General features: G+C 34.6%; 425 protein-coding genes, 27 pseudogenes, 4 riboswitches and 10 other annotated features (2 of these 466 only partly in view). Of the genes and pseudogenes, 341 read left to right on the top strand and 111 right to left on the bottom strand.

Annotated elements, in window-relative coordinates; translation table 11 throughout:
* On the top strand, positions 1 to 1,085 hold the 3' portion of the coding sequence (locus tag A6J74_RS08075; protein ID WP_000033172.1) for an MFS transporter. The gene continues 151 nt to the left of window position 1, outside the view; 1,085 of the gene's 1,236 nt are visible here — the last part of the coding sequence; its start codon lies off the left edge, out of view; its stop codon occupies positions 1,083 to 1,085.
* A 385-nt stretch (positions 1,086 to 1,470) separates the two neighbouring features.
* Positions 1,471 to 4,677 (top strand): DEAD/DEAH box helicase, encoded by a 3,207-nt coding sequence (locus A6J74_RS08070; RefSeq protein WP_000011060.1) that lies wholly within the window; start codon positions 1,471 to 1,473, stop codon positions 4,675 to 4,677.
* Between the two features lie 102 nt (positions 4,678 to 4,779).
* Here A6J74_RS08070 and A6J74_RS08065 read toward each other — a convergent pair whose 3' ends face one another.
* Positions 4,780 to 4,914 (bottom strand): DUF3934 domain-containing protein, encoded by a 135-nt coding sequence (locus tag A6J74_RS08065; protein ID WP_000047591.1) that lies wholly within the window; start codon positions 4,912 to 4,914, stop codon positions 4,780 to 4,782.
* Between the two features lie 406 nt (positions 4,915 to 5,320).
* Positions 5,321 to 5,578: a binding site (T-box leader), on the top strand.
* A 70-nt stretch (positions 5,579 to 5,648) separates the two neighbouring features.
* Between A6J74_RS08065 and asnA the strand changes: the two genes are divergently transcribed.
* Together asnA and A6J74_RS08045 are read left to right on the top strand one after the other, a co-directional pair.
* Positions 5,649 to 6,632 (top strand): aspartate--ammonia ligase, encoded by a 984-nt coding sequence (gene asnA, locus A6J74_RS08050; protein WP_000284901.1) that lies wholly within the window; start codon positions 5,649 to 5,651, stop codon positions 6,630 to 6,632.
* Between the two features lie 149 nt (positions 6,633 to 6,781).
* The gene (locus A6J74_RS08045) at positions 6,782 to 7,231 is read left to right on the top strand and encodes a helix-turn-helix domain-containing protein (protein WP_000021948.1); all 450 of its coding nucleotides are present in this window, start codon (positions 6,782 to 6,784) and stop codon (positions 7,229 to 7,231) included.
* A gap of 190 nt (positions 7,232 to 7,421) precedes the next feature.
* Here A6J74_RS08045 and A6J74_RS08040 read toward each other — a convergent pair whose 3' ends face one another.
* Positions 7,422 to 8,651, bottom strand: coding sequence for an aspartate kinase (locus A6J74_RS08040; protein WP_000448019.1), 1,230 nt, complete (start codon positions 8,649 to 8,651; stop codon positions 7,422 to 7,424).
* 201 nt (positions 8,652 to 8,852) lie between these two features.
* Positions 8,853 to 9,039: riboswitch (Lysine riboswitch) on the bottom strand.
* A 192-nt stretch (positions 9,040 to 9,231) separates the two neighbouring features.
* Between A6J74_RS08040 and A6J74_RS08030 the strand changes: the two genes are divergently transcribed.
* From A6J74_RS08030 to A6J74_RS08020, 3 genes are read left to right on the top strand one after another with little or no spacing between them, the layout of a single operon-like run.
* The gene (locus A6J74_RS08030) at positions 9,232 to 10,152 is read left to right on the top strand and encodes a DoxX-like family protein (protein WP_000824131.1); all 921 of its coding nucleotides are present in this window, start codon (positions 9,232 to 9,234) and stop codon (positions 10,150 to 10,152) included.
* Complete coding sequence (locus A6J74_RS08025) at positions 10,145 to 10,756, top strand: DUF4166 domain-containing protein (protein ID WP_000002649.1); 612 nt, start codon at positions 10,145 to 10,147, stop codon at positions 10,754 to 10,756. Before A6J74_RS08030 ends, A6J74_RS08025 begins: the two co-directional genes overlap by 8 nt.
* Before the next feature lie 5 nt (positions 10,757 to 10,761).
* Positions 10,762 to 12,387, top strand: a complete 1,626-nt coding sequence (locus A6J74_RS08020; RefSeq protein WP_000789377.1) for a YndJ family protein — start codon at positions 10,762 to 10,764, stop codon at positions 12,385 to 12,387.
* A 28-nt stretch (positions 12,388 to 12,415) separates the two neighbouring features.
* On the opposite strand, the gene A6J74_RS08015 is transcribed toward A6J74_RS08020, so the two are convergent.
* Positions 12,416 to 12,901 carry an 8-oxo-dGTP diphosphatase gene (locus A6J74_RS08015; protein WP_001139831.1) on the bottom strand — a complete coding sequence of 162 codons (486 nt, stop codon included), beginning with the start codon at positions 12,899 to 12,901 and terminating at the stop codon, positions 12,416 to 12,418.
* A 139-nt stretch (positions 12,902 to 13,040) separates the two neighbouring features.
* Here A6J74_RS08015 and A6J74_RS08010 point away from each other — a divergent pair, with 139 nt between their 5' ends.
* Both A6J74_RS08010 and A6J74_RS30380 read left to right on the top strand, forming a co-directional pair.
* Complete coding sequence (locus A6J74_RS08010; protein WP_001161182.1) at positions 13,041 to 14,303, top strand: MFS transporter; 1,263 nt, start codon at positions 13,041 to 13,043, stop codon at positions 14,301 to 14,303.
* Positions 14,304 to 14,337: 34 nt separating this feature from the next.
* Positions 14,338 to 14,583 (top strand): annotated as a pseudogene (locus A6J74_RS30380) (hypothetical protein).
* A gap of 53 nt (positions 14,584 to 14,636) precedes the next feature.
* Here the strand turns inward: A6J74_RS30380 and A6J74_RS08000 are convergent.
* Positions 14,637 to 15,101, bottom strand: coding sequence for a hypothetical protein (locus A6J74_RS08000; protein ID WP_000823176.1), 465 nt, complete (start codon positions 15,099 to 15,101; stop codon positions 14,637 to 14,639).
* Between the two features lie 284 nt (positions 15,102 to 15,385).
* Here A6J74_RS08000 and A6J74_RS07990 point away from each other — a divergent pair, with 284 nt between their 5' ends.
* From A6J74_RS07990 to A6J74_RS07975, 4 genes are all read left to right on the top strand, one after another.
* Entirely contained in the window at positions 15,386 to 16,198 is an 813-nt protein-coding gene (locus tag A6J74_RS07990) for a polyphosphate kinase 2 family protein (protein ID WP_000526397.1), read from the top strand.
* Between the two features lie 176 nt (positions 16,199 to 16,374).
* Positions 16,375 to 16,914: a PadR family transcriptional regulator gene (locus A6J74_RS07985; RefSeq protein ID WP_000678343.1), complete on the top strand. Its 540-nt coding sequence runs from the start codon at positions 16,375 to 16,377 to the stop codon at positions 16,912 to 16,914.
* A gap of 35 nt (positions 16,915 to 16,949) precedes the next feature.
* Positions 16,950 to 18,698 carry an MFS transporter gene (locus A6J74_RS07980; protein WP_000438121.1) on the top strand — a complete coding sequence of 583 codons (1,749 nt, stop codon included), beginning with the start codon at positions 16,950 to 16,952 and terminating at the stop codon, positions 18,696 to 18,698.
* Between the two features lie 207 nt (positions 18,699 to 18,905).
* Positions 18,906 to 20,180, top strand: a complete 1,275-nt coding sequence (locus tag A6J74_RS07975) for an MFS transporter (protein ID WP_000965835.1) — start codon at positions 18,906 to 18,908, stop codon at positions 20,178 to 20,180.
* Between the two features lie 46 nt (positions 20,181 to 20,226).
* Here A6J74_RS07975 and A6J74_RS07970 read toward each other — a convergent pair whose 3' ends face one another.
* Entirely contained in the window at positions 20,227 to 21,210 is a 984-nt protein-coding gene (locus tag A6J74_RS07970) for a ketoacyl-ACP synthase III (RefSeq protein ID WP_080609469.1), read from the bottom strand.
* Between the two features lie 180 nt (positions 21,211 to 21,390).
* On the opposite strand from A6J74_RS07970, the gene A6J74_RS07965 reads away from it, so the two are divergent.
* The 6 genes from A6J74_RS07965 (at position 21,391) to A6J74_RS07940 (ending at position 27,543) form a co-directional block, all read left to right on the top strand.
* Entirely contained in the window at positions 21,391 to 21,945 is a 555-nt protein-coding gene (locus tag A6J74_RS07965) for a hypothetical protein (RefSeq protein WP_000821918.1), read from the top strand.
* 483 nt (positions 21,946 to 22,428) lie between these two features.
* Positions 22,429 to 23,688, top strand: coding sequence for a GTPase HflX (gene hflX / locus A6J74_RS07960; RefSeq protein WP_000391889.1), 1,260 nt, complete (start codon positions 22,429 to 22,431; stop codon positions 23,686 to 23,688).
* A gap of 207 nt (positions 23,689 to 23,895) precedes the next feature.
* Entirely contained in the window at positions 23,896 to 25,107 is a 1,212-nt protein-coding gene (locus tag A6J74_RS07955; RefSeq protein ID WP_001149404.1) for an MFS transporter, read from the top strand.
* A 10-nt stretch (positions 25,108 to 25,117) separates the two neighbouring features.
* Positions 25,118 to 26,035: a cysteine synthase A gene (cysK, locus tag A6J74_RS07950; RefSeq protein WP_000762271.1), complete on the top strand. Its 918-nt coding sequence runs from the start codon at positions 25,118 to 25,120 to the stop codon at positions 26,033 to 26,035.
* Between the two features lie 77 nt (positions 26,036 to 26,112).
* Positions 26,113 to 26,625 carry a GNAT family N-acetyltransferase gene (locus tag A6J74_RS07945; protein WP_000771309.1) on the top strand — a complete coding sequence of 171 codons (513 nt, stop codon included), beginning with the start codon at positions 26,113 to 26,115 and terminating at the stop codon, positions 26,623 to 26,625.
* Positions 26,626 to 26,718: 93 nt separating this feature from the next.
* On the top strand, positions 26,719 to 27,543 hold the full coding sequence (locus A6J74_RS07940; protein WP_000524270.1) for a DUF4037 domain-containing protein: 825 nt from the start codon (positions 26,719 to 26,721) through the stop codon (positions 27,541 to 27,543).
* Between the two features lie 39 nt (positions 27,544 to 27,582).
* On the opposite strand, the gene A6J74_RS07935 is transcribed toward A6J74_RS07940, so the two are convergent.
* Entirely contained in the window at positions 27,583 to 29,217 is a 1,635-nt protein-coding gene (locus tag A6J74_RS07935) for a putative polysaccharide biosynthesis protein (protein WP_000107898.1), read from the bottom strand.
* Between the two features lie 366 nt (positions 29,218 to 29,583).
* Positions 29,584 to 29,806 (top strand) — a binding site (T-box leader).
* A 298-nt stretch (positions 29,807 to 30,104) separates the two neighbouring features.
* Between A6J74_RS07935 and A6J74_RS07930 the strand changes: the two genes are divergently transcribed.
* Positions 30,105 to 31,442, top strand: coding sequence for a sodium-dependent transporter (locus A6J74_RS07930; RefSeq protein ID WP_001088192.1), 1,338 nt, complete (start codon positions 30,105 to 30,107; stop codon positions 31,440 to 31,442).
* A gap of 143 nt (positions 31,443 to 31,585) precedes the next feature.
* On the opposite strand, the gene A6J74_RS07925 is transcribed toward A6J74_RS07930, so the two are convergent.
* The gene (locus A6J74_RS07925) at positions 31,586 to 32,290 is read right to left on the bottom strand and encodes a polysaccharide deacetylase family protein (protein ID WP_000726868.1); all 705 of its coding nucleotides are present in this window, start codon (positions 32,288 to 32,290) and stop codon (positions 31,586 to 31,588) included.
* 326 nt (positions 32,291 to 32,616) lie between these two features.
* On the opposite strand from A6J74_RS07925, the gene A6J74_RS07920 reads away from it, so the two are divergent.
* The 5 genes and pseudogenes from A6J74_RS07920 (at position 32,617) to A6J74_RS07895 (ending at position 36,034) form a co-directional block, all read left to right on the top strand.
* Positions 32,617 to 32,880: a CD3324 family protein gene (locus A6J74_RS07920; protein ID WP_000878303.1), complete on the top strand. Its 264-nt coding sequence runs from the start codon at positions 32,617 to 32,619 to the stop codon at positions 32,878 to 32,880.
* A gap of 161 nt (positions 32,881 to 33,041) precedes the next feature.
* Positions 33,042 to 33,728 (top strand): DUF421 domain-containing protein, encoded by a 687-nt coding sequence (locus A6J74_RS07915; RefSeq protein WP_001015540.1) that lies wholly within the window; start codon positions 33,042 to 33,044, stop codon positions 33,726 to 33,728.
* 110 nt (positions 33,729 to 33,838) lie between these two features.
* Positions 33,839 to 34,480, top strand: a complete 642-nt coding sequence (locus A6J74_RS07905; protein WP_000387083.1) for a FusB/FusC family EF-G-binding protein — start codon at positions 33,839 to 33,841, stop codon at positions 34,478 to 34,480.
* A 164-nt stretch (positions 34,481 to 34,644) separates the two neighbouring features.
* Positions 34,645 to 35,541 (top strand): RCC1 domain-containing protein, encoded by an 897-nt coding sequence (locus A6J74_RS07900; RefSeq protein ID WP_001106793.1) that lies wholly within the window; start codon positions 34,645 to 34,647, stop codon positions 35,539 to 35,541.
* Positions 35,542 to 35,834: 293 nt separating this feature from the next.
* Positions 35,835 to 36,034 (top strand): annotated as a pseudogene (locus A6J74_RS07895) (hypothetical protein).
* A 167-nt stretch (positions 36,035 to 36,201) separates the two neighbouring features.
* Here the strand turns inward: A6J74_RS07895 and msrA are convergent.
* Complete coding sequence (gene msrA / locus A6J74_RS07890) at positions 36,202 to 36,738, bottom strand: peptide-methionine (S)-S-oxide reductase MsrA (protein WP_001291855.1); 537 nt, start codon at positions 36,736 to 36,738, stop codon at positions 36,202 to 36,204.
* A gap of 90 nt (positions 36,739 to 36,828) precedes the next feature.
* Positions 36,829 to 37,587: an SDR family oxidoreductase gene (locus A6J74_RS07885; RefSeq protein WP_000911812.1), complete on the bottom strand. Its 759-nt coding sequence runs from the start codon at positions 37,585 to 37,587 to the stop codon at positions 36,829 to 36,831.
* A gap of 258 nt (positions 37,588 to 37,845) precedes the next feature.
* Positions 37,846 to 38,091 (top strand) — a binding site (T-box leader).
* A 68-nt stretch (positions 38,092 to 38,159) separates the two neighbouring features.
* Positions 38,160 to 38,399, top strand: a binding site (T-box leader).
* A gap of 151 nt (positions 38,400 to 38,550) precedes the next feature.
* Between A6J74_RS07885 and ilvE the strand changes: the two genes are divergently transcribed.
* From ilvE to ilvA, 6 genes are read left to right on the top strand one after another with little or no spacing between them, the layout of a single operon-like run.
* Entirely contained in the window at positions 38,551 to 39,450 is a 900-nt protein-coding gene (gene ilvE / locus A6J74_RS07880; protein WP_000528149.1) for a branched-chain-amino-acid transaminase, read from the top strand.
* Positions 39,451 to 39,472: 22 nt separating this feature from the next.
* Positions 39,473 to 41,188, top strand: a complete 1,716-nt coding sequence (gene ilvB, locus A6J74_RS07875) for an acetolactate synthase large subunit (protein ID WP_000392596.1) — start codon at positions 39,473 to 39,475, stop codon at positions 41,186 to 41,188.
* Positions 41,185 to 41,397 carry an ACT domain-containing protein gene (locus A6J74_RS07870; RefSeq protein WP_000019908.1) on the top strand — a complete coding sequence of 71 codons (213 nt, stop codon included), beginning with the start codon at positions 41,185 to 41,187 and terminating at the stop codon, positions 41,395 to 41,397. Before ilvB ends, A6J74_RS07870 begins: the two co-directional genes overlap by 4 nt.
* A 14-nt stretch (positions 41,398 to 41,411) precedes the next feature.
* Positions 41,412 to 42,425, top strand: a complete 1,014-nt coding sequence (gene ilvC, locus A6J74_RS07865) for a ketol-acid reductoisomerase (RefSeq protein ID WP_000861155.1) — start codon at positions 41,412 to 41,414, stop codon at positions 42,423 to 42,425.
* Positions 42,426 to 42,471: 46 nt separating this feature from the next.
* Entirely contained in the window at positions 42,472 to 44,145 is a 1,674-nt protein-coding gene (gene ilvD / locus A6J74_RS07860; protein WP_001255831.1) for a dihydroxy-acid dehydratase, read from the top strand.
* 31 nt (positions 44,146 to 44,176) lie between these two features.
* On the top strand, positions 44,177 to 45,439 hold the full coding sequence (gene ilvA, locus A6J74_RS07855; RefSeq protein WP_000250552.1) for a threonine ammonia-lyase IlvA: 1,263 nt from the start codon (positions 44,177 to 44,179) through the stop codon (positions 45,437 to 45,439).
* Positions 45,440 to 45,502: 63 nt separating this feature from the next.
* Here the strand turns inward: ilvA and A6J74_RS30375 are convergent.
* Both A6J74_RS30375 and A6J74_RS07845 read right to left on the bottom strand, forming a co-directional pair.
* Positions 45,503 to 45,728, bottom strand: a pseudogene (locus A6J74_RS30375) (hypothetical protein).
* A 52-nt stretch (positions 45,729 to 45,780) separates the two neighbouring features.
* Positions 45,781 to 46,884, bottom strand: coding sequence for a CapA family protein (locus A6J74_RS07845; RefSeq protein WP_000854523.1), 1,104 nt, complete (start codon positions 46,882 to 46,884; stop codon positions 45,781 to 45,783).
* Positions 46,885 to 47,112: 228 nt separating this feature from the next.
* On the opposite strand from A6J74_RS07845, the gene A6J74_RS07840 reads away from it, so the two are divergent.
* The 3 genes from A6J74_RS07840 to A6J74_RS07830 all read left to right on the top strand — a co-directional run bounded on the left by A6J74_RS07840 (position 47,113) and on the right by A6J74_RS07830 (position 50,081).
* Positions 47,113 to 47,829 carry a DUF554 domain-containing protein gene (locus tag A6J74_RS07840; RefSeq protein WP_000236014.1) on the top strand — a complete coding sequence of 239 codons (717 nt, stop codon included), beginning with the start codon at positions 47,113 to 47,115 and terminating at the stop codon, positions 47,827 to 47,829.
* 18 nt (positions 47,830 to 47,847) lie between these two features.
* Positions 47,848 to 48,699: a GNAT family N-acetyltransferase gene (locus tag A6J74_RS07835; protein ID WP_000503622.1), complete on the top strand. Its 852-nt coding sequence runs from the start codon at positions 47,848 to 47,850 to the stop codon at positions 48,697 to 48,699.
* A 167-nt stretch (positions 48,700 to 48,866) separates the two neighbouring features.
* Positions 48,867 to 50,081, top strand: a complete 1,215-nt coding sequence (locus A6J74_RS07830; protein ID WP_000179322.1) for a multidrug efflux MFS transporter — start codon at positions 48,867 to 48,869, stop codon at positions 50,079 to 50,081.
* A 55-nt stretch (positions 50,082 to 50,136) separates the two neighbouring features.
* Here the strand turns inward: A6J74_RS07830 and A6J74_RS07825 are convergent, their stop codons facing one another.
* Positions 50,137 to 50,898 carry a DODA-type extradiol aromatic ring-opening family dioxygenase gene (locus A6J74_RS07825; RefSeq protein ID WP_000982909.1) on the bottom strand — a complete coding sequence of 254 codons (762 nt, stop codon included), beginning with the start codon at positions 50,896 to 50,898 and terminating at the stop codon, positions 50,137 to 50,139.
* 205 nt (positions 50,899 to 51,103) lie between these two features.
* On the opposite strand from A6J74_RS07825, the gene A6J74_RS07820 reads away from it, so the two are divergent.
* The 8 genes and pseudogenes from A6J74_RS07820 (at position 51,104) to A6J74_RS07780 (ending at position 59,824) form a co-directional block, all read left to right on the top strand.
* Positions 51,104 to 52,027, top strand: a complete 924-nt coding sequence (locus tag A6J74_RS07820) for an alpha/beta hydrolase (RefSeq protein ID WP_001102585.1) — start codon at positions 51,104 to 51,106, stop codon at positions 52,025 to 52,027.
* A gap of 157 nt (positions 52,028 to 52,184) precedes the next feature.
* A pseudogene (locus A6J74_RS07815) lies at positions 52,185 to 52,869 on the top strand (5'-methylthioadenosine/adenosylhomocysteine nucleosidase).
* Between the two features lie 228 nt (positions 52,870 to 53,097).
* Positions 53,098 to 53,541 (top strand): GNAT family N-acetyltransferase, encoded by a 444-nt coding sequence (locus tag A6J74_RS07810; RefSeq protein WP_001167038.1) that lies wholly within the window; start codon positions 53,098 to 53,100, stop codon positions 53,539 to 53,541.
* Between the two features lie 27 nt (positions 53,542 to 53,568).
* Positions 53,569 to 53,928 (top strand): YunG family protein, encoded by a 360-nt coding sequence (locus tag A6J74_RS07805; RefSeq protein WP_000342905.1) that lies wholly within the window; start codon positions 53,569 to 53,571, stop codon positions 53,926 to 53,928.
* A 53-nt stretch (positions 53,929 to 53,981) separates the two neighbouring features.
* Positions 53,982 to 55,307: a bifunctional S-methyl-5'-thioadenosine deaminase/S-adenosylhomocysteine deaminase gene (locus A6J74_RS07800; protein ID WP_002047773.1), complete on the top strand. Its 1,326-nt coding sequence runs from the start codon at positions 53,982 to 53,984 to the stop codon at positions 55,305 to 55,307.
* A 155-nt stretch (positions 55,308 to 55,462) separates the two neighbouring features.
* Positions 55,463 to 57,091: a peptide ABC transporter substrate-binding protein gene (locus A6J74_RS07795; protein ID WP_000823488.1), complete on the top strand. Its 1,629-nt coding sequence runs from the start codon at positions 55,463 to 55,465 to the stop codon at positions 57,089 to 57,091.
* A gap of 394 nt (positions 57,092 to 57,485) precedes the next feature.
* On the top strand, positions 57,486 to 58,241 hold the full coding sequence (locus A6J74_RS07785) for a class I SAM-dependent methyltransferase (protein ID WP_001260811.1): 756 nt from the start codon (positions 57,486 to 57,488) through the stop codon (positions 58,239 to 58,241).
* A gap of 431 nt (positions 58,242 to 58,672) precedes the next feature.
* Positions 58,673 to 59,824 (top strand): TIGR04053 family radical SAM/SPASM domain-containing protein, encoded by a 1,152-nt coding sequence (locus A6J74_RS07780; RefSeq protein WP_002047777.1) that lies wholly within the window; start codon positions 58,673 to 58,675, stop codon positions 59,822 to 59,824.
* Between the two features lie 165 nt (positions 59,825 to 59,989).
* Here A6J74_RS07780 and A6J74_RS07775 read toward each other — a convergent pair whose 3' ends face one another.
* On the bottom strand, positions 59,990 to 60,520 hold the full coding sequence (locus A6J74_RS07775; protein WP_000483987.1) for a GNAT family N-acetyltransferase: 531 nt from the start codon (positions 60,518 to 60,520) through the stop codon (positions 59,990 to 59,992).
* A 144-nt stretch (positions 60,521 to 60,664) separates the two neighbouring features.
* On the opposite strand from A6J74_RS07775, the gene A6J74_RS07770 reads away from it, so the two are divergent.
* The 3 genes from A6J74_RS07770 to A6J74_RS07760 all read left to right on the top strand — a co-directional run bounded on the left by A6J74_RS07770 (position 60,665) and on the right by A6J74_RS07760 (position 63,361).
* Positions 60,665 to 61,363, top strand: coding sequence for a response regulator transcription factor (locus A6J74_RS07770; protein ID WP_000414522.1), 699 nt, complete (start codon positions 60,665 to 60,667; stop codon positions 61,361 to 61,363).
* Positions 61,329 to 62,429 carry a sensor histidine kinase gene (locus tag A6J74_RS07765; protein ID WP_002105408.1) on the top strand — a complete coding sequence of 367 codons (1,101 nt, stop codon included), beginning with the start codon at positions 61,329 to 61,331 and terminating at the stop codon, positions 62,427 to 62,429. Before A6J74_RS07770 ends, A6J74_RS07765 begins: the two co-directional genes overlap by 35 nt.
* 71 nt (positions 62,430 to 62,500) lie before the next feature.
* The gene (locus A6J74_RS07760) at positions 62,501 to 63,361 is read left to right on the top strand and encodes a M23 family metallopeptidase (RefSeq protein ID WP_000265664.1); all 861 of its coding nucleotides are present in this window, start codon (positions 62,501 to 62,503) and stop codon (positions 63,359 to 63,361) included.
* 57 nt (positions 63,362 to 63,418) lie between these two features.
* Here the strand turns inward: A6J74_RS07760 and A6J74_RS07755 are convergent, their stop codons facing one another.
* Entirely contained in the window at positions 63,419 to 64,714 is a 1,296-nt protein-coding gene (locus tag A6J74_RS07755; RefSeq protein WP_001030658.1) for an Nramp family divalent metal transporter, read from the bottom strand.
* A 495-nt stretch (positions 64,715 to 65,209) separates the two neighbouring features.
* On the opposite strand from A6J74_RS07755, the gene trhO reads away from it, so the two are divergent.
* Positions 65,210 to 66,169, top strand: coding sequence for an oxygen-dependent tRNA uridine(34) hydroxylase TrhO (trhO, locus tag A6J74_RS07750; protein WP_000246236.1), 960 nt, complete (start codon positions 65,210 to 65,212; stop codon positions 66,167 to 66,169).
* A gap of 198 nt (positions 66,170 to 66,367) precedes the next feature.
* Here the strand turns inward: trhO and A6J74_RS07745 are convergent, their stop codons facing one another.
* Positions 66,368 to 67,843: a hypothetical protein gene (locus A6J74_RS07745; protein WP_000387454.1), complete on the bottom strand. Its 1,476-nt coding sequence runs from the start codon at positions 67,841 to 67,843 to the stop codon at positions 66,368 to 66,370.
* A gap of 174 nt (positions 67,844 to 68,017) precedes the next feature.
* Between A6J74_RS07745 and panE the strand changes: the two genes are divergently transcribed.
* A complete protein-coding gene (panE, locus tag A6J74_RS07740; protein WP_001221919.1) occupies positions 68,018 to 68,962 on the top strand; it encodes a 2-dehydropantoate 2-reductase in 945 nt (314 codons plus the stop codon).
* Positions 68,963 to 69,024: 62 nt separating this feature from the next.
* On the opposite strand, the gene A6J74_RS30370 is transcribed toward panE, so the two are convergent.
* Entirely contained in the window at positions 69,025 to 69,153 is a 129-nt protein-coding gene (locus tag A6J74_RS30370) for a hypothetical protein (protein WP_000038255.1), read from the bottom strand.
* A gap of 140 nt (positions 69,154 to 69,293) precedes the next feature.
* Positions 69,294 to 69,441: riboswitch (cyclic di-AMP (ydaO/yuaA leader) on the top strand.
* Positions 69,442 to 69,585: 144 nt separating this feature from the next.
* Here A6J74_RS30370 and A6J74_RS07735 point away from each other — a divergent pair.
* The 5 genes from A6J74_RS07735 to A6J74_RS07710 all read left to right on the top strand — a co-directional run bounded on the left by A6J74_RS07735 (position 69,586) and on the right by A6J74_RS07710 (position 76,495).
* Positions 69,586 to 71,412, top strand: coding sequence for an APC family permease (locus A6J74_RS07735; protein ID WP_000254863.1), 1,827 nt, complete (start codon positions 69,586 to 69,588; stop codon positions 71,410 to 71,412).
* A gap of 601 nt (positions 71,413 to 72,013) precedes the next feature.
* Entirely contained in the window at positions 72,014 to 73,174 is a 1,161-nt protein-coding gene (gene nheA, locus A6J74_RS07725; RefSeq protein ID WP_000751820.1) for a non-hemolytic enterotoxin NHE subunit A, read from the top strand.
* Positions 73,175 to 73,211: 37 nt separating this feature from the next.
* Positions 73,212 to 74,420, top strand: a complete 1,209-nt coding sequence (nheB, locus tag A6J74_RS07720) for a non-hemolytic enterotoxin NHE subunit B (RefSeq protein ID WP_000162968.1) — start codon at positions 73,212 to 73,214, stop codon at positions 74,418 to 74,420.
* A 134-nt stretch (positions 74,421 to 74,554) separates the two neighbouring features.
* Positions 74,555 to 75,634 carry a non-hemolytic enterotoxin subunit C gene (gene nheC / locus A6J74_RS07715; protein ID WP_001244618.1) on the top strand — a complete coding sequence of 360 codons (1,080 nt, stop codon included), beginning with the start codon at positions 74,555 to 74,557 and terminating at the stop codon, positions 75,632 to 75,634.
* 234 nt (positions 75,635 to 75,868) lie between these two features.
* Complete coding sequence (locus A6J74_RS07710; protein WP_000432984.1) at positions 75,869 to 76,495, top strand: LysE family translocator; 627 nt, start codon at positions 75,869 to 75,871, stop codon at positions 76,493 to 76,495.
* 339 nt (positions 76,496 to 76,834) lie between these two features.
* Here the strand turns inward: A6J74_RS07710 and A6J74_RS07705 are convergent, their stop codons facing one another.
* Positions 76,835 to 77,500, bottom strand: a complete 666-nt coding sequence (locus tag A6J74_RS07705; RefSeq protein WP_001009315.1) for a CPBP family intramembrane glutamic endopeptidase — start codon at positions 77,498 to 77,500, stop codon at positions 76,835 to 76,837.
* Between the two features lie 626 nt (positions 77,501 to 78,126).
* On the opposite strand from A6J74_RS07705, the gene A6J74_RS07700 reads away from it, so the two are divergent.
* From A6J74_RS07700 to A6J74_RS07665, 8 genes and pseudogenes are all read left to right on the top strand, one after another.
* Positions 78,127 to 78,717 carry a TetR/AcrR family transcriptional regulator gene (locus tag A6J74_RS07700; RefSeq protein ID WP_000169656.1) on the top strand — a complete coding sequence of 197 codons (591 nt, stop codon included), beginning with the start codon at positions 78,127 to 78,129 and terminating at the stop codon, positions 78,715 to 78,717.
* A gap of 369 nt (positions 78,718 to 79,086) precedes the next feature.
* On the top strand, positions 79,087 to 80,034 hold the full coding sequence (locus A6J74_RS07695) for a DNA-binding transcriptional repressor DeoR (RefSeq protein WP_000409788.1): 948 nt from the start codon (positions 79,087 to 79,089) through the stop codon (positions 80,032 to 80,034).
* Positions 80,035 to 80,341: 307 nt separating this feature from the next.
* On the top strand, positions 80,342 to 81,013 hold the full coding sequence (deoC, locus tag A6J74_RS07690; protein ID WP_001017434.1) for a deoxyribose-phosphate aldolase: 672 nt from the start codon (positions 80,342 to 80,344) through the stop codon (positions 81,011 to 81,013).
* A 101-nt stretch (positions 81,014 to 81,114) separates the two neighbouring features.
* On the top strand, positions 81,115 to 82,296 hold the full coding sequence (locus tag A6J74_RS07685) for a NupC/NupG family nucleoside CNT transporter (protein WP_000876190.1): 1,182 nt from the start codon (positions 81,115 to 81,117) through the stop codon (positions 82,294 to 82,296).
* 36 nt (positions 82,297 to 82,332) lie between these two features.
* Entirely contained in the window at positions 82,333 to 83,634 is a 1,302-nt protein-coding gene (locus A6J74_RS07680; RefSeq protein WP_002093789.1) for a pyrimidine-nucleoside phosphorylase, read from the top strand.
* A gap of 33 nt (positions 83,635 to 83,667) precedes the next feature.
* Positions 83,668 to 84,063, top strand: coding sequence for a cytidine deaminase (locus tag A6J74_RS07675; RefSeq protein ID WP_000358537.1), 396 nt, complete (start codon positions 83,668 to 83,670; stop codon positions 84,061 to 84,063).
* A gap of 147 nt (positions 84,064 to 84,210) precedes the next feature.
* Entirely contained in the window at positions 84,211 to 84,606 is a 396-nt protein-coding gene (locus A6J74_RS07670; protein WP_000737869.1) for a DUF2871 domain-containing protein, read from the top strand.
* Positions 84,607 to 84,621: 15 nt separating this feature from the next.
* Positions 84,622 to 85,115 (top strand): annotated as a pseudogene (locus A6J74_RS07665) (CcdC family protein).
* Positions 85,116 to 85,164: 49 nt separating this feature from the next.
* Here the strand turns inward: A6J74_RS07665 and A6J74_RS07660 are convergent.
* Entirely contained in the window at positions 85,165 to 85,395 is a 231-nt protein-coding gene (locus A6J74_RS07660; RefSeq protein ID WP_000789785.1) for a DUF896 domain-containing protein, read from the bottom strand.
* Between the two features lie 244 nt (positions 85,396 to 85,639).
* Between A6J74_RS07660 and A6J74_RS07655 the strand changes: the two genes are divergently transcribed.
* The gene (locus A6J74_RS07655) at positions 85,640 to 86,554 is read left to right on the top strand and encodes a membrane protein (RefSeq protein ID WP_000994710.1); all 915 of its coding nucleotides are present in this window, start codon (positions 85,640 to 85,642) and stop codon (positions 86,552 to 86,554) included.
* 71 nt (positions 86,555 to 86,625) lie between these two features.
* Here the strand turns inward: A6J74_RS07655 and A6J74_RS07650 are convergent, their stop codons facing one another.
* Entirely contained in the window at positions 86,626 to 87,333 is a 708-nt protein-coding gene (locus A6J74_RS07650) for an alpha/beta fold hydrolase (protein ID WP_000109313.1), read from the bottom strand.
* Positions 87,334 to 87,476: 143 nt separating this feature from the next.
* On the opposite strand from A6J74_RS07650, the gene A6J74_RS07645 reads away from it, so the two are divergent.
* Positions 87,477 to 88,352, top strand: coding sequence for a LysR family transcriptional regulator (locus A6J74_RS07645; protein WP_001100321.1), 876 nt, complete (start codon positions 87,477 to 87,479; stop codon positions 88,350 to 88,352).
* 50 nt (positions 88,353 to 88,402) lie between these two features.
* On the opposite strand, the gene A6J74_RS07640 is transcribed toward A6J74_RS07645, so the two are convergent.
* Both A6J74_RS07640 and A6J74_RS07635 read right to left on the bottom strand, forming a co-directional pair.
* On the bottom strand, positions 88,403 to 89,131 hold the full coding sequence (locus tag A6J74_RS07640; RefSeq protein ID WP_000493105.1) for an urease accessory protein UreH domain-containing protein: 729 nt from the start codon (positions 89,129 to 89,131) through the stop codon (positions 88,403 to 88,405).
* A gap of 15 nt (positions 89,132 to 89,146) precedes the next feature.
* On the bottom strand, positions 89,147 to 90,124 hold the full coding sequence (locus A6J74_RS07635) for a F510_1955 family glycosylhydrolase (protein WP_000683854.1): 978 nt from the start codon (positions 90,122 to 90,124) through the stop codon (positions 89,147 to 89,149).
* Between the two features lie 204 nt (positions 90,125 to 90,328).
* On the opposite strand from A6J74_RS07635, the gene A6J74_RS07630 reads away from it, so the two are divergent.
* The 3 genes and pseudogenes from A6J74_RS07630 to A6J74_RS07620 all read left to right on the top strand — a co-directional run.
* Entirely contained in the window at positions 90,329 to 91,612 is a 1,284-nt protein-coding gene (locus A6J74_RS07630; RefSeq protein ID WP_000842956.1) for an aminopeptidase P family protein, read from the top strand.
* Positions 91,613 to 91,730: 118 nt separating this feature from the next.
* On the top strand, positions 91,731 to 93,371 hold the full coding sequence (locus tag A6J74_RS07625; protein ID WP_000675768.1) for a multicopper oxidase family protein: 1,641 nt from the start codon (positions 91,731 to 91,733) through the stop codon (positions 93,369 to 93,371).
* A gap of 614 nt (positions 93,372 to 93,985) precedes the next feature.
* A pseudogene (locus tag A6J74_RS07620) lies at positions 93,986 to 94,729 on the top strand (SH3 domain-containing protein); the annotation flags it as partial.
* An 85-nt stretch (positions 94,730 to 94,814) separates the two neighbouring features.
* Here A6J74_RS07620 and A6J74_RS07615 read toward each other — a convergent pair.
* The gene (locus A6J74_RS07615) at positions 94,815 to 96,197 is read right to left on the bottom strand and encodes an alpha/beta hydrolase family protein (RefSeq protein ID WP_001035266.1); all 1,383 of its coding nucleotides are present in this window, start codon (positions 96,195 to 96,197) and stop codon (positions 94,815 to 94,817) included.
* Between the two features lie 677 nt (positions 96,198 to 96,874).
* Here A6J74_RS07615 and A6J74_RS07605 point away from each other — a divergent pair.
* The 10 genes and pseudogenes from A6J74_RS07605 to A6J74_RS07550 all read left to right on the top strand — a co-directional run bounded on the left by A6J74_RS07605 (position 96,875) and on the right by A6J74_RS07550 (position 108,937).
* Positions 96,875 to 97,309 carry a hypothetical protein gene (locus tag A6J74_RS07605; RefSeq protein WP_002038451.1) on the top strand — a complete coding sequence of 145 codons (435 nt, stop codon included), beginning with the start codon at positions 96,875 to 96,877 and terminating at the stop codon, positions 97,307 to 97,309.
* A 236-nt stretch (positions 97,310 to 97,545) separates the two neighbouring features.
* Positions 97,546 to 98,244, top strand: a complete 699-nt coding sequence (locus tag A6J74_RS07600; RefSeq protein WP_000532009.1) for a YrrS family protein — start codon at positions 97,546 to 97,548, stop codon at positions 98,242 to 98,244.
* Positions 98,245 to 98,614: 370 nt separating this feature from the next.
* Positions 98,615 to 100,078, top strand: coding sequence for a hypothetical protein (locus tag A6J74_RS07590; protein WP_001134790.1), 1,464 nt, complete (start codon positions 98,615 to 98,617; stop codon positions 100,076 to 100,078).
* A gap of 343 nt (positions 100,079 to 100,421) precedes the next feature.
* Positions 100,422 to 100,904 carry a hypothetical protein gene (locus A6J74_RS07585; RefSeq protein WP_000287105.1) on the top strand — a complete coding sequence of 161 codons (483 nt, stop codon included), beginning with the start codon at positions 100,422 to 100,424 and terminating at the stop codon, positions 100,902 to 100,904.
* Between the two features lie 759 nt (positions 100,905 to 101,663).
* A pseudogene (locus tag A6J74_RS30195) lies at positions 101,664 to 101,850 on the top strand (hypothetical protein).
* An 863-nt stretch (positions 101,851 to 102,713) separates the two neighbouring features.
* A complete protein-coding gene (locus tag A6J74_RS07575; protein WP_000812373.1) occupies positions 102,714 to 104,162 on the top strand; it encodes a transglutaminase domain-containing protein in 1,449 nt (482 codons plus the stop codon).
* Between the two features lie 371 nt (positions 104,163 to 104,533).
* Positions 104,534 to 104,736, top strand: a pseudogene (locus tag A6J74_RS30655) (hypothetical protein); the annotation flags it as partial.
* 974 nt (positions 104,737 to 105,710) lie between these two features.
* On the top strand, positions 105,711 to 106,409 hold the full coding sequence (gene sdaAB, locus A6J74_RS07560; protein WP_001056997.1) for an L-serine ammonia-lyase, iron-sulfur-dependent subunit beta: 699 nt from the start codon (positions 105,711 to 105,713) through the stop codon (positions 106,407 to 106,409).
* Positions 106,410 to 106,430: 21 nt separating this feature from the next.
* On the top strand, positions 106,431 to 107,321 hold the full coding sequence (gene sdaAA, locus A6J74_RS07555; RefSeq protein WP_000282015.1) for an L-serine ammonia-lyase, iron-sulfur-dependent, subunit alpha: 891 nt from the start codon (positions 106,431 to 106,433) through the stop codon (positions 107,319 to 107,321).
* Between the two features lie 293 nt (positions 107,322 to 107,614).
* Positions 107,615 to 108,937: an aromatic amino acid transport family protein gene (locus A6J74_RS07550; RefSeq protein ID WP_001014214.1), complete on the top strand. Its 1,323-nt coding sequence runs from the start codon at positions 107,615 to 107,617 to the stop codon at positions 108,935 to 108,937.
* Positions 108,938 to 109,008: 71 nt separating this feature from the next.
* Here A6J74_RS07550 and A6J74_RS30365 read toward each other — a convergent pair.
* Positions 109,009 to 109,119 (bottom strand): annotated as a pseudogene (locus A6J74_RS30365) (IS6 family transposase); the annotation flags it as partial.
* Between the two features lie 519 nt (positions 109,120 to 109,638).
* Here A6J74_RS30365 and A6J74_RS07535 point away from each other — a divergent pair.
* From A6J74_RS07535 to A6J74_RS07495, 9 genes and pseudogenes are all read left to right on the top strand, one after another.
* A pseudogene (locus A6J74_RS07535) lies at positions 109,639 to 109,861 on the top strand (YxeA family protein); the annotation flags it as partial.
* Between the two features lie 392 nt (positions 109,862 to 110,253).
* Positions 110,254 to 111,021 (top strand): ABC transporter ATP-binding protein, encoded by a 768-nt coding sequence (locus A6J74_RS07530; protein ID WP_001244406.1) that lies wholly within the window; start codon positions 110,254 to 110,256, stop codon positions 111,019 to 111,021.
* Complete coding sequence (locus tag A6J74_RS07525) at positions 111,011 to 112,993, top strand: FtsX-like permease family protein (RefSeq protein WP_053446534.1); 1,983 nt, start codon at positions 111,011 to 111,013, stop codon at positions 112,991 to 112,993. The genes A6J74_RS07530 and A6J74_RS07525 overlap by 11 nt, the downstream gene beginning before the upstream one ends.
* An 81-nt stretch (positions 112,994 to 113,074) precedes the next feature.
* The gene (locus A6J74_RS07520; protein WP_000720530.1) at positions 113,075 to 113,746 is read left to right on the top strand and encodes a response regulator transcription factor; all 672 of its coding nucleotides are present in this window, start codon (positions 113,075 to 113,077) and stop codon (positions 113,744 to 113,746) included.
* Entirely contained in the window at positions 113,743 to 114,765 is a 1,023-nt protein-coding gene (locus A6J74_RS07515; RefSeq protein WP_001020451.1) for a sensor histidine kinase, read from the top strand. Before A6J74_RS07520 ends, A6J74_RS07515 begins: the two co-directional genes overlap by 4 nt.
* 542 nt (positions 114,766 to 115,307) lie before the next feature.
* Positions 115,308 to 115,559, top strand: coding sequence for a WYL domain-containing protein (locus tag A6J74_RS30360; protein ID WP_224992858.1), 252 nt, complete (start codon positions 115,308 to 115,310; stop codon positions 115,557 to 115,559).
* 425 nt (positions 115,560 to 115,984) lie between these two features.
* Complete coding sequence (locus tag A6J74_RS07505; RefSeq protein ID WP_000026521.1) at positions 115,985 to 116,644, top strand: protein kinase family protein; 660 nt, start codon at positions 115,985 to 115,987, stop codon at positions 116,642 to 116,644.
* A 261-nt stretch (positions 116,645 to 116,905) separates the two neighbouring features.
* Positions 116,906 to 117,280 carry a recombinase family protein gene (locus tag A6J74_RS07500; RefSeq protein WP_000333841.1) on the top strand — a complete coding sequence of 125 codons (375 nt, stop codon included), beginning with the start codon at positions 116,906 to 116,908 and terminating at the stop codon, positions 117,278 to 117,280.
* 232 nt (positions 117,281 to 117,512) lie between these two features.
* Positions 117,513 to 118,913 (top strand): zinc dependent phospholipase C family protein, encoded by a 1,401-nt coding sequence (locus A6J74_RS07495; protein ID WP_000725194.1) that lies wholly within the window; start codon positions 117,513 to 117,515, stop codon positions 118,911 to 118,913.
* 279 nt (positions 118,914 to 119,192) lie between these two features.
* Here A6J74_RS07495 and A6J74_RS07485 read toward each other — a convergent pair whose 3' ends face one another.
* Together A6J74_RS07485 and A6J74_RS07480 are read right to left on the bottom strand one after the other, a co-directional pair.
* Positions 119,193 to 119,513, bottom strand: coding sequence for a helix-turn-helix domain-containing protein (locus tag A6J74_RS07485; RefSeq protein ID WP_001202917.1), 321 nt, complete (start codon positions 119,511 to 119,513; stop codon positions 119,193 to 119,195).
* An 863-nt stretch (positions 119,514 to 120,376) separates the two neighbouring features.
* Entirely contained in the window at positions 120,377 to 121,504 is a 1,128-nt protein-coding gene (locus tag A6J74_RS07480) for an FtsW/RodA/SpoVE family cell cycle protein (protein ID WP_000722112.1), read from the bottom strand.
* A 187-nt stretch (positions 121,505 to 121,691) separates the two neighbouring features.
* A riboswitch (M-box (ykoK) riboswitch) is annotated at positions 121,692 to 121,868 on the bottom strand.
* Between the two features lie 522 nt (positions 121,869 to 122,390).
* Positions 122,391 to 122,558, top strand: a riboswitch (M-box (ykoK) riboswitch).
* 277 nt (positions 122,559 to 122,835) lie between these two features.
* Between A6J74_RS07480 and mgtE the strand changes: the two genes are divergently transcribed.
* From mgtE to A6J74_RS07465, 3 genes are all read left to right on the top strand, one after another.
* Positions 122,836 to 124,164, top strand: a complete 1,329-nt coding sequence (gene mgtE, locus A6J74_RS07475; RefSeq protein ID WP_000735192.1) for a magnesium transporter — start codon at positions 122,836 to 122,838, stop codon at positions 124,162 to 124,164.
* Between the two features lie 160 nt (positions 124,165 to 124,324).
* Positions 124,325 to 125,422, top strand: a complete 1,098-nt coding sequence (locus A6J74_RS07470) for a phosphodiester glycosidase family protein (protein WP_000681828.1) — start codon at positions 124,325 to 124,327, stop codon at positions 125,420 to 125,422.
* A gap of 859 nt (positions 125,423 to 126,281) precedes the next feature.
* On the top strand, positions 126,282 to 127,175 hold the full coding sequence (locus A6J74_RS07465) for a cation diffusion facilitator family transporter (RefSeq protein ID WP_080609466.1): 894 nt from the start codon (positions 126,282 to 126,284) through the stop codon (positions 127,173 to 127,175).
* Positions 127,176 to 127,356: 181 nt separating this feature from the next.
* On the opposite strand, the pseudogene A6J74_RS30650 reads toward A6J74_RS07465, so the two are convergent.
* A pseudogene (locus A6J74_RS30650) lies at positions 127,357 to 127,446 on the bottom strand (DUF4878 domain-containing protein); the annotation flags it as partial.
* 263 nt (positions 127,447 to 127,709) lie between these two features.
* Between A6J74_RS30650 and A6J74_RS07455 the strand changes: the two are divergent.
* On the top strand, positions 127,710 to 129,194 hold the full coding sequence (locus tag A6J74_RS07455) for a WD40/YVTN/BNR-like repeat-containing protein (RefSeq protein ID WP_079519242.1): 1,485 nt from the start codon (positions 127,710 to 127,712) through the stop codon (positions 129,192 to 129,194).
* Between the two features lie 743 nt (positions 129,195 to 129,937).
* Here A6J74_RS07455 and A6J74_RS07450 read toward each other — a convergent pair.
* Positions 129,938 to 130,548 (bottom strand): annotated as a pseudogene (locus A6J74_RS07450) (tyrosine-type recombinase/integrase); the annotation flags it as partial.
* Between the two features lie 557 nt (positions 130,549 to 131,105).
* Between A6J74_RS07450 and A6J74_RS07445 the strand changes: the two are divergent.
* The 3 genes and pseudogenes from A6J74_RS07445 to A6J74_RS30350 all read left to right on the top strand — a co-directional run.
* Positions 131,106 to 132,272, top strand: a complete 1,167-nt coding sequence (locus A6J74_RS07445; protein ID WP_000716620.1) for a serine hydrolase domain-containing protein — start codon at positions 131,106 to 131,108, stop codon at positions 132,270 to 132,272.
* A gap of 568 nt (positions 132,273 to 132,840) precedes the next feature.
* Positions 132,841 to 134,372: pseudogene (locus A6J74_RS07440) on the top strand (alpha/beta hydrolase).
* Between the two features lies 1 nt (position 134,373).
* Positions 134,374 to 134,526: pseudogene (locus tag A6J74_RS30350) on the top strand (IS4 family transposase); the annotation flags it as partial.
* Positions 134,527 to 134,855: 329 nt separating this feature from the next.
* Here A6J74_RS30350 and A6J74_RS07435 read toward each other — a convergent pair.
* The 3 genes from A6J74_RS07435 to A6J74_RS07425 all read right to left on the bottom strand — a co-directional run bounded on the left by A6J74_RS07435 (position 134,856) and on the right by A6J74_RS07425 (position 138,862).
* The gene (locus A6J74_RS07435) at positions 134,856 to 136,643 is read right to left on the bottom strand and encodes a helix-turn-helix transcriptional regulator (RefSeq protein ID WP_000460016.1); all 1,788 of its coding nucleotides are present in this window, start codon (positions 136,641 to 136,643) and stop codon (positions 134,856 to 134,858) included.
* Between the two features lie 113 nt (positions 136,644 to 136,756).
* Positions 136,757 to 137,335: a sensor domain-containing protein gene (locus tag A6J74_RS07430; RefSeq protein ID WP_001257618.1), complete on the bottom strand. Its 579-nt coding sequence runs from the start codon at positions 137,333 to 137,335 to the stop codon at positions 136,757 to 136,759.
* Positions 137,336 to 137,539: 204 nt separating this feature from the next.
* Positions 137,540 to 138,862 (bottom strand): erythromycin esterase family protein, encoded by a 1,323-nt coding sequence (locus tag A6J74_RS07425; RefSeq protein WP_000226294.1) that lies wholly within the window; start codon positions 138,860 to 138,862, stop codon positions 137,540 to 137,542.
* A gap of 380 nt (positions 138,863 to 139,242) precedes the next feature.
* Here A6J74_RS07425 and A6J74_RS07420 point away from each other — a divergent pair, with 380 nt between their 5' ends.
* Complete coding sequence (locus tag A6J74_RS07420; protein ID WP_000600478.1) at positions 139,243 to 140,127, top strand: CPBP family intramembrane glutamic endopeptidase; 885 nt, start codon at positions 139,243 to 139,245, stop codon at positions 140,125 to 140,127.
* Positions 140,128 to 140,651: 524 nt separating this feature from the next.
* Positions 140,652 to 142,796, top strand: a complete 2,145-nt coding sequence (topB, locus tag A6J74_RS07410; RefSeq protein ID WP_000766747.1) for a DNA topoisomerase III — start codon at positions 140,652 to 140,654, stop codon at positions 142,794 to 142,796.
* Between the two features lie 404 nt (positions 142,797 to 143,200).
* On the opposite strand, the gene A6J74_RS07405 is transcribed toward topB, so the two are convergent.
* Positions 143,201 to 143,902 carry a YczE/YyaS/YitT family protein gene (locus A6J74_RS07405; RefSeq protein ID WP_080609462.1) on the bottom strand — a complete coding sequence of 234 codons (702 nt, stop codon included), beginning with the start codon at positions 143,900 to 143,902 and terminating at the stop codon, positions 143,201 to 143,203.
* 138 nt (positions 143,903 to 144,040) lie between these two features.
* Here A6J74_RS07405 and A6J74_RS07400 point away from each other — a divergent pair, with 138 nt between their 5' ends.
* Together A6J74_RS07400 and A6J74_RS07395 are read left to right on the top strand one after the other, a co-directional pair.
* Positions 144,041 to 144,916, top strand: a complete 876-nt coding sequence (locus tag A6J74_RS07400) for a LysR family transcriptional regulator (RefSeq protein WP_000347550.1) — start codon at positions 144,041 to 144,043, stop codon at positions 144,914 to 144,916.
* 333 nt (positions 144,917 to 145,249) lie between these two features.
* Complete coding sequence (locus tag A6J74_RS07395) at positions 145,250 to 146,497, top strand: DUF4153 domain-containing protein (protein ID WP_001084255.1); 1,248 nt, start codon at positions 145,250 to 145,252, stop codon at positions 146,495 to 146,497.
* 128 nt (positions 146,498 to 146,625) lie between these two features.
* On the opposite strand, the gene A6J74_RS07390 is transcribed toward A6J74_RS07395, so the two are convergent.
* On the bottom strand, positions 146,626 to 147,591 hold the full coding sequence (locus A6J74_RS07390) for an arsenic resistance protein (RefSeq protein WP_000103791.1): 966 nt from the start codon (positions 147,589 to 147,591) through the stop codon (positions 146,626 to 146,628).
* 282 nt (positions 147,592 to 147,873) lie between these two features.
* Here A6J74_RS07390 and A6J74_RS07385 point away from each other — a divergent pair, with 282 nt between their 5' ends.
* The 5 genes from A6J74_RS07385 to A6J74_RS07365 all read left to right on the top strand — a co-directional run bounded on the left by A6J74_RS07385 (position 147,874) and on the right by A6J74_RS07365 (position 153,523).
* A complete protein-coding gene (locus A6J74_RS07385; protein ID WP_000522496.1) occupies positions 147,874 to 148,566 on the top strand; it encodes an FMN-dependent NADH-azoreductase in 693 nt (230 codons plus the stop codon).
* 238 nt (positions 148,567 to 148,804) lie between these two features.
* Positions 148,805 to 150,163, top strand: coding sequence for a branched-chain amino acid transport system II carrier protein (brnQ, locus tag A6J74_RS07380; RefSeq protein WP_001284763.1), 1,359 nt, complete (start codon positions 148,805 to 148,807; stop codon positions 150,161 to 150,163).
* Positions 150,164 to 150,247: 84 nt separating this feature from the next.
* Positions 150,248 to 150,667, top strand: a complete 420-nt coding sequence (locus A6J74_RS07375; RefSeq protein WP_000750859.1) for a VOC family protein — start codon at positions 150,248 to 150,250, stop codon at positions 150,665 to 150,667.
* Positions 150,668 to 151,066: 399 nt separating this feature from the next.
* Complete coding sequence (locus A6J74_RS07370) at positions 151,067 to 152,716, top strand: copper resistance CopC/CopD family protein (RefSeq protein WP_000114317.1); 1,650 nt, start codon at positions 151,067 to 151,069, stop codon at positions 152,714 to 152,716.
* A gap of 186 nt (positions 152,717 to 152,902) precedes the next feature.
* Positions 152,903 to 153,523 (top strand): YcnI family copper-binding membrane protein, encoded by a 621-nt coding sequence (locus A6J74_RS07365; RefSeq protein WP_000821392.1) that lies wholly within the window; start codon positions 152,903 to 152,905, stop codon positions 153,521 to 153,523.
* A 46-nt stretch (positions 153,524 to 153,569) separates the two neighbouring features.
* On the opposite strand, the gene A6J74_RS07360 is transcribed toward A6J74_RS07365, so the two are convergent.
* Positions 153,570 to 154,475, bottom strand: a complete 906-nt coding sequence (locus A6J74_RS07360; protein WP_000192822.1) for a DMT family transporter — start codon at positions 154,473 to 154,475, stop codon at positions 153,570 to 153,572.
* Positions 154,476 to 154,572: 97 nt separating this feature from the next.
* Here A6J74_RS07360 and A6J74_RS07355 point away from each other — a divergent pair, with 97 nt between their 5' ends.
* From A6J74_RS07355 to A6J74_RS07325, 7 genes are all read left to right on the top strand, one after another.
* On the top strand, positions 154,573 to 155,442 hold the full coding sequence (locus A6J74_RS07355) for a LysR family transcriptional regulator (protein WP_000156757.1): 870 nt from the start codon (positions 154,573 to 154,575) through the stop codon (positions 155,440 to 155,442).
* 120 nt (positions 155,443 to 155,562) lie between these two features.
* The gene (locus tag A6J74_RS07350) at positions 155,563 to 155,994 is read left to right on the top strand and encodes an Rrf2 family transcriptional regulator (RefSeq protein WP_000704069.1); all 432 of its coding nucleotides are present in this window, start codon (positions 155,563 to 155,565) and stop codon (positions 155,992 to 155,994) included.
* A gap of 72 nt (positions 155,995 to 156,066) precedes the next feature.
* Positions 156,067 to 156,717: a DsbA family oxidoreductase gene (locus A6J74_RS07345; protein ID WP_000216688.1), complete on the top strand. Its 651-nt coding sequence runs from the start codon at positions 156,067 to 156,069 to the stop codon at positions 156,715 to 156,717.
* 57 nt (positions 156,718 to 156,774) lie between these two features.
* On the top strand, positions 156,775 to 157,377 hold the full coding sequence (locus A6J74_RS07340; RefSeq protein WP_080609460.1) for a nitroreductase family protein: 603 nt from the start codon (positions 156,775 to 156,777) through the stop codon (positions 157,375 to 157,377).
* Positions 157,378 to 157,503: 126 nt separating this feature from the next.
* Positions 157,504 to 157,635, top strand: coding sequence for a hypothetical protein (locus tag A6J74_RS30345; protein ID WP_000997344.1), 132 nt, complete (start codon positions 157,504 to 157,506; stop codon positions 157,633 to 157,635).
* Positions 157,636 to 157,746: 111 nt separating this feature from the next.
* On the top strand, positions 157,747 to 159,357 hold the full coding sequence (locus tag A6J74_RS07330) for an amidase family protein (RefSeq protein WP_000759439.1): 1,611 nt from the start codon (positions 157,747 to 157,749) through the stop codon (positions 159,355 to 159,357).
* Between the two features lie 188 nt (positions 159,358 to 159,545).
* Positions 159,546 to 160,565, top strand: coding sequence for an AI-2E family transporter (locus A6J74_RS07325; protein ID WP_001006567.1), 1,020 nt, complete (start codon positions 159,546 to 159,548; stop codon positions 160,563 to 160,565).
* 44 nt (positions 160,566 to 160,609) lie between these two features.
* Here the strand turns inward: A6J74_RS07325 and A6J74_RS07320 are convergent, their stop codons facing one another.
* Together A6J74_RS07320 and A6J74_RS07315 are read right to left on the bottom strand one after the other, a co-directional pair.
* A complete protein-coding gene (locus A6J74_RS07320; RefSeq protein WP_000342829.1) occupies positions 160,610 to 160,894 on the bottom strand; it encodes a YesK family protein in 285 nt (94 codons plus the stop codon).
* Positions 160,895 to 161,009: 115 nt separating this feature from the next.
* Entirely contained in the window at positions 161,010 to 161,954 is a 945-nt protein-coding gene (locus A6J74_RS07315; RefSeq protein WP_000715318.1) for an L-lactate dehydrogenase, read from the bottom strand.
* Positions 161,955 to 162,154: 200 nt separating this feature from the next.
* Here A6J74_RS07315 and A6J74_RS07310 point away from each other — a divergent pair, with 200 nt between their 5' ends.
* The 7 genes from A6J74_RS07310 to A6J74_RS07280 all read left to right on the top strand — a co-directional run bounded on the left by A6J74_RS07310 (position 162,155) and on the right by A6J74_RS07280 (position 169,547).
* Positions 162,155 to 163,591 carry a flavin monoamine oxidase family protein gene (locus tag A6J74_RS07310; protein WP_000528018.1) on the top strand — a complete coding sequence of 479 codons (1,437 nt, stop codon included), beginning with the start codon at positions 162,155 to 162,157 and terminating at the stop codon, positions 163,589 to 163,591.
* Positions 163,592 to 163,701: 110 nt separating this feature from the next.
* Complete coding sequence (locus tag A6J74_RS07305; RefSeq protein WP_001044963.1) at positions 163,702 to 164,619, top strand: CobW family GTP-binding protein; 918 nt, start codon at positions 163,702 to 163,704, stop codon at positions 164,617 to 164,619.
* A 282-nt stretch (positions 164,620 to 164,901) separates the two neighbouring features.
* Positions 164,902 to 166,119 carry a substrate-binding domain-containing protein gene (locus A6J74_RS07300; protein ID WP_000062008.1) on the top strand — a complete coding sequence of 406 codons (1,218 nt, stop codon included), beginning with the start codon at positions 164,902 to 164,904 and terminating at the stop codon, positions 166,117 to 166,119.
* Between the two features lie 89 nt (positions 166,120 to 166,208).
* Positions 166,209 to 166,982 (top strand): ABC transporter ATP-binding protein, encoded by a 774-nt coding sequence (locus A6J74_RS07295; protein WP_000149304.1) that lies wholly within the window; start codon positions 166,209 to 166,211, stop codon positions 166,980 to 166,982.
* Positions 166,960 to 167,661 (top strand): branched-chain amino acid ABC transporter ATP-binding protein, encoded by a 702-nt coding sequence (locus tag A6J74_RS07290; protein ID WP_001196711.1) that lies wholly within the window; start codon positions 166,960 to 166,962, stop codon positions 167,659 to 167,661. Before A6J74_RS07295 ends, A6J74_RS07290 begins: the two co-directional genes overlap by 23 nt.
* A 22-nt stretch (positions 167,662 to 167,683) precedes the next feature.
* Positions 167,684 to 168,544, top strand: coding sequence for a branched-chain amino acid ABC transporter permease (locus A6J74_RS07285; RefSeq protein WP_000382810.1), 861 nt, complete (start codon positions 167,684 to 167,686; stop codon positions 168,542 to 168,544).
* Positions 168,545 to 168,593: 49 nt separating this feature from the next.
* Positions 168,594 to 169,547 (top strand): branched-chain amino acid ABC transporter permease, encoded by a 954-nt coding sequence (locus A6J74_RS07280; RefSeq protein ID WP_002093784.1) that lies wholly within the window; start codon positions 168,594 to 168,596, stop codon positions 169,545 to 169,547.
* Between the two features lie 91 nt (positions 169,548 to 169,638).
* On the opposite strand, the gene A6J74_RS07275 is transcribed toward A6J74_RS07280, so the two are convergent.
* Positions 169,639 to 170,427, bottom strand: coding sequence for a LysR family transcriptional regulator (locus A6J74_RS07275; RefSeq protein WP_000404971.1), 789 nt, complete (start codon positions 170,425 to 170,427; stop codon positions 169,639 to 169,641).
* 120 nt (positions 170,428 to 170,547) lie between these two features.
* On the opposite strand from A6J74_RS07275, the gene A6J74_RS07270 reads away from it, so the two are divergent.
* Positions 170,548 to 171,096 (top strand): DUF4865 family protein, encoded by a 549-nt coding sequence (locus A6J74_RS07270; RefSeq protein ID WP_000579878.1) that lies wholly within the window; start codon positions 170,548 to 170,550, stop codon positions 171,094 to 171,096.
* An 88-nt stretch (positions 171,097 to 171,184) separates the two neighbouring features.
* Here A6J74_RS07270 and A6J74_RS07265 read toward each other — a convergent pair.
* Positions 171,185 to 171,358: pseudogene (locus A6J74_RS07265) on the bottom strand (siderophore biosynthesis protein); the annotation flags it as partial.
* Here A6J74_RS07265 and A6J74_RS30645 point away from each other — a divergent pair.
* From A6J74_RS30645 to A6J74_RS07215, 10 genes and pseudogenes are all read left to right on the top strand, one after another.
* Positions 171,354 to 171,425, top strand: a pseudogene (locus tag A6J74_RS30645) (DUF4352 domain-containing protein); the annotation flags it as partial. The pseudogenes A6J74_RS07265 and A6J74_RS30645 overlap by 5 nt on opposite strands.
* A 369-nt stretch (positions 171,426 to 171,794) precedes the next feature.
* Positions 171,795 to 172,238, top strand: coding sequence for a MarR family winged helix-turn-helix transcriptional regulator (locus tag A6J74_RS07255; protein ID WP_001205523.1), 444 nt, complete (start codon positions 171,795 to 171,797; stop codon positions 172,236 to 172,238).
* A gap of 118 nt (positions 172,239 to 172,356) precedes the next feature.
* Positions 172,357 to 173,412 (top strand): LLM class flavin-dependent oxidoreductase, encoded by a 1,056-nt coding sequence (locus A6J74_RS07250; protein WP_000417545.1) that lies wholly within the window; start codon positions 172,357 to 172,359, stop codon positions 173,410 to 173,412.
* A 592-nt stretch (positions 173,413 to 174,004) separates the two neighbouring features.
* Positions 174,005 to 175,408 (top strand): cytochrome ubiquinol oxidase subunit I, encoded by a 1,404-nt coding sequence (gene cydA, locus A6J74_RS07245; protein ID WP_000448866.1) that lies wholly within the window; start codon positions 174,005 to 174,007, stop codon positions 175,406 to 175,408.
* Positions 175,395 to 176,411, top strand: a complete 1,017-nt coding sequence (cydB, locus tag A6J74_RS07240; RefSeq protein WP_000950092.1) for a cytochrome d ubiquinol oxidase subunit II — start codon at positions 175,395 to 175,397, stop codon at positions 176,409 to 176,411. The genes cydA and cydB overlap by 14 nt, the downstream gene beginning before the upstream one ends.
* Positions 176,411 to 178,132, top strand: a complete 1,722-nt coding sequence (gene cydD / locus A6J74_RS07235) for a thiol reductant ABC exporter subunit CydD (RefSeq protein WP_080609458.1) — start codon at positions 176,411 to 176,413, stop codon at positions 178,130 to 178,132. The genes cydB and cydD overlap by 1 nt, the downstream gene beginning before the upstream one ends.
* Positions 178,129 to 179,853: a thiol reductant ABC exporter subunit CydC gene (gene cydC / locus A6J74_RS07230; protein WP_000073464.1), complete on the top strand. Its 1,725-nt coding sequence runs from the start codon at positions 178,129 to 178,131 to the stop codon at positions 179,851 to 179,853. Before cydD ends, cydC begins: the two co-directional genes overlap by 4 nt.
* A 299-nt stretch (positions 179,854 to 180,152) precedes the next feature.
* Positions 180,153 to 182,714 (top strand): glycosyltransferase, encoded by a 2,562-nt coding sequence (locus A6J74_RS07225; RefSeq protein WP_001214020.1) that lies wholly within the window; start codon positions 180,153 to 180,155, stop codon positions 182,712 to 182,714.
* A gap of 219 nt (positions 182,715 to 182,933) precedes the next feature.
* Positions 182,934 to 183,155: a hypothetical protein gene (locus A6J74_RS07220; RefSeq protein ID WP_000459109.1), complete on the top strand. Its 222-nt coding sequence runs from the start codon at positions 182,934 to 182,936 to the stop codon at positions 183,153 to 183,155.
* An 89-nt stretch (positions 183,156 to 183,244) separates the two neighbouring features.
* Positions 183,245 to 183,691 (top strand): DUF6376 family protein, encoded by a 447-nt coding sequence (locus A6J74_RS07215; protein ID WP_000695210.1) that lies wholly within the window; start codon positions 183,245 to 183,247, stop codon positions 183,689 to 183,691.
* Between the two features lie 87 nt (positions 183,692 to 183,778).
* Here A6J74_RS07215 and A6J74_RS07210 read toward each other — a convergent pair whose 3' ends face one another.
* Complete coding sequence (locus tag A6J74_RS07210) at positions 183,779 to 184,780, bottom strand: S66 family peptidase (RefSeq protein ID WP_000602822.1); 1,002 nt, start codon at positions 184,778 to 184,780, stop codon at positions 183,779 to 183,781.
* Positions 184,781 to 184,984: 204 nt separating this feature from the next.
* Here A6J74_RS07210 and A6J74_RS07205 point away from each other — a divergent pair, with 204 nt between their 5' ends.
* Positions 184,985 to 185,938, top strand: coding sequence for a D-alanyl-D-alanine carboxypeptidase family protein (locus A6J74_RS07205; RefSeq protein ID WP_001080885.1), 954 nt, complete (start codon positions 184,985 to 184,987; stop codon positions 185,936 to 185,938).
* Positions 185,939 to 186,182: 244 nt separating this feature from the next.
* Complete coding sequence (locus A6J74_RS07200; protein WP_002093783.1) at positions 186,183 to 186,785, top strand: nitroreductase family protein; 603 nt, start codon at positions 186,183 to 186,185, stop codon at positions 186,783 to 186,785.
* 142 nt (positions 186,786 to 186,927) lie between these two features.
* On the opposite strand, the gene A6J74_RS07195 is transcribed toward A6J74_RS07200, so the two are convergent.
* Complete coding sequence (locus A6J74_RS07195; protein ID WP_000789336.1) at positions 186,928 to 187,098, bottom strand: hypothetical protein; 171 nt, start codon at positions 187,096 to 187,098, stop codon at positions 186,928 to 186,930.
* Positions 187,099 to 187,789: 691 nt separating this feature from the next.
* Here A6J74_RS07195 and entFM point away from each other — a divergent pair.
* The gene (gene entFM / locus A6J74_RS07190) at positions 187,790 to 189,067 is read left to right on the top strand and encodes an enterotoxin EntFM (RefSeq protein ID WP_000755505.1); all 1,278 of its coding nucleotides are present in this window, start codon (positions 187,790 to 187,792) and stop codon (positions 189,065 to 189,067) included.
* Positions 189,068 to 189,163: 96 nt separating this feature from the next.
* On the opposite strand, the gene A6J74_RS07185 is transcribed toward entFM, so the two are convergent.
* Positions 189,164 to 189,928, bottom strand: coding sequence for an alpha/beta fold hydrolase (locus A6J74_RS07185; protein ID WP_001194291.1), 765 nt, complete (start codon positions 189,926 to 189,928; stop codon positions 189,164 to 189,166).
* A gap of 240 nt (positions 189,929 to 190,168) precedes the next feature.
* Between A6J74_RS07185 and A6J74_RS07180 the strand changes: the two genes are divergently transcribed.
* From A6J74_RS07180 to A6J74_RS07140, 9 genes and pseudogenes are all read left to right on the top strand, one after another.
* Complete coding sequence (locus A6J74_RS07180) at positions 190,169 to 191,929, top strand: ABC transporter ATP-binding protein (RefSeq protein WP_000453894.1); 1,761 nt, start codon at positions 190,169 to 190,171, stop codon at positions 191,927 to 191,929.
* An 86-nt stretch (positions 191,930 to 192,015) separates the two neighbouring features.
* Positions 192,016 to 192,693 carry an envelope stress response regulator transcription factor HitR gene (gene hitR, locus A6J74_RS07175; protein ID WP_000612405.1) on the top strand — a complete coding sequence of 226 codons (678 nt, stop codon included), beginning with the start codon at positions 192,016 to 192,018 and terminating at the stop codon, positions 192,691 to 192,693.
* Positions 192,690 to 193,763, top strand: coding sequence for an envelope stress sensor histidine kinase HitS (gene hitS, locus A6J74_RS07170; RefSeq protein WP_001231632.1), 1,074 nt, complete (start codon positions 192,690 to 192,692; stop codon positions 193,761 to 193,763). Before hitR ends, hitS begins: the two co-directional genes overlap by 4 nt.
* Before the next feature lie 169 nt (positions 193,764 to 193,932).
* Entirely contained in the window at positions 193,933 to 194,652 is a 720-nt protein-coding gene (locus A6J74_RS07165) for a 3-ketoacyl-ACP reductase (RefSeq protein WP_000818985.1), read from the top strand.
* 149 nt (positions 194,653 to 194,801) lie between these two features.
* Positions 194,802 to 195,206 (top strand): annotated as a pseudogene (locus tag A6J74_RS07160) (O-methyltransferase); the annotation flags it as partial.
* Positions 195,207 to 195,355: 149 nt separating this feature from the next.
* Positions 195,356 to 195,622, top strand: a pseudogene (locus tag A6J74_RS07155) (O-methyltransferase); the annotation flags it as partial.
* Positions 195,623 to 195,755: 133 nt separating this feature from the next.
* Positions 195,756 to 196,628, top strand: a complete 873-nt coding sequence (locus A6J74_RS07150; RefSeq protein WP_001258519.1) for an aminoglycoside 6-adenylyltransferase — start codon at positions 195,756 to 195,758, stop codon at positions 196,626 to 196,628.
* Positions 196,629 to 196,745: 117 nt separating this feature from the next.
* Positions 196,746 to 197,576 (top strand): peptidoglycan-N-acetylglucosamine deacetylase, encoded by an 831-nt coding sequence (locus A6J74_RS07145; RefSeq protein ID WP_000291210.1) that lies wholly within the window; start codon positions 196,746 to 196,748, stop codon positions 197,574 to 197,576.
* A 69-nt stretch (positions 197,577 to 197,645) separates the two neighbouring features.
* Positions 197,646 to 197,987 carry an SdpI family protein gene (locus tag A6J74_RS07140; RefSeq protein WP_000964938.1) on the top strand — a complete coding sequence of 114 codons (342 nt, stop codon included), beginning with the start codon at positions 197,646 to 197,648 and terminating at the stop codon, positions 197,985 to 197,987.
* A 39-nt stretch (positions 197,988 to 198,026) separates the two neighbouring features.
* Here A6J74_RS07140 and A6J74_RS07135 read toward each other — a convergent pair whose 3' ends face one another.
* A complete protein-coding gene (locus A6J74_RS07135; RefSeq protein ID WP_000141365.1) occupies positions 198,027 to 198,644 on the bottom strand; it encodes an NUDIX hydrolase in 618 nt (205 codons plus the stop codon).
* Between the two features lie 82 nt (positions 198,645 to 198,726).
* Here A6J74_RS07135 and A6J74_RS07130 point away from each other — a divergent pair, with 82 nt between their 5' ends.
* From A6J74_RS07130 to A6J74_RS07020, 22 genes are all read left to right on the top strand, one after another.
* Positions 198,727 to 199,365 carry a pyridoxamine 5'-phosphate oxidase family protein gene (locus tag A6J74_RS07130; protein WP_000510746.1) on the top strand — a complete coding sequence of 213 codons (639 nt, stop codon included), beginning with the start codon at positions 198,727 to 198,729 and terminating at the stop codon, positions 199,363 to 199,365.
* A gap of 235 nt (positions 199,366 to 199,600) precedes the next feature.
* Positions 199,601 to 199,832: a binding site (T-box leader), on the top strand.
* A gap of 115 nt (positions 199,833 to 199,947) precedes the next feature.
* Positions 199,948 to 200,179: a binding site (T-box leader), on the top strand.
* 306 nt (positions 200,180 to 200,485) lie between these two features.
* Entirely contained in the window at positions 200,486 to 201,781 is a 1,296-nt protein-coding gene (locus A6J74_RS07120; protein ID WP_000552042.1) for a homoserine dehydrogenase, read from the top strand.
* Positions 201,774 to 202,832, top strand: coding sequence for a threonine synthase (gene thrC, locus A6J74_RS07115; protein ID WP_000276424.1), 1,059 nt, complete (start codon positions 201,774 to 201,776; stop codon positions 202,830 to 202,832). The genes A6J74_RS07120 and thrC overlap by 8 nt, the downstream gene beginning before the upstream one ends.
* Positions 202,829 to 203,722, top strand: coding sequence for a homoserine kinase (thrB, locus tag A6J74_RS07110; RefSeq protein ID WP_000612653.1), 894 nt, complete (start codon positions 202,829 to 202,831; stop codon positions 203,720 to 203,722). Before thrC ends, thrB begins: the two co-directional genes overlap by 4 nt.
* Before the next feature lie 116 nt (positions 203,723 to 203,838).
* The gene (locus A6J74_RS07105; RefSeq protein ID WP_000095422.1) at positions 203,839 to 204,051 is read left to right on the top strand and encodes a DUF6366 family protein; all 213 of its coding nucleotides are present in this window, start codon (positions 203,839 to 203,841) and stop codon (positions 204,049 to 204,051) included.
* A 216-nt stretch (positions 204,052 to 204,267) separates the two neighbouring features.
* Positions 204,268 to 206,574 (top strand): glycoside hydrolase, encoded by a 2,307-nt coding sequence (locus A6J74_RS07100; protein ID WP_000738146.1) that lies wholly within the window; start codon positions 204,268 to 204,270, stop codon positions 206,572 to 206,574.
* 318 nt (positions 206,575 to 206,892) lie between these two features.
* Positions 206,893 to 207,897, top strand: a complete 1,005-nt coding sequence (locus A6J74_RS07095) for an LCP family protein (RefSeq protein WP_002093782.1) — start codon at positions 206,893 to 206,895, stop codon at positions 207,895 to 207,897.
* Between the two features lie 152 nt (positions 207,898 to 208,049).
* Positions 208,050 to 209,297: a hypothetical protein gene (locus A6J74_RS07090; protein WP_001174826.1), complete on the top strand. Its 1,248-nt coding sequence runs from the start codon at positions 208,050 to 208,052 to the stop codon at positions 209,295 to 209,297.
* Positions 209,298 to 209,310: 13 nt separating this feature from the next.
* Complete coding sequence (locus A6J74_RS07085; RefSeq protein WP_000104235.1) at positions 209,311 to 210,000, top strand: response regulator transcription factor; 690 nt, start codon at positions 209,311 to 209,313, stop codon at positions 209,998 to 210,000.
* Complete coding sequence (locus A6J74_RS07080) at positions 209,997 to 211,358, top strand: HAMP domain-containing sensor histidine kinase (RefSeq protein ID WP_000824522.1); 1,362 nt, start codon at positions 209,997 to 209,999, stop codon at positions 211,356 to 211,358. The genes A6J74_RS07085 and A6J74_RS07080 overlap by 4 nt, the downstream gene beginning before the upstream one ends.
* Positions 211,359 to 211,609: 251 nt before the next feature.
* The gene (locus A6J74_RS07075; RefSeq protein WP_000409398.1) at positions 211,610 to 212,431 is read left to right on the top strand and encodes a peptidoglycan-N-acetylglucosamine deacetylase; all 822 of its coding nucleotides are present in this window, start codon (positions 211,610 to 211,612) and stop codon (positions 212,429 to 212,431) included.
* A 14-nt stretch (positions 212,432 to 212,445) separates the two neighbouring features.
* Entirely contained in the window at positions 212,446 to 213,102 is a 657-nt protein-coding gene (locus A6J74_RS07070) for a YkyA family protein (protein ID WP_033658408.1), read from the top strand.
* Positions 213,103 to 213,258: 156 nt separating this feature from the next.
* Positions 213,259 to 213,939 (top strand): MgtC/SapB family protein, encoded by a 681-nt coding sequence (locus tag A6J74_RS07065; RefSeq protein WP_000119505.1) that lies wholly within the window; start codon positions 213,259 to 213,261, stop codon positions 213,937 to 213,939.
* Positions 213,940 to 214,018: 79 nt separating this feature from the next.
* Positions 214,019 to 214,543, top strand: coding sequence for a GNAT family N-acetyltransferase (locus A6J74_RS07060; protein WP_000229284.1), 525 nt, complete (start codon positions 214,019 to 214,021; stop codon positions 214,541 to 214,543).
* A gap of 307 nt (positions 214,544 to 214,850) precedes the next feature.
* Positions 214,851 to 216,659: an IucA/IucC family protein gene (locus tag A6J74_RS07055; protein WP_001163333.1), complete on the top strand. Its 1,809-nt coding sequence runs from the start codon at positions 214,851 to 214,853 to the stop codon at positions 216,657 to 216,659.
* A 66-nt stretch (positions 216,660 to 216,725) separates the two neighbouring features.
* Positions 216,726 to 218,564, top strand: coding sequence for an IucA/IucC family protein (locus A6J74_RS07050; protein WP_000861772.1), 1,839 nt, complete (start codon positions 216,726 to 216,728; stop codon positions 218,562 to 218,564).
* Positions 218,551 to 219,789, top strand: a complete 1,239-nt coding sequence (locus A6J74_RS07045; protein WP_000909551.1) for an AMP-binding protein — start codon at positions 218,551 to 218,553, stop codon at positions 219,787 to 219,789. The genes A6J74_RS07050 and A6J74_RS07045 overlap by 14 nt, the downstream gene beginning before the upstream one ends.
* On the top strand, positions 219,786 to 220,061 hold the full coding sequence (asbD, locus tag A6J74_RS07040) for a petrobactin biosynthesis protein AsbD (RefSeq protein ID WP_001250761.1): 276 nt from the start codon (positions 219,786 to 219,788) through the stop codon (positions 220,059 to 220,061). The genes A6J74_RS07045 and asbD overlap by 4 nt, the downstream gene beginning before the upstream one ends.
* Positions 220,062 to 220,084: 23 nt before the next feature.
* Entirely contained in the window at positions 220,085 to 221,068 is a 984-nt protein-coding gene (locus tag A6J74_RS07035) for a DUF6005 family protein (protein WP_000200694.1), read from the top strand.
* Positions 221,069 to 221,105: 37 nt separating this feature from the next.
* On the top strand, positions 221,106 to 221,948 hold the full coding sequence (locus tag A6J74_RS07030; RefSeq protein WP_000877704.1) for a sugar phosphate isomerase/epimerase family protein: 843 nt from the start codon (positions 221,106 to 221,108) through the stop codon (positions 221,946 to 221,948).
* 125 nt (positions 221,949 to 222,073) lie between these two features.
* The gene (locus tag A6J74_RS07025; RefSeq protein ID WP_000113546.1) at positions 222,074 to 222,280 is read left to right on the top strand and encodes an alpha/beta-type small acid-soluble spore protein; all 207 of its coding nucleotides are present in this window, start codon (positions 222,074 to 222,076) and stop codon (positions 222,278 to 222,280) included.
* A gap of 236 nt (positions 222,281 to 222,516) precedes the next feature.
* Positions 222,517 to 223,746, top strand: a complete 1,230-nt coding sequence (locus tag A6J74_RS07020) for a bacillibactin exporter BcbE (protein ID WP_033658409.1) — start codon at positions 222,517 to 222,519, stop codon at positions 223,744 to 223,746.
* Between the two features lie 48 nt (positions 223,747 to 223,794).
* Here the strand turns inward: A6J74_RS07020 and A6J74_RS07015 are convergent, their stop codons facing one another.
* Entirely contained in the window at positions 223,795 to 224,412 is a 618-nt protein-coding gene (locus A6J74_RS07015; RefSeq protein WP_001287314.1) for a LysE/ArgO family amino acid transporter, read from the bottom strand.
* Positions 224,413 to 224,531: 119 nt separating this feature from the next.
* Here A6J74_RS07015 and A6J74_RS07010 point away from each other — a divergent pair, with 119 nt between their 5' ends.
* Positions 224,532 to 225,977 carry an aminotransferase-like domain-containing protein gene (locus A6J74_RS07010; RefSeq protein WP_002047855.1) on the top strand — a complete coding sequence of 482 codons (1,446 nt, stop codon included), beginning with the start codon at positions 224,532 to 224,534 and terminating at the stop codon, positions 225,975 to 225,977.
* A gap of 12 nt (positions 225,978 to 225,989) precedes the next feature.
* On the top strand, positions 225,990 to 226,157 hold the full coding sequence (locus A6J74_RS07005; protein ID WP_000816372.1) for a DUF3933 family protein: 168 nt from the start codon (positions 225,990 to 225,992) through the stop codon (positions 226,155 to 226,157).
* 105 nt (positions 226,158 to 226,262) lie between these two features.
* Here the strand turns inward: A6J74_RS07005 and A6J74_RS07000 are convergent, their stop codons facing one another.
* Together A6J74_RS07000 and A6J74_RS06995 are read right to left on the bottom strand one after the other, a co-directional pair.
* On the bottom strand, positions 226,263 to 227,228 hold the full coding sequence (locus A6J74_RS07000) for a patatin-like phospholipase family protein (protein ID WP_000686786.1): 966 nt from the start codon (positions 227,226 to 227,228) through the stop codon (positions 226,263 to 226,265).
* Positions 227,229 to 227,309: 81 nt separating this feature from the next.
* On the bottom strand, positions 227,310 to 227,456 hold the full coding sequence (locus A6J74_RS06995; RefSeq protein ID WP_000540425.1) for a YjcZ family sporulation protein: 147 nt from the start codon (positions 227,454 to 227,456) through the stop codon (positions 227,310 to 227,312).
* A gap of 224 nt (positions 227,457 to 227,680) precedes the next feature.
* Here A6J74_RS06995 and A6J74_RS06990 point away from each other — a divergent pair, with 224 nt between their 5' ends.
* The 4 genes from A6J74_RS06990 (at position 227,681) to A6J74_RS06975 (ending at position 230,634) form a co-directional block, all read left to right on the top strand.
* Positions 227,681 to 228,433 carry a YwqG family protein gene (locus A6J74_RS06990; protein WP_000368922.1) on the top strand — a complete coding sequence of 251 codons (753 nt, stop codon included), beginning with the start codon at positions 227,681 to 227,683 and terminating at the stop codon, positions 228,431 to 228,433.
* A 150-nt stretch (positions 228,434 to 228,583) separates the two neighbouring features.
* Positions 228,584 to 229,744, top strand: coding sequence for a transglutaminase domain-containing protein (locus A6J74_RS06985; RefSeq protein WP_000520819.1), 1,161 nt, complete (start codon positions 228,584 to 228,586; stop codon positions 229,742 to 229,744).
* A 101-nt stretch (positions 229,745 to 229,845) separates the two neighbouring features.
* On the top strand, positions 229,846 to 230,043 hold the full coding sequence (locus A6J74_RS06980) for a DUF4083 domain-containing protein (RefSeq protein ID WP_000362874.1): 198 nt from the start codon (positions 229,846 to 229,848) through the stop codon (positions 230,041 to 230,043).
* A 129-nt stretch (positions 230,044 to 230,172) separates the two neighbouring features.
* Positions 230,173 to 230,634 carry an NUDIX hydrolase gene (locus tag A6J74_RS06975; protein ID WP_000796418.1) on the top strand — a complete coding sequence of 154 codons (462 nt, stop codon included), beginning with the start codon at positions 230,173 to 230,175 and terminating at the stop codon, positions 230,632 to 230,634.
* A 42-nt stretch (positions 230,635 to 230,676) separates the two neighbouring features.
* On the opposite strand, the gene nadE is transcribed toward A6J74_RS06975, so the two are convergent.
* A complete protein-coding gene (nadE, locus tag A6J74_RS06970; RefSeq protein ID WP_000174902.1) occupies positions 230,677 to 231,495 on the bottom strand; it encodes an ammonia-dependent NAD(+) synthetase in 819 nt (272 codons plus the stop codon).
* A 273-nt stretch (positions 231,496 to 231,768) separates the two neighbouring features.
* On the opposite strand from nadE, the gene A6J74_RS06965 reads away from it, so the two are divergent.
* The 3 genes from A6J74_RS06965 (at position 231,769) to A6J74_RS06955 (ending at position 235,262) form a co-directional block, all read left to right on the top strand.
* Positions 231,769 to 233,649, top strand: coding sequence for an FtsX-like permease family protein (locus A6J74_RS06965; RefSeq protein ID WP_001026007.1), 1,881 nt, complete (start codon positions 231,769 to 231,771; stop codon positions 233,647 to 233,649).
* 114 nt (positions 233,650 to 233,763) lie between these two features.
* The gene (locus tag A6J74_RS06960; protein ID WP_000648323.1) at positions 233,764 to 234,051 is read left to right on the top strand and encodes an AbrB/MazE/SpoVT family DNA-binding domain-containing protein; all 288 of its coding nucleotides are present in this window, start codon (positions 233,764 to 233,766) and stop codon (positions 234,049 to 234,051) included.
* Positions 234,052 to 234,311: 260 nt separating this feature from the next.
* On the top strand, positions 234,312 to 235,262 hold the full coding sequence (locus tag A6J74_RS06955; RefSeq protein WP_001089054.1) for a serine protease: 951 nt from the start codon (positions 234,312 to 234,314) through the stop codon (positions 235,260 to 235,262).
* A gap of 40 nt (positions 235,263 to 235,302) precedes the next feature.
* Here A6J74_RS06955 and A6J74_RS06950 read toward each other — a convergent pair whose 3' ends face one another.
* Positions 235,303 to 235,611 (bottom strand): ArsR/SmtB family transcription factor, encoded by a 309-nt coding sequence (locus A6J74_RS06950; RefSeq protein ID WP_001259900.1) that lies wholly within the window; start codon positions 235,609 to 235,611, stop codon positions 235,303 to 235,305.
* 108 nt (positions 235,612 to 235,719) lie between these two features.
* Here A6J74_RS06950 and A6J74_RS06945 point away from each other — a divergent pair, with 108 nt between their 5' ends.
* A complete protein-coding gene (locus A6J74_RS06945) occupies positions 235,720 to 236,655 on the top strand; it encodes an aldo/keto reductase (RefSeq protein WP_000874084.1) in 936 nt (311 codons plus the stop codon).
* A gap of 246 nt (positions 236,656 to 236,901) precedes the next feature.
* Here A6J74_RS06945 and A6J74_RS06940 read toward each other — a convergent pair whose 3' ends face one another.
* On the bottom strand, positions 236,902 to 237,126 hold the full coding sequence (locus A6J74_RS06940) for a hypothetical protein (RefSeq protein ID WP_000162608.1): 225 nt from the start codon (positions 237,124 to 237,126) through the stop codon (positions 236,902 to 236,904).
* Between the two features lie 84 nt (positions 237,127 to 237,210).
* Positions 237,211 to 237,558, bottom strand: coding sequence for a DUF4257 domain-containing protein (locus tag A6J74_RS06935; RefSeq protein ID WP_000426317.1), 348 nt, complete (start codon positions 237,556 to 237,558; stop codon positions 237,211 to 237,213).
* 194 nt (positions 237,559 to 237,752) lie between these two features.
* Here A6J74_RS06935 and A6J74_RS06930 point away from each other — a divergent pair, with 194 nt between their 5' ends.
* The 5 genes from A6J74_RS06930 to A6J74_RS06905 all read left to right on the top strand — a co-directional run bounded on the left by A6J74_RS06930 (position 237,753) and on the right by A6J74_RS06905 (position 242,846).
* Positions 237,753 to 238,280 (top strand): DinB family protein, encoded by a 528-nt coding sequence (locus tag A6J74_RS06930; RefSeq protein WP_001019819.1) that lies wholly within the window; start codon positions 237,753 to 237,755, stop codon positions 238,278 to 238,280.
* A 182-nt stretch (positions 238,281 to 238,462) separates the two neighbouring features.
* Positions 238,463 to 239,515 (top strand): ribosome small subunit-dependent GTPase A, encoded by a 1,053-nt coding sequence (gene rsgA, locus A6J74_RS06925; RefSeq protein WP_001073071.1) that lies wholly within the window; start codon positions 238,463 to 238,465, stop codon positions 239,513 to 239,515.
* A 208-nt stretch (positions 239,516 to 239,723) separates the two neighbouring features.
* Positions 239,724 to 241,706, top strand: coding sequence for a methyl-accepting chemotaxis protein (locus A6J74_RS06920; RefSeq protein WP_000040625.1), 1,983 nt, complete (start codon positions 239,724 to 239,726; stop codon positions 241,704 to 241,706).
* A 213-nt stretch (positions 241,707 to 241,919) separates the two neighbouring features.
* Entirely contained in the window at positions 241,920 to 242,225 is a 306-nt protein-coding gene (locus A6J74_RS06910) for a hypothetical protein (protein WP_000539579.1), read from the top strand.
* Positions 242,226 to 242,480: 255 nt separating this feature from the next.
* Complete coding sequence (locus A6J74_RS06905; protein WP_080609451.1) at positions 242,481 to 242,846, top strand: DUF3979 family protein; 366 nt, start codon at positions 242,481 to 242,483, stop codon at positions 242,844 to 242,846.
* A 36-nt stretch (positions 242,847 to 242,882) separates the two neighbouring features.
* On the opposite strand, the gene A6J74_RS06900 is transcribed toward A6J74_RS06905, so the two are convergent.
* Positions 242,883 to 243,923 (bottom strand): YkvI family membrane protein, encoded by a 1,041-nt coding sequence (locus tag A6J74_RS06900; RefSeq protein WP_000370197.1) that lies wholly within the window; start codon positions 243,921 to 243,923, stop codon positions 242,883 to 242,885.
* 241 nt (positions 243,924 to 244,164) lie between these two features.
* Between A6J74_RS06900 and A6J74_RS06895 the strand changes: the two genes are divergently transcribed.
* The 3 genes from A6J74_RS06895 (at position 244,165) to A6J74_RS06885 (ending at position 246,378) form a co-directional block, all read left to right on the top strand.
* The gene (locus tag A6J74_RS06895) at positions 244,165 to 244,608 is read left to right on the top strand and encodes a Dps family protein (RefSeq protein ID WP_000106157.1); all 444 of its coding nucleotides are present in this window, start codon (positions 244,165 to 244,167) and stop codon (positions 244,606 to 244,608) included.
* A 105-nt stretch (positions 244,609 to 244,713) separates the two neighbouring features.
* The gene (locus tag A6J74_RS06890; RefSeq protein WP_000488204.1) at positions 244,714 to 245,169 is read left to right on the top strand and encodes a DUF3939 domain-containing protein; all 456 of its coding nucleotides are present in this window, start codon (positions 244,714 to 244,716) and stop codon (positions 245,167 to 245,169) included.
* A gap of 264 nt (positions 245,170 to 245,433) precedes the next feature.
* Positions 245,434 to 246,378 (top strand): alpha/beta hydrolase, encoded by a 945-nt coding sequence (locus A6J74_RS06885; RefSeq protein ID WP_000798330.1) that lies wholly within the window; start codon positions 245,434 to 245,436, stop codon positions 246,376 to 246,378.
* Positions 246,379 to 246,423: 45 nt separating this feature from the next.
* Here the strand turns inward: A6J74_RS06885 and A6J74_RS06880 are convergent, their stop codons facing one another.
* Together A6J74_RS06880 and A6J74_RS06875 are read right to left on the bottom strand one after the other, a co-directional pair.
* Positions 246,424 to 247,425 carry an LLM class flavin-dependent oxidoreductase gene (locus tag A6J74_RS06880; RefSeq protein ID WP_000594073.1) on the bottom strand — a complete coding sequence of 334 codons (1,002 nt, stop codon included), beginning with the start codon at positions 247,423 to 247,425 and terminating at the stop codon, positions 246,424 to 246,426.
* A gap of 104 nt (positions 247,426 to 247,529) precedes the next feature.
* On the bottom strand, positions 247,530 to 247,721 hold the full coding sequence (locus tag A6J74_RS06875) for a DUF3896 family protein (protein ID WP_000810136.1): 192 nt from the start codon (positions 247,719 to 247,721) through the stop codon (positions 247,530 to 247,532).
* Positions 247,722 to 248,045: 324 nt separating this feature from the next.
* Here A6J74_RS06875 and A6J74_RS06865 point away from each other — a divergent pair, with 324 nt between their 5' ends.
* Positions 248,046 to 249,509 (top strand): flavin monoamine oxidase family protein, encoded by a 1,464-nt coding sequence (locus A6J74_RS06865; RefSeq protein ID WP_001168166.1) that lies wholly within the window; start codon positions 248,046 to 248,048, stop codon positions 249,507 to 249,509.
* An 84-nt stretch (positions 249,510 to 249,593) separates the two neighbouring features.
* Positions 249,594 to 250,178 (top strand): GNAT family N-acetyltransferase, encoded by a 585-nt coding sequence (locus tag A6J74_RS06860; RefSeq protein WP_000803474.1) that lies wholly within the window; start codon positions 249,594 to 249,596, stop codon positions 250,176 to 250,178.
* A gap of 23 nt (positions 250,179 to 250,201) precedes the next feature.
* On the opposite strand, the gene A6J74_RS06855 is transcribed toward A6J74_RS06860, so the two are convergent.
* On the bottom strand, positions 250,202 to 251,104 hold the full coding sequence (locus A6J74_RS06855; protein ID WP_000442805.1) for an aldo/keto reductase: 903 nt from the start codon (positions 251,102 to 251,104) through the stop codon (positions 250,202 to 250,204).
* A 165-nt stretch (positions 251,105 to 251,269) separates the two neighbouring features.
* On the opposite strand from A6J74_RS06855, the gene A6J74_RS06850 reads away from it, so the two are divergent.
* A complete protein-coding gene (locus A6J74_RS06850) occupies positions 251,270 to 252,220 on the top strand; it encodes a CobW family GTP-binding protein (protein ID WP_000613433.1) in 951 nt (316 codons plus the stop codon).
* Between the two features lie 136 nt (positions 252,221 to 252,356).
* On the opposite strand, the gene A6J74_RS06845 is transcribed toward A6J74_RS06850, so the two are convergent.
* Positions 252,357 to 252,827, bottom strand: coding sequence for a GNAT family N-acetyltransferase (locus A6J74_RS06845; protein WP_001048673.1), 471 nt, complete (start codon positions 252,825 to 252,827; stop codon positions 252,357 to 252,359).
* A 137-nt stretch (positions 252,828 to 252,964) separates the two neighbouring features.
* On the bottom strand, positions 252,965 to 253,915 hold the full coding sequence (locus A6J74_RS06840; RefSeq protein ID WP_001126163.1) for a metal ABC transporter substrate-binding protein: 951 nt from the start codon (positions 253,913 to 253,915) through the stop codon (positions 252,965 to 252,967).
* Between the two features lie 264 nt (positions 253,916 to 254,179).
* Between A6J74_RS06840 and A6J74_RS29970 the strand changes: the two genes are divergently transcribed.
* Together A6J74_RS29970 and A6J74_RS06835 are read left to right on the top strand one after the other, a co-directional pair.
* Entirely contained in the window at positions 254,180 to 254,329 is a 150-nt protein-coding gene (locus A6J74_RS29970) for a hypothetical protein (RefSeq protein WP_000540935.1), read from the top strand.
* Between the two features lie 116 nt (positions 254,330 to 254,445).
* Positions 254,446 to 255,105 carry an oxidoreductase gene (locus A6J74_RS06835; RefSeq protein ID WP_001042745.1) on the top strand — a complete coding sequence of 220 codons (660 nt, stop codon included), beginning with the start codon at positions 254,446 to 254,448 and terminating at the stop codon, positions 255,103 to 255,105.
* A gap of 29 nt (positions 255,106 to 255,134) precedes the next feature.
* Here the strand turns inward: A6J74_RS06835 and namA are convergent, their stop codons facing one another.
* Positions 255,135 to 256,172: an NADPH dehydrogenase NamA gene (gene namA / locus A6J74_RS06830; RefSeq protein WP_000555707.1), complete on the bottom strand. Its 1,038-nt coding sequence runs from the start codon at positions 256,170 to 256,172 to the stop codon at positions 255,135 to 255,137.
* A 133-nt stretch (positions 256,173 to 256,305) separates the two neighbouring features.
* Here namA and A6J74_RS06825 point away from each other — a divergent pair, with 133 nt between their 5' ends.
* The 6 genes from A6J74_RS06825 (at position 256,306) to A6J74_RS06800 (ending at position 261,175) form a co-directional block, all read left to right on the top strand.
* On the top strand, positions 256,306 to 256,758 hold the full coding sequence (locus A6J74_RS06825; protein ID WP_000283917.1) for a methylated-DNA--[protein]-cysteine S-methyltransferase: 453 nt from the start codon (positions 256,306 to 256,308) through the stop codon (positions 256,756 to 256,758).
* Positions 256,759 to 256,783: 25 nt separating this feature from the next.
* Positions 256,784 to 257,782: a DUF2628 domain-containing protein gene (locus tag A6J74_RS06820; RefSeq protein WP_000388939.1), complete on the top strand. Its 999-nt coding sequence runs from the start codon at positions 256,784 to 256,786 to the stop codon at positions 257,780 to 257,782.
* A gap of 71 nt (positions 257,783 to 257,853) precedes the next feature.
* Entirely contained in the window at positions 257,854 to 259,515 is a 1,662-nt protein-coding gene (locus A6J74_RS06815) for a peptide ABC transporter substrate-binding protein (RefSeq protein WP_000824263.1), read from the top strand.
* A gap of 59 nt (positions 259,516 to 259,574) precedes the next feature.
* Positions 259,575 to 259,991 (top strand): FosBx1 family fosfomycin resistance bacillithiol transferase, encoded by a 417-nt coding sequence (gene fosB, locus A6J74_RS06810; RefSeq protein ID WP_000911701.1) that lies wholly within the window; start codon positions 259,575 to 259,577, stop codon positions 259,989 to 259,991.
* A gap of 13 nt (positions 259,992 to 260,004) precedes the next feature.
* Positions 260,005 to 260,547, top strand: coding sequence for a short-chain dehydrogenase (locus A6J74_RS06805; protein ID WP_000543132.1), 543 nt, complete (start codon positions 260,005 to 260,007; stop codon positions 260,545 to 260,547).
* Between the two features lie 16 nt (positions 260,548 to 260,563).
* Positions 260,564 to 261,175, top strand: coding sequence for a phosphoserine phosphatase 1 (locus A6J74_RS06800; RefSeq protein ID WP_000859190.1), 612 nt, complete (start codon positions 260,564 to 260,566; stop codon positions 261,173 to 261,175).
* A gap of 46 nt (positions 261,176 to 261,221) precedes the next feature.
* On the opposite strand, the gene exsB is transcribed toward A6J74_RS06800, so the two are convergent.
* Positions 261,222 to 261,803, bottom strand: a complete 582-nt coding sequence (gene exsB, locus A6J74_RS06795) for an exosporium protein ExsB (RefSeq protein ID WP_000817491.1) — start codon at positions 261,801 to 261,803, stop codon at positions 261,222 to 261,224.
* Positions 261,804 to 261,984: 181 nt separating this feature from the next.
* On the opposite strand from exsB, the gene cotH reads away from it, so the two are divergent.
* The 8 genes from cotH (at position 261,985) to A6J74_RS06755 (ending at position 269,764) form a co-directional block, all read left to right on the top strand.
* A complete protein-coding gene (cotH, locus tag A6J74_RS06790) occupies positions 261,985 to 263,061 on the top strand; it encodes a spore coat protein CotH (protein ID WP_000938007.1) in 1,077 nt (358 codons plus the stop codon).
* A gap of 104 nt (positions 263,062 to 263,165) precedes the next feature.
* Entirely contained in the window at positions 263,166 to 263,783 is a 618-nt protein-coding gene (locus A6J74_RS06785) for an NUDIX hydrolase N-terminal domain-containing protein (RefSeq protein ID WP_000153580.1), read from the top strand.
* 104 nt (positions 263,784 to 263,887) lie between these two features.
* Positions 263,888 to 264,490 (top strand): undecaprenyl phosphate transporter UptA, encoded by a 603-nt coding sequence (gene uptA, locus A6J74_RS06780; RefSeq protein WP_000880689.1) that lies wholly within the window; start codon positions 263,888 to 263,890, stop codon positions 264,488 to 264,490.
* Positions 264,491 to 264,586: 96 nt separating this feature from the next.
* On the top strand, positions 264,587 to 265,966 hold the full coding sequence (locus tag A6J74_RS06775) for a putative polysaccharide biosynthesis protein (RefSeq protein ID WP_002109494.1): 1,380 nt from the start codon (positions 264,587 to 264,589) through the stop codon (positions 265,964 to 265,966).
* Between the two features lie 184 nt (positions 265,967 to 266,150).
* Complete coding sequence (locus A6J74_RS06770; RefSeq protein ID WP_000933700.1) at positions 266,151 to 267,092, top strand: magnesium transporter CorA family protein; 942 nt, start codon at positions 266,151 to 266,153, stop codon at positions 267,090 to 267,092.
* Positions 267,093 to 267,290: 198 nt separating this feature from the next.
* Positions 267,291 to 268,187 carry a permease gene (locus A6J74_RS06765; protein ID WP_000418718.1) on the top strand — a complete coding sequence of 299 codons (897 nt, stop codon included), beginning with the start codon at positions 267,291 to 267,293 and terminating at the stop codon, positions 268,185 to 268,187.
* A gap of 3 nt (positions 268,188 to 268,190) precedes the next feature.
* Positions 268,191 to 269,060 (top strand): TIGR03943 family putative permease subunit, encoded by an 870-nt coding sequence (locus A6J74_RS06760; protein WP_000488051.1) that lies wholly within the window; start codon positions 268,191 to 268,193, stop codon positions 269,058 to 269,060.
* A gap of 197 nt (positions 269,061 to 269,257) precedes the next feature.
* Positions 269,258 to 269,764: an acyl-CoA thioesterase gene (locus A6J74_RS06755; RefSeq protein ID WP_000141169.1), complete on the top strand. Its 507-nt coding sequence runs from the start codon at positions 269,258 to 269,260 to the stop codon at positions 269,762 to 269,764.
* Positions 269,765 to 269,890: 126 nt separating this feature from the next.
* On the opposite strand, the gene A6J74_RS06750 is transcribed toward A6J74_RS06755, so the two are convergent.
* Positions 269,891 to 269,977: a YjcZ family sporulation protein gene (locus tag A6J74_RS06750; protein WP_000505094.1), complete on the bottom strand. Its 87-nt coding sequence runs from the start codon at positions 269,975 to 269,977 to the stop codon at positions 269,891 to 269,893.
* 160 nt (positions 269,978 to 270,137) lie between these two features.
* Here A6J74_RS06750 and cls point away from each other — a divergent pair, with 160 nt between their 5' ends.
* The 4 genes from cls (at position 270,138) to A6J74_RS06730 (ending at position 272,907) form a co-directional block, all read left to right on the top strand.
* On the top strand, positions 270,138 to 271,322 hold the full coding sequence (cls, locus tag A6J74_RS06745; RefSeq protein WP_142309185.1) for a cardiolipin synthase: 1,185 nt from the start codon (positions 270,138 to 270,140) through the stop codon (positions 271,320 to 271,322).
* Positions 271,323 to 271,352: 30 nt separating this feature from the next.
* Positions 271,353 to 271,823, top strand: coding sequence for a spore coat protein (locus tag A6J74_RS06740; protein ID WP_000340531.1), 471 nt, complete (start codon positions 271,353 to 271,355; stop codon positions 271,821 to 271,823).
* Between the two features lie 182 nt (positions 271,824 to 272,005).
* Positions 272,006 to 272,185: a hypothetical protein gene (locus tag A6J74_RS06735; protein ID WP_001045965.1), complete on the top strand. Its 180-nt coding sequence runs from the start codon at positions 272,006 to 272,008 to the stop codon at positions 272,183 to 272,185.
* A gap of 101 nt (positions 272,186 to 272,286) precedes the next feature.
* Positions 272,287 to 272,907, top strand: coding sequence for an NAD(P)-dependent oxidoreductase (locus A6J74_RS06730; RefSeq protein ID WP_000861679.1), 621 nt, complete (start codon positions 272,287 to 272,289; stop codon positions 272,905 to 272,907).
* A 24-nt stretch (positions 272,908 to 272,931) separates the two neighbouring features.
* Here the strand turns inward: A6J74_RS06730 and A6J74_RS06725 are convergent, their stop codons facing one another.
* From A6J74_RS06725 to A6J74_RS06715, 3 genes are all read right to left on the bottom strand, one after another.
* Complete coding sequence (locus tag A6J74_RS06725) at positions 272,932 to 273,414, bottom strand: DUF456 domain-containing protein (protein ID WP_000215663.1); 483 nt, start codon at positions 273,412 to 273,414, stop codon at positions 272,932 to 272,934.
* A 1-nt stretch (position 273,415) separates the two neighbouring features.
* Positions 273,416 to 274,723: a hemolysin family protein gene (locus A6J74_RS06720; RefSeq protein WP_000353739.1), complete on the bottom strand. Its 1,308-nt coding sequence runs from the start codon at positions 274,721 to 274,723 to the stop codon at positions 273,416 to 273,418.
* 208 nt (positions 274,724 to 274,931) lie between these two features.
* Positions 274,932 to 275,801: a hypothetical protein gene (locus A6J74_RS06715; RefSeq protein WP_000055280.1), complete on the bottom strand. Its 870-nt coding sequence runs from the start codon at positions 275,799 to 275,801 to the stop codon at positions 274,932 to 274,934.
* 256 nt (positions 275,802 to 276,057) lie between these two features.
* On the opposite strand from A6J74_RS06715, the gene cbpA reads away from it, so the two are divergent.
* From cbpA to A6J74_RS06695, 4 genes are all read left to right on the top strand, one after another.
* Positions 276,058 to 276,705 carry a cyclic di-AMP binding protein CbpA gene (gene cbpA / locus A6J74_RS06710; RefSeq protein ID WP_001220521.1) on the top strand — a complete coding sequence of 216 codons (648 nt, stop codon included), beginning with the start codon at positions 276,058 to 276,060 and terminating at the stop codon, positions 276,703 to 276,705.
* Positions 276,706 to 277,152: 447 nt separating this feature from the next.
* Positions 277,153 to 278,490, top strand: a complete 1,338-nt coding sequence (gene brnQ4, locus A6J74_RS06705) for a branched-chain amino acid transport system II carrier protein BrnQ4 (protein WP_395935011.1) — start codon at positions 277,153 to 277,155, stop codon at positions 278,488 to 278,490.
* 66 nt (positions 278,491 to 278,556) lie between these two features.
* Positions 278,557 to 278,886 carry a chaperone CsaA gene (csaA, locus tag A6J74_RS06700; RefSeq protein WP_001263027.1) on the top strand — a complete coding sequence of 110 codons (330 nt, stop codon included), beginning with the start codon at positions 278,557 to 278,559 and terminating at the stop codon, positions 278,884 to 278,886.
* Between the two features lie 20 nt (positions 278,887 to 278,906).
* A complete protein-coding gene (locus tag A6J74_RS06695; RefSeq protein ID WP_000351102.1) occupies positions 278,907 to 279,434 on the top strand; it encodes a DUF1572 domain-containing protein in 528 nt (175 codons plus the stop codon).
* Here A6J74_RS06695 and A6J74_RS06690 read toward each other — a convergent pair.
* Together A6J74_RS06690 and A6J74_RS06685 are read right to left on the bottom strand one after the other, a co-directional pair.
* On the bottom strand, positions 279,407 to 279,712 hold the full coding sequence (locus A6J74_RS06690; RefSeq protein WP_044810160.1) for a hypothetical protein: 306 nt from the start codon (positions 279,710 to 279,712) through the stop codon (positions 279,407 to 279,409). The genes A6J74_RS06695 and A6J74_RS06690 overlap by 28 nt on opposite strands.
* A 4-nt stretch (positions 279,713 to 279,716) precedes the next feature.
* Positions 279,717 to 280,013 carry a hypothetical protein gene (locus A6J74_RS06685; protein WP_000770733.1) on the bottom strand — a complete coding sequence of 99 codons (297 nt, stop codon included), beginning with the start codon at positions 280,011 to 280,013 and terminating at the stop codon, positions 279,717 to 279,719.
* 89 nt (positions 280,014 to 280,102) lie between these two features.
* Here A6J74_RS06685 and spoIIP (A6J74_RS06680) point away from each other — a divergent pair, with 89 nt between their 5' ends.
* From spoIIP (A6J74_RS06680) to A6J74_RS06655, 5 genes are all read left to right on the top strand, one after another.
* Positions 280,103 to 281,257, top strand: coding sequence for a stage II sporulation protein SpoIIP (gene spoIIP / locus A6J74_RS06680; protein WP_001079305.1), 1,155 nt, complete (start codon positions 280,103 to 280,105; stop codon positions 281,255 to 281,257).
* 266 nt (positions 281,258 to 281,523) lie between these two features.
* Positions 281,524 to 281,982, top strand: coding sequence for a GNAT family N-acetyltransferase (locus A6J74_RS06670; RefSeq protein WP_000617589.1), 459 nt, complete (start codon positions 281,524 to 281,526; stop codon positions 281,980 to 281,982).
* Positions 281,983 to 282,032: 50 nt separating this feature from the next.
* Positions 282,033 to 282,773, top strand: coding sequence for a M15 family metallopeptidase (locus A6J74_RS06665; protein ID WP_000747718.1), 741 nt, complete (start codon positions 282,033 to 282,035; stop codon positions 282,771 to 282,773).
* A gap of 23 nt (positions 282,774 to 282,796) precedes the next feature.
* Positions 282,797 to 283,243, top strand: coding sequence for an NUDIX hydrolase (locus tag A6J74_RS06660; RefSeq protein ID WP_000178280.1), 447 nt, complete (start codon positions 282,797 to 282,799; stop codon positions 283,241 to 283,243).
* A gap of 185 nt (positions 283,244 to 283,428) precedes the next feature.
* On the top strand, positions 283,429 to 284,904 hold the full coding sequence (locus A6J74_RS06655; protein WP_016091008.1) for an amidase family protein: 1,476 nt from the start codon (positions 283,429 to 283,431) through the stop codon (positions 284,902 to 284,904).
* Between the two features lie 49 nt (positions 284,905 to 284,953).
* On the opposite strand, the gene A6J74_RS06650 is transcribed toward A6J74_RS06655, so the two are convergent.
* Positions 284,954 to 286,171, bottom strand: coding sequence for an MFS transporter (locus tag A6J74_RS06650; protein WP_000267075.1), 1,218 nt, complete (start codon positions 286,169 to 286,171; stop codon positions 284,954 to 284,956).
* A 273-nt stretch (positions 286,172 to 286,444) separates the two neighbouring features.
* On the opposite strand from A6J74_RS06650, the gene A6J74_RS06645 reads away from it, so the two are divergent.
* From A6J74_RS06645 to A6J74_RS06615, 7 genes are all read left to right on the top strand, one after another.
* Entirely contained in the window at positions 286,445 to 286,873 is a 429-nt protein-coding gene (locus tag A6J74_RS06645) for an NfeD family protein (RefSeq protein WP_000929499.1), read from the top strand.
* 2 nt (positions 286,874 to 286,875) lie between these two features.
* The gene (locus tag A6J74_RS06640; RefSeq protein ID WP_000561128.1) at positions 286,876 to 287,844 is read left to right on the top strand and encodes an SPFH domain-containing protein; all 969 of its coding nucleotides are present in this window, start codon (positions 286,876 to 286,878) and stop codon (positions 287,842 to 287,844) included.
* Complete coding sequence (gene spoIIP, locus A6J74_RS06635; protein WP_002109489.1) at positions 287,822 to 289,069, top strand: stage II sporulation protein P; 1,248 nt, start codon at positions 287,822 to 287,824, stop codon at positions 289,067 to 289,069. The genes A6J74_RS06640 and spoIIP (A6J74_RS06635) overlap by 23 nt, the downstream gene beginning before the upstream one ends.
* 91 nt (positions 289,070 to 289,160) lie before the next feature.
* On the top strand, positions 289,161 to 289,751 hold the full coding sequence (locus tag A6J74_RS06630) for a histidine phosphatase family protein (protein WP_001166511.1): 591 nt from the start codon (positions 289,161 to 289,163) through the stop codon (positions 289,749 to 289,751).
* Between the two features lie 6 nt (positions 289,752 to 289,757).
* Complete coding sequence (locus A6J74_RS06625; protein ID WP_000278947.1) at positions 289,758 to 290,534, top strand: Cof-type HAD-IIB family hydrolase; 777 nt, start codon at positions 289,758 to 289,760, stop codon at positions 290,532 to 290,534.
* A gap of 145 nt (positions 290,535 to 290,679) precedes the next feature.
* Positions 290,680 to 291,225, top strand: a complete 546-nt coding sequence (locus A6J74_RS06620; RefSeq protein ID WP_000377473.1) for a MarR family winged helix-turn-helix transcriptional regulator — start codon at positions 290,680 to 290,682, stop codon at positions 291,223 to 291,225.
* A 201-nt stretch (positions 291,226 to 291,426) separates the two neighbouring features.
* Positions 291,427 to 292,623 carry an MFS transporter gene (locus A6J74_RS06615; protein WP_002109486.1) on the top strand — a complete coding sequence of 399 codons (1,197 nt, stop codon included), beginning with the start codon at positions 291,427 to 291,429 and terminating at the stop codon, positions 292,621 to 292,623.
* Here the strand turns inward: A6J74_RS06615 and A6J74_RS06610 are convergent.
* On the bottom strand, positions 292,592 to 293,053 hold the full coding sequence (locus tag A6J74_RS06610) for a DinB family protein (protein ID WP_000498012.1): 462 nt from the start codon (positions 293,051 to 293,053) through the stop codon (positions 292,592 to 292,594). The genes A6J74_RS06615 and A6J74_RS06610 overlap by 32 nt on opposite strands.
* A gap of 171 nt (positions 293,054 to 293,224) precedes the next feature.
* Here A6J74_RS06610 and alr point away from each other — a divergent pair, with 171 nt between their 5' ends.
* Positions 293,225 to 294,400, top strand: a complete 1,176-nt coding sequence (gene alr, locus A6J74_RS06605) for an alanine racemase (RefSeq protein ID WP_000054187.1) — start codon at positions 293,225 to 293,227, stop codon at positions 294,398 to 294,400.
* Positions 294,401 to 294,448: 48 nt separating this feature from the next.
* On the opposite strand, the gene A6J74_RS06600 is transcribed toward alr, so the two are convergent.
* Together A6J74_RS06600 and A6J74_RS06595 are read right to left on the bottom strand one after the other, a co-directional pair.
* On the bottom strand, positions 294,449 to 295,324 hold the full coding sequence (locus tag A6J74_RS06600) for a GNAT family N-acetyltransferase (RefSeq protein ID WP_033658412.1): 876 nt from the start codon (positions 295,322 to 295,324) through the stop codon (positions 294,449 to 294,451).
* Between the two features lie 23 nt (positions 295,325 to 295,347).
* Entirely contained in the window at positions 295,348 to 296,226 is an 879-nt protein-coding gene (locus A6J74_RS06595) for a protein kinase family protein (protein ID WP_000941384.1), read from the bottom strand.
* A gap of 419 nt (positions 296,227 to 296,645) precedes the next feature.
* Between A6J74_RS06595 and A6J74_RS06590 the strand changes: the two genes are divergently transcribed.
* Together A6J74_RS06590 and A6J74_RS06585 are read left to right on the top strand one after the other, a co-directional pair.
* On the top strand, positions 296,646 to 297,854 hold the full coding sequence (locus A6J74_RS06590; protein WP_000024446.1) for a macrolide family glycosyltransferase: 1,209 nt from the start codon (positions 296,646 to 296,648) through the stop codon (positions 297,852 to 297,854).
* Positions 297,855 to 298,174: 320 nt separating this feature from the next.
* Positions 298,175 to 299,020, top strand: coding sequence for a YitT family protein (locus A6J74_RS06585; protein ID WP_000831972.1), 846 nt, complete (start codon positions 298,175 to 298,177; stop codon positions 299,018 to 299,020).
* Between the two features lie 103 nt (positions 299,021 to 299,123).
* On the opposite strand, the gene pdxR is transcribed toward A6J74_RS06585, so the two are convergent.
* Positions 299,124 to 300,524: a MocR-like pyridoxine biosynthesis transcription factor PdxR gene (gene pdxR, locus A6J74_RS06580; protein ID WP_000348006.1), complete on the bottom strand. Its 1,401-nt coding sequence runs from the start codon at positions 300,522 to 300,524 to the stop codon at positions 299,124 to 299,126.
* 130 nt (positions 300,525 to 300,654) lie between these two features.
* Here pdxR and A6J74_RS06575 point away from each other — a divergent pair, with 130 nt between their 5' ends.
* The 20 genes and pseudogenes from A6J74_RS06575 to A6J74_RS30770 form a co-directional block, all read left to right on the top strand.
* Entirely contained in the window at positions 300,655 to 301,077 is a 423-nt protein-coding gene (locus A6J74_RS06575; RefSeq protein WP_001101104.1) for a GNAT family N-acetyltransferase, read from the top strand.
* Between the two features lie 101 nt (positions 301,078 to 301,178).
* A complete protein-coding gene (locus A6J74_RS06570) occupies positions 301,179 to 302,306 on the top strand; it encodes a metallophosphoesterase (protein ID WP_000411335.1) in 1,128 nt (375 codons plus the stop codon).
* A 314-nt stretch (positions 302,307 to 302,620) separates the two neighbouring features.
* A complete protein-coding gene (locus tag A6J74_RS06565; RefSeq protein ID WP_001181781.1) occupies positions 302,621 to 303,187 on the top strand; it encodes a GNAT family N-acetyltransferase in 567 nt (188 codons plus the stop codon).
* A gap of 6 nt (positions 303,188 to 303,193) precedes the next feature.
* Entirely contained in the window at positions 303,194 to 303,754 is a 561-nt protein-coding gene (locus A6J74_RS06560; RefSeq protein WP_000270901.1) for a 2'-5' RNA ligase family protein, read from the top strand.
* Complete coding sequence (locus A6J74_RS06555; RefSeq protein WP_000222834.1) at positions 303,751 to 304,236, top strand: GNAT family N-acetyltransferase; 486 nt, start codon at positions 303,751 to 303,753, stop codon at positions 304,234 to 304,236. Before A6J74_RS06560 ends, A6J74_RS06555 begins: the two co-directional genes overlap by 4 nt.
* A 12-nt stretch (positions 304,237 to 304,248) precedes the next feature.
* The gene (locus tag A6J74_RS06550) at positions 304,249 to 304,620 is read left to right on the top strand and encodes a cupin domain-containing protein (protein WP_000688066.1); all 372 of its coding nucleotides are present in this window, start codon (positions 304,249 to 304,251) and stop codon (positions 304,618 to 304,620) included.
* Positions 304,617 to 305,045 carry a GNAT family N-acetyltransferase gene (locus tag A6J74_RS06545; protein WP_000584250.1) on the top strand — a complete coding sequence of 143 codons (429 nt, stop codon included), beginning with the start codon at positions 304,617 to 304,619 and terminating at the stop codon, positions 305,043 to 305,045. The genes A6J74_RS06550 and A6J74_RS06545 overlap by 4 nt, the downstream gene beginning before the upstream one ends.
* Before the next feature lie 343 nt (positions 305,046 to 305,388).
* Complete coding sequence (locus A6J74_RS06540; RefSeq protein WP_000918601.1) at positions 305,389 to 305,685, top strand: WXG100 family type VII secretion target; 297 nt, start codon at positions 305,389 to 305,391, stop codon at positions 305,683 to 305,685.
* A 126-nt stretch (positions 305,686 to 305,811) separates the two neighbouring features.
* Positions 305,812 to 309,531, top strand: a complete 3,720-nt coding sequence (esaA, locus tag A6J74_RS06535; protein WP_080609447.1) for a type VII secretion protein EsaA — start codon at positions 305,812 to 305,814, stop codon at positions 309,529 to 309,531.
* On the top strand, positions 309,503 to 310,006 hold the full coding sequence (gene essA / locus A6J74_RS06530; protein WP_000595649.1) for a type VII secretion protein EssA: 504 nt from the start codon (positions 309,503 to 309,505) through the stop codon (positions 310,004 to 310,006). The genes esaA and essA overlap by 29 nt, the downstream gene beginning before the upstream one ends.
* Positions 310,007 to 310,010: 4 nt before the next feature.
* Positions 310,011 to 310,262 (top strand): EsaB/YukD family protein, encoded by a 252-nt coding sequence (locus A6J74_RS06525; RefSeq protein WP_001007569.1) that lies wholly within the window; start codon positions 310,011 to 310,013, stop codon positions 310,260 to 310,262.
* Between the two features lie 73 nt (positions 310,263 to 310,335).
* Complete coding sequence (gene essB, locus A6J74_RS06520) at positions 310,336 to 311,535, top strand: type VII secretion protein EssB (RefSeq protein WP_000137025.1); 1,200 nt, start codon at positions 310,336 to 310,338, stop codon at positions 311,533 to 311,535.
* A 39-nt stretch (positions 311,536 to 311,574) separates the two neighbouring features.
* Entirely contained in the window at positions 311,575 to 316,080 is a 4,506-nt protein-coding gene (gene essC, locus A6J74_RS06515) for a type VII secretion protein EssC (RefSeq protein ID WP_000436761.1), read from the top strand.
* On the top strand, positions 316,077 to 316,907 hold the full coding sequence (locus A6J74_RS06510) for a DUF3952 domain-containing protein (protein ID WP_000768472.1): 831 nt from the start codon (positions 316,077 to 316,079) through the stop codon (positions 316,905 to 316,907). The genes essC and A6J74_RS06510 overlap by 4 nt, the downstream gene beginning before the upstream one ends.
* Positions 316,908 to 316,929: 22 nt before the next feature.
* The gene (locus A6J74_RS06505; RefSeq protein WP_000160312.1) at positions 316,930 to 318,513 is read left to right on the top strand and encodes a lipase family protein; all 1,584 of its coding nucleotides are present in this window, start codon (positions 316,930 to 316,932) and stop codon (positions 318,511 to 318,513) included.
* A gap of 39 nt (positions 318,514 to 318,552) precedes the next feature.
* Positions 318,553 to 318,813 (top strand): hypothetical protein, encoded by a 261-nt coding sequence (locus A6J74_RS06500; protein WP_000363098.1) that lies wholly within the window; start codon positions 318,553 to 318,555, stop codon positions 318,811 to 318,813.
* 1 nt (position 318,814) lies between these two features.
* Positions 318,815 to 319,165 (top strand): DUF4176 domain-containing protein, encoded by a 351-nt coding sequence (locus tag A6J74_RS06495; protein WP_000656378.1) that lies wholly within the window; start codon positions 318,815 to 318,817, stop codon positions 319,163 to 319,165.
* A 75-nt stretch (positions 319,166 to 319,240) separates the two neighbouring features.
* Positions 319,241 to 319,363, top strand: a pseudogene (locus tag A6J74_RS29725) (DUF3952 domain-containing protein); the annotation flags it as partial.
* A 186-nt stretch (positions 319,364 to 319,549) separates the two neighbouring features.
* The gene (locus A6J74_RS06485) at positions 319,550 to 320,338 is read left to right on the top strand and encodes a hypothetical protein (RefSeq protein ID WP_000265488.1); all 789 of its coding nucleotides are present in this window, start codon (positions 319,550 to 319,552) and stop codon (positions 320,336 to 320,338) included.
* A gap of 99 nt (positions 320,339 to 320,437) precedes the next feature.
* Positions 320,438 to 320,560 (top strand): annotated as a pseudogene (locus A6J74_RS30770) (DUF3952 domain-containing protein); the annotation flags it as partial.
* Between the two features lie 300 nt (positions 320,561 to 320,860).
* Here A6J74_RS30770 and A6J74_RS06480 read toward each other — a convergent pair.
* Positions 320,861 to 321,094: pseudogene (locus A6J74_RS06480) on the bottom strand (GNAT family N-acetyltransferase); the annotation flags it as partial.
* A 213-nt stretch (positions 321,095 to 321,307) separates the two neighbouring features.
* Here A6J74_RS06480 and A6J74_RS06475 point away from each other — a divergent pair.
* Positions 321,308 to 321,556: a polyprotein gene (locus A6J74_RS06475; protein ID WP_080609445.1), complete on the top strand. Its 249-nt coding sequence runs from the start codon at positions 321,308 to 321,310 to the stop codon at positions 321,554 to 321,556.
* Between the two features lie 1,508 nt (positions 321,557 to 323,064).
* Here A6J74_RS06475 and A6J74_RS06470 read toward each other — a convergent pair.
* The gene (locus A6J74_RS06470) at positions 323,065 to 323,601 is read right to left on the bottom strand and encodes a hypothetical protein (protein ID WP_080609443.1); all 537 of its coding nucleotides are present in this window, start codon (positions 323,599 to 323,601) and stop codon (positions 323,065 to 323,067) included.
* A 161-nt stretch (positions 323,602 to 323,762) separates the two neighbouring features.
* Between A6J74_RS06470 and A6J74_RS06465 the strand changes: the two genes are divergently transcribed.
* Positions 323,763 to 324,131: a hypothetical protein gene (locus tag A6J74_RS06465; protein WP_080609442.1), complete on the top strand. Its 369-nt coding sequence runs from the start codon at positions 323,763 to 323,765 to the stop codon at positions 324,129 to 324,131.
* Between the two features lie 22 nt (positions 324,132 to 324,153).
* Positions 324,154 to 324,699: a hypothetical protein gene (locus A6J74_RS06460; RefSeq protein ID WP_080609440.1), complete on the top strand. Its 546-nt coding sequence runs from the start codon at positions 324,154 to 324,156 to the stop codon at positions 324,697 to 324,699.
* A gap of 131 nt (positions 324,700 to 324,830) precedes the next feature.
* Here A6J74_RS06460 and A6J74_RS06455 read toward each other — a convergent pair whose 3' ends face one another.
* Positions 324,831 to 325,157, bottom strand: coding sequence for a hypothetical protein (locus tag A6J74_RS06455; protein ID WP_255410462.1), 327 nt, complete (start codon positions 325,155 to 325,157; stop codon positions 324,831 to 324,833).
* A gap of 1,854 nt (positions 325,158 to 327,011) precedes the next feature.
* Here A6J74_RS06455 and A6J74_RS06450 point away from each other — a divergent pair.
* The 12 genes from A6J74_RS06450 to A6J74_RS06380 all read left to right on the top strand — a co-directional run bounded on the left by A6J74_RS06450 (position 327,012) and on the right by A6J74_RS06380 (position 337,607).
* Positions 327,012 to 327,209 carry a helix-turn-helix domain-containing protein gene (locus A6J74_RS06450; RefSeq protein WP_080609436.1) on the top strand — a complete coding sequence of 66 codons (198 nt, stop codon included), beginning with the start codon at positions 327,012 to 327,014 and terminating at the stop codon, positions 327,207 to 327,209.
* 53 nt (positions 327,210 to 327,262) lie between these two features.
* Complete coding sequence (locus A6J74_RS06445) at positions 327,263 to 327,859, top strand: winged helix-turn-helix domain-containing protein (RefSeq protein WP_080609434.1); 597 nt, start codon at positions 327,263 to 327,265, stop codon at positions 327,857 to 327,859.
* A gap of 29 nt (positions 327,860 to 327,888) precedes the next feature.
* Positions 327,889 to 328,620, top strand: a complete 732-nt coding sequence (locus tag A6J74_RS06440) for a BRO family protein (RefSeq protein WP_080609433.1) — start codon at positions 327,889 to 327,891, stop codon at positions 328,618 to 328,620.
* A 91-nt stretch (positions 328,621 to 328,711) separates the two neighbouring features.
* On the top strand, positions 328,712 to 329,398 hold the full coding sequence (locus A6J74_RS06435) for a hypothetical protein (RefSeq protein WP_080609431.1): 687 nt from the start codon (positions 328,712 to 328,714) through the stop codon (positions 329,396 to 329,398).
* Positions 329,399 to 329,582: 184 nt separating this feature from the next.
* Entirely contained in the window at positions 329,583 to 329,861 is a 279-nt protein-coding gene (locus tag A6J74_RS06430; protein WP_080609430.1) for a hypothetical protein, read from the top strand.
* 1 nt (position 329,862) lies between these two features.
* Entirely contained in the window at positions 329,863 to 330,507 is a 645-nt protein-coding gene (locus tag A6J74_RS06425) for an HGGxSTG domain-containing protein (RefSeq protein WP_080609429.1), read from the top strand.
* Positions 330,508 to 330,668: 161 nt separating this feature from the next.
* Complete coding sequence (locus tag A6J74_RS06420) at positions 330,669 to 332,906, top strand: hypothetical protein (RefSeq protein ID WP_255410461.1); 2,238 nt, start codon at positions 330,669 to 330,671, stop codon at positions 332,904 to 332,906.
* Positions 332,907 to 332,951: 45 nt separating this feature from the next.
* Entirely contained in the window at positions 332,952 to 333,221 is a 270-nt protein-coding gene (locus A6J74_RS06415) for a hypothetical protein (protein WP_080609427.1), read from the top strand.
* Between the two features lie 251 nt (positions 333,222 to 333,472).
* Positions 333,473 to 335,668, top strand: coding sequence for a hypothetical protein (locus tag A6J74_RS06405; protein ID WP_080609425.1), 2,196 nt, complete (start codon positions 333,473 to 333,475; stop codon positions 335,666 to 335,668).
* On the top strand, positions 335,665 to 335,973 hold the full coding sequence (locus A6J74_RS06400; RefSeq protein ID WP_080609424.1) for a hypothetical protein: 309 nt from the start codon (positions 335,665 to 335,667) through the stop codon (positions 335,971 to 335,973). The genes A6J74_RS06405 and A6J74_RS06400 overlap by 4 nt, the downstream gene beginning before the upstream one ends.
* A gap of 472 nt (positions 335,974 to 336,445) precedes the next feature.
* Positions 336,446 to 337,351: a hypothetical protein gene (locus A6J74_RS06385; protein ID WP_001226855.1), complete on the top strand. Its 906-nt coding sequence runs from the start codon at positions 336,446 to 336,448 to the stop codon at positions 337,349 to 337,351.
* A 13-nt stretch (positions 337,352 to 337,364) separates the two neighbouring features.
* Positions 337,365 to 337,607: a hypothetical protein gene (locus A6J74_RS06380; protein WP_000097185.1), complete on the top strand. Its 243-nt coding sequence runs from the start codon at positions 337,365 to 337,367 to the stop codon at positions 337,605 to 337,607.
* A 254-nt stretch (positions 337,608 to 337,861) separates the two neighbouring features.
* On the opposite strand, the gene A6J74_RS06375 is transcribed toward A6J74_RS06380, so the two are convergent.
* The 6 genes and pseudogenes from A6J74_RS06375 to A6J74_RS06350 all read right to left on the bottom strand — a co-directional run.
* Positions 337,862 to 338,140, bottom strand: coding sequence for a hypothetical protein (locus A6J74_RS06375; protein ID WP_080609420.1), 279 nt, complete (start codon positions 338,138 to 338,140; stop codon positions 337,862 to 337,864).
* Positions 338,137 to 338,361, bottom strand: coding sequence for a hypothetical protein (locus A6J74_RS30640; RefSeq protein ID WP_000210742.1), 225 nt, complete (start codon positions 338,359 to 338,361; stop codon positions 338,137 to 338,139). The genes A6J74_RS06375 and A6J74_RS30640 overlap by 4 nt, the downstream gene beginning before the upstream one ends.
* A gap of 318 nt (positions 338,362 to 338,679) precedes the next feature.
* Entirely contained in the window at positions 338,680 to 338,865 is a 186-nt protein-coding gene (locus A6J74_RS06365) for a hypothetical protein (protein ID WP_000444252.1), read from the bottom strand.
* A 534-nt stretch (positions 338,866 to 339,399) separates the two neighbouring features.
* Positions 339,400 to 340,152, bottom strand: a complete 753-nt coding sequence (locus A6J74_RS06360; protein WP_080609418.1) for a helix-turn-helix domain-containing protein — start codon at positions 340,150 to 340,152, stop codon at positions 339,400 to 339,402.
* Positions 340,153 to 340,289: 137 nt separating this feature from the next.
* Complete coding sequence (locus A6J74_RS06355; protein ID WP_080609416.1) at positions 340,290 to 341,207, bottom strand: tyrosine-type recombinase/integrase; 918 nt, start codon at positions 341,205 to 341,207, stop codon at positions 340,290 to 340,292.
* Positions 341,208 to 341,369: 162 nt separating this feature from the next.
* Positions 341,370 to 341,969: pseudogene (locus tag A6J74_RS06350) on the bottom strand (GCN5 family acetyltransferase); the annotation flags it as partial.
* A 131-nt stretch (positions 341,970 to 342,100) separates the two neighbouring features.
* Between A6J74_RS06350 and ytfJ the strand changes: the two are divergent.
* From ytfJ to A6J74_RS06330, 4 genes are all read left to right on the top strand, one after another.
* Positions 342,101 to 342,526: a GerW family sporulation protein gene (ytfJ, locus tag A6J74_RS06345; protein WP_000349988.1), complete on the top strand. Its 426-nt coding sequence runs from the start codon at positions 342,101 to 342,103 to the stop codon at positions 342,524 to 342,526.
* A gap of 160 nt (positions 342,527 to 342,686) precedes the next feature.
* Entirely contained in the window at positions 342,687 to 343,463 is a 777-nt protein-coding gene (locus tag A6J74_RS06340) for an oxalate:formate antiporter (RefSeq protein WP_000014090.1), read from the top strand.
* Between the two features lie 51 nt (positions 343,464 to 343,514).
* The gene (locus tag A6J74_RS06335) at positions 343,515 to 343,835 is read left to right on the top strand and encodes a hypothetical protein (RefSeq protein ID WP_000761187.1); all 321 of its coding nucleotides are present in this window, start codon (positions 343,515 to 343,517) and stop codon (positions 343,833 to 343,835) included.
* A 69-nt stretch (positions 343,836 to 343,904) separates the two neighbouring features.
* Positions 343,905 to 344,117 carry a hypothetical protein gene (locus tag A6J74_RS06330; protein WP_000798747.1) on the top strand — a complete coding sequence of 71 codons (213 nt, stop codon included), beginning with the start codon at positions 343,905 to 343,907 and terminating at the stop codon, positions 344,115 to 344,117.
* A gap of 29 nt (positions 344,118 to 344,146) precedes the next feature.
* On the opposite strand, the gene A6J74_RS06325 is transcribed toward A6J74_RS06330, so the two are convergent.
* The gene (locus tag A6J74_RS06325) at positions 344,147 to 344,485 is read right to left on the bottom strand and encodes a hypothetical protein (RefSeq protein WP_001253192.1); all 339 of its coding nucleotides are present in this window, start codon (positions 344,483 to 344,485) and stop codon (positions 344,147 to 344,149) included.
* Positions 344,486 to 344,842: 357 nt separating this feature from the next.
* On the opposite strand from A6J74_RS06325, the gene A6J74_RS06320 reads away from it, so the two are divergent.
* The 5 genes from A6J74_RS06320 (at position 344,843) to A6J74_RS06300 (ending at position 349,668) form a co-directional block, all read left to right on the top strand.
* Positions 344,843 to 345,523 carry a class I SAM-dependent methyltransferase gene (locus A6J74_RS06320; protein WP_000714418.1) on the top strand — a complete coding sequence of 227 codons (681 nt, stop codon included), beginning with the start codon at positions 344,843 to 344,845 and terminating at the stop codon, positions 345,521 to 345,523.
* 94 nt (positions 345,524 to 345,617) lie between these two features.
* Positions 345,618 to 347,306, top strand: coding sequence for a formate--tetrahydrofolate ligase (locus A6J74_RS06315; RefSeq protein WP_033658414.1), 1,689 nt, complete (start codon positions 345,618 to 345,620; stop codon positions 347,304 to 347,306).
* A 90-nt stretch (positions 347,307 to 347,396) separates the two neighbouring features.
* Positions 347,397 to 347,924, top strand: a complete 528-nt coding sequence (locus tag A6J74_RS06310) for a hypothetical protein (protein ID WP_000460213.1) — start codon at positions 347,397 to 347,399, stop codon at positions 347,922 to 347,924.
* 19 nt (positions 347,925 to 347,943) lie between these two features.
* Positions 347,944 to 349,113, top strand: coding sequence for a DEAD/DEAH box helicase (locus tag A6J74_RS06305; protein ID WP_000588603.1), 1,170 nt, complete (start codon positions 347,944 to 347,946; stop codon positions 349,111 to 349,113).
* Between the two features lie 171 nt (positions 349,114 to 349,284).
* Positions 349,285 to 349,668, top strand: coding sequence for a VOC family protein (locus A6J74_RS06300; protein WP_000581484.1), 384 nt, complete (start codon positions 349,285 to 349,287; stop codon positions 349,666 to 349,668).
* A 41-nt stretch (positions 349,669 to 349,709) separates the two neighbouring features.
* On the opposite strand, the gene A6J74_RS06295 is transcribed toward A6J74_RS06300, so the two are convergent.
* Positions 349,710 to 350,348 carry a zinc dependent phospholipase C family protein gene (locus tag A6J74_RS06295; RefSeq protein WP_000535613.1) on the bottom strand — a complete coding sequence of 213 codons (639 nt, stop codon included), beginning with the start codon at positions 350,346 to 350,348 and terminating at the stop codon, positions 349,710 to 349,712.
* 29 nt (positions 350,349 to 350,377) lie between these two features.
* A complete protein-coding gene (locus A6J74_RS06290; protein ID WP_000644648.1) occupies positions 350,378 to 351,364 on the bottom strand; it encodes a quinone oxidoreductase family protein in 987 nt (328 codons plus the stop codon).
* Positions 351,365 to 351,568: 204 nt separating this feature from the next.
* Here A6J74_RS06290 and A6J74_RS06285 point away from each other — a divergent pair, with 204 nt between their 5' ends.
* Both A6J74_RS06285 and A6J74_RS06280 read left to right on the top strand, forming a co-directional pair.
* On the top strand, positions 351,569 to 352,147 hold the full coding sequence (locus A6J74_RS06285; RefSeq protein ID WP_000675626.1) for a sigma-70 family RNA polymerase sigma factor: 579 nt from the start codon (positions 351,569 to 351,571) through the stop codon (positions 352,145 to 352,147).
* The gene (locus A6J74_RS06280) at positions 352,144 to 352,824 is read left to right on the top strand and encodes a DUF3600 domain-containing protein (RefSeq protein ID WP_000050709.1); all 681 of its coding nucleotides are present in this window, start codon (positions 352,144 to 352,146) and stop codon (positions 352,822 to 352,824) included. Before A6J74_RS06285 ends, A6J74_RS06280 begins: the two co-directional genes overlap by 4 nt.
* Positions 352,825 to 352,878: 54 nt before the next feature.
* Here the strand turns inward: A6J74_RS06280 and A6J74_RS06275 are convergent, their stop codons facing one another.
* The 4 genes from A6J74_RS06275 to A6J74_RS06260 form a co-directional block, all read right to left on the bottom strand.
* A complete protein-coding gene (locus tag A6J74_RS06275; RefSeq protein ID WP_000277248.1) occupies positions 352,879 to 353,124 on the bottom strand; it encodes a hypothetical protein in 246 nt (81 codons plus the stop codon).
* A 150-nt stretch (positions 353,125 to 353,274) separates the two neighbouring features.
* Positions 353,275 to 353,709: a hypothetical protein gene (locus A6J74_RS06270; protein ID WP_001174537.1), complete on the bottom strand. Its 435-nt coding sequence runs from the start codon at positions 353,707 to 353,709 to the stop codon at positions 353,275 to 353,277.
* 84 nt (positions 353,710 to 353,793) lie between these two features.
* Positions 353,794 to 354,762 carry an MBL fold metallo-hydrolase gene (locus tag A6J74_RS06265; protein WP_000754963.1) on the bottom strand — a complete coding sequence of 323 codons (969 nt, stop codon included), beginning with the start codon at positions 354,760 to 354,762 and terminating at the stop codon, positions 353,794 to 353,796.
* A 95-nt stretch (positions 354,763 to 354,857) separates the two neighbouring features.
* Complete coding sequence (locus tag A6J74_RS06260; protein ID WP_000844988.1) at positions 354,858 to 355,067, bottom strand: DUF3925 family protein; 210 nt, start codon at positions 355,065 to 355,067, stop codon at positions 354,858 to 354,860.
* A gap of 224 nt (positions 355,068 to 355,291) precedes the next feature.
* Here A6J74_RS06260 and bsaA point away from each other — a divergent pair, with 224 nt between their 5' ends.
* Positions 355,292 to 355,774 (top strand): glutathione peroxidase, encoded by a 483-nt coding sequence (gene bsaA, locus A6J74_RS06255; RefSeq protein WP_000127913.1) that lies wholly within the window; start codon positions 355,292 to 355,294, stop codon positions 355,772 to 355,774.
* A gap of 96 nt (positions 355,775 to 355,870) precedes the next feature.
* Here bsaA and A6J74_RS06250 read toward each other — a convergent pair whose 3' ends face one another.
* From A6J74_RS06250 to A6J74_RS06240, 3 genes are read right to left on the bottom strand one after another with little or no spacing between them, the layout of a single operon-like run.
* Positions 355,871 to 358,099, bottom strand: a complete 2,229-nt coding sequence (locus A6J74_RS06250; RefSeq protein ID WP_000631295.1) for a transglutaminase TgpA family protein — start codon at positions 358,097 to 358,099, stop codon at positions 355,871 to 355,873.
* On the bottom strand, positions 358,096 to 359,310 hold the full coding sequence (locus A6J74_RS06245) for a DUF58 domain-containing protein (protein WP_000826184.1): 1,215 nt from the start codon (positions 359,308 to 359,310) through the stop codon (positions 358,096 to 358,098). Before A6J74_RS06245 ends, A6J74_RS06250 begins: the two co-directional genes overlap by 4 nt.
* Positions 359,310 to 360,272 carry an AAA family ATPase gene (locus tag A6J74_RS06240; protein ID WP_000113093.1) on the bottom strand — a complete coding sequence of 321 codons (963 nt, stop codon included), beginning with the start codon at positions 360,270 to 360,272 and terminating at the stop codon, positions 359,310 to 359,312. Before A6J74_RS06240 ends, A6J74_RS06245 begins: the two co-directional genes overlap by 1 nt.
* Before the next feature lie 651 nt (positions 360,273 to 360,923).
* Here A6J74_RS06240 and A6J74_RS06235 point away from each other — a divergent pair.
* From A6J74_RS06235 to narI, 4 genes are read left to right on the top strand one after another with little or no spacing between them, the layout of a single operon-like run.
* Positions 360,924 to 364,607 (top strand): nitrate reductase subunit alpha, encoded by a 3,684-nt coding sequence (locus tag A6J74_RS06235; protein WP_000729103.1) that lies wholly within the window; start codon positions 360,924 to 360,926, stop codon positions 364,605 to 364,607.
* Positions 364,597 to 366,072, top strand: a complete 1,476-nt coding sequence (gene narH / locus A6J74_RS06230) for a nitrate reductase subunit beta (protein ID WP_000692706.1) — start codon at positions 364,597 to 364,599, stop codon at positions 366,070 to 366,072. Before A6J74_RS06235 ends, narH begins: the two co-directional genes overlap by 11 nt.
* A gap of 19 nt (positions 366,073 to 366,091) precedes the next feature.
* Positions 366,092 to 366,622, top strand: a complete 531-nt coding sequence (gene narJ / locus A6J74_RS06225; protein ID WP_002093771.1) for a nitrate reductase molybdenum cofactor assembly chaperone — start codon at positions 366,092 to 366,094, stop codon at positions 366,620 to 366,622.
* Between the two features lie 17 nt (positions 366,623 to 366,639).
* Complete coding sequence (narI, locus tag A6J74_RS06220) at positions 366,640 to 367,329, top strand: respiratory nitrate reductase subunit gamma (protein ID WP_000969189.1); 690 nt, start codon at positions 366,640 to 366,642, stop codon at positions 367,327 to 367,329.
* A 142-nt stretch (positions 367,330 to 367,471) separates the two neighbouring features.
* Here narI and A6J74_RS06215 read toward each other — a convergent pair whose 3' ends face one another.
* Positions 367,472 to 368,164 carry a Crp/Fnr family transcriptional regulator gene (locus A6J74_RS06215; protein ID WP_000013862.1) on the bottom strand — a complete coding sequence of 231 codons (693 nt, stop codon included), beginning with the start codon at positions 368,162 to 368,164 and terminating at the stop codon, positions 367,472 to 367,474.
* Between the two features lie 378 nt (positions 368,165 to 368,542).
* On the opposite strand from A6J74_RS06215, the gene moaA reads away from it, so the two are divergent.
* The 7 genes from moaA to A6J74_RS06180 all read left to right on the top strand — a co-directional run bounded on the left by moaA (position 368,543) and on the right by A6J74_RS06180 (position 374,472).
* Positions 368,543 to 369,556, top strand: coding sequence for a GTP 3',8-cyclase MoaA (gene moaA, locus A6J74_RS06210; RefSeq protein WP_002047925.1), 1,014 nt, complete (start codon positions 368,543 to 368,545; stop codon positions 369,554 to 369,556).
* 17 nt (positions 369,557 to 369,573) lie between these two features.
* Entirely contained in the window at positions 369,574 to 370,587 is a 1,014-nt protein-coding gene (locus A6J74_RS06205) for a molybdopterin-synthase adenylyltransferase MoeB (RefSeq protein ID WP_001158119.1), read from the top strand.
* A 42-nt stretch (positions 370,588 to 370,629) separates the two neighbouring features.
* Positions 370,630 to 371,919, top strand: a complete 1,290-nt coding sequence (locus tag A6J74_RS06200) for a molybdopterin molybdotransferase MoeA (RefSeq protein WP_000890811.1) — start codon at positions 370,630 to 370,632, stop codon at positions 371,917 to 371,919.
* Between the two features lie 44 nt (positions 371,920 to 371,963).
* Positions 371,964 to 372,434: a molybdenum cofactor biosynthesis protein MoaE gene (locus A6J74_RS06195; protein WP_000149949.1), complete on the top strand. Its 471-nt coding sequence runs from the start codon at positions 371,964 to 371,966 to the stop codon at positions 372,432 to 372,434.
* Entirely contained in the window at positions 372,431 to 372,664 is a 234-nt protein-coding gene (gene moaD / locus A6J74_RS06190; protein WP_000573668.1) for a molybdopterin converting factor subunit 1, read from the top strand. Before A6J74_RS06195 ends, moaD begins: the two co-directional genes overlap by 4 nt.
* Before the next feature lie 80 nt (positions 372,665 to 372,744).
* A complete protein-coding gene (gene narK / locus A6J74_RS06185; protein ID WP_000841860.1) occupies positions 372,745 to 373,914 on the top strand; it encodes a nitrate transporter NarK in 1,170 nt (389 codons plus the stop codon).
* A 54-nt stretch (positions 373,915 to 373,968) separates the two neighbouring features.
* Positions 373,969 to 374,472, top strand: coding sequence for a hypothetical protein (locus A6J74_RS06180; RefSeq protein WP_000995727.1), 504 nt, complete (start codon positions 373,969 to 373,971; stop codon positions 374,470 to 374,472).
* A 193-nt stretch (positions 374,473 to 374,665) separates the two neighbouring features.
* On the opposite strand, the gene A6J74_RS06170 is transcribed toward A6J74_RS06180, so the two are convergent.
* The 6 genes from A6J74_RS06170 to ric form a co-directional block, all read right to left on the bottom strand.
* Positions 374,666 to 375,136 carry a precorrin-2 dehydrogenase gene (locus A6J74_RS06170; protein ID WP_000287169.1) on the bottom strand — a complete coding sequence of 157 codons (471 nt, stop codon included), beginning with the start codon at positions 375,134 to 375,136 and terminating at the stop codon, positions 374,666 to 374,668.
* Positions 375,129 to 375,839 carry a sirohydrochlorin chelatase gene (locus tag A6J74_RS06165; protein WP_000676483.1) on the bottom strand — a complete coding sequence of 237 codons (711 nt, stop codon included), beginning with the start codon at positions 375,837 to 375,839 and terminating at the stop codon, positions 375,129 to 375,131. Before A6J74_RS06165 ends, A6J74_RS06170 begins: the two co-directional genes overlap by 8 nt.
* Positions 375,836 to 377,260, bottom strand: a complete 1,425-nt coding sequence (locus A6J74_RS06160; RefSeq protein ID WP_001014929.1) for a uroporphyrin-III C-methyltransferase — start codon at positions 377,258 to 377,260, stop codon at positions 375,836 to 375,838. The genes A6J74_RS06165 and A6J74_RS06160 overlap by 4 nt, the downstream gene beginning before the upstream one ends.
* A 58-nt stretch (positions 377,261 to 377,318) precedes the next feature.
* Positions 377,319 to 377,636: a nitrite reductase small subunit NirD gene (nirD, locus tag A6J74_RS06155; RefSeq protein WP_000942187.1), complete on the bottom strand. Its 318-nt coding sequence runs from the start codon at positions 377,634 to 377,636 to the stop codon at positions 377,319 to 377,321.
* A 14-nt stretch (positions 377,637 to 377,650) separates the two neighbouring features.
* On the bottom strand, positions 377,651 to 380,056 hold the full coding sequence (gene nirB, locus A6J74_RS06150) for an NADPH-nitrite reductase large subunit (protein ID WP_000746922.1): 2,406 nt from the start codon (positions 380,054 to 380,056) through the stop codon (positions 377,651 to 377,653).
* A 307-nt stretch (positions 380,057 to 380,363) separates the two neighbouring features.
* Entirely contained in the window at positions 380,364 to 381,071 is a 708-nt protein-coding gene (ric, locus tag A6J74_RS06145; RefSeq protein WP_000401367.1) for an iron-sulfur cluster repair di-iron protein, read from the bottom strand.
* A 76-nt stretch (positions 381,072 to 381,147) separates the two neighbouring features.
* Between ric and A6J74_RS06140 the strand changes: the two are divergent.
* Positions 381,148 to 381,313, top strand: a pseudogene (locus A6J74_RS06140) (DUF3954 domain-containing protein).
* 382 nt (positions 381,314 to 381,695) lie between these two features.
* Here A6J74_RS06140 and A6J74_RS06135 read toward each other — a convergent pair.
* The 3 genes from A6J74_RS06135 to A6J74_RS06125 form a co-directional block, all read right to left on the bottom strand.
* Positions 381,696 to 382,034, bottom strand: a complete 339-nt coding sequence (locus A6J74_RS06135; RefSeq protein ID WP_000101563.1) for a hypothetical protein — start codon at positions 382,032 to 382,034, stop codon at positions 381,696 to 381,698.
* 332 nt (positions 382,035 to 382,366) lie between these two features.
* Complete coding sequence (locus A6J74_RS06130; protein WP_000909242.1) at positions 382,367 to 383,155, bottom strand: sulfotransferase family 2 domain-containing protein; 789 nt, start codon at positions 383,153 to 383,155, stop codon at positions 382,367 to 382,369.
* 162 nt (positions 383,156 to 383,317) lie between these two features.
* A complete protein-coding gene (locus A6J74_RS06125; RefSeq protein WP_001098388.1) occupies positions 383,318 to 384,103 on the bottom strand; it encodes a glycosyltransferase family 2 protein in 786 nt (261 codons plus the stop codon).
* A gap of 437 nt (positions 384,104 to 384,540) precedes the next feature.
* Between A6J74_RS06125 and A6J74_RS06120 the strand changes: the two genes are divergently transcribed.
* The 6 genes and pseudogenes from A6J74_RS06120 to A6J74_RS06090 all read left to right on the top strand — a co-directional run bounded on the left by A6J74_RS06120 (position 384,541) and on the right by A6J74_RS06090 (position 389,028).
* Positions 384,541 to 384,855, top strand: a complete 315-nt coding sequence (locus A6J74_RS06120) for a hypothetical protein (RefSeq protein WP_000250445.1) — start codon at positions 384,541 to 384,543, stop codon at positions 384,853 to 384,855.
* A pseudogene (locus A6J74_RS30340) lies at positions 384,855 to 385,419 on the top strand (tyrosine-type recombinase/integrase). The gene A6J74_RS06120 and the pseudogene A6J74_RS30340 overlap by 1 nt, the downstream one beginning before the upstream one ends.
* A 304-nt stretch (positions 385,420 to 385,723) precedes the next feature.
* Positions 385,724 to 386,269, top strand: coding sequence for a GNAT family N-acetyltransferase (locus A6J74_RS06105; protein WP_000706290.1), 546 nt, complete (start codon positions 385,724 to 385,726; stop codon positions 386,267 to 386,269).
* A gap of 173 nt (positions 386,270 to 386,442) precedes the next feature.
* Complete coding sequence (locus A6J74_RS06100) at positions 386,443 to 387,180, top strand: class I SAM-dependent methyltransferase (RefSeq protein WP_000812398.1); 738 nt, start codon at positions 386,443 to 386,445, stop codon at positions 387,178 to 387,180.
* A 297-nt stretch (positions 387,181 to 387,477) separates the two neighbouring features.
* Positions 387,478 to 388,431, top strand: coding sequence for a TIR domain-containing protein (locus A6J74_RS06095; protein WP_001209143.1), 954 nt, complete (start codon positions 387,478 to 387,480; stop codon positions 388,429 to 388,431).
* A 387-nt stretch (positions 388,432 to 388,818) separates the two neighbouring features.
* Entirely contained in the window at positions 388,819 to 389,028 is a 210-nt protein-coding gene (locus A6J74_RS06090; protein WP_000356390.1) for a hypothetical protein, read from the top strand.
* Here the strand turns inward: A6J74_RS06090 and A6J74_RS30335 are convergent.
* Positions 388,948 to 389,176 (bottom strand): annotated as a pseudogene (locus A6J74_RS30335) (excalibur calcium-binding domain-containing protein); the annotation flags it as partial. The gene A6J74_RS06090 and the pseudogene A6J74_RS30335 sit on opposite strands and share 81 nt — an antisense overlap.
* A 210-nt stretch (positions 389,177 to 389,386) precedes the next feature.
* On the opposite strand from A6J74_RS30335, the gene exsG reads away from it, so the two are divergent.
* Positions 389,387 to 389,539, top strand: a complete 153-nt coding sequence (gene exsG / locus A6J74_RS06080) for an exosporium protein ExsG (RefSeq protein WP_000395673.1) — start codon at positions 389,387 to 389,389, stop codon at positions 389,537 to 389,539.
* 208 nt (positions 389,540 to 389,747) lie between these two features.
* Positions 389,748 to 389,957 (top strand): hypothetical protein, encoded by a 210-nt coding sequence (locus A6J74_RS06075; protein WP_000830258.1) that lies wholly within the window; start codon positions 389,748 to 389,750, stop codon positions 389,955 to 389,957.
* Between the two features lie 144 nt (positions 389,958 to 390,101).
* On the opposite strand, the gene A6J74_RS06070 is transcribed toward A6J74_RS06075, so the two are convergent.
* Entirely contained in the window at positions 390,102 to 390,941 is an 840-nt protein-coding gene (locus A6J74_RS06070) for an arylamine N-acetyltransferase family protein (RefSeq protein WP_000988913.1), read from the bottom strand.
* Positions 390,942 to 391,491: 550 nt separating this feature from the next.
* Between A6J74_RS06070 and A6J74_RS06065 the strand changes: the two genes are divergently transcribed.
* Positions 391,492 to 393,093, top strand: a complete 1,602-nt coding sequence (locus A6J74_RS06065) for an esterase/lipase family protein (RefSeq protein ID WP_001238674.1) — start codon at positions 391,492 to 391,494, stop codon at positions 393,091 to 393,093.
* 113 nt (positions 393,094 to 393,206) lie between these two features.
* Here A6J74_RS06065 and A6J74_RS30635 read toward each other — a convergent pair.
* Positions 393,207 to 393,341, bottom strand: a pseudogene (locus A6J74_RS30635) (preprotein translocase); the annotation flags it as partial.
* Between the two features lie 511 nt (positions 393,342 to 393,852).
* On the opposite strand from A6J74_RS30635, the gene A6J74_RS06060 reads away from it, so the two are divergent.
* Complete coding sequence (locus tag A6J74_RS06060) at positions 393,853 to 394,128, top strand: stage V sporulation protein S (protein ID WP_000427795.1); 276 nt, start codon at positions 393,853 to 393,855, stop codon at positions 394,126 to 394,128.
* A gap of 187 nt (positions 394,129 to 394,315) precedes the next feature.
* Here A6J74_RS06060 and A6J74_RS06055 read toward each other — a convergent pair whose 3' ends face one another.
* A complete protein-coding gene (locus A6J74_RS06055; RefSeq protein WP_000499664.1) occupies positions 394,316 to 395,044 on the bottom strand; it encodes a hypothetical protein in 729 nt (242 codons plus the stop codon).
* 109 nt (positions 395,045 to 395,153) lie between these two features.
* On the opposite strand from A6J74_RS06055, the gene A6J74_RS06050 reads away from it, so the two are divergent.
* The 15 genes from A6J74_RS06050 to A6J74_RS05975 all read left to right on the top strand — a co-directional run bounded on the left by A6J74_RS06050 (position 395,154) and on the right by A6J74_RS05975 (position 416,409).
* Positions 395,154 to 395,801 carry an HD domain-containing protein gene (locus A6J74_RS06050; protein WP_000165951.1) on the top strand — a complete coding sequence of 216 codons (648 nt, stop codon included), beginning with the start codon at positions 395,154 to 395,156 and terminating at the stop codon, positions 395,799 to 395,801.
* Positions 395,798 to 397,693 carry an ABC-F family ATP-binding cassette domain-containing protein gene (locus A6J74_RS06045; protein ID WP_000783187.1) on the top strand — a complete coding sequence of 632 codons (1,896 nt, stop codon included), beginning with the start codon at positions 395,798 to 395,800 and terminating at the stop codon, positions 397,691 to 397,693. The genes A6J74_RS06050 and A6J74_RS06045 overlap by 4 nt, the downstream gene beginning before the upstream one ends.
* 75 nt (positions 397,694 to 397,768) lie before the next feature.
* Positions 397,769 to 398,500, top strand: a complete 732-nt coding sequence (locus A6J74_RS06040; RefSeq protein ID WP_001260657.1) for a Bax inhibitor-1/YccA family protein — start codon at positions 397,769 to 397,771, stop codon at positions 398,498 to 398,500.
* Positions 398,501 to 398,605: 105 nt separating this feature from the next.
* A complete protein-coding gene (locus A6J74_RS06035; protein WP_000975118.1) occupies positions 398,606 to 398,860 on the top strand; it encodes a DUF4318 domain-containing protein in 255 nt (84 codons plus the stop codon).
* Positions 398,861 to 399,021: 161 nt separating this feature from the next.
* Positions 399,022 to 399,357, top strand: coding sequence for a single-stranded DNA-binding protein (locus tag A6J74_RS06030; RefSeq protein ID WP_000982002.1), 336 nt, complete (start codon positions 399,022 to 399,024; stop codon positions 399,355 to 399,357).
* A gap of 360 nt (positions 399,358 to 399,717) precedes the next feature.
* Positions 399,718 to 400,107 carry a hypothetical protein gene (locus tag A6J74_RS06025; RefSeq protein WP_000940647.1) on the top strand — a complete coding sequence of 130 codons (390 nt, stop codon included), beginning with the start codon at positions 399,718 to 399,720 and terminating at the stop codon, positions 400,105 to 400,107.
* Positions 400,108 to 400,645: 538 nt separating this feature from the next.
* Positions 400,646 to 401,773, top strand: a complete 1,128-nt coding sequence (locus A6J74_RS06015) for a conserved virulence factor C family protein (protein ID WP_000692595.1) — start codon at positions 400,646 to 400,648, stop codon at positions 401,771 to 401,773.
* A 3-nt stretch (positions 401,774 to 401,776) separates the two neighbouring features.
* A complete protein-coding gene (locus A6J74_RS06010; RefSeq protein ID WP_000634894.1) occupies positions 401,777 to 402,160 on the top strand; it encodes a thiol-disulfide oxidoreductase DCC family protein in 384 nt (127 codons plus the stop codon).
* Positions 402,161 to 402,242: 82 nt separating this feature from the next.
* Positions 402,243 to 402,677 (top strand): BrxA/BrxB family bacilliredoxin, encoded by a 435-nt coding sequence (locus tag A6J74_RS06005; protein WP_000063703.1) that lies wholly within the window; start codon positions 402,243 to 402,245, stop codon positions 402,675 to 402,677.
* Positions 402,678 to 402,726: 49 nt separating this feature from the next.
* Positions 402,727 to 403,503, top strand: a complete 777-nt coding sequence (locus A6J74_RS06000) for a class I SAM-dependent methyltransferase (protein ID WP_000637472.1) — start codon at positions 402,727 to 402,729, stop codon at positions 403,501 to 403,503.
* Between the two features lie 40 nt (positions 403,504 to 403,543).
* Positions 403,544 to 403,758: a binding site (T-box leader), on the top strand.
* Positions 403,759 to 403,803: 45 nt separating this feature from the next.
* Entirely contained in the window at positions 403,804 to 405,492 is a 1,689-nt protein-coding gene (gene argS / locus A6J74_RS05995) for an arginine--tRNA ligase (RefSeq protein WP_000456033.1), read from the top strand.
* Positions 405,493 to 405,636: 144 nt separating this feature from the next.
* Entirely contained in the window at positions 405,637 to 406,539 is a 903-nt protein-coding gene (locus A6J74_RS05990; RefSeq protein WP_000965876.1) for a class I SAM-dependent methyltransferase, read from the top strand.
* Positions 406,540 to 406,857: 318 nt separating this feature from the next.
* Positions 406,858 to 411,060 carry a bacteriocin-processing peptidase family protein gene (locus A6J74_RS05985; protein WP_000883823.1) on the top strand — a complete coding sequence of 1,401 codons (4,203 nt, stop codon included), beginning with the start codon at positions 406,858 to 406,860 and terminating at the stop codon, positions 411,058 to 411,060.
* A gap of 105 nt (positions 411,061 to 411,165) precedes the next feature.
* Positions 411,166 to 411,405: a binding site (T-box leader), on the top strand.
* Between the two features lie 54 nt (positions 411,406 to 411,459).
* On the top strand, positions 411,460 to 414,561 hold the full coding sequence (gene ileS, locus A6J74_RS05980; protein ID WP_000754887.1) for an isoleucine--tRNA ligase: 3,102 nt from the start codon (positions 411,460 to 411,462) through the stop codon (positions 414,559 to 414,561).
* 339 nt (positions 414,562 to 414,900) lie between these two features.
* Positions 414,901 to 416,409, top strand: a complete 1,509-nt coding sequence (locus tag A6J74_RS05975; protein WP_000932729.1) for a M36 family metallopeptidase — start codon at positions 414,901 to 414,903, stop codon at positions 416,407 to 416,409.
* A 108-nt stretch (positions 416,410 to 416,517) separates the two neighbouring features.
* Here A6J74_RS05975 and A6J74_RS05970 read toward each other — a convergent pair whose 3' ends face one another.
* Positions 416,518 to 416,997 carry a hypothetical protein gene (locus A6J74_RS05970; RefSeq protein ID WP_000709315.1) on the bottom strand — a complete coding sequence of 160 codons (480 nt, stop codon included), beginning with the start codon at positions 416,995 to 416,997 and terminating at the stop codon, positions 416,518 to 416,520.
* Positions 416,998 to 417,218: 221 nt separating this feature from the next.
* Positions 417,219 to 417,431, top strand: a binding site (T-box leader).
* A gap of 105 nt (positions 417,432 to 417,536) precedes the next feature.
* Between A6J74_RS05970 and aspS the strand changes: the two genes are divergently transcribed.
* The 3 genes from aspS (at position 417,537) to A6J74_RS05950 (ending at position 421,662) form a co-directional block, all read left to right on the top strand.
* Positions 417,537 to 418,835 (top strand): aspartate--tRNA(Asn) ligase, encoded by a 1,299-nt coding sequence (gene aspS / locus A6J74_RS05960; protein ID WP_000372099.1) that lies wholly within the window; start codon positions 417,537 to 417,539, stop codon positions 418,833 to 418,835.
* Positions 418,836 to 419,004: 169 nt separating this feature from the next.
* Positions 419,005 to 419,253: a binding site (T-box leader), on the top strand.
* A gap of 117 nt (positions 419,254 to 419,370) precedes the next feature.
* Positions 419,371 to 420,711: a sodium-dependent transporter gene (locus A6J74_RS05955; protein ID WP_000814551.1), complete on the top strand. Its 1,341-nt coding sequence runs from the start codon at positions 419,371 to 419,373 to the stop codon at positions 420,709 to 420,711.
* 36 nt (positions 420,712 to 420,747) lie between these two features.
* Positions 420,748 to 421,662 carry an alpha/beta fold hydrolase gene (locus A6J74_RS05950; RefSeq protein WP_000584217.1) on the top strand — a complete coding sequence of 305 codons (915 nt, stop codon included), beginning with the start codon at positions 420,748 to 420,750 and terminating at the stop codon, positions 421,660 to 421,662.
* A 36-nt stretch (positions 421,663 to 421,698) separates the two neighbouring features.
* Here the strand turns inward: A6J74_RS05950 and A6J74_RS05945 are convergent, their stop codons facing one another.
* Positions 421,699 to 422,274 (bottom strand): nucleotidyltransferase family protein, encoded by a 576-nt coding sequence (locus A6J74_RS05945; RefSeq protein WP_000701726.1) that lies wholly within the window; start codon positions 422,272 to 422,274, stop codon positions 421,699 to 421,701.
* A 24-nt stretch (positions 422,275 to 422,298) separates the two neighbouring features.
* Complete coding sequence (locus A6J74_RS05940; RefSeq protein ID WP_000028917.1) at positions 422,299 to 423,096, bottom strand: lipid II flippase family protein; 798 nt, start codon at positions 423,094 to 423,096, stop codon at positions 422,299 to 422,301.
* A 194-nt stretch (positions 423,097 to 423,290) separates the two neighbouring features.
* Here A6J74_RS05940 and A6J74_RS05935 point away from each other — a divergent pair, with 194 nt between their 5' ends.
* The 6 genes from A6J74_RS05935 to A6J74_RS05910 all read left to right on the top strand — a co-directional run bounded on the left by A6J74_RS05935 (position 423,291) and on the right by A6J74_RS05910 (position 428,732).
* Positions 423,291 to 423,956, top strand: a complete 666-nt coding sequence (locus A6J74_RS05935; RefSeq protein ID WP_000288768.1) for an HAD family hydrolase — start codon at positions 423,291 to 423,293, stop codon at positions 423,954 to 423,956.
* A 204-nt stretch (positions 423,957 to 424,160) separates the two neighbouring features.
* A complete protein-coding gene (locus tag A6J74_RS05930) occupies positions 424,161 to 425,600 on the top strand; it encodes a GntP family permease (protein ID WP_000424321.1) in 1,440 nt (479 codons plus the stop codon).
* A gap of 86 nt (positions 425,601 to 425,686) precedes the next feature.
* Positions 425,687 to 426,889, top strand: coding sequence for an iron-containing alcohol dehydrogenase (locus tag A6J74_RS05925; protein WP_001158488.1), 1,203 nt, complete (start codon positions 425,687 to 425,689; stop codon positions 426,887 to 426,889).
* Positions 426,890 to 427,035: 146 nt separating this feature from the next.
* Positions 427,036 to 427,734 (top strand): aspartate/glutamate racemase family protein, encoded by a 699-nt coding sequence (locus tag A6J74_RS05920; protein ID WP_000848588.1) that lies wholly within the window; start codon positions 427,036 to 427,038, stop codon positions 427,732 to 427,734.
* An 87-nt stretch (positions 427,735 to 427,821) separates the two neighbouring features.
* Positions 427,822 to 428,295, top strand: a complete 474-nt coding sequence (locus A6J74_RS05915; protein ID WP_000493242.1) for an SAM-dependent methyltransferase — start codon at positions 427,822 to 427,824, stop codon at positions 428,293 to 428,295.
* Positions 428,292 to 428,732, top strand: a complete 441-nt coding sequence (locus tag A6J74_RS05910) for a GNAT family N-acetyltransferase (RefSeq protein ID WP_001223858.1) — start codon at positions 428,292 to 428,294, stop codon at positions 428,730 to 428,732. The genes A6J74_RS05915 and A6J74_RS05910 overlap by 4 nt, the downstream gene beginning before the upstream one ends.
* A gap of 56 nt (positions 428,733 to 428,788) precedes the next feature.
* On the opposite strand, the gene A6J74_RS05905 is transcribed toward A6J74_RS05910, so the two are convergent.
* Positions 428,789 to 429,316, bottom strand: coding sequence for an HAD-IIIA family hydrolase (locus A6J74_RS05905; protein WP_000181774.1), 528 nt, complete (start codon positions 429,314 to 429,316; stop codon positions 428,789 to 428,791).
* 29 nt (positions 429,317 to 429,345) lie between these two features.
* Positions 429,346 to 429,777 (bottom strand): GNAT family N-acetyltransferase, encoded by a 432-nt coding sequence (locus tag A6J74_RS05900; protein WP_000009785.1) that lies wholly within the window; start codon positions 429,775 to 429,777, stop codon positions 429,346 to 429,348.
* Between the two features lie 629 nt (positions 429,778 to 430,406).
* On the opposite strand from A6J74_RS05900, the gene A6J74_RS05895 reads away from it, so the two are divergent.
* The 4 genes from A6J74_RS05895 (at position 430,407) to A6J74_RS05880 (ending at position 433,068) form a co-directional block, all read left to right on the top strand.
* Positions 430,407 to 430,994, top strand: a complete 588-nt coding sequence (locus A6J74_RS05895) for a YpjP family protein (protein WP_001134417.1) — start codon at positions 430,407 to 430,409, stop codon at positions 430,992 to 430,994.
* Positions 430,995 to 431,100: 106 nt separating this feature from the next.
* Positions 431,101 to 431,736 carry an HAD family hydrolase gene (locus A6J74_RS05890; RefSeq protein ID WP_001174982.1) on the top strand — a complete coding sequence of 212 codons (636 nt, stop codon included), beginning with the start codon at positions 431,101 to 431,103 and terminating at the stop codon, positions 431,734 to 431,736.
* Position 431,737: 1 nt separating this feature from the next.
* A complete protein-coding gene (locus A6J74_RS05885; protein ID WP_001094654.1) occupies positions 431,738 to 432,124 on the top strand; it encodes a VOC family protein in 387 nt (128 codons plus the stop codon).
* 11 nt (positions 432,125 to 432,135) lie between these two features.
* On the top strand, positions 432,136 to 433,068 hold the full coding sequence (locus A6J74_RS05880) for an aminoglycoside phosphotransferase family protein (protein WP_000848159.1): 933 nt from the start codon (positions 432,136 to 432,138) through the stop codon (positions 433,066 to 433,068).
* Between the two features lie 50 nt (positions 433,069 to 433,118).
* Here the strand turns inward: A6J74_RS05880 and A6J74_RS05875 are convergent, their stop codons facing one another.
* Complete coding sequence (locus A6J74_RS05875) at positions 433,119 to 434,576, bottom strand: serine hydrolase (RefSeq protein ID WP_000034328.1); 1,458 nt, start codon at positions 434,574 to 434,576, stop codon at positions 433,119 to 433,121.
* A gap of 199 nt (positions 434,577 to 434,775) precedes the next feature.
* Between A6J74_RS05875 and A6J74_RS05870 the strand changes: the two genes are divergently transcribed.
* The 5 genes from A6J74_RS05870 to A6J74_RS05850 all read left to right on the top strand — a co-directional run bounded on the left by A6J74_RS05870 (position 434,776) and on the right by A6J74_RS05850 (position 440,086).
* Entirely contained in the window at positions 434,776 to 435,732 is a 957-nt protein-coding gene (locus A6J74_RS05870) for a thymidylate synthase (protein ID WP_000679621.1), read from the top strand.
* A gap of 19 nt (positions 435,733 to 435,751) precedes the next feature.
* Positions 435,752 to 436,240 (top strand): dihydrofolate reductase, encoded by a 489-nt coding sequence (locus tag A6J74_RS05865; RefSeq protein ID WP_000637202.1) that lies wholly within the window; start codon positions 435,752 to 435,754, stop codon positions 436,238 to 436,240.
* A 157-nt stretch (positions 436,241 to 436,397) separates the two neighbouring features.
* Positions 436,398 to 438,383 carry a penicillin-binding protein 3 gene (pbpC, locus tag A6J74_RS05860; protein WP_001227253.1) on the top strand — a complete coding sequence of 662 codons (1,986 nt, stop codon included), beginning with the start codon at positions 436,398 to 436,400 and terminating at the stop codon, positions 438,381 to 438,383.
* A gap of 236 nt (positions 438,384 to 438,619) precedes the next feature.
* On the top strand, positions 438,620 to 439,255 hold the full coding sequence (locus A6J74_RS05855) for an FMN-dependent NADH-azoreductase (RefSeq protein WP_000170037.1): 636 nt from the start codon (positions 438,620 to 438,622) through the stop codon (positions 439,253 to 439,255).
* A gap of 111 nt (positions 439,256 to 439,366) precedes the next feature.
* A complete protein-coding gene (locus tag A6J74_RS05850) occupies positions 439,367 to 440,086 on the top strand; it encodes a lysophospholipid acyltransferase family protein (RefSeq protein ID WP_000616571.1) in 720 nt (239 codons plus the stop codon).
* A gap of 41 nt (positions 440,087 to 440,127) precedes the next feature.
* On the opposite strand, the gene trhA is transcribed toward A6J74_RS05850, so the two are convergent.
* The gene (gene trhA / locus A6J74_RS05845) at positions 440,128 to 440,784 is read right to left on the bottom strand and encodes a PAQR family membrane homeostasis protein TrhA (RefSeq protein ID WP_000136879.1); all 657 of its coding nucleotides are present in this window, start codon (positions 440,782 to 440,784) and stop codon (positions 440,128 to 440,130) included.
* 213 nt (positions 440,785 to 440,997) lie between these two features.
* On the opposite strand from trhA, the gene A6J74_RS05840 reads away from it, so the two are divergent.
* From A6J74_RS05840 to A6J74_RS05820, 4 genes are all read left to right on the top strand, one after another.
* Positions 440,998 to 441,183 (top strand): twin-arginine translocase TatA/TatE family subunit, encoded by a 186-nt coding sequence (locus A6J74_RS05840; protein WP_000492443.1) that lies wholly within the window; start codon positions 440,998 to 441,000, stop codon positions 441,181 to 441,183.
* A gap of 42 nt (positions 441,184 to 441,225) precedes the next feature.
* Positions 441,226 to 441,969, top strand: coding sequence for a twin-arginine translocase subunit TatC (tatC, locus tag A6J74_RS05835; protein WP_000390131.1), 744 nt, complete (start codon positions 441,226 to 441,228; stop codon positions 441,967 to 441,969).
* 341 nt (positions 441,970 to 442,310) lie between these two features.
* Positions 442,311 to 442,562: a DUF2535 family protein gene (locus tag A6J74_RS05825; protein ID WP_000629011.1), complete on the top strand. Its 252-nt coding sequence runs from the start codon at positions 442,311 to 442,313 to the stop codon at positions 442,560 to 442,562.
* 153 nt (positions 442,563 to 442,715) lie between these two features.
* The gene (locus tag A6J74_RS05820; RefSeq protein WP_001169476.1) at positions 442,716 to 443,558 is read left to right on the top strand and encodes a DegV family protein; all 843 of its coding nucleotides are present in this window, start codon (positions 442,716 to 442,718) and stop codon (positions 443,556 to 443,558) included.
* 335 nt (positions 443,559 to 443,893) lie between these two features.
* Here A6J74_RS05820 and A6J74_RS05815 read toward each other — a convergent pair whose 3' ends face one another.
* Positions 443,894 to 444,868: an MBL fold metallo-hydrolase gene (locus A6J74_RS05815; RefSeq protein ID WP_001129623.1), complete on the bottom strand. Its 975-nt coding sequence runs from the start codon at positions 444,866 to 444,868 to the stop codon at positions 443,894 to 443,896.
* Between the two features lie 335 nt (positions 444,869 to 445,203).
* Here A6J74_RS05815 and A6J74_RS05810 point away from each other — a divergent pair, with 335 nt between their 5' ends.
* Complete coding sequence (locus tag A6J74_RS05810; protein WP_000833349.1) at positions 445,204 to 445,791, top strand: SCO family protein; 588 nt, start codon at positions 445,204 to 445,206, stop codon at positions 445,789 to 445,791.
* A gap of 34 nt (positions 445,792 to 445,825) precedes the next feature.
* Here the strand turns inward: A6J74_RS05810 and A6J74_RS05805 are convergent, their stop codons facing one another.
* Complete coding sequence (locus A6J74_RS05805; protein WP_001288081.1) at positions 445,826 to 446,290, bottom strand: Hsp20/alpha crystallin family protein; 465 nt, start codon at positions 446,288 to 446,290, stop codon at positions 445,826 to 445,828.
* 217 nt (positions 446,291 to 446,507) lie between these two features.
* Here A6J74_RS05805 and asnB point away from each other — a divergent pair, with 217 nt between their 5' ends.
* The 10 genes and pseudogenes from asnB (at position 446,508) to A6J74_RS05755 (ending at position 455,121) form a co-directional block, all read left to right on the top strand.
* Complete coding sequence (gene asnB / locus A6J74_RS05800; protein WP_080609413.1) at positions 446,508 to 448,409, top strand: asparagine synthase (glutamine-hydrolyzing); 1,902 nt, start codon at positions 446,508 to 446,510, stop codon at positions 448,407 to 448,409.
* 94 nt (positions 448,410 to 448,503) lie between these two features.
* Positions 448,504 to 448,863 (top strand): GNAT family N-acetyltransferase, encoded by a 360-nt coding sequence (locus A6J74_RS05795; RefSeq protein ID WP_000559960.1) that lies wholly within the window; start codon positions 448,504 to 448,506, stop codon positions 448,861 to 448,863.
* A 51-nt stretch (positions 448,864 to 448,914) separates the two neighbouring features.
* Positions 448,915 to 449,244, top strand: coding sequence for a hypothetical protein (locus A6J74_RS05790; protein WP_000200454.1), 330 nt, complete (start codon positions 448,915 to 448,917; stop codon positions 449,242 to 449,244).
* 105 nt (positions 449,245 to 449,349) lie between these two features.
* Positions 449,350 to 450,351 (top strand): N-acetylmuramoyl-L-alanine amidase, encoded by a 1,002-nt coding sequence (locus A6J74_RS05785; protein WP_000779881.1) that lies wholly within the window; start codon positions 449,350 to 449,352, stop codon positions 450,349 to 450,351.
* 234 nt (positions 450,352 to 450,585) lie between these two features.
* Positions 450,586 to 451,548 (top strand): ABC transporter substrate-binding protein, encoded by a 963-nt coding sequence (locus tag A6J74_RS05780; protein WP_000903334.1) that lies wholly within the window; start codon positions 450,586 to 450,588, stop codon positions 451,546 to 451,548.
* 215 nt (positions 451,549 to 451,763) lie between these two features.
* Positions 451,764 to 452,639 (top strand): D-amino-acid transaminase, encoded by an 876-nt coding sequence (dat, locus tag A6J74_RS05775; protein WP_000648378.1) that lies wholly within the window; start codon positions 451,764 to 451,766, stop codon positions 452,637 to 452,639.
* Positions 452,640 to 452,737: 98 nt separating this feature from the next.
* On the top strand, positions 452,738 to 453,385 hold the full coding sequence (locus tag A6J74_RS05770) for a nitroreductase family protein (protein ID WP_001105132.1): 648 nt from the start codon (positions 452,738 to 452,740) through the stop codon (positions 453,383 to 453,385).
* A 262-nt stretch (positions 453,386 to 453,647) separates the two neighbouring features.
* Positions 453,648 to 454,136 (top strand): putative periplasmic lipoprotein, encoded by a 489-nt coding sequence (locus tag A6J74_RS05765; RefSeq protein ID WP_000713451.1) that lies wholly within the window; start codon positions 453,648 to 453,650, stop codon positions 454,134 to 454,136.
* Positions 454,137 to 454,212: 76 nt separating this feature from the next.
* Positions 454,213 to 454,458, top strand: a pseudogene (locus A6J74_RS30630) (hypothetical protein).
* Positions 454,459 to 454,572: 114 nt separating this feature from the next.
* Positions 454,573 to 455,121, top strand: coding sequence for a cysteine hydrolase family protein (locus tag A6J74_RS05755; RefSeq protein WP_000816780.1), 549 nt, complete (start codon positions 454,573 to 454,575; stop codon positions 455,119 to 455,121).
* A 33-nt stretch (positions 455,122 to 455,154) separates the two neighbouring features.
* Here A6J74_RS05755 and A6J74_RS05750 read toward each other — a convergent pair whose 3' ends face one another.
* The gene (locus A6J74_RS05750) at positions 455,155 to 455,604 is read right to left on the bottom strand and encodes an NUDIX hydrolase (protein ID WP_000540498.1); all 450 of its coding nucleotides are present in this window, start codon (positions 455,602 to 455,604) and stop codon (positions 455,155 to 455,157) included.
* Between the two features lie 349 nt (positions 455,605 to 455,953).
* Here A6J74_RS05750 and A6J74_RS05745 point away from each other — a divergent pair, with 349 nt between their 5' ends.
* The 5 genes from A6J74_RS05745 to adhP all read left to right on the top strand — a co-directional run bounded on the left by A6J74_RS05745 (position 455,954) and on the right by adhP (position 461,189).
* Positions 455,954 to 456,847, top strand: coding sequence for a mechanosensitive ion channel family protein (locus A6J74_RS05745; protein ID WP_000025244.1), 894 nt, complete (start codon positions 455,954 to 455,956; stop codon positions 456,845 to 456,847).
* 225 nt (positions 456,848 to 457,072) lie between these two features.
* Positions 457,073 to 458,191: a two-component system sensor histidine kinase CasK gene (casK, locus tag A6J74_RS05740; RefSeq protein WP_080609411.1), complete on the top strand. Its 1,119-nt coding sequence runs from the start codon at positions 457,073 to 457,075 to the stop codon at positions 458,189 to 458,191.
* A 14-nt stretch (positions 458,192 to 458,205) separates the two neighbouring features.
* Positions 458,206 to 458,841: a two-component system response regulator CasR gene (gene casR, locus A6J74_RS05735; protein ID WP_000694625.1), complete on the top strand. Its 636-nt coding sequence runs from the start codon at positions 458,206 to 458,208 to the stop codon at positions 458,839 to 458,841.
* A 129-nt stretch (positions 458,842 to 458,970) separates the two neighbouring features.
* Positions 458,971 to 459,825, top strand: coding sequence for a MurR/RpiR family transcriptional regulator (locus tag A6J74_RS05730; RefSeq protein WP_001119636.1), 855 nt, complete (start codon positions 458,971 to 458,973; stop codon positions 459,823 to 459,825).
* Positions 459,826 to 460,151: 326 nt separating this feature from the next.
* On the top strand, positions 460,152 to 461,189 hold the full coding sequence (adhP, locus tag A6J74_RS05725; protein ID WP_000649126.1) for an alcohol dehydrogenase AdhP: 1,038 nt from the start codon (positions 460,152 to 460,154) through the stop codon (positions 461,187 to 461,189).
* A 151-nt stretch (positions 461,190 to 461,340) separates the two neighbouring features.
* Here adhP and A6J74_RS05720 read toward each other — a convergent pair whose 3' ends face one another.
* Positions 461,341 to 461,373, bottom strand: the end of a protein-coding gene (locus A6J74_RS05720) for an ABC transporter permease (RefSeq protein ID WP_000836580.1). Its footprint extends 987 nt past the window's final position; only the last 33 of its 1,020 coding nucleotides appear in the window; the start codon falls outside the window, past its right edge; the stop codon is at positions 461,341 to 461,343.

Here is a 461,373-nt window from a genome sequence, read left to right as displayed (position 1 = left end):
GTAATTCGGCAGAACAAGCGGTCTTCGTTACGCTATTAACTTCTGTTTATGCAGTCTGCGTATTTTTTGCGGCTCCCGCACTTGGAGCTTTGAGTGATAAATATGGTCGTCGTCCATTACTTTTAGTATGCCTTTTCGGTTCCGCAATCGGGTACTTAGTTTTTGGCATAGGAGGAGCTCTATGGATACTATTTGCTGGGCGCATAATAGAAGGTATAACAGGAGGGAGCATAAGCACTATCTTCGCATATTTTGCAGATATTATTCCTCCAGAACAAAGAACGAAATACTTCGGATGGGTAAGTGCGGTTGTAGTAGTAGGCACTGTTATTGGACCAACTATAGGTGGATATCTTGCCAAGTTTGGTTATTCTGTACCTATGTATTTTGGAGTAATCATAACTTTATTAAATGTTGTTTATGGAATCTTATATATGCCTGAGAGCCTTGACAAAAATAAAAGATTGAAAGAGATTACCTTTGTAAGATTGAATCCATTTACACAACTTGCAAATATACTTTCCATGAAAAATTTAAAATGGCTACTTGTCTCAGCATTCTTACTTTGGATACCAAATGGATCTTTACAGGCAATTTTTTCACAATTTACAATGGATACTTTTAGTTGGAAGCCTGCGTTAATCGGACTTATGTTTTCAATTATGGGATTCCAAGATATCATTTCACAAAGTTTTATAATGCCAAAACTTTTGACAAAACTTACTGATAAACAGATAGCAATTCTCGGAATGGTTTCGGAGATTATAGGTTATAGTCTTATTGCAGCATCAGCTTTGTTCTCATTTTATCCGTTTCTTATCGCTGGAATGTTTATATATGGTTTTGGTGATTCCATCTTTGGACCTTCATTCAATGGGATGCTCTCGAAGTCTGTCGATTCTAGTGAACAAGGAAGGATTCAAGGAGGTAGTCAATCTATTCAAGCTTTAGCAAGAATGATTGGGCCGATTATTGGAGGTCAAATTTATGTTTCACTTGGGCATGCCGCACCTGCTTGTATGGGGATCATCCTTATACTAGCCGCAATAACAGTCTTATATAAGGGCACGCATGAAAATATGTAAATTATCTACTTTATCCTCTTATTATAGACAGTAAGCCCCCTGCATCAAAATATGCACATCCATCTCTACGGTGTGTGTGTGAAAAACCTTTATCACTCTTCTTCATAAAATCATATCTTTTAAATTGTTGATGCGATGGCCAGTAAAACTTTTACATGAAAAATGTAGAAAATATTTAAATACTATGCTGGAACCTTTCAGAACCGCCTGTATAATAGGCGGTTTTAAGAGTTTAGGGACAAGTGCTGAAACTCTATTTGCTTACAGTCTGAGGCGTTTATAAATAAGTATCTTTTTTGTTAAACCAACATTTTATATTTTCTCGTGAAGCATGTAAAATGTTAAGTAAAAGAAAATGGTTTTACAGTAAGGAAGTGTCAAAGCAATGAGTTTTACGTTAAATAAATCGATTATTAAAGAAGTGTGCGGAGAGACCTCATATAAAAGAGGCGAAGCTTATTATAAATCAAATAAAGTAATAATAAATCATTATGATGAAAATAAAGAAATTTGCGAGGCGACAGTAAAAGGAAACGAAGATTTTCATGTTACAGTCGAAAAAATTAAAAAGGGTGATGTTGTTGCGAAATGTAGTTGTCCGTCATTAGCGTCTTTTCAAACGTACTGTCAACATGTTGCAGCAGTATTGATACAAATAAATTATAATCAGCAAACGGGTGGAATGCGCCCAGCTAGTAGTGAACACATGAGCGGGAATGATCAATTAACAAGTGGGATGTTTCAGTTGTTTGCAGACAAGCCACTGAGACCGAAAAGTAAACAACATCGTTTTGATACACGTGAAATACTTCATGTTGAATTTATTTGTACACCAGTAGTTACGAAACAAGGTGGAGCGCTTCTAGGAATGCAGCTGAAACTTGCCAAAACGTATTTCGTAAATCAGATTAGAGAATTTCTTTTTAAGGTGGAGAGAAGAGAACTTTTTAATTGTTCCAATGAGTTTACATATACACCAGATGTACATAGCTTTAAACAAGATACAGATGCGATTATTCAGCAACTTATTAAAATTCATCATAATGAAAAAATGTATGAGGATACGCTAGAAGTACATGCAAAACAAGATGATAGCATGATTTTAATACCGCCAGCGTCTTGGGGGGATATGCTTTCTTTACTTTCTAAAGTTGAGTGTGTGAGACTGAATCAAAATGGACAATCTTTTCATGGTTTACAAATTTCAAAAGGACTCCTTCCATTACATTTTGAGTTTAATAAAGGGAGTAACAGTGGGTTTACGCTTTATATTGATGGCTTACAACGAGTTGAGGTAATGGATACGTATAGTTATGCTCTATTTGGAGGGAAACTGTATCAGTTGAACGCTGAGGATTGCAAGCGGCTTATCGAATTACAAAAAATGATGAATCGCTCTAGTAGTAACCAATTATACATTCCGGCAGATAAGATGGAATATTTTGTAGCAAAAGTTGTACCAGGTTTAATGAAGCTAGGAACTGTACGAATTGATGAGGTAGTATCAGATCGTGTTGAAACACCCGTATTAAAAGCGAAATTATATTTAGATAGAGTGAAAAATCGCTTGTTAGCAGGTCTTGAATTTCACTATGGAAACGTCATAATTAATCCGTTAGAAGAGGATGGACAGCCGTCTGTTTTTAATCGTGATGAGAAAAAGGAAAAAGAGATTTTAGATATTATGAGTGAAAGTGCCTTTGCGAAAACGGAAGGCGGTTACTTTATGCATAATGAAGAAGCTGAGTACAATTTTTTATATCACGTCGTTCCAACATTAAAAGGTTTACTTGATATTTATGCGACGACAGCAATCAAATTACGAATTCATAAAGGAGATACAGCTCCTCTTATTAGAGTTAGACGAAAAGAGAGGATAGACTGGTTGTCATTTCGTTTTGATATAAAAGGAATACCGGAGGCGGAAATTAAAGGAGTATTAGTAGCTCTTGAAGAGAAACGGAAATATTACCGATTAGCGAACGGTTCTTTATTATCACTGGAGAGTAAAGAGTTTAATGAAATTAATCAATTTGTAAAAGAAACGGGTATTCGGAAAGAATTTTTACATGGGGAAGAAGTGAATGTTCCGCTTATCCGGAGTGTAAAATGGATGAACGGACTTCACGAAGGTAATGTTTTAAGTTTGGATGATTCTGTTCAAGAGCTAGTAGAAAATATTCAAAACCCGAAAAAATTGAAATTTGCTGTGCCAAATACTTTACAGGCAGAAATGCGAGAGTATCAAGTGTATGGATTCGAGTGGATGAAAACACTCGCCTATTACCGTTTTGGAGGCATTTTAGCAGACGATATGGGACTCGGGAAAACACTGCAAAGCATTGCTTTTATAGACTCTGTTTTGCCTGAAATTCGAGAGAAAAACATGCCTATATTAGTAGTCTCTCCGTCGTCCCTCGTCTATAATTGGCTGAGTGAATTGAAAAAATTCGCCCCGCATATTAGAGCAGTTATTGCAGATGGAAATCAAATAGAGCGCCGGAAAATTTTAAAAGATATAGCAGAATTTGATGTCATAATTACGTCATATCCATTGCTGAGAAGAGATATAAGGTTGTATGAAAGGCCGTTTCATACACTATTTCTTGATGAAGCACAAGCGTTTAAAAACCCTACAACGCAAACTGCAAAAGCGGTGAAAACGATTCAAGCGGAGTATCGTTTCGGATTAACAGGAACACCTGTAGAAAATTCGTTAGAAGAGCTATGGTCTATCTTCCATGTCGTCTTCCCAGAATTATTACCAGGAAGAAAAGAGTTCGGTGATTTAAGGCGTGAGGATATAGCGAAGCGAGTGAAACCATTCGTATTAAGACGATTAAAAGAGGACGTATTAAATGAGTTGCCAGATAAAATAGAGCATTTACAGTCATCGGAGTTATTACCAGACCAAAAGAGATTGTATGCAGCTTATTTAGCGAAATTAAGGGAAGAAACGTTAAAACATTTAGACAAAGATACGTTACGTAAAAATAAAATTAGAATATTAGCTGGTTTAACGAGATTACGACAAATTTGTAATCATCCTGCTTTATTCGTTGATGATTACAAAGGCAGTTCAGCTAAATTTGAACAACTGTTAGAGATTTTAGAAGAATGTAGAAGTACTGGGAAGAGAATTTTGATCTTTTCTCAATTTACGAAGATGCTTTCCATTATTGGTCGTGAGTTAAATCGTCAAGCGATTCCATACTTTTATTTAGACGGGAGTACACCAGCGCAGGAACGTGTAGAGCTATGCAATCGGTTTAACGAAGGTGAAGGCGATTTGTTTCTTATTTCTTTAAAAGCTGGTGGTACGGGTCTTAACTTAACTGGTGCAGATACAGTGATATTATATGATTTATGGTGGAATCCAGCTGTTGAACAACAAGCAGCAGATAGAGCATATAGAATGGGACAAAAAAATACGGTGCAAGTTATTAAGTTAGTAGCCCACGGAACAATTGAAGAGAAAATGCATGAACTACAAGAAACGAAGAAAAATTTAATTGCTGAAGTAATTGAGCCAGGAGAAGGGAAATTATCCTCCATAACTGAGGAAGAAATTCGAGAAATTCTTATGATTTAAAATAAAAAAAGCTATGCTTTCAAATTTATGAGAGCATAGTTTTTTTGTTTTAATAATTATATTTTGTTTTGAACAAAGTAAAGAAATCAAATGGTATTTAAATTACTTCTTTGTGCCTTTACTTTTATATGGCTTTGCTGCTTTCTTTTTCTTTGCACTTGATTGCCAACGGTTCCATCCTTTACTTCCTGTACCTTGTCCTACACCTTTTTTCGGTTTCGCTTTCGTTTTGCTCATATGATCACTCCGTTATATAAAAATCTTGTTTGATAATAGTCAATGAATTAGAAAATACTCTTGATAAATGACTATGTTTGCTTTAAGTAAAAACAAACTGCTTGAATGCTATAGTATATCATGAAATTGCAAGTAAACTGAAAGGAATTACAAAGAAAATGAAAATAATAAGAAATACTGCGGATTCTATATTTCGAACGATTACACTAATTGTTGTGTATACGTTAGTTTCGGTTAGTGAAACATTTTTTGGATTGACGAGGCAGAAGAAGTAAAGATGTTAAATTAACAACAATCAATAAAGCCGTAAAATATAGAATTGAAAAATATTTTAAAACTTTTTGTTGACTTTCTTTATTTTTTGTATAGAATAATCATTAATAAAATGTTTCAGAGATGTGACAACAAAACGACTATGAAAGGACGAGTAGTAGTAGGACGTAGTCTAAGCGAGTCAGGGGTGGTGTGAGCCTGATACGAAGCCTATTATGAAGAACCTCCTGGAGTTGCTAACCGAAACCCTTTATAGGAAAGTAGACTTAGCCGGGCACTTCGCCGTTACAAGAAGAACAGTATCGAGATCTTCATCTCCGTACTGTATAAGTGAGCAACCTCTGTTGCTAATTTGGGTGGTACCGCGGAACCAAAGCCTTTCGTCCCAGTTTTTTGGGGAAGAAGGGCTTTTTTTGTTGGCTTCTTTTCACAACATCCAAACATTTTAGGGGGAAACCACCATGTATCAATCATTAATGACAGTAAGAGAGACTCAAATCGCAATTAAGGAAGTTAAAACATTTTTCGAAGACCAATTAGCAAAACGTCTTGAACTATTCCGCGTATCTGCACCATTATTCGTAACAAAAAAATCAGGATTAAACGATCATCTAAACGGTGTAGAACGTCCAATTGAATTTGATATGTTACATTCAGGAGAAGAATTAGAAATTGTTCATTCACTAGCAAAGTGGAAACGATTTGCACTACATGAATATGGATATGAAGCTGGTGAAGGTTTATATACAAACATGAACGCGATTCGTCGTGATGAAGAACTTGATGCAACACATTCCATTTACGTCGACCAATGGGATTGGGAAAAAATCGTTCAAAAAGAATGGCGCACTGTAGATTACTTACAAGAAACAGTACGGACAATTTATGGAATATTCAAAGATTTGGAAGATCACTTATTTGAAAAATATCCGTTCCTTGGAAAGTATTTACCAGAAGAAGTTGTTTTCATTACTTCCCAAGAGCTAGAAGATAAATATCCAGAATTAACGCCGAAAGACCGTGAACATGCAATTGCAAAAGAACACGGTGCAGTCTTCATTATCGGAATTGGTGATGCACTTCGTTCAGGTGAAAAGCATGACGGACGCGCAGCCGATTATGATGATTGGAAATTAAACGGTGACATTTTATTCTGGCACCCAGTATTACAAGCTTCATTCGAATTATCATCAATGGGAATTCGTGTTGATAGTAAATCACTTGATGAACAGTTAACAAAAACGGGTGATGATTTCAAACGTGAGTATGATTTCCATAAAGGTATTTTAGAAGATGTACTACCATTAACAATTGGTGGTGGTATTGGACAATCAAGAATGTGCATGTACTTTTTACGCAAAGCACATATCGGTGAAGTTCAATCTTCTGTATGGCCTGACGATTTACGTGAAGCTTGTAAGAAAGAAAACATTCATCTGTTTTAATTAATATAAGTGAGAGGGAGAGTAGCTTGAAAATAGAGTTACTCTCCCTTTTTTTATTGTGTAAACTAGTGGTTTACAGTGCGTGTTACTAATAGTTTCTTTCTTTTTTATCTCCCTTTATGTAATAATTTGCTAAAGGAGGGGACGTTATGAGTATAGGAGAACAGCTAAAAAAACTAAGAGAATCAAAGGAGTTTTCGCAAGAGGATGTTGCTAAAAAAATTGGTGTGACGAGGCAAGCGGTTTATAAGTGGGAAAATGATAAAAGTTACCCTGACATTGATAATTTAATTTTACTGAGCGAAATGTACAACGTTACGCTAGATGAGTTAATAAAAGGGAATCAAAGCTTTAAAGAGAAAATACATATTGATGAAGAAGAGGCGGATTTTGAGAAAAAGAATGAGTTTGGTTTTTATATTGGATGTGGTTTGCTCATTATGAGTGCGTTCATTGAGTATGAAAAAATACAGGTGGTTGTATTAGGAATTGCACTATTCATGATGGTCTTTTACTCGGATGTGAAGAAAATTATTTTCAATGAATATAGATCATTTTTTCAAGGGAAAGAGAGAAACGATATGTGTGATAAGAAGTAAGAAGAGTCAACTATATTTCCTAGGAAAGAGTTTAAAGAATAATTTCATTGTTTTATAATGATTTTTGGATATCGATAATATATTAAAAAGCTGTTTGCGTAGAGTCTTGAAATCTATGCAAACAGCTTTTTATTTATATAGGAAAGAAATAGATTAATATGTTTTTGTAAGTTGCAATAAAAATATTAAATTAGCTCATTTGCACTAAAGGCTCAATTTTCGCCATAAATGATTGATGAAGTGCTTCCACACCTGTTACTAAATGAAGGCGGTCAATAACGACAGACACTTTAATTTCAGATGTACTTACCATTTTAATATGAATATCTTCTTCTTTTAAAGTAGTGAACATATTCGCAGCAACACCTGGATTAGATACCATACCAGATCCTACAATTGATACTTTTGCTAAATGATTTTCATGTTCTACAGACTCATAGTGAAGATCTTCTTGGTTCTGTTCCAATACTTCTAGTGTTTCTTGTAAGTCATTAGAATGGATAGAGAAGGAAAGATGAACAGTTCCTTCATTTGTAATACTTTGAATAATAATATCTACATTAATATGTGCGTTAGCTAACGTAGAGAAAATTATTGAAAGTGAACCTTGTTCCAATCCTTTCACTGTGACACGTGTAATATTATCTTCAAAAGCAATACCTTTAACGATTGATTGTTGTTCCATGTTACATTCTCCTTTTACAATTGTTCCGTTTTCTTGTTCCATACTTGAGCGAACTTCTAAAACGACATGATGATTTTTGGCAAATTCAACAGCACGTGGATGTAATACGCCGGCGCCGAGGTTTGCCAGTTCTAACATTTCATCATAAGAAATTTCATCTAATTTGTAAGCTGTCTTTACAACTCGTGGATCCGTCGTGTATACGCCTGTTACATCCGTATAAATATCACATTTTTTCGCTTTTAGTGCCGCTGCTAATGCAACAGCTGTCGTATCAGAGCCACCACGTCCAAGCGTTGTAATTTCATTTTTTTCACTGATTCCTTGGAAACCAGCTACGATAACAATCGTGCCTTCAGTAAGATAAGACTGAATACGCTCAACGTTAATGTCAGTAATCCGTGCACTACTGTGTACAGATTCTGTCGTAATACCAGCTTGCCATCCTGTTAATGAAATTGCGTTATAACCTTTTGCTTGTAGTACCATTGTTAATAATGAAATAGTTACTTGTTCTCCTGTAGATAGAAGCATATCCATTTCACGTTTACTCGGATTTTCCGCAATAGCGTTAGCAAGTGCTACAAGTTCATCTGTGCTTTTCCCCATTGCTGAAACGACAGAGACGATACTATGTCCTCGTTCATATTCTTCAATAATTAAATTTGCCACATGTTGAATGCGCTCAACACTTCCGACAGAAGTACCACCAAATTTTTGTACAATCGTTTCCATTACGAATTCCTTCTTTCGTCCATTTTTAAGAATAGATTAGGACATATATAAATCCCAATATTCCTGTAGTTACCAGAGAGAAAAACAAAAAACACCATCTCAAATAAGTGAGGATGGTGCTGTTACAGGAAAAGGGAAACAGAAAACGGAGCTAATAAAAAAACCGCCAAAAAAGGAATACCATGAAAATGATATCTCTTTTTTGTAGATAGCTCTTCATACGTACATGTCTGTACATATGACAGTTCTGTTTCTATTCGAAAACAGCCCCAATTGATAAATGCAGAGAAATTTATCAATTTCGGCAACACTTCCTTTCATCCAATTTCATAGACATCTCTGTGTCTCCATTAGAATACTCATAAGTATTGCAACCTCTATCTCACGTTTTAGGCGAGAGTGTTTGATTTATGAAGTTGTTGGTAACATTTGTTTTATAATAATTTAAATTATTCAGGGAATCAAGTGTTTTATATGTATTTTCAAAATTCTTTCTTTTTAGAGATAAAGTTTGTGAAAAATGTAGCAAAATACATATATTACATGTACATTAAAAATATAGAGTGTAGGAGGTCGGAGTATGAAAAGAAAAAGGCCTATTTATGTTGCAACAGAAATGAAAACGACAATAGAGAAATTATGGGAATATACGCAAGAACCAGACCTACATACAGAATGGGATGCTCGTTTTACTGAAATTTCGTATTTAGAGAAAAAAGAGGGAGAACCACAGAAGTTTTTATATAAAACAAAGATAGGATTTGGGCTTGAAATAGGCGGAGAAGGGGAATCGATAGGTGAAATAAGAAAAGAAACTGGTGAACGGATTTCTTCTTTGAAATTTTGGACAGACAATACATTATCACTTATACGAATAGGGCGTGGTTATTGGAAGTATACACCGCATAAAGAGTGTATTCATTTTGAAACGCAATATGATTATGATACGAGATATGGTCGTATAGGAAATGTGATTGATTCATATATGTTTCGTCCATTATTAGGTTGGGCGACTGCTTGGAGTTTTGATGCTCTCAAATTATGGTTGGAAAAAGGTTTGCATCCTAGTTTGCTAATTAGAAGAACGATGACGTATTGGCTCGTTTGTTTTTTATTTGCTTTTGTATGGATATATCAAGGGATAGTGCCAAAACTACTGTTTACTCATTCAGAGGAAGTAAAGATGCTTTCTTTATTAATCGGTTCAAATGAAAGTAGTGTATGTATACTTAAAATAATTGGGGTGTTAGAAATAATTTTCGGTGTCGTATGGCTGTTGCCAATAATAAAACGAAAATTATTTATACTGCATATTATTGTATTACTAGTTTTAACGTTAGCGGCAGGATTTACGAATATCGCAAGCTTTACAGGGCCGTTTAATCCGATTACATTAAATGTTCTTCTAATGGGGTTATCAATTGTCGGTTATATAAATAGTTTCGATTTACCAAGCGCGAAAAATTGCAAGAGGGCGAGAAAGGGACAAGTGTATGGCTAATATGTATGAACGATTATTAGGGGATACCTATAAAAATCTTCATCCTGAATTGCAGAAGCGTTATGCGATTACAGAAGAGAATAGTTTTACAGGGGAAGGAAAGATGGATGAAATTTACGGTGGCTCTTTTTTCGTAAAATTTATATTGAAAATTGCATCGAAGTTTCGAATGTTTTTCTCGGAACGAGGAGAGGAAATTCCATTTACGATACAAAACATAGCTGAGCGAGATGAATATGGACAAGAATTAGTAAGGTGGAACCGTACTTTTTATTTTCATAATAAGAAAAGATATTTTAACGCAGTTATGCAATTGGATGAAAACGAAAATGAAATTGTAGATTATTTTGGCGAACCACATTTACTCGTTTCTACACTGCATTTTCATATCGATGAGTTAGGGGCAATGCATATTTCTTCAAAGGAACAATGGTTTTATATGTTTGGAAGAAAAATGCCGTTACCAAAATTTTTGTATGGTGAGGCAAAAATTGTTGAAAGTTATGATGAAACACTTAAGTGTTTTCGAATTCATGTACAAGTACGAAACCCGTTAATTGGTTCGCTTTTTTCATACAAGGGAACATTTGTAGAAAGGGAATAAACGATATGAAAAATATAATATTTGGGCTTGCTTGTTATGTTGTTTTTCTAATATGTGAGTGGTCGAATATAAATCCTGTTGAAGCAATTATATTATTATCTGTTTTATTATTTATACCGATGTCTTTTTGTATTATTGATAAAAGAACAAGAAATGGATCGTATTTATTATTTTATAAATTCGTATCGTTTTTATATCCAATCGCAGCAATTTGCGCAATGCTAGCTTTCGTCACAAATCACTATTTATTTGCGCTAGTTTGGTTTGTATATACAGGAATTGTTGCGTTATTTGGTGTAAGTAGATTGCTAGAAAGAGGATGGAAGCCGTTAGAGGAGACCGTCATAGATAGTGCGTTTATTTATTTGTTTTTAGGTGGTTTTTGGTTTTTTGCTTCAGTAGCAAAACTTTCAATTATGCATTTTAGCTCTGACATTGTTTTACTCACAGCTGCACATTTTCATTATTCGGCGTTTTTATTGCCATTATCAGCTGGTTTAATAGGGAGAAAAAGAGAAAAGAGAAGTAAAGTGTATGATGCTATTATGTTTATCATCATGATTTCACCTATGACAGTTGCAATAGGAATTACATATTTGAGGATATTTGAATTTTTTGCAGTTGTGATATATTTATGTGCTATTTATGGATATGGTATTTACGTTTGGAAAGCGAAATTTAATGCTATTCGTGCAAAGGTTCTCTTAATCATTTCGTCTAGTACGCTCATGGTTACAATTATGTTCTCACTCATATATTCATACGGAAATTTAAAACAAGTACTGACGATTACAATTGCTCAAATGGTTTGGATTCACGGTGTGGTAAATGGTATTGGAGTAGCATTACCAGCATTTGTAGGTTGGATGATTGAAAAGAGTGCTCCAAATTATAAGTACTATGGGAAACCAATGAGTAGATTAAGAGGAAGCGTGAGAATTGGTGGGACATTTTTACAGAATGGAAATTTAGTAGATAGTAAGGAATACAACGGTTTAGTTGATAAAATAAATGATTTTCATAGTGAGTCATTTGACGTGACGAAGGTTCCTTTAAGTATAATTCGTTTTTATGAAAATACAGCAGCGTATGAGTTACAATCGAATATTAAATGGGCTCGTTGGTTCCGTCCATTTGCATTTTGTTATACGAAAATGAGTAAACGAGTAGGACAAATACATTTAGGGATGGGCGATAAGTGGGAAACAATGTATGGTTCTATCATAGGTGTAAATGATGAGAAAGATGGGAGAGAGAATGTAAGGGCTTGGCTAAGGGAAAATGAAGCAGGAGAGTCTATTTTTTTGGCTCTGTATTCAAAACATACGCATAAGAACGAGACATATATGAATATTGCATTGCCTTTACCTTATTCGAATATGACAGGTATTTTAAAAGTATGTAATGATAGCAATGATTTAATCATTACTAGTAAGTTGAGAGAAAATAGTAAGGGAGATGAGGGGATTTATTTACATACTGGTTTCTTTACAATCCGTTTACCGTTAACAGAGATTTTTATCATTAAAGAGGGAAAGGGTCACATGCTAACTGCTCACCATAAAATGTGGATATTCGGAGTTAAGTTTTTAGAAATTGATTATGAGATTAAGAAAATAGAGGTGAAGTAAGAAAAGCTTGGAAGGATTCCAAGCTTTTTTACGTATGGGTAATTGTCATAGCGACTTGTTTATCTAAGTCTCGGTCCCAAACACGTTGAATTTCAAACGTACCTTTTTCAAAAAATAAAGGGAATCTTTCTTTAAACCAATCTTGCATAGGAAGATTGAGTGCTGTATCGATTGGCACCCATACTAATTCACCCTCAGGAGGATTAATAAGAAGCTCGCCTTCAAATGAGTCGGTCCAATAGTTGAATACCATATATCGAACATGCCCCTTAGGATTTACATATTCGTCTACCCCTTTAAAAGTTAAATTAGAAACGTGTAGTCCAGTTTCTTCTTTTACTTCTCGTATAGCAGCTTGGACGATACTTTCTGGAAAATCTACTTTTCCGCCAGGAGCTATATAGCCAGGAAAGCCTCGATGATTGGGACGTTTTAAAAGTAAAATTTCATTGTTACGCTGGATCATACACATTGTATAGATCTGGTGCTCGATGTTAGGTGAATTGGAAGGCATGACCATATTTTCTCCTTTGTATTTTTTTGATAATTTTACCATAAATATAGTAGTTTCATATTATAATTTAAAATAGAATATTAATATTTTTCAGATGTTTATTATAGAGTTTATAGTTAAGTGAAAAGAGGTGAGGAAAATGCAGGGAGAAATACAAACCAAAAAAGGTTTAGGATATGTCGGAAAATTACTGTTGCCAGTCAAAGTATCACGGCATTTTAAGTTTTTGTGGATTGGACAATTGCTTTCAACTTTAGGGAGTTCTATAACAATGGTTATTTTGCCAGTCGTTGTTTACTCACTAACTGGTTCAACAGTTGTAATGGGGATGACTATGGCAATGTATATGCTACCTAATATTCTTGCTTTACCGTTTGCAGGGTTAGTTGTAGATCGAATTGATCGAGTAAAATTAATGTTATTTACGGATATAATCCGCTGTATAGTAATGCTATTACTTGCATCACTTATATTTACGGATTTGTTAACGATTAGGCTGTTATATGTCCTCGTTGCCGTATATGGACTTATGGAAGGGATATTTCAGCCAGCATATTCTGCTGTGAGGGCGAAAGTATTCGTACCTGAAATTCGCAATGCAGCTAATGCATTAACGCAAATGAGTAATCAAGGCATACGGTTAATTGGACCAGCACTTGGTGGATTAATCGTTTCAGTTGCATCTGCTGGGATAGGATTTGGATTAGATGCAGCAACGTACTTATTATCATTTTTATGTTTATTATTTTTAAAAGAAATTAAGTTTAAAAAAATAAAATCGATTGAAAAGAGTAAGGTCGATTATAAAAAGGAGTTTATGGAGGGTGTTTTAGTTTTAAAAAGTCATCCGTGGCTTTGGATTACAATCTTCGTTTTTTCTTTCGTAAATATTTGTTATGCCGGCATTATCGTCGTATTAATTCCATGGTTATTTAATATTCATCATCATTTTGAAGCTTACGTTTACGGACTGGGAATGGCATCTTCTGGTGGCGGTGCTGTAATTGCCGCATTAATATTTGGTGGGAAAGAGCGGTGGCACAAGAGAGGGTTACTGGCCTATGGAGGTGTTTTAATTAGCGGCTTCGCTCTATTAGTTATGCCTTTTATTTCTTGGGCGCCTGCTTTAATATTCTTAATGGCAATTGAAGGATTCGGTATGATGATATTTGGACTCATTTGGGAAACGAGTTTACAAGAGCTCGTACCGGAAGAAGCTTTCGGAAGAGTAGCAAGCCTTGATATGTTAGGTTCTTTTGCTTTATTGCCATTAGGATATGTAGTTGTTGGTTGGTTAGCGAATGTAATAGGCGGAGAGGTAACTATATTAATGCTAGCATTATTCGTAATCTTTACAATTGTAATAGCGCTATCTGTCCCAAGTATTCGTAAGTTTGATTAAAAATTTGGATGAATAATGAAAGGAGTTATCTTATATGGTTGTAGATTGCTTCAACGAATTTTTAGAATCGGAACTACAAGGCGAATATGTTGTAAAATAACAGGTATTTAATACGAAGAATTTTACTGTATATATTGTGACTCCTGTTGATAATAAAATAGAGTATGAACGGTTCATATTATTGAAGCATCTTTCTAATGAAGAGTCTTCTGTACATATATGGGAAACATGTATTTGCAAGAAAGCAACGAAAATGGCAATTGCAAAAGAAGTGACATAAGCAATCCAATCGGATTTCATAAAAAAAAGACTAAGCCATACTTAAAATAAGGCTTAGTCTTCATTAAATACAAATGTTTGTTTCATTTTTTTACCCTCATTTACCGGATGACCATTGTAAGAGAAATTCTTTTCTTCCCAAGTAATAACGACTTTAAAATTATGGCTATTAAAATCTAATGGAAATACCATGTAGTCAAAGCTTGTATGACTTTTTGAAATGTTTTCATCAGATGTAGTAGGTGTAAAGGTAGCTTTAGATGTAGGCGTGTTATCAAGTATTTCTACAGATACATTTGAAACATCAGTACCGATATTTTTTACGAGTAAACTATACGTATCATATACACCTTGTTTTGACCGGATTATTTGTTCGTTTGAGTTATGAGATTTATCAATTTCGATATACCATTGTTTAGACTTTAACACAATTGGTAGCGATTGAAATGTGTAAGCGCTAGCTTGCATTGGTAGTACTACACAAATAAGCACAAAGAGAGAGAATATTTTTCGTTTCATTTTTGAGAACTCCCATTCTGTAACGGATTTATTTGTTATTATCTTCTCTTTATAAGAGGATATACCATTTAATGTAAGGGTGATTGTTAAGAATTATTACATTTGATCCATATGCTAATACACATCATGAAAGCTGTGAGCAATAGAAAAGGGAATATCGAGGTAGATGTAAAGTTAGAGTGAAAAACTGTGTAGAGATTCTCCTGCACAGTTTTTTGTAATATGAAAAATTTACCAAAAATATGTTAAAATAATATTATCATACAACAAGGGGGATTTGTTTTATGGGAAATGGGCATCTTGCTAAAGTAGATTTAAAGAAAAAAATTGAATCAAAATCTAAGTACAATAAGAAACTCGAAAAATATCAAAGGCGCTTATTAGCATTACAGCAAATTTTAAAAGAAGAAAAAATCGCGGTTATGCTCGTTATGGAAGGTTGGGATGCGGCAGGTAAAGGTGGAGCGATTAAAAGAGTGACGGAGCATCTTGATCCACGTGGTTTTCAAGTAACTCCAATTGGAGCACCTGCACCTCATGAAAAACGTTACCATTATTTGCAACGTTTCTGGCGGAAACTTCCTCAGTATGGGCAAATTACTATTTTTGATCGCTCATGGTACGGTCGTGTGTTAGTTGAGCGTGTGGAAGGATTTGCTACAAAGGAAGAGTGGATGAGAGCATATGATGAGATTAATGATTTTGAAAAACTATTAACAGATGACCATTACATAATAGGGAAGTTCTTCTATCATATTAGCAAAGATGAACAGTTAAAGAGGTTTAAAGATAGGGAGAATAATCCTTTGAAGAGATGGAAAATTACAGATGAAGATTGGCGTAATCGTGAAAAATGGGACGAGTATGTTGAAGTAATGGAAGAAATGTTTGAAAAAACAAATAAGCCAAATGCTAAATGGCAAATTATCGCGAGTAATGATAAATTATACGCACGTTTGAAAACATTGAAAGTGATTATTTCATTAATTGAGGATTATTTCTTAGAGCATGGTATAGAATTACCTTCTTATTATTATGAAATGAAAGAAGGTAAGGCAGAGGACTTTGAAAATAATCAAGATGTAGTTGTAAAATAGCCTAAAGTTTGAATGTGAGATATAGGAAGAGCCATCCTGGAAATTTGAGAAATCAAATTATAGGATGGTTTTTCATTTAGAAACATTTTACAATTAACAAAAAAAGGTATATAATCAATAATCATATTAACAATGTTAATATGATTATTGATTATATACTGTATGGGGGTTTTAGTTTGAAGGGAAGAGATGTTGTTTTAGGTTTATTAATGGGAAAAGAAATGTCTGGTTATGATATTAAAATTGTGTTCGAAGATGTATTTACGCATTTTTTTGATGGGAGTTTTGGAATGATTTATCCAACGTTACGACAACTAGAGAATGAGGGGAAAATAAAAAAAGAAGTTGTAATGCAAGAAGGAAAACCGAACAAGAAAATGTACTTTATTACAGATGAAGGACGTGAAGAGTTTTATCAATACATGCAAACGGACGTAGAGAAAGATGTGTTGCGTTCAGATTTTTTAATGAGGATGTATTTCGGAAATTATAGCGATGATAAGGCGATAAAAAAATGGATTGAAGACGAAATTAAACGAAAAGAAGCATATATTGCGGATCTTCGATTGAAATATGAAAAGTGGAGAGTAGGTATTACTTTCGTTGAAGAAATTTCGCTCGATGTAGGTATTGCTTCGTATAGTGCGCAAGTGGAGACGTTAAAGAGAAAATTAGAACAGTTAGAGGCAAAGGGAAATAATAAAACAGAAGAATGAAAAAAAGTTCACAATAAATAAAGGGGTAGATAAACATGGAGCAATCAAAGGGTATTAAGATTGTCTTTTTAATGTGTCTAGGTATTTTTCTTTGTATGATTGATACGACAATTATGAATATAGCTTTACCGGCCATACAATCGAGTGTAAATACTTCATTAGAAAAGATGTCTTGGGTATTAAATGTCTATACAATGACGATTGCAGTACTCGCCATTCCGCTAGGACGGATAGCTGATATTTTTGGGAAAGCAAAGATGTATATTCTTGGTCTGGTGATTTTTGGTGGTGGATCAGTACTTTGCGCTTTTGCTAATACAGGCGATTTTCTCATTTTTTCTCGTTTAATACAAAGTATTGGGGCAGCAATTTTATTTCCAACGAGTATGGTAATAGGTGTATCAGCTATGCCATTAGCAAAGAGACATGTTGCACTTGCGATTTTAGGAGTTACACAAGGATTATCAGCTGCTATGGGACCAGTAATAGGTGGAATTATTACGCAAAATTTAGGATGGAGATGGGTGTTCTTCGTTAATGTTCCGGTTTGTATAATAGGAATCGTGTTATGTTGCATCATGCTACAAATAAAAAATGAAGAACGTATTATCTCAAAAATAGATTGGATAGGACTACTATTAAGTAGCACAGCAATTTTTTCATTTACTCTCATATTAGTAAAAGGTAATACATGGGGATGGCAAAGTAATATTGCTTTGTCTTGTTATGCAATTAGCACTATTTCTCTTATTCTATTTGTTTTAGTAGAACGAAAGATTCATAACCCAATGGTGAATTTAAAGTTATTTCAAGATCGAATGTTTGTCGGAGCGTCTATCGTTGTTATATTAAGTAATTTATTTTTAATTGGAGTTACTGTATTGCTTCCAACGTTCTTGACGAAACTACAAGGTAGAACGGAAATTGAAGCGGCTTTTTTAGTGACACCTATTTCAGCAATGATATTTTTTGTCTCACCAGTTGCAGCAACTTTAATTAAAAAACTCGGAAAAGTAACTATTATTTTGTCAGGATTTCTTGTTATGGGGCTTTCCTACTATTGGTTGCAAATGATTGATGTTGATTCAACAAATATAGAAATTATTATTCCGTGTATGATATTAGGTGTTGGATATGGTTTAGTAGTGGGGCCAATTACAGTTTTAAGTGCGTCTTCCTTTGAAGGAGAATTATTAACTGCTTCTCAAAGTGTTGTATCAATGTTACGACAAGTTGGAATTGTATTGGCGGTCGCAATATTTGTCTCTAACTTAACTCACAATTTAACTGTAAATAAAGAAAATGTATATCGTTATGCAGAAGAAAAGGTGCGTAATATTCATGTGAATAGTGCTGAGCAAACTGAAATTTTACAAATGACTAAAGAAAAAATACAGAATCAAAGTTTAGAGTCAAATATAAATAAGAAACAAAATGCAATGATAATGGGATTAAGTAAAGAGAAAAAGGAAGAATTGATTCGCGACAAGACGGATGAAATATTAAGAGAAGTTCCAGTAGAATATAGAGATGTAAAAAGAGAAGAAGTTATGAGGCAAGTGACAAAAGAAGTTGAAAAACAAGAAGAAAGTATAAAGAAAGAGGTACTCACATTTTCGAATGATGTGAATCATTATGCCAAGAATCAGATGGCTATGAGTTTTACAGATTTATATACAGCAAGTGTGCCAATTATTTTAATTTGTGCTTTCGTAAGTTTGTTGTTTTGGGAAGGGAAAGCTTTGAGTAAAAAGAGAAGGGGAAGATTAGTGGAAGAAGCGTAAAGAAAAACAGGCTATAGCAGCCTGTTTTTTCATTGTTTTCTCCTTGTATATTGTGAATAGCAGTATTTTTAATGTAGCATGGGATAAGTCGAGTATGATTAGAAAGTTTTTTAGAATGAAAGGAACGAATCGAAATTGCCATTGAATATGCAACGTTAAACATAGTACATTAACAAGAGGGCTTAACTTTAAAAGGAGGATGGGGAATTGCTATATAAGGCAGGGGCTTTAATAGATAATCATGTGTACACAGAAGAAGAGCAACAAAAATTATACAAACGAACGTTAATAATCGTCAGCATTTCACAAATGTTTGGCGGTGCAGGACTAGCTGCTGGTATTACAGTGGGAGCACTTCTTGCGCAGCAAATGCTTGGAACAGATGCATTTGCAGGATTACCGACTGCTATGTTTACATTGGGATCGGCATTAGCAGCCTTCATAGTAGGGAAGCTTTCGCAACGATATGGACGCCGGATAGGTCTTGCAACAGGGTTTATAGTAGGTGGATTTGGAGCAATTGGTGTTGTAATGGCAGCTTTAACAAATAGCATTATTCTTTTACTTATTTCTTTACTCATATATGGTGCAGGTACAGCGACGAATCTACAAGCTCGTTATGCTGGTACCGATTTAGCAGATAAGAGACAACGAGCAACTGCTATTAGTATTACGATGGTTATGACGACTTTCGGTGCAGTTGCAGGACCGAACTTAGTAGGCGTAATGGGAGATTTTGCCCATTCAATCGGAATTCCTAACCTTGCAGGTCCGTTTATATTATCAGCAGCGGCATTTATACTGGCGGGTCTTGTCCTTTTTATTATGCTTCGTCCAGATCCATTAATTATTGCTAACATAATAGAAACATATAAACGAGAACATACATATAAAGGGCAACCAGTAACAGAAGAAGTGAAAGAAAACAAACGAGGTATTACAGTTGGAGCAATCGTTATGATACTTACTCAAATAGTGATGGTTGCGATTATGACGATGACGCCAGTTCATATGGGGCATCATGGTCATGGTTTAAGTGCAGTAGGGCTTGTAATTGGTTTTCATGTAGGTGCAATGTATCTTCCGTCTCTCGTTACAGGAATGTTAATTGATAAAATCGGACGAACTACGATGAGTATAGCTGGTGGAATAATTTTATTAGCGGCGGGTGTCATAGCTGCGATGGCGCCGAGTGATTCTTTACTATTATTAATTGTTGCTCTGTCTTTACTTGGGTTAGGTTGGAACCTCGGTTTAATAAGTGGCACAGCTCAAATTGTTGATGCAACTATACCTTCTACACGTGCAAAAACACAAGGCAAAATAGATGTATTTGTTGCGTTAGCTGGGGCTTCTGGTGGAGCGATGTCAGGTATGATAGTAGCGAATTCCAGTTATGCCGCATTATCATTAGCGGGAGGAGTGCTAGCATTATTGCTTATTCCTATTGTGATATGGTCTCGAAAAGGGGCGAGAAATTAAATGAGAAAGAGGTTCTAGTTACTAATTAGAACCTCTTTTTCAATACTTAACTTAAATCCCACTCCACAATAAGCCCTAAATGCGTAAGTCCACCGCCAAATCCGTATAGCAAAAATGTATCTCCGTTATTTAATCTTCCTTTTTTTCTAGCTAAATCTAAAGCGAGTGGAATAGAGACGGAAGATGTATTCCCCATATCTTCCACACTCGTTAATGTTTTTTGAATAGATATTTTTGATTTTTCGCAAATAGATTCAATCATTCTTAAGTTAGCACTATGTGGTATGAACCAGTCTATATCATCTATTTGCAAATTTGCAGTATGTAATAGTTCTTTTATGCCGTATGGTACTGTTCGTACAGCCCATTTATATACTTCTCTTCCGTTTTGAACGATTTTTTCATTTGTTTGTAGTGGTGTGCCATTCATAGTAGTAGATAAGTTTGTTCTGTATAGATGAATACCACCGTCACCGTTTGTTCCCATGTGAGCAGCAATAAAGCTTGGTTTGTTTTCATCTCTTTCTAATAAAATAGCTCCAGCGCCATCACCGAACAAAATACAGGTCGTTCTATCGGTGTAATCAGTAACTTTAGATAATGTCTCTGTCGCTATGACGAGTACTTTTTGATGTGATCCAGAAGTGATTAAGCTATTACCGACATGCAGTCCGTATGTGAAACCAGCGCAAGTCGCATTTAAATCAAAAGCTAGTGTATGAGGTATGTTGAAGTATTGTTGTATTTGGCAAGCGACACTAGGAAAAACATAGTCAGCAGTAGTTGTAGCAACGATGATACAGTCAATATCTTCTAAGTTTTTCTTATATGTTGTACACAAATTTTCGACTGCTTTAATGGCTAAGTGTGAGGAGTATTCGTCTTCGTTAGCAATTCTTCTTTCTTTCATGCCTGTTCTTTGCACAATCCATTCATCATTCGTATGGACCATTTTTTCTAAATCGTTATTAGACAATATTTGATTTGGAACATAAGTACCAATTGCGGTAATACGAGATTTAGAATTCATAGGGACATCTCCTAACTTATTTTTATAACCTGATACTAATATCAGGTTATAAAAATGTCAATAAAGACTTTTATTGTATGGAAACGATACCGTTTAATTTACTCTAGAGGAATTTGACGAGTAGCGTAAAAATAATATACGAGAAGCTTTTGAAATTGATAATGAAGGGAGTGGGGCTCCTTGAAAAGAATTTTGCGCATGTTGCCTGTTGTCATTATTTGTAGCTTTATTCTTATTATTTTTCCAGAGAAATCTCATGCCTGTGATTGTATTAATGTAACAGCAGAAGATGCATTTCAAAAAAATGATGTAGTGTTTGAGGGGAAAGTAATTGAGATTGGAAGGAAAGAAGGGATTGGGATTGAAGTATTATTTGAAGTGAAGAAAATATGGAAAGGGACAACTTCTTCGCAAATTATCGTATATACAAATGGTGGTGATTGTGTGTTTCACTTTGTAGAGGGAGGAGAGTACTTAGTGTTTTCTTCTCAAAGGGGATCAGAAAAACAATTACACACACATAGTTGTAGTGGAACGAAGAGATTGGATGAGGCAGGGGTGGACAAAGCGGCTTTAAGTCATATTGCAAAAGAGTCTGTTCCGACGAAGAAAGTGAATTTAAAAGGTGGAATGGTGAGTGGTTTCAGTTGGTGGCAAGTTGCTATCATATCCATAGGTCTGCTATTGATCATTGCTGTTGTTAGTTTTTTTGTGAGAAGAACACGCAAAAAATGACGATTAAAGTAAAAATATAAAGATTTTCTTTCTGTTTCTATAGGGGGGTTAACCTTGTGAAAGCGAATTACTTATGCTACACTTTATATAACTTAAAATGAACGGAGGGGCTTCCTTTGATCTTAATCAGATTACGTCTCAATACTTTGTGCCGATAATTGAATAGCGCTCAAAGGCTCTGTCTGTGTACAGAGTGAACGGGATTGGTCTGCCTATTTTAAAGGAACCCTTTATTAAGCTTATATGTGAAAAAGAGGGAGGGACGAATACGCCCTCTTTTTGTTTTGCCTTTAAAATTAGATTGGGATCGTATAGGTGAACACTTGTTGTGGATTCGTATATGATCTTGAGACTTATTGACTATGAGATAGGATGAAAGTATAACTTTCTTCTATTTCTTTGGTGAACCCTTATCCGTTTACGAAAACACAGGCAGCGACCTGTGTTTTTTATTTTACGTAATCGAAATGGAGGAATAAATATATGGAAGAATTATTACAAAGAGCAGTTTTAGTTGGAGTGAATTTAGGAAATGAAGATGATTTTATATATTCTATGGAAGAGTTAACGAATCTTGCAGAAGCTTGTGATGTAGAGGTAATCGGGCAAGTGACGCAAAATTTACAACGAGTAAATCCATCACATTATATTGGAAAAGGAAAGATTGAAGAAGTAGCAGCCTATGTAAATGAAGTAGATGCGAATATGGTAATCTTTAATGACGAATTATCTCCTTCACAAATTCGAAATTTAGAGGAAGATTTAGACTGTAAAGTTATTGATCGTACCATTTTAATTTTAGATATTTTTGCGCAACGTGCGAAAACGAAAGAAGCGCAGCTGCAAGTAGAAGTAGCGCATCTTCAGTATATGATGCCTCGTTTAATCGGTCTTCGTGAATCATTAGGAAGACAGAGCGGCGGCGTTGGTACGAAAAATAAAGGTGTCGGTGAGAAGAAATTAGAGTTAGATCGTCGTAAAATTGAAGAGCAAATTTCAGTTTTAAATAAAGATTTAGAAGCGCTTGTTGCTCAGCGTCAAACGCAGCGAAAGCAACGTAAGAAAAATGAAGTACCAGTTGTAGCATTAGTAGGCTATACGAACGCAGGAAAATCAACGACGATGAATGCAATGCTGGAAATTTATAATGGTACGGAAGAAAAACAAGTATTTGAAAAAGATATGTTATTCGCGACATTAGAAACATCTGTACGAAATATTGATTTACCAGATAATAAATCATTTTTATTAACGGATACGGTTGGATTTGTAAGTAAATTACCACATCATCTTGTGAAAGCGTTCCGTTCAACGTTAGAAGAAGTAGCAGAAGCAGACTTACTTATTCACGTTGTAGATTACGCAAATCCAAATTATGAACAATTAATTGATATTACAAATGAAACGTTAAAGAAAATTGGAGTAGAAAATATTCCAACGATATATGCATATAACAAATCAGATATGATAGATGTTGAAATTCCAAAAGTACAAGAAGACCGCGTGTATTTATCTGCGAAGAAGCATGTTGGAATTGAAGAGCTTGTAGAAATGATTCGCTCGTATATTTATAAAGAGTATACGAAGTGTGAAATGTTAATTCCATATGACCAAGGACAGGTAGTTTCGTATTTCAACAATCATGCGCACGTTTTATCTACGAGTTATGAGAACGAAGGTACAAAAATTGAACTAGAATGTAAGACGAGTGATTACGAAAAGTATAAGCGTTTTGCGATTTAATTTGAGAGGCAACCCAGTATGTGATTGGGTTGCCTTTTTCTGTAATGTTTTACCGCTGAAAGTTACAAGGATGCAAGCCAATGACGGAAGTTAAGTTATATTTCTGGAAAAAGAAATGAAAGCAGTATAGAATGGAAATGTTTCAAAAGTCAGAATTTATTACACCTACTTTAATAAATACTTTGTACAGAAAGGGGAGATTCACATATGCAGGCAGTTTCACAAAAAAAAACTGTAGAAACACCGACAATATACCGAATATTATTTGCGATTAGCTTCGGACATTTTTTAAATGATTCGATGCAAGCAGTTGTGCCGGCGTTGTTTCCTATTTTGGAAAAAACGATGAATTTATCCTATATGCAAGTAGGGTGGATTGCGTTTGCGTTAAATATGACGTCATCGATTATGCAACCGGTGTTTGGTATGTATTCAGATAAGAAGCCGTCACCATTTTTATTACCACTCGGCATGTTTTCGAGTATGCTTGGAATGATTGGACTCGCGTTTGCACCAAACTTTATTATTGTTATTATTTCTGTTTTATTTATTGGCTTAGGTTCTGCAGTCTTTCATCCAGAAGGCGCTCGTGTTGCGTATATGGCGGCAGGTGCAAAACGAGGGTTAGCGCAAGCGATTTATCAAGTTGGGGGAAACACGGGGAATTCCTTAGCTCCCATTTTTACAGCGCTAATTTTCGTTCCGCTTGGTCAAATTGGTTCTTTAGGTTTTACAGCATTTGCAGCAGTAGGAATTATATTATTAATTTTCGTATCGAATTGGTACAAAAATGAATTAGCAACCGGCGCTGTAAGAAGGAAGAAGAGAGCTGCACTTGAGGCGGAAAATGCAATTGTAAGTACACACATTAAATTCGTTATTATACTTCTTGTTTTTCTTACTTTTGTGCGCTCTTGGTACGGTGCCGGTATCGGGAATTTCTATCAATTTTACTTAATTGAGCATTATGATTTATCTATAAAAAATGCCCAGTATTTCGTATTCGCATTTATGATTGCTGGTGTGTTAGGAACTTTCTTCGGAGGACCGTTAGCAGATCGATTTGGTAAGAAAAACATCATCGTATTTTCAATGTTAGGTTCAGCGCCACTTGCACTGTTATTACCACATGTCTCACTTGTGTGGGTCGTACCTTTATTTTTATGTATCGGTTTTATTAGTTCAAGTAGTTTTAGTGTAATTGTTGTATACGCGCAAGAGCTTGTTCCGGGAAAAGTAGGGATGGTATCAGGTCTAATTGTAGGTCTTGCGTTCGGCCTTGGTGCTCTAGGTGCTGTAGTACTAGGAAAGTTAGCTGATATATATAGCCTTCAGTTCATTATGATATTATGTAGTTGTTTACCGTTAATTGGACTTACTTCATGGTTATTACCAAGTGATAAGAAAACGATAGAATAGGGGATGTACTATGAAATTATGTGAAAACGTAACAGAATTAATAGGAGATACACCTGTCGTCCGATTATCTAAATTTATTCCGGAAGACGCAGCGGATGTGTATGTGAAGCTAGAAATGTTTAACCCATCACGTAGTGTGAAAGACCGTGCTGCTTATAATTTACTTCATGTTGCAGAAGAAAATGGTCTCATTAAACCAGGGGATACAATTATTGAACCGACAAGTGGGAATACAGGAATTGGTTTAGCGATGAACGCAGCTGCTAAAGGGTATAAAGCGATTTTAATTATGCCAGACAATATGTCAAAAGAGCGTATTAATTTATTGAAAGCATACGGGGCAGAAGTAGTTTTAACACCAGCAGAACAAAGAATGCCAGGAGCAATTGCGAAGGCGTTAGAACTGCAAAAACAAATACCGAATAGTTTTATCCCGCAACAATTTGAAAATCCAGCTAATCCGAATATTCACCGTTATACGACTGCACTTGAAATTTACGAACAAATGGATGGAGAGCTTGATGCTTTTGTTGCAACGGCAGGAACAGGCGGAACGATTACAGGGACTGGTGAAACGTTAAAAGAGAAATTACCAAACTTATATATTGCAGTAGTGGAACCGAAAGGATCTCCCGTTTTATCAGGTGGTGTACCAGGTCCTCATAAACTAGTAGGAACAAGCCCAGGATTTATTCCGAAAAACTTAAATACAGAAGTGTATAACGAAATTATTCAAATTGCAGACGAAGAGGCTTTAACGACAATGAGAAACTTAGCTAGACAAGAAGGCTTATTAGTAGGGCCGTCTTCAGGAGCTTCTGTGTACGCAGCAATTATGATAGCGAAGCGCCTAGGCGCTGGTAAAAAAGTTTTATGTATTGCACCTGATACTGGTGAACGTTATTTGAGTATGGGGTTATTTGAATAAAAATGATAGAAACCCCTTAATGGTGAAATAGAGCTATTAAGGGGTTTGTTTTAGGGGATTAAGAGGGGGAAAGCACGATGAAACTATTAAAACCAACGCATAAATATAGTGAACAAATTATAGAGTATCGGGAGGCTTTTTTACATGCAGGAGAACAACCACACGGTAGTAGCTCTTTACAAAATTTTGATTCCCTAGCTGAATGGTTTGAAAAAGTGAGTATACAAGAAGTAGGAGAAAACTTACAAGCGAATCGAGTGCCATCTAGTCAGTTTTTAAGTTTTGAAAAAGGGGAACTTATAGGTTTTGTGAATATTAGACATAGATTAAATCCAGAATTATTAAGGGAAAGCGGTCATATTGGATATAGTGTCCATCCGAATAAACGTCGCCACGGTTACGCTACGAAACAACTAAAGCTTGCATTAACTGAAGCGCAAAAATTAGGATTGCAGAAAGTATTAATAACTTGCGATAAATCCAATATCGGTTCTGCTAAAACGATTCAAAAGGTTGGCGGTGTGTTAGAAAATGAGGTAGTTTCTTCTCGTACTGGTGAAGTTGTTCAGCGTTATTGGGTAGAAATTTGATTAAGTGTGAATTTGAAAAGGTAATATAATATGCAATATCGAAATAGATAAATGAAGAGTAAGGGGAGTACTGCAGTTTTAGGGGGGGATGAAATGGGATTAAGAGAGAAAGCGATAGAAATGTCGGAGATTTATAGAAAAAACCCGAAAATCGAAGCTATTATTTTAGCAGGTTCAGTAGCTAGAAAATTAGAGGATGAACATTCAGATATTGAATTACATATTTTATGGTCGGAACCACCAGAGGATGAGGATCGTAAAGAGCCTATTAATCATATTGGTGGAAAAATTTTATCATATTATCCTTACGAGGAAGAAGAATGGTCGGAGACGTATTTGACGAAAGAAGGAATTAAACTAGAGATTAGTAATTTTTTAACAGTGACCGTAGAAAAAATTATTTCAGAAGTTGTAGAGCGGTATGATATCAATTATGAGAAACAATGTATTGTATCATCCATTCATGATGGTGTGAGTTTGTATGGAGAAGTGAAAGTACATACTCTAAAAGATAGAGTTGAAGCGTATCCAGAAGAATTGGCGCAAAAAATGATTGCAGAAAACCTTTGGTTAAGCAATCGTTGGCATAATCGAGAGGCTCTTTTAAAACGAAAAGATTGGCTTATGCTATATGATGTTATTTGTGAAGTTCAAAGAAATATATTTGGAGTCTTATTTGGTCTGAACCGCATGTACGTGCATCATCCTGCATTTAAATGGATGCCATATAATGTGGAACGAATGGGGATTAAGCCTGAAAATTTATATGAGCGTATGGCGAATATTTTAATAGGACATCCAGAGAATAGTGTGAAAGAGTTAGAATTGTTAATGGGAGAGGTATTACATTTAGTAAAACAATATACTCCAGAATTAAATATTGCGGAGCAACAAAAACGCATTCAATATGCAAAGTAAAAACAAAAGATGTAACAACGAGTTACATCTTTTGTTTTTTTATTTTACTAATTTTCCTAGTACAGGTAAACGTTGAATACGATTACCAAGAATATGTGAAGCGAGTCCACTCGTTAATACGAATAAAAGGTAAACAAGCCCTCCTGCCGCACCACATATAAATACAATGAGCAGTGATTCGATATAAGATTGGCCAGGAATAATCCAGCTTATAATTGCTTTTAATGCAATTACAACAGCAGACATTGCTGCGGAGTATATCGTAATAAGAAATACTGTTTTCACCGTTTCACCAATTTTAAATTTCGCAAACTTAATGATGCAATACAACATAATAATATTCGAAACGAGGTATCCGAGAATTGTTCCAAGTACAGCACCGTGTCCACCGAATAAGTGTAAAAGTGGTATGTTTACTACAATCTTCACAAGAATACCGATTGAGAATGCAATCATTGTTTTTCTTTGATAATCAATGCCTTGTAATATAGCTGCAGAAACTGTGAAAATCGCACCTAATATAGCAGAAGGTGCAAATGAAATTAAATATTGTGATCCATCAAGTGCAATTTTAGGATCTACATAAATCATTCGAAATGCATCGTAAGCGATGCTAGCAAGACCAAATGCAGCTGGGATAGTGAAGAATAACAATACTTGGAATATCTTTGAAATTTGTTCTTGTAATTCTTCTAGTTTTCCGCTTGTAAATGATTTCGTTATAGCCGGAATAATTGTTAATGAGAATCCAGTTGCAAGTGAAGCCGGAATCATAATTAACTTTTGTGCATAGTTCGTTATATAAGCGAAAACTGCATTCGCGGTTTCTAAAGGCTCTCCCATCGCTCTAAGGACATCAGCTACGGTATATTGATCTACTAACGTATAGAGTGGAATTGCAATACCCACAAATACAATTGGGATTGCATATCGAAGTAATTCCATATAAATATTTCGTAATGGAATATCGGATGCCCTTGACTTTAATTCACCTTCAGGAGGCTTTAATCCGTTATACTTTTTCCAGTACAGCATTAAAATAGAGACGCTGGCAAGTGCCCCGATAACAGCACCGAATGTAGCAACAGCAACAGAAGAGGCTACGGAACCTCCTAATATTTTGGAAACGATGAAGCTACCAACTAAAATGAAAACAACGCGTGCGATTTGTTCTACGACTTGAGAAACAGCACTTGGTTTCATATGTTGAAAACCTTGGAAATAGCCGCGTGTAACACTCATAGCCGGTACGATAATAAGTGCGAAACTTAATGCTCGCATTGTAAGTGTTACGTCAGCGATAAATTGTGGATTTGGCGTTTTAGAGCGAATAATAAATTGTGATATGTAAGGCGCTCCAATAAATAAAATTAAAAATCCTAAAAAGCCCATAAATAGCATTAATTTTATGCTCGAGCTATACAATTTTTTACTTGTACTATAATCACCGAGTGCATTATGTTTTGCAACAAATTTGGAGACGGCAATAGGAATACCGGCAGTTGAAAAGCTTAATAAAATACCATACCAAGTATATGCATATCCGTATAAAGCGACCCCTTGTGTTCCAACTAATAATTGAAAAGGGAAGAAGTATATAAAACCTAAAATACGTGAAATCATTGTTGCACCGCTTAGTAAAGCAGTACCTTTTAAAACTTTTGAAGTAGACAAAATTTGTTCCTCCTACTCATGTTGCCTTGCATGTATCTCGCTCTTTGAGGGCAGTAAGACTCCTACCTCAAAATGAGGCTGGAGAAAGAAGTTAAGTGGAAGCCCTGCTACTACGAGTAAACGCAAAATTGGTGAAACTTTAATCAGTGGGGCATCCTCCGCTGATTAAAGTTTCACTTTACCGTATACTACTATAAACCTGTTAGAGAAGTTAATACAGTATAAACCATATAAGTTCAAATACTATTCATACAAAAGTCATATTTCAAATTTTTAAATAGAATATAAGACATAAAAACTTAAAATATAAGTTGACACTATTTTTAATGTGTGATAAAAATGATAGTAATCAATTCGGAAAATAATATTTGGGCAATGAAAGGGTATAGTAATGAAAATCTCCCTATTTCAGAGAGCTGATGGTTGGTGTGAATCAGTATATAGATTATTCATGAAGTTCGTCCTGGAGCATCTTTCATAAATCTCACATTATGAGGAAATGGAAGACGGTAGTTTATACCGTTATCAAATAAAGTGGTGAAGATTTTTTCACAACTAGGGTGGTACCGCGATATTTATCGTCCCTACGTATTTACGTAGGGACGTTTTTTATTTAGGTCCTAACTTTGCTGTGGCTTCATAACTAGGGTGGTACCGCGATATTTTATCGTCCCTACGTATTTACGTAGGGACGTTTTTATTTAGGTCTTACTTTTGTTGTATCTTCATAACTAGGGTGGTACCGCGATATTTTTGTCGTCCCTACGTATTTACGTAGGGACGTTTTTTTATTAGGGAGGAAGTGAACGTATTAGAAAAAAGTATTGATAGAACAATATAAACACCAAATTATAAAACAGAAAAAGATAAAGAGAGGAGATTAACAGATGAATTCACAGCAATGGACATCGAAATTAGGTTTCGTATTAGCTGCAGCAGGTTCAGCAATTGGTCTTGGGGCGATTTGGAAATTCCCATATATGGCCGGCATCGGAGGAGGCGGCGCATTCTTCCTTATTTTCATCGGTTTCACATTATTAATTGGTTTACCGCTATTATTAGCCGAATTCGTTATTGGGAGAAGTACACAAAAAGAGGCCGTTGATGCGTATAGAGAAATCGCACCGAAAACGTTATGGCCGTGGTTAGGTAAATTAGGAATTGTAACATGTTTCATATTACTTTCTTTCTACAGTGTTGTAGGAGGATGGATTTTATTATATTTATGGAATGCAATTACAGGTAGACTATGGGAAGGAAATGGGGCGTACGAAGCTACGTTCGGTGAAATCATTTCCAATCCGTATTTAGCAGTCGGATCACAACTATTATTCATCCTTATTACTATTTTCATCGTAAGTAAAGGTGTACAAAATGGTGTTGAAAAAGTAAATAAATATTTCATGCCAGCACTATTCGTTTTATTCTTTGTCTTAATTGTTCGTGCACTTACATTAGACGGTGCTGGTGAAGGAGTTCGCTTCTTCTTACAACCTGATTTCTCAAACGTAACGTCAGAAATTATTTTATATGCGATGGGGCAATCGTTCTTCTCATTATCTGTCGGTGTAGCCGTTATGGTAACGTATAGCTCATACTTACCGAAAGAAGAAAGTTTACCGCGTTCAGCATTTTCTATTGTAGCTTTAACGCTCGTTATTACATTACTTGCAGGACTTGCGATATTCCCGGTTGTATTCGCATTTGGAATGGAACCATCTCAAGGACCAGGATTATTGTTTATCGTATTGCCAGCTATTTTCAGTAAAATGGCGTTCGGAAAATTATTCTTCATCGTTTTCTTATTACTATTCTTCTTTGCTACTATTACATCAGCAATTTCGATGTTAGAAATTAGCGTTGCATCTTTAACTGCAAAAGGTAAAGGGAAACGTGAAAAAATGGCTTTAATCGTTGGATTATTAATCTTCGTTGTTGGAGTACCATCAGCATTATCATTTGGTATATTAAGTGATCTGAAGATTTTTGGAAAGACTATTTTTGATTTATCGGACTATGCAGTTAGTAACGTATTAATGCCGCTTGGTGTTCTATTAGTTTCTATCTTTGTTCCTTTAAAAATGAAGAAAGATGTATTAATGAAAGAGCTTGGTGTAAGTAAAAATAAAGGCTATAAACTATTCGTATTATGGTTATTCTTACTTCGCTATATCGCACCAATTGCGATTATTATCGTATTCCTAAATGTGCTTGGAATTATTTAACAAAAAAGGTAGCGTATCGTTATATGATACGCTACCTTTTTTATCCTTTTATTTGCCGGGCAGTAAGACCCCCACCTCAAAACTCAGCGAAAGCGAAGAAGTTAAGTGGGGGATGGGCACCCCCCACTGATTAAAGTTTCACCTTATTTTGCTCTTTTTTGCAGTTCATTTACTGTGACGAATTGATATCCCTCTTTAGATAAAGAGTCTAAAATACCTTCAATGGTCTGTAAATTTTCATTAGATTTATCATACATAGGGTGTAATAAAATGATAGAACCTGGTTTTACATTTTTATTAACGTAGTCAATTTTATCAGCTGTAGATTTATAAAAAGTATCAGGCTCAAGATCCCACGTAATCGTTTCGATATTATTTTTATTTAAATAATAGGGTAGCCCAATTAATTTTTTTCCGTTAGGGGGTCTAAAATCAATTTCGTCTGTAAATCCTGTTTGCCGGATTAATGAATTCGTTTTTTCTATTTCATCTTTAATAAAAGAAGGTGTTTTGAAAACCATTCTATTATGAGAATATGTATGGTTTCCAAGTTGGTGCCCAGATTGCGTGATAGCTTCTCCTAATGATAGATTTTTCTCTAGTTCATTTCCAATTAAAAAGAAAGTAGCTTTAGCGTTGTATTTATCCAGTAAAGGTAATATTTGTTTTACATTGTTAGTAGGGCCATCATCAAAAGTTAAAGCGATTACTTTTTCATTTGTTTCTACGCGTTGTGTTAAATCTCCAAATAATTGAAAGTTTCTTGCGTTCATCAATTTGTATGTTCCGAATAATACTGTGATAATAAAGAATAGTGTAACGATTGTAATGATAATTTTTTTCTTCATAATGTAACCTCACAATGATTTTTGATTTGATTAAAAAGTATTATATCAAACTAAGTAATTTCGTGCTTTAAGAAGGGTGTGGATGCAAGGAGAGGAAATTTATCATATAATAAAATGCAAAAGGTATATTAGGAGGTGTTTATATGGCGATTATAATTCAATTGCCAGACACTGCAACGTCTCATGCAAAGCCAAGTATGGAAATGGCGATACTTTGCGTGAGGTAGACAAGTAATATACAATCGCCTAAATGAGCTCGTATCATTTTTTATATTTGGCTTTGCACCTTATTGAAATGAACCATAAAAAATAAGGGGCGAGCAGAAATGAAATACGTAAAGGCTGCGGCAGTTTTACCAGAAAGTTTAATTGCTGAAATTCAAAAGTATATACAAGGTGAAACAATTTACATTCCAAAACAAGAAACGAAACATTATAAATGGGGTACACGATCTGGAGGAAGAAAACAATTAGATGAAAGAAATAACGCGATTAAAGCAGCATTTAAAAGCGGAATTGCTATTCATCAACTTGCAGAAGAATATTTTCTTTCTGGGGAAACGATTAAAAAGATTGTGTATTCTAAATAAGAGGAAAAGAGTCTGATTCATATATTACTTTGAATCAGACTCTTTTTGTTTTATATGTATTGGATATATGAGGTGTGAACGGGCATGATAATAGAAAAAATGTGCCGTTTTTTTTATTAAATGGTATACAGAGCACTTGAAAAGTAGAAAGGTGAACATATATGAATCATATTGGACAAATAACGATAGAGCTTTTAGTTGGTTTTTTTGTTCTATTAATTGCTACAAAAATATTAGGGAAAACACAAATATCTCAGCTAACGCCCTTTGATTTTATTTCTGCAATCGTCCTAGGTGAGCTCGTTGGAAATTCAATATATGATCCTAAAATTAAAGTATGGTCTATTTTGTATTCAGTATTTGTTTGGGTAATTTTAATTTATACTATAGAAGTGATAACACAAAAAATAAGGGGAACAAGAAGGTTTTTTGAAGGATATCCTTCAATTATTATTCGTAATGGAAAGATTGATCGTGAACAATTAAGCGTAAATCATTTGGATATAAACCAATTACAACAAATGCTTAGGCAACAAAAAGATATATTTTCAATTCGAGAAGTTGAGTATATGATATTGGAACCTAACGGAAACATAAGTGTATTGAAAAAAAGTAAATATGGATCTCCTACTATAAATGATTTAAGTTTAAAACATAAGCCTGTATACTTACCGATTTCATTAATTAGTGATGGGAAAGTAGTTAAGGATAATTTGAGGGAAGCAGGTTTTGATGAAGGATGGCTTTATAAACAAATAAAGCAAAAAGGAATTACTAAATTTGAAGACGTATTATATGCAGAATGGAAAACAGACGATGGTTTCTTTTGTCAGGAAATGCAGCGGTAGAGAATAGGCGATGTATGTAATGTTTGTTTCTAAGTTATCTTTTACATATCAAAAAACTGAATCATTGTATACAATAAAACTAGATCAACAATTTGTATGGAGTGATAAAGATGGAAGCGTTTATTAGAAGTGATCAATATAATTTTATAAAATCACAAGCTTATATTTTAGCAAACGGGCATGCAACGGCAAATGATAGAGGAGTAATTCAAGCGTTAAAATCACTTGCAATTGAAAAGATAATACATGTATTTGAGAATGTAACGGATGAACAGAAAGAGTTAATTGATACGGTAGTAACGGTTAAAAATAGAGAAGATGCAGAAGCGTTTTTAATGAAAATAAATCCGTATGTAATTCCGTTTCAGGAAGTTACAGCACAAACGTTAAAAAAATTATTTCCTAAGGCGAAAAAATTAAAACTTCCTGATATGGAAGAACTGGATATGAAAGAAGTATCCTATTTAAGCTGGATTGATAAAGGATCCAGTAGGAAATTTATTATAGCGAAAAATGATAAAAATAAGTTTGTTGGTCTGCAAGGAACTTTTCAAAGTTTAAATAAAAAAAGCATTTGTTCATTATGTCATGGGCATGAAGAAGTAGGAATGTTTTTAGTGGAAATTAAAGGTGATATACCAGGAACTTTCGTTAAAAAGGGAAACTATATTTGCAAAGATGGTGTAGCTTGTAATCAGAATATGAAATCACTTGATAAATTGAACGATTTTATTGAACGATTGAAGAAATAAAGAAGGAACCTCTAGTATTTAAACTGGAGGTTTTTATTTTTTGAAGAAGTAATAATAGGCTTCTTTTGTAGCTGTAAATTTATAAAAAAAGTTGGGTCATTTATAATGAAATTAGATAAAAATATCTATTTGGATACAGTTGCTTATATGCAAGGAGGAAAAAGATGAATTACATTTCACCGAAAGAAGAAATGTTAAAAGCGAAACGGTGGCCTAAAGATACGATAGCGGCAGGTCGTGGTCATACCGTTGCTCTTAAATTGGATGGCACGGTAGTAGCAGTGGGGCGAAATAAAGAAGGAGAATGCAATGTAAGCAGCTGGTGTGATATTGAAGCAGTCGCAGCGGGTAATGTTCATATGGCGACGAACACGGGTAATGCACATACAATCGGTCTTGCATGTGACAGTACTGTGGTAGCTGTGGGTTGGAATAAGCATGACCAATGTAATGTACACGATTGGCATAATATTGTCTCGGTTGCGGCGGGATGGCGTCGTACTATTGGCCTTAAATTGGATGGTACGGTAGTGGCGGTGGGCCGAAATAAAGAAGGAGAATGCAATGTAAGTGGCTGGCGAGATATTGTGGCGGTTGCGGCGGGTGACTGGCATACAGTCGGTCTTAAATTGGACGGTACAGTGACGGCAGTGGGGAATAATCGATATGGCCAATGCAATATAAGCAGCTGGCGAGGTATTGTATCGGTCACAGCGGGTTATCTTCATACTGTTGGTCTTAAACGAGACGGAACGGTGACGGCAGTGGGGAATGGTAAACATAACCAGTGTGACGTGAGTGGTTGGAGGGGTATTGTAGCAATAGCAGCTGGTACGAATCATACAATCGGTCTTAAATCAGACGGAACGGTGGCGGCAGTAGGTTGGAATGAGTATGGCCAATGTAATGTAAGTGATTGGCGAGATATTGTAGCAATAGCGGCTGGTTGTGCACATACGGTCGGACTTAAATCAGACGGAACGGTGGTAGCGGTAGGTAATAATGAATTTGGCCAATGCGATGTAGGTAGCTGGAGCGGTATTCTCCTGCCGGGTAATTAGTTTTTTACGACTGGATGATTCAACCGTTTTATTCGTCTTAATATTTGTAGGGCAATCAAAATATTAAAATGCTAATAAATATCCAGTAATATTATTCTATTTCGGGAGTAAGTATGGAATAAGATATGTGGAATATAATAAACCTTAATTTTGCTGAATAAGATAAGAATCCTTTTCAAAATGGATTCTTATTTTTTTTTGTTAAATGAGGGTTTATATGACATTTTTGAACAAGTTTTATTTCACAGTTACAGTAGGAGACGTAGTTTAAAAGCATAAGAAGAGGTGAAGAAATGCTTAAAAGATTTTTGCTTTTTTTACCAAATTTTCTACTTGTATGTATCGTACTCTATATAACATATACAACTTCTTTAGTTTTGGACAGATGTTAGTAATTTCAATTGCAATTGGAATCATTGGTACTCTTGTTATAAGAATTTGTACGGATGTATTTATGTTCATCAAGTGGGCAATTAAACAAAGGAAATCTTGAATATGTTTAATAACTATTAGGAGAAGATGAAATGACAAATAAAAAGAATAGAGTGAAAAACGAAATAATAATTTGGACATTAACAGCGATTGGTTTTGTAATTGTATGGTACCTGTTTCAAAGATAAAAATGCATCGTACTTGTAAAGAAAGCACGATGCATTTTTATTATTTTTTTTGCCAATTTTCTTTAATAAAATCTTCACGACCAGATTCCTTTTGCTCAGTAGCATATTTCTCTGGGTTCTTTTTATAGAAATGTTGGTGGTATTCCTCTGCTTCGTAAAAAGGTGCAGCAGGACGAATTTCAGTCACGATTGGATCTTTAAACATACCGTTTTCTGCAAGAGCTTGTTTTGATTTTTCAGCAAGCGCTTTTTGTGTTTCGTTATGATAAAAAATAGCGGTACGATAAGATGGACCACGGTCAAAAAATTGTCCGCCATCATCAGTTGGATCGATTTGTGGCCAATATAAGTCTAGTAATTTCTGATAAGGAAAAATAGAAGGATCGAATGTAATTTGAACAACTTCTAAATGTCCAGATGTTCCAGCTTTTACTTGTTCATATGCTGGATTTTCTATATGACCTCCTGCATAGCCAGAAAGCACTTTATGAATACCTGGAAGTTCATCAAATGGTTTTACCATGCACCAAAAGCAACCGCCTGCGAAGGTTGCGAGTTCGTATGTTTTTTCGGACATTACTGTAATCCTCCTAAATGTATATATTTTATATAGTATTATATAAATTGTTTTATTGCGCAATAAAAAAGATTTGAAAATATATGTTTTTTATAAACAAGATCCTCCGCTCACATCAATTAATTGTCCAGTAACCCAGCGGCTGTCTGGAGAAGCGAGAAATGCAGCAGTATCGGCAATGTCTTCTACTTCACCTAAGCGATTGAAAGCGGAAATAGTAGTAGCGTACTGCTTCATCATCGGGTCGCTCAAGAGTTCTGCATTCATATCTGTTTTAATAAATCCTGGAAGTATTGCATTCACCGTTATTCCTCGTGCTCCAAGCTGTTTTGCTAGCGTAAAAGTCATTGTATTAATAGCGCCTTTCGTCATACTATATGCAACGAAATCAGGTAAAGAAATGCGGGTCGCAGCGGATGAAATATTAATAATTCGGCTATTGTCACGTAAACGTGGCAGTGCTTGTTGAATGATAAAGAATGGTGCTTTTGCATTTACTGAAACAATTCTATCAAAAAATTGTTCAGTCGTTTCTTCAATAAAAGCACCAGGACCAATGCCGGCATTGTTTATTAAAATATCAAATTGTGTTTCACCAGTGCACTTTTGTAATTCAGTATCTAAAGCGTTATAAAGGTTTTCTACACCGTGTAAGGATTCTAAATTTGCGCCGATAGAAAAAGCTTGGCCACCATTTGATCGAATTTCATGAACAGTTTCTTCAGCGTCATCTTTTCGATTACCGTAATGAACAGCAACCAATGCACCGTCATTTGCTAAACGTTTAGCAATAGCACGTCCAATTCCTCGGCTTGCTCCTGTAACTAACGCTACTTTTCCTTTTAACATATTATTCTCATCTCCCCATAAATTTTATATGTTTGTCAGTAGTTTTTCTTTATGTAGTAATGCGAACATACTTAAGTAATATATGAGTATGTGTAAGAAGTTCATTCCGATTTTGTTTTGAGAAAAAATAAATAGATTTCTAGTAAATAGAATGAATTTTATTTTTTTCTAAAAAACATGTTGACAATGAAAAGAACCGCGTCCTATAATACGTGTAACAAATAAAAGTTAATTAAGAATTTTCTAACTTTATATGTTGTATATGCAAAGAAGAGGAAAGTAGATGATTATGATCGTTTCAGAGAGCTACTCCTAGGCTGTGAGAGTAGTAGCAATCGAATCATTGAAGATCACCTCGGAGCATCGCTTGCGAAAGGGAAACTGAGTAGAGGGCGGCGGCATCGTCTCCGGTAAAAGGACGGGGGTCTGATTGGACCTACAGAGCTTATATTTCGCGAGAAGTATAAGGAAGCTGAGTGGTAACGCGAAACTCTCGCCTCAGCAATCAAAGCTACTAAGTTGTAGTAGTTGATTGCTGAGGCGAGAGTTTTTCTTTTATAAAAATAGAATAAAAGAATGCGTGGAAGAGGAGAGTAAATGATATAGATTGTTTCAGAGAGCTGCCCCAAGGCTGTGAGGGTAGTAACAATCGAATCATTGAAGATCACCTCGGAGCACTACTTTTGAAAACTAGTAAAAAGTAGCGGAATTGTTTCCGATAGAAAAACAAAAGTCTAATTGGACTTGCAAAGCTTATATTTCGTGAGAAGTGTAAGGAAGCTGAGTGGTACCACGATTCCCTCGTCTCAGCAATGGATTGCTACAAGTATGTACGTAATCGATTGTTGAGATGAGTATATTTTTAAGATTTATATACTGAATATTCTGTTAAAATACTTATCTCAGCAATCGATGTAGAAATAGATTGCAAAAATAGAGAGAAAAAAAGAGGAGCGATGTGAGATGGGTAACCAGTACATTTATATGAATGGGGAATTTGTAGAAAAAGAAAAGGCAGTTGTTTCAGTATATGATCACGGTTTTTTATATGGAGACGGTGTATTTGAAGGGATTCGTAGTTATGGAGGAAATGTATTTTGTCTAAAAGAACATGTGAAACGATTATATGAATCGGCGAAATCTATTTTACTGACGATTCCAATGCCGGTAGAAGAAATGGAAGAAGCCGTTTTACAGACACTTCAAAAAAATGAATACGCTGATGCCTACATTAGATTAATTGTTTCAAGAGGAAAAGGGGATTTAGGGCTTGACCCGAGGAGTTGCGTGAAACCGAGCGTAATTATTATTGCAGAACAATTAAAGTTATTCCCTCAGGAATTTTATGATAATGGACTAAGCGTTGTATCTGTAGCATCAAGACGTAATACGCCAGATGCATTAGATCCACGTATTAAGTCAATGAACTATTTAAATAATGTACTTGTAAAAATTGAAGCAGCGCAAGCAGGCGTACTCGAGGCGCTTATGCTTAACCAACAAGGATATGTTTGTGAAGGGTCTGGAGATAATGTTTTCATTGTGAAAGATGGAAGAGTGCTAACACCTCCTTCGTATTTAGGGGCGCTAGAAGGTATTACGAGAAATAGTGTTATCGAGTTATGTGAGCGTCTTAATATCTCGTGTGAGGAAAGGCCATTTACTCGCCATGACGTATATGTAGCAGATGAAGTGTTTTTAACAGGAACGGCAGCAGAGTTAATTCCAGTTGTAAAAGTTGATTCTAGAGAAATTGGAGATGGGAAACCAGGAAGTGTAACGAAACGATTAACTGAAGAGTTTAAAAAATTGACGAGAGAAAGAGGAGTACGTGTTCCAGGACTGGCGGAAAGTTTAGCGTAGAAAGGGAGAGGAGTTAATCGAAATGGAGGAACAGTATACAACATGTGAGAAATTACAGTGCGAAGAAGTGACAGGTGCCGGACACGTTATTCAATGCTTGAAAAAATTAGGTGTAACGACTGTTTTCGGTTATCCGGGCGGAGCGATTTTGCCAGTATACGATGCGTTATATGGAAGTGGATTGAAGCACGTTTTAACTCGTCATGAGCAAGCTGCCATTCATGCGGCTGAAGGGTATGCGAGAGCTTCTGGAAAGGTCGGGGTAGTCTTTGCTACCTCTGGGCCAGGAGCGACGAATTTAGTTACGGGCTTAGCAGATGCTTATATGGATTCGATTCCTTTAGTTGTTATTACAGGGCAAGTTGCAAAATCTCTCATCGGAAAAGACGGATTTCAAGAAGCAGATGTTGTCGGGATTACAGTACCTGTTACGAAGCATAATTACCAAGTTCGTGATGTGAATCATTTATCACGTACTGTACAAGAAGCTTTTTACATCGCCGAAAGCGGGCGACCAGGACCAGTATTAATTGATATTCCAAAAGATGCTCAAAATGAAAAGGTAACAAGTTTTTATAATGAAGTAATTGAGATTCCAGGATACAAAATAGAGCCTATGCCAGACAGTAGGAAGCTTAGAGAAGTGGCTAAAGAAATTTCAAAAGCTAAACGCCCACTTCTATATATTGGAGGAGGCGTCATTCATTCAGGTGGATCTGAAGAACTCATCAAGTTTGCGAGGGAGAACCGTATTCCTGTCGTTTCCACTTTAATGGGACTTGGTGCATATCCGCCGGGAGATTCATTGTTTTTAGGAATGCTCGGCATGCATGGAACGTATGCTGCAAACATGGCAGTCACTGAATGTGATCTACTACTTGCTTTAGGTGTTCGCTTTGATGATCGTGTAACAGGAAAATTAGAACTCTTTTCTCCGCATTCGAAAAAGGTACATATTGATATAGATCCTTCGGAGTTCCATAAAAATGTAACTGTGGAATATCCGATTGTTGGAGATGTGAAAAAAGCGTTACACATGTTGTTGCATATGCCAATTCGTACACAAACAAATGAATGGCTTACGAAAATAGAGGAATGGAAGGAGGAATATCCTCTTTCCTACAATCAAAAAGAAGGTGAGTTAAAACCACAGCATGTTATTAGTCTAGTAAGTGAATTAACGAACGGTGAAGCGATTGTTACGACAGAAGTAGGACAGCATCAAATGTGGGCTGCACATTTTTATAAAGCGAAAAACCCACGGACTTTTCTAACATCTGGCGGACTAGGAACGATGGGGTTTGGTTTCCCGGCGGCAGTTGGTGCTCAGCTTGCGAAAGAAGAAGAACTCGTCATTTGTATTGCAGGCGATGCTTCTTTTCAAATGAACATTCAAGAATTACAAACAATTGCTGAAAATAACATCCCTGTAAAAGTATTTATTATAAATAACAAATTTTTAGGGATGGTAAGGCAATGGCAAGAAATGTTTTATGAAAATCGTTTGTCAGAATCAAAAATTGGATCGCCAGACTTTGTGAAAGTCGCAGAAGCTTATGGAGTGAAAGGATTAAGAGCGAAAAATTCAACCGAGGCGAAACAAGTGATGTTAGAAGCATTTGCTCATGAAGGTCCTGTCGTAGTTGATTTTTGTGTAGAAGAAGGTGAAAACGTATTTCCGATGGTTCCGCCAAACAAAGGGAATAATGAAATGATGATGAAGAGGTGGGAAGAATGAGTCATACTTTTTCACTAGTTATCCATAACGACCCAAACGTCTTATTACGCATAAGTGGAATTTTTGCTCGGCGTGGTTATTATATTTCTTCATTAAATTTAAATGAAAATGAAATGGAGTTAACAACAGTTTGTACAGAACAAGAAGCAACATTACTCATCAGTCAGCTGAAAAAATTAATCAATGTACTACAAGTAAACAAATTATAAGGAGTGTATGGAATATGAAAACGTATTATGAGCAAGATGCAAAAGTAGAGTTATTACAAGGGAAGACAGTTGCGGTAGTCGGATATGGATCTCAAGGTCATGCCCAAGCACAAAATTTACGTGATTCTGGTGTGGAAGTTGTAGTTGGTGTTCGTCCTGGTAAGTCATATGAAGTAGCGAAAGCTGATGGGTTTGAAGTAATGTCCGTTTCAGAAGCGGTTCGAACCGCACAAGTTGTACAAATGTTATTGCCGGATGAACAACAAGCACATGTTTATAAAACAGAAGTAGAAGAGAATCTTCGTGAAGGACAAATGTTACTTTTCTCACATGGATTTAATATTCACTTCGGACAAATTAATCCGCCAAGTTACGTAGACGTAGCGATGGTCGCACCAAAAAGCCCAGGTCATCTCGTTCGCCGTGTATTCCAAGAAGGAAATGGTGTTCCGGCATTAGTTGCAGTGCATCAAGATGCAACCGGCACGGCATTACATGTAGCTCTTGCATATGCAAAAGGTGTAGGTTGTACACGTGCAGGTGTAATTGAAACGACATTCCAGGAAGAAACAGAGACAGACTTATTCGGTGAGCAAGCTGTGCTTTGCGGCGGAGTAACTGCACTTGTAAAAGCTGGTTTTGAAACGTTAACGGAAGGCGGATATCGTCCTGAAATTGCATACTTTGAATGTTTGCATGAATTAAAGTTAATTGTTGATTTAATGTACGAAGGTGGATTAACGAACATGCGCCATTCTATTTCAGATACGGCAGAGTTTGGAGATTATGTAACAGGATCAAGAATTGTTACAGATGAAACGAAGAAAGAGATGAAACGAGTACTTACAGAAATTCAGCAAGGTGAATTCGCGAAAAAATGGATTTTAGAAAACCAAGCAGGTCGTCCAACATACAACGCGATGAAAAAAGCAGAACAAAATCATCAGTTAGAAAAAGTAGGAACAGAGCTTCGTGAAATGATGAGCTGGATTAAGGAACCAGAAAAGAAAACGTTAGTAAAGAAATAGATTAAGAGAATATAAGTGAAAAATACGTAAGAGGGGATTTGACAAGATGAGAAGCGACATGATTAAAAAAGGTTTTGATAAAGCGCCACATCGTAGTTTATTAAAAGCAACTGGTTTGAAAGATGAGGATTTTGATAAGCCGTTTATTGCGATTTGTAATTCTTTTATTGAAATTATTCCAGGGCATAAGCACTTGAACGAGTTTGGGAAACTTGTAAAAGAAGCCGTTCGTGCAGCAGGTATGGTACCATTCGAATTCAATACAATTGGAGTAGACGATGGTATTGCGATGGGACATATCGGTATGCGTTATTCGCTTCCGAGTCGTGAAATTATTGCAGATTCAGTAGAAACGGTTGTAAATGCACATTGGTTTGACGGCATGATTTGTATCCCAAACTGTGACAAAATTACACCAGGTATGATGATGGCATCTCTTCGTATTAACATTCCGACTGTGTTTGTTTCAGGTGGACCGATGGCAGCTGGGAAAACATCTAAGGGGGAAGTTGTTGACCTTAGTTCTGTTTTTGAAGGGGTAGGAGCTTATCAATCTGGGAAAATTTCAGAAGAAGAATTAAAAGATATTGAAGATCATGGCTGTCCATCTTGTGGCTCTTGTTCCGGCATGTTTACAGCGAACTCTATGAACTGTTTATGTGAAGTATTAGGTTTAGCCCTTCCTGGAAACGGTAGTATTTTAGCAATTGATCCAAGACGTGAAGAGTTAATTAAACAAGCAGCAGAGAAACTGAAAATTTTAATTGAAAGAGATATTAAGCCGCGTGATATTGTAACAGAAGAAGCAATTGACGATGCTTTTGCACTTGATATGGCGATGGGTGGATCAACGAATACAGTATTACACACGCTAGCACTCGCACAAGAGGCAGGGCTAGATTATGATATGAGCCGTATTGATGCTGTTTCAAGACGTGTACCGCATTTATGTAAAGTAAGTCCAGCTTCTAACTGGCATATGGAAGATATTGATCGAGCGGGCGGAATTAGTGCAATCTTGAAAGAGATGAGCAGAAAAGAAGGGGTACTTCATTTAGACCGTATTACGGCTACTGGGCAAACATTAAGAGAAAACATTGCTCATGCAGAGATTAAAGATAAGGAAGTGATTCATTCTCTTGAAAACCCTCATAGTGAAGAGGGGGGCTTACGTATTTTAAAAGGAAATCTAGCGAAAGATGGAGCGGTTATTAAAAGCGGGGCAACCGAAGTAAAACGATTTGAAGGACCTTGCGTTATTTTTAATTCACAAGATGAGGCATTGGCTGGCATTATGCTTGGGAAAGTGAAAAAAGGAGATGTAGTTGTCATTCGTTATGAAGGGCCAAGAGGCGGACCGGGTATGCCTGAAATGTTAGCACCAACATCAGCAATCGCTGGAATGGGATTAGGTGCTGAGGTTGCATTATTAACGGACGGACGTTTCTCTGGAGCTTCACGTGGCATTTCGGTAGGGCATATTTCACCAGAAGCAGCTGCGGGTGGAACAATCGCACTACTTGAACAAGGGGATATTGTATGTATTGATGTTGAGGAACGCTTGCTAGAAGTAAGAGTGAGTGATGAGGAATTAGAAAAACGTAAAAAAGAATGGAAACGACCAGAACCGAAAGTGAAAACGGGCTGGCTTGGACGATATTCTCAGATGGTAACATCGGCGAATACAGGTGCAGTTTTAAAGGTGCCGAATTTTGATTGAGTCAAAATAAAAGAGATAAGGATGATAGAAAATGGTGCAAAATGTGAAGGAGAGAGTGAAGATTGAAGATATCCTTATGGCTCATAACTGTATGAAGGATATCGTCATGAAAACGCCCTTGCAACGTGATAAGGTTTTATCTGAAAAATACGAATGTGAGGTGTATATTAAACGAGAAGATTTGCAAGTAATTCGGTCTTTCAAAATTCGCGGTGCATACAATTTAATTCAAAGTTTGTCGAAAGAACAATTACAAAATGGTGTTGTTTGTGCAAGTGCTGGCAATCACGCACAAGGAGTTGCGTATACGTGTAATTTATTAAATATTCCATCGAAAATCTTTATGCCAACAACGACACCAAAACAGAAAGTATCACAAGTTCAATTTTTTGGTGGTAGCTTTGCAGAAATCATGTTAGTTGGTGATACATTTGATGGTGCTTTTCAAGAAGCGCAGCGCTATTGTGAGGAAAATAGGATGACATTTGTGCATCCGTTTGATGATCCGTATGTAATTGCAGGGCAAGGAACAGTAGCTGTTGAAATTATGCACGATATGGATAAGGCAGTTGATTATCTCTTTACAGCAATTGGCGGCGGTGGGTTAGCATCGGGTGTAGGTACATATGTGAAAGGTGTTAGTCCAGCTACAAAGGTAATTGGTGTAGAGCCGATGGGGGCTGCATCTATGAAAGAGGCTTTCCTTCAAAACGAAAATGTAGCATTAGAGAAAATAGATAGTTTTGTTGATGGAGCAGCTGTCAAAAAAGTAGGGAAGTTAACATTTGAAACTTGTAAAGATGTCATTGATGACATTGTTTTAGTACCAGAGGGAAAGGTTTGTACGACGATTTTAGAACTGTATAAGAAAAATGCAATTGTAGCTGAACCGGCTGGTGCACTCTCTATTGCAGCACTTGATTTATACAGGGATGAAATAAAAGGTAAAACAGTTGTATGTACGCTAAGTGGTGGAAATAATGATATTGATAGAATGCAAGAAATGAAAGAACGTTCTCTCATTTACGAAGGGTTAAAGCATTATTTCATCATTGAATTTCCGCAGCGTTCAGGTGCGCTAAGAGAATTTCTTGATAAAGGATTAGGACCAGAAGATGACATTACGCGCTTTGAGTATATTAAGAAACATAATAAAGAAAATGGTCCAGCGCTGGTCGGGGTAGAATTAAAACATAAAGAAGATTATGAGCAATTAATTACTCGTTTTAAAGAAAATGATATTCAATTTGTGGAGCTTAATAAAAATCCTGTTTTGTTTGATTTGCTTATTTAGTAAAAAAAATAAAAAAAGATAGATACAAGCAAGGAAAATGCTACTTGTTCTATCTTTTTATAGTTAAACGAAATACTCTCCAAATTCATGAAGGAGAAAGCTAGTTAACCAAAAATATATCGCGATACGAATGATTATGTACAATGAAAATTCAAAGGGAGAAAGTTTTCTTTCTCCCTTTATTTTTTTAGTAGTCTAACAGAAAAAAGGAGCATAAAAGCAGGATTGCTATAGATACTTTATATACGTTTTCTAACAAACTTATATTTTCTAACAAGTCTTTCAGCATGTCTATCACCTATTCTGTAGTATTTGTTACAGAGAAATAGATTTCGTGCTGTTTAGTTACGTGTGTTTATTATTTTTCCAGTACTATCAATTTCTACATCAGTTGAAACCGTTTGTAAATATTGTAGAGCTTTTTTCTTTTCTTCTTCATTTACTGGGGAAACTTGGTTATTACGAATGATGTAAGGGTTAAATGACATTTGGACATCCTTTCCTTTAAAAGTTAAAGTTAAGACGCCAGTTTCTGCACTTTTTCCATTCACATAACTCGGGAACAAAAAGTTACCTAATGAGTAAGCAATAGGAACTTTATTATAATACTCAAACCCTTGTAACCAATGCGGGTGACTTCCGACAATAGCGTCAGCACCTGCTTCAACCATTTTAGGTACATATTGTTTTTGGTATTCTACTGGACGATTTGATTTTTCAACGCCCCAATGCATATAGACGATTAAATAGTCTGCATCTTGTTTTTGCTCCTTAATTGTTTTAGTTACAAGATTTAAATCATATCCGTTCGCAACGCCAGGTTTATTGTCACCAGCTACCCAATTAGAATCAGGCATAAATCGAACGAAGGAAAGAAATTTGAACTTTTTCCCTTTTACGGTCATTTCTCGTGCAGTATATGCATCTTTTGCATTTTTTCCGGCCCCGATGTAAGGGAACTTTAATTTTTCTACGTGAGAGATAGTGTCTAATAATCCATCTTGCCCATAATCAAGTGTATGGTTATTCCCAATATTTACGATGTCATATCCAGTGTTTTTAATGGCTTGTAGTGTAGATGGATCACTTTTAATCCAAAACAATTGCCCAGGTGCTTTCTTTTCTCTCGTTGTAAAGGCCGACTCTAAATTAACAAAGGAAATATCTGCTTTTGTTATTTCTTCTTTTACATGTTGGAATGGATAATCAGCCCCGTTTTTTTCGATAATAGGACGTAATTGCCAATCGAACATTGTATCACCAGAGAAAGTGAGTGTAATTTCCGGGTCTTCTATTTTCTTTTTGCTTTTTGTAACTGTTTTACTAGATTTGCTTTGCAAATCGGGTTTGTCTTTCGCTTTTGAAATAAAAGAGTAGTTGATTAATACAACAATTGGTGTAATACAAAAGGCTATTAACAGAAATCGTTTTAGTAAAGTTTTCATATATACCTTCCTTTTGAGTTTATCCCGTTATTGAAAACTTCCGCATTTAGATTAAAATGAATCCACTAAAGGTAGTTATTGAAATATGTATAGTTACAAAAAAACGGGTTATAGTAGTGAAATTCATTTGTTAATATTCTCAATATTAAGTTAACATATAGATAACTTGTAAATCAATGTGTAAACCAAAATATAGAAATAAAGAATTCGAAAGGTGAAGAATGAGAAATGGTTATATTAGGGGCAGTTGTAAATGGCATTTGTATTATATTCGGTACTTTACTTGGTAAATTATTTAGTAAGATTCCAGAAAGTATGAAGGGAACAATTATGCATGCAATCGGTTTAGCGGTAACTGTACTTGGCCTTCAAATGGCATTAAAAAGTGAAAACTTTCTTGTTGTGATTCTAAGTTTAGTTATTGGTACTGTAATTGGGGAATGGTTACAATTAGAAGAAAAGTTAAAACTGTTAGGAGATTGGTTAGAAAATAAAGTTGGATCGAAGGGGAAAGGGAGTATATCAGAAGGGTTTGTAACAGCGACGCTTATTTTTGCAATTGGCGCGATGGGGATACTTGGTGCATTGGACAGTGGAATTCGCGAAAATCATAATATTTTATTCACAAAGGCGATTATCGATGGATTCATTTCGATTATATTAACGACAACTCTAGGAATCGGCGTAGTATTTTCAGCGATTCCAGTTATTTTATATGAAGGTGCTATTGCCATTTTTGCAACACAGATTAATAGTTTTGTCCCGAAAGAATTAATGAATCAATTTATAGTGGAAATGACAGCTACGGGCGGCATTATGATATTCGCCATTGGATTAAACTTACTTGGATTTATTAAAATTAAAGTAGCGAATTTACTTCCAGGTATATTGGTAGTTGGAATAATTGTTTCAATTATTTATGGTTACGGTTTGTTAGTAAAGTAGTTGAGGATGGAGATACATATGGGGGAATTCCAATTTACAAAACGTGTTCATAAAATACTGGAGATTGCGGCAAAAGAGACTAAATATAATATAATTCAACCAGTTCATCTTTTTATCGGCATGTGTAAAGAAGGTACAGGAGTGTGCGCAGAGTTATATATGTATTTGTTTCGTAAAGTTGGCACGGATTTTTTAGAAGAACTTTCTTTACAAGAACAATATGAAATAGAGTACATAAAAATAGAACAATATAAATTAGCTAATAAAACGCTAGAAATTTTGCAAATAGCGAAGAAACGTATGGAACGTTTTCAGCAAGTATTAATAAATGAAGGACATGTAATATATGCATTATTTCGTTTAGGTATAGTGAGTGAAAAAGTTATAAACAAAGAAATACAAAAAGATGTGTTACGTATTATAGCTGAACCAAGAGATTTGGCGGTGGATTTAAAATGCTTTGATCCCATTTATAATAAATTATCTTGTAATGTTAGAAGAGCTAGCTCTGTTGATTTTGAAACATTAGTACGTTTTGTTACGTGGAAATTTGGTGAACGCTGGTTACAGTCGATAGATTATGGGTTTCAAACATATAAAGAAAAGGTACCTATTTATATTGCACAGCAGGGTGAAGTGATAGTAGGTTTCGCTTGTTATGATGTAGTCAGGGGAAAGAAAGGACTATTTGGTCCGATGGGGACAGCGAAACGAAATCGTGTGAAAGGTGTAGGGAAAGAATTGTTGCATCATTGTTTATATAATATGAAGCAAGACGGATATGAATATGCAATTATTGGACAAGCAGGTCCGATTGAGTTTTATGAGAGAAGTTGCAATGCTCGTTTAATACCGCTAGAAGATAATTGACCAACTCCATATAGGGGAGTTGGTTTTATTATGAAAAAAATGTGGAATTTACATGGTTTTTGCTAGGAAATAGCGGCTTTTGTAATGAATATTACGTCTAAATCAAATTACTAAACTTTTTACAAGAAAAGGTGTAGAATGGGTATCGAATGAAAGAAGGTGTGAAAATGGCCAGCTGGAAACGAAATTTAATGATTTGTTGGCTAGGTTGTTTTACCACTGCAGCCGGTATGAGTTTAGTAATTCCTTTCTTATCTTTTTATATTGAGGAATTAGGAGTGACTGGCACTTCGAGTATTGCACAGTGGTCGGGACTTGCATTTGGTGTAACATTTTTAATGGGTGCGATCGTATCACCAATATGGGGAAAGCTTGGTGATATACATGGACGGAAATTGATGCTTATACGTGCTAGCCTTGGTATGGCGGTTATTATGACGCTTATGGGGTTTGTAACGGATGTGTATCAACTAGTCGCACTTAGATTTTTGATGGGAGCAGTATCTGGTTTCCTTTCAACCGCAATGACATTTATTGCAGCAGAAACTCCGAAAGAGCATTCAGGTTGGGCAATTTCCACAATTTCAACCGGGGGCGTGAGCGGCTCATTACTCGGACCATTACTAGGCGGTTATTTGTCTGAGTTAATTGGAATGCGTCATGTCTTTCTTGTTACAGGAGCTTTCTTATTCCTTTCCTTCCTCATCGTCTTTTTCTTCCTACATGAAGAAAATCACTCTGCTCAAGCAAAAAAGGTACAGCAAAAAAAAGTATGGACGATGGTCCCAGCAAAGCATGTAATTATTAGTTTATTTGTAACAACATTTATTATTCAACTTGCCAATATGTCAATTCAACCTATTATTACATTGTACGTAAAGAATTTGGAAGGACCAGGAACAGCTCATATCGAAATGATTGCAGGGGCAGTTATGTCTGCGACAGGATTAGCAGTTATTTTGGCAGCGCCTAAATTAGGAAGATTATCAGATCATATCGGTCCTCAAAAAACATTAGTAGTAGCATTGTTTGCTGCAGGGATTATCTTTATCCCGCAAGCATTTGTAACCTCAGCTTGGCAACTATTAATTCTTCGATTTTTATTAGGTATCGCACAAGCAGGATTATTACCTTCCGTACAAACTCTACTAAAACAACATACGCCAACCCATGTAACGGGACGAATATTTGGATATAATCAGTCGTTTCAGTTTTTAGGAAATATGATTGGTCCAGTGCTTGGGGGGCAAATTGCAGCTCATGCAGGCTTCCAATATGTTTTCTTCTCTACATCATCACTATTATTTATTGCATGCATTTGGGTTTATTTTCATAATAAGAACGAAGAGGTATCAGAGAAACAACATTTGGAAGTTAGTTAACTAAGTGAATGAAATAGAAAAAAGGATGAAGCAATGAATGCTTCATCCTTTTTCTTTAAAATTGAAGGCAAAGATAACTTAATGTACCAAGCTCGTAACTACGGTGAATGACTTTTCCGTCACTTTCACCACTGCCCATAGCGATAAATAAAGGAACAAAATGTTCTGCTCTTGGTACTGCTAATTGTGCATGAGGCGCATTTTTCTCCCAATTAAACAATGCATCTTTATCGTTATTCTGCATATGTTTCATAATCCAGTCATCAAATTCAATTGCCCATTTTTCAGGTGTAGTTTGATTCCATTTCAGGGCTCGTAAATTATGAACGGTAACGCCACTCCCGATTACTAAAATATCTTCTTGTCCAAGTCCTTTAAGTGCTTCTCCAATCTCAAATTGTTCTTTTGCAGGAAGGAAGGGATTGACTGATATTTGTACGACAGGAATATTTGCTTCTGGATACATGCGATGCAAGAGTGTCCATGAACCATGATCTAAACCTCTCGTCATATTATGATGGACTGAAATACCTTTGTTCTTAAATTTTGTTTCTAACATAGATGCAATGCTAGAAGAGCCTTTCGCACGATATTTGATTTCGTATAACTCAGGGGGAAAACCTCCAAAATCATAAATTGTTTCGTACTCGTTATCTGATGAGGAAATCGTTAATACTTCACTTTCCCAGTGAGCAGTGAAAATAACAATTGCTTTCGGTTTATATGTTTCTCCAAGTGTTTTTAAAAATCGTGTATAGTCTGTATCTTGAATAGCAAGCATTGGTGAACCATGTGCTAAAAATAGTGATGGCATCATAATAGAAACCTCCTAAAAATATAATAATTACTTTATGTAAGTAACTATATAATTTTATTGGTTATTCGTCAACATAATAGTTTGATAGCTAATCGGAAAAGTACAGTATTTGTCATAATGAAAGCAATTGCATATAATACATAATAAGAATAATGAACGGATATTCATTATTTTGAGATACATAATAGAGTTGGGGGCTGACGAAATGAACGTACAGGAAAGTTTCGTTACGGCATTGGATGGATCGGAAATTTATTTGCGTAAGTGGTTACCAGAAGGAGATCCGAGAGGAATTATTCAAATTGCACATGGCATGACAGAGCATGCAGGGGTGTATACAGAATTTGTAGATGCTTTATTGGAAGCAGGGTATGGTGTTTATGCGCATGATCATAAAGGACATGGGAAAACAGTAAAAAAAGAAGAAGATTATGGTCATTTTGAACCAAATATAGGGTGGAATCAAGTTGTATCGGATGTTATCTTTGTTTCAGAAAGGATAAAAGAAGAGCAGTCAAGTCCTTTGTTTTTACTAGGACATAGTATGGGTTCTTTTTTATCAAGACGTGCTGTACAACTTAGGGGTGAACTATATGATGGATTTCTGATTTCAGGAACAGGTGGAAATCCAGGGCTTTTAGGGGCTATTGGTCATAAAGTAGCAACAATCGAAATGAAATTGCGTGGGGCAAAAACGAAAAGTCCAGTGCTAAACTTTTTATCTTTCGGAAACTTCAATTCGAACTTTAAGCCAAATCGTACGAAATTTGATTGGTTATCTTCAGATATAAATCAAGTTGATAAATATATCGCGGATCCGTTATGTGGATTCATTTGTACGACGAGTTTTTATAGAGAACTGTTTTCTGGTGTATTAGAAGTAAATAAACTAGAAGAATACAAGAAGACGCCAAAACATCTTCCAATACATATATTCTCTGGTGATCGTGATCCTGTTGGAGATATGGGAAAAGGTGTAAAAGAAGTTTATGAAAACTATAAAAAATGTGGTGTGAAAGATGTTACACTACGTTTATATGAAAATGGAAGACATGAAATGTTCCATGAAGTGAATAGAGATGAAGTGTTTAAAGATTTAATTTCTTGGTTAGATGCGCATAATAAATGAGAATGAAAGCTAAGCCCAAACTGTTTGTAGTTCGGGCTTATATTTATAGATAGTACGGATAGTCGCTAATGGAGTTTGCGTAGCGGCTATATATATTTGAAGATCGATTGAATGCCTATATAAGTTTTATATATAAATTTAGTGAGGAGACGAGTGTATGAAATTTGGAATTATTGGGCCATCAGAAGATGAAATTATGCCTTTTATTGAAGATATGTCTAATAAAAAAATAACGAATCTTGCGATGTTAACGTTTCATAGTGGGACATATGAAAATGTAGAAGTTGTTGCATTATATTGTGGTGTATGTAAAGTTAATGCAGCTATTGCAGCTCAAATATTAATAGATAAGTTTAATGTGACGCATATTATTGTAACAGGTGTTGCAGGAGCAATCGATAAAGTATTAAAAATTGGAGATACAGTCATTTCAACAGAAATTGCGTATCACGACGTGGATGAAGGAATATTAACTGAATATCATCCATGGATGGAAAGTGTATATTTTAAAACGGATAGTAAACTTCTTGAATTAAGCCGAGCAGTAATCGAGAACAATCAATTTACCCAAAATGTTTATTTCGGAAAGATAGTTACTGGAGAGGCTTTTATAAGTGAGAGTGGCCGTACAGAAATAATTTCTACATACAACCCACTTTGTGTAGATATGGAAACAGCAAGTATAGCTCACGTTTGTTATGCCAATACGATTCCATTTATAGCAGTTTAGATCTATAACAGATACAGAAGAAGCGTCTGGTATTGAAGTATTTGAAGATAATTGTGTTTCAGTTTCACATCATTCCATTCATTTTGTTAAAAAGTTACTAGAATCGTTGTAAAAGACATAGCTCTACTTTGAGAAAAAGCGAGTACTGAACTATAAGAAGCACGTGTAATACTGCTCTGTAGTTGAGTGTTCGCTTTTATTTTATGAACTAAATGCGTGGAGATGTAAGTATTGCAGCGAGGGATAGTAAAGATATTTATAGAATAATTGTAAAGTATCGTATTTTACTATGGAATGTGAAAATAGAACTACAAGTAATAAAAGAGGGGATAAATAAACTATGCAAATACGAGAAGCTGCATTAGCAGAAGCAAATGAATTAAGTGAATTCGCACTACAATCAAAAGCAACGTGGGATTATAGTGAAGAATTCATATTTGCTTGTAAGGAAGATTTAACAATTACAGAAGAATACATAAAAAATAATTTTGTATATGTTTTAGAAAACGATAATGCGAAGATTGGTTTTTTCTCATTTTTACGTAATGATAAAGCTCTCGATTTTTTGTACATTCATCCTGATTACAAAGGAAAAGGTTACGGGAAAATACTTTGGGAGTATGTAATAGAAAAAGCCAATGAACTAGGATTAAAAAGTTTTACGATTGATAGTGATCCGAATGCAAAAGGATATTACTTGAAAATGGGAGCACAGTTAATAGGAGAGACACCATCAACTGTCTTTAAGGGTCGTTTACTGCCTCTTTTGAAATATGATGTGTAAAACTACTAATAGTAGGGGAAGATTAGAATGGATGATGTAAAGGAAAAAAGAATATATGAAGCACTAATAAAATCGTGGTCGATTGAAACAAGTTCAAAGTGGACAATTGAAAATCCAGCAAAGGGACAGTGTGGTGTAACGGCTCTAGTCGTTCAAGATATATGTGGAGGGAAAATTAAAAAGACAAAAATAGGGGGCGTGTGGCATTTTTATAACTTTATAGATGGACAGAGGTTTGATTTTACAGAGGCTCAATTCAATGAAAACCTGAATTATTTGGATGTGGAATCAAATCGGGAAGAAGCATTTGCAGATACAAATGAAAAACAATATAGCATTTTGAAGGGAAAAATAACGAAAGAATTCAAATTATCTTTTGACTCTTAATCTTTAATAAGTTACTATAATGGTGGTAACTTATTAAAGGGAACTTCATAGAGTTGAAAGGGGAAATACTTTTGAAAACAACTTATGTAAACGCTACAATTGTAACGATGAATGAACAAAACGAAGTGATAGAAAATGGATATATCATTGTAGAAAATGATCAAATTATAGATGTAAAGAGCGGAGAATTCGCTAATGATTTTGAAGTAGATGAAGTAATTGACATGAAAGGAAAGTGGGTTTTACCAGGGCTTGTAAATACACATACACACGTTGTAATGAGCCTTTTAAGAGGTATTGGCGATGATATGTTATTACAGCCGTGGCTTGAGACGAGAATTTGGCCACTTGAAAGTCAGTTTACTCCAGAGCTTGCGGTCGCTAGTACGGAATTAGGATTACTTGAAATGGTGAAAAGTGGTACGACATCATTCTCTGATATGTTTAATCCAATTGGAGTAGATCAAGATGCAATTATGGAGACGGTATCAAGGAGTGGAATGCGCGCTGCTGTTTCAAGAACTTTATTTAGCTTTGGAACGAAAGAAGATGAAAAGAAAGCAATTGAAGAAGCTGAGAAATATGTGAAGCGTTATTATAACGAAAGTGGAATGTTAACTACGATGGTTGCACCACATAGTCCATATACATGTTCCACAGAACTGTTAGAAGAGTGCGCACGTATTGCAGTAGAAAATCAAACTATGGTTCATATTCACCTTTCGGAAACAGAGCGTGAAGTACGTGATATTGAAGCGCAGTACGGAAAACGTCCGGTAGAATATGCAGCAAGTTGCGGATTGTTTAAACGCCCAACAGTTATTGCGCATGGTGTAGTATTAAATGAAAATGAGCGTGCATTTTTAGCAGAACATGATGTTCGAGTAGCTCATAATCCGAATAGTAATTTAAAACTAGGTTCTGGTATAGCGAATGTGAAAGCGATGCTAGAAGCAGGAATTAAAGTAGGGATTGCAACAGATAGTGTTGCGTCTAATAATAATTTAGATATGTTTGAAGAAATGCGCATTGCAACTTTATTACAAAAAGGTATTCATCAAGACGCAACAGCATTGCCAGTAGAAACTGCTCTTTCTCTAGCGACAAAAGGAGCTGCAGAAGTAATTGGTATGAAACAAACTGGATCACTTGAGGTTGGAAAGTGTGCTGATTTTATTGCGATTGATCCGTCTAATAAACCGCATTTACAACCAGCTGATGAAGTGTTATCACACCTTGTATATGCAGCTAGTGGAAAAGATATAAGTGATGTAATTATTAACGGAAAACGTGTCGTTTGGAATGGTGAATGTAAAACGTTAGATGAAGAGCGTATTATATTTGAAGCAAGTCGTTATAAACGAGGTTTACAAAGATAGGTATGTGCAAGTTGTTTGAAAAAGCTGTCCTTTTTTAAAAAGGACAGCTTTTTTCTTGAGCGAATAAATATTCAATATAATGTCGCATCTTTCTGTTAATATTTCTGTTATAATATATAACGTTTATAATATTTTATTTTTAAGGAGAACAATTCATGAAGCGAAAAAAGAGCCATTTAATGGTAATGGCAATTATTACATCTTTATTTTTAACAGCTTGTAATAATAAAGCGAATAAAAGTGATGCAGAGGCTAAAAAACAAGTGTTAAATGTAACAGTATCAGAAGAAATTCCTTCACTTGATACTGCAAAAACGATGGATGGGACATCATCACACGTTATGCAAAACATATTTGAAGGGTTGTATGTGCTAGATGATCAAGATCATCCTATTCCAGCAGTAGCAAAATCGTTTAAAAGAAGTGAAGATGGTAAAAAATATACATTTGATTTGCGTAAAGATGCAAAATGGTCAAATGGAGACAATGTAACAGCAAATGACTTTATATTTGCATGGAAACGTGCAGTTAACCCGCAAACGGCATCTCAATATGCGGACATGTTCTTTCATGTGAAAAATGCGAAAGAAATAAATAAGGGAACAATGTCACTTGATGAACTTGGGGTTAAAGTTATAAATGATTATAAGTTAGAGGTTGAACTTGAACAGCCAATTCCGTATTTTTTACAGTTGTTAGCACTGCCTATATACTTACCACAGCATGAATCATTTTTGAAAGAACAAGGAAATAAATACGGATTGGAACCTAGTAATCTCATATATAACGGCCCATTTGTATTAGAAAAATGGAAACATGAACAAGAGTTCCAATTAAAGAAGAATGCTACATATTGGGATCAAAAGAAAGTGAAATTAGACGAAATAAATTTTCATATTGTAAAGGATACAATGACGGCTGTAAATTTATATGAGGCCGGCGATTTGGATCGAGTACCTATTAATTCTCAAGTTGTAGACAAGTATAAAGGGAATAAGGAATTACATATGTCAAGTGATCCTGGAATCGCTATGCTACGTTTTAATGAGAAAAATAATGCGTTAGCCAATAAAAAAGTACGTCAATCTATCTCATTAGCATTAAATAAAGATGATTTTGTTGCTCACTTTATTAATAACGGGGCAAAACCTGCAAATGGACTTGTACCAGTTGGTCATATGAATGAAGAGACTGGCAAAGATTTTAGAAAAGAAAACGGAAATATTTCTTCATATGATTTGCAAAATGCGCAAAAGATTTGGGAAGAAGCGAAAAAAGAGCTTGGAGTAGAGCAAGTAAACCTCGGGTTTTTAACGTTTGAACAAGATAATGCAAAACGTATGGCAGAATATATAAAAGGTGATTTAGAAAAGAATTTGAATGGATTAACGTTACAAATTAAACAGCAGCCATTTAAGCAAAAGTTACAGTTAGAACAAACAGGTGATTACGATATAACGATGGCAAATTGGGGACCTGACTATAAAGACCCAATTAATTATTTAGAGTTATTTACGACGGGGAATCCGAATAATAAAATGAGTTACTCGAATTCTCATTACGATGATTTAATAAGGAAAGCAAAAAATGATTTTGTACTTGATCCGGAGAAACGATGGGAAGCGTTGCGAGAGGCTGAGCAGGTCTTATTAGAAGACGCTGCCGTGGCACCGCTTTATCATCTTGGTTCAGCTTATGTACAAAAGGATTATGTAAAAGGAATTGCAAAACATCAATTTGGTGGCGTTTATACTTATAAGAATGCTTATGTTGATAAGAAGTAAATAAAAAAACCTTACTTTTAAAAGTAAGGTTTTTTTACAGAGTGTTGGGAAACCCTTTAGGGTTGTTGCCAGCACATAAAAAAGATGAATGCGTAATTGTTGTTACGTATTCACAAAAAGTTGCAAAAAAATCAGATTGAGCAGTTTATTTAAGTAAAAAGAAGTTAGTAGTAAACGAAATTAAATAGCTAAGAAAAAAGCTCAATTTCTTACTTTTAATACTGAGAAACTGGTCAGTTATTAAAAAATTAGGGTATATTAACGGGGATTCATATTGGAACTAAGGTAGATCCATTTGGCTGTATTCTTAAGTTGTAGACTTAGAGATTGAAGCTGGAATTAATTATTTAATTCCTATTTCTGTACATAATATCGTGGGGAAGAAGGTAGTACTTTGAGAACAACAGGAAATTTTAACGACAAGGCCGATATATATGCGAAATATCGCCCCGATTACCCTAATGCATATATTGATTATTTGTTTTCGGCTAACCAACTGAAAGAGGACCGAATTGTGGCTGATATTGGTTCAGGTACGGGGATATTTAGCCACCAGTTGCTTGAAAGAGGTTTAAAGGTTATTGGAGTTGAGCCAAATGATGACATGAGAAAGATGGCTGAGCAATCGTTAAAACTATATGCTCGTTTTCAATCAATAAAAGCAACAGCTGAAAATACCACTTTAAAAGAGCATAGTGTGGATTTAGTAACTGTTGCTCAAGCATTTCATTGGTTTGATAAAGCAGCTTTCAAAATGGAATGCCAACGAATCTTGAAACAAAAGGCAAATGTTGCTCTCGTTTGGAATAGTAGAGATTTAACTAGTTCGATTATGAAAGAGAATGCAGAAATTTGCCAGAAAACCTGCCCGACTTTCAAAGGGTTTAGCGATGGAATAGAGGAAACTCCCGAAGTATTTAACACCTTTTTTAAGGATGGAAAGTATGAGTTTAAAGCGTATCAAAATGATTTACTTTTTGATTATGAAGGTTTTTTGGGAAGGAATTTATCAGCGTCCTATGCTCCGAAAAAGGATGAAGAAGAATATAAAAAATTTGTTTTTCTCCTGTCAGAGTTATTCGAAAAACATAGTAAGAATGGAAAAATTGTTCTTCAAAACATGACGCGAAGCTATCTAGGAAATGTCTAAACAACCGGACATAAAGGGACTTTAATCGAAGTGCCTATTTGAATTGTAGATTATCATGTACTAATTAAGATCTTCAACAAACGGGAGCGATTGTTGAACAACAATTAAAAGGGCGATACATATTATTCATGCATAATATGTATCGTCCTTTATTTTTTATGACCTTTTACAATTTAAGTCTTCTAACTAAAAAAAATCTGTTGAAGAAAGCCGCGATGTTTATAAAAAGTTGTGAAGCTTTGCCCTTTTAGATCATTTAGTCTAAAGGGGTGTTTATATTTTTAACAAAGAGCTTTTGTGATTGTTGAAGAGGAAGGTAGAAACATTAGATTAATAGCAGTATAGGGGCATTATTATGACTGAAGATTTTTATTTGTGATACATCTCACACCATAAATACATATATAACTTTACAATTAGAATATCAATTGATGGGAGGGTTAATCTTGATTAATCGTGATTTTAATGAAAATCCGTTTATTGTGATATGGGAGTTAACAAGGGCATGTCAATTAAAATGTCTGCATTGTCGTGCAGAAGCACAGTATCATCGTCATCCTCTAGAGCTAACATTCGAAGAAGGAAGAAAACTAATTGATGATATATATGAAATGGAAAATCCAATGCTTGTATTTACTGGTGGAGATCCATTAATGCGTCCAGATGTATATGATATCGCGGAATATGCAGTGAAAAAAGGTGTTCGAGTTTCTATGACGCCAAGTGCCACTCCAAACGTGACGAAAGAAACGATTCAAAAAGCAAAAGAAGTGGGACTTGCTAGATGGGCATTTAGTTTAGATGGACCAACAGCTGAAATACACGATCATTTTAGAGGGACAGAAGGATCATTTCAATTAACAATGAATTCCATTCGTTATTTGCATGAATTAAAAATTCCTATTCAAATTAATACTGTTGTTTCTAAATATAATGTGGATGTACTTAAAGAAATGGCAATGTTAATAGAAGAATTAAAATGTGTACTTTGGAGTATATTTTTCTTAGTTCCAACAGGACGAGGTAAGGAAAAAGATATGATTTCACCAGCCCAACATGAAAGGGTATTCCATTGGCTATATAAGCTTAGTAAAAAGGTTTCTTTTGATATTAAAACAACAGCTGGTCAGCACTATAGACGGGTTGTGCTTCAAGAAAAAATGAAAGAAAATAACAAGACAAATCAGATCATTCAATATCAGGATGTATTGATGAATGGGACGACAGGGCGAATTGATGGGCTTGGTCGTGCTCCAAAAGGGGTGAATGACGGAAACGGTTTTGTATTTATTTCTCATATTGGAGATGTATATCCAAGTGGATTATTGCCTATTAAAACCGGGAATATTAGAACGACAGCACTAGCTGAAATCTATCGAAACTCCCCTGTTTTTCAAAACCTTCGTAATCCGGACAAGTATAAAGGAAAGTGCGGTGTTTGTGAGTTTCGATATGTTTGTGGGGGATCTCGTTCTAGAGCATATGCGATGACGGGGGATTACATGGAAAGCGAACCTTTCTGTGTATACATTCCAAAAGCATTGCGAAAACAGAAAAAGAACGTAAAAACGGGAAATAAGTAAAAGTTTGCTCATTTCCCGTTTTTTTAGATTTTATAATGTATTGTACTTCGCATCAATCGTACGATAATCTAAGAAATGAAAACCGATCGTTTTTTTCCATCCCTCATTAAAAATCTACTATTTGGATCCGTTGTACGGATACGAATTCTTCACACATAAATTCTATTAAACCGATTTTAATAAAGCATAAAAATTCGTATCATATGGAATATCATCTTGATACATATAATTTTTTAGAACGCCTTCTTTTTCAAAACCTAATTTTAATAGCACCTTATTTGAAGCTTCATTTTCAAGAAAGACAATTGCACCAATACGTTTTAAATGAAGCGTGTGGAAACCGTATGATATAACCTCAGAAACTGCTTCCGTAGCATAGCCATTTCCCCAGTGTTCAGGGAGAAAGGCATAACTTATATTTGCTCGTTTATGCTCAGAAGACCAATCGTGAAAACCAATTGTTCCAATGAGTTCTTTTTTATCTTTTAATTCGATGCCCCATTTTATACCGTTTCTTGCATTGTAACTCAACTTGAAATTATTAATAATTTGCTTTACTTGATCTACATTCTGTAATGGTTTTTGGCCATAATAGCGCAGTACATCAGTATTAGAAAAGCATTGTAGTATACCCGGTGCATCTTTTTCCGTAAGTTCTCGCAAAATGAGTCGGTCAGTTTTTAATATAGGAAACATATTTTCACTCCATTTCTTATGAAACTAGAATGCATTTGTTATTATATAATTTAAACTGAAAATAAAGATTATTCAAGATGAAAGGGTAGGTTTGATTTATGTTAAAATGGGATGTGGAATATATTTCAAAAAAGAGGTTTAGAAATGGAGAAAAACTCAATATTAATTGTAGATGATGATCTAGATATTGTTCAATTTATTAATGTGAATTTAACGCAAGAAGGTTTTACTGTTTTTAGTGCTCATAACGGAGAAGAGGCATTAGAGATAATAAATAATAACAGTATTCAACTTGCTATTCTTGATATTATGATGCCTCAAATGGATGGTATAGAACTGTGTAGAAGGATTAGAGAGAAATATAGTTTACCAATTATGTTTTTAAGCGCAAAATCATCGGATGTAGATAAAGTAATTGGATTTAGTACTGGGGCAGATGATTATATTGTGAAGCCGTTTAGTACAATTGAATTTATAGCAAGAGTGAAAGCTCAATTAAGAAGGTATACATATTTTAATCAAATTGCTGTCCAAGTAATGGAAAAGAAAATAAACATTAAAGGTTTAGAAATAGATGAAATTTCTAGAGTAGTAAAGATATATGGACAAACAATTAATGTTACAAAAACTGAATATGATATTTTGCACTTAATGGCAGCTGCAAAGAACCGTGTGTTTACGATTGAAGAAATATATGAAAGTGTTTGGAATGAAAGGGCCTATGAAAGCAATAATACGGTAATGGTTCATATTGCGAGATTAAGAAATAAAATTGAAGAGAATCCAAAAGAACCGAGGTTTATACAAAATGTTTGGGGAGTCGGGTATAAAATTGGAGATTAAATCATTACAAGGAATTAGAGCTAAATTCTTTTTTGCATTTATATGTAGCATTCTGTTAGCTACGGTAAGTATCATATTAGTTCAAATTTTATTTGGAAGTATATATAGTGACGTTGTCGCGCTAGAAGAAAAATATTCGTTTTTTTATTTTATGTTTTTTCTGCTGTTAACCACTATATATTTTGCATTACTGACAAAGACAACTATAAAAAGATTGAATGAGATCAATAAGAATGTGAAGGAAATAAGCAATGGTAATTTGGAAATACATATACCTATTTCGAAAAGCGATGAGATTGGTGAGTTAGCGACGAATGTCAATAGAATGGCCAAAAGTTTAAAAGAGTCTATTGAAAATGAAAAAAAATCACAGGAAATGAAAAATGAAATGATTAGTAATATTTCACATGACTTACGAACGCCTGTAACATCTCTAATTGGTTATGCGGACTTACTAGGAAATAAGCTTCATTCACATGGAGAAGAATGTGGACAATATGTAAGCATATTAAAGCGAAAAAGTTATGAATTAAAAAATCAAGTTGAAGATTTATTAGAATACTGTCAAATAAACTATAGAGAGATTGAATTACATAAAAATGTAGTAGATATGAAAGCATTAATTGAACAGGTCATGATTGATTTTTTACCACAGTTAGATGATGCCAATATGAGTTTTTATATTAAAAGTAATGAAGAGCTATATGTAAAAATTGATGTAGCGATTATAGTGAGACTATTTGAAAATATAATTAGTAATAGCATTATGTACGGGAAAGATGGAAAAGAAATTTCAATTCAAATTTCCCAAAGAGAAAGGAATGTTGAAGTAGAAATTAAAAATTTTGGACAATGTATTCCGACAAAGAGTCTTCCTTACGTTTTTGAGAAGTTTTATCGTGGTGAAAAATCACGTAGCTCTCATACGGGTGGGAAAGGAATGGGACTTGCAATTTCGAGAAGTATAGCTCAGCTCCATAAAGGAGATATAACTGTATGTAGTAACGATAAAGAAACAATTTTCACTGTGAAATTACCACAGTATAAAAAAGTAAGAAAGTCGTAAGTATTTCTTTCATATGCCGTAATTTTTACTTCGTATCATTGAGAACAAAGATATGAGAGTAGGGATACAGCATGTGGAAGAAAAGTTTGTTAGCAATTATAGTTTCTTTTTTAATTATAAGTTGGAGTGTAGTTTATTTAGCTCATGGTATTATATCAGTCGTTGTTTGGTGGTGGATACAAGCATTTAGCGTAGTTTCGATTTTTGTTTTGATAGGCTCAATAGTAATGTTTGCTTGGAAAGGCATCTTTAGAAAGCGAATAGATAGAATGCTACTTTTAATAGTTCTGTTCTCTATCATTGGAGCTTGGCCTGTCGGGTGGTTCGCTAACATTGGGAGAATTGCATACCCAGCAGATGTACAGTCTACGAGTCCTAAAATAGTCGTTCGTTTTCCTTTGAATGAGCGGGCGTTAGTAGGGTGGGGTGGTGATCGCCTAGAGAAGAATTATCATGTGATAAAACCAAATGAAAGATGGGCATATGATATTCTCATTCCACCTGCTGAAGTGAAAAGTAGTAAGTTAGAGGATTATGGAATATACGGAGTGACAGTAATGGCGCCAGCTTCTGGAACAGTTGTATCAGTTAATAATGATGAAAAAGATTTAGTTCCAGGATCAGATGATTTTCAGTCAATGGCTGGGAATCATATTTATTTACGGTTAGATGAAACAGGGACATTTTTGATTCTCGCTCACTTAAAGAAAGGGTCAATTAAAGTTAAAGAAGGACAACATGTAAACGAAGGCTTCGTTCTTGCCCAAGTTGGTAACTCTGGAAGTTCAAGTGAGCCGCATTTACACATCCATCATCAAAGAGAGAATCCATCCGAGGTGAGTATGTTTTGTACGGAAGGCTTGCCACTTTATTTTCGAACTAAAAAAGGTGCGCTGATGCCGGAAAGAGGTACATACGTAAAAGGTAATTAGAAGAGAATTATTTTACTAAAAAGGGTATTCCATTTTTGATTGGAATACCCTTTTTCATTACCCTATAAATGTTTGATACAGTAAGAAAATATTTAAAACGATAACGAGTGCAGCAATTATCCAAGCGATGAAAGTTGTTATACGGTGGTTAACGAGTGCCCCCATAATCTTTTTACTACTTGTAAACATAATAAGCGGTACTAATGCAAAGGCAATACCAAACGATAAGACAACTTGGCTCATAACGAGAGCATAAGTTGGATTTACACCTAAAGCAATTATAACTAGAGGTGGAATCATTGTTATAAATCGGCGTAAATATAACGGAATATGCATGCGAATGAATCCTTGCATAATAATGTCACCAGACATTGTACCGACAGACGAGCTAGATAATCCCGCTGATAAAAGTCCGATTCCAAATAAGGCAGCGGATGCAGGACCGACTAAATTACTGAATTGGTTGAAAGCGACGTCAAGGTCTTCAACGTGCAAGCCGTTTTTAAAGAATAAAGCAGCTGCTACAATTAACATACTCGCATTAATGGCTCCAGCGATAACCATTGCAATAATGATATCAATGAATTCGAAACGGAAAATCTTTTTCTTTTGTTCATCATTTGTTCCGACTACACGGCGCTGTGTTAAGGCGGAATGTAAATATATTGCGTGTGGCATAACTGTCGCACCTAAAATACCAGCTGCTAAAAGAATACTATCCACGCCTTGGAATTTTGGGATAAATAGTCCTGAAAGAAGAGGGCTTAATTCCGGCTTTGCATAAAAGACCTGGACACCAAAAGCGATAACAACGATAAAAATCATCCCTGTTATGATTGCTTCTAATGGACGAAAGCCTCTGCGTTGAAATTCAAGAATAATAAACGATCCAGCTGCTGTAATTAAAGCTGCTGGTAACATTGGAATTCCGAATAACAAGTACAATCCGAGTGCTGCCCCAATAAATTCAGCTAAATCAGTTGCCATAATAACAAGTTCACCTTGAATCCATAAACCGATGGAAACAGGTCTCGGGAAATTTTCACGAGCTATCTCAGGAAGGTTGCTCCCAGTAGCAATTCCTAATTTAGCTGATAAAGTTTGAATTAATACAGCCATTAAATTAGAAGCGAGAATTACCCAAAGTAATAAATAACCATATTGTGAACCAGCAGCAATATTCGTTGCGAAATTCCCAGGATCAATATAAGCGACTGAAGCGATGAAAGCAGGCCCTAAGAATGGTAATAGTCTTTTTAAGCCTTTCGTTTGTCCGCTTAGCGCTAAATGTGCTGATTGAACAGTTGTACTTGGAGAAGGGATTTGTTCGTCTTTTGATATATCTTTATTCATAGTAGTGTTCCCCTTTGAAATCTTAACTTGATGAAATTATTGTATTTATTCTTACTCATTATTTCAATACATTTATATATGTTATGTGATGATTTTATTTGAACATAAAAGTTTCCTCAATGCAAATTATATGACTTTGTGCAATTAATGGTGTGGAAATACAAAAATGTTTTGGAAGTTTATGGGCGTTGAATAAAGGAGAAGATAATAAATTAAAGGGCTATTTTTGAAATTTATGTGAACAAAAAGCCTATCATACAGCATATTAATTGATGGAAATGGATTTGTATGATATATAATATATTGGGATTGCAACATAACCATAGTGTTTTGGTGTGTAATCTTGTTTTTTATTTTTGTTAACTTATAGAAAATAGTATAAAGAGAAGAAAATGGGATGCATAAAACTTTGGATACATTTTCTTATTATATATGTTTTGATATGAACGTTAACTTATACATGATTTTAAAAATTAGATAGGTGGTAGAAATACATTGGCAACTACAAAACCATATAGAGTATTACTTTATTACATGTACACAACAATTGAAAACCCTGAAGAATTCGCTGCAGAGCATTTAGAATTTTGTAATTCACTTGAATTAAAAGGTAGAATCCTTGTAGCAAAAGAAGGTATTAACGGAACTTGTTCTGGAACTGTAGAACAAACAGAGAAATACATGGAAGCAATGAACAATGATCCACGTTTTGATGGAATCGTGTTTAAAATAGATGAAGAAGAAGGCCATGCATTCAAGAAAATGCACGTACGTCCGCGTCCAGAATTAGTTACACTTCGTCTAGAAGACGATATTAATCCAAAAGAAATAACTGGAAAATATTTAGAGCCAAAAGATTTTTATGAGGCGATGAAACAAGAAGATACAGTTATTATTGATGCACGAAATGATTATGAGTTCGATTTAGGGCATTTTAAAGGTGCAATTAAACCAGATATTGAATCATTCCGTGAATTACCAGATTGGATTAGAGAAAACAAAGAAACACTTGAGGGTAAAAAGATTTTAACTTACTGTACAGGCGGAATTCGATGTGAGAAGTTTTCTGGTTGGTTAGTTCGTGAAGGCTATGAAGATGTAAGTCAGCTTCACGGCGGAATTGTAACGTACGGAAAAGATCCAGAAGTACAAGGCGAGCTATGGGATGGACAATGTTACGTATTTGATGAGCGTATTGCTGTACCAGTAAACCAAAAAGAACATGTTATTGTTGGTAAAGACCACTTTACAGGTGAACCTTGTGAGCGCTATGTAAACTGTTCAAATCCAGAATGTAACAAGAAAATTTTATGTTCTGAAGAAAACGAAGCAAAACATTTACGTGCATGTTCTCATGAATGTCGTGTAAGCCCACGTAACCGCTACGTAATACAACATGAATTAACGGAAGAACAAGTAGCTGCTGCATTAGAGAAAATCGAAGCAGGTAAGTAAGCTGAATTCGTGTAATAAAAAAGGGTACTCCAAACTTTATTTTGGAGCCCCCTTTTTATATTGTTAGGTTCTGTCTTTTGTCGATTTTTGTCGGTAAGTCGATATATCTGAAAAATCGCCGATATATTTAAAAAATCGCTGATAAAAATTTCATTTACTGAAACGCATCATGTATTTGTAATTTAAAAAGAATCGTCTTTAATTTTTATCCTCTTTTTCTTTCACAGCAGAAAGTACAGTTTGTTTTACCCACGCTTGTCTTCTTCGATGCTGTATACCCCATTGGTATAAACTTTGTACACCTAAAATAAAGGAAATGACTATACCGCTAATTGCTATTAACAGTGCAAAAAATTCAAGAGGAGATGATATTTTGTTTGAATCTGTATTTCTTAAAAGGTCAATCATAGTAAAACCTAACATTTGGCCTACTACAGAGTAGAGCGTTAAAATTAATAATAAAAGGCTATCTTTTTTAGCGGCGACATTTTCTTGATATTTAAACAAACTATCAAGATTTTGTTTCGCGTTTGAGTATAAAATTTCAATGTTAAAAAGTTTTCTTAAGCGGAAGAAAATATCTTCACTTTGTGATTGAGATACTAATTCTAAAGAAAAATAATTGGCTGTAAACGAATTGATTGAATAAATTAATTTCTCTATTTCATTTGTATCTTGTTCAATATTTAGCTCAGCATAAGCATTCGCCATCTTTAATAAAACAACTTTATGAAATAGGTTTAATAATAAAGCGTAATAAAATTCTCCGTACATTTGACTAGCAAGTTTAGTGACTTCTTTTTCACCTTCATTTGTTATACATGTGAAAATATGTTCTTCCATAATAAAATAACGGTTAGGAGCCCATCTTTGATAAGAATGCTTTGTTAAATAATCGTGAATATAAGGAACATTATTTGCACTAATATACGGCTTACCATCGTCTGTTAATCCGGAAAGACTGGAAGCTCGATATACATCAACTACATGAAGGTCTGACTTTTTGTTAATAGATAATAAGGTTTGTACATACATTCGTTGGTCTTCAAAGAAGGGGAATGTTTGAAAGTATGAACTCCGCAACCTCTTATTCTCAAAGAAGTCTGTTAAGCCATGATATAAATCGCCGAATATAAGTTTTTCTACTTGTGAATATTTTTTCCCATCACATTCAATACAAATGGTCTCGGTTGTATCATTTCTAGTTTCAAGCACACGGAAGCGAGAAGCAAATTCGATGGCTTCTGATAATGTCATGTTTGGGGCGGTTTTGACTTCTGTTCGAATTGTTAAGAAGCCAAGCTCATAAGGACAAAGTGTTACATCAATAGAATGTATCTTGAATGGAACGGAAATAAGATTTGTTGTTAAATGTCCATTTAAATTAAGGTCTTTAGAATAGCGCTGTAGTCCCTTTTGATGTTCTGAATGAGGAAAAAGAATTTTATTCGTAAATGAAAGATAGTATGCTTCCATATTTTGATGTGAAACTTGAAACTGCCCGTAATATGTATTTTCATCTTCAAGATGATCAAGTCGAAAAGGACGGAAATTATTTTTTTGTAAGAAAGGGAACATATTTTGTTCATATCCAGTTTTAAACGAAAACGGGAATATAAATTGAAATATAGCTGTTGTTACATCTTTTTCTTCGATTGTTTGTATTGCCTCCATTTACATTGTTTCCTTTCCGTATAAGCTATAGAAACAACATGCCCAATTTTTCTTGAAAATAACCTTGTTTTTTCAATAGATTAAGAATGAAAATTCAGCTAATTTAACAAGGGACATGTATAATGTTATGTATACTAAAACTAGTATAATTGTGTGAGGAAAAGGGGATGTTGTATGCGCATTTTAGTATTAGGAGCTGGTGGCGTCGGTGGATTTTTTGGTGGCCGATTAGTAGAAAAGGGAGAAGATGTTACATTTCTCGTTCGCAGCAAAAGAAAACAACAATTAGAGGAAAAAGGACTTGTTATTCGTAGTGTGAATGGAGATTTTTCCTTTCAACCGAAATTGATAACGAAAGAAGATAGAACTTCTCCATTTGATGTGATTTTATTTTCAACAAAGGCGTATCACTTAAACGAGGCAATTCAAGATTTGAAGCCGTTTGTTGGCGAAAATACTGTAATCATTCCATTGTTAAATGGTATCGCTCATTTATCGCTATTACAAAAAGAATTCGGCGGGGAAAAAGTAATGGGCGGTTTATGCTTTATTGAGACGACGTTAAACGATCAAGGAGAAATTGTACAAACTAGTGCTGCCAACAGACTTGTATTTGGAGAAATTAAGCCTCAAGATTCAGAGAGAATAAAGCGTATTACGAAAGCATTTATAGGTACGAAAGCTAGCTTTGTTTTAAGTGAAAATATTACGCAAGATATGTGGCATAAATATTTATTTATTACTGTCATGTCAGGCGTTACAACATTAATGCGTGCACCGATAGGACCAATTCGTGAAAGTGAAGGTGGACGTGAATTTATCCGAAATTTATTTGAGGAATCTGTGCAAATTATGAGGGTATTAGGAGCTCCAGTTAAAGATAATATTGCCCAGGAACATATGAAAACGATTGATAAAATTTCTTATGATATGAAGTCCTCTATGCAGCGTGATATGGAAAAAGGTTCGTTTATTGAAGGGAAGCATTTGCAAGGATACTTACTAGATGTAGCAGAACAATTTTCTTTAGAAGCACCATTACTAGGAGTGGTATATCAAAATTTGAAGGTGTATGAAGAAATGACATTTAACAAACCCGTAATAGAATTAGATGTATGAAATAATAAAAAAGATAGCAATATATAAGTGTATTGCTATCTTTTTTATTTGCGTATGACAAATTATTTGTTTCTTTTAATTCTTTCTGTCAAGTTTATTTCCTGTTCACGTTTACCATATAACTGATTAATTTCATTTGCTACTGCATCTAAATATGAATCGGAAAAAAGCGGTTTCTTCTTTTTAGACATACGGGTCTCCTTTAAGGGTTTTTTAGTATTCATTATGTATATTTATCAGCGGATTATGCGCAATCATTTTAAATTTTTTCTTTTTAAAAATTTTTGTTTACATTTTGAAAATAAAGGAGTATTATAATCCACAGTTTCAATTTTCTAAATCGCTGAAACCGCATGGTACGGGGGACCCGTTCTTACGGATTAGTACATAATCCGATGGGGTGAATCCTTAAAAAAAGGTAGGGCTACTCATAGGCCCGAATCCGACAGCTAACCTCGTAAGCGTTATATTGAGAAGGAAGGTGGAGCTTGTGCGACAAAAAAAATAATGTCTACAAGTCTATTTCGCTATGGCTTGTAGACATTTTTTGTTTTCTGAAGAAATAGTTTGCTGGCTGTAACAAGCAGAATCGTTCGTACAAAATTATTGGAGAGTGGACAGCTGTGGTTTCATCTATTAAAAGATTTTTAATTGGAAGGCCGTTAAAATCAACTGAGTTAGGAGAGCAAAAGCTTAATAAAACGAAGGCGCTAGCCATTCTATCTTCTGACGCATTGTCATCAGTTGCATACGGACCAGAGCAAATTTTAATCGCTTTAGCAGGTCTTGGAGCGATTGCGTATTGGTATTCCATTCCGATCGCTATTGGGGTATTAGTATTATTGACAGCTCTTATTTTATCTTATCGTCAAATTATTTTTGCCTACCCACATGGCGGGGGCGCATATGTTGTATCAAAAGAAAACTTAGGGATGAATCCAGGCTTAATAGCTGGAGGGTCTTTATTAGTGGATTATATTTTAACTGTTGCAGTAAGTGTATCAGCAGGTACAGATGCGTTAACATCTGCTTTTCCTAGCTTACATGCACATAATGTAATCATTGCGATTATATTTGTTATATTTATAACCATATTAAATTTAAGAGGTGTAACAGAGTCAGCTTCCGTTTTAGCATATCCTGTTTATTTATTCGTTTTAGCACTATTTATATTAATTGGTGTAGGGATATACAATATTTTAACTGGTCACGTTTCACCGACCTTACACACGCCGATTGGAACGCCGGTTGCGGGAATTAGTTTGTTTTTACTGTTAAGAGCATTTGCATCAGGTAGTTCGGCTTTAACAGGTGTTGAAGCGATTTCAAACGCAATTCCAAACTTTAAAGATCCTGCACCAAACAATGCAGCGAAAACTTTGCTTGCGATGGGTGCATTACTTGCTGTGTTATTTTCAGGAATTGTATTTTTAGCTTATTATTACGGAATTACACCGAGTAAAGAAGTAACTGTTGTTTCCCAAATTGCTGAACAAACATTTGGACGTAATTTCATGTACTATTTCATACAAGGCACAACAGCTTTAATATTAATTCTTGCTGCTAACACAGGGTATTCTGCATTTCCATTATTAGCAGTTAACCTTGCAAAAGATAAATTCATACCGAGAATGTTTACGATTAGAGGAGACCGTCTTGGTTACTCAAACGGTATTATTATACTTGGAATTGCTTCGATTATTTTAATTGTAGCTTTCCAAGGTCAAACAGAACATTTAATTCCGCTATATGCAGTAGGTGTGTTTATTCCATTTACACTTTCTCAAACGGGTATGGTATTAAAATGGCTTCGTGAAAAACCTGAAGGATGGGCTTTAAGATTAACGGTTAATTTAATTGGTGCAGTCATTAGTTTTATCGTTATGAGCATGTTCTTTTTAACTAAATTCGCTCAAGTTTGGTCGATCCTTATTTTCTTACCTGCTATTATCTTCTTGTTCCATCGAATTAAGAAGCATTATGATGCAGTCGGTGATCAATTAAGTTTAAAAACTTGTGAGCCTCTTATTCCGATTGAGGGGAATGTAATTCTCGTTCCTGTAGCTGGTATGACTCATGTAGTAGAAAATTCATTGAACTATGCGAAGGCTCTTTCTGCAGATCAAGTTATCGCTGTATATGTTGCTTTTGACAGAGAAGAGGAAAAGAAATTTGAAGAGAAATGGAAGAAGTGGCAACCTGAAGTAAGGCTTGTTACATTGCATTCTCATTATAGAAGTATTATTCAGCCGCTAACTAAGTTCATTGATACAGTGCAATATAAAGCGAGTGAATCAAATTATCGAGTTACGGTCGTTATACCACAGTTTATTCCGAAAAAAGGCTGGCATAACATTCTTCATAATCAATCAAGTTTACTCATACGTGCGTATTTACTCTATAAGAGAAATGTTGTTATTACGACAGTTCCATATCATTTGAAAAAGTAAGAAGATTTTTTAAGGATAGTTTCACGAAAGTGAAGCTATCCTTTTTGTGTATACGCTATGCATTATTGCATATTTAACTAAAAATTATATTAATATAATTTTATCCGTTGTGAGTAAGTAGTGTTTTCTGTTGTGATATATGGATATTTTAATCGGGAAAGTGAAACGAATTTTATTTTGGGATAAGGACATGAGAGCTTGAAAATAAAGGGAATGAAAATACTTCTTTACGTTATATAAATAGCTGTGTTTAAATGACCTTACAGTACAAAACTTACTTGAAAACAAAACGAAATTTCATACTTTTATACGTGAATTAGTTTAAAATGAATAATATTTTTATGTAATATATTCACTGTATGAATGTGAAAATTGCAATAGAATAGAAATTTTATACAAATCTATTCATACTAAGCACATATGAAAAGGTATGAAATGTTTTATAACAATAAGTAAGTACTGTAGAAAAAAGTTAGGAGAGATGGTTCGTACACGAATCACGGTGAGAATGTTCTCTATTTTAACCATCTCAAATTAATTGCAAGAAAATAGAATAATAAAATGCGATAGTAATAGTTGCTAATACATAGGAGGAGTTAAAGTGAAAAAGACTTTAATTACAGGGTTATTGGTTACAGCAGTATCTACGAGTTGCTTCATTCCTGTAAGCGCTTACGCTAAGGAGGGGCAAACAGAAGTGAAAGCAGTATATGCACAAAATGTAATTGCTCCAAATACATTATCCAATTCAATTAGAATGTTAGGATCACAGTCACCGCTTATACAAGCATACGGATTAGTTATTTTACAACAGCCAGACATTAAGGTGAATGCGATGAGTAGTTTGACGAATCATCAAAAGTTTGCAAAGGCAAATGTAAGAGAGTGGATCGATGAATATAATCCGAAGTTAATCGATTTAAATCAAGAGATGATGAGATATAGTACTAGATTTAATAGTTATTATAGTAAGCTCTATGAACTAGCAGGAAACGTAAATGAAGATGAACAAGCAAAAGCAGATTTTACAAATGCATATGGAAAATTACAACTGCAAGTACAAAGCATCCAAGAGAGTATGGAGCAAGATTTATTAGAGTTAAATCGATTTAAAACAGTATTAGACAAAGATAGCAATAACTTATCGATTAAAGCTGATGAAGCAATAAAAACACTGCAAGGATCAAATGGGGATATTGTGAAATTAAGAGAAGATATTAAAAGAATTCAAGGGGAAATTCAAGCTGAACTAACTACTATTTTGAATAGACCGCAAGAAATCATTAAAGGTTCTATTAATATCGGTAAACAAGTATTTACAATTACAAATCAAACTGCACAAACGAAAACAATCGACTTTGTTTCTATCGGTACTTTAAGTAATGAAATTGTAAATGCTGCAGATAGTCAAACGAGGGAAGCAGCTCTTCGTATTCAACAAAAGCAAAAAGAGCTATTACCACTTATTCAAAAGTTATCACAGACTGAATCAGAGGCGACTCAAATTACATTCGTTGAAGATCAAGTAAGTAGCTTTACAGAACTAATTGATCGCCAAATCGCAACTTTAGAAACGTTATTAGCGGATTGGAAAGTTTTCAATAATAATATGATCCAAATTCAAACAAATATTGAAGAAGGCACGTATACAGACAGTAGTTTACTTCAAAAACATTTCAATCAACTTAAAAAAGTAAGTGATGAAATGAATAAGCAAACAAATCAATTTGAAGATTATGTTACAAACGTTGAAGTACATTAAACAGAAAAATAATTAGCGATATAGGGAGAGAAGAAAAATGACAAAAAAACCTTATAAAGTAATGGCTCTATCAGCACTTATGGCAGTATTTGCAGCAGGGAATATTATGCCGGCCCATACGTATGCAGCTGAAAGTACAGTGAAACAAGCTCCAGTTCATGCTGTAGCAAAAGCTTATAATGACTATGAGGAATACTCATTAGGACCAGAAGGCCTAAAAGATGCAATGGAAAGAACAGGTTCAAACGCTTTAGTAATGGATCTGTACGCTTTAACAATTATTAAACAAGGTAATGTTAACTTTGGTAATGTATCGTCTGTTGATGCGGCTTTAAAAGGGAAAGTGATTCAGCACCAAGATACAGCTAGAGGAAATGCGAAGCAATGGTTAGATGTATTAAAGCCACAGCTTATTTCAACGAATCAAAATATCATTAATTACAATACGAAATTCCAAAACTATTATGATACTTTAGTTGCTGCGGTAGATGCAAAAGATAAAGCGACTCTTACGAAAGGCTTAACTAGATTATCAAGTAGTATTAATGAAAATAAAGCACAAGTAGATCAATTAGTAGAAGACTTGAAGAAATTCCGCAATAAAATGACGTCAGATACGCAAAACTTCAAGGGAGATGCAAATCAAATTACATCTATCTTAGCTAGTCAAGACGCTGGAATTCCGCTATTGCAAAATCAAATTACAACGTACAATGAAGCAATTAGTAAATATAATGCAATTATTATCGGTTCATCAGTTGCTACAGCGTTAGGACCAATTGCAATTATCGGTGGTGCAGTAGTTATTGCAACTGGTGCAGGAACGCCGCTAGGAGTCGCGTTAATTGCAGGTGGTGCGGCAGCTGTAGGTGGTGGTACAGCTGGTATTGTTTTAGCGAAGAAAGAGCTTGATAATGCACAAGCAGAAATTCAAAAGATAACAGGACAAGTTACAACTGCGCAATTAGAAGTAGCAGGATTAACGAACATTAAAACACAAACAGAGTATTTAACAAATACAATTGATACTGCAATTACAGCGTTACAAAATATTTCAAACCAATGGTACACAATGGGATCAAAATACAATTCTTTACTTCAAAATGTAGATTCAATTAGTCCAAACGATCTTGTTTTCATTAAAGAAGATTTAAACATTGCGAAAGATAGCTGGAAAAACATTAAGGACTATGCAGAAAAGATTTATGCTGAGGATATTAAAGTAGTAGATACGAAAAAAGCATAATAGTAATTGAACTGTTACAGCATTACGTACAGATAAATGATTTTTAAATAATAGAGAGCTCCTGTTCAGTAGTGAGCAGGAGCTTTTTTTACCTCTAACGTTTCATATCCTCATAAAAAGAATAGGTGATAATTATGCGTAATAAATTCTATAAAAAATGTCTTTTAACGATAATGATTGCTGGATTCGCAACAAGTAACGCGTTTCCTTTACATCCTTTTGCAGCGGAACAAAACGTAAAAACATTGCAAGAAAATGCGAAAAATTATTCTCTTGGACCAGCAGGTTTCCAAGATGTAATGGCGCAAACGACATCGAGCATATTTGCAATGGATTCATATGCAAAATTAATTCAAAATCAGCAAGAGACTGATTTGAGTAAAATAAGTTCAATTAATAGTGAGTTGAAAGGAAATATGGTTCAGCACCAAAGAGATGCAAAAATTAATGCAGCGTATTGGTTAAATAATATGAAGCCTCAAATTATGAAAACGGATCAAAATATTATTAATTACAATAATACTTTTCAAGCGTACTATAATAGCATGCTAGTAGCGATTGATCAAAAGGATAGCGGTAAATTAAAAGCGGATTTAGAAAAGTTGTATGCGGACATTTTAAAAAATCAAAATGAAGTAGATATTTTATTAGGGAATTTAAAAGCATTTCGCGATAGAATGGCGAAAGATACAAACAGTTTTAAAGAAGATACAAATCAATTAACTTCGATTTTGGCGAGTACGAATGCTGGTATTCCAGCATTAGAGCAACAAATAAATACATATAATGATTCGATTAAAAAGAGTAATGATATGGTTATTGCTGGTGGTGTACTTTGCGTAGCGTTAATAACATGTCTTGCTGGCGGACCGATGATTGCGATTGCGAAAAAAGATATCGCAAATGCAGAAAGAGAAATAGCCAATTTAAAAGATAGAATTTCTGGCGCACAAGCAGAAGTCGCAATTTTGACAGATGTGAAAAATAAAACAACAAATATGACAGAAACAATTGATGCAGCAATTACAGCACTACAAAACATATCAAATCAATGGTATACAGTAGGTGCAAAATATAATAATTTACTACAAAACGTAAAAGGAATTAGTCCGGAAGAGTTTACGTTTATAAAAGAAGATTTATATACAGCGAAAGATAGCTGGAAAGATGTAAAAGATTATACAGAAAAATTACATGAAGGTGTGGCGAAATAAACAGTGGACTAGTTCTGCTGTTTATTTTTTTATCCTGTTTTTTGTGAGAGTTGAACTTGTCGTTTGATATATAAGTTTGCCATGTGTTTTATCAATATGGCTTTGGGATAATGTTTAGCCAAATTGATACTAATAACCCAGATAAACTTCTGATCAAGCCTTTTATATGTAATGTTTTAATGAAAAAAGCTATACTGTAAGCAAAACTAAAAATTAGAAAGGAAATCTTAGAACATGGAAAATTATTTATTATTTATCCTTACAGCAATGCTAATCATAATTATGCCTGGTCCTGGTTTTGCCTTAGTTACAAAAAATACTATCTCGCATGGTAAAAATGGTGGGATAAAGACCGTCTTAGGAACGATATCTGGAATGATGATTCATACAATAATGGCTACGCTAGGACTCTCTGCCATCCTAATGAAATTTGCTATGTTATTTACATTTATAAAATATGCTGGGGCTTTTTATTTAATGTACTTAGCTGTGAAGTCAATTAAAAGTGCTTTTTCTAGAAAAGAAGATATGTCAGGTTCAGTAGAAATGGACTATAAAGATATTGGAGCAATTAAAAGTTTTAGACAAGGATTTACTACGGCAATTTTAAACCCAAAAACTGCTGTATTTTTCCTAAGTTTTTTACCCCAATTTATTGTGAGCAATCAAAGTCATTTCTTCCAATTTCTTTTGTTAGGACTCACATTTACGACTTTGACAGCAATATGGTATTTGCTTTATATCACGCTAATACGTCAATTAAGAACTTTTTTAAGAAAAGAAAAAGTGAACCGTACAATAGAGGGTATTACTGGCACAGTATTATTAGTATTTGGAGTTAGGTTATTTTTCCAAAAATAAATATGTAAATGAAATGAGAAATAAACAATGACGGTAATTTCTCGTTTCATTTATTCTAAAGCTACCATTTTATAATTGATTTCACACCTTCATACCAATTTTCTTATCTCAGGATATTTGCTTTTCTTAGTTTAATTGTGATGTGGGTCCCCTATATAAAAAAAACCACAGTTTACATCCAAACTGTGGTTTTTTGACGTGCAAGGAATTACACAAATCATTAGTCACTATCTAAATTGCACTCCCCATTTATTAATATCTATTTCTATTTTTTAACTCTGCAACAGAAACAAGTCTAGTTTAGAATGAAAGTAATGCCATTGTTTAACATATGTCTCACTATGACATGTACATTTGAATGAAAGCAATAGAATTATTTAATACATGTATCGCCATAACATATGCAATGGATCTGTTAGAAATAAGATAAGCCGCAGTAAGAATTACCGATCCAGGTAAATAAATAGCAATATCCGAAAGCTGGTTCGTATGAAGTACTGTAAAAATTATAATTGAAATGATAGATGCAATAGCAGTACCAACATAATGCGAAAAACGATTTAATAATATATGGCGAAACATAATTTCTTCAATTACTGGACCCATGATTCCAAATAGGAGCAATGTGAATATAATAGGAATCTCTGCCCCTTGTGTAAGGACCTGTTCTTGGTTCTCTGGCTGACCTGTATTTAGAAAATGCATAATAGAATTTTCCACAATTACCATAAATAAAACCACTATAGGAATACTTACTATTTTCAAAATTTTCTTCTCTTTAAAATAAGTAAAACTTTGAATAATTTCTTTCCTAAAGAACATTACTCCTAGAATAGTAGGTATAGTCAAGCTCATGGCACCAAGAGCAAATTCTGATTCAACTAAATTGACATTAGTTAAAAGTGATATGCCAAATAATATGAACAAGCCAATTTGAAATAGTGTAAACATTGGATAAACTAGTAGCATAATAAGTTCTTTTTGATTCATTTTAATAAAGTTCACCTTATTACCTCCATAATTAAATTACTTAGAATCTTTGATTTTTCTTTCTGCATAAGGTTCTCCTTCTAATTTATACAAGATTCCGAACCGAACCGTTCGGTTCGGAATCTAATGATACTATAAGTTTCTAGTTTTTTAAACCCTTTTTACAAATTATTAACAAAATCAAAATAGTAAAAACCGAGTATATTTATATATCGGTTGTTTATTTACAATCAAATTACAGCAATCATTAATGATTACCCTTTTATAGAATGAAATGAAAGTGGGAGTAGCTCATCCCTTTAGCTAAACATATTAATAAAAATTATATATAATAGTTATATGTCTAAACATTAAAATTAACTATATATTTTTACTTCTTCTATGGTTTTAAATAGAATTAGTTGTATAATATGACTGAATTAACCGATTGTTCACATTGTTATTAACAGAAAATTCATTCGAATGTTATAGATAACATAATTTAATGAACCTCAAACTGTATTGTTTTAGGTTCCTATAAGATAGGGATTGATAAGATATTTTTGCTTCAAACTTATTTATACTTACAATAAAAATTCAAAAAAATCATAGTAAAAATCACCTTGAATATTAAGTTCGTTTTATTAGGAGGACCACAAAGCATGACTAAAGTTGATAAGGTAAAAGAAAAGATTATTGAAACATCTTTATATTTATTTAATACTAATGGAATAACTTATACATCCATTCAGGATATAATGACAGCTACTGAACTATCTAAAGGAGCTATTTATCGTAGATTCAAAAATAAAGAAGAAATTGTCCTTGCTGCCTACGACAAAAGTGGTGAGATTATGTGGAACCATTTTCATAAAGCGATGGAAAATAAAAAGACAGCAATCGATAAAATCCTTGCAATATTCCTTGTATATCAAGATGCAGCTAATAACCCCCCTATTGCTGGAGGCTGTCCATTACTTAATAGCGCAATTGAAAGTACTGGAGTATTTCCAGAATTACAAAAAGCAGCAGCAAAAGGTTATGATGATACAGTAATGTTAATGGCCTCTCTCATAAAGGAAGGAATAGAGAAACAAGAATTTAAAGAAGATTTAGATATTATATCGCTCGCTTCTTTTCTTGCATCTTCAATGGAGGGAGCTATTATGGCAAGTCGAGTATCTAACGATAATATACACCATCATTATTTTATTGAACAAATAAAACATCATCTTTTCTCTTATTCTAAATAAGTGAGAACTTGCATTGTTTCCATCCAATTTTTATAGACTTAAATTGAATGAATACCCCTCATAAACAGTATCTTCAGTTTATGAGGGGTATTTGAATAGTTTTTAGACGATGTTTCATGTTTCTTATTGAACGGCTTTGTTATCGTTACTACAGAAAAAGAAAAAAGAATGAATTACATATAAATCGATTTATATGTTTCAAGTGTATCTATATTGAGTTTGTAAATCTACACAAAAAGGTTTCATTGTATATACTAAGTGAAGTAGAAGTTCAGTTAGTAAAAATTCGGTAGTCGAATTTTTTTGCATAAAGCTGTATAATGCTTGTAACGAAAGGGAAATACAGGAAAGGGTTTGTAATAAGTTATTATGGAAAAAGATAAACAACAATTAAGCGTTGAAGTTGCAAGATTATATTATCAATCCGATTATAGTCAGCAAGAAATTGCTAACAAATTAAATATTTCAAGACCGACGATTTCTAGATTATTAAAGTACGCGAAAGAAAAAGGATTTGTTCAAATTAGTATAGCCGATCCATTTGCTGATTTAGATAACGTTGGGAATTTATTGAAAGAAAAGTACAACTTGTTAGAGGCGCATGTAGTATTTTCTCCAGTGCCAGAATATGCAACGATTACTGAGTATATTAGTAAATATGCGGCTGAGTACATGGAAAAGACAGTGAAAAACGGTGATATCGTCGGTGTAAGCTGGGGAATGACGATGTATGAAATCGCTAGGAAAATCGTACCACAACATGTGAAAGGTGTAGAAGTTGTCCAGCTAAAAGGTGGTATTAGTCATTCGAGTGTAAATACATATGCGAATGAGACCATTGCTTTATTTGCAGAGGCTTTTCAAACGACACCAAGAAATTTACCGCTCCCAGTTATATTTGATAATGCGGTGACAAAAGAATTAGTAGAGCAGGATCGACATATTCATCACATTATTGAAATGGGGAAACAAGCAAATATTGCAGTTTTCACTGTCGGAACAGTGCGTGATGAAGCGTTATTATTCCGATTAGGATATTTAGATAAGGATGAAACGAACATTCTGAAAAAACAAGCTGTCGGTGACATTTGTTCACGTTTCTTTGACGGAGACGGAAATATTAGTAGTGAAGAAATTAATAAGCGTACCATTGGAATTGAGTTAGAGGAACTTAAATTAAAGAAACGTTCTATTTTAGTTGCAGGTGGTAATAGAAAAATACAAGCAATTGATGGTGCGTTACGTGGCGGGTATGCAAATGTATTAATTATTGATCAGCATACAGCAAAAGAACTGTTACATTATCAAAAAGGTTAGAAATAAAAGGCTTTCTCAAGATGTTAATTTTGAGAAAGCCTTTTATTTTGTTATGTATGAATTATGGGAGTGTTTTTTGAATACAAATTGCCTTTTTAAAAATAATTATGGATATTGAGATACATACTACCATTGTTAATATAAAAGTTTTGATTTTAAATGTGAATTGTTTCTTAGTTAGAATGCGCTTTATTTACTACAAGAAAATTCCTTTTAAAAAAGAATGAACAAAATTTCAAAAGTGTATTTACATTTGTTCAACTAAGAGTTAGAATGAAGTTGTTAAAAGATATGAGGAGTGATAATAATGAATATTGCAAAGTTAATTGACCATACAATTTTAAAAGCTAATTCTACAAAAGAAGATGTTATGAAAGTAATCGAGGAAGCAAAGGAATATAAATTCGCTTCTGTTTGTATTAATCCTACATGGGTAAAGCTAGCTGCTGAAGAATTAGCTGGACATGATGTAGACGTTTGTACTGTAATCGGTTTCCCATTAGGAGCAAGCACTACTGAAACAAAAGCATTCGAAACAAAAGATGCTATCGCAAAAGGTGCAACTGAAGTTGATATGGTAATCAACGTAGGTGCTTTAAAAGATGGCGACAATGAGTTCGTTGAAAAAGATATTTATGAAGTAGTACAAGCAGCAAAAGGAAAAGCTCTTGTAAAAGTAATCATTGAAACTTGCCTTCTAACAGACGAAGAAAAAGTTCGTGCTTGTGAATTATCAGTAAAAGCTGGCGCTGATTTCGTAAAAACTTCAACTGGATTCTCAACTGGCGGAGCAACTGCTGAAGATATCGCATTAATGCGTAAAACGGTAGGACCAAACGTTGGTGTAAAAGCATCTGGCGGAGTTCGTACACGTGAAGATGCAGATAAAATGGTAGCTGCTGGAGCTTCTCGTGTTGGAGCAAGCGCTAGTGTTGCAATCGTATTAAACGATGCAAAAGGTGCTACAGATAACTACTAATTAATAAAGTGTGAAAAGCGATAGATACACAAAGTATAGTGTATCTATTGCTTTAACAATTGAAAAGAATGTAAGCGGATACGAATGGGAGGAGACGGCTTATGAAATACTTAATCGGTGTTTTTGGCCTCGTATTGATTTTAGGTATCGCTTGGCTTGCTAGTAATGATAGAAAGAAAGTCAAATATCGTCCAATCATAACGATGGTTATATTACAATTCATTTTGGGGTTTTTACTATTAAATACAAGTGTAGGGAATATATTAATTAGCGGAATAGCAGATGGTTTTGGGGAATTATTAAAATATGCCGCTGATGGTGTGAATTTCGTATTTGGTGGATTAGTAAATCAAAAAGAGTTTTCATTCTTTTTAAGTGTATTAATGCCAATCGTATTTATATCAGCTTTAATAGGTATTTTGCAACATATTAAAGTATTACCTATTATTGTGAAATCTATCGGTCTAGCATTAAGTAAAGTAAATGGAATGGGTAAACTAGAATCATATAACGCGGTAGCTTCTGCGATTTTAGGACAGTCTGAAGTGTTTATTTCAGTTAAGAAACAACTAGGATTATTGCCAGAGAAAAGAATGTACACATTATGTGCATCTGCAATGTCTACAGTTTCTATGTCTATCGTTGGATCATACATGGTGTTATTAAAACCGCAATATGTTGTAACCGCTTTAGTGCTTAACTTATTCGGTGGCTTTATCATTGCTTCTATCATTAACCCGTATGAAGTTACTGAAGAAGAAGATATGTTAGAAGTGCAAGAAGAAGAGAAGAAGACTTTCTTTGAAGTATTAGGGGAATACATTATCGATGGATTTAAAGTTGCGATTACAGTAGCAGCTATGTTAGTTGGTTTCGTTGCTCTTATCGCATTCATTAATGCAGTATTTAAAGGTGTAATCGGTATTTCATTCCAAGAAATTCTTGGTTATGTATTTGCACCATTTGCATTTATTATGGGTGTTCCATGGCATGAAGCAGTTAATGCCGGTAATATTATGGCAACAAAACTTGTATCGAATGAATTTGTCGCTATGACAGATTTAGCGCAAGGGAACTTTAATTTCTCAGACAGAACGACAGCGATTATATCTGTATTCTTAGTTTCATTTGCAAACTTCTCTTCAATTGGAATTATTGCAGGGGCAGTTAAGAGCTTAAATGAAAAGCAGGGGAATGTAGTCGCAAGATTTGGTTTGAAATTACTTTTCGGTGCAACGCTAGTAAGTTTCTTATCAGCAACAATCGTTGGCTTATTATTTTAATAGATTCATATCATATAAAAAGGAATGGTGATTGTAATGAGAATGGTAGATATTATTGCAAAAAAACGTGACGGCAAAGAATTAACGACTGAAGAAATCAAATTCTTTATTAATGGATATACAGACGGAAGTATTCCTGATTATCAAGTGAGTGCACTTGCAATGGCAATCTTCTTTAAAGATATGACAGATCGTGAACGTGCAGATTTAACGATGGCAATGGTGGAGTCTGGAGAAACGATCGACTTATCAGCAATTGAAGGCATTAAAGTAGATAAGCATTCAACTGGCGGTGTTGGTGATACAACTACATTAGTATTAGGACCATTAGTTGCTGCTTTAGATGTACCAGTAGCAAAAATGTCAGGTCGTGGTTTAGGACATACGGGCGGAACAATTGACAAATTAGAAGCAGTGGAAGGATTCCACGTTGAAATTACGAAAGAGCAGTTCATTGATATTGTAAACCGTGACAAAGTAGCTGTTATCGGACAAACAGGAAACTTAACACCTGCTGATAAAAAGATTTATGCATTACGTGATGTAACAGGAACAGTAAATTCAATTCCTCTAATCGCAAGTTCAATTATGAGTAAAAAAATTGCAGCTGGTGCTGACGCAATCGTACTTGATGTAAAAACCGGTGCAGGTGCATTTATGAAAACGGAAGAAGATGCAAAAGAATTAGCACATGCAATGGTACGCATCGGAAATAATGTAGGACGTCAAACAATGGCTGTTATTTCAGATATGTCACAACCTCTTGGCTTTGCGATTGGTAATGCCCTAGAAGTGAAAGAAGCAATTGATACGTTAAAAGGTGAAGGGCCAGAAGATTTAACAGAATTAGTACTTGTATTAGGAAGTCAAATGGTCGTACTTGCGAAAAAAGCAAATACGTTAGAAGAAGCTCGTGAAATGTTAATTGAAGTTATGAAAAACGGAAAAGCAACTGAGAAATTTAAAGAGTTCTTAAGCAATCAAGGTGGAGATAGCTCAATTGTAGACAATCCAGAAAAAATGCCACAAGCGAAGTATATAATTGATGTACCTGCTAAAACTTCAGGCGTGATTTCAAACATTGTTGCAGATGAAATCGGTATCGCTGCAATGTTACTTGGTGCAGGCCGTGCAACGAAAGAAGATGAAATCGATTTAGCTGTAGGTTTAATGTTACGTAAAAAAGTTGGCGATGCAGTAAAAGAAGGCGAGCCATTCGTAACGATCTACGCAAATCGTGAAAATGTAGAAGATGTAAAAGCAAAAATTTATGAAAATATTTCTATCGCTGAAACAGCAGTGGCTCCTAAATTAGTTCATACTGTTATTACTGACTAATCAACATTACATTTACTTTGAGGAGGAAATAATATGGATAAGAAAAAATATATTGAAGAAGCAAATAAGATGTTATCGAAAGCGTATATTCCGTATTCAAAATTTCCGGTTGGTGCTGCATTAGTTACAAAAGAAGGTAAAATCTATACTGGTTGTAATATAGAAAATGCTTCTTACGGTTTATGTAACTGTGCAGAAAGAACAGCAATATTCAAAGCAGTATCAGAAGGGGAGCGCGACTTTAGTTACTTAGTCATTACAGGAGAAACTGACGGACCTATTTCACCATGTGGTGCTTGTAGACAAGTGATTGCTGAATTTTGTGATCCGAAAATGCGAGTTTTACTAACGAATGTAAAAGGTGACGAAAAAGAAGTGACTGTTGAGCAGTTACTGCCTGGTGCTTTCACAATTGATGATTTAAAATAAGTTGAAAAGCCATTCCGCAATTAATAATTGTGGAATGGCTTTTTTGTTCTTTAAAAATAGAATGTAATATTTTGTTCATATTCCGTTCATAAACTTTGCGTAAAATGATTGCAGCGAATATGGAAAGTTTACAGCAGGAGGAATAGAATGAAGAAATTATATAATGCAGCATTCATTTACTTAATTATTGGTTTATTATCAGGAGTATTTGCGCGAGAGTATACGAAAGCACAAGGAATTAAAGGTTCCACTATGTTGCAATTAGTACATACACACGTACTAGTGCTTGGATTCATATTCTTTTTAGTCGCTGTTGCTTTAGTTAAAGTATTTCAAATACAAGAAACAAAAAGTTTTCATGCCTGGTTTGTTGTATATAATACAGGATTAATTATTACTATCGTAACAATGGTATGTAGAGGTCTTCTACAAGTAAATGGAACTGACTTTAACGGTTTAAGCCATATGGCTGGATTAGGTCATGTTATTATAAGTATCGGTTTCGTTTGGTTTATGATTTTACTCAAAAAGTCTATTAAATAGATAGGAGTGGAGAGTATGAGTGTAGCACTTTTATCAAGTATCGTAGCAGTTTGTATGGCCGTTGGTGTTATGTTTCTTCGCTTTAAGTCAGCGAAAAAGCCGGTTACGAAAAAGAAAATTATTTTGCCGCCAATTTTTATGAGTACTGGCGCCATGATGTTCTTCTTACCGGAATTCCGATTAACATCGTTAGAAATAGTAGAGGCAATTATCGCAGGACTTATTTTCTCTATATTTCTTATTAAAACAACTAAGTTCGAAGTAAGAGGCGAACATATATATATGAAACCGTCAAAAGCATTTATATTTATTTTAATTGGTTTATTAGCTGTACGAGTCGCATTAAAATCATATTTAAGCCAAACACTTGATTTGGCGCAATTAAGCGGGATGTTTTTCTTACTCGCATTTGCGATGATTGTGTCGTGGAGAATTGCGATGTATCGCTCGTATGTTACATTGCAAAAACAACAATATTAAGTAGAAAAAGAGCTGGAATTTCATTATGAAAAGTCCAGCTCTTTTATGTTTTATACAATTGTTTCTTTAGCTTTAATTTCATTTGCTTAATTTCAAACGAATTTGAGCATCTTGTAATGCAACTGGTGTAACATTAAAACCATTTGAATCGACAATTTTTGTGTTTAATAAAATGGAATCTAAACTTCCACGAAATGTTTTTGTATAGTTTTGACGTAACATTTGTTGTTCTTGTTTTTCATCAACTGTTAATCCAGATGTTTTTTCTTTTTTTGATAATTCGTTAATACGGAATAAAATGTTTTTCATTTGTTTTCACCTCAAGTTAGATTTAATTACATTAGTTACTTACTAATGTATAGTTATTTTAACCTATCTTTCAATGATTGTCAACGCCTATAAAAATCCTTTTTTTGTAAGTGTAATGGGTGATGAAAAATGGAAAAATTACGAATACTTGAAATGGAAAAGATATTAATATACAATACCTTAGTAGGGTATATTAAATTTTGTTTTACATTGTGAGAGTAGTAAGTAAAGGGAGTATGTAATAATGAATGCAGTAATTTCAAAAAAAGAAACAATCATCTCATATACGATTGCTATTTTCTTTATTTTAGCTATGGTTACAGCGGGTGTGTTATTAAATGATCCGGAAGTCATTTTGCCGGAAATAGCAGCGATGGCAATTGCTTTATGGGCGTATCGTGAGCCAGGTTGGTTAAGGCAGCCAGAAAAAATCTTTATTGCACCGTCAATAACAGCTGGTATTGGTTTTATCGTGAATCAAATGGATTTAGTTTATATAGCAAAAGTAAGCGTAACACTTATATTCATGATGCTGTTTTTACGTATTATACAATCAAATTTAGCACCATCTATTGCGACAGGTTTATTACCTTTAGTGACAAATGCGACTGAATGGTCATTTGTTATCTCAGTCTTCGTTTTAACATTTATTTTAATGCTTGGTGTCCTTGTTTTTAAATTGAATAGCGGTATTGAAAGAAAAGTTAACATCCAATATAAATATATGGCTGTATTTCTAATACTAAATTTCATTTGGATAAGTATATGCTGGATCACTGGTCATGAACAATTAGCGGTTATTCCGCCAATATTAGTTGTTGTGTATGAATCACTTCAAAAACCGATGTACAATGAAAAAATGGTATGTAAACAAATAGTAGTATTAACTACATCTGCAACTGTTGGAACTTTATTGTACTTTGCAATCGACTCATGGATTATAGTCACTTTATTAAATATGATTTTAATGCTTATTTTATTAAAAATAGTTGGTGTACGTATTCCAGCAGCATATGCATTTCCATTACTGCCGCTCGTATTTCCAGATGAAATGATAAAGATGTTACCAGTAGGTTCATTTGTTGCGGGGGTATTCTTATTTGGTGCAGTATTACTGTATAAAAAGTGGGAGATGAAGCAAAAGGGAATGCAAATGTAGAGAAGAACATACAATCCTTAGTTAGCATAATAAATAGACACCCGCGGGTGTCTATTTTCATTAAATGAAATTTAGCTTAACGCATGTAAACAATTCACAAGTTCTGTTGCTTTTGAAAAGAAGGGAGAATGATCAGCTTCTAAAGTAATAATCTTCGAGCATGGAGTTTCTGTATTCATTCGGCGCTGAAAATCAATTGGAATCGCTCTATCTAGAGTTGTTTCAATATAAATGCGATCTACAGTTCCGAAGTTTTCTTCAGAAATTTTTAGCTGTTGTTGAAATGGTCCTAGTGGCTGAGGACACATTTTTTTGGAAGATGCTTCTTTAATCTCTTCATTTTCGGTAGCATTTAAAAATGTTTTTTCAATTAGATTAGGTATAAGTTCAGCTGTCATGTCGTTCTCATTTATTGAAAATTGTGGACCAGCTTCACCATCTAATTTACTGCCAAGGCTTTCTCCGTTTTGTGGTAAGAATGCACAAAGATATACTAATTTATCGATTTTATTCGGTATAAGTTCAGCGGTTTGAGTGATCACAATTCCACCCATACTATGTCCAACAACAATAACTTTTTCAGTTTGTTGATTTATAGTAGCTGTTACTGCATCAACATAGGAATCTAACGTTATATTTTGTGAAGGAGTTGTATCTTTCCCGCTTCCAGGTAAGTCTAGTGTAATAACAGTGTGACCTAAAGCCTCTAGTTGAGGTTTTACTAATTCCCATGCCCATTCACCTTGCCATGCTCCATGTACTAAAACGTAAGTACTCATTTAATCAACACTCCTCTAATGTTTATATGCTTTATTTTTTTGTAAAATTGATAGTGTATACTTAGTGTATAGGAAGTAGTTTGATAAATATAATGAAGGTTATTTATAGATGATATAAATATCTTTTATATAAGGAGAACAGAATGAACGTCTTTGATTTTAAAGTTTTTAAATATGTGGCTCGGTTGAACAGCATTAGTTTAGCAGCTAAGGAATTACATATGACACAGCCAGCAATAACGCATATTATAAACAAACTAGAGAAACGATATGCTTTAACTTTATTTGAGCGCTCTAGACAAGGAACGATGTTAACTGAAAATGGAAAAGAATTTTTAGTTTGTGTAGAACGACTTCTAATGGAGTATGAAAATCTTGAAGAAACAGCTTTACACTTGAAGAATAAAAGTTTGTATAAGATTGTATTAGCTACGTACCCTTCCGTTACTGTATATTGTTTGGCAGAGTGTATCCAATTAGGTAATATTGATCAAAGTCAGTACGTGCTTGCAGTTAGAGAGGGAAGCTATCAAGAAGTTTTAAATTGGCTGTCTGCTGGAAGTGCTGATTTTTCTATTTCTATAAAAGAAAATCTAATACCAGGATTTCACTATGAAGTTATTGGTGAAGATCCTTATGTTATCGTTTCTTCAAAGAATATTCCACCTAATCTTACTAGTAAAGAATTGAAAAATTATCCTTTTATTATGCCACTTTCTGGTTGTAAAGAAGTACTTGAACCATACTTAATGAAAAACGAAATAACAGTGAATAAAGTGATGGAGTCAGAGTCAATTAGCTCGGCATTAGCACTTACTTTACAAGTTAACGGTATAACGATCGTTCCGTTATCAGGACTTCATAAACAAATTATTCATGACTTTATCGTGCAACCGATAGACATTGAAATCCCGCGGCAACTCATTATGCAGTGGTCGCCTAAAAAAGAGAAAGATCCATTGTTTCTCGCGTTTGTTACGAATTTGTTAACACAATTACAACAAAAGAAAAATGAATAAAATGATACAAAAGGTAAGCTCATTTCACTGAAGCTTACCTTTTGTATGTATTACCAATATAGGGCGGTATCATAAAGTCCGATTAAAACGAGAAGTACACCAGCTATACGCTGAATATTTCCCCCTATTTTTCGGCTCTTTTTAAGTAGTGTTCCATTTAAGCCTAGGTAGGAGATAATGGACAGTAATACAACGACAGGTAGAGCAGTTCCTATAGAGAAAAAGGTAGGAAATAAATACCCGTAATTAGATGTTAAAGAGAGTGGTATTAATGTTCCGAAAAATAGCACAAACATAGTAGGGCAGAAAGCTAACGAAAAGAAAAACCCAAGCAAAAATGAGCTGACTTCATTTTGTTTTCGTATAGATGTGATAGGGAAGATGGTAGAGAAGAAGTTTCTACCTTTTATAATACCTGATAATATTAACCCCATTATTATTAATAAAGGTCCGATCAGTTTACGTAACCATGGGAAATACAAAGTTAATATTTGCTGAATTTCTTTTCCTAACACCCATACTAATAGTCCAAGCGTCGTAAAAGCTATTATTTTTCCTAAAATGAATAACAATATATGTTTCCAGATATGTCCCTTTTGTAAAGATTGATTGCCATAGATTGTAATGGCGCTAATGTTTCCTGTTAATTGGCATGGAGCAAGGGTACCTACTATGCCTAATAAAAACGCAAATAAAAGAGGAATTGATTTCGTAGCATTCGTGACATCCATTAAAGGAGACATGAGTTGATAACTCCACTCGCTAATTGTTGAAAACACGTTATATTCACCTTTCTAATTAAATTGTAATAAGCCATTTTTTGTAATCTGTTTCCACGTTTTACCGTTATCTGTGGAAAGGAATACATTTGCTTGCATTGTAGCAAATACTATTTCAGATGAATTTTGAGGGTTTTGTGATATATACATAATTGTATCTTTAGAATCTAAAGATGGAATCTGTAAGTTTGTTTCTTCATTTGTAGCAATTGATTTCTTCGTTATCATTTGCTTATTGATAGGGGCGTAAAAAACATCTTCATTACTTAATGTAACTGCTGTCGATTCAAGTGATGTAGAGAATAGTTCAAATGTATTCCCGTAATCTGTAGATAAATAAATACCATCTTTAGCACTTACTGCGACTACACTCGCTTGATCCGGATGTACTGAAAATGTATGGATTGTACTTGAAAGGCCTTTTAACTTACTATTTTTCCATTCTTGTCCGTTGTTTGTACTGAAATAAAAACCTTGTTGTAATTTAGAATTTGGACGCTCGTTATATAAATAAATCGTTTCTGTATTATATCCGACAGCAAGGTTATGAAAATCAGATTCTCCATAGAATGCTAGCTTTTCAAGGTTATTGCCGCCATCAGAACTTTTCATTAATCCTAAAGGATTTTTTAAATTTGCACCTGGTTCTGGGTGCCCACTAGCAAAAAATCCATTTTTAGTTGCCTGAAAGCCCATATAATCGTGTAACTGTGTAGCAGTTTCAAACCATTTTCCATTTTGATAAACTTTTATACCACTATGAGTTGCGATAGAAATACCAGGCATATTTCCTGCATAGCCAATTCCGTGAATGTGCGCTATTTTTCCAGATGTAATTTCTTTATAGAAGTTTTGCGGAATCGTATTTGCGTTATCTTTATTTTGGGGCTGAGATTGAACTGTTTCTTTTTTTACTGGTGGTGTTTCTACGTTATTAGAGCATCCTGTAATGATAAATAATGAAGTAATGGCTAGTCCTACGTAATGTTTCACGTTTGTAGGCTCCTTTCTTATATATATGAGATATTAAGTATATGGAATAAATGTCAAGAAATTGTGGAGTGATTAGATGCCTAGTAATGAAAGTTTATCTTCTATATAAACATTATTAATTGACGAAAAATTATAACAATAATAGAATGAATTATATTGGATAATCAGTTTCAAAATTATACATAGAACGCTAGGGGGATTATTATGAAATCAACATTTTTTGCTCAAAATAGAGAACGATTAGCGAAAACATTACATGATGAATCGATTACGATTTTATTTGCTGGACAAGCACCTCATATGTCAGCAGATGCCCATTATAAATTTGTGCCGAATCGAAATTTTTACTATTTAACGGGAATCGATGAGCCCAATGTTATTTTCATGTTGAAAAAGTTTGGAAATAGTGTGGAAGAAACTCTTTTCATTGAAAAATCAGATCCAGTAATGGAAAAATGGGTCGGTAAAACAGTTTCTAAAGAAGATGCAGAACGAATTTCAGGCATACAAAAAGTTGTATATATAGAAAGCTTTGAGAAGACAATGGCACATACACTTTTCGCAGAAAATGCGCAACATGTGTATTTAGATTTAGAGCGTCGTGAGTGGAAGGGTACTGAGACGAAAACGTTAACGTTTGCTAAACATGTAAGAGAACAGTACCCACACATAACAATTGGTAATGTATACCCGGAAATTTGTGAATTACGAGTGTTTAAAACAGAGGAAGAAATTGAAATCATTAAAGAAGCAATTGCTGTAACGAAAGACGGTATTTACAATGTGTTAAAGCATGCAAAAGCAGACATGATGGAATATGAATTAGAAGCTCAGTTTGATTTCACACTGAAGTCATCTGGGATTAAGCATCATGCGTTCAATACAATTTTGGCAAGTGGGAAAAATGCAACAGTTCTTCATTATGAAGATAATGATGCACAAATTCAAAATGGTGATTTAGTACTGCTAGATTTAGGCGCTCAAAAAGACTATTATAACGCTGATATTAGTTATACTTTCCCGGCAAATGGAACATTCTCTAGTCGCCAAAAACAAATCTATAATATTGTATTAAAAGCATTGAAAGAAACAACAGAGATTATTAAGCCAGGCTTAAATTTTGCTGCATTAAATGAGCATACAAAAAAGGTACTAGCAGAAGAGTGTAAAGCTATTGGTTTAATTCAAGAAGATGAGGAACTATCTAAATATTATTATCATGGTGTCAGTCACTTTCTTGGTTTAGATACTCACGATGTTGGAACATACAAAGAAAGAGTATTAGAAGAAGGTATGGTTATTACGATTGAACCAGGTCTATATATTGAAGAAGAATCAATTGGTATTCGTATTGAAGATGATATCCTTGTAACAAAAGATGGCTATGAAAATTTGTCAAAAGATATCATTAGAACAGTTGAAGAGATTGAAGGGTTTATGAGTAACAATAATGTAAATGTAAAAGAAGATGAAGTTGTTACAAAATAATAGTTAGAAGAGGCGCTCAATTTTGGGTGCCTTTTTATTTTGCTCATTTTATATCTCCATATTTTCTTGAAAATTATCTTCTATAATAATCTTGAAAAAGAAAAAGGAGGGATTTTCTATGAAGGGATTTGTATTAACAGCAGTTACAGTCTCCGTAATATCTTTAATTGCTGCATGTTCTGCGACCACAAATAAAACAAATGATCATAAAAATATGAATGATAAAAAAACAACACAGACTGAAACGGCTACAAAGCCATTGAAAGTTGTAAAAGGGCCAGAAGTTACTTTAGTAGCGAAAGAAGAAAAACAAAAGCTAAGTAGCGGTGTTATTGTTCCAGTCTGGACATTTAATGGTTCATCCCCGGGTCCGGAAATTAGGGTGAAAAAAGGTGAAAAGGTTAAAGTGACATTAAAAAATGAATTACCTGCACCAGTATCTATTCATTGGCATGGGTATCCTGTCCCAAATAACATGGATGGAATTCCAGGCGTGACACAAGATGCGGTTGAATCAGGAAAAAGTTTCACCTATGAATTTGAAGCGAACGTACCAGGAACGTATTGGTATCATTCACATCAAGATTCTGTAAATCAACTAGATAGAGGCTTATATGGTGCTCTTATTGTAGAGGATACAAATGAAAAGTATGATAAAGATTACACGTTAATGTTAGATGAATGGATAACAGATAAAGAAGAAATTAATAAGCAGTTAAAAGAAATGACAAAAGCGCAAAAAGGTAATAAATCTAAGGATAATGAAAATGCAAAAAAGAATGATGATATGAAAGGCATGGATCATTCAGGTATGAACATGGGTAGTGATAAAAAAGACTCTGGTAATATGGCAGGAATGGACCATGGAAATATGAAGATGGAAGGTCATGATATGGGTATGTATAACTTATTCACAATCAATGGTAAAAGCGGTGATTTAGTAGAGCCGTTAAAAGTGAAAAAGGGTGATAAAGTTCGTCTTCGACTCGTTGATGCAGGTTATCTATCACATGATATACACGTTCACGGTCATGATATAAAAGTAGTTGCGACAGATGGTCAACCAATAAACGATCCAAAAGCTATAAAGGATAAGGTAATTTCAATCGCACCGGGTGAACGTTATGATGTTGAATTTACTGCTAACAATCCTGGGAAATGGTATGTTGAAGACCATTCAGCAAATAAAAGTGCAAAAGGAATGAAAACCATTATTGAATATGAAGGTAGTAAAGAGATGAAAGACAGAGCAAATGAAAAAGAAAAACTACCGAAATTAGATATGACGAAATATGGTGAGAAAAAATTAGGTAATTTCACACTAGAGCAGCAGTATACTGCCACATATAATATGGACTTGAATACGAAAATGAATGGAAATGAAATGGTTTATACAATTAACGGAAAAGTATTTCCAGATATTGATCCAATTCTAGTGAAAAAGGGTGACTTAGTAAAAGTGAAATTAGTAAATCGCTCTAAAAGAGACGATCACCCGATGCATTTGCACGGTCATTTCTTCCAAGTATTAAGTAAAGATGGAAAACCGATTGAAGGTTCTCCAATTGTTAAAGACACATTAAATCTGAAACTAGGAGAAGAATATGAAGTAGCCTTTGTAGCAGACAATCCGGGTGAGTGGATGTTCCACTGTCACGATCTACACCATGCTTCAGCAGGGATGGTAACGGAAGTAAAATATACAGATTACACATCTGATTATGTTCCAAACCCTAATATTCCTAATAAGCCGGAATAATGTGAAATTCATGTAGTTTATCATAATGTAAAGCAGTTATCTTAGTAGATTGCTGCTTTTATATGTCATGTTGTGAATTGGGAATATTATTTTTATAAAAGTTTAGACAATAAGAGAGCTATCCTGTAGGAAGAGTTTACAAGGTGAAAATGTTTTTTGGTTATTTAGAGATTAAAAAACATAATTATTTATGATTAGATTAGAAATGGATAAATGTAATGTATTGTAGTTACAAAAGGCTAAATACTTATATTTGACCTTTCTTTTATTTTATACTACAATTCGTAGTGTGAAAGGAGAGCAGGTATATTTAAGCAAAAGTATAAGTTAAATGAAGAAGGCCTAAATTATGATTTTTTTATTTTTGTAGTATTAATTATAGGTGATTATTAGTAGCTATTTTTTTTGGAAATTAAAACTACATTGTGTAGTGTTAGATTGAAGCAATGAGAGAATTTTCAAAGTGTAATGGATTTAAGTTTCTTTTATTACTAGGTATAGATGGTGGATAATAAAAGGATACTTTTCCTGAATAGTTAGAATGAAAAGAAATGGAAGTTAACATAAAAACATAATGATACTTGAATATGTTTGTAGGAAGGTGTTTTATACTTATGAAAAAAATTTTAGCTAGTGTAGCAGTAGCCTCTGTTACAGGAAGTGTATTTATTAGTACTGCTCAAGCGAAAAATACTGTTATACAAAAAGACACGAAGCATGAGCAAACTATTGATGTAGTAAAATATGAAAATCAAGTAACAGTAAATACGAATGTTCTACGTGTCCGCACACAGCCAAATACGTCTAGTGCAATTATGGGACGCGTGTATGAAGGGGAAGTTTTACAAGTTATTGGAGAAGAAAACAGTTGGTTGAAAGTCAATCATAACGGAAAAATTGGCTACGTGAGTAGTGAATTTATTTCGAAAAATGGCGTACTAGCAAAGACGAATATAGGTAAGAGTCGTAGTAAAATTGTAACTGCTAATGTATTACGTGTTCGCACACAGCCAAATACATCTAGTGCAATAATGGGGCGCGTGTATGAAGGGAAAGTTTTACAAGTTATTGGAGAAGATAACGGCTGGTTGAAAATTAACCATAATGGAAAAGTGGGTTATGTAAGCAGTCAATTTGTGAAAGACAGTGGCTCAAATGGAAGCGACAATAACAATGGGGAATTTCAAGTAGCGAGTGGGGATTACAAAGTTAACGTATCCTCCCTCCGCGTTCGTACAGGTCCAAGTACTTCCCATACGATTTTAGGCTCTATGTATAAAGGACAAGTAGTTCGAGTGACTGGTGAAGTACAAAATTGGTTGAAAATTAACTATAAAGGACAAGACGCCTATATTAGTATCGAAAATAATAGGTATGTCTGAATCACTAGTTTCAAAAAAGCCTTCACGCAATGATGATTGCATGAAGGCTTTTGATGTTTTCTTATTTTTTTGTCTCGTTGACCCATGTAATAATGTCCTGGATGACGTACTCGGGAACATTAGCAGGGATTTCGTATTCACTAGGACGACTTAATTCCCCGTCACCCTCCGTGAAGAAATGATTCAATTTCGGGTATTTTTTGAAATGAACATTCCTGCGGTTTGAAAGTCCTTCTTGCCATTTTGTATATTCATCTTTTACTGTTACTTGATAATCGCGTGCTCCTTGCAGAATGAGTAAAGGCTCTTTTCGTGATTTTGCCTCTTCAACTGGACGCCACCTAGAAACATCATACATAAAATAAGGTGACCCAAAATTGTAGCCAGCTGGAGGATGGTCAGGATTGAAAGTAGGATCCTGAATAAAAGCAACCTGTCTTTTTAGTTCATCGATTTCTTCCTTTGGTTTCCCAAGGTATTGATACTGATCAATGGCAATGTCAGTCAAAGGGCGTGCAGGTGGTGCGAGTAAGATACTTCCTCGGACAAGTGAGGAAGGCGCTTTGCTCAGTATACGTGGCATTGTACCGGCTCCTAGACTATGTCCAAGAATGAAAATATTACTTGGATCAATTCCTTCTTGCTGCGCTGCTGATTTTGCTGCATATATGGCATCATCTGTAGTATCACGGTCTAACGTAACAGGTTCTGCACTCATCTTTAATGCGTGTTCTAAGGTGCGTTTTTCATAGCGCAACACTGCAATTCCGTTGGATGAAAGGCCCACCGCAAGATCGCGTAAGATTTTTGTTCCCATATATGTGCTATCGCGATCATGGATGCCAGCACCGTGAACAAGAACAACTACGGGTAGCTTTTCACCAGGATGATGTTTCGGAACCGTTAATGTCGCTGGTAACGGATAGGTAGAATTTCCAATGACGATTTCACGTTCTTGATAGGAGTCAGGTTGATCATAGCTAGGATGCGGGATGGTATAAGGTTCCTCGGGTGGTCTTTCTCCAATTTCATCTACTTTCCCGCCAGGTGTAAATTTCAGGAGTAGCGGTATGGTAGTTCCTTCGGTAGCTGCTGGCATTTCCACCGTCTGATGGACCAAGTTTCGTTCTTTTATCACGGGGGTTCCCATGCTTTTTAACCCGCTCCAGCCACTTTGTGTCCACCAGTTTTGTAATGTGGTTGCTGTAAATTTGGATTGAAAAGCAGCAGATGTCAACTGGAGTGCCTCTGCATACTTACCTTGCTGGAGATATTCAAAAAATAATGATGTACGCTCCGTTAAAGAGACTAGTTTCTTTTCAGCAGATTGTTCCTCGCGTGTATCTGCGTGAATAGTTGTTGTAAGCGGGAAAGATGAGACGCCTAAAGAAAAGAGCAGGGTAAAGGTAAGTGCAGATCTTTGTATTTTCTTTTTTTTATTCATGTTTTAACCTCCAATATGTGATGGTAAAAAACAGGTATGGTAATTAGGATCCTGGTGCAAAAACTTCAAAATATTTGCAAGTAATCTCCAAAACTTGGACACACTGATATTATTACTCTAAAAAAACCGTAGATTTCTACTTTTTCCACATGCATATAAACTTCAGAAATAATCTTTCTTCCTTCACTTTATATTTTGATTATAGGAAACAAAGCTCTCGTTTTTCTTACTTGATACTTACAAATTCCTTAAGTAGGGGATATTTTACAATCTTAGGTTGATGTTGATGTGGCGGTACCTTATATGATGGAGATTCACATTTTCGAATTTCCCAAAAAAATGCGCCATTCTATGCAAATGACGTCATACGCGAACACACAGCATATCATTTTAAGAAAAGGTATTTATAAAACGAAAAATCAACTCATCCGGCTGACACGCTATTTTCTCTTCGATAATTCTCCCACCACAGAACGATAGAATTATCGAAGAGAATTATGAGCCTTACTTGACGAAACAAATGATAGGAAATTCATGATGATATATACATATTCATTATTGAAATTAGTAATAATAAAATGTATTATTGAAAAGCACTATTTATAATTCAAGTAATCAAGGCTATGTATCCATAATAATTTGAACATTCAGAAATTATAATATTATCTAAAAATGGGGTGAGGTTAATAGAAACAGTACATATTAAATGGTATGGATTGTATAGTTTAAATGATTTTTATAATAGAGAAGAAGCTTTTAAGAAGGGAATATTTGCAATCTCTAGAGTATATGCTAAGAATGAAACATTAATCTATATAGGAAAAACCAAAAGAAGCTTTATACAAAAGATAAGGGAACTTAATAAGGATTGGATTTTTGATGAAAGCGAATTAAAGATTACATTAGGAATAATAGAGTTTCCTAGTGGTGAAAGTTACTCTGAGAGAAAGGTAAAAGAGATAAAATCCCTTTTGATTTTACGACATACCCCAGTAGAAAACAACACATCTTTATTGTACCATAGAGGGCAGTTTAATTTGAAAATTATAAATAAGGGAAGAAGAGGCTTAATTGTTAAAAAGATTTCTACAGGAGATCTAATGTGGACGTAATTGGAATCACCTTTGAATAAAATTGAAGGTTTCTTACGAACAGATGCTTATCAATTTTTAATGTATTAAAATATTTTTGAATAACATATGTCAGATGCTTGAAAAAACACAAATTTTATTATGATATGAAATCTTGTATGGGAATTGTAATTCATTTCCATCGTTTAATAAAAATATTAAGAATTATAAGGAATGCATAAAGATTAGAAGAGAAAATAAACTCGGAGGTTTAAAAAATGGGACAAGTAAGCAGGTTTCAAGAAAAACAACAAAATCGTCGTAAAAAGGTGATTTTTAATATTGCATTTACTTTGGTATTAGTGACAGTTGGTGTAGTGACATACCAGTTGTTTTCCCCTTCTGATACATCAAAGAAAGCAATTGCTCAAGAAAAGAAAGCAACAAAGATAGAAGAGAAGAAACGTAAAGAGAAAGAAGCAACGCAGTTAGAAGAGAAGAAACGTGAAGAGAAAGAAGCAGCGCAGTTAGAAGAGAAGGAACGTGAGGAGAGAGAAGCGGCACTGTTAGAAGAGAAGAAACGTGAAGAGAGAGAAGCAGCACTGTTAGAAGAGAAGAAAAATGAAGAGAAAGAAGCAGCACTGTTAGAAGAGAAACAAAAAGCAGAAAAATCGGTATCTCAAGAAAAGGGTTCTCAAACTAATCCTTCTTGGAAGCCAATTGGTACAAAGCAAGGAACAAAACCTGAAATGAAATTTAAAGAAGGAACAGTAGATTGGAGTGAGATGAAAGAAGCAATTTCTTATGCTGTTGATGTTCCAGAGAGCCAATTGATTTTCGATTTTATTGGGAATAATGGTAATAATAAAGCTTACGGTAATATACGAGATAAACAAAGTAATAAAAAATATAAGGTTGATATTGATTGGGTAGAGAATCAGGGTTGGAAGCCAGTATCTGTCCAAGTGGTAAAATAGATAATAGAATTTTAATTAGGTGTTTAAAAGTTTACTTTTGTAAAAATTCAAAAAAGAGTCCTTATCAATCAGGACTCTTTTTGGTATGTTGACAGCATTAATTACGTTGTACGAGAAAAAAAGAAAGGAATGAAATATTCTCCTCGTAGTAAACGACTTAGTGGTACCAATGTTTATATGACCAATACTCCTGCTTGAAAACATTAGAGATGTACAGAAACAAAAGCAGCAAGGTTTTTTCGGTTTGTTTAAAGACTAATTAATTGATTAAATGACTCTTCCAAAAAAACTTAAATCTATTAAATAGTCTAAGCACTCTTTCGTTTTTTTCATATTATATATTGAAAAAAATAATAGAAAGGGTGATCAAATGCCGCCAAAACCAAAACCAAATGATAAAGAAGTTCAAGTGAATAACCCTGCTGTTGATATCGCTAGTTTTCCAAATATAACTCAAAGCGAGACAAGCCTTGCGCGTTTTAAAGATTTTATTTTGTATGGATTTAATGATACCAATAATGCCACAGGGGTAGCTGGGGCATCAAGTTATTCAGGGTTTTCCTTTTCAAAAGATTTAGGTAAAAATTGGACCGATGGTGGGTCAATACCAGCCAATCCTGGAGGTCAAAATTTTGGTGATCCATCTTTAGCAGTTGATAGAAATGGAGTATTTTATTATTCACAAATTGGGGATGAATTGATTGGAGGCAGGCAAGAAGGTGTAATCACTGTTTCAACCGGAACGATCAGTCCAAACAAAACAATAACTATGAACCTTCCTCAAGTTGTTGGGCGAGGGCAGACTCCAGCTGCTAGTGATTCAGGAAATCAAGATAAAGCGTGGATTACAGTAGGTCCTGATGCTGATAATCCAGGAAATGAGGCTTTATATGTTGTATGGACTGACTTTGGCCCTCCTAATGTAGGTACAAAAATTCGTTTTTCAAAATTTGGAACAGGTGTAACATTAACTCCTATTATTCCAAGTCAAACGATTGTCGCTGGGGCTAATGCAGTGTTTGGAGCCTTTCCGGTAGTGGATAAAGCGGGGAATATATATGTTTTTTATGAAAGTCGTTTGCCAGGCACATTTGCTCAGCTAAATACTGCGAACCGTTCCATTCGTATGGCTAAGTCAATCGATGGAGGAAATACCTTCCCAATAAATGTACAAGTCTCTGCTGGCCTATTTGCAGCAGCGGCTACGGATGTTGTACCATGCGGACCAGCCAATGAACTCCGTCCTGTTATATTAACAGAGCAGCAACGGGTGATCAGGATGTTTGAGATCCCTCAAGCAGGTATAGGACCAGATGGTACGATTTATGTAGTATGGAATCAACGTAGAAATATTGGAGGTACAATCTTTATCGATGTCTTTTTAGCCTATAGTCAAAACGGAGGAAATAACTGGACTCAAGTGAATATCTCCAATAATTTGCCCCTTTCATTCTTTCCATCAGTAGCTGTCAATAAAGAGGGAGCTCATGTTCAATATAACCGCTTTAATGATCCTAATAATGTTGGCGGCATAGGTAATGGAACGTTTGGTGTGTTTATGAAAACTTTCTCTTTTCATAAGGGTGTTGGTAAAGTAGGTAAAGAAAGTATGGTTAGCACTGCATTTTCTCAAGTGCCTAATAATCATATACCAAGCGGCGGGGTTTTCGTGAATTTTGATCCAAGAGTATTTTCTTGTTATATGGGTGAATACAATCAAGTTATTACAGGTCCAGGCCATTCATTGCTCCATGCTTGGGGTGACAATCGAAATATTTTGAACGGACAGAATAATCCTGATGTATTCTTTAGAAAAACCGAGTCAAAGCCATAACCTAGTAAATTTCTCTAATTGGGGTCACCATACATGCCCATCAACTTAAGAAATTGGTAGTTCCCCAAAACGAAGAAAATTTTCGTTTTGGGGATACTTCAAAATATTAGCTTGATGGGCATGGGATAGTAACAACAAAACGCAAATTTTCAAAACGGTTTACCAATAATCGCTATACACCAGCTTGATACAATAATATTTGGTGTGAGTTCAATACATATTATTAAAATTAAGATGGTTTAAGTCGAAGGAAGGTACCTTAGGGTGTCTTTATATATATATGTTATACCGTCAGCATTTCGGAACAAAACAGGAGGTTCCCTTGCGAGGTTAGGATTCTTCCTTGTACTCGCTACTGATGAAATTACAAATTAACGAATTATATAATTTATTAGACACATTTAAAGAAAAAGAACTATCTATTGGATATAGTGGATTAATAATTTATAGTAATAGTGCATTAGAAAAGGAACAATTGGGGTATAGCATAGATAATAAAGGAGATTGGAGACAGTCTTGGTTTGTCATAGGGCACGAGGAGGAATATGGAAACCCTATCTTTGTAGATATGAGTAGAAGATATTTACCAATATATACTGCGGAACATGGCGAAGGTGAATGGAATCCAAGGATAATAGCATCTTCATTAAAAGGATTTATTAAGACATTAAACTACCTATATGATTTATCAAAAGACAGGGAAAATCCGATTGAAAATAAAGATAATGCTTTGTCTGTATGCGATAAAGCAAAACTCCTTACTAAAATCATAATTCAAACAAAGCGACTAAACATCCGTTTTTGGCTAGGATATTTTCTAGAATGAATATTAGAGGGTTAAATTCCGATAACGATAATTATGTAAATGAGCTGTCCATATGGGCAGCTTATTTTATTTTTCCGCATAGCTTACGTTATTTTGAAAAATACTTGCGGTACCCTTACTAGTATTCTTGCATTTAAATTATTTTTAATATATTATATCTATATGTTAATATAAATATAATATACAAAAAGGATTCAAATCTATTAATAAGATGTAAGTCCTTTTCAAAGATAAAAAGGTTTTACCAAAGCGTAATATAACTTATGCCTGTCTTTTTAATATGTATCTAGTAAAAAGACATTTTTTATCAATACAATTGTGTTTTCAATAGAAATGGAAACTTTTAAATAGAAGTTTATTTACCTTTCAATGATAGGAGTTAATGTTTCCTAGAACATAGAGAAAAAAGGCGCCATACAGAGTAATCTGACAAACCTGAGAGGTATTGTATGTAGTTTGCTCATCTCATACAAAACAAAAGAGCCTTACCTCTCTAGGCAAGACTCTACTAGTTTAGTTGTATAATATTTACATAGTAACTAAGAAACAGAAAACATATAGGACTAAGTAGCAGAACCCTAACATGCCTCCTACAGCTAATACCTGTTTAACCCAACCCTTAAATTTTAGATTACTGTCAATCTCTTGCACTCTTTCCATATTTCCTCCTATTAAGGAGAACCCTTAAAGACTCTCACCTCGTTATGGTACCATTAAAGAATGACTAATAGAGGTCTAATTTTGTCTAAACGTATAAATATGCAATATTGCATACAGAAATGTATTGTTATAATTGTAAGCGCTTACTATAATGAGAGTATAAAGATTAACCACATCTTAATACGAAAAAAGAGGAGAGAATAATATGGAAATCGCAATGGCAGTTTTAAAATTTATAGGTGGAGCAATCCCATTAGTTCAAGAACTTCTAAAAGCATTTATGTAAATTCACTATTTAGCAATTATTTATAAAAATTATCATACAAATGATCTGTATATCAAAAATGAATTGATTTACAGATTATTTGTGTGAGTAAGGTCCCTTTAACATTATTAAGGGACTTTTTTTAATTTCTAAATACTTAAGGTTACGTCACATCAACATCAAATTAAAAGTACTTTTAAAACATTAAAAAGTGCTCTTTATTTATTATAAATATGAAAGTTAATTTTTGAATATTCGTTCATTTTCGTTTCAACACATAAATGTTCGTAATTACATACATTCTATTATCGCTAACAATATGATTCTCAAAAAATCCTAAATATTAAAAGCTGTTTGAAAGACATAGATCATCAAGTCAATATTGCAAAAAGCAAACGTCCCGAATGTAAAGAACCTCTTATTATAACAGGTACTCAGTATACAGAAGTGACAACAAAATGGTTAATAAATCTGAATTCCGTATAATTAACATAACATTTGACCTGAATTTCCCCATAATGCGCCGTTAAAAAATTTCACGTACCATATGTTTAATATGTTTATATAGATAAATAAATGCCGAATCTTGCTTTAATCGCTAATATTGACTAAGATAACTCTTATAACAAAGAGGCTATGTATTATGTGTTTCATAAGCGGAAAGACAAAGAGTTGCATCGTCATCTTTTGGCTAGTTGGTCTAATTTATCCCACATTAACTGCTCGTAAAATCCCGATTGAATCAACTAACAATCAGTGAGGAGAGTAATATCTACTAATGAAAGTGTCACTTTATAATATTGAGTATTTATTTTAGTTTTGCAACGCCCTCATTGTTAATGTTTGATAGATAAATAGCTCGAGAGAAGGGGAATATTAGATTTATGAAACAGAATATAAAAGTTTTAGCTATGGCAGTCGGTCTCACAGTGATGGGATCAACAGTAGCTACTTATACAAGTGCTGATACAGGTTGGAAACAAACTGGATCAGTATGGAATTACTATAATGTAAACGGTGTGAAGCAAACAGGTTGGCAGCAGGTAAACGGAGCATGGTATTACTTTAACGGAAGCGGAGCGATGCAAACAGGTTGGCAACAGGTAAACGGAGCATGGTATTACTTCAACGGAAGCGGAGCGATGCAAACAGGTTGGCAGCAGGTAAACGGAGTATGGTATTACTTCAACGGAAGTGGAGCGATGCAAACAGGTTGGCAGCAGGTAAACGGAGTATGGTATTACTTCAACGGAAGCGGGGCGATGCAAACAGGTTGGCAGCAGGTAAACGGAGTATGGTATTACTTCAACGGAAGCGGAGCGATGCAAACAAATTGGCAGCAGGTAAACGGAGTATGGTATTACTTCAATGGAAGCGGAGCGATGCAAACAAATTGGCAGCAGGTAAATGGAGCATGGTACTACTTCAATGGAAGTGGGGCGATGCAAACAGGCTGGATCCAAGATAATGGTAAACAGTACTACCTTGAAAGTAATGGTGTTTGGAATCCAAATACTACATCTGCAAATAATAATTCACGACCTGACGGGAAACTATTAGACGCATTTCAAAATGAAATAAAAACTCATATTAATAATCAAAAAGAAAATATAACGATGACATATAAATCCCAAAACTCTAATATTAATGAGGTTCTAAATACACTTGTTAAAGAATATGACAAGGCAGTCGAATCTAACGAATATTTGAATCATAATATTTCGCATACGCAATATTCCGTTCGTGGTATTCCAGGAAATTACACGTTTACAGTAAAGATTACATATCGTGAATCCAAAGGACAAACGGACTATGTAAAGGCGCAAGCGAAATCAATTATTAATTCCATTATCAAAGCTGGTATGGATGAACACGAAAAAGTAAAAGTAATCCATGATTATGTCGTAAAGCATGTTTCTTATGATACTTCTTTCCAAGCTTATACAGCATATGAAGCTTTAGCAAACCGCTCTGCTGTTTGTCAAGGGTATGCATTATTAACGTATCAATTGTTAAAAGAGGCTGGAATAGAAACTCATATTGTAACCGGAACTGGAAATGGACAACCACATGCTTGGAATCAAGTGAAAATTGAAGGGAAATGGTACCATCTTGATACAACTTTTGATGATCCAATTCCAGATGTGCAAGGACGAGTAACTTATTCATATTATAATCTGTCTGATGAACAAATCGCTAGAAATCATCAGTGGGATCGTAATAAATTTGCGCCGGCAACAACAAACTATGCTAATGAATTAGCAAAAAAAATCCAGTCGGGTAGCTCAAAAACATGGGAATATCAGGAAATATCAAAAATCATTAAACATTAAAATTAATGTTTTGATGTAACTGCTTTAAAACACTTACTTAGGCATACAGAGATTATGAACCTACAGAGGTAAGTAATATCCGTATGAAAAAGTACATGTATTCACGTTGAGGGTGTTGCAAAACCAAAATGAATATTCTTATAATCAATAAAACTAGTTAAACATAAAATATATAGTGATTTAGTTTTTGTGATAGCAGTGGCTGTTGAAGCTGCAATTTAATTTGTCAAAATGGAATTAGGTTAAAAAAATGAAATAACCTTAGTAGAACAGTTCAATTGATTTGAACTGTTCTACTTGTGTTTGTAAGGTAAACGTCAAGTAACTCCAAAATATACAATAAAACTGGATTTTGGAGTTGTTTTTTGTGTGCTTCACTTGTTTCCATAATGGTTACTTCAGCTGGTTTGATGTACATCCGAGGGTTTATTAATAAAGGGGGCTAGATCATAGGGGATGGGCATTGGAAGGTCCAGAGCTATTATGGCCAATTTAGGGATTAGCTCTGTTTGGCGCTACAATTGCTTATTATTATCGGAGGTGTGGTATGTGCAAATATTGCAAACGGATATAAAGTGAACATTTATTAAGTGTGGAAGTGTATTGCCAATGAATAGCAGGATAAATAATTTGTTACAGGAAAACAAAGCTCTTTTATAATTTAATTTTGACGGAATCGATACTTTTTTCCTTTTATCAGCTTGTGAAGTAGTATGGAAATTAGATTTATAATATAAAAGTCAGGCTAAAGTAATTGCAATAAGCAATTTGAATAGTAATCTTAAGTAAATAAAAAAGAGAGAAGAGCTCACAAATGTTCTTCTCTCTTTTTAAATCTAATTAGGGTTTCCATAACTGTAGATATCGATGGTGTAAATTAGTGAATATTGTCAAAGTAGTACTTCAAGTTAAGAGTATAAAAAGAAGTTTCTTTTTTCTGAAAATGTATATTAATACAAAATTAATTATTAATATCAATAAATGATTTTATGTTTCATTAATGGATTCATTGTCATCTACATTTATTATTTATTGCAACAGCTTTCATTTCCAAAATTAGATGTTTTAACAAAGGACAATATAAGTATCATTATAATGACTTTCCAATATAATCAATGTGTTAATGAAAGGAACTCTGTGTTATTTTTGCTTTTCTAGTAACTAATACAGCTTCAAACAAAGGACACAATTGCTACATGCTAAGTGTAATCTATTACTCATTCAAGATTCTGTTTATTCAATCTTTCTAAAAATAAAAAAATATTGAGCTCATAAATATACAAGCTATAATGAGGGCGTCGAGAGAGAATTTATTACCTTTAGAGAAAGTATCAAACCTAGTTTTTTGCAAAAATTCTAATGACATTGCAAGTAATCTTTTAAAATTGGACATACTGACATGATTACTCTAAGAAAGGTATGTGATTAAAAGGAAGTGTATTTGACACGAGAATGAAAACGCATTCAATGAGGTCTTGTTTTGAATCAGTCATTTTAATAACTTAGATTTAACTGCAATTAAAAATAACAAATTATGGGGGTGTTTATATGAATATGAATGTAGCATCTATTAAAGAAAAAAAGATTGTTAAATACAAAAGTTGTTTTGATGTGATTGGGCCAATAATGATAGGTCCTTCAAGTTCACATACTGCAGGTGCCTTGGCTATTGGAACAGTTGCCAATAAATTATTTCAAGGTCTTCCAAAAAAAGTTGTGGTAAAGTATTATGAATCATTTGCTGAAACCCATAAAGGTCACGGAACTGATTTTGCAATTATTGCTGGGATATTGGGATTTGCTGCCGATGACAGCAAAGTGCCAGATGCTATTAAAATAGCAGAATCTAAAGGAATTGACATTACCTTTATTGAAAAAGCGGGTGATAGTCCTGCTGGTCATCCAAATACGGCAGATGTACATTTAGAGGATGAAAGTCGAAGTATTAGAACGATGGGTATTTCGGTCGGTGGTGGATTGATTGAAGTCAAACATGTTGAAATTGACGGATTTAGCTTAGATCTGCAGGGGCCATTGCCAGTTATTATTGCGATTTCTGAAAGAGCTGACTTTGAATTTGTCTTACGAAGGATCTTTAAACAATATGATGTGGAAATTAACAACTTTCATAGTTTAGAAGATAACAAGAAATATTTATATGCATTCGCTTTGGATTCTCTATTGCCTGGTAATGCGCAGAAGGAATTGGGAAATTTAAGTAATATAGCTAACCTTATTATTCTTTAGTTCCATTAAGGAGTGAAAAAAATGTATATGACCATAAAAGAAATTGTGGATACAGCTAATAAAAGCCAAAAGCCAATTTATGAATTAGCAATGGAACAGGAAATCAAACAAACTAAAACTTCTTATGAAGAAGTTTGGAGTAAAATGGAACGAAATTTAGCGACTATGGAAAATGCCATAAATAAAAGTATCGAGGGCGACGGGGTATTTTCTCCAACCGGTTTAACCGGAGGTGATGCTGTTAAGATTAAAAATTATCGAGAAAATAGGAAAACACTTTCTGGCGATTTGATGGTGTTAGGGATTCAAAGTGCTATCGGTGTTAATGAAGTAAATGCTGCATTAGGGGCTATTTGTGCAACTCCAACAGCAGGTGCGAGTGGGACAATCCCGGGAGTCTTATTTAGTATTAAAGATACGTTGCAGTTAAGTCATGAAGATATGATTCATTTTCTATTCACTTCAGCGTTATTTGGAACGATAGTCGCAAACAACGCTTGTATTTCAGGAGCGTACGGAGGATGTCAAGCTGAAGTGGGCAGTGCCTCAGCAATGGCGGCTGCAGCAGCGGTAGAAGCTGCCGGAGGAACACCACAACAATCTTCTGAAGCTTTCTCAACCGCATTACAAAATTTACTCGGTTTAGTGTGTGATCCGGTCGCTGGTTTGGTAGAAATTCCTTGTGTAAAGAGAAACGCCATTGGAACGGCAAATGCTTTAGCAGCAGCGGATATCGCATTAGCCGGCGTAAACAATATCATCAATGCTGACGAAGTTATTGAAGCGATGTATAGAGTTGGAAGACAGATGCCTCGCGAGTTAAGAGAGACAGGTTTAGGCGGAATTGCCGCTACACCTACAGGGATTTCCATTAAAAATAAAATCTTTGGAGAGAAACAATCAAATCAATAAATAGTTATCGGATATATTGTGAAAAGTGTAACAAATTTATTCTCTATTGTTTGCCTAAGGATATCTGTATATTGGGGGAATTACCACTAAAATATACTACTATATAATTGAAACATTTTGTAAGTGGTAACAAACCCATCAGGTTGATGACTAGTGGAATTTTTGATTTTGATTAACTGAGAAGAAGGATAAACGATGTGGCGCACTTTTTAAGTAATTCATTTTTCAAGAACGATCTATATTCCTAAGTCTAAAAAGAGACGTAAGAATAGGACACAAGGAGGAAGTATTATATGAATGGGAATACTGCAAAAAACATAGAATTTCAAGCTGATAATACTGTAGCAGTAAAAAATGATAAATATCCAGATCCTAAAAAGTGGAATAAGCAGGATACTACCTGGGCATTGAGCCTTTTTGGAACAGCAATTGGAGCAGGAGTACTCTTTTTACCTATTAATGCAGGTTCAGGTGGTTTATTATCATTACTACTAATTACCATACTGGCATATCCCGTAATGTATTACTCACACAGGGCGCTTGCTAAAATGATTTATGCTTCTAATTCTGCTGATGAGGGGATTACAGGGACAATAAGAGAGTATTTCGGAAATAAGGCAAGTATTATTTTTAACATAGTATATTTTGTTTCAATTTATACGATCGTGCTGATGTATTCGGTTGCACTTACAAATACTGCAAGTAGTTTTATCGTGCATCAATTGCATATGCCAGAGCCTCCAAGAGCCATTTTATCGCTTGTATTAGTACTTGGTCTTATCGCTATACTAAATTTTGGTCAAGATATCACTGTGAAAATAATGAGCATGCTCGTATATCCTTTCATAGCTTCTTTACTTTTTATCGCAATATCTTTGATTCCACAGTGGAATACGTCAATGCTTAGTTTTTCAAATGTTTCTACTGCTTCAACAGGAACAGGATATTTTGGAACGATATTGATGATTCTACCAATCATTGTATTCTCGTTTAATCATTCTCCAATGATTTCATCATTTGTTATGAAACAAAGAGCTACCTATGGAATAGAAGCTACTGATGCCAAGTGTGCTCAAATACAAAAGGTTTGTTATATTATGACATTCTCTGTTGTTATGTTCTTTGTTTGGAGCAGTACCTTAAGTTTGACTCCAAATGATCTCATGATGGCAAAAGAACAGAACTTATCAATCCTATCATATCTTGCTAATGAGCTTAATTCGCCTGTAATTACTATTGCAGCTCCTATCATTGCTTTTACGGCCATAACAAAGTCTTTCCTTGGACACTATATAGGAGCATATGAAGTAATGCGTGACATGATTATCAAGTCCAGTCAAACACGCGGGAAAGATATAGGAGAAAAAACAGTTAAGACAATCATCCTTACTTTTGTCGTATTAACATGCTGGTATGTTGCTTATGCAAATCCAAGTATTCTTGGACTTATTGATGCTCTTAGCGGTCCGTTAGTAGCTGCTATCTTATGTCTATTACCGATGTATGCAATCTATAAAGTACCGGTACTAGCTAAATACAAAGGGAAAGCGAGCAATGTATTTGTCATTATTATAGGTATCCTTACTGTACTAGCAAGTATTAAATCATTATTCTAATCCACTATTTTGGGTTCTCATGTGAAAATCGTGAGATATGAAAAAAGAAAGATTGCTAGCGGAATTGAATTTTATATTGTGAAATCAAATAGATTATGGTTTTGGACAAATTTCTCACCTTGGAGAGTTTGTCCTTTTTTGATCATATGCTTAACTTCTATTCCAGCAATTACTTTTTTAGCTGCTTACACTGATTATAATTCAAGCATATTAGACTGCTGTCCCATACCTATCAAGCTAATATTTTAAAGTATCCCAAAACGAAAAATTCATATCACTACAACAGTGATTTATGAGAATGTACTGTTTTTTTGTTTTGGGGAACAATCAATTTCTTAAGTTGATATGCATGGGCGGTACCTCTTGTATGTCTTCCTTTATTTTTGGATTAATTATGACTTTTATTTTAAAGTTTGGCGCCCATTAAAGATTTTTTAATAGAAATGTAGAAATATCCTTTAAAGTGATATAAAACATATAATTATACATACATAGAGGAAACTCATTCAAAATGGAAGAATAGAGAAATAACTGTTGTTATATTTATGGAAATGTTAGAACTAAAGAAAAACACCTTTTATAAAAATATGAAGGAATATGAAGAAGTAAATTAGGGCTTTTCCTATAAAGCGTACGACCAACACTTTAACGAAACGCTAGCAAACCATCCGAATTTAAAATCTGTACGTATTTTGATTGGTAACGGAGAAATATCAAAACGTTTTAATTATAATTTAATTGTATTTGATAAAGACGGTAAAGAAAAAAGAATTAGAATTCAATACTCAAAAAAACCTTCGTAAAGAAGCATTCCTACGCGTCTACTACTCTGATAAAAAAGTTGAAGAAGATGTATCAGGTTGGGAAGAAGTGAAGCAGGACGAGATTCCTGCGAAAGTGAAAGAAAAACTAGCTGCGAAATAATAAAAATAAAAAGGGTTTGGCCTTAAAGGTCAAATCCTTTTCTGTTTTCAAAATCTTTTTCTGAAATGACTGTGAATCCATGTCTTTTAAATAGAGCTGTTGTTACGCCGTAACCAGTTTGTGTATTTCCGCTAATTACATAAGTCTTATCGTTTTTTGCATCAGAACAGATACCCCTATATTTATCTGCCTCTTTGCTAAGTCATCGAATAATCCTTACTTATACTATCCCGATTTCTGATAACTTACATGTAGAGATATCACTCAATATAACAAAAATGTAATGTTAATGAAATGTAATTCCATCGATACTATAAATGAAATTATATAAAATGAATAACATAAATGACTGGGAGTTAAAGAATTTTTATAATCAAAAAGGAGAAGTATTAATGCGAAATATATTAAGTGTAGAAAAGATTGAAAAATATTATGGTAATAAAGGTAATGTAACAAAGGCTATAGATAATATTAGTTTTAAGGTAGATGAGGGAGAATTTGTTGGGATAATGGGGCCTTCAGGAAGTGGTAAAACTACATTACTTAACTGTATATCAACGATTGATCATGTTACTACGGGAAAAATAATGATAAATAGTAGTGACATTACTCGGTTAAAATCAAAGTCACTAGATAAGTTTAGACAAAATGAATTAGGGTTTATATTTCAGGACTTTAATTTATTAGATACCCTTACTGCTTATGAAAATATTGCCCTAGCGTTAACAATAAAAGGTGAGAAGAGTTCAAAAATTGATGGGAAAATACAAGCAGTTGCAAAGTATTTAGACATTGAACAAGTATTAAGTAAATACCCTTATCAAATGTCAGGCGGACAAAAACAAAGGGTTGGTTCGGCAAGAGCTATCGTAACAGATCCATCTTTAGTACTTGCAGATGAACCAACAGGTTCGTTAGATTCTAAATCAGCTAGATTATTACTCGAAAGATTTGAAAGTCTAAATAAGGATTTAAAAGCTACAATACTTATGGTTACTCATGATGCATTTACAGCAAGCTATGCTCGTAGAATTCTTTTTATTAAAGATGGAAAAATATTTACCGAGTTGGTAAGAGGGAATGATTCCAGAAAAGAATTCTTTACTAAAATTATCGAAGTTATAACCCTTCTTGGAGGTGACGATAATAATGTACTCTAAGCTTGCTATTGGGAATGTAAAGAAAAGTCTTAAAGATTATGCAATATATTTCTTAACACTAACACTGGCTGTTTGTATATTTTATAGCTTTAACTCCATAGAATCACAAAAGGCATTTATGGAAATTAACGCTTCAGATAGGAAGTATGTGCCTGCAATAATGAACGCTATCTCAGATGTGTCAGTATTTATATCCGTAATATTAGGTGGTTTAATATTGTATGCAAATAATTTCTTAATCAAAAAACGTAAAAAAGAATTAGGAATATACATGACTTTAGGTATGGGAAGAAGAAACATATCTAGAATATTAGTAACAGAGACATTTCTGGTTGGTGTTATCTCTTTAGTGAGTGGGCTTATAATAGGTATTGGAATATCACAGGGATTATCTACATTTGCATTAAAGTTATTTGACTTGCCCATCAGTAAATATAAATTTGCAATTTCAACGGGCGCTATAGGTAAAAGCGTAGTATACTTTGGAATCATGTTTTTGCTTGTTATGTTATTTAATGTATATGTTGTTTCAAAATATAAAATAATTGATATGTTAACAGCAGGTAGAAAAAACGAAGATGTAAAATTTAGAAATCCTCTTATCTATGTAATCGCATTTATTATGTGTGTAGCATCACTTGGATATGCATATGTGACTGTACTAAAAATCGGATTGAATTATAATAACCCTATGCTCATGGTATCAATCATTCTTGGCATATTAGGTACATTGCTGTTTTTCTTTAGTTTATCTGGATTTATATTATATGTTGTAAAGAAGAATAAAAAAGTCTATTTTAAAGGGTTAAATATATTTATCATCAAACAAATAAATAGTAAGGTTAATACAAATTTTATATCCATGTCTGTAATCTGTTTAATGTTATTCATTACAATGGTGGCTTTATCTACAGGAATCAGCTTTAACAGAATGATGGACGAAACAACGAAAGAAATAACACCATTTGATGCCAGTATTACGTTGGACAATAAGGATGAAAGTTACACTATAGAAGACGTATTAAATAAATTTAATTTTAAAATAAGTAATAACGAAAAATATGTATCTTATAATGTATTTCAAACAGGGATGAAAGTGGTGGACTTTGTACCAGAACTTAAAGATTATAATTACAGTATAGATTTCATTAAAGTATCTGATTATAATAAAATTTTAAATCTTAAAGGTGAAAAGGAAATCACTTTAAATAACAATGAAATTTTACTTTTATCAAATGATAGCCGGTTGGTTAATTCGACAAATGAAAGATTAAAAAATAGCAATAAGGTGAATATTAAAGAAAAAGAATATCTGATAAAAAACGCTAAGGTTATACAAGAGAATCTTTACACTTATGATGTGCGAACTAATTACTTCACAATCGTTATAAATGATGAGTTTTTATCAGGCTACAAAATTACTGAGTCCGTACTTAATGTAAATTATTTAGATGGAAATAGAGAAGAATATAATAAAAAATATGATAGCGTTGCACGGGGCTTTTATGACGAAAATGGTCCGAAATTAAATATTAATCGTATAGCAGGCAAATCAAAGGATGAAGTTTGTGCAGAAAGTAAGGGAATGAAAACTATCGTACTATTTATTGGGATATATATAGGGATTGTATTTTTAATAACGAGTATGGCTGTATTAGCTCTTCAACAATTATCAGAAGCCAGTGATAGCATAGATCGATATAAATCTTTGAAGAGAATTGGTTCAAATGGAACAATGATCGACAAAACGATTTTTATTCAAACTTTCGTATACTTCAGTCTTCCAGTTATTCTTGCCATAATTCATTCTATTGTTGGAATTTATGTAGTCCATAAGTATATTAACACATTTCAACAAACAGACATTATCTTACCAGCATTGATGACTGGCTTAGTATTCCTTATAGTTTATGTAATATATTTCTACACGACATATGTCGGGTATAAAAATATTGTAAAAAGTAATACTTGATTTTATAATGCTTATTAGGGCTATTACACCTTGTTTCTCAAGATGTAATAGCCTTATATTCTGTATAGGGAGGGAAAAGTCATGAAAAAAATCATTCTGATTGAAGATGACGAAATCATCAGAGAAGAATTACAAAATTTTTTTATAAAATATGGATATGAAGTAAAGGCTCCCACAGATTTTAATCATATTATCAAATATATAGAAAGTGAGAATGCAGACCTTATATTACTAGACATAAATCTTCCTGTGTTCGATGGCTATTATATATGCAGAGAAATACGTAAAACTTCAGATGTTCCAATCTTCATGGTTACAAGTAGAGATAGTGATGTAGATGAACTAATAAGTATGAATTTAGGAGCAGATGATTTTATAACAAAGCCTTATAATACAGAAATACTATTAGCAAGAGTAACAAACATTTTAAGAAGAACATCTGGAGATTTCAAGATGAATCATATCTTAATTTATAGGGATTTTAATTTAAATCTTTCAAATGCAACAGTTACTTATCAAGACAAGTCTGTAGAATTAACTAAAAATGAAGTTAAAATACTCTCATGCTTAATAAATAATCGCGGGAATATTGTAAGAAGAGATTCACTCATAGAAACTTTATGGAAATCTGATTATTTTGTGGATGATAGCACCTTAACTGTTAATATAAATAGATTAAGAAAAAAGCTTGAAGAGATAGGTATAGAAAATCCAATTGCAACAAGAAGAAGCTTAGGGTATATAATGCCATGAATATAGGTGAATTTACTAAAGATAAAATGGTAGTAATACTATTTAATGTACTTGTATTTATTATACTAGCAGGTATATTGCTGACTGCGAATGTTCAGTTTATTATAATATTCTTTGTCTTTTGTATTTGGTTTTTTCCATTGATTTCATATATGATTATAGAATTTATAAAATGTAAAAATTATTATAATGAGATTAATGGCATTTTAGAAAACTTGGAGAAAAGATACCTACTACCAGAGGTAGTAAAGGAAGCAAACTTTATACATGGGGAAAAGCTTAACGCTATACTGAAAGAAGTAAGTAGAGATATGCATGAAAATGTAAAGTATTATAGAGACATACAGTTGGATTACAGAGAATATATAGAGACATGGGTGCATGAAATTAAGACACCAATAGCTTCTACAAAGCTTATAATTGAAAATAATCAAAATGAAGTAACGAATAAAATTGACTCTCAAATGGATCGAATCGAGGGGTTTGTAGAACAGGTTCTGTATTATTCTCGAAGCAATAACGTTAATAAAGACTATATTATCAAGCCAATCAACCTTGATAATGTAGTAAGGAATGTAATTAAAAGAAACTATAGGGATTTTATTCATAAGAGAATAAAATTAGATATACAGGATATTGATAAAATCGTATATAGTGATGGAAAATGGGTTGAATTTATTATTAATCAAATAATAGGAAATTCTATAAAGTACTCAAATAACAAAGAACAAATGATACGTATATACTCAATTAAGAAAACTAACTCAGTAATACTAACTATAGAGGATAATGGAGTAGGGATAGTAACTAAAGATATAAATAGAGTTTTTGAGAAAGGATTTACTGGAGAGAATGGAAGAAGATTCAGCAAAAGTACAGGAATGGGCTTGTATCTATGCGAAAAACTGTGTTCAAAATTAGGATTGAAAATTGGCATTGAATCTGAAGTGAATAGAGGAACTAGCGTTACATTAATATTTCCCTTGTCAGGTATGGTAACTTTTGAGCCCTGGTTATAAAAGGGATGCTGCCATCTTTCCACGAATTTCGTATGAAACTTATAAACAAATGTAAAACGGTATGAAAAGAGTAGAAATTCACTTCATACCGTTTGTATTATTTAGCCATTTAACATATTGGTATATGTAATTGTGAATCGGATGGATGTTAATCTGGATTAGTCATTACTATTTTTGATATCCACTAATACTTAAAGTAAGATTTGGTTCGGTTGCTACACAGACCTCGTAAGCGAGAAATTGTACACGATATAAAACAGTAAAATAAACATCCGATCCCCTACCGTACAAGGAATCGGATTTTTTGTGTCTAAAATGTGTCCAAACGTACAGTTTTCTTTTTTTGATATGGGACCCCAAAGAGGCAAAAAGAGATAGTTCATGAGGCAGATCAAGTTATCCAATTTGTAGGAATAAATCAAAAAAAGGAATCGCACTTTTTAGGAGAACTCTTCTCTGCAATACTGAATAAAAAGGTAATAGAAATCAATGATTGTAGCTATGGTAACAATCATTGAATCATTTAACACTTAAGATTATTAATTACAAATAGAAATTGGTATTGCTTTAGTTGGGATTTAGACAAAAAAGAATTTCGAAATTTCCGTTGTGACTATATTCAATATACAAAGTATGAAGATGAGGAAAGCATTCCTTTTACTGAAGAGACAATTAGTTCGTTATATAGAAAACAATTCAATACACAACGACCTTTTTCTTTTAAAGTTAGTGAGAAAGGGGTTGAACAATTCTATAAACGCATTTACGATAACATGTCTCTTCAAGAAGAATAACAAAACAAATACATTATTGTGACTTTTGGAGAAAAGGAGATGGATTTTCTGGTTCAGTATTTTTTGTCTTTCGATAAAGAAATTAAAATAATTCCTCCGGAAATGCTACGCTCCAAATATAAGGAATATTTAAAAGAAATATTGGTGGATTGTTATGAAATAAAAAATAGTTCATCTGCAAATTAGCAGGTTAAAATAACATTCCTGATTTAATTTCAATTAGGTTTTTGATGCAATTTTAAACTAGCCCACTGTTATAAAGTTAATATTTATGATGTTCCAAGAACGAAAAATTGTTGTCTTTTATAGCAATAGGATTTATTTTTATTACAAGTTAGGACAAAATCTCGTTCTGGAGTAGTTGTATTTTCTTAGCTTAATAGCGATGGGGTGGGACCCCTTTTAGCAAAAACGGAGTGGAAATGATGAGTATAAATAGTTTTGTGGGATTGATAAAGGACGAATTATTAAAAGAGGTAAGCATAAGAAGTGAGGATGAATTCGAGCCTGTAGTAGTTAAAGATATTCCTAGACTTTGGAAGTGTTTAGGGACAGGTAATTATGCTGCAGTATTTATGCACAAAGAACACAAAGGTTGGGTAGTGAAAGTTTATGCGCGAAAAGGAGAAGGAATTGAAAAAGAGTCAGAAGTATACCGAAGAATCGGAAATCATCCTTCTTATTCGAGGCTTATATATAAAGGAGAAAATTTCATAGTATTGAAACGTTTAAAAGAAATTACCTTATACGATGCTATTCATAAGGGGATTAAAATTCCTAAGCAGGTAATCCTCGATATCAATGAAGCTTTAGAGTATGCAAGAGAACAAGGATTAACTCCTTGTGATGTTCACGGGAAAAATGTGATGATGGAAAACGGAAGGGGATATGTAGTCGATGTATCTGATTTCTTAAAAACAAAAGAAGATAGTAAGTGGAGAGATCTAGAAAAGGCATATTTTACATTTTACTTGCCTTTCATTTATAAATTGCCTCTCCCTGTTAAAATACCGTATTTCATGTTAAACATTGTTAGACGTTCATATAGAAAATATAAGAAGCTTAAAAAGAAATTCAAATTGTAAAAGGACCACATACTTATCTTTAGGTTAGATAAGTGAACCACTAGTAAACAAAAGGGATGTACATTTTAGATTAGTAGTCAACGGTGCATAAAATTTTCGTTCTAGAGGTACTTTAAAATCTTAGGTCGATGGGCATGTAGCGATACTCCATGCCCATTAACTTAAGAAAACAAATCAACCCCAAAATGAAAAAAGAGCTTTTTATTACATATTAGGACAAAATCTAGTTCTGGGAGTAGTTATATTTTCTTAGCTTGATAGGTGTGTGGTGGAACCCAAGAAGGAGATATAGTTGTTGAAGCTCGGATGAATCGATTAGCTAAAAATTTAAAACACATGTTAGAACTCGCTCAAAACTTGGAAAAGCGAAATGTTCATATAGTTAGTCTGGATTATAATTTTGATACAAGAATAGCAACTGGAAAAATGCTCCTTCATATTATTGAAGGTGTTGCTGAATGGGAACGAGAGTTATTGAAAGAAAAGCAAAGAGTCGGATTAGACATTGTTAAAAAAGGGGGACAGCGGGGTTGTCCTCGTAAGTGTGGGAAGAAACATGAAGGGATGGAACATGCTATCCATTTATATATGGAAGGTTATTTCATCCCCTATATTTGGATATGCAAAATTACATAAAAAAATATGTTTAAATAAGACGTGCTTTTATATATAACTAGAGGTAGAGAAGGAAAATTATTGTTTAGGATCAATTTAAAACTTTTAATTTGATCGATGTGTGGTGGTATTCCTTTAAGACAAAAATTAAGCAGTTAGCCTTTGCTCATTGTTCTTTTATTAGAGCTATTTAACTGTGGTTATTAAGATGAATATCCGCATAAGAATCTTTATATTTAGAAAGGAATATAAAATGAAAAAAATCGTATCAACACTATGTATAGCTGGAGTGGCTTTAACTATTTTAGGAGTATGTCCTCAAAGTAGCTATGCTCATCTCGATCAAATTGATTTAAATGAGAATGATCCTATTACTGCAAGATGGTCTGCAGAAGCTCCGTATCATTCTGATAAAAGTACACATTTATGGATTGCAAAACAAGCTATTGAAATTATGAAAACAGAATCTAATATTGAAGCAAATAAGCAGGCTGTGGACTTTTTAAATTATCCACAATATAAAGATTTATTTTCTAAAGGATTATATGATGCAGATTATAATGCAGAGTTTAACGATGGTGGTACAGGAATAGGTGGCGTTTTTAAAGGCGGATGGAAATCTCATTTTTATGATCCTGATACTAAAGAAAATTATAGAGGAGAAACAAATCCAACGGCTCTTACACAAGGTAAGAAATACTTTTATGAATCTGGAGAACATTTACGAAATAAGGACTATGAAAAAGCTTTCTATTACTTAGGAGTAGCCACGCACTACTTTACAGATGCTACTCAACCTATGCATGCAGCAAATTTTACCGCAATTGATACGAGAGCTATAAAATATCATAGCTACTTTGAAAATTATGTTACAACCATTCAAAATCAATTTGCAGTCAATACTGGAGGGAATTATAACAATTCTCTATCTACACCTGAAGAATGGATTGATTATGTAGCTCGAGTAGCTAAACCTGAAATCCAAAATATTACTAATGATAAAACATTTAAGTATTATAATAGTGGTAAGGCACAATTGTGGCAAGAAATGGTTACCCCAGCTGTGCAGCGGAGCTTAGGAGAAGCTCAGCGTAATACAGCAGGTTTCTTAAATCTTTGGTTTAAAACTTTTACTAAAAATGTGAAAGCTCCAAGTATAGAGACTGCATTAATCTATGATATTGAAGGAAATGTCATAGAAGCAGGGAAAAACTATTATATCGTACCAAGTGAATCTCCTTATCAAGGTCTAACTTTTGAATGGTATTTAGCAAATCGTTACGATTATGTCACACTTGCAAATAAAGAAAACAATGCTTTATTTGGTACACCTATAGAGTTTGAATTCTACAAAGAAAATGATGCAAAGCTACACCACGGAGAGAGTATATACCTTCGCATGAAGCACTCAAATTACGACCAATTCCAATATTTAAATTGGTCCAATTATTCTAGTTGGATTCACCTTGCTCAAAAATCTGATAGTTTAGCTGATTTTAAAATTAAAATTAACCTGGATAATCCTACAGAATATAATATTTTTACAGATGACTATCCATTAAATTATGAGAATATAAATGCAAAGAAAAATTGGATTGTACTAGGTGAAAAAAAACAAAAACCTAGCTCATGGAAGTTTATCCCTGTCAGATAACCTAAAAAGAAAAACACTCGTCCTTAATCAGAACGGGTGTTTTTCTTTTTAGAAATTATAACCCAGAAATTTAATGTTAAAATTTTATCGTTTTCCGAAAGAAGACTTCTTCCTCAAAAATGAGAAGGTGTGAAATACCAATTTTAGATAATCAAAAATTAGAACATATAAATGAAATAGTTTGTTTTGTAATTGCTGAAAATAAGCAAGTATACAGTTCATATCAAATACAAAGGATGTTCCAATCGTATAACTTGTTTGGGGATTTATTTCATGATTTTACATTTGTAACCATCCACGTTTTTTGAGCTCTTTATACAAATTACTCACGTGGCACCCCATTTCCTTTGCAATATCTGGATAATTTACTCCTTGATTATATAAAATTATTGCTTGTTTGCACTTTTCATCCCATGTTTCTTCTATCGATTTTACTTTTGTCGATCTCTTTCTAAATTCTTTTTTACCCAGCGTAATAAGTTTTTTTCCTATGTCGCATTGTTCAATACAATACTGTTCTACATCCGTTTGATATTTACAATTTTTACAATATTCATCCTGCAAACGTATTATTTTTACTTTTTTCGCGACCGCTCTCATATCGTATTCACTCCGATTTGATTTATATATATCATAATTTTACGAGCGTACTCTTGCAATTTACGTTAATCTCACAATTAATTCCAGTAAAAGCTCTACCAATAGTCTTATTCCCTGTCCTTTCTTAGCAAAATTTCCTGTTGGCAAATATCATTCCACTTTAATTTCCTAAAGGGTAATTTTATTTAGAATTGTTAACTTGGAACTGATAAATATCCAAAAATGAATGCATTAATAATTCTGTATTCCTAGAAGAATGATAGTAGCCATCACTATCTTTGAAATGGAATAAATTACTAGTGCAATAACTAAATGAAAGGAAAATAAATCCAAACAACAGGTTTTATTTGCTTTTGTAGGCATTCTAACAATAGGAGGTGTTTCGTCTGTTACAGGTTGCCCGCCAATCTGTAGTAAAGCTTTACTTAAATGTTTTCTCTTGAAAACTGTATTTTAAATGTACTCTATACGTAAATTGATTCATTTTTTGCATCCGTATTCTTTGCTTCGTGTATCTTTTGCCTTGTCTTTAATGCTTTATATTTTCAATGATTGCTTTTTCTTTTGATTTAATAATTTCTATCTGATATATATTACTATTAATTTCCTAATATTTTTATGCTTATCTATATAATAAAAAGAATTTTAAGAATTGAGACCAGCCAATTATATATATATTTTCTCAGCCATTATGAATGCTTCATCCCTTGCCACGGATTTTTACAATGTTATATTTTTTTTACTGTGTTTATTTTATTGTTTAGCAATAATTCTAATGAAAAAACAACAGATTGATTTACGGAATCAGTCTGTCCAAAACGAGAAAGAATTCATCCATTAAAAATAGAATCTTATATTGATAATTATATATTATGATTATCAAACTTAATTTTATTGAAAATTGAAATATTAAGTAGTATTCCTATTGCTATTAAATTAACCATTAAAGAACTTCCACCAAAACTTACAAATGGAAATGGGGTACCCGTAAGAGGAAGTATTCCCGTAATACCGCCTAAATTAACAACAGATTGCATACCAATCATACAGCCTATACCAATTGCTATAAAACTTCCAAAGGGATCTTCACATAGCTGTGCAATTTTTAGTGAGCGAAGAACTATAGCTAATACTCCGGTCATTATAATGAATACACCAATAAATCCTAATTCTTCAGAAACGATTGCCATTATAAAATCAGTATGTGGTTCTGGGAGATAACCAGTTTTTTGAATGCTATTTCCGAATCCACGTCCAATAATTCCTCCTGAGCCAATGGCAATAAAAGAATTTACAAGCTGATATCCATTCCCTTGTGCATCAACAAAGGGATTGAGAATCGTAGTAATACGTGTCTTTTGAACTTCTGACAAACTAAATTGAATCAAAAAATATAAAATAGGTAACCAAAAAATAGAACCGAGTATAGTTCTTTTAATTAATAGATTTATATTTATTCCCGAGCAAAGAAATATGCTACAACCTATACCTAATATTAAAAGAGCAGATCCTAAGTTTGGCTGTTTATAGATTAGGAAAAAAATTGTAGCTAAAAAAAATAAAAGTTTTCCGCCCCCAAACCAAGTTTGTTTAACTGGTCCTTGTCGCAATGCAAAAAAACGGGCTGTTACAAGTATTGTTCCTAATTTAAGAAATTCAGCTGGCTGTATTCCAAAGATCCAAGATTGAGCATTATTTACGACCTTTCCTTTCCATAAAACCATAATTAACAAAAAAATTCCCCCAATCATAATACAGGTTGAGACTATTCGTTTTTTCCATATTTCATATGGGAGAATAGCACAAACTATTAGCCCAATTGTTCCTAAAAATAGCTTTGTTAATTGAGAATCGACAAAGTGCCTACTGTTATAGCCGTAATGTTGAACAGCTACAATGGAGCTCGCGCTATACATCATGATAATACCTAAAGTACATGTTATGAATAGAGGGAGGAGCAATAGATAATCGAGTTTTAATATTTTTTTCATTTTTATATCCTCCTGATTTACATTAACACTTAATATTACATTTGCTAATGAATAGAATCTTGTTCTCACCAATTAATAAATAGTATTTTTGTTTTGAGAGATCCTATCGCTTACACCCTGTTTTCTTACGTAAAAATCCCCCTAGTTACATACTAGGGGGATTTCAAAATGGCATGACTAAATAAAGCTTTTCTCCCCCTAGTAGAGCTTTGGCACTATACAACGTAAAGTAATGGAAATTCATTACTTAGCTATCTTAAGAAGAGCCTTAATCCGACAATTCCTGTTCTACCCATTGGCGTCTTTCGACATTTTTGGGCAATAGCCTGTGTTTGTATAGGAGCCTCACCTAACAGGTTTAGCAATATAAATTTTATGTGTTAGTTTCGTGTAGCCAGCATAAATACTTTTTTTTTGCTTGTCAAGTAAACGTATTGCTAACTTTATATTCTTTATTGCTTTATAAATCTTTGAGAAATGATTTGAGAAATTGTATTTAATTGTCTCATATAGATACATATTTGCGATTTGGAATGTATAATTTGATTAAGTAGTTTAACCATATAAATTTGATAAACAGTAAAGAAGATTTTAATCATAAAATAAGATTTTTTGAAGAATGTTCTTTTGAAGTACGGTATGATTAATGATGCAACTTCTGCTATAAAGTTACAAATTAATTATAAACAATAAGTTTCTTATACGAAATTTCATATGTTTTATAACTTTTTTTCGAACTAATTGTATTTAAATTTTATATCTTTTAAGCAGAATTTCAAATTTGTAATAGAATCTAATTACATTTCTCTAAAAAAGAATTTTTTATGAATCAAATCGAAAGTTAGTTGACAAATATTAAATTCTGGTTTAAATTTTGAAGTAATTCAATAATCTTTGTTAGGTGAGGCTCCTGTATAGAGAAACGCTGCTGCCCAAAAATGTCGAGAGACGCCAATGGGTCAACAGGAACGGTCGGATTAAGGCCCTTTTTAATGTAGCTGGTTATAAAAACCTATGCTATACAGTGCTAAAACTCAACGAGGGAGTGGTATACGATTTGATAGAAAGACACCTCTGGGATTTTTGCAGAGCTGTCTTAATAATCATTTATTTGTATTGTAAAAAAACCTTTACTCCTTTTTGAGTAAGGTTTTTTTTGTTTAATGTTATTTATTTTTATCTTGTCTATATTCAAAAAGGAGGTAGTTCTAAATAATAAATTGATTGCAATGTAACTATTAATGCTCTAATCAAAATTTAGACAGGTAAAATAATACAAAACCACTCATGAAACTCTAGAGTCTCCCTTAGCAATATGAGGAGGAGTTAACATGAAGAAATTATTAAATGAATTACTTGTAACCCAAAATGATTTGGATGCAGATAAAGTTTTACGTCATCCGTCGTATGATGTTGCGCAAGAAATAAAACGGTTTTCAATTGAAGATCAAGTCATATTACTAGATAAGATTCCTGTATTAAAAAGCTCAAAAATTCTTCAACATTTGAGTATAGAAGAAAAATATAATATCTTAATTCACTTATCTGAAAACAAAGCTAAAAAATTACTAAATTTACAACCGATTGATGAAACAGTAGATCTACTTCTAGCGGTTCATCCGGAAAAACAAGCTCAATTAATGGCGTATCTAAATAAAATTACAAAACATAATGTAAAAAAGTTAATGGCTTTCAAACCTGAAACGGCAGGAAGTCTTGTCACAAGTGATTATGTTGCAGTTAGAGGGAATTGGTCAGTAAAAATGACATTGAAGTACATTAGGGAACATTCTGAAAATGTAGAATCAATTTCTTATATTTATGTTCTTGATAGTCATGGTTATCTTAAGGGAATCGTTTCCATACATGAATTATTACTAGCAGCAGATGAAGAGATATTATCTAATATCATGATTCGAGAGGTGATTTCAGTACCTGCTGAGGTTGATCAGCAAGAAGTTGTAAAAAAGCTACTGAATTATAATTTAGCAGCAATACCCGTAACAACAGCAAATAATGAAATGATTGGTATTATAACATTTGATGACGTAATGAATGTTATGGAAGCAGAGGCTACAGAAGATATCCAAAAGTTAGGTGGAAGTGAACCATTAAATCAATCTTACTTTGAATCTAGTATTTGGAGCATTTTCTTTAAACGCCTACCATGGTTATTGCTTCTTTTTGTTGCTGAGGCATATACAGGTACAGTACTAAAGTATTTTGAAGACGAAATTGAAACAGTAGTTGCCCTTGCTTTCTTTGTTCCATTATTAGTAGGTACTGGAGGGAATACAGGAACACAGGTTGTAGCAACAATTACTCGTGCAATCGGTATTGGAGAGGTGAAATTTAAAGACATTTTCCGTGTAATGAAAAAGGAATTTGCAATTGGTATGCTTCTCGGACTTGCACTTGGGGTAGCTGGGCTCATTCGTGCTTATATGTTAGGGGTTGGAACAGAAGTTGCACAAGTTGTAGCAATCACTTTATTATTTATTGTTATTTGGGCTTCGCTTGTCGCAGCTGTTTTACCTTTAATTTTGAGAAAATTTAAATTAGATCCTGCAGTCGTTTCTGGTCCATTTATTACAACATTTGTTGACGGAACAGGATTAGTAATATATTTCTTGGTTGCAAAAACGTTATTAAATTTGTAAATATACACTGAAATAAATACGAAATGTAGAATAAGTATTTTGCCTTGCTTGCTAAGACATAGTGGGGAACTCGGGAATAAGGAGAACAAACACTTTTGTCTTTAGGTAAATAATATTTTAAAGGATTCATTGAATGTAATTAATGCCGGAGGATAAAACTATGAAACATCTAAGAAAAATCTTCAAACGAATTTTGCTCCTTCTTTCTATTTTCATGCTTATTGGCATAGGAATATTATTTGGTACTAACTATGGCCGAGATTTTCGTGTAACAATTGCTGGGAGTATACTAACTTCTCAGCATCCACAATATGCGAAATATACATTCCTATCCCAAAAGGAACTAGATAAATTACAAGATAGAATTAATCATCCAAAATGGTTAAATAGTGATGAGAATATTTATAAAAAAATAGCAGGAAAAAGATTAGAAGAATTAAAAAATCAGCCATTAAAAATTGACGTAGAAACGATTAAAAGTAACAAAGATAGTCGCTTTCTTTTCGAAGGAAAATTAGTCACTATTAGTAACCCTTTCAATGTTAAACTTGTTAGCCATCAAGGAACACAGGGCGATAAAAGAGGAGAAAAAATTAGCGTAATGGCAAAACGTAATCATGCACTTGTTGCTGTGAATGCAAGTGGATTTGCCGATGAAACAGGAAGGGGTGGAGGAAATATTGCAACTGGAATAGTAATAGAAAATGGGAAAGCAATTGATACAAATATAGATAAAAATACCCCTACAATTATTACGGGCTTAACAAAGTTTGGACAAATGATAACAGGGAATTATTCTACCCAACAACTTTTGGATAAACAAGTTGTTTCAGCAGCAGGATTTATGCCACAGTTAATTGTTAATGGAGAAAAAATGATTACAGAAGGAGACGGTGGTTGGGGCTCTGCTCCCCGAAGTATTATGGCGCAAAAAGAAGATGGCACAATAATGTTTCTAGTGATTGACGGTAGGCAGACACATAGCATAGGAGCTACGTTAAAAGAGTGTCAAGATATTCTATATGAAAAAGGAGCAATAAATGCAATGGCTATGGATGGAGGTTCTTCTGCTACGCTATATTTAGGAGGAAAGGTTATAAATTCACCTTCTACATTATCCCATGAAGATCGTTATTTACCGAATGCTTGGATAGTAACAGCAAACCAAAAACAAGAAATAAGGGTGACAATAGATGGGGAAAAAATAGATACTAAAAAATCAGATGAATTTGATGCAAATATTTCAACTGATTTATAAATTCTTAAATAAATGAAGGTTTAATTAAAGTTTAAAAACTAACATACAAAGAGTGTAATAAAATTGAAAGTTTTATCATTTAACATTCATTAAAGAAAAGCGTATAGAGATACTCAATCATATGGAAAATCTCCAAGAAGTTAAAAGAAGGATAAATAATGTATACAGCTTACACTCATATTCAATTATATGCTTTTAATCTTATAGTATTTGCTACAGCTATGTGAAATGGACAACCTGTAAAAATAATTGTTGTGATCAGATGAGTAAAGATTAATGTGCAGAGTGAATTAGAAATCATACCTGAAGACATTTCATCAAACATCAAAGCAACACATTAGTCGCTTTGATGTTTGTAATGATAAAAGGGTGATAAAAAACATAAACAATAGGTGTATCAAGCAAAGGGATAATACACCTTAAAACTACATTGTTAAACAACATGCGTCATCGTGTAGTATATCTTATTTATTTTTAATTATTTTAGGTTCAATATTACATCTTATAAATCGTTTTTTCTATGATTTCCTAATTTCCAACTCTCGTCTTTTTATTCAATCATAATTACTATTTTAAGGATGTTAAAGTAACTCCAATACTAAACGTAAAAGGAATAATAAAAGGCATATGGCATTTTGTGTCACTCTTTTTTACACTTCATAACAAATAAGGATAAAAGAACAAAGTAAGTTATGCTTTTAACCTTTACTGATAGGAGAAAATGTTTGTATAGACCCACATACTTATTATTTGGTAATGTATGAAAGAAATTAAAATGATGAGATATAGACTTATAACTAAACAATTGAATTAAACAATAATATTTTGAAACAAGAGTAAAGTTAAGGTGGGGATAACTATGAATGCTAACCAAAAAACGTCCTTATTGGCAGCATGGATTAGTGTAATTAGCAATATATTTCTGACTCTCATCAAAATTATAGTCGGTTTACTTTTCAAAAGTCAGGTATTATTAGTCGATGGGATTCATAATGCTGCCGATGTTGTAGCATCCGTAGCCTCATTGGGATCAATGAAAATTTCAAACCAGCCAGCTGATGAAGATCATCCTTATGGACATGGTAAAGCAGAAGTTATATCATCAGGAATTGTAGCTGTAATTTTAATTTTAGTGGCTTTATTTATGGTTTATGAATCAATAAAGTCATTATTTGAACCAGCGACAGAACCCCATATAATTGCTTTTATAGCAGCGATTATTTCATTAATATGGAAGCAAATTTTATATGTATACACAATACGAATTGGTCGAAAAACAAGAAGCAACGGGCTTATAGCAACTGCTTATGATCATCTTGCTGATGTTTATGCCTCAATTGCAGCTGTAATTGGAATAGGTATTGCTTTGATAAACAATACCTATTCCATTCCATATGCAGCTTATGGGGATCCTTTAGCTGGTATTATCGTTTCCTTTTTCGTAATAAAGTTAGCGATTAGTATGGGGAAAGAAGCAATATATATATTAATGGAAGGTGGTATTCCTACCGAGAAATGTAGTGAATATAAGAGAGTAATTCAGGCCCATCCTTTTGTAAAAAGAATTGATAGAATGCGCGCACGTGATCATGGTCACTATGTATTAATTGATATTAGAATTAGTGTTCCGGCACATTTAAGCATCCAGCAAGGACATGATATTTGTAGGGATATAAAAACTACTATTATTAATCAGAACCCAGAAATATATGAAGTACTAATTCATTTAAACCCATGGTATGAGGAGAAGTAGGTTTAGTGAATTATAGATAGATATAAGTAAGTAGTTAAACCGTCCTTTTTAGATATTGGAGAATTGGTCGACTTGTATAATGTCCATAATTAAAAAACATTTATAGTTATGAGTACAATACATCTCAACTACATTATTTATAGAAGAAAAAACGTCCTATTAAAATATAGGACGTTTTTATCTATGATTTACTAATTTCCCAACCTTCGCATGTTTTCTCTAATTCAATTACAATTACCTTTTTAGAATCTTTTTTATACAAAGCATCAACAAAATCTGAAAGATAAATATCATTGAGGGGAATGAATTAATATATGAGGGTTCATTTTCAATATTTAGCTCTCAAATGAAGCAACTTTAGTATTCACTCAAAAGTCCATTGTCTATGAAACAACTAAATTTTTAAACGGCTTTAATAGACATCTACCATTTACATAGACGGATGTCTATTGTATTTTTGGCGGCAAGATTAAATAGCTTTTTTGTTACTTTACAATAAAGTATACTTAATATTAGTAATTCATGTAATTAGGAGTGGTTTCTATATTTAGAGAAAATACAAAAAGGATACTTCTGTCATTAGTAACAAATCCAATACTAATAATTGTATACGGGATTTTTTGTTATGAGTTGGCCTTATACTGTCAGTACGGAAGAATGAATTATAATATTTACATTTTGTTATTATGTATAGTACTTTTTATATCCATAACTACATTTACTACAATGCGGGTGATAAAAAATAGAGAATATGAATCTAAAAAATTAACTAATTCAATAGCATGGAGATCCATTTCTATTATCATTATTGTTGCAATTACATCATTTTATGGGATGCAGATTTATAAAAGTGCAATAAATTACAATGGCAAATTGGCATGGTTTGTAGAAAAGTTAAAACATGAAAGGTCAGTTAAACTTAAACATAATAATATATATAAATCTGGAGTAGAAGGTATTTTTGAAGATATAAATAAAAAATATCCTTTGCCAAAGAAATTGTATATGGCAACTGATTTTGATCTTACATTTCATTCAGATGGAACAATTACAGCGTTTGATACATTTGTTTATGGGAAAAATGTTGATGGGAAAGAAGAAACTTATTTAATCTCTTATAATGAGAAGAAATCAGAAGATATTACTATAATACGAGACGGATACGCAAAGCCTGATTATAATGATGATAAATTAGTAGAACCTTTAATTAAAACGGTTAAGGCGATTCCAGTTAAGCAAACGGTCAAAAAATGGAATGAAAGTAAGTATGGGTTGATTTATTATGGAAAAAGAAATTGGGGATCCAATACAGAGGGAATTATTAATATTACTAAGGATGGTAAGGGGCAGAGTCTTAAAGAAGCAGCTTCTGATATCATTGGATATACTGTATCTATATTTGTCCCTGGAAAAGAGAAAGAGCTAGTCCCTGCTAGATATAATTTAATAAGTGACGCAAGTTGGAGTAAATCAAAGACGCCTCCAAAAGAAGATAGGCTTAAAGAGAAGGAACAACAAGATTTAAAGAATGAAAAAGAACAGTTTTTCCTATCGAAAGAAGTTGGTTATAAACTAAATATGACAGATAAAGCATTAGGGAGCGCCTTTTATTCATTAAGCAGGACTAGTGATGAAGGGAAAACATGGGAGGTTATTAATCCAGACCCATTTAATAGGGGGATTGGTAGTGTATCAGGAATCACTTTTATAAATGATAAACTTGGTTTTTTAGGAGCAGTTAGACCTTCTGGTAATGAGGGAGAGTTATATCGCACAGATGATGGGGGGGTATCTTTTAAAAAGGTAGAATATCCGCCGCATGAAGTGAAATTAGATTATACACAGTCCGCAATAAGTCCTTTTGATTCTCCTAGTATGCCATATGAGAAAGATGGGGTTTTTAATATGTTAGTTGGACAAGGGGCAGATGGAGACTACAATGGCGATAGTAGTGCACTTTATCAATCAAAAGATAACGGAGAGACATGGGAATTTGTAGAAGAAGTGAAAAAAAAATAGTCAGAATGTTCTTTTGAAAAATAAGGTAACTACTCAGCTATACATTTTATTTAGAAGTTTGGTAAGGAGTATAATTCCAGCGATGAAGATAAAAATGGACCTACACCTCGCTGCCTTTCTTTGTTTTAAAGCTTGCGCGTGGCAGGAATAGGCACTGACTGCCTCTATGCATGGCCAGTCCCTCTCGCCCATTTAAAAAGATGCTTTTCTGGCTTTTTTCATAGAGGGGCTGAGTAGTTACTAAAAGTAAATAATTTAAATCGAACCATAAGCTTGCCGGCAAATTTATGGTTCGATTTTTTTTAGGGCAAAGATATCGTTCTAAACGGGTATCACCACATCGCTATCAACTTAAAAGAGTGAACACCAAAAAAATGAAAAAAGAGCTGACTTTTGATGAGTTTATTTTTGTAAATCTAAAAAATTTTAGTTTAAACTTTCTTGTTTAAATAGTTTGGAGTTTCATGTCTTTCTACAACAGATGGGGGAAGGGGTTAATCCCCATTTTCCCGAGTTTACGTTAAATTCACATTTAACGTAAACAACAATTGTAGGAATCTAAAATTTTCATTTATCTAATCTAACAAGAGACCGTTTTTATATACTAATTAAAGTAGAATTTTAACTATGTATTTTTTACACAATAAAATTAAATATGTAATGAATAATGCATGACATTTTAAACCACTACTCTAACAGAGAAAATAATGAAAGTTCAGTAAGTTTGCATTGCTGAACTTTTATTATTTATTTTTTCCTATTCTGCCTAAGCTATCTTTAATAGTTGTTTCTCCAAGCTGTGTGTATAATAAGGCCGTATCTTGGCTAGTATGCCCAAGTTGTTGCATCACTTGTAACGAATTTTTTTCTTCCATATATAATTTATTTGCCAATGTGTGTCTTAATTTATGAGGATACATTTTTTTCTATATTCCTTAGTATATTTTTCTACTATATCTTGGATAGCCCTAACGGAAAGAGGCTGTGCAGTATGTTTATACTTTGATAAAAACACATTTTTTAATTCTTTTCCTGGAACATATTTGTTATCTCTAATTTCCATATACTTTTCAAGGGCATTTAATGCAATTGGGGTAATCCATACAGAGTCTTCTTTGTTTCCTTTTCGTATTACATCAATTAGCCTTTCTTTTAAGTTTATATCTTCCATACGAAGATCGGCCAATTCACTTACACGAATACCACTACCAAGAAAAAAGGAAAGGATTGCTACATCACGATGTTCATCTCTTAGGAAATAGAATAACTGATGTTTTGTTAAAGATTTTTCATGCTCATACTTAACATAATTCAAAAATACTTAATCGTCATCATGATGAAATGTCTTATTTTTAGCGTGAAAGCTGTTATGAAAAATAATACATATAGATGATAAGGAATAATGTTAGAACATGTATAGGTAAGATATTGAATATTAAATAGTAATATGTATTTAAATTTATTTTTTGGAATAAAGAAACTTTTGTGCGCTGTCAAATTCCTATCAAATTAATACAACTAAATGTTATTAAAATAAAAAATAATCAATTATAAAAGTGATTTTGAACGTAAGGAATTTGTAAGGAAGAGGTAAGAAAAAAGAGATTTTCATTGTGTATGATTAAAATATAAAGAAGAGTGAGAGGAGAAAGACCATATATTTATATAGGGAAACAAATCAATTAATAAGACTTGTATGGAGGAAACGAGACATTACAAAAGTTAACATACATCTCAAACAAAGGATAGACTATTTTTTAGGTCAGAAAGCCGTTTGTAGAATAACGGATATAAGAGTGATTACAAATACAATGTCGTCCTTTTGCAGTTGGTTAAGAAGAAAGCTGTGTGATTAGTTCCAAACAGAAAATAAACATTTATACAATATGAATAGGGGAGAGGAATATTTTGATGAAAAAGCATCGTCAAATTACATTTACAGGTTTAGCCCTTTTAATAACTGGAGGTTCCCTGTTTTATACAATTCCAACCTCAAGTGTAAAAGCGGAGCTCACTCAAAATCTATCTAGTTCGTTACCAACAAGCAACCAAAGAGATCGAAATTCCGTCAAAGAGGCAATGCGGGATACATTGAAACTTGGATATCCAGGGATACTTGCTAAAACTTCTGAGGGCGGAAAAACATGGAGTTATGCAGCTGGGGTAGCGGATCTAAGTACCAAGAAACCAATGAAAACAGATTTTCGATTTCGAATTGGCAGCGTGACAAAGACGTTCACTGCAACAGTTATACTTCAATTAGCGGGAGAAAACCGCTTGAATCTAGACGATTCCATTGAAAAATGGTTGCCTGGTGTCATTCAAGGAAATGGATATGATGATAAACAGATTACTATCCGGCAATTATTGAACCACACAAGTGGTATTGCTAATTACACAACGTCAAAGGATTTTAATATCATGGATACAAAAAAATCTTATACTGCTGAAGAATTAGTAAAGATGGGAATATCCATGCCTCCAGATTTTGCTCCAGGAAAGAGCTGGTCGTATTCAAATACAGGATACGTATTACTAGGGATTATTATTGAAAAAGTAACTGGGAACAGCTATGCGGAAGAAATTGAAAATCGAATTATTGAACCACTTGAATTATCGAATACATTCTTACCCGGAAATTTAAGCGTTATTCCAGGAACCAAGCATGCCCGTGGATATATCCAATTAGACGGAGCAAGTGAGCCAAAAGATGTTACTTATTATAACCCAAGTATGGGGAGCTCGGCCGGAGATATGATTTCTACAGCTGATGATTTAAACAAATTCTTCACTTATTTACTTGGGGGCAAATTACTGAAAGAACAGCAACTAAAGCAAATGCTTACAACAGTCCCTACAGGAACAGATGAACTTGGCGATTCCGGGCTTGGAATTTTCAAAATGAAGCTTTCAAACGGTGTATCGATATGGGGGCATGGAGGAAGCATTCCTGGATTTTTAACTTTTGCTGGGGGCACACTTGGAGGCAAGCATACATTGGCCATCAATTTGAACAGCCTTAAAGCTGATAGTCCTGACCCTTTTAAAAATATTTTGTTTGCTGAATTTAGCAAGTAGATAAAAAGGAAAACGGATAAATTTTGTCATAGTTTTTATAGTTGAAAATATACTTTTCTGGTTCAAAAAACAATTTTTATGAAAAATATTTTGGGGTAAAGCAAGTTCTTAATTTGATGGATATTTGGTGGTACCCCATCGCTATCAAGCTAAGAAAACAAATTAACCCCAAAACAAAAAACCTTCACATTATATGTGATAGAAAAGGATAGATAAAGGCATTTTAGCCTTATCTATCCTTTTCTCTAATACAAATGATTACGTTTATTATTCAAAAGTAGGAATTTTTATTTTTATAAATCATAAAAATTTTAATTTGGATGCCGGTTTACCTGTATACCTTTGGTCGGCTACATGTGATTCAGCTTGGTCCTTCCATGCCACTCAAAAATCCAGTCAAAAAAAGAGGGAGAAGGCATTTTTTATTGAAGTTTGTTAATAGTAGCTTTTTAATTTGTTAGGGGGGATTGTAAAGTAGACTATTAATCTCTTTGATAATTTTAATTTTTCTTATAGTACAGGGCAAGCTGTATAAAAAAATTTAATTTCGAAAGGAGAATCAATAAATATGAGCACGAAAAGAAGGATAGGGAATAGGTTATTACTTGTTAGTGCAATTTGTACAATAGCTATTCCTTCAGTTTCATATGCGGAGGAAGTAATTTCACCTGAAAATTTTGTGAATGATTCAAGTTTGTATGAGGGACGGAATACGGATGTATTAAAATCAAGCTTATATCCTGGTACATATAAAAATCCGTTCAATCACCAATTTATTTCGGCATTAAAGGAAACAAACAACAATATAAAAAAATAGACAATCCTGAAAGTGAAAATCCTGTTATAGCTACTACCCTTTCATTTATCCGTTATATGGATACAGAAGACTATAAATCTGCAATTGATTTAACTTCTCGATCATTACAGAAAGTAATATCCGAAGAATGGCTGAAGAGTTATTGGAAGGAACTCCCTGCGCAATTACAAGCAGGTTCTTTTAAGGAGATTGGAGAGGTAACACAAAAAGAGACAAATTCTGTTCATACAAATGTAGAGATTAAATTAGTTTTTGAACAATTTACAGTACCTTTATTAATTAAGCTAGATCCATCTGGAAAAATAGATGATTTTCAACTTAGTATGTCGTTTAGTCCAGTTGCAGAGCGTCCGTCATATAGTAAGCCTGAATCCTTTGTTGATAAAGAAGTAGTGGTTGGAAGTGGTGCGTTTCCATTACCAGGAACATTGTCTGTTCCGAAGGGGAAGGGTCCTTTCCCAGCGGTTATTCTTGTTCAAGGATCTGGAGCAACCGATCAGGATGAAACAGCATTTGCTTTAAAACCATTTCGTGATTTAGCTGAAGGTCTTGCCTCGAAAGGAATTGCTGTCCTTCGCTATAATAAACGAACTTATGAACATGGATTGAAAACACAATCCAGTCCTTTTTATACAGTGGATAAAGAGACAACAGATGATGCTCTTCTTGTGACTCATTTTCTTAAAAATGAATCTCTGATAGATAAGAATCAAATTTATATTCTTGGTCATAGTCAAGGTGGAATGATGCTTCCGAAAATGATTGAAAAAGACCAAAATCAAAATATTGCTGGGGCGATTGTGATGGGAGGACCAGCCCGTACGATTCAAGATGTTGTTTTAGATCAATTTGAGTATCTTTTTTCTATTGGAGCAATGAAACCGGATGAATATAAATTTTACAAATCGCAATTTGAATTATTAAATGATCCCAACTTCTCTAGTCAGAATCCTCCAAAAGGTTTTTATTTAGGATCAGCAGTATTTTGGGATTCTATTCGTAAAGTTAAAGCAGCAGAAATGTCAAAAGAACAAAAGACACCGCTTCTAATTATTCAAGGAGAAAGAGACTATCAAGTTCAATCAAAAATCGAAATTCCTCTATGGAAAGAGCAATTAAAAGAACGAGATAACGTTGATTATCGACTATATCCAAAGTTAAATCACTTCTTTACAGAAGGAGATGGAGAATTAAGTAAACCGGATGAATATTATAGTCCTGCTAATATCCCTGAGTATGTAATAAATGATATTGCTACTTGGGTGCAAGGAAGATCGAAATAAAATTAGCACCCTTCTTTGTGCCTCCGCCATGTTTCAAATACGCCAATTACTCCTCCAAAAGAAGAAACGAGAATGGAGCGAATATAAAGCGATTTATGTCATAAAAGAGTACTTGCTACTTATTTATTATTCTTTACAAAAAGAAGCCAAAGAATGAACAAAGATATTATTTCATCTCTTCAATCTCTAACATAAAAACAGATAAAGATCTTTAATAGGTATGAGAAGTATTGTTTGGCTTCTGGTGAAAAGACGTGAAACTAGTTTCGATATAGTAATAATAAAGATGCTTAATTTTGATATAGAATATAATAGCCTTACTACATATTGAATGTAGTAAGGCTATTTAAAGATTTGAAAACAGGATAAACTTATTCAAAATTGCCTACCAAGAATGATGGAAAATTAGATTTATAGTCTTATTTCTTACTGCATCTTGTAACTACAGCTTAGCTAGCTCTAAAGAAATAACAAACCGTTTTCTCATTCGATAATTCCAATTTCTAGAGCCTTCTGGACAGCTTCTTCCTTGTTACGTACTCCTAACTTTGTGTAAGCCGAGGAAGCATAGTTTCTGACCGTACCATTCGATAAATATAGCCTTGAAGCTATCGTATTGTATCGAAGTCCTTTTGCTACTAGTTGCAATATTTCTATCTCTCTGGCTGTTAGTTCATAAGCAGTTGCTTTTGATTGTGGTGTCTCGTTTTGCTCATCAAACTGCTCAAAAATTTTGTGAGACATACCTTGATCAATCAGCGTCCCACCGCTATGAATAAGTCGGATCGTATTAGCTAGCTCTAACGTTTCAATGGATTTAAGTAAAAAACCATCCGCACCGTTACGAAGCGAGTCCAACGCCTGTTTCGTATCCTGAAACGTTGTAAAAATCAATACGCGGATATGTGGCCATTGTTGCTTAATTTTTTTTGTCGCTTCGACTCCATCCATTTGCTGCATATCTAAATCCATGAGTACAACGTGAGGTTGAAGGCGCCCACACAAGTCGATGGCTTGATCGCCATCTTCAGCCAAACCGACTACATTTATATCTTCATACCTGTCGAGTAGTGTACTCAAACTTTCTCGAACAAATGGCTGATCGTCGACAATTAACAAACGAATAAGTCCATCTTTTATTTCAGTTTGTCGCGGTATGGTACATGTAACAAGCATTCCTTCCTCTGGCTTTGTATATACAGACAATTGACCTTGCAAATTCATTGCCCGCTCTTTCATCGTATTCATACCGAAGCCTTCCTGCCATTCTACATTGCCCCTTCCATTATCTTGCACTTCTAATCTCGTATATTGTTGTTCAAACTGCAATGAAACTATAATTTCAGTCCCTTGACCATGACGTACCGCATTCGTAAGGGACTCTTGTAAACAACGAATGAATGCTATCTTCGCTTGTCGAGACAGTTGATATTCCTCTCCGAATGTTCGGAAGCTTACATCCACCTGAGCGTGCTCCTGAAATTCAGCTCCAAGATTTTGTAGAGATTGAATCAAGGAAGGCGATTGACATTGAGGATCCATTTGATGTAGGTAACCTCTCACGTCCTCGATGCTTTTACGTCCCATTTCAAGCAGGGAATCTAGCCTCTGTACACCCATTTCGGTAGCAAGATCGGTTCGCAACGTTTCCATCCCCATAATAATGGAAGTATAGGCGTGACCTACTGTATCATGCAGCTCACTAGAGAGCCTGTTTCGTTCCTCGGCCAGTGTAATGCGTTCGATTTGAGACATATATTGCTCAAGTACCGCGTTTTGTTTACGAATTACTTCATTTTGTTTATGATTGATGATTAATAAATGGAAAGCGAATCCCATTACATAAGCGAATCCGTAGTAGGTGACCATAATCCAATAGCTATTACTTGGCGCAACTGCATAGAAAATCCCGGTTATTACAAAAACTGTTGTTGGAGCTGTCCAATAATAGGACAAATGCCTACTATTTGCTGCGATAAGAAACACCGATATAAGAAAAATATTGTAAGCTTCTGGAAATAAAGAGGTTAAATATATACATAGTCCACCATATAGCAATATTTCTGTGAATAAGTAATATTTGTAATTGAACAGTAAGGCCACCCATGGAATAGAGAAGGCAATAATTTCCCAAAGAATAATAATCCAAAGTGGTAATGTTAAACCATCCTGAAAATTTAATGTTGCTAGGATGGTAGACACACTAACAAGTAGACGGATTCCTAACATAATCCAATCATACCAAAACCAATATTTAACCATATCAAACAATTCATTTACCCCCTAAGTAGCCTTCTTTCTCATTTCCTATAGTATAGAATAATCCTTCTTGCATTGTTATATTTTTAAGTTTAAACTGCCTACTATTCGTAGACTACAAACTTCTATCGATTTAGTTGCTGAATCATACTGCGTGTATAACCTCCAAATTTTTTCGTTAAACCATCTACCATTTTAATACTTATGGCGGTAAACACTATACCCATAAACATTATAAGGAGTGACTTTGGAAAAGTATCTATCTGTATGAAAATAATATTCATATCGATGTATCGATACAATAATGGTGCTAACAGGAACATAAGTGGCATTACATAAAAAATGATTGCACTAATGAGACTGAAAATGCCAATCACAAATTTCTGCATTAACCAAAAGACAGCAGACCAAGTGCGGCGATCCGTAAGTCCTAATTTCACTTGAGCCCAGTCCGATGTATCCGTTGTTACACTTCTATCGTAAGAGTCTGTCGAAATATCAGTATAAATTTTCGTTTGTATGCGCTCGAATTGGATAAAAGTTTTGGTAGTTTGTAGTACGCGTATAATTAATGGAATCCCAACTACCGTAAATGAAAGGGTGAAACTGAATAGCAGAGCTATTAAGTAAAAACAAAAATAAAACAAACCTGTAATGAAAGTTAGTAATAAAAAATAACCATTCTGGATGAATCTTGATCTCATAAAGTGCATCGCTCCTATCTATGTAATAAACGCATCATACTGCTTTTTTTGTCAAACTCACTAGTGTAAAAATGTCATATGACATTTTTACATGATGATAAAAGGGGGGATTAGCCTATTCTTAGTTAAAAACAAGATTATTTTATTAATCATCTACAAAATAATCCCGTTCTTGGATCAGCAAGAAGGGATTGTTTTGTACTTTTATTTAATATGAGATGGACTTGTTTTTCGGATATGAAAAATAATATCGAATTGCTCAAGCAATGAAGTATCAAAGTATAACGAACCGTCTGGGAGGAGTTGTCCCCCTATACTTAGTAATGGCCTTTTTGCTCTAACCCATTTCTCTGCGTGTCCTTTAAGGTGACGGTTATCCAATAAAAACATTTTATATGGTACTTTTCCGAGGGTGTAATTGAAACTTTTTACATTTTGTGGAATAGTATCTGTTGCAATCTTACCTCCGGTGGAAGGATTATATTCGCTGTATAAAGTGAAATTTCCCTCCGTAGTTGTACTACCAATTGTGACATAATTATTGTCTAAACGTTCCTTCAAAAACTGCCCCGCAGCATCAGGGTATAATTTCTCATCGATAATTCCTTTAGCCATATGAATATTGTGTGCCCATACCATAGTTTTACCACCAAATGTCTCTTGTGCCCACATTGCATGATCGGCCAAGTATTGCTCGTGTAGCTTTATTACATTTGGGTAGTCATTAGAAAGCAGCATTGTGGTAAATTTCTCTATTGCATTCGCTGTTGCTTTTACCCAGATGTACTCGGATGAACCTACATCTTTGTTTGTCTGTTCCTTCTCATCTTTTAGTAATTGGGCTACTTTCTCAGCGTTTGCCTTGAACTTTGCTTTCATTTCAGGAGCAAGATTCATATATTCCTGTATACTTCCAGTGAAAGAAGAAAGATCTTTATAGTTTTCTTCTACTTCTGCCCGCAAATCTGGTCGATGTTGCTTTACATAATCAATTACTTTATTAAAGACACTTTGGTCCATTGTTTTTAAGTCAAGTCCGATAAATTGGATTTTCTTTTTATTGGATGGATCAGCATTATAATCTTTCATCCACTCAATCATGGCAATAATTTCATCAGTAGGATATAACAATTTCAAAAACTCCCTAGGGTTTCCTTTTCCTGTTTGTATATATTCATTTAACTTTAATCCGTTTCCCCAATCTTCTTCCATTGTGAAATTTGTAAAACCCATCTCAGTAACCAAATATTTCACAAGTCGAAACTTCATAGTGAAAATTTCAGAGCTTCCATGAGTATTCTCTCCTAATCCTACATATTGTGCGCTCCCAATCATTTTCTTAAGTGGTTTTAAATCCTCAAATGGTTTTGACGGTTCTGTCGTTTTTAATGGATGCGCCTGTGATTGTATTGATTTAACGATATTTTTTTGGATTGATTGAGCTGAATCTTCAACTGCAACTGTTTGTGCTTTTCCTACTTCTCCACCTCCTGCGACTAATATAGCTGTACTAACCATTGCAACCATTCCACAATACCTCTTTTTTTTATTCATTTTTTTCACCTCAATTGAATTATTTTCAAAAGCAAGATTGATTCATGTACTTGCACGAATCAATTGCCGTAATTCAATTTTTATTTATTCCATATCATATTTTCTAGTTACATATTGTCACAAGATTATTTGACACAGGTCATAGGTTAAACATTACAGTTTCGTACTATCGGTTATGACAACTTATGAAGAATAATTACATGATTGAATCGTAAGTAAGGCTAGATTATGAATTTAAGAGGGGGGATTGATTAATCAATATGAAAAAACATCTTCATTCTGTGTTGTATTTCTCGAAATGACAGGAAGTTGATTAGATAAACAAATTAATAAAAGGGGAAGGACGGATTACAATGATATTACATGCAAAATCATTCCACAATATGGATAAAGTCCAACGTGCTAAAAAAGGACTGCAACTGTTTTTAAGTATTTTGTTCATTACTTCTATTCTTTTAAATGTAGTAATAATGATTACGAAAAGCATGCCGCTAATTGTGGTATATATGTTTACTCCTGCAATTTCTTCTATTCTAACTCGTATCATACTGCGAGAAGGCTTTAAAGATGTATCTTTTAGTCTAGATAACTTAAAGATATGGAAGGGGATTACTTTGGCCCTGATAATACCTATGATAATATGTGGAATTACATATTCGATTGCCTGGTTTAGCGGATTTGCGAGGTTTCAGCTCCCACAAGGTGGTATGCTAGAACCTATCTACAATATACTTGGACTTCAGTATCTACCGATACCATTACGTTTCATTTTTATAGTAGTATTGAGCGGAATTTTAGGAAGCTTGCTTAACTTAATCCCAGTTATGGGAGAAGAGATGGGTTGGCGGGGTTATATGCTAACAAGGCTAGTCGATGCGGAATTTTCACGTCCAATCCTTATTAGTGGATTAATATGGGCAACATGGCATGTCCCAATTGTTATTGCTGGTCTATATGTAGAGGGAACATCTGTCTTTCTCTCTGTACTTGGCATCTATTTTTGTATTGTACCATTCAGTTATATTACAGCTTATTTACGACTTATCACAGGTAGTGTTTGGCCGTCGGTTATCATCCACACCACTTGGAATGCTATTATTCAAGGGCCTTTTGCACGTGCAACTACAGGATATCAATTAGAGATTTGGATTGGAGAAGCTGGCTTGATAACCGCTCTTATTATTTCGATTACTGCAATAATTGTGTATCGGATCATAAGGTTTACTAAACGTGTATAACTTTGAAATAAAAGTATGATATTTTAAAAATGTAATTTTGTTACTTTTAATTGAGCATTCACAGCATGGGATAGATTAGGAGAGTCCTCAACCCATATTTTAAAATCTTGAGTAAATGAATCCGTCTCGCTCCAAACATAATTATGTTTGGAGCGAGACGGATTCTTATATGAGAACTAATCGTAATATCAAATCACATTTTTTTACTTCAAGGACATATAGAAAAGAGAAGTCTCATCTTTTGAAATGTAGTAGCTAATTTAGATGTGAATAGATTTAGAATTATTTATAAAATCATGAAATCTAGAAATACCAATTACCATGTTACGAAAGACGAATTAAGAGAGGATACTTGGATAATGCAACTCTCCTATTGTGAAGCAATAAAGAAAAAGCGTATAATATTATAGTTATCCCATTTTTGGGAGCGACCCGCGAATGATAAATAAGATTGTTGTTTTATCATCGCTTCTAAACATATATACAATGAAAGTAACACTGGAATACAGATAGGGAGTTATACAATGAAATTAATTATTGCCGAGAAACCAGATCAAGGTTTGGCTCTTGTTTCACAGTTTAAATATCGCCGAAAAGATGGATATTTAGAAGTAGAAGCAAATGAGTTATTTCCAAATGGAGCGTACTGTACATGGGCAATTGGTCATTTGACGCAGTTATGTAATCCAGAACATTATCATGCAGAGTGGAAAAAATGGTCACTTAATACGTTACCGATGATTCCAGAACGTTTTCAATTTGAAGTAACAAAGTCAAAGTATAAGCAATTTAATGTAGTGAAACAGCTGTTACATAATCCGGGGGTAACAGAAATTATTCACGCAGGCGATGCTGGGCGCGAAGGGGAATTAATTGTACGAAACATTATTAATCTTTGTAACGTGCAAAAGCCGATGAAACGTCTTTGGATTTCATCTTTAACGAAGCAAGCCATTTATCAAGGATTTAAAAATTTACTAGATGAAGCAGATACGATTAATACGTATTACGAAGCATATACAAGATCTTGCGCCGACTGGGTTGTTGGTATGAATGCATCGCGTGTTTTTAGCATTTTGCTAAAGAAAAAGGGAATGAATGATGTGTTTTCCGCCGGACGTGTACAAACACCGACACTCGCATTAATCGTAAAGCGTGAGAAAGAAATTGAAGACTTTAAGTCAGAGCCGTTTTGGGAAGTGTTCGCAACCTTTAATATTGAAGGGAAGAAATATGATGGGAAATGGGAGAAGGATAATGAATCCCGCTTAAAAGACCCTGATATGGCGAATAAAATTGCGGCTTTTTGTCAAGGGAAACCGGCAGAAGTGAAGGAAATGAAAACGGAACGTAAAGAGTTTCAGCCGCCGCTTTTATTTAATTTATCAGCACTGCAAGCGACAGCAAATAAAGCTTTTAAATTTTCGCCGAAAAAGACGCTTGATATAACGCAAGCACTATATCAAAAAGGGATAGTTTCTTATCCACGTTCGGATTCTAACTATGTTACACAAGGAGAAGCAGCGACGTTCCCTGATATTTTACAGAAATTAAGTCAGTTTGATGAATATAAAGGTTTATTACCGGCTCCGGTTGAATCGATTATGAACAATAAGCGTTATGTGAATGAAAAGAAAGTTACAGATCACTACGCAATTATACCGACAGAACAAGTTACCAATCCAAGCAAATTATCAGGCGATGAAAAGAAAATTTACGATATGATCGTAAGACGACTTATTGCGGCGCATTATGAAGTAGCAATCTTTGACTACACAACAATTACAACTCTTGTAGACGAACGTGCTGCGTTCATTTCGAAAGGAAAACAGCAAATACAAGAAGGTTGGCGTAAAGTTATTTTCCAAGACGATAAAGATGACGAAACGATTCTTCCAATTGTAGCTGAAGGTGACCAAGGAAAAGTTGTAAAGGTGAAAGTGAAAGAAGGAAAAACACAGCCACCGAAGCGTTATACAGAAGGACAACTTATTACGTTAATGAAAACGGCAGGTAAGTATTTAGAGAATGAAGAGCTGGAGAAAGTATTAAAGAAAACAGAAGGTTTAGGTACGGAAGCGACTCGTGCCGGCATCATTACGATGCTGAAAGACCGTAAATATATAGATGTGCAGAAAAACCAAGTGTATGCGACTGATAAGGGAAAAGTATTAATTACAGCAATCGGCGACAAAATACTAGCTTCACCGGAAATGACTGCAAAATGGGAACAACGTCTTGCAGAGATCGGAGAAGGTACCGCTTCACCAGCTACATTTATGGAACAAACGAAAAAGCTATCAGCTAAAATTATTGAAGATGCGGTAGAAATGTCGGAGAAATGGGATTTCACTGGATTACATGTTGAATCGATTGATCGAAAAGGATCGAAATTTACGACAGGTAAAAAGGTTGGAAGTTGTAAAAAATGCGATGGTGATGTAATTGATAAATCTACGTTTTACGGTTGTTCCAATTACAATACAACACAATGTGACTTTACCATCTCGAAGAAAATATTAAGTAAAACAATTTCGCAAAAGAATATGACAAAGCTCTTAAAAGGTGAGAAGACCGATTTAATTAAAGGCTTTAAAAAGGGCGAGAAAACGTTTGATGCGAAGTTAGAGTGGAAAGATAATAAGATTAATTTTGTGTTTGAGAATTAAGTAGTTTCAACAAGTGACAAAGCTCTTTCCCGAGTAAAATGTTCTGTATTCGATTTGAAAATATAGATAGAAAAGAAAAAGCATGACAATTTTATGTCATGCTTTTTTATTTTATATTTACAGGGTTTTGTATACTAGCACTAAAATTTATTTGAAATAATTGTTTGAAAAGGTGGTATGAAATAGTGTTAAGTAGCAATAAAGTCTTTTAAAATATAAAAAAGTTTAAAGATTCTTCTTTAACTAAACGGCAGTTTAGTTTTAATACAATGTTTGTTTTATCATTTAACCAAAGTGATAGAAGGTCAAAGAAAAGGCAGTAATAAAGAAGTGCCATTCCTAATGTGGACTGGCACTTGATAAGGTGCAAAATTCATTATTTGATTTCGGCTGAGGAATTTGATTCATCTATTTTTCCTGTACTTTATTATGATTCCTTGGGCAGCCTTTTCTGTTTTAAATACCCATTGTTGGAGAGGTGGTTGATAATACGGTATCATCCACCCTAAAATTTTGCCGATAAAATAGGCGGCAATTAGTGTGCCAATTCCTATTGAGCCTAATGATTGAATAAAAATTATACAAAGTGCACCAGCTACACAAATGTTTATTAAATCGCTCAAAATTTTTGCTTTACCGAATTTTAAATTAAATTTTTCACTAATTGCATAAGTTAATGCATCATACGGCATTAATGGCAGTTTCGCTGTTGTATAGCCCATTAAACCGACTGCTATAACAAATAAACTAACAATCAAATATACATTTCGAGCAAGGAGAGTTTCAGGTGCAGGGAAAAGTTGGACAAGGAAGAGCGTTGCATCCATGAAAAAACCAAATAAAAACGAAATAATGAATTGACTCACAAATTCATTTAACTCCATTCGTTTACTTAATATCACTTGAATGATAATGTATAAAACATTTGCAAGCGCCATTGTCACACCAATCGATAAACCAATCGTTAGCGTACTTGCATATGCTAATGATGACACAGGCGATACACCAAATCCTGCTTGAATCGACATGCTAATGCCAATCGACATAAAAAATAACCCGAGCACGTATAAGAAGATGCGCTTCAAGGTTCTGTTCCAATGATTCATAGTATCTCTCACTTTCTAGTTAATATTATCAATATAAAGACTATAGCTATAGAATTAAATATAACGCCAAATTCGACATATGAAAAATATATATATGATAAACTAATCATATCAAAAAACATATGACGGAGAGATACAATGGATTTCAGGCAATTATATTACTTTAAAGAAATTGTGAAACAAGGAAGCATTTCTAAAGCAGCAGAAGTGCTCCATATCGCGCAGCCCCCGCTTAGCCAATTATTAAAAAAGCTTGAAACTGATCTTGGCACAACTTTAATTCATCGATATCGTCAAAAATGGGAGCTTACAGCAACAGGTGAAATACTATACCAATATGCCAATCAAATGTTAATGCAAATTCAAGATGTAAAGCAGCAAATTCAAGAAATTGAACAAGGTATAGGCGGAACAGTAAGTATCGGTGTATCGTCTACATGTTCGAATATGCTCATTGACTATGTTAGTACGTTTAGAACACAATACCCTAATGTCAAAATAAAAATAGTAACTGGAAATTCAGAAGAATTATTAAAAAAACTAGAACAAAGAGAAATTGATGTTGCCTTACTTTTACGATTGGGCAATAGTGAACAATATGAGATGAAAATATTAAAAAAACAACCAACCGCTGTGATTATTCCATCAAGTTGGGCAACATCGTTTTCATCACAGCATGTGACGATTGAACAGATTGCCCAGTTCCCATTCGTTATGCTAGGAGCAATGGAAGGGCTCTCCTTCAATGAAGACCTTTTCAAGGTGTTTGATGAACATCAAGTCAAGCCAAATATCATTATCGAGTGTAAAGATATACGGATGGTTGTAGCACTTGTTAGTAGAGGACTAGGATTATCCGTTATTCCAAGAATGGATTACACATCATCATTTTTAGAACATACAACGCTTTTTGAATTGAAACAATTTGATTTTCATTTAGAACCTGTAATAGTAAAATTAAAAGACCAAAGAATTTCCAAAGTAGCATCTCAATTTTGGGAAATGGTTGATTAGGAGATATGAACAAAGCAAAAATAGTCTTCAATCAAGTAATAAAGACATCTTACGAAAAATTGAGCCGGGATAAAAAGTTCTTTACTTGAGGAAGTTTCAAAACTGACTGTAGCTTACACCGATGTTTATAAAAAGTTATAGAGCATTTCTTTGAATGAGGAATGCTTTTTGTTTTTGCTTGGAATAAAAATATACAACAAAAATATCACCTAAAATAATAAAATTTTATTGTAAAACAATAAAATTTATATTAAAATCAAAATCAGAATAAAAAAGCGAGTTGCTTTTTATGGAAAAGGTAACAACGTTGTTTTTTATAGAGGAGGTAAAACTATGAACAGTCACAATTTGATTATTGAAAATATGGATAACCCTCATGAGTTGGAGAGAATGTATAGAAAAGACCCGAAAGCTTTTAAAAAGTCATTCTCACAAGCATGGGAACAAAATCCGGATTCTCAGGTTCTGGGTATTTGGTATGAAAGATTACATTTCAAGGAGAAGGGAAATACAAGAAAGCCCTCCTTGATTCAAAAGGGTTTCTTATTCATGGGCATGTTAGCTATTCTAGCCGGATTAAGCACCAGAATCATTTTCCACTTTGTCGAACAGGAAGCAATTGCTCCGATTAATCTGGCTTTTGGTATAATCCCTTTTATTGCTGCCTATTTTGTTTACAATAATACTCCGAAAAAAAATATTATTTATTCCCTTGCAGCGTTGTTCCTAATTTCTGGGCTTTATCTTAATATGCTGCCATTAAATGATAAAGACAGTATTATCCTTGCTTATTTACACCTTCCTATATTCTTATGGGTATTGGTAGGGCTTGCGTTTACAGGAAATGAATATTCAAAAGGCAGTACAAGGTTAGCTTATATTAAATTTAATTTGGAATATTGTATTCTTTACGCCAGCATGGCAGTTAGCGGAATGATACTAGCAGTATTCACCATGCGGTTATTTAGTTTTGTTGACTTGGATATAGGAGAGTTCTATTTTAGTAATGTTGTTTTATTTGGTGCTGCCGCTCTCGCTATTGTGGCTGCATACTTAGTATCAATGAATCTTAAGTTTGCTAAAAATATTACCCCCTATATAGCTAAAATTTTTAGTCCGCTTGTCCTGATCACCTTGTTGATCTATCTTATAACGGTTATATGGGTTGGGAAAAATCCATTTTTGGACCGCAATTTCTTGATGGTCTTCAACGGAATACTTCTTGTTGTATTGGCTGTTACTATATTTTCCATTGTTGAGAGCGACTCAGATGAGAAAAAGAACATTTCAGATTATATAAATTTTGTCTTAATTGTTCTTGCGCTTATTATTGACAGTGTGGCTTTGTCAGCTATCGTGTTCAGACTTTCTTCCTATGGTATTACGCCTAATAGACTTGCTGTTTTAGGAGTAAATATACTGATTTGGGCAAATCTAATTTGGATTATGCTCTCTTATATGCGTTTTCTACAAAATAAATCCGGACCTTTACCTATCCAAGATGCCGTTACGAAGTATTTGCCAATCTACGGACTTTGGGCAGCGTTTGTTATATTTACTTTTCCTATCCTTTTTAATTAAAAAGGATCTGTTAATGTAACGAAAAGTCAATCTTCTATAACGTATAAAATTTTTAGAGCCGATAATTCAATTTTGCATTTATATAATTTCTCGACAATAAAAAGCGTCCCAAAGTGGGACGCTTTTTATTATGCGTATTGCCGTTTTTTCTTAATAAGTAACAACACTTGTGAAACACAAGCAAGTACTGGTAACTCAATTAACGGTCCAATAACGAGTGCAAGTGCGATAAGAGGCTCGTCTGGAAAAGCAGTCACAGCAATAGCGAGCGCAACAGGCGAGTTTCTTGCTAATGTTGTTAAGCTTAAACTTACTGTATCTTTATAAGATAAATGCAGGATGCGCCCGATAAATTGTCCTAGTAAAAAATTAATGATGAAGAACAATAGAACAGGAATGAGTAATAATAAAACAACATTCATATTTTGGAGTAAATATTTACCTTGTGATGCAAACATCGCTACAATTGCTAAACTTAAAAATACAATTTGAGCAGAGCTGAAAAACGGAATGATTTTATTCTCGAGTGTTTCAGCTTTTTTCATTTTATTCATAATGAATTTTGTAGCATGTGCAAATAAGAATGGTAAGACGATAACGATTACGATACTTTCTATTAAAATAGAAACCGCTACAGTCTTCATTACACCGGCAAATAAAAATAAATAAACGGGTAGCAATAATACTTGTAAAATTAAATTTACAGGCAAAATCGCTGTGGAAAGTGCTACGTTTCCTTTCGCTATTTCAGTGAATATTAAGTACCAATCTGTACATGGAGTAACCATTAACATTATAAACCCAACCCAAAGTGCTGGGTGATCTGAAAGAAATAATGCACCTAATCCCCAGGCGAGGAAAGGCGTCCATAAAAAATTAATGGTAAGGCTTGTTCCGGCAAATTTTAAATTGCGAAATCCGTTTTTAATCTCTTTCAATGGGATGCTGAGGAATAATCCATATAGCATGAAAAATAAGAAGGGGACAATAAATTTGTCTGAATACATATGTATGATATTAAATTGTCCGAGTACAATGCCACATGTAACAGCAAATAGAATAATAAAAGTTTGAATCTTTTCTATAGTGCTCATGAATAAATCCTTTCTAAATATGAATTTCCCTCTCTAAGTTAATTATACAAGTAATAAAGTCGTATTTGGTGTTTAATTATTATTTTTAATTCGAGATTTTATTTTTTATTAAAAGTTACTTGACTAAAGTAAGTTACTATATTACAATCACTTACATAAGGTAATTGAATAACAAAAAGTTATAGATTCCTGAAATGAAGGTCTCTATTGGAACTTTTTCTTAGAATAAGAATTTTTATGATGATGAATAATGAATATGAAAAGAAAGATTAGGTGAAGCAAATGGGACTATTTAGCTCATTATTTGGTAAAAAAGAAGAAATTACGAAAGTAGAGGAGAATAAAACTATGTCAAAAGTATTATTTGTAAAAGCGAACGATCGTCCAGCGGAGCAAGCAATTAGTTCAAAAATGTATGAAACATTTGTAAGTACTTATAAGGAAGCGAACCCAAATACAGAAATTACAGAGTTAGATTTATTTGCATTAGATCTTCCTTATTACGGAAATATCGCAATTTCAGGTGGATATAAACGCAGTCAAGGAATGGAGTTAACAGCTGAAGAAGAAAAGGCTGTAGCAACAGTAGATCAATATTTAAATCAGTTTTTAGAAGCTGATAAAGTTGTATTTGCGTTCCCATTATGGAACTTCACAGTACCCGCACCATTAATCACATATATTTCATACCTTTCTCAAGCTGGAAAAACGTTTAAATATACAGCGAATGGTCCGGAAGGTTTAGCTGGTGATAAGAAAGTAGTTGTACTAGGTGCTCGTGGTTCAGATTATTCTTCAGAGCAAATGGCTCCTATGGAAATGGCGGTTAATTATGTAACAATTGTACTTGGATTTTGGGGAATTACAAATCCAGAAACAGTGGTAATTGAAGGACACAATCAATATCCAGATCGCTCACAACAAATTGTTGAAGAAGGTTTAGAAAACGTTAAAAAAGTAGCTGCGAAATTTTAATTACTGATAGTAAATGGAAAAACCAACATGGATGACCATGTTGGTTTTTTAGTCTATATTCTATGTTAAAAAATGTATATTCATAAAATAAAAGAAAAGTTTGAAAATAGTATTGCAAAATATTATATAACAAATTATAATGAGTTCAAGAATAGTTGATACTCAAATTAAATATTCAGAAAATTCAATTAGTTAAAATTGGAAAATGAGATAAGGAAATTTGAATGGGGGTTATATTATGGCGAATAAAGTACCGTTTTCGTTCATAGTAGTTATTGGATTAATGTTATTTGCACTATTTTTTGGAGCCGGAAATTTAATTTTCCCAGCTATGCTAGGTCAATCGGCAGGAGAGAATGTATGGATTGCTAACGCTGGATTTTTAGTAACAGGTGTTGGATTACCATTACTAGGTGTACTAGCATTTGGTTTTTCGGGTAAAGATGATTTACAGTCATTAGCAAGTCGTGCTCACCCAGTATTCGGGATTGTGTTTACAACAGTTTTATACTTAGCGATCGGTCCGTTATTTGCAATACCAAGAACGGGTAATGTTTCTTATGAAATTGGTCTTAAGCCTTTTATGCCAGAAGGATTAGGTTCTACACCTTTAATTCTTTTCACAATTATATTCTTTAGCATCACTTGTTTTTTTTCGCTAAATCCTGCGAAAATTGTCGATATTGTTGGAAAAATATTAACGCCAATTAAATTGACATTCATCGGTATTTTAGTAATCGTTGCTTTTATTCATCCAATTGGAGATATGCAAGCACCAGTGGAAGGGTATACATCACATGCATTCTTTAAAGGATTCCAAGAAGGATACTTAACAATGGACACGCTTGCATCATTCGTATTCGGAATCATCATCATTAATGCAATTAAAGAAAAAGGTGCGAAAACGAAAACACAGATTATGGTCGTTTGTGCAAAAGCGACAATCATTGCAGCATCTATTTTAGCAATTATTTATACAGCACTTTCTTATATGGGAGCTTCAAGTGTTGCGAAGCTTGGACATTTAGAGAACGGCGGAGAAGTATTAGCGAAAGTTTCTAATTACTATTTCGGATCATATGGTGGAGTATTATTAGGATTAATGATTACAGTTGCTTGTTTGACAACTAGTGTGGGACTTGTATCAGCATGTTCTTCATTCTTCCATAAGTTATTCCCAAATATTCCTTATAAAGCAATTGCAATCACGCTATGTGTATTTAGTGCAATTGTTGCAAACGTAGGATTAACACAATTAATCGCAGTTTCTGTTCCAGTATTAACAGCAATTTATCCACTAGCAATTGTATTGATTTTCTTAACATTCTTCCATTCACTATTTAAAGGAAGAGCTGAAGTTTATCAAGTGAGTTTAATTGTAACATTTATCATCAGCTTATTCGATGGATTAAGTGCAGCTGGAGTTAACATTGAAGTAGTAAGCCAAGTGTTCACTAAATTCCTTCCGATGCAGGAAGTAGGATTAGGCTGGATCTTCCCAGCGATTATCGGTGGATTTATCGGATATGGCATTAGCGTTTTAAAAGTGAAAAACCAAGTTCAACCTGCAACTAGAGCGGACAAAAAAATAAGTTAATTGAAAAAGTTATAGAACTTGTTTCTATAACTTTTTTTGTTACTATTAATAAGGAGTAAAAAATAAAGTAGTAGGGGAAATAAAATGAAAAAAACAATTGATCATATCGGAATCGCAGTTCGTGATATAGATAGTACGATACGTTTTTATGAACAGGTTCTATCAGGGAAATTAATAGATCGTTACGTAAGTGAAGCACCAGGTGTGGAAAGTGAAGTTGCTATTATAGAAGTGGATGGAGATAGAATTGAACTACTTGCACCGACGAATAATACAACATCACCAATTGCCCGATTTATAAAACAAAAAGGGAAAGGTGTTCATCACGTTGCATATCGTGTCGATGATTTAGATGTAGCTTTAGAAGAATTAAAAGAACAAGGTATTCGAACATTAGAGCATACACTTCGAATGAATAAACATGGTAGACGATTAATTTACCTTAACCCAGCGGATACAGAAGGAACGATTATTGAGTATTGTGATTATCCGGAAGAGAAATAGAAGAAGGATATTTTTTAAAAGGTGTTACGTTATTACGTAACACCTTTTAATTTATCCTGCTATTTGTAGGAGTCTTACTGCCCGTAAAAGCGCCATTGGTGAGGGCTGATTAAAGTTTCACTTTATGTATTTCACATTTTCTTCACAAATGATTCACGAGAACTTTTCTTCTTAGGGAACTTACATAAATATATTTTATGATATAATTACAATCGACTTTAAAAATATAAGTTATTTCAATTAGAGTAGTTACTATTATATTAGTAGTTTAAAGGTAGGGAGAAATTAAGTATTATATTGTATGGTAATTTATACTTAATCAGGTTAATATTTCGTCAGAAAATCAAACTAGGAAGTATAAAGTAATAAAGGTGTAGTGATGAAGAAGAAAGAAGTGAAATGAGTGTGAAAGTAATGAGAAGGTTAGGGGCATGGCTAGTAATAGCATGTGTGCTTATTATATTGATACCAAAAAGCGCGTCTGCTCATGCGTATGTTGTGAAATCAAATCCTATGGAAAATGAAACGTTGAAAAAAGCACCAACTGTCGTGAAAATCGAATTTGATGAGGATATACAAGTTTCACATTTTAATACATTGTTTGTAAGAGATACCTCAGGTAAAAGAGTAGATTTAAAAGATGCTCATATTGATAAAAGAAACAAAAAACTATTAGAGGCAGGGGTAAAAGAGAATCTTAAAGACGGTCTCTATTCTATTCAGTGGAAAGCTATTTCAGCTGATGGACATCCAATTCAAGGAGTTATTCCGTTCCAGATTGGGTTAACCGAAGCGGGAGCAGATGATGTACAAGTAGAAGAGATGGGGTATGTCCCGCAAATCGATATGATTATGGAACGCGGGGTTCTATATACAAGTTTCTCACTATTTTTAGGAGTTCTATTCTTTAATCTTATTATATATAAAGGGAATGTAATAGAAGTTCACTCAAGGAGTAAGAGAATAATATGGATATCATTAATAGGTATATTCATTAGCTTACTATGCAATCTACCATTGCAAGCGAAAATAAATGCTGATGTTTCGTGGTTAGAAGCATTTGATCCACTATTATTAAAAGAAACATTGCAACTATCTGTTTTTGGTTATGTATGGATTACTCAAATGGCTCTTATTAGTCTGCTTATCATTGTTACTTATTTTGCTGTGAAGCGTGAGAAACTTTCATCGTTTAAAGTATGGAGCATTCCAATATTACTTTTTATTGGGTTACTCGTTATGAAAGCCTTTAATAGTCACGCATTTGGTTTGAAGTTTAAAGACATTGCTGTCGTTATGGACTTTCTACATTTATTCGCAGCTTCGTTATGGGTTGGCGGTCTATCATCAATTATTCTTCTTTTACGTAAAGAGGATGACAAGTGGACTACGTATTGGGATGCAATTAAGCGTTTTTCAACATGGGCAACAGGTGCTGTCATAGTCATTGTATTAACGGGTCTTTTTAACAGTACATTTTTTATTCCCACGATTCATTCCCTATTTGATACGAAGTATGGATTAGCATTATTAGCAAAGATACTTTTATTCGTTTTCATGGGGATATTGGGAATTATTCATTATGTGAAAGGGAAAATGCGAGCCCGGCAAGGATTAGGTGCTACGCTGAAAATAGAGTTGATCATTGGAATTATCGTTTTCATAATCGTAGCTTTTATGACAAACGTGCAAACACCGCTGATGCCTCCTACTGGACCTTTTACAGAGAGTAAACAATTAGATAATGGATATGAACTTACTTTACATGTAAGCCCTAATAAGGTAGGACAGAATACATTTCATATTACTTTGAAGGATGAGAATGGACAGCCTGTTACTAATATGGAACAAATTATATTGACGACTCAATCGTTAGATATGAATATGGGCCAAGGTTCATTTAAAGTTTCAGCAATTTCACCGGGAGAATATGAAGCGGAAGGTATGTATATTAACATGACAGGAAATTGGAATATACAAGTTCACGGGTTAACAAAATCTCTTGATAGCTTCGATACTGATTATAAATTTATTGTAGGTGGCAGATAAAGTGAAACTTTAATCAGTAGGAGGGGGCATCTCCCACTGATTATTAGCCTTCACCAATCGGCTTTTACGGGGGCAGCAGGGCTTCTACCCAGATTCTTTGCTCCAGCAGAATTTTGGGGTAGGAGTCTTACTGCCCACAAATAGCGGGATAAAGAGACGTTACAGATGAAAAGGAGTTAATAGAAAATGAAGCGTATAAAAAAATTAGGAACAACAATGATCGCAACAATAATTGCAATGGGAATTTTTTCGTTACCTGTTAGCGCTCACGTAACTGTGCAACCAGCAACTTCGGATGCTAACTCATGGGAGACTTACACGATAAAGGTACCAGTTGAAAAAAATGTGGCAACAACAAAAGTCACACTAAAAATACCGTCCGGCGTTGAGTTTCAACAGTATGAACCAGTGTCAGGATGGAAAGTGGAAGAGCAAAAAGATGCAGCTGGAAAAGTTAAAACTGTAGTATGGGAAGCAACAGGAGAAGGGATTTTATCTGGTCAGTTCCAACGATTTACTTTCGTTGCTAAAAACCCAGATAAAGAACAAAAGATAGCTTGGGATGCATATCAACAATATAAAGACGGAGAAATTGTTGAATGGACAGGCGATGAGAAAGCTGAAAAACCGCATTCAGTTACTACAATTGCAAAAGGTAAGTCCTTAACTGGGGAACATGGGGAAGTATCTAGTGTGGGAAAGAATGAAAGTACAAGTAATATGCAAACAATAGCAATTGTGTTATCAGTTTTAGCGATTGTATCTTCGGTAGGTACGTTTGTTTTTGTAGTACGTCGTAAAAAGTAAGGTATAAGAAAGAGCCTACAAATAGTAGGCTCTTTTTCACGTTTATTTATTTCACTTCAACTTGCTGCCCTACAGCAAGTGTTTTCGGCTTTATATTTACAAAGCAAATACTCACGACAATAAATAATAGACCGATAAACAAGCTCATTGTAATGGCCTCATGTAAGAAAATTGAACTTACAATAATAGCGATAAGAGGGATAAGGAATGTATAAGCTCCAACTTTACTTGCTTCACCAGCTCCAACAAGTGTGAAGTAAGCGAGCCACCCCATTGCAATAACAAAGAACGAGATAAAGAGTAGCACACTAACAAATGGCATACTCCAAGCGATACTAGACCAGCTTTCAAACTCTGATCCAAATCCGACTAAGCAAAGACCTCCAATAATAAGCTGAAGTGTTACCATCCAAATAGCATTAACGCGGTGCCCGGTTTTTTTTATAAATACTGTACCCAGTGCCCATCCAATCGCACAACCTAATGCGAGAAGGATTCCAATGATAGAAATATGGCCGGTTAAGCTACTAGAGCTAATAACCCCCACGCCAATAAATCCTAGAATTAAACCGAAGATTTTTAAGCCATACATTGATTCTTCAAGCCATATCCACGAGAAAATGCCGAGTAAAACAGGCTGTAGAAATACAATTGCGGAAAATAATCCAGCGGGCATGTATTGAAGACCGACAGTTTGTAGTCCGTAAAAGATAATGATGTTAAGTAAAGAAGAAATAACGTATAAATGCCAAGTTTCTTTTAAATGTAGCTCTTTGTATTTCGGTAATGCGAAAATAAGTAAAATGAATCCCCCAATTAAAGTTCTAACGCCTGCAAATAAAACAGGTGGTGTATAATGCAAGGCAAATTTAGATAAAGGCCAATTAATTCCCCACATAATAACGAGAAAAGTAAGGATTATGGCCGTTTTTGTTCGAGAAAGCTGTGTCACGGTAAGACCTCCTTGTTGTATTTCATTTCACTATGATATGATATCGACTGTGATAAATAAAATGAATCTTTTTTATAAGGGGTATAAGTGATTAGTTATGACCATTACACAACTACAAGTTTTGATTAAAACGGTTGAATTAGGTAGTTTTACGAAAGCAGCAAAAGCACTTAATATGACACAGCCTGCTGTCAGTCATGCCATTTCAAGTATTGAGTCAGAATTAGATATTACGATTCTTATACGTGATAAGAGAGAAGGTTTAATTGTTACTGACGTAGGAGAGAGAATTCTTGTTCATATTAGAGAAATATTGAATGGAATTGAGAAAATTGAGCAAGAAGTTGCGATGGAGAAAGGACACGAAGTTGGGACGATTCGAATTGGGAGTTTTCCGAGCGTTTCTGCACATTTCTTACCCAAAATGATAAACCTTTTTAAGGAGAAGTATCCGAACTTAGAAGTCGTTCTTTGTGAAGGAACGATTAAAGAAGTTGAAGATTGGTTAGTATCGAGGGTTATTGATATAGGAATTGTTATTTTGCCTAATAAAGATATGGAGATTGTTCCATTAGCGAAGGGGAAAATGGTTGTTATCTTAAGAGAGGATCATCCTCTCTGTAAGAAGGACGCTATTACAATTAGTGATTTAGAGAATGAACCGATCATATTATGTAAGGGTGGATACGAACCACCCATTATTGATATGTTTAAACAAGCAAACGTACCACTTCGGGCTGAGTATGTAATTTCGACAGTTACTACAGCTTTAAATATGATTCAAGAAGGATTAGGCATTGCAATATTGGCTGAATTATCTTTAACGAATTTACCAAAAAATGTGCAAACGAGAGAATTGGAACCACAAGTATGGAGAGAAATTGCTTTAGCTGCTCCTTCATTAAAGGATTCTTCAATCGCTGTGCAGCTATTTATTGAAGAATTTCAAGCGCTATTTGCAGAATAAAAAGAGGTGTCTCATATATCATAATGGGACACTTTTTAATTTACTTATAAAAAATCTGTGAAAAGGATTGACTTATTTTTTAGTTGTAACTATAATGATTACATCGAGGTGGTGATGACGATGAAAATTAGTAGCCGCTTTTCTATAGCTGTTCATATTTTATCTATTTTGAAAAACAATCCATCTTCACTTTGTACTTCAGACTATATGGCTGAAAGTGTAAATACAAATCCGGTAGTAATCCGTAAAATTATATCGTACTTGAAACAAGCTGGATTTGTTTACGTAAATCGCGGGCCAGGTGGTGCGGGATTATTAAAGGATTTACATGAAATCACATTGTTAGATGTGTATCATGCAGTGAACGTAGTCGAAGAAGACAAGCTATTTCATATTCACGAGCAACCAAATCCAGATTGTCCAATTGGAGCGAATATTCAAGTGGTGTTAGAAGTTATATTAATTCAAGCACAATCCGCGATGGAAGAAGTTTTGAAAAATATTTCGATGGAGCAGTTGTTTGAATCTTTACAAGAGAAAATGAATGCTTAAAATAATATCTATATTTTTTTATTATCGATGTAACTATATTGATTACAACTATAAAGGTAAGGTGTAAAAATTATGACTGTAAAAATGAAAGTATACTCAGACTTTATATGTCCGTTTTGTTTTTTAGCAAAAGGTCCATTAGATGAGGTAGTGAAAGAGAAAGATGTAGAGATTGAATGGATGCCATTTGAATTACGTCCAAGTCCATATTCAAAAATAGACCCATGGAATGAGCCAGAAAAATTAGGTTCATGGGATGCTTTCATTCTTCCGACAGCGAAGAAGTTAGGAATTGATATGCGTTTGCCACGTGTTTCCCCACATCCATATACGCATTTAGCTTTCGAAGGATGTCAATTTGCGAAAGAACGTGGACTAGGTAATGAGTATCATCACCGCGTATTCACAGCATTTTTCCAAGAAGAGCAAAACATTGAAGATATTGATGTGTTAACAAAATTAGCGGTAGAAGTAGGACTTCCTGAGGCGGAATTTAAAGATGCTTTAGTAACTCGTAAATATAAAGAAAAGCATCAAGAAGCAATTCAGCACGCATATGATGAAGCGAATATTATGGCTGTTCCAACTGTCATGATTGGAGATGAAGTCATTCAAGGGCTTGCTAGTAAAGAAACACTAGAAAGGGTCATTGATAAAGAAATTGAAAAGGATAAAACAAATTCATTTGAAGGTGTGCAATGTAATACCGATGGATATTGCTAATTCGATTGTTATGAAATAACAAAATAAATAATAAAACAAATATTTGGAGGAATTAAAATGTCAGCAACTACAACAAATTTAAAAGAAGCAATCGTGAACCGTCGTTCAATTCGTAAAGTAACAAAAAACGATGCGATTACGAAAGAAAGAATTGAAGAAGTGTTAAAAACAGCTTTACACGCACCAACATCTTTTAATATGCAAAGTGGCCGTATGGTTGTATTAATGGATGGAGAGCATGAAAAGTTTTGGGATATCGTAAAAGAAACGCTTAGATCACGCGTACCAGCAGAAAACTTTGAAGCGACTGTAGAAAGACTAAAAGGTTTCCATATAGGTGTAGGTACAGTTTTATTCTTTGAAGACCAAGCAACTGTAGAAAAAATGCAAGAAAATGCACCGTTATATAAAGATCAATTCCCATTCTGGTCTCATCAAGGTAATGCAATGTTACAACATACTGTGTGGATGCTATTATCTGCTGAAGGAATTGGCGCATCACTGCAACATTACAACCCAATCGTAGATGCTGAAGTAAAAGAAACTTGGAACATTCCAGCAGAGTGGAGCTTAGTAGGTCAAATGCCATTTGGTGAACCAAATGAACAGCCAGCAGAAAGAACATTCTTACCTACTGAAGATGTAGTGAAATTTTATTAAGAAATACAATATGTAACGATAAGGAAGCTGTGCTTAGAAACAGCTTCCTTTTTTGTATTAGTGTTAATTTATAAGCATTTAGGGAAGGAATATAACAAATAGTCAGGTGAGAAAGGAAGTAGGAAAATGAATGACGAGAAAAAATATACAGTGGTAGGTACTGATGTCGAGGAAGTAAAACGTTTAAATAAAAATTCAGGATTAACGTATAATCAAGTGAAAGAAATGTTAGCGAAGCAAATGCAAAAAAAGAAGTGATTAGATTGAAATCATTCATTTTTTCATTTAACATTTTGATTGGAGAGAGTTAAGTAAAAGGTAACTCTCTTTTTTATATAACTGAGCAACTGTAAGAGTGGAGGAAGCAACATGAAAAAGTGGGTAAAGATAACGTTGTCTATCGCGGGAGGTATTGTCCTATTGGTATGTGCCGGTGGATATTACGTGTATAAAAATTATTTTCCAAAGGAACCAGAGCGTATTGTATATGATAAAGACAGAGTGTTACAGCCGATACATAACCAGCTTAAAGGGATCAACATAGATAATGTAAAGATAAAAGAAAAAGCAGTTGTAAATGCAACTGTGGATGAACTTCAAAATATGGTCGATGATGGAAAATTATCATATGAAGAATTAACGAGTATTTATCTCTTTAGAATACAAGAACATGACCAAAATGGAATATCATTAAATGCTGTTACAGAGATTAATCCAAATGCAATAGAGCAAGCACGAAAGTTAGATAAAGAGAGGTCGTTAAATAAAAAATCGAACTTATACGGCATTCCTGTCATCGTAAAAGATAATGTACAAACTGCAAAAGTGATGCCGACAAGCGCAGGCACTTTTGTATTAAAAGATTGGGTTGCAGATGAAGATGCCACGATTGTGAAGAAGTTGAAAGAAGAGGGGGCATTTGTTTTAGGTAAAGCAAATATGTCTGAATGGGCGAATTATTTATCTTTTACAATGCCAAGTGGATATAGCGGGAAGAAAGGGCAAAATTTAAATCCGTATGGTCCAATTACATTTGATACATCAGGATCCAGTTCGGGGTCTGCTACAGTGGTTGCGGCAGATTTTGCACCGCTTGCAATTGGGACAGAAACGACGGGATCTATTGTCGCACCAGCGACGCAGCAATCTGTAGTTGGGTTACGTCCATCGTTAGGTATGGTTAGCAGAGCCGGCATTATCCCATTAGCTGAAGCACTTGATACTGCAGGGCCAATGGCAAGAACGGTAAAAGACGCGGCAACGTTATTTAATACAATGGTAGGTTATGATGAAAAAGATGCTATGACAGAAAAAATGAAAGATAGAGATAGAATAGATTATACGAATGATTTATCAATAGATGGATTAAAAGGAAAAAAGATAGGGATTCTTTTTTCTGTAGATCAACAAGATGAAAATAGAAAAGCAGTAGCAGAAAAGATTAGAAAAGACATTCAAGATGCCGGTGCGATATTGACTGATGATATTCAGTTAAGTAGCGAGGGTGTAGATAATCTGCAAACATTAGAATATGAGTTCAAACATAATGTTAACGACTATCTTTCGAAGCAAAAAAATGTGCCTGTAAAATCGTTAGAAGAGATTATAGCGTTTAATAAAAAAGATAGTAAAAGAAGAATGAAATATGGACAAACATTAATTGAGGGCTCTGAAAAATCTGCTATAACGAAAGATGAATTTGAAAAAGTAGTTCAAACGAGTCAAGAAAATGCAAGGAAAGAGCTAGATAGATATTTAGTAGAAAAAGGATTGGACGCTTTAGTCATGATTAATAACGATGAAGTTCTTTTATCAGCTGTAGCTGGTTATCCTGAATTAGCGGTACCAGCAGGCTATGATAAAAATGGAGAGCCAGTAGGTGTTGTATTTGTCGGGAGGCAGTTTGGTGAAAAAGAACTTTTCAATATTGGATATGCGTATGAACAACAGTCTAAAAATAGACGTTCTCCTAAAATATAGAATTTAAAAATAGTTTTTAGGAAAGGATTAGATAAAAAATCAGACATTAAAAAAGAAAAAAAGGATTCTTCCAAATTAGTAAGAAAGATTGTCTATAGAAGTTCATAAAATGTAATAGTATTACAATGAATACGTTCGTTTTGTAATATATCAAATTTACATCCATAGAAGGGGGAGGTTAAATCTTAATGAATGAAGTGAAAAATTTTTTTCGAAGTAGAGGGTTTCAACGGTTTATCGTTTTAATAATATTAGCGTTTGTATTATACGGATTAAAAAGTATGATCAATTTAATATTAATTACGTTTATACTGACATTTTTAATGGATCGGTTTCAACGTTTTATTTCAAAGAAATTGAAAGTGAATCGAAAAATTGTTATCGCATGTTTGTATATAATATTAGTTTCCTTTATCGGCACGACATTGTATAAATATTTGCCTGTGCTAACGATACAAATTTCACAATTGATTTATCAATTTAAACTGTTTTTTCAAAATCCACCGGATAATGAGATCATTAAATATGCACTTTCGACAATTAATGGAATGGAAGTATCAAAATATATAGAACAAGGTGTAGATGTCATCTATCAATCGATAGCGAATATAGGAAAGGTGAGTTTACAAATATTATTGTCTCTAATATTAAGCTTATTTTTCTTATTAGAAAAAGAGCGTATTATTACATTTACTTCTAAGTTTAAAGAGAGTAAACTAAAGATTTTTTATGAGGAGATTGCATATTTTGGTGAAAGGTTTGCAAGGTCGTTCGGTAAAGTAATTGAAGCACAATTTTTAATTGCAGTTGTAAATTGTATCCTGACTGTCATTGCATTAATCGTTTTAGGATTTCCACAGCTTCTCGTATTAGCTGTTATGATTTTCTTATTAGGGTTGATTCCTGTTGCCGGCGTAATCATTTCACTGTTTCCACTTTGTATCATTGCCTATAACGTAGGTGGGGTTATGTACGTTTTGTACATACTAGTGTTCATTACAGTGATTCACGCTCTTGAAAGTTATTTTTTAAATCCAAAATTTATGTCTGCAAAAACGAATTTGCCTGTCTTTTATACATTTATGATTCTCATCTTTTCAGAGCACTTCCTCGGAATATGGGGGCTTATTATCGGGATACCGATCTTTATCTTTTTATTAGATGTACTTGACGTAAATAATGATAAATTGATTAAAAGCAATAAGTGATAGAAATAACCGATGTTGTCTTTTTTGAAAACATCGGTTATTTCTTATTTTTTTTTTGGAGGAGGTAGTTTTATAAATTTATTTGCAATTAAAGCTATAATAACAGCAGCAAAAATAAGGACCGCGATTATGCCAATCCCCATACCTGCCCATCCTCCTATAAGGAACATACTTATCGGTATTGCTAATAAGCTTAAAATAATAAGGATCAACCCGAGATTCTTATCATATTTTTTAGTTGGAAATAGCGTTCTGATGATTAAAAAGAGAAAAAGTATTAATGACGCTACAGCTAGTAAGAGGATGACAATTGTCCAAGAATCATCCATAAAATCACTCCTTTCTATTATGGATAATATTACGGTTTAGATTGAGGGTGAACAATAAAAATATAAAAAAGCAATCCAATATGAATTGGATTGCTTTTTTGAATGAAATATACGATTAAAGAACGGGAGCCATTGTTTCTTTCAACACTTGAACAGAGTGATCGAATTTTAATTCTTCGTCTTCACTTAATTCTACTTCTAAAATTTCACGAACACCGCCACGATTTAAAACAGCAGGTACGCCGATATAAACATCTTTTTGACCGTATTGACCTTCTAAGTATGCTGAAACTGTTAATACGCTATTTTCGTCGTTTAAAATAGCTTTTGTAACACGTAGAAGTGACATACCAATACCATAATAAGTTGCACCTTTGCGCTCAATAATATGGTAGGCTGCATCACGAACATTTATGAAAATTTTGTCTAAATCTTCTTGTGTGTATGTGTTGTCTTTATCAAGAAGCGTTTGTAGTTTTTGAATACCAACTGATACGTGACTCCATACTGGAAGTTCTGTATCGCCATGTTCTCCGATAATATAAGCATGAATGTTGTGTGGACCAATGTCGAAGTACTCACCTAACATATAGCGGAAACGAGCAGAGTCAAGCGTTGTACCAGAACCGATTACTCGTTCTTTTGGTAAACCAGATTCTTTCCAAGTAACGTGCGTTAAAATATCTACAGGGTTTGTTGCGATTAAGAAGATGCCATCAAATCCGCTATCCATAATACTGCGAACGATTTGTTTAAAGATTTTAGCGTTTTTCTCAACTAAATCTAAACGTGTTTCACCTGGCTTTTGTGGTAATCCAGCTGTAATGACTACAAGATCAGCATCTTTACAATCTTCGTAGCTACCTTTCCATACTCTAGTTGGAGCTGGTGCAAATGGAACAGCGTGACTTAAATCCATTGCTTCTCCTTCGGCTTTTGCTTCATTTACATCAACTAAAACAAATTCTTCAGCTACAGCTTGGTTAATCATGCAGTAAGCATAGCTACATCCAACTGCACCTGTTCCTACTAATACAACACGGTTAATACCTTTTTTCATTTCACAATTCCTCGCAATTTCATTGATTTTATTATGTAAGATAATACGTCCTACTTCTATAGATTCATATCTAGTTTATTACATTTTATAAAAGATATTCAAGTATTTGAAAATGTATCCGTTCAAATTTGCGAACAAAACATAGGAATTCAGTTAACTGAATATAATTCAGTAAAATCCTTTTTAAAAGGGGAAATGGTATGGGGAATCCATTATCGATGGAACAAATGCTTCAAATTGTTCATGAAGGGCTTGCCAAAACGAATAACCCCAAACAAATTACAGTTGCCGGTGCAGGGATTTCTGGATTAGTTGCAGGTTCTTTATTAAAAGAGGCTGGACATGAAGTAACGATTATAGAAGCAAATAACAGAATAGGTGGCAGGGTGTATACGATTCGTGAACCGTTTAGTGCGGGTTTATACTTTAATGCAGGACCGATGAGAATTCCTGATACGCATGAGTTAACTTTAGCGTATATTCGTAAATTTAAACTACCGTTAAACCTTTTTATAAATAAAACTTTTGCAGATATCATTTATACGAATCATATTCAAACGAGATTGAATGTGTTTGAAAATGATCCAAGTATACTTGAATATCCGGTTTTGGATAAAGAAAGAGGAAAAACGGCAGAAGAGCTAATGCTTGAAGTATTAGAACCAATACTAAATTATATTAAGAAGGATCCTAATAAACACTGGTTTATCGTTGAAAAAAAGTATAAAACGTATTCGCTTGGTTCATTTTTAATGGAGTATTATTCGGATGGAGCAATAGATATGATTGGTGTACTTCTTGATATGGAAGCATATATGGGAATGTCTTTAATTGAAGTATTACGGGAAATGATTTTTTTTACTTCAACGGCGAAATATTACGAGATAACGGGCGGGATGGATGCATTACCAAATGCATTTTTGCCACAGCTAAAGGATAATATTTTTATGTCCTATAAAGTAGAAAAAATAATACAAGAAGATAATAAAGTGATGCTGCAAGTAAAACATGAACAAACGTTAGATCCATTTACAATAACAAGTGATATTGCTATTATCACAATTCCGTTTTCGGCGTTACGATTTGTAGAAGTTCAGCCATTTCATTTATTCACTTATTTTAAAAGACGAGCAATTCGTGAATTAAATTATATTGCTGCAACTAAAATTGCGATAGAGTTCAAAAGTAGATTTTGGGAAAGAGTCGGGCAGTATGGTGGGAAATCTATTACGGATTTACCGATACGTTTTACATATTATCCGAGCTATGGCATTCAGTCACCAGGGGCAGCTATCGTTATAGCAAGTTATACGTGGGCGGATGAGGCTTTAACATGGGATAGTCTCCCGCATAGAGAGCGTATTCGTTACGCATTGAAAAATTTAGCGCAAATATATGGGAATGTAGTCTATAGTGAGTTTATAACAGGGGAATCTTTTAGCTGGAGTAAGAATACGTATTCTTGCGGAGCATTTACAGCTTTTGAACCAGGCCAAGAGCTAGAATTATTTCCTTATATTGCGTCGCCGGCTGGAAACGTACACTTTGCAGGAGAACATACAACGTTGACACATGGGTGGATGCAGGGAGCGATTGAGTCTGGAATTAGAGTTGCTCATGAAGTAAATGAAAAGTGAAGATAGTAGATATATTTACAAATTGTTATTCTTTTAATAAAATGATAAATATAAATCGTAATTATTACGCTTTGAATACGTTTGAAATAAAGAAATGGATGGTTGATCAAATGAATAAAGTGGAAATTCATATATTAGGTGGTTTTTTAGGTAGTGGAAAATCAACATTATTACAAAATTTATTAGTAGCGGAGAAGAAGAAGAATAGAAAAGTTGCTGTTTTAATGAATGAAATTGGTGAATACTCAGTAGATACAGATATTATTGGTAAAGAGAATGTGTTAAGAGAATTACTAAAAGGATGTATTTGTTGTACGTTAAAGGAAGAACTTGAAATACAATTGCATTCATTATATCAGCAAGAAAGACCAGATGTGATTTACATAGAAACAACAGGCGTCGCACATCCAATTGAAGTGTTAGATGCATGTGTATCACCAATTTTAGCACCTTTCTTAGAAGTGAAATCAATTGTAGTCGTTTTAGATGCAGTAAGATGGTTAAATCGAAGTATATTAAGTGCAAATGTGCAACAGTTACTGCATGAGCAAATGAAATTTAGTAGTCACCTTCTTATTAATAAATCAGATTTACTAACAGAAGAAGATAAGAACAAAGTACTTGAAGAAGTGAAAGCAATAAATAATCATGCGAAATTGTTTGAAACAAAATATTGTAATATATCTTTAGATGATATAGAAGAAACTGAATTTGTGAGTGCTGGGGAACACGAGACACTTCATGTTAAACAGCATTTACATATACAAACGATGACGTATAAATTTACGAAATCGATTGATCAAGACAAATTATATGAATGGCTTTCGAATTTACCAGATAGTATTTATAGAGTGAAAGGTTTTGTGAAATTCCATGGAGATAAATACCCTCATCTATTCCAATATTCATTTGGCGTACCAACTTTACTAGAGCAAGATTTTGGTTTCCCGACAAACTTGGTAGTAATCGGGGAAGGGCTAGATAAGAAACAATTGGTTGAAGGGTTAGAAAGGGTAGAAAATAATTAAGTGCTTTTTATGTAGGCTGCAATAATTAACTTAAGTTAATTATTGCAGCTTTTTTCGTGATGAATACTGTAATGAAACAGTATTTTCAATTGGATAACGGAATATATATTGATTGTATGTCCGTTTCCATTTAATAGGAAGGTGATTATAGATTTGTGCCGAATGTAGAGGATACTACAAGAGTTTTCCATTATCTATCTTATAGTTTAAAAGTCATGATTACGGGCAGGGGAATTTGGCGTGTTTGATTCTATCAGAAAGTAAAGTATGGGGAGGATCACAATGTCGATGAAAAAACGTAAGTGGCTAAAAACAATGTTTACTGGTTGTGTTTTAGGTTCGTTATTAATAACGGCAGCTTGTTCAGGAAAGAAAACAAGTACAGAGGATGAAAAAACGATTAAGGTAGGGGTTCTTGCATCATTAACAGGTCCATTAGAATCGTATGGAAAGCAAACAGTGAACGGATTTGAATTAGGGTTAGACTATGCAACTGGTGGAACAGGGAAAGTGGAAGGGAAAAAAATTAAGTTTGTAGTAGAAGATACAGAAACGAAAGCCGATGTAGCGGTAAAGAAAGCTACGAAATTATTAGAAGAAGAGAAAGTTGATTTCTTAGTCGGATCGTCTAGTTCAAGTGATACGTTAGCGGTTTTACCACTTGCTGAAGAATATGAAAAAATTATGGTTGTAGAACCGGCAGTTGCTGATAGTATTACCGGGAAGAACTGGAATAAATATATTTTTAGAACTGGAAGAAGTTCCTCACAAGATGCGATTGCAGGAGCAGCAGCAATTGCGAAAAAAGATGTAAAGATTGCGACGTTTGCTCCAGATAACGCTTTTGGTCGTGAAGGGATTGCGGCATTTAAAGCGGGTGCGAAAAAATTAGGAGCAAACATTGTAAACGAGCAATACGCTGACACGAATTCAACAGATTTTACGGCAAATATTCAAAATATCATTAGCTCAAAACCAGATTACTTATTTATCGTTTGGGCAGGGGCAAATTCACCTTGGAAACAGTTGAAAGATATGAATGTGGAAGCGCAAGGTATTAAAGTCTCTACTGGTGCACCGGATATACCAGCATTAAAAACGATGGATGCATTAGTAGGAATGCAAGGTTTTTCTGTTTATTATCATGCACTTCCAAAAAATAAGGTGAATGACTGGTTAGTTGAAGAACATAAAAAAAGATTTAATGGTGCAGTACCAGATTTATTTACAGCAGGAGGAATGTCAGCGGCAATTTCCATTGTGGAAGCATTAAAGAAAACAAATGGTGATACAGATGTAAATACATTGATTAAGAAAATGGAAGGAATGGAATTTGATACACCGAAAGGAAAGATGAAATTTAGAGAGAAAGACCACCAAGCGATGCAGACGCTATATTCTATCACGTTGAAAAAGCAAGATGGTGTTGATTATCCGGTACCAGTGTTAGAGCGAGAATTAACGATGAAAGAGACAGAACCACCAGTTCAAAATAAATAGACTGAATTTTCTGTTGTTTTTGTATAAAGAGGGGATACCCTCTTTATACGTATTTCTTTCATACTGAAAGCTTTAAAGGGAGGGATTTCGTGACACATTTGTTAGAGACGAAAAATCTTTGTGTATCTTTTGGTGACCATCATGTTATTAAAGATGTTAATTTAACGGTACAAAAGGGAAAGCTCATTTCAATTATTGGACCGAATGGTGCCGGCAAGACAACGTTATTTAACTTACTAAGTGGACAAATTTCTCCGACGAAAGGTGAAGTGTATTTTAAAGGAAAAGAGATTACAAAATTATCGATTTCAGACCGAACAAGATTAGGAATCGGGCGCTCTTTTCAGCTTACAAATATATTCCCAGAGTTAACGGTACTTGAAAATGTACGTTTAAGTGTTCAATCATTCGTTCAAGATTATTACAGTTTTTTCCCGAATGTAGCTAAGTTAAAGCAGCAAACTGGAGAGGCGAGACGTCTTTTAAAAACAGTGCTACTTCATGAGAAAGAGGGGGTATTAGCAAAAGATTTAGCTCACGGGGAAAAAAGAAAGTTAGAGCTTGCTATGTTATTAGCATTAAAGACAGATGTATTACTGCTTGATGAGCCAACTGCGGGTATTTCAGTTGAGGAAGTTCCGGCTATTTTACAAGTGATTGAAAATATTAAAAAACATCCAGAGAGCACAATCGTACTCATCGAACACAAAATGGATATGGTACTAGGTTTGTCGGACCATCTTATCGTTTTATTTCATGGCGAGTTATTAGCGGAAGGGTTACCAGAAGAAATGATGAAAGATGAGCGTGTACAAAGTGCTTATTTAGGGGGATTATATAGTGGCTCTATTACAAGTGAATAATATAGAGACGTATTTAGATCAGTTTCATATTTTACAAGGGGTATCACTCACTGTTGAGAAAGGGACGATTACTGTACTGTTTGGAAGAAACGGGGCGGGAAAAACAACAACGTTGCGATCGGTTATGGGATTTCATCGGATAGCAAATGGTGAGATTTATTATGATAGTACGCAGGTCAATGGATTATCTACACATTTAATTTCAAGAAAAGGAATAGGCTATGTACCAGAAAATCAAGGGATTTTTCATGATTTAACAGTAGAAGAGACGTTCGCACTTGCGAGTGGAAAAGGGGAAGAAGTTCACGAGAAAATAGATTGGATGCTCGAGCTATTTCCTGATTTAAAGCAGTTTTGGAATAAGAAAAGTGGGCTTTTAAGCGGGGGACAAAAACAAATGTTGGCTATTTCAAGAGCGTTTATTAATAGTGATGGACTATTGCTTATTGACGAGCCAAGTAAGGGGCTATCACCAATTATGATAGAAAAATTAATGGTAGCAATTTTGAAAATGAAGGAGAAAACGACTGTTTTACTTGTTGAACAAAATTTTATGATGGCTAGTCAAATCGGTGATTATTTTTACATTATGGATAATGGGCGTATTGTGCATAAAGGTTTTATGAATGAACTGCGAGAGGATAAAGAAACATGTCATAAATATTTAGGTATTTCTTAACATTGATACGGGGGGATAGAACGTGGATGTGTTAATTAACTTATTTGTAAACGGCGTTTCAACCGGGATGCTTATTTTTTTATTAGCATCAGGTCTTTCACTTATTTTCGGCCTAATGAGCGTTTTAAACTTTGCACATGGTGGTTTATTTGCATGGGGAGCTTTTACAGGCGTTTGGTTATTTAATATGACAGGTAGTTATGTGTTAGCGTTAGTTGGAGCGGTTGCTATGGGAATGTTGCTTGGTTTTATTTTAGAACGATTTCTTATTAGGCCAGTGTATGGAAACCATGTTCGCCAGCTACTCGTTACACTCGGAGGAATGCTCGTTCTTAGTGAGTGTATAAAAATATTTTGGGGACCGAATCCAATTAGTGCAAAGTTACCGATATGGTTACAAGGTAGCTATACATTTGGAGGGGTTATATTAATAAAATACCGGTTGTTCGTTATTTTAGTTGGGATACTAATTTACATTGCTCTACTATTACTACTCAAAAAAACAAAGATAGGTCTTATGATCCGCGCTGGTGTAATGGATAAGGAGATGGTTCAAGCACTCGGCATTAACGTGAAAGCTATATTTTCGTTCGTCTTTCTATTAGGAGCAGGAATGGCAGCGTTAGGTGGATTCTTATTTGCACCATATTCAGGCGTTGTTTTCGCCGGAATGGGTATGCAATATGCAATTTTAGCTTTCATTGTAGTAATAATTGGAGGGTTAGGTAGCGTCCAAGGTTCAGCTATCGCTTCTTTAATTGTCGGATTAGCCGGAGCTTTTACAGCATATTTCATGCCAGATTTATCACTTGCAATCAATATGTTAATGTTACTGTTTTTCTTAATAGTGAAGCCAACTGGACTTGTTGGTGAAAAGGGGTGAAATGGTGAACAACACATCGAATCGAATTAAAGTATACTTCGGAGTATTTATGCTCATTTGTTTAAGTGTATTTCCGTTCGTAAATGATTCACGGAGCTTGTTAATTTTGTTCACTCAAATCTTCATCTTTGCTATTTTTGCAATGAGTTTTGATATATTGCTTGGTTATACAGGAATTGTATCGTTCGGCCACTGTATGTTCTTTGGAATAGGAGCATATGGGGTAGCACTTTTATTCGATCGGCAAGGTGTATCAATAACAAACTTTTTCATAGGTATAATAGCGGCAATTATCGTTTCAGCAATCGTTAGTTATATAATCGGCTTGCTTTCTTTACGGTTGAAAAGTCATTTTTATGCAATGTTAACGCTCGCTATTTCACAGTTGTTTTTCGTACTTGCTGAAAAATGGCGTGGGCTAACTCACGGAGGAGATGGATTTACATTTGGAGTACCAGAAATATTCCGTGATCGTTTTACATTTTATTATGTAACGTTTATATGTTTAATCAATATTTTCATTTTGCTACGTCTTTTCACCAAATCTTCAATTGGGAAAGTATTAAAGGCAATTTCACAAAATGAACAAAGAGTTGAAGCACTTGGTTATAAAGTTCTTCATTATAAAATTATCGCAAGTGTAGTGGCGGGAATAGTTGCAGCGATTAGCGGTGGTCTATTCGTCATCACATTACGCTTTGTAAATACCACTGTATTTTCAATTGAAATGACGTTAAATGCATTATTAATGACAATGATTGGAGGGGTTGGAACGTTAATCGGAGCCATTGCAGGAGCTGGTATCATTGAATCACTAAAATATTATTTATCAGAATTAGCGACGGAGTATCCGATTTTTGAAAGATGGACGATTATTCTAGGGTTATTGTATATAATCGTGTTACTAGTTTTTCCGAAAGGATTAGTTGGAACGGTTAAGCAGTTGAAGAGTGTTAAAAGGAGTAAGAAGGAGAAAAGCGCAGGTGTGGAGCAGAACGTGTGAAAAATCAATTGTATATAAAAAAAACCCCTCTTTTATATACGTTCAAGAGGGGTTTTTATTTTGAAAAAAGTTTGTAAACAAAGTCATTCTATTACTCAAATAGTTCATCAGGGGTATGCTTAATAAAGTTTCGATTCGTAAAAAAATGAACAGCTAATTTCTCTATTGGAACATTTTCAATTGTTACTAACTTATCATTTTTAATCGGTAAAAAAGCTATCCCATTTCCCTCAACGATAAATTCTTCCATAAGCGAATAAGAATCTAACTGTTGAAGTTGGCGCTGAGATAGATTGTTTTCTTTTAAAAATTGTATTGTCTTATTTCTAAAAGGGCACTTCTTGTCATTACTAACGAAGAAAAGTTCTTTTGAATAGTCAATGGTACACTTTTCTTTCGCTTTTAATAAACCTACAGAAATTGAAGTGGTGAATACTTTTTTAAACGCTGCGTCAGGATAATCCTCATAAGTTATGACCATATCAACTTTTTGTTGCTGTAACAGTGTTTGTAAGTGGCTACTACTTTCAATGTATAGTTGGTAACTCCTAAAATTTTCTTTAATGCGCATACTTAAATAATTTGTCAAAATAGATTGTGATGTCGCAATTACATAAGAAGAACCACTCGTTTTAATTTCATTTTTTGCTTCTTCTAACAGAGTTAATATTCTATTCGTGTAGTCTAATAAAATGTCACCAGAAGGTAACAATGAAACACCTTTGTTATCTCTATGTAGTAATGGTGTTTCTAACTCTTGTTCTAATTTTTTTATTCGCTCCGTTATATTCGGTTGCACATAACCTAGCTCTTTAGCAGCTTTACTAATAGAGCCTTCATTCGCTACAGTTTTAAATATGATAAGATCATTTATTTCCATTCATTTCAGCCCCTTATACGGTATCATTATAAATGATACCAAACATAATTTATACCTATTTTACGTTAGTTAGCCATCGGTTTATCATTATGTATATAAGATTGAAAGTGAGTGATAAACATGATTGGAATGCAATATAAGGTTATTTTGCCAAAGGATTATGATATAAGGATTATTAGAGAAAGGGTAAAAAAGAATGGTCATAAAACAGATGGTTTTCAAGAGTTGAATTTTAAGGCCTATTTAATTACTGAGGCAGGTAAGGACGGGAATTTCTATAATTGCTATGCACCTTTATATATTTGGAATGGTCATGAAGGGATGAACAAATTTATCTTTGAAGGGTATTACGATAATATTTTACAATCGTTCGGGTGGCAACAAATAAATATAGGTGTTCCATTCGTTGTTAATGTAAGTAATGACTTTAGAAAAAGTAGATATGTTGTTGAATATGTAGGGAGTATTTCTCAAATGGATTCATTGATTGGGGCTCAATTTAATATTTCGAATCAGAATGTCCAGAATACAGAAAATTGTATAGGGAATGTAATAGTCTATAACCCAGATAAGTGGGGATATAGTCATTTTGATTTTTATGAAGAAAAGCCTGAAATTGAAGCAATGAAGGATATTACAATATATGAAGTTCTACACATTTCACAGTAGATGTGGAATTGAAATATAGATTAATTATTTATAAAAAATCCATTTTGATTCAAGTAAAAAGGTTCAAAATGGATTTTTCTTGGTTATCTTATGTATACTCAAAACAAATTACTGCTTTTCTTAATTCTTTATTGAAGAATAAGTATATACGATCTGCACCATAAGCTTGAAAATAATATCCTGTAACAAATCCAACATACGTAAATGGATGACCATATTCATCTTTTGGCACATATAGAAGATTAGTATAGTCAAAAGATTCAAATCTTCAATTAATTTATAGACCTGATGTTATGTCTAAGGAGGAAGTAAAAGTGGAACTTAAGTAATTTATCCCGTAAAAGCCCGATGGGTGTAAACAAGGGTCTCTTATGCAAACCTATACAAGTTTTACATGAAGACGGTAATCTTGAATGAATTTACGGTACGATAAAAGAAAATAATAGGTTAGATGGTGTGAATTTCAAACATACCGTTTTGGAAAACAAAAATAAATGCATGATAAGGATTAGGCGTTGGAGCTTAATCCTTTTTTTATGGAGATGTAGAGAATGGTAAGTAGACCTAATACTACACGAGTAATACCTTTGGTTAAGTTCAAGTAAGTTGAGTTATATAAAAAAATGTAATTATCACTTGCATTAACATCACTTGCGTAGTAAAGTGATAATAAGATAAACGCTAGGAAGTGATAAAACATGCGTGATAATACGATAGGATCGTTAATATGGTTACGTTTAATACGATTTACGAATCAAAGTAATCAAATGTCAAATGAATTTTTAAAACGGTTTGATTTAACGACAGCCCAATTTGATGTCCTTTTGCAAATACGGACATATCAGCCGTTGACACAAATGGAGTTAGCTGAAAAGGTTACTGTTACGCAAGGCGGTATTTCTCGAATGTTAACTCGTCTTGAAAAAGAAGGATATATTGTGCGAAAACAAGATTGGAAAACAAAAACAATTAGTCTTACAGAGCAAGGAGAAGCAGCTTTAGAGAGAGCATTGCCAGAGCAACTTGCATTTCAATCTTCGTTTTTTGATGATGTATTAAATGAAGAAGAGCAGAAAATATTATACGAGCTGATGACGAAAGTTCATAAGCATAGTGAAAAAAAAGAATTACCGCAAGAGTAATTTTTTTATACTATCAATTGACTAATCAAGTGAGGGCGTAGGTAATACGGAGATACACTTGACTTACCAACGTTTTTAGAAAAAAACTAATACTACTTTATTAAAGGGGAGAGTAACTATGGAAAAATACCGTATAGATACAAGAAAAGGAATTGAGTTTGGATTATATTCAATCGGTGATCATGTTTTAAATCCACATAATGGGGAGAAAATTACGCCAGAGAAAAGAATTCACGAACTAATTGAAACAGCTAAGTTAGCAGATGAGGCAGGGCTTGATGTGTTTGCTGTCGGCGAAAGTCATCAAACACATTTTACAACGCAAGCTCATACAGTTATTTTAGGTGCGGCCGCGCAAGCTACGAAAAATATAAAAATTGCAAGTTCCGCAACGATATTAAGTACATCTGACCCAGTTCGAGTATATGAGGATTTCGCTACCATTGACTTGATTTCTAATGGTCGTGCTGAAATCGTAGCTGGTCGTGGATCTCGTATTGGAGGATATAGTTTACTTGGTTACGATGTAAATGATTATGAAGAGTTATTTGAAGAGAAGATGGATCTTTTATTAAAAATTAATAAAGAGGAACATGTCACATGGAATGGGCAGTTCAGAGCACCACTTGAGCATGCTTCAGTTATTCCTAGAGCTAAAAACAATAACCTGCCAATTTGGCGTGCGGTTGGTGGACCGCCAGCTAGTGCAATTAAAGCAGGACGTGCAGGTGTGCCAATGATGATAACAACACTTGGTGGTCCAGCAATTAACTTTAAAGTGTCAGTAGATGCTTACCGCGAGGCTGCTCAGCAAAGTGGATTTGATCCAGCTAGTTTACCAGTTGCGACAACGAGTTTATTTTATACGGCAAAAAATTCACAAGATGCACTTAGTGAATATTACCCTCATATTAATGCTGGTATGCTTACACTGCGCGGTGGTGGGTATCCGAAACAGCAATTTACAAATGCAATAGATTACCGTGATGCTTTAATGGTTGGTAGCCCACAACAAATCATTGAGAAAATGCTTTACCAATATGAATTGTTTGGCCAACAACGCTTTATGGCACAAATTGATTTTGGCGGTGTACCATTTGATAAAATTGAGAAAAATATTGAATTAATTGCTACTGAAATTTTACCAGCCGTTAGAAAACATACAGCAAAATAAATAAAAAAACTGAGAGTCTAATTGACTCTCAGTTTTTTATTTGTTCTGGAAAAATGACAAAAAAATGAACTTTTAGTCGAGGGAGAGGGAAGCTATTTTTCTATTTTTGAATAACATTATTTCGAGTTTGAATTTTGAAAATACATTTTTCTCTTGACAAAAAATAAGCATTTATCCAGGGTGGTTTCGAGGACATTTTTCCGGGTGAAAGTCAAGTGTATGAAGAAAAAACGATTGTTTTATAGATATAAAAGTAAGCCGTATATTGAAAAAACACATTCTGCTAATGAGAAAAATCTGATTCAAAAAAATGACAAAAGACATATTTCAGACAAAATGATGTCAATAATACGTCAAAAATAACCTGAATTTACTATGCAGGTATATTATACAATTCGATTAACGAATCAAAACACTACAGAAATAGTGAAAAGATAAAAATAGCATTGCAATAGTTTGAAAAACTGAAATTTTGCATTTTTCGACAATACATACAAGATGTTTTTGTCTTTTCGCATTTCTTAATAATTGAGTTTTTTAAGATTGCTCAATTAATTTTAATTATAAAAACTATGAAGGAAGTGATTTTAGTATGGAAACGCTCGAATTGGCACGAATACAGTTCGCATCAACAACGATTTTCCATTACTTTTTTGTTCCGCTGTCAATTGGTTTAGCTTTTATTATTGCAATAATGCAAACGTTGTATGTGGTAAAAGGACAAGAAGTATATAAGAAGATGGCGAAGTTTTGGACGCAATTATTCCTTATTAACTTTGCAGTAGGTGTAGTAACAGGTATTTTACAAGAATTTCAGTTTGGTATGAACTGGTCCACATATTCACGTTTCGTAGGTGATGTATTTGGTCCATCACTTGCAATTGAAGGATTACTAGCATTTTTCATTGAGTCTACATTTTTAGGTTTATGGGTATTCGGTGAAGATAAACTACCGAAGCGAATTCACTTACTATGTATTTGGCTCCTTTCAATTGGAACAATGTTATCAGCGTTTTGGATTTTAACTGCAAGTGCATTTATGCAGTCACCTGTAGGGTATGAAATGGCAGCAGATGGTCGTGCGCAAATGAATGACTTTTTAGCGATTATTCAAAATCCACAATTATGGGTACAGTTCCCGCATACAATTACAGCGGCAATTGCAACAGGTGCATTCTTTATTGCGGGTGTAAGTGCATGGAAAATTACAAAAGGACAAGAAACTGTAGTATTTAAAAAATCGTTCCGAATTTCTATCATTGTTGGAACGATTACAACAGCGCTTGTATTGTTCTTCGGTCATGCACAAGCACAACAATTAATTAAGACACATCCAATGAAAATGGCTGCAGCTGAAGCGCTATGGAATACGAGTGAGGATCCAGCGCCATTTACAGTATTTGCGAAAATTGATACAGAGAAGAAAGAAAATTCATTTGAAATTCAAATCCCTTATATGCTAAGTCTATTGTCGTATGATAAGTTTAGCGGTCAAGTTGAAGGGATGAATCAAATTCAAAAACAATATGAAGAAAAATACGGACCTGGAGATTATATTCCTCCAGTGCATACGATGTTTTGGAGTTTTAGAGCAATGGTAATGAGTGGAACATTCATGTTACTTCTAGGAGCTTACGGATGGTTCTTATCAAGAAAAGATCGTTTAGCTGAAAAAACGTGGTATTTAAAAGTAATGGTGTATGCAATTTCTCTTCCGTTCATCGGTAATACAGTAGGATGGATTATGACTGAAATGGGTCGTCAGCCTTGGGTAGTATTTGGTGTAATGAAAACAGAAGATGCTGTATCACCCAATGTAACATTCGGTGAAGTATTATTCTCACTTATTTCATTCACATCAATGTATTTAATTATGGGTGGAATTTGTGTGTACTTATTTGTTCGTACTATTAAGGGACATACGAATAAGAAAACGAAAAAGGATTATCAAAGCCATGATCCATTTGATAAGGAGGAAGAGTATGTTATCTCTTAATGAGTTGTGGTTTTTAGTTATTGCAATCTTATTTGTTGGATTCTTCGTACTGGAAGGTTTCGATTTTGGTGTAGGAATGGTTTCAAGGTTTTTAGGAAAGAATGATTTTGAAAAACGAGTTTACTTGAATACAATAGGACCGTTCTGGCACGCGAATGAAGTATGGCTTGTTTGTGCTGGTGGCGCTATGTTTGCGGCATTTCCGCACTGGTATGCAACTTTATTTAGTGGTTTTTATGTTCCCTTTGTATTTATGCTACTTGCTTTAATTTTAAGAGGTGTTTCCTTTAAATTCCGGGCGAAAATAGATAATCATAAATGGAAGAGTGCATGGGATTGGGGTATGTTTATTGGAAGTATGCTACCTCCGATCCTTTGGGGAGTTGCGATTGCAAACTTTATGGTAGGTGTACCTATCGATGAGAGTAAAAATGTTGTAGGTGGATTCTTGCAATTACTTCATCCATTTGCGTTACTTGGAGGAGTAATGTTCCTTCTGCTATGTATTGTTCATGGACTACAATTCCTTACAATACGTACAACGGGTAAATTGAGAGAACGTGCACGAATTGCTGCAATAAAAATTGCACCATTTTCATTAATAACACTTCTTATTTTTACTGGTATAGGGTTATGGAAAACCGATATTTTCACTGCCCATGGTACAGAATGGATTATGGTACCAATTGGAGCTTTTGTAGCACTATTAGCGTCCACTTTATTAAATAAAAGAAGAAGAGATGGTTGGGCTTTCTTTATGACGAGTTTAACAATCATTTTACTAAGTGCGAGTGTATTTATCGGTATGTTCCCACGTGTTATGATTAGCTCTTTAGGAGCAATGAATGATTTGACAATTTACAACGCAGCATCAGGAGCTTATGCATTAAAACTTATGACTTACTTTGCGATTGCTATTTTGCCTTTCGTTATCGGAAGTCAAATATGGAGTTATTATGTATTTAGACAACCTGTTAAGTCAGACAATGATTTGGAGTACTAATGAAAAGAAAAAGAGGACTTCCGTCTTATCCCGGTAGCCGTATGTTATATGTAGCGTTAACGATTATTAGTATTTTAGAAGCTTTTAGTATTATTGCGCAAACAGTGTTTTTAGCGAGAGCTATTACGTTTTTATTTAATGGAGAAACAGTGCAATCTGTGATGAATGAAACTGTTTATTTTGGGGTCATGTTTGCAGCGCGCCACATGTTGGTTCGAATATCACAAATTTTAGTGGAACGTTTCGCTGAAAAAGCAGGATCGTTGCTAAGAAAGCAATTAATAGAGGCATATTTCACGTTAGGACCAAGATATGTTCAAACTGTCGGAACAGGTCATCTGGTTACCTTATCGATTGAAGGGATTGAAAAATTTAAAACATATATTGAATTGACAATCCCTAAAATGATTAGAAGTAGTATCGTTCCGGGATTAATTGTACTATATGTTTTTACGCTGGATATTAAGTCTGGAATTATTTTAGTTGTAACGATTCCTATTGTAATCATATTTATGATTCTTTTAGGATTAGCAGCGCAGAAAATGGCTGATAGTCAATATGAAACATATCGTGTACTTTCTAATCATTTTGTAGATACGTTAAAAGGGTTAGAAACATTAAAGTATTTAGGGAAAAGTAAACAGCACGAAGGAAAGATTGAAAAGGTTAGTAAAAGATATAGAAAAGCAACGATGCGTACTTTGCGAGTTGCTTTTCTTTCTTCTTTTGCATTAGATTTCTTTACAAGTTTATCAATTGCGTTTGTGGCAGTAGGTTTAGGAATTCGTTTAATAGACGGAACGATTCTTTTATTGCCTGCTCTTACAATATTAATTTTAGCTCCGGAATATTTTCTACCGATTAAGCAAGTTGGAGCGAATTATCATGCTACATTAGATGGCCAACTTGCGATGGAACAAATAGAGGGAATTCTACAGCAACAAAAAGAAATAGAAAAGAAAGATTCAAATGTAGATATAGTATGGAATTCTTCAAGTAGCTTGAAATTACAAGATGTAAAAGTAAATAACGATGAATCTAAAAAGGCTATATTAGAGGGAATTGACTTTGCTTGGCAAGGTAACGGTGCTATAGGCATTATTGGTGAAAGTGGGGCAGGGAAATCAACGTTAATCGATGTGTTAGCAGGATTTCTCTCTCCGTCCGGTGGGAAAGTGTTAGTAAATGGTGTGGGAATTGACGGATCTACTCGTGAAGATTGGCAAAAAAATATTGCTTATATTCCACAGCAACCATATATTTTCCCACTTTCATTAAAAGATAATATTTGTTTCTACGAGACAAATACAACGGATGAAGAAATGAAGAAAGTTATTCATGATGTAGGGCTTAGCTCACTCATTGCATCCCTTCCAAATGGGATGGATGAAAGAATTGGAGAAGGTGGACGTATGCTTAGTGGCGGACAAGAACAACGTGTCGCTATGGCGCGTGCACTTTTAAGTAAAAAACCAATCATTTTATTAGATGAACCTACGGCGCATCTTGATATTGAAACTGAATTTGAAATAAAGCAATCGATGTTACGTCTGTTTGAAGGTAAGTTAGTATTTCTTGCAACACATCGTCTGCATTGGATGAAACAAATGGATCATATTTTTATTTTAAATAAAGGGAAAATTAAAGAAAGTGGAACGTATGAAGAACTGTTAAAGAAAGAGACATTACATTTTCATAGGGAAGAGAGGGGAGAGAAATGAGTAACTGGATTAAACCTTATATACAGCAAAATAAAGGTAGAATGACTTTAACTATTTTCCTTGGGCTTCTTGGAGTTAGTTCAGGTGCGATGTTACTTTTTATTTCAGGTTATTTAATCTCTAAATCTGCTCTTAGACCAGAAAATGTAATGGCTGTATATGTTCCGATTGTTGCAACACGTGCGTTTAGTATAGGGCAAGCTGTTTTCCATTATATAGAGCGTTTAGTGGGACATGATGTCGTACTACGCATATTAGAACGAATGAGAACGAAACTATACAGAATAGTAGAACCACAGGCGTTATTTTTCCGTTCGCGATTTCAAACGGGTGATGTGTTAGGCGTACTATCCGAAGATATAGAGCATTTACAAAACCTATATTTACGTACAATATTCCCTAGTATATTAGCACTAGTTGTATATAGCATTTTCGTACTTGTTATCGGTACATTTGACTTCGTATTTGCACTGATTGCTGGTTGTATGTTAGCTATTATCGTTTTTCTTCTTCCATTCGTATCATTACTATTGATGAGGCGACATCATGTTACTTTAAAGCAGGGAAGAAGCCGTTTGTATCAACAACTAACAGACGCAGTCTTTGGATTATCGGATTGGCAGGCAAGTGGTCGAAAAGATGAATTTATTAATGAGTATGTAGAGCAAAATGATCGATTGTTAAAAACAGAGAAGAGATTGAAACGCTGGTATCATATTCGAGACAGTCTCATTCATTTAGTAGTAGGTATTGTAGTTATTTCAATGATTATATGGACTGGGAATGAAGCGGCAAGTGAACAGATTGCACCTACAGTTATCGCGGCCTTCGTATTAATGACTTTATCTGTAACGAATGCGCTTATTCCGATTTCAGATGCCATCGATCGAATCCCATCTTATGTAGAATCTGCTCATCGTCTGAATCGTGTAGAAAGTGATAGTGTTTTACATGATGAAATGGATTTGCATGAAGATAAGGATTACGGTGCACCAAAACATGTAGATATTGAACTGAATCATATATCGTATAGTTATCCAGATAGTAACGAGACTGTATTAAAAGATATATCGTTACAAATAAAAGCAGGAAAGAAAATTGCCATTTTAGGTAGAAGTGGGACAGGGAAATCTACTTTACTAAAATTGTTAACAGGGGCGTTAAGTCCGGTACATGGCCAAGTTTTATTGAATGGTGAACAAGCCCATACGAATCTTTTATCCAAATATATTTCCGTATTAAATCAAAAACCGCATTTGTTCGATACGACAATTGGAAACAATGTGCGAATCGGTAAACCAGAGGCTAATGATGAAGAGATATGGAATGCTTTAGAGAAAGCACAATTAGCTTTGCATATCGCTTCTCTTCCAGATGGATTACAAACAAAAATGCATGAAATGGGGAAGAGATTTTCTGGTGGAGAAAGACAAAGGGTTGCTTTTGCTAGAACGCTTATGCAAGAAGCGCCGATTATTGTACTTGATGAACCTACTATCGGGTTAGATCCAAAGACAGAGTTATCTTTAATAGAAACAATGTTTTCTGCAACGGAAGAAAATACAGTCATTTGGATTACGCATCATCTTGTAGGAATTGAACATGTAGATGAAGTTATATTCCTTGATCGTGGTCAAATTGTAATGCAAGGAAGTCATGAGCAATTACTTAAAGAAAATGAGAGATATCGTATGCTTTATGAGCTAGATAAAGGAATATAATTTGATTAAGTACTTATCGTAAAAATAGCTGCACCTTATGGTGTAGCTATTTTTTGTTAAGAAATATATATTCATTTCAACGTATAGATTTATTTGGCTCAATACTGCTTTAGGATGGTAATCATTATGAATGGAAAGCTGTAAATCAAATGTCTGTATTATTGAATGTGTATATATAGGAGTGAAAAGTAGGATATTTTGTTACGCGCTTGCATAAAAGTATAAAGGTTCCATACGGTTTTAGTCATGTGATTTTGTGTCGCGTATATAAATAATATGCGAAAAGGTGGAGGAATAAGATGAGAGGTCATTTTGAAAAAAGTAAAGAGGCGATAGATCGAATGCCATTGGTGAGTGTATTAATTCCTACTTATAATCGTCCTCACTACTTTGAAAAAGCATTATGTAGTGTGTTAGAACAAACATATCCTAACATAGAAATTATTATTGGAGATGATAGTACGAATGACGAAACAGAAAAGGTATTACAAAAATATTTGTGTAAGTATTCAAATATTAATTATATAAAAAATAGCTCAACTCTAGGGCAATTTGAAAATGCACTTATGTTATGTAATGAGGCGAACGGCGAGTATATTAACTTTTTAATGGATGATGATATATTTCATGTTAATAAAATTGAAAAAATGATGAAATATTATGTCAATGATTTAAATCATGAAATTAAGCTCGTAACATCCCATCGCCAAGTAATTGATGATGAAGAGAACGAATTAAGACATATTTATTCAACAGTACGTCTATTTGAAAATGACACAATAGTAGATGGGGTGGAATTAGCAAATAGTGTAATTGTAAATCAAAAGAATTATATAGGAGAACCTACAACGGTATTATTTCGTAAAAATGATTTGAAAGAACCGTATGGTATGTTTGATAAAAGGAGGTATCTATGCAACGTAGATATCGCCTCATGGTTATCCTTATTAAGTAAAGGAAAAGCAGTATATATAGCGGAGACACTTAGTTACTTCCGATTACATCCAGGTCAACAGTTAAATGAATCTAATAAACTTATGGATGGATTAGAAGATTTTTCACATAGTATTATAGTTGGAGAAAAATATGGTTTTTTAGCTAATGAAACAGAGCTAGACAAAGCAATAACTAATTTTCTAGACTATGCAAGAAGAATAGTTCCATCATCACTATTATATACATTAGATTTTTATCAACAAATTAAGCTAAAGAAAATTAATATAGAAAAGAAAAAACAATATATGAATTATAACTCTCATTTACCGAAAGTTAGCATACTTATTCCTGCCTACAATAAACCTCATTATTTGGAATTAGCTCTCAAAAGTGCTTTGAATCAAACATATGAAAATGTTGAAATAATAATTTCTGACGACAGTACGAACGTTGAAGTTCACGCGATGATCCAACCATATTTACGTGAATATGAATGCATTACATATGTTAAAAGTGAAACCCCATTAGAAGCTGAGAACTTTAATAAATGTATAGAACTTGCAACTGGAGAGTATATAAACTTTTTATTAGATGATGACTTATTTCATCCTGAAAAGATTAAAAGAATGATGAATTGTTTTTTTAGAATAGAAAACATTTCGTTTGTGACATCATATCGGGAACTAATTGATGAGAATGGAAAGGTTTTACCACCATCAACATTGAATATGAAAATTGCCAAAGAAACTACACTTTTTGAAGGGAAAGAATTAGGGAATTATATGTTAAAAAACTTGAAAAATGTAGTTGGTGAACCTACAACAGTTCTGTTTAATCGGAAGTTTTTTGGAGGGGAGTTTGGTTGTTTTAAGGGGAAAGCTTATTCTGCTATTCATGACATTGCAACATGGCTCGATATGATGAAGAAAGGTAGAGTCGTTTATATACAGGAACCTCTTAGTTATTTTAGACAGTATAGTGGACGAAATCAAAAGGAAAAGCAGTTTATATTCATGACAATTGAGGAATGGATTGAATTAATAATAGATGCATATAATAGTGGATTTTTAAATGATGAGCAAGATTATAAAGAGTGCTTGACTTATTGTTTGGAAAATGCGGTGTTCATAATGAAAGATGCAGTAAGAGGTGGGCAAGTAAATGAAATTGATAATGGAAAGATAGAGAAGGCACTAAATAAGGTAGTTACTCGTATATTTGAGAAAGAAGTATGTTATTGTCAATATTGCAATCAACAATTTGCAAAATTTTCCCCTTGGCCAGCACATTACGATTTTCCAAAATATAAATTCGAGATGTGGAATAAAGATACGGGGATTTGTCCGGTATGTGATTCGATGGATCGTGAAAGGTTATATCGTGTTTATATTGAAATGGAAACTGATTTATTAAGTGGAAATGATACTGTACTTCATATTGCACCGGAAGCAAAGGTAAGAGGATGGTTTAGTCAGTATAAAAACATTACATATGTATGTGGAGATATTGAACCGAAGGATCAGTTAATGAAAGAAATAGATGTTACAAGAATTGTATATGAAAATAACACATTTGATGTGATTTTATGTAACCATGTATTAGAACGCGTTTTCGATGATGAAAAAGCCATGCGAGAGTTATATAGAATATTAAAGCCAAATGGATGGGGAATTATTCAAGTGCCAATCGTAATGAATGTAGATTCTATTATAGAGAATGAATTAATTGTAACACCGAAATTAAGAAAATTAGCTTTTGGTCATGAAGATCATGTAAGAATTTATAATCAATCAGGATTTATTCAACGATTAATGAATGCAGGATTTAAGGTGGAACTGTATAACATAGCTGAAAAACAAGGAATGAAAAGCGCTAAGAAATTTGGGTTATCTGAAACAGATATGCTCTATATTGTCCGAAAATGATAGGCAAGAGATGTGTATTGAGGGGAAGTGATATCCCCCATCTACAGGGGGGAAGGACCTTTAAAACAACGTTTTGAAGAAGCGTTCATTCTTTAAAAAAAGAATGAATGCTTCTTATTTTAATTATAGAGCAGCGTGTATCGTATTTTTAGGTTTTAAATTTAGTTGACCAAGGCAATACTGAGCCATAGTGAATGTAAAGTTGGAGGGCGAGTGTATATGTTTGATGAGGATGGGATTGTTTTAATTATGGAACCAGCTGATGAAAGAAACTTGAGGAGATTTATTTTTACAGTGCCAAAGTCAGTTTATGAAAAGAAGGGGCTGTCATTACACTATGGAACAGCTATAGGACAAGGATATATGGATATAATTGAAGATATTATTAGCGTACATATAGAAATTGATGTTGTAACAATAATAGGGCATGTAAGTGGGTAAATTGCTATTTGAAAAAAGGTTATAAGCAATTAAGCTAGAAGTTATGAAGGGAAGCTTACAGACAATTATAAAGACGAAGGGAGTCTAAAATGAAAATAAAATCAATTTTATTAGTATTGATAGTTTCAATTGGTTTAATAGGTTGTTCGATAGTAGAGGAAGGAAAGAACTCATTAGATTATGCTCAAAAGGCAACAGACTATGTGAATGAAATAAGCGCATTTGCAAATGAAGCTCCAGCGTTAGCGGAAAAGGCTGTTAATGATAAAGAAGCCCGAAAAGAATTGGAAGCGAAGCTAAATGAAATTAAACAAGATATACCAGCTTTTAATGAATTAACACCACCAGATGTTGCGAAGGATCTTCACCAACAAATCGTCGGATATAATGAAAAGTTAAATACATTAATTGATACGTCTATGAAGAAGGTAGAGGAAGGGAAAATTGATGTAGAGCAATTTAAAAACTCTGAGCTTATGCAGACGATGGATCAAGTGCGAGATTTGAAAGATAAGATACAAAATTTAGGTCAATAATGAAAAGCTCCGTTTTTCATAAACGGAGCTTTTCATTGTTTTCTAACGGTAAGTTCATTATATTTTCTTCCTATAATATAAGTGTGCTTAGACCGTCCATTTTTCTAAAATATGTATCGTTTTATTGGTCGCATCCAACTTAATTGGAATACCTATGGGCATAGTGATCATTGGATGCGTATGACAACAATCAAAGTCAGCTAGAAAAGGGATTCTTTGATTTTGTAGTACTTCTAATAGTATTTCGTAAGGTTTTCGATTCGTACCGCAATCATCAAATTGCTCATGTTTTCCAAGAATGATACCAGAGACTTTATCAAATACTCCGTTAAGTTTAAGTAAGGAAAAGCTTCTTTCAATAGTAGCTGCATCTTTTGAGCTATCTTCAATAAATAGAATATCACCTTCTTGAATAGGTGGCATATAAGGACTACCCCAAATTCCTTGTATTGTATTTAAGTTCCCGCCAATCATACGCCCAGTAGCCTGTCCATTCGTTACAGAAATCCAATTATTTGGTCTAAGTTCTTTTTCTTTCATTTTTTCTTCCCAATTAATAAATTCATCTGACCAAAATAACGGTTGCTTTATATTGTAAGGAAGAGGTTGATCGTTTAGTAATGTTTCTGAAAAATATTTGTATGTGTCATCTACAAAAGGCTCAAATTCTCCAAAAGAAGGAACGAGTGCAGGACCGTAAAATGTAGGAGTTCCTGTTTTTGCATAAATTCCTAGCAATAAAGCTGATACGTCGGAATATCCAATCATTATTTTAGGGTTATTTCGAAAAGTATCATAATCGATATAAGGTAATAATGAATTGGAATTCATCCCACCAATTGTTGACATGATACAAGAAATATTTGGATTTCTTATCAAATCATTTAGTTCATCAGCACGCTCTTGTATGCTGCCAGAACGATAATAATCATATTGATTTGTAAGTGAACCTTCCAATATATGAAACCCTTTCTGTTTCAAGTAAGATTTTGCTCGTTCAAACCTTTTTGGGGAAGTGTAGGTTGCTGGTGAAGAGGGCGAATAAATCCCAATAGTATCGCCGTATTTTAATGGTTTTGGAAGTATCATTTGTATGAATCCTTTCTATTAAATAGTTTGTTTATGAATTTATCATTGAATATTCTTATATTTCAGTATTCATAGTGTAACATAAATAGATTGAAATAATAATTGTTGTATATGAATAAATATACTTTTTACCTTGACGATATGCAGGAATTGTTGTTATGGTTGACTGTGAGTGTATAAAAGGTTTGCTAAAGGAGTTTTGAAATGAATCGGTTGAAATGGGGAAGAGTAACAATCCTATTAGTCATTATTTTAGGGATATGTTGGTTCTTATTCCAAGGAACTCAAAAGAGTACAACAAATGTAGAGGGACCACCTTTACAAGTGGCAGAGCTACCTAAAACTGGGTTAACTGAAAAAGTAGTTCCGTCAAAGTACATCCCACCAAAAGTTGATGCAAAAGCAGCTATGATTATCGATGCGAGTAATGGAGATGTTATTTATCAACATAACGAAAATGAAGCTTTTGCGCCAGCTAGTATGTCTAAGATGATGACAGCGTACCTTTTATTAGAGAGTGTACATAATGGGAAAGTTCGCTGGGAAGATCCGGTGAAAATGAGTGAGAAAGCAGCGCAAACAGAGGGTGCGAGAATCCCAGTCCAAGTGAATGACACATTGACTGTGAAAGACTTGTACCATGCATTAATGATTGAATCGGCAAATAATTCGGCGGTGGCGTTAGCAGAACATATGGCAAAGACGGAGAAAGATTTCGTTCAACTTATGAATGCAAAAGCGAAACAGTTAGAAATGTCGGAACATGCTAAATTCGCAAATGCATCAGGGCTACAAGAGCCTGATGGAAGTGAGACTAAGATGACAGCTGCCGATGTAGCAAAACTGGCGTATCATCTTATAAAAGATTATCCGGAGATATTAGAAGTGACTCACTTACGTCAAAGTCAGTTAGCATTTAATAATATTAATGTTATCAGTACAAATGACATGCTAAACAAAAATAATAAAAGTTTATATATAGAAGGAATAGACGGATTAAAAACAGGATTTACAGATAGTGCAGGGTACTGTTTTACAGGTACTGCAAAACAAGGAGATACTCGAATTATTACAGTAGTCATGGGGACTTCCAGTAAAACAAAACGTTTTACAGAGACGAATAAGTTAATGTCATATACATTTGGATTAGTTAATTAAGTAAAATGCTAAGTTAGAACATTACATGAGGAAGGCAGTTTATTGTTACTTATTTTTAGTAACGATAAACTGCTTTTTTATTTAAAACACGGGAAGTAAAAAGGTAAAAAATGTGAGAGTTATTATTTGAGTTTATCAATGTTTGTTGATAGTATAAAGTTATAAACTTATTAATAATAAGTTTGAAGGGGCGTTGTATGATGTATACATATGAAATAGCCTCAATTGAAAATTGGAGGGAATTATGATGGCAAAAGATTTTTACTCAGCAATTGAAGACAGAAGATCTATTTATGCAATTAGTAAAGAGCAAGTAGTTTCTGATGAGAAAATTCAAGAAGTGATTTATCATGCTGTAAAACATACACCTTCAGCTTTTAATTCTCAAAGTGCTCGTGTTGTTGTTTTGTTAGGAGAACAACATGATAAATTATGGGATCTTACGAAAGAAACATTACGGAAAATTGTACCTGAAAATAACTTTGCACCTACAGAAGAAAAAATGAATGCATTTAAAAGTGGTTATGGAACGGTTTTATACTTTGAAGACAGTGAAGTAGTGGAAGGGCTTCAAGAAAAATTTGCACTATATAAAGAGAACTTTCCAACTTGGTCACAGCAATCCTCAGGGATGTTACAATTTGCAATTTGGACAGCTTTAGAAATTGAAGGATTTGGTGCTACATTGCAACATTATAATCCATTAATTGATGAAAAAGTAAGAAAAGAATGGGATGTTCCAGAAAACTGGAAACTCACTGCGCAAATGCCATTTGGTAAACCAGTAGTACTTGCTGGCGAAAAAGAGTTCCAACCATTAGAAAATCGTGTGAAAATTTATAAATAAGGTAGAAATAATAAAAGGTGAACAGGGATACGACCTGTTCACCTTTTATTATCCCGCATTAACGGCCCGCAAACGCCCGATTGGTGAAGGATAATAATTAGTGGGAGATGCAAAAAATTCTTACTACTTATAAAGTTTCACTTTATAAGTAGTAAGGATTTTTTTGTTGGCAATTTTTCATCTGATTTTTCAATTCTTTTTTACGTGTTTCAATAGTTGATATTTTTTGTAATGTTATAAATGAAACGAACTGAATAGAGGCGTAGTATAATTCTATATTTTTGTTTATGTGATCGTCTATTATGTTTTTCACAAATGCACCTCCTTGTTCATTACTAGTAAGACTACAATTTGGAATGGTGGAAGTCGGCAGTCCTTAAATTCCTATTGCACATTTCTTTGTTGATAAGAGTTTCATATTATATAATTATATAAATAATAACGGAAATATTTCAAAAATTCCATAGTTAGTAAAAAAATAAATAGTCAATGGAGTGTGTATTTTCTTTAACATAGAATGAGGTTTTGAGAACTAAATCTTACAATTCGTCAAATTATTTAAAAAACATAGATCGTATAGGAAATTAGTTTTCTGAAAATATTATACTATTGATTAATTAAGTAATTTTTGCCATGATAAGAGTACGCTTCATGTAATTCATTTTATCAAGAAAACACATAGTTTGTTTTGTATTCGTTAATAAATTTTTTTATTGGATAGAAAATAAGTATTCTATATTGAGATAATGAATGGAATGTCGAATTTTCATGCGATACATAAGAAATTTGAAGAAAATCGTTGCAAAATTACTATGTTTAATGATAAAGTTCACATGAAGTTCACACGGAATTCACTTCATGCATTTAAAATGAAATACGTGTGAAAAATAAAACTCTTGTTAAAAAATGGAACTTGATGAATATTTTACTTTGATAATATTGTAAAGTATTAAGTTTATATGTTTTTTTAAGAGGATAGTAGGGAAAGGAAGTAAAGACAACTTATGAAAAAAGTAATTGCAGGTTTAGCAGCAGCTTCAGTAGCAGGTGTTGCAGTTCCAGGTATGGATTCTGCTCATGCACAAGTTTCGAACGAAGCGCTAAAAGAAATTAATGGACAAACTCAAACACAAACTCAAACGACTGTAACTGAAACAAAAAAAGTAGAAACAACTTCTGAATTAAAATACACAGTAACTGCTGATGTATTAAATGTTCGTTCAGGTGCTGGTACAGGACATAACGTTATTTCTAAAGTAAAACAAGGTCAAGTACTACAAGTAATTGGACAAGAAAACGGTTGGTTCAAAGTAAGTGTAAACGGCCAAACAGGTTATGTAAGTGGTGACTTCGTAACAACTGGTGGTAACAAAGGAACAACTGTTCAACAAGGAACAGGTACTTACACAGTAAACGTTTCTTCACTTAACGTACGTACAGGCCCAAGTACTTCTCATACAGTATTAGGTTCTGTAAATAAAGGGAAAACAGTACAAGTTGTAGGTGAAGTACAAGATTGGTTTAAAATCAACTTCAACGGTGGAACTGGATACGTAAGCAAAGACTTCGTAACAAAAGGTGGTTCTGCTGTATCTAACGAAACACAAAAACCAACTACAAACAACAACAATACTACTACAGTCCAAACTGGTGGTTCTTATGTTGTTAACACTGGTGCTTTAAAAGTACGTACAGGCCCAGCTACATACAATGCTGTAATTGGTGGGGTAACAAACGGTAAAGTATTAAACGTTACTGGCGCAGAAAATGGTTGGTACAAGATTAACCATAATGGCCGCACAGGTTACGTAAGTGCAGACTATGTTAAGTTTGTAAAAGGTGGAGTGACTGGTGGTAACCAAGGTTCTAACCAAGGTTCTAACCAAGTACAAAAACCAACAGCACCTACAGGTGGAGATACGTCTTCAATCGCTGGATTCGCTAGATCTTTAAATGGTTCACCATACAGAACTGCTGGTACAACACCTGCTGGTTTTGACTGCAGTGGATTCATTCACTACGTATTAAATCAAACTGGTCATAAAGGCGCTCGTCAAACAGTTGCTGGATACTGGAGCTCTAAAACAAAAACTAGTAATCCACAACCAGGTGATTTAGTATACTTCCAAAATACTTATAAATCAGGTCCTTCTCACATGGGTGTTTACTTAGGAAATGGTCAGTTCATTAGTGCAGAAACTGATGCAACTGGTGTACGTATTAGTTCTGTAAGCAACTCTTACTGGAGCAAGCACATTTTAGGTTACACAAAAGCATACTAAGAAAAAGTATTTTATACTTTTCGTATAGAGAAAAGGCTTTCCAAGGAAACTTGGGAAGCCTTTTTATAGTTGAATAAATTGGAAGTTTAGTAGTTTTTATTTTAACTTTCCATTTAAAAATCGATCATATAAGTCATGAAAATAGTTAGGACGAAATAAGTTTGCAGCATGTCCTGCTAAAGGTATTTCCTTATATAGAACGTTTGGCAGAATAGATTTTAAATCAAATAGGCAAGATTTATAGAGATGATCTTGTTCACCCATTACCCATAATATAGGGTGGGGAAGTGATTTTAATTTAGATTTTAAATCGAATTCTAACCGGTGTCGTAATGATTGGGCAATTATGGATGAATGTAATTGTAATCCGAAACGGTAGTAAATATTTCTTGAAATGACTGCGAACGGATTCGCTTTTAATATGCCGCTTGGAAAAATAGTATTTGCGTATTGAGAGAGCCATTTAGAGTATTCGTCTCCTCGCTTCTCCCAAAATTTTTGAAATACGTTATATAAAAGGGATGGATTATTATAATGTCCACCAATATGACAAATGCTTAATACCTTTTCCGGGTGCATTTGTGCAAAAATAGTGGAGATATAACAGCCATAGCTTAAAGCGCAAATATGAGCCTCTGTAATACCTTCTTTTTCATATAATTTCAATAATTGATCTACGAGGCGCTGTAATGAAAATTCAATAGCTTCTCCTTTATCGTCGCCGTGACCTAATAAGTCATAAGTTATAATGTTGTAGGAGGCAGAAAATCGTTTATGCTCTTTTTTGAAGGCACGACGATTGCCAACTAAGCCGTGAATAAAAATGATTGTTTCCTTTTCAGAATGTATATTTGTTTGCAAAAAGGATACTCCTTTCAATAACTGGAGATTTATATAGTATTTTAAATTAGTTATCTATAATTCACATACAATAATATTAAGTACCAGGTAATAATATCAGATGTTTATATCTGTTGTAAAGATGAGTTTTTATGTATATTTTGTAAAAATAGAAAAAGTGTGTTTACATTCAGTTTACATTTGTACTGTATTCTAGTTTTAGAAAGAGCAGTTTGGCTTAACACGAGGAGATGAACAGGAATGGAAGTTAGAAATGAAATGAAGAAAAAAGGAAGTTGGAGGCAGTTTTTACGCCTTATTCGAGATACAAATCCTCCGAAAGGGATTCTTGTTTTTGCATTGTTAATGAGTTTGCTTTCTACAGGAGCGAGTTTATTTATTCCGATGTTAACAAAAGGATTAGTAGATAATTTTTCGCTTTCGTCAATTAGTACAGGACAAATTGTTGGGCTAGTTGCCTTCTTTGTCATGCAAACCATTGCTGCAGGATTGTCTATTTATTTACTAAATTATATTGGGCAGAAGATTGTAGCTGGACTGAGAGAACGTTTGTGGAAAAAGGTGCTTGTTTTACCAGTATCTTATTATGATCAAAATAGAACAGGCGATACGATTAGCCGTATGACAAATGATACAGGTGTTGTGAAAACATTAATTTCTGAGCACTTGTCAAATTTATTAACAGGCGGTATTTCAATTGTTGGATCATTAATTGTATTATTTGTTTTAGATTGGAAAATGACAGCTTTACTCTTAACGGTTATTCCGTTGTCTGTATTAATTTTAGTTCCTCTTGGACGAAAAATGTATAAGATTTCAAAAGCGCTTCAAGATGAAACAGCATCTTTTACAAGTGTGTTAACACAGGTGTTATCAGAAATTCGTTTAGTGAAATCTTCAAATACAGAAAAAAGAGAATATGAGACAGGTAATACAGGGATACAAAAGTTATTGCAATTTGGTTTAAAAGAAGGAAAAGTGCAAGCATTAATTTCACCAGTTATGTCGTTTGTTTTAATGGCACTGCTTGTTATTATCGTAGGCTATGGTGGAATGCGAGTTTCTAGTGGTGCATTAACAACAGGTGAACTTGTAGCATTTATTTTATATTTAGTTCAAATTATTATGCCAATGAGCCAGTTATCTATGTTCTTTACACAATTCCAAAAGGCAATTGGTGCAACGGAAAGAATTCATGCGATTTTAGAATATGAAGTAGAAGATCATGAAACTGGTGTGAAGGTTTCGAATGCTAAGCAGTCGATAGTTCTTGAAAATGTACATTTTGAGTATAACGAAGATGAGAAAGTATTGAACAATATTGATTTCACAATTGAATCTGGAAAAGTAACAGCGATTGTAGGTCCAAGTGGTAGCGGAAAAACAACTTTATTTTCATTATTAGAACGTTTTTATGAGCCAACTGGTGGTGCTATTAAATTAGGAAAAGAATCAATTACGAGCTATTCATTGCAGTCATGGCGACGTCAAATTGGTTATGTATCACAAGATAGTCCGTTAATCGATGGAACGATTCGTGATAATATTTGTTACGGTGTTGAGGGCGAAGTGACGGATGCAGAAATTGAAAAAGTAGCAGCTATGGCATATGTTGATGCATTTATTCATGATTTACCAAATGGATATGCAACAGAAGTTGGAGAGCGCGGTGTGAAGCTTTCTGGAGGACAAAGACAGCGAATTGCGATTGCCCGAGCATTACTTCGAAATCCGCAAATTCTTATGTTAGATGAAGCAACTTCAAGTCTAGATAGTAAATCCGAGTCTGTCGTTCAAAAGGCATTAAATAACTTAATGAAAGGCAGAACAACTTTAGTTATTGCACATAGGCTTTCTACGGTTGTAGATGCGGATAAAATTATCTTTATTGAAAAAGGGAACCTTACAGGAAGCGGTACGCACGATGAATTATTACGTACACATGACATGTATCGTGAGTTTGCAACGCAACAATTGAAAATTAAAGAGGGTGCATTATAAAATAAATAATCAGTGGAGGTTGTACTCCGCTGATTATTCATTTTAAAAAAATATAAAAGATGCTTAGTAGAAAGGAAATGGTTCCTTTGATACCTAAAATTTTAATAGTAGACGACGATCCACATATTAGAGAACTCGTTTCTGTTTTTTTAGAGCGGGAAGGCTTTCAAACATATGAGGCAATTGATGGCATAGATGCACTTAGGAAAATGGACGAAGTAAAAGTCGATATGGTTATTCTTGATATCATGATGCCAAATATGGATGGATTTGATGTATGTTTTGAATTAAGAAAATACTATGATATCCCGGTTCTGATGCTAACTGCCAAAGGAGAAACATCACAAAAAGTAAAGGGATTTCACCTTGGGACAGATGATTATCTCGTAAAACCATTTGATCCTATAGAATTAGTAGTGAGAGTAAAGGCGTTACTGAAACGTTACCAAATTACAGTATCGCAATCGATTCAAGTTGGAAATGTACTGTTAAACCGTAAAACGTTTGAAGTGACACTGGGGGAACAAACGGTTACGTTACCGCTAAAAGAATTCGAGTTACTTTTTACATTAGGATCTAAGGCGGGAAGAACTTGTTCGAGAGAGCAATTAATTGAAGAAATATGGGGATATGATTTTGAAGGGAATGAACGTACACTAGACGTTCATATTAATCGGTTACGTGAGAAGTTTCAAGAAGAGAAGTCGAAATTTAGTATTAAAACAATAAGAGGTTTAGGGTATCGCTTAGAGGTAAGTAAATGAGAAAAAGAAAACGAATGAGTAAGTTGAAGATGCTGAAAGTATTTGGAGCGGTATTAGCTCTCTTTACTTTTCTTACTATCATTTGGTCTATCGCATTTTATGTAGCAACTAGTTTATTGAATGCTTTTGACGTAAATGTATCGCCGTTTGTTGCCTTTCTAATTAGTGATATGGTCGGTTTTGTATTTATTATTCTTATTTGGACATTAATTGGAATATTAATGAGGCCAAAACGAGAGGCAATGATTTGGACTATTATTGAACCGATACAAAAAATTGCAAAAGGAGACTTCTCCGTAAAAATACGAAATGAAGAAAAGTATGATGGAGAAATTGGCGTGCTCGTAAAAAGTATAAATGATATGACAGATGAACTGAATACGATGGAGAAAATGAGACAAGAGTTTGTATCAAATGTTTCTCATGAAATACAGTCACCATTAACTTCTATAAAAGGATTTGCTAGAGCACTACAAGATGATAATCTTTCTGCGGAAAAAAGAAAGCATTATCTTACCATTATTGAAACTGAAACAACGAGATTATCTAAACTAAGTCAAAACTTATTGAAGCTAACTCTTTTAGAATCCGAAGAGTATACACCAGAAAGAGTGAGCTATCGATTAGATCAACAGTTAAAGCAAATTGTATTAAATAGTGAACCACTCTGGGCTGAAAAAGAAATTGAATTAGATCTTGATTTAGAGAAAGTCCATGTAACTGCAGACCAAGAAAGTATGAGTCAAGTGTGGATTAATTTAATTCATAATAGCATTAAATTTACTCCAAGCGGTGGTACGATCACTATTCAGTTAAAGGAACATGAGACAGTAGTGGAAGTGCGTATCTGTGATTCAGGAATTGGTATATCAGAAGAACAGAAACAACATATTTTTGAGCGTTTTTATAAAGCGGATTCTTCACGAAATCGTGCCTATGGAGGAAGTGGCTTAGGTTTAGCTATTGTAAAAAAAGTACTTGATCTTCATGAAGGAGAAATAAAAGTCGAGAGTGAGGAAGGAAATGGTACAGAATTTATTGTGTGTATTCCTAAATATGAAGAAAAGTAGTGTTAGGTGGAAAGATTTCTAACACTATTTTTCTTTAAAAAGGCATATATAGCTACTATGGTTACCTATAAGTAACCTACGCACATGAAAGTGCATCATTGCCTTTTTACATAAACATAGATACACTTTTAATATGATAAACAACAGAGAAGATTAAGGAGTGTTATACTTGGCAGAATTATTACAAGGTAAAAATGCTTTAATTACAGGAGCAGGTAGAGGTATTGGTCGTGCTGTAGCGATCGCATTAGCGAAAGAAGGCGTAAATGTAGGTCTTTTAGCTCGTTCAGAAGAAAACTTAAAAGCTGTAGCGAAAGAAGTGGAAGCAGAAGGCGTAAAAGCTGTTATTGCGACTGCTGATGTATCTTCGTATGAAGAGGTAACGACTGCAATTGAAACGTTAAAAAACGGTTTAGGGTCTATCGATATTTTAATTAATAACGCTGGTATTTCTAAATTTGGTAAGTTTTTAGAATTAGACGTTGCTGATTGGGAAAAAATCATTCAAGTAAACTTAATGGGTGTATACTATGCAACTCGTGCCGCTTTACCAAGCATGATTGAACAACAATCTGGTGATATTATTAATATTTCATCTACAGCAGGACAAAAAGGCGCGCCTGTAACAAGTGCATATAGTGCTTCTAAATTTGGTGTTCTTGGCTTAACAGAATCGTTAGCGATGGAAGTTCGTAAACATAACATTCGTGTAACGGCTTTAACTCCAAGTACAGTAGCAACTGATATGGCTGTAGATTTAGGGTTAACTGATGGAAATCCTGATAAAGTAATGCAAGCAGAAGATATTGCAGAGTTTATCGTAGCACAGCTGAAATTAAATAAACGTACATTTATTAAATCAGCAGGACTTTGGTCTACTAATCCGTAAGGGCTACATGTATTAACAAAGAAGGGACATCTATTCTGTAATGGAGTGGGTGTTCCTTCTTTATTTTTTGTATATAAAACGGAATTTTCGGTATAATCAAGTGTGAATGGTAGAAAAGCATAAAAAAACTTTAAGGGGATGGTATATACATGAGTACGATTGAGAAATGGTCGGCTGTTGATCAATATATGAGTGATGTATTAATACCGAAAGATTCTACATTAGAAAGGGTCCTTCAAGCAAACGCTGTAGCTAATTTACCGGCACATGATGTATCGCCAACGCAAGGGAAGTTTTTGCAACTATTAGTACAAATTCAAGGAGCTCGAAACATTTTGGAAATTGGTACTCTAGGCGGATATAGCACGATATGGATTGCAAGGGGCTTACCATCTGGAGGACAAGTTGTTACATTGGAAGCAAATGAAAAACATGCAGAAATTGCACGTAGCAATATTGAACGTGCTAATTTGAATGATAAAATTGAAATACGAACAGGATTAGCGTTAGATTCTTTACAACAAATAAAAAATGAGCAGTATGAACCTTTTGATTTTATCCCGCATTAACGGGCAGTAAGACTCCCACCTCAAAGGTAGGCTAGAGCAAAGAAGTTAGGTGGGAGATCAACTGCCCGTAAACGCCCGATTGGTTCAACTAATAATCAGTGGGGATGAACACCCCCCACTGATTAAAGTTTCACTTTATTTTCATAGATGCTGATAAACAAAATAACCCTGCTTATTTTGAATGGGCACTAAAACTATCACGACCGGGTACTGTAATTATTGGTGATAACGTAGTACGTGAAGGAGAAGTTATTGACAATACTAGTAGCGATCCTCGTGTACAAGGAATACGCCGTTTCTATGAATTAATAGCTGCTGAGCCACGTGTTAGTGCTACAGCGCTTCAAACTGTAGGAAGTAAGGGATACGATGGGTTTGTGATGGCAGTTGTAAAAGAGTGATGTAAGGAGGAAAAAGGGATGAAAAAGAAGTTTCAAAAATTATAACATGTATCGTGTATAACGAGATTAGCTCGTGGACCTCCAGTATACATAACGCTATATTATATATTAAAAAATTGGAGGCTATAAGTAGATGAGAACTGAAAAAGAAATGCTAGACTTAATTATAAATACAGCAAAAGAGGATGAAAGAATTCGAGCTGTCATCATGAATGGATCGCGTGTAAATCCAAATGTGAAAAAAGATTGTTTTCAAGATTATGATATTATGTATGTTGTGAATGATATACAATCTTTTATATCTAATCATAATTGGATTCGTAGATTTGGAGAAATAATGATTGTACAAATGCCGGAAGAAATGTCATTAATTCCAGCAGATGAAGACGGGAAGTTTCCGTATTTAATGCAGTTCATGGATGGGAATCGGATTGATTTAACACTAGTTCCAGTTGAGTTAATAAAAAAGTTCGTTGGAAAAGATAGTTTAAGTAAACTGCTTCTTGATAAAGATAATTGTCTGGGAGAATTCCCACCAGCAAGCGATAAAGATTACTTAGTAAAAAAGCCTAAGGAAAAAGAGTTTTTAGATTGCTGTAATGAATTTTGGTGGTGCAGTACAAATGTAGGAAAAGGGTTATGGCGCGAGGAGCTTACTTATGCGAAAGGAATGCTTGAAGGCCCAATGCGAGATATGTTAGTTGTAATGCTAGAGTGGCATATTGGTATGAAAACAAAGTTTACAGCTAATGCTGGGAAGTTTGGGAAGTATTTCGAACAATATGTTGAAAAAGATGTCTGGGAGCAGTTTAAAAGGACATTTTCAAATGCAGAGTATGAAAATATTTGGGATTCATTTTTCATAATGGGTAATTTATTTAGGAAAGTTGCGAACGAAATTGCTAACACTTATGAATATCAATATCCGCAAGATGATGATGACAAAGTGACGAGCTATTTAAAGCATGTAAGAAAATTACCGAAAGATAGTAAAGTAATTTATTAAGTATATAAATCAGTAAGACTGTCCTAATTACGGACAGTCTTATTTTTGTTCAGGAATCAGAATTTCTCTAACAAAGTACAGATGAAACACATATGAAATTTTAGGGAGGTTTTTATCATGTATTATTTTTATTCACCAGAAATGTTCGTTCCATTTCCTTTAGGGCTAGAACGCAATATTTCGTACGCTTATATGCCATATCATTCATTTTATTATGGAGACTATGTAAATGCGCTACCATACGCATTACATGTTCCTCAAAATTATGAAGCACAAATGAAAGAAGAGGATCGTGGATCATGGACACCATTTTCATGGGTCGAAAAATATGCGTATGCATTTTCAGGACCATACAATAAAGCGGAAGTAGCTCTTACATTTGATGATGGACCAGATTTAGTATTTACGCCAAAAATTTTAGATAAGTTAAAACAACATAATGTGAAAGCTACTTTTTTCTTGCTCGGTGAAAATGCAGAAAAGTTTCCGAATGTAGTAAAGCGTATTGCAAACGAAGGGCATGTAATTGGTAATCATACGTATAGTCATCCAAATTTAGCGAAAGTAAATGAGGCTGAGTACCATAATCAAATTATAAAAACGGAAGAAATATTAAATCGGTTAGCTGGTTATGCACCGAAGTTTATACGTCCGCCTTACGGTGAAATACTTGAAAATCAATTGAAGTGGGCAACAGAGCAAAATTTTATGATTGTACAGTGGAGTGTTGATACGGTTGATTGGAAAGGTGTAAGTGCTGATACGATTACAAATAATGTGCTAGGGAATTCATTTCCAGGTAGTGTCATACTTCAGCATTCAACTCCAGGTGGGCATTTACAAGGATCTGTAGATGCGCTAGACAAAATCATTCCACAGTTGAAAACGAAAGGAGCGCGCTTTGTAACACTTCCAAGTATGTTCCAGACATCTAAAGAGAGAAAATGAAAATGTTAATAATTGGAACTTGGGTGATTATATAGTATAATGAAGGTATAAATTAGGGGGTGGATATAATTGTTGTATGCACTAGTAAACATAGGAATAAGCATGTTGATCGGTATTATATTTATACTTGCCGCACGTATTCTTCAAAAAAATCCACCGACAGATATTAACGCAGCATATGGTTATCGTACGAAACGGTCTATGAAAAATAAGAAGTTATGGGATGCAGGTAACAAGTATAGTGCAGAAGTGATGAAGAAAAACGGATTCATCATGATATTAATTGGAAGTGTTATTAGTATACTGTTTAGATATCCCCATACAATAATAGCGATTATGGTGGTTATGCTGTTATTAATCATTCGTTTATTTATACAAGTAGAGAATAGATTGAAGATACTTGAACAATAGTAAAAAAATAGGGCTCTGCGCAATATTATGCTAGGAGTCCTATTTTATGTATAAACTATTATTTTTTAAGAATTCTTTTCCTTGCTCTATAACAAATTCATAGTATGTAAGATCATACGGATAAATATCTTCAATTGTTATTGTAATTGGTTTATTGTTTAAAACAGAAATAGCCGAAAAAGATGAAATCTCTCTTTTTAATAGTTGTAGAAAAGCAGTTGCATGTACTTTCATCACATCGTCTACTTCATCACCTGGTGCAAATGGAAGAGGCTTTATTACGTTGTGAAAATACATATGACAAAACTCACGATCAGTAAGATTTGAAATTTCATAATCTATTTTATAGATTCCTTTGTATTTTAAATCAGTCGTTTGAAAGGAAAGCCCCAATTCTTCTTCGATTTCACGAAGGCCGCCAATTTGTACATCTTCATCATGCATAATATGTCCAGCTGAAGTAATATCCCATATACCCGGAGCTTCTTTTTTATTTTTAGAGCGTAATTGGAAATATAAGAACATATCTTCATCATCTTTTTCTATAAACCAGCAATGGAATGTTTCGTGCCAATCACCGTCACGATGTACTTCATCACGTAATTTCTTTCCAAGTGTATTTTTTTCAGAATCAAATATCGTTAACCACTCTGTCATTTTAATTCCCCTTTCTGCAAATTTTATTATACAATATTTGTATTAAAATTTGGGAAAATAAAGAAAAAAGGGGTGGTTGTAAATGGGGATAGAAAGTAAGGAAATAAAATCGATTATTTCAACAGAGGAAGAATTACGACAAATATTGGGGCAACCAAGTGAGCGAGCTTTGAAAAAAGTTATTTCATCACTTGATCATCATTGTGTAGATTTTCTGTCTAAATCTCCTTTTCTAGTATTATCTACTGCAAATAAATTAGGAGAGTGTGATGCTTCGCCAAGAGGGGATGCACCTGGATTTGTATATGTATTGAATAAAAATAAAATTATCATTCCGGAAAGGCCGGGCAATCGTCGTATAGACTCCATTTTAAATATTATTTCAAATCCGCACGTAGGGTTAATCTTTTTTATTCCTGGTCTTGGGGAAACACTCCGAATAAACGGTAAAGCATATATTACAAACGATGAAGAAATTTTGAAAGAGATGCAGGTGAATGGACGTAATCCGTTACTTGGAATTGTTGTTGAAATAGAAGAATGCTACATTCATTGTGCAAAAGCTTTTATTCGTTCTAAGATGTGGGATCCAGAATCTTGGTTAAATAAAAAAGAGTTACCTTCAGCAGCAAAAATGTTGTTGGAGCATGCGAAGGTGAATACTTCAGAAGAGGATGTTGCACGTTCTTTAGAAGAAAGTTATACGAAAAGATTGTATTAAAAAATCCTTTATTAGTATAGTTTTAAAAGGAAGGGATCTACTCGTTTTGGAATGGGATACTTTTATGTGAAACATTAATTTACAAGTTGGGAAATTGCAAAATAGGTAAATAGATTGGTCGGTATAAAATATTATTGTGAAATATAATAAAAAATGATCTTGAAAATAGTTAATAAAAATAGGCTTGCTTTTTAAAAATTTGATAACTATAATAAGTTAACAAATAGACATGAACGAAAAAGTAATGACAAGGACACGAAATCATTTTTACGGTTTACAGAGAGGGAAGTCAAGGGTGTGAGCTTCCTAACACGAGAAATGATTTTACCACCTTTGAACTTCAATAGTGAACGAGTAATCTAGTAATTATTGACGGTATCAGCCGTTATCTGAACTTGAGCAATCTAGAAGGAAATACGTCTAGATTGGAACAAGGGTGGAACCACGAAAACACATTCGTCCCTTTCCTAGGGATGAGTGTGTTTTTTTACGGCCTTAGAGATTGAAAATTTCAAATAATTAAAAAATGGTATTGATTTTGTTTTTTATGCGAGTATAATGAGTTAACAAATAAACATGAACGAAAAAGTAACGATAAGGACACGAAATCATTTTTACGGTTTACAGAGAGGGAAGCCAAGGGTGTGAGCTTCCTAACACGAGAAATGATTTTACCACCTTTGAACTTCAATAGTGAACGAGTAATCTAGTAATTATTGACGGTATCAGCCGTTATCTGAACTTGAGCAATCTAGGAGGAGATACGTCTAGATTGGAACAAGGGTGGAACCACGAAAACACATTCGTCCCTTTCCTAGGGATGAGTGTGTTTTTTTATCCCGCATTAACGGTCAGTAAGACTCCCATCTCAAAATTTGGCAGATGCGAGGGAGTTAGTTGGGAGATCAACTGTCCGTAAAAGCCCGATTGGTTCAACTAATAATCAGTGAGGAATGGTCAAAATCTCCACTGATTAAAGTTTCACTTTATTACTTTGAAAGGAGGTGCTGTAACATGAAACGATTCGTACGTACGGAAATAACCACCACCTGCATGATTAAAAAGCAGAACAAGGTGATTGATAGAGATAAAAAATAAAATTGTAGGAGGAGATTAGAAGATGCATAACGTTATTAATGTTGGGGTGTTAGGATTAGGTACAGTCGGAAGTGGTGTTGTCCACATTTTGAAAGAACATTATAAAAAAATCGCACTTGATACAGGATACGAAGTGAAAGTAAAAACAGTCGTTGTACGTGATTTGGAAAAAGAACGCGATGTTTGTATTGATGGAATTGCAGTAACAAGTCATGCAGATGAAGTTCTAAATGATTCAAATATTGATATTGTAGTAGAGGTAATGGGCGGAATTGAAGAAGCAAAACAGCATATTGTGAAGGCTTTACGAAATAAGAAGCATGTCGTAACAGCAAATAAAGATTTAATGGCTGTATACGGTGCGGAACTTCTTCAATTAGCGAACGTAAATGATTGTGATCTATGTTATGAGGCAAGTGTAGCGGGTGGTATTCCAGTGTTAAGAGGATTAACAGACGGATTAGCTTCAGATCAAATTGAAAAAATAATGGGAATTGTAAATGGAACAACAAATTACATGTTAACAAAGATGAGTCAAAATGGATGGTCGTATGAAGAGGCTTTACAGGAAGCACAAAAATTAGGATTCGCAGAATCAGATCCGACAGCAGATGTAGATGGACTAGATGCGGCGAGAAAGGTAGCGATCCTTGCGAATTTAGGGTTTTCGATGAATGTTTCATTAGATGATGTGCAAGTGAGAGGGATTCGAAAGGTTGCAAAAGAAGATTTACAAATGGCTGAAAAGTTAGGATTTACTATGAAACTAATTGGTAAAGCGGAGAAACAAGGAGCAGCTATTCATTTAAGTGTAGAACCGACTCTTTTACCAAGCCGTCATCCGTTATCAAATGTAAATAATGAATTTAATGCAGTGTATGTTCACGGTCAAGCAGTAGGGGAAGTGATGTTTTACGGACCTGGAGCTGGGAAGTTACCGACTGGCTCTGCTGTAGTAAGTGATATTATTTCGATTGTTAAAAATATGAATCAAGTTCCGAAAAATAAAAGTGCGTTAAAAGAACCAGTGCCGTATGAATTACAAGGAGATGAAGAAGTTGTTTCGAAATACTTCTTACGTATTTCATTACAAGATGAGCCAGGGATGTTGCAAAAAGTAACAGAATGTTTCGTTAATTATTCTGTAAGTTTAAAAGAAGTGATTCAATTACCTTTGAATCGTGAGCTTGCAGAAGTCGTTGTTGTGACACATCAAACTTCAAAATATCAATTCGAAAAAGTTTTAGGAGCAATAGAAGCTGTCGCAAGTGAAATAAACAGTTATTACATTATTGAGGAGGAAAAACAATATGTATAAAGGACTATTAAAACAGTATGCTGCTTATTTACCAGTAAATGAAAACACACCTGATGTCAGTTTAATGGAAGGGAATACGCCTCTAATTCCATTATTAAATATATCAAAACAATTAGGGATTCACTTATATGGTAAGTATGAAGGAGCGAATCCAACAGGTTCTTTTAAAGATCGTGGTATGGTAATGGCGGTTGCTAAAGCGAAAGAAGAAGGTTCTGAGGCAATCATTTGTGCATCAACAGGTAATACATCGGCAGCGGCTGCAGCATATGCGGCACGCCTCGGAATGAAATGTATTATCGTAATCCCGAAAGGAAAGATTGCGCATGGAAAGTTAGCGCAAGCAGTCGCTTATGGAGCTGAAATCATTTCAATAGAAGGAAATTTTGATGATGCACTTAAGGCTGTAAGAAACATTGCTGCAGAAGAGCCAATTACATTAGTAAACTCAGTGAACCCTTATCGAATTGAAGGGCAAAAAACAGCAGCGTTTGAAATTTGTGACCAGTTGCAAAAAGCGCCAGATGTTCTCGCTATTCCTGTTGGGAATGCAGGGAATATTACAGCATACTGGAAAGGGTTCTGTGAATATGAGAAAGAAAAAGGCTACAAAAAGCCAAGAATTCACGGCTTTGAAGCGGAAGGAGCAGCTGCAATTGTAAAAGGACATGTAATTGAAGAACCTGAAACAATTGCAACAGCTATACGTATCGGTAACCCAGCGAGTTGGTCATATGCAGTAGAGGCTGCTGAGCAGTCTCGAGGCGAGATAGATATGGTATCAGATGAGGAAATATTACATGCGTATAGATTGTTAGCAAAAACGGAAGGGGTTTTCGCTGAGCCAGGATCAAATGCTTCATTAGCTGGCGTAATGAAACATGTTCAATCTGGAAAAATCAAAAAAGGAGAAACAGTAGTTGCGGTATTAACTGGAAATGGTTTGAAAGATCCTGATATCGCAATTTCTTCTAATAAATTAGATATTGCAAGTGTTTCAAATGATATAGAACAAATTAAAGAACATATAAAAGGGGTGATTATGTCGTGATACCATTGAGAGTACGTGTGCCTGCTAGTACAGCAAATGTTGGACCTGGATTTGATTCAGTAGGAATAGCTTTGTCATTGTATTTAGAGGTTGTTGTAAAGGGCACAGCTGATAAATGGCAAGTAATACATTCCTTTGAAGATTCAATTCCGACAGATGATAAAAATTTAATCGTTAGCACGGCATGTAAAGTATGTCCTTCTTTATCACCCCATATAATAGAAGTTACTAGTAATATTCCGCTAACAAGAGGACTAGGAAGTAGTGCCTCAGCGATTGTAGCAGGAATAGAGCTTGCGAATCAACTTGCTAATTTGAACTTAACGACTGATCAAAAGGTTCAAATTGCTACAAATTTTGAAGGGCATCCAGATAATGTTGCAGCTTCTATATTAGGTGGAACTGTAATCGGAGCACTTGATGGAAAGAATGTTTCAGTTGTAAGGATTGAAAGTAAGGAATTAGGCGTAATTTCTCTTATTCCAAATGAAGAGCTAAATACAGATGAAAGTCGATCTGTATTACCAGAAATGTTTCCGTTTCATGAAGCAGTTAAAGCTAGTGCGATAAGCAACGTATTAGTAGCAGCATTATGCCAAAAGCGGTGGGAAGTTGTAGGTGAAATGATGGAAAGAGATCATTTTCACGAGCCATATCGTTTAGAACTCGTACCGTTATTACCATCTATTCGTAAATGCGCAAAAGAATTCGGTGCGTACGGCACAGCACTTAGCGGTGCGGGACCATCTATTTTTATATTAACGCCGTATGAGAAACGTCAAGAAATCGCTGAGCAATTAGCGAAAGTATTTACAGCTATGAAAGTATGTGAGCTTGAAATCGATCATAAAGGGATTTCTGTAAATAAGGAAGAACATATTGGATTATAAAAAAAGCTAGCATCGCTAGCTTTTTTTTGCTGTAAATATATTTTAAATCAGCATATAAAATGAAAATGAGTATTGTATAATTCAGTAAAGAGCGTATTAATTTTGGAGGTGATTATATGAGTTCAAAAGAGTCACCAGAAGAAAAAAGAGAACACATAAGACAAAGTGAGTTAAAAAATAACCCTACCGGTTCTTTGAATGATGGGCTCAATAGAGCGGAATCAGGTAGCCTTGGTGATATGACAGGGGGCATGAATTGGAAAGGTACAGGGATATTAATTTTAGTGTTAGTTTTAGGATATATTATATACACTTACTTTTTCAGTTAAGGAAAGCCTAGCGAAACTTTAATTTGTTTATTTGCATTATTTGTGAAAATAAAAAACAAGGATTAAAGTCCCGCTGTATTACATATTAAAAAATAAATTATAGTTATTTGAGAACTTTTTATACTCATAATAGAGTTAGCATTATGCTAGCTCTATTATTTTTTGCCATATTCCTGTAACAAATCCCCTGTATATTCAGGGATGGAGGTGCAGGAGATGAAAAAAATGATAGCGATATGTCTTCTTACAACTATGTCATTTTCGACTTTAGTCGGGTGTGATGTAAAAGGTAATAATGCTGTACAAGAGTCTAAAATAAAGAAAGCGACGTATAAAGATTTTACTTACGATGTAAATCCAGAGACTTTCACGTTAACTGTAGAACATGATGGTGTAAAGGAACAGGCATCACGAGCTCTGCCGAAAATGAAGGTGTCGAATGTAAAAAAAGATAAGGATCGTATGTCGTGGGAATATCCAGATCAAAAAGTAAAAGTAAACTTAGAAAAGAAAAAAGACCACTTAAATATTGAAGTAGAATCGATTGGTGCAGAAAGCTTTACATGGCCGAAAGTACAGGCTGAAAATTATACACTTCCGTTATGGGAAGGTAAACAAATTCCAAGTAATGATGAGAATTGGAAGAAGTTTTTAAAGGATGATGCATATTCATTTGCTGAATCATTTTCTATGAAGTTTTTTGCATTAAATGGTTCGAAATATTCCATTGTATATATTGCGAATAATCTATTTAATAATGAAGTGAAATTTCATTCGGATCCGAAAATAGGGTTTGATTTTATACATGAATTCCCGAGTATAAATAAAAATAAAACATATGGTTTTCAATTATATGTCACAAATACTGATGCAGTAAGTATTGCTAAGCTGTATAAGGATAACATTATGGAAAAAGGTGAATTTAAAACATTACAAGAAAAGGCAAGAAGAAATAAAGAAATTGAAAAACTTTATGGAGCGGCTCATTTTTATTTTTGGAATCAAAATGGTTTATCAGCAAGTAATGTAAATTGGCCGAAGTTAAGAGAGCAAATAAATAGCCCAGTGTTTAGCCATATAAAAGAGCTTATTCAAAAAAATAGTTCAGAGCCTGGGGAATTAAATGTATTTGAGCAAGTAAGTAAACAAGATTTCATTGATAAGTATCAAAAAAATGTTATTTTGCGTTATGTAAACGAAGTGTTATCAATGAAGGAATTGTATAAAGAGGATATTTTCCCGAAAGTTGATCAGGAGGCTAGTGAGTTATTAAAAAAAGGTATAGATCACTTATCGAAAGCAGAACTGTATAGCTTAAATAAGCATTTATTAAAGTCAGTACTTGGTGATTCAGTTGAAGATATAAGTAAGTGGGGAAACGCAGATGGAACGGATATAATAAAGGAAATGAAAGAAGAAGGGATAGACAAAGCTTGGATTGGTCTACCGAACTGGGAACAAGGATTTATGCAACCTAATTTTGTTACAGAAGCTAAGAAAATGGGATATTTAGTTGGTCCGTATGATTCTTATCATTCCATTCATGAGAAAGGTGATAAAAATTGGAACACAGCGTCCTTTAATGATCCATCGTTATATGAAGAGGCAACTGTAACGAAGAAAAATGGAGAAAAGGTGCAAGGGTTTTTAGGTAGAGGGCGCAAACTAAATCCAACATTATCACTTCCTAGTGTAAAAGAACGAATGAACGATATATTGCAAAATGGTCCTAAATATAATTCATGGTTTATCGATTGTGATGCAACGGGTGAAATTTATGATGACTATTCATCAAAACATGTAACGACACAGGAACAAGATTTAAAAGCAAGATTACAACGAATGGATTATATTGCCCAAGAAAAAGGTATGGTAGTTGGCTCTGAGGGCGGAAATGATTTTGCCAGTAGTACGATTGCATTTGCTCATGGAATTGAAACGCCAGTTATTAAATGGGACGATGAAGATATGCGGAAAAACAAAACAAGCCCGTATTATGTCGGTGGATATTATTCACCAAATCAAAATGTTCCAGAAAAATATGCAAAACAAGTACCATTGAAAGAAGAATATAAACAAGTATATTTAAATCCAGTATATTCGCTTCCTTTATATAAATTAGTATACAACGATTCCGTCATTACAACGCATCACTGGGAATGGGGAAGTTTGAAAGTGAAAGATGAGGTAGGAAGCCGTATGCTATATGAGTTATTGTATAATGTTCCTCCTTTGTACCATTTAGATGAAGTAGAGTGGAATCAGCATAAAAAAGAAATTACAGAGCATCTGAAAGTTTGGAATGAAGTTCATAAAAAGGCAGTAAAAGAAGAAATGACAAACTTTGCATACTTGTCAGAAGATAAGCTAGTACAATCTACTTCATATGGAAAAGATATTAAAATTATTGTGAATTTCTCAAATGAAGATGTGGAAATAGAAAAAACGAAATTAAAAGCAAAGACTGCTTTAATTTATAATAATGGGAAGAAAATCATGTATACGCCGTTGGCGAAACAATAATGTGAAATATAACTGTATGAATAGAGAGTTAATAACTAACTTGACTCACTATTTTGTTCGTTCTTTCAGTTGAAAGTCAGATTATTTGAAATGAAAAGGTTGATAAATCTGTAATTTCGAATGTTGCGAAGTGCTAAATTTTTGAAGTTAGTAAATAGTGACTTGCCAAAAATAAGTACGAGAGTATAATGTGAAATGGAATATATATTGAATCCACAATGTAACCTTACAAATTTGTAAGGTAATTGAAAGGAAATTCAATATGAAGATTACTAGACATACATTATACTAGGGAAAGAGAAAGAGAGGCGAATGGGTATGAGCTCTGAATTAGAACAAAATACGAGAAGTAATAAGAAGCGTTCTAAAAGAAAGTCAATAAAGTGGTTTATAATAATTCCATTGTTCTTGCTTGTTTTTGGTGGAGTAGGATATGGGTCGTTAATATATAATAAAGCAAAAGCGGTTGTAAGTGATGCATATGCACAAATTGATAAATCATCAAAACGTGATAAAGAAGTGGAACCTTTAAAGGATAATATCTCAATTTTAATTATGGGTGTAGACGGTAGTGAAATGCGGAAAAGTCAATATGGTGAAGCGGTTCGAACGGATGCACTTTTATTAGCAACAATTAATAAAGATGATAAATCTGTTAAATTAGTTAGTATTCCGCGTGATTCACGTGTTTATATTCCATCTAGAAAAAAATTAGATAAAATTACGCATGCACATGTATTTGGTGGTGTTGAAAGTACACGAGATACTGTGGAAAGATTTTTAAATGTTCCAGTTGATTATTATGTGAAGTTTAACTTTGAGTCATTTGTTCAAATTGTAGATTCACTAGGTGGTATTGATATTGATGTACCTGTTACGTTCACAGAGCAAGATAGTAAAGACCAAGCAGGTATGATTCATTTAGAAAAAGGTTTCCAACATTTAAATGGAGAACAGGCACTTGCACTTGCAAGAACACGTAAAATTGATAGTGATGCAATGCGCGGACAGAGACAACAACTTGTAATAGAAGCAATTGCGAAAAAAGCAATGTCTGTTCAATCAATTAGCAAAATGGGCTCTCTACTTGATGCAGTTGATAAAAACATGAAAACAAACTTAACATTTGATGATATGCTTGCTATTACGAAAAACATGGCAGGATCGGATCTACAAATGGAAAAGATGCAAATTGAAGGTACTGATAAACGTATTGGTGGTATTTATTATTACATTCCAAATGAAAAAAATGTGAAAGATATTTCAAATAAACTGAATCAACATCTAGGTGTAACGCCAAAATCAGTTCTAAATGAAAAGTAAAAAAGATTGGCCTTTGCCAATCTTTTTTTATGGAAATGGATTTGTAACTTTTCTGTAACGATTTTTTATTCTAGAAAAATTATACTCATATGTATGAGATTATTGGATAAGCAAAAAGTAAAGATAAATACTGTTATAAGGAAAGATAACATATGCAAAAATGGATAAGCATTATGGGAATCGTCTTTATATTGACTGGATGTAAAATGTCTGAAGCTCCAACCAATTTAATGGGAGCTCCTGCAAATGAAAAGTGGATTAATGAACTAAAAGAGCAAATAGATAAAGATTTGCCTGTTAATTATCGGTTGCTTACTCCAAAGTCTAATAAAGATAAACAAATGATTTGGTCAATGGATTTTAAACAAGATAATAAAAAAGAAGCCATCGTATTTTATAAATTGCCGAATGAAGATCGTAGCGTATATTTAGCTGTATATGAGGAAATCGGCTATAAGTGGAAAATAAAGTCCACGCATAAATTTGATGGTGAGGATATAGATATCGTTGAAGTGGGTGATTTTACAGGGAATGGGAAGCGAGAATTATTAATTGGAATCTCTGTAAATCGTGAATCGTTAGAACATGTTATGTATGCTTTTTCAGAAGAAAATGATGATATGAAGGAGATTTATAATCGGCGTTACACGAAGTTATTTATAGAGGATCTAAATAGAAATGGTCTTAATGATATAAGCCTTGTTACTTATGAAAAAGATGAGAAGTTGACAGTTGAGCTTATTGAGCAGTTTAAGACAATATCAGAAGTTACATTTGATCCATTTATAAATAGTATTCAAAGAATACAAATGGGCCATATTTCTAAAACATTAAAGGCGATTGTAATTGATGCAGGAATTGGGGCTCATTCAGGTATAACTTATGTAGCAAAATTTGATAAGGATCATTATGAGGTACTACCTATAGATGGGAAAGAAGATTTATTCAATGAATATGTGGTGGAAAGTAAAGATGTAAATGAAGACGGTATTATTGAATTTGTTCGTACTGTACGTCCAAAAGGTTGGGAAGATAAGTCACATGGAGATAGTCCGCTCTTTGAACGTTACATACAGTGGAGTGAAGATGGAACGAAACCTATAGAAGAAAGATACATCGATATAGAAAAAGGGTATTTTGTGAAAATTCCTGAAGAGTTGATTGGGAAAATTACTATCCCAGATCAGCAGAAGGAATCAAATTCTCAAAAGTTTTTGGACGTAAATACAAATGAAATATGGCTTGAAGTCCAAATTTTTAAGCGGAAAGAATGGTTCAAAATAAAAGGATTCGAGGCAGCGGTGAAAACGGCTTCTCACGTATATGCAGTGCCGAAGCGATCAAAGTTTAAAAAAGTGAAAGCATATATAAAACCGCTAGCGGATTATCAACAAGAGTAGGGAGGTGGAAATTATGTCAACAATTTTAGTTTTAGAAGATGAAATGCCAATCCGTAGTTTTATTGTCTTAAATTTAAAGCGTGCTGGATTTTATGTATTAGAAGCTAGTACTGGAGAAGAAGCGTTACAGATTTTATGTGATCACACTGTTGATGTAGCGTTACTTGATGTCATGTTACCAGGAATTGATGGTTTTCAAGTTTGTAAAACTATTCGGGAAGAAAATAAAAAAATGGGCATTATTATGTTAACCGCACGTGTACAAGATGGAGATGTGGTGCAAGGACTAGGAATTGGTGCAGATGATTATATTACAAAACCGTTTAGTCCAGTAGAGTTAACTGCACGTATACAATCTCTATTAAGAAGAATAGAAGTGCATAAAGAAAAAACGAATACAATTACGTCTGGTCCGTTTTCGTTAAATATTATAGAAGAAAGATTATATAGAGATGGACAATTGGTTGATTTAACACCTACAGAGTATATGATTTTACAATACTTAATGAATCAATCCTCAAAGCCGGTTTCACGTGATGAAATTTTAAATATGATTTGGGGAACGAATTACGTAGGCGAGACGAAAGTCGTAGATGTAAATATGAGACGGTTACGCCAAAAGATAGAATGTAATCCATCAGAACCCGAATTTATCCTTACAGTGTGGGGAAAAGGATATGTGTGGAAGGAAAGTATAAGATGAAACGGAAAGTGACTTTATATTTTATGACGGTCATTACACTTATGCTTGTATTGTTTGAGGTAGTATTTTCGGTCTCAATTTATCGATATTATTATAATGGTATTGTGCAATATATAGAATCTCATGCGAAGACGAGTACTCGATTTTTCTCAGAATACAATTCATTATATTTTATTCGTTTGCAAGAATATAGTGGTGACATAATTAGTAGTTTTCAATTAGATGGAACGGAATTACAGTTAATTGATCGTCATGGTTCGGTTATACAATCTTCAAGTGGTGAAAAAGTAGAAGGTAAAGTGAATATCCCACAATCTTTATTGGAAGGTGAAATGTATAATCAAGTTACTACTACGAAAGATAATGAAAAACAACTAGAAGTGCTAAGCCCACTTATACATCAAGGACAAACAATCGGTGTTTTAAAATATACGACAGTATTAACACATGTGAATGCAAAGATTATTGAAATTATTATGTTTACTATTGCCGTTGGTATTGTTATTTCATGTATTGTCTTCTCAATTAGTAGACGCTTGGCAAATTCTTTTGTTGAGCCAATTGAATCTATCATTCAAGCTTCTTCACAAATCGCAGAAGGAACGTTGAAAAATAAAATTAAAGAAGATTATCCTGGTGAATTAGGTGAATTAGCACATAGTTTAAACTATATGTCTGATAAAATAGAAAAAGCGGAACAGATGAAAAATGAATTTATCGCTTCTATTTCTCATGAAATACGAACACCTTTAACAGGAATTAAAGGTTGGAGTGAGACGCTTAAAACAGTAGAACATTTAACAGAAGAAGAAATCAAGCAAGGTATGGGGATTATTTCCGGTGAGACAGACCGATTGATTCATTTAGTAGAAGAATTGTTAGATTTTTCAAGATTACAATCAAATCATTTTAATTTATATAAACAAAAGGTGCAATTGTACGATATACTAGAGGAGACGATTTGGCAATTAACTCCTAACGCTGAAAAGAAACAAATTCAATTCATTAATACTATAGAACGAATTGAATTGTTGGGAGACCGAAATAGGCTAAAGCAAATTTTCTTGAATATTATTCAAAATGCAATTAAATATTCACATGAAAATGGTACTGTATACATTGAAGCGACTAAAAATGAAGGACAAGCAGTGATAAAGGTGAAAGATGAAGGGATTGGAATTGCTAAAGAGCATTTACCATATATAGAGCAGTCTTTTTACCAGATTAATAATCATGCTGCAGGTGCAGGCCTTGGCTTAGCTATCGTAAAAAAAATGGTGGAGCTTCATAGAGGTACACTTAGTATTGTGAGTAAAGAAGGAATAGGAACAACAATTTTGATAAAACTCCCATTATAATACATATACAGTCTATTTATCACGCTATTTGTGGGTAGTGAGATTCCCGCCTCAAAATTCGGCTAGAGCAAAGAAGGTAGGTGGGAAATTAACTGCCCGTAAACACTCGATTAGTGAAGGTTAATAATCAGTGGGGGATGAATACCCCCACTGATTAAAGTTTCACTTTATATCGTGCAATAAAATAAATAGATGTATAATTACATTGGGTGATTTATATATAAGATTAATAGGGAGAGGAATTCGATAGAATGGAAAAAGCTTTTAATATGAAACGAGTAGTAGTCGTTTTAATAGCGGTTGCAGCAGTAGCTATTGGGTATTTTATGTTTCAATCAATTACGTCACCAGCAAAGGCTGTTGCAAAACAAGAAAATGTAGTACAGCTTGCAAGTGAACAATCAAAAGTTGAATTGAATAAAACGGCACCAAGTCGTTTTAATGGAAAAGAAAGAAAAGTTGCTTATCTTACATTTGATGATGGACCAGGAAAATATACGGCTGAATTATTAAATACGTTAAAACAGCATGATGCGAAGGCGACATTCTTTTTAATTGGAGCGAATGTAAAAGAGTTTCCGGATTTAGTGAAACGTGAAAATGCAGAGGGACATTATGTAGGTATGCATAGTATGACACATAATTTTGCAAAGTTATATAAAAATGGTGAATATGTAAATGAGATGAAAGAAGACCAAAGCTTAATTGCTAATATTATTGGAAAATCACCTAAATTAACACGTCCACCATATGGTTCGATGCCTGGATTAAATGAAGGCCTTCGAAATAAAGTGGTAGAAGGCGGTTTTAAAGTTTGGGATTGGACAATTGATTCATTAGATTGGAAATATAATAAAATGCAAGTTGATGCAGCTGCAGCGCAAATTGCTCAAAACGTATTAACAAATGCAACAAAACCACAAGAAGTAATTTTAATGCATGATATTCACCCGCAATCAGTCGCTGCTGTGCCAGCAATTTTAAAGGGGTTAAAAGAAAAGGGTTATGAGTTTGAAGCTTATCATGAAGAAAGTCACTTCCCAGTGAACTTCTGGCATGATAACCGTATGTAATGGAGGAATGAATGTTGAAGTATGGAAAAGTAGCATTAGTTGGAGCGTTATCAGTAGGGGTATTAACAGGTTGTTTCGGTGAAAAGCCAGAAGAAAATTTATATACAGCTTTTGAAACAGCAGCGACACAAGAAAAGTCTTTAGTTGATGAAGCGAAAAAATTAGAGGGTTTAGAGAAGCAAGGTCAAGAACTATATTCTCAAATTTTACAAGAAGGTAAAGATCATAATGACGCAGTTATGAAAAAGATAGAACAAGCGACTGCAAATGTAGCTGACCGTGAAAAAGTATTGAAAAACGAAAAAGAAATGCTAGAAAAAGCGCAGAAGGAAACGAAATCCGTTCAAAGTAATATAGAAAAACTTGAAGATAAGAAAGTGCAAAAGCAAGCAAAGGCAGTTGAAGAGTCGTATAAAAAACGTTACGATGCATTCCAAAAGATGAATGAAAACTACACGAAGGCGTTAGCGACTGAAAAAGAATTGTACGAACAATTAAAGGTAAAAGAAACGAAATTAAAAGAGATTGGTGAGAAAGTTAAAACTTTTAATGAGTTAAATGGAGAAGCACAAAAGTCGAAAGAGCAGTTTAACAATTATACAAAAGAGTATAATGACAGTAAATTAGCATTTTATAAAGATGCGCAGATTAAGATTAAAGAACAGAAATAAAGAAAGTTCTTAATCGGAATATAAAGCCGAAAAAACATATAAAAATGTTTTTTCGGCTTTTATCGTTAAATGAATAGAAAAGACTGGAATAGATATCATAAAAGAGTTATAGTGAATTATTCGAAGGGAAACATTGTAAAGTAAGGAGAATGAAACATGTCATATGAATTTTTACTCAAATTAGGTTTAGCGCTCTTTTTAGGATTATTCATCGGGATAGATAGGCAGCTAAAGAATAAACCGCTTGGTGTGAAAACAAGTATGGTTATTTCTGTAGCAAGTTGTTTAATTACGATGGTTTCAATTGAATCAGTTCATGTATATTCTGTTCCAGGTCATACAAATATGGATCCAATGCGTCTTGCTGCTCAAATTGTGAGCGGAATCGGTTTCCTTGGAGCAGGTGTTATTTTACGAAGAAGTAATGACGTTATTTCTGGATTAACGACAGCTTCTATGGTGTGGGCTGCTTCAGCTTTAGGTATAGCAATTGGAGCAGGGTTTTATTTGCAAGCGACCGTTGCCATGATTTTAATTATTTTAGCGATTAACGTACTTCCGCAAATTGTGAAAATTGCAGGCCCGTATTCATTAAGACAAAAGGACTTATCTATAAAAATTACTGTAAAAGAGCACCAAGAATTAGATGGTATATTTAAGCAAATTAAAAAATTAGGCATGCATGTAAAACGAGTGAAAATTAAAGATATTGATAGTGGTGCATTTCAGCAATTGGAGATGGTTATTTTAGCTCCAGAAGATTTATATACAACTGAGTTATATAGTTCACTAAAAGAGATTGATCGAGTTGTTTCAGTTGAAGTTGAAAGTAGATAAAAAAGGGTGATGAAAATTCACTCTTTTTTTTACGCATAAAAAAACAGTTTGCTATAATTATTCTCTAAAGGGGATGAGAATGGTGGAGATACACATTAGAAGGGCGACAAAATCAGATATTGCAGCAATAGCAAAAGTACATGTGGAAAGCTGGAAAACAACGTATACCGGGATATTCGAAAACGAAATTTTAGAAAATGTAACATTTGAACAAAGAAAAAAGCAGTGGGAGGATATTTTTCAAAAAGAAGATAATTACCAATTCAGATTTGTAGCAGAAACGTTAAATGGAAAAATAATCGGATTCATTGATGGGGGAGTTGAAAGAAGCGGTACATATAATTGTGATGGGGAATTATATGCGATTTATCTGTTACAACAGTATCAAGGACTGAAAATAGGACAAAAATTATTTCAAGCGTTACTGTCGGAATGTATAAAAAATGGTATGCAATCTCTTTTAGTTTGGGTCGTTACTAATAATCCCGCTAAAAAGTTTTATGAAAAATATAACCCTGAAAAAATTGATACGAAATTTTTAGAGAGAGTACAGGTAGAAGAAACAGCGTATTGCTGGAGGAATATAAATAATATTATTATGTAAACTTTATGTTTTTAAAAGGTATACCTTTAATTGGTATACCTTTTTGTTTAACTCTGTTCAATCGATTAATAACGAGTAATGTGAAAAATAATGAATAGTTAACTTGAGAGTAAAAATTTTTCTATTGTATCTTTAATTAGATGAAATAAATGATAGAAAAGGAAAAAAATTTAGTTAGATAAAAAAATTCTGAAATATACTCTTGAATTGATAATAACAATCAATTAGAATCATAATTGATAATGATATTCAATCATTGGTTGTTTTATAAAATTTCGATAGCGTTAATATAAAGAGGAGGACCAGTATGCAGCATGCGAAACAAATCGCAGAACATGCAACAATACAAAGTTTTTTAAACTGTTATTTAAGAGAAACAGGGAGTGGAGAATGGATTACAGAGGATGAAAGAATGGAAAGTATCTTCAGTAATACGTTGAATAGAAATGTAGTCCCCACATATTTATGTTGTCGGCTATCGGCACAGAATGTTACTTTGTATGGAGAAGTTATATATAAATCAGCAACAGATCGCCATTTGTTTGGAGAACAGTTTTATTATCAAATTGGAGAAACTAAAACTGTTATAAAAGCAGATTATGTTACAGTTATTACATTTTTAATAAAAGAGATGTCTATCAACTATGGAGAAGGAACTAATCCTGCTGAGCTTATGCTTCGAGTTATTCGCAGTTGTCAAAATATTGAAGAATTTACAAAAGAGAGAGCAGAAGATACATCTGCATTATATGGTTTCCATACAACTTTTATAGAGGCGGAGCAATCTTTATTATTTGGGCATTTAACTCATCCTACCCCAAAGAGTAGACAAGGTATATTGGATTGGAAAAGTGCAATGTATTCTCCAGAATTAAAAGGAGAATGCCAGCTTCATTATTTTCGCGTACATAAAAGTATAGTAAATGAAAAATCATTATTATTAGATTCTACAACAACGATTATAAAAGAAGAATTAAGTAAAGATGAGATGGTAAATGAGGAATTTATAGAGAAGTACTGTAAGGAAGATGAATATTCATTAATTCCAATTCATCCGCTTCAGGCTGAATGGTTATTACATCAACCTTATGTACAAGAGTGGATAAATCAAGGAGTGCTTGAATATATTGGTCCAGTAGGTAAGTGTTATATGGCAACATCATCACTTAGGACGCTATATCATCCTCATTCGAAATATATGCTTAAGTTTTCCTTTCCAGTGAAAGTAACAAATTCAATGCGCATTAATAAGTTGAAAGAACTTGAGAGTGGCCTTGAAGGGAAGGAAATGTTAAATACGGCTATTGGTGAAGTACGAGAAAGATTTCCAGGCTTTGATTTTATTTGTGATCCAGCCTTTATTACATTAAATTATGGAACACAAGAATCTGGATTTGAAGTAATTATTCGCGAGAACCCTTTCTATAGTGAACATGCAAATGATGCTACATTAATTGCTGGACTAGTTCAAGATGCTATTCCTGAAGAGCGCACTCGTTTATCGAATATAATTCATCATATAGCAGAGTTAGAAAATAGAAGCTGTGAAGAAGTAAGTTTAGAGTGGTTTAGACGGTATGTAAATATTTCTTTAAAGCCGATGGTATGGATGTATTTACAGTATGGAGTTGCATTAGAAGCTCATCAACAAAATAGTGTTGTACAGTTGAAGGATGGTTATCCAGTAAAATATTATTTCCGTGATAATCAAGGATTTTATTTCTGTAATTCAATGAAAGAGATGCTTAATAATGAGTTATCTGGTATTGGAGAACGTACTGGGAATTTATATGACGATTATATTGTAGATGAAAGGTTTCGTTACTATTTAATTTTTAATCATATGTTTGGACTTATTAACGGTTTTGGTACGGCAGGATTAATTAAGGAGGAAATTCTACTTTCTGAATTAAGGTCTGTATTGGAATCATTCCTTCCATATAACCGTGAACCTTCTACATTTTTAAGAGAATTGTTGGAAGAGGATAAGTTGGCATGTAAAGCAAATTTATTAACGAGATTTTTCGATGTCGATGAATTAACAAATCCATTAGAGCAAGCAATTTATGTGCAAGTGCATAATCCACTCGTTAGAGAAGTGGCTGTTCGTTCATAAATAGCGTTAAAATTTCACGTAATACAAATAATGGAATTTGGTATTTCGTCATAAGTGGAGGAGTTTATGAAAGTGGATATGTATCACACGAAAATATTGAAGGCACTTGAATCAGAAGAATACATTTCAGTGCGAAGAAGGGTGTTACGTCAGTTAGTAGAATCGTTAATTTATGAGGGGATTATAACGCCAGTTCGTGTAGAGAAGGAAGAACAAATTCTTTTTATTATACAAGGACTTGATGAAGAAAACAAAAATGTTTCGTATCAATGCCACGGAAGAGAAAGGATGACATTTGGACGTATTGCTGTAGACTCGTTACTAATACGAGTGCAAGATGAACAAAAAGAAATACAATCTGTGTCGCAATTTTTAGAAGAAGTTTTTCGGGTTGTTAACGTAGAACGAACTAGATTAGATTCTTTTATTCACGAATTAGAACAAACAATATTTAAAGACACGATTGCACAATATGAAAGAAATAAAAGGGAGGAATATACTCGAAAATCTTACGATGAGTTTGAAAGCCATTTAATAGACGGTCACCCGTATCATCCTAGCTATAAAGCGCGCATTGGATTTCAATATCGTGACAATTTTCAATATGGATATGAATTCATGAAGCCAATAAAACTCATATGGATTGCAGCACATAAGAAATATGCGACTGTAGGTTATGAAAATGAAATGATTTATAGCAATACTTTAACAGAAGAAATTGGTGTGCAGAGAATAGAAGAATATATAAATCGTATTCAAAATATGGGATGTAATCCAAAACGGTATTTGTTTATCCCAGTCCACCCTTGGCAGTGGGAGAACTTTATTATTCCTAATTATGCTGATCATATACAGGGGAAATATGTGATTTATTTAGGGGAATCATTGGATGAATACTGCGCCCAACAGTCAATGAGAACGTTAAGAAATATGACGAATCCAAATAAGCCGTATGTTAAGTTATCGATGAATTTACTTAATACTTCAACTATCCGTACGTTGAAACCACATTCGGTTGTGAGTGCACCAGCTATATCAAATTGGTTAAGTGATGTCGTAAGTCAGGATCCTTATTTAAGGGATGAATCGCGCTTGATTTTATTAAAGGAATTCTCGAGCGTAACGTATGATACGAATAAGAAAGCTACATATGGTTCATTAGGATGTATTTGGCGTGAAAGCGTTCACAAATATGTAGATGAACAAGAGGATGCAGTTCCCTTTAATGGCTTATATGCAAAAAAGAAAGATAGTACACCAATTATTGATGCATGGTTAAACAAATATGGAATAGAAAATTGGCTGCAAGTACTTATTCAAAAAGCGATAATACCGGTTTTACATCTTGTTGTAGAGCACGGGATCGCATTAGAATCACACGGTCAAAATATGATTTTAGTCCATAAAGAAGGGCTACCTGTCCGGGTTGCATTAAAGGACTTTCATGAAGGACTTGAGTTTTATCGTCCATACTTGAAAGAAATTGACAAATGCCCTGAGTTTACAAAAATGCATAAAACGTATGTGAACGGAAAAATGAATGATTTCTTTGAAATGGATCGCATCGAATGTTTGCAAGAGATGGTTTTAGATGCACTTTTCTTATTTAATCTAGGAGAGTTAGCTTTCATACTTGCGGATGAATATGAATGGAAAGAAGAACATTTTTGGATGATGATTGTCGAAGAAATTGAAAATCATTTTAGAAAATATCCACATTTGAAAGAGAGATTTGAATCCATTCAATTATACACAGCTACTTTCTATGCGGAGCAATTAACGAAGCGTCGTTTATATTTGGATGTAGAATCGCTTGTTCATGAAGTTCCAAATCCATTGTATAGTGCAAAGCAACTTAACATACAAAAATCATTTGTTACAGGGGGAAATTATGCTAATCGTTAATAAACAAGAGTATAGTAAAAATGATTTTGAATCGAGATTACAAGTTTACGAGGAAATGGAACACTTTCAAGCAGCACAAGGAAATAGATTTGCACTTTGTCTGAAAGATCCATTTGATATTATTACACTTGTGTTTTTCTTAAAAGAAAAGAAATCATCTGTACTTCTTATACATGAAGATACACCAAAAGATACGGCTATTAAAATGGCAAGGCGTGCAAATTGTACGGGACTTTTATATGGAGAATGTAGCGAATTTACAAAATTAGAAGTAGTGAATTCATTACTACAAGAGCCTTCTTTATTGCAATATAGCTCAGGAACCACGGGAGAACCGAAATTGATTTGCAGATCATGGACGGAAGTTGATACTGAAATCGTTGCTTATAATGAAGCTTTAAATTGTGAAGAAGATGAAGTACCGATTGTTATGGCTCCTGTTTCACATTCGTACGGATTAATATGTGGTACGTTATCTTCTATTACAAGAGGAAGTAAGCCTATAATTATTACGAATAAAAACCCTAAATTCGCATTAAATATTATTCGCAATACAGAAAAACATATCATATATGCAGTACCATTGATGCTACATATTATGGGGAGTTTTCCACTAGGAACGTTCCAGTTTCATAAAATTATGACATCCGGATCACCTTTGCCCGAAACATTATTTTATAAACTAAATGAAATGACAACGTACATGATGCAGCAATATGGATGTTCTGAAGCTGGTTGTATTAGTATATGTCATGATATGGAGAGTCATTTAGATTTAGGAAAACCACTTCCACATGTAAGTATAAACATAGGATCAGATGAAAACGAGCCTGAAGAAATCGTAGTGAAAATTGCTGGAAAGGAAATTTATACGAAAGATTTAGGGTATGAATCTGAGCGTGGCCTTCACTTTATGGGGCGTATGGATGATGTAATCAATGTTTCAGGGTTAAAAGTGTTTCCTATAGAGGTGGAAGAAACGATGCTTCGATTAGAAGGTATTCAAGAAGCCATTGTATACCGAGGGAAACATCCAGTGATGGGAGAAATCGTAAAAGCGAAAGTAATCTCTCATATTGACCCAGTACAAATAAGAGAATGGTGTATTCAGCACTTACCGTCTTATAAAGTTCCGCATGAAATTGAAAGTGTAACTGAAATTCCGAAAAATAAAACTGGAAAAGTAAGTAGAAAGTTACTAGAGATGGGAGAGGTTACAACATGAGACGTGAAACGTTAAAGAGTGCAGTGCTGAAAATTATGACAGAAAAAATGGAACTGAAAAATGTAACGCATTTAGAAGAAACAATGCGTTTAAATCAAGATTTATATATAGATTCGGTAATGATGTTGCAGCTTATCGTATACATAGAAATGGATTTGAAGTTATGTGTCCCAGAGGATGAGGTAGATCCAAAGGCGTTTCTTACTGTAGGATCTTTACTTGATTTTATGGAAGAGTTACAGCCGTTACAAGAATCAAATGTGAATAACTAACCTTGGAGAAAGTGGATGAGAGTATGACTTCAATTAAAGTGCACTGTTTAGTGAGCTGTTTTTGTGAAATTATAAAAAGACGTGGTGATATAGATTTTCGTCCATTTTATTTTGGACTATGGGATGGAGACTTTGATATAACAGAAGGCGGAATTATTTCGTATCACTCCGAAAACATTAACCATGATAATTATTTACTTTGGTATGAAAAACTGTATGGTATTAAAGTGAACGAATGGTATGATCATGCAAAAGATAAAGATAGAAATGTAGAAACATTTTTAGAATTAGTAGAAAATAAGCCGGAAAATCGTTATGTAATTGTAATGGTGGATATGTCTTTATTACCAGAGAGGGAAAATAAGTTTCACCAAAAACCATTTCCGCATTATTTAATGATATCGAAGACAGAGAAAGAAGAAGAATGGTTCATGTTAGATCCTGATTTTCGTTGGGAAGGGAATATGGAAAGAGAAAAAGTGATTCACTCTGTTCAAGATAATCCATTTGGTGGTGGTTATTTCATTGATGTAGAGGCGATTCAGGAGCCGACGCAAGAAATGGTAGCTAATTATTTCACTGAGACATTCAAAAAGTATGATAATGAACTGACTATGGAATTAAAAAATTTAATTATAAAAATGGCAAATGAGGAAGAGGGGTATTCGCTCTCTAAGCTTGTAGTAGCAGTAAAACAAATACCAGTACTTGCAATTCGTAAATATAGTTATGAACATGCCTTTGCATACTTCCGTGAAACGTTACAATACTCGGAAGAGGAGTTTGATTATTGGTGTGATCGGGTAGAGGATATTGTACAAGGATTTACAAATGTACAGTATCGTGCAATTAAAATGGCAATGACGAATAATAAGGGTATGCTCGTATCGATTATTGAAAAACTGGATGAAATGAATGCAATTGAACTGCAAATTAAGAAGGAATTAGAGAGACAGTTTCTATCATGGAAAGGTATGAAAACAAATCAGTCTGTCGTAACTCTTTAAAAAGCTAACTGAATTTAAGATAGGGGAGTTTAAAGTTATGAAATATTCGCTATGTACCATTTCATTTCGTCATCAATTAATTTCATTTACTGATATTGTTCAATTTGCATATGAAAACGGTTTTGAAGGAATTGAATTGTGGGGAACTCATGCACAAAATTTGTATGTGCAGGAGCGTGAAACGACAGAACGAGAGTTGAATTTTTTAAAGGATAAAAACTTAGAAATTACGATGATAAGTGATTATTTAGACATATCATTATCAGCAGACTTTGAAAAAACGATGGGGAAATGTGAACAACTCGTAATGTTAGCAAATTGGTTTAATACGAATAAAATTCGTACGTTTGCCGGACAAAAAGGGAGTGTAGACTTCTCGAAACAAGAGAGACAAGAGTATGTAAAGAGAATTCACAAGATTTGTGATTTATTTGCTCAGCATGATATGTATGTACTTTTAGAAACACATCCAAATACGTTAACGGACACGTTGCCGTCTACTTTGGAATTATTAGAAGAAGTAGACCATCCGAATTTGAAAATAAACCTTGATTTTCTTCATATATGGGAGTCTGGTGCAGATCCAATAGACAGTTTTCATCGACTAAGACCGTGGATACAACATTACCATTTTAAGAATATATCGTCAGCGGATTATTTACATGTATTTGAACCTAATAATGTATATGCCGCAGCGGGAAGTCGTATTGGTATGGTTCCATTATTTGAAGGTATTGTAAATTATGATGATATCATTCGGGAAGTGCGAGATACGGACTATTTTGCTTCGCTAGAATGGTTTGGACACAACGCGAAAGATATATTAAAAGAAGAAATGAAAGTATTAACAGATAGAAGATTAGAGGTAGTAACTTCGTAATATAAAATGATAAAAGAGTCTCTATTTAGAGTCTCTTTTTTTATAGTTAAAAATAACCAAAAATTACCATGTATTTAAATTCGAATTTGGCACAATTTATATATATATCAAGGAGGTGATTGGTAATGGCTAGAAATCGTAATTCTAATCAATTAGCATCACATGGAGCACAAGCGGCTCTAGATCAAATGAAATATGAAATTGCACAAGAGTTTGGTGTACAACTTGGAGCTGAAACTTCTTCACGTGCAAACGGTTCTGTAGGTGGTGAAATCACGAAACGCCTTGTAGCGATGGCAGAACAACAACTTGGTGGCGGATATACTCGCTAAATGTAGAAGGTTATAGGAGAAAGGAAGGATTCTTCCTTTCTTTTTTTTTCAATTAATTGGTATGGATATATAGCGAACTGGATTCAAACAATAGGAATAATACTATATTTTACCCAATTTCTTTCGTTATGAATGGGAAGTAGTAAAGATGTAATAGCCCTGGTGGAATGAAAAATTACGTTCCACCAGGGCTATTATATGGTAAGAAATATATGATGAAAGGTTCCGAAGTCAACATGTTAAAAAAAGAAAACTGTTGTTTAATTGCGCTTGCATCAGTTCCACTTGTTATGACATTAGGGAATTCAATGCTCATTCCAATACTGCCGACTATCGAAAAGAAATTACATATTTCATCGTTTCAAGTATCCATGATTATTACAATTTACTCCATAGTTGCAATTTTACTTATACCGATTGCTGGTTATTTATCAGATAGATGGGGACGGAAGATGGTAATGGTTCCGAGTTTACTGATTGCGGCTATCGGAGGAGCGGTAACTGGTTGGGTATCATGGAAAGTTGATAATCCCTACGTTTGGATACTTATCGGTAGAGCGATTCAAGGTATTGGTGCTGCTGGTGCAATGCCAGTTGTTATACCGTGTGTTGGTGATTTATACAAAGATGAAAAACAGGTTAGCGCAGGTTTAGGAATCATTGAGACATCAAATACATTTGGAAAAGTACTCAGCCCTATTTTAGGATCTGCTCTAGCTGCCATTGTATGGTTCTTACCATTTTGGGCGATTCCAGTTTTATGTGTAGTATCGATTGTTTTATTACTGGTACTAGTAAAAGCAAAAAAACAAGAAGGAGAAGTACCACCACTAAGAGAGTTTATTCAAGCTATTATCTCTACGTTTCGAGAAAAGGGAAGATGGTTAATTGCCATTTTTGCACTAGGTGCAATTATAATGCTTATTTTATTCGGAATTCTCTTTTATTTGTCTACTATACTGGAGTCAAAGTATGACATTCATGGTATATGGAAAGGGTGTGTACTTGCTATTCCTTTGCTTGTATTATCGATTAGTTCATATATGGCTGGTAAAAAAATTGGAGATAATCAAAATGTTATGAAGAAGTGTATTTATATTGGCTTTTTACTGGCTGCGGCATCAGTTATAATCCCTTTATTTATAAAAGGGATCTATTTACTACTTCTATGTCTCGTTATTATGGGAGTAGGAATTGGTATGGCACTCCCATGTTTAGATGCCCTAATTACACAAGGGATTGAAAAGGAGCAGAGAGGCACGGTTACGTCATTTTATAGTTCGATGCGATTTATCGGTGTAGCAGCTGGACCACCCCTATATTCATTTTTTATGAAAGGGTCGGACCATGAAGTGTTTTATTTGACAAGTATTTTCGCTGTTATTGGTGCCGTTATAGCAATGATTTGGATTAAACCAGCAAAAGATGAAAAGGCAATAAAACAGAATCCAGAACCGACTGCATAATTTGAAATAGGATTGCATGGCCTATAATTAGCGTGCAATCCTATTAATTTAGTTAGGGAAAATAACTTGTTTTAACATATAAAGTGCGACTCCCCATATGACGAGTCCTGAAATTTTGTTTAATAATACGATTGCCTTTCCAGTTGAGTCTAGCCTCTTTAAAAACTTTCCAGCTAAAGCTAAGCTAATAAACCAAATCCAAGAAATGATAATCGTTGCAGATGTAAAAGCCCATTTTTCACTTCCTATATATTGAATAGAATTTGTCCCAATTACACCGATCGTATCTAAAATCGCATGTGGATTTAATAACGAAACCGATACAGCGAAAATAATTTGTTTTTTTAAAGGCATGCTTTTTTCTTGTTTTACATCTTTGGAAGGCTTACTTCTCCAAATAACGAAGCCCATATATATGAGAAAGATAAATCCAATCGTATATAATGTCGTCGTTAGCCAAGAAAAAGTAAGGAGTACAAGGGATACACCCTGTACTGCAATTAATATTAGTAACGTATCACATAGAGAAGCAGTTAATACTACAGGGGCTGCCCTCCAAATATTAGGTTGGCTCGCACCTTGGTTAAATACGAAAACATTTTGGACACCTAATGGAATGATAAGGCCAAATGCAAGGATGATACCGTGAATAATCGCTTCACTCATTATATTACCTCCTACTTTAATTCATTATGATAGTGTATATTGTATAGAAGAAATGAAAATTTGTATCCATCCATATGGTTGGGGAGGTCACCAACCAAAAAGAATGTAAGGTGATATGTATGATGGAAAGGTTAGTTTGGAAGCCTGATATGTCTTTAGCGTCTCCTTTGTATAAACAAATAGAAACGTATATAAAAGAAAGAATCGTTAATGGAGAATGGACTGTTGGAACAAAGTTACCTTCACAAAGAGATTTGGCACATACATTTGGTGTGAATCGAAGTACAATTGTAATGGCTTTCGATGAACTAGCAGTAAAAGGGTACATTGAGGGAAATGGCCGAAAGGGAACGATTGTTGTAAATAATAATGAGAACACTTCAACATATGCTCCGCCTCCTAATTGGCAGTCTTATGTAGAAACAGGGCTTCATTATCCGAACCTTCCTGCTATTCAAGATATTAATCAAGCTGAATTTTATCCGCATGTAATTCGTTTAGGAACAGGTGAACTCGCGCCGAGTCTCTTACCTGAAAAAAAGATGAAACTAATAATGAATAAGCTGTTGCAATCAAACGTGCCACTTGGGTATGAAGAGCCGAAAGGAAATCTCTATTTAAGGGAGAAAATTGCGGGCTACTTAAAAGGGCATGGTGTATATGTATCTCCTAATTCTATTTTAATTGTTTCAGGAGCAATTCAAGCGTTGCAACTTATTTCTATGGGGCTTCTTCCGAAAGGGGCATCGATTTTACTAGAAAAACCATCCTATTTATATTCGCTTAATGTTTTTCAATCAGCAGGAATGCGTTTAATTGGAATACCAATGGATAAGAATGGATTAAATGCATCATATATTGCGAAATATAAGAAGCAATTTAACGCATCTATTTTATATACAATTCCGTCTTTTCATAATCCGACGAACTTTAGTATGAATGCAGAGAAGCGGAAAGAAGTAATGGAGATATGTAATGAAATTGGATTGCCTATTATAGAGGACGCAGTGTATCAAGACTTATGGTTTGATGAGCCTGTTTCAAAGCCTTTAAAAGCATATGATAAAAACGGAATTGTACTATATATCGGGAGTATGTCTAAAGTGATTAGTCCAGGTTTAAGAATTGGATGGATAGTTGGACCTGAATCAGTAATTCAAAGGTTGGCAGATATAAAAATGCAAACAGATTATGGTTCGAGTTCTATATCCCAGCAAATTGCAGCAGAATGGTTTACAAATGGATTATATGATGAACATTTACAGTTTGTAAGAAATGAATTGAAGAAACGTAGAGATTTTATGTTACATATGTTAGAGAAATATTGTCGTGAAATAGCAACATGGTATGAACCGACAGGTGGTTTTTATATTTGGTTACATATGAATGTACCCGTTTCGAATCGTAGCTTATTTGACAAAGCTTTACAAGAAAAGATTATATTAAATCCAGGTACTTTGTATGATAGAAGTGCAAACCAATTTTTGCGACTATCGTATTCATATGCAACGTTAGAAGAAATTGAAATAGGTATAAAAAAACTTGCACAACTAATTAAAATGTAAAAGGAGAAAGTAATGAAACAATATGTAATTTGCCAAATTATCGATGGAGATAAATATTTAGCTGCTTATGCAGAGACGAAGCAGGATGCAGTCGAAAAAGCAGAACTGCTAGGATTAAGAACGGGAAATCGTTACATAGTAATTACCGCGGAAGAAGCGAAAGGGTTAACTTATCCGTAAGCAATGTGTGGGGTACGTAGTTGGTAAATAAGCCTAGTAATATATGAAATTACTAGGCTTATTTATTATTAAAGCGTCAAGAAATCTCGTATGAAAATAATAATATTATGAGTCAAGCTGACGGAAAAATCGATTGGTTTTGCGATGTTGATTTCCATTTCTATATTCATCAACATATTGTCTGAAGTTCCAAGATTGTAAAAACTTATTTGCGGAGTTATAACCAGAATTGTAAAGCCATTCTTTTTCCTCTTTCGTTAATTCAAAATTTGTACTTGTAATCGTCCCTGTAGGAATTGTAATTGTTCTTGCTTTTGATTCTTTATCTAAATGCCGTAAATCATGAGCTTGCATCATTGTTTTAAATAGTCCTTTGAACATGGAAATGGGCTCTTTATAATGGGCGGGATCAGCTTGAATTTCATCTTTTACAAAATGAAATCCAAAAGTTGGCCAGCGAGGTGAGGTAGGGGAGTCAAAAATCCAAATGGGATAATTGCTTAAAATCCCACCATCAACCATATAACAAGGTTGTTTCCATTTTGGTGTTCTCCATTTTACTGGTTCAAAGAAGAAAGGAATGGTACTACTCATTCTTACTGCCTTAGCAATCGAGAAGCGATAATTTAAAAATCCGTAGTTTGGCAAGTCATCGGGAAAGACAACCATTTTACCGTTGCTTATATCAGAAGCAATAATTTTAAGTTTGTTTAAATCAGGTAAATCTGTAAATAAGTGAATTCCTTTTTTTCGTAGTAATTCTTCAAGCCATTCTTCTATAAATACATTGGAATAAATACCTAGAGTAGACCATGCACTTATTCCTTTACCGATAAACGGGATTCTATCAAGGAAAGTTTTCTTCATAAATTTGTTATAATCAATATCAGTTATAATTGTTTTTAATTCTGAACAAGAATAGCCAGCAGCTAAAAGAGCTGCAATAATAGCACCAGCCGATGTTCCAGCTACACGCTCCCATTCATACCCTTTTTCAGCTAACGCGCAAATTGCCCCTACATGTGCAATTCCACGCACACCGCCTCCTTCAAAAACACCATCAATTTTCATTGCACATACTTCCTTTCTAAAAATGAAAATGTAAAAAAAGCACGTAATATACGTGCTTTTTTACAATAGTTTTTAAGTTTACTAGCAGCCTACAAAGCCGCCCCAACAGCTAGCTCCGATGATGATTAGAAGGATAAATAAAACGATTAATAAAGCGAAACCTCCATAACCACATCCACCACAACTACCGCCGTAACCGTAACCGCCGCAACTATATCCGTAACCCATGTGGAATTCCTCCTTAAATTAAAAATGAAAATGAACGAAGGGAAAATGTACTGGAAGGAATAAAGAACTATCGTGTTTGTAGGAACAATGTATACTATGCTTTTTTAAACTTGTTCGCGTATGAGGGATAAGCCCGTTTTTTGGAAGGCTTGTTGATTTTGTGATATATGGAGTATAATCTTTGTGCTATGATACAAATAAGTATAGAGATGTAAGGAGAATATATGGATAACAAAATTGAAGTGTTAATTGATAAATATGGACTGACACATTTAAAAGAGGAACTTATTAATACTGTATTTCCTTGTGTAAAAGTTGTGCCTGAGCAGCAAGAAACGGTTGCGATTGGTAGTTCAAAAATGGGGGGAGCTCCTGATTTACCGGATACATTTGAATATCCAATGTATAAAGGAAATCCGTTACATTTTATCGCGCAATTTAATCTAAATGATTTACAAAACGTTCGTATGAATCACAATCTACCTAAGGCAGGAATGTTATATTTCTTTAGCATTGAAAATTACTTTGAAGAAGATGTGAATCCAATGGAAGCTGGGCGCGTACTTTATTATGATGTTCCAGTAGAGCAATTACGAAGAGCGGATGAAACGCAAGCGAAATATAATCAATGCGCAATTACTTTTGAACTGACGTATAAATTACCAGAACTTTTCATTGAAGATGAGGCCGATTCAGATCGTTTCTTGCAATTACTTGAAGAACTAATCCCAGATAACTACGATAACCATCAAATGTTTGGTGAGCCATTCTCTGTACAAGAGGAAGTACTACATGAGACAGGAGAATATATGGGGATAGATCCACAGCAAATGACGCTTTTATTCCAAATCGATTCAGATCATAAAAATTGTAATATGGTTTGGGGAGAGTTAGGAATGCTATATTTCTGTATTGGTAATGAAGATTTGAAAAATCGACGTTTTGAAAATACATGCTGTGTGTTACAAACTTGTTAATAAAAAAGGTTGCTCTTTTTAAAAGAGTAACCTTTTTTATGTGAATTAATTAATATGCATAATCTCATATGACCTATTTTGAAAAGTATTGTATACTCTGAAACTATACGATACTTTTTCGTATAGTTATAGAATATAAGGAGTGACAAGATGGGAAAGACAAGTAAGTATATGACAGCTGCCGCACTTTGTTCAACGATTGTAATGGGAGGCTTACAATCGTCAACTGTATCTTATGCAGCTACGAATCCAACTGTAGTGACGACACAATCAGATGCAAAGTTATTAGATGATTTCAGAAAAGAACTAAAAAAACAGATTGATAATCGTGAAGAAAATATTACAATCACATATAAAACAAAAGATAGAGATGCTAGAAAGATTATGGACCAATTGTACGGCGAGTTTAATAAAATCGTAGATGCTGATGAGTATGTAAAATATAATGTAGCCTCTACTAGATATTCTATTAAAGGGATGCCAGGGAACTATTCGTTTACACTACAAGTGAAATACCGTGAATCAAAAGAGCAAACACAATATGTAAAATCTCAGGCGAAAGCAATTATAAGTTCAATTGTAAAGCCAGGAATGGATGCGCATGAAAAAGTAAAAGCTATTCATGATTATGTTGTGAAACATGTATCATACGACACTTCTTATCAAGCGTATACAGCATATGAAGCGTTAGCGAACCGTTCTGCTGTTTGCCAAGGGTATACATTATTAACATATGAATTACTAAAAGAAGCAGGTATTCAAAATCATATTGTAACTGGTACAGGAAATGGACAAGCTCATGCTTGGAATTTAGTGAACATTGAAAACAAATGGTACCACCTTGATACTACATTCGATGATCCAGTACCAGATAAAGCTGGACGTGTAACATATTCATATTTTAATATGTCTGACGAACAATTAAGTAAAGACCACGACTGGGATCGTAGTAAATATCCAGCGGCAACTACAAGTTACTTTGGTGAGTTAACAAACAAAATAAAAGCTGGTAGTTCAAAAACCGTCGTATATGAGCAAATGTTAAAAGAAACAAATTTACAATACTTATCTGCACAATATGGAGCGGAAAATTATAATGAATTTAAGCAAAAGTTGCAGCAACAATTTGCTAGTAAACCAGAAAAGGTAGAAGTACGATATAAGCAGTCCATGGATGGAACAATGCAAGATATAAAGAAAGTATTAAATGAAATAAATTGGCCAAAAGGTGCAAAGCGTGTATCTTATCAAGTAGCACCATATAGTGCAATGGCAGGTTATTCATTAGCGACAATTACATTTACGTATTAAGTAATGAAGAAGAGCATCTGTAAAAGGTGCTCTTTTTATTATGTATCGTTTTTAAAAACAGAATTGTGTGATAAAATAAAAAGGAAGGATGTGGAATTTAAATGGATTTGTTCGAAAGTAATATTTTTATATTGATATATAATTGTTTAGTAATCGGACTTATCGTTTTGTTTTTCCTATCATTTACTTTGTTTATTAGAAGATTATTGCAAAGTAGCGCTGCAAAAAAACAACATGTTATCAATATGAATCAGAAGCTAGATCGAATTATTGAATTGCTAGAAATAAATAAGAAGTAAAGTGAAGGCTTTTACGAGCAGTTGATCTCCCACCTAATTACTTTGCTTCCGCTACATTTTGAGGTGGGGATCTTACTGCCTGGCAAATAGCGAGATAACGATGGAAGACGTATGAAAAGGGGAAAGGAAATGGCCGATTATATAAAAGAATTACGTGAAAAAGTAGGACATGATTATGTTTTCTTAAACTTTGCGGGTGGTTTTGTGTTTAATAAAGAGGGAGAAGTATTACTGCAAAAAAGAGGAGACTTTAATGCTTGGGGCTTTCCAGGTGGCGCAATGGAGATAGGAGAGTCGGCTGCGGAAACTGCGATTCGAGAAATAAAAGAAGAAACTGGGTATGATGTAGAAATACATGAGCTTATTGGAGTGTATACAAAATATTTTCAAACATATCCAAATGGAGATAAAGCACAGACAATTGTGATGTGCTTTTCATGCTCAATAGTTGGAGGGAATAAAAAAATAGACGGTGATGAAACGTTAGATTTAAAATTTTTCCCATTAGACAAAATGCCTCCGTTATTTTGTAAACAACATGAAGATTGCTTGCAAGATTTATTGGAGAAAAGAGTAGGGGTATATCGCTAACATATAAAAAAGAAGCTAAAAGATTAGCTTCTTTTTTATGTTCTATTTCCACCAATCATCAAACATTGACGCTGGTACTTGTCTTTTATGTTCACTCACTGTGTAACGCTTTTCGATTTTTTCTGCAACGTCAGCTGGAACTGATTTACCTTCTAAATAATCATCTAATTGATCGTAAGTAATGCCTAATTCTGTTTCATCAGCTTGACCTGGCTTTTCATCTAATAAATCAGCTGTTGGCATTTTTAAGTAAAGTCGCTCATCTGCACCTAACTCTTGTAATAAAGCACGTCCTTGGCGCTTCGTTAACCCCGTTAATGGTAATAAATCTGCACCACCATCTCCGAATTTTGTAAAGAATCCTGTTACAGCTTCTGCAGCATGATCTGTTCCGATAACAAGTAGACCTTTTTGTCCACCAATTGCATATTGTGTAACCATACGGATACGAGCTTTCACGTTACCTTTATTGAAATCAGTTAATGATTCACCTAATAAGTTCTCGTATTGATTTGAAAAAGCATCAACGGTTGAAGCGATATCAAATGCAGTTGATTGATCAGCTTGAATAAATTGTAATGCTAATTGTGCGTCATCTTCATCCTTTTGCACTTTGTAAGGAAGACGTACAGCGATAAACGTTACGTTACCACCTTCGTTACGAATTTCTTCAACTGCAAGCTGTGCTAAACGTCCTGCTAATGTAGAGTCTTGGCCGCCGCTAATTCCAAGTACAAATCCTTTCGCACCTGTTTTTTTTACATAATCTTTTAAGAAATCAACTCGTTTACGAATTTCTACTTTCGGATCAATTACAGGCTGAACATGTAATGCTTTCATAATCTGTTCTTGTAATGTCATTATGTTTTCCTCCTATTCATATTAAAGCGGTAAATAAAAAATTTTTATGTATATATTGGTACATACTTCTATCCTTTATTATTTCGCAAAACTAACGAATATACAATAGGATGTGTGTATGAATATGAATGTAGTCATTATAATGAAACTGTTTCGTTTAAGCAATTTTTTTACCTTTCAAAAATGTAAGGTTTTTGTCATTTGAATCGATGGAAGGTATCTCCCTACTTTACTACTATAAAAGCATAGTTAGTAGAAGGGCGGAGAAGTAATATGAACATTAGAGAACTCGCATATCGGAATGTAACGCGAAATAGACGGACATATTCAGCATATTTTTTGAGTAGTGCATTTGCAATTATGGCCTTTTTTGTATATTCGTTTTTTGCGTTTCATCCGGCATTAAGTGCAGGAGAATTAGGACAGTATGTATTTGTAAGTATGTCGTTTGCACAGTCTATTATTTACGTATTTACATTCTTCTTTATTTTATATTCAATGGGAATGTTTTTAAAAACGAGAAAGCGTGAACTAGGAATTTTAATGATGCTTGGTATGACGAAATATCAATTAAAGCGTCTTATCTTCTTTGAAAATATTATGATTGGAATAGGGGCAATTATTTTCGGGATTCTTTCAGGTATGTTGTTTTCAGGAGTATTAATTTTTGTAGCCCCAATGATATTAAAACTAGATATTTCCTTATCCTATTACATTCCAATGAAAGCAGCTGTTGTAACGAGTATTATGTTTTTCATATTATTTATGATTATTTCATTATTTAGTGCCGGAATGGTTCGTAAAAATAATATTATGAAATTGTTTAGAGGATCAGCAGAGGCGAAGCCAGAACCGAAAGCATCGAGTATTTCTTCTATATTAGCAGTAGTATTGCTTAGTGCTGGTTATACAGGCGCTCTTATGTCACATGGTGCTATGGTATTTGTGATGATGATTCCGGTTACAACGGTAGTCATTATTGGTACGTATTTGCTGTACAAGCAGTTGAGTGTCTTTATTATTCGGCTATGTAAAAAAAGTAAACGTTTCTATTGGACACAGACAAATATTATTACGTTGTCAGATTTAGCGTACCGTATGAGAGATAACGCAAGAATGTTCTTTATTGTAACGATAATTTCAACTGTAGCATTTTCGGCAATAGGTACATTAGTTGGCTTTGCATCAATGACGAAAGGGATTATGGAGAGACCAATTGCGTTTCATTACCACTCTAAGCAAGGGAATAGTAATGAATCACAGCATCTGAAGATCATCGATGAGGGACTAAAAAAACATAATATAGCAGCTTCAAAAACTAATATCTCATCGAAGAAAACGGAGGAGCAGTCATTAAGAAGCGCCATTTTTATAAAAGAATCAGAGTATAAGGAATATGCAAAGTTAACAGGAGAACCATTTAATACTGTAGCAAATAAAGAGGTTTTATTTTTGTCGGCCGAAATACCAGGACCACCGATGAAAGAAAGAAAAGAAATTACTTTACCTAATATGAATGAACATTTAAAAGTGAAAAAAGTTACTTCGTCTTCATTGGGGAAAATATTAAGAGGAAATGTTTATGTAATCCCTAATAATCAATATGATTCATTACAAGGTGGATTTATAGAAACAAAAGATTATATGTATAAAACTGAAGGAATGAAAGATGAAATTGAGGTTGGTAAAGAACTTACGAGTCAGATGAAGCCTTATGAAGAACATGCAACGTTTAGTGCAGAAGAGTACGAACAAAACCAAAGTTTACAAATCGCAGGACCAATTTTATTTGTAGGTTTCTTTATTGGTATTGTATTTTTCGTATGTGCAGGAAGCTTCCTTTACTTCCGTTTATTTTCTGATTTGGAGGATGATACTCGGTTATTTGAAATGATTCGAAAAGTTGGCTTAACGAGTGGGGAATTATCGAAAGTAGTTACAATTCGATTGGCACTTTTATTCTTCGTTCCGATAGGTGTTGCAACATTACATGGGGCAGTAGCGTTAACTGCGTTAGGACAGATGTTTGAGTACTCACTGTTTAAAGAAAATACAATTGTATTAAGTATTTTCGTAGGAATTCAAGTTGTATACTTCTTAATAATACGATCTCGTTATTTAAAACAATTGAAAGAGAGATTACGTATTCGTTAACTGTGTTTTTTTAACTTGAGTACAAAATTTTCTAAAAAGATACAAGTATTGCCAAAAAGTGATAAAATGGAAAAAGCGAGGTGGAAAATTAATAGAGAGTAAGGGGGGAGTAATATGAAAGCAACAGGAGTTATTCGAAAAGTAGACGAATTAGGACGAATTGTTATTCCTAAAGAATTAAGAGATGTATTAGGTATACAAATTAAATCACCACTTGAAATTTTCGTAGATGAAGATAAAGTCATTTTACAAAAATATGAACCTTACAATGCTTGTCAAATAACAGGTGATGTTTCAGATCAGAACATATCATTAGCAAATGGAAACATTACTGTTAGTATAGATGGAGCGAAACATTTAATAAAAGAAATAGAGAAGTTTTTAAAAAAAAGTGAGATTTAGTTTTCATTTATAATATTTTAAAGATTATATATCATTCTTTAAAAAAACTATAAAAGGGCCATTTAATGGTCCTTTTATTTTTATACATTCGTTGAATGATTTGAACTGTTATTGCCTGCAAAGCACGGGATAAATGTTAGTAAGTTATATTGAGAAACATTTAAAATGAAGGAAAATAGAACAGTTAAAACGAATGTTAAATGTAAACCTATTCAATAGTGGTCTGAAATGAAAATAATATATTTTCAGGAGGGATTACGATGAACAGTAGTACAGCGAATAAACAAAAAGGTATACAATTGATTCCATTTACTGTAAATAAGGTGGTTGAACAAGTAAATGAAATTCCACCAGGTGTACAACTGATTAACGCTCCACAAGTATGGGAGAAGAGTGCGAAAGGAAAAGATGTTGTCGTTGCCGTATTAGATACAGGTTGTGATATTAATCATATAGATTTAAAAGATCGTATTATTGGTGGGAGAAATTTCACGAAAGATTATGAAGGAGATCCGAACATTTACCTTGATAATAACGGCCATGGGACTCATGTAGCGGGGACGATTGCAGCGACTGAAAATGATGTCGGTGTTTTAGGAGTCGCACCTCTTGCTAAAATGCTGGTGTTAAAGGTTTTAGCGGGAGATGGTTCTGGTAGCTATGAGCAAATTATTGAGGCGATTCATTACGCTGTAAATTGGAGAGGACCTAATAAAGAAGAAGTCAGAGTTATTTCAATGTCACTTGGTGGTCCGCAAGACGTTCCGGAATTACATGAAGCTATTCAAAATGCAGTAAATCAAGATGTTCTCGTTGTATGTGCTGCAGGAAATGATGGAGATTGTGATGATAATACGGAGGAACTAGATTTCCCAGGTGCTTATGCTGAAGTAATTGAAGTTGGTGCTGTCAATTTAGAGCGGAAAATCGCATGTTTTAGTAATTCAAATCAAGAAATTGATTTAGTAGCGCCAGGTGATGAAATATTATCTACGTATCCAGAGGGGAAATATGCTGTATTAAGTGGAACTTCAATGGCGACGCCGCATGTCGCTGGTGCATTAGCACTTCTCATTAAGCAGTGCGAAAGAGAATATGGCAGAAAGTTATCAGAGCCAGAAATTTACGCGCAACTTATTAAAAGAACTGTACCTTTAGGATATGAGCGTACAACTGAAGGGAATGGATTAATAGATCTATTAAAAGAATAACAAATACTAAAAAACATCTCATTTGTAAGTGAGATGTTTTTTAGTATGGCTCTGTCGCATGTAATACAACGTTTAATAAACCCGGGAATCTAGCATTTAAGTCATCTTCACGAATTGAAATGAAACGTTGTGTTCCTTCAAGACGTGTATACATGACACCTGATTCACGTAAAACTTTGAAATGGTGAGATAAAGTTGATTTTGCGATTGGAATGTTTAACGCACCACAAGATTGCTCGTTTTTCTCTAGTAACATATTTACAATTTGTAAACGAATTTGGTCGCTAAGTGCATATAGGACAGAAGAAAATTGAATTTCTTCTCGATTTGGATGATAGAGTGTACGCATTTTTTCACCTACTTGTATAAGTTAACATATTTGCACTATAGCATATAAAGTGATATATTTCTATTGTTCAATTATATTCGAACAATAGAAATATAAGGGGGAGAAAAAATGAAGTATATAAAATTGCAAAAGGCAGGACTAAATATTTCAAAGTTGGGTTTAGGTACAAATGCAGTAGGGGGACATAATTTATATGCTGATGTGAATGAAGAAGAAGGGAAGCGATTAGTAGAAGAAGCTATTCAGCAAGGGATTACATTTTTTGATACAGCAGATTCATATGGTTTCGGTAGATCAGAGGAATTAGTAGGAGAGGTATTAAAGGGAAAACGTCATGAGCTTATACTTGCTACAAAAGGTGGAATTCAGCCGTTATTAAATGGAGAAACGTATATTAACAATGAACCAAGCTATTTAAGAAATGCTGTGGAAAATAGTTTAAGAAGGTTACAGACAGATTATATTGATTTATATTATTTACACTTTATAAATCCTGAAACAAGTTACATAGATTCAATCGGAGAGCTTATTCGTCTAAAAGAAGAAGGGAAAATCCGTTCAATTGGGATATCTAACGTAAACATAGAACAATTAAAAGAAGCGAATCAACATGGTCATATTGATGTTGTACAATCGCCTTACAATATGTTAAATCGTACTGCCGAGGAAGAACTATTGCCGTATTGTATAAAAGAAGGTATTTCATTTATACCGTATGGGCCTCTAGCCTTTGGGATATTAGGTGGTAAATATACAGAAGATTTCGACTTGTATAAAGGGGATTGGCGTCAAAGTGTAAATCTATTTGAAGAAAATATATATAAAGGTAACTTTAAAAAAGTTGAAAAGTTAAAAGACGTAGCTAAAGAAAATAATATTGAATTGCCTCATTTAGCGTTAGCATGGTTATTAAATAAAGAAGGAATTGATACTGTTATACCTGGTGGAAAGCGGGCTGAGCAAATAAGAGAAAGTGTGAAAGCGGTGGATGTATCATTGAATGAAGGGGCAATGAAAGAAATCGAGTTAATATTAGAAGAGTAGTGAGGAAGGGGAAGATCGCATGCTAAGCTCCTTTTCTTTTATACTATATAAACAGCATATAGTATAAAAATAAAAAATCCCTATAAAGATAGGGATTTATATATCGGCATATAGTTCCTTGGAAAAGGATATACTTAGTTTAACATATAGGATTACTTATATTTGTGAAATAGATGTGAAAGTAATGTGAAAAATGCTTATGGTGAAAATCTTTGTAAATAAAAAGCACTGTTTTAGCTAATATAACTAAAACAGTGCTTTTCTCTTTGATTGAACAGTTGCTGCATTTTCATCATGTATGCCTGCATCTTTAATAATTCGCTGTTTTGCTTTATTTAGTAGATGGTTTACTTCTTCACCAAAATAGTTAGCTTCGCTTTTTGTGCGGGCTTCTCGTAAACATTTATAGTTTTCTAGCAGTTCCTCTTTTTCGGTGTTTGTTAAGAAATCTTCTATTTTCTTTTTTGTCATACGAAACACCCTTTCTTCTGACAAACGACGCAATAGAAAATATATATTTTTCATTATAACAATAATTTTTAAAGAAAGTATAGACTAACGTCGTAATAATTTGTCAATTTCTTGAATCTTCTCATCAGCTTTTCCAATTTGCGTATTTTTAGCCTGCTCACCACCTAGAGCTTGGTGAAGTAAAAAAGTTTGACCGGAAATAGCAGTCACAATGGAGACTTTTATAATTTCCTTTATTGCGGTGACATCGAATAAAACGAGTCCAAGAAGTGCGGCTAGGCTACCAGTGAAAATATCAGTTAAAAATCCAAAATGAAAAAAAGTTTTCAAACGGCGTGGAAGCAATAACTTACCTTGGTTATTGATTAGATGGGAAACGAAGCCAGTAATGCCACCAACGAGAACTGCGGTTAGCCATTGATACATTTCCATCGAATCCACTCCTTTTAGTGAATAAGATTCGATTTTTTCATATTGATTCCTTTTCATATTTCATATAAGCATATTGAGAAAGTTTGTTTGGGTAAATCTTATTCAATTTAATTATAACAGAAAATTCTGATATATTTCAGTCTATTATATGAATCATATTTACAATAATATGAATACAGAAAGAGGTGTGTGATATGAATATAGAGTATCGAATAAGAAGTGTGGATGGTTATACGAAAAATATAGGGGAATTAGTGAGTATGCTGGAGCATACGAGGGCGGTAACATTACAGGAAATAGAAAATCTATCAGTTGAGCAATTAGATTTAATTATGCCGAGTGGTGGGAATTCAATTGGCGCCTTATTAAAACATATGGCATCTATAGAAAAAGCCCATCAGCTTATTTCATTTCAAAATCGTGACTTTACAAAAGAAGAATTAGAAATATGGGAAGATGCACTGTATTTAGGGGAAGTTGGGAGAACGATTCATGGTCATGAAATACAGTATTATGTACAACTTTTGCAAAGTGTTCGAGAAGAGTCGCTAAAGTATTTGAGTAAAGTAGATGATACATGGCTAATGTCAGAAAGAAAGTGGCCTAACGATGTAGCGTATAACCAGCACTATCTTTGGTTTCATGTGATAGAAGATGAAATTAATCACCGTGGACAAATTAGAATGTTAAAGAGGGATTTATTTGAAAATTACGTCAAATAAAGTAGCTTTTTAAATTAATATTCCATATAATGAGAGTAATTAAAATAAGATCGGAGTGATGTATTATGGCGAATATGACTGTAATGAATAATAAATTAAATACAAACGTGGATGGAAAGGGCGATATTATATAAGATAGTTCGCAATCCTTCCACTTAGTACAAACTAGGGAGGATATTGATTTGAATCAAAATATTTTAGAGTCGTTCGGCTGGGATTCATTTTTTGAAGAGCAAGCTGTAGAGCAGAATTATGAAGTAGGGCGTATTTTACTTGAGCATAAGCATATATATCGCATTATTTGTAATGACGGTGAATATATGGCAGAACTGTCTGGGAAGTTTCGACATGAAGCGGTAACGAAAGGAGATTACCCAGCAGTTGGTGATTGGGTGTATATAAAGAAAATAGAAAATGAGAAAAAGGCAATCATTCATCGTATTTTTTCGAGAAGAAGTTCTTTTTCAAGACAAGAAGCTGGTAATAGAACTGAAGAACAAATTATTGCAGCAAATGTTGATTATTTATTTTTAGTGAATGCACTTAACCATGATTTTAACGTAAGAAGGTTGGAGCGTTATTTACTATTAGCGTATGAAAGTGGTGCAATGCCTGTTATTGTTTTAACAAAAAGTAGTTTATGTGAAGATGTGGAACAAAAAATTGTAGAAACGGAAGCTGTTGCAATTGGTGTTCCGATCTTCGTCGTCGATAGTTTAGAGCATAGAGGTATTGACTCGTTACAACAATTTGTTGCTTCAGGAAAAACAATTGCTTTAGTCGGCTCATCAGGGGTTGGAAAATCTACTTTGTTAAATGCACTCGTAGGAATTGAGATAGCGAAAACGGGAGATATACGTGAGGAAGATAGTAAAGGGCGACATACGACAACTCATCGTGAGCTGTTCCAACTACCGAGTGGGGGCTTAGTCATTGATACTCCTGGCATGAGAGAGTTACAGCTTTGGGAAGGAAGCGATGCAATCCAGACAACATTTTCTGATATTGAAGAATTTGCAAAAACATGCCGCTTCCGAGATTGTAAACATGAAAATGAACCAGGATGCGCAGTGCATAAAGCAATTGATAACGGGCTAATGAAGATAAATCGTTTGCAAAGCTATAAAAAGTTGCAAAGAGAATTGGCGTATTTTATGAGAAAACAAGATGCTATTCTCGCAAGAGCTGAGCGTGATAAGTGGAAGAAGATTTCTAAACAACATAAAAAAATGTAAAAAACCAAAGGACTATTCCTTTGGTTTTTTGTATTTGTAAATTTAATAATAATATTATTCATATATATAGACAAAGGGGAAATATTTGTTTAAACTTTACAAGGTGTTTATGAAAAACGAATTGTAAAAATAGAGGATAGGGAATGGGATATATTCATAATTAGTTATTCATCCTTAAAACTTAATATTTAAATGTAGGAGGTTTATAATGAGTAAACTGTTAAGGTGGTTTCGAGATATAAAAGTAGCAAAAAAGCTATTAATTTCATTTTTGGTAATTTTAATTGCAGCTGTCTCTATTATTGGAGGAATGTCTTATCAAACGGCTAAAAAGAATTTTGAATCACAAATTACGAGTAGTGCTCACGATAATATAAAAATATTAGATAATTTAATCAATCAAATGATTGAGGCGAAATTTAACGAAATAAATAACTTTGCACGAGTGGTTCATAGTGATATGTATCAAGGAGATAATCAAGATGAATTAAGAAAGGTGTTATCTCAGTATATTAATTTAAATAAAGATATTGAACAAGTATATGTTGCCGGCAATGATAAGAAATTTGTGCAAGAACCCAATATACAAATGGCAGCAGATTATGATCCAACAACTCGTTCTTGGTATAAAGATGCAGTGAGTAAACAAGGTGGAATCGTGGTCACTGAACCGTATAAGGCAAAAGGAAATGGACATATTGTCGTAACGATTGCGAAACAAACAGAAGATAAAAATGGTGTTGTTGCGGTAGATTTAAGTTTAGAGAGTTTATTGAAAACAACAAAGTTAATCAATATTGGTAAAAAAGGATATACTTTCATTTTAGATGGAAAACAAAAAATAATTGCTCACCCGCAAGAAAAATCAGGTGATAAAGCAGCTGATTCTTGGGCAAAGAGAATTTACGAAGATAATCAGGGCGCTTTTTCATACACGTATGACGGTAGTGAAAAGAAAATGGTATTTGCTACAAATTTAAAAACAGGTTGGAAAATCGGTGGAACGATGTACTCAAATGAAATAATCGAAGCTGCTCAGCCTGTATTTTATAATATGTTAATTGTTATGATTATTTCACTAGTTGTAGGAGGGGCACTTATTTATTTCGTAACGCTTTCTATTACAAAACCTTTAAAGAGATTAGTTGCCACTTCTAAAGAAATAAGTGAAGGAGATTTAACGCAAACAATTGAAATTCATTCAAACGATGAAATTGGTCAACTTGCAAAAGGATTTAATGAGATGACAGATTCACTACGAACGTTAATTGGAAGAATTAATGATTCGGCCGGGCATGTTGCAGCGGCATCAGAAGAGCTAACTGCTAGTGTAAGACAAGCGAGTGAAGCAACGGAACAAATTACAATGGCAATGGATGAAATATCAAGTGGGGCAACGACGCAAACAACAAGTGTAGAAAATGGTGCAATGTTACTGTTTGATGTAACAGAAGGAATTCAGCATGTAGCAAATAGTTCATCATCTATTAATACGGCTTCTACTCATACTCGTGAAAAAGCAGAAGATGGTGGAAAGTTAGTAGGGAAAACAGTTAATCAAATGCAGTCTATTGCAGAATCTGTTTCACAATCCGATGCAGTTATACAGTTATTAAATAATAAATCAAAGCAAATTGGTGAAATATTAGAAGTAATCCAAAATATTGCAGATCAAACAAATCTTCTTGCTTTAAATGCTGCAATTGAAGCTGCAAGAGCTGGTGAGCACGGAAGAGGATTTGCGATCGTTGCAGATGAAGTACGTAAATTGGCAGAGCAATCTAGCGTATCTTCCAGTGAAATTAGTAAATTAATATGTGAAATACAAGATGATATGAGTAAGACAGTAAAATCTATGGGTCATGTAAATAAAGAAGTTCAATCTGGACTAGTTATTGCAAATGAAACGAAGCAAAATTTTGCTGAGATTTTACAATCTACAAATGAAATTGCTAATCAAATTAAAACGATGGTTGAAACGGCTAATGGGATGTCAAAAGGTGCCAATGAAGTATCTATTTCAGTCGGGCAAATTGCAATGACAGCACAGAATAATGCGACGAGTACACAAAGTGTCGCAGCGTCTGCTGAAGAACAATTAGCTTCGATGGAGGAAATTGGTTCCGCAGCTGGTACATTATCTCAAATGGCTGAAGAGTTGCAAGGATTAATTGAAAGATTTAAAGTTTAAAAGAGAAAGACTGCCCCAATAGCAGAATGCTATTGGGGCAGTCTTTTTTTTACGCAATAACTGCGATGAATTTATGCTTATAATGAATGAGGATGGAGAATAGCTTAATGATGTTTAAAACTGAATTTCTCATATTATTTGTCGAAAAATAGAGGTATTTGTTAACTTTGTGTATAATTACAATCATATAGAATACAAATAAAGGAGATTATTATGGGAGTGTATTGGGGTACAAAAAGACATTCTTGGCTTAGTTATGTCTCATTTTGGCTAAGTATTTCATTTTTTGTGGTGTTTCTAATTGAAGTGTTTATTTTAAAAACACTTTCGGATAGCTCGGTGCAAATTGTTAAATATTTCTATTTCATACTCGTACCAGTAAACATCCTTCTTAGTTTAAAGTTACTTTTTAAGAAGAATGAAAAGAAAGCATTACCCATTTTTAGTTTAATTGTCTCATTATTATTTACAATTTTAATTATAGTATTAGCAATAGCAGCTACAGGGAAATTTATTTAGGGAGAGTGATATATATCACTCTTCTTTTTTGTTATGAGCAAATAAAAAATAGGTGTTGAATAAAACTTACAGTAGAATAGTAAGTAACGGACTAAGATACATAATAATGAAGATAGAATAAAGTGTTTTGTAAGTATTAATGAAGCAAATGAATACGGTAAGAACGGTGATATATGGTACAATGACTATGGATAGTGATAGAGATAAAGGGTATATAAAATACTCATCGTTTTTTAGTAAGAGAGGGGTTATCTTATGCTATACGAGGATTTGATGACATTATTTCAAGCAGCTCCAAAAAAAGATAGAGGTGACTGGAAATATATAATCCAAGAACAAAATGATAAATATGAAATTGTTGATGAAATGTTGAAAAATCAAATGAGTATTGAATTGTATTTTAATGAATATGATGAGGTGAAAATCACTTTATATAAAGATGGAATTCCTATTTCTACTATGCAAAGAATTGCTATTTCAAAAGTTGAATTAGACGAGGATGAAGAAGGGATTCAATTCGTTTTAGAGCGCATGCCTATTCGAATGATTCGATTGCAATTAAAGCCATATTTGGCATTGGAAATGGGACCGTACTGGGAAATATGTGATGATTGTGAATGAACATAAAGAAAGCATCCAATAAAATGGATGCTTTCTTTATGTTTTTTGAAGTTGTTTAAAAGCAATGATTGGAAGTAGAACGATACTTACCCATCCGATGATTGGATATAGAATGTGGAGTAGTTCACTGTAACCGATGTAACTAAAGCAATAACTAATTAGTAAAATGAAGAAAATAATATTGTTACTTTTCCACCCAGTGATAGATTGCATTTGTTTTGTCATCCCGAACACATTACCAACTAAAGTTGTAAACACTTCACCGAAAATAATAAGAACAAAGAAAAAGTGAAAAGTTGCATTAAATCTTCTTATGACTTCAGCCATTGGGATATTGTATTGATAAAATTGGTCGACTGATAAGATAGCTAAATGGCTGCATAATAAAATTAAAGAAAGTCCTGCACCACCTAAAATTCCACCCCACAAAATGGCTTTTCGATCCTTTACTTCACCGGCTAACGGGACGAGAACGCTTTGGGCGAGAGAAAGATTTAAAGCGACATATGTAATAGGGCTAGTAATCCACTTCATATTCCAGCTCTCTGCAGGAATAGTATTACTAATAGGTGTTGTACTGTGGAAAAAGGTTGTAATAGCAAGTCCTATAATAAATATCATCATAATAGGTACGACAAGTGTATTTACTTCAAAAACACCTTGTAATCCGCGGCTACCTATAATGAGACAGGCGATAACTGTAATGAGAATACCGAGTTGTCTTGGTAAACGAAGTTGCTCTTCAAATACCGCCCCAGCCCCTGATAGCATAACGCTCGTTACACCAAATAATACGAGTAGTAATAATGTATTTACAACATTTCCGAATACATCTCCAAATAAATATTTGTTAAAATCTTGCGCTGAAAATGCCCCGATTTGTGATGAAAGTAACATCATCTTTGTGCCGAGCCAAATAAAAAAAAATCCACTTACACATATACCAATTGTTCCGTATAATCCGTTCACTGTAAAGAATTCAACAATTTCTCGTCCAGTAGCAAATCCAGCTCCAACGACAGTTCCGATATAAGTAGCAGCAACTTTCTTTGCTACTTGCCATTGTTGATTGTCCATGTTATCCCTCTTTCTTCTATGATGAGCTTGACTTACTATAATGCATATGTAGCAGCTTGGACGATTAGACATATGAAGTAGTTGAAAAAATACATGAATTGTATGATATTAGGGAAATATTAAAGGTGTTAAAACTTTGTTACATATGAGCCAATCATTCGAAAGGGTAGGAAATGTATGGTAAAATGTAATTAGGTTATTAAAAGATAAGCATTACAAAACGATAAGAGGAGTGGATTGTATGAGTACGAATATAAATGTTGTTGAAGTATTAAACAAGCAGGTAGCAAACTGGAATGTGTTATATGTGAAACTACATAATTATCACTGGTATGTGACAGGACCACACTTCTTTACATTACATGAGAAATTTGAAGAGTTTTATAATGAAGCAGGGACGTATATTGATGAGTTAGCAGAACGTATTTTGGCGTTAGAAGGTAAACCGTTAGCGACAATGAAAGAATATCTTGCAACATCTAGTGTCAGTGAGGGGACAAGCAAGGAATCAGCTGAGGAAATGGTGCAAACTTTAGTGAATGATTACTCTGCACTTATTCAAGAATTAAAAGAAGGTATGGAAGTTGCTGGTGAAGCTGGCGATGAAACATCAGCTGATATGTTACTAGCGATTCACACGACATTAGAACAGCATGTATGGATGCTAAGTGCATTCTTAAAATAAAAATAAATATATTTTGAAAAATTCATTGAAAAATTTTTTCAATGGATTTTTTGTGATTTTTCAGTTTTCTTTTATGCTATAATATAGTAAAAGGGAGGCGATGCAATGTTTCGCTTTTTCAGAACTGGAAAAGAAGAACGGGAAATTACGAAAGATGAATTAGAACAAGCGATGGCTAAGTTTCTAGAAACAAATGCTAATATCGTATATACAGTATTAGTAAATGATGATTATACAGTAAATTATGATTTGTTAAAGCCGTATTTGCCTGTATTTCCGACAAATGTTTTTCTTATTACGAAGGAAACGCTTGAGGTATTTGAACATACAGAAGAAAATTTAAACCTAGTTAAAGAAATTGATATCGTACAAAAGGCAGTAGATCAATATGTAACAGAAAAAGAAATGTTTCCAATTGTTGAGGGTAGTGAAGATCGCCTTATATGTGGAATGAAGCTAGGGCCGTACTTAAATCGTCTATTAAAAAGAGACTTATATATTTCAGAAAAACATTATTTAGTTTCAAGTAAACCGGATAGAAAAAAACAAAAGAGCGGGTAGATGTAAAAAACAACAATAATATATTGTTGTCTTTTTTTGGTTAAAAATATATTGACTATTCTGTCTATTTAGTTTTATACTACACGTATTGGATAGGAAGAGGTGATGTAATATGCGTATACATACGGTAATTATTAAATATCATTCTGAGGATCAAGTATGGTTAGGTTGAGTTATTGAATATAACAATGTACATACCATGATCAAAGGATGATATACAAGTTCGAGAAATAAATATTATAAACGGTTTCGGGGGATTGGTATATGAAAAATAGTATGACTTACATCCAGTTATTAAATGAAACGTTACGTTGTTATGCAAATAAAGGAAGTTTTGAAGCGTATACGTATATAATGGAACATGCTAAAGGTGTAATAGGTAATGAGGCACAAATATATAATTTTAAATATGCACTAGCAAGTGCAGCAGGACTTGAAGAAGAAGCTTTGCATGTAATGAAGGAAGCTATTATAGAGAATGGATTTTGGTATGGAAATGAATATTTAATTTCCGACGACGATTTAAAACCACTACATAAGTTTGAAGAGTTTCATAAAATGGTTCAATTATGTAAAGAAAGAGAAGAAGTAGCAAAGAAAACAGAACGAGCAGATGTGAAATATATTTACAGCGAGGAAAAGGGAAATCTACTAGTTACAATGCATGGTGATCAAGAAAATATAGGAATAATAGAACCATATTGGAAATCAGTTATTACACAAGATTATACGTTAGCGTTACCACAGTCTTCGCAAATTCAATTTTCAGATGGGTTTGTTTGGGATGATATACATAGAGGGAAAGAAGAATTAAAAGAGCATTACGATAAATTTATAGAGAATCATACAGTAGAAAATGTAATAATAGGTGGTTTTTCTGCTGGAGCAAGAGTAGCTTTACTTACGATTTTACAAAAAGATATAGATGTAGATGGTTTTATTTTTATGGCACCGTGGCTTCCAGAGATTGAAGAATGGAATGAGTTGCTGGAAGTACTACAGGATAAACATATAAAGGGATATATAGTATGCGGGGATCAAGATGAAGATTGTTTCGAATGCACGCAGCAATTTGTACGATTATTAAGAGATAAGAATATAGAACATAAGTATAAAATTGTGCCTAACTTAAATCATGATTATCCTAATCATTTTGATGAGTTATTAAAAGAAGCTATTGAATATATAGGAAGTAAAAACAATAAGTAGTAAGAAAGGGAGATGCATCGTCGTTGATGTATCTCCCTTTTACAATTATAAATTAAAAGCATTTGCTAGTAAGCGATAAGAATTTAATTTATGTTCAAATTGATGAGTAATCGTGATAACCATAAATTCGTCAGTATTGTACGCTTTACTTAAATTTACTATTTTTTCTTTCACAGAAGTCGGATCACCTACGATCATACGTTGACGATTTTCTTTTATACGGAATAAATCATACGCACTGTATGAATAATTTTGAGCAGTTTCGATAGAAGGTGTACCAGTTGTTCGTTTTCCTTGCTCTAGTAATAAGATTGATAAATCTAAACTAGAAGCAATTTTTTCTGCCTCTTCATTTGTTTCTCCGCAAATAACAAAAATCGCGACAATTGATTTTGGTTTATCTCCTAAATAGGAAGGTTGAAATTGTTCCTGGTAAGCCCTCATAACTTCTGGGCCTCCGAAGCCATTAATAAATTGTGCAAATGCAAAAGAAGCTCCGTTGTGCGCCGCAATTTTAGCGCTCTCTCCGCTAGAACCGAGCATCCACATTTCAGGTGATGTTGGAATAACTGGAGTAGCCTTTAAATTTGCATAATGATGATTTTCTGGTACTTGATCATGTAAATACATTGCAACATCTGCAACTTGTTCTGGGTATTGATCAAGTGAGACCATTTTTCCTTCTTGTAGTGCACGAGTTGCTATTGGCATACCACCAGGTGCTCTACCAACACCAAGGTCGATGCGGTTTGGATAAAGTGCTTCTAAAACGCGGAAATTCTCGGCAACTTTATATGGGCTATAATGCGGTAACATAACACCACCCGAACCAACTCTAATATGTCCCGTTTTCGCTGCAATATGAGAAATAAGTATTTCTGGACTTGAACCAGCTAAGCTTACGGAATTATGATGCTCGGATACCCAAAAACGTGTGAATCCGAGTTTTTCTACTTCTTGTGCAAGCGTAACTGTATGTGAAATAGCTTGGGTTGCTGTGCTACCATCTGAAATAGGTGATTGGTCTAATACACTTAATTTGATCATAGAATATACCTCTCAATCTTAATGTACATCCTATTATATATTTACTTACGAAAAATGCGTAATGAAATGCTCAAAATGAAAAGCGGATAATATTATATCCGCTTTCAACGAGAAAATCCCCGTTCATAATGATTCATTTCGACTAAGTTTAAAATATATTCATAGTTGTCAATTTCATGTTTTAGCTGTTCACGTTCTTTTTCAGATAGTCTCTTATTGCTAAGTTTTTTACATAAGTTTTGTTTCTTTAATTCTAGATGTTTTTTTGTAGCGTCGTAATCATAAATCTGTTTCATTTTCAACCACTCCTTCGTTGAGTTGCTATATTATACGAAGCATAAAGAAATGTGAGATCTGTCTCTTATGTACTTTTAGTGAATATTCAAATTGCAATGGTGTTATGTTTATGGGGATTTATGAATAAAATGCACTAAACCACTAATGCGCATTTTATCCCGCATTAACGGGCAGTAAAACTCCCACCTCAAAATTGGGCTGGAGCAATGAAGTTAGGTGGGAGATTAACTGCCCATAAAAGCCCGATTGGTTCAACTAATAATCAGTGGGGGAAGAACACCCCACTGATTATAGTTTCACTTTATGAAGTAAGGGGTGGAATTGTGCAGAAAGACTTAATGTATAACACTAAGATGGATGAAACGTTACAAGTTATAAATAAGGGATTGAATAAGACGACACGTCCGAAACAAATTATTGTAGTAGGGGCAGGCATGGCTGGATTAGTTTCGGCATCTTTATTAAAGGCTGCAGGACATGAAGTGAAGATTTTTGAAGCAAACAATCGTGTAGGCGGCCGCATAGAGACAGTTAGAATGGAAGATACCGGATTATATTTAGATGTTGGGGCGATGAGAATTCCATATTCGCACACGTTAACGATGGCATATATAAGAAAGTTTGGGTTACAGGTGAGTCCTTTTATTAATAGGAATGAGACAGATATCATCTACGTAAATGGTCGGAAAACGACATTAAAACAATATGAAAAAGATCCAAGTATTTTAAGATATCCTGTGGAAATGAATGAAGTTGGGAAAACGTCTGAGGAACTATTATTGTTAGCGGTACAGCCCATTATAAATTTTATAAAAAAGAACCCAGAGAAAAATTGGGATGTTGTAGTAAAGGATTTTGGAAGATACTCTACAGGACAATTTTTAAAGTACCATCCTTATCAATATAATACGTATTTTTCACCAATAACGATTGAGATGATTGGTGTTTTATTAGATTTAGAAGGTTTTTTAGAAAGGTCATTCGTTGAGACGTTACGTTTTTTATACATTATGCAAGAGGAGAGCGGATTTTGTGAAATAATAGGTGGAAACGATAGATTACCAAAATCTTTTTTACCGCAATTAGAAGAAAATATTATTTATAATCAAAAATTAATGAAGCTACATCAACACGATAACGGTGTGACGGCTTTCTATCGAAACGAGGAAACTTTTGAATATAGTAGTATTACAGGGGATTTAGTTATTGTTACAATTCCGTTTTCGACAATGCGTTTTGTGGAAGTAGATCCATTTGACTCTATATCTCATGAAAAGTGGAAAGCAATTCGTGAATTGCATTATATGCCTGCGACGAAAATAGGCATTCAATTTAAAAGTCGATTTTGGGAAGAACAAGGGCAATTAGGTGGCAGAATTATAACAGATTTGCCAATTCGTTACGCCTATTATCCAAGCCATGGAATTGGACAGAAAGGACCAGCTATGATGTTAGGAAGCTATACATGGTCTTATGATGCGTTGCTATGGGATGGGTTATCGAAGGGTGATCGTATTTATTACACATTACACAACTTAGCAACGATATTAGGTGGTCAAGTATATGATGAATTTATGTCTGGAATATCAAAAAGTTGGACATTGGATCCATATGCACTTGGAGGATTTGCTCTTTTTCAAGCCGGTCAAGAATCTGAGCTACAACCAGCGATTGTAAAGCCAGAGGGGAAAATATTCTTTGCTGGAGATCATACAACGTTATATCACGGATGGATTCAAGGTGCGATTGAGTCTGGAGTTCGTGTAGCGGTGGAAGTGAATGAGTAAAAAGTTTTTAATTCAGAAAATTCTTTACTATATAACTTGAGATGGATATTATTATATATAAAAGAAAAATAGGGAGTGTTTACAGTGAAACCGTTATTATTCGATTTTCCTTCTGAATTTTATACTGACAGGCTTTTTATTCGAATGCCGAAACCAGGAGATGGTAAAGTTGTATACGATGCAATTCAAGCTTCAATACAAGAACTAAAACCTTGGATGGTGTTTGCACAAAAAGAGCAAACAGAGCAAGAAGTAGAAGAAAGTATTAGAAAATCACATATTCAATTTTTGCAACGTGAGGATTTAAGGTTACTAGTATTTTCGAAAGAAACAGGTGAATTTATTGCATCTGCCGGATTACATCGTATTAATTGGGATATACCTCAATTTGAAATCGGATATTGGATTGATTCGAGATTTAGTGGAAAAGGCTATATGGTAGAGGCTGCGAAAGGTATAACGGATTATGCTTTTTCTGAACTGAAAGCAAACCGCGTAGAAATTCGTTGTGATGCTCTAAATAAAAAGAGTAGAGCGATACCTGAGAAATTAGGTTTTAAATTAGAGGGTATTTTAGAAAGTGCCAGTGTTGCGGTAGATGAAAATGGATTAAGGGACATGTGTGTATTTGCAATGACTAGAAATACATATGAAAAAGAAGAGCTGTAAAGAAACAGCTCTTCTTTTTCATATTATGGTACAGGATGACCGTTAGAGCTTTCAAAAATTGTAAACCATTGTTGACGATCTAAGTTAACTTTTGTAGCAAGAGCGGCCGTTTTTACACGATCTAATTTCCCAGAGCCAACGATTGGCATCATGTTAGCTGGATGAGCAAGTAGCCATGCATACATAACCGTATCGATGCTAGTAACACCTAGCCCATTAGCAACTTTTTGTACAGTTTCACGTACACGTACTGCACGTTCAGTTTGACCGGTAAAGATTTCGCCACCAGCAAGAGGTGACCAAATCATTGGATTGATTCGTTTTTCTTGGCATAAATTAATCGTACCTTTTTCAAAGTGCTCAAGCTGCAGCGCAGATACCTCGATTTGATTTGTAATGAGCGGGAAATCTAAATATGAACTTAACATATGAAACTGTGAAGGTAAAAAGTTAGATACACCGAAGTGACGAACCTTTCCTTCTTGTTTTAAGCGTGAGAACGCTTCTGCCACTTCATTTGGATCCATAAATGGATCAGGACGATGGATGAGTAATACATCAATATAATCTGTATGTAAGTTTTGTAATGAATCCTCCGCGCTCTTTATGATATGTTCAGTACTTGTATTGTAGTGAGCAACATATCGCTCTGGAAATTTCGGTGATGGGGGAGCGATTCCACACTTGGTAACAATTTGTATGTTTTCTCGTAAGGAAGGCTTTAGTTGTAAAGCTTCTCCAAACAGCCCTTCACACGTATATCCGCCATAAATATCAGCGTGATCGAAAGTAGTAATCCCCATATCCATGCATTCTTCAATGAAAGAAAGTAACTCTTGTTTCGTCATATTCCATTCTGCTAAACGCCAAAATCCTTGAATAATACGAGAAAATTCTAGTGTTTCGGCCATTTGAACTCGTTCCATTATAAGTACCCCCTTGATGTATGATTATTATTTTGAAAAGGCTTTCTTACTACATATTATTATATAGTTTGAGGAGCGTACAAACAATAAATATGTTTTGCTACAAAAACGATTTTCTCTATATGCTATAATGTAGACACATATAGCTATAAGGAGATGTAAGGGATGATTCCAGTAACAATATTAACTGGTTTTCTTGGATCAGGGAAAACGACTTTATTAAATCGTATTTTATCAGAAAATCACGGTAAGAAATTAGCGGTGATTGTAAATGAAATAGGACAAATTGGTATCGATAATCAGTTGATTATGAATGTTGAAGAAGAAATTATGGAAATGACTAACGGTTGTCTATGCTGTACTGTACGTGAAGATTTACTCGTTGCGTTAAAACAATTACTGGACGTAAAAGCAGAAGGGAAAATGGACTTTGAAGGCTTAGTAATTGAAACAACAGGTCTTGCAAATCCAGGCCCGATTATTCAAACATTTTTTTTAGATCCTGTTATTCAATCTGCATACCAAATTAATGGCGTTGTAACGGTAGTAGATAGTTACCATATACATAAACATTTTGAAAAGGGACTAGAAGCAAAGGAACAAATTGCATTTGCTGATGTAGTGTTGGTGAATAAATTAGATTTAATTGAAGAAAGTGAAAAGGAAAATCTTTTGCATGAACTGCAAGGTATTAACCCCACTGCAAAGTTAATCGAGGCAACTAACTGTGAGGTAGATATACCATCATTATTACAAATTCAAACGTTTAAAACGAAAGATACGTTACAAATTTATCCTCATAAAGAGCATAATCATTTAGAAGGTGTAAAATCATTTGTACTACGTGAAGAGCGTCCGTTAGATTTACAAAAACTAAATGAGTGGATGTCAGCTGTCGTGCAAGAGCTAGGGGAGTATTTATATCGTTATAAAGGGATTTTATCTATCGATGGAGTAGATAAACGTATCGTGTTCCAAGGTGTACATACATTATTTGCTGCTTCGTATGATAGAGAGTGGCAAGAGGGTGAAAAGCGAGTAAGTGAAGTCGTATTTATCGGTAAAGATATTAATAAAGAATGGTTCCAAGAACATTTTGGGGAGTGTGTGAAATAAGTCTGCGTCAACTGCAGGCTTATTTTTATATGAGCATTCTATTGAGATTGTACTAGATTTCAATAACGAAACACATAAGGGAAAGAAACGGAAAATAGAAAATAACATTGATAAATATATAATAACAAGCCTGTTTTCACAGGCTTGTGTTTTCGTTTATTAGTAACTCCATTACAACACCTACAACTGGACCCTCATCATCAATATCCCCGTTTAAATGGAAACCAAATGATTCATATAGGCCCATGGCAAGTTTGTTGCCCGGATGTAAACTTAAGTAAATTATTTTACATGTAAATTGTTGTTGTAAAAATTGAATGAGTAAGCGAAGGAAACGCTTTGCGTATCCTTTTCCTTGATGTTGTTGGTCAATCATAAAACGATCTAACCAGATGCTTTCGTGTTTTTTTGAATACCAACCGTACATTGCGTATCCAACAAGTGTTTCTCCATCATATAAACCTACTGACGTCCCGTTTCCTTCATATAATGATTCTGCTAAAGAAAACGCATTACTTTCAATAAATTGCTGCTGGTTTTTTGCGACGTTTAAAGCAGCTACTGAACGCCAATTTTTTGCTGTTACTTCACAAATGTGAAGATTCATAATTCCAACTCACCTTCTAAAAGAGTATAGCTTAAAGCTAATATGGATAATTTTACTTGTTATTTTGGTCAAGTCAAGGATACATACATAAAAAGGCAGCTGAACAATAGATTCAGCTGCTTAGAAAATATAGTAAATTAGTTTGTTGCTTCTTTCAATGTGTTTACGTTTTCTTCCATTAAAGTAAAGTAATCTTTATTGTTCTTCGCATCATCTTCAGAAATAGTAGCAAGGTGATTTAAGCGCAAAACTGTTGTACCAGTTTCTTTTTGAATAACTGATGCGACTTTTGGCGTAGAGAAAGTTTCAAATAAAATATATTTTAGACCGTGTTCTTTTACTGTTTTTGTAATGTCAGCAAGCTCTTTTTGAGATGGCTCATCAGAAGCTGAAATTCCGGCGATAGGAATCTGTTTTAAACCATAGCGTTGTTCCCAATAACCATAAGCAGCATGAGAAACTAAAATTTCTTTCGTTTTCGCATTTGCTACAGCAGCTTTAAATTGATCGTCTAAATCGGTAAATTTAGTTTGAAGTGCTGCAAAGTTTTTCTCGAATTCTTGTTTATGGTCAGGTTGTAATTCCACAAGAGCATTTTTGATTTTTTCAGCTTGTTTCATCGCAAGAGTAGGGTCTATCCAAACATGCGGGTCTTTATCATGATGGTGATCATCTTCTTTATGACCATCTCCGTGATCGTGATGTTCTTCTTCAGAAGAAGCACGAAGTTTAATTCCTTTTGATGCATTTACAATTTTAACATTTTCTTTTTGTAATGTTTTTTCCATCTTCTCAGCAAATGGTTCTAATTCAGCACCGTTATAAACGAATAAATCGGCTTTTGCAACTTGTACTGTTTGTTTTTGACTCGGTTCAAATGTATGTGAATCGGCACCAGGAGGGTAAATTGCTTCTACTGTTACATAGTCGCCACCAATTTTTTTTGCGAAATCTGCAAGAGGGAAGATGGTTGTATAAACAGTTAGCTTTCCATCTTTCTTGGCAGTACCTTCTTTTTTATTTGAGCAGCCAGTAAAAATTAAAGTGAAAATAAGTAAGAATGAAAATATAGTCAATCTTTTAGGCATGAAGTTCTCCTCTTTTCTTTTTTTACGGATATATCTTCAATTATAGAAGAAAAATATCATTTTAATACAAAACGGAATAATTACGTTTTAGTTTGCGAACTTAGTATAATACATCTTTCATAAAGTTGCAATAAATAATAATCATTACGATTTGATTTTGTTATAAAGTTGTCAAATATAGATGTATTATTTTTGTGAATGCATGCATATGTGACAACGCTGCTTTCATATATTTGAAAGGAAGGTGAAGAGGGGGATGAGCGCTTGGGATATTTAATGGAAGCTATCTTATTGATATTAGCGGTAGTATTGCCATTATCTTTCGTTTTAATCTTTTTAAGACGCTTAATAAGTAATTTAGGGAATGCATCAACGATAACGAAATTACCAGAGAAAGAAAAGAAAAAAGAGTAAGTAAAGCACTATGCATACGCATAGTGCTTTACTTATGGTAAAATAAAAAGAAGGAAACTCCTAAAAGTTGCATGTCACTGAAGGAGAGAAAAGTAAAATAAGAGGTATATGCATATATGAATAAGCGAACAGCGTTAGTACTTGGTGCAAGTGGTTTAGTTGGACAAGAGATAACGCGTCTATTACTTGAATCAGATTACTACGATTCGGTTACTATTTTTGTAAGAGAACCAATGCAATGGCAACATGAGAAGTTACAGCAGAAGAAAGTAGATTATTCGGCATTAGAAGAATATAAAGAATTTTTTGCAGTAGATGATGTTTTTAGTTGTCTAGGAACAACAATAAAAAAAGCAAAAACAAAGGCGAATTTCAAAAAAGTAGATTATGAATATACGTTACGAGCTGCTTGTTTAGCTGAAAAGCAAGGGGTGCAAAACTTCCTTGTTGTGTCTTCGATGGGAGCAAATCCTAAATCATTTTTCTTTTATTCACAAGTAAAAGGGAAAATGGAAGAGGAATTGCAAAAGTTAGTGATTGGTGGTATTCATATTTTTAGGCCGTCTTTATTAGTTGGAAATCGACAAGAGTTTCGTTTTGGTGAACGAATGGCTGAAAAGTTAACTCGAATTATTCCTTTTATATTTAAAGGGGCTTTCAAAAAGTATAAACCAATTTCAGCTAAAGATGTGGCGAAAGGGATGTATATAACTGCGCTGCGAGAAGAATCTGGTCTCCACATTTATAATTCAAATGAAATTACAACGATAGAATAAATAAAACCGAGAAGAATGGCTTCTCGGTTTTATTTATTCATATTGATTTTCCCAGGAGCCCGCTTATATTGATACGGTTCTTGCAATTCAAAACCAAGTTCATTTGCGGCTATTCTTGGGAAGTACGGATTGCGAAGTAACTCACGTCCGATAAAAATTAAATCTGCTTCGTTATTATTTAATATTTGCTCTGCCTGTGCCCCAGTCGTAATCAATCCAACTGCCCCAGTTGCAATGTTAGCATGTTCTTTAATATGTTTAGCATATTGTACTTGGTAACCAGGATAAACATCAATATGTGTCGGTACAACTGCACCAGAACTACAATCGATTAAATCTACTCCTTGTTCTTTCATCCATTTTGAATACCGAACGTAATCTTGAACGGTTAGCCCGTCAGGATGATAATCATTTGCTGAAATACGAACAAATAACGGTCCGTCCCAAACTTCATTTATAGATTCGATGATTTCACGTAAGAAACGATAGCGGTTTTCAGATGAACCGCCATATTCATCCGTTCGTTTATTGGAAAGTGGAGAAAGAAATTCGTTAATTAGATAACCGTGAGCGCCATGTATTTCAATAACGTCAAATCCAGCTTGTTTTGAACGCAGTGCAGCCTTCTGAAAAGCTAGTGCGGTGTCTTTAATTTGCTCTTTACTCATTTCCAGTGGTATTTTCATTGTTTCATTAAATGGAATTGCTGAAGGTGCTAACGCATCTGTTTCTAACTCAGCTTTTCTTCCGGCGTGAGCGAGTTGAATGGCAGCTTTTGCACCATTATCATGTATAAAAGTTGTCGCTGTATGTAATCCTTCAATTAGACTGTCGTCCCAAATACCTAAATCTTTGTTAGAAATGCGACCTTCAGGTAACACAGCTGTTGCTTCAATCATAACTAAACCGACTTGACCGGCAGCCCTAGTTCCATAATGAACGAGGTGGAAATTCGTTACTTTTCCATCCTCATTTTCCGAAGAATACATACACATAGGCGACATGACGATACGGTTTTTTAGTGTAACATCCTTAATTGTGTAGGGTGAAAAAAGTTTGGAATGCATCAAATAGCCTCCTTGATTGAATTTTCTTATATTTTACCATTCTCTTTTTTGTTTCTCTAATAAAACGCTTATACGAAAAATTTTGTCTATTCGTGTTACAATGACTAATATGAACTGAATTGGAGGAGGACATATGTACCAGGCTTATTATAAAAGTGAATTAGGTTTGCTAGAAATTACAGCGAACGAAGAAGGCATTACGTCTGTTATATTTGTTGATGAACGACAAGAAGAAAATACAAATGAAATGATAGATCAATGTATAAATGAGCTAGATGAATATTTTAAAGGAAAAAGAAAAGAGTTTACTGTACCACTGTCTGCAGAGGGAACATCATTTCAAAAAAATGTATGGGATGCGCTCTACACTATTCCTTATGGCGTAAGTGCTTCATATTTAGATATTGCGGAGAAGGTTGGTAATACGAAAGCTGTACGAGCAATAGGAGGAGCAAACAGTCGTAATCCCATTTCAATTATCGTTCCGTGTCACCGTGTAATAGGAAAGAGTGGAAAGCTTGTAGGGTATGCGGGTGGTTTATGGAGGAAAGAGTGGCTGTTAAAACACGAAGGTATTTTGAAATGAAGTATGAATGGAAAGAGGGATTGTTTTGGAATGTATAAATTGTGGGCAACCTTGTGCGAATGAACAGTTAAATTGTGCAAACTGTCAGCAAAAACTGCATAATAAACAAGGTGAAGGAAGCTCGCTAATAGACAAAGAATTAGAAGAATATGTAGGGAGACAATATCCGTACTACAAAAAAAAATGGGAGCTTGAAAATAAGCGAATTGCAAAATGGAGCTGGAATGGTTGGGCTGCTATTTTTAATGTAGGTTGGCTTGGCTATCGTAAGTATTATTTACCTGCTGCACTATTTATACTGTTATTAGTAGTGTGTGATGCGTTTTCATATTATATGGGCTTCAACGTAGCATTGCCAATCATTAATATGGTGCCTCTTACGTTTTTATTACTCGTTTTTATCTTATTCGGGCTAGGGATTTTTGCGAATGGATTATATTATCAATTTGCAGAAAGACGTATATACCGCATAAAGGCACGTGAAATTAAAGATGAATCGGTTGAAAATTATCTCATTCGTGATAGTGGAGGAACGAGTAAAATGGGAGCAACGATCGTTACAATGTTAGCAGTTGCTAGTATTTTGTTCAGTCATTTCTTTTTCCCAACTGATCAGGATATTATTCAAAAAGTTCGTACAAGCTCGCTTTATGAATATCCAGTCTTTTCAATTGGTGAATCGTTCGAAAATTATTTTCAAAATTCAGGATGGATATACTATCGTGGAACGGAAGGATTAGAATTAGTAGAATTTCAGGGGGAGAGTCCTGAGATGCCAAGGAAAAAGGTGACAATTCAATTTATTGTTGATTATAAATTGGGAGAAGTGGAACCATATTCACTTACGATTAACGGTGAATCTAAAAATGAAGAAGAGTTTTTGAAAATAATGGAGGAAATATTTAAAGTTCAAAATCCATTTGATATAGAGGATGGCTTACAAGTAAATACTATTCAACAAAGCGGAGGGAAAGCAATTTCTGACCGCTTTTTTTCTTTTTATGAAAATAAATATTTAAAATAATCAGAATCTTTTGTATAATAAAATATATTATACAAGTTTTAACTTATACATATAGATTGGGGGAAGGAAGAATGAAAAGAAAGACAACAACAATTGCTGCACTTGCGTTATCGACTAGTGTACTGGTTGCGGGATGTGGGAATGGGGAGAAGGCTTCGACAACGAAGAAAGAATCAAGTAAGGGAATGGCAGATAAACAAGTTTTAAATTTGCTAGAAACAGCTGAAATTCCTTCAATGGATACATCTAAATCAACAGATTCTGTATCTTTCCGTGTATTTGTAAATGCAATGGAAGGATTATATCGTCTAGATAAAGATAATAAACCAACTCCAGGTATGGCCAAAGATGTGAAGATTAGTGAAGATAAAAAGACATATACATTTGAATTACGTGATGCAAAATGGTCAAATGGTGATTCAGTTCGAGCGCAAGATTTTGTATATGCATGGCAACGTACATTAGATAAAGCAATAGCAGCAGAATATGCATTTATTTTATTTGATGTGAAAAATGCACAGAAAGTAAATAAAGGAGAAGTACCGTCGGATCAATTAGGTGTTAAAGCGAAGGATGATAAAACGTTGGTAGTAGAATTAGAGCAACCAGCACCTTATTTCCTTGAGCTTACTTCGTTCCCTACATTCTTCCCATTAAATGAAAAGTATGTAAAAGAACAAGGGGATAAATACGGATTAGAAGCAGATAAATTATTGTACAATGGACCATTTACAATGAGTGAATGGAAACATGAACAAAGTTACCAGTTAAAGAAAAACCCAAATTATTGGGATAAAGATGCTGTAAAATTACAAGAAATTAATGTGGGTATAGTAAAAGAGACAAGTACTGGGGTAAATTTATATGATAGTGATCAAGCAGACCGTGTCATTTTAAGTTCTGAGTTTGTAGACAAATATAAAAAGAATAAACCAGATGAATTTAAAACGAAGCTAGACCCACGTATGTATTTCCTACGTTTTAATCAAAAAAATGCAACGTTTAAAAATCAAAAGGTTCGTGAGGCGATTGATTTAGCGTACGATAAAAAAGGAATTGCGGATGTAATTTTGAATGATGGATCATTGCCAGCGTATTTCTTAGTACCTGAAAAGTTTACGACAGGACCAGATGGAAAAGACTTCCGTACTGTAAATAAAAATTTCCGTGACAGTAAAGATAATGCTGCGAAAGCAAAAAAACTGTGGGAAGAAGCGAAGAAAGAACTTGGTCAAGATACAATTACAGTAGAATTACTAAATGATGATAACGGTAGTCGTAAAAAAGTGGGCGACTTTATTAAAGAAGAATTAGAGAAAAACTTACCAGGTATTAAAGTGAATTTGAAGCAACAACCATATAAGCAGAAGTTAGATTTAGAAAAGAAATTTCAATATGAATTCTCATTATCTGCATGGAGTCCAGATTATCCAGACCCAATGACATATATTGATATGTTCGTTACTGGAAGTTCATTTAATGAAATGGATTATTCAAATCCGAAGTATGATGATTTAGTAGCGAAATCAAAAGGAGAACTACTAAAAGATGACGCAGCACGCTGGAAAGCACTTGCAGAAGCTGAAAAAATCTTAATTGGTCAAGATGTTGCAATCTCTCCTACGTACCAACAAAGTACAGCTTACTTAGAGAAGACGTATGTAAATGGTATTGCTAACCATACGTTCGGTGGCGACTTCAGTTATAAATGGGCATATATTACAAAGAAATAGTATAATAAAAGATGAGTGAATTTTCGCTCATCTTTTGTTTGTTTAAGGAGGAACGTGGAGTGTTGAAAGGAATCAATCATCTTTGTTTTTCAGTATCAAATTTAGAAAACTCTATTCTGTTTTATGAAAGAGTGCTAGAAGGAGAACTATTAGTTAAAGGGAGAAAACTTGCATATTTCAATATATGTGGAGTATGGATAGCACTGAACGAAGAGGCACATATTCCAAGAAAGGAGATTCATCAATCTTATACGCACCTCGCATTTTCTGTTGAACAAAAAGATTTTGAACGCCTGTTACATCGGTTAGAAGAAAATAATGTTCATATTTTACAAGGAAGAGAACGTAATGTGAGAGATTGTGAGTCTATATATTTTGTTGATCCTGACGGTCACAAGTTCGAGTTTCATTCAGGGACACTGCAAGACCGTCTAAATTATTATAGGGAAGAAAAACCACATATGACATTTTACTAGGGAGGAAGAGCATTTGCATGCACTTGTAATCGGGGGAACAGGGATGTTAAAGAAAGTTTCTATGTGGCTTTGTGAGCAAGGATTCCATGTTTCTATTATTGGACGAGATGAAGTGAAATTAGAATATGTGAAGCGAGCAAGCTCTGCACCAGAAAATATCACATGCCTTCCGTTAGATTATCATAATAATGACGAAGTAAAGATAGCTATTAAAGGTACAATTGAGAGAAATGGTCCCATAACATTAGTTGTGGCATGGATACATTCAAGTGCAAAGTATGCGTTATCACTCATTTGTAAGGAGATAGAATTTTCGTCAGAGACATACAGTTTATTTCATATTTTAGGCAGTAAAGCATCGCGTATGAATGCAGGGAAAATAGGTGGTACGCTTTGCCTGTATCATAGAATTATATTAGGTTTTATTTTAGAAGATACATTCGGAAGGTGGCTTACTCATCAAGAAATATCAGATGGAGTAATTAATGGGATTGAAAGTAATTGCAATGAATGGATTGTGGGGCAAATAGAACCATGGGAATTACGACCAAATTGATAAGGGGGAATGGGAAATGAAAACAACTGTATATGTAACAAGGCACGGTGAAACAGAATGGAATGTAGCGAAGCGAATGCAAGGACGGAAAAATTCAGCTTTAACTGAAAATGGTATGTTACAAGCGAAACAATTAGGGGAGCGTATGAAGGATTTACCACTCCATGCCATATATAGTAGTCCAAGCGAAAGAACACGTCATACTGCTGAATTGATTAAAGGGGAACGCGATATTCCAATTATAGAAGATGAACGTTTCTATGAAATAAATATGGGGATATGGGAAGGGCAAACAATTGCTGATTTGGAAATGCAATATCCAGAAGAAGTACATTTATTTTGGAATGAACCACATCTTTTTCAGTCAACATCAGGGGAAAACTTTGCGGCCGTTTATAAAAGAGTAATTGAAGGGATACACTTTCTTTTAGAAAAGCATAAAGGAGAAAACATTTTAATAGTTACTCATGCTGCAGCAGCGAAACTACTTGTAGGACATTTTGCAGGTCTTGAAATTGAACATGTATGGGAAGAGCCATTTATGCATAGCGCGAGTCTTAGTGTAATTGAATTTGATGAAGATCTTGGTAAAGTAAAACAATTTGCAGATATAAGTCATTTTCAGTAAACGTAAAAAAGGCCGCAACGCGGCCTTTTTTGGTGGACATAAAAAACTAGCAATTACGTTTTTTATACCAGAAGTGATCGAATTTTTTATTCTTGCAAGAAGAAGACTTGTGTCTGCTATCTTTGCAATCATTCCATTTGTGTCCGTCATCGTGACAGTCTCTACCGTGATCACATGAATCATCGCAAGAGTGACCGTGTCCGTGAGGGAAGAATTCGCATTTTTTACAGAAACTTCGTTTTGTCCAGTAAAATTTCTTTTCAAAGCGTATGCATTTTGTAACGAAAGTACAATGTTTTCTACGAGTACGTTTTGTAACTAAAACGCATTCTTTTCTACGCGTCACTTTCGTAACGAATGTCCATTTTTGAACACGAACACGAGTACATTTCGTAACAAATGTCCATTTTTTTACGTGCGTACATTTTGTAACGAACGTACAATGTTTCACGCGAGTACATCTTGTTCTTGGACATCTACCTCCTGTAGTGCATTTACATCCTGTAGTACATTTATGATGAGAGAATTTATCATCATCGCACTCAAAAGTACTTGGATCTTGATGTAAGAAATCCTCCATCCCAGCACTTTTGATTTCTTCAACAGCTTTTCTAATATCACGTTTCATAGAAATCCTCCTTATCATGTATTAAAGTGAAAAGGTATTCTTTTTCCTTAACATGATATGAGATATGACGACGTTCTGAACAGGACAAGAGTGTAATTTTATATAAATAGATGATAGCGGATGTATGGACAAGACAAGGCGCATACATTGAATGAAGAGAACTGAGAAGGGATGAGAAAACATGCTGCCTTCATATGATTTTTTTGTTCATCCAATGTACTTAGTGGAATTGAAAAAAGATATTTGGTCAGATAGTCCAGTGCCAGCAAAATTAACTTATGGAAAAAAGAAGTATGACATTGATATCGTATACCGGGGTGCTCATATTCGCGAATTTGAGAAAAAGTCTTATCATGTTGTATTTTATAAACCGAAAAAATTTCAAGGCGCGAAAGAGTTTCATTTGAATTCTGAGTTTATGGATCCGTCACTCATACGAAATAAATTATCTTTAGATTTTTTTCATGATATTGGTGTACTTTCGCCAAAATCACAACATGTATTTATAAAAATCAATGGTCAAATTCAAGGTGTATATTTACAGTTAGAATCAGTTGATGAAAACTTTTTGAAAAATAGAGGATTACCGAGTGGTTCTATTTATTATGCGATAGATGATGATGCAAATTTTTCATTAATGAGTGAGCGAGATAAAGATGTTAAGACAGAGCTCTTTGCGGGTTATGAATTTAAATATTCGAATAAAAATAGTGAAGAACAACTAAGTGAATTTGTATTTCAAGCGAATACTTTGTCGAGGGAAGATTATGAAAAAGAAATTGGGAAGTTTCTACATGTAGATAAATATTTACGATGGTTAGCTGGAGTAATTTTCACGCAAAACTTTGACGGTTTCGTTCATAACTATGCACTATACCATAACGATGAGACAAATTTATTTGAAGTTATACCGTGGGATTATGATGCAACTTGGGGGCGAGATGTACAAGGGAGACCGCTTAATCATGAATATATTCGCATTCAAGGGTATAACACGTTAAGTGCAAGATTGTTAGACATACCTGTATTTAGAAAGCAGTATCGAAGTATTTTAGAAGAAATATTAGAAGACCAATTTACAGTTTCGTTTATGAGGCCGAAAGTAGAAGCGTTGTGTGAATTGATTCGTCCATATTTACTACAAGATCCATATATGAAAGAAAAATTAGAAACGTTTGATCAAGAGGCTGATATGATTTATGAATATATAAATAAAAGAAGGAAGTATATACAAGACCACTTACATGAATTGGATTAATTTTGAAAGAGATTGGAACATTATCAATCTCTTTTTTTGTATAATAAAGGTGTACCAAAAAAGTGAAATGATATGTATTTGATAGAGAATGGGGTTGTGTAGAGATGACGATTAAATGGATTGATTGGGTAAAACAAATACAATCTATAGCCCAAGCGGGTTTAACGTATTCTAAAGATGTGTACGATATAGAACGTTTCCAACAATTACGAGACATTTCGATTTCGATGATGTCACATTACACAAAAACAGATTGGGAAGTAGTAGCGAAACTATTTGCAAGTGAGACGGGCTATCAAACACCAAAAGTTGATATACGAGCAGTTGTTTGTCAAAATGAAAAGCTATTATTTGTGAAGGAAAAAAGTGATGGGAAATGGGCATTGCCAGGTGGATGGGCTGATGTTGGTTATACGCCAACAGAAGTAGCAGCAAAAGAGGTTTTCGAAGAGACAGGATATGAAGTAGATCGTTTTAAGCTACTAGCTATATTTGATAAAGAAAAGCATCAACCATCGCCTTCAGCAACGCATGTATATAAGATTTTTATTGGTTGTAATATTGTTGGTGGGGAAAAGAAGGTTAGTATTGAAACAGAAGAAATAGAGTTTTTTGGTGAAGATGAATTGCCGGATTTATCAATTGCTAGAAATACAGAAGAGCAAATTAAAGAAATGTTTGCTTATATGAAAGACCCACAGAAAGAAAAAATAATAGATTAATGCTGCTTGAATTGTACATATTGTTAAAATGAAGATATTGGCAGATTGCAATCTTTATGTGATAATGGGATGGTATGTGAAGAAAAAAGGAGATAGAAAAGAACATGTTAGCAAATATAATAGATCAGTTATTGCAATTTTTTGCAAGCTTAGGGTACTTTGGAGTAGCTCTTGCTTTAATGATTGAAGTAATCCCAAGTGAAATTGTACTTTCGTATGCTGGCTTTTTAGTAGCGGATGGTAAAATTAGTTTTGTGGGGGCAGTTATCGCCGGAACGATTGGTGGTACTTTAGCGCAAATCTTTTTATACTGGCTTGGATACTACGGAGGGCGTCCGGTTGTAGAGAAATATGGGAAATATCTACTTATTAATAAACACCATTTAGACATAGCGGAAGGTTGGTTTAAACGTTACGGAGCAGGCGTAATATTTTCTGCACGCTTTATTCCAGTAGTACGTCATGCGATCTCTATTCCAGCAGGACTAGCTAAGATGCCATTAAAACTATTTACACTTTATACGGTTGTAGCGATTATTCCGTGGTCAATTCTATTTATATACTTAGGTGAAAAACTTGGTGGGAATTGGCGTCATATTAAAGAGTATGCATCTGATTATACACATTACATAATTATAGGAGCTGTGCTCTTTATTGCACTATACTTCGGTTTAAAGTATTTGAAAAAGAAAAAAACAACACGTTAAAGTCAATGATGATTCATTGGCTTTTTTATTTGTTTCGGTTCTAAACAAAAGGAGTTGTCCATAATGTGTAATAATAAAGCGTAGCGGAGGAATGTGATGAAAGGGTCACCGTTTATACGTGGAACGATATTTTTAACGATGGCAACGATGATATCTAAAATGTTAGGGTTTATATATATTATACCATTTACAGCAATGGTTGGTACGAGTGGGTACGTTCTATACGCGTATGCATATCGTCCTTATACGATTATGCTGAGTATAGCGACGATGGGGTTACCGCTCGCTGTTTCAAAGATGGTATCAAAATATGATCAACTAAATGATTATCATACAGTTAAAAGAGTACTAAAGAGTGGTATCGTTTTTATGTTAATAATGGGAGTTGTATCGTGTGTCACACTGTATGTATTAGCCCCGCATTTAGCTAAACTTGTAGTTGATGGAAGTGATCAAACGGGGAATAGTGTAACTGCTGTCGCTACTAACATTCAAATTGTAAGTTTTGCGTTAATACTTGTACCAGTAATGAGTTTATTAAGAGGCTTCTTTCAAGGATTTCAGTCGATGGGCCCTTCTGCATTAAGTGTAGTTGTAGAGCAATTCTTTCGGGTCTTAACTATATTGATAGGAAGTTTTGTCGTATTATATGTTTTAAAAGCTTCTGTATCGCTAGCAGTTGGTATTTCAACGTTTGGTGCTTTCATGGGAGCAATAGGTGGATTAGCTGTTTTAACTGCGTATTATGTAAGAAGGAGAAGGCATTTAAAGAAAAAAGAGATGGCAAGTATACCGCAAACGACGAAATCTTTCTTCTCGTTGTATAAGGAGCTCTTTACATATTCTATTCCTTTCGTCGTGGTTGGTTTAGCTATTCCTTTGTATCAGACTATAGATACATTTACAATTAATAAACTACTTATACAAATTGGATATATGCAAGGAGAAGCGGAAAAAATCAATGCGATTATTGGTCTTGTTCAAATGGTTGTACTTATCCCAGTTTCAGTTGCGACTGCTTTTAGTATGTCTCTCGTTCCAGAGATGACGAAAGCTTATACAGCAGGGAATACGAAGTTACTATATAAACATTTTACAAAGACGAATCTATTAGTAGTAGGGATTACGGTACCAGCGGCGATTGGAATGATGGTGTTAGCAAAACCAATATATACGCTTTTGTTTAGTACGGGGAATGATCCGGAGATAGGGAGTGTTATTCTACAATATTATGCTCCTGCGTGTATACTATTTTCACTCTTTACTGTAACGGCTGCCATGCTGCAAGGAATTAATCAACAACAGAAAACAGTATTAGGTTTAGTAATCGGAATTATTGTAAAGATAATATTAAATATTGTATTGCTTCCGTATTTCGATTATGTAAGTTTTATCATTTCAACTTACGCTGGCTATACGATTTCAGTTGGTTTTAACTTGTGGATGCTTTCTAAATATGTTATAAAGGCAACATAAGCTTTTTAAGGCAGAGAATCCTCTGTCTTTTTCTACGTTTATAATATTTTTCACGTAAAAGCGTTTTCAAAATAATTTTTCTATTGAAATTTAAACGTATGTTTCATATGCTGAGAATGGCGGTTCAAAAACTGTTATGTAAGAGAGGTAGATTCCTACATGTAAAAAGAATCGGGGTGATAGTATGTTAAATATGTATTTAACAGACCGAAACGGAAAACTACAAGAGATTGAGGAAATGCAAAAGGGTTGCTGGATTAATGTACTTCATCCAACTGAAGAAGAAATTCAGTATTTAGTACAAACTTTAAATGTAGACTTAGATTTCATTAAAGACCCTTTGGATGATGAAGAACGCTCTCGTATTGAAAAGGAAGACAATAATACCTTAATCATCGTCGATATTCCGACAGTTAGGCATGATGAAGAGGGGAATTCGATTTATGACACGATTCCAATAGGTATGATTGTAATGCCAGATTGTTTCGTTACAATTTGTTTAGAAGAGAATCCAATTTTTGAACGTTTTATTAATCAACGTATTAAAGAATTTTATACGTTTAAAAAGACACGCTTTGCACTGCAGCTCTTATATACGATTTCTACTTATTATTTAAGATACTTAAAGCAAATAAATCGAAAAACAATCGATTTAGAGCACCAATTAAATAAATCAATGAAAAACAAAGAAATTTTTACATTGTTAGGCCTTGAAAAAAGTTTAGTTTACTTTACAACATCACTAAAGGCTAATAAAATTGTAATTCAAAAATTAATGCGAAACAGTACATTTTTAAAAATGTATGAAGACGATCAAGATCTATTAGAAGATGTATTAATTGAAAATAAACAGGCTATTGAAATGGCGGAAATATATAGTCACATTTTAAGTGGAATGATGAATACATTTAGTTCCGTTATATCAAATAATTTAAATAGTGTTATGAAACTGTTAACGTCTATTACAATTATTTTATCTTTACCAACAATGGTTTCTAGTTTCTTTGGAATGAACGTAAAGGTTCCATTTGAAGGTGAAGCGTATGGTTTTGTAATTGTACTCATTATATGTGTAACTTTATCGTTCACATTGGCATTTGTTTTTTGGAAGAAACGTTACTTTTAACAATAAAAAAGCTGCTCTAGCATAGTTGTAAAACTACGCTAGAGCAGCTTTTTTGCTATGAAATCTCAATTTTGGAATAGAATATAACATGTGAAATGTAATGTGTATGAAGGTTATGAATTCCGTATAAGCCTTGTCCAATTAATAAAATGGGGTTAAAATTACATATTGTTAAAGAAAAGTTGGAGGAAATACATCATGGAATTGTTTCAATTACCGAAAGCATTCCTGCAAATGAATACAATTTTTATCTCAATATTAATCGAGGCACTTCCGTTTGTGCTAATTGGTGTATTTATTTCAGGATTCATTCAAATGTTTGTGACAGAAGATATGGTGGCAAAATGGATGCCGAAGAACCGATTTCTGTCAGTTTTATTAGCTACTTTTTTAGGCATGATGTTTCCAGGATGTGAATGTGGAATTGTTCCGATTGTAAGACGGTTAATCGGAAAAGGCGTTCCGCCATACGCAGGGATTGCATTTATGTTAACTGGACCGATTATTAATCCGGTTGTACTATTTGCTACATATGTCGCTTTTGGAAGTAGTATGCACATGGTATGGTATCGTTCTATTGTAGCGATTATCGTAGCAATTATCGTTGGAATTATATTATCATTTATGTTTAAAGAACATCAATTACGAGACGATCACTTCCCAGAAGTGAATCATAAGCGTCCGTTACGTAAAAAAATGTGGGAGGTATGTACGCACGCAGTTGAGGAATTCTTCTCAATGGGAAAATACTTAGTACTAGGTGCGTTAATTGCAGCAGCGGTTCAAACGTTTGTACAAACTTCAACACTTCTTGCTATCGGACAAGGGCCGTTTTCTTCATCAGCTGTAATGATGGGACTTGCCTTTATATTATCACTTTGTTCAGAAGCAGATGCATTTATTGCTTCGTCATTCCAAAGTACATTTTCAACAGCATCACTCGTCGCGTTTCTCGTATATGGACCGATGGTGGATATTAAAAATATGTTTATGATGCTTGCGACATTTAAAACAAAATTTGTAATTGTCGTTACAGTTACAGTTACTCTTGTTGTTTATGCAAGCTCACTACTCATTTATGCGATGGGGTGGTAGGTTATGTTTCGAGCATATATATTATTAGGTTTCACAATATTAATTGCACAGCTTCATATTTCAGGTAATATTACGAAATATATCAATATGAAGTATGCTTATTTATCAACAACAGCAGCCATTATTTTAGGGTTTTTAACGATTGTTCAAATTATTATCGTTTTCCAAAAAGAACATCAAAAAGAAAAAGATCAGCACAATTGTGGTTGCGATCATAGTCACTGCGGGCATGATCATTCGAAAGATGAGAATACATGGTGGAAAAAAGTGTTTTCTTACACATTATTCTGTTTTCCAATCATTACAGGATTGTTTTTCCCAATTGCAACATTAGATTCCGATATTGTTAAGGCGAAGGGATTCCATTTTCCAGTAGCGCAAGCAGAAAGTAAAGATCCATTTATGACAAGGCAATTTCTAAGACCTGATACGAGCATTTATTACGGGAAAGAAGGATACCGTGGTGTAATGGAAAAAGGGAAGAAAGAGTTTGTTACGAAAGACAGTATTACTTTAAAAGATGAAGATTTCTTAAAGGGTATGGAGACGATTTATAACTATCCTGGCGAGTTTACTGGGAAAAAATTATCTTTTAAAGGGTTTGTATTCAGAGATGATTCTTCTAAAAAAGAACAATACTTCTTATTCCGTTTCGGTATTATACACTGTGTAGCAGATTCTGGTGTATATGGTATGTTAGTGAAAAAACCAGAAGGGGTAGAGTGGAATAATGATGACTGGATTCAAGTCGAAGGAGAAATAACAACTGAGTTTTATCAGCCGTTCCATGCAAATATTCCTGTTTTAGAAGTAACGAAATGGAATAAAGTTGAGCAGCCGAAAGAACAATATGTATTTAGAGGAGCCGATTGATAACATCGGTTCTTTTTTATGGACTAAAAATTCTGAATGTTGTTAATATTAAATGTGTAGTTCACTTAGTGTAGTGAACAAGTACATGGTTAGTTGAACTCATTGAAAGTATACGGACAGCCCGACTTCCACCTAATTTCTTCTGGGAGTCTTACTACCCGCAAATAGCAGGATAATTAATCAAAGGAGCGATAACAATGACTGAAGTAAAGGGGAAAACAGCTAATGAGTCTAGAGTGTTTAAAACGAGCCGAGTATTTCCAACGGATTTAAATGATCATAATACACTATTTGGTGGAAAAATATTAGCGGAGATGGATATGGTTGCTTCTATTTCAGCAACGAGACATGCAAGAAAAGAATGTGTCACAGCGTCTATGGATTGGGTTGATTTCTTACATCCTGTTCGTTCATCTGATTGCGTTAGTTATGAATCCTTTGTAATTTGGACGGGAAGAACTTCAATGGAAGTTTTTGTGAAGGTAGTGGCTGAAGACTTAATTTCAGGTGAAAAGCGTATAGCTGCAACGTCATTTGTTACATTTGTTGCACTTAGTAAGGAAAATAATCCAGTTCCTGTACCACGAGTTATTCCTGAAACAGAAGAAGAGAAAGAATTACATCGTATTGCTGTATTACGTGCGGAACAACGTAATATTCGTAAGGCAGAGAGTAAGAAAGTAGCCACATTGTTAACTTTTTGAATTGAATATATAGCCGTTAAGGTTACCATAACAAACGATAATGGTTTTAAAATAAAAAGCGGACACCTAAAAATAGGTGTCCGCTTTTATAGTTTTTTCATCCACATATCATATGACAATAACTACTTAGCAGAAGCAAGCAGCACCGACGATGATTAAGAGGATAAATAATACGACTAAAAGCGCAAATCCATTACCATGTGCGAAGCCCATTGTTATTTCCTCCTTTTATTTTAAGATACAACATACAATATGCAAATGAGCTGTTGTTTGATATGGACATATATCATGTAAGGACATTTTTTCTTGAATGATTATGTATAAAAAAAGGGAAGATATAGGAATAACAGTAAGTGGAGAAAGGAAATTATCCATGAAGCACTTTTTCGCTCTAATCCTTTTTTTTATAGGTGTATTCATATGGATGAACATCGATGTGGAAATGGGGAAAAAAATGGCTAGTGAATATGAATTAGGACAAGTTCGATTAGGCGAATTTCAACTATATACGAACGGAGAAGAGTTATATAGGAGATTATTTGAGGATATAAACAATGCGGAAAAGTATATATATATTCATTTTTATATTGTAGGTAAAGATGAAATAAGCAGAGAGTTTTTACAGTTATTAGAGAAAAAAGCATCTAGCGGGGTAGAAGTGAAGTTGTCAGTCGACCGTATAGGTGGATATAAGCTGAAGAAAAAGATACTGAATCAATTAAAAAGAAAAGGTGTCCAGTTCACATTTAGTAAAAAACCTAAACTGAAAAATATATTCTATTCTTTGCATCAACGAAATCATAGACGCATTGTTACGATAGATGGAAAAGTATCATACGTCGGTGGTTTTAATATCGGAAAGGAATATCTTGGACAAAATCAGAAATTTGGTCCATGGCGTGATTATCATGTACGTATCAATGGGAATGGTGCAACTGATATGGAAAGAAAATTTGCTGAAGATTGGAAAGAGGATACCGGGGAAAAAATGCCTGCACATGAAAGTTTACCTGCACAAGGAAATGTAAAATATCAATATTTGTTTTCAAATGGAAAAGGTTTATGGCAGAAATATGGTGCGCTTATAAAGCAGGCTAAAAAGTCTTTAATACTTGCTACACCTTATTTTGTACCAAGTAAAGAAATGATGAAAGAGTTAAAAGATGCATTGCATCGTGGTATCAATGTGAAAATTCTCGTGCCATTTAAAAGTGATGCCGTATTGTTAAAACAAGCTGCTTATCCGTATTTGAAAGACATGTTACATGCTGGAGCGGAAATTTATCAATATCGCAATGGATTTTTTCATGGGAAAGTAACGATCATTGATGGAGAAATTGTTGATATCGGTACAGCAAATTTTGATAATAGAAGTTTTTATTTAAATTGCGAATCTAACTGTCTCATATATGACAAAACAGTTGTTGCTGACGTATGGAGTCGATTAAAGGAGGATTTTCATAAATCAAAACGATTTTCTGAACAGGATTTTGAGGAAATTAGTAAATGGGATTGGTTTTTAGCAAGAATAGCGAATGTTTTAGCGTCATATTTATAGCATATAGACAAAAGGAAAGGAGGAACTTTAATGGACTGTATGAAAGAATTAATGAAGTATAGTTACATGTTAATTTATAAAGTAGGAGAGTATACTGAAAAAATCCGGGATGAAGAATTAAAGGATATAATACAGCACCATTTACCGTATATGTTACAAGCATATAATGAACAAGTGAATTTTCAAGAAGGAGAGAATGTACAGCATATAACATGTGAACCAATTTCGTTTCATTTGTCTGAAATGGAAATGGAAACGGAAAAGGAAATAGATAATACATATACAGGAGATATCCAAATTGCAATCTGTTATATTTCACATTTGAAACGATTAGCATTAAAGTTTGCTCAAGTTGCAGTGGAAGTTGCAAATCCAGAATTTCGTTCGTTTTTGGAAAACTGTTTCCTGAAAATGAATCGTTACGCTTATAGTGTGTGGCAATATGTTGTGAAGAAGGAGTATAAAATTACACATGTATATGAAAACGAGAAATTTGCATAAAAAACTAAGGCGGAATAGTTGTCGCCCTAGTTTTTTACTTTCATGCAGAGAAAAGGGATAGATGTAATTATTATTAGAAAATTTACAAATATTTACCGTATATTTACTATTTTTCAATCTTTCCTTTAAAAATAGAGAGTAATATGGGATTGTACATATTCTATCAAAGGGAGGAAACGCAAATGAACAAATGGGTTAAATCATTAACTGCTATGGCACTTGCAAGTTCTTTATTAATGGTAGGTTGTAGTAAAGGTGAGGACAAGAAGAAAGAAGAAGACACAACAACACAACAGGATGAGAAAAAGGATAAAGAAACAAGTGGAACAGAGAAGTCTACTGATTCTAAAGAAAAGAAATAAAGTAATAAAAAAGCTTCCTCTTATATATGAGGAAGCTTTTTTGTTGTATATTGATTGAGAGTATTGAAAAAATAGAGAAAGAATGAGAGAGGAGTAAACAAATGAAAGTATGTGTATTGGGAGCGACAGGTAGAGTAGGTTCGGAAATAATGAAATTAGCATTAAAGGATTCATCCGAAGTGACGGCATTCGTTCGTGATTTAAATAGAATGGAAATAGAACATGACAGGTTACATGTTATAGAAGGAAATATATTAAACGAAAACGATATAAAGAAAGCGATAGAAGGATGTGATATCGTAATTAGCGCTCTTGGAACGGATGGAAATGGGACATTAGCAAAGAGTATGCCAAATATTATAAAGTATATGGAAAAAGAAGGCGTTAAGAAAATTATTACGATAGGAACAGCTGGTATTTTACAAGCGAGAACAAATCCAAATGTATATCGTTTCCAATCATCGGAATCAAAAAGGAAAACGACAGCAGCAGCAGAGGATCATTTAGCTGCATATAAGGCGCTTCATAATAGTGATTTATGTTGGACCATTGTTTGTCCGACGCATTTAATAGACGGTGAGATAACGGGGGTATATCGCACTGAACAACATATATTGCCAGAAGATGGAGCGAAAATTACAGTTGGTGATACAGCACATTTTACATGGGATTTATGCAATGAAAATATATATGAAAATAGTCGAGTTGGTATTTCATATTAAAAAACCATCCCAAAAGCGGGATGGTTAAAAGATGATATAACATACGAAAATGATAATCATAATGATTTGGAGAATAGCTTTCGCTACAGTACTGCTTAAAAAACCAACTACAGTAGCAACTCCTACTAGAAAGGCGTCTTTTGGCGTCTTTTTATGCATGAGCTCTGTGAAAAATACCGATAAGAACGGTATAATTATTAAACCAAAAGGTGGGAAGAAGAACGATCCAACAATGATAGAAATCATACCGACACGTTCGCCCCATTTTGAACTTCCATATTTTTTTAGGAAATATCCATTAGCAATAAAATCAGCGACGAAAATGAATAGGGTGAAAATGGCTTGAATGACCCAAAAAGTAATTGTTAGTTCCCCGCCATTTATACCAAAATGGTAAATCAAATATCCAGCCCATACAGCTAAGATACCTGGGATAATAGGGTAAATAAAGGCGAGAAATGAAATGATGAAACAGGCAATGATACAGATTGTTAAGAAAACAGTCACTTTATAACTCCTTTTTAATATCTAATTTATGTACAGCAATTTTTTTGATTTGATGTCCATCAAGTTCTAATGCTTTAAATTGAAACCCAGCATATTCAATAGAATAACCAGCTTCAATATTTAAGTCAACCGCTTGAGAGAGGAGCCAGCCTCCAATTGTATCTAAATCGCTATCATCAATATGTAGGCCAAACATATCATTTACTTCAGAAATGAGTACTTTTCCATCTAAAACAGTAAGCTTCGGGGTACGCTTTTCAATCATAGGTGATTCATCCGCGTCAAATTCATCTTGAATTTCTCCAATAATTTCTTCAAGAATATCTTCCATTGTTAAAAGCCCAGCAGTACCACCATATTCATCCATAATGATTGCCATCTGAACGCGATTCTTTTGAAGATGTACTAATGTTTTACGGATTGGAACAGTTTCAAATACAGTTAGTACGGGATGTATATAAGATTCAAGTGGTTTATAAATACCTTTTGTTTGATCATGAAATATTTCTTTCGTATTTATCATCCCGATGATGTCATCTTTATCTTTTTCAATTATAGGATAGCGTGTATATTTTTCAGTTGCGACGATATCCATATTTTCTTCTAAAGTATTTTCGGTAGATAAGCAAACCATTTCAGTACGAGGGACCATGATTTCTTTTGCAACCCGGTCATCAAATTCAAAAATATTATTTACATATTTATATTCGGTTTGGTTTATTTCTCCGCTTTTAAAACTCTCACCTAAAATGAGTCGTAATTCCTCTTCTGAATGAGCAAGTTCATTTTCTTTCGCTGGCTCTAAACCGAGTAGTTTTGTGAAAAATATAGCTGCACTATTGAGTAGCCAAATGAACGGATACATAATTTTATCAAATAAAATAAGTGGTTTGGCAAATTTGAGTGTGATTGCTTCTGCTTTTTGAATTGCGAAAGACTTTGGAACTAATTCACCTAATACAACGTGGAAAAATGTAATAACGCTAAAAGCAATAATAAAAGATAACGTGTTAGCCATTGTTCCAGTCATGTTGATTTTTTCAAAAAGCGGTCGTAGTATATGTTCCACAGTCGGTTCACCAAGCCAACCAAGCCCTAAAGAAGTAATCGTAATCCCGAGCTGACAAGCTGATAAATAAACATCTAAATTAGATAGGACACTTCTTGCAGCTAAAGCTTGTTTATTACCTTCATTTGCAAGTTGGTCAATTCGGCTTTTTCGTACTTTTACAACAGCGAATTCTGATGCAACGAAAAAGCCCGAAATAAGAATAAGTACAAAGATGAGAAAAATATTTAATATGTCCAAGTGTGTTCTCTATTCCAAAGTTTGAAATAAAGATGTCACCTCCTGCAATTATGTTATACTTTTATAATAAATCCAAATGAAAAGAATAGTCAAAGGAAAAGGGTAAATATTGGCATGTTTATAGTGTAGTTTTAGAGTTTGTTGTTATTTTGTCCTCGATACAAAAGGAATAACCCTCTACTTTCAGAATATAGAGGGCTATGTAACTTTACGGTTTTGGGATACTTCGTGTTATAGTGTATGTTTGTTGTTTAGAGTTGTTTGTTGTCCAAAGTGCTTGGAGAAAAGATAAGACGCTGTATGGGATATACAATAGTAGTAAACCGATTGTGACAATTACAGGTGCAGTACCACCAAATTGAACGATAAATTGTAATAATCCGATCGCGTGAAAAGTACATTCCATAATTAAAAAGGAAAAAATAATAGAACTTAAAATAGATTTATGATTCGAAGTAAGTGCTAAAAATAATGTATCAACAAGGAAAGCAGAATTTTTCATTTCATATTCACTTGTGTTATACAGGAAAGGGAGCCATTTCTTTATTGCTTGCATAACGATAATCATAGAGGTACTACATACGATGATCAAAGATGAGAAATAAGAAAACTGTATAAAGTTTGCAATATAGAGAAGAAGTAGTAAGATAGAACATTGTAAAAATACAGTGCAAAAAGAGTACGGTATCCAGTGTAGGAAAGTAGTGATTTTTTTAATTGAATTTGGTGCTTTTAAAAATAGATGACCGATTCCTAAACTTATAAAGAAGCCAATTGCAAGAGTGAAAGTGAAACGAACAATTGATAAAAAATATATTTCCCATATGTAAGGGAATAGTGGTGTTGAATGAGTAGAAGTATGTATCATCTGATTTGCTGAGAAAAAAATAGATTCATGCATCCAATCAATTTTTGGAATTGATATAGAAGAAAGTTGATCGAAGTTTTGGAAAATACTTATTAAGCCATTTTGATAAGAATAATTATGTGTAATAAAAAGAGCTGGGATAGGACTTATGACAAAAATAACAATGACACCAATTATAAATTTGCATATATGCGAGCGTAACAAAGACATATAACCACCTACTCTTTGAATATTCAGAAAATTCTTATTCTTATTTTAGCGTTTTTCTAATAAAGTTACAATATCTTTTTCATTAAGTCATTCAGAGAGAGGCTTTCCTAGTGAAGATATGCAAGTGAAGGATTCATGAATAAATTATGACAAGAAAATGAATAATTTTCAGAAAAATAAAATAAATTATTTATTTTTTTCCGAATATATAATATAGTTATGGCACAGAAAGTATTTTAACATAAGGAGGCTTTTTATGAGGATTAAAGGGAATTACGTGCCGAAAAGGGAAGTTTTACTGTGCTCAAGTTCGATTACGATAGGGGAAGCATTGGAGCATTTAAATAAAACAGGGTATCGTTGTGTACCAGTTTTAGATGAAAAAAAAGAGAAATTTTTAGGGAATATATATAAAGTAGATATTTTAGAATATAAAGGATCACTTGACGAAAGTGTAATACAATTATTGAACGATAAAGAAGGATTTGTGAGAGAAGATTCATCTTTCTTTAAAGTATTTTTTACAATAAAAAAATTACCTTATTTATCAGTAGTTGACGAAAAAGGAATTTTCCTTGGAATTTTAACGCATAAAAAAGTTTTTGAGTTATTAGAAGATGCATGGGGCGTTCATTCTAGTAAATATTCTGTCATGATTGGAACGCAAGACTATAATGGAGCGATCCAAAAGTTATCGACAGTTTTGAAGAAATACACTGGTATTCAAAGTTTAATGACTTTTGATAATGATGCTCTATTAGTTCGTAGAATTATGTTTACATTAGGAGAAGAGTTTGAAGATGGTGAATTAGAAACACTTCAAAAAGATTTAGAAGATCATGGATTTAGAGTTGTGTATGTAGAAGAGATGAATAATCCACGTGAAGTAGAAACGATAGAGTAACATGCAAAAGCCATCTAACATATGTTAGATGGCTTTTGAAATTATTTTAAAATAATAATCTAGAATGAGTCTAGTGCTCGAATAACATTTGTGTGAGAGAATATAAAATGTAGATAATTTTGATTTTCAAAAAAATCAATTTGAAAATATGTTTTTATTTTTCAACTAAATATGTTACTATATGTGTGATAAAAACAAAGAGGTCTGACAACTATACTCCACGTAATAACACTCTAACGATTTAAATATTCAAAAAAATCAAAAATCAAAAACAAAAAATAATGACGAGATTAATAATTAGAGTAATAATAAGGGGAATGGAGAAATTATGGAGAAAGACACTGCTTTGTAAGGGGCATATTTTATCATCTTGAGCAGAGAGGAGGATGCATAGCATATTGTGAAAATAAAGATAAACAATGAAAAAGTGCTATGCAAATGAAGAGTATGAAGGGACGATTGAGGCCAGGTGATACGGTAGCAATTGGTTTAATGCTATTTGCATTATTTTTAGGAGCAGGAAATTTAATTTTCCCGCCAGTTTTAGGTCAACAAGCAGGAGAGAATGTTTGGATTGCTACGATAGGATTCCTTGTAACGGGAGTCGGATTACCCCTATTAGCTGTAACAGCTGTCGCGTTTGTAGAGGGGGACTTGAAAGCGCTATCTTCTAGAGTTCACCCTATATTTGCATTTATTTTCCCATTGGTTAGTTATTTAGCAATTGGACCATTTTTCGCAATCCCGCGTACGGGAGCCGTTTCGTTTGAAATGGGTATGAAGCCGTTTTTATCAGATGCAATGGTTTCAGAGTGGTACATGCTATTTCTTTTCACTATATTTTTCTTCGGAATAACGTGGTATTTATCATTAAATCCATCTAAATTAGTCGATTGGTTTGGAAAATTTCTTACACCATTATTAGTATTAATTGTTGCTGTTATTGTCGGGAAAGCAATTATTGATCCAATTGGAGAACCGGCTGCACCTTTAGCTGCTTATAAAGAGAATGCTTTCTTTGGTGGATTTATTCAAGGATATTTAACGATGGATGCGATTAGTGCACTTGTGTTTGGGATTGTTGTAGTACAAGTTATTCGCTCAAAAGGGATAAAAGAGAGCGGACAAATCGCAAAAATAACAGTTGTATCAGGGATTATTGCTGTATTAGGCTTAACGTTAATATATTTATCACTTGCATATCTCGGATCTACAAGTACATCACTTGGTGTGTCGGAGAACGGTGGTCTTATTTTGACGAATGTTGTAAATGAGTTATATGGAACAAGTGGCAAAATTTTATTAGGACTTGTAATTATACTCGCTTGTTTAACAACTTCTGTTGGATTAACATCTGCGTGTGCTGGCTTCTTCACAAACTTATTCCCAAGACTTTCGCATAAAACGATTGTAACTATGGTATGTGTATTTAGTTTAATTGTATCTAACCTAGGGTTAACACAATTAATCACAGTAACATTACCAGTGTTAATGATCATTTATCCAGTTGCAATTGTATTAATCGTTCTTTCATATTTCCATAAATGGATAGGGAAGCGTAATACAATTTACATTGGGGCGATTTTAGGTGCGTTGTTAATTAGTTTCTTTAACGGTTTAGAAAGTGCGAACATTAAAATTGATGCGATTTCTAATGTACTTCAAATGTTACCATTATATAAAGAAGGAATAGGATGGTTAATCCCATCATGTATTGGCGGAATTCTTGGTTTCTTCTTCTATAAATCAAATGAATCAAGTGAATTACAAAAGAAAGGTGCTTAGGCGCCTTTCTTTTTTTAAAGGGGATTTTTGTATTTTGTCTAAGTAATAAATGGGAGGAATGATAAAATGGCTAATTTTGAAGATTTTTTAACTTTTGATGTAAGAATTGGAACAGTAACACAGGCAGAGGAATTTAAAGAAGCGAGAGTACCAGCGATTAAACTAGAAATTGATTTTGGGGAGCTTGGGGTCAAGCAGTCAAGTGCTCAAATTACGAAGAGATATAATCCAGAAGACTTAATTGGTCAGCAAATTGTTGCTGTTGTAAATTTTCCGCCAAAGCGTGTAGCTGGATTTAAATCAGAAGTGCTTGTATTAGGGGGAGTTCCTGAAGCGGGAGATGTTGTGTTGCTTCAGCCTAATATGGAACTGCCAAATGGAACGAAAATTAGTTAGTGTGAAGGTGGGGGGGCAATATGGATATCGGACGAGAATATTTACAATGTGCCATTTCTAATTTCAAAACAACAAAGCAGCAAGGAGAACGGGCACTTTCTCAATTATCATACGAACAAATACAATGGTCTTCTCATGAAGAAACAAATAGCATAGCGATTATAATGAAACATTTGCACGGTAATATGCGTTCCAGATGGACGGATTTTTTAACATCTGATGGTGAAAAAGTTGATCGTGACCGAGATGGTGAATTTGAAGGAGGCTATTCTTCAAAGGAAGAAGCCCTTGCAGCGTGGCAAGAAGGATGGGAATACGTTTTTAATACGATGAATACTATAATGCCGGAACATCTATTGAAGACGGTATACATTCGTGGTGAAGCACATACGGTCCTGCAAGCAATTGAAAGGCAAATTTCTCATTATGCTTTGCATATTGGACAGATTATTTACATCGGTAAAATGTTAAAAGAAAATGAGTGGGAATGTTTAAGCATTCCTAAAGGACAGTCCACTCGTTATGTAGAGAAAAAACGTTCAACATAATAATATGAAAGAAATCGATATAAAATAGGCAGCAAAAAAATAAGCCAAATGATAGACGGTTCCGTAAGCATAAGAATGCTACCAACAATAAGGCCGTATATAATAAGAAAGAAACAAAAAAGTGTATTCATAGGGATAAAACGTGGGATGAAGAGTTGTTGCTGCTTAAAACAACTGTTGTGAAATAAATAAAAATGGAAGTACCGTGTAGTGGTAATAAGGTCTTTCTTTCGTGTAATTCTTTTTCTACATGTATGACAAATGAACGGTGGCTGCATTTCGTTACGCTCCATTTTTTATTTTCATAATAATGTGAGACAAAAGTAGGTACAAAGTGTATGTTCCTATATACGCTCCTGCAATAAGGAAAAATGGATTCAGTAAAATTCCATGAATGCTCGTCATGAAAACTAAATCTTGTATTAAAACATCGTATACATTAATGGAAATAATTGTACCGAGTACATACAGTGCCAAGTACGCAGAAATATGTAACACAATAGAGACTTTTGGATGTTTAGCGGACAAATAAAAAATGAATGATAGAGCGATTGGTAATATTCCTATTAATAGCTTCAATTCATTTCACCTCATTAACAATATAGCCGGAATATAAACGGTCTATTCTCTAGAGCTTGTACATAACTTGAAATAGAGAGGGTGATAGTATGAATCGAGGCTTTTTTTATGTGAAGTTTACAAGTGTACGTAAGTTAGTTTTATTTATTATTACTACGGTACTAGCGACTTTTTTTCTTATTAGTATGATGGTAACCTCTATGAAAGAGACAAAGTCAACGTATTTATATAATTGGTTAAATGAGTTATCGATGAATGGCTACATGTATGTTCTTGGAAAAGAAAATCATTATTTTACACAAGAGTATCGAAATTTGAATCAAGATTTTTCAATCTCTTCGTTTCTCTTTTCTATGGCTACGAATATTCGTTTTAACGATGTACGTAGTTTTGTCGGAAAAGAGCTTCCTGGCTTTGGTAAGTACGATACAGAAATCGTTATCGCAGGTGAGGGAACAAATTATTCTAACTTACCGATAGAGTCGAGTGTTCCTCTTGAAGAAGTAGTGAAAGAACGGACTGGAGAAGGTGGACAAGCGCCAAAGCCTGATACGAATAAAGAGAAAAAACAACCAGCTCAAACGACTGGAAAAAGACAAGTTGCATTTATATATCATTCGCATAGCTGGGAATCTTATTTGCCGTTACTGAACTTAACGAATGATCCAAACCCGAATAAAGCGACAAGTTCTGTAACGAATATTTCCATAGTCGGCGACCGATTTCGTGAACAATTAGAAAGCGAAGGAATCGGATCTACTAACGATAAGACTGACGTTGGTCAAAGGTTAATTAGTAAAGGGTTAAATAGTAATAGTTCTTACAAAATGTCACGGGAAATTGTACAAGAAGCGATGGCTGGTAATAAAGAATTACAATACTTCTTCGATTTACACCGTGATAGTGCACGAAAAAATGTAACAACAAAAACAATTGGAGATAAATCATATGCTAAGCTTGCTTTTGTAATTGGAAAAGGTAACAAAAACTATGAAAAAAACTTACAATTAGCAACTGCGTTACACGAGACGATTAGTAAGAAATATCCGGGAATGAGCCGTGGTGTAATTCAAAAAGGATTCCAAACAGGGAATGGAGTTTACAATCAAGACCTATCAGGACAAGCGATATTAATTGAAGTTGGCGGGGTAGATAATACAGAGGAAGAACTAAATCGATCAATTGATGCACTTGCTAAGGCATTTGGTGAATATTTTTGGCAAGCGGAAAAAGTGAATGGATAAAGTGAAATTTGAATGAGTGGTGGGCATTGCCAATGGTTATCAGCCTACATCAATTAGGGAAAAACGTAAGTGTAAAGCTTACGTTTTTTGTTTGTCATGAAACGAGGATGATAAGATGTCACATTATAGACATAATTTATAATTGCTATAGTAATATCGAAATTTGTCTATTTATAATAGGGGAATTAGAAAGGGATTTTCGCAATAATGGAGAAAATCTTTTTACAAGGAAAATTTTTCACAATGAAATAGGTAGGGTGATTTAAGTGATTAGGGAGATCAAAGTAGAAGATGCAGCCTCATTTTTGCAATTAAGTAAGCAATTAGATGAAGAAACGAAATTTATGTTATACGAGCCAGGAGAAAGAAAAACTACAGTTGAGCAACAAGAGCAAATGATTCATCGATTTATACAGAATGAAAAAGCAACAATATTTGTAGCGATTGAAGAAGAGAAAATAGTAGGATTTATTTTAGTGAATGGAAATAACATACAAAGAAAGAGACATGTTGCAGCCATTGTAATTGGTATATTGCAAGAGTGTAGTGGGCGTGGTATTGGAACGAGCTTGTTTAAAGAGGTTGAGAAGTGGGCAAGATTACATGATGTATGGCGTTTAGAATTAACGGTAATGGCCCACAATACAAGAGCTCAGGCACTATATAGAAAAGTAGGCTTTGAGAAAGAGGGTGTCAAAAAAGCTGCTCTTATTATCGATGGATAAAACATTGATGAGTATGAAATGGCCAAATTATTAAAATAAGAGGTCGTTATATGAAAAAAAGATGGACACTACTTGGTATCGTAGCGGCGATACTCATTGTTGGAGTAGCAGGAATCAATTATAAAATGTATAAGAATAAGCAGGCACAGGAAGTGAATGTAAATAACATATTTCCGAAAGCGAAAGAAACGATTGCGAATATGGATGGGGATATTGCGGTAATTAGTAATCCAAATTCGACGCTTGTACTTGTGAATAAAAGTAGGCGTTTACCAGATGGGTATAGACCGCCAGATTTAGTTATTCCGAAAGTACGTTACTCTAGTGAAGGTGATCAAGAAAAGAAAAAAATGAGGAAAGAGGCAGCTAGTGCGCTTGAGGACATGTTTCAACAAGCTGATAAAGAGCGTATTTTCCTTTTTGCAGTCTCTGGATTTAGATCTTTTGATCGACAAAAGGCATTAAATACGATGTATAAAAAACAAGATGGAGAAGCGAAAACTGCGATGTCTAGCGCGATTCCTGGTACGAGTGAACATCAAACTGGACTAGCTATGGATATTACATCGCAATCTGCTAAATTTCAGTTAGAGACAGTTTTTGGGGAGACGAAAGAGGGGCAATGGCTTTCTGAAAATGCCCATAAATTTGGTTTTGTGATTCGATATACAAAAGAAAAAGAATCAATTACGGGCTATCGGTTTGAACCATGGCACGTAAGGTATGTGGGAAATCCACAAGCTACATATTTATATGAAAATCAACTGACGCTTGAAGAAGTAACAGAGTGAACAATTGAGGGGAGAGAAATATAATGACGATGTTATATAAGAAAAAAGTACATGCATATATTACAAGAGAAAAAGAAGGGATGAAGCAATTACTTGTTTTTAAACATCGTGATATACCTGAAGCTGGTATCCAAGTGCCAGGGGGAACAGTTGATGAAGGAGAAACGTTAGAAGCAGCAGTTTTACGTGAAGTACAAGAAGAATCTGGATTACGTCTTTTATGTATAGAGCGTTTCCTAGCAGATTACATCATACACGTGAAGGAAAAACAGGAATATCAAAAACGCCACTTTTTCCACGTAACGTTACTAACGAATGTAAAAGATACTTGGGAACATATAGTAAGTGCCGGTGAGGAAGATGAAGGTTTAGTATTTTGCTACGAATGGATTGATATTGCAAAATGCCCTGAATTAGCAGGAAAACAAGGAGAGTTTTTACATTTGTTAGATGAGGTATATGCACAGTAATAAAAAGAGTTTGAAGCGAAGGATGATTCGTTTCAGACTCTTTTTATTTTTCGGGAAATTAAAGGTGTATTAAAAAGTAAGTTGAAATTTTTTAAAGGGATATTAATTTGGAATAGGCTGAGGTGAAAAAATGAAAAAGTAAGAAGTATTCGTAAAAACTAAAAGGGATATAAAGGAGAATATAAATGGAAATTCAGTTTAATCCAGTATTAAAAAAAGAATTAACAATTCATGATATACAGACCGCAATGGAAGAAGGGACGTTATCTTCCAAAGAATTAGTTATATATTATCTTTATAGAATTGCACAATATGATCAAGGTGGACCGAAAATTAATTCTATTTTAGAAATAAACCCGGATGCTATTTTTATTGCAGAAGCGTTAGATTATGAAAGGAAGATAAAAGGTGTAAGGGGACCATTGCATGGTATACCTGTTTTGCTAAAGGACAATATTGAAACGAATGATTCCATGCATACAAGTGCAGGTACGATTGCCCTAGAACAAAATATAAGTAGCGAAGATGCATTTCTCGTTACAAAACTGCGAGAGGCAGGAGCGGTGATAATAGGTAAAACGAATATGACGGAGTTAGCAAATGCAATGTCTTTTGAAATGTGGGCTGGATATAGTGCAAGAGGTGGTCAAACAATCAATCCATATGGAACGGGCACGGATGATATGTTTGTTGGTGGCTCTAGTACAGGGGCCGCAATAGCAGTTGCCGCTAATTTTACAGTATTATCTGTTGGGACAGAAACGGATGCCTCTATTTTGAGTCCAGCTGTTCAAAGCTCTGTAGTAGGCATTAAACCAACTGTCGGTCTAATTAGTCGTAGAGGAATTATTCCGTTCACTTATTCACAGGATACAGCGGGACCATTTGCTAGAACAGTAACAGATGCCGCTATTTTACTAGGGAGTTTAACTGGAGTGGATGAGAAAGATGTAGCTACTCATAAAAGTAAAGGTATGGCATATGAAGATTATACATCTTATCTTGATGTTAATGGTTTAAAGGGAGCGAAGATTGGTGTTTATAGTAATGCTCCAAAAGATTATTACGAAAATGGTGAGTATGATGAAAATTTGTTTGAGGACACGATCCAAGTATTACGTAGTGAGGGGGCGACAGTAGTAGAAAATATTGATATTCCTTCCTTTCATAGAGAATGGAGCTGGGGAGTTCCGCTTTATGAGCTGAAGCATAGTTTAGATAACTATTTTTCAAAATTACCTTCTACTATTCCCGTACATTCTATTTCAGAATTAATGGCGTTTAATAAAAACATAGCAGAAAGAGCTTTAAAATATGGACAAACTAAGTTGGAGGGAAGAAAAGATTATCCTAATACGTTAAGAAATCCAGAATATTTACATGCAAGATTAGAAGATATATATTTTTCGCAAAAACAAGGTATTGATTTTGCATTGGAAAAATATAATCTTGATGCGATACTATTTCCGTCTTATATAGGCTCTACTATATGTGCGAAAGCAGGTTATCCGTCTATAGCAATACCAGCAGGGTATATGGAAAACGGGAGACCTTTTGGAATTACGATTGCAAGTACTGCTTTTCGTGAAGGAATATTAATTAAACTAGCGTACGCTCTTGAACAAGCGACAAAGCATAGAGAAATTCCCAACTTGTCATGAATAGAATGTACAAAAGGACAGGAATTTCCTGTCCTTTTTGATTTATTGATTAAAGTGAAATATCTTTCTGCTCTGTCTTATGATATTTTAATAGGCTAAAAGATAAACAGGCAGAACATAAAATAAGAAAAGAAGCAATCATATAAATCGTACGAACACCGAACATATCAGTAATAATGCCAACGCTAAGCATAGAAAGACCAGAAGCTGTTGAAAGAAGGGCGCCGTGTGCTGTATACATTTTCGATAATAGAGAAGGGGCGACACTAGATTGTAAAACCGTCGTTTGAGAAATATCTCTAATTTGATAACATGGTCCCATTAGAACACATAGGAAAAGCGCAATAAATCCACTGCTTGTTATACCATATAAAAATGTAAGAATACTAAATATAAGTGATCCTATCGCCATGGAGCGTATTAAATTTTTTTGAATATATGTACTTATTTTCCACGCTAATAGACCACCAATTAACGTGCCCACATAATAACTTGTGTTAATATATCCCCACCATTCTTCTCCTTTATGCAGAACAGTCGTTACATATGCCATCGTAATAGCGCCAATCCATATCGTCCCTGCTAAAGTTTCAATTAAGTCCATTAATGTAACTGTGCGCAAAGAAGGATGATGAAATAATAGTTTCCAGCCTTCAAATAAAGCTGTGTTTTTTGAAGAAGAAGGCTCTGTTACTCGTTCGGTATGGATGGAATGTAATGAAATATGCAATGCAATACATCCGAAAATCATTAAAATAATATTAATCATGAATGTAGAAGTAGCCCCAATGAGCAGAACGATAATACTTGTAAATGAATAAGCTGCCGCTTGTACAATTTGTGATGAAAAGGAAAAGATACTATTTACTTTTACTAATCTTTCTTTTGGTGTTAGGTGTGGAACAATACTGTATAATAATGGAGCACTCCACCCACTACATAAAGAAATGAAAAAAATGAAAGTTAATAGAGTTACAATGTTTGTGGAAAGGACCGGAAATAATAGCGTTAATAAAATGAATAGGGCAGTTTTTGTCCATTGTAATATAAAAAGTACTGAATAAGATGAAAAATGATTCATTATAAGTGGTGCAGATATGTTTGCGATCAAATTTGTGATAACTTGTAATAATGGAAAAAGGGCAGTAATAGTAGCTGATTTAGTTGATATATAGATATGAGTTGTAATAATCATTATGTAAACGATGTCAGCAAGAGTAATACAGATTTTTGATCCTAAATAGTATGATATTGAATGATTCCACATTAAGGATATCACCTTCCAAAAAAATACAAATTAGAGTTAGAGTTATTATAAACTGAAAAAAATAATTTTAAAAGAATTAAATTTTTTGTCATTTTTTGAAAGGAATTTTCATGTATAATGAAGAATATATTGATATAGTATTTTATTAATACTTATTGTAACAGCGAATATGTACGATAGCTTGCAGTAAACGCCCAAGTATGAGAAAGGGCGGATAAACCATTCTTTTCTTCATATACATATAGAAAATGAGAAAGAAAGTGAGGGTTGCATATGGCTGGTTGGGTGATTTGGTTTATTATAGCGGGTATTTTATTTATCGCGGAAATGTTGTCGATAACGTTTTATATGCTTTGGCTTGGAATTGGAGCTGTTGTCGGAGGTCTTATTGCTTTATTTGCTCCTGATGCACTATTGTTACAAGTTACTGTTGGTGCGATTGTAAGTTTAACATTGACATTCTTTACGAAAAGAATTTCAAAAAACTTTCGAGAAGCAAAAGGTTTTACGGATACAGTAGATATGCTTGTCGGTAAAAAAGGAATTGTTGTGCAAGCGATTACAAATGAAACGAACGGTATTGTGAAGGTGGATGGAGATACTTGGACAGCTATTGCAGATGTTCCGATTGACACTGGAGAAAAAGTCGTTGTTATAAAGAGGCATAGTACTATATTACAAGTAAAAAAGGAGAGTGAATAAATATGATAGCATTAACGTTAACGATTATATTCGCGCTAATTGTAGTTACATTTATCGCATTAACAATTAAAATTATTCCTCAGCAAAAAGTTGGGGTTGTTGAAAGATTTGGTAAGTTTCAGCGTATTATGCACCCAGGATTAAATATATTAATCCCAATTGTAGATCGCGTTCGTGTATATCACGACTTACGTATTCAACAAACGAATGTACCACCACAAAAGGTAATTACGAAAGATAACGTACAAGTAGAAATTGATACAATTATTTTCTATCAAATTGTCGAACCTGAACTTGCGACATATGGTATCTCAAACTATGAATATGGTGTTCGTAACATTACTTCTGCAACGATGCGTCAAATTATCGGTAAAATGGAACTTGATGAAACGTTATCTGGTCGTGAAAAAATTTCAACAGAAATTCGCTTAGCGCTTGATGAAGCAACAGAAAAATGGGGCGTTCGTATTGAGCGTGTTGAAGTAGTAGACATTAACCCGCCAAAAGATGTGCAAGCATCGATGGAAAAACAAATGAAAGCAGAACGTAATAAACGTGCGATTATTTTAGAAGCTGAAGCAGCAAAACAAGATAAAGTTCTTCGTGCGGAAGGGGAAAAACAAAGTAAAATCTTGATGGCTGAAGGGGATAAAGAAGCACGTATTCGAGAAGCTGAAGGTTTAAAAGAAGCGAAAGAATTAGAAGCGCAAGGGGAAGCAAGAGCAATTGAAGAAATCGCAAAAGCAGAACAAAACCGAATTGAATTACTTCGTGCAGCAGATTTAGATGAACGCGTACTTGCTTATAAATCATTTGAATCATTGATTGAGGTTGCAAAAGGACCAGCAAATAAAGTCTTTATTCCATCTAATGCAATTGAAACACTTGGTACTCTTGGGGCAATCGGAGAAATCTTTAAAGAAAAACAAGCGAAGAAATTGCCTTCAAATGATACAGGTAAAGAACAATAAGAGTGAGGAAGAGGAATGGGATGCCATTTCTCTTTTTTGTGCGTATATTACGAAAGGCTTGTACATATCCATGTATAAAGAAGGTGATACAGTGAAAAAGTATGCAACTCGTATACATGGGAAAAAACTAATCTCGTTACTTTTTTTATATGCGCTAATAGTAATAATTATCGCGTCAATTTTGACGTCGCTTTTACATACAATGAAATCAAGTTATACGAATCAATGGTTTGGAAAAGTGTCTATGCAAGGTTTTGTTCAAATGATAGAAAGTGAGAATCACTATTATGGATTTGATTATTTTAAGCAGAATAAACGGGAGTCTGTTGGGAATTTAATGTTCTCTATTGCGACAGATTTGAAAATTAAAGATTTAAGAACATTTGTCGGTAAAGAAGTACCTGGTATGTCAAAGTATTACTCTAACATTATCGTAGCTGGGGAAGGGACAAACTTTACGAATATCCCGAATGAATCTAGTGTACCGATTGAAGAAGTAACGAAAGAGCGAGAGGTAGCAAAAGATAAAGTTACAGAAGCAGAAAAGAATAATCCGGTGCAGAAAAAGAACGGAACGAAAAAAGGTGAAAATGCAGTATACATTTACCATACACATAGTTGGGAATCCTTCTTTCCTTTATTACCAGGAGCTACCGATCCATCGAGTCCAGATGTAAATGTGTCCTTATTAGGAAAACGTATGAAGGAGCAACTGGAAGGACAAGGAATTCCAGTTGTTCATGATAAAACGAATATGGGTGATTTACTGGCAAGTAAAAAATGGAAATGGTATCAATCGTATACAGCATCTCATGGATATGTAAAGGAAGCATTAGCACAAAATAATAAAATTACTTTTCCAATTGATATACACCGTGATGATCAGCGCAAGAAAGTAACTACAAAAGTAATTAACGGGAAATCGTATGCAAGATTATATTTTATAATTGGGATGGAAAATGAAGGACGTACTGAAAACGAAAAAATTGCAAGAGCAATCAATAGTTATTTAGATGAAAACTATTACGGATTAAGTAGAGGGATTTTTCCGAAGTATAAAAAAGATGGAAATGGCGTTTATAACCAAGATTTATCTAAAAATGCGATGTTAATTGAAGTTGGTGGTGTTGATAATACGTTAGATGAATTATATAACACAATTGACGTATTAACGGAAGCATTTAGTAAGTATTACTGGAATGATGCAGAGAAAGTGAATGGATGAGGGACGGGAGACCGTTCCTTTTTCATTTTGGAAACCTTAAAATATGATATAATTAAATTTTGTGAATGTTGAATAAAGGAGCGGGAGAAATATGCAAATACTACTAGTACGCCACGGAGAATCTGAAGCAGACATATTACATGTACATGAAGGCCGAGCTGACTTTGAATTAACAGAAAAGGGAAGACAGCAAGTACAAAGATTTGTACAGAAAGTGAAGGCTGACTTTCCACCAGATTTCATTTGGGCAAGTACATTAAAACGTGCCCGTGAAACTGGTGAAACATTAGCGGAAGCAATTGGTTGTCCAATTCAATTAGAAGAGGAATTAATGGAGTTTAATAATGGGGTGCAAGCCGGCTTATCTTTTGAAGAAGCGAAAAAATATCCGGAGCCAAAGTTTCTTCATGACCGTTTTGAAAATGGAGAATCATTTATTGAATTTAGAATGAGAATAGAAGGAATCTTTTCTAAAATCGTGACAGAGAATACATATGATCGAATTGCAATTGTTGCACACGGCGGTGTAATAAATAGTATGTTACGAGCGTTTTTCAAAATGCCAATTTCAATGGACTATTATTTTAAAATGGGAGATACGGGAATAAGTTTAATTGAAATTGAGGGTGAACAAAAAACGATACATTTCATTAATGATACGAATCATTTGGACGGGATGTAAAAATTTATGTACAAAGTCGTATTTTTTGATGTTGACGGTACGCTTTTAAGTGAAATTGATAGAAGTATGCACGAAAGTACAAAAGAAGCAATACAAAGGTTAATAGATAAAGGAATTCACGTAGTTGTTACAACAGGGAGACCATATAGTTTATGCTCACAATTTAAAGAACTAGGCATAGACACATTTATTTCTGCAAATGGTGGACATATAAAGTGTAAGGAAGAAGTTATTCATAAATCGATATTTTCAAGTGAAATTGTTCATGATATTTCAAATTTCGCTGAATTACATGGTCATAGTGTTTCTTACTTTACAGAAGAATTTTCTATGAATGGTATAGTCCCAAAAGATGAACGTGTAATACGAGCATTAAACGAAACTTTAAATTTAGAGCGGTATCCTGATAAAGTTAGAAACTTATCAGAAGAGATGTATTGTATATGTCTGTATGCTGATGAAATGGAAGCTCAAAAATTTTTTGAAAGATATCCAATGCTTACGTTTGAACGTTTTCATGGTTATGTTATGAATGTGTTGGAAGATAATAAAGTATCGAAGCTAACTGCAATCCAAAAGGTATTGGAACATTTAAATATTTGTAAGTCAGAAGCAATGGCATTCGGAGATGGTGGAAATGATATTGAAATGTTACAGTATGTAGGTTTAGGAATTGCAATGGGAAATGGTGGAGAAGAGTTAAAAACAAAAGCTGATTTCGTTACAAAGAAATCAAGTGAAGGTGGCATTTCGTTTGCTTTAAAAGAGTTTAGGATCATTTGAAAAAATAATTAGTCAGTGAAAAAAATCCTGTTTTCATAATAGGATTTTTTGCTAACAATACTCTTGCAATAAAAGGAAAGAAATGAGTATAATATAAAAGTAGTTAGGTAAACTAATTAAATGGGAGGAAGGAGAGTGAAAATGAATGGATTCAAAAAAATGTGATCTTCCTTTAGGGATTGATCCATATGCAGAGTTAATAAAAAAGACAGCATCAACGGATACAGATCCAATCGCAGCAAAACTTGGTTTGTTAATGTTATGGACGTCTGATAATGTTCTTGATGCTGTTGACGTAGATTTAGCTCCGCTTGGTATTTCGGAAAGCAAATTAGATTTTTTATTGTTATTTATTTTGCGTGAAATGGAATCGAATGGAGAAGAAGTGAACATGAGTCCGTCGGATATAGCGAGTCGATTAGGGATTACACGTGCTTCTGTCACCGGCTTATTAGATTGGATGGAGAAACGAGAGTTAATCGTAAGGTTCCATCATTCTGAAGATCGAAGAAGATTAAAGGTGAAAATTACTCCGAAAGGAAAAGAACTAGTTACACATTCTTTACCGACTTTTTGGTCATCTTGCGCTTCGTTAGTTAATGACTTTAATCAAGAAGAGCGTCAAGTGTTAGAGAAGCTATTAAATAAAATGCAAGTAATTATGCAGATGAAATTAGGCGAAGGTAGGTAAATAAGTTGATTGTGAGAGTCAACTTTTTTATTTAAACATATAATTAGGTAACCTTATTATATGTTTAGCTAATTTAAAGGGCGATAATGTATTTTTTAACGTAAACGACTTAAGTGAGTGTTGAAGGGATTCTATTTTGAGTCATTTACTTTATAAGTTTTCAATCGATGAGGAAAATCAATGTAAGGGGGAGATTTTATGATGGAAATATCAAAAGAAGTAAATAGTGGGAGGAATTATACAGTAATGACAGCGGTGTTATGTTGGGCAGGTATGGTAGTTATGTCCAGCCTATATGTGACGATTCCTTTAATCGCTCTATTTTCAGACATTTTTAAGGTTTCATTAGCGCAATCTGCGGCTACAGGCAGTATATTTTCGGTAGGTTTTGCTATAGGTTGTTTGTTATTTGGGGCAATCTCTGATAAATATGGGCGAAAAAAAGTGATTTTTATTGGATTGCTTGCACTGTCGATTGTTTCTTTTTTCTTAGGGTTTGTGGATAGCTTATTTTGGCTTATTATTCTTCGAGGGTTACAGGGAATAGCAGCAGCTACATTTTCTCCAGTGGCGTTAGCTTACGTTGTAGAAATGTTTCCAGTAGAGAAAAAAGTTACAACGATAGGGTTTGTTAGTACCGGTTTTTTAGTAGCTGGAATTGCAGGGCAGGTAATAAGTACTGCTGTTAGTCAGCATTTTGGATGGCATATGGTGTTCTTTCTTCTTAGCTTTGTCTATATCATTACTGCTGTATGGGTTCATTATTCTCTTCCGAAAGGGGAAACGTCTCAAGCTTATACGGATATTTTGGGGCCAATGAAACAGATGGGGAAAGTTTTTACACATAAAAGCTTAGTATGGAGCTATATGGTTGCGTTTGTTTTATTAATGGCTTTTGTTAATATGTATACTGTTTTAGGGAATTATTTGAGCTCTTCTACTTACAATTTAACAGCAGAACAAATTCTTTATTTTCGCCTAGCAGGGTTATTTGGTATGTTACTATCACCATTTGCAGGTCGTTTAACAAAGAGGTTCGAAGTAAAGAAAGTTCTTCAAGGAGGATTGTTAGTTGCTATTTTTAGTCTAAGTTCAATGGGATTTATTTCGACACTGCCGTTACTTGTAATGATGAGCGTCTGCTTCGTAATAGGTATTGCTATATCGGTTCCATCTTTAGTTTCTCTTGTCGGCCAATTAGGAGGGAGAGCAAGGGGAATAGCAGTTTCTATTTATACTTTCATTTTATTTTTAGGAACTAGTATAGGACCTATTATTTCTATTTATCTTATGAAAATAGGGGACTATGCTCAGACGTTTATTTTATTAGGAGTCATACTCTTTATTGGCTTTGTTTCCACTCTTTTCATTCAAATAAAGGAATGCAAGGATCTTTAACATGCTCAACTAGTAAAATGTGAATTTGACTGCGATGATGATAAAAGTGAGTGACGATTTCAAGTAACCATTCGAATCGAGAATAAGCAATATCCCAATAAGCAGTCATAATTTCCGCTAATTCTTCATTGGAATAGGATAAAAAAGTTTTAGAAAGTAAATCGTACCCTTGTATCATCATTTGTTGCATTTGAGCAATTGTTTCGGGTGTTTGTTCTATATAAAAGGTATGTAACTTTTTTTCCGAAATACCGTTTAAGATGAGTAAATCAGCATGGCAAATAAGGGAAAGATGTGTACACATTTCAAATAATGACCGCTTTGATTCAATCGGTGTTATTTTCAAATCACTTTCATTATATTGATTCAGTATTTGGATAGAAGTATCAACAGCAACTTTTAGTTGATGCAACGCAGATTGTACAAACATTGTAATTCTCCTCATCTCCATATATAATAAATTCTTAAGGGTATTATATCACACTCAAAATTCCGAAAATTCTAGTAGTTTGACTAGCATAGTGAAACGTATTATATTGTAAAAGGTCATATGAAACGTGAAATAGAATGGAATGCAATTATTGAGTTAGGAGTTAGACCAATGAGTTTGAAATATGGAAGAGATACAATTGTTGAAGTTGACTTAAATGCTGTAAAACATAATGTAAAAGAATTTAAAAAACATGTAAACGATGAAAATATTGCAATGATGGCTGCTGTAAAAGCGAATGGGTATGGCCATGGGGCAGTTGAAGTTGCGAAAGCTGCGATTGAAGCAGGGGTGAACCAGCTTGCAGTTGCATTTGTCGATGAAGCAATCGAATTAAGAGAAGCTGGAATCACTGTACCAATCTTAATATTGGGTTATACATCAGTTGCAGCTGTGGAATCCGCAATTCAATATGACGTTATGATGACAGTCTATAGAATAGAAGATTTACAAGGCATAAATGAAATTGCACAACGTCTTCAAAATAAAGCACATATTCAAGTGAAAATCGATACAGGAATGAGCCGTATCGGTTTGCAAGAAGAAGAAGTTAAACCATTTTTAGAAGAATTAAACCGTATGGAGTATGTAGAGGTAGTAGGGATGTTTACACATTACTCTACGGCAGATGAAATTGATAAATCGTATACGAATATGCAAACAAGTTTATTTGAGAAAGCTGTAAATACAGCAAATGAATTAGGGATGCAAATACCATACATTCATAGTTCAAATAGTGCAGGGTCAATGGAACTAAGCAATACATTTCAAAATATGGTTCGCGTTGGTATTGGGGTTTACGGCATGTATCCTTCGAAAGAAGTGGATCATACAGTCGTTTCCTTACAGCCTGCATTGTCATTAAAATCAAAAGTAGCTCATGTTAAACATGCGACGAAAAATCGTGGTGTAAGTTATGGAAATACGTATGTAACAACGGGTGAAGAATGGATTGCGACTGTGCCGATTGGTTATGCTGATGGCTATAATCGCCAGTTATCTAATAAAGGGTATGCATTAATTAATGGAGTTCGAGTGCCGGTTATTGGTCGTGTTTGTATGGATCAGCTTATGCTGGACGTTACAAAAGCGATGCCAGTACAAGTAGGGGACGACGTGGTATTTTACGGCAAACAAGGTGAAGAAGAAATTGCTGTAGAAGAAGTAGCGGATATGTTAGGCACAATTAATTATGAAGTTACATGTATGTTAGACAGAAGAATTCCTCGTGTTTATAAAGAACATAATGAAACGACTGCGGTTGTAAATATATTAAGAAAAAACTGAATCGATATGATTCAGTTTTTTCTTTACTTTTCGTAAATGAAAATTGGGCTATTGATGTTTTTTGAACAAGTCATAATAATTATGCTTCATTATAATTTCAAAGCCACAATGTGTATATAACTGTAAAGCATTGTTATTTTTCGTTTCGACGTCTAATTCAATCGTTGAAACTCCTTCTGTAATGAGTGTATGTACCATATAACTTAGAATATCTTTACCATATCCTTTACCTTGATAAGAAGGATGGACTGCGAAGCCTGAAAGTGTAGTAGATCGCTCTTGGTGAGTAACTGTAATCGTTCCAATTGATTTTTCATTCATAAGAGCAACGTAAACTTGATGAGAAGGTGACTTCATCATTTTTTGTAACCATGTGGATGTATTTGCTACAGAATCCCCGAAAGCTTTACTAGAGATTTCTATGAGATCAGGAAGTAATTCTGAAGATGCGATGGAAAGTTTAATAGTATTCTTCATTGTTTCTCGTTTTTTATTTGATTTACACGTCATATTATACTCGCTGTATAGATAAGGTAATTTCATTTGATTTGCAAATGCTTTCCCAGATGAGGAATCTCCGTTAATGATGAGAAGAGCTTCGTCTATGTCTCTTTTTTGTATTTCGTTCATGGCAGTTTGTAAAAGGGTAGTGCCTATATGTTGTTTTCTATAGTTTGGGTGCACGAATCCTATTAACTCCAGTTTAGTCGGTCTTTCAAAGTCGTACATACTTAACGCACCAATTAATTGGGTATCATCAAAAAATAGAAAATCATTGATTTCTTTTTTATTACGAGCAGTTAAAAAGTTAACATGTAAATCTGATGAGTAATCAATTTGATCGTATTGTCCGCAAATATGAGCTAAATCTTTCATTTGCTGAATTTCGTTTGCTGTTAAAGAATTCTTTTTTTCAATGTTCATTTCATAATCCCTCGCAATCGTTTTTAAAAATAGGATGGGTAACTTAGCCATTTCTTTAATTCCACACTACCTTGAACAGATAACAGTCGGTACAAATAACGATAAGGCTGTCTACATTCCTCAAGATGAGGAATAGACATAATTGTTTCGTAACCACTTTTAAAGGCATGAGCCTCTTTTTCTGAAAGTACATATTCTAATCCGATAAAATCAAACTCTCGCGGGGCAACTGCATAAGCTTCTGTATCTACTAAACCAGTAATAGTTATACCATCTGATAAAAACTGAGTAGGATCCATATCAATTAAGACGAGTGTAGATTCCTTTGGTGTTGGTAAGGTAGAAAGTTGTGACTCAAAAGTATGAAATGCGTTATATATGCTCTCGTTATCGGAATAAAACCTATTCACAAGTTCTTTACTCACTTTTAAAATGTGTGGCTGGAATTCCGCTAGTGGAACTTGGAGTGTACGTGACGGATTTCCTACGAAATGGGCTGAATACTTATGTATTTGTGCTAGTCCTTTTCCTAGGCTGAATAAAATAGAATCTGGTTGCCCAATAAAAGATTGAACTGTATTACCTACTAATTTTTCAGCCACAATGAATTCTTGGCCATCTAAAATATGTTTTTCTAAAATTGTTGGGATAGGAAGATTTGTATGTTTTTGCAGCAATGCATGTACCGTTTCTAAATGATGTACGTTCCTTGGATCAATTCCAAAGAGATTTTTGCATCCCCACCAAAAATCATTATTTGGCTCTTCATTCATTTTAGAAGAACGAACGATAACTTCTGCATCTGCTGTTTGAATGAGAAAAACGTCACTTGCATGATCTTCATAGCCTGGATGTAAAGCTCGGATGGATAGAATAGGTGAAGTGAATAGTTGTTGTAACATGAAATCCCCTCATTTTTTCTGTAAATTCTATAAATTTATTATATAACAGAATATGTACCCCGTGGATCATGATAGGGGACAATATAGAGCATACATAAATTTATAGTGAGAAATCAGCATGGAAATTATATTTTTCTAGTTTTGTATGAATTATCAAAATAATGTTTTCAAATGATAAACGTGAAAAATGCACGAATGTAAAGTTCGTATGATACGAGATATGAAAAGTAAAAGGGGAATGAAGTGTCTATTTATAAGGTTCTGTACTCGTAATAGTGCAGGCTTTAGACAATATTTCTCAATAATAAAATGAAGAGAAAGATAGGAAGAAGGAGAATAGATTCCTATATAATAGATTTAAATTAATTAACATGATTAAGTATTAATTAATGTGTGTTGAATCGAAAGGAGAGAATGGTATGGCGAACGTACTCGTAATAAATTTCCCTGGAGAAGGTCATATTAATCCGACGATAGCAGTTGTTAATGAGTTAATTCGACGTGGGGAAACAGTTGTATCATATTGTATTGAAGATTACAAAAACAAGGTTGAAGCAACAGGCGCTGAATTTCGATCATTTGAGAATTTTCTTTCGCAAATTAATATTATGGAACGAGTTAATGAGGGTGGTAGTCCTTTGACGATGCTGTCCCATATGATTGAAGCATCAGAACGTATTGTTACTAAAATTGTAGAAGAAACAAAAGGAGAAAAGTACGATTACTTAATATACGATAATCATTTTCCGGTTGGACGTATTATAGCGAATATTCTACAGTTGCAAAGCGTTTCTTCTTGTACAACCTTTGCTTTTAATCAGTACATTACTTTTAATGATGAGCAAGAATCGAGCCCAATAGATGAGACCAATCCATTATACCAATCTTGTGTAGTGGGAATGGAAAGATGGAAAGAGCAGTATGGAATGAAATGTAATAGTTTGTATGATATTATGAATCATCCTGGCGATATTACGATTGTATACACTTCAAAAGAATATCAGCCACATTCGGATGTATTTGATGAATCGTATAAATTTGTCGGTCCATCAATTGCTACTCGAAAAGAAGAGAACAGTTTTCCTATTAAAGATTTAAAAGATGAAAAAGTGATTTTTATTTCTATGGGAACAGTTTTTAATGAACAACCTGCCCTGTATGAAAAATGTTTTGAAGCGTTTAAAGATGTAGAAGCGAAAGTCATATTAGTTGTTGGTAAGAAAATGAATATAAGTCAATTTGAAAATATTCCGAATAACTTTAAGTTGTATAATTATGTGCCGCAATTAGAAGTATTACAGCATGCTGATGTATTCGTGACACATGGTGGTATGAACAGCTCGAGTGAAGCGTTATATTACGGTGTCCCGTTAGTTGTAATTCCGATAACAGGAGATCAGCCTTTAGTTGCGAAACGAGTGACTGAAGTAGGAGCTGGAATAAGGCTTAATCGTAAAGAATTAACTTCTGAATTGTTACGTGAGACTGTAAAGGAAGTAATGGATGATGTAACATTTAAGGAAAATAGTCGTAAAGTTGGAAAGTCACTTCGAAATAGTGGTGGGTATGAGAGAGCAGTTGATGAAATATTTAAAATGAAAATGAATTCATATTTAAAGCTTAAATAAAGTGAAACTTTAATCAGTGTGGACTTTGTTCATCTACAACTGATTGTTAGCTCACACGAATCGGGCGTTTTTGGGTAGCCGACTCTTTGTTTCAGCTTGAAATTTGAAACGGGAGTCTACTGCTCGCGAATAGCAGAATAAACGCTTAAAACACACTTATTGTAATATGTAAGTGTGTTTCTTCTATTAGGCTTTAAATCAATTACATAAAAATCACTGTAAAGGTGAAACTTCTGTGTATATAAACTGATATCTTTGTATTAGTAGTAAGATTACGTTAAAATAATACTAAGAAAATATATAAGTTTTGGGGGTAATGAATGAAGAGAGTATTTGAATACGTATTATTAACAATTGGCTCCATTATTGTAGCGGGTTCACTAGAGCTTATTTTAGCGCCTAATGGACTAGTAGATGGCGGGGTAACGGCTATTGCTATTATGGCAAATAAAGTTGCAGGATTACCGCTGTATGGCGTGTTTTTAGGACTTAATATTCCTATTTTACTATTTACTGCAAAAGTAATGGGGAAGAAATTTTTTATACGTACATCGTATGCGAATGTCGTTACAACACTCGGATTGATTTATTTAAAACCATTTCCAGCGATTACAACTTCTGAACTATTAATTGTACTTTATGGTGGCGTACTGTTTGGAATTGGTGTAGGGATTGTAGTGAAAATGGGCGGAGCAATAGATGGCTCAGAAATGTTAGCAGTTTGGATGAACAAACACTTTAAGGTACCAATTAGCACATTTTTACTTGCTGTAAATGCAGTTATTTTCATTTTTGTGGCCATTTTATTTTCAATCGAACAAGCGATGTTCTCATTAGCAATTTTCTATATTGTTACGAAGATGATTGATTTCATATTAGATGGCATTAATCAAGGAAAGAGCGTCATGATTATTTCTGGTAAGAATAAAGAAATAGGCGATCTACTTATGAAAGAATTGCAATTATCCGTTACGTATCTACATGGAGAAGGCGGTTTTTTAGGAGAGCATAAGAGAATCATTTATTGTATTACAAACCGTTTCATTTATCCGAAAATGAAAGATCTCGTTCTCTCTGTAGATCCAACTGCTATAATTGAAGCTTCTTATTCAACAGAAACAACTGGTGTTAAGCGTCCGGGAAGGACCGCTCGATCAGGTGATTAACTAAAAGAAGATTGTCCAAAAAGCTATTTTGGACAATCTTCTTTTTTGTTTTGTTGAATTGTTATTGTATTACGAGTTAAACTCAGCGTTAGCAAATTCTCTTTTAACTAGGAAACCAAGCTTCATTCAATAAGTTTACTACCGTTTCAATTTTATTTTCGGGAATACTACCGAAACCGAGTAATACGTAAGATTCTTTGCGTAAATCATTTACAAAATCATAGGGAGAAAGTGGATATAACTTAATACTTTGTTTCTTAGCTGATTCAATAAGTTCTTGTTCATTCATATTGTTATGGATACGTAGAACAATATGAAGACCTGATTGTTCACCAAGAATTTGAACATTAGTACCCATTTCTTTCACAATGAATTTTACTAATGTATGATGTTTTCTTTTATACAACGTACGACTGCGGTTAATATGACGTTCCCAATTTCCACTTTGTATAAAATTAGCGAAAGCAAGTTGTTGTGTAGTAGAGACTGTTTGTTTAAAAATACCTTGCAACGCTTCATACGTTTTTAAAAGATGCGGTGGTAAAACAACATATCCCATTCGTAAAGAAGGTAAAAAAGATTTTGAGAAAGTCCCCATATAAATAACACGTTCATTTGAGTCAAGACTTTGTAAAGACGGAATTGGTTTACCTGCGTAACGGAACTCCCCATCATAGTCATCTTCAATAATATATCCATCGCGATCATTGGCCCATTTTAACAATTCCAATCTTCTAGATAAAGGCATAATCATTCCAAGCGGAAATTGATGTGATGGCGTAACGTATGCGACATTGGAATTTGTATTGTATAAGTTAGAAATACGAATCCCTTTTTCGTCTAATGGAATGGGATGAATTTGTTGATTGCAGCTTTTAACAATTGCATGTATACGGTGAAATCCAGGGTTTTCAATGCCGTACTCTTTTGTAGGACCAAGCAGTTGAATTAGTAGCCAAAGAAGTGGCTGTGTTCCGGCACCAATCACAATTTGATCAGGTGAAGAATATACACCGCGCGCATGATATAAATATGTTGAAATATGTTCTCGAAGAACGAACTCACCTTGTGGGTCTTCTTTAGCAAATAACGCATTTTCGTACTTTAGTATTGCTTCTTGTAACGCTCTTTTCCAGTTTGTAATCGGAAAAGCAGTTTGATCAATAAGACCTTGGCTACAATCATATTCAAACGGATCTTCTATTAAACTGCTCTTTTCCTTTGCCATATTTAATTTTTTATTCGGGATAACGTCAATATCGACATTTGCAACAAAAATACCACGCTTCGGTTTACTTTCTACATAACCTTCAGCTAATAATTGTTGATAAGCTGATTCAACAGTAATGCGGCTAATATTAAGTTGTGACGCTAAGTTTCTATGTGAGGGAAGACGTGTACCAACAGAAATAGTTCCCTGTATAATTTCATATTTTATAAATTCGTAAATTTGTAAGTAAATAGGTGTATTGCTTTCTAATTGCAATGGGATAGTAAAATCCATAGTAAGAACTCTCCTTTAAAACTGGCCTTATAAAAAATAATTAAACTGTCACTTAAGTGAAGGGCAGATACTCCCTATAATAATGATATAACATTTAGAAAATTATACAAATTGTTAGGGGAGAGTTCAAATGAATGTTAAAGAAGTAGTAACAGAAGCACAATTACATGAAGTATTACCTATTTTACAGCAATTACGAACACAGCTTTCCGAAGAGGAAGCAGGCTTTTTATTTCGAAAAATGAAAGAAGAAAATTATAAACTATTTTCGTTACGTAATGAAGATGATGAAGTTGTTGGCCTTGCCGGTGTAGCAATTTGTACGAACTTTTATAATAAGAAGCACGTTTTCGTATATGACCTTGTAACAGCAGAAGCACATCGTTCAAAAGGATATGGGAATGTATTACTTTCTTATATAGAGAACTGGGGAAAGGAAAATGGATGTGAGTCTATCGACTTAACATCAGCGTTTCCTAGAATTGATGCTCATCGTTTTTATGAAAGGGAAGGGTATGATAAGGTAAGTTATTCTTTTTATAAAAAATTATAAAGAAAGATAGGTTCTATATGACATATTATAGAACCTATTTCATTTAGAAAGGTTTATAATTTATTTTGTATAAATAAAGAAAATGATTGGAGCGTTTATACTTGGAGAAAATAAAGAAACTATCTATCCCTAATAATGCTAGAGTTATCATAATATCTGATATTCATGGAGAATTGAACCTTTTAAAAGAATTACTACATAAAGTTAACTTTAAGAATGAAGATTATTTAATTATTAATGGAGACCTTTGTGAGAAAGGAAGCGATAGCATCGGCGTAGTAGACTATGTAATGGATCTTGTAGAGAGTAATTTAAATGTTCACGTTGTTGAAGGGAATTGTGAAGTTTTAGTTGATGCTCTTCTAAATGAAAATCCAGGTCTCATTAATTATTTATGTACGAGAAAGCATTCGATTTTTAATGAATGGTTAGAACAATTACATTTTTCTATTCAGGAAGATACTTCAATTCAGGAAGTGAAGGAAGTACTGTTAAGTCACTTTTCAAAAGAAATAAATTGGCTAAATAAGCTGCCAACAGCGATTGAAACAGAAGATTATATTTTTGTACATGCTGGACTGGAAGATAGAGTAGATTGGAAAGAAACAGCGCGCAAAAATGCGATAGCAATGCCAGAGTTTTTTAATAAATCGCATAGAGCTAATAAGTATGTAGTTGTTGGGCATTGGCCTGTTGTGAACTATTCTGAAGAAGCCCCGTCTAACAATCCAGTTATTGATAAGGAGAAAAAAATTATTGCAATTGACGGCGGGAATGCGATTAAAGAAGCAGGACAATTAAACGCATTTATCATTCAGAGGAAACTAACAGGTGATACGTTTTCTTATACATATGTAGACTATTTTCCAATTTATGAAGCAACAGCAGAATTTAATGCTGATGCAACAATGCAGGGAGGGGTTACATATCCGTATTATTACATAGAGCCGGTGGAGAAGAGGCGAGATTACACAATATGCAAGCAAAAGGAAACGAATAAATTACTCAATGTGAAAAATGAATATATTAGGCAACGTGAGTCAGGTGAATACACAGTGAAAACCGATATTTCTTGTGCGCAAATAGGTGTTAGAAAAGGGGATATTGTTTCTCTCATTGATGGTAGCTGCGCAGGGTATGATTTAATTAAAAAAAATGGAGTAGAAGGCTGGATAGAGAAAGGGATTCTACTTGAGATAAATAAGAAGGAAAGTAAAATATTGAGCTGAAATAGGAGGGATGTAACCTCCTGTTTTTTATTAACTGCGTTACGGTCACGTATGTCATCTTTAGCTATTATGGAGGATTTATCTTCTGGCATTCCGTTTCATATCTTCTTGAAATCGTTGATACATCCCTTGAACTTGTTCAAAAATAAATTCCTCCTGGAATATGGTGAGATTAAAGGTTAGAAGACTATTTTCTTTATAAATAATAGGTGCCAAATAACAAAATGAAACAATATATTATAGAGTTTTGTTTTGATTTTTCTGAAAAAATATTATAATTATATATGAAATAAAGAGGAATGTAGGAGGAAATTATGCAAAACGTTATAAAAAAGGGGAACAAAGTTACAATTCGTACAATTGAAGAATCAAATATAAAAACATTATGGAGCCTCGTATTTAAAGAAGAAAATCCAGAATGGAAGAAATGGGACGCGCCATATTTCCCTTTCTCAATGCAAGAATATGCACCTTATAAAGAAAAGATGTTAACTCGTTTACAAGAAGAACCTCTATCAAATTTAATTATAGAAAATAACGGTCAAGTTATAGGTACAGTCGGATTTTATTGGGAACATAAACCGACGCGTTGGTTGGAGATGGGAATTGTTATTTATGATCCAACATACTGGAATGGTGGCTACGGTACAGAAGCATTAACATTATATCGAGATTTATTATTTGAAAAGATGGAGATTGGTAGAGTAGGGCTCACGACGTGGTCTGGTAATGAACGAATGATGAAAGTAGCTGAGAAAATAGGAATGACTTTAGAAGGTAGAATGCGCAAATGCCGATATTATAACGGAACATACTATGATTCTATTCGAATGGGAATGATTCGTGAAGAATGGGAAGCAATATATGTAACGAAGGGGTGAGGACGCATGTACGCTATTATTGCAACATTTGATAGTGTGTTTACTAATAAGATTATAGAATTGCAAAATGAACTAACGAATATAATAGAGTCAAATCAATTAGCTGGAGTAGAACCGCATATCACACTTGCGGACTATAAGGAGTTAGATGTTAATTTATATACTAAGAAATTAGAGGAGTTTGTAGCTATTCAAGAGAAAATGGCTGCAGTGAATTTTTTTTCTGTTGGAACTTTTCCTACAAACGGAACGATTTTTCTAGCGCCGACTCTTACCGATGAATTGTTAACACTTCATCATTCTTATCATGATCATTTCCAAGCTTTTCATGATAATCCAAATTCATATTATGTACCGGGCAAATGGGTTCCGCATTGTACGATAGCGAATCATTTGAACTCGACTCAGTTTTTAAGCGCAATGGAGTATATATATGGGAATTTTGATGTTAAAACAGCTTCGATTGAAAAGTTAAAATTAATTAAGGTAAATTATGAAAATGGTTCTGCCGTTTCTTCTAGTATAGTAGCAGAATATAATTTAAAGAGAATGGAGACATCGAGATGACATATGTAATTAGAGAGATGAAGCAAGAAGATATTCATGCTGTACAAACAGTAGCGAAAGTAGCTTGGCATGATACATATGAAGGCATCATTCCGAGAAAGATTCAAGACAGTTTTTTAGACGAGGCATATTCTGATGAAAAAATGAAATATCGTCTTAAAAATACACATTTATTCGTTGCAGAGGAAGAGGGAGAAGTAATAGGATTTGCTAATTTTTCACCAGTTAGATTGCAAAACGAAGCAGAATTAGGTGCGATTTATTTGTTACCAGATCAGCAAGGGAAAGGAATAGGAAGTGCTTTATTACAAAGAGGGATTAAGGCGTTAAAAGGGATACGGAAACTGTACATACATGTAGAAGCAGCAAATGAAAAAGGTAAACGTTTTTATGAAGCGAAAGGTTTTGCTGAATTAGAGCAATTTGAAGAAGACTTTGAAGGACATTTGATGCAGACAGTAAGGATGGTTTTATACATATAAGGAGGACTAGAAGTGAAGATTTTTGATTTTAGTGAAAAATCGGGAAAGCGCATATCAGTATTTCAATCTAATTTCATAATGTCGAAAATAGTAAACCACCAAGGGAATGTACATATCGGTGCTATGCATTTACAAGAGAATGGAATAATTGGATATCATGAAGCAGTTGTATCACAACTGCTTCTTATTATGGACGGAGAAGGATATGTGTGTGGGGCAGATAAAGAAAAAATAAAGATAAGAGCTGGACAAGCTGTGTTTTGGGAGAAAGGAGAGTTTCATGAGACGAGTACAGAACATGGATTACTGGCAATTATTATGGAAGCGGAGAATCTTGAACAATCGATAGTAATGCCTATTAAGGATGGGGGTTGTGAAAAATGATAATAAAGGCGAATCAAGAAGATACAAGTAAAATATTAAAATATGCAGCCCAATCGCTTTTTGAAGGGACGAGAGGGAATTGCCAATTAAGTACAGAGGAAGCGATTGAAATTACAAAACCAATAGTAGAAAAGGGGGCATGTTATTTAGTCATTAAAGAAGAAAATAAAATATTAGGGTGGATATTAATAGGGGAAAATACTGACTATTTTTCTCGTGAAAAACTTGGATTTATATATGAGCTATACGTTTTTCCAGAGTATCGAGGGAGAGGATTATCGCGAGAACTGATGGAAGCTGGTATTAAGGAATTAAAGGAGAAGTATTCAGAAATTCGGTTGAATGTATTTGCTGGGAATTTTGCGAAAGAGATGTACGAAGAACTTGGGTTTGTTGAAAGACAGGTAATTATGACTTTGAAGTGAGAAAAATTGCGAGGCTGTATTTCTTTTAATTAAAGAATTTTAATAGAATTTTAATCAAACTTTTTAATGGAAAATATACGCATTCATGTTAGGGAATCTTTTTTTTTATTGTTAAGAATAACATTTGTAGAATTTGTTTAATTGATTTTTATTTTCAAGTAATAGTAGTTTCTTAAAAAATAATAAATTTATATTATACAATATATCGTTATTATATTGAAAGAGAAATTTTGGAAAAATATCATTTTTTTGTTTAGAAATTTTTAAATTATTGATATAATCAATTTGTAGAATTGATTATTGGTTAATTTTACTATTTTTAAATTTTAAGGGGGATTTAATAATGGCAGGACAAATTCGTATGTCACCAGAGGAGCTTAAATCAAAAGCGACTCGATATGGACAAGGTGCAAATCAAATTGAGGACATTTTACGTCAGCTACAAAACTTACAAAATGAATTAAGAGGAGAATGGGAAGGTCGTGCTTTTGAAGGTTTTGACCAACAGTTCAATCAATTAAAACCAAAAGTACAAAACTTCGCACAGCTATTACAAGAAATTAATATGCAGCTTAATAAAACTGCAGAGGCTGTTGCTAGACATGACGAAGATCTTTCTCGTAATTTCGGTCTACAATAAGACAGATAAAAAGAAATATATAATTTAGCCATGCAACCATACGTTGTATGGCTAAATTACTTTAAAACTAGAGTAAGATACGAAGTCTTTCAATTAATAGACTCGAGGTCGCAGGAGTGATAAGTAGTGAAAAAGTTCAGATGGAGCATCTTGTTGTTTATTATTTTAGCTCTTGTACTATCAACAGGGGTCTCCTATTTAGCATTAAATCAAAATGTTAAGAAAGCTAATGAGAATACTACACCAAAAATGACAGTTGCGTTGGTAAATGAAGATCAGGGCACTGTATTTGAGGGCAATAAAATAGCGTTTGGAGATCAATTTGTTAAAAATGTAAATAAAAATACGAAACAAGAATGGTACGTAGTTAGTCGCGGAGTAGCAGAAAATGGTTTGAAAAATAATAATTACAACATGATGATTGTTATACCAAACGATTTTTCTAGGAAAGCAGTTGCGATTGATTCAGAACTACCAGAGAAATTAACGTTAAACTACAAAGTAAATGCAACTGGGAATAACGATTTGAAAGCTGAGGCTGAGAATACGGCGTCTACAATTTTAGAAGATTTCAATAAGCAAATCATCGACGTTTATTTTGCAAGTATTATCGGTAAGTTGCAAGGTGCACAAGATAATATAGGGAAAATAATTGAAAAAGGAAACGTTCAAACAACTATGTACAAAAAAGATGTACATAGTCCTTTAGCAAATTACACAAATCAATTTAAAACAGTGCAAGATTATACTGGGGTTTCTGTTAATAGTTTTAAAGGATTTCAGGATGTATTAAAAGGTTTCGGTCAAGTGTTAGATGAAGAGAATAAATCTAACAATACTTACTTAGAAGGGTTTAATAACTTCCAAAAAATGCAATCTGATAATAATCTGTTAGCGAATAATTTTACGAGTCAATTTAATCAATACATGAGTGAAATGAATACAGGCGATGTTTTAAAGCAGTTAGGTGCATTGGAATCTGCTAATAAAGTGATTACAAATCAATTTACGCTTTCAGAGAAAGAACCAAATATTTTAGCTGATGCTTCAGCAATTCAAAAACATTTAACAGATGTAAAAAAACAAGTGTCAGAATATGATACAGAACTTGCAGGAAAGTTAGAAAGTGATATTCAAGAGACGGTAATTAAAAAGTTAAAGCAATCTATGTCGAACGATGGAAAGCAAGAGATCTTTATAAATACATTAATGAAACAACCAGACGTTCGAATAAAGAACCAAATCGAAAATTTAATTGCGAAATTACCTAGTTTAAACATGGAAGAAATCGTTCAAAGTGATTTGCCAGATACAACGAAATTACAATTGCAAAATGTAATCCAATTTACAAATAAATATAATAAAGAAAATAACTTTAATTATGATCCTGTAAATAAAATCTCTTTAGGAAACGCTATTAAAGAAGTAAAGGATAAACTTTATACAGAGGGAATTACATTTAGTGATACGGCGAAAGTAATTAAAATGGAATCTTCACAAACTTTGAAGATAAATATTCCAGAAGAATTTAAACTAGATGGAAGTACAGAAGCTTTACATATTGATGATGTGGATCGTACAAGTGACTTTCTTCAAAGCGAAGCAGGAGAAATTACAATAGCTCCTCGTAATGAAGGGGATATAAAGATTAGCTTGCATGTAAAGTTAAAAGATCCAAACATCAATATAGATGTTTTCTCTCCTGTAATGTGGCAGTGGGAATTGAGTGGGACTCATAAAAAAGAAACTAGTCCTGAAAAAGAAGATAAAGGAACACAAACTGAAAACAGCAAGGTGGAAAATGTGGTTCATAAATCACAGTATGGCATAATGCCGTTAGTACACAATGCTAAAAAGCCTATTATCAAAAAAATGGAAAACACAACAGGGAATAATGGAGGAAACCCAGGAGGCGGAACAGGGAAAGATAACGGAACCGGAGGAAACCCAGGAGGCGGAACGGGAACAGATAACGGAACTGGAGGAAACCCAGGAGGCGGACCGGGAACAGACAACGGAACCGGAGGAAACCCAGGAGGCGGACCGGGAACAGACAACGGAACCGGAGGAAACCCAGGAGGCGGACCGGGAACAGATAACGGAACCGGAGGAAGCCCAGGAGACGGAACAGGAACAGGTAACGGAACTGGAGGAAACCCAGGAGGCGGAACGGGGACAGACAACGGAACCGGAGGAAACCCAGGAGGCGGAACGGGGACAGATAACGGAACCGGAGGAAATCCAGGAGGCGGAACGGGGACAGACAACGGAACCGGAGGAAACCCAGGAGGCGGAACGGGGACAGATAACGGAACCGGAGGAAATCCAGGAGGCGAACCGGGAACAGATAACGGTAAAGTTATTGAAAGTACAACGAATCAAGTTGTACATCAAAAATCAGAAGAATTAACAAAAAATATATCTAGTGTATTAATAAAAGAAGCAGTAGATACAGTTGAAAGTTATCAAAGTTTAATTAGTTTATACGAAATGTATTATGGGATTGATTTAAGAACGCAAGATGTAGGTCCTAAGCTAGAAGAGGGAAGTTTAGATGCAATTGCAACTGAACAATCTTTGTACTACGTATTAAATAAACAAAGCTTAATTGATTTAATTTCAAACCTAGTTTCATCAGGTATTACGGCAGAAGTTAAGCAAGATATGACAGGTTTAAAGCAAAAAATAGACTCTTATCAACAATTCATTACTAGTGCGGATCAAAATTCAATGTTACTAGCAGAGAAATTAAATGTAACGACGCAACAAGCAACTAGTATGAATGAAAATTTAGGGGAATATTTAAAAGGTTTAGCGAAATGGCGTGAGAGTAGCTTAAAGCTAGTTGAAGAACAGCAAGTGCTAACAACAAATAATACTGGTGAGCAAACAGCCGTTTTATCGTTAGATTCTGGTATTAAATCATTAATGTCACAAAGTCAGTCATTGGTCGAGAGTTCGAAGCATAGTTTAGCAACTTCAGACGATGTTTATAAAACATTTGATCAAATTAATGGACAAGCAAAAGAAATTCAAGACAGCGGAACGACAATTGTTTCAAAAGCTGATTCATTATTAAATGACTTTACGAAGAAAATGGACGATGATAAAACATTCTCCAAAAACTTTACTAAAATTTTGGCTAATAGCCGAATTGGTGATCGCCAAAATGAAATGTTATATCAATTTTTATCTAGTCCAGTTCAGAAACAAAATGATGGAGTCATTGTAGCTGGTAATGCTTTTACACCATATTTAATCGTATTAACTTGTTTTATTGTTGCGTTATTTACAGCATACGCAATTGCGAATCAAGAAAAGAAACGAACGCAATTAGATCATTTTGAAGAGAAATTCTCATTAATTGATATGAATGTCCCAACTACAGTAGTAGCATTCGGTATATCAATTGTGGAAGGGATTAGTATAGGTATCATTTCTGGACGTCTTTTACAGTTTGGTCAGGATCAAAGTTTACTATGGATTGCGTTTATCACAATCATTATGATGGCGTTTGTATTGGTTTCAACATATTTATTGCGACAAATAAAAATGGTAGGGATGTTTATCCTATTAGTATTTTTAAGTATGTACCTATTTTTAACTGAAGCAGTTGGAAGTAAAGTAGATCAAATGTCATCAGTTGGAAAGGTACGTCAATTTTCACCACTTCAGTATATAGAAAGTTTTCTAAATGATTTTATTAGCGGTAAAGATACGGGGAAAGTTATTTTTATCGTATTGTTTGTAATTGCCATTATAGGGTTAGTTAGTAATCTATTTGTATGGCATAAGAAATGGGAGGAAAAAGAAGTAAATGATCAAACAATGGAGCATAGTGGCTAAGTTATCATTTCTCTCTATCCTTTTACTGTTTGTCGCGCTACCGATAAGGAGCGCGGCGGACAGTTATCTTGGTGATGATGGGAAGATTAAGTTTAAAGTGGATCGAATTGAAGAAAGCGACCAAGAAAAAAATAAAGAAGAACATAAGGAAACAGAATTAGATAAAGCATCAATTGAGTTATTTAGCAAAGACATAGAAGAAGAAATTCAGAAAAAGAAAAAGAAAGAACAAAAAGATATGGAAGCTTTACGAGATTCTCTTTTTATAAAACAAAAAGAAAATAATAGTGTGAAAGATATGAAAAATAGTTTGTTTAGCAGTGAATACGTTGTGAGAAAAAGTGCAGATGAAGTAGCGAGTAATGAAACAATGAACGAAAAGCCAATTGGTACAACAATCATATTATTATTTGGTGGTGGCATTGTACTTATTTGCATCGGTATTTATACGGTTCTTCGCAAAAGTTGGAGGTAAAGTAATGGCGATACAAACGCATATTAATGTAACGGTAGATTTTAGTAAATGGAATGGAAATACATATGATTTACGTATTCCGAATCATCAATCTATTAAATATTTATTGAAAAACTTATTAGATACGCTAAAGATTGATGATCATGAAGGTTCACATTTTGTAATGAAAGTGAAAAATAAGTCAATTGTTTTAACAGATAATGATCGTTTAATTGATCACCAAATAACAGACGGAGATATTTTACAAGTTTTATAAAGAATATTTCTTACTTTTAGTTTTTTGAAAATAAGTTATTACTGGTTATAAAGAAAAGGAGAAGAGGATAAACATGACGGAAAAAACAATTCAAATTGATGCAATGAACTATCAATTTCAAATAGAGAAAGAAAATTGGAAATTGGAGATGACAAAATCTCAAACACGTATAAAAGACTTCCGTCAATTCGATATAATTACGGGCACATCATCTGACTTTGTACCATTAACGATAGAAGAAACGGATGATATGTTTACGTTTCTATTTCAAGTCGACAAAAAATTATATAAGTGGGACGATCTTAGCCGTTTTGGAAGAAATGAGAAATTGAGGCTGCTTCGAAATGTTGCGCAATTTCATAAATATTTAAATAAACGAATTACGTTCTTTTTACATCCAGACAATATAGTTTTTAATGCGAATTTAATGCCAAGTATTATACATAGAGGAATTCGAGATATTGTTCCACCAACCCCGTTGTTAGAAGAGCAATTTTTAACGCAATACAAATGTCTAATTATTGCTTTATTCTCCGAAAAGCACAATTTTGATGATTTATATGCTGGGTTACTAAAAGATGCAAAAGAAACAACATTTGAACAGACAGTTGCTCAAATGGAAAGCTTAGATGCATTACTGCAGTTTCTTGATGATAGCTTTGAGAAGGAACAAACAAAAACAGAAAAAAGTATGCAGTTAGTACCTAAAAAGAGCTATAAATCGTTTAAATACTTAGCTTTTTCCTTCATAGCGGCGACAGTTGTTTTAGCTGCTCCTTTAATATATTTCACTTTTATAAAATTTCCTTATCAAAATAAATTGTTAGAAGCAAATGCGAGTTTCATAGCAACTGATTATGACAAAGTAATTACGCAATTAAATGAAGAGGAATTTGAATCATTACCGATTGCATCTAAATATGAGTTAGCATTTGCATACATTACAGTTGAAAAACTAGGTGAAGATCAAAAGAAATCGATTATGAAAAATATTAGTTTGAAAAGTGATGAAAAGTATTTGCTGTATTGGATGTATAACGGAAAAGGTAATTTTGATCAATCATTAGATTTAGCTAAGACACTTGATGATCCTCAGCTTATTATGTACGGCCTTGTTAAACAAATTGAATCGCTGAAAAATAATCCGGATTTATCAGGCGAAGAGCGTGATCAAAAATTAAAAACATATGAGCAACAATTAAATGAATATGAAAAGAAATATGGAAAATCATCAAACGATAAAGACTCGTCGAACACAGAGAAAAAAGAGTAAGCACTTGATGAGACAGTTGAAAAGGAGCAGTGAACACGGATGGAGCAACTATTAGTATTGACTTATGGAGACAAAGTATATAAGTGCACATTACATCCAAATGAGCAATCAATAGTGTCGATTGGAAAAGAGTGGACAAATGATATTACGAATCCATGTTTAGAACAAGAAGTAGAGTTAAAGTGGAATAATGAAGTAAATGCTTGGATGATACAAAATCAATTAATAGAGTTCAATAAGGAATTTGAGATTGTAAAAACTAAAGATGTGAGCTTGAAAATCTTTATCTCTATTATTGGCACAACTAAAGTGTTTGATATAGGAACGAAACATTCTCTTACAATTAGTCAAAACAGTTTTGATGATATTTCTATTACTGGGGCAAATATAGATTTAATGCTATCTCGTGAAACGCTGTACGATTCTTTTAATGTGAACGTATATGACGGGGAAGTATTTCATAATTATACAAGGCTAAAAGATAGCACTATGTTAGAAGCAGGAGACCAATTATATTTTGATGGCGTTTTAGTGGAGATAGGCAGTGAAGATATTCAAGTATTGTCTTCAGAAGATAAAGTGAAATCTACGTTACCTATTTTAGTAGAATCAGAAACGAATTATCAAAGTGGTTATCCAGACTATCATCGTTCACCACGTATTATTTACCGTGAACCAGAAGAGAAAATGACAATTGCAAAACCTTCAAGTATGCCGTCAAAACCGACTGAGCATTTGGCGAGAATTATTGCACCTGCCCTTGTCATGATTGTCGTAACAGTATTACTTGCTATCTTTATGAAATATGGAATGTTTATTATAGCATCCATTGCAATGACATTAGTAACGATTATTGTTTCTGTCACATCTTATATAAAAAATTTAAAGCAATATAAAATCGACATCGTTGAACGTGATAAAAGCTATAGAGAGTATATAAAACAAAAAACGAAAGATTTACATGCAGAAAGTGAAAAACAGCGTCATGCATTACATTATCATAATCCAAATGTTGAGGTTATACGTAATATGGCTGTTCAAGTAAATCCTCGTATTTATGAAAAAACAATGCAACATCATGATTTCTTAACATTTAGCGTTGGTACAGGGCAAGCTAATACGAGTTTTGAAATTCAATTTAATGAAGAAGAATTTAGTCAAACGAAAGATGAATTAATTGATATAGCACGTGAACTAAGACAGCGTTATCTATCATTGGAAGATGTACCCGTTGTAACAGATTTAATGAATGGACCAGTCGGTTATATTGGCCAACGCTTCTTAGTGTTAGAGCAATTACAATTATTAGTTGCACAAACGGCTTTATTCCATAGTTATTATGACTTGCAGTTTATTACTATTTTTCCTGAAGAAGAAAAAGAAAAATGGGATTGGATGCGCTGGTTACCTCATGGAAGTGTTCGCGATATAAATGTACGTGGATTTGTATACCATGATCGTAGCCGTGATCAAGTGTTAAATAGTTTGTATCAAATATTGAAAGAACGAAAATTAAAACTAGACGAAAAGAGTTCAACTAATGAAAAAATGTATTTTGCACCGCACTATGTCGTTCTCATTACAGATGAAAAACTAATACTAGACCATGTTGTTATGGAATTCTTTAATGATGATCCGAGTCAATTAGGTGTATCACTTGTATTTGTACAAGATGTTATGCAAAGTTTACCGGAGCATGTGAAAACGGTAATAGACATAAGAGATGCAAAACAAGGGAACATCATCTTAGAGCAAGGAGAACTTGTAAACCGTCAATTTAAACTAAATCACGTACCGAAAGGGTTCAATTTAGAAGATGTTTCACGAGCATTAGCACCGTTAAATCATTTGCAAAACTTAAAAAATAGTATTCCAGAAAGCGTAACATTTTTAGAAATGTACGGCGTTGAAAAAGTAAAAGAACTGAATATCACAAGTCGTTGGGAGAAAAATGCAGCGCATAAATCTTTAGCTGTACCACTTGGATTACGTGGTAAAGAAGATATCGTAAACTTAAACTTACACGAAAAAGCACACGGACCACACGGATTAATAGCAGGTACAACAGGTTCAGGTAAATCGGAAATTATACAATCGTATATTTTATCTCTAGCAGTCAATTTCCACCCGTACGAAGTAGCCTTTTTACTAATTGACTATAAAGGCGGCGGAATGGCGAATTTATTCAAAAACTTACCGCATTTATTAGGAACAATTACGAACTTAGATGGAGCACAAAGTATGAGAGCGCTCGCATCAATTAAAGCTGAATTGCAAAAAAGACAACGCTTATTTGGGGAAAATGATGTAAACCATATTAATCAGTATCAAAAACTGTATAAAGAAGGCTTAGTAAGTGAACCGATGCCGCATCTATTTTTAATTAGTGATGAATTCGCGGAACTGAAGTCAGAACAACCAGAATTTATGAAAGAGTTAGTTTCAACAGCGCGTATCGGTCGTTCACTCGGAATCCATTTAATATTAGCTACGCAAAAACCGAGTGGTGTTGTAGATGATCAAATTTGGAGTAACTCGAAATTCAAACTAGCACTAAAAGTTCAAAATACGTCAGATAGTAATGAAATTTTAAAAACGCCGGATGCTGCTGAAATTACATTACCAGGGCGTGCTTACTTACAAGTTGGGAATAATGAAATTTATGAACTATTCCAATCAGCTTGGAGCGGGGCAGACTATGTAGAAAATAAAGAGGATAAAGAGCATTTAGACGCAACAATATATGCAATAAATGATCTAGGACAATATGAAATATTAAGTGAAGACTTAAGTGGACTTGGTAGTAGTAAAGAAGTAATAAGCGTACCATCTGAACTTGATGCTGTTATTGGCTACATTCACGATTACGCAGAAATAAATGAAATTGAAGCGTTAGCTAGACCGTGGTTACCACCACTTCCAGAAAGCGTATATTTACAAGACTTACACGCTATTCAGTTCAAAGAAGCATGGACGAAAGAAAAGAAACCATTAAAAGCAACAGTTGGTTTATTAGACCAGCCTGAATTGCAATCACAAACACCATTAACATTAGATATTAGTAAAGACGGACACGTAGCAGTCTTCTCAAGTCCAGGTTACGGAAAATCAACATTCTTACAATCAGTCATTATGGATGTAACTCGTCAGCATAGTCCGGAGCATTTGCATGTGTATTTAGTGGACCTTGGAACAAATGGTCTTCTACCTTTAAAAGGATTACCTCATGTAGCGGATACGATTACAATTGACGAATCAGAAAAATGTTTAAAGTTTGTTGAAAGATTAACTCAAGAAATGAAAAATCGTAAACGATTATTAAGTGAATATGACGTTGCGAGTATTGAAATGTATGAAAAGGCAAGTGGGAAAGAAATACCACATATTATTATTGCAATCGATAATTATGATGCAGTAAAAGAAGCAAAATTCTATGAGAGCTTTGAAATGATAATTATGCAAATTGTCCGAGATGGTGCTAGTTTAGGAATTCATACTTTAATAAGTGCAGGACGACAAAACGCACTTAGAATTCAATTGTACAATAATATTAAAATCCAAACTTGTCTATATATGATTGATCAGAGTGAAGTAGCTAGTATTGTAGGGAGATCTGATATAAAAGTGGAAGAAACAGCAGGAAGAGCGTTAATAAAACTAGAATCTCCTACATTATTCCAGGCTGCATTACCTACGAAAGCAGAAGATGAACTACAACAAATTCAATTATTACAACAAGAAGCAAATGATATGGATCGAGAATGGGATGGAGAACGTCCGAAGGCAATTCCAATGATGCCAGAAGTGATTGATATTGCTACGTATCGTAAAAATAAAGACGTTACAAAAGCTCTACAAGCAGGAAGAATTCCAATGGGGCTTGATTTTGCAAATGTAGAAGTTGTAGCTCATGATATTGCGGTGAATGATCATTTAATGATTTATAGTGTAGATGATAGTATGGGAAAACAAATTGTATCTAGTATCCTATCTCAATTGAATAAAGATTATTTTGAAAGTGTGACATTAGTGGATACAGCAGAGTATAGTTTCGTTCAATATAAAGACAATGTGACGCACTACATTGTAGACGAAAATGAAATAAATATGCATGCGAAGTATTGGATGGAAGTAATTCGCGAACGAGCTTTTGAATTAGCACAAGCAAGACAAGAAGGTAGAGAAATTCCTGCATTCACAAAACAACTCATTATCATGACAAATGTTGAAGAGTTTAGTAAATTTGTTTATTTAGAAATGGAGGATGCAGCGACTTTAATTGATTTATCTCGTACAGTAGGTATTTACTTTGTATTAGCAGGTCACCACGACTACATGGACCGAAATCGTGAAGCTCTACCTATGAAAATGAGAAGTAAACTAACAGCAGCAATTATCGCAATGCCATTAAATGATCAAAGTATCTTCAATATAAAATATATAAGCAACGAAGCGCCATTAGGTAAAGATGAAGTGTATTACTATCAAAAAGGGAACATAATGAAACTAAAAATGCCTAGAGTAACTAACGAGGTGACAGTATGAAATTAAAGAAGAAAGCTAAGGTGATGATAGTCGTGTCAATAGTGGCAAGTTTATTAAGTGGGTGTGGTTTTGGGGAAAAGCAAATAGATTATAAGCCATTTGTCAAAGCTTTGGATGAAGGTGACATGAGAAAGGTTATGTCTGCGAGTGATGATGGGTATGCGTATGTGAAGGAACGGGTTATTGATTTTACGACAGAAAAAAATGGTGATGACAGAATTCATAATACACTATATCAAACTACTGAAGGTATATATAATTTGAAAGAAAAATTGTTATATGGAATAACGTCTCAAAAAATAACAAGTAAAACAAAAGATATAAAGGATAGGCATAAGGATATTAATTATAAAGAAGAAGAAAAATATAATACCAACTTTATGTATAAAAACGGAAAACTTCAAGGTTCGGATTCAAATTTAGATATTTCTCCTGTGAAATTGATATTTAATAGATTACAAGGTGTAGGGAATTTAAAACTGAAAGCAGATGGTAATAGAAAAAAATTTAATGAACCAAATTCAGTTGGATTTACTTTAACAGAAGCACAATTTCAAGAAATAATTAATGATAAATTAAAATTGCAATATAATAAATTTGAAAATGCATCAATTGTACTTAACTTTAACGATTCAATAGACAATGAAAAACACCCAATGCAAATAACAGAATTAACAATTTCAATTGACTATGAGAAGAAAAATGATGAAGGTAAAATGTTAACGCATAGTCAACAAATATATGTTTATTTTAGTAGTAAAAAAGATAACAATCAGGAAGCTAAGAAAGAGTTTGTAAATTATGAAAAACAATATAAAAATAAGTAATTAAATGGGAAGGTGAAGTGGTTTGACGAAAGGTGTGGAAAAGACAGAAAATTATAGATTGACTTCGGATTGGGGGAAATTGAAACTAGCAGGAGAAGATATATATAGTTTCAATAACAGCGAAGAGCCATATAATAAAACAGGAGAAAACGGCAGGGAATTAAACATAAATACTTTAGAAGAAAAATTTGGTGCAACACTTATAGAGGTTGAAGTGGATAAAGATACAGGATTTGCAGCTTATGCCTTTAAGGATAATAAAACAGGAGAAGTTGTTATTTCGTATGTTGGAACGGAAGCTGGAAAAGACAATAATAGTGATGTAGTAGTGGATGCGGAGATAGGTGGTCATAATTTAACCAATGCAAATAAATTAGTGTTTAATGATTGGGAACATGAGTTAGAAGTAAAACAATATGATCAAGGAGAGGCATTTTACGAAAAAGTGAAACAATATGCTGATGGTAAAACCATTAGTATAACAGGACATTCTTTGGGCGGAGGTATTGCAAATACAGTAGCATTAAGGCATCAAGAAGACGATATTGATGTTTTAGCGCTAAATCCAGCACCAGTTTTAAATCGAGATGTAGATAAGTTTGGTAATGGCTTTGATATGAAAAATGTTCGGAATATTATTAATCAGAATGATCCACTACATATTGGGATAAAGGCAGCAGACTTCACACTTCCAGGAAGAATGTATAAAATCCCAAATCAAGCAGGACACTCATATGCTTTTACAGCGAAGGATTATGATGAAAGTGGGCACCTAATATGGCTTGATAAACTAGCAAGTGATAACGATACAGGGTGGGATATTATTCCGGGGATTCTGGAGCTATCCCAATCTACTGGTGCAATATATACAGGAACTATAAATGACGTATTTCATAGAAAAGTTTCTATCCAGGAAGAAAAAATAGCTGGAAATGCAATTAATTTGATACTAAGCGTAACGCCAATTTCTACTATTTTAGGTGGGATATTATGGTATTCGGACGTTATGCAAGGTAGCAAGGAGCTTGAAAAGCTAAAAGATATAGTTCAAGAAGGTTTTTCAAGATTAAATACAAAGTATGAAGGGCTAAAATCCCAAATTACAGCAGAAGCAATTCAATTTAGCCTAATGGCTACAATTGAAATTAAAAGCGCAGTAGATACAGCTGTAGAGTGGATTGAAACAACTTTAGCGAAATGTAAGGAAAAAGTTTTAGAAGTATTAGAGTCTGTATTTAATACTGCTATAAATTTTTTGGCTGGAAGTGTTGTAGTATATTTAGCTACAAGTGAAATTTTAGAAATTGCAAAAGAAGTAGCAGCTTCTTACGTGCAAGATTTACTAGATTTGTTTAAAGGAGATTTTGTGGTAGATACAAATGTAGCTGTAATTGTATCTGAACATATATTAAGTCATCGTCACTCATTATTAAATCTCTTTATGAATGATAATAGCAGGGGGATAAACCGTTCTTTATTAGGTGAAATTGCTAAAGATGTAAAGGAGTTATCAAAGGATTTAAAGCAATTAAACGACGATGTTTCAGAGGCAGTATTTTCTATGTTTGCAAAAGATGAAGAATTAGGGGCAGTTTCATATTATTAAAACTCCAAGTTTATAAATTTAAAAGAGAGGGGTATGAAGGTGGATTTACATACGATAATGTCAAGAGTTCATAGTACATTTCCAGCTAGTGGTGGACGAGAACAAATTATAAACGTTGTAGTGCAATTGGAAAAAGCAGCTGCATCTTTAACTGGGGATATTAGAAGGTTAGAGAGTAGTATTGATAGTACATTACAAGGGAAAACACGTGAGGCATTTATTGATCGTATCCGTCAATTAGAGAAAAAAAGACAAAAAATAGAAGAGAAAATTAGCGTACTAAAAGGGACAGTGAATTAATATGAAAGATTATATGGATAAAGTATTACCTTTAGGCAGTGTTGTGAGATTGGCTCTTAAAGAAGAGGAAAATGTAGAGTATGTAATCACTACGAGAGGTTTATTACTTGATGAAAACACATTCTATGATTATGGCGGAGTGTTGCATCCAGTGGGTTTAACCGAAGAGACATATAAATTATTTAACCACGCGGATATTGCAGAGGTTAAATTTGAAGGGTATCGAAATAAAGTTGAAGGTCAATTTGCAGCTAAATTTAAAATGTGGCGGAATGAGTTTGTTGAAAAAGTAATTGAAAAAAATAAAAAGAAACAACAAGAACAAGAGTTAGAAATAAAGGGAAAAAAATAAATTAAAAAGGAAATAAGCTTTCCTCTTCCAAAATGGAAAGAGGGAAGCTTATTTTGATTGATTAAGGGTGTCAGTATGAAGTTAAAGAAGAAAGTTAAGATGATGATAGTTATGCCAATAACAACAAATTTATTAAGTGTATGTGGTTTTGGGGTGACGAAGATAGAACATGAGAGATTAGTAAAGGCATTTGATGAGAAAGAAGACTATTTGAACTATCAAAAGGCATTCTGATTATGTACGGTAATTAATGTAGTGATGATATACATAGAAGATTATCTAAATTTAGTTACACAAAGATGAATGTACTTAAAAAAATTAGGAATGTAATGGGATTTTAGTAAATGGAAATTACTTAAACTGTTTAGAAGGTGAAAAATCAGGATGTGGAAAATAAAAGAAGAAGATTTAGAACAATTTAGAATAACATGCAAAAGGCGTTTAAGTCCTGAGGGTGCAACAGGGTTTATGCTAGGAACAATAATTTTTGATTCATTAGTGATGTTTTTTATTATTTTAGCATTAACTAAAACAGGGTGGGCTTTCTATTCAAAACCTTTTGAGAAAGTAATTGTTAGTATGGAGCTTGTATTGTACAGCCTTCAACTAATTTTTTTAATACTATATTTATTTCCAAAAGCTCGTTTTAAATTTCAAAAACTACAAGCGCTTGTCGTATTATTATACGCATTTCAACTTGGCACTATAGGATGGACGGTTTTTATTCTTCCAGGGATGAGCGATTATTCAATTAATTCTAATACACTTATTTTTGTAAGTTTATTATTGTTAGGAGCAGTTGTTTATCATATTGTCACAACAATTGATACATTTAAACAGGCAAGTAAAGGTGCGTTTAGTATGGATGAAAGAGCTACTTCATTTTTCAGTGAAACAAAATTGAATGTGCTCAAAGGAACTGTAATTTATGTGTTAAGTCTACTTATTTTAATTTATGTAAATAGTTCTTACTCATTAGATACAATGTTTGGCTATTTAATATTTACAGTGATTATGTATGCAGTAGCTATTGGTGCAGCTGAATTCCAATTATTAGCCTATTGCAGATTTAAATTTCCGTCATTTTATATTTCGTGGGAAGAACATGAAAGAGAACGCCAGAAAAGAGTAAAACTTTATGAAGAAAAGGAAAAAAGAGAGGCAAGGAAATGAATTGAGGGAAGAATGGTTTGAATTCTAAAAGATACATACTATAGACTAATTTTGAAGTTAGAATGAAAACATTATTCATAAGTTAACCAATAGAGAGGAGAGGGGAAATTAGTAGAAAATATGTTCCAAATCAAAACGTATTTTAATAGAAAACAGAATAATAACCAAGATGCGAGACAGGAATATATTGATTTTAAAGCACAGTATAAAAAGAAACAGTAAAATAAGAAAGGAACTAGCATGTAAAAATAAGAACGACATAAGTGTGGTGAATGTTTCATAAATATTTCTATTTGTAGTGGAAAGAATTCGAGAATAAACATGCAGCCCCAATTGCTGGAGGAGATGCAACAATTAGGGGCCGTTTATCTGTCTAAATTTAGCTTGAATACATAACATATTTTAGTTAGAGTCATCGCTTCACAAGTAGTTTCTCCATCTCCTTAATAACGGTATGAAATTTTTGTATAATTTACTTTTATTGCTAAGTGACAACTATTTCCGTATATAGAGTAGCCCTTATTATCGGTACATCGTCCACATTCCAATATCTTTAAACCCTAGTCGTTTATAAATACGTCCAGCTGCTGGATTGTTATAAAACAAACAAAGTGTTCGGCCTTCTTTCGTAAAGTCTTGAATCATTTTTTGCAATATAAGCGAAGCATATCCATTGCCGCGGTAGTTCGGATGCGTACATACGCCAACAACCATGGCAGATAATGAATTTTCAGCGGAAGTTGAGGCGGATGTTAAGCCTGATGAGGTGTTATCTATGAGTGACCACTCTTTTAGTTATTCGTTTAGGAAAATTATAGAGGTTACAGACTTGTGAGTCAATAACTATTCAGTTGGAACTTGTGAGGTAGTATTCGACAAAAGTAGGTGCCGTCTCAGGTGGTATTGATAGGGAAAAATTTGGGGATAAATAGAATAACTATTTATGAAAACTAAGAGGAGGAATATAAAATGTTTAAGTGGTTTAAGAAGTGGGTTAACGGGCACGACAACCTAGATCAGGCTGCTATTGAGTTTTATATCGGTGACGATAGAGTCGTTCTCATAGGTGCTGATGCAAGGAACTTTGTCGCTAACTTTAATAAGAAATACCAAACTCTATATGTTGAAAATAAATTAACTGGAATGAATATACGATTTAGGGTGTTTCATGTGGGTACCTACAAGAGAACAACTTATAAAGTAGCAACTGGGAGGTAGGAAACTGATAGATTTTATGGAAGTAGTAATGAGCAAGTAGTTTGCTGGCTCGGTCGCCTTGTTAGTTGTAGCTATAGGGAGTTGGTTCTTCCTTTGGAGTGATGTACCTAAAAAGAAGTGAGGCATCCAGCTCAGGGGGAACGATAAAGTTTTTAATCGATTGGTTACAACTACAGAGGAAGACTCCATTGTTTCACACCTCCACCCCGACGCACTGACTATTCCCACATATGAGTCAGGAACTATTCGAGGTCATATGACCATGAAAGTATTACCCCTCCAGAGTATGCCTCCTTATATCTTATCCACCAGTATACCTACAGAGGTATAGTTACAGAGGAATTGCATAGCCTACAGAGACAGCAACCCTTTAGTACCAACTAGTGAGCTTGCCTCCCAGTGAATATGACTGAGTAGATATACACTAGTGTGACCCCTAACAGACCTGCTACCTCATACAGTAATTTATTCAAAGGACTAGTAGATGTGGCACCAACCTAGATGTATCAAGGAGGCAGATACCCTAGAGTATACCTACAGATCTATACATGTAGTTTACATAATCAATCTTATAGGTAGTAATCCTTTTGGTTACAACGAGCTAGCCGAAAGTAAGGTTCCTGAAAGTGCCTCCATCTAGACGCCTCTCTCAGCCCTCATATAGAGACATCATACCAATAAACCTACCCTATATATCCATGCCTCGCAGAGAGCCTCCTATCCCCCTCATATGGCGTGTCTACAGAGAGGTAGCTATTATAGCCCTGCCTAACAGGTACACACTACACACAGGCTATGCCTACACAGCACACACAGAGACAGCCTGCTACACTACACAGGCACATAGCCCTGCCTTACTAGATACACACAGAGACAGCCACTACATTGTGTATACTCATAAGACTATTTGTATTTATTTACTTATGTGCTTATGCCCTCACAGACACGCCTGTACGCTTGCACATAGAGCTAGCCTACTCAGTGTACTGCTTACGTGCTGTTGACTCACAGTGGGCTACAGAGGGCGGGCTAAGGAGGAGCGGTGGCTCAAGGGGGGTACCCTAATTTCCTAAACGGGGGGCGTATGTGCGTACCCGCACCGAGACTTATGTAGTAGAAATCATATAGGAAAATCGACCCCTAGTATTTATCTCCCTAGACAAACCCTTTGAGACAGCACCTCCCTAGCCACTCCTCTCAGCGTACCTACCAATGAGACAGCCTACAGAGTATCGTCCTCACCAGATTTCTACCTAGTACATTATGTACCAATTAGAATTTTTTAGAATTTACAGAGTCGGAACATCGAGGCTAATCTAAGGGGGTTAAAAAAACCTCTATAGACACAAACTCACCAGTCATACCTACAGAGACGCTACCTCATATAGACTTTTAAATATTTAAATACATTGGCTAGTTAGTGTACCTCATCTTGAGGGAGACTACAGAGTAAATCATTGAGTGTAAAAATCACACCCAGAGGTCGGCGCTTGAGAGTTAATTTAACTCTATAGTCCTATCACTCTATCGTCATGTACTGATGAGACGGCCACTGCCTGACCGAGTTTTAAATGTAGTTGTTGCTCATAGTCGATTTCATAAGTCTTAACCTCAGTAGCCGTATGCTCCTCGATATTCAGCAACTGATTACGGACTTCCTTAGCTACTTCCGAGTCACGTAGTAACATTCCTACTCGGAGGATTGCTCTCTTAGGGAACAAATATGCAGAGGCCACAAATTTACCTAATCCGTACTTTTCAAGGCTACCTTCATCTTGAAGGTCACCCTTAATTTTTTTTAGTTCTCCTTGTTTTACAATAATCATTCCATCTGATGTTAACTCTTCTTTGTTTCTTAGTATTACATTGTCAATGGCTTTCTTTCCAATATCGTAAAAATCAGCAACTTGTTTTGATGTAGCTACTTCCAACTCTGGTAATAGTAGAAGTTGTTTCACCCTCTCCAGAACTTCCACTCGTTCTACTAAGCTGTCACGCTCCACCTTGTTATCTATTACCTCAATAGTTACTTTTAAATTACTCATTAATATTCCCCCTTAGTTATAATCAGCTGTCCGTTGAGCAAGCCTACCAAGCTACTGTCTCCTTAGTCATACCCCAGTATTACCTATATGCAATATATAGAATTACTATTGAGGTACCTCCCAGACCTAAATTATAATTAGGGCTATAAAGGAGGGATAATATGTTCACGACCATAGAGACACCACTAGGCAGTATCCGTACTCACAAGGGTAACTACATAGCCAAAGATATAATCATGAGCAAGATAGGCTACAGGAGTATGACTGATCTGCTAGCTAAGGTAGACGACACTGAGCAGGGATACATACAAATGCCTGCTGGTTACAAGCTAAGAGTTATAACAGATAGAGGGCTACAGCAGTTCTTTGAGAGGACGAACTCTACTAAAGACAAGTTCGGTATCATGAAAGAGTGGTGGTTTACTAGAGAGAAGGATAGGGGAGAGGATGCTATGCAGTTGTACCTAAATGGATGCGTTCTCTATGGGATGGCTGTTAGTATGATGTTGATGAGGGTGACATATAATTAAAATAAACAAAAGGGGGATATTCATGAGTGACGTAAAAATAACTAATGAGGTAATCAGCCCGAAAGATAAGCGCGATAGTTTAGTTGACAAAGTGGAGGTACTTAGCGAAGTAAAAGAATTATTGTTGCCACCCGAGCTGGAAATGGCTACTCTTCAACAGGTCGCAGATTTTTACGATGTACCAAATAAAGAGATAACTAATCTATTTAGATCTCACGAGGATGAATTTGTTTCAGATGGGTACATGCTTATGAAGGGAAACAAAATAAGCTCCTACTTTCAGAAAACGAAAAGAAGAGGGTCATATACGGTAACATCGAGAAATGGAGAGAAGTATACATACTCTAACAACGAGAACGGATTATTTCCTAAGAGAGCTATCCTCCGAGTAGGAATGCTATTAGGAGGTGACTTTGAAGTTGCCAAAAAGGTTCGTGCTCAACTGTTGAATACTGAGGAGAACGCAACACAATTATATGTAAATGGATTAGTACTGTGTGGATTATCGTTGAGTTTACTACTAATGAAGCCATTTACTAATCAAGAACAGGTCAGACAAGAGATATAGTTATTACACTTAAGGTTACACTTGTATAGCGTATCTCAAGGGTAGTTTTAAGAGCGTTCCCTGTAAGAAAGTGTAATAAAGGAGTAGACCTCTTCAGTCTAACTCCTTATATCTAACTATCTATAAAGTAATTATTCTTTATCGTGTTTGTTCCACATGTCCAACTTGCCATCTTCGAATCTCAGCATAGCAAAATCTATATTGCCTTCACCTTTGTAGATTATGGTTTCTATATAGCCCTCCTTTTTGTAGAGTTCACCTACACCGCCAATCAACTGAGCTACTTCCTCGTGAGTCATATCATCTTCAAGAGCTTCGAACTCTCCCTCATTTATGTACCCCTGAGATGGCTTATAGTCCTCAAATGGTGCCTTCGTGGTAACTTCTTCTTCCTGTGAGCAGGCAGCTAATAAGCCGATACTTATAAATAAGGCTCCTAATCCAAAGTGTTTAACCATATAACATCCCCCTTGGTTTATTCTATTCGTTCTCATGGTTGTCCTATCAATATAGCTTATTGGACGTACTCTATAAGTTCCTTACAAGTACCAGCTCTAACAGATTACTCGTACAGTGTTCTCTATTAGTTTGCTGTCTCATGAATACACTATTGCAACTAAACTAATGAATTTAGCTTTAAAGATATATCTGATAGTTAACCAATTAGAATAATTCCTAGAGGAAGAAATAAAAGAACTCTAGAGAATAACCTAATTAGGGATACCTATATAGAATAACCTCTTAAGAAAAGCTAAAAGAACTTAAGAGAATACCTATATAGATCTCCTTCCTCAGTATTGAATTTTAAATGAACTTAAAACAATAACTATATGAGAAAGCCAAAAGAGCTATACCTATAGAGTTTAAATCTTTAAAGACTTGTCTATCTCTGTTCAGAGAAGGTAAATCTTTAAAGTATTTCTCTATAGGTATAGCTCTATTAGTTTATCCTTCTCTAGGTTATAGGTATTTAAAATATTTAAAACAAAGGTCTATAGTGAGGTAGCCTAATAGATTATTCTCTAGAGGTAATACCTTAAAGGCTTTTCTTCTCGTTACCGAGATAGGTAAATCTTTAAAGGATTTCTCCTAGAGTCCTTCCTCAGTAGACCTTTATATTTTAAAACTGAGGAGGTAATACCTTAAAGGCTTTTCTTCTCGTTACCGAGATAGGTAAATCTTTAAAGGATTTCTCCTAGAGTCCTTCCTCAGTAGACCTTTATATTTTAAAACTGAGATGGACTAATTAGGGGTAACTACTAGGTTTATTCTCCATAAGTTTAACTACTCAGTGCAGGTGCGTAGAGTTAGCTGAAAAGTGCTGACCCCTAGCAGAAGCTAGTGATACCAAGGGTTACAGCCGTTTTTGAGGTGGCTAAAAAGGTACAGAGTGCCAAAAATGAGCACTTTTAGGATGGCTCCTAGAGGTGCGTCTCTCCAAGGGAAGCTCGTAAGCTTCCTACTAGGACTTGCCTCCAGAGAATAATAACTATTCAGCAATATGAGGTGGGCTCCCCTTATAAGATATAAGAGGATAATTGACCCTGAAATAAGGTTATTCCTTAGAACCGCGATGGATTATGACAAAATGATATGTTCACTTTCATGTGCATGTTTTTTTGGGGATATTACTTTTGTGAGATAGTAAACTGCATGGATTTAACCTTTGAGAATGTCTACTAGTGCTGGCGATCTCTACAGATATATCTTGTGTCTTATTTTGAAACGTAATTCAATAGGAGGAGTTAACCTTTTGAGATGAGATACTACCCCATAGTAGTACTACTTTATATATGAAGCAATTAATGAGGGGGAATATTGATGGCAAAAACTTATAAGCGTTCGATGGAGCTTTAGGAGAGGTTGCGGAAATCGTACTATAGTATGAGGGCATAAAAGAGGGGGTTTGTATCTAAACAAGTTAACCTTTTGAGGCAGGATATTGTCTGGTTAGTACTACTATATATATGAAGCAATTAATGAGGCGGTAATCTAGCACAGGATAGGTACTATATCTATAGGAAAGCAAATTGATATACGGTATAGCTACTATGTAGTGTAAGGGTTAATAAGAGTTATTGCTCTGAAGTCATTTCTTCCCCTTTTGAAGTGGTGGCTTGCGAGGAGTAGCTCTTTACGGCACCCTCTAAAGTGTTGTTCATTATTCACTGATAACTCTCCAGTTATATTAGTCAGTTCGGCTTGTCACCGGGCTGGCTCCTTTTTACTCAAAGGGTATCTGGAGGAATATTATAACCAAGACAACTACAAAGAATCACCACATATAAAATAACCTATGAGGAGGAAAAGAAATGGAACACTATGTTGACTTAGAAGGTTTACTACAGAAGCACCGAATCACATTAGCTGATCTATCCAGACGGACAGGCATTGAAAGACCTAACCTGACTCGTATCAAGAGAAACCAGACAGCTACTTTAGGTAGTATCAGCCGAATTGCTCAAGCGTTAAACATCAAAGATATTAACGAAATAATAAAAGCTCGATAGTACCAAAGGGGGCAATACAACGAACGTAAAAGTAAACTGGAGGAGGAAGAATAATGGATAACACTTGGGATAAATACTTAGAGTGGAGAAATGAAAAAGGCTACATTGGGTTATCTACTGAGGGTCAATACAACAAGTTTTTATCTCAAGTAGGAGAGGAGCCAGAGAATGAAAATCTAAATAGAAAAGAGCTACATGAGACAGAAGAACTATTCAGCGACCTCACTGTTAAGGACAAGGTAGCTGAAACTTTTGAGGCTATCCGCTCACTAGTCACTGTAGGAACAACTATCACGTATGACGACCTAGCGCAGCTAACTGGTTTATCCTTGAGAACGGTAAAACGCCACGTAGAGGAGCTACAAGAGAAAGGGTACTTGCATATCACACGAGGTATTCACGCTAACACCTATTACTATGGAGTGGATATGAGAGATACTACCGAGAAGAAGAGCATTCACTTTGTAGATACTTTTGAGTGGGGTAACGGGACCGAGGACGTTGCTGGAGAGGTTACTATCAAGGATGACATTGGTGAGATCCACGTAACGATGTATAACATTGAGGGGATACTGGAGAGAACTTCTCAGTTTATGAGAGAGAAAGGCTGTCTTTATCAACATGGTAATGATGTGAAAAAGGTGAGCTAGTAAACAACTAAAAGGGAGAGATGGAGAGAATGACAAATAACTTACAGGTATTCGACAATGGATTAGGTGAACTAAGAGTTACCGAGAAGGATAACCAAGTGTGGTTCGTAGCTAAGGATGTATGTGACGTATTAGAAATCCAAAACACATCAGATGCACTAAAAAGACTAGATGAGGACGAACGGGCTAGTTTCAATCTAGGTCGTCAAGGTAACGCTAATGTAATCAACGAGAGCGGACTCTATAGCTTAATCTTAGCTAGCCGTAAACCTCAAGCGAAAGCCTTCAAAAAGTGGATTACATCAGAGGTACTACCGAGTATCCGTAGAGACGGTGGCTACATGGTTACACACGAGGAAGAGTCAGAAGAGGATCTAATGGCTAGAGCACTTATCTTAGCTCAGAAGACACTACAGAGGAAGACAAAACAATTAGAGCAAGCTGAGAGAGTACTAGAGGAGCAAGCACCAGCTATCGAGTATCACGATAAAGTTATTGGCATTCAAGGTTTCAAGACTGTATCAGAGATAGCTAAAGAGTTAGGGTTACGATCTGCACAGGACTTGTACCAGAGGTTAACTAAGAAGAATGTAATCTTCTATAGTGCAAAGGGAAGCTACCTCCATAGACCAAAGTACGCTTACTTGATGACTGACAAGCATATCAACTACAAGCCGCTCGAGAAAGGCAAAGTACAACTCATGGTAAGCCAATCAGGTAAACGTGAGATAGCTAGACTATTAGGTATCATCGAGCAATAACCCCCTACCCAAGTGCTCCACCAGGCTCACCCACCCCGAGCCGACTCTATATAAATCCAAACTAAACTAAAACCAAGAGGAGAGATTATTAATGATTAACTCAATTAAAAACTTATTCGCTATGAACACAAAGGTTAAAACAGAGGAGCAAGCACAAGCGGGAATAGACAAGTTACAAACTCAAGAGAACGATCTACAGAGCCAGCTATCTCAGGCGCAATCTAATCACTCAAAAGTACAAGCTGCGCTAGATATTATAAGTGCCTCGCTCGTAATTGACGAGACAGATAAACAAGCACTAGCTACTAAGAAGAAGGCTGAGGCTAAACTAGAGAGCTTGGCTAAGGAGATTGAGTCTACACAGGTTAAGTTACAAGAGGTAGCTGAGAAGAAACAAGTAGCTGTTAAAGAGTTGTACCGTTCTCGTGGTGAATTGGCTCGTAAGGCTAACGTGAGAGCAAGAAGAGACAGCTCAGTAGCACTATACTTCAATAGAGCTTTTGGTATTGAACAAGGAGATGCTCGTGGGTTATACGCTGAGTACGACCAGAACGCTCATGACTTAGGTATTGCTTATGGAGTTGGTGCAATCGACTCATTAGATCCTAATTCAGATGATTGGAAGTTCATTGTTAGTATGTCTGATGAAGACCAACACGAGGCAGACGAACAAACAAAGTATATCCGTAAAGAGATTGGAGAAGCTATTCAGGCTGTATTTGAGAAACACGACATTAAGTTAAATCAGCAATCGTTGAATAACCTGTCTAACCTGTAATCTAGATAGGATTCATATAGCATTACCTTAGAGTTGGATACTGAGTTAGTGACTGCGGAAGGCAATAAGCTGGAGGTTGCTAGCCCGGTAGATCGGCTCCACTAGAAAGCTACACAACAGACGAACAGCCATAACTCAGAAGGTGGCTTTCTCATACAACTTATACAAGCGAGGAGGAAACAATATGAATGAGACAATAGTTAGAATGGCGCAATTAAAGATGGAACGTAAGTTCAAGGAGTTTAACGAGAAGCTAGACCGAATGAGCCGACAACTTGAGAAGGACAAGCAAGCTTTTGCTGAAGAGAAGAAGGTTAAGGAGAAGGCACAACACGAGAAGGAATACAACGATTACCTCATTAGCATCGGCAAGAAAGAACGTCCTATCGAGATGAGCAAGGCAGACAAAGAGTATTACAACAAGTACATGGCTAGCTTAGGCTTAGGACAAAGGAAGCGATAATATGACTAGACCAAAGAAACTACCGGACGGACTCAGGGAGTACATAAACGATGTGAGAGATCGCCTGCTCAGTGGTGAACTCACAAAGGACTCCGATGAGATGGTAACTATCAAGAAGGAACTAAAAGCCGAGGACAGTATCTGTGGAGCTATCAAAGGTAACAATACAGTCTGTGTTAATAAGCCGTCTAATGAGAAGAACCTACGATGCAGATACCACGGAGGCAAAAGCACAGGAGCAACTACAGAGGAGGGAAAGAAGAAGATGAAAGAAAACTTAGCTAAAGGAAGACAGCCTATTCATGGCCTATATCAGAAGGACTTCTTAGCGACACTCACAGAGGAAGAGAAGGACTGGTATAGCGATACTATGCAGTGGTACAAAGATAACTACGAGGACTTAGATCCGTTAGATATCTCGAAGATTGACCTAGCTCTAATCAATACATTGAAGAGCTGGCGCAAGAATGGTAAATCAATGGACTATGCAGTTAATGAACGAGTTAGTATGGCAGACTTTGAGTCTCGTATGATTAGATTACTAGACGATTTAGGTATGTCTCGTAAGTTCCGTAAGAGTCGGGACAATGCAAGTAATGAGACTAAGGTTTCTTGGAATGCCTTGTTTGATGGTATGGACAAATAAGAACTAATGAGGATGCTAACTTGCTCACTTTGCAGGTGGGCTTATTTGTCGTTCTCATATAAAGGAAGGTGATTATCATAGCGTCGGTAATTGACATAATCATACAGGCTCAAGATAGAGCTAGCAATAAGTTTAGAAGCACAGCAGCAGAAGCTAATAAGATGGCGGCTATCATAGGTACGATCGGAGTAGTAGGCTCAGGAGCTTTAGTTCCCCTGTTAGGAGGACTCGGTGCAGTCGCTTCCCTGTTTGGTACTGCTGGGATAGCCGCTGCAGGGTTTGGTGCTCTCGCATTTACAACGATAAGTAAGACTATAGAGACAGCTAATCAACTAGAGGAAGCCCAGCTCAAAGCGAATGCGGCCTTGATAGCAGGAGACACCAAGGGTTACGCCAAACAGATGGCTCTCGTGCAGGCTATCATGGAGAGTTTAACTGCTGAGGAGAAGAAGGCTGTAGTAGCTATTAACCAACTCAGTGATGCCTGGCGTGAGATGGAAAACAAAATGGCTCCTACCACGTTAAAACTCGTAGCTGAGTCTACAGACTTCCTCAGATTGACAATGACTAAGTTGTTCCCTTCTTTCCAAGGAGTCGGAGAATCATTCGCGGGGATGATTAAGAAGATGAATGATGGGATCACTCAGGGTAAGGCTGATAAGTTCTTCGAGCATATGAACACTTTCGCAGTGCCTATGTTTGAAATGGTAATGAAGTCAGCAGGGAACATCCTTAAAGGCTTTGGAGACATCATGATAGCATTCACTCCTCTAGGGATGCAATTAGGTGCAGGCATGGTAGACCTGACTCAGAAGTTCGCTAACTGGGCAGCGGGATTACAGTCGAACAAGGCATTACAAGACTTTGTATCAATGGTTCAAACGAGTACGCCAGTTGTCATGGGCTTCATAGGACAGCTAATACAGACATTATGGAAGATCATGATGGCACTAGCTCCTTTAGGGGTACAAGTATTTGAACTAGGTACGAAATTCCTTAAGTGGGCTGAGGAGTCGGGTGCTCTTGATACGGCACTTAATGTTGTGAGTACGGCTGTGCAATTCCTAATAGACAACGCTAGTACGCTGGTACCTATCATAGTAGGCGCTTGGGCTGCCTTCCAAGCTATCATGGGTATTGTATCTCTAGTAGGAATTATTGGCTCGGTAGTCACAGCCTTTAAAGCAATCAATAGTGTACTTAAGATAACTCAAGGGGTAATGATGCTAGCTCGTGGGGCTATGTTACTCTTTAACGCTACATTGTGGGCTAACCCGATCACTTGGGTAGTAGCGGCTATAGTGGCACTTATCGCAGTAGGCGTACTCCTGTATAAGAACTGGGACGAGATCACAGCTTGGTGCAAAAAGATGTGGGACACTATGAAGAAGAAGTATGAGGAAGGAAAGAAAGCTGTAACAGATGCCTACAACGGTATGATTCAATCAGTTAAGGATTGGTGGAATGATACTAAACAGAAGTGGAATGACATGGTCGATACTGTTAAGAACAAAGCTGAAGAGATGAAAGTAAAAGCTGTCGCTGCTTATGAGAATTTAAAACGTGAGGCGGTACAGAAGGTACTCAACTTAGTTAACGATGTTCGTACTAAGTGGGAGCAAATCAAGTCGGATGCAACTAACAAGATTAACGAGATGAAGACTTCTGTAGTGAACAAATACAACGAGCTTAAGAACGATGCAGTTAATCGTCTCCAAGGTATGGTTAGTGATGCTCGTCAGAAGTTCTCTGATATGGTTCAAGCTGCTAAAGACAAGGTCAGCTCAATGGCTAGTGCCGGTAAGGATATGCTCAGTGGTTTCAAGAATGCTGTGGTAGAAGGATTCAATAAGGCTGTGGACTCTGTGTTTAAAGGCGGAGAGAACATGGTCAAGCAGGTTAAAGTCTTCGCTAAGTCGTTCTACAACTCAGGTAAAGGACTACTGAGTGAGTTTGTTGATGGCATAAAGTCAGGCTTTGGGAAAGCTGTATCGGCTGTCTCTGAAGGTATGAGTAGAGTACGTTCTTACTTACCGTTCTCACCTGCTAAGAAGGGACCACTTAGTGACCTAGACAAGTCAGGTAAGGCATTCTTCCCAACTTGGTATGAAGCTGCATTGACTCAAGTTAGTTCAATGGAGAGATCGATGGGTAGAGCTTTCGATGGTGTTGCTAACCAAGCCGACGTAGCGCTAGTTGGCACAGGTTTAGAGGCTTTCTCAGGAGGACGCACAACAGTGACGGTTAACCATCAACACACTATTAAAGGTACGGTCGATGTAGACGGCTCAGAGTTACAAGCGCAGATTAATCAGACTGTGAGACAGACAACTACAGAGACAGGCTACTCAAACGGGTTCAACTTCCGCAGTATGAACCAATCAGTAAGACAATTCTAGGGAGCTTCGGCTCCTTAGTTATTAAATCACAAGGAGAGATGACTAATGAACAATTACTTTAAGGTGACAGTTAGATATATCCAACATGGTGAGGCTTATGAGGTAGAACACTTTATGGAGACACCTGCCGATATAAACGAGGCTATGAAGATTTACTCACAGGTAATCGCTAAGGCATACTTAAAAGCATTCGAAGTAACACATGCACAGTTCATTAGTGCCGAGCCTACTCAGGTAAGCGAAATAGAATACAAGAGACAGGCACTATCTCCTAGTGGTAAACGAGATCTTAACATGAGAAAGGCAGGTTACTAATATGAACTACTACCAAGCAAATGTAAGATACATAGAGGATGACCAAGAGTTTATGACTCAACAGTGCTTCCCTATGGATGGTAACCCTATTCTAGTACAAACTAAGTTTAAGAAAATAGTGAGACAGCAACTCGCAGAGGCACTGGTAGACGTAGACGATGTGGAGGTACTAGGAGTTAAGACCTGTAGGGTGCCACGTAAATATTATGAAGCCAACAAAGAACTAAAGATACTAGAGGGAGGCGAACACAATGGCTGAGAAACCATCAACTAACTCGGGGGTTAACACTATATCAGATTTAAACTTTAAGAATGGTTACCGTGAGACTAACTTTAGGTACGAACTCCTAGACAAAGACTACAATGTTATTCGCAACTTAGACAATGTAGAGTCAGCAAACATCTCCTACTCAGCATTTGCCAACATACACCGCACAGCAGACTTTCGCTTTAGAGAAAACACTGTAGCGGACAACTTCACGACAATCACTACAGGGAAGACGTTCACCCAGTTAGATTTTCCTTACAAGGACTGGGCGTATGACCGAGGAGTTATCCTAAGTGGTGGACAGTTAATGCCTGAAAAAGAAATTCCTTACGTAGGTTGGAACGCTGAAATGGAAGGAGAAGTTATAGGGAATCAGACCCGAGAGGGATGGTCTACATTTACTCACGTTGACTTACTCAATCGAACGTACGACCCTAATGAGGTAGGTGTAGTAGGTAATGCTCAACGGATTTACAAGGGAGATCAAACTTTTAAGTTCTTTGGCATCATCTCTGACAGACTGCTATCTCGTGTGGTAGGGCGAACTTATTATTACTCTTTTATAACTCGTATGAAACGACTAGATGCTTGGCAGACTCATACTCCTAAGGTTTGGTTTGTACCTAGTAACGCTGGCTCTATGGATAGTTGGTTCGGGAAGGTAGAAACAACTAACCACACAAGCGAAGACTTAGGAGGTGGATGGAGACTTTGGATAGGGAGCTGGACAATGCCTAGTGGATTCCCTAGTGCGCCTGCTGTTAGGTTCGCAGTAGGGTATGAAGACGGAGGAGCACCTTATGAGATGTGGATTGACAGTGTCTATATGAGAGATTACGGCACAGCAGGTTTTACTTACAAGTTTAATGCCTACTCGCCTACATTCGATATAGATAACACGAAGCAGACTAACGGAGTCTTCCCTAAAATCAAGACTGCTAAGGTTTATTTTGATAACTCGATAGCGCAGTACAACCCTGACTCAGGGTGTTACGTTCCATTTAGCATGGTCTACCTGAGAACGAAGATTGGGACTAGTGGCACATGGTCTGCTTGGAATAGCTACACAAGTGGTCAAACTATAGCAGGCATCCCAGCAGGAACACCTGCAAGCAACGTCTTCATAGAAGCTAACTGGCACTACAATAGGTACAGCCAAGGAGATAGCAAAGCTCGTGTGACAAGTCTTAAGATAGAGGTAGCCTATGATGAACAAGGGAAGCCTCCTCTAAAAGATACAATTGATTATCGTACAAATAGAATTAAGCCTTACTTGAGATGGAACCAAGGTGGCACCTGGCAGGAAGCTCCTCTAGGAGTGTTCATGATGAATAGTCCTAAGAGAGCGGACAAAGGAAGCCGTGTCTACAGAGACGTACAGGGTTACGATCTCCTGAGTATCCTAGATGAAGCCAAAGTAATTTATCCTTTCTCGATTGCACCTGATGTGACTAACGGTTGGAGTAAGGTCATTCGAGACATCCTCACAGGAGCAGACACTCAAGTCCCTGTTAAGTTTGGCTACTCATTCCCCGTGAGTAAGGTCAATGTTCCCCTAAGCCCTAAATCCTCTACAGGAAAGCCTCGTATATATCAAGCAGGAGAGAGTTGGCTCAAGGTGTTAAACGACTTAGCTAGCTGCATAGGTTACCAGGCGTTATTTGCCGACGAGAACGGAGTCATTAATTGTCTCCCTTATGTAAAGCCTAACGAGCGTCCTGTTACGAAAACCTATGAGGATGATGCTATGTCGGTTATGTACTTAGAAGCCGAGGAAGAGTATGACATCTATGACACGCCTAACGTGTTTGTGTGTACCCAACAAGCGGACTCTGATGGGATTCGATACTACTCTAGATTCTTCAATACTAATGAAGGTAGCCTAACAAGCATTCCTAACGTAGGGCGCTACATCGTAGACTACAGAGAGGTAGACAATATAGACGACCAAGGTAACTTGGATCAGTACTGTGCAAGGGTAGCTATTGAGGCTAGTCAGGCTTATGGAAAGATAGAATTTAGGACTGCACTGATGCCAGCTCATACACACATGAACGCAATGAAGCTTAAGTACAAAAACTTAGCTGTAGACGATGTATACACTGAGACGGCATGGTCTATGGACTTGTCTAACGGTGGGCAAATGAGTCACAGCGCTAGGAAGGTGATTAACATATGAGTCAGAAACAAGATGAACTTATGTTTATACAGGCATTAGCTACCAAGGTACAGGGAGCTAACACAAACAATAATATCATGGTAGCAACTACAGCAGAAGCAATCCCCGCAGACTACAGTGAGACAGATATCCGAGTGGACTTAGATCCATTCGGTGGTGTCCCTACGATAGTCAATATCAAGCTAACTCATAACGCTAGGGAGACTCTAAAGAGGTACGCCTTCGAGGGTTATGAGAATAAAGGAAAGAAAGTCCTGATAGGTTGCTTCGGTAATTTCTATGCTGTAATTGATGTAGTACTGTGAGACAGAGGTGGCGCTCTCATGGGCCACCTAAAGGGTTACAAACAGACGCAAAAAGGAAGGTAAAACTAATGAGTGTACCACAGGAAAAATCAAGCCTAAGTAAATTAGACCTGGAGAGTCGATCTCACAGGTGGAGATTATACTTGTTTATAGCTCTAACGTACATGGTGTTAGCTGGCTCTATATGGTTTGGTCTACAGAGTTTAGCATTATTGCTCCCGATGTTATTCACAATAGGAATACTTATGAGATAGCCGCTTTAGGTTGTCTCATTTTTTTATGTCTATAGGGGAGGGTATTCTTGTGGGGGGATCCTTATATAGAAAATACATATTCGTAACATCGAAGTATTACCCCAGTAGACCAACTATGCAAAAAATGTATTTTGTTTTTTTATTAGATTATTCTTATAAGGATTTTTATGGTAAAATTATTTCTGTACATACGTTCGGGAGGAGAGAGCGATACATAAATGAGAAAAATACAAGTTTCTAAATCTGTTAAAAGGGTTATATTTAATGAAAACTGTAAAGGTGTTTTTTTAAACTTATCGTATTTTACAGGGTTGGCTGGATTGTATTATGTTGTTTCATATATATATCCGAATTTGAAAGGGTTCGTTAATTTATCTGATACTACTACAGCTGGACTTGTAGGAGCCTTTGGAGGAGCTGCCATTAGTCTTATGGGTAGTCTTTTTGTAAGTAAATCTACTCACAAGAAACAACAAGAAGTGAAGGGGATTGTAACGAGGAAAAATGTTGTTTATTCTCCTTTATATGATGAGTTGAAAAACTTACAAAAACAATTAAAAGATTTAGAATATCCTGATCGGATATATTTTAATAAGGAAAATGAAGGGCATCATGTTAGTGGTGAACCTCATCATTTTTACGCATGGGGTAGAATCAAACTTGACGTTAGGTATACTCAAGTGCCGAGTTATTTAGTTGCAGCTTTAAATAACTTTGAAGAGGGTGGTTTGGAATATAGTACTTTGCGAGGAAAAGCTTTAAAGGAGATTGGAGAGCAGTTGGAAAGTATCTCTAGTCAAATACACTCGATGGAAGATCGATATTTTAATGCGCGCACTAATGCTTATAGTAATGAATTTTTAAGTAAATTGTTAAAAGGGATAAAAATTGAAGCTATAGATATTGAGAAAGTTTATGGAGCGCGCGGTTGTGAATTATCAGAAGAAGAAATTCGAGTTATAATAAACTGTTTAAATAGGGTTTGCGCAAATTCGGCAAGTGTAAAAGGTGTCCAAGAATCTTATGACATATTTATTGCGAATTTAAATGAGTTGTTATCGGGGATAGGGATATTAATTAGGTTTATCCAAAGGAAATTCGAGTATCAAAATACCAAAATATAAAGGGGTCGGTTGTATGTCTTCTATGTTTTATAAGATTGATAAGAAACAAGTGCAGGAATTATTAGAGAAGAAGCTAAAAGAAAATCCAGATACTTTTTACTATATTGATAACTATTATTTAGAAAAAATTATTGATACATTAGTAGAAAGTATCGCTGAAGTGATTGCTGTAAATTACAATCAATTGGTTGAAGATGTACCTAAAATTATAAGTGATAAAATGGATAATGCGTCATATTTTAGAGGGTACAAGTAAGCTGTTCTCCTTCCTGTTACTTTTGGTTTATACTATTGGTTATTATTGAAAGAATAGGAGATATTCTGAGTAGGAAATGAAAAGAAGAGTGAATTTAAAGTCGCTCTTCTTTTTTTGATGATGAGTTTAATTCTACTCCCAATAAGAAACAAGTATAGAATTAAACTGTAATTTCAATTACCGTAATGGTAAGCCTGAGGAAGAAATTAAAAGAGCCGGCTCAGGGGTGTACTAGAGATTTTAGTTTCGTCCCCTTAATTATTATCTTGTCGATCCCAGCCTAGTAACTTACCCTTCTCGAATATCATTACTGCAAAGTCAATCTCACCAGTATCCTCTCCACCACCATCGTAGGTTACGTCTGTGTAGCCGTTAGAGCTGGTACGTTCTCCTTTTCCTCCTACAAGGTCTGCAACCTCTGAGAGTGTCATCCCTTCCTCTAGGGAGTTGTATTCTTCTTCGGAGATTGTAGAACTGTTGCAGGCACTCAGCAGGATAATGCTGGACAGGAAAACAACTATTCGCTTTTTCATTGACATTCCTCCTCAGTTATTTCGTTTAAATTAAAACTAAGAGTTTTAGAGATTTTGCCAGCTCGTAAGATAACTACATACGTAAGGCCTAGTTGGAATGTATCTACTTTGCAAGCTTTATTAGTGATACGAGATAGTGAGTCTTGGAAGTTGGACACTAAAGTGTCGATCTCCTCCATAGCGATATCTAAATTAGTTGGTTGAATAGTATTTGTTGTCATAAAAAATCTCTCCCTTTAGTTTTTATTTGTTTACACGAGATAGGTAATACTTACAGGTGTACAATCATGAGTGAAACGATGTAACCAGCTGCGTAAAGAAAGCTTATGCTGCCGCCAGCTACCAAGGTTGACGTAACCCACTCTTTGAGTTTCAACTTATTCGCCTCCTATGAGGTCGAACCTTTACAGCTATTCCTGCTCGTGATACTATAGGGAGGAAAGAGCCTTATAGGTTCGACTGAATTGCGTAGCCTTGTTCGGTATACTCGCCAAAGTATAACTACCGAGTAGGGCTATTTTGTTTTGTGTAGTTTTAGGTTAGTCAGTTAACTTCTTACCAGCATACATACGAGTTAACATTTTATCGATCTTATTAGCTTTATCTACAGTGTTGATCTTGTTGAGTTGATTAAAAGCTGTATAAAACCTCTTAGCATCCTCGATGGACTCCAGCTCGTAAAAGTCTTTGACTTTACCGTAAAACTTTTGTTGCTTACTTTCCAATTGCTATGTTCACCTCATTCCCTGAGTGGCTTAATTACATATTAATTAAAAGTTCTAGAACCGTCAATACTTTTTGAAAACTTTTTTAAATCCCTTTCTTTTCCTCACAGTTTATCCTTACAGCCAATTATGTTAGCTACCTCTTTTTTTGGTTACCAAAGAAAGCTCGAATAAGTGTAAAACTCTTTAGAGTTCGTACAAGCTCATTACAAATGGTATAACTTGTTTAGGTGCAAACGTAATAAGGGTACTAATAAAACTCCGCACAGGAGAATCTGGAGCTTTTTTTATGGAGTGATTCAAAAATGGAGATGTTATTTTAAATCATATGGCATTCAATCGAGCATATACCTAATCAGTTGCCTGCTCTGCAGGTACAACCTACTCAGGACTATCCTAAATTGGATAATCGTACAAGAACCAGATGCAATGCCACCCTGGTAACCAATCGGGCATAGCTAAATAGAGATACCTCCTGTGTTAAAGAGCTATAGGACAACAACCAGATAGGAGGGATTATTACCTACAGTAATGCTACTGAAGAAAGTTGAACAGTTTGCACTTAAGAGATCGCTGAGCAGTAGATAATTTCTGAGCCAGAACTCCATAGAAGTAACCATTGAAATCACGTACACGTTTAGCCTTGCTAGCAAGCACACTAGCTCGTAACCCTGAGATGGCCACCTCTGCAGTATCAACTAAATCAGGTGCATACTTTCGAGCAGCCAATTGAACACGACCCCACAGTTTGTAAACCTTAGTTGCATCAAAGTAGGAGATAGCCAAGCTAGCGAACTCAGTAGGAACACCAGCAGCTACTAAGTGATCTATGCTTAACTCGTCTACGTATGTATTATCTTTAGAGATTTTAGTTTTGTAAGTAATTGTATCTGTATGAGACGGAGACTTCTCAGTGCACTCAGGAGTAGACTCTACAGCTTCCTCACAAGGTGACTTAGCAAGGTGACTCTCATAGGGATTGATCACTGTTATTGAAGCGCTATAGCCACCTTTAACAGGCTTAAATTGATTGATACGAGTAATAATTCCTAGCTCAGATAAAACCTTTAGAGCACGCTGTATAGTGCGTTTAGAGTAACCTGTGAGATCAGATAAAGAGTCTACTTTAAGGTAGCTGACTCCTATGAATTTGCATGAGTAACAAGCAAGCTTCCATAGTACTGTGTATTCTGACTCTTTAAGTTTGTACACTGACAGGTATTCACTAATAGAATTGTCCATCTCATGAATTGAATTAAAAGATTGATATTTTCGTAGTTCCTTCATATTGTATATTCTCCTTAATAGGAGCTACTTGCAGAGTGTATCTTAGGGTAGTACAATATAAGCAAATAGCTCCATAGTTATTTTGTGAAAGAGTCCTGTCTGGCCGCCAAACTAGAGCAGGGCTCTTTTGTGTTTACTTATAGGTCGAACCTATTGAGAGGGTTATACTTATCGTTGGATTCAGCTAACGAGTTACCGAAAGCATGTAGGTAAACCTCAGTAGTTCTTATCTGGGAGTGATGCATCAGCTTACTCAAGGTGTATATGTCCATTCCAGCTCTCAAGCAGTTACTCGCATAGGTATGTCTAAACATGTGAGCTGTAGTTTTGAATCCCATACGAACTGACAGCCTGGTGAACATTAACTTGACAGCATTCACTGTGAGTGGGTTACCTCTGTGGTCATTAAACACATGAGCAGGCAACTTAATGTAGTACTTCTCGCAGAATAATCTCCACTCGTACAACTCCCGAGCCACCTTATCTGTTAATGGAGTAGACAGGCTCTTGCGATTCTTCCCAAAGATAGTGATAGTTTTATTGAGTAGATCCACAGAATCCCACCTCATTGATACCAGCTCGCCTAGTCTTATGCCTGTACCAGCGAGGACGACTATCACGGTATGACCTCTGTAGCTATACAACGTATTTTCCCGAGAGCGCATCCTCCTGTAGTATCTAAGCATTTGTTTTATCTGTTCATCGGAGTACACCTTGATAGTCTTGTCCGTTTTTGCAGGCTTAATTTTGTTAGTGGGATTGCTACGGATCTCTATAACGTCCTCATCTTCTAGGTACCTAAAGAATGTCTTCAAGTGCTGGAGTTTACCATTGCGAGTAACTACAGCGTTTCCTCTTTCCTTGGAACAGTAGAGGAGGTAGCTCTTTATAACCTGTGGAGTGATATCCTCGATGTTAATGATTTCCTTCTCGGTAGTGAGCCAGTGAGAAAACTCATTGAGTGTATCTCCGTAGCTCTGTATTGTCCTAGGAGCTAGCCCGCTGAGTTCTTTATCTTCTAGGTAATCCTTAATCATAAATCTAAGTAGTGCCATTTAGTTTCCTCCTTGAGTACGCACAAAAAGACCACCTCCATAGGCTACTTGTGAGTAACCTAGAAAGTGGTCTCTTGTGAGAATATTGTTTCTGTCATAGATAACCATTCAGCAACACCTTGTGAGGCTTGTCCTGCCTCGGTAGCTTCAACTCGCCTGTTTAACCATGGCAGATAATGAATTTTCAGCGGAAGTTGAGGCGGATGCGATGATTGCACCGTCTTTTTCAATATAATATGTACGTCCTGTATTTGTTTCGATAGCTTGCCTTAACATTTTTTCAGATTCATTTGCAGTCGGGAATTCAGCGATGTCACTTCGTAATTTCATAATTCGTTCTATATCATCGAGTGAGGCAAGTTTAATTGTTTTATGAATTGGTGTGCTAGGTAAGTTGTTGTCATCTTGGCATTCGCAAAAATACATTTCATTTTTGGCGCCTAGTTGTACACTTGGAGCAGTTTCAAATCTTTCTACAATAGTTGACTTGCCAGAGAGTTTAAGCGGCTTATATGCGGAAAGAAGTGCCTCATAGTCAGTAACCACAAACTCTTCTTTACTATACGGTATAAATGTATCGTGAAAGCGAAGTAAAATCGATTTTAATGTTCCGTTCTCTTCAAATACTCCCCATAATTCTTGAAAATCTGTATCATAACCGAAAGCTTCAATATCTCCAATAATAAATAAGTTAATGGCTGCTTCTTCTTTTAGGTAAGCGAATACTTGTTCATGATCTTTCTTTGTTAATTTTCGCATCATAACGAATCGACCTCTTTTTTATTTTTCTAAATATTACAACTTAAGTTTTTTGAAATCAATATAAAATTTTATGTTTAGTTCACAAACTTTCGGAAAAACTAGGAAAGATATGACAAAGGAGGTTATGAACGGTGGATCATCCAATTCAAGGGTTAATGAAAGCAGCAATGGAAAATTTAAAAGAAATGGTCGATGTGAATACGATTGTTGGAGAGCCTGTTCAAACGGCTGACGGTGGTGTGGTGTTAACGGTTTCTAAAGTAGCGTTCGGTTTTGGAGCAGGAGGTTCTGATTTCCAAACGAATGATGGACAAAGAGCGAACGGTAACCCTGCATTTGGTGGCGGTAGCGCGGGTGGTGTTTCTATTACACCAGTAGCATTTCTTGTGGTGAATAAAGATGGAGTAAATATTCTTCATTTACAAAATGCGACACATTTAGCAGAAAAAATGATTGAATTAGCTCCACAAACAATTGATAAAATTCAATCGATGTTCCAAAAAGATGAAAAGAAAGAGGGAAATCATCATTCTCAAAACCCGGATGAAATCCTTTAAAAACGCCTGCTTATGAGCAGGCGTTTTTTCTTGTAATCACTATGTAATAAAACACATGAAATTGTAAATAGTTTTTGAAGTTTTTTCTATGTTTCTAAAATTTTTCATGTTAAAATATGCTATAGAATTGAAACATATAAAACGAAGGTGGCTAGGTGCTTTGTCTGGAGGATCTGACCAAGTAAAGAATATGATATATATTAATGGTAATCGTCGAGGTCATTGTTTTATTACATCAGGAATTACGTTTAAAGAGTTTGCAAGTAACATCCCTTCACCGCTTCATCAAGTTTTGCTTTTGAAGCATAACTTTGAATGGACGGATTTTCATTATCATACTTTATTTGAATATGTTGAGGAAGAAAATATACATAAGCTAATTCAAGCAGAGATTGATGAATTTGATGAATTTTGTTGGGTAGATTTTGATGATGCAAGCGATTTAGATGAATTAGAGCCAAAAGAAATTGCAGAACTGTTATATTTGGCTCACAAAAAAGAACCACTTGCAAGAACATTCTTTCCGTTGTTGAAAAATAGATTTGTTTATTTTTCACATGATGACGGTTGGTACAACAAAGTATATTACCGTAGAATTGCTGATTTTGTTGGAATGTTAAGTAAAGTCATTCCTTATAAACTCGGTGCTTTCGGTAAGAAACGTTTTTCTTTCTTCCAAAAATCAAAAATTTTCCCAGCAATTTCAAAAGAAGTGATTATGGGGCTTATTCCATTAATGGAAGATGGTCTTTATATTGATTTAGCAGGGAAAATTGAGTCAAGAAGAGGTCTTGAAATTCCGGTATATGTAGTTGGTTCGTATGAAAGTACGGATGAGGTGCTAGATAATATCGATGAATTGAAAGAGGAAGCAACAGAAACAGGTTGGCTCATTTTTGATAAGAAAGAACAAGAGTGGCAATGGGTTGTTGACTAAGAAAACTTGGCGCATGAAGTCAAGTTTTCTTGTCATTTGAAAGGAGAACAAATGAAGAAATATTATACAATTGTGGGTATTGTAAGTATTATTCTCGTGGCGATATTGCTTATTACGTGTCCGAAAGAATCAGATTTTAATTCGTATGTAGAGGATAAGTATGCGTTGAAATGTGATGAGAGTAGTTTTGAATGCACACAAAATGTAGATGGTAAAAAAGAAAAGCTACAATTTGAAAGTACAGATGCACGAAATGGTGTATTCTTTATGACTGTAAAGCAAACGTTTAAAACAGAAGCTGGTGTTACGAAAGAATATAGCGGAGTAGGGATGTTTGGTACATTTCTTTTTGTTTCAGAAAAGACTTTCTAGTAATAGAAGGTCTTTTTTTTATGCTTGTGTTCATATAGATGAAGTAAGACAAGCATAGGAGGGGTAGTGATGAAGAATACATGCATCGTTTGCGGTGGTGAGGAGTTTTTTTCCTCAACGTTGTACGCTCGTACGAAACAAGATTGGGCATATGCGCCAAACATGTATCGATTTGAAAAAGTATTTATTGAACATAGGGATGAAGAGAATTATCCGGTCTTTCAAGAAATTACAGCAAAGCACTGTTGTGGATGCGGTCATATTATGTTGTATCATGAATGAACACACCAAGTATAACTTGGTGTGTTTTTTTAAAACGCTGACAAAGCAAGCGGATAAAGTAAAGTAAATAAAACAGAAAAACTACCAAAACCAATTGCTGTATATCCAAGTGTTCTTGCTCCGAAATTAACAGCTAATAAACCAACTAAAATCGCAAGAGAACCAAGTGTAACTGGATAAAAAGCAATTGAGAATAACGAAAGAAATAATGCGACATAGCCTATCATTGCTCCGGTATTTGTACCTTCTATTTCATTTGCAATTTCTTTGCGCTCATGTCTAATTGGAATGCCGGCTGGAGATATTTCAGCTGCATACTCTTCGTGTTTTTCACCACTTTTAAAATGATGATTTCTCTTTCTTCGCATGTACATCCCTCTCTTTCAATTGGGTGTATCTATAGTATCTTTCAAAATGAGAAGAGCATGAGTATGAGTTAAACCCAAGTAAAGCAAAAAATGGAGAAAATAGATTTCGTTGTTATCTTACTTATCCCGCTATTTGCGGGCAGTAAAACTTCTATTTCAAAATTCGGCTAGAGTAAAGAAGTTATGTAGGAGCCGGGTTGCCTGTAAAAGCTCGATTGGTGTGGGCTAATAATCAGTGGGAACGAATAAAACCGCCACTAATTAAAGTTTCACTCTATCTCCTTATGAAGATAAACAGGGATTTTGGAAAATGATGTAGAATGAATTGAATGATAATACGTGAAGGTAGGGGAATGTATGAAGAAATTCAATTGGCATGAATCAGCAGAGAAGAAGTGGGATAGTAGTGCGGAATATTGGAATAAAAATAGTCAGGAAATGTGGGATAGCGGGAGCAGGAGTACAATTATTCCATTTTTTGAACAGTACGTGGAGAAAGAAGCTCAAGTGTTAGATGTTGGCTGTGGTGATGGATACGGTACATATAAATTAAGTTGCGTTGGCTATAAAGCAGTTGGAGTAGATTTATCGGAAATTATGATTCAAAAAGGTAAAGAACGTGGGGAAGATTCAAATTTATCTTTTGTGAAAGGAGATCTTTCCGCTTTACCATTTGAAAATGAACAATTTAAAGCGATTATGGCCATTAACTCTTTAGAATGGACTGAGAATCCATTACAAGCATTAAATGAAATAAAACGTGTTTTAAAGAAAGATGGATACGCATGTATTGCAATTTTAGGACCGACAGCAAAACCTCGAGAGAACAGTTATCCTCGTTTATACGGCAAAGACGTTGTTTGTAATACGATGATGCCTTGGGAATTTGAACAGTTAGCGAAAGAACAAGGTTTTGAAGCTGTAGATGGCATTGGTGTATATAAGCGCGGAGTAAATGAGAAGATGCTAGGTCAACTACCTACAGAGTTACAACAATCCTTAACATTCTTATGGGTATTTATGTTAAAAAACGTATAAAGAAATGAAAGAATTTTTAGGAGGTAAATAAGTGCAGAAAATACAAAAAACTGATACAATATCATCAGAACCAATTAAAGGGGGACTAGGGTATATGACAACTACTACAACAGTTAAATCCGATATTGAAATCGCACAAGAAGCGAGTATGAAGAAGATTCAAGAAATTGCAGCCGATTTAAATATTTTAGAAGATGAATTAGAGCCATACGGGCATTATAAAGGTAAGTTATCTCTTGATATTTTTAAGCGCTTACAGGATGAGAAAGACGGTAAAGTTGTTTTAGTAACAGCGATTAACCCAACTCCAGCTGGAGAAGGTAAATCAACAGTAACAGTTGGTTTAGGTCAAGCTTTTAATAAAATTGGTAAGAAAACAGTAATTGCACTTCGCGAACCATCTCTTGGACCAACGATGGGACTAAAAGGCGGAGCAGCAGGTGGTGGTTTTTCACAGGTTGTACCAATGGAAGACATTAACCTTCACTTTACTGGAGATATTCACGCAATTACAACTGCGAATAACGCGTTAGCGGCGTTTATTGATAATCATATCCAACAAGGAAACACACTTGGAATTGATACGCGTAAAATCGTTTGGAAACGCTGTGTTGACTTAAATGATCGTGCCCTTCGTAACGTCGTAATTGGTCTTGGTGGACCAGTTCAAGGTGTACCACGTGAAGACGGTTTTGATATTACAGTAGCATCTGAAATTATGGCCGTATTCTGTCTTGCAACGGATATTCAAGATTTAAAAGCACGTTTATCTCGCATCGTAGTTGCTTATAACTTTGCAAACCAACCTGTAACGGTTAAAGATTTAGGTGTAGAAGGTGCGTTAACATTACTACTAAAAGACGCATTAAAACCAAACTTAGTACAAACGTTAGAAAATACACCAGCTATCATTCATGGCGGACCATTTGCGAATATCGCTCACGGTTGTAACAGTGTTATCGCTACAACAATGGCAGCAAAATTAGGTGATTATGTTATTACAGAAGCTGGATTCGGCGCAGATTTAGGCGCAGAGAAGTTTTTAGATATTAAAGCTCGTGCAGCTGGCATTAAACCAGAAGCAGTTGTTATTGTTGCGACTATTCGTGCGCTTAAAATGCATGGCGGCATAGCAAAAGATCGATTAAAAGAAGAAAATGTAGATGCATTAGCAAAAGGTATGGAGAACTTACAGAAGCATGTTGAAACAATTCAAAGCTTCGGTGTACCTTTCGTAATTGCAATTAATAAATTCATTACAGATACAGATGCAGAAGTTACATACTTACAAGAATGGTGCAATGAGCGTGGCTATGCAGTATCCTTAACAGAAGTTTGGGAGAAGGGTGGCCAAGGTGGAGTTGACCTTGCTGAAAAAGTACTAAAAGAGATCGAAAAAGGTGAAAATAACTACGCGCCACTTTATGAATTAGAATTACCATTAGAAGAAAAAATTCGTACAATTGCTCAAAAAGTATATGGCGCAAAAGATATTGATTTTGCTCCGAAAGCACGTAAGCAATTAGCTCAATACGAAGGAGAAGGTTGGAGTAACCTACCAATTTGTATGGCGAAAACACAATACTCTCTTTCTGACGATGCAACAAAGTTAGGTCGTCCATCTGACTTTATCGTAACAATTCGTGAATTAAAACCATCTATCGGTGCAGGGTTTATCGTTGCATTAACAGGAACAATGTTAACTATGCCAGGTCTTCCAAAACAACCAGCAGCACTGCAAATGGATGTAAATGAAAATGGAAAAGCAGTAGGTTTATTCTAAAAGGTTGTAATTCATCGCGTTTATCTGTAAACTATATATACATCAAGTGGCGCCTTTCCATCGAAAGGCGCCTGTTTTTTGGAGGAAATTATGTTTGATCCAACTGCTTTTGACAATTTAAAAGTAATCGTAGAAGGTGCTGTTTATGATTTTGACTTACATGGTGATATTCTTGTAACAGATCGAAAAGATATGATGGACCTTGCTTCATTAAGTCGTATATATCATATCTCGTTTCAGTTAACAGAACCGTTCGAACCATTAGTAGAAGCGACATTTTCATTATCTGTGGATGCAAAGAACTTGTCTGGTGAAATACTAGAAGTGCCTCAGTTTACACCAGGATGTGAAATGAAGTTAGCATTTTCATTCCCGATAGAACAGCCAGAAGGAGTATGTGAAGAAATTGAAACTTTCATGCGTTCTATATGGGGAAAAGAAAGAATGATTATGCAAAAAGTTTCATACGAATATAATAAGCAAGCGATTTCATATCATAATAAGGTAGAGGTTCTATTTCAAAAAGCGATTACAGAAGACCATGTTGATGATTTAATAGCTGTTATTTCACACATGATAGAAACGGTGCGAACAATACAGCATTTTCTTCAAAAATAGAGATAAAGGAGAAAAACAAATGATAAAAGATATGCAACCATTTTTACAACAAGCTTGGGAGAAGGCTGGTTTTAAAGAATTAACTGAAATTCAAAAACAAGCGATTCCAACTATTTTAGAAGGACAAGACGTTATAGCTGAATCTCCAACTGGAACAGGAAAAACATTAGCGTACTTATTACCACTTTTACATAAAATTAATCCTGAAGTAAAACAGCCACAAGTTGTTATTTTAGCTCCAACGCGTGAACTTGTCATGCAAATTCATGAAGAGGTTCAAAAATTTACAGCAGGAACTGATATTTCAGGTGCATCTTTAATTGGTGGTGCAGATATTAAGCGCCAAGTGGAAAAATTGAAGAAACACCCGAAAGTAATTGTTGGTTCACCAGGACGTATTTTAGAATTAATTCGTATGAAAAAGCTAAAGATGCATGAAGTGAAAACGATTGTATTTGATGAGTTCGATCAAATAGTGAAACAAAAGATGATGGGTGCTGCACAGGATGTAATTAAATCAACGATGCGCGATCGTCAATTAGTATTCTTCTCAGCGACAATGACAAAAGCAGCAGAAGATGCAGCACGTGATTTAGCAGTTGAACCACAATTAGTACGTGTAACACGTGCAGAGTCAAAAAGCTTAGTTGAGCATACGTATATCATTTGTGAGCGACGCGAAAAAAATGATTACGTAAGAAGAATTATGCATATGGGCGATGTAAAAGCAGTTGCTTTCTTAAATGACCCATTCCGTTTAGATGAAATTACTCAGAAATTGAAATTCCGTAAAATGAAAGCAGCAGCTCTTCATGCAGAGGCAAGTAAGCAAGAACGTGAAGCGACGATGCGTGCTTTCCGCGGCGGAAAATTAGAAATTCTACTTGCTACTGATATTGCAGCACGTGGAATAGATATTGATGATTTAACACATGTAATTCATTTAGAGTTACCTGACACTGTAGACCAATACATTCACCGCTCAGGACGTACTGGACGTATGGGCAAAGAAGGAACGGTCGTGTCTCTTGTAACAGAACAAGAAGAGCGTAAATTACTTCAATTTGCGAAAAAATTAGGTATTGTGTTTACGAAGCAAGAAATGTTCAACGGATCATTTGTAGAAACGAAACCGAAAGCACCGAAGAAAAAGAAACCAGCATTTACTGGGAAGAAAAAGCCTAGATAAATAATGGGAAAGACGTAACTATTTGTAGTTACGTCTTATTTTGTTCATTGGTAAAGTAGTGAACGAGTAAGTCGATAAATTTTGTAAAGAAGTACATATCAACTCAAAAGGAATAACAATAGCACTTGTAGAAACCTACATAGAATATAAAAACCATTAGGAGGAATACAAATGATTCATAAAGTCGGACAAATTATGTTATATGTAAATAATCAAGATGAGGCAGTAAATTTTTGGACGGAAAAGGTAGGGTTTCATGTAGTAGCAGAGGAAGATAACAAGCAAGGGATGAGATGGATTGAAATCGCTCCAACTCAAGATGCAGAAACGAGTATCATACTACATAATAAAGAAGTTATTTCGAAAATGAGTCCAGAATTGAATCTTGGTACACCATCCTTAATGTTCTTCTCAGAAAATCTTGATCAATTATATACAGATTTAACAAATAAAAATGTTACAGTTGGCGAAATGGTAACTATGCCTTCTGGTAAAGTGTTTAACTTTGCTGATAGTGAAGGGAATTATTTTGCGGTTATGGAAAAGAACAAATAATGATGTTATGGAAAAATCCCCCTCGTATAAAATGAGGGGGATTAAATATTTGAAGTGGACTTTTTATTCGACAGTTGTTCGATATAAAAAGCGCCTTTCTCAATAGCGGTTTCAATATAACCGACAATTTGATTAAACGTGAACACCTGTAATTCTTCATGCAAATGTTGCTCTGGATACAACATATCTTCAAAAAGGTATGTTCGAAAAGCTAAAACATTTCCTTTAGAAACTTCTGCGATATCCACAATGTGAGCCTCTTGATTAAGAAGAGAGAATAGCTGTTGTTCTTTTTCGTAATGATGAAGCAACTTTGCATTTAACAATTTAAAATCGTTATAGTACATAGGTGCGATAGTTTCGTCATTTTCTATTCTATTTTTTAGCCAAGGTAGAAAAAAGCCTTGTAGCCAATTATCGTCGGCAATGAGGTGGGTGTAATAGCCTAAAATAAATGGGGAATCTATATGTGCTTCATATTTATGAATAAATGAATCATAATCTATTCTTCTCGTATAGTTCTTCGTTGTACCGGCATAAAAATGTGAGGTGCCTTTTTCTTTTTTTGAATGAACAGCATCAGGGGCTACAGCTCCAAGTAAGAAAGAAGTTTTATCTTGAATACATAATTTCTCAGCAATACCGTTAGCGATAATCACATGCATAATTCTTGATCCCATGAATGCCACCTCTGTTTCAAGTATTCATTTCAGGAAGGGGACTGAACGTTTAGTATTACTTTCCCTGTACTTTTTCTACTTTCGACCCATTCATGTGCTTTCCCTGCATCTATAAAGGGAAAAGATTTTGTAGCCTTAATTTGCAAACTTCCATCACGTAAATAACGGAAAACTTCATTTGCAGTTTCTTGGAGTAATTCAGGACGTTTTTTCCGTGTAGTGCCGAAGCTGAATCCGAGTATAGAACGGCAACTTGCGTGTAGGTCTTTCGTTTTGAAATTGCCAATTTCACCGCTCGCATTGCCGAAATGAACGAGGCGTCCGTAATAAGCAAGACATTTTAAACTACTTTCCGAAACCGTTCCAGAAATAGAATCTAAAATTACATCAACCCCTTGGCCATTTGTCAGCTCATTGACCTTCTCTACAAAATCTTCATCTTGATGACATATAACATAATCAGCTCCAGCGTCTAAAGCAATTTCTTTTTTTGCTTCACTTCCGACAGTACCGATAACTTTTTCAGCCCCTAATAGTTTTGCAAGTTGAATAGCAGTAGTGCCAATTCCGCCAGCAGCTGCATGAATGAGTACAGATTCACCTTGTTGAAGCCTTGCAACATTTGCGAGTAAATTATAGCTTGTAAAAGATATGATAGGGCAAGCGGCTGCAGTTTGGAAATTAACTTCATCAGGTAAAACGAAAGTAAGATTTTCATTTGCAACAATATATTCTGCGTAAGATCCATTTTGAGGAAAAGCAATGACACGCTGTCCAGGATGAATATTTTTAACTTGAGAACCGACTCGTTCTACAATACCGGTGGCATCTATCCCTGGAATAAAAGGGAATGTCTTATTTCCTTTTTTGCCATAACGTGATTTAATATCGGCAAAATTAACACTAGTAGCAACAACACGAATTAACACCTGATTGTCTGAAATAGTCGGCATATCAACATCAGTATATTTCATCACTTCCGGACCACCGAACGACGTTACAACGATAGCTTTCATCATATATCCTCCTAAATTTGACTATATAAATCATTTTAAAGCGTCATTAGAAATTGGAAAATTATATAATAGTTATGCAAGGTTATAAGTGAAGCTTATGAACTCAGGGAATCATTATATTAATTTATATAAAAAACTTTAAAAAATCGAACGAAATATGAATTACTTGCCAATATAAAGTGTAAGACAAAGGGGGGATGGTATATGAAAGGTGAAACAGTGTGTACAGATTTAATTCAATTAACTTTATCAGGAAATAAAGAAGCGTATAGCGAGTTGTATGATGTAACGATTCAAGAAGTATATAAGACAGCACATTTTTTACTAGACGATAAAACAGATGTAGATGATGTCGTTCAAGAAGTATACATACAACTATATGAATCGCTTCGTAAGTATGATAGCGAGAAGCCATTTCGTCCTTGGCTAATTGGACTCGCGATTAAACAAATTCACTCTTATAGAAGAAAGAGGTGGATGCGACTACGAATTGTAAAAAAAGCAGAAGAGCAAAGAAAACCAGTACAAATTGATTTTTCTAACGATCTGGTAAGTAAAATATCAAACCAAGAACTAATCGAACTTATTCATAAATTACCGTATAAATTGAAACAAGTTATTATCTTAAGATATTTACACGATTATTCACAAGAAGAAGTAGCACAAATATTACATATTCCAATTGGTACTGTGAAATCTAGAATTCACGCGGCATTAAAAAAACTACGTCAAAAAGAGCAAGTAGAAGAAATATTTTTAGGAGAGGTAGGGAATGTGAAATGAGTTTAGACTGTAGAGTTAGGGAAACTATACAAGAAGAAGCAAAGGGTATTGTTGCCCCGCCGGAGTTAAAAGAAAAAGTAATCGTGCAAATAACAATGAATCGCGGGGGGAGTAAAAGGAAGAAGCACCTTATTGCAGGAGTGCTTGCAGCAGCTCTTTTAATCCCGACGACTGGTTTTGCGTATCAATCTATTATGGCGGATGGTATATACGGATCTTTTGAGAATTTAAAAAAACACGCCGGAGCGATGACGTTAGAAGCGTATATGCGTTTTAATGCAAAATTATCAGAAGCGAAAGATGAAATGGATGCGAAAGAATATGAAGAGTTTACAAAAGAACTAAAGAAATTAACAAATGCAAAGCTTGCGTACGGGGATTCGAACGGTAATATTGATTATGATGCATTATCACCAGCAAAAAGAGAAGAAATGAAAAAGGTAAGTATGGGCTTTCAACCATACTTTGATAAATTAAATGGTCATAAATCAAGTAGAGAAGTATTAACGCAAGAAGAGTTTGATCGCTATATGGAAGCTTTAATGACACATGAAATAGTACGAGTGAAGACAAAATCAACCGGTGCAATAAAACTAGAAGAAGTACCTGAGGCATATAAAGAAAGATTTATGAAAGCGGAGCAGTTTATGGAGTATGTAGACGAAAAGGTGAGATAAGTAAAAAAGCTCAGAGTCTAAGCTCTGAGCTTTTCTTATTGAAACGTAAATATATTAACCACCTATGCCTTTTGCTAGCAATAGGAAGTATACAACTAATAATATTACGCCATTTAATGCAGTACCAACTATTCCGAATAACCCATTTTTTGATGCGATTGCAAAAATAATACCGAGTAATGAAAGTATACTTAGAGTCACAATAATTAACGTTAAATTCGCATTAGGTCCTCTAAGGATAAAGAAAGAAAATATACTTGCGATAACCGTTAGAAAAGAGAAAGCCCCTAATTTATACATAATAAATCTCCTTGGTTAAAATGCATTTTGACATAATATACGACCAACTTTATTTTAACAGAATTCCCCTTTTCATTTATGGCGATTTTTACAAATAATAGCGCACTTATAAACAAAATGTCCTAATCAGCAACACTTAAAAATTGGTTATCAATTATATTTTTTCATATTTGCAGTATCTTTTTGTATAAAACAATCTAATAGTGAATAACCAGCTATTAAACTAATAATCGTAACAAAAGTTGTATTTATAAGAATGATATTAGCTAAATAAGGTAAGTATTCGCCAAGTGGTGAAAAGAGTAATGCAGGGGAAAAGGAAATGAATAGTGTAGGCACTGTAATAGCAATAAATTTATCCGGCTGAAAGCTCCAGTTTTGTTTACTCGTTGCGTAATTAATAGATTGAAGGAACCGTAATAAAATACCAACTATAAGAGGGAAGAGTGTAAAGTAGAATAATCTTGGATAAACGTTAAAGTTCACCTGTGCGTCTGTATCTAAATAAAATTGAATTTTTACTCCAACAAATAATAATAAGACGATAAATAATGTAAAGCAGAGGTATAGCATTACTTTTTGCATTCCATTCCACCATCCTTTACTAAAAATATATTCAAAGAAGAGATATACAATAACTACTGTTGTATATCTCTTCTTTTACTGTTATTAAATAGTGGAATTTGTTTTTTCTTGCTTCGTGAAATAATCAATAATACCCATCGCACTAATTTCTATATCTAGATGTAAAATGTTATAAACGGAATGATCGGATGGGACGTTTAATTTTGTAAGGTGAGAAGAGATTTTATCCATTAATAAAGTTTGTAATGCTTTAGTAGCCTCATCGAAATCATTATACTTTTCAAAGACCTCTTTACCAGTATGAACGAAAATAGGTAACCAATGTTCTAGTTGGTTATATACTTCTGTAACATTGGATGAAGCGCCGTAATGACCGAAATAAATAGTATCTACATTCATACTTTGAATATGATTTTTAGAAGCAATCATCGCATCGGGCTGAAATTGCGAAGGGGACGTTGATGGTAAATATAACTCTACACCAAGGTCTGCAAGCTCTCTATAATAAATGCCAATTGTATCACCAGTAAAAATGCCGTTTGTTAATGAATCATGAATGCTAATATGGTGCTTTGCATGTCCAGGTGTATCATAAAATGTAAGGATGCGGTCTTCTGCAATTTTTAACGTACCATCATGTTGTACAATATGAACGCGTTCTTCTTCTATAGGAAGAATTGGATCGAAAAGTTTATCGAAATCATCCTTGTATACAGCTTTTGCGCCTAAAATTAGTTTTGTTGGATCAATCATATGACGAGCACCGCGAGAATGCACATATAAAGTAGCATTTGGGCACTTTTCCATCATTAAACCAGCTGCCCCAGCGTGATCTAAATGAACGTGTGTTACGATAATGTTTTTTACATCGTTTAAATCAATATGTAATTGTTGTAAGCCGTCTAAAATATACGGAAGAGAAGGGGCTGCACAAGTTTCAATTAAAGTAATATCGTCACCTAATAAAACATACGTACCAGTTCGTTCATTATGTTGTAAATCAAAATCATCAATAAGATATAGGTGTGAAGATAACTGCTCTACTTTTTTCATCGTTACCACTCCTTAGTTACTGTATGTTTCTATTATACGCTAAAATAGAAAAAGGCAGAAAACGAAAGCTCGTCTTCTGCCTTTTTAAAGTGTTGTTATTTCGTTTGTTCTTTATTGATAGACATAACGAACAGTCCAACAATGCCACCAACGATCGGAAGCGTAATCTCTCCTGCTAAATTAAAGTAGGAGCTTAAGAATAAATCATTTACATCGATTACCCAACCAGTAACATACAATAACATCATATATAGTACGAAATAAAACTCGCGATTTGAAATCGTTTCAGGTTGTGCAGTTTTCATAATGAACACCATCCTTTTCTATTATAATAGAATATAAACTGTCACATTTTGTTCACAATTCAATTGTAAAACTTTCCATTCTAAAAGTCTAGTAGTTTGTGTCGAATTTTCGAACATAAATAAAGCGCTATCATTTCGGTGTGTAAGTATGTAATAGAAGCTGTATATTCACGAATGTAGTATAGTATAAACATAGAATAATAGTATAGAGAGGGGTAGGAACAATGACAGCTTATGATTTTTCAGCTAAAACAATAACAGGTGAAGATAAATCGTTAAAAGATTACGAAGGAAAAGCACTTCTTATTGTAAATGTAGCTAGTAAATGTGGATTTACACCACAGTATAAAGGATTACAAGAAGTATATGATAAATATAAAGACCAAGGACTAGAAATACTCGGTTTCCCTTGTAACCAATTTGGAGGACAAGAACCAGGTACAGAAGCGGACATTACTAGTTTTTGTGAATTAAACTACGGTGTAAACTTCCCGATGTTTGCAAAGGTTGATGTGAAAGGTGATAAGGCTCATCCTCTGTATACATACATGACAGAACAAGCGCCAGGTTTACTCGGTATGAAAGCAGTGAAATGGAATTTTACGAAGTTTTTAATTGGAAAAGATGGGAAAGTAGTAGGGCGTTTTGCGCCGCAAACGAAGCCAGTTGATTTAGAGGTTGAGATTGAGAAGGTACTTGGGGAATAATTAGGAGTTTGTTATCTTTTATTATAGTTATTAAAAAATACCTCAAAGAACAAAGTTGCTCTTTGAGGTATTTTCTTTAAACTCACATGATCAAGATTAAATCATTGTATCGAATTCATTTGATTTAGGTAGAGAAGCTGCTTTTTTCATAAGCACTTCCCATAAGTGTACGGATTTCTTCCATTCGGCTGCGGTCTGTCCGTTTTGATACATAGCGTTCTCATAACTGAAAGTAAGTTGTTGCATATCGGCCGAGTTGTAAAGTGTATCGATGCGGAGAGCGTATTCTCGGAATGTTTGACTTTCCCCCCGTGGTATGCCGATTCTCGCAAATTGTTTTAAAAGTGCGCCGTAAGCTTTTTGATAAACAACATCATCTTTTCGGTATTTATAGAAAAGAATAATAAAAAATGTAATCCATTTCATTCTAGTAGTGAAGAGAATGTATCCGATGATACTAATTGGTATCGTAGAGAGGAATACGTACCACCAAGAAAAACTAGTTTTAGAATTTGTGACCTTTTTAGTAGAAGTTTCTTCTGTATTTTCTATTAAACTTTTAAGTTTTGCTTCATTATTTCGTTGATGTATTTGCTGGTTATTAGAATTATTTGCTTCGCTATTTTGTGAAATAGGAGCAGGAGTATTATTTGTAAAAGTATAGGGATTAGTAAATCCTTTTGTTGGTTCGAATGGAATCCAGCCGTATCCTGGGAAATATACTTCGACCCAAGAGTGTGCGTTATCGTTCGTGATTTTATAAATATCCTGACCTTCTGCAGAGGCAAGTGTATTGTCAAGAGTTCCTTCTGTATAGCCTTTTACCCAGCGAGCAGGAATCCCGGCAGAACGAAGTAGTACAATCATAGACGTCGAAAAATTATTACAGTAGCCGCTTTTTGTATCGAAAAGGAATTGATCTACATAATCTTGGCTTTTGGCAGGGAATGAAACATTCATTGTTTCGTATACAAAAGAGTTGTCTGTGAAGTAATTTTCGATAGCTAATACTTTATCATACCGGTTGTCTTTATCATTTGTAAGATTGACAGCCAAGTCTTTTACTCGCTGTGGTAATGATTCGGGAAGTTGTGTGTACTTTGTCATGAAATAAGGATTTGTTTCTTGACCTTCATTCGTGTTTACAGCTTTCAAGTTTTCTATGGGAAATTCCGGGATCTCATACGTTACTTTATATGAATGTAAAGTAGTAGAGGAGTCTCCGTGCATCGTATAGATTTTTTCAGAAAATGGGTCAACGCTGTATGATACATCTGAGGAAGCCTCAACTGATACTAATCCTGCTGGGTAGGTAAGGTGAAAATCACTTTTTTGCATGGTGATGGTTGCTTCGGTTGTTTCCGTTTTTGTATTTTGTTCGTACCAGCTCACGACGTCGTTTTTACTTTTAAAAGAAATCTTTTTTTGATTTTCAGAAACTTCCCAGCCTTTTCCTGTATAAAAATCTTTCGTTTCTACTCTCCAATATTGTTTGTTTTGCGTTTGTGCTGTGAAAACAATTGTAGGATCAGCCTGAAAAGGACCACCTAATCTCGAGTCATCTAAACCATACCCAATTGTAGAAACTTCTTGTTTTTTACTCGCTTCGGATGTGTTGAATTTTAAAAAATTCATTGGGTTTGGCCATTGAGGGCCGAATTTTGGAGCAAAGTATGCGATGGTTGCTGACAATACAATAAATATTGTAAGAGGTCTAAGTAATTTTGAGATTTCTCTATCATAATTTTGTAAGTGTTCCATCTCTTTTATTCGTTCTATTCGAAGAAGACTAAGCATAAAAAATCCGATGACAACAGTACGAATAATAGCGTAGTTTGCATTGTATAAATGTAAGTTATGAAAAGTTGTGATATAAATAATAGTCAATACAAGAAATAACAACCCACGTTTTTTATGAATCATCCAAAAAGAGATGAAAGAACTCAAAAACCAAAATGATAGAAAAAATAAAACTGTTGGAAAAACTGGAGAAATATCTAGCAAATTCCCCTGGAATAACAGGGAGGAATTTTGAGAAATATCAGTAAAAAATTTCGTTAGCCAAGATGGATTTATAAAAGCATTTTTATAATATAGGAAATGAATGATGAATAAAATCGTGATGATCTTTATAGCAATTTGCCACCTCGTTTGAAAAAAAGAGAGAGTGAAGCAAATTCCTATAAATATTACAAAAATATCTAATCTACCTACGTTTGTAATACCTATAAGGGGTCTTAGCCATTCTAGTAAAAGTAGAAATGCGCATGCATGCATGTAAAAACTGTTCATATCCAATTGTTTTTTTGTATGTAATGTTATCATTTGCTCACCTCAAAAAACACGTTTGCATACCGGTTTTCATAAACCGCGTTTACAAATATTTTTCTTTTTTGTAGAGTTTCTAGTATACTTAGTTCTCGATGTGAGAGTTGATTCGCTTTTTCTTTCACGACAAACACCATTAATTTTCTATTTTTTATAGCAGCACAGTCAGCCGCCTTTTGAATATCGGGAGAAAGACCGCTTGTCACGAGTATAATCGTGACGGGCTGATACATTTTTCTTAATTCCATTTCTACACTCTGGGAGAGCGGGAATACACTGTCTGCTTGTACTTTCGCTAAATGGCAAAAGATTTGTTGCAACTGAGTATCTCCATTGTCTAATGGGAAAATAGTTCGTTCTTTTCCGACAGACACGAATGACGCTGGTGAATTTTGCTTCAAGACAGCCCTTACAATAGAGGCAGTAAACGTTACGACTGATTCGAATAGAGGGGATTCAGTTCTGTCCATGAATATCATGATATTATGGCTACGCTGTTGTTCAAACTCTTTCGTCATAATATTGTTTGTTCGTGCAGTTGCTTTCCAATCAATCCATGAAAAGCGATCACCAGGTTTATAGTCTCTGACGCCGACAGAGACTGTAGAGTCTTTTGCTGAATGTATATTTGCTGAAAGCGCCCCTTGTTCGAAATGATTTTCCAATTGTCGATACGCTATATCTACATACTGGGGATAGACTAAAAATGTATCTGGAACTGAAAAAGTTACTTCTTTTTCTATCATACCGAATAGATCGCCAGTTTTGACACGTACGCTTGAAAAAGTGTGCTCTCCTCTAGGGATTGTATCAATAACATATTGAAACGAAATATTTCGTTTCAATCCCGGAAAGAGTATGACCTTATTCATCTTTGCTTGTCTACAACTTGTAAATGGTGGTGGCAGTTCATCTTCTATAACTAAATAAAGTAAGGGAAAAGGAAATTTTCTTTTTATTGTAATCGTGCTTACAAATTGTTCTCCTGCTGCATATTTGTTTTGGTTTGTTATTCGTTTTACTTCAGCGTCCCGTAAAGCGTAGAAGGGGAGTAGTAGTGAATAAAGGCCAATAGGAATCGTACTGTAAAACAAAAACCAACTTACAAATCCTCCTTGAAGCATAGCATACACAAATGTTAAGACTACGCATAAAGGGATTAGCGATAACTTCGTAACGTGATATAGTGCTCGTAGTAGTCGCTTCATCAAAGGTTCTTCGTCCTTTGAGTCGGCACAGTAGTTCGTGCAACGATTTTGGCGATAACTTGTTCTCCTGTTATTCCTTCAAATCTTGCTTCCATTTTTAGAATGAGTCTGTGAGCTAAAACGTAAGGAGCTAAAAATTTAACATCGTCTGGAATAACATAATTTCTACCATGGATGAATGCATAAGCTTGTGAAGCTTTCATTAAAGCAATTGAGCCACGTGGACTTGCACCTAGCTGTATAGAACTATAAGAACGAGTCTGATTAACAAGCTTTACAATGTAATGCTTGATTGCTTTGTCCATACTTACTTCCCGTACACTTTGTTGTAAATAAAGTAATTCTTCTATTGTTGTAATAGCTTGTAAATGGGAGAGTGGGTTTGTTTTTTCCATCCGGTTTAAAATTTCAAATTCTTCTTCTGGTGTAGGATATCCCATTGTTAGCTTCAACAAGAAACGATCGAGTTGAGCTTCTGGTAAAGGATATGTTCCTTCATATTCGACCGGGTTTTGTGTAGCCATGACAAAGAAAGGTTTTGGTAACGATCTTGTAATGCCATCTATTGTGATAGTGCCTTCTTCCATACTTTCAAGTAAGGCAGATTGTGTCTTTGGGGATGTACGATTAATTTCATCAGCAAGTACAAAATTCCCCATGATTGGTCCAGGCTTGAACTCAAATTGGAGCTCTTTCGGATTATAAATAGAAACACCTGTTACATCTGACGGCAGTAAATCAGGTGTGAATTGAATCCGCTTGTAATCGGCGTCAATGGATTTAGAAAGAGTGCGTACTAGCATTGTTTTCCCAACGCCAGGAACATCTTCTAATAGTACATGACCTTCAGCTAAAAGAGCTGTCATGGTTAAAATCGTTTCTTTTCGTTTTCCGACCATTAATTTTTCAATATTGTTGATTATTTTTTCTACAATGGGATGTAATGAATCAAGACGGGCCATCGTAATCCTCCTAATTTTATTATCTTTTCTAATTCATTTTTATGTTAAAGAAAAGGAGTCCCTTCATTTTAATGCAGTATAATAGTAATCTAAGAGGCAAGTAGGAATGGTGTATATAAGTTCATAGTGAGAACTTATATAAATAGGAAAAAACGTAAATGTTAAAAAATCATGGTGAGATACTTTATAATTTCTATGTCCAAAAAGGAAATCCCACTCGTAATTTTATGAATATTCAGATTATATGTGTGGATAACATTTAGTATAATTGTTTCCGTAAATAAGAGCAATACCGTAAATAATGATTTATAGTTATATCTCGCTATTTGTGGGCTGATAATCAGTGGGGGACGAACAAAACCTCCACTGATTAAAGTTTCACTTTATATAAAAACGTAGGAATCTCTCCTGCGTTTTTTCTTATGCAAAAAAAGGTGAATCCTCAAAATGCTATTTTCCTAATAAGCTCACGGCTGACCGAAATCTTCACAACAAAAAAAAGTAATCTTTATTTATAAATGTTTCCCCGTAAACCGGTTTCCAAATGAATTTATGACAATCTCTTGAACTGTGCGAAATGTCACATCTGTATTTTACAACCTCTTTTATAGTAAGGGTATGTAAGAGAGACGTATTAAAGGAGTGAACAGTATGAAGAAGAAACCTTCAGCACTAATGAGACGTTTAAAATATTTTTCACCAATAGATCGTTATAACGATAATCATACACAAGAAACATATGAAGATCGTGAATGGGAAAATGTGTACAGAAAGCGATGGCAACATGATAAAGTAATCCGTTCTACACATGGCGTGAACTGTACTGGTTCATGTAGTTGGAACATTTATGTGAAAGATGGAATTGTAACTTGGGAAGGGCAGGAGCTTAACTATCCAACAACAGGTCCAGATATGCCTGACTTTGAACCACGAGGATGTCCACGTGGAGCGAGTTTTTCCTGGTACATTTATAGTCCACTTCGTGTGAAATATCCGTATGTACGTGGTGTTCTTTGGAGTATGTGGCAAGAGGAATTACAAAATAACAAGTCACCACTAGATGCTTGGAAAAGCATTGTGGAAAACCCTGAAAAAGCACGTAAGTATAAGCAGGCGCGTGGTAAAGGGGGATTCATTCGTGCGAATTGGGATGAAGTATTACAACTCGTTTCAGCTTCTTTACTTTACACAGTAATGAAATACGGTCCAGACCGAAATGTTGGTTTTTCACCAATTCCAGCTATGTCGATGTTAAGTCATGCTGCAGGTAGCCGCTTTATGCAACTTATGGGCGGGCCGATGCTTAGCTTCTATGATTGGTACGCTGATTTACCACCAGCTTCTCCGCAAATTTGGGGTGATCAAACAGATGTACCAGAAAGTAGTGACTGGTATAACTCTGGTTACATTATGACATGGGGTTCAAATGTACCGATGACAAGAACACCAGATGCACACTTTTTAGCGGAGGTTCGATATAAAGGAACGAAAGTTGTTTCAGTAAGTCCTGATTTCGCTGAGTCAACAAAGTTTGCGGATGATTGGATTAGTGTGAAACAAGGTACAGATGGTGCACTTGCGATGGCAATGGGGCATGTGATCTTACAAGAATTTTACGTAGATAATCAAGTGGAATACTTCACAAAGTATGCGAAGCAATATACTGATTTTCCTTTCTTTGTCACATTGAAACAAAAAGGAGATCAATTCGTCGCTGATCGTTTCTTAAATGCTACTGATATTGGACGAGAAACAAAGTTAGGAGAATGGAAGCCTGTTCTTTGGAACGAGAACACGAAAGATTTTGCAACACCTCACGGCACAATGGGGTCACGTTGGGATAATGAAAAGAAATGGAATTTACGTTTAGAAGATGAACAAACAGGTGAAAAGATTGATCCACGTCTTTCTTTACTTGGAATGGAAGACGCTGTGGGAACGGTACAAATTCCGTACTTCTCAGATGAGGGAAATAAAGTATTGGAACGTACAATTCCAGTGAAAAAAATTATGACAGAAGAAGGCGAAGTGTTCGTTACAACTGTATACGACTTAACGTTGGCAAATTACGGTGTGAACCGAGGGCTCGGCGGACAAGAGCCGAAAGACTTCAATGATGATGTACCATTTACACCTGCATGGCAAGAGAAAATGACAGGAGTGAAACGAGAGCTTATTATTCAAATTGCTCGTGAGTTTGCACAAAACGCAGTTGATACGGATGGGCGCTCGATGATTATTGTAGGGGCCGGTATTAACCATTGGTTTAATTCTGATACGATTTATCGCGCAGTTTTAAACCTTGTTCTTCTCGTTGGAGCACAAGGCGTAAACGGTGGCGGTTGGGCGCATTATGTCGGTCAAGAAAAATTACGACCAGCAGAAGGATGGCAAACAATCGCGATGGCAAAAGATTGGCAAGGGCCACCGAAATTACAAAATGGTACATCTTTCTTCTATTTCGTAACAGATCAATGGCGTTATGAAGATACACCGGTTGGACATTTAGCATCACCAATTGAGGGCAACTCTCGTTATCAACATCACGGTGATTACAACGTATTAGCGGCACGACTTGGCTGGTTACCTTCTTATCCGACATTCGAGAAAAATGGAATTGAATTATATAAAGAAGCTGTTGTTGCTGGTGCAACAACGCAAGAAGAAATCGGAAAATACGTTGCACAAAAACTAAAAGAAAAAGAACTAAAATTTGCGATTGAAGATCCAGATAATAAAAACAACTTCCCGCGCAACTTATTCGTATGGCGTGCCAACTTAATTTCAAGTTCTGGTAAAGGCCACGAATATTTCTTAAAACATTTATTAGGCACAACAAATGGATTAATGAATGACGATAGTGATTCGTTGCGACCAGAAGAAATTAAGTGGCATGAAGAAGCGCCAGAAGGGAAGCTTGATCTACTCATTAATTTAGATTTCCGTATGGCTGGAACAGCGCTCTATTCTGACATCGTCTTACCTGCTTCAACTTGGTATGAAAAGCATGATTTAAGCAGTACGGATATGCATCCATTTGTACATCCATTTAATCCAGCAATCGGTTCACCGTGGGAAGCACGCTCTGATTGGGATATTTTCACCGCTCTTTCTAAAGCTGTGTCAGATTTAGCGAAGAAAATCGACCTTGAACCAATGAAAGAAGTCGTTGCAACACCACTTCTTCACGATACACCGCAAGAATTAGCGCAACCACTTGGCAAGATTAAAGACTGGAGTAAAGGTGAGTGTGAACCAATACCGGGTAAAACGATGCCACAAATTCATGTTGTCGAAAGGGATTATAAAACAATTTATGACAAGATGACTGCACTAGGACCAAATGCTGGAAAACAACCAATTGGTACGAAAGGTATTTCTTGGTCAGCAGAAAAAGAGTATGAGCAATTAAAGAGCAAATTAGGAGTTGTTCGAACGGATTCTATTGCGAAAGGTTGCCCAGACATAAAAGAAGCAATCAATGCTGCTGAGGCGGTATTAACGCTTTCTTCGACAACAAACGGTCATATGGCTGTAAAAGCATGGGAAGCACTTGAAAAACAAACGGATTTAAAACTGCGTGATTTAGCAGAAGAACGTGAAGAAGAATGCTTCACATTCGAACAAATTACAGCACAGCCGAAAACAGTAATTACTTCTCCAGCCTTTACAGGTTCTGAAAAAGGTGGACGCCGTTATTCACCATTTACAACAAATGTGGAACGTCTTATTCCTTGGAGAACGATAACGGGTCGACAATCTTTCTACTTAGATCATGACATGATGAAAGAATTCGGTGAAACGATGGCAACATTTAAACCAATTCTGCAACATAAACCGTTCCGAAAATCACGTCCCGAAGTAGAAGGAAAAGAAATTACACTAAACTATTTAACACCGCATAATAAGTGGTCGATTCATAGTATGTACTTCGATTCATTACCGATGTTAACGCTATTTAGAGGTGGTCCAACTGTTTGGATGAATAAAGATGATGCGAATGAAGCTGGCGTCGCAGATAATGATTGGATCGAGTGCTTTAACCGTAACGGTGTTGTTGTAGCACGTGCTGTCGTAACGCACCGTATACCGAGAGGGATGGCATTTATGCACCATGCACAAGATCGCCACATTAACGTGCCTGGTACGAAATTAACAAGCACCCGCGGGGGAACACATAATAGTCCAACCCGTATTCATGTTAAACCAACACATATGATTGGTGGATATGGCCAATTAAGCTATGGATTTAACTACTATGGTCCGACTGGGAATCAGCGGGACTTAAATGTTGTAATCCGTAAACTGAAGGAGGTAGATTGGCTTGAAGATTAAAGCACAAGTCGGAATGGTAATGAACCTAGATAAATGCATCGGCTGCCATACTTGTAGCGTAACATGCAAAAACACCTGGACAAATCGTCCAGGTGCTGAATATATGTACTTCAATAACGTAGAAACGAAACCTGGAATTGGTTATCCGAAACAATGGGAAGATCAAGAGAAATATAAAGGCGGCTGGGAATTGAGAAATGGTGAAATTCAGCTGAAATCAGGTTCGAAAATGAAACGCCTTATGAATATTTTCCACAATCCAGATCAACCAACCATCGACGATTACTTTGAACCTTGGAACTATGATTATGAAACATTAACAAATAGCCCGCAGCGTAAGCATCAACCAGTTGCTCGTCCGAAATCAGCAATTACAGGCGAATTTATCGACAAAATTGAATGGGGTCCAAACTGGGAAGATGATTTAGCTGGTGGACATATAACAGGATTGCAAGATCCGAACGTAAAGAAAATGGAAGAAGAAATTAAAACAGATTTTGAAAATGTCTTTATGATGTATTTACCACGCATATGCGAACATTGTATGAATCCATCTTGCGTATCTTCTTGTCCATCTGGTGCGATGTATAAACGTGAAGAAGATGGGATTGTTCTTGTGGATCAAAATGCATGTCGTGCTTGGAGGTTCTGCGTATCTTCTTGTCCATATAAAAAAGTGTATTTTAACTGGCAAACGAATAAAGCAGAAAAATGTACAATGTGTTTCCCGCGTATTGAAGCTGGTATGCCAACGATTTGTTCGGAAACATGTGTAGGACGTATCAGGTATATTGGGGTAATGCTATATGACGCTGACAAAGTGAAAGAAGCAGCTTCTGTTGAAGATGAAAAAGATTTATATGAATCTCAGCTTACTGTTTTCCTAGATCCAAATGATCCAGAAGTAGCAGCTGAAGCGAAAAAACAAGGCATTCCTGAAGAATGGATTAAAGCAGCACAAGAGTCACCGATCTATAAAATGATTATCGATTGGAAAATTGCTCTGCCTCTTCATCCAGAGTACCGTACAATGCCAATGGTTTGGTATATCCCCCCGCTTAGCCCGATTATGAATATGGTGGAAGGGAAAGGAAGTAACTGGCAAGCAGAAGAGATTTTCCCTGCTATCGATAATATGCGTATCCCAATTCAATATTTAGCGAACCTACTCACTGCAGGAGATGAATCCCACATTCGTCTTACGTTGAAAAAAATGGCTGTCATGCGGACGCATATGAGAGCATTGCAAATTAATAAAGAACCAAATGAAGCAGTATTAAAAGAAATTGGTTTAACGAAACAGGATGTAGAAGATATGTATCGTCTTCTTGCTATCGCGAAATATAAAGATCGCTTCGTCATTCCGGGCACTCACCGTGAACAAGTTGCTGATTTATATAATGAACAAGGAAGCTGTGGTTTATCCTTCGCAGGTGGGCCAGGGTCTTGCATGACAATTTCTTAAATAAAGGGGGCGGAAAATGATGAAACAAAGTTTACAAACTGCTTTTTCTTGTTCTTCTTTTCTTCTCTCCTATCCGGAACTTGGGTGGGGAGAAGCTTTAACTGAAGTACAAGAAGAGATTGAAGCAATTGAACAAGAAGACGTTAAAGCAGCACTTACAGCGTTTATAAAACAAGCACTAGATAAAACGAACGATCAATTAATTGATCCTTACGTATATACATTTGATTTTGGTAAAAAGACAAATATGTATTTAACTTATATGAACACAGGTGAACAAAGAGAAAGAGGTATTGAATTATTAGAGTTAAAACAGCATTATAAAAAATCTGGTTTTGAAGTAACAGATAAAGAACTACCGGATTATTTACCGCTTTTGCTTGAGTTTTTTGCAAATGCAAATGAGCAAGATAGTGAGCCAATTATGAGTAAATACAAGGAAAATATACAAGCATTGCACGTTCAATTAAAAGAAGCTGATAGTATGTATGAACCAATTCTTGCAGCTATTCTCCTCGCTATCGATACATGGGGTGTACAGACAAATTAGAAAGGAGAGTTGTCAAAATGATGGATCAATTTCTATGGGTGTTGTTTCCCTATATCATTTTTGCAATCTTTATCGGTGGACATATTTTCAGATACAACTATGATCAATTTGGATGGACATCAAAATCTAGTGAACTATTAGAGAAGAAAATGCTCCGGGCCGGAAGTCTATTATTCCACTTTGGGATCATGTTCGTAATTGGCGGTCATGTTATGGGGATTTTAATTCCAGAGTCCGTATACCGTTCAATAGGTATTTCTGAACATATGTATCATGTAGTAGCAATTAGTTTCGGACTTCCGGCAGGTGTTGCTTCTATCATCGGTTTAATTATATTAACGTATCGCCGTGTAACCGTAAAACGCATCATTGCAACGAGTACAACGGGAGATTATATTGCGCTTATTTTATTACTTATCGTTATGCTGGCAGGACTTTCCTCAACATTTTTAAATATCGACTCAAAAGGGTTTGATTATCGTACAACGATCGGTCCTTGGTTCCGAAGTCTCTTTATTTTCCAACCGAAAGTTGAATATATGATGGAAGTGCCTGTATGGTTTAAAATTCATATTATTGCAGCGATGGGTCTATTCGCAGTATGGCCGTTCACTAGACTTGTACATGTATTTAGTGCTCCAATTAAATACTTAAGCCGTAGTTATGTAATTTACAGAAGACGTATTCCTAATAAATTGAAAAAATAATAACGCTTTGAACAAATAGCAGCTAAAACGAAACGAGGTCTAATATGGAAGGCCTCGTTTTTATTAATATAGGGGAATAACCGTGTACGTTATAATGAAAAAGTAACGTAATATGAAAAAAGATTAGCATCTAAATAAGATGCTAATCAATGCTACAAACAGAGGTAGAACAATCTTCACAAGCAATTTCACATTTTAAAAATTGTAAATCATGAATTGTAATCTTTCCTTTAGTAATAGAAATCGTACCCTTTTTTTTCAAATCATTTAACATTCGATTTACGCTTTCACGGGAAGTTGCACAGAAGTTCGCAAGTTCTTGATTCGTTAATGGTAAATCGATGAGAATACCATTTTCCTTTAACACACCATAACTATTTGTCATTCGTATGAGAGTAGAATACAGGGCACCTTTTTTGCCGTGTAATACTAAATCGCGGAACTTCGTTTGCATTCTTCTTAAATGTTCACTAATCCATTTCATAAATTCAAATACAAGTGCGGGTTTTTGGAGTAATGCTTTTTCTAAGGTTTCACGCTTTATTACTCCTACTTCAACATCTTCAAGGCATTTTGAATTTAATAAATACTTCGCATTGTCCGTGAATAATGTTAATTCGCCAATAATGTCGTATGCCGAACAAATACGGAGTGTTAATTCTTGTCCGTCAGCACTTAGTTTACTAATTTGTACTTTTCCTGAGTGGATGATATAGAGTTCTGTTGCTTCCATACCTTCTTGAAAAATAAAACTTCCTTTTTTTATCTGCATTTTATATTCAACAGATGCAAGTAATTCCTTTAAATCTTGAGATAATGTCATACTGTTTGCCACAGCGATCACCTTTCTTCTTATAAGCAATACATTTCCTATTTTGAGTGTAAGTATGATGAAAATGCAAGAGCTATTTAAAAAAAAGTGAAATTTCAATGACCGTACGGGAAAATAAATTAATATGTTTTAAGAGTTAATGGAAGTAAAGGGGTAAATGAGTATAAGTTTTTAGTTAAAAAGATAACCAAAAAAAATTCAATATGTAAAGTAGATGAGACTAAAGATGTGAACAAAATTCGAACGGATTTGTGAAGAATTTTTGAATGGGGAAAGTAATGTGAGAAAAGTCACATTGAATATGTAGCTTCTTTTTTATAATAAAGGCAAATAAAAAATATGAAACCTACTAAGGATTGCAGTAGAAAAGAAGGGATATAGATGCACGAGAAGATGAGGGATTCGTTAGAGCGGCCACTTCAAGATTTACGTATTTCAGTTATTGATCGTTGTAATTTTAGGTGTATATACTGTATGCCAGCCGAAGTGTTCGGATCTGATTATGCTTTTTTACAGGAAGAGTTTTTATTAACATTCGATGAAATAGAAAGATTAGCTAGATTATTTATAAGTATGGGAGTCAATAAAATTAGACTTACTGGCGGTGAACCTTTATTGCGTAAAGATTTACCAAAGTTAATTGCAAGGCTTGCAAAGCTAGAAGGCTTAACGGATATTGGACTCACAACAAACGGTATTCATTTAGCAAAACAAGCTAAGGCGCTAAAAGTTGCGGGATTAAAACGTGTAAATATTAGTTTAGATGCGATAGAGGATCACGTCTTCAAAAAAATAAATGGCCGAAATGTAAGCACAAAACCTGTATTGAAAGGGATTGAAGCAGCGAAGGCAGCTGGATTAGAAGTGAAAGTAAATATGGTCGTAAAAAAAGGGATGAATGATAGTCAAATTCTTCCTATGGCTCAGTATTTTAAAGAACAAGAAATTCAGCTACGTTTTATCGAGTTTATGGATGTGGGCAGTACGAATGGCTGGAACTTTGAACAAGTCATTACGAAGGAACAATTAATAGAGAAAATTAATCGTGTATATCCGATTGAGCCCGCCCAGCCTCGTTACTTTGGAGAAGTAGCTAAAGTGTATCGATATGTAGGGAGCGATGCAGAAGTTGGCTTTATTACTTCTGTTTCTGAGTCATTTTGTTCTTCTTGTACGAGAGCTCGTATTTCGGCAGACGGAAAGTTTTTTACATGCCTATTTGGAACGAAAGGAACGGATTTGCGAACGCTTCTTCGAGAAAATATTTCTGATGCATCACTATTAAAAATTCTACAACATACATGGGAGTTTAGAAAAGATCGGTATTCAGATGAAAGAACAGCAGAAAGTGCAAATAAACGTCCAAAAGTAGAAATGTCTTACATTGGTGGATAACGAAAGGAGGGTTCCCTATGCAAGAGCGTTATTCAAGGCAAGTATTGTTTTCTGGAATTGGTGAAATGGGACAAAGAAAAATAAAAGAAAAGCATGTGCTCCTAATCGGTGCGGGTGCACTAGGAGCTGCGAATGCAGAAGCGCTCGTTAGGATGGGAATTGGGAAATTGACAATTGCTGACCGTGACTACGTTGAATGGAGTAATTTACAAAGACAACAGTTATATACAGAAGAAGATGCACAGCAGTGTAAACCGAAAGCAATTGCAGCGGCAGAGCATTTAAGAAAAATTAATTCTGAAGTAGAAATTGTACCTGTTGTAACGGATGTTACAATGCAAGAAATGGAAGAGTTAACAAAAGAAGCAGATCTTATAGTAGATGCGACTGATAATTTTGATACGCGCCTACTTATAAATGATATTTCACAAAAAGAAAATATACCTTGGATATACGGTGGATGCATTGGAAGTTACGGCGTAACGTATACGATTCTTCCTGGAGAAACACCATGTTTTCGCTGCTTAATGGATCATCCTATGGGCGGTGCAACATGCGATACAGCCGGAATCATTCAGCCAGCGGTACAAATGGTTGTTGCTCACCAAGTAACAGAAGCGATGAAAATATTGGTGGATGATTTTGAGGCGTTAAGAGGAACAATGTTATCATTTGATATTTGGAACAATCAATATCTCTCATTAAAAGTAAATAGGCAGAAAAAAAGTACATGTCCATCTTGTGGGAATGTACGCACGTATCCAAGTTTAACATTTGAAGCACAGATGAAAACGGAAGTGCTATGCGGGCGGAATACAGTTCAAATCCGTCCAGGAATAAAAAAAATTCTTAATTTAGAAGAAATTCAAAAGCGCTTACAAAAAAGTGTGAATGTCAAAAAAACTCCATATTTACTATCCTTTCTAGTAGATGAATATCGTTTTGTGTTATTTACAGACGGCAGAGCGTTTATTCATGGGACTAATGATATGAAAATGGCAAAACGGTTATACGCAAAATATATAGGATGAACAGAAAGAGAGTTTCTTCTTATCAAAACGAGGTGAAAAAGAATGTTAGAAAAACGTACACCAATCTCAGTGGCAGAAGCAGTTGCACGTGTAATGGAATATGCCTATCAAGGTGAAATGGAAAAGGTTTCTCTTACCGAAAGTTACGGAAGAGTCCTCGGAGAAGATGTTGTTGCAGATCATGATGTTCCGCATTTTGATCGCTCTCCGTACGACGGATTTGCGATTCGAACAGAAGATACAAAAGAAGCAAGTAGCAGTAACCCAATTCAGTTTGAAGTGATAGGTGAAATTGGAGCAGGTTTTGTTTTTAAAGAGGAAGTAAAAGCATTTCAAGCTGTACGTATTATGACAGGAGCCGCAATTCCAGCGGGATGTAATGCTGTTGTTATGTTAGAACTAACGGAAGGGTTTGAAGAAAACAAAAAGACTTATATGAAATTAAAACGCTCTTTCACTTCTGGTGATAACATTTCTTTTCAAGGAGAAGATGTAAAACAAAATGCCATACTTGTGAAAAAAGGGACTTCTATTAACCCTGGAGTAGCGGCACTGCTTGCTACGTTTGGTTATAGTTCCGTGCATGTTGTAAGACAGCCGGTTATTGGAATTGTAACGACAGGGAGTGAACTACTCGAAGTACATGAACAACTGAAAGAAGGGAAGATTCGAAATAGTAACTCCTATATGATCGCTGCTCAAATTGAACGAGCGGGCGGAGTTGTACAGTATTATGGACAATTCGCTGACGATTTTGAGACGTGTTATAACACTGTAAAAAAAGCGATAAAAGAAGTTGATATATTAATTACAACTGGTGGCGTTTCAGTAGGAGACTATGACTATTTACCTGCTATTTATGAGAGATTACAAGCAAATGTACTTTTCAATAAAATAGCGATGCGACCAGGAAGCGTGACAACTGTCGCTGAGCTAGAAGGAAAACTATTATTTGGTCTATCTGGTAATCCTTCTGCTTGTTATGTCGGATGTGAATTATATGTTCGACCAGTCATTGGAACATACTTGCACAGGAAAGATCCGCACTTATTTCGAGCAGAAGCAATTTTACAGAAAGACTTTCCGAAAGCAAATCCGTTTACTCGTTTTGTAAGAGGGAATGTAGAACTTGTAGATGGCCAATTACAAGTTACACCAGTCGGTTTAGATAAATCTAGCGCAATTTCTTCACTTGCAGAAGCGAATGCATGTATCGTTCTGCCGGGAGGAACGAGAGGATTTGAAGCAGGAATAACCGTTTCGGTACTGTTATTAGAATCAAGCGCCGGAAGTGAGTGGCCGTGGGAAGAGCCGCTTCGATCATACAAGTAACAGAAAAATAGATTGCTAATTTATACAAAGATAAGAGGTGCAAGATGACACATACGTATTATGAAGTAATTGATACTCCTATTTTAATTGAAGATGTTACAAGTAAAGTAATTCGCCGTGAGTGCGGTGCAGTTACTACTTTTATTGGTACTGTCAGAGAATTTACGAAAGGACGTCGCACGCTTTATTTAGAGTATGTAGCTTATAAGACAATGGCGGAAAAACAGCTTGAGAAAATTGGTGCTGAAGTAGAAGCGAAGTGGCCTGGGACATATGTGGCAATTACACATCGCATTGGTACATTACAAATTTCTGATCTTGCTGTTGTTGTTGCTGTTTCTACACCACACCGGAAAGCGGCCTATGAGGCGAATGAATATATTATGGAGCGTATAAAACAAATTGTTCCGATTTGGAAGAAAGAGTTTTGGGAAGATGGTGAGTCATGGATAGGGGATCAGTTAGAGAAAATAGCATATGGTAATGGCGAACCTGAAAAGGAGATGAGAACATGATTGAAGTACTATTATTTGCACATTTGCAAGAAGAAGCAAGTAAGTCGGTCTTGCAAATAGATTGTGAAAATATTTCAGTTTCTGAACTAAAGGAAGTTCTGATTAAGAAATACAATGTAGCAATTTCAAACGAGATAATGGTCGCCGTAAATGAAGAATACGCAAATGAGGATGACATCATTCAAACTGGCGACGTCGTAGCAATGATTCCGCCAGTAAGTGGTGGTTGATTCTTTTCAGCCTAATCATGTTAGGACGTGATTAGGCTGGAGAGAATGAATATAACTATGCATACATAGGAGGGAACAGGATGAAAAGTCCTAATTTTCAATTAAGTTTACAAACTTCTAATCTAGTTATCGGTTTTATGGTATGGGTCATTTTATCATCATTAATGCCTTATATTAAAGCAGATATTCCATTAACTGCGGGACAAATTTCTATGGTAACAGCAGTACCGGTTATTTTAGGTTCTATTCTTCGCATTCCAATTGGTTATTGGACGAATCGTTACGGAGCAAGAAAATTATTCTTTATTAGTTTTATTCTTTTATTATTCCCTGTCTTTTACATTAGTGTTGCCAATTCTATGATGGATTTAATTATTGGTGGCTTATTTGTAGGGATTGGTGGTGCTGTATTCTCTGTAGGAGTAACTTCTTTACCAAAGTACTTTCCAAAAGAGAGCCACGGTTTTGTAAATGGTATTTACGGAGTGGGTAACGCTGGAACAGCAATTACTTCATTTTTAGCACCTGTTATTGCAACTTCAGTTGGCTGGAGAACGACAGTACAGTGTTATTTAATTTTACTTGCAGCATTTGCACTTATGAACTTTTTATTAGGAGATCGTAAAGAAAAAAAGGTGAATACACCATTAATGGAACAAATAAAAGGTGTATATAAAAATGAAAAACTTTGGTTTTTATGTATCTTTTACTTTTTAACTTTCGGATCATTCGTCGCATTTACAGTATACTTACCAAACTTTTTAGTATCTCACTTCGGATTAGAGAAAGTAGATGCAGGTATGCGGACAGCTGGCTTCATCGTATTAGCAACAATTATGCGCCCGATTGGTGGTTGGCTCGGTGATAAATTTAATCCATTTAAAATATTAATCTTCGTATTTATCGGTTTAACACTTTCAGGTATTATCCTATCATTTATGCCAAGCATGAACGTATACACATTTGGTTGCTTACTAGTCGCATTTTGTGCAGGTATTGGCAATGGTACAATCTTCAAGCTTGTGCCAATGTACTTCTCTGAGCAAGCAGGGATTGTAAATGGTGTTGTGTCAGCTTTAGGTGGACTAGGAGGGTTTTTCCCGCCATTAATTTTAACATTACTATTCCAACTAACAGGTCATTATGCAATCGGATTTATGGCGTTATCAGAAGTAGCGCTTGCTTGTTTAATTATTACAGTGTGGATGTATAGTCAAGAGAAGCTGTTAGTGATGTTAAAGAATCATTAATAGAAAAAAGGGTGCCTAGTAGAGGCATCCTTTTTTCTACTTAAACAAACAAGAATGAATTGTCTTATGTATAACAAGGGCCTTTTCGTAAATAATGTTGTTTTATTACTTAAGAATTTTATCTTTATTGATTTTATAAGAATTTCCCGCATAATTGTAACAAAGGGAGATGATTCCAAGTTGAGTAAACAGAATATCAGCACAACAGTTTCAGGAGATTTGATTGTTACCCATCTAATTGGTCAGATTAAAACAGAGGATGTGTATGAATGGTTTAATGATTTTGAGCAGGTTTGTCAGCAATTTATTTCTGAAGGGCGGAAATACAAATTATTGGTAGATAGAAAAGGATACACGCCAAATCATTTTTCTGTTCAAAAAGTATGGAAAGATAAGTTCTTCAATGAAACCATTTTGAATCATAGTAAGGCAATTGCATTTCTTCTTGAAGAAGGGGAGATACTGAATTATTTACAACAATCCAATACGAAAGAATCTGTGGAATTTTTCGATGATTATGAACAAGCGCTAATTTGGTTGAATGAATATCCAATGTAAAAAATGAATTGAAAGAGTTGCTCGTAATGTTGCAGTTATCATAACATTTACTTGTTTACAAGTTGCCGACACCATTCATTTTCTTCGCAGATTGCTTGTGCAGTTTCAAAAAAGAAACCAAAACAAAAAGAACAAACGCTTCTAAAAAACGTTTGTCCAAAGGTAATTACTATTTTGGCTAAGAAATAGATTATTATTTGTGAGTACGAGAAAGCTTTTTTATAAGTTTAGGAAGTATAGATGTTAATTCTTGCTTCATACGCTTTGTAGACGATGGATCTTTACCAGAAGTTGAAATAGTGACAATATATTCATTATTTCTTATAACGCCAGGTGTGTGAAACGATGATTCTGTACCATCGCTTACAACGTTAACCCACTGGAAATCGTGGGCGGCCTGTTTGACCATCATATTAACAGTATGTTGATTTGTAGCTGCATAAATAAGATGAGCATCTTTAATGTCATCATTACTAAAAGTTTTTTGCTTCCAAGTAATATAGGGAAGTTCTGTCATTTCCTCGCAAATCTCGGGGCTAATAACGGTGACGAAAGCGCCTGTATTTTTTAATCCAGACGCTTTTCGATATGCAATTTTACCTCCACCAATGATAACGACCACTTTATTATGTAGATTAAACATAAGAGGGTACATGCTATACATACACACATTCCTCCATTCGCTCTAATAATGCCAACTTCATATATGTATCAAACTTCAGGCAGTTACAAGTCGTAACGTGATCGTATTTTTTTGTATGCAATTTGATTTTTTGAAGCAATAATCCGGTAAAGAGAAGGTACGGCATGACATATACATGGGATGCGGCCGATGTTATAGTCTTGAGCTCAGCAGTAAAAGAGGGAGTTCCTTTCGTTAAAAAGGAGCACGATACTGGCATACTGAGTTTTCGTTCGACAGCTGCTCCGATTTGTTGTAACTCATGTATCGGCTGGGGGTCACTACTGCCTCTTCCTACGAGTAAAATACTACTACCTTGCATTGGAATAGTTTCACGTATTCTTTTCGCTACAAGTTCAACCATATGTGGATGCGTACTAAAAGGTGGTACAACTGAAAATGTTATATGTGGGTATTTCTTTTGTATTTGTTCTATTTCAAGAGGAATATCACGTTTATAGTGAGCTGCTGCAAATAATAAAACAGGTACAATCATTATTTCAGTTGCTCCCTCTAGTATTGTTTCTGTAACTGCATCCGAAATGGTAGGTGTTGTTAGTTCTAGAAAAGCTATTTTTTGAATTCTTTCGTTACGTTCTTTCATGACAGATTGAATAAAGCGAATAAATTGTTCATTGCCTTCTTGCAGGCGACTACCGTGTCCAACATATACAATTCCTTTCATCGTAGCACCAAATCTTTCTTCATAATAATGTCTTGTAATTGCTCATCTACATTATGTAATCCGACTTTATTCGCATAGTGTAAAGTTGGAACGTCGGTATACGAGAAGGGAAGAGTAAGAATATCAATAAAACCAAGTCGTTTTATTTCTGATAAAAAAGTATCAATTGAGGCACGCCCTTCAAACACAATGCTATCCCATGAGAATTCAGAAAGTATACGAGAATGAACTTCATCGAAACGATGATCAATTGTATACTCATGAGTCATCATATAGGAGCCAGCACCAATTTTCTCTTGAATAAAAGCAATTCGGTTAATATTTCTGCCTAAATAAACAGTTGTATGGGAAGAGAACTTTGCTTGTTTACTTAGTAGCCCATATTGCATAAGTTTTTCTTGAGTGGCAACATTCATGTGCTGCAGCTCTGCCTGTAAGGAACGAATATCTTTCTGGTATTTACTACATGCTTGCATCAAGATTTCTACACTTTCAGCTGAACAAAAAACAAGGCGATCAACGTTAAAAATTTCATTGATTTGTTCAAGTGTTAATGTATATTCTTCCTTTTTGAAAGTTGGAATTTGATATATTTCTGCACCGGTTTCTTGTAACCTTTGCTTCATTACACTTGTTTTATTTGTTGCAGATGCAAATAAAACTTTTTTACCATGTAATGGTTTACGTTCTTTCCAAGCGATTTGATTACGTAAGGAAACGACATCACCAACAATCGTCATGGAAGGGTTAGAAATATTTTCGGTTTTGACGTTATGAACAATGGTTGCTAGAGTCCCTGTGACAACGCGCTGTTTCCCAGTTGTACCCCATTCAATGACTGCTGCGGGTGTATCTTCTTTTTTTCCTGCTTGTAGTAAGTTTTCACAAATGGTAGGTAAGTTTTTTATACCCATGTAGTAGGCGATTGTGTCGCTATTGTGGGATGAATTATATTTTCCATAATCGGCCAAAGGACCTTTTGCATGTCCAGTTAGTAAAGTGACGCTATTACTGTAGTTACGGTGGGTGAGGGGGATACCTGCATAGCTACTAGCGGCGATGCTAGATGTAATACCTGGTACAATTTCATACGGAATGTCCGCAGATGCTAAAGTTTCTGCTTCTTCACCAACACGACCAAAAATAGAGGGATCTCCACCTTTTAAGCGTACAACGGTTTTTCCTTCTTTCGCAAATTGAAGGAGGTGGGCGTTAATCATTTCTTGTCGCATAGTATGATTTTTCGGCATTTTTCCGCAATAAATAAGTTCGCATGATTCTTTTGTATAATGAAGAAATCTAGGATTTAATAAGCGGTCATATAAGACGATATCTGCACGCTTTAAGCAGTCTATCGCTTTTTTTGTAATAAGCCCTTCATCACCTGGTCCTGCACCAACTAAATATACATATCCGTTCATATTCACACCTCATCTATTTTTATTTAAAAGGAAGCCAGGGGAGGCTTCCTTTTGTAAATTACATGTTGATATAAATGTCACCATCAATAACTTCTACTTCGTACGTTTGAATACAACCGTCATCAGGTTTTTGAACTTCACCCGTTATTAATGAAATTTTCCAATCATGTAGTGGACAAAATACGAATTCTCCAGATACAATTCCTTCAGCTAATGGACCGTTTTTATGAGGACAACGATTTTCTACAGCGCGAATATCGCCATTTGAAAGGCTGAATAGGGCGATAGACGTACCTTTCATTTGCACCTCTTTACCAATTTGAATAGGAAGGTCTTCCGCACGCATAATTTTTATTTTTTCTTTCGTTTGTAACATATACTGCACGCTCCTTATTTTACAGTTTCTACTTCATACATCGCTTTTAATGAATTCGTTTCTAGTGCTTGTCCCCATGCTTCCGTATATGTGCTACGAGCTGTTTGGAAACGCTCATTTAACTTAGTGACCATATTTGTATCTTGCAGTATTTCTTTTATATGATCGAAGCCTAATCGTTCTGTCCAGTAGGCAGTGCGTTCTCCGTAAATACCAGTTTCACGATAATATTGCATGTAAGCTGTAGCGATGCGAAGAACATCATCTTCAGTAGGGACAATCATTACAAAATCAGCTTCACGCACTTCCGTACCACCATTTCCGCCGATATATAGTTGATATCCATTTTCGACACAAACAACGCCAAAATCTTTCGTAAGTACTTCCGCACAGTTACGTGGGCAGCCCGTTACACCCATTTTCATTTTATGAGGTGTATCTACCATTTCTAATGATTGTTCGAGTAGCATACCAAGCCCTAATGAATCTTTCGTACCGAAACGACAGAAACGAGAACCAACACACGATTTTACATTACGAAGTGATTTTGAATACGCATATCCAGAAGTCATATGTAAGTCAGCCCATACGTTAGGTAAATCTTGTTTCTTAACACCATATAAACCGATGCGACTTGCGCCTGTAATTTTCACAAGAGGAACATCATACTTTTTCGCAACTTCAGCAATTTTCATTAAATCATCTGCAGTTGTAACGCCTCCGTACATACGTGGAATAACAGAGAATGTACCATCATGCTGAATGTTACCATTCATTCTTTCATTAACGTAACGGGATGATTTATCATCTTCATATTCTTCTGGAATTGCCATACGTAAATAGTAATTTAAAGCAGGACGACATTTCGAACATCCGTCTTCATGTGCAAAACCGAGTACATTTCGTACTTCTTTTGGCGATTTTAAACCTTTCTCATGAATCGCTTCTACGACTTCATCACGTGATAAAGTTGTACATCCACACATACCGGCAGATTGTGCTGAGGCATCAAACGCATCTCCAAGTGTATGAGATAAAATTTGTTCTACAAGTGGCCGACATTTACCACAAGAACCGGCGGCTTTCGTGCAGCCTTTTACTTCTTCAAAAGTCGTTAACTCTTGTTCTAAAATGGCATGTACGATTGTGCCTTTCGTAACACCATTACATCCACAAATCGTGTCATCCGCACTCATTGTAGCAACGTCAAGTTCACATTCTTCACCAGCTTTGTGAAGAATGGAAGCAGGTGTATATTCTTGTATATCTTCTTCTTTCTTTAACATACTAAAGAGGCGTGTACCATCAGCTGTGTCACCATATAAAACGATACCGGCGACTTTATTGTCACGAATTAATACTTTTTTATAGGAACGTTTACATTCATCAAAGATGGATATTGCTTTCGTTTGATCATCTTCATAGATTTGGCCAGCAGAGAATAAATCACAACCTGCAACTTTTAATTGCGTACCGACGATGCTGCCTGTATATCCATCAGTTTGTAAATTCGTTATATGTTTTGCTAATATTGCACCTTGTTCATATAGAGGAGCAACAAGGCCATAGGCGATACCGTCATGCTCTGCACATTCACCAACGGCATAAATGGATTCATCATTTGTTAGCATATAGTCGTTGACTACAATACCGCGATTTACAATTAAACTAGCATCTTTTGCTATTTGCGTATTCGGGCGTATCCCGACTGCCATTACAATTAAATCACAATCTACAACTTCACCATCTTCAAATTGAATGCCCTCAACATGGTCTGTACCAAGAATTTTTACCGTTTTCTTTTCCATGAGAAATTTCATGCCTTGTGCTTCTAAATCTTCACGAAGGAGAGAAGCTGCTTTTGTATCTAGTTGTTGCTCCATTAAGCTCGGCATTAAATGAACAACATGTACGTTCATTCCTAAATCAATAAGACCTCTTGCGGCTTCTAAGCCAAGTAACCCACCGCCGATGACAACGGCTTTTTTCTTATCTTTAGCAGTATCAATCATAAATTGTGTATCTTCAATTGTTCGAAATCCTGTCACACCAGGAAGGGTAGAACCTTCAACAGGTAAAATAAAAGCACTAGAACCTGTTGCGATAATGAGTTTGTCATATGTAAGAGTACGATTCTTTTCTGTGATAATGATTTTTTCTTCTCGGTTAATACTTTGAACTCTTTCGTTTGTATACAAGGTTATTTCATTTTCTTCGTACCAACTGTAGTCATTCATAATGATATCTTGCATATTTGTTTTGCCTTGTAAAACATGAGAGAGCATAATGCGATTATAGTTTGGATGTGGTTCATCTCCAAAAATAGTAATCTCATATGAATCACTATCATGTTTTAATATTTCTTCCATACAGCGTATGCCAGCCATACCATTTCCGATCATAACTAAACGTTTTTTCATATTCATTTCCCCTTTTTATGTGAAATGTTGAACAAAGTATATTATGTTTCTATTATAGAAAATAAAAAAAGAGGGAGATGTGATATTTATCACATCTTAATAATGATTCACAAATTGTTAAAATTCGGATTTATGTGGAGAGATAAGTGAAAGGGAATTTTTTATATGGGTAGGTGGGGGAGTGAAGAGACCCGCACCTAATTAAATAATAGTAAGCTGCCCAATGAAATGATAGGGGAAGTGTGACTATTTCTTACACAATGAAAAAGCAGGACATGAGCATGTATACTCATGTCCTGTGCTTTATCTATGCTTTCGTAATTGCACGTGGAAATAAAATGTTATTCTCTAAATGTATATGCTCAAATAAATCAGATTCTAGAGCTTCAAGACGTTGGTAAACAAGTCGATAAGTGCCACAAGCTCCTTCTGGAGGAGTAAAGTCATTTGTCACTTTACGAAGTTCTTTAATAATATTGCCAGCGTGGTTATGTTCATTCTCTAACTCATCCACTACTTTACGTAATTTTGCATAGTTTTCATCAGTTGGATGTTGTTCGAATTCTAAAATTAATGGGAAATCTTCTGTTTCTTCTTTAATTAAATGCTGTTCTAATTCCATCTTAAGTTCATGAAATAGCTTATGAATTTGAGCTAAATGAGGCTGACTAGCTCCATGGACGCGTAATACTTTCGTTACATACGGACTTAATTGTGGCAACTCTTCATTTAAATAGCGATGGTGCTTATTTATAACATAATCAATCAATTCGCGATAAGATGCATTTTTCCAATCAATTTCAGACTCGTTTAATAGTTTTGTTTTATCATAAAGCGTATTTAACTCTGTAAGTACTTCTGTTGCTGATAAATTTCTTTCATTAATTGCATCAATAAGTGGTTTATTACCACCACAACAAAAATCTATTCTATATGATTTAAAAAGATCACTAGCTTTCGGAAATTGTGTAACAATCTCACCGACAATAGAAGTTTCAGTAAATGTATGTTCCATATGAATGCCTCCATAAAGTTTAATGTGATAACTAAACCAAGAATAGCAATATATTAAAATCAATGTGGTGATATAAATCACTTATTATGTGTCAGTTTTGAAAATAAACGGAATATATGTTGTTAAAAATGGTCAGGTCCAACTAATAGAACCACCTCAAGGTGGATTTGGTGAACAATCATTTGTATATTCAAAATGGAAAAGTAATTCGTATGGAAGAGCGAAAAATTCGGTTAATATAATCAAATTTGAATTTTGTTAAGAAATGGGACTACAAGCATCAATAATTATATGGGAAAAAGAGCGTTATCACTGAAATAAAAAAGCCCTGCACACAGGGCATCTAAAAAGATACCTTAGCAATAATAACGATTTTGGGGACGTATTAGCTAAGGTATCTGGATGGATGGTTGCATACTAAGTATGCAGTCAAGAGCATTGTTGAATGTATTGGGTTATTCAACAAATTAAGAATAACACGAAGTTTCTGTTAATTCATCTGGTAAATTTGTCTAAAAAAATGCCTTTATAAAAGTTTTTCACCTAAGAAATGGATGCGTGGATCTTAACAAAAGCGTTATTTTAGCTAAAAGAGCATCTAACATAAGTTAAATACTCTTTGACTTAAAATAAATCTTCAGATGTATCTCTAATTGAATAGTTCTCACTAAAATTTACAATAGCAGAAATCTTTTGTTTTTTATCGTCAGCAACATGTCCGAATAGGTAAATCTCATGTGTTCTATATTCTTCCGGAGGCTCAACTTTTTTTATTACAATATCAAGAGTCTTCTCTTTTTTAAAGTAACCAATTGTAACTAGTTCAGCAGTTTTTTTTACTGTGGGCCATTCTTCACTGTATTCTTTTGGAATGGATTGAGCCGATACAAAATGTATAAATATAATCGGAATAGTTAGAAAAAACATACTTACAATTACGTAGCGTAATAATTTTCTTGCCATCAAGTGTCACACCTACCAATAATGTTTTATTTAATCAATCTAACAGTCTGTTATATTAAACCAGAATTAACCAATTAACTATCTATTTAGGTGACAATAGTATTACGAATTTGTAAGGTTTATTAAAAAAGAGCTTAATAGAAAGTCGAACAAAATAGTTATTTTGGAGGGGGACTCAATAGAAATCTTTTGAAAATTGAAATTCATTAAAAAGAGCACTATTAGAATAGTGCCCAACTTCAATTTGCAGGAGTATTATGAGGAAACTTAAGTAGTTGGCTTAAGTTTCTCTGTAATAATTATGAATTTATGATAAGGAAAATGTTTATATTTTAAAGTAATGTTGAGGGATATTTGTAAGTAGTGAAATCTTCTTTGAAGATATCTTCAACTAATTGAATCGTTTCTTCATCATAAAAACTATCATAGGTCGGATGCCTTGGGAATAAGGGATCTGTAATATCACCATCTGCATAGTTACCTTTGTAATTTGCTAGATTACTTTGGTGATGCCACGAGTTTATTAATCCGTTTAATGGAGATTTTTTTAAACAATGTTTGTCTTCTAAGATAGACAGATGGGTAGAGAATTTTTCAAGGTAAATGTAATTTGTAACGAACTCTTCTTCTCCTTGTATATATTGAGGTGTGAAGTGTGGGTTTACACCTTCAAAATTTGGTGCATGCGCTTTTAAATAATATAAATACAGTTTAAAGGAAATCTTTTTATTGCAAGATTCATCACCATAAAGATAACGACGGATTGGCTTCCACTCAGTGGATTCGTAATATGGCGCTGGTATAAGAGAAATAAAGGAACTTACAGCTCTTTTGAAAGGGTTTCTTACCAATTTATACGTGTCTTTTTCTTTTGCTTGTAATGCGTTGGCTAAATCAGTGAAATATGGTATGGAATTTTTATAAATTTCAAATTCATAGTTATGAACAAATGGGCTATATTTTACAACTTCTTTAAACAAATTAATGTGATAAAAGAACCAATATGCGAGTGAAGTGCAGCCGCTTTTTTGGCTCCAAAATAAGATTAAAGGGAAATCTTTGTGAAAGTGAGGGGGACGCCCATACTTGGCTATAAAATCATAAATATTTGTGATAAGCATATTTAACCTCCATTCACTTTGTATACTTTTCTTAGTGTATTGAGGGAATACTGAATATATGAAAATAAGCCATGAAAATGTCTGAATAATTTAAGAGAAATAACTTTTCATAAAAGCGTTATTTGAATAATTATGGATTGTGTTGATTTATAGATACAATAATTAATTTGGAAAACATAAATCTGGAAATAACAATTGATATTCTGGCATTAATCGAAGATCGCTAGTTAAGTTTGCATAGTGTAGATAATTTTCTTCTAATTTAGCTAGTGTTACAAGATGATGAGTACCCAAACCATTCTGGGCGCTATGTTTAGAAAGAGTAGGACCAATCTGTAGTTTCCGGTCCTTTATAGCGTTGTTCCATGGACTGTAAAAGAACTTTAAAATGAAAGCAGGATACTTGTAAATAGTAAACGAATAGAACGAGTTATGTCTTCCTACTGAATAGTTACCATGCGAATAATTATGAATTAATCTACCGCCGTTATAAATGGTAAGAGGACTAGGCTGAATTACTATTCCATGAAAACGTTGTTTGACAAGTGGAATTCCATATCTCGGTTTAGTGTAGGCATGCATAGGGTCATCTACCATTAAAATAGTTCTAATGGAATACATCTTTCTTTTTAATTTAGTAAGTGATGAAAAAAACTCTTCTTTATTAGAACAGCAAAGAAATTCAGTGGTATTTAACACCATTTTCCAGCCCGTAATTTCTTTTTCTATGTTCATTACTTCTTGATCAACTAATACGGCATCAAACTCTAATACTTTTGAATCACGGATTTCCCAATGAGGTGCAAATAATTTGCATATTTCAACCGAACGATCAGTAGACCCACGATTAATAAGAATACCATGATCAAATAATTTTGTATGGTGCATTAACCACCACGGAAGCAGATACTCTTCGTTATAAAAATGAGAAATTAAAGTTGTATTCATAAAGAGTCCTCCTTTCAAAATTTTGTGGAATATATCCTTGTCTAGTATGATATGCTACTTGATCTAAAAAGTTTTCTTTAAAAATTATAATGGATGTTGAGATTTAAAAACACTCAATGAAAGAATATAGCCCACCATGTTCTGAATAATGCAATCCAACCAATCTAAGTAATATGTATTCCAAAATTTTCATAATTACTCCTTTTAGATATAAAGTGCTCAATGAAGATGGATTTTATAAATTTGTTACAAAATAATCTTTTTCTAATAAGAAAATCACTAAAATATGAGAAAATGATATAACAATATCTATAAATATAGTCCTACTGGCAGAATCAGCGGACATCGAACTATAAGAGCATTAGTAATATTGCTCTGTAGTTCGGTGTCCGCTTTTTTGTTTTTATTAACAAAATATATAAGGGTTGTTTTTATATATGGTGCAATTAACTTTTTCGCCTAAAATTGATCGCAAAGCAACGCAGGTTCGTTTAGAAGAGATTCTTGAAAATGTTCGTATTTATAGACAATTTGGGATGATTAGAAATGAGATGAAGGTTACAGCATCTAGCGAGGTAAGATATCATGGTCCAACAAATATGGTAGGGAAGCCAGCAGAAGATATTGCTTTAGCAAATGTTGGTATGAGTGAGCGTACGTATAGACGAAATAGATCTAGTGCTTTTTATAAATTAGCTGTTGCTCTTAGATTAGAAGTATATGAGACTGAAGAAACTGGAGGTAATGAATAATGAATTTTGTTCAGCAGATACGTGATCCAGAAGAAATACAGCAGCTAAAAGAGTATTTTAAGGAGAAGTGTGCACGAAATTAAATTTTATTCATTATGGGAATCAATACAGGCTTGAGAATCTCTGACATTTTAAAATTGAAGGTAGAAGATGTAAAAACGAGTCATATCTCTATGAGGGAAAAGAAAACAGGAAAACAAAAACGTATTCAAAATACTGCAGCATTAAAAAGAGAACTGAAATGGTTTATAGAAGAAAGAGAAGATCATGAATACCTATTACAAAGTAGACAATGAAAGAATCGTCCTATCGGTCGTAGTATGGAATATAAGATATTAAGTATAGCCGCAGCAGAGTTTAGTTTAGATGAAATAGAACGCATACGCTAAGAAAGACGTACGGGTACCATATGTACATGTAAACGAAAAACATAGCACATTAATCATGGAGATATTCAGTCACTCTTCAGAGAAGGTCATGTTACGTTATATAGGTGTAAATCAAGATGCAATAGATAAAGCAATGACTAGGTTTGAAATCGAATCATTGCTTTTTTCTTTTTAAATCTAGGGGTACCGTCACCGTTTTTGAAAACCCCCATGCTAAGAGCATACAAAAATTTATACAGTTTTTGGATAATTCAGTAACAAAAGAGAACCCGAAAACCTGCGTCAGGATAGGAATGTATAAAATAATGCATAAATCTGTAGAACAAAAAAAGGAAATTCCTTTGTCAGAGGATGGGCCCACCTTTCCTTGTTATCGATAATGAGACGTCATGTTAGCTTAACATGAATATAATATAAAAAAGGAATTTATAAGATTTGACGAGAATAAAATTGTATTAAAAGGATATCGGAGGTTTTTTATGAAAATCGTAGGACAGCAAATATATCTTCGACTTTACAAAATTTCTGACGCGAGCGAGTTAGCTAACTTACACACTAGAAATCGCGAATTTTTTCAACGAGTTTGTCCATTACTCCCAGAAGTCTTTTATACAGAAGAACATCAAAAAATGCGCATTGAACGAGCATTAAAAAAGAAAGCTGAAGATCAAGTTTACGCTTTTGGAATCTTTTTAAAAGCAACTGATAAACTTATCGGAGACATTTCATTAACTCAAATTGCTAGGGATCCCGCCCAAAGCTGTTATACGGGATTTACCTTAGATAGGGAGCATAATTCAAGGGGCTATACAACAGAGGCTCTTCGACTTGTTGTAGACTTTGCATTTAGAGAATTAAAACTACATAGAATTGAAGCAGGAGCTATGCCTAGCAATATAGCATCTATTCGTGTATTAGAAAAAGTAGGATTTAAAAAAGAAGGTATAGCTAAAGAAAATGTAAAGATTAATGGCAAATGGACAGATCATCAAATATTAGCTATCATCAACAGCCTGGATGTATAAGCACATTTCACTTCCGATAATGAGACGTTATGTCAACCTAACATGTATAGGATATACACTGTTCCTTATTCAACTAAATGGCAGGTTAGTTGAAGTGTATTTTGGTTAATATAGGAATTTTTGGATGCCCCCTAGAATATAAAAAATATAGATTGTATTATAGGAGGTATATAATGAAACAAAACATTTATGATAATCCGTTTTTCTTTAAAAATTATAAGTCATTACGTGAAAATGGATTTACCTTTAATGATTTTGTTGAACAGCCAGCAATTAAATCTATAATTGCTAATCTTACAGATAAGTCTGTATTAGATTTGGGATGTGGAACTGGTCATTTTTCTATGTACTGTGTAGAAAATGGTGCTTCGAAAGTTATAGGAGTGGACATCTCAAGAAATATGATTGAACAAGCTGAAATGTATAACAAAAACGAAAAAATAGATTATATGTGTGTACCAATAGAAGAACTTAATTTGCCAAATCAAAAATTCGACTTAATAACAAGTTCTTTAGTTATACATTACATAGAAGATTACTCACATCTAATTAAGAAAATAAGAGATCTGTTAAAAAATGATGGTGAATTTATCTTTTCAACAGAACATCCAATAGTAACAGCTCGAAAGGAAATGAATAATTGGTTTAAGGATAATAATGGAAACAGATTGCATTGGGCATTAGATAATTATCAAGAAGAAGGAAAAAGAGAGGAACATTGGTGGATAGATGGTGTTGTTAAATATCACAGAACAATTTCAACATTAATTAATACTCTTATAGACAACGGTTTTGTAATTGAGAAAATTATTGAGCCAGAGTCAACTCCAACAGGATTAGAAAAAATGCCAGAATTAATAAATGAAAAACGGAGACCATCTTCTATTATCATTAAATCAAGAAAATATTGAGATTCAACCCTCGTTGATTAACTTCCACTTTCGAGAATTATGTAAATAAGCTGTCCATATGGGCAGCTTTATTTTATGTTCCCGCATAGCGTAGGTTATTTTGAAAAATGCTGGTGGTATCCCTCCCTATACAGCTACTCATAATTTTTGTACTGTGTAACTCAAAAGAGAAAGTTAAATAAAATTAATGATAGCAAGGGATTCAGTGATAGGATCAGTTACACACAATATAAGATAAGGGTAAGTCAATTATTTATATGTTAATATTATGCTATAAACAAGAAAGTGGTGGTTGTGATGAGGGAAAGATGTCCGGTTTGTCAAAACTCTATTGAGGAACCCCAATTAGTAGGAGTGGGAGGGGGACGTGCAGAGCAATATAAATGTGAGAATTGTGGCACATTTTCCATGATTGAAGAAGCGAGAATCGAATTAAATGTAGAGCAGAAGAGAAAACTTTCTGCAATTTTAAGAAAGAGAAACATTAGAGGGATGGGAAAAATAATGATTTTTCTTAATCGACCAGATGAAAATCTTTCAGAATTTCCGTATCCTATTTATCTTTTAGCGGATCTATTAAGTGAATATCCAGATAGTGCTTCTGATAGATTGGATGAGTCATTAATAAACTTAGCTAAATTGTCAAAATTTCCAGGTGACCCATTATATATTCGTGAATCAGATAAATCTCTATTTTTTGTACAGAGTGTTCATTTGTTGGAAATGAAATATATAGCGAACCAATTATTTCAGGACGAATTAATTGAGATATCTAAGCTATCTGCAGCAGATTTTCCTGCACATATTACAGTTACAGCAAAAGGGTGGAATCGTATTGCAGAATTAGAAAAGGGAAGAGAAGCGGATACTAAGCAGGTGTTTGTCGCTATGTCATTTAGTCCAAAAATGGATAGTCTATATCAGAATGCAATTGCAACGGCTGTAAAAGAAGCAGGTTATGAGCCTATTCGAATTGATAAAGTGGAACACAATAACAAAATTGATGATGAGATTATAGTTAAAATAAGACAAAGTAAATTTATAATTGCAGATTTTACTGAACATAGAGGTGACGTCTATTTTGAAGCCGGCTATGCAATGGGACTTGGTAAACCTGTAATATGGACTTGCAGGGAAAATGACTTAGCAAATCTGCATTTTGATACTAGACAATATAGCCATATTGTTTGGAAAGATGAGAGGGAATTAAAAGATTCATTACTTAATAGAATAAGAGCTACAATCAATTAAAGAAAGGTGGCAGATTCGTGATCGCTTTTTTGCAGTAAATGTGCCGGTCGTTTTGGAGTTAACGTGATATATTTGTATTGTGAGAAGTGGACGAAAACATTGCTCATAAAATTCCTCTGAAAATGGATCTTCATAACTGGTGGTGATGGTTGCAGGCTGGATGAATGGTTGTTCTTCATTTCACATTCAATTGCAATTTACGTTGTATAAACGGAGAAGGGGTTTTGCTCTTCTTTTAGTTACTTAATATTGCTGAAACAGATAAATGTAAATAAGATTAGGTGATTGGAAGAAGAATAAAACTTCATTTACCATAATTGAAATGCAAATGTAATACTTAATGAAAAAGCATCCATTCGGGTGCTTTTTATTTTGGAGGGATGAAGGATGGATAAAGCCAAATTAACTAAACCAGCACAAGCGGTTATAATTGGTACATTCATTTCAATGTTAGGACGGGATCTTGTAAATGAACGTATCGATAAAAAGAAATTAGAAAGTGTTATTCCAATCTTTAATGAGTTGGAAGATATACAACGCCAAAGTAAAAAATTCGATAACTGGGTGTTCAGATTTTGTTGTACCGGTCATTATTAATACAATAGAAATAATAAAAAAGATAACGGTAGGACGACCATATTGTTTTGCTTTTCCATTTTTCTTAAAGAATGAAAAGGATACATAAGATTAAAAGATTAAAAGCAAATAGAAATAATACGCCACCAATATTACTCAAAATAGCCATTTTCATACTTCCATTTGCAAGATTTTCTCTATTGATTATATAGGAACTTATTGGATAATACACGTTTTATATTCATTTCGAAAATTAATATTTTTAATAGATATATATAAACAATTAATGTGTATATAAAGAAAAATAGATATATTTCCTATTACTTTTTTAAAGAAATTTCATAAATTAAAGTATATCGATTGAAAGGAGGAGATTTGAATGGAATTTCAATTGTTAGTGAATTGTATATTACAAGAAGGTAATGCGTACTTTTTAGTAACGAAGGTAGACGATGTAATTACGTTAAAAGTACCGATTACAGCAGGAGTAGCAGCATTATTTTTAGCTTTTGGTGTACCAAGATGTTCTTAATTTAAATCTCTATAGTAGAAAGAGGAGGACAAGCCTCCTCTTTCTACTATTACATAATTATTTTATGTAAACTATAATGGTGTTTTATATTAGCACGTTTAAAATGGACATGCATATACTATAATGTTTCATTGGCGTTTGTGATGAACGATAGTTTTGATAAGTGATATTCTTTTAAGTTATGAAAATAAAAGAGGTGCTATTATATATGAAAAGAAGAACATTAGATATTCCAGTTTCATTGCGAAGAGAGTGGTTTTTAATAGAGTTAGCTCATTTAACGAAAAAATATGGAATTGAAATTGCAACTAGCAAAATGGAAGCCGCACCGTTTTTAAGGGATCAAGTTACGGAATCAAAAATAGGAGCAGGGCTACAATACGATAAATATGATGATGAGTATATAATTGAAATGTAAGTAATACATGGCACAAAAAGAAATGCTTAATAATACTAGTCTTTTAAAAGAGTAACACTGATAAGGAATTACGCTATAAAAAATTATAAAATAAAGCAGATTCTATATATAGAATCTGCTTTATTATGAAATATTTTTAATCAACTAGCCTCTTTCTAATATTTTTCCTACATATTTCTCTTGAGTGATTCCAAAAGATTCACGAAGAATGCGAGCATATTCTTTAGAACCTATTGGTCGTTTATTTTTTGTGCCTTTAAAGGTTTCTGTATAATTTTTTTTCGTTAATGATATGTGACCATAATCAGTTAATTTACAAGTGATAGCCCCTTTATTAAAAGGCGATTCGTTATGCTCTACAATTACTTTTTGAATGTTATTCACTTTTTTCTCATCTATTGGATCTATAGTGAAAGCATAGCCTATTTTCCATTCGGTTGAAGGTTCAGATTGTAAGAAACTTGTAGATTCGCCGTTTGCGCCTTTTCGCATTTCTAAAATATGTGTACCTTTTCGGGTATTTCGTTTGTAAATTCGATATTCTCCCGTTTGAGAAGATATGATTTCGCCATTAAAAGGGACTGGATGTAAAGGGAGATGAGATGCAAAACCTGCATCCACAATATAATCTGTATGATCATGACTTAAAATGATAATGACATGACCATCATCAGGTTTCCATTTATTATCGTAAAGATCGTATACAGTACCAGCTACTTTGTATACTTGAAACCCACAATCAATTAAAAAGTAATACAATAAGGAATTTAATTCATAACAAAGACCGCCTCTTTTTTGAATAAGTAACTTTTCTACTAAGTTATTTTTTGAAATGTTTTTAATAGTACCAGCCATAATATCAAGATTCTCATAGGGGAAAATCATTCCCATTTTTAAGAGGACTTCATCTAAATCATCAAATGTTAGTTCTTTTGCGGGAATTTTTAATCGTTTAAAAAACTCCTTTTGTAAATTGGTCATCATAAAGCATTCTCCTTTCTTTTTACAGAATTTTCTTCTGCTTACCGATAGGTTAGTACTTCTAAAAACTTAATTCAAGTCTGCGAAAATTATCATAATATATGTTTCTGGAAATATGATTTTATATTTTGAAATTTCAGTTAAATATTTAGTCATAAGAAAGTCTTACAATACAAGCTCCTTTTAAATTCGTTTGTATGTAATGAAAAGAAAATACATATCTTCATTATGTTTTTAAATAACTAATTAGTAATAAAATGTTTTTTTAATAAAATTTTTTCAAGATTTGTATGCTTTATATAAACAATCATGATTTGAAAAACATCTTGATGTAGTGAAGTTAACAATTATTGAGAAATTTTTTTGTCGTGTTTACTCAAAAGGAAGAGATGGAAACGAAGAGAATAACGTGAGTTAAGGAAGAGGGTGTACGAGTAATCACCTGAATATAGGGCTAACATCTTTTTCAAATAAAAAGATTAGCTATTATTAAGGGAGAAAATATAAATTATTACAAAGAGCACCTTCTTTCAAAAAAAGTGGGGGGAGTAACATGCGATTAATGAGAAGATGTGTTGCGTTACTAATTATATTTTTTATCATGGCTCCATCGATTAGCACAAATGTAAGGGCAGAAGTTGTAAAAGAGCTTGGAAAGGGGTTTCCTGATACAGAAGTATTTACACCTGGCGATTGGTTTTTAGGACAAAAACCAACTAATTATGATGAGAATAAGCCTCCAATTCTCTTTGTACAAGGCAGAAATGGTAATGCGGATAGTTGGTATGGAAAGACTGTATATCACGATATAAATGATATGTATGACTATGCTTTGAAAGCGGGATATCAAACGGTATTTATTCAATTATATGATGCGGCAGGGAAAGGATCGGCTAGTCAGTGGGACAACGGAAAATTGTTAGCACAAAAACTGGAAGAAATATATAATCATTTCGGTAAAAAGGTTACTATTGTAGCGCATAGTAAAGGTGGTATAGATACACAAGCGGCATTAGTTGGATATGGTGCGAATCGATTTGTTGGGAATGTTATTACACTTGCGACACCACATCACGGCTCAAATTTAGCGGATTTATCATATAGTTGGTGGGCAGGTTGGCTTGCTTCTATATTAGGTCAAAAAGATGATGGTACGTACGCGTTACAGATAGGGGAAATGGCAAAATTTCGCTCAACGATAGATAATAATCCAGCAGTTAAATTAAACCGTTACTATACGGCTACTGGGACTAGCTGGGGACCAGTATTTTCTGCGTTATCTATGGGCGGATTATATTTGTCATCGTACGGCTCGAATGATGGATTAGTAAATGAATGGAGTGCTAAGCTACCATATGGCACACATTTATTTACAGATTCCAAATTTGATCATGACAATATACGAAAAGGATCAGCTGTTTTCGCACGAATTGAACCATATTTACGTACTGCAAATGTAGGCGTGCCACCTTTAGTAGCACCAAGTAATAGTTCAGAAGAAAATATAGAGCAATTAAATACAACTTCTAATCAAAATATTTTAGGGGGAGAATTGCCACAAAGTCAGTGGATAGAGCAAGCTGTGGCGGTTGATAAAAAGGCAGAAGGAATGGTTTCTGTATTAACAGCTGCTTCTGATGTAGAAATACAACTAATATCTCCAAAAGGAAAAGTGTATACAAATAAAGATAGTACGATAACTACTGGTGAAGGTGAATCTTTCTTTAATGGGGCAACAATTAGTACATTTAAATTTGACAAAATGGACGTAGGAGAATGGAGAGTTAAAATGATGGCGAAGCAGTCGAAAGATGCATACTTAATTGTAAGCGATCACAAAAGTGGCGCGCCATTCGTTCTTCAAATGCCAACAAAAGTCAAAATTAACAAATCAGAGTATAAACTGAAAAAATCACCTGCGGCACCTGAAATGAAAGGAAATCTTTCCATAACAGTAAGAGTTGTTAATAAAGAAGGGAAGCTAGTCTCTGAATTTAATGAATTACAAAATGTTAATACAAATACATTTACAGGTGCTTTGAAGGACATAAAGCAACCAGGGGTATATAACGTTACGATGGATATAAAAGGGATAAATAAAGAAGGAAAACCTTATAATCGTACGATTGTTAAGTCGGTTTATGTGGAGAAGTAAGAGTGAATAGATTTTGATATGAAAATTGCCGAAACCTTGTGTTAGAAGGGGACGGCAATTTTTTATGTTTATTAGGTTAACAGAATAATGAAATAGGGGGTTACGTTCTATAATGGGAAAGAACCACCAAAAGGAACAGTTATAAACTCAGTTTTCCAGAAAGTACCGTAAGCTGGCTTTGATGGTTTATGTGAATCGTGGCAGGAACATCTTTTATACGAGTTTGAAGAACGATAGTATGAACCCAATATATTACCTCCTGATGATTAATAAATGTAAGATACATAGTAGTATATGTAAATGAACTACTATTGGCATGTATGCCTATCCTGTATAAGGTGGTAGATTTGGAATATAAAGCACTCAAATGGTGAAATATAGTTTATTAGAATAATATGTATAACGATTTTTGAAGACGAAAAAATTAATAATTTGGTAGAAAAATGAACTGAAGTTCTAAATAAATTGAATTATTGATGAAACGCTTATTATACGAATTGCACCTGAAAAAGTAGCATTGTTATTTTTTGGTGCGATAATGTTGTCGTTTAGCGAATTGCTCCTATTTAAACGTTTGTATATTAGAGTCTTTATTCGTTACTTTTTATTTGTGCAGTTGGGCAGGAAGAAGACGAAAGGTATCGAATTCATTTACATAGGAAGCATTGTTTGCTTTTGGTGTGAATAATAGTTAAAGATACGTTGAAATATTTAAAACTGTAACGAAAGAGCTATTAAATAATAGAGGGAGCAACTTACATGGAAAATATATTAAAGGTATCTTCAAAATCAAGTCCAAATTCAGTTGCAGGTGCAATAGCAGGTGTACTAAGAGCAAATGGCAATGTGGAAATCCAAGTAATTGGGGCAGGTTCTTTAAATCAAGCAATTAAAGCAATTGCGATTGCAAGAGGATTTGTTGCTCCAAGTGGTGTTGATTTGGCTTTTGTTCCAGCATTTCAAGAGATTTCTATCAATAATCAAGAAAGAACAGCAATTAAATTAATTGTAGGTCCTAGAAAGAGAAGATCCTAATAGAGTGCCTTTATAGGATGTGATTTGAAAAGTGCGATAGAAATCGTCCTTTTCTTTTTTTATTTATATTTTAAAGTTGAATTTTTAGTAATAAGCATTAGTGTAGTTAATAAAAAGTGTCGCAAATGCTTGTATGACAGGCACTTGTGACACTTTTGTAGTTTTATATAATATAAAATGAACAATTCTAAAACTGCTCATTCTTCTCCCAAGATTCAACGATATAATGAGCAATTGTGGGGTTATATCCTTTTCCAACTAAAAACATAATCGCAGCGACTTCTGTTAAAGCGTGTTTATGTGAAGTATGTTTCGCTTCATTTAAACCATAATCTACCCAAGGTTTTACGAAATCTAATACAGGTTTCTTTAAAGGTAAAAATTGTGTACCGACAACTTGTTGAATTTGTTGTTGAGTCGGTTCTGTAATAGGCCCAGGTGGTAAAATTTGTGGTTGTGTAATATCTAAAGTCGGACCTGGTGGTAAAATTTGTGGTTGCGTTGGATCAATTGTTGGTGGTTTAGGTGGTGAGACACGTGCGTCGTAGTTGGGTTGATACATTTGTTGTTGGTATTGTGGTTGTTGTGGCTGAGTTACATACGGATTTTGTTGTTCTTGAGTTTGCGGTGCTGCATATGGATTTTGAGGATATTCATAATTTGGACGTGTGTCATATGGATTTTGTTGTTCTTGAGTTTGCGGTGCTGCATATGGATTTTGAGGATATTCATAATTTGGACGTGTGTCGTATGGATTTTGTTGTTCTTGAGCTTGCGGTGTAGCGTATGGATTTTGTTCATATTGTTGTTCTGGCTGTTGTAATTCTTGTTCCTCATATTGTTCTGTATATCTTTGTTCCGGTTGCTGAGGGTAAAATGGTTGTTGTGGATAAGGTGGTTGATTATTATAGAACATGTTTATTCCTCCTTCATGATGATGCCTACCACCTAGTGTATGGGCGGACAAGAAAATATGTGATGAAAAAAGGCGGGCGTGTTACAATAAGAAACTGGGTGAAGATAAAATGACAAAACAAGAAAAGATTAAAAAAACAATTACTTTTGTAAAAAATATTTTAGAAAAAGATGCGAGTGGGCATGATTGGTATCATATTGAGCGCGTACATAAACTGGCGATTTCTTTATCCGAGCAAGAAGGAGGAAATCGTTTTATAATTGAAATGGCAGCATTACTTCACGATGTGGCAGATGAAAAGTTAAATGAAAGTGAAGAAGCAGGAATGAAAAAAGTTTCTGATTGGTTAGAAGAGTTACATGTAGATGAGGAAGAAAGTAAACATATTCTTCATATCATCGCCAATATGTCTTATAAGGGTGGGCATGGCGGCGCAGTTGAGTCAGTTGAAGGGAAAATTGTTCAAGATGCAGACCGTTTAGATGCCCTTGGAGCAATTGGGATTGCACGTACTTTTGCATATGGCGGAGCGAAAGGGAGATTAATGTATGATCCAACAATTCCGCCGCGTGAAGTAATGACGAAAGAAGAGTATAGAAAAAATAACGATCCATCTTTAAATCATTTTTATGAAAAACTTTTAAAATTAAAAGACTTAATGAATACGAACGCAGCAAAACAAGAAGCTGAAGTTCGTCATTGTTATATGGAACAGTTTATAGAACAATTTATGAAAGAGTGGAATGCACAAATATGAAAATGTTAACTGTGGAGAACTTATCGAAATCATACGGAGAAAAACCGTTATTTGATGGATTATCATGTAGTATTACAGAAGGACAACGTGTCGGAATTATTGGTGTAAATGGTACTGGTAAATCAACATTATTAAAAATTATTGCAGGGTTAGAAACTCCTGATACAGGTGAAATGACGCATTCACGTGGATATACAATTAGTTATTTATCACAGCAACCAGAGTTTGATGAAAAACTAACAGTATTAGAGCAAGTGTTCCATGGTGATACACCTTTAATTCGTCTTCTTCGTGATTATGAAAAAGCACTATTAAATATTGAAAAAGATCCAAGTAATGAAAAAGTACAGGAACAATTATTTGCAGTGCAGCAACGTATGGATGCAATGAGTGCATGGGAAGCAAATGCAAATGCGAAATCTCTTCTAACGAAATTAGGAATTACAGATTTCACTGCAACTGTTGGGAATTTATCTGGTGGACAGAAAAAACGTATCGCAATGGCACAATGTTTTATTGAAACACCTGATTTATTAATTTTAGACGAGCCTACGAACCATCTTGACCATGAGACAGTTGAATGGTTAGAAGAATATTTAGCAAGATATACAGGGGCGGTATTACTTGTAACCCATGATCGTTATTTCTTAGATCGTGTGACGAATCGTATTTTTGAATTAGATAATGGTAAACTATATAGCTACGAAGGAAACTATAGTACATTTTTAGAAGCGAAAGCACTTCGTGAAGAGCAAGAATTGGCACAAGAATCCAAACGCCAAAATTTATATCGTCGTGAACTTGCTTGGATTCGCCGTGGTGCAAAAGCCCGTTCTACGAAACAAAAGGCGCGTATTCAGCGTTTTGATGAGTTAAAGGAACAAGAAGGGCCAGCTGCAAAACAGTCAGTTGATATTGCACTAAGTGGAAGTCGTTTAGGAAAGAAAGTACTTGAGTTAAAAGATGTAACGAAAAAATTTGGCGATAAGACGGTATTACATAATTTTAATCATATTGTGAAACCAGGCGATCGTATCGGAATTATTGGGGCGAATGGAAGCGGGAAATCTTCTCTATTAAATATGCTTGCAGGCAAGTTATCTCCTGATAGTGGTGAAGTTGAAGTAGGACAAACTGTAAAAGTTGCTTATTATACGCAAGAAAATGAAGAGATGAATTTAAATCAGCGTATGATTGAATACATTAAAGAGATTGCAGAAGTTATTCATACAACAGATGGAAAAGTAATTGGTGCATCTCAAATGTTAGAACGTTTCTTATTCCCGACGCATTCACATGGTACACCGCTTGGTAAACTATCTGGTGGTGAAAGAAGACGTTTATATTTATTACGTATTTTAATGGGGGAACCAAACGTACTATTACTTGATGAACCTACGAATGATCTAGATACACAAACATTAACAGTACTAGAAGATTATTTAGAAGATTTCCCAGGTGTCGTTTTAACTGTATCGCATGACCGTTACTTCTTAGATAAAGTAGTAGATGAACTGTTCATCTTTACTGGCGGAGGAGAAGTGCGTGAGTTCCTAGGTAGTTATACAGATTATTTAGAAATGGAAAAAACGAAAGAACTTATTGAGAAAGCGGAAGTTCAAAAAGAGAAAAAAGTAGTAGAAGCAGCTCCAAAACAACAACGTAAACGTAAACTTTCATACAATGAGCAGCGTGAATGGGAAACAATTGAAGATACAATTGCCGAACTAGAAGAGAAAATTGAGTCAATTGGAGAAGAACTTGCGAAAGTTGGATCTGACTTCACAAAGGCACAAGAATTATCTGAAGCACAGCAGAAAACAGAAGAAGAGCTAGAAAAAACGATGGAAAGATGGAGTGAACTATCAGATATCGTTGAAGGATTAAAATAAAAACAAGCTGCATATATTGAAAAGTAAAGAGAAAAACTTTACACTATTGGTAGAACCTATTTTAGGAGGGAAAAAATGAGAACATCTAATCCAATGTTGAAAAAAGAGGCATTTCGTAAAGAGGGAGCAAGCGCTTCTGCGATGACTATTGGCGGAACAGTAGGCAAAACGTTTATCATGCTTATCTTGCTACTTGCAACGTCTGTCTATTCATACATACAGATGATGCAGGGTACGATGAAAATGCCAGTGTTAATTGGTGCATTAGTAATTGCGGCAATCATCGCATTTGCATCTATCTTCTTCCCGCGAATGGCACCAATTGGGGCGCCAATTTATGCGGCGGTAGAAGGAGTTGTATTAGGAAGTATTTCAGCAGTTTATACAATGAAATTTGGCGATTCTATCGTTTTAAACGCTGTATTACTTACAATTTCAATTCTATTTGCAATGTTAGTTTTATATGCAACACGCGTTGTAAAGGTAACTGATAAATTCCGTACGGGTGTAATTGCAGCGACAATGGGAATTATGGTTATGTATTTAATCGTATTCTTATTAAATATGTTCGGTGTAACTGTTCCATATATTCACCAGGGCGGTACAATCGGTATTATCATTAGTGCGGTTGTTATTGTAGTTGCTGCATTAAATTTATTACTAGATTTCGATTTAATCGAAAGCGGTGCACGTAGCCAAGCTCCAAAATATATGGAATGGTACAGTGCAATGGGTCTAATGATGACTCTAGTATGGTTATACTTAGAAATTCTTCGTTTCGTTTCTTACTTTACGAAAAATGACTAATGAAAAAATCCTGCATGAAATGTGCAGGATTTTTTTATTTTCAAAGATAAATTGAATGAATGGTATAATGTGGATGTTAGAAGTTTGAATGGAAGGGGATGGAATATGATGAAAGAGAAGAAAGGGATTATGAAAAAACTATTTTCTAAAAGTTTTTTCATAGAACTAGATGATGCTTTAACATATCCGTCAGCAGAATGCATTATTTCAGCCATTGAAGGGTATGCAGCTGAATGTAATGAACTACTAAAATTTGAGAGTAAAGTTAAACCGATTACATTCTACTTAGACGATGCATTGTTTAGCGCTGAAATAAAGATGGCTCGCGGAGGGTATTACATCTCTTGCAGTGAAATATAATATATCTTGAAACCTTACATGTTCATAATATGTAGGGTTTCTTTTTTGCTTTTTTATATGCAAAGTAATCCTTTTTACTTTAGAAATATATAATTTTATCCTTTTTACCCTTCACACATTTTTCTTTACAATGAAGAAAAACATGCGAGGTGGTATAACTTATGATGAATCGAGTTGTATTAATCGGTAGATTGACAAAGGATCCAGAATTATACTACACAAAACAAGGCGTCGCTTATGCACGAATATGTGTTGCAGTGAATAGAGGATTTCGAAATAGTTTAGGTGAACAACAAGCAGATTTTATAAATTGTGTCGTTTGGCGAAGAGCAGCTGAAAATGTAACAGAATATTGTACGAAGGGATCACTTGTTGGAATTACAGGGCGTATTCATACGAATAATTACGATGATGAAAAAGGAAAGAAAATATATAGAACTGAAGTTGTGATTGAGAGTATTACCTTTTTGGAGAGAAGGAGGAAGGGGGCATCGTAATAAAAGGGGATTTTAAGTAATAGCTTCGGAAAAAATTGTGGAAAGTATTTTAATAAATTTAAAGAAGGGGTACTGTCAGCAATTTTGAAGAAAAATACGCTAACGAAAATTATAAATTTAAAATTTTTTATACTGAATATTGAAAGACTCCTCTGGAAATGGTTACTCATTGAAGTGGGATTATTAGATTGGTTCTATTCCACATTTTTCACGGTACTTGTTAATCTTTTGAATCATTGATTTATTAATATTGAAGATAATTATGTGCATATTAATCACATAATTTGTCCCTATCAAAATGAACTTTTCTTGCATCTACTATATTGTTAAGAATATTTTATTTTGAAAGGATGTGATTATATGGCTCATAAATCTACGGGGGTTTTTCGAGTTCCGGTTTCTGAGAATGATATTATTCCAACTGCTCTCAATATTATGTTAAACAATGATTCACGCTGCCATACTAGTAATGTAACGGTAATTGTTAAGAGAAGTCCAAACACTTTTTTCCCAACGCAAAATGAATTAGTTGAAATCTCTCGTACTATTGTTTCTTTAGGACCAAACAGAACATCTAAGATTGTGTTGTTTACTCCAGAATTCCATATAGAAGATTTTCTTGACGTTATCATTAGAGGAAATAAAGATGATGTTGAGGATGTTCTTGTGTATTCTTTCTTAGCGGACTCAGAAGGTCACAATCTTCCATCTACTGTTTTCAGAAATGAAGAATATACTTTTGCTTGCTAACACCATGATGATGTATATCATACACAAATATATTTGACATAATATGGAATTACCGTAACGAAAAAGGCGAACCTCTTAATTTCATAAAGGGTTCGCCTTTTTTCTTTCTATCACTCTAAGCAATTCCATTAATTCATCTTTCGGAATATCCACAATCAAAATGTCTTCAGAAATCAATTCTCCACCAACAAGTCCCTCAGAGCGCATTCGTATGAACGTTTTTATATATAAATCGTTCTTCTTTCTTAGTAGTATCCTCCAGAGCTTTATTTATTAACTGCACTTCACTTTAAAATGAATGATCTAACTAGGATATAGATACCTCTTTTTATGTAGGGCAAAGAGAACAAATTCCCTCCTTAAAATAAAACCTATCGGAAGCGAACGGTTTTAAAATTTCGTTCCTAATTTGAAATGTAAAAAATGAAATAGTATGGTAGCGGGAAGAAAGTAGTAAAATTAAGCATCCGAGTAGGAGTATAGAGTGATAACATGTTACAATACAGCTAAGAACACGCAATAAAGGAGAGTTTTTTACGTGAAGATTAAAGCAATTGAACCGACGCCAAGTCCAAATACAATGAAAGTTATTTTGAATGAAGTATTACCATCAGGAGCGCGTAATAATTATACAAATGAAAATAAAGAACAAGCACCAGTACAAGTGCAAGAAATTTTGAAAATTGAAGGCATTAAAGGTGTGTATCATGTAGCAGACTTTTTAGCAGTCGAGCGTAATGCGAAGTATGATTGGAAAGTTTTATTACAACAAGTTCGTGCCGTTTTCGGTGAAGAAGTAGTAGAAGAAAGCGAAGAACAGCAACTTTCTCACTTTGGAGAAGTGAAAGTATTTATTCAAATGTTCTTTACAATTCCGATGCAAGTGAAGTTAACAGATGGAACGACGGAAGAGCGTGTTGGTTTACCTGATCGTTTTAAAGAATCAATCATGAAAGTGCAAATGTCTGCACCTAACGTTGTGAAAGAGCGTAAATGGGTAGAGCAAAGTACACGTTACGGTAATTTTGAAGAAATAGGGAAAGAAGTAGTAGAAGAAATTGTTGCTGCTTATTCAGAAGAACGTGTAAATGAAACAGTTAAAGAATTATTAGATCAGGCTGGGGCAGTTGAAGTAACGATTCAAAAGCGTGAGCCATATAAAGTAACAGAAGAGATGATGAAAGATTCTGACTGGAAAAATCGTTTTGCAGCTTTAGAGCAAATGGATCCTACTGAAGAGGATATTCTAGTGTTGAAAATGGCGTTAGACGATGAAAAAGTATCTATCCGCCGCATAGCAACAGCTTATTTAGGTATGGTAAAAGGTGATGAAGTATTACCGTTATTATATAAAGCGTTATTAGATCGTTCAGTAAGTGTTCGTCGTACTGCAGGGGATTGCTTATCAGATGTAGGTGACCCAGCAGCGATGTTCGTTATGATTAAATCGCTGAAAGACCCAAGTAAATTAGTACGCTGGCGTGCAGCTATGTTCTTATTTGAACTTGGAGATGAAAGTGCGATTCCGGCATTAAAAGCAGCGCAAGATGATCCAGAGTTTGAAGTAGCGATGCAAGCTCGTCTTGCATTAGAGCGTATTGAAGGCGGCGAAGAAGCGAAAGGTTCTGTATGGAAACAAATGACGGAATCTCGTAAAGGGGAATAATATATGATTGTTTTCTATGATAGTTGGTGTCCGATGTGTACTGCAGTGGCAGAGCGTACGAAGAAATTAGATAAAAAGGGTAAAATGACATTTGTTTCATTTCGAGATGATGATGTAGTTAAGAAGTATGATCTTTCTCAAGAACTACAAAGTAAGATGGAGCAAAGGATGTATATTTTTAAAAATAATAAATGGTATGACGGAATTCATAGCATAAACGTATTAGCGAAGGCTGTTCCATCTTATTGGTTTGCAGTGCCTTTTATAAAATTATCTATCGTACTTGGATTTGGAAGCAAAGTATACGATTATATCGCTAACAATAGAAAACTTGTCCCAGTTGGACATTGCCGCGGTGGGGTTTGTGAAATCCCTTCAAAAAAATGAAAACGTCACTATCTTTCTTTTGCACCTATTAATAGAGCGTGATATGATGAATTTGGAATGAAAGTTGAAGGAGAGATACAAGATGTCAAATGCTTATGAAGAATACATGCGTCAAATGGTAATTCCAATGCGCCAAGAATTAGTGCGTTCTGGATTTGAAGAGTTAACTACAGAAGAAGCTGTTACAGAATTTATGGAGAATGCATCAGGTACAACATTAGTAGTTGTAAACTCAGTTTGTGGATGTGCAGCTGGTTTAGCGCGTCCATCAGCAGGTCAAGCAGTTGTTCGTGCTGAAAAACAACCTGATCATCTTGTAACTGTATTTGCAGGTCAAGATAAAGATGCTACTGCAAAAATGCGTGAATACTTCGGAGAAATCCCTCCATCTTCACCATCTATGGCATTATTAAAAGGAAAAGAAGTTGTTCACTTCATTCACCGTCATGAAATTGAAGGTGCAACTATGGACGAAATTATTACGAACTTAGAACAAGCTTTCGAAAAGAATTGCTAAAGAAGGGGGAGAGTAAATCTCCCTCTTTTCTTTATATAGAGGTGAAATAATGATAGTAACAACAGCAGGACGAACAAATAAAGAAATGACATCTTATGCAAAAAAAATAGCGACAGAATTAAATAGTTCTTTCGTTATACGTAATGATATACCTGTGCACAAACTGCATGAGAAATATGAACAAGATGTGCTTGTCGTAGGGAAGAACCGATTAGCTATTTACCCTGAAGGTACGGAAGAGTCGTTTTTCTTTCATCCAAACTCAGCAATGTTTCGTGTGAAAAGGTTAATGCGCGGAGAGCACGATCCGTTTGTACAAGCTGCTAAATTAGAGAGCGGAATGACGGTGTTAGATTGTACGCTCGGCATGGCATCAGATAGTATTGTAGCTAGCTATATTGTTGGTGAAAGTGGAAAGGTAACAGGACTTGAAGGTAACGAATATATGGCTTACATAATGGAAAAAGGTTTGCAAACATGGTCTTCATCAGTTGCTGAAATCGATAAGGCAATGCAAAGAATCCATGTAAAGCAAACAGAGCATTTCGCTTTTTTAACGCAATGTGAGGATAATAGTTATGACGTTGTTTACCTTGATCCGATGTTTGAAGAAACTGTCATAGAATCAGATGGAATTAAAGGATTAAAACACTTCGCTTTGTATCATGATATTACTGATGAAACAATTGCGGAAGCGAAGCGTGTGGCGAGAAAGCGTATTGTTCTGAAAGACCATTTCCGTAGTACTAGATTTGAAAAACACAATTTTCACGTATACAAAAGAAAAAGTGCAAAGTTTCATTTTGGCGTAATTGACCCTTGCTAATTGTTTGAAAAGATGTATAATAAGCAATAATTAATTAAATATACTGTCTGTGATGAAGAGAGTAGTCTTTTTCAGAAGGAAAGCGAGCTAGGGATGGTGTGAGCCTAGTGCGGAAGAAAAAGATGAAGCGCACTTCGGAGACGCTTCTTGAACGAATAGTAGAGTAAGCCGAGGTCCCCTGTCCTCGTTATAAACGGGAAAGTGGTTCGTAATGAACAACAAGGGTGGTACCACGGGTTAAAACTCGTCTCTTATATAGAGACGAGTTTTTTGTGTTTAAAAAAATAAGGAGGTTGTAGTATGGAATATAAAACACAGTTTGCGAAAAGTTTATCAAATATTTTTGTAAATGAATTAACGCAAAATCAAATTTTAGATTTAATCGAAACACCGAAACAAGATGAATTCGGAGATGCAGCGTTCCCATGTTTTTCACTAGCGAAGCAATATAAAAAATCACCAGCTATTATCGCAAAGGAAATTGCGGAGAAAGTAAATGATCCGTTCTTTACGAAAGTAGAGGCTGTTGGTCCTTATGTAAATGTATTTTTCAATCGTGAAACTGTAAGTGATGCTGTATTAAAAACGATTTTAGCTAAGAAAGAAGAATACGGTCAAAATTACTTTGGATGTGAAAAAACAGTAGTTATTGATTACTCATCTCCAAATATTGCAAAACCTTTTTCGATGGGGCATTTACGTTCTACAATGATTGGAAATTCACTGAAACATATCGCTGAAAAATGTGGCTATGAAGTTGTAGGAATTAATTATATTGGGGATTGGGGAACACAGTTTGGAAAGTTAATTACTGCTTATAAAAAATGGGGAAATGAAGCAGTAGTTAAAGAGGATCCAATCCGTGAATTATTTAAGTTATACGTTCAATTCCATGAAGAGGTAAAAGACGACGAAGAACTAGAAGAAGAAGGGCGTGCTTGGTTTAAGAAATTAGAAGAAGGTGATGAAGAAGCTGTTGAGCTTTGGAATTGGTTCCGTCACGAATCCTTAAAAGAATTTTCTCGAATTTATGAACTTCTCGGTGTAGAATTTACTAATTTTCAAGGAGAAGCTTTTTATAATAACTTAATGGAAGATTTCATTGGGATTTTAGAGGAGCATGAGTTGCTTGAAGAGTCAGAAGGCGCATTAGTCGTTAATTTAGAAGAAGAGGGAATGCCGCCTTGCTTAATTAGAAAATCAGATGGTGCGACTATTTACGCAACACGTGACTTAACGGCAGCGTTATATCGTCAAAACACTTATGCATTTGATAAAGCCCTATATGTAGTTGGCCTGGAACAAAGTTTACACTTCAATCAATTTTTCACTGTATTAAAAAAGCTTGGCTACAATTGGGTTGACGGCATGGAACATGTACCGTTTGGGTTCATTTTAAAAGACGGTAAGAAAATGTCGACACGTAAAGGAAGAGTTATTTTACTTGAAGAAGTACTTGAGGAAGCAATAGACCTTGCAAAACAAAATATTGAAGAGAAAAACCCAAACTTAAAACAGAAAGAAGAAGTAGCAAAGCAAGTCGGTGTAGGAGCAGTCATCTTCCACGATTTGAAAAATGAGCGTATGCATAATATCGAATTCTCATTAGAAAATATGCTGAAATTCGAAGGAGAAACAGGACCATATGTACAGTACACACATGCGCGTGCTTGCTCTATTTTAAGAAAAGAAAGTGTAGAATTTGAAACGTGTACGTTTGCATTAAAAGATGATCATAGCTGGAGCGTCGTAAAATTACTGAATAAGTTCCGACAAGTAATTGAAGCAGCCTTCAACAAAAATGAGCCATCAATCATTTCGAAATACGTATTAGATGTAGCACAATCGTTCAATAAATATTATGGAAATGTGCGTATATTGGAAGAGAGTAAAGAGAAAGACAGCAGACTGGCATTAGTTTATGCTGTGACGGTTGTATTAAAAGAGGGATTACGTTTGCTTGGGGTGGAGGCACCTGAGGAGATGTAACATAAAAAGGTGTACGTATCATAGTAGATATGTATACCTTTTTTATATTTATAGGAAAGGTATAAGCAAAAGTTTCATTTTTTTAAAACTAAACTTAACTTTTCTTTAAAGTATAGGAATGTCTTTATTAAATGGAGAATTGTAATGTTATATAAGGAGGCGTTAGGTTTGGAAACATACGACTGGAACAGTAAACTAACATATTTAAAAAATACAAGAGATTTATATTACAACGACGATTATGTAAGTTTTTTAGTAAATTCAGTTTGGAAGATTAATAAGCCCGTACATATCGTTGATTTCGGTTGTGGATATGGTTATTTAGGCTTAGTATTAATGCCGTTACTTCCAGAAGGTTCAAAGTATACAGGCATTGATAGTGGAGAAACATTACTTGCTGAAGCGAGAGAGTTGTTTCATCTACTTCCATATGAATCAGAATTTATTGAGGGGGATGCTACAGAAATTGAATTGAACGATAAATACGATATAGCAATCTGTCATGCTTTCCTATTACATATGAATACTCCAAAAATGATGTTAGAAAAAATGATACATGCAATTAAAAAAGGTGGTAAAATAATCTGTTTTGAACCACATTGGATTTCAAATATGTCTTCATATGTCTTAGATGGAGAGAATCAATCGGAAATTATTAAACTAGGTGCTTTGCAGAAGTTATTTGAAAAAGACGCGCAGAGAAACGGTAAAGATGGAAATATTGGCATGAAAATACCGATGTATTTAAGTAAATTAGGTGTGAAAAATATTGAGTGTAGAGTGAGCGATAAAGTGAACTTTTTAGACTCTAGTATGCATCACAATGATAAACACAGTTTGTATCATTCATTAAGAGAAGAGGGGATTGCGGACAACCCGGGTGATAAACAGCAATTTATAGAACGTTTAATGATAAGAAGATTAACATATGATGAATCATTAGCTCAATATGAAGCAGAACTACGATTTTTTAAAGCGCTCCATATACATTCATCTTTAGTATATGCTCCGAATATGAAAATTACATTTGGTGACATAGAATGTTAAAAGGTAGCAATTTATTGAGGATTGACATTTTTTATCGATAAGTCGATATTCACCGTATAATCGCTGATATATTTGAATTATCGCCGATATAATTTCATGTACTGATTTTGGCCTTGAAAAGATAAGATCCTCAATTCACGTTATTCCATATAATTAAACAAAATACGAAGAAAAACAATCATTTTTACTATATTTTGTTATAAATTCGAATAATATTAAATAATACTATCCATTATAGGAGATTTTAGTTGAATACCTACAATATGATGTGTAAAATCTAAGCAAGTAGCAGTTTAAATAAATATTCGAGGTGAATGCATGCTAGATTTTAAGCAGTTAGAAGCTTGTTTGAAAGACAAGAGATTTGTAGATGGATTACAGGAAATAAATAATGAAATTTCATATATAAAAGAAACGAATACTTTATCCTATGTGAAGACTTGGCTTGCTAATATTCCTTCACATAAGGAGTTTGATATATTAATTCGCCTTACTGATGAAGGGCTTATGCACCAATACAGTTCATTCCTCATTCGCTACGCTTATAAAAAATTCCCAAATATGAGAACGCTCTCTTTATATTGTGATGAGTTAATTGATGAGCGAAAAATCCTTGAAGCAGAACAGTTGTTAAAAGACTCTTTAGAAGAGGCAGATAAAGAAGAAATAGATGACGATTTTTTAGCGAAAACATATTTTACTTTAGTACGATGTTTATTAGAAATGAAACGAAATGAAGAAGCGCTCATTTATATGCAAAAAGCAGAGGAGTACAGTACAAGTGCGGTCTTTGATAAATGGGGCTACGTCTATATGCATACAGGTGAATGGGAGAAAGCAGAAGAACAATTTTTAGCTGGAAAGCAGCATAAAGATTGTGAAGAACTATCTACCTACTTATTATCACAGTTATATGCGAATAAAGGGGAACAAAAACATGCATTACAGTTAATTGATGATGCGATTGTAAAGTTTCCACAAGTACCATATTTTCATTTTGAAAAGGTAAAGTATTTATTAGATTTAGCGAAATATGAAGAGATGTTAGAGGTAATAGATAATATTAATAGTACGCTTCCTTATCATGCTTATGAAACTTACTTTGTACATTTACGTGCAGAAGCGTTGTACAAAATGAATAAACTTGTAGATTTACAACAGTTATTAAAAGAAGAAAAAAGTTTAAAAGGCTCTTTATATCATAATTTAGAAAAAAATCCAGATGGAAAAAAGGTTCACCTGCCGATAGTTCCAATTGTACAAAAGGATAATTATTGTGTTCCGACAAGTTTAGAAATGATGTTGCAGCTATGGGGAGAAAAACGTACACAAGATGAAATAGCAGAGTTTATTTTTGATATGACAGGCTCAAAGTTTTCCGATACGGTCTCTTATATTGAAGAGTTAGGCTATGAATATCGTTATTTTAAAGGGAATGAGGAAATTTATAAGATATTACTCGACCGAAAGATCCCCGTTTTATTAAGTATAGACATCGAACATGCTTCACATGTGCAAGTGCTATCAGGATATGATGATACGTTACAAGCTTTTTATGTTCAAGATCCAAACTTTATAGAACCAGTTCTTGTGGAATATAGTAAATTGCAAGAGAAATATCGTTATACAGGTTGTTTGGCGATCACGTTTGTTCCGAAAGAAAAGAAGGAAAAACTAGCATTTTTAAGTGAAGAAGAGAATCATTATTTTAAATCCATTTTCTCTCTTACAGATCATTTAGATGAACAAGATAAAGAGGGAATTAATAACTTAGTACAATTTTTAAAAGAGACGAGTGATAATCGGAATACGTGGTTATATACGATGAAACATTTAGATGTTGAAGTAGATAAAGAATTTATTTTATATTGTATAGAAAAGTTAATGGAAAAGTTTCCGAACTCGGATTTTGTTAAATTGCATGGTGCACAGTGCTTTATTCGTCTTCAAGAAATGGAGAAAGCTGAGCAAATGCTGGCAAGTGTTGAGAAGAAAAATAATCGTGCTTTATATCATTTGATAAATGGAAGATATGCATTTGAACAGGAAAGTTATATAGAAGCGATTACAAGTTTTCGTTCCTCATTACAATTGGACGCAGATCAGCCGATCGCCTGGAGTTTCCTTGCGTTATCTTATATGTATATCGATCAATCTGAAAATGCGTTGCAGTTTTCTCAAGTAGCTGTAGAACGTAGTCCAGAAAGGTTCACTTTAACGAATCACGGTTTAATATTAATAGATTTAGAAAGATATGAAGAAGCATATGAAATCTTTAATAATTTGTTAAGAGAATATAAAAATGAGGCGCATGTATGGTATGAACGAGCGAGATGTGCGCATCAATTAGGGAAATTACATTTAGCGATAAAAGGACTTAAAGTGGCGATTCAGTTAGATAGTAATGCGCCTTACATTTATACGAAACTTTCAGAGATCTATGAATCTGATTTGAAGGATGAGAAAAGCACAAAAGAAATTTTATTAAAAGGTATTGAGAATTGTGATGATAAGGCGTCTCTATATGTAAGATTAGGTGATTATCATTTTCAAAATGATAGTCTGGAAGAAGCAGAAACATTATATAAGCGTGCTTTAGAAGAAGATAATGAAGATGTTTATTCTCATTTCGGACTTACGCAAGTTTATATGGCAAAAGAGCGATATGATGAAGCGAAAGAATATATTCTTGGTCTCGAAACACAAATTGAAAAGAGCCAAGATTTCCTTATGAATGCAGGAATGGTTTTATGGGATGCAGAGGTTGAACTTGGTGGAAATGAAGATGGGTTTAAAGTAGCATTGTCTAAGTTAGAGAGTGGTATAAAGCAGAGTGAATATAATGTAGCAAGTGCGTTAGATGAATATGTGAATCGAATTAAAGGAACTGTATTTGTACAACGAGGTATAGCATTCTTAAGAACGTTACAAAAAGAAAGAAATGAAGTAAGTGAATACAGTTGTTATGCAGGTATTTTACATGAATCTATTGGACAGTATGGCCAAGCGATGAAAAGATATAATAAAGCAATAGAACAAAAGAAAACGGCATTGCCATATTACCGAATTGGTGAAACACTTATGGCATTAGGACAATTGACAGAAGCAAAACAAGCGTATGAAACATGTTTAGAGCTTGATGAAAACTTTTTAGGTGTACATTTACAACTAGCAGAAATATACGAAAAAGAAGAAGACCGTTTCAAAGAACAAATTCATATGGTTCAGGCGATGAAAGAAGAGCCTTTGTATATAAATATGGAATATTTGGCACAGCTTTCAGTAGAAATAAATCTTCAAGAAGAGTTGCTAAAGGAATTAGAACATCTAGCAGGCGAAGTACCCGAAATATGGCGCTTAGATGCGATTGCGTATGTGTATGGAGCGATGGATGAAATAGATAAAGAACAAGCACAGATTGAAGAGGCGCTACAATTAGATAGTGAGCATGCAGAAGTTCTATATCATTATGCAAAAGTATTAGTGAAAAAAAGAGATGCAAAAGCGATTGAAGTTGCAATGAAAGTAATACAAAAAGATGTAAATAATGAACGTATATTTGATGTTTATGTAAAAGCGGTAGAACAACATAAGAAATTGTCTAACATCCGGGATTTTCTTCATACATTAAAAGTGAAAAAAGCAGAAAGAAGTACAGCATTCATGTGTGCAGCAGCTGCGGTTACGGAAAGATGGATTGAACGTCAACAAAATGAACAACCGAAAAAATCTATATTTACGAGAGCTTTTTATCGTATGAAAAACCGGGCAAAAGAAATTTCAATGGTTACAACAATTATTGAGTTATATGAAATCTCATTAAAGTTAAATCCAAAAAATAGTATGGCAGCACAACGATTTGGATTATTTTACGAAAATGTATCGATGAATAAAGAAGCGATAGATGTTCTGCAAACATCGTTAGAAAATAAATGGGATTATGAGGTAGCGAAGCAACTTGTAAATCTTTTCATTGAGTGTGAGGACGAAGATTTGTTACAAGATGCTGTAGAGTTAATGAAGCAATTAGTTCGAGAGCTACCGGATGATTATGATACGCTTCTTATACAAGCGCAAGTATTCTTGAAAGTTGGGGAAGAAGGAAAAGCAGAAAAAATATGCTTACAATTAACGGAGAAAACACCGTTTGTAAGTAGAGGATTCCTTGCTTTAGGAGAAATATACCAAAGTCAAGAGAGATATGAAGAGGCAATTCAGTTATTAGAAGATGCTTCTATACATCATCCAAATGATACGGCAATTCTTCTCTCATTAGCATCTTCATATCATAGTGCCGGCCAAACGATAAAGGCAGAAAAAATAACAAGTGAAGTAGTAACAATGGATACGAGTGATCTGTTAGCAAGATATGATCATGCTTGTTATTTAGCGTTATTAAATAGAAATGCAGAGGCGAAAGAAGAGCTTGAACATGTACTTCGTGAGGATGAATCTGGATTTTTTGCTGAACTTATCGAAGAAGATGAAGATCTAGCAAGACTGAGAGAGTTTGAAAAGTAATTGTATATGTATATAAGTAGTGAAAAAAGGATATAAATAAAAATATATTTTGAATTAGTTGACAATTTATTGTTAAATGGCATAAAATAGCTTTTAACAAAGTATACAAATCTGAAGACGAGAAAGAGTAAAATAATGAACTGTTCCCCAGAGAGCCGGTAAAGTGCTGAAAGCCGGTGTTCAGACGTTATTTGAAAATCATCTCCGAGGAGCCGAGGCTGAAAGTAAGTAGGCCCGGACGGATGTCTACCGTTACAAAGAACGCGTATGTTAGTACGTTGCTAAGCGCTATTAGTGAAAAGCTAATAGAATTAGGGTGGTAACGCGGGTAAACCCGTCCCTACTTCATAGGGGCGGGTTTTTTGTGTGCTTTTAAAACATTCAAAGGAGTGATTGTAGATGAAGAAAGTAGATGTAAAAGAGTCAGCTGTAGGGAGAGAAACACGTATTCGTAAGCAGTGGAACGAACAGAGCATTTTTGAACAATCAATTCAGAATCGAGAAGGCGCGCAATCGTTTGTGTTTTATGAAGGACCACCAACGGCGAACGGTTTACCACACGTCGGCCATGCACTTGGTCGGGCAATTAAAGATTTAGTAGCAAGATATAAAACGATGGCCGGTTTTAAAGTAGTAAGAAAAGCAGGATGGGATACACACGGTTTACCTGTAGAATTAGGTGTTGAGAAGCAACTTGGTATTTCTGGTAAACATGAAATCGAAGAGTACGGAATTGAGCCATTTATTAAGAAGTGTAAAGAGAGTGTATTCACATATGAAAAGCAGTGGCGTGAGTTCACTGAAAGTATCGGTTATTGGGTAGATATGGATGATCCATACGTTACTTTAGAAAATCCATATATCGAAAGTGTATGGCATATTTTAGGGACGATTCATGAAAAAGGCTTGTTATATAAAGGGCATAGAGTTTCACCGTACTGCCCAAGCTGTCAAACCTCTCTCAGTTCACATGAAGTTGCACAAGGGTATAAAACAGTAAAAGATTTAAGTGCAACAGTTAAGTTTAAAGTGGAAAATAGTGAAAATGAGTATTTCTTAGGTTGGACGACAACACCATGGACACTTCCAGCAAATGTTGCACTTGCTGTACATTCAAATATGGAATACGTTAAAGCGAAACAAGAAGGTCATGTATACATTGTTGCGAAAGAACGTGTACAAGAAGTATTAAAAGAAAAATATGAAGTATTATCTGTTCATAAAGGTGAAGAATTAGTAAATACATTTTACACAGCACCATTTCCAATGAAAGAAGTGACAAATGGTTACCGTGTTATTGCAGCGGATTTTGTAACGGCAGATAGTGGTACTGGACTCGTTCATATTGCTCCCGCATATGGGGAAGATGATTATAGAGTTGTTCAAAGTGAAGGATTGTCGTTCCTACATGTTGTAGATGGAAAAGGTGAGTATACAGATGCAGTACCATTTTTGAAAGGTAAATTTGTAAAAGATTGTGACGTTGATATCGTTCGTTATTTGGCGAAGGAAGGTTTGCTATATCATAAAGAAAAATATGAACATAGTTATCCGCATTGCTGGCGTTGTGATTCACCACTTCTTTATTATGCAGGAGAAAGTTGGTTAATCCGAACAACTGCAATTAAAGATACATTTTTAAAAAATAATGATTCTGTTACTTGGTATCCGGATCATATGAAACATGGACGTTTTGGTAAGTTTTTAGAAAATATGGTTGACTGGAATATTAGCCGAAATAGATATTGGGGAACACCATTAAACGTATGGGAATGCGAAAGTTGCGATCATCAGTTCGCACCGAAAAGCATTGCTGAATTAAGAAAGCATAGTAAGAAAGAAACACCTGAAGATTTAGAATTGCATAAGCCGTATGTAGATGAAGTGCAAGTCTGCTGCGGGAAATGCGGAGGCACAATGAATCGCACACCAGAAGTAATCGATGTTTGGTTTGATAGTGGTTCTATGCCATTTGCACAATATCATTACCCATTTGAAAATAAAGATTTATTTGAAGAGCAGTTTCCAGCGGATGTTATTGCAGAAGGAATTGATCAAACACGCGGCTGGTTTTATAGTTTATTAGCAGTATCAGCACTATATACAGGCAAAGTGCCGTATAAACGAGTGTTATCACTAGGGCATGTTTTAGATGAAGAAGGACAAAAAATGTCTAAAAGTAAAGGCAATGCACTAGATCCAGTTGATTTAGTAGAGAAGTTTGGTGCAGATGCGCTAAGATGGGCTTTACTCGTTGATAGTGCCCCGTGGAATGCGAAGCGTTTTTCTGAAAGAACAGTACTGGAAGCGAAATCTAAATTTGTAGATACATTAGTCAATGTGTATAGCTTCTACGTTTTATATGCAAATTTAGATGAGTATAATCCGAAAGAAACGTATGACGTAAAGCTTACGAAATTAGACGAATGGGTATTATCAAGATTGCATAGTACAACGAAAAAAGTGAGAACAGCACTTGATGAGTATCAATTTACGAATGCAGCTCGTGAAATTGCAGCACTTGTAGATGAAGTGAGTAACTGGTATGTAAGACGCTCACGTAATCGTTTCTGGGAATCTGGTATGAACGCTGAAAAAGCATCTGCCTATGAGACACTTCATGAAGTGCTTGTAACAATTAGTAAATTAATTGCACCATTTACACCGTTTGTCGCGGAAGACATTCATCTGAATTTAGAAGGAAGTAGCGTTCATTTAGCGGATTATCCAGTTGTAAATGAATCACTACTTCAGCCGAAATTAGAAGCGGAAATGGATGCTGTTTTACAAGTTGTCGAACTTGGAAGAAGTAACCGTAATCAGCATTCTTTAAAAGTAAAACAGCCGTTAGCTGAGCTTGTATTACTTGAGCATAAAGAGAATGATATCGATTGGGAATCTTATCGCGATATTGTAATGGATGAGCTAAATGTGAAAGCATTCCATGTTGAACTGGATGAAACGAAGTATACATCATATCAATTGAAGCTCAATTTTAAAACAGCAGGGCCGAAGTTCGGTAAAAATGTGAATGCAGTAAACGGCTGGTTAAAACAATTATCACAAGAAGAAGTACAAAAATTTGTATCAACAGAAAGAGCAGTTTACGAAGCAACATCAGGAGAAGAAGTGGTTGTAACCGCTGAAGATGTGTTAGTTGAGAAAGTTGCAAAATCAGGATTCTCTAATACGACTAACGGACAATATACGGTTATGTTAGATACGAATGTAACGGAAGAATTGTTACAAGAAGGAGTAGCTCGTGAATTCATTCGTGCGGTTCAAGAATATCGTAAGCAGTTGAATTTACCAGTTAACTTACGAGTTGATGTGATTCTTGATGCAGAGGAAGAACTACAGCAAACGTTAACGAATCATAAACATCTATTGGAAGAAAACTTACTCGTCAAGCAATTTACATTTGGCCACTTAACGAATGAAGACGACGAGCTTTCTTTAGGGGAGACAAAACTCCGAATTAAGTTAAGCGAGGCTAATTAATGAAAAAAGGAAGTTGGAATCATTCCAACTTCCTTTTTTGTATGAAGGGAGATTAACCGGATGATTTCCTCATAATCCACTCGATAGGGACACTGGAAAATTTCTTTCTTCATATTTTAAAAGTATAAGGTTGAAAGAATTGATAAAGAAATATATTTCTAAAGTATTGTTTTCGTTTTACACATAAATATTGAGAAAATTTCACTTACCCAAAATGTAAAGGTAATAGAATTGCTCGTATAGAATTACTCGTAGATTCACTTTATTTCGTTACTTGTCGACAGTAATAGCCTTATAGGAATGGGGTAAAGGTTTCAATTTATTAGGGGGAGTGGTTTTATGTTAAACAAAAAAATGGTGGCAATGGCAATGACTGTACCATTAGTAATGGGGACGATTTCTACAGTTTCCGCATTGGAAAAGAAGCAAGTAAAGGTAGAAGCTTATTCACCACAGAAAAAAGCAGTTGAATATTTAAAAGGGAATGCCAATCAGTATGGATTAAAGCCCGATCTTTCAGACTTGCAATATATTTCTACAACAGAAACGTCAGTAGCTTCATATGTTAGGTTCCAACAAGTAGTAAATGGCGCGCCTGTATTTTCAAAACAAATTACGGTTACTCTTAACGGAGAGGGAAAAGGAGTACTTGCTGTTTCTGATTATCAACCTGTTACAGGTGTGAAAGAAGTAACGACAAAAATTAGTGAAAAAGATGCAATACAAAAATCAATGGCGTATGTTGGAGAAGCGAGTGAGCAAAACTTATGGGCTCCTACAGAAAAAGAATTCGGATATATTGTAGAAGAAGGTGTCGCTCTTCCAGTATATAAAGTGGTAGTCCATTCTAATAATCCATTCGGTGCATGGGAAACATTCATTGATGCAGAAAATGGAAAGTTAATTAAAAAGGTTGATATAAACCGAAAAGCTGAAGGGTCAGGAAAAGTATTTTTACCTAACCCGGTCGTATCTAGTGGTAGTAAAGTAGGACTAAAAGATAATAATGATGCAGATTCAACAGCTCTAACGAACCAATTGAAGACTGTTACGTTAAAAGGTTTAGATGGAACAGGATTTTTAATTGGAGAGTATGTAACGATTTCTTCAAAAGCGATGACGAAATCTACAAACTTACAATTTAACTATACACGTGCAAATGATAGCTTTGAAGATGTTATGTCGTATTATCATATCGATACATTGCAGCGCTATATTCAAGGACTAGGCTTTAAAAATATTAATAATCGTTCGATTAAAGTAAATGTTAATGGTACAACGGATGATAACTCATTCTATTCTCCATCAACGAAAGCTTTAACTTTCGGTACTGGCGGAGTTGATGATGCAGAAGATGCTGGTATTATCGCGCATGAATACGGCCATTCAATTCAAGACAATCAAGTGCCTGGATTCGGTAGCTCACCAGAAGGTGGAGCAATGGGAGAAGGATTTGGTGATTTCTTAGGTGCTACTTATGAAGATGCAGTGTCGACTACAGGGTACGGAAAAGCATGTGTTGGAGAATGGGATGCGACAGCTTATTCTAGTTCGGATCCAACATGCTTACGCCGATTAGATACGAATAAAGTATATCCGAAAGATATTACGAATGAAGTACATGATGATGGGGAAATTTGGGCTCAAGGACAATACGAAATGGCACAAGCTTTTGGCCGTGATGTAGCAACAAAAATTATTTTACAATCACATTGGTCATTAACGCCAAATGCTAAATTCCGTGATGGAGCAAAAGCAATTAAGCAAGCGGATGCTCTTCTATATGGCGGACAACATGCTGCTGATATCGATCGTATTTGGGCAGCAAGAGGAATTAGTACGAATTAATATAAAAAGTCGTGGCGTTTATAAGCCACGACTTTTTAATTTACATAAGAACTGGTACTAGTAAATAAATTAATATCAATGATAATGTGAATACATCCGCAGCCTCATTTACTTTTTAGATTCTTTAAAAACAAAATGCTCTTTAAATTTTCTAGACTCAACTTTTTGACCGTTTCGCATCGAGCGGAAAGGGTGTTCTTGCCACGTAATAATCACGTCAACCTCATCTGTTTTTGTAGAAATAGGTAAGTTAGCATGTTCAAATCCAGTTTTGTTGCTTGCTAAACGACTTTCCTTTAGGGAAAAGAGTTCATATTTCGTTTTTGTATTTGGCTCGTTGCGGAAGACTTCAACTTGTACGTTATACACTTCGCTTTTTCCGAGATTTTTTACAGAGAAATAATATGTTTGAAATACACCTTTTTTAGGTTGCAACAATTTTTTACTCGTTTTTTTCACTTCATCAATATTCACTTGCCATTGATTAGAATGTTGAGAGATTGGTAAAGATTTTGGTGAATATGCGTACGTTTCATTTACTACAATTAGGCATAACAAAAGGAGAAAGAAACTAATTGCTTTTTTCATATGTACACCTCCGCTACAATTTTGCTATTAATATGCGTGGGAAACATGTAAATTATGTAATAAAATGGAAATGTATATAGAGCGTGAAAAAGACTAGTGTAAATCTAAATGGGAAAATAATAATAGAACATGAAAAATACGCATATATAACGGTAGATGAAGAATCTTAAATAAAAAGGCTTGCGTTTTATAAAATAAAGAGATAGAATACTCTGTAAATATAAAAAGTGATGATCAGGAAAAGTACATGATGCAAAGGTCTACAGAGAGCAATCGGTTGCTGGGAAGATTGCGATACCGCATGATGGAAAGACACCTGTGAGTGTTGCTTTGAACGTGATTATTAGTAAAAGCAAACGGTACCTACCGTTATCAGGGCTAAGATGGTCATTGTGACAATTTGGGTGGTACCGCGGAAAAAATCCGTCCCTATTTCTAGGGGCGGATTTTTGTATTCTTTGAAAGGAGGTGAGTGAACGTGGATGACGACGATGACAACAATAACGTAAATAAAATGAAAACTATTGGAGGGAAATATAATGGATCAAATAATGACGCGTTCACTCGCTCAAGCGTGTACGGAGCATGTTGGAAAAGTGGTACTCTTACAAGGGTGGGTAAAAAAGATTCGTCATCTAGGTAATGTGAGTTTTTTATTATTACGGGACCGAACGGGAGTTATTCAATGTGTATTAGAAAACGAGTTAGCTGGATACAAAGTTGATGTAGAAAGTGTCGTTCAAATAGTTGGTGAAATTGTAGAGACTTCGAAAACAGAATTAGGGGTTGAAGTACTTGCTCATGAAGTGAAAGTATTAAATGGTGCAGAACAACTTCCATTTGAATTAAATAAAAAGAAATTACAAGTTGGTTTAGATCAACTATTGAATGAACGAGTATTATCGTTAAGACATGAGCGAACCGCGGCGATATTTAAAGTGAAAGCTACACTCGCTCAAAGTTTTAGTGACTATTTAGCAGAGAACGATTTCATACGTATATTTACGCCGAAAATTGTTTCGCAAGGGGCAGAAGGAGGAGCGAATGTTTTTAAGCTTCCATATTTCCAAAAAGAAGCTTATTTAGCTCAATCACCACAGTTTTATAAACAAATGATGGTAGCGGGAGGATTGGAACGTGTTTTTGAAATTGCACCTGTTTACAGAGCGGAACATCACAACTCTTCCCGTCATTTGAATGAATATATATCGTTAGACGTAGAGCTTGGATTTATCGATGATTTTCATGAAGTGATGCAATTAGAAACGGATGTTTTACGACATATGTTTCAGCAAGTAGGAGAAACATGTGAGAAAGAACTACAACAATTACAAATAGAAGTACCTGTCATTACTGAAATACCGAAAATTACATTATCAGAAGCACAAGAGATTTTGAAAAGTAAGTATCGAAAAGAATCACCGATTGGAGATTTAGATACAGAAGGTGAAAAGTTACTAGGGAAATATGTGAAAGCAACATATAATAGTGAATTTGTTTTCATTACACATTATCCGAAAGAAGCGAGACCGATGTATACGATGCCGAATAAAGAGAATCCAACTATTACTGATTCTTTTGACTTATTGTATAAAGGATTAGAGATTACGTCAGGTGCACAGCGTATTCATAATTATGATCTATTACTCGCATCTTTTAAAGAAAAAGGATTACACCTAGAGAAATTTCAATCTTATTTAAATACATTCCGATACGGTTGTCCACCGCATGGCGGTTTCGGCATTGGGCTAGAAAGGATTGTATATAAACTTTTAGAATTAACGAACGTACGAGAGGCGAGTGCTTTTCCGAGAGATTGTACACGTCTTACACCATAAAAAAGAACCTTCGCGATTATCGCGAAGGTTCTTTTTTAATGTTCTTTTATTTTTACATTGAAAGTTTATAAAAAACCTTTTCGACAAAAAAATTAATATATACCTTGACAGTTATAAATATAACCGATATACTTCATATTAATTTCAAAAGAAAATATATTCTAAATATTAAAATGTGTTGAATAGGAGTAGTAAGGTCATGTATTTGTGCAGAGAGCTATGGGTTGGTGCGACATAGTCAAATGACATCCTGAACTCGCCTAGGAGCAGTAAGGTGGAACGGAATTACATTCTTAGTAAATCTTAACGGTTAACCTTCGATATTAGGTTTGTAATCAAACGATTACTACTAAGGTGGATTCATAATGGAATCAATAAGGGTGGTACCGCGTTAAGTAAATGGCTTAGCGTCTCTTTTTATAAAGAGATGCTGAGCCATTTTTTATTTTATAGAAAAAGAAATGGAGGGTTTATTCGGATAGGTATATAAAATTTAATTATTTGTATAAAAAGATTTAATTAGGAGGAAAATAAGATGAAACAGACGGAGCAATGGACTTCGAAATTAGGATTTATAATGGCTGCAGCAGGATCAGCAATTGGATTAGGCGCAATATGGAAGTTTCCTTATATCGCTGGGAAGAGCGGGGGAGGAGCATTCTTTTTAATCTTTATATTATTTACTGTGTTAATTGGACTACCACTATTAATAGCTGAATTTATGATTGGACGCAGTACACAGAAACAAGCAGTTGGCGCATTTAAAAGTATTGCACCAAATACAGGGTGGCACTGGATTGGACGCCTTGGCGTTGGAACGTGTTTTATATTACTTTCGTTTTATAGTGTTGTAGGTGGATGGGTATTGATTTATTTATTTAGAGGAGTAACTGGACAACTTATTACTCCGGGACAAAATTACGGTGCATTATTTACTGAAACAATTGGAAATCCCGCTTGGGCTATTACTGGACATTTCGCTTTTATGTTCATTACGATATGGGTTGTATCAAAAGGTGTACAAAACGGAATTGAAAAAGCAAGTAAATATATGTTACCAGCATTGTTCGTTTTATTTGTCGCCCTTATTATTCGTTCATTAACATTGGATAATGCAATGCAAGGTGTGAAGTTTTTCTTACAACCAGATTTCTCAAAGATTACTTCAGAAAGTATTTTGTTCGCAATGGGCCAATCGTTCTTTGCGATTAGTATCGGAATATCAATCATGGTTACGTATAGTTCCTATTTAAATAAAAAAGAAAGTTTACCAAAATCAGCAATAACAATTGTTGGATTGAATTTATTTGTTTCTTTATTTGCAGGTCTTGCAATTTTTCCAGCAGTATTTTCATTAGGAATGGAGCCGACGGAAGGGCCTGGATTGCTATTTATCGTATTACCATCTGTATTTAGTCAAATTCCATTTGGCGGATTGTTCTTAACGGTATTTCTTGCGCTATTTACATTTGCCACATTAACATCGGCGTTTTCTCTACTAGAGACGGTTGTTTCAGCATTAGCAAATGGTGAACAAGAAAGAAGAACGAAACTATCATGGATCATTGGTTTCTGTATTTTCTTAGTAGGTATACCATCTGCGTTATCATTTGGAGTATGGAGTGATATTACGATTTTTGGTAAGAATATTTTTGATGCGGTAGACTTTTTATCTAGTAATATATTAATGCCACTAGGAGCGCTATTTATTAGTATTTTCGTATCATTCAAAATGGAAAAGAAGGTGCTAGAAGCAGAATTTTTTGTAGGTGGAAATTACGGAAAGAAAGTATTTACTTGTTGGGCATTTTTACTTCGGTTTGTAGCACCAATTGCCATAATCATCGTCTTTTTAAATGTAATAGGAATTATTTAACATAAAATGTTATAATATTCAGTAAAAAAGAAGGTGATGATTATAAAGGCGAATTTGATAGAAGCAGGGAAATACATGGACATTAGAGGGAAGAAGTTATATGTTGAAGCACATGGAAACCCTAAAAGTAAGCCTGTATTATACTTGCACGGCGGTCCGGGAGAGAGCTGTTATGATTTTTCATTTCATCAAGCGGAACGTTTAAAAGATTCTTTATATGTAATTATGATAGATCAAAGAGGTGTTTGTCGCTCAGAAGAAATTCTTGAGGACGAAGCTTTTGGATTAAATGATTTGATTGAAGATTGTGAAGAACTAAAAAAAGTATTGCAAATTGAGAAGTGGTCTGTAATTGGACATTCTTTCGGTGGATATGTAGCATTGTTATATGCATCGATATATCCAAGTTCAATAGAGAAAATAATATTTGAAGGACCAACTTTCGATTTTGCATTAACAAGTAGAGCTTTGTTACAAAAGACAGGGGATTTATTAAAAAAGTATGGAAAAGAAGAAGTAGCAAAAGAGTCCATCGCTTATTCATCTAGCAATGCTAGTTCCGAAGAGTTGCTTGAAGCTTATATAAGATTAAGCGATGAATTAGAAGAAAAAAGAATGGAGATTTACAATAATAATGAAGATAGGACAGATGAGAGTTTATACAGTGATCAAGAGTGGGAAGTATTTTCAAAACGCTCCAAGATTCATTTTGATAGATTAAAATTAGAAGGCGCATGTCATACATCATTATTATCCAAAATAAAAGATGTACAAAATCCAATGTTATTACTTGTAGGAAAACATGATGTAGTAACGTGTGAAAAACAAATTGAAATATTTAATAAAGATGCTCGAAACGGCAAGTATATTGCATTTGAAGAGAGCGGTCATTCACCTCATTATGAGGAAGCGGATAGATTCGCAGAAACAGTCATGTATTTTTTGAAATGAAGAAAAGGGTGCTTCTATAAATGAGAAGCACCCTTTCTAAATTTCTGGATATGTGATTGTTATGTTAGGCCATTTACTTTGCCAATTCTTTTTAATAACTCTGTTTTTGTACATATGTATACGTCCTTTTGATTCGAGAAAATGAGCTGTTGGTCTCACTTGTAATGAAAGAACATCTCCAATACCGCACGGAGCTGTTAATATAACATTGTTTTTTTCGTCTAATGTAACCCCTAAAGCCGTTGCTGTTTCAGGGAATTTAGAAATAGCATCAACAGAAGAAGAATATGGTGGCATGTTGTTCACCACATGCATACGAGCTTGATTTTTAACCGACCAAGGTATAGAAGCATCCATATTTGTTAGTGTTTTCTCTACGGATTGTTCATATGTCTCGTCTTTATGTAATGGATCAAAATAGATGACATCAACGTCCGGTGTAGCAGTTCTTACTTCGTAGTTATGCAAAGTATCCCAAAGTTTAGAACGAACAAAACCGGCGCAAATCCACCAATCAGGTAGCTCTAGTGATTTTGCTATGTGTAATACGTTCATCATCCATTTGTCGTTTTCTATTAAGCGAATTACATCTTGTTCTGTTTGTATCTTCATTGATAAATTCACCTTCCTAGTAAATTAATGCATCAGTTCAATAATCCATAAAATCCAGTAAGCACCTGGTACGAACAACAGTTGTGCGAGTAAAGTACCGAGAAGTCTAGATATCATTAACCAACCATACATTTTACTCATAGATTCAGCACCATTTTCTGATTGTAAAGCACGCTCTGTTAATAGAGCAATGCGTGGATCGAGCAATACTGTTAATAAAATAGTAGCAAAACCATTCACAAGGCCAGAAGCTGTACTTGCATTTGTTGCGTAATCTGGATTTAGAAAAGAAGCATAAAGGGCAGAAAGAACACCTGCTGTATAAATTGCAGTAGCAAACATGTTAATAAGCATAATACGCTTTGGAATACCACCGATACGCAATCTATGAATCATTTCAAATCTTGGAAAGCGCACATATTTTTTTGTGTACTTTAATTTTTGAATGTTATTTGTTTTCATCATTCGAATGAAAGAACCATCTGTTTCAAAGTTTTGAATGACATATCCAAATAGTTTTGTCAAAGTTGGATAAAGAATAATCGCAAGTAATGTACCTATGGAAGCAGATAATAGTACAAGTCGTATAGTATGCTCTAAATTAATAGAAGCATCTCGTTTTGCTTCATCGACAATCCCGCCAATTAAAAAGGCTTGTAGTAAATTTGAAGTTCTTGAAATAAGTAATACCATTCCTACGACAGATAAGGCAACGACAATCTTTTTTAAACGAACACCAGCTAATCGAATACTATAAGAACTAGTTTCGACTGCGTGGATGACAATTGTGAAAGCCATTATAAAAATTAACGTAATTGACATTTGTTTCACCAGTTTCTATTGAATTAATTGTAACTTTCTTACTTTATCATATCTATCCGTCTAATGTAACCGAAACTATGTAACATAGAAAAAGTGATTTTTTTGAAAAAACAAATAATGGTAGTATAGTAGAGGTAGAGTAGTAAAAAAACCTTTAGTATTACATGTAAAGTAGGATGAGTGGGGGATTAAATATGTATACAACATTTTTATTTGATTTAGATGGAACAGTAACGGATCCTAAAAAGGGGATTGTAAATTCAGTTTTGTACGCGTTAGAAAAGGTTGGAATTGAAGAATTACATGTAAGTGAGTTAGATTCATTTATTGGTCCTCCTATTCAGCAATCATTCGTAGAGAGATATAATATGAATGAAGGAGAAGTTGAACGAGCTGTTTTTTATTTCAGGGAATATTTAAAGCAACGTGGGTTGTTGGAGAATAGTGTATACGAGGGTATTCCAAATCTCCTAAAACAATTAAAAGATAACGGAAATCGTTTATTTATAGCTACTTCAAAGCCTACTATTTTTGCTAGACAAGTAATAGAGCATTTTCAACTAACGAATTATTTTGAAGATATCATTGGAAGTAATTTAAATGGAACAAGAATAAAAAAAGAAGAAATAATTGCACATATTTTACTTCAGAATGAAGGACTTAATAAAGAGGAAGTTGTTATGATTGGAGATAGAAAGCACGATATAATAGGTGCAAATCATAATGGAATTGCTTCAATTGGCGTTTTATATGGCTATGGTAGTGAAAATGAGTTGATTGAAGTTAGTTCGACCCATATAGCGAAGGATATAGAAGAACTACACCATTTTTGTATAGAAAATAGTTTAATAAAAAAATAAAAATAGAGACTAACAATCCCTTTATAACGTATGACGATGAAATCGTTTCTGTTTAAAGGGATTTTTCATATGTAATCGAATATGTATAATTAGACATTTTAGTATGAAAAATTTGTATGAATTAGAGGAGGGATGTCAGAAATGAAAGATTAGTAGAAGTTTATCAATAAAAGATTGAATTTTCAGTTTAAAGGAGGGGTATAATTGGAGCTAGTTATTATATTATTAGCACTTAGCTTACTTATGTTTGTAGCCTATAGAGGGTTTTCTGTTATTTTATTTGCACCAATTTTTGCATTATTTGCGGTATTTTTGACAGAACCTAGTTTTGTATTACCTTTCTTTTCTAATATTTTTATGGAGAAAATGGTAGGGTTTATTAAACTATATTTCCCGGTGTTTTTACTTGGAGCAATTTTTGGGAAAGTAGTAGAAATGTCAGGAATTGCTGATTCTATTGCAAAGACGATTGTAGAGTTGGTTGGAGAAAAACGTACAATTTTAGCGATTGTTTTAATGGGTGCTATTTTAACATATAGTGGTGTTAGTGTATATGTAGTGGTATTTGCTATATTTCCGTTTGCAGCTAAGCTTTTTCGACAAGCTAATATTCCAAAGCGCTTAATACCTGGAACAATTGTCCTTGGAGCAGTAACATTTACAATGGATGCGCTCCCTGGATCACCACAAATTCAAAATGTAATACCTACAACATTTTTTAAAACGGATATTTATGCTGCACCGATACTTGGTATTGTAGGGGCAATTTTTGTTCTCACGTTAGGTTTATTATATTTAGAGAGTAGGCGTAAGAAGGCAAAAGCGGCAGGTGAAGGGTATTTTGGTTTTAACGATGGGAATACTGAAATGGCAGCATCTTTGGAATTAGAGCAGAAAGAAATACCGCTGTTAAATAGTTTAGAAATTACGAAGGTACAACAACTTATTGCTTTTATACCACTTATTTTAGTAGGTGTAATGAATAAAGTGTTTACTATTATGATACCGAAGTGGTATCCGAACGGTTTTGACTTTTCAGCAATTGGTATGAAAGCATTTGGAAAAGTAGAATTGAGTGCGGTAGTTGGAATATGGTCTGTAGAATTGGCACTTATAATAGGAATTTTAACAACTCTTTTATTATACTGGAAACGGGTAGTAACAGGATTTCAAGCTGGATTGAATACAAGTATAGGTGGAGCACTACTTGCAACAATGAACACTGGAGCGGAATTTGGTTTCGGTGGTGTCATTGCAGCACTTCCAGGTTTTGCAATTATGAGAGATGGCATTTCTGCAACGTTCACAAATCCTTTAGTGAATGGAGCGGTAACGACGAATATTTTAGCCGGTATTACAGGTTCTGCATCAGGAGGAATGGGGATTGTTTTAAGTGCGATGGGGGATAAATTTATTGCAGCAGCTAATCAATTTGATATCCCATTAGAAGTTATGCACCGTATCGTATCAATGGCATCAGGAGGAATGGATACATTACCACATAACGGCGCTATTATTACTATTCTTACAGTAACAGGTTTAACACATAAACAGTCATATAAAGATATATTTGCTATTACAGTTTTGAAAACGCTTGCTGTGTTTTTAGTTATCGCATTCTATACTATTACAGGAATTTATTAAAAATAGATACTATATGAATTGTAAAGGTTTATTTAGTTGATATTTTATAAACTAAACATTAATAAGGGTAAGAAGGGGTGGAGTATTTGCAAGAAGTTGCTGAGTTTCGTATGCCGAAGTCTGTACTATATGGAAGAAATTCGATTGAAAAACTGGGGGAACAATCAAAGAAGTTTGGGAAAAGAGCTTTTATAGTTACTGATACAATTATGGAGAAATTAGGGTATGTTGAAAGGTGCATAAAACAGCTAAATAAGAAAGGGATTACTGTTATTACATATAATAAAGTGAATGCTGAGCCTACAAATTTACACGTATTAGAAGCGTTAACGATTTGTAAAGAAGGAAAGTGTGATTTTATTATCGGTATTGGTGGTGGAAGTTGTATTGATGCTGCGAAAGCAGTAGCGGTGTTATATACTAATGGTGGAGCAATTGAATATTACGTCCAAAAAGATGTTGAAATAGAAAATGATCCACTACCACTCATTGCAATTCCAACAACTTCAGGTACTGGGTCAGAAGTAACAAGTGTAGCAGTAATTACGAATAAAAAAACAGATGTAAAAATGATGATGAAGCATCCGAGTTTTACCCCGCAAGTAGCGATTATTGACCCGATATTAACAAGTTCGGTACCACCTCATATTACGGCAGCGACAGGTATAGATGCATTATGCCATGCAATTGAAGCATATATTTCTAAATTTTCTCAACCACTTACAGATGTACTTGCTCTTTCGGCTATTGAAAGTATTATGAAATATTTACGTATTGCATATGAAGATGGAGGTAATATGGAAGCAAGGGAAGCAATGATGATCGCTTCATTACAAGCTGGAATTGCATTCTCAAATGCATCAGTTACATTAGTTCATGGAATGTCAAGACCAGTAGGGGCGTTATTTCATGTACCACATGGTATATCAAATGCAATACTATTACCTACAGTTTTAGAATATACAAAAGTGAGTGCAACAAAAAGACTAGCGGAAATTGGATGTTGTTTAAATAAAGATATGTATTCCTATTGTGATGAAGAAGTAGCCGATTATACGCTGAGGGAAATAAAAAAACTTTGTTTTGATCTTCGTATTCCAAATTTAAAAGAATACGGAATCGGTGAGGTTGAATTTGAAAATGCTATTTCAAAAATGGCCTCGGATGCAATTGAAAGTGGTAGCCCAGGAAATAATCCGCGAGTTCCTTCTTATAATGAAATTAAACAGTTGTATCGACAATGTTTTAATTATCAATATGAAGATTCTATAAAAACATTAGGGAATTAATTTCAGAATATTCACATAAAATTTCCTTGGAAATAGTTAAAACAAGACTTTATATTATAAACTTAAAGTCTTGTTTTATTGTGTATAATATACATAATAAAACATTGTTATTAGTTTAGAAAAAAGTTTAGGTAGGTGTGTTATATATGAAAACGATAGGGCTTATAGGTGGTATGAGTTGGGAATCGACTTCGGAATATTATCGAATTTTAAATGAAGAGATAAAAAGTAGATTAGGGGGATTACACTCAGCAAAATGTTTGATTAATAGTGTGGATTTTGAAGAGATTGAACGATTCCAGTCTAACGGGGATTGGGATGGAGCAGGAGAAGTATTAGGGAATGCGGCGTATTCATTGCAGAAGGGAGGAGCAGATTTTATAATCATTTGCACAAATACAATGCATAAAGTAGTGGAGAAAATAAAAGAGAATATTAACATCCCCGTATTACATATTGCTGATACTACTGCAAAAGAAATTAAAAGAAAAGGTATTCAAACGATTGGTCTACTTGGAACGAAATATACAATGGAGCAAGATTTCTATAAGTCACGTATAGAAGAGAATAATATAAAAGTAATAGTGCCAGTAGAAAAAAATAGAGAAAAATTAAATGAAATAATTTATACAGAATTATGTTTAGGAAAAATAACATCGCAATCTAGAGAATATTATAAAAGAGTCATAGAAGAGCTAGTGCAAAAAGGAGCACAGGGAATAATTTTAGGTTGTACAGAAATAGGATTATTAATAAAGCAGGAAGACGTATTAGTTCCGATATTTGATACAACTGTTATACATGCAATGGAAGCAGTAAATGTGTCTTTAGAAAATAGATTATAATTATATTATGTAAACTTAGTTCGTGTATGTGGAAAACATTCAGAAAATATTTTATAATGTAAGTGGTTACATTTAAGGGGGATGCGTATGTTTTCAGTTCAACCAATCGCATTTGTACATAATGAAAGAAAGGAAATAAAAGATGACGAATGGGGAGAAGTAAGATCCTGTATTACTTTAACTGAATTGTATACAGAGGAAAGTATACAAGGGATTGAAGAATTTTCTCATATTGAAGTTGTTTTTTATTTTCATAAAGTAACGGATGAACAAATTCAATATGTTGCTAGACATCCTAGAAATAATAATGATTATCCTAAAGTAGGCATTTTTGCACAGCGCGGGAAAAATCGCCCGAATCGCTTAGGTGTAACAATTGTAAAAGTGATAAAAAGAGAAGGTAAATCAATTATTGTTGAGGGATTAGATGCTATTGATGGCACCCCTATATTGGATATAAAGCCGGTAATGAAAGAATTTATGCCGAAAGAAGAAATTCTACAGCCTAAATGGGTAACGGATATAATGAGACAGTATTGGAAGGGGAATGGAGTAAAATGAGAATATATGAGGCAACAATTGCAGATTTAGATGGACTAGCATCAGTTTTTAATAACTATCGTATGTTTTACCGACAAGATTCCGATTTAGATGGTGCAAAAGTATTTTTACAAAATCGTATCGAGAGAAAAGAATCCGTTATTTTCGTAGCAGTTGAAGACGGTGAATATATTGGATTCACGCAACTATATCCATCATTTTCTTCCATTTCAATGAAAGAATTATGGATTTTAAATGATCTGTTTGTACAAGCCGCGAAGCGCGGAACTGGAACAGGTAAAAAATTATTAGAAGCTGCTAAAAAATTCGCATTAGAAAATGGCGCAAAAGGTGTAAAATTACAAACAGAGATTGATAATTTATCAGCACAGCGATTATACGCTGAAAATGGTTATTTAAGAGATAATCGTTATTTCCATTATGAATTAACATTTTAAAAAATGTAAGATTAAAAGAGACGTTTTCAAAATGAAAACGTCTCTTTTAAATTGTATTATAGTTGATTTAATATCCAGTTTGTTGCATCTTCAAAGTTTTCTGCAATGTAGTTTGGCTCAATATGTGCCCACCTGTCTCGGTACGTATGTAAAGCATCGTATCCAGCGCCTGTTCGTACTAATATTGTTGTCGCATTCACTTTTTCACCTGCCACAATATCAGTCCAACGATCACCAACTACAGCACATTGTGTTAAATCAAGCCCATGTTTTTCCGCTGCTTTTAGAAGCATGCCTGTACTTGGTTTACGGCATTCACAACCATCACCATGTTTGTGAGGACAAACGTAAATATCATCAAAACCGAAATCTTTTAATTCTTGTACAAAATCAGCTACAGTCGCTATTCCATCCGCGATACCTGGTTGATTTGTGAAAGAGAAAATTTTTATATTTTGAGCTTTTATTTTTTGCAGAGCTGCTTTTGTAAAGGGGAATAATGTAAAAGAACCAGGGTAATGTATTGTAGTGTCGCCGCCAATTGTACCGTCACGATCAATGAAAATTGCTTTAATGTTTGTCATATTTATAGTCCCTTCAAGTAAAAAGTAGTTTAAAAATGTTTTACAAATCGATATCCATTTACTTCATAACCTAATTTTTTGTAAAAAGGATGTGCTTCTACTCTTTTTGTTCCACTAACTAGCCATGTTCCAATGCAATGATGCTTCTTTGCTAATTGTTCTGCATAATCCATTAACACTTGTCCAATGCCTTTCCGCCGTATTGTAGAATCGACGCTAATAATTGAAATTTCTCCATAACGAGTTACATCTTCTAAATTTTCGCGTATACGAAACCCGAGTAATCCAAATATAGTTTCTTCTTCCACATAAACATATAAAAAATCAAAAGGACTCATTTGTACGAATTGCAAGCGGTTGTTCATATCTTCATAGGAAATAGAGGAACCTTTTAATTCTTTCGTTAAAGAACAAAGTGCATCTATATCATCTATCGTCGCTTCACGAATTTGAAAAGACATATTATTCACTCCAATAAAATGTAATCAAACATTTAATATTCTGTTAAAAAATGTTTTTTCCTGCTATGAAAATAAATATTTTATAATGATATATAAATAGTTATACTTCTTCATTTTTATTTATTACCAGCTGTAATTGCCGGGATTATTTTTATAGTATGGATTGGTTGGATTGTATTTTTACCATAGAAAAAGAGCCGAAAATGGCTCTTTTTCTAATCTGTCACACATTGATAAATAAAATATACTAAAACGAGTATGCTTGCGGCGGAATACATGACATCTAAAGTCATTTGGTCGCCTCCTTATTGTTGTTGTATTTTATTGTATGAAATCTTACAATTTCATATTCAAGTGAAAAATATGTGAACGTTAACAAAATTGTAAAGTGCAAAAATTACAATCATTTTGTATAATAGAAGAAACAACCGTTATATAAAGTGAAACTTTAATCAGTGGGGGGGGGTTCTTCATCCCCCACTGATTATTAGCCTTCACCAATCGGGCTTATACGGGCAGTTGATCCCCTGCCTAACTTTTTTACCTTCACTGAATTTTGAGGTGGTGGGGGTCTTGCTTACCCGTTAATGCGGGATAAAATATAATGAGTGAAAGGGGAGGGAACATAAATGCCAAATTGGTTTAGAAAAACCTTAGTCGCATTAATTACCGTATTTACATTTGGTTTAGTGACGCCTCCTTCCATATTGCTTGATAATGCCAAAGCTGCGGACAAGCCTACGAGTACAGCTGGGCAACAAAATTTGGAGAGCACGTCCTATACATATGAAGAAACGAATGACAGGTTAACCACCGATACTTTTATTACTTATGCAATGCAAGAAGCAGAGAAGCAGTCGATGCAAAAGTTTGGAACTAAAATTGGTCCAGTAATTGAAGATGAGTTTAAAGATGTAATATTACCGAAAATTGAAGAGGCAATTGCTGAGCTTGCAAATGATGTTCCAGAGGAGTCGTTGCAATCATTATCGATTTCTCAGAAACCCGCTGGTGGAAATAATGAAAAGATTTTTCACGTTTACGATACGAAATCTGGAAATGACTTACTACGATTTCATGTAAGAAGAGATCATCCACCGCAAGATGGTTATTATTTCAATTTCCATTATCATCGTTTTGATGATGGATACTCTGGACATCATGAACTAGGAAATATTTATTGGAATACGAATGTACCGCCAAAATGGCTTTCTTAAAAAGAACAAGAGAAAATCTTGTTCTTTTTTTGTTGATAAAAGGGTAAGACAACTATGTTGTTGAATAACATATGTTTAGGAAAAAAGAAGAAAAGGGAGTATGGAAATGCAAAAATATATTGTTTTTGACTTTGATGGCACATTAGTAGATTCACAAAATATATTTGTACCGATCTATAATCAAATAGCTGAAAAGCATGGTTATAAAACAGTAAGGGAAGAAGAAATTGAGCATTTACGTAAATTAACGATGCCCGAGAGATGTAAAAAACTCGATGTACCACTGTATAAACTACCGATATTAGCGTTAGAGTTTTATAAATTATATCAACCAGCTATAAAAGATCTCGTTTTGTTCCATGGGATGAAGGATGTATTAGATGAATTACATAAAAAAGGCTACGGGATTGCCGTCATATCCTCTAACTCAGAAGAGCATATTCGAGCGTTTTTACATAATAATGGTATCGAAAATATTCAAGAAGTGTATTGTTCTAAAAATTTGTTCGGTAAAGACAAAATGATAAAAAGGTTTTTAAAATCAAAAAAAATAACAGAGCAAGAAATGTTATATGTCGGTGATGAACAGCGAGATGTAGCAGCGTGTAAAAAGGCTGGTGTGAACGTAATTTGGGTATCTTGGGGATATGATGTCATTGAAACAGTAGAAAAAGATGCACCAGATTATATGGTTCATACGCCTATGGAAATTGTACAAGTCGTACAAGGGGCACATTCTTAATATGAATACACTTCGAGCAGGTATTCATCATATTGAATTTTGGGTCGCGAATTTAGAGGAGTCTATTTCTTTTTATGATAAATTGTTTTCGATAATTGGATGGAGAAAGTTAAATGAAGTAGCATATAGTACGGGAGAAAGTGAAATATATTTTAAAGAGGTGGGCGGGGAAATTGTAAGGACTTTAGGGCCTAGACATATTTGTTATCAAGCTACTCGTAGAGAAATAGTTGATGAAGTAGCAGATTTTCTTGCTAGTACAAAAGTGAAGGTAATACGTGGTCCGATAGAAATGAATCATTATTCGGACGGATACTATACGGTTGATTTTTACGATCCGAATGGATTTATTATAGAAGTAGCGTATACACCAAATGTAGAAATGTAAGGGGAATAAACATGAAGACAATTGCAGCACGGCAAAACAATATACAAATAGTAAAGGATGCAGCAAATATTGAAGAAATTTCTAAAGGTTTCTCACCTGATAAAAAATATATCATTACGACTATTAAAGATGAAAAGTATTTGTTACGGACAGGCGATATAAAAGAGTTTGAAAGAAAGAAAATAGAGTTTCAAATTTTAAATGAAATGCAAAAACGTAGTGTGCAAGCACAAAGGCCAATTGAAATGGGTTTGTTGGAAGAAGAAGGTTTATGCTACGGTGTTTTTTCGTATATAGAAGGAGAAGATGCGAAAAAATTGTTGCCTACATATACACTAAAAGAACAATATGATATTGGTATAGAAGCAGGAAAAGATTTAGCAAAAATGCATACATATGAAGCTCCTAAGGGTATACTTCCATGGTATGAAAGAGCCATGAAAAAACATCGAAAATATTTAGAGGCATACAAAACATGCGGAATAAAAATAAAAAATGATGATAAAATCATTAAGTTTATAGATGAAAATGAAATGTATGTACAAAACCGCCCAAATCGATTTCAACACGATGATTTTCATTTAGAAAATATAATTGTGCGGGATGGGAAATATGTAGGTGTTGTTGATTTTAATGGTTATGACTGGGGCGACCCACTTCATGATTTTGTAAAAATTGCACTATTTGCAAGAGACATTAGTATTCCGTATTCAATCGGACAAATAGAAGGATACTTTAATAGGAGAATACCAGAGGAGTTCTGGAAATTATATGCGGTGTACGTCGGCATGACAGTTTTCTCATCAGTTGTCTGGACATTACGAGCAGCACCGCATATGTTAGATGATATGTTAGAGCGTCTTACTATAGTTTTAGAGGATCATAATAACTTTGAGTTATCGAAGCCGATTTGGTTTCAATCAGATAAGATTGATATGAAATAGAAAAGATAGGTGTAATTCGCACCTATCTTTATTTTTTACCATCAAAATACTTATTTAATTTTCTTAAATATAAGCGACTGAGTACTTAACGTAGCTGGCACATGTAACTGAAGGGATGGAAATTCACCACTCACACTCATTTCATAAGCGAATAATAAACTCATTTTCATTCGGAATAAGTCAACTTTTGCAGAGAAGACGTCGTAATGATGATGTGTTAATTGAATGTCCATTTCCATGAATTGCACAAATAATGAATCATCTCGCTTGTATACTTGTAATGTTCCGTATGCAGGATGTTCGAAAGTACCAGTATAATCCTCTAATTTGTGAGAAGGTGTAGTCCCTTTAATTTGCTCAGGAAGGGATTCAGTTGCTTCTTTCATCATTTCCTTCATTTTTTCAGTATCTTCTACAGCACGTTTATGCCAATCGATGCCTTCTAATTCAAGTAGCTCGTCATAAATTTGGTTAGCAAGATAAGTAGGAAGTAATGTGCCTCCAGCATTCGTTAAAATGACAAGACCTACATTTTCTTTTGGCATGAATGAAACAAGTGCCGAAAATCCATCAATATTACCGCCATGATGAATCACTTTGTTACCACGATAAGCGCTAATAAACCAACCGAGGCCGTAACTATTTAATGGAGATTCAGGGAGTGATAGAACTGGTTGATCTGGAATTGAATTGTGTGGTGTATACATTTGTTGTAATAATTCAGAGGAGATTAATTCATGATCTCCAAACTTTCCTTTGTTTAAGTGAAGAAGTACCCAATTTACCATATCTTCAATTGTAGAATTAATACACCCAGCAGCGCCAACTGTATCGATGTTACGGAATGGAACTTCTTTTATTTCACCGTCTTTTTCAATGTAAGGTAAAGCATAATCCTCTGTAATTTGTGAATCTGTAACAGAGAAGTTTGTATGCCTCATATTTAAAGGTTCTAAAATATGTTCTGTAGCGTATTGCTCCCACGTTTGATTTGTAATGTTTTCAACAATGCAGCTAATTGTTGCATACATTAAGTTGTTATATAAAAATGCTGTTCGGAACGGTGCATCAAGTGGTAAATGTTTTATTTTTTCAACGAGATCTTTTCGAGATAAGGAAGAGCTGTACCAAAGAGCATCATGACGACTCACTCCAGTGCGGTGAGAGGCTAAATCCCGTCCTGTAACTTGTGAGGTAGCAAGTAGTTCACATAAAGAGAAGTTAGGTATATAAGACTGGACAGGAGTATCCCAATTAAACTTTTTTTGCTGTGCTAACAAGCTTAATGAAAGTGTGCCAAAAGCTTTCGTTGAGGAACCGATTGCGAACCGGGTGCTCGGTGTAACAGCCTCTTTTGTTTCTATATTTCGATAGCCGAAACCTTCTGAAAGAATAACTTCACCGTCTTTTATAACAGCTACAGCAGCACCAGGAACTTTTAAATCCTTCATCATTTTTTCAACCGTAGTTTGTAACGAAGTCATAACAGGAGTTTCAATTTTAGACATAATTCTAACCTCCAAATTTAAATTTTGTCCTACCGCACTATACTTTCGGTAATAGAAAATGAAAACCTTTTTAAATATGGAAAGTTAATAATTTTGTAAGAATTACTGAAAAAAATTTTTATTTATCAAGATTATTAAATTTGTTGTTTTTCATGTTATGATAAATTTCATATAAGATTGAAAGAAGGTTTTTCTACATATGAAACATGCTGAATATGAATACTTAAATTTATGCCGCCATGTAATGGAGCACGGTACGAAGAAAGAAGATCGTACAGGGACAGGAACTGTATCTGTATTTGGATATCAAATGCGTTTTGATCTGAGTAAAGGATTTCCTTTATTAACCACAAAGAGAGTACCATTTCGCCTTGTAGCAAGTGAACTACTTTGGTTTATGAAAGGTGATACAAACATTCGCTATTTATTGCAGCATAATAATAACATTTGGAATGAATGGGCATTTAAGAGCTGGGTAGAAAGTGACGAGTATACTGGGCCTGATATGACAGATTTCGGTCTTCGCTCACAACAAGATGAGGAATTTAAAGTGCAATATGATGAGCAAATGGACCTATTTAAAAAGAATGTTTTAGAAGATGATGATTTTTCGAATAAATATGGCTACTTAGGAGACGTATATGGCAAGCAATGGCGTGCTTGGAAAACGACGGCTGGTGAAACACTGGATCAACTAAAAGATGTAATTGAAATGATTAAAAAAACGCCAGATTCACGTCGCTTAATCGTTTCTGCTTGGAATCCTGAAGACGTACCGAGTATGGCATTACCGCCTTGTCATACGCTATTCCAGTTTTATGTAGCGGACGGAAAACTTTCTTGTCAGCTATATCAAAGAAGTGGCGACATCTTCCTTGGAATTCCATTTAACATCGCAAGTTATTCACTACTAACACATTTAATTGCACATGAATGTGGTCTTGAAGTAGGAGAATTTGTTCATACAATTGGAGATGCGCATATTTATACGAATCATTTTGAACAAGTAGAAAAACAATTGGCACGTGAACCACGTCCGTTCCCGAAACTTACATTAAATCCAGATGTGAAATCTGTGTTTGATTTTGAGATGGAAGATTTAACGATTGAAGGATATGATCCACACCCAGCGATTAAAGCACCGGTTGCAGTGTAATTGTAGAGGAGATGACAAGATGATTGTTTCATTTATGGTCGCAATGGACGAGAATAGAGTAATTGGTAAAGATAATAACTTACCTTGGCGTTTACCGAGTGAATTACAGTATGTAAAGAAAACAACGATGGGTCATCCACTTATTATGGGGAGAAAGAACTATGAAGCAATTGGTAGACCATTGCCTGGAAGACGTAATATTATTGTAACTCGTAATGAAGGGTATCATGTAGAAGGCTGCGAAGTAGCTCATACTGTAGAAGAAGTGTTTGAACTATGTAAAAATGAAGAAGAGATTTTTATTTTTGGCGGAGCGCAAATTTATGATCTCTTTTTACCGTATGTAGACAAGTTATATATAACAAAAATCCACCACGCATTTGAAGGAGACACATTCTTCCCAGAAATGGATATGACAAATTGGAAAGAGATTTTTGTAGAAAAAGGTTTAACGGATGAAAAAAATCCGTATACGTATTATTACCATGTATACGAGAAACAACAATAATAAAAAAAATTGATGTGAGTATTCGCATCAATTTTTTTTATTTGTATTTATAAATGTAAGTTTATAGATGGTATTCAATAGTGCTATAATGAAAGGTAGCATGTGAAAAATGCTAAAATTTTCAAAAGTATTAATATAGAAAGAGGAGGAGAATCAGTTGAGAAAAATATGGGGGATTCTTTTTCTTTGCTTAACATTCATGTTAGTTGGATGTGGTAAAGAAGAAAAACCACAAGAAGCGTTTGATACATATGTGAAATCATGGAATAAACAAAAATTTGCAGATATGTACGATCAATTATCAGAAAATGCAAAAAAAGATATTTCCAAGAAAGAGTTTACTGAGAAATATGAAAAAATTTATTCTGGTATTGAAGTGAAAGACTTAAAGGTAGAAACAGGGGAAGTAAAAGAAGATAAAAAAGATGAAGGCCCTGTTCCTTTTAAAGTAAGCATGGATACAGTTGGTGGTAAAATCACTTTTGGTCATGAAGCAAAAATGGTGAAAGAAAAAGATGGAGATAAAGAATCTTGGAAAATAGATTGGACACCTGATTTCATTTTCCCTGGCATGACAAAAGATAGTAAAGTGCGTATGCAAACGACGGAGCCAAAACGTGGTGAAATATACGATCGTAATGGAAAAGGTCTTGCGACGAATGGGAAAGCTTCTGAGATCGGAATCGTTCCAGAAAAATTAGATGAAACTGCTCCGCAAACGAAAGAAGCAGTAGCTAAGTTGTTAAATATGTCTGTAGAAGAAATTGATCAAAAACTAACTGCTAAATGGGTAAAACCAGGGTATCTTGTACCAATTGGAATTTTACCTGAAGGGGCAACGCAAAATACGTATATTGATTTACCTGGTGTTGCAACAAAACCTGTAAATGTTCGTACATATCCGTTAGGGGAAGCGGCAGCTCATCTAACTGGTTATATCGGAAAGATAAATGCTGAAGATTTAAAAACGCTACAAAAGAAAGGCTACCAAGCTGATGAGCCAGTTGGTAAAGCTGGATTAGAGCAAGTATTGGAAGAAAAGCTACGCGGTAAAAAAGGTGGCCGTGTCTTTGTAGAAGATGCACAAGGAAAAGAAATTAAAAATTTAGCAAAAACAGAAGCTGTTGATGGAGAAAATGTAACTTTAACTATCGATAGTGCTGTTCAAGAAAAAACGTATAATGAAATGAAGGGCGAAGCTGGTTCAAGTGCGGCAATTAATCCGAAAAGTGGAGAAACAATTGCACTCGTAAGTAGTCCAGCATATGATCCTAATTTAATTGCACGAGGAACATCGAAAGCACAACGTGAAGCTTGGAATAATGATCCGAAAAAACCGATGACGAACCGATTTACACAATTATCGGTACCAGGTTCTGTATTTAAGCCAATTACAGCTGCAATCGGTCTTGAAACGAAAACGATTGATCCAAAAGAAGAATTGAAAATTGAAGGATTGAAATGGACAAAAGATTCTTCTTGGGGCAATTATTACGTAACACGTGTGAAAGATGCAAATCCGATTGATTTGGATAAGGCAATGAAATATTCGGATAATATTTACTTCGCACAAGAAGCTTTGAAAATCGGAAAAGATAAATTTATGAGTGAAGCGAAAAAATTCGGATTCGATGAGAAATTACCAATTGAATATGGATTCCCAGCTTCTAAAATCGCAAATGATGGTATTAAAAATGATATTCAAATGGCAGATACAGGATATGGTCAAGGACAAGTGTTAATGACTCCTCTTCATCTAGCTTTAACATATGCGCCAATTGTAAATGATGGAACAATTCCGTCACCATATATCATTAAAACAGATAAACAACCAAAAGCTTGGAAAGAAAATGTCATTTCAAAAGGAAATCAGGATATATTAAAAACTGCTATGACTAAAGTAATTAATGATCCGGATGGTACAGGGAAAATTGCTAAAATTGATGGTATGACCCTTGCTGGAAAAACAGGTACAGCGGAATTAAAAGTATCTAAAGAGGCCGAAGGAAAAGAACTAGGCTGGTTCGCTGCATTTGATTTAAATGCACCTGATATGGTCATTACAATGATGATTGAAGATGTAAAAGGTAGAGGTGGAAGTAACATTCCAGCTGAAAAAGTGAAACATATTTTTCAAAAATAAAGGTTGATGAAGGACTATCTCCATGAAATATGGAGGTAGTTTTTTATTTAGTTAACATTTTAAATGGAAATATATAATTTATAGATTACAAAACAACTTATTAACTTACGAAAAAAAAGTAGCTATTTTTTATTGACATGAAGCGAGAGATTTTGTATTATACTTACATAAGGTAAGTTATTTACTTTCGAATTATAAATCTCAAATTAAAGATAAAATTAAAGGGAGAGAATACAATGACAAAAGTACTATTTATCACAGCAAATCCAAATTCAGCAGAAGGTTCTTTCGGAATGGCAGTAGGAGAAGCTTTCATCGAAGCTTATAAAAACGAGCATCCACAAGACGAAGTTGTAACAGTTGATTTATTCAATACGACTGTACCAGCAATTGATGCAGATGTATTTGCTGCTTGGGGTAAATTTGCAGCAGGTGAAGGCTTTGAAACTTTAACAGAAGTTCAACAACAAAAAGTTGCAGCAATGAACACAAACTTAGAAACATTTATGCATGCAGATCGTTATGTATTCGTAACTCCAATGTGGAACTTTAGCTATCCACCAGTAGTAAAAGCATACTTAGATAACTTAGCAATCGCAGGTAAAACATTCAAATATACTGAAAATGGTCCAGTTGGCTTATTAGAAGGCAAAAAAGCACTTCACATTCAAGCAACAGGTGGCGTTTATTCTGAAGGAGCATACGCAGCTGTAGACTTCGGTCGTAATCACTTGAAAACAGTATTAGGATTCATCGGTGTAAATGAAACTGAATATATTGCAGTTGAAGGTATGAATGCTAATCCTGAAAAAGCACAAGAAATTAAAGAAGCAGCAATTGCTAACGCACGTGAATTAGCAAAACGTTTCTAATATAGAATACTTAAAAATGTCCAAACACTTGTTGTTTGGACATTTTTTCTTCTTTTTCCTTCGTTTGTCTAGTATAATGAAGGTCGGAATGATAATAGGTGGGGGTTCTGTATGATTCAAACGTTTTTTAAAATCTTTTATTTAATTTTAATTGTAATTGCGATTACACCGAGAATGTGGCGTCTTAAAAAACAAGTAAATACGATGTCACCGCAAGAAAAAGATAGTGCTGTGTATAAAACGACAAATTGGTTTGGTAAAAAAATGGTACGTGTTGCTGGTGGGGCAGTAGAAGTAAAAGGGCTTGAAAATGTTCCGAAAGACAAGCCGGTACTAGTTGTAAGTAATCATCAAAGTAATATGGATATTCCTGTTTTACTAGGTTACTTAAATAAACCAATTGGATTCGTTTCAAAGGCAGAGATTAAGAAGTTTCCAGTTGTACCAACTTGGATGGAACTTATGAATTGTGTATTTATGGTTCGTAATGATCGTCGTCAATCTCTTCAAGCGATTAAAGATGGAATTGAACTATTAAAGAATGGACATTCTATCGTAATTTTCCCTGAAGGAACGAGAAGTAAGGGTGGCGAAATTGGAGAGTTTAAAGCTGGTAGTTTTCACCTAGCAGTAAAATCTGGTGTAGCAATCTTACCTGTAACGTTAGATGGTACATATAAAATGTTTGAAGCGAATGGAAATCGTATGAAACGAGCTCATGCAACAGTAACGATTTCTAAGCCGATTACACCTGAAGAGTATGCGAATATGGATATTAAAGAATTAACGAAGCATACACAGGATGTTATCGCATCACAATTACATAAGTAATAAAAAAGGTTTCAGCTTTCATCAAGCTGAAACCTTTTTTATTACGCTGCAGGTAAGACGTAAAAGAGTACACAGAAGAACATCATTGCACTACCGCCTAAAACGAAGAGGTGCCAAATGGCATGGTTGAAAGGTAGCTTTTCCCAAAGGAAGAAGATTGCCCCGACTGAATATAAAATGCCACCTGCTAAAAGTAGTGAAAAACCATGTCCAGTTAGATTTTCGTAAAGTGGTTTAATAGCAACGATTATGAGCCAGCCCATAATGATGTAACATAAAGTTGATGCTTTTATAAAACGGCGTACAAAGAAAATTTTGAAGACAATACCGCCAATTGCAAGTGTCCATATAATTGCGAGTAACGTCCAACCTAAAGGTCCACGAAGTGTAATGAGTAGAAAAGGAGTATATGTGCCAGCGATTAATAAATAGATGGCTGAGTGATCTAAAATAGTAAATAATTTTTCTACTTTTGGATGGTGAATGCTATGTAGCAACGTTGAAAACAAGTACAGTAAGAACATGCTTACACCATAAACGGTAAATGCAACAACAGCAGATGCAGTACCATGTTTAGACGCATGAATAATTAATATAATTAAGGCAGGGATGCTTAAAATGGCACCGATACCATGTGTTATTGCATTTGCAATTTCTTCTTTCACAAAATGTGTCATTCGTGTCATTTTTTCAGTCATAATGCAAATCCTTTCTACTATCATAAAATAATATGTCATTTCCCTTACCATATCATACACAAGAGCAATAGAAAATGAAATTTGTATAATTGATTATATTTTTGAATTTTTTTGACAAAAGACGATGGATTTGTTGACGTTTTCAAACTTTTTTGACAAAATAAAATTATGCAATAGTAGGACAAGAAATCTACTAATAAAGGGGATGGGGAAATGTTTTCAAATATTGGCTTTCCAGGGTTAATTTTAATCTTAGTAGCTGTACTAATATTATTTGGGCCTAAAAAATTGCCGGAAATCGGAAAGGCTTTAGGGGAAACGTTAAAAGAATTCAAAAAATCAACGAAAGAATTGACTGATGACGCATTTCAAGAGAAGGAAAAGAAAGAAAAAATGTAATGGATTTTCCTCGTAATGGATAAGTAAAGTGTGGTGAACGAGATGGAAGATCGGGAAATGAGTGTAGTAGAACATATCGTTGAGCTTCGAAAACGAGTAATTTATACAGTGTTATCCTTTGTATTATTTTTAATTATTGGATTTACTTTTACGAAGGATATTTATTTTTGGCTTGTAAAAGATTTACCAATGAAATTAACTGTTCTCGGTCCAAGTGATGTATTGTGGATTTTTTTCTCGATTGCTACAGTATTTGCTATCGTTTGTACAATTCCTTTTGCTGCTATACAAATTTGGTTATTTGTAAAACCAGGTTTACATCCAAATGAACAAAAGATGACTGTAATGTATATACCGGTATTGTCTATATTATTTATTGCAGGTTTAAGTTTTGGATATTTTATTGTAATGCCGTTTTTATTTCATTTTTTAACTACGATAGGTAATGAAATGTTTAATACGATGTTTACGACAGAAAAGTATTTTCATTTTGTACTTAATTTAACAGTTCCATTTGCTGTGATTTTTGAATTACCTGTAGTGGTAATGTTTTTAACGAGTATTGGCATACTTACGGCGGAGTTTCTAATAAAAATAAGAAGGTATGCTTACGTAGCATTGATTATCATTGCCTCGTGTATATCACCGCCAGATTTTTTATCTCATAGTTTAGTTGCGGTACCGCTTATTTGTATTTATGAAATTAGTATTGCCTTATCAAAGATTGTTAGTAAGCGAAAAAAGAAAAGGGAAGAAGAAATACAGTCGAAAAGTGCCTCGTTATAAAGGCACTTTTTTAATTATTTGTTATACTATGGCTATAAACGTATACAATATAAAGAAGAAAAAAATAATAGAATCTCCAAAATTTAGACAAACTTTGCACCTTTATAAGTTTATACTGAATGTATTAAGCAATTTACGGATAACGAGATTCCCGTCTCACGTGATAATTAGGACGGGGGATGGATTAGGTGGAGATGAATAGAGAATAAATCTACTAACCATAAGGACTAAAGGGATCATCTAAGGATACTTTTGTATTCAAAGGAGTCTCCACTTTAAACAACGTGTTACAGCGTAAAGTAGAGGAAGTTCAAAATCCAATGAAAAAGAGGATTGATATTGTGATTACGAAAAGTTTTTATTTCACTCATTCAACAGGGGATTGTATTAAAATATTCGAAATCCCTGTCCTACAGGCGCAGCATCCATTATCGTTTCTAATTCAGTCTCGTCTTCAATTATTTATTGCAAAAATTCAAAAACAAAAGCACCCAAGATTTTCGTATTCTTTCCGTGAATATTTACAAAAATGTTTGAAGTGGAATGATTATTTAAATGTATATAAAACAAATACCCTTGAAAAAAACGCATAAATTAGAGCAGGACAGAGTCAGGAATACTCTGTCTTTTTATTTTAGGTATAAAAATATAATTAATTTGATGAAATTTCGTTCGAAATTGTTGAAAGCATTAGGAATGCTAGTATAATAACAAGGAGAGCGTATTGGAAAGGGAAGAAGGATAGTATGCAAAAAATTAAAATTGTAACAGATTCAACGGCAGATTTATCACAAGATGTAATCGAGAAGTATGACATTCATGTTCTACCATTATCAATCTCTGTAAATGGACAAACATATTTAGATCGCGTTGATTTACAACCTGATGAGTTTATTGAAGAAATGATTAAATCAGAGGAACTACCAAAAACATCACAACCAGCTATGGGTACATTTGTAGAAATGTATGACAAGCTAGGTGAAGATGGAAGTGAAGTACTTTCTATCCATATGACAAGTGGAATGAGTGGTACTGTTGCGACTGCAAATAGTGCTGCATCGATGACTGATACAAAAGTAACAGTTGTTGATTCACAATTTATTACACATGCTTTAGCATATCAAGTAATAGAATCTGCAAAAATGGCAAATGAAGGACGCTCACTAGAAGAAATTTTAAAACGTGTAGATGAAGTGAGAAAGAATACTCGTTTATATGTAGTGGTAGATACATTAGAAAACTTAGTGAAGGGTGGACGTATCGGTAAAGGAAAAGCGTTTATCGGTTCGCTACTTAATATAAAGCCAATTGCTAGCCTTGAAGACGGTGTTTATAACCCTGTAACGAAAGTGCGCAGTCAAGGCCAAATTGTAAAAACGTTAGCTAAGTTATTTGAGCAAGATACAGCAGGAAAAGTTGTAAAAGCTGTTGCGATTCCGCATGCAAAAGCAATTCCTTTAGCTGAAAGTATGAAAGCAGCTGTGGAAAAAGTGAGTGGATTTACTCAATCAGAAATTTTCTATACAACGCCTATTATTAGTACTCATACAGGTCCGGGTGCAATTGGATTTATGTATTTAGCAGAGTAATAAAAAAGCTACTTGAAAATATATTTCAAGTAGCTTTTTTATCCCGCATTAACGGACAGTAAGACCCTCACCTCAAAATTCAGCGAAAGCAAAGAAGTTAGGTGTGAGATCAACGGTCCGTAAATGCCCGATTGGTGAAGGCTAATAATCAGTGGGGATGATGAACGACCCCCACTGATTAAAGTTTCACTCTATGTGAATAGAAAGTAAGAAATGAGAAGGGCTATACAGGCGCTCCCGCTAATGATGTAGCGAGTCTGTAAATATTCATTCATAGAAAACACCCTTTATGATTTTCTATATTATATGATGGATATAGAAAATAAGTAGTTACATTACACTTGTAAAGTTTCGATTTTTTCTTGTACTTGTTTTTTATTTGTGTCGCTATTATAAGTAAAAGTTTGGCCTAAAAAGAGTACATGCAGTTGTTCCCACGGTAACATACGTAAATTCCAATTACTTCGAAGTTTTGTTATTGCCTCGCGAGGTGTTTCATCAGCAAGTGCAAAAGCTCCGTAATGCATTGGAATAAAATGTGTCGCGTTTAAATCTAAATAAGCTTGCACTGCTTCTTCAGGGGAAACATGAGATACTTTCATAAACCATTCTGGTTCATAAGCGCCAATTGGCATAAGAGCAATATCAATTAAAAAGCGCTTTCCAATCTCTTTGAAACCCTGGAAATAGCCGCTGTCGCCACAAAAATAAATGGTTTCCAAAGTCGTTTCATTATCAATAATCCATCCACCCCAGTGAGATGTATTCATGTCAAATAAGGATCTTCTCGTCCAGTGCTGAGCAGGTACGAAGTGAAAAGAAACTTCATTAATCGTCGTACTTTCCCACCATTTATATTCTTCTACATGCGTAAATTTCTTACGAGTAAATAATTTTTTTAATCCGATAGGTACAAGATATAGAACATCATCATTTAACTGACGAAGAGTTGAAAAATCTAAATGATCATAATGACCGTGTGAAATAAGGACTATATCAATTTTAGGTAGTTCTTGTATAGTAAGACCTGGTTCAGTAAGCCTCGGAACTAACTTTAATTTATTTGCCCATACTGGATCTGTTAATATATTAAGTCCATTCGTTTGGATAAGAAAAGTAGAATGGCCCACCCATGTGACTGTCGTTTTTTCAACATTGCTTTGCAAAAATGCATTTTGTTTAACAGGTGATTGTTCTACTAAAAAAGAAAAGTCTTTTTTGTTCAGCTTTCGTTCTTTACGCCATCTTAAAAAAGAACGAATTGATTTTTTTGTACTGACATTATCCATATTTTCATAGCGCTTCGCCATGAACATCACCTCATTTAAAATCGTTGTAGTTGTATTGTACCGAAATGTTGTTAAGGAATACAGTGTATAACATGGATTAATGTTTAATTAATTGTTAAAAAATAGGGAGAGGTATTTACAATTTTAACATTGAGCTTTGTTTTGCGAATACGATTTAGAGAAATAATAGTGAAAAAACATATTTTGTCTAGTAATTCGCTTGAAATTAAGAAGTATCATACGTAAATTCGTACGATTTCGTGAACAAATGCAGTAAACAATTTTCTCGTAGTGTTAACTTTTGTTATGATGAGCATAACCTATTTAAATTTAGGATAGAGAAAAGAGGTTTATAAATGAAGCGTTATCAAAAACTAATTGGTCTTATGGTTGTATTTTGTCTATTTGTACTCGCTGGATGTAGTGGATCAGGCTCAAAGCTTCGTAAACCATTAAATTGGGATTTAGAAACTTTCCAATTCACAAATCAAGATGGAAAACAATTTGGTACAAAAGATTTAAAAGGGAAAGTATGGGTTGCAGATTTTATGTTCACAAACTGTCAAACAGTTTGTCCGCCAATGACTGCTAATATGGCAAAATTACAGAAGATGGCAAAGGAAGAGAAGTTAGACGTTCAGTTTGTCTCGTTTAGTGTAGATCCAGATCTTGATAAACCAGAAAATCTGAAAGCTTTCATTCAAAAGTTTACAGAAGATACTAGTAATTGGAATTTATTGACGGGTTATTCGTTAGAAGATATTACAAAGTTTTCAAAAGATAATTTCCAATCACTTGTAGATAAGCCAGAGAACGGTCAAGTAATACATGGTACATCATTTTATTTAATTGATCAAAATGGAAAAGTAATGAAAAAGTATAGCGGTATTAGTAATACACCGTACGAAGATATAATACGTGATATGAAGCGATTAGTGGATTAAAAATAAGGGTGCGTAGCACCCTTATTTTTTTACATTAGTCTATAGATAAAATGTCATGCTGTTGTGGAAGTTTCGGTGCACGAATTTCTAACACACCATTTTGATAGGAAGCTTTCGCTGCTTTTTTATTAATGGAATAAGGCAATTTAATCATTCTTGCGGCTTCTGAAATAGACCGTTCTCGGCGATAATAGTTATGAGATGTTTGTTCTTCTGCCTCTTCAAGTATTTCTTCTTTTACAGAGACTTTTAAGTATTCGGTTTGTATTTCAATTTGAATTTGCTCTTTTTGTATACCCGGTAGTTCAGCGGTAACAACGAGTTCTTCATCAACTTCATATAAATCTACAGGGAATGTTAATAAACGATTTCCTTTTTGGAAAAAATGATTCAAATCAGCGATTACATTGCGAAGAGGTGTTTGCTCAAAAAAATCATCAATTTGCTTTAAATAATTGCGAACCGGTGGACGAGAAGAATCTTTTTTTTCTTCACTCATGGTATTCCCTCCTAGAAATCAATTTGCAATATCATATGACAAAAGCGGAGAAAGGTGATTGCCTAATTTTCATGTTTTCATAAAAAAATGTTAAAAATGTGAAATGGAGTGATTTTTTTATAGTTTTTGGTCGCCATATTGAGTTGATTATGCTAGTATAAATAGGGTTGATATAGTAGTATAGAAACAAAATGAAAACCGAAAGAGGGTAAGAAGTATGTGTGGTTTTGTAGGATGTTTATGTGAAAACCCTAGAGAGTTTTCAGAAACAGAAAAACATCAATTTGAAAATATGAACACGATGATTTTCCACCGCGGTCCAGATGACGAAGGATATTTTCGTGATGAACATGTACAATTTGGCTTCCGCCGTTTAAGTATCATTGACTTAGAGGCAGGACATCAGCCGCTAACTTATGAAAATGATCGATATGTAATTATTTTTAATGGTGAAATTTACAATTATGTAGAATTACGCGAAATGTTACTTGAAAAAGGTGCGACTTTCGCAACGCAATCTGATACAGAAGTTATCATTGCATTGTATGCACATATGAAAGAAAAATGTGTAGACTATCTTCGTGGTATGTTTGCATTTATGATTTGGGATCGTGAAGAAAAGAAACTTTTCGGTGCACGTGACCACTTTGGTATTAAACCATTATATATCGCGCAACAAGGTGATACTACATTCTTCGCATCTGAGAAGAAAAGTATTATGCATGTAATGGAAGACAAAGGGGTAAACCCAACGTCACTACAACATTACTTTACGTACCAATATGGTCCAGAACCAGAAACATTAACAATTGATGTTAATAAAATTGAGCCTGGTCATTATTTCGTAAAGGAAATCGGTAAAGAGATGGAAATCCATCGCTACTGGAAGCCTTATTTCAATGCTTCAAGCGCAACGAAAGAAGAGCATATCCAAGCAATTCGTGATGTATTATACGATTCAGTAAAAGTACATATGCGAAGTGATGTACCAGTAGGTTCATTCTTATCTGGTGGTATCGATTCATCTATTATCGCTTCTATCGCAAGAGAAATGAATCCGAACCTTTTAACGTTCTCTGTTGGTTTTGAACAACGTGGTTTCAGTGAAGTTGATGTTGCGAAAGAAACTGCTGAGAAATTAGGCGTTAAAAACCATAACGTATTTATTTCAGCGAAAGAATTTATGGATGAGTTCCCAAAAATTATTTGGCATATGGATGATCCTTTAGCAGATCCAGCAGCTGTACCATTGTACTTCGTTGCAAAAGAAGCACGTAAACATGTAACAGTTGTTCTTTCAGGGGAAGGCGCAGACGAGCTATTTGGTGGTTATAACATTTACCGTGAGCCAAACTCACTAAAAATGTTCTCGTACATTCCTAGCCCAGGTAAGAGCGTTCTAAAAGCATTAAGCGGTGCTCTTAAAGAAGGATTTAAAGGAAAGAGCTTCCTAGAGCGTGGATGTACGCCAATTGAGGAGCGCTACTATGGAAACGCGAAAATCTTCCGTGAAGAAGAGAAAGCGGAATTAATGAAGTTCTACAATGAAAGTGTTAACTATATGGATATCACGAAACCATTGTATAACGAGATTAAAGATTATGATGATGTAAGTAAAATGCAGTACATTGACATGTTCACGTGGTTACGTGGTGACATTTTATTAAAAGCTGATAAAATGACAATGGCAAACTCATTAGAACTTCGTGTACCGTTCTTAGATAAAGAAGTATTCGATGTTGCATCTAAAATTCCAACTGAATTAAAGATTGCTAACGGAACTACGAAAGCTATTTTACGTGAAGCAGTACGCGGAATCGTTCCAGATCACGTGTTAGATCGTAAAAAACTTGGATTCCCGGTACCAATTCGTCACTGGTTAAAAGATGAAATGCATGACTGGGCTATAAATATTATAAACGAAAGTAAAACAGATCATTTAATCGACAAACAGTATGTATTAAACTTACTGGAAGCACATTGTGCAGATAAAGGCGATTATAGCCGTAAAATTTGGACTGTACTTGCGTTTATGGTTTGGCACCAAATTTATGTTGAGCATAAATACGATACGAATAAGTTCCACGAAGAAACAAAACGTGCGTATAGCTTAGTTTAATAAGAAAAACCTTAAGACCGCATATGGTCTTAAGGTTTTTTTTCATAAATAGAACGTATTATTGATACAATAATAGTAAAAGGATGGACAACATATGATTGCGTTTGAAAAAGTAACAGTAGAAAATGAAAGCGTTGTTAAAGAAATGTTCCGCTCGCATAATGTAAGTGAGAAACAGGTGCAGTATTGCGTAAAAGTTGATGATACATATATTGGTGTAATAGATTACAGTGTTCAAGAAGAGAGTGTAGTTTTATCTCAATTAATAATTCATTTTGATTATCAAAGTTACGGATATGGAACAAATACGTATTTTACATTTGAAGAGATGATGAAACAAAGAGGTGTGAAAGAGATAAAAGTGTTACAAAAGGAATTAACAGAACAAGCAAAAACTTTCATAGAGAGCTTTGGCTTTAATGAAGAAGATGGAACATACGTGAAGAAAATATAACGATGATTAGTAATGTGCTAAAATAAATATAAGGCAGGTGGATACATGATAATGACTTCTGGTCTTGTATTAATTGGAGGATGTTTTATTTTGGCAGAACTAAGCCATAAGTTCATTCGGAAAAGAGCTAGTAAGAAAAGAAAGCCGTACGAATTACAATATGTACCTGTGTTTTTTATTTTGTTTTGCATGCTTGTTACAGTACAAAATATTACTAATTTCCCGCCACTTTTGAACATTTTTTTAAAGTTCGGTTTGTTATACAGCGGTGTTGGAATGGGTCTTTTATTTATTTTATTTTGCATACGTTATATTCACTATCAATCGTATATATTTATTTTAAATTGGTTAAAGCAAGATGATAGAAACCGCCTTACATAAGGTGGTTTTTTATTTGTAATTGTAACGGAACTTGTACATTTTACATAAAATAGGACGAGTAGCAATGTAAACCTATTACACGAAAGAAAGGAACGAGACAGTGATATGAAACTTGTAATAGACGCAGGTCACGGTGGATATGATTCTGGTGCTGTTGGTAATGGTTTAGTAGAAAAAAACTTAACACTTCAAATAGCGAGACGTGTGCGAGACATTCTATCTGCAAACTACCCAATTACTATTAAAATGACACGTGATAGTGATGTATTTATCTCTTTATCAGAACGTGCTAATATCGCTAATTCTTTTGGAGCAGATTACTTTATCTCATTTCATATAAATAGTGGCGGTGGAACTGGATTTGAAAGTTATATTTATAATGGGTTATCTAACAGTAGCTCCGCATATGCAAAGCAACAAAAAATTCATGCAGCAGTCAATCCTGTATTAACAAAATACGGCCTTCGTGACCGAGGGGCAAAAAAAGCAAATTATGCAGTACTAAGAGAGACTGCAATGGATGCAATTTTAACTGAGACTGCTTTTATTGATACAACGTTTGATGCAAATTTATTGAAAAACCCACAATTTATTGAAGATCTATGTCAAGCATATGTAAACGGAATAGCAGCTATTTTTGGAGTAGCTCCGAATCCAAATCCTCCAAATCCACAACCTCCAAACCCTCAGCCAACACCACAAACGAAGGGAATTGCTTATATACTTGGGAAAAATGTAAATTTAAGAAGTGGCCCATCAACATCATCTTCAGTAATTCGCCAATTAAACTCTCCAGAATCGTATGTCGTATATCAAGAAAGTAACGGATGGTTAGACTTAGGTAACGGACAGTGGGTGTATTATGACCCGTCTTACATTAATTTTGTAAAGACGAGCAATAGTGATGGTAGCGCAATCGGTGTCGCATATATACAAGGAACGAATGTGAATTTAAGAAGTGGTCCATCAACATCTTCTTCAGTAATTCGTAAATTAAATAAACCAGAATCTTATTTAGTATTTATTAATCAAAACAGTTGGTTGAACCTTGGTGGAAATCAGTGGGTGTATAATGATCCATCATATATTAAATATAATCAATATTAGGAAATAAATTTATAATGTAATATGAATGCGTATCTATATATAACATAGATACGCATTTTAAGAACGGCCATTATTTACATACTTATACAGATAGTTTCAAAAAGAAACATTTGAATAACGGATAGAATCTAAATAGTATATATTAAAAAAGTTCTCTGATATACATTGACAATGTATGTAATATACATTAACCTTTAGTTGTTAATGATAATCGATTTCATCTAGGGAGGACATATGTTACATACTAAAAAAATGTTTATGTTCTGCATTATGATACTTATGGTTATAATCGCAGGGTGTAGTAAAGAAGAAAAAAAAGAAAATGATCCATCAGCTAAAGCGAAAGATTCTTATACTGTAAAGCATGCAATGGGGGAAACAACAGTAAATGGTACACCTAAAAAAGTTGTTGTTTTAACAAATGAAGGTGCAGAGGCTCTTCTAGCTGTGGGAGTAACGCCAGTTGGAACTACGAAACCGCGTGCGGGTGATGAATGGTACCCTCATTTAGCGAAAGAGTTAAAAGATACGAAAGTTGTAGGAACTGAGCGTGATATTAATTTAGAGGCAGTAATGAAGCTTAAGCCGGATTTAATTATCGGGAATAAAATGCGTCATGAAAAAATATATGAACAATTGAAAGAAATCGCGCCAACTGTATACGCTGAAACATTGCGTGGAGATTGGAAGGAAAACTTTACGCTCTATACAAAGGCTGTAAATAAAGAAAAAGAAGGTCAAAAGGCAATTGAAGATTATAAAAAGCGTATTGAAGGAATGAAAGAGAAGCTAGGAGATAAATTAAGCTCTAAAGTTTCTATTATTCGCTTCGTTCCAGGTGATGTTCGTATATATCAAAAGAACTCATTCTCAGGTGTTGTTTTAAACGATATTGGATTTAAACGACCACCATTACAAGATAAAGATGAATTTGCGATAAAAGGAATTACAAAAGAACAAATTCCAAATATGGACGGGGACTACTTATTCTATTTCACATCTGATAAAGATGGCGATAAGAAGAATGAAGGAAACACGTTAGCAAAAGAATGGACAGAAGACCCACTCTTTAAGCAGCTACAAGCCTCTAAAAATAATAAAGTATTCCAAGTAGATGAAGTAATTTGGAATACAGCAGGCGGTATTAAAGCAGCAAACCTAATGCTAGATGATATTGAAAAATATTTTCTGAAATAAAGTTGAACCAATCAGGCGATTACGGGCCGTTATCTCCCACCTAACCTTGAGGTGAGAGTTTTACTGCTCGTCAATAGCGGGATAAATGAATGGCTGAGTGCATCACTTTAAATAGGTGATGCATTTTTTATTTATATAAATACAGAAAATTCCTTTTTTTCAGTCGTTTTAAGTTGTACAATAAAATCAATCACGTAATAAAGGAGTGGGAAGGAATGAAAGCTACTCATAAAGATTGGATTTTGTTTAATGGGAGAATTGTAAATACGAAGGAAGAACAGCCGATGGTTGCATTAGAAGAGCGAGGTTTCCAATTTGGTGATGGTATATATGAGGTATTCAGACTATACGATGGGAAGCCACATTTATTAGATTTACATTTGGAGCGTTTTTTTAAATCAATGGAAGAAATTAAACTCATTGCACCATTTACAAAGAAAGAGTTAGTAGAAGAGCTACATCAAATGATTGAAAAAAATCAATTTCAAGAAGATGGTAATGTATATTTACAAATATCAAGAGGTGCTCAAGCAAGAAACCATGTATATGAAAAAGACCTTCAACCAACGTATTTTGCAAATATTGTTTCGTTCCCAAGACCAGTCGCTACGATGGAAGTCGGTATAAAAGTAACGGTAGAGGAGGATATAAGATGGAAATTTTGTCATATAAAATCATTAAATCTACTTCCTAATATCATGATTAAAAATAAAATAAATGAACAAGGATATCAAGAAGCGATTTTAGTGCGAGATGGAGTTGTAACAGAGGGATGTCATTCTAATTTTTTCATAGTAAAAAATGATAAACTGATTACACATCCAGCTGATCACTTTATTTTGCATGGTATTACTCGCCATTATGTTATAACATTAGCGAAAGAGTTACATATCGAAGTAGAAGAACGAGAATTTTCATTACAAGAGGTATATGAGGCGGATGAGTGCTTTTTTACAGCGACACCACTCGAAATATTCCCGGTTGTTCAAATTGGCGATGAACAGTTTGCTAGCGGCGAAAGAGGACCAATTACGAAAAAACTACAATCTGCATATGAAGAAAGTATTAGTTTGTTTAAAGTGACAAATTAATAATGAAGAAAAAAAGCTGGTATTCCCCCAGCTTTTTTTCATGATATAATTCAAACATAGGACAGGTTTTGAAAACGCTGTAAAAGGGGATTTAATGTATGAATTATGAAGCTTTTAAAGAGGTAATCCACGGAAGAAGAAGTGTTAGAAAGTTTACAGAACAAGAAGTATCTACTAGTGATATAAAAGAAATTATTGATTGCGCTCGTTATGCACCGAGTGATACGAACTCGCAAACGTGGGAGTTCTTAGTCATTATGAATCGAGAGAAAATTAAAGAAATTGAACAAATGACTTGGGATGCATTACATAAACTTGCGGCAAAAGCAGCAGAAAATGGAGAAGAGAAAGCAGGGAAATTACTTACACGTTCTTTCGGGCCATATGCAACAGCTTTCTCTGAGGCACCAGTATTAATCGTATGTTTGGCAACATCTTATGAATCAAAGTTTCGTGAAAAGATATTTGATCCAATTGCCTTCGTTCCGGATGCAGTGTGGGAAGAGGAAGGAATTAAGAGTAGCTGTTTAGCGGCACAAAACTTAATGCTGGCTGCACATGCGAAGGGTCTTGGTACGTGTCCAATGACAGGGCCTGTATTGTTAGCTCAAAAAGAACTAAGACAATATTTTCAAATTGAGACCGAAAAACAAATAAATATGGTTATTTCACTCGGTTATCCGAAAGATAAACCGAAAAAACTTCCAAGAAAAGAAGTAGATGAGATTACAACGTTTATTTTTTAATCACCATATAGAAAAGACATTGAAATAACAATGTCTTTTTATTTTGGATAGGTATGTTATTAATTTGTTGGGCTAAAATGATAAATAAGATAAAATTACTATTTATTTCATTAAAAAAATTAATGTTCTATTAAGGAAAGTATGGTACAGTAATCGTGAGCAAGCTACTAGTATTTGTTCATGAAAGTGTTAAAAATAGTTTTAAAATTACAAAGTTATTTTTGTATAATAAATTATAATGAAATTACAGGGGGGATGAATTTTGAAGAAATTCATAATCGCTGGATTGTCTGTATTGTTATTAGTAGGCTGTGGTGCTCCAAAGGAAAAAGAGGATGCACAGTCAAATCAGGAAGAACAAGTTGTAAATGCGAGTGAGGAGAGTGTGGTTGTATTTCCTGAAGGGGCAGTACCAATTGGAGAAGGGATAGTAAAAGTCATTACACCAGATGGTACTTCTGAAAACGGCAATACACCGACTGTATTTATCAAAAAAGATACTTTAATTCAGCAAGTTGAATTAGAACTTTCTAATTTTCAAAACGATAAAGAAACATTCGTATTTGTAGATCAAATATTTGCTGATAAACATCAAGTAACTAGTACAACACAGACAACAGTACAATTAAAAGAAAAGACACTTGAGACAGGTAGTCATACGATTACTGCAGCTCAGTTTGAAAATAATGACCCAAAAGGAAAAGTCATTAGCTTTAATCAAGCGACGTTTGAAACGAAGCCAGCATCTTAATTATGGATAAAAAGTACATTACTTAAAGTAGTAGTGTACTTTTTAATTTGGATATAAATGGGTTGTTGAGAATAATTTGTTTCACTTTCTAGTACGTATGAATAGTAAGAAATTACTCTTTACTACTAAGAAAGAGAAAGAGGTTGAAGGTGTGCAGTGATTTGTTCGTATCATCTTGCTTAGTATGATGATTTCGATAATCTGGTTTACTTTACACGAGGTGGTTGAAGTTACGCTCAATTATCAAATCCATGACATGCTAATAGGAACAGTATGTTTTGTCATAGTATATCTGTTTTATGATAAACTTAGATTAAGTTAAGTTTTGCAAGAAAAATGTAGGTATTTCATTTGAAATGTCGAATAGTACATACGATGTCGTAATAACAAATTTTCTATTGTTTATTGTGAAACAGGAGAAGGAGAGATAGTAGTTATGAAACGAGCTCTTATTAATATCGATTATACATATGATTTTGTAGCTGAAAAAGGTGCTTTAACTTGCGGAAAACCAGGTCAAGAAATTGAGAAGGAACTTGTACATATAACGAAGCAATATATTGAAAATGGAGATTATGTAGTGTTTGCAATCGACAAACATGAAGAAAATGATGAATATCATCCAGAAGTAAAGTTGTTCCCTCCTCATAATATAGCAGGTACAAATGGAAGAGACTTATTCGGTGAATTACAAGATGTATACGAAAAATATAAAAATGATGCGAATGTATATTATATGGATAAAACGCGATACAGTGCATTTGCTGGAACAGATCTAGAGATGAAGTTGAGAGAACGAGGAATAGAAGAAGTTCATCTTGTAGGGGTGTGCACTGATATTTGTGTTCTTCATACAGCAGTAGATGCTTATAATAAAGGATTTAAAATTGTTGTATATGAAAAGGCAGTTGCATCTTTTAATGCGCAAGGACATGAATATGCACTTGGACATTTTAAATCTTGTTTACATGCAGAAGTGAAGTGAAAAAGAGGCCTTTGAAAAGGCCTCTTTTTACGTTTAAATTGAGACGACATTTTGCTCAATTAGTTTTTTTATGAAAGGGCTAATGTTTTCTGGTAGCCCATTTAAATCAAAAAATTGTACATGTAATGATTCAACTCCGTCAGCTTTTAGCAAGCCACCTTTAATGTCTTTGCAAAGGTAAGCGATTGTTATAGGATAAAATTCATCTCCGTTCGCTAATTTCACAAAACACTCTTTACCTGAAAATACACTTACTAACTGAAGTATACCAATTTCAATACCTGTTTCTTCAAGTACTTCTCGTCTTCCGGCTTCTTCTGTGGATTCACCAAGTTCCACAAAACCTCCAGGAACACCCCACATGCCATTTCGTCTTTGTTGTAGTAATATTTGTCCTTGGTCATTTAAAACAGCTACAGCAACTCCTGCTAAATTGAGTGGTCTTGATCCAACAATTTCTCTTAGTTCTTCGATATACCCCATTAATTGTAACCTCCGTGAAAAAAGTATCAAATGAATGATTCGGTGTTATGTGAATGTATTCCTTTAAATGAGGTAAGTATTACAAAGTTGTTTATAAAAATTTCTATTGTAATCTCCCTTTAGATTATTAAAAAGGGTATATTTATAGTAAATAGAAAAGGGCATCAGAAGTTGAAAGATTAATGAAAGGGTTATATTGTTAAAGATGTACTAGGGATACAAATACATAGTTAAGAAAGTAAAATGAAAGGTCAGAGGAAAAGTTACGAAAGAAAATTTTGAGATAATTAATAAGGAATTATTATAGATTAGCTCTACATGAAAATTTAAAAAATAAGGAAGTGGATAGATGAGTATATTAGCGTATACGGAGGAGTTTTTTAATTATGTAAGGGAGTTTTTACTATTAAGGTTTTTACTATTTGCTTTAGTTCTTATCATTATTTCGTTTGTTATTAATCGCATTATTGATTGGTTTTTTAGAAAGTCCAGCTTTTTTGATGAAGAGGTAGAGCAGACGATTCAAAGTGTCATTCGATCTATTTTTAGATATATCATTATCATCAGTCTAATCATTTATTTAATTAGTCAGTTTGTAGATATAAAAAGTATCATTGCAGGTGCAGGGATAGCGGGAGTTGTCATTGGTTTTGCTGCGCAACAGATGCTAAAAGATGTCATATTAGGCTTTGCGAGATTAGCGGACAAAGAGTTTCGCGTTGGCGATTTTGTTACTTTTAATGGAACAAATTCAGGAACTATTGAGGAAATTAGTATTCGTTTTATGCAAATACGTGAATGGTCAGGAAAACTACTTACCATACCACATGGAGAGATTAGAACGATACAAAATTTTAATAAAGGGTGGATGCGAGTAATTGAACGCATCACGGTAAGTTATCAGGAAGACCCTACAAGAGTTAAGGAATTGCTAGAAGACGTATGTGTGATATGCAATGAAAATTTGGAACAAAGTTTGTATAGAGTAGAGGATGAGGCTGTTGAACCATTTAAATATGTTGGTGTTACAGACTTAAATCCTAACCTTAAATATGTTGGATATGAATTTTGTATTACAGGTTTAATTAAACCAGAAGATTATTTTGAAACTTCTAGACAAGTAAGGTTTGCATTAATGGCTATGTTCCATAAACATCAAGTGCAAATGCCAGCAGCGAATATGTTCGTTACTACTGAAAGTTTGCAGCATATCCGTGGAGAACAATTTTTGTCAGACAATTAAATAAAGCTTTACATTTAGAATTCTGATTTATAGATGTAGATGAGTCTTAGAGGGTTTAAAAGTAACTTCATTACTTGGCGTTGTTCAGTTTAAGAATTACGCGGTCAAAATTTAAAGGGAAAATAAAAAAATGATTGATAAATAAAAAGAGCTGAAGGAATTCAGCTCTTTTTATTTGTAGAATTTAGAAATTTCTTAATGTTATAATGATAGTTGGTGATGAGAATGAACTTTGAAGAAAAAGAGATACATCGTTTAGAAGCATTAAAAGAAATTGCGGAATTGCTAAATGAAGCAACGAATTTACAGGACATGTTAGAAAAAGTTTTACATACATTGTTACAAGTTATGAATTTACAAACAGGGTGGATATTTTTTATTGATGAAAGTGGAAAGCACCGTATGCTTGTAGACGAAAACTTACCACCAGCTCTTACGTGGCAAGAGAAGAAGCCGATGTGTGAAGGAGACTGTTGGTGTGTAGAGCGTTTTGTGAATGGCAGATTAGAAAAAGCGACAAATATTATTGAATGTAAGCGAATAGAAGATGCGATTGAATGTAATTGGGGTGAAACAGAAGATGTTACACATCATGCGACAATTCCGCTTAGGTCCGGATCAGAGAAATTTGGTCTATTAAATGTGGCTGCACCTCATAAGACTCATTTTTCTGAGGAAGAGTTAGCGTTATTAGAAGCGATTGCATTTCAAATTGGAACGACAATACAACGTATTCAATTAGTGGAGAAAGAACGTAAATATGTAGTGGTAGCGGAAAGAAATCAACTTGCACGTGATTTACATGATTCAGTAAAACAATTGTTATTTTCTATTATGCTAACAGCGAAAGGGACTCTGAATATGACGCAAGATAGAGGTCTGCAAGAGATGTTAAGTTATATTGGAGAATTATCACAAGAAGCATTACAAGAGATGACGCTATTAATTTGGCAATTAAGACCTGAAGGATTAGAGAAAGGATTAGCAGAAGCAATTCAAAATTACGGGAAGTTATTAGGAGTTCAAGTGGAAGTTCGAATTGATGGGATGGTTTCAATTGGGGATGAAATAGAAGAAGTTTTATGGCGTATTAGCCAAGAGGCGCTACATAATTGTAAAAAGCATGCTTCGTGTGAAAAGGTACATGTTCTTTTAAAAATAGAAAATAACCAGTTACATTTTTACATAGAAGACAATGGAATAGGATTTATACAAGAACAAGTAAGGGGATCAGCACTTGGTCTGAAAAGTATGAAGGAACGTATTCAGTTGATGAAGGGATCGTTTCAAATTACAACAGAGCTAAAAAAGGGTACAAAAATAGAAATTCAATTGCCGATTTGAAGGGGAGAATAAGGTTGAAGATTAAACTGCTACTAGTTGAGGATCATCATATCGTTCGAAGAGGACTTGTATTCTTTTTGAAAACGAGAGAAGAATTTGAAATTATTGGGGAAGCGGAAAATGGCGAAGAGGCATTACATTTCGTGCAAAAAGAAAAACCGGATGTCGTGCTAATGGATGTATCGATGCCGAAAATGGATGGAATTGAGGCAACAAAACGTCTAAAGCAATACGATGAGACGATAAAGGTACTTATATTAAGTAGTTTTTCAGAGCAAGATTATGTTATACCAGCACTTGAAGCTGGAGCAGATGGTTATCAATTAAAAGAAGTACAACCTGAGCAACTTGTCGCTTCTATTATTGCAGTACATCAAGGAAATGCGAATTTTCACCCGAAAGTAACACCTGCATTAATGGGGCGTTCCGCAGTAAAGAAGGAAATAGAAAATCCTTTTTCAATGTTAACGAAAAGAGAGCAAGAGGTACTTCGCGAAATTGCGAAAGGAAGAAGCAACAAGGAAATTGCAGCAGAGCTTCACATTACAGAACAAACTGTGAAAACGCACGTTTCAAACGTTTTAGCTAAATTGGAAGTAGATGATCGTACACAAGCTGCATTATATGCGGTGAAGTATGGGGGAAACTAGTTATAAGTGTGTCATATGTTAAGGTAACATTTATAGGAACAAATAAATAATAGTATGATACCGAATAAAGGTTTTTCTTCTTTCAATAATTAGGTACAATATAGCTACAATGGAAGGGGAAGATATGCTATGCCTGGAACAAGAAGTGGGATTGGAAAAATTCAGGCTTCGTTAAACGGTTTGTCACCGAAATTGCGAAGTATTGCCGAACATATTTTGAAACATCCACAAGATGTTGTACATAAATCTATTACTGAATTAGCAGAAGTTACGAATAGTTCCGAAGCTACGATATTCCGCTTATGTAAACACCTTGGTTTGCAAGGGTTTCAAGATTTGAAAATTACATTAGCTCGTGAAATTGTACATACACCGATGCAAAATATTCATGAAGAAGTATCAGCAGAAGATAGTATGGTAACAGTTGCTAAAAAAGTTTTTCATTCGCATATTACAGGACTGCAAGATACATTACATTTGTTAAATGACACCGCACTTGAGAAAGCTGTACGAGCTTTGCAAGAAGCGAACCGAATTGAGTTTTACGGAAATGGTGGCTCTGGAATTATTGCGATGGATGCATATCATAAATTTATGAGAACGGGTATTTCTTGTATTGCTCATACAGATTCTCATTTTCAAATTATGGGTGCTGGTTTACTTACAAAAGAAGCAGTAATCATTGCAATTTCTCATTCTGGTAGTAATAAAGGATTATTGGAAGCGTTAGAAGTAGCAAAAGCAAGAGGAGCTTGCATTATTGCAATTACGAGCTATCAGAAATCAGCACTAAGTCAACTTGCTGATATAACACTTTATACTTCAACACGTGAAACAGAATTTCGTACGGAAGCAAGTTCATCACGCTTAGCGCAGCTAAGTTTATTAGATACTTTGTATGTAGGATTGTCGTTGCAACGACAAGAGGAAACACTACAAAATTTACAAAGTATACGTGAAACAATTTCGATGAAGCGAATATAAAAAAGCTCTTCAAATGAAGAGCTTTTTATATTGGTGGATCGTTTGATTATATAATCTCTAAATGTAGTTGATTTATTTTCCTGTAGAAAAATGCGACCTACTTATATTCATAAACTCTCATCTTTAATTCAGTTAAGAAATCGATTTATGCAATAATTCAAACATTGTTCATAATTTCACAATTTGCTTATGAAATGTCATGTTATGATGAACGTGTAATGATGATTGAACATTTAAATTTGGCGCAATAATTAGCCAAAATAGTGAGGACAGTAGTTGTGAGATGAACTCATTAAAACTCTAAAACACTAAAGGGGAGATCACATATGAAAGCAGTAGTGGTTAATAAAAACAGCAAAGCGAACATCGAGGTTATCGAAAAAGAATTACGTCCGTTACATTCAGGTGAAGCGTTAGTAGATGTAGAGTACTGTGGGGTTTGCCACACTGATTTACACGTTGCGAATCATGATTTTGGTAACACGGATGGCCGCATCCTTGGTCATGAAGGTGTAGGTATTGTTACTAAACTTGCTGATGATGTAACTTCACTTAAAGTTGGTGACCGTGTAAGTATTGCATGGATGTTCCAATCTTGTGGACGTTGTGAATATTGCGTAACTGGTAGAGAGACATTCTGTCGTGAAGTTAAAAATGCTGGTTATTCAGTAGATGGTGGTATGGCTGAACAATGTATCGTTACAGCTGATTATGCAGTGAAAGTACCAGAAGGATTAGATCCTGCTCAAGCATCATCAATTACATGTGCAGGCGTAACTACATATAAAGCTATTAAAGTATCAGATATTAAACCTGGTCAACCTATCGTCATCTATGGTTGTGGTGGATTAGGTAACTTAGCTATCCAATATGCTAAAAACGTATTTGGTGCAAAGGTAATTGCAGTAGATATTAATGATGATAAATTAGCCTTAGCAAAAGAGGTTGGTGCTGATATGACTATCAATCCAATTTCTCAAGGTCCTGCTGATAAGATTGTGCAAGATGAGTTTGGTGGTGCTTATGCTGCTGTAGTAACAGCCGTTTCTAAAGTAGCATTCAACTCAGCGGTTGATGCAGTACGTGCCTGTGGTAAAGTAGTTGCGGTAGGGTTACCAGTAGAAACTATGGATTTAAACATTCCACGACTTGTACTAGACGGAATTGAAGTAGTTGGCTCTCTAGTAGGTACTCGTAAGGATCTCGAAGAGGCATTTATGTTCGGTGCAGAAGGAAAAGTAGTACCGGTTGTTCAAACGTGTTCTCTAGATAAAGTACAAAATGTATTCGAAGAAATGGAACAAGGTAAAATTCAAGGGCGTATGGTAATCGATTTTAAACAGAATAGTTGTGATTGTAAATAATTCATTTTAAATATAAAAAGCATGAGTCTAGCAAAGGTCATGTAAAAAAGTTAGACGGCATAAAAAAGATGATTCCTGTATTCAATAGGGATCATCTTCTTTATATTCTACTAATATCAATGCCAATTCATACTTGATTGAGGAGATATGATTAAAAGTTCACTTTATTTGCAAACGAAAAAGA

It is taken from the genome of Bacillus sp. FDAARGOS_235 (assembly GCF_002073415.2).
Lineage (GTDB): Bacteria > Bacillota > Bacilli > Bacillales > Bacillaceae_G > Bacillus_A > Bacillus_A toyonensis.
Note: the sequence above shows the minus strand (reverse complement) of the source record. Positions and strands in the feature narration are given on the sequence as shown.

What these genes read in the sequence shown, in the direction of transcription:
- A6J74_RS08070 (WP_000011060.1), top strand. Translation starts at nt 1,471, where the DNA reads ATGAGTTTTACGTTAAATAAATCGATTATTAAAGAAGTGTGCGGAGAG.
- A6J74_RS08065 (WP_000047591.1), bottom strand. Translation starts at nt 4,914, where the DNA reads ATGAGCAAAACGAAAGCGAAACCGAAAAAAGGTGTAGGACAAGGTACA.
- asnA (WP_000284901.1), top strand. Translation starts at nt 5,649, where the DNA reads ATGTATCAATCATTAATGACAGTAAGAGAGACTCAAATCGCAATTAAG.
- A6J74_RS08045 (WP_000021948.1), top strand. Translation starts at nt 6,782, where the DNA reads ATGAGTATAGGAGAACAGCTAAAAAAACTAAGAGAATCAAAGGAGTTT.
- A6J74_RS08040 (WP_000448019.1), bottom strand. Translation starts at nt 8,651, where the DNA reads ATGGAAACGATTGTACAAAAATTTGGTGGTACTTCTGTCGGAAGTGTT.
- A6J74_RS08030 (WP_000824131.1), top strand. Translation starts at nt 9,232, where the DNA reads ATGAAAAGAAAAAGGCCTATTTATGTTGCAACAGAAATGAAAACGACA.
- A6J74_RS08025 (WP_000002649.1), top strand. Translation starts at nt 10,145, where the DNA reads ATGGCTAATATGTATGAACGATTATTAGGGGATACCTATAAAAATCTT.
- A6J74_RS08020 (WP_000789377.1), top strand. Translation starts at nt 10,762, where the DNA reads ATGAAAAATATAATATTTGGGCTTGCTTGTTATGTTGTTTTTCTAATA.
- A6J74_RS08015 (WP_001139831.1), bottom strand. Translation starts at nt 12,901, where the DNA reads ATGCCTTCCAATTCACCTAACATCGAGCACCAGATCTATACAATGTGT.
- A6J74_RS08010 (WP_001161182.1), top strand. Translation starts at nt 13,041, where the DNA reads ATGCAGGGAGAAATACAAACCAAAAAAGGTTTAGGATATGTCGGAAAA.
- A6J74_RS08000 (WP_000823176.1), bottom strand. Translation starts at nt 15,101, where the DNA reads ATGAAACGAAAAATATTCTCTCTCTTTGTGCTTATTTGTGTAGTACTA.
- A6J74_RS07990 (WP_000526397.1), top strand. Translation starts at nt 15,386, where the DNA reads ATGGGAAATGGGCATCTTGCTAAAGTAGATTTAAAGAAAAAAATTGAA.
- A6J74_RS07980 (WP_000438121.1), top strand. Translation starts at nt 16,950, where the DNA reads ATGGAGCAATCAAAGGGTATTAAGATTGTCTTTTTAATGTGTCTAGGT.
- A6J74_RS07970 (WP_080609469.1), bottom strand. Translation starts at nt 21,210, where the DNA reads ATGAATTCTAAATCTCGTATTACCGCAATTGGTACTTATGTTCCAAAT.
- hflX (WP_000391889.1), top strand. Translation starts at nt 22,429, where the DNA reads ATGGAAGAATTATTACAAAGAGCAGTTTTAGTTGGAGTGAATTTAGGA.
- A6J74_RS07955 (WP_001149404.1), top strand. Translation starts at nt 23,896, where the DNA reads ATGCAGGCAGTTTCACAAAAAAAAACTGTAGAAACACCGACAATATAC.
- cysK (WP_000762271.1), top strand. Translation starts at nt 25,118, where the DNA reads ATGAAATTATGTGAAAACGTAACAGAATTAATAGGAGATACACCTGTC.
- A6J74_RS07945 (WP_000771309.1), top strand. Translation starts at nt 26,113, where the DNA reads ATGAAACTATTAAAACCAACGCATAAATATAGTGAACAAATTATAGAG.
- A6J74_RS07940 (WP_000524270.1), top strand. Translation starts at nt 26,719, where the DNA reads ATGGGATTAAGAGAGAAAGCGATAGAAATGTCGGAGATTTATAGAAAA.
- A6J74_RS07930 (WP_001088192.1), top strand. Translation starts at nt 30,105, where the DNA reads ATGAATTCACAGCAATGGACATCGAAATTAGGTTTCGTATTAGCTGCA.
- A6J74_RS07925 (WP_000726868.1), bottom strand. Translation starts at nt 32,290, where the DNA reads ATGAAGAAAAAAATTATCATTACAATCGTTACACTATTCTTTATTATC.
- A6J74_RS07920 (WP_000878303.1), top strand. Translation starts at nt 32,617, where the DNA reads ATGAAATACGTAAAGGCTGCGGCAGTTTTACCAGAAAGTTTAATTGCT.
- A6J74_RS07915 (WP_001015540.1), top strand. Translation starts at nt 33,042, where the DNA reads ATGAATCATATTGGACAAATAACGATAGAGCTTTTAGTTGGTTTTTTT.
- A6J74_RS07905 (WP_000387083.1), top strand. Translation starts at nt 33,839, where the DNA reads ATGGAAGCGTTTATTAGAAGTGATCAATATAATTTTATAAAATCACAA.
- A6J74_RS07900 (WP_001106793.1), top strand. Translation starts at nt 34,645, where the DNA reads ATGAATTACATTTCACCGAAAGAAGAAATGTTAAAAGCGAAACGGTGG.
- msrA (WP_001291855.1), bottom strand. Translation starts at nt 36,738, where the DNA reads ATGTCCGAAAAAACATACGAACTCGCAACCTTCGCAGGCGGTTGCTTT.
- A6J74_RS07885 (WP_000911812.1), bottom strand. Translation starts at nt 37,587, where the DNA reads ATGTTAAAAGGAAAAGTAGCGTTAGTTACAGGAGCAAGCCGAGGAATT.
- ilvE (WP_000528149.1), top strand. Translation starts at nt 38,551, where the DNA reads ATGGGTAACCAGTACATTTATATGAATGGGGAATTTGTAGAAAAAGAA.
- ilvB (WP_000392596.1), top strand. Translation starts at nt 39,473, where the DNA reads ATGGAGGAACAGTATACAACATGTGAGAAATTACAGTGCGAAGAAGTG.
- A6J74_RS07870 (WP_000019908.1), top strand. Translation starts at nt 41,185, where the DNA reads ATGAGTCATACTTTTTCACTAGTTATCCATAACGACCCAAACGTCTTA.
- ilvC (WP_000861155.1), top strand. Translation starts at nt 41,412, where the DNA reads ATGAAAACGTATTATGAGCAAGATGCAAAAGTAGAGTTATTACAAGGG.
- ilvD (WP_001255831.1), top strand. Translation starts at nt 42,472, where the DNA reads ATGAGAAGCGACATGATTAAAAAAGGTTTTGATAAAGCGCCACATCGT.
- ilvA (WP_000250552.1), top strand. Translation starts at nt 44,177, where the DNA reads ATGGTGCAAAATGTGAAGGAGAGAGTGAAGATTGAAGATATCCTTATG.
- A6J74_RS07845 (WP_000854523.1), bottom strand. Translation starts at nt 46,884, where the DNA reads ATGAAAACTTTACTAAAACGATTTCTGTTAATAGCCTTTTGTATTACA.
- A6J74_RS07840 (WP_000236014.1), top strand. Translation starts at nt 47,113, where the DNA reads ATGGTTATATTAGGGGCAGTTGTAAATGGCATTTGTATTATATTCGGT.
- A6J74_RS07835 (WP_000503622.1), top strand. Translation starts at nt 47,848, where the DNA reads ATGGGGGAATTCCAATTTACAAAACGTGTTCATAAAATACTGGAGATT.
- A6J74_RS07830 (WP_000179322.1), top strand. Translation starts at nt 48,867, where the DNA reads ATGGCCAGCTGGAAACGAAATTTAATGATTTGTTGGCTAGGTTGTTTT.
- A6J74_RS07825 (WP_000982909.1), bottom strand. Translation starts at nt 50,898, where the DNA reads ATGATGCCATCACTATTTTTAGCACATGGTTCACCAATGCTTGCTATT.
- A6J74_RS07820 (WP_001102585.1), top strand. Translation starts at nt 51,104, where the DNA reads ATGAACGTACAGGAAAGTTTCGTTACGGCATTGGATGGATCGGAAATT.
- A6J74_RS07810 (WP_001167038.1), top strand. Translation starts at nt 53,098, where the DNA reads ATGCAAATACGAGAAGCTGCATTAGCAGAAGCAAATGAATTAAGTGAA.
- A6J74_RS07805 (WP_000342905.1), top strand. Translation starts at nt 53,569, where the DNA reads ATGGATGATGTAAAGGAAAAAAGAATATATGAAGCACTAATAAAATCG.
- A6J74_RS07795 (WP_000823488.1), top strand. Translation starts at nt 55,463, where the DNA reads ATGAAGCGAAAAAAGAGCCATTTAATGGTAATGGCAATTATTACATCT.
- A6J74_RS07780 (WP_002047777.1), top strand. Translation starts at nt 58,673, where the DNA reads ATGGGAGGGTTAATCTTGATTAATCGTGATTTTAATGAAAATCCGTTT.
- A6J74_RS07775 (WP_000483987.1), bottom strand. Translation starts at nt 60,520, where the DNA reads ATGTTTCCTATATTAAAAACTGACCGACTCATTTTGCGAGAACTTACG.
- A6J74_RS07770 (WP_000414522.1), top strand. Translation starts at nt 60,665, where the DNA reads ATGGAGAAAAACTCAATATTAATTGTAGATGATGATCTAGATATTGTT.
- A6J74_RS07765 (WP_002105408.1), top strand. Translation starts at nt 61,329, where the DNA reads ATGTTTGGGGAGTCGGGTATAAAATTGGAGATTAAATCATTACAAGGA.
- A6J74_RS07760 (WP_000265664.1), top strand. Translation starts at nt 62,501, where the DNA reads ATGTGGAAGAAAAGTTTGTTAGCAATTATAGTTTCTTTTTTAATTATA.
- A6J74_RS07755 (WP_001030658.1), bottom strand. Translation starts at nt 64,714, where the DNA reads ATGAATAAAGATATATCAAAAGACGAACAAATCCCTTCTCCAAGTACA.
- A6J74_RS07745 (WP_000387454.1), bottom strand. Translation starts at nt 67,843, where the DNA reads ATGGAGGCAATACAAACAATCGAAGAAAAAGATGTAACAACAGCTATA.
- panE (WP_001221919.1), top strand. Translation starts at nt 68,018, where the DNA reads ATGCGCATTTTAGTATTAGGAGCTGGTGGCGTCGGTGGATTTTTTGGT.
- A6J74_RS30370 (WP_000038255.1), bottom strand. Translation starts at nt 69,153, where the DNA reads ATGTCTAAAAAGAAGAAACCGCTTTTTTCCGATTCATATTTAGATGCA.
- nheB (WP_000162968.1), top strand. Translation starts at nt 73,212, where the DNA reads ATGACAAAAAAACCTTATAAAGTAATGGCTCTATCAGCACTTATGGCA.
- nheC (WP_001244618.1), top strand. Translation starts at nt 74,555, where the DNA reads ATGCGTAATAAATTCTATAAAAAATGTCTTTTAACGATAATGATTGCT.
- A6J74_RS07710 (WP_000432984.1), top strand. Translation starts at nt 75,869, where the DNA reads ATGGAAAATTATTTATTATTTATCCTTACAGCAATGCTAATCATAATT.
- A6J74_RS07700 (WP_000169656.1), top strand. Translation starts at nt 78,127, where the DNA reads ATGACTAAAGTTGATAAGGTAAAAGAAAAGATTATTGAAACATCTTTA.
- A6J74_RS07695 (WP_000409788.1), top strand. Translation starts at nt 79,087, where the DNA reads ATGGAAAAAGATAAACAACAATTAAGCGTTGAAGTTGCAAGATTATAT.
- deoC (WP_001017434.1), top strand. Translation starts at nt 80,342, where the DNA reads ATGAATATTGCAAAGTTAATTGACCATACAATTTTAAAAGCTAATTCT.
- A6J74_RS07685 (WP_000876190.1), top strand. Translation starts at nt 81,115, where the DNA reads ATGAAATACTTAATCGGTGTTTTTGGCCTCGTATTGATTTTAGGTATC.
- A6J74_RS07680 (WP_002093789.1), top strand. Translation starts at nt 82,333, where the DNA reads ATGAGAATGGTAGATATTATTGCAAAAAAACGTGACGGCAAAGAATTA.
- A6J74_RS07675 (WP_000358537.1), top strand. Translation starts at nt 83,668, where the DNA reads ATGGATAAGAAAAAATATATTGAAGAAGCAAATAAGATGTTATCGAAA.
- A6J74_RS07670 (WP_000737869.1), top strand. Translation starts at nt 84,211, where the DNA reads ATGAAGAAATTATATAATGCAGCATTCATTTACTTAATTATTGGTTTA.
- A6J74_RS07660 (WP_000789785.1), bottom strand. Translation starts at nt 85,395, where the DNA reads ATGAAAAACATTTTATTCCGTATTAACGAATTATCAAAAAAAGAAAAA.
- A6J74_RS07655 (WP_000994710.1), top strand. Translation starts at nt 85,640, where the DNA reads ATGAATGCAGTAATTTCAAAAAAAGAAACAATCATCTCATATACGATT.
- A6J74_RS07650 (WP_000109313.1), bottom strand. Translation starts at nt 87,333, where the DNA reads ATGAGTACTTACGTTTTAGTACATGGAGCATGGCAAGGTGAATGGGCA.
- A6J74_RS07645 (WP_001100321.1), top strand. Translation starts at nt 87,477, where the DNA reads ATGAACGTCTTTGATTTTAAAGTTTTTAAATATGTGGCTCGGTTGAAC.
- A6J74_RS07630 (WP_000842956.1), top strand. Translation starts at nt 90,329, where the DNA reads ATGAAATCAACATTTTTTGCTCAAAATAGAGAACGATTAGCGAAAACA.
- A6J74_RS07625 (WP_000675768.1), top strand. Translation starts at nt 91,731, where the DNA reads ATGAAGGGATTTGTATTAACAGCAGTTACAGTCTCCGTAATATCTTTA.
- A6J74_RS07615 (WP_001035266.1), bottom strand. Translation starts at nt 96,197, where the DNA reads ATGAATAAAAAAAAGAAAATACAAAGATCTGCACTTACCTTTACCCTG.
- A6J74_RS07600 (WP_000532009.1), top strand. Translation starts at nt 97,546, where the DNA reads ATGGGACAAGTAAGCAGGTTTCAAGAAAAACAACAAAATCGTCGTAAA.
- A6J74_RS07590 (WP_001134790.1), top strand. Translation starts at nt 98,615, where the DNA reads ATGCCGCCAAAACCAAAACCAAATGATAAAGAAGTTCAAGTGAATAAC.
- A6J74_RS07575 (WP_000812373.1), top strand. Translation starts at nt 102,714, where the DNA reads ATGAAACAGAATATAAAAGTTTTAGCTATGGCAGTCGGTCTCACAGTG.
- sdaAB (WP_001056997.1), top strand. Translation starts at nt 105,711, where the DNA reads ATGAATATGAATGTAGCATCTATTAAAGAAAAAAAGATTGTTAAATAC.
- sdaAA (WP_000282015.1), top strand. Translation starts at nt 106,431, where the DNA reads ATGTATATGACCATAAAAGAAATTGTGGATACAGCTAATAAAAGCCAA.
- A6J74_RS07550 (WP_001014214.1), top strand. Translation starts at nt 107,615, where the DNA reads ATGAATGGGAATACTGCAAAAAACATAGAATTTCAAGCTGATAATACT.
- A6J74_RS07530 (WP_001244406.1), top strand. Translation starts at nt 110,254, where the DNA reads ATGCGAAATATATTAAGTGTAGAAAAGATTGAAAAATATTATGGTAAT.
- A6J74_RS07525 (WP_053446534.1), top strand. Translation starts at nt 111,011, where the DNA reads ATGTACTCTAAGCTTGCTATTGGGAATGTAAAGAAAAGTCTTAAAGAT.
- A6J74_RS07520 (WP_000720530.1), top strand. Translation starts at nt 113,075, where the DNA reads ATGAAAAAAATCATTCTGATTGAAGATGACGAAATCATCAGAGAAGAA.
- A6J74_RS07515 (WP_001020451.1), top strand. Translation starts at nt 113,743, where the DNA reads ATGAATATAGGTGAATTTACTAAAGATAAAATGGTAGTAATACTATTT.
- A6J74_RS07505 (WP_000026521.1), top strand. Translation starts at nt 115,985, where the DNA reads ATGAGTATAAATAGTTTTGTGGGATTGATAAAGGACGAATTATTAAAA.
- A6J74_RS07495 (WP_000725194.1), top strand. Translation starts at nt 117,513, where the DNA reads ATGAAAAAAATCGTATCAACACTATGTATAGCTGGAGTGGCTTTAACT.
- A6J74_RS07485 (WP_001202917.1), bottom strand. Translation starts at nt 119,513, where the DNA reads ATGAGAGCGGTCGCGAAAAAAGTAAAAATAATACGTTTGCAGGATGAA.
- A6J74_RS07480 (WP_000722112.1), bottom strand. Translation starts at nt 121,504, where the DNA reads ATGAAAAAAATATTAAAACTCGATTATCTATTGCTCCTCCCTCTATTC.
- mgtE (WP_000735192.1), top strand. Translation starts at nt 122,836, where the DNA reads ATGAAGAAATTATTAAATGAATTACTTGTAACCCAAAATGATTTGGAT.
- A6J74_RS07470 (WP_000681828.1), top strand. Translation starts at nt 124,325, where the DNA reads ATGAAACATCTAAGAAAAATCTTCAAACGAATTTTGCTCCTTCTTTCT.
- A6J74_RS07465 (WP_080609466.1), top strand. Translation starts at nt 126,282, where the DNA reads ATGAATGCTAACCAAAAAACGTCCTTATTGGCAGCATGGATTAGTGTA.
- A6J74_RS07445 (WP_000716620.1), top strand. Translation starts at nt 131,106, where the DNA reads ATGAAAAAGCATCGTCAAATTACATTTACAGGTTTAGCCCTTTTAATA.
- A6J74_RS07430 (WP_001257618.1), bottom strand. Translation starts at nt 137,335, where the DNA reads ATGAGATCAAGATTCATCCAGAATGGTTATTTTTTATTACTAACTTTC.
- A6J74_RS07425 (WP_000226294.1), bottom strand. Translation starts at nt 138,862, where the DNA reads ATGGTTGCAATGGTTAGTACAGCTATATTAGTCGCAGGAGGTGGAGAA.
- A6J74_RS07420 (WP_000600478.1), top strand. Translation starts at nt 139,243, where the DNA reads ATGATATTACATGCAAAATCATTCCACAATATGGATAAAGTCCAACGT.
- topB (WP_000766747.1), top strand. Translation starts at nt 140,652, where the DNA reads ATGAAATTAATTATTGCCGAGAAACCAGATCAAGGTTTGGCTCTTGTT.
- A6J74_RS07405 (WP_080609462.1), bottom strand. Translation starts at nt 143,902, where the DNA reads ATGAATCATTGGAACAGAACCTTGAAGCGCATCTTCTTATACGTGCTC.
- A6J74_RS07400 (WP_000347550.1), top strand. Translation starts at nt 144,041, where the DNA reads ATGGATTTCAGGCAATTATATTACTTTAAAGAAATTGTGAAACAAGGA.
- A6J74_RS07395 (WP_001084255.1), top strand. Translation starts at nt 145,250, where the DNA reads ATGAACAGTCACAATTTGATTATTGAAAATATGGATAACCCTCATGAG.
- A6J74_RS07390 (WP_000103791.1), bottom strand. Translation starts at nt 147,591, where the DNA reads ATGAGCACTATAGAAAAGATTCAAACTTTTATTATTCTATTTGCTGTT.
- A6J74_RS07385 (WP_000522496.1), top strand. Translation starts at nt 147,874, where the DNA reads ATGGGACTATTTAGCTCATTATTTGGTAAAAAAGAAGAAATTACGAAA.
- brnQ (WP_001284763.1), top strand. Translation starts at nt 148,805, where the DNA reads ATGGCGAATAAAGTACCGTTTTCGTTCATAGTAGTTATTGGATTAATG.
- A6J74_RS07375 (WP_000750859.1), top strand. Translation starts at nt 150,248, where the DNA reads ATGAAAAAAACAATTGATCATATCGGAATCGCAGTTCGTGATATAGAT.
- A6J74_RS07370 (WP_000114317.1), top strand. Translation starts at nt 151,067, where the DNA reads ATGAGTGTGAAAGTAATGAGAAGGTTAGGGGCATGGCTAGTAATAGCA.
- A6J74_RS07365 (WP_000821392.1), top strand. Translation starts at nt 152,903, where the DNA reads ATGAAGCGTATAAAAAAATTAGGAACAACAATGATCGCAACAATAATT.
- A6J74_RS07355 (WP_000156757.1), top strand. Translation starts at nt 154,573, where the DNA reads ATGACCATTACACAACTACAAGTTTTGATTAAAACGGTTGAATTAGGT.
- A6J74_RS07350 (WP_000704069.1), top strand. Translation starts at nt 155,563, where the DNA reads ATGAAAATTAGTAGCCGCTTTTCTATAGCTGTTCATATTTTATCTATT.
- A6J74_RS07345 (WP_000216688.1), top strand. Translation starts at nt 156,067, where the DNA reads ATGACTGTAAAAATGAAAGTATACTCAGACTTTATATGTCCGTTTTGT.
- A6J74_RS07340 (WP_080609460.1), top strand. Translation starts at nt 156,775, where the DNA reads ATGTCAGCAACTACAACAAATTTAAAAGAAGCAATCGTGAACCGTCGT.
- A6J74_RS30345 (WP_000997344.1), top strand. Translation starts at nt 157,504, where the DNA reads ATGAATGACGAGAAAAAATATACAGTGGTAGGTACTGATGTCGAGGAA.
- A6J74_RS07330 (WP_000759439.1), top strand. Translation starts at nt 157,747, where the DNA reads ATGAAAAAGTGGGTAAAGATAACGTTGTCTATCGCGGGAGGTATTGTC.
- A6J74_RS07325 (WP_001006567.1), top strand. Translation starts at nt 159,546, where the DNA reads ATGAATGAAGTGAAAAATTTTTTTCGAAGTAGAGGGTTTCAACGGTTT.
- A6J74_RS07320 (WP_000342829.1), bottom strand. Translation starts at nt 160,894, where the DNA reads ATGGATGATTCTTGGACAATTGTCATCCTCTTACTAGCTGTAGCGTCA.
- A6J74_RS07315 (WP_000715318.1), bottom strand. Translation starts at nt 161,954, where the DNA reads ATGAAAAAAGGTATTAACCGTGTTGTATTAGTAGGAACAGGTGCAGTT.
- A6J74_RS07310 (WP_000528018.1), top strand. Translation starts at nt 162,155, where the DNA reads ATGGGGAATCCATTATCGATGGAACAAATGCTTCAAATTGTTCATGAA.
- A6J74_RS07305 (WP_001044963.1), top strand. Translation starts at nt 163,702, where the DNA reads ATGAATAAAGTGGAAATTCATATATTAGGTGGTTTTTTAGGTAGTGGA.
- A6J74_RS07300 (WP_000062008.1), top strand. Translation starts at nt 164,902, where the DNA reads ATGTCGATGAAAAAACGTAAGTGGCTAAAAACAATGTTTACTGGTTGT.
- A6J74_RS07280 (WP_002093784.1), top strand. Translation starts at nt 168,594, where the DNA reads ATGCTCATTTGTTTAAGTGTATTTCCGTTCGTAAATGATTCACGGAGC.
- A6J74_RS07275 (WP_000404971.1), bottom strand. Translation starts at nt 170,427, where the DNA reads ATGGAAATAAATGATCTTATCATATTTAAAACTGTAGCGAATGAAGGC.
- A6J74_RS07270 (WP_000579878.1), top strand. Translation starts at nt 170,548, where the DNA reads ATGATTGGAATGCAATATAAGGTTATTTTGCCAAAGGATTATGATATA.
- A6J74_RS07255 (WP_001205523.1), top strand. Translation starts at nt 171,795, where the DNA reads ATGCGTGATAATACGATAGGATCGTTAATATGGTTACGTTTAATACGA.
- A6J74_RS07250 (WP_000417545.1), top strand. Translation starts at nt 172,357, where the DNA reads ATGGAAAAATACCGTATAGATACAAGAAAAGGAATTGAGTTTGGATTA.
- cydA (WP_000448866.1), top strand. Translation starts at nt 174,005, where the DNA reads ATGGAAACGCTCGAATTGGCACGAATACAGTTCGCATCAACAACGATT.
- cydB (WP_000950092.1), top strand. Translation starts at nt 175,395, where the DNA reads ATGTTATCTCTTAATGAGTTGTGGTTTTTAGTTATTGCAATCTTATTT.
- cydD (WP_080609458.1), top strand. Translation starts at nt 176,411, where the DNA reads ATGAAAAGAAAAAGAGGACTTCCGTCTTATCCCGGTAGCCGTATGTTA.
- cydC (WP_000073464.1), top strand. Translation starts at nt 178,129, where the DNA reads ATGAGTAACTGGATTAAACCTTATATACAGCAAAATAAAGGTAGAATG.
- A6J74_RS07225 (WP_001214020.1), top strand. Translation starts at nt 180,153, where the DNA reads ATGAGAGGTCATTTTGAAAAAAGTAAAGAGGCGATAGATCGAATGCCA.
- A6J74_RS07220 (WP_000459109.1), top strand. Translation starts at nt 182,934, where the DNA reads ATGTTTGATGAGGATGGGATTGTTTTAATTATGGAACCAGCTGATGAA.
- A6J74_RS07215 (WP_000695210.1), top strand. Translation starts at nt 183,245, where the DNA reads ATGAAAATAAAATCAATTTTATTAGTATTGATAGTTTCAATTGGTTTA.
- A6J74_RS07210 (WP_000602822.1), bottom strand. Translation starts at nt 184,780, where the DNA reads ATGATACTTCCAAAACCATTAAAATACGGCGATACTATTGGGATTTAT.
- A6J74_RS07205 (WP_001080885.1), top strand. Translation starts at nt 184,985, where the DNA reads ATGAATCGGTTGAAATGGGGAAGAGTAACAATCCTATTAGTCATTATT.
- A6J74_RS07200 (WP_002093783.1), top strand. Translation starts at nt 186,183, where the DNA reads ATGATGGCAAAAGATTTTTACTCAGCAATTGAAGACAGAAGATCTATT.
- entFM (WP_000755505.1), top strand. Translation starts at nt 187,790, where the DNA reads ATGAAAAAAGTAATTGCAGGTTTAGCAGCAGCTTCAGTAGCAGGTGTT.
- A6J74_RS07180 (WP_000453894.1), top strand. Translation starts at nt 190,169, where the DNA reads ATGGAAGTTAGAAATGAAATGAAGAAAAAAGGAAGTTGGAGGCAGTTT.
- hitS (WP_001231632.1), top strand. Translation starts at nt 192,690, where the DNA reads ATGAGAAAAAGAAAACGAATGAGTAAGTTGAAGATGCTGAAAGTATTT.
- A6J74_RS07150 (WP_001258519.1), top strand. Translation starts at nt 195,756, where the DNA reads ATGAGAACTGAAAAAGAAATGCTAGACTTAATTATAAATACAGCAAAA.
- A6J74_RS07145 (WP_000291210.1), top strand. Translation starts at nt 196,746, where the DNA reads ATGTATTATTTTTATTCACCAGAAATGTTCGTTCCATTTCCTTTAGGG.
- A6J74_RS07135 (WP_000141365.1), bottom strand. Translation starts at nt 198,644, where the DNA reads ATGACAGAGTGGTTAACGATATTTGATTCTGAAAAAAATACACTTGGA.
- A6J74_RS07130 (WP_000510746.1), top strand. Translation starts at nt 198,727, where the DNA reads ATGGGGATAGAAAGTAAGGAAATAAAATCGATTATTTCAACAGAGGAA.
- A6J74_RS07120 (WP_000552042.1), top strand. Translation starts at nt 200,486, where the DNA reads ATGCATAACGTTATTAATGTTGGGGTGTTAGGATTAGGTACAGTCGGA.
- thrC (WP_000276424.1), top strand. Translation starts at nt 201,774, where the DNA reads ATGTATAAAGGACTATTAAAACAGTATGCTGCTTATTTACCAGTAAAT.
- A6J74_RS07105 (WP_000095422.1), top strand. Translation starts at nt 203,839, where the DNA reads ATGAGTTCAAAAGAGTCACCAGAAGAAAAAAGAGAACACATAAGACAA.
- A6J74_RS07100 (WP_000738146.1), top strand. Translation starts at nt 204,268, where the DNA reads ATGAAAAAAATGATAGCGATATGTCTTCTTACAACTATGTCATTTTCG.
- A6J74_RS07095 (WP_002093782.1), top strand. Translation starts at nt 206,893, where the DNA reads ATGAGCTCTGAATTAGAACAAAATACGAGAAGTAATAAGAAGCGTTCT.
- A6J74_RS07090 (WP_001174826.1), top strand. Translation starts at nt 208,050, where the DNA reads ATGCAAAAATGGATAAGCATTATGGGAATCGTCTTTATATTGACTGGA.
- A6J74_RS07085 (WP_000104235.1), top strand. Translation starts at nt 209,311, where the DNA reads ATGTCAACAATTTTAGTTTTAGAAGATGAAATGCCAATCCGTAGTTTT.
- A6J74_RS07080 (WP_000824522.1), top strand. Translation starts at nt 209,997, where the DNA reads ATGAAACGGAAAGTGACTTTATATTTTATGACGGTCATTACACTTATG.
- A6J74_RS07075 (WP_000409398.1), top strand. Translation starts at nt 211,610, where the DNA reads ATGGAAAAAGCTTTTAATATGAAACGAGTAGTAGTCGTTTTAATAGCG.
- A6J74_RS07065 (WP_000119505.1), top strand. Translation starts at nt 213,259, where the DNA reads ATGTCATATGAATTTTTACTCAAATTAGGTTTAGCGCTCTTTTTAGGA.
- A6J74_RS07060 (WP_000229284.1), top strand. Translation starts at nt 214,019, where the DNA reads ATGGTGGAGATACACATTAGAAGGGCGACAAAATCAGATATTGCAGCA.
- A6J74_RS07055 (WP_001163333.1), top strand. Translation starts at nt 214,851, where the DNA reads ATGCAGCATGCGAAACAAATCGCAGAACATGCAACAATACAAAGTTTT.
- A6J74_RS07050 (WP_000861772.1), top strand. Translation starts at nt 216,726, where the DNA reads ATGAAAGTGGATATGTATCACACGAAAATATTGAAGGCACTTGAATCA.
- A6J74_RS07045 (WP_000909551.1), top strand. Translation starts at nt 218,551, where the DNA reads ATGCTAATCGTTAATAAACAAGAGTATAGTAAAAATGATTTTGAATCG.
- asbD (WP_001250761.1), top strand. Translation starts at nt 219,786, where the DNA reads ATGAGACGTGAAACGTTAAAGAGTGCAGTGCTGAAAATTATGACAGAA.
- A6J74_RS07035 (WP_000200694.1), top strand. Translation starts at nt 220,085, where the DNA reads ATGACTTCAATTAAAGTGCACTGTTTAGTGAGCTGTTTTTGTGAAATT.
- A6J74_RS07030 (WP_000877704.1), top strand. Translation starts at nt 221,106, where the DNA reads ATGAAATATTCGCTATGTACCATTTCATTTCGTCATCAATTAATTTCA.
- A6J74_RS07025 (WP_000113546.1), top strand. Translation starts at nt 222,074, where the DNA reads ATGGCTAGAAATCGTAATTCTAATCAATTAGCATCACATGGAGCACAA.
- A6J74_RS07020 (WP_033658409.1), top strand. Translation starts at nt 222,517, where the DNA reads ATGTTAAAAAAAGAAAACTGTTGTTTAATTGCGCTTGCATCAGTTCCA.
- A6J74_RS07015 (WP_001287314.1), bottom strand. Translation starts at nt 224,412, where the DNA reads ATGAGTGAAGCGATTATTCACGGTATCATCCTTGCATTTGGCCTTATC.
- A6J74_RS07010 (WP_002047855.1), top strand. Translation starts at nt 224,532, where the DNA reads ATGATGGAAAGGTTAGTTTGGAAGCCTGATATGTCTTTAGCGTCTCCT.
- A6J74_RS07005 (WP_000816372.1), top strand. Translation starts at nt 225,990, where the DNA reads ATGAAACAATATGTAATTTGCCAAATTATCGATGGAGATAAATATTTA.
- A6J74_RS07000 (WP_000686786.1), bottom strand. Translation starts at nt 227,228, where the DNA reads ATGAAAATTGATGGTGTTTTTGAAGGAGGCGGTGTGCGTGGAATTGCA.
- A6J74_RS06995 (WP_000540425.1), bottom strand. Translation starts at nt 227,456, where the DNA reads ATGGGTTACGGATATAGTTGCGGCGGTTACGGTTACGGCGGTAGTTGT.
- A6J74_RS06990 (WP_000368922.1), top strand. Translation starts at nt 227,681, where the DNA reads ATGGATAACAAAATTGAAGTGTTAATTGATAAATATGGACTGACACAT.
- A6J74_RS06985 (WP_000520819.1), top strand. Translation starts at nt 228,584, where the DNA reads ATGGGAAAGACAAGTAAGTATATGACAGCTGCCGCACTTTGTTCAACG.
- A6J74_RS06980 (WP_000362874.1), top strand. Translation starts at nt 229,846, where the DNA reads ATGGATTTGTTCGAAAGTAATATTTTTATATTGATATATAATTGTTTA.
- A6J74_RS06975 (WP_000796418.1), top strand. Translation starts at nt 230,173, where the DNA reads ATGGCCGATTATATAAAAGAATTACGTGAAAAAGTAGGACATGATTAT.
- nadE (WP_000174902.1), bottom strand. Translation starts at nt 231,495, where the DNA reads ATGACATTACAAGAACAGATTATGAAAGCATTACATGTTCAGCCTGTA.
- A6J74_RS06965 (WP_001026007.1), top strand. Translation starts at nt 231,769, where the DNA reads ATGAACATTAGAGAACTCGCATATCGGAATGTAACGCGAAATAGACGG.
- A6J74_RS06960 (WP_000648323.1), top strand. Translation starts at nt 233,764, where the DNA reads ATGAAAGCAACAGGAGTTATTCGAAAAGTAGACGAATTAGGACGAATT.
- A6J74_RS06955 (WP_001089054.1), top strand. Translation starts at nt 234,312, where the DNA reads ATGAACAGTAGTACAGCGAATAAACAAAAAGGTATACAATTGATTCCA.
- A6J74_RS06950 (WP_001259900.1), bottom strand. Translation starts at nt 235,611, where the DNA reads ATGCGTACACTCTATCATCCAAATCGAGAAGAAATTCAATTTTCTTCT.
- A6J74_RS06945 (WP_000874084.1), top strand. Translation starts at nt 235,720, where the DNA reads ATGAAGTATATAAAATTGCAAAAGGCAGGACTAAATATTTCAAAGTTG.
- A6J74_RS06940 (WP_000162608.1), bottom strand. Translation starts at nt 237,126, where the DNA reads ATGACAAAAAAGAAAATAGAAGATTTCTTAACAAACACCGAAAAAGAG.
- A6J74_RS06935 (WP_000426317.1), bottom strand. Translation starts at nt 237,558, where the DNA reads ATGGAAATGTATCAATGGCTAACCGCAGTTCTCGTTGGTGGCATTACT.
- A6J74_RS06930 (WP_001019819.1), top strand. Translation starts at nt 237,753, where the DNA reads ATGAATATAGAGTATCGAATAAGAAGTGTGGATGGTTATACGAAAAAT.
- A6J74_RS06920 (WP_000040625.1), top strand. Translation starts at nt 239,724, where the DNA reads ATGAGTAAACTGTTAAGGTGGTTTCGAGATATAAAAGTAGCAAAAAAG.
- A6J74_RS06910 (WP_000539579.1), top strand. Translation starts at nt 241,920, where the DNA reads ATGGGAGTGTATTGGGGTACAAAAAGACATTCTTGGCTTAGTTATGTC.
- A6J74_RS06905 (WP_080609451.1), top strand. Translation starts at nt 242,481, where the DNA reads ATGCTATACGAGGATTTGATGACATTATTTCAAGCAGCTCCAAAAAAA.
- A6J74_RS06900 (WP_000370197.1), bottom strand. Translation starts at nt 243,923, where the DNA reads ATGGACAATCAACAATGGCAAGTAGCAAAGAAAGTTGCTGCTACTTAT.
- A6J74_RS06895 (WP_000106157.1), top strand. Translation starts at nt 244,165, where the DNA reads ATGAGTACGAATATAAATGTTGTTGAAGTATTAAACAAGCAGGTAGCA.
- A6J74_RS06890 (WP_000488204.1), top strand. Translation starts at nt 244,714, where the DNA reads ATGTTTCGCTTTTTCAGAACTGGAAAAGAAGAACGGGAAATTACGAAA.
- A6J74_RS06885 (WP_000798330.1), top strand. Translation starts at nt 245,434, where the DNA reads ATGAAAAATAGTATGACTTACATCCAGTTATTAAATGAAACGTTACGT.
- A6J74_RS06880 (WP_000594073.1), bottom strand. Translation starts at nt 247,425, where the DNA reads ATGATCAAATTAAGTGTATTAGACCAATCACCTATTTCAGATGGTAGC.
- A6J74_RS06875 (WP_000810136.1), bottom strand. Translation starts at nt 247,721, where the DNA reads ATGAAACAGATTTATGATTACGACGCTACAAAAAAACATCTAGAATTA.
- A6J74_RS06855 (WP_000442805.1), bottom strand. Translation starts at nt 251,104, where the DNA reads ATGGAACGAGTTCAAATGGCCGAAACACTAGAATTTTCTCGTATTATT.
- A6J74_RS06850 (WP_000613433.1), top strand. Translation starts at nt 251,270, where the DNA reads ATGATTCCAGTAACAATATTAACTGGTTTTCTTGGATCAGGGAAAACG.
- A6J74_RS06845 (WP_001048673.1), bottom strand. Translation starts at nt 252,827, where the DNA reads ATGAATCTTCACATTTGTGAAGTAACAGCAAAAAATTGGCGTTCAGTA.
- A6J74_RS06840 (WP_001126163.1), bottom strand. Translation starts at nt 253,915, where the DNA reads ATGCCTAAAAGATTGACTATATTTTCATTCTTACTTATTTTCACTTTA.
- A6J74_RS06835 (WP_001042745.1), top strand. Translation starts at nt 254,446, where the DNA reads ATGAATAAGCGAACAGCGTTAGTACTTGGTGCAAGTGGTTTAGTTGGA.
- namA (WP_000555707.1), bottom strand. Translation starts at nt 256,172, where the DNA reads ATGCATTCCAAACTTTTTTCACCCTACACAATTAAGGATGTTACACTA.
- A6J74_RS06825 (WP_000283917.1), top strand. Translation starts at nt 256,306, where the DNA reads ATGTACCAGGCTTATTATAAAAGTGAATTAGGTTTGCTAGAAATTACA.
- A6J74_RS06815 (WP_000824263.1), top strand. Translation starts at nt 257,854, where the DNA reads ATGAAAAGAAAGACAACAACAATTGCTGCACTTGCGTTATCGACTAGT.
- A6J74_RS06800 (WP_000859190.1), top strand. Translation starts at nt 260,564, where the DNA reads ATGAAAACAACTGTATATGTAACAAGGCACGGTGAAACAGAATGGAAT.
- exsB (WP_000817491.1), bottom strand. Translation starts at nt 261,803, where the DNA reads ATGAAACGTGATATTAGAAAAGCTGTTGAAGAAATCAAAAGTGCTGGG.
- cotH (WP_000938007.1), top strand. Translation starts at nt 261,985, where the DNA reads ATGCTGCCTTCATATGATTTTTTTGTTCATCCAATGTACTTAGTGGAA.
- A6J74_RS06785 (WP_000153580.1), top strand. Translation starts at nt 263,166, where the DNA reads ATGACGATTAAATGGATTGATTGGGTAAAACAAATACAATCTATAGCC.
- uptA (WP_000880689.1), top strand. Translation starts at nt 263,888, where the DNA reads ATGTTAGCAAATATAATAGATCAGTTATTGCAATTTTTTGCAAGCTTA.
- A6J74_RS06775 (WP_002109494.1), top strand. Translation starts at nt 264,587, where the DNA reads ATGAAAGGGTCACCGTTTATACGTGGAACGATATTTTTAACGATGGCA.
- A6J74_RS06770 (WP_000933700.1), top strand. Translation starts at nt 266,151, where the DNA reads ATGTTAAATATGTATTTAACAGACCGAAACGGAAAACTACAAGAGATT.
- A6J74_RS06765 (WP_000418718.1), top strand. Translation starts at nt 267,291, where the DNA reads ATGGAATTGTTTCAATTACCGAAAGCATTCCTGCAAATGAATACAATT.
- A6J74_RS06760 (WP_000488051.1), top strand. Translation starts at nt 268,191, where the DNA reads ATGTTTCGAGCATATATATTATTAGGTTTCACAATATTAATTGCACAG.
- A6J74_RS06755 (WP_000141169.1), top strand. Translation starts at nt 269,258, where the DNA reads ATGACTGAAGTAAAGGGGAAAACAGCTAATGAGTCTAGAGTGTTTAAA.
- A6J74_RS06750 (WP_000505094.1), bottom strand. Translation starts at nt 269,977, where the DNA reads ATGGGCTTCGCACATGGTAATGGATTTGCGCTTTTAGTCGTATTATTT.
- cls (WP_142309185.1), top strand. Translation starts at nt 270,138, where the DNA reads ATGAAGCACTTTTTCGCTCTAATCCTTTTTTTTATAGGTGTATTCATA.
- A6J74_RS06740 (WP_000340531.1), top strand. Translation starts at nt 271,353, where the DNA reads ATGGACTGTATGAAAGAATTAATGAAGTATAGTTACATGTTAATTTAT.
- A6J74_RS06735 (WP_001045965.1), top strand. Translation starts at nt 272,006, where the DNA reads ATGAACAAATGGGTTAAATCATTAACTGCTATGGCACTTGCAAGTTCT.
- A6J74_RS06730 (WP_000861679.1), top strand. Translation starts at nt 272,287, where the DNA reads ATGAAAGTATGTGTATTGGGAGCGACAGGTAGAGTAGGTTCGGAAATA.
- A6J74_RS06715 (WP_000055280.1), bottom strand. Translation starts at nt 275,801, where the DNA reads ATGTCTTTGTTACGCTCGCATATATGCAAATTTATAATTGGTGTCATT.
- cbpA (WP_001220521.1), top strand. Translation starts at nt 276,058, where the DNA reads ATGAGGATTAAAGGGAATTACGTGCCGAAAAGGGAAGTTTTACTGTGC.
- brnQ4 (WP_395935011.1), top strand. Translation starts at nt 277,153, where the DNA reads ATGAAGGGACGATTGAGGCCAGGTGATACGGTAGCAATTGGTTTAATG.
- csaA (WP_001263027.1), top strand. Translation starts at nt 278,557, where the DNA reads ATGGCTAATTTTGAAGATTTTTTAACTTTTGATGTAAGAATTGGAACA.
- A6J74_RS06695 (WP_000351102.1), top strand. Translation starts at nt 278,907, where the DNA reads ATGGATATCGGACGAGAATATTTACAATGTGCCATTTCTAATTTCAAA.
- A6J74_RS06690 (WP_044810160.1), bottom strand. Translation starts at nt 279,712, where the DNA reads ATGCAGCCACCGTTCATTTGTCATACATGTAGAAAAAGAATTACACGA.
- spoIIP (WP_001079305.1), top strand. Translation starts at nt 280,103, where the DNA reads ATGAATCGAGGCTTTTTTTATGTGAAGTTTACAAGTGTACGTAAGTTA.
- A6J74_RS06665 (WP_000747718.1), top strand. Translation starts at nt 282,033, where the DNA reads ATGAAAAAAAGATGGACACTACTTGGTATCGTAGCGGCGATACTCATT.
- A6J74_RS06660 (WP_000178280.1), top strand. Translation starts at nt 282,797, where the DNA reads ATGACGATGTTATATAAGAAAAAAGTACATGCATATATTACAAGAGAA.
- A6J74_RS06655 (WP_016091008.1), top strand. Translation starts at nt 283,429, where the DNA reads ATGGAAATTCAGTTTAATCCAGTATTAAAAAAAGAATTAACAATTCAT.
- A6J74_RS06650 (WP_000267075.1), bottom strand. Translation starts at nt 286,171, where the DNA reads ATGTGGAATCATTCAATATCATACTATTTAGGATCAAAAATCTGTATT.
- A6J74_RS06645 (WP_000929499.1), top strand. Translation starts at nt 286,445, where the DNA reads ATGGCTGGTTGGGTGATTTGGTTTATTATAGCGGGTATTTTATTTATC.
- A6J74_RS06640 (WP_000561128.1), top strand. Translation starts at nt 286,876, where the DNA reads ATGATAGCATTAACGTTAACGATTATATTCGCGCTAATTGTAGTTACA.
- spoIIP (WP_002109489.1), top strand. Translation starts at nt 287,822, where the DNA reads ATGATACAGGTAAAGAACAATAAGAGTGAGGAAGAGGAATGGGATGCC.
- A6J74_RS06630 (WP_001166511.1), top strand. Translation starts at nt 289,161, where the DNA reads ATGCAAATACTACTAGTACGCCACGGAGAATCTGAAGCAGACATATTA.
- A6J74_RS06625 (WP_000278947.1), top strand. Translation starts at nt 289,758, where the DNA reads ATGTACAAAGTCGTATTTTTTGATGTTGACGGTACGCTTTTAAGTGAA.
- A6J74_RS06620 (WP_000377473.1), top strand. Translation starts at nt 290,680, where the DNA reads ATGGATTCAAAAAAATGTGATCTTCCTTTAGGGATTGATCCATATGCA.
- A6J74_RS06615 (WP_002109486.1), top strand. Translation starts at nt 291,427, where the DNA reads ATGGAAATATCAAAAGAAGTAAATAGTGGGAGGAATTATACAGTAATG.
- A6J74_RS06610 (WP_000498012.1), bottom strand. Translation starts at nt 293,053, where the DNA reads ATGTTTGTACAATCTGCGTTGCATCAACTAAAAGTTGCTGTTGATACT.
- alr (WP_000054187.1), top strand. Translation starts at nt 293,225, where the DNA reads ATGAGTTTGAAATATGGAAGAGATACAATTGTTGAAGTTGACTTAAAT.
- A6J74_RS06600 (WP_033658412.1), bottom strand. Translation starts at nt 295,324, where the DNA reads ATGAACATTGAAAAAAAGAATTCTTTAACAGCAAACGAAATTCAGCAA.
- A6J74_RS06595 (WP_000941384.1), bottom strand. Translation starts at nt 296,226, where the DNA reads ATGTTACAACAACTATTCACTTCACCTATTCTATCCATCCGAGCTTTA.
- A6J74_RS06590 (WP_000024446.1), top strand. Translation starts at nt 296,646, where the DNA reads ATGGCGAACGTACTCGTAATAAATTTCCCTGGAGAAGGTCATATTAAT.
- A6J74_RS06585 (WP_000831972.1), top strand. Translation starts at nt 298,175, where the DNA reads ATGAAGAGAGTATTTGAATACGTATTATTAACAATTGGCTCCATTATT.
- pdxR (WP_000348006.1), bottom strand. Translation starts at nt 300,524, where the DNA reads ATGGATTTTACTATCCCATTGCAATTAGAAAGCAATACACCTATTTAC.
- A6J74_RS06575 (WP_001101104.1), top strand. Translation starts at nt 300,655, where the DNA reads ATGAATGTTAAAGAAGTAGTAACAGAAGCACAATTACATGAAGTATTA.
- A6J74_RS06565 (WP_001181781.1), top strand. Translation starts at nt 302,621, where the DNA reads ATGCAAAACGTTATAAAAAAGGGGAACAAAGTTACAATTCGTACAATT.
- A6J74_RS06560 (WP_000270901.1), top strand. Translation starts at nt 303,194, where the DNA reads ATGTACGCTATTATTGCAACATTTGATAGTGTGTTTACTAATAAGATT.
- A6J74_RS06555 (WP_000222834.1), top strand. Translation starts at nt 303,751, where the DNA reads ATGACATATGTAATTAGAGAGATGAAGCAAGAAGATATTCATGCTGTA.
- A6J74_RS06545 (WP_000584250.1), top strand. Translation starts at nt 304,617, where the DNA reads ATGATAATAAAGGCGAATCAAGAAGATACAAGTAAAATATTAAAATAT.
- A6J74_RS06540 (WP_000918601.1), top strand. Translation starts at nt 305,389, where the DNA reads ATGGCAGGACAAATTCGTATGTCACCAGAGGAGCTTAAATCAAAAGCG.
- essA (WP_000595649.1), top strand. Translation starts at nt 309,503, where the DNA reads ATGATCAAACAATGGAGCATAGTGGCTAAGTTATCATTTCTCTCTATC.
- A6J74_RS06525 (WP_001007569.1), top strand. Translation starts at nt 310,011, where the DNA reads ATGGCGATACAAACGCATATTAATGTAACGGTAGATTTTAGTAAATGG.
- essB (WP_000137025.1), top strand. Translation starts at nt 310,336, where the DNA reads ATGACGGAAAAAACAATTCAAATTGATGCAATGAACTATCAATTTCAA.
- essC (WP_000436761.1), top strand. Translation starts at nt 311,575, where the DNA reads ATGGAGCAACTATTAGTATTGACTTATGGAGACAAAGTATATAAGTGC.
- A6J74_RS06510 (WP_000768472.1), top strand. Translation starts at nt 316,077, where the DNA reads ATGAAATTAAAGAAGAAAGCTAAGGTGATGATAGTCGTGTCAATAGTG.
- A6J74_RS06495 (WP_000656378.1), top strand. Translation starts at nt 318,815, where the DNA reads ATGAAAGATTATATGGATAAAGTATTACCTTTAGGCAGTGTTGTGAGA.
- A6J74_RS06485 (WP_000265488.1), top strand. Translation starts at nt 319,550, where the DNA reads ATGTGGAAAATAAAAGAAGAAGATTTAGAACAATTTAGAATAACATGC.
- A6J74_RS06475 (WP_080609445.1), top strand. Translation starts at nt 321,308, where the DNA reads ATGTTTAAGTGGTTTAAGAAGTGGGTTAACGGGCACGACAACCTAGAT.
- A6J74_RS06470 (WP_080609443.1), bottom strand. Translation starts at nt 323,601, where the DNA reads ATGAGTAATTTAAAAGTAACTATTGAGGTAATAGATAACAAGGTGGAG.
- A6J74_RS06465 (WP_080609442.1), top strand. Translation starts at nt 323,763, where the DNA reads ATGTTCACGACCATAGAGACACCACTAGGCAGTATCCGTACTCACAAG.
- A6J74_RS06460 (WP_080609440.1), top strand. Translation starts at nt 324,154, where the DNA reads ATGAGTGACGTAAAAATAACTAATGAGGTAATCAGCCCGAAAGATAAG.
- A6J74_RS06455 (WP_255410462.1), bottom strand. Translation starts at nt 325,157, where the DNA reads ATGGTTAAACACTTTGGATTAGGAGCCTTATTTATAAGTATCGGCTTA.
- A6J74_RS06450 (WP_080609436.1), top strand. Translation starts at nt 327,012, where the DNA reads ATGGAACACTATGTTGACTTAGAAGGTTTACTACAGAAGCACCGAATC.
- A6J74_RS06445 (WP_080609434.1), top strand. Translation starts at nt 327,263, where the DNA reads ATGGATAACACTTGGGATAAATACTTAGAGTGGAGAAATGAAAAAGGC.
- A6J74_RS06440 (WP_080609433.1), top strand. Translation starts at nt 327,889, where the DNA reads ATGACAAATAACTTACAGGTATTCGACAATGGATTAGGTGAACTAAGA.
- A6J74_RS06435 (WP_080609431.1), top strand. Translation starts at nt 328,712, where the DNA reads ATGATTAACTCAATTAAAAACTTATTCGCTATGAACACAAAGGTTAAA.
- A6J74_RS06430 (WP_080609430.1), top strand. Translation starts at nt 329,583, where the DNA reads ATGAATGAGACAATAGTTAGAATGGCGCAATTAAAGATGGAACGTAAG.
- A6J74_RS06425 (WP_080609429.1), top strand. Translation starts at nt 329,863, where the DNA reads ATGACTAGACCAAAGAAACTACCGGACGGACTCAGGGAGTACATAAAC.
- A6J74_RS06420 (WP_255410461.1), top strand. Translation starts at nt 330,669, where the DNA reads ATGGCGGCTATCATAGGTACGATCGGAGTAGTAGGCTCAGGAGCTTTA.
- A6J74_RS06415 (WP_080609427.1), top strand. Translation starts at nt 332,952, where the DNA reads ATGAACAATTACTTTAAGGTGACAGTTAGATATATCCAACATGGTGAG.
- A6J74_RS06405 (WP_080609425.1), top strand. Translation starts at nt 333,473, where the DNA reads ATGGCTGAGAAACCATCAACTAACTCGGGGGTTAACACTATATCAGAT.
- A6J74_RS06400 (WP_080609424.1), top strand. Translation starts at nt 335,665, where the DNA reads ATGAGTCAGAAACAAGATGAACTTATGTTTATACAGGCATTAGCTACC.
- A6J74_RS06385 (WP_001226855.1), top strand. Translation starts at nt 336,446, where the DNA reads ATGAGAAAAATACAAGTTTCTAAATCTGTTAAAAGGGTTATATTTAAT.
- A6J74_RS06380 (WP_000097185.1), top strand. Translation starts at nt 337,365, where the DNA reads ATGTCTTCTATGTTTTATAAGATTGATAAGAAACAAGTGCAGGAATTA.
- A6J74_RS06375 (WP_080609420.1), bottom strand. Translation starts at nt 338,140, where the DNA reads ATGAAAAAGCGAATAGTTGTTTTCCTGTCCAGCATTATCCTGCTGAGT.
- A6J74_RS30640 (WP_000210742.1), bottom strand. Translation starts at nt 338,361, where the DNA reads ATGACAACAAATACTATTCAACCAACTAATTTAGATATCGCTATGGAG.
- A6J74_RS06360 (WP_080609418.1), bottom strand. Translation starts at nt 340,152, where the DNA reads ATGAAGGAACTACGAAAATATCAATCTTTTAATTCAATTCATGAGATG.
- A6J74_RS06355 (WP_080609416.1), bottom strand. Translation starts at nt 341,207, where the DNA reads ATGGCACTACTTAGATTTATGATTAAGGATTACCTAGAAGATAAAGAA.
- A6J74_RS06335 (WP_000761187.1), top strand. Translation starts at nt 343,515, where the DNA reads ATGAAGAAATATTATACAATTGTGGGTATTGTAAGTATTATTCTCGTG.
- A6J74_RS06330 (WP_000798747.1), top strand. Translation starts at nt 343,905, where the DNA reads ATGAAGAATACATGCATCGTTTGCGGTGGTGAGGAGTTTTTTTCCTCA.
- A6J74_RS06325 (WP_001253192.1), bottom strand. Translation starts at nt 344,485, where the DNA reads ATGCGAAGAAAGAGAAATCATCATTTTAAAAGTGGTGAAAAACACGAA.
- A6J74_RS06320 (WP_000714418.1), top strand. Translation starts at nt 344,843, where the DNA reads ATGAAGAAATTCAATTGGCATGAATCAGCAGAGAAGAAGTGGGATAGT.
- A6J74_RS06315 (WP_033658414.1), top strand. Translation starts at nt 345,618, where the DNA reads ATGACAACTACTACAACAGTTAAATCCGATATTGAAATCGCACAAGAA.
- A6J74_RS06310 (WP_000460213.1), top strand. Translation starts at nt 347,397, where the DNA reads ATGTTTGATCCAACTGCTTTTGACAATTTAAAAGTAATCGTAGAAGGT.
- A6J74_RS06305 (WP_000588603.1), top strand. Translation starts at nt 347,944, where the DNA reads ATGATAAAAGATATGCAACCATTTTTACAACAAGCTTGGGAGAAGGCT.
- A6J74_RS06300 (WP_000581484.1), top strand. Translation starts at nt 349,285, where the DNA reads ATGATTCATAAAGTCGGACAAATTATGTTATATGTAAATAATCAAGAT.
- A6J74_RS06295 (WP_000535613.1), bottom strand. Translation starts at nt 350,348, where the DNA reads ATGGGATCAAGAATTATGCATGTGATTATCGCTAACGGTATTGCTGAG.
- A6J74_RS06290 (WP_000644648.1), bottom strand. Translation starts at nt 351,364, where the DNA reads ATGAAAGCTATCGTTGTAACGTCGTTCGGTGGTCCGGAAGTGATGAAA.
- A6J74_RS06285 (WP_000675626.1), top strand. Translation starts at nt 351,569, where the DNA reads ATGAAAGGTGAAACAGTGTGTACAGATTTAATTCAATTAACTTTATCA.
- A6J74_RS06280 (WP_000050709.1), top strand. Translation starts at nt 352,144, where the DNA reads ATGAGTTTAGACTGTAGAGTTAGGGAAACTATACAAGAAGAAGCAAAG.
- A6J74_RS06275 (WP_000277248.1), bottom strand. Translation starts at nt 353,124, where the DNA reads ATGTATAAATTAGGGGCTTTCTCTTTTCTAACGGTTATCGCAAGTATA.
- A6J74_RS06270 (WP_001174537.1), bottom strand. Translation starts at nt 353,709, where the DNA reads ATGCAAAAAGTAATGCTATACCTCTGCTTTACATTATTTATCGTCTTA.
- A6J74_RS06265 (WP_000754963.1), bottom strand. Translation starts at nt 354,762, where the DNA reads ATGAAAAAAGTAGAGCAGTTATCTTCACACCTATATCTTATTGATGAT.
- A6J74_RS06260 (WP_000844988.1), bottom strand. Translation starts at nt 355,067, where the DNA reads ATGAAAACTGCACAACCTGAAACGATTTCAAATCGCGAGTTTTATTTC.
- bsaA (WP_000127913.1), top strand. Translation starts at nt 355,292, where the DNA reads ATGACAGCTTATGATTTTTCAGCTAAAACAATAACAGGTGAAGATAAA.
- A6J74_RS06250 (WP_000631295.1), bottom strand. Translation starts at nt 358,099, where the DNA reads ATGATAACATTACATACAAAAAAACAATTGGATATGAACAGTTTTTAC.
- A6J74_RS06245 (WP_000826184.1), bottom strand. Translation starts at nt 359,310, where the DNA reads ATGAAGCGACTACTACGAGCACTATATCACGTTACGAAGTTATCGCTA.
- A6J74_RS06240 (WP_000113093.1), bottom strand. Translation starts at nt 360,272, where the DNA reads ATGGCCCGTCTTGATTCATTACATCCCATTGTAGAAAAAATAATCAAC.
- A6J74_RS06235 (WP_000729103.1), top strand. Translation starts at nt 360,924, where the DNA reads ATGAAGAAGAAACCTTCAGCACTAATGAGACGTTTAAAATATTTTTCA.
- narJ (WP_002093771.1), top strand. Translation starts at nt 366,092, where the DNA reads ATGAAACAAAGTTTACAAACTGCTTTTTCTTGTTCTTCTTTTCTTCTC.
- narI (WP_000969189.1), top strand. Translation starts at nt 366,640, where the DNA reads ATGATGGATCAATTTCTATGGGTGTTGTTTCCCTATATCATTTTTGCA.
- moaA (WP_002047925.1), top strand. Translation starts at nt 368,543, where the DNA reads ATGCACGAGAAGATGAGGGATTCGTTAGAGCGGCCACTTCAAGATTTA.
- A6J74_RS06205 (WP_001158119.1), top strand. Translation starts at nt 369,574, where the DNA reads ATGCAAGAGCGTTATTCAAGGCAAGTATTGTTTTCTGGAATTGGTGAA.
- A6J74_RS06200 (WP_000890811.1), top strand. Translation starts at nt 370,630, where the DNA reads ATGTTAGAAAAACGTACACCAATCTCAGTGGCAGAAGCAGTTGCACGT.
- A6J74_RS06195 (WP_000149949.1), top strand. Translation starts at nt 371,964, where the DNA reads ATGACACATACGTATTATGAAGTAATTGATACTCCTATTTTAATTGAA.
- moaD (WP_000573668.1), top strand. Translation starts at nt 372,431, where the DNA reads ATGATTGAAGTACTATTATTTGCACATTTGCAAGAAGAAGCAAGTAAG.
- narK (WP_000841860.1), top strand. Translation starts at nt 372,745, where the DNA reads ATGAAAAGTCCTAATTTTCAATTAAGTTTACAAACTTCTAATCTAGTT.
- A6J74_RS06180 (WP_000995727.1), top strand. Translation starts at nt 373,969, where the DNA reads ATGAATTGTCTTATGTATAACAAGGGCCTTTTCGTAAATAATGTTGTT.
- A6J74_RS06170 (WP_000287169.1), bottom strand. Translation starts at nt 375,136, where the DNA reads ATGTATAGCATGTACCCTCTTATGTTTAATCTACATAATAAAGTGGTC.
- A6J74_RS06165 (WP_000676483.1), bottom strand. Translation starts at nt 375,839, where the DNA reads ATGAAAGGAATTGTATATGTTGGACACGGTAGTCGCCTGCAAGAAGGC.
- A6J74_RS06160 (WP_001014929.1), bottom strand. Translation starts at nt 377,260, where the DNA reads ATGAACGGATATGTATATTTAGTTGGTGCAGGACCAGGTGATGAAGGG.
- nirD (WP_000942187.1), bottom strand. Translation starts at nt 377,636, where the DNA reads ATGTTACAAACGAAAGAAAAAATAAAAATTATGCGTGCGGAAGACCTT.
- nirB (WP_000746922.1), bottom strand. Translation starts at nt 380,056, where the DNA reads ATGAAAAAACGTTTAGTTATGATCGGAAATGGTATGGCTGGCATACGC.
- ric (WP_000401367.1), bottom strand. Translation starts at nt 381,071, where the DNA reads ATGGAACATACATTTACTGAAACTTCTATTGTCGGTGAGATTGTTACA.
- A6J74_RS06135 (WP_000101563.1), bottom strand. Translation starts at nt 382,034, where the DNA reads ATGGCAAGAAAATTATTACGCTACGTAATTGTAAGTATGTTTTTTCTA.
- A6J74_RS06130 (WP_000909242.1), bottom strand. Translation starts at nt 383,155, where the DNA reads ATGCTTATCACAAATATTTATGATTTTATAGCCAAGTATGGGCGTCCC.
- A6J74_RS06125 (WP_001098388.1), bottom strand. Translation starts at nt 384,103, where the DNA reads ATGAATACAACTTTAATTTCTCATTTTTATAACGAAGAGTATCTGCTT.
- A6J74_RS06120 (WP_000250445.1), top strand. Translation starts at nt 384,541, where the DNA reads ATGGTGCAATTAACTTTTTCGCCTAAAATTGATCGCAAAGCAACGCAG.
- A6J74_RS06105 (WP_000706290.1), top strand. Translation starts at nt 385,724, where the DNA reads ATGAAAATCGTAGGACAGCAAATATATCTTCGACTTTACAAAATTTCT.
- A6J74_RS06100 (WP_000812398.1), top strand. Translation starts at nt 386,443, where the DNA reads ATGAAACAAAACATTTATGATAATCCGTTTTTCTTTAAAAATTATAAG.
- A6J74_RS06095 (WP_001209143.1), top strand. Translation starts at nt 387,478, where the DNA reads ATGAGGGAAAGATGTCCGGTTTGTCAAAACTCTATTGAGGAACCCCAA.
- A6J74_RS06090 (WP_000356390.1), top strand. Translation starts at nt 388,819, where the DNA reads ATGGATAAAGCCAAATTAACTAAACCAGCACAAGCGGTTATAATTGGT.
- exsG (WP_000395673.1), top strand. Translation starts at nt 389,387, where the DNA reads ATGGAATTTCAATTGTTAGTGAATTGTATATTACAAGAAGGTAATGCG.
- A6J74_RS06075 (WP_000830258.1), top strand. Translation starts at nt 389,748, where the DNA reads ATGAAAAGAAGAACATTAGATATTCCAGTTTCATTGCGAAGAGAGTGG.
- A6J74_RS06070 (WP_000988913.1), bottom strand. Translation starts at nt 390,941, where the DNA reads ATGATGACCAATTTACAAAAGGAGTTTTTTAAACGATTAAAAATTCCC.
- A6J74_RS06065 (WP_001238674.1), top strand. Translation starts at nt 391,492, where the DNA reads ATGCGATTAATGAGAAGATGTGTTGCGTTACTAATTATATTTTTTATC.
- A6J74_RS06060 (WP_000427795.1), top strand. Translation starts at nt 393,853, where the DNA reads ATGGAAAATATATTAAAGGTATCTTCAAAATCAAGTCCAAATTCAGTT.
- A6J74_RS06055 (WP_000499664.1), bottom strand. Translation starts at nt 395,044, where the DNA reads ATGTTCTATAATAATCAACCACCTTATCCACAACAACCATTTTACCCT.
- A6J74_RS06050 (WP_000165951.1), top strand. Translation starts at nt 395,154, where the DNA reads ATGACAAAACAAGAAAAGATTAAAAAAACAATTACTTTTGTAAAAAAT.
- A6J74_RS06045 (WP_000783187.1), top strand. Translation starts at nt 395,798, where the DNA reads ATGAAAATGTTAACTGTGGAGAACTTATCGAAATCATACGGAGAAAAA.
- A6J74_RS06040 (WP_001260657.1), top strand. Translation starts at nt 397,769, where the DNA reads ATGAGAACATCTAATCCAATGTTGAAAAAAGAGGCATTTCGTAAAGAG.
- A6J74_RS06035 (WP_000975118.1), top strand. Translation starts at nt 398,606, where the DNA reads ATGATGAAAGAGAAGAAAGGGATTATGAAAAAACTATTTTCTAAAAGT.
- A6J74_RS06030 (WP_000982002.1), top strand. Translation starts at nt 399,022, where the DNA reads ATGATGAATCGAGTTGTATTAATCGGTAGATTGACAAAGGATCCAGAA.
- A6J74_RS06025 (WP_000940647.1), top strand. Translation starts at nt 399,718, where the DNA reads ATGGCTCATAAATCTACGGGGGTTTTTCGAGTTCCGGTTTCTGAGAAT.
- A6J74_RS06010 (WP_000634894.1), top strand. Translation starts at nt 401,777, where the DNA reads ATGATTGTTTTCTATGATAGTTGGTGTCCGATGTGTACTGCAGTGGCA.
- A6J74_RS06005 (WP_000063703.1), top strand. Translation starts at nt 402,243, where the DNA reads ATGTCAAATGCTTATGAAGAATACATGCGTCAAATGGTAATTCCAATG.
- A6J74_RS06000 (WP_000637472.1), top strand. Translation starts at nt 402,727, where the DNA reads ATGATAGTAACAACAGCAGGACGAACAAATAAAGAAATGACATCTTAT.
- argS (WP_000456033.1), top strand. Translation starts at nt 403,804, where the DNA reads ATGGAATATAAAACACAGTTTGCGAAAAGTTTATCAAATATTTTTGTA.
- A6J74_RS05990 (WP_000965876.1), top strand. Translation starts at nt 405,637, where the DNA reads ATGTTATATAAGGAGGCGTTAGGTTTGGAAACATACGACTGGAACAGT.
- A6J74_RS05985 (WP_000883823.1), top strand. Translation starts at nt 406,858, where the DNA reads ATGCTAGATTTTAAGCAGTTAGAAGCTTGTTTGAAAGACAAGAGATTT.
- ileS (WP_000754887.1), top strand. Translation starts at nt 411,460, where the DNA reads ATGAAGAAAGTAGATGTAAAAGAGTCAGCTGTAGGGAGAGAAACACGT.
- A6J74_RS05975 (WP_000932729.1), top strand. Translation starts at nt 414,901, where the DNA reads ATGTTAAACAAAAAAATGGTGGCAATGGCAATGACTGTACCATTAGTA.
- A6J74_RS05970 (WP_000709315.1), bottom strand. Translation starts at nt 416,997, where the DNA reads ATGAAAAAAGCAATTAGTTTCTTTCTCCTTTTGTTATGCCTAATTGTA.
- aspS (WP_000372099.1), top strand. Translation starts at nt 417,537, where the DNA reads ATGGATCAAATAATGACGCGTTCACTCGCTCAAGCGTGTACGGAGCAT.
- A6J74_RS05955 (WP_000814551.1), top strand. Translation starts at nt 419,371, where the DNA reads ATGAAACAGACGGAGCAATGGACTTCGAAATTAGGATTTATAATGGCT.
- A6J74_RS05950 (WP_000584217.1), top strand. Translation starts at nt 420,748, where the DNA reads ATGATTATAAAGGCGAATTTGATAGAAGCAGGGAAATACATGGACATT.
- A6J74_RS05945 (WP_000701726.1), bottom strand. Translation starts at nt 422,274, where the DNA reads ATGAAGATACAAACAGAACAAGATGTAATTCGCTTAATAGAAAACGAC.
- A6J74_RS05940 (WP_000028917.1), bottom strand. Translation starts at nt 423,096, where the DNA reads ATGTCAATTACGTTAATTTTTATAATGGCTTTCACAATTGTCATCCAC.
- A6J74_RS05935 (WP_000288768.1), top strand. Translation starts at nt 423,291, where the DNA reads ATGTATACAACATTTTTATTTGATTTAGATGGAACAGTAACGGATCCT.
- A6J74_RS05920 (WP_000848588.1), top strand. Translation starts at nt 427,036, where the DNA reads ATGAAAACGATAGGGCTTATAGGTGGTATGAGTTGGGAATCGACTTCG.
- A6J74_RS05915 (WP_000493242.1), top strand. Translation starts at nt 427,822, where the DNA reads ATGTTTTCAGTTCAACCAATCGCATTTGTACATAATGAAAGAAAGGAA.
- A6J74_RS05910 (WP_001223858.1), top strand. Translation starts at nt 428,292, where the DNA reads ATGAGAATATATGAGGCAACAATTGCAGATTTAGATGGACTAGCATCA.
- A6J74_RS05905 (WP_000181774.1), bottom strand. Translation starts at nt 429,316, where the DNA reads ATGACAAACATTAAAGCAATTTTCATTGATCGTGACGGTACAATTGGC.
- A6J74_RS05900 (WP_000009785.1), bottom strand. Translation starts at nt 429,777, where the DNA reads ATGTCTTTTCAAATTCGTGAAGCGACGATAGATGATATAGATGCACTT.
- A6J74_RS05895 (WP_001134417.1), top strand. Translation starts at nt 430,407, where the DNA reads ATGCCAAATTGGTTTAGAAAAACCTTAGTCGCATTAATTACCGTATTT.
- A6J74_RS05890 (WP_001174982.1), top strand. Translation starts at nt 431,101, where the DNA reads ATGCAAAAATATATTGTTTTTGACTTTGATGGCACATTAGTAGATTCA.
- A6J74_RS05885 (WP_001094654.1), top strand. Translation starts at nt 431,738, where the DNA reads ATGAATACACTTCGAGCAGGTATTCATCATATTGAATTTTGGGTCGCG.
- A6J74_RS05880 (WP_000848159.1), top strand. Translation starts at nt 432,136, where the DNA reads ATGAAGACAATTGCAGCACGGCAAAACAATATACAAATAGTAAAGGAT.
- A6J74_RS05875 (WP_000034328.1), bottom strand. Translation starts at nt 434,576, where the DNA reads ATGTCTAAAATTGAAACTCCTGTTATGACTTCGTTACAAACTACGGTT.
- A6J74_RS05870 (WP_000679621.1), top strand. Translation starts at nt 434,776, where the DNA reads ATGAAACATGCTGAATATGAATACTTAAATTTATGCCGCCATGTAATG.
- A6J74_RS05865 (WP_000637202.1), top strand. Translation starts at nt 435,752, where the DNA reads ATGATTGTTTCATTTATGGTCGCAATGGACGAGAATAGAGTAATTGGT.
- A6J74_RS05855 (WP_000170037.1), top strand. Translation starts at nt 438,620, where the DNA reads ATGACAAAAGTACTATTTATCACAGCAAATCCAAATTCAGCAGAAGGT.
- A6J74_RS05850 (WP_000616571.1), top strand. Translation starts at nt 439,367, where the DNA reads ATGATTCAAACGTTTTTTAAAATCTTTTATTTAATTTTAATTGTAATT.
- trhA (WP_000136879.1), bottom strand. Translation starts at nt 440,784, where the DNA reads ATGACTGAAAAAATGACACGAATGACACATTTTGTGAAAGAAGAAATT.
- A6J74_RS05840 (WP_000492443.1), top strand. Translation starts at nt 440,998, where the DNA reads ATGTTTTCAAATATTGGCTTTCCAGGGTTAATTTTAATCTTAGTAGCT.
- tatC (WP_000390131.1), top strand. Translation starts at nt 441,226, where the DNA reads ATGGAAGATCGGGAAATGAGTGTAGTAGAACATATCGTTGAGCTTCGA.
- A6J74_RS05820 (WP_001169476.1), top strand. Translation starts at nt 442,716, where the DNA reads ATGCAAAAAATTAAAATTGTAACAGATTCAACGGCAGATTTATCACAA.
- A6J74_RS05815 (WP_001129623.1), bottom strand. Translation starts at nt 444,868, where the DNA reads ATGGCGAAGCGCTATGAAAATATGGATAATGTCAGTACAAAAAAATCA.
- A6J74_RS05810 (WP_000833349.1), top strand. Translation starts at nt 445,204, where the DNA reads ATGAAGCGTTATCAAAAACTAATTGGTCTTATGGTTGTATTTTGTCTA.
- A6J74_RS05805 (WP_001288081.1), bottom strand. Translation starts at nt 446,290, where the DNA reads ATGAGTGAAGAAAAAAAAGATTCTTCTCGTCCACCGGTTCGCAATTAT.
- asnB (WP_080609413.1), top strand. Translation starts at nt 446,508, where the DNA reads ATGTGTGGTTTTGTAGGATGTTTATGTGAAAACCCTAGAGAGTTTTCA.
- A6J74_RS05795 (WP_000559960.1), top strand. Translation starts at nt 448,504, where the DNA reads ATGATTGCGTTTGAAAAAGTAACAGTAGAAAATGAAAGCGTTGTTAAA.
- A6J74_RS05790 (WP_000200454.1), top strand. Translation starts at nt 448,915, where the DNA reads ATGACTTCTGGTCTTGTATTAATTGGAGGATGTTTTATTTTGGCAGAA.
- A6J74_RS05785 (WP_000779881.1), top strand. Translation starts at nt 449,350, where the DNA reads ATGAAACTTGTAATAGACGCAGGTCACGGTGGATATGATTCTGGTGCT.
- A6J74_RS05780 (WP_000903334.1), top strand. Translation starts at nt 450,586, where the DNA reads ATGTTACATACTAAAAAAATGTTTATGTTCTGCATTATGATACTTATG.
- dat (WP_000648378.1), top strand. Translation starts at nt 451,764, where the DNA reads ATGAAAGCTACTCATAAAGATTGGATTTTGTTTAATGGGAGAATTGTA.
- A6J74_RS05770 (WP_001105132.1), top strand. Translation starts at nt 452,738, where the DNA reads ATGAATTATGAAGCTTTTAAAGAGGTAATCCACGGAAGAAGAAGTGTT.
- A6J74_RS05755 (WP_000816780.1), top strand. Translation starts at nt 454,573, where the DNA reads ATGAAACGAGCTCTTATTAATATCGATTATACATATGATTTTGTAGCT.
- A6J74_RS05750 (WP_000540498.1), bottom strand. Translation starts at nt 455,604, where the DNA reads ATGGGGTATATCGAAGAACTAAGAGAAATTGTTGGATCAAGACCACTC.
- A6J74_RS05745 (WP_000025244.1), top strand. Translation starts at nt 455,954, where the DNA reads ATGAGTATATTAGCGTATACGGAGGAGTTTTTTAATTATGTAAGGGAG.
- casK (WP_080609411.1), top strand. Translation starts at nt 457,073, where the DNA reads ATGAACTTTGAAGAAAAAGAGATACATCGTTTAGAAGCATTAAAAGAA.
- A6J74_RS05730 (WP_001119636.1), top strand. Translation starts at nt 458,971, where the DNA reads ATGCCTGGAACAAGAAGTGGGATTGGAAAAATTCAGGCTTCGTTAAAC.
- adhP (WP_000649126.1), top strand. Translation starts at nt 460,152, where the DNA reads ATGAAAGCAGTAGTGGTTAATAAAAACAGCAAAGCGAACATCGAGGTT.